General features: G+C 69.7%; 428 protein-coding genes, 9 tRNA genes, 1 other RNA gene, 3 pseudogenes and 2 riboswitches (1 of these 443 only partly in view). Of the genes and pseudogenes, 233 read left to right on the plus strand and 208 right to left on the minus strand.

What is annotated here, in order from left to right; all coding sequences use genetic code 11:
- Positions 1-139: 139 nt before the first annotated feature.
- The 5 genes from G5B31_RS06400 to G5B31_RS06420 all read right to left on the minus strand — a co-directional run bounded on the left by G5B31_RS06400 (position 140) and on the right by G5B31_RS06420 (position 4,251).
- Entirely contained in the window at positions 140-553 is a 414-nt protein-coding gene (locus G5B31_RS06400; RefSeq protein ID WP_165014896.1) for a hypothetical protein, read from the minus strand.
- A gap of 318 nt (positions 554-871) precedes the next feature.
- Positions 872-2,056: an AAA family ATPase gene (locus tag G5B31_RS06405; protein ID WP_165014899.1), complete on the minus strand. Its 1,185-nt coding sequence runs from the start codon at positions 2,054-2,056 to the stop codon at positions 872-874.
- Positions 2,053-2,496 (minus strand): hypothetical protein, encoded by a 444-nt coding sequence (locus G5B31_RS06410; protein ID WP_165014902.1) that lies wholly within the window; start codon positions 2,494-2,496, stop codon positions 2,053-2,055. Before G5B31_RS06410 ends, G5B31_RS06405 begins: the two co-directional genes overlap by 4 nt.
- Positions 2,497-2,498: 2 nt before the next feature.
- A complete protein-coding gene (locus G5B31_RS06415; protein ID WP_165014905.1) occupies positions 2,499-2,678 on the minus strand; it encodes an AlpA family transcriptional regulator in 180 nt (59 codons plus the stop codon).
- Between the two features lie 214 nt (positions 2,679-2,892).
- On the minus strand, positions 2,893-4,251 hold the full coding sequence (locus tag G5B31_RS06420; RefSeq protein ID WP_240904323.1) for a site-specific integrase: 1,359 nt from the start codon (positions 4,249-4,251) through the stop codon (positions 2,893-2,895).
- A 362-nt stretch (positions 4,252-4,613) separates the two neighbouring features.
- Between G5B31_RS06420 and G5B31_RS06425 the strand changes: the two genes are divergently transcribed.
- On the plus strand, positions 4,614-6,776 hold the full coding sequence (locus tag G5B31_RS06425; RefSeq protein ID WP_165014908.1) for an esterase-like activity of phytase family protein: 2,163 nt from the start codon (positions 4,614-4,616) through the stop codon (positions 6,774-6,776).
- Between the two features lie 55 nt (positions 6,777-6,831).
- Here G5B31_RS06425 and G5B31_RS06430 read toward each other — a convergent pair whose 3' ends face one another.
- Positions 6,832-7,701 (minus strand): LysR substrate-binding domain-containing protein, encoded by an 870-nt coding sequence (locus tag G5B31_RS06430; protein WP_165014911.1) that lies wholly within the window; start codon positions 7,699-7,701, stop codon positions 6,832-6,834.
- A gap of 103 nt (positions 7,702-7,804) precedes the next feature.
- Here G5B31_RS06430 and G5B31_RS06435 point away from each other — a divergent pair, with 103 nt between their 5' ends.
- Complete coding sequence (locus tag G5B31_RS06435; protein WP_165014914.1) at positions 7,805-8,509, plus strand: SDR family oxidoreductase; 705 nt, start codon at positions 7,805-7,807, stop codon at positions 8,507-8,509.
- 353 nt (positions 8,510-8,862) lie between these two features.
- On the opposite strand, the gene truA is transcribed toward G5B31_RS06435, so the two are convergent.
- Positions 8,863-9,630, minus strand: a complete 768-nt coding sequence (gene truA / locus G5B31_RS06440; RefSeq protein ID WP_165016237.1) for a tRNA pseudouridine(38-40) synthase TruA — start codon at positions 9,628-9,630, stop codon at positions 8,863-8,865.
- 99 nt (positions 9,631-9,729) lie between these two features.
- Between truA and G5B31_RS06445 the strand changes: the two genes are divergently transcribed.
- The 7 genes from G5B31_RS06445 (at position 9,730) to gcvP (ending at position 18,919) form a co-directional block, all read left to right on the plus strand.
- Positions 9,730-11,145, plus strand: a complete 1,416-nt coding sequence (locus G5B31_RS06445; protein ID WP_240904324.1) for a YcjX family protein — start codon at positions 9,730-9,732, stop codon at positions 11,143-11,145.
- Positions 11,142-11,591: a GNAT family N-acetyltransferase gene (locus G5B31_RS06450; RefSeq protein ID WP_346763887.1), complete on the plus strand. Its 450-nt coding sequence runs from the start codon at positions 11,142-11,144 to the stop codon at positions 11,589-11,591. Before G5B31_RS06445 ends, G5B31_RS06450 begins: the two co-directional genes overlap by 4 nt.
- A complete protein-coding gene (locus G5B31_RS06455) occupies positions 11,588-12,598 on the plus strand; it encodes a YcjF family protein (RefSeq protein ID WP_165014917.1) in 1,011 nt (336 codons plus the stop codon). The genes G5B31_RS06450 and G5B31_RS06455 overlap by 4 nt, the downstream gene beginning before the upstream one ends.
- Positions 12,599-12,841: 243 nt before the next feature.
- Positions 12,842-14,173 carry a glutamate--tRNA ligase gene (gene gltX / locus G5B31_RS06460; protein ID WP_165014922.1) on the plus strand — a complete coding sequence of 444 codons (1,332 nt, stop codon included), beginning with the start codon at positions 12,842-12,844 and terminating at the stop codon, positions 14,171-14,173.
- 81 nt (positions 14,174-14,254) lie between these two features.
- Positions 14,255-14,358, plus strand: a riboswitch (glycine riboswitch).
- Between the two features lie 150 nt (positions 14,359-14,508).
- A complete protein-coding gene (gcvT, locus tag G5B31_RS06465; RefSeq protein ID WP_165014924.1) occupies positions 14,509-15,627 on the plus strand; it encodes a glycine cleavage system aminomethyltransferase GcvT in 1,119 nt (372 codons plus the stop codon).
- A 10-nt stretch (positions 15,628-15,637) separates the two neighbouring features.
- Positions 15,638-15,997, plus strand: coding sequence for a glycine cleavage system protein GcvH (gcvH, locus tag G5B31_RS06470; protein ID WP_165014928.1), 360 nt, complete (start codon positions 15,638-15,640; stop codon positions 15,995-15,997).
- An 81-nt stretch (positions 15,998-16,078) separates the two neighbouring features.
- Complete coding sequence (gcvP, locus tag G5B31_RS06475) at positions 16,079-18,919, plus strand: aminomethyl-transferring glycine dehydrogenase (RefSeq protein ID WP_165014931.1); 2,841 nt, start codon at positions 16,079-16,081, stop codon at positions 18,917-18,919.
- Between the two features lie 15 nt (positions 18,920-18,934).
- Here the strand turns inward: gcvP and G5B31_RS06480 are convergent, their stop codons facing one another.
- Complete coding sequence (locus G5B31_RS06480) at positions 18,935-19,555, minus strand: hypothetical protein (RefSeq protein WP_165014933.1); 621 nt, start codon at positions 19,553-19,555, stop codon at positions 18,935-18,937.
- Positions 19,556-19,800: 245 nt separating this feature from the next.
- Here G5B31_RS06480 and G5B31_RS06485 point away from each other — a divergent pair, with 245 nt between their 5' ends.
- The 5 genes from G5B31_RS06485 to G5B31_RS06505 all read left to right on the plus strand — a co-directional run bounded on the left by G5B31_RS06485 (position 19,801) and on the right by G5B31_RS06505 (position 21,842).
- The gene (locus G5B31_RS06485) at positions 19,801-20,493 is read left to right on the plus strand and encodes an AzlC family ABC transporter permease (protein ID WP_165014936.1); all 693 of its coding nucleotides are present in this window, start codon (positions 19,801-19,803) and stop codon (positions 20,491-20,493) included.
- A complete protein-coding gene (locus G5B31_RS06490) occupies positions 20,490-20,813 on the plus strand; it encodes an AzlD domain-containing protein (RefSeq protein WP_165014938.1) in 324 nt (107 codons plus the stop codon). The genes G5B31_RS06485 and G5B31_RS06490 overlap by 4 nt, the downstream gene beginning before the upstream one ends.
- A 65-nt stretch (positions 20,814-20,878) precedes the next feature.
- Positions 20,879-21,196, plus strand: coding sequence for a DUF3775 domain-containing protein (locus G5B31_RS06495; RefSeq protein ID WP_165014941.1), 318 nt, complete (start codon positions 20,879-20,881; stop codon positions 21,194-21,196).
- Positions 21,197-21,257: 61 nt separating this feature from the next.
- Positions 21,258-21,701 carry a thioredoxin TrxC gene (gene trxC, locus G5B31_RS06500; protein WP_165014944.1) on the plus strand — a complete coding sequence of 148 codons (444 nt, stop codon included), beginning with the start codon at positions 21,258-21,260 and terminating at the stop codon, positions 21,699-21,701.
- A gap of 65 nt (positions 21,702-21,766) precedes the next feature.
- Positions 21,767-21,842: transfer RNA gene (locus G5B31_RS06505), tRNA-Ala, on the plus strand.
- 148 nt (positions 21,843-21,990) lie between these two features.
- Here the strand turns inward: G5B31_RS06505 and G5B31_RS06510 are convergent.
- Positions 21,991-22,662, minus strand: a complete 672-nt coding sequence (locus tag G5B31_RS06510; RefSeq protein ID WP_165014947.1) for a TetR/AcrR family transcriptional regulator — start codon at positions 22,660-22,662, stop codon at positions 21,991-21,993.
- A gap of 214 nt (positions 22,663-22,876) precedes the next feature.
- Between G5B31_RS06510 and G5B31_RS06515 the strand changes: the two genes are divergently transcribed.
- The 13 genes from G5B31_RS06515 (at position 22,877) to G5B31_RS06575 (ending at position 37,827) form a co-directional block, all read left to right on the plus strand.
- Positions 22,877-24,244, plus strand: coding sequence for an aspartate aminotransferase family protein (locus tag G5B31_RS06515; protein WP_165014950.1), 1,368 nt, complete (start codon positions 22,877-22,879; stop codon positions 24,242-24,244).
- A 76-nt stretch (positions 24,245-24,320) separates the two neighbouring features.
- Positions 24,321-25,934, plus strand: coding sequence for an NAD(P)/FAD-dependent oxidoreductase (locus G5B31_RS06520; protein ID WP_165014953.1), 1,614 nt, complete (start codon positions 24,321-24,323; stop codon positions 25,932-25,934).
- A complete protein-coding gene (locus G5B31_RS06525; protein ID WP_205911833.1) occupies positions 25,915-27,432 on the plus strand; it encodes an NAD(P)/FAD-dependent oxidoreductase in 1,518 nt (505 codons plus the stop codon). Before G5B31_RS06520 ends, G5B31_RS06525 begins: the two co-directional genes overlap by 20 nt.
- A complete protein-coding gene (locus G5B31_RS06530; protein WP_165014956.1) occupies positions 27,429-28,613 on the plus strand; it encodes an aminomethyltransferase family protein in 1,185 nt (394 codons plus the stop codon). The genes G5B31_RS06525 and G5B31_RS06530 overlap by 4 nt, the downstream gene beginning before the upstream one ends.
- A 98-nt stretch (positions 28,614-28,711) precedes the next feature.
- Positions 28,712-29,851 (plus strand): aromatic ring-hydroxylating dioxygenase subunit alpha, encoded by a 1,140-nt coding sequence (locus G5B31_RS06535; protein WP_165014959.1) that lies wholly within the window; start codon positions 28,712-28,714, stop codon positions 29,849-29,851.
- Entirely contained in the window at positions 29,848-31,053 is a 1,206-nt protein-coding gene (locus G5B31_RS06540; RefSeq protein ID WP_165014962.1) for an aromatic ring-hydroxylating dioxygenase subunit alpha, read from the plus strand. The genes G5B31_RS06535 and G5B31_RS06540 overlap by 4 nt, the downstream gene beginning before the upstream one ends.
- A 69-nt stretch (positions 31,054-31,122) precedes the next feature.
- Positions 31,123-32,229: a polyamine ABC transporter substrate-binding protein gene (locus G5B31_RS06545; protein ID WP_165014966.1), complete on the plus strand. Its 1,107-nt coding sequence runs from the start codon at positions 31,123-31,125 to the stop codon at positions 32,227-32,229.
- 4 nt (positions 32,230-32,233) lie between these two features.
- The gene (locus tag G5B31_RS06550; RefSeq protein WP_165014969.1) at positions 32,234-33,340 is read left to right on the plus strand and encodes an ABC transporter ATP-binding protein; all 1,107 of its coding nucleotides are present in this window, start codon (positions 32,234-32,236) and stop codon (positions 33,338-33,340) included.
- A gap of 4 nt (positions 33,341-33,344) precedes the next feature.
- Positions 33,345-34,259 carry an ABC transporter permease gene (locus tag G5B31_RS06555; RefSeq protein ID WP_165014972.1) on the plus strand — a complete coding sequence of 305 codons (915 nt, stop codon included), beginning with the start codon at positions 33,345-33,347 and terminating at the stop codon, positions 34,257-34,259.
- Positions 34,256-35,095, plus strand: coding sequence for an ABC transporter permease subunit (locus G5B31_RS06560; protein ID WP_165014975.1), 840 nt, complete (start codon positions 34,256-34,258; stop codon positions 35,093-35,095). Before G5B31_RS06555 ends, G5B31_RS06560 begins: the two co-directional genes overlap by 4 nt.
- Positions 35,092-35,943 carry a dimethylsulfonioproprionate lyase family protein gene (locus tag G5B31_RS06565; RefSeq protein WP_165014978.1) on the plus strand — a complete coding sequence of 284 codons (852 nt, stop codon included), beginning with the start codon at positions 35,092-35,094 and terminating at the stop codon, positions 35,941-35,943. Before G5B31_RS06560 ends, G5B31_RS06565 begins: the two co-directional genes overlap by 4 nt.
- Positions 35,936-37,537 carry an amidohydrolase gene (locus tag G5B31_RS06570; protein ID WP_165014981.1) on the plus strand — a complete coding sequence of 534 codons (1,602 nt, stop codon included), beginning with the start codon at positions 35,936-35,938 and terminating at the stop codon, positions 37,535-37,537. Before G5B31_RS06565 ends, G5B31_RS06570 begins: the two co-directional genes overlap by 8 nt.
- 110 nt (positions 37,538-37,647) lie before the next feature.
- Positions 37,648-37,827 carry a CTP synthetase gene (locus tag G5B31_RS06575; RefSeq protein ID WP_165014984.1) on the plus strand — a complete coding sequence of 60 codons (180 nt, stop codon included), beginning with the start codon at positions 37,648-37,650 and terminating at the stop codon, positions 37,825-37,827.
- Positions 37,828-37,830: 3 nt separating this feature from the next.
- Here G5B31_RS06575 and G5B31_RS06580 read toward each other — a convergent pair whose 3' ends face one another.
- Entirely contained in the window at positions 37,831-38,604 is a 774-nt protein-coding gene (locus G5B31_RS06580) for an alpha/beta fold hydrolase (RefSeq protein WP_165014988.1), read from the minus strand.
- Between the two features lie 95 nt (positions 38,605-38,699).
- Here G5B31_RS06580 and G5B31_RS06585 point away from each other — a divergent pair, with 95 nt between their 5' ends.
- On the plus strand, positions 38,700-39,071 hold the full coding sequence (locus G5B31_RS06585) for a hypothetical protein (RefSeq protein WP_165014991.1): 372 nt from the start codon (positions 38,700-38,702) through the stop codon (positions 39,069-39,071).
- Here G5B31_RS06585 and G5B31_RS06590 read toward each other — a convergent pair.
- Both G5B31_RS06590 and glyA read right to left on the minus strand, forming a co-directional pair.
- The gene (locus tag G5B31_RS06590) at positions 39,050-39,913 is read right to left on the minus strand and encodes a DUF817 domain-containing protein (RefSeq protein ID WP_205911834.1); all 864 of its coding nucleotides are present in this window, start codon (positions 39,911-39,913) and stop codon (positions 39,050-39,052) included. The two genes, G5B31_RS06585 and G5B31_RS06590, sit on opposite strands and share 22 nt — an antisense overlap.
- A gap of 69 nt (positions 39,914-39,982) precedes the next feature.
- Entirely contained in the window at positions 39,983-41,272 is a 1,290-nt protein-coding gene (glyA, locus tag G5B31_RS06595) for a serine hydroxymethyltransferase (RefSeq protein WP_165014997.1), read from the minus strand.
- Positions 41,273-41,453: 181 nt separating this feature from the next.
- Here glyA and G5B31_RS06600 point away from each other — a divergent pair, with 181 nt between their 5' ends.
- Entirely contained in the window at positions 41,454-42,218 is a 765-nt protein-coding gene (locus G5B31_RS06600; RefSeq protein ID WP_165015000.1) for an NAD kinase, read from the plus strand.
- 78 nt (positions 42,219-42,296) lie between these two features.
- Here G5B31_RS06600 and G5B31_RS06605 read toward each other — a convergent pair whose 3' ends face one another.
- The 3 genes from G5B31_RS06605 to G5B31_RS06615 form a co-directional block, all read right to left on the minus strand.
- A complete protein-coding gene (locus G5B31_RS06605) occupies positions 42,297-43,673 on the minus strand; it encodes a sigma-54 dependent transcriptional regulator (RefSeq protein WP_165015003.1) in 1,377 nt (458 codons plus the stop codon).
- Positions 43,674-43,785: 112 nt separating this feature from the next.
- Positions 43,786-45,678: a propionyl-CoA synthetase gene (locus G5B31_RS06610; RefSeq protein WP_165015006.1), complete on the minus strand. Its 1,893-nt coding sequence runs from the start codon at positions 45,676-45,678 to the stop codon at positions 43,786-43,788.
- A gap of 479 nt (positions 45,679-46,157) precedes the next feature.
- On the minus strand, positions 46,158-48,461 hold the full coding sequence (locus G5B31_RS06615; RefSeq protein WP_165015009.1) for an NADP-dependent malic enzyme: 2,304 nt from the start codon (positions 48,459-48,461) through the stop codon (positions 46,158-46,160).
- Positions 48,462-48,746: 285 nt separating this feature from the next.
- On the opposite strand from G5B31_RS06615, the gene G5B31_RS06620 reads away from it, so the two are divergent.
- The 8 genes from G5B31_RS06620 to G5B31_RS06655 all read left to right on the plus strand — a co-directional run bounded on the left by G5B31_RS06620 (position 48,747) and on the right by G5B31_RS06655 (position 56,602).
- On the plus strand, positions 48,747-49,409 hold the full coding sequence (locus tag G5B31_RS06620) for a GntR family transcriptional regulator (protein ID WP_165015012.1): 663 nt from the start codon (positions 48,747-48,749) through the stop codon (positions 49,407-49,409).
- A complete protein-coding gene (locus tag G5B31_RS06625) occupies positions 49,406-50,482 on the plus strand; it encodes a cupin domain-containing protein (RefSeq protein WP_165015015.1) in 1,077 nt (358 codons plus the stop codon). The genes G5B31_RS06620 and G5B31_RS06625 overlap by 4 nt, the downstream gene beginning before the upstream one ends.
- 134 nt (positions 50,483-50,616) lie before the next feature.
- Positions 50,617-51,009 carry a cytidine deaminase gene (locus tag G5B31_RS06630; protein ID WP_165015018.1) on the plus strand — a complete coding sequence of 131 codons (393 nt, stop codon included), beginning with the start codon at positions 50,617-50,619 and terminating at the stop codon, positions 51,007-51,009.
- 12 nt (positions 51,010-51,021) lie between these two features.
- Positions 51,022-52,329: a thymidine phosphorylase gene (locus G5B31_RS06635; RefSeq protein ID WP_165016248.1), complete on the plus strand. Its 1,308-nt coding sequence runs from the start codon at positions 51,022-51,024 to the stop codon at positions 52,327-52,329.
- 1 nt (position 52,330) lies between these two features.
- The gene (locus G5B31_RS06640; protein ID WP_165015021.1) at positions 52,331-53,527 is read left to right on the plus strand and encodes a phosphopentomutase; all 1,197 of its coding nucleotides are present in this window, start codon (positions 52,331-52,333) and stop codon (positions 53,525-53,527) included.
- Between the two features lie 71 nt (positions 53,528-53,598).
- Complete coding sequence (locus G5B31_RS06645; protein ID WP_165015024.1) at positions 53,599-54,576, plus strand: adenosine deaminase; 978 nt, start codon at positions 53,599-53,601, stop codon at positions 54,574-54,576.
- On the plus strand, positions 54,577-55,209 hold the full coding sequence (upp, locus tag G5B31_RS06650) for a uracil phosphoribosyltransferase (RefSeq protein ID WP_165015027.1): 633 nt from the start codon (positions 54,577-54,579) through the stop codon (positions 55,207-55,209).
- A 67-nt stretch (positions 55,210-55,276) separates the two neighbouring features.
- Positions 55,277-56,602, plus strand: a complete 1,326-nt coding sequence (locus G5B31_RS06655) for an SPOR domain-containing protein (RefSeq protein WP_165015030.1) — start codon at positions 55,277-55,279, stop codon at positions 56,600-56,602.
- Between the two features lie 90 nt (positions 56,603-56,692).
- Here G5B31_RS06655 and G5B31_RS06660 read toward each other — a convergent pair whose 3' ends face one another.
- Complete coding sequence (locus G5B31_RS06660) at positions 56,693-57,721, minus strand: hypothetical protein (protein ID WP_165015033.1); 1,029 nt, start codon at positions 57,719-57,721, stop codon at positions 56,693-56,695.
- A gap of 166 nt (positions 57,722-57,887) precedes the next feature.
- On the opposite strand from G5B31_RS06660, the gene G5B31_RS06665 reads away from it, so the two are divergent.
- Positions 57,888-58,838: a DMT family transporter gene (locus G5B31_RS06665; RefSeq protein ID WP_165015036.1), complete on the plus strand. Its 951-nt coding sequence runs from the start codon at positions 57,888-57,890 to the stop codon at positions 58,836-58,838.
- Between the two features lie 286 nt (positions 58,839-59,124).
- Here G5B31_RS06665 and G5B31_RS06670 read toward each other — a convergent pair whose 3' ends face one another.
- Positions 59,125-59,703 carry a thymidine kinase gene (locus G5B31_RS06670; protein WP_165015039.1) on the minus strand — a complete coding sequence of 193 codons (579 nt, stop codon included), beginning with the start codon at positions 59,701-59,703 and terminating at the stop codon, positions 59,125-59,127.
- Positions 59,704-60,103: 400 nt separating this feature from the next.
- Here G5B31_RS06670 and G5B31_RS06675 point away from each other — a divergent pair, with 400 nt between their 5' ends.
- Positions 60,104-60,556, plus strand: a complete 453-nt coding sequence (locus G5B31_RS06675; protein ID WP_165015042.1) for a hypothetical protein — start codon at positions 60,104-60,106, stop codon at positions 60,554-60,556.
- 158 nt (positions 60,557-60,714) lie between these two features.
- Here G5B31_RS06675 and G5B31_RS06680 read toward each other — a convergent pair whose 3' ends face one another.
- On the minus strand, positions 60,715-62,067 hold the full coding sequence (locus tag G5B31_RS06680) for a DEAD/DEAH box helicase (RefSeq protein ID WP_165015045.1): 1,353 nt from the start codon (positions 62,065-62,067) through the stop codon (positions 60,715-60,717).
- A 227-nt stretch (positions 62,068-62,294) separates the two neighbouring features.
- Between G5B31_RS06680 and G5B31_RS06685 the strand changes: the two genes are divergently transcribed.
- On the plus strand, positions 62,295-62,513 hold the full coding sequence (locus tag G5B31_RS06685; RefSeq protein WP_165015048.1) for a toxin-antitoxin system HicB family antitoxin: 219 nt from the start codon (positions 62,295-62,297) through the stop codon (positions 62,511-62,513).
- 106 nt (positions 62,514-62,619) lie between these two features.
- Here the strand turns inward: G5B31_RS06685 and carB are convergent, their stop codons facing one another.
- Positions 62,620-65,991: a carbamoyl-phosphate synthase large subunit gene (gene carB, locus G5B31_RS06690; RefSeq protein WP_165015051.1), complete on the minus strand. Its 3,372-nt coding sequence runs from the start codon at positions 65,989-65,991 to the stop codon at positions 62,620-62,622.
- A gap of 252 nt (positions 65,992-66,243) precedes the next feature.
- Here carB and G5B31_RS06695 point away from each other — a divergent pair, with 252 nt between their 5' ends.
- The 5 genes from G5B31_RS06695 to G5B31_RS06715 all read left to right on the plus strand — a co-directional run bounded on the left by G5B31_RS06695 (position 66,244) and on the right by G5B31_RS06715 (position 71,116).
- Positions 66,244-67,383, plus strand: a complete 1,140-nt coding sequence (locus tag G5B31_RS06695; protein WP_165015055.1) for an aminodeoxychorismate synthase component I — start codon at positions 66,244-66,246, stop codon at positions 67,381-67,383.
- Entirely contained in the window at positions 67,341-67,949 is a 609-nt protein-coding gene (locus G5B31_RS06700; RefSeq protein ID WP_394352119.1) for an aminotransferase class IV family protein, read from the plus strand. Before G5B31_RS06695 ends, G5B31_RS06700 begins: the two co-directional genes overlap by 43 nt.
- 145 nt (positions 67,950-68,094) lie before the next feature.
- Positions 68,095-69,873, plus strand: coding sequence for an aspartate--tRNA ligase (aspS, locus tag G5B31_RS06705; RefSeq protein WP_165015057.1), 1,779 nt, complete (start codon positions 68,095-68,097; stop codon positions 69,871-69,873).
- The gene (locus tag G5B31_RS06710; RefSeq protein ID WP_165015061.1) at positions 69,873-70,340 is read left to right on the plus strand and encodes a DUF1993 family protein; all 468 of its coding nucleotides are present in this window, start codon (positions 69,873-69,875) and stop codon (positions 70,338-70,340) included. The genes aspS and G5B31_RS06710 overlap by 1 nt, the downstream gene beginning before the upstream one ends.
- Before the next feature lie 62 nt (positions 70,341-70,402).
- On the plus strand, positions 70,403-71,116 hold the full coding sequence (locus G5B31_RS06715) for a GNAT family protein (RefSeq protein WP_346763888.1): 714 nt from the start codon (positions 70,403-70,405) through the stop codon (positions 71,114-71,116).
- Between the two features lie 263 nt (positions 71,117-71,379).
- Here G5B31_RS06715 and G5B31_RS06720 read toward each other — a convergent pair whose 3' ends face one another.
- Positions 71,380-71,625 (minus strand): hypothetical protein, encoded by a 246-nt coding sequence (locus G5B31_RS06720; RefSeq protein WP_165015063.1) that lies wholly within the window; start codon positions 71,623-71,625, stop codon positions 71,380-71,382.
- 125 nt (positions 71,626-71,750) lie between these two features.
- Between G5B31_RS06720 and G5B31_RS06725 the strand changes: the two genes are divergently transcribed.
- From G5B31_RS06725 to G5B31_RS06740, 4 genes are all read left to right on the plus strand, one after another.
- A complete protein-coding gene (locus G5B31_RS06725; RefSeq protein WP_165015066.1) occupies positions 71,751-72,446 on the plus strand; it encodes a M48 family metallopeptidase in 696 nt (231 codons plus the stop codon).
- Positions 72,447-72,539: 93 nt separating this feature from the next.
- Positions 72,540-72,794, plus strand: a complete 255-nt coding sequence (locus tag G5B31_RS06730; RefSeq protein WP_165015069.1) for a DUF6455 family protein — start codon at positions 72,540-72,542, stop codon at positions 72,792-72,794.
- A gap of 40 nt (positions 72,795-72,834) precedes the next feature.
- The gene (locus G5B31_RS06735) at positions 72,835-73,209 is read left to right on the plus strand and encodes a YigZ family protein (RefSeq protein ID WP_165015072.1); all 375 of its coding nucleotides are present in this window, start codon (positions 72,835-72,837) and stop codon (positions 73,207-73,209) included.
- A gap of 30 nt (positions 73,210-73,239) precedes the next feature.
- Entirely contained in the window at positions 73,240-73,599 is a 360-nt protein-coding gene (locus tag G5B31_RS06740) for a diacylglycerol kinase (RefSeq protein ID WP_165015075.1), read from the plus strand.
- A gap of 44 nt (positions 73,600-73,643) precedes the next feature.
- On the opposite strand, the pseudogene G5B31_RS06745 reads toward G5B31_RS06740, so the two are convergent.
- From G5B31_RS06745 to G5B31_RS06755, 3 genes and pseudogenes are all read right to left on the minus strand, one after another.
- Positions 73,644-73,885, minus strand: a pseudogene (locus G5B31_RS06745) (CDGSH iron-sulfur domain-containing protein).
- Between the two features lie 62 nt (positions 73,886-73,947).
- Positions 73,948-75,306 (minus strand): 30S ribosomal protein S12 methylthiotransferase RimO, encoded by a 1,359-nt coding sequence (gene rimO / locus G5B31_RS06750; RefSeq protein ID WP_165015081.1) that lies wholly within the window; start codon positions 75,304-75,306, stop codon positions 73,948-73,950.
- Positions 75,307-75,623: 317 nt separating this feature from the next.
- Positions 75,624-76,718 (minus strand): class II histone deacetylase, encoded by a 1,095-nt coding sequence (locus G5B31_RS06755; protein WP_165015084.1) that lies wholly within the window; start codon positions 76,716-76,718, stop codon positions 75,624-75,626.
- A gap of 61 nt (positions 76,719-76,779) precedes the next feature.
- On the opposite strand from G5B31_RS06755, the gene G5B31_RS06760 reads away from it, so the two are divergent.
- The gene (locus G5B31_RS06760) at positions 76,780-77,040 is read left to right on the plus strand and encodes a DUF167 domain-containing protein (protein ID WP_165015087.1); all 261 of its coding nucleotides are present in this window, start codon (positions 76,780-76,782) and stop codon (positions 77,038-77,040) included.
- 269 nt (positions 77,041-77,309) lie between these two features.
- Here G5B31_RS06760 and G5B31_RS06765 read toward each other — a convergent pair whose 3' ends face one another.
- Complete coding sequence (locus tag G5B31_RS06765) at positions 77,310-78,017, minus strand: response regulator (protein ID WP_165015090.1); 708 nt, start codon at positions 78,015-78,017, stop codon at positions 77,310-77,312.
- Positions 78,018-78,167: 150 nt separating this feature from the next.
- On the opposite strand from G5B31_RS06765, the gene mce reads away from it, so the two are divergent.
- Together mce and G5B31_RS06775 are read left to right on the plus strand one after the other, a co-directional pair.
- Positions 78,168-78,572, plus strand: coding sequence for a methylmalonyl-CoA epimerase (mce, locus tag G5B31_RS06770; protein WP_165015093.1), 405 nt, complete (start codon positions 78,168-78,170; stop codon positions 78,570-78,572).
- Entirely contained in the window at positions 78,569-78,853 is a 285-nt protein-coding gene (locus G5B31_RS06775; protein WP_165015096.1) for a DUF1467 family protein, read from the plus strand. The genes mce and G5B31_RS06775 overlap by 4 nt, the downstream gene beginning before the upstream one ends.
- Positions 78,854-78,856: 3 nt before the next feature.
- Here G5B31_RS06775 and G5B31_RS06780 read toward each other — a convergent pair whose 3' ends face one another.
- Positions 78,857-79,549: an EI24 domain-containing protein gene (locus tag G5B31_RS06780; RefSeq protein ID WP_346763896.1), complete on the minus strand. Its 693-nt coding sequence runs from the start codon at positions 79,547-79,549 to the stop codon at positions 78,857-78,859.
- Positions 79,549-80,127, minus strand: a complete 579-nt coding sequence (locus G5B31_RS06785) for a nitroreductase (RefSeq protein WP_165015103.1) — start codon at positions 80,125-80,127, stop codon at positions 79,549-79,551. Before G5B31_RS06785 ends, G5B31_RS06780 begins: the two co-directional genes overlap by 1 nt.
- Between G5B31_RS06785 and G5B31_RS06790 the strand changes: the two genes are divergently transcribed.
- On the plus strand, positions 80,110-80,628 hold the full coding sequence (locus G5B31_RS06790; RefSeq protein WP_205911835.1) for an ABC transporter ATP-binding protein: 519 nt from the start codon (positions 80,110-80,112) through the stop codon (positions 80,626-80,628). The two genes, G5B31_RS06785 and G5B31_RS06790, sit on opposite strands and share 18 nt — an antisense overlap.
- On the opposite strand, the gene G5B31_RS21015 is transcribed toward G5B31_RS06790, so the two are convergent.
- The gene (locus G5B31_RS21015) at positions 80,625-80,819 is read right to left on the minus strand and encodes a hypothetical protein (protein ID WP_205911836.1); all 195 of its coding nucleotides are present in this window, start codon (positions 80,817-80,819) and stop codon (positions 80,625-80,627) included. The two genes, G5B31_RS06790 and G5B31_RS21015, sit on opposite strands and share 4 nt — an antisense overlap.
- 12 nt (positions 80,820-80,831) lie before the next feature.
- Here G5B31_RS21015 and G5B31_RS21020 point away from each other — a divergent pair, with 12 nt between their 5' ends.
- Together G5B31_RS21020 and G5B31_RS06800 are read left to right on the plus strand one after the other, a co-directional pair.
- On the plus strand, positions 80,832-81,272 hold the full coding sequence (locus G5B31_RS21020; protein WP_205911837.1) for a membrane dipeptidase: 441 nt from the start codon (positions 80,832-80,834) through the stop codon (positions 81,270-81,272).
- A 206-nt stretch (positions 81,273-81,478) separates the two neighbouring features.
- Positions 81,479-83,485 (plus strand): AsmA family protein, encoded by a 2,007-nt coding sequence (locus tag G5B31_RS06800; RefSeq protein WP_165015106.1) that lies wholly within the window; start codon positions 81,479-81,481, stop codon positions 83,483-83,485.
- Between the two features lie 372 nt (positions 83,486-83,857).
- Here the strand turns inward: G5B31_RS06800 and G5B31_RS06805 are convergent, their stop codons facing one another.
- Entirely contained in the window at positions 83,858-84,895 is a 1,038-nt protein-coding gene (locus G5B31_RS06805) for a cytochrome-c peroxidase (RefSeq protein ID WP_165015109.1), read from the minus strand.
- Positions 84,896-85,139: 244 nt separating this feature from the next.
- Positions 85,140-85,757 carry a GcrA family cell cycle regulator gene (locus G5B31_RS06810; RefSeq protein WP_165015112.1) on the minus strand — a complete coding sequence of 206 codons (618 nt, stop codon included), beginning with the start codon at positions 85,755-85,757 and terminating at the stop codon, positions 85,140-85,142.
- A gap of 124 nt (positions 85,758-85,881) precedes the next feature.
- On the opposite strand from G5B31_RS06810, the gene G5B31_RS06815 reads away from it, so the two are divergent.
- The gene (locus G5B31_RS06815) at positions 85,882-87,024 is read left to right on the plus strand and encodes a serine hydrolase (protein WP_165015115.1); all 1,143 of its coding nucleotides are present in this window, start codon (positions 85,882-85,884) and stop codon (positions 87,022-87,024) included.
- Positions 87,025-87,284: 260 nt separating this feature from the next.
- The gene (gene meaB / locus G5B31_RS06820; protein WP_165015117.1) at positions 87,285-88,265 is read left to right on the plus strand and encodes a methylmalonyl Co-A mutase-associated GTPase MeaB; all 981 of its coding nucleotides are present in this window, start codon (positions 87,285-87,287) and stop codon (positions 88,263-88,265) included.
- 28 nt (positions 88,266-88,293) lie between these two features.
- On the opposite strand, the gene G5B31_RS06825 is transcribed toward meaB, so the two are convergent.
- The gene (locus G5B31_RS06825) at positions 88,294-89,187 is read right to left on the minus strand and encodes a DMT family transporter (protein WP_165015120.1); all 894 of its coding nucleotides are present in this window, start codon (positions 89,185-89,187) and stop codon (positions 88,294-88,296) included.
- 100 nt (positions 89,188-89,287) lie between these two features.
- On the opposite strand from G5B31_RS06825, the gene G5B31_RS06830 reads away from it, so the two are divergent.
- The 4 genes from G5B31_RS06830 (at position 89,288) to G5B31_RS06845 (ending at position 92,452) form a co-directional block, all read left to right on the plus strand.
- Complete coding sequence (locus G5B31_RS06830; protein WP_165015123.1) at positions 89,288-90,013, plus strand: helix-turn-helix transcriptional regulator; 726 nt, start codon at positions 89,288-89,290, stop codon at positions 90,011-90,013.
- A 95-nt stretch (positions 90,014-90,108) separates the two neighbouring features.
- Entirely contained in the window at positions 90,109-90,396 is a 288-nt protein-coding gene (gene rpmB, locus G5B31_RS06835) for a 50S ribosomal protein L28 (RefSeq protein ID WP_165015126.1), read from the plus strand.
- Between the two features lie 147 nt (positions 90,397-90,543).
- Positions 90,544-91,191, plus strand: coding sequence for a pyridoxamine 5'-phosphate oxidase family protein (locus G5B31_RS06840; RefSeq protein ID WP_165015129.1), 648 nt, complete (start codon positions 90,544-90,546; stop codon positions 91,189-91,191).
- Between the two features lie 88 nt (positions 91,192-91,279).
- Positions 91,280-92,452, plus strand: coding sequence for an MFS transporter (locus G5B31_RS06845; RefSeq protein ID WP_165015132.1), 1,173 nt, complete (start codon positions 91,280-91,282; stop codon positions 92,450-92,452).
- 4 nt (positions 92,453-92,456) lie between these two features.
- Here G5B31_RS06845 and G5B31_RS06850 read toward each other — a convergent pair whose 3' ends face one another.
- The 3 genes from G5B31_RS06850 to G5B31_RS06860 all read right to left on the minus strand — a co-directional run bounded on the left by G5B31_RS06850 (position 92,457) and on the right by G5B31_RS06860 (position 95,523).
- Positions 92,457-92,957, minus strand: coding sequence for a DUF1993 family protein (locus G5B31_RS06850; protein ID WP_165015135.1), 501 nt, complete (start codon positions 92,955-92,957; stop codon positions 92,457-92,459).
- A gap of 383 nt (positions 92,958-93,340) precedes the next feature.
- Entirely contained in the window at positions 93,341-94,267 is a 927-nt protein-coding gene (gene argF, locus G5B31_RS06855) for an ornithine carbamoyltransferase (protein ID WP_165015138.1), read from the minus strand.
- A 77-nt stretch (positions 94,268-94,344) separates the two neighbouring features.
- A complete protein-coding gene (locus tag G5B31_RS06860; RefSeq protein WP_165015141.1) occupies positions 94,345-95,523 on the minus strand; it encodes an aspartate aminotransferase family protein in 1,179 nt (392 codons plus the stop codon).
- Positions 95,524-95,946: 423 nt separating this feature from the next.
- On the opposite strand from G5B31_RS06860, the gene hrpB reads away from it, so the two are divergent.
- Positions 95,947-98,361, plus strand: a complete 2,415-nt coding sequence (hrpB, locus tag G5B31_RS06865; RefSeq protein ID WP_165015144.1) for an ATP-dependent helicase HrpB — start codon at positions 95,947-95,949, stop codon at positions 98,359-98,361.
- Positions 98,362-98,365: 4 nt separating this feature from the next.
- On the opposite strand, the gene G5B31_RS06870 is transcribed toward hrpB, so the two are convergent.
- Positions 98,366-98,692, minus strand: coding sequence for a hypothetical protein (locus G5B31_RS06870; RefSeq protein ID WP_165016263.1), 327 nt, complete (start codon positions 98,690-98,692; stop codon positions 98,366-98,368).
- A 380-nt stretch (positions 98,693-99,072) separates the two neighbouring features.
- Between G5B31_RS06870 and lepA the strand changes: the two genes are divergently transcribed.
- Positions 99,073-100,872, plus strand: coding sequence for a translation elongation factor 4 (lepA, locus tag G5B31_RS06875; RefSeq protein WP_165015146.1), 1,800 nt, complete (start codon positions 99,073-99,075; stop codon positions 100,870-100,872).
- Between the two features lie 37 nt (positions 100,873-100,909).
- On the opposite strand, the gene G5B31_RS06880 is transcribed toward lepA, so the two are convergent.
- The 3 genes from G5B31_RS06880 to G5B31_RS06890 form a co-directional block, all read right to left on the minus strand.
- A complete protein-coding gene (locus tag G5B31_RS06880) occupies positions 100,910-101,053 on the minus strand; it encodes a hypothetical protein (RefSeq protein WP_165015149.1) in 144 nt (47 codons plus the stop codon).
- Between the two features lie 25 nt (positions 101,054-101,078).
- A complete protein-coding gene (locus tag G5B31_RS06885; RefSeq protein WP_165015152.1) occupies positions 101,079-101,213 on the minus strand; it encodes an entericidin A/B family lipoprotein in 135 nt (44 codons plus the stop codon).
- Between the two features lie 136 nt (positions 101,214-101,349).
- Complete coding sequence (locus tag G5B31_RS06890; RefSeq protein ID WP_165015155.1) at positions 101,350-101,547, minus strand: hypothetical protein; 198 nt, start codon at positions 101,545-101,547, stop codon at positions 101,350-101,352.
- 282 nt (positions 101,548-101,829) lie between these two features.
- Between G5B31_RS06890 and G5B31_RS06895 the strand changes: the two genes are divergently transcribed.
- Positions 101,830-102,225, plus strand: coding sequence for a hypothetical protein (locus tag G5B31_RS06895; protein ID WP_165015158.1), 396 nt, complete (start codon positions 101,830-101,832; stop codon positions 102,223-102,225).
- A 90-nt stretch (positions 102,226-102,315) separates the two neighbouring features.
- Positions 102,316-102,597, plus strand: coding sequence for a hypothetical protein (locus G5B31_RS06900; RefSeq protein WP_165015161.1), 282 nt, complete (start codon positions 102,316-102,318; stop codon positions 102,595-102,597).
- Here G5B31_RS06900 and G5B31_RS06905 read toward each other — a convergent pair.
- The gene (locus G5B31_RS06905) at positions 102,584-102,760 is read right to left on the minus strand and encodes a hypothetical protein (protein WP_165015164.1); all 177 of its coding nucleotides are present in this window, start codon (positions 102,758-102,760) and stop codon (positions 102,584-102,586) included. The two genes, G5B31_RS06900 and G5B31_RS06905, sit on opposite strands and share 14 nt — an antisense overlap.
- 47 nt (positions 102,761-102,807) lie before the next feature.
- Here G5B31_RS06905 and G5B31_RS06910 point away from each other — a divergent pair, with 47 nt between their 5' ends.
- Positions 102,808-103,125 carry an antibiotic biosynthesis monooxygenase gene (locus G5B31_RS06910; RefSeq protein ID WP_165015166.1) on the plus strand — a complete coding sequence of 106 codons (318 nt, stop codon included), beginning with the start codon at positions 102,808-102,810 and terminating at the stop codon, positions 103,123-103,125.
- 43 nt (positions 103,126-103,168) lie between these two features.
- Positions 103,169-103,423, plus strand: coding sequence for a GlsB/YeaQ/YmgE family stress response membrane protein (locus G5B31_RS06915; RefSeq protein WP_165015168.1), 255 nt, complete (start codon positions 103,169-103,171; stop codon positions 103,421-103,423).
- A 135-nt stretch (positions 103,424-103,558) separates the two neighbouring features.
- On the opposite strand, the gene uvrB is transcribed toward G5B31_RS06915, so the two are convergent.
- Positions 103,559-105,742 carry an excinuclease ABC subunit UvrB gene (gene uvrB / locus G5B31_RS06920; protein WP_165015171.1) on the minus strand — a complete coding sequence of 728 codons (2,184 nt, stop codon included), beginning with the start codon at positions 105,740-105,742 and terminating at the stop codon, positions 103,559-103,561.
- 367 nt (positions 105,743-106,109) lie between these two features.
- On the opposite strand from uvrB, the gene G5B31_RS06925 reads away from it, so the two are divergent.
- The 3 genes from G5B31_RS06925 (at position 106,110) to G5B31_RS06935 (ending at position 106,973) form a co-directional block, all read left to right on the plus strand.
- Positions 106,110-106,421 carry an ETC complex I subunit gene (locus G5B31_RS06925; RefSeq protein ID WP_165015173.1) on the plus strand — a complete coding sequence of 104 codons (312 nt, stop codon included), beginning with the start codon at positions 106,110-106,112 and terminating at the stop codon, positions 106,419-106,421.
- Complete coding sequence (locus G5B31_RS06930; protein WP_165015176.1) at positions 106,421-106,885, plus strand: GNAT family N-acetyltransferase; 465 nt, start codon at positions 106,421-106,423, stop codon at positions 106,883-106,885. The genes G5B31_RS06925 and G5B31_RS06930 overlap by 1 nt, the downstream gene beginning before the upstream one ends.
- A gap of 11 nt (positions 106,886-106,896) precedes the next feature.
- A tRNA-Arg gene (locus G5B31_RS06935) sits at positions 106,897-106,973 on the plus strand.
- A gap of 2 nt (positions 106,974-106,975) precedes the next feature.
- Here the strand turns inward: G5B31_RS06935 and G5B31_RS06940 are convergent.
- The 6 genes from G5B31_RS06940 to G5B31_RS06965 all read right to left on the minus strand — a co-directional run bounded on the left by G5B31_RS06940 (position 106,976) and on the right by G5B31_RS06965 (position 112,865).
- Positions 106,976-108,010 (minus strand): GlxA family transcriptional regulator, encoded by a 1,035-nt coding sequence (locus G5B31_RS06940; RefSeq protein ID WP_205911838.1) that lies wholly within the window; start codon positions 108,008-108,010, stop codon positions 106,976-106,978.
- Positions 108,011-108,154: 144 nt separating this feature from the next.
- A complete protein-coding gene (locus G5B31_RS06945) occupies positions 108,155-109,393 on the minus strand; it encodes a mandelate racemase/muconate lactonizing enzyme family protein (protein WP_165015179.1) in 1,239 nt (412 codons plus the stop codon).
- Between the two features lie 138 nt (positions 109,394-109,531).
- Positions 109,532-110,245: an alpha/beta fold hydrolase gene (locus tag G5B31_RS06950; protein ID WP_165015182.1), complete on the minus strand. Its 714-nt coding sequence runs from the start codon at positions 110,243-110,245 to the stop codon at positions 109,532-109,534.
- The gene (pcaD, locus tag G5B31_RS06955) at positions 110,238-111,023 is read right to left on the minus strand and encodes a 3-oxoadipate enol-lactonase (RefSeq protein WP_165015185.1); all 786 of its coding nucleotides are present in this window, start codon (positions 111,021-111,023) and stop codon (positions 110,238-110,240) included. The genes G5B31_RS06950 and pcaD overlap by 8 nt, the downstream gene beginning before the upstream one ends.
- 64 nt (positions 111,024-111,087) lie before the next feature.
- Complete coding sequence (locus G5B31_RS06960; RefSeq protein WP_165015188.1) at positions 111,088-112,038, minus strand: threonine/serine dehydratase; 951 nt, start codon at positions 112,036-112,038, stop codon at positions 111,088-111,090.
- Positions 112,035-112,865 carry an alpha/beta fold hydrolase gene (locus G5B31_RS06965; RefSeq protein ID WP_165015191.1) on the minus strand — a complete coding sequence of 277 codons (831 nt, stop codon included), beginning with the start codon at positions 112,863-112,865 and terminating at the stop codon, positions 112,035-112,037. Before G5B31_RS06965 ends, G5B31_RS06960 begins: the two co-directional genes overlap by 4 nt.
- Positions 112,866-113,018: 153 nt before the next feature.
- On the opposite strand from G5B31_RS06965, the gene G5B31_RS06970 reads away from it, so the two are divergent.
- From G5B31_RS06970 to G5B31_RS06980, 3 genes are all read left to right on the plus strand, one after another.
- Positions 113,019-114,803, plus strand: a complete 1,785-nt coding sequence (locus G5B31_RS06970; RefSeq protein ID WP_165015194.1) for an ABC transporter transmembrane domain-containing protein — start codon at positions 113,019-113,021, stop codon at positions 114,801-114,803.
- Positions 114,804-114,937: 134 nt separating this feature from the next.
- Positions 114,938-116,830: an acyl-CoA synthetase gene (locus G5B31_RS06975; RefSeq protein ID WP_165015197.1), complete on the plus strand. Its 1,893-nt coding sequence runs from the start codon at positions 114,938-114,940 to the stop codon at positions 116,828-116,830.
- Positions 116,831-117,125: 295 nt separating this feature from the next.
- Entirely contained in the window at positions 117,126-117,656 is a 531-nt protein-coding gene (locus tag G5B31_RS06980; RefSeq protein ID WP_165015200.1) for a hypothetical protein, read from the plus strand.
- Positions 117,657-117,660: 4 nt separating this feature from the next.
- Here G5B31_RS06980 and dtd read toward each other — a convergent pair whose 3' ends face one another.
- The 10 genes from dtd to G5B31_RS07030 all read right to left on the minus strand — a co-directional run bounded on the left by dtd (position 117,661) and on the right by G5B31_RS07030 (position 127,997).
- Positions 117,661-118,104, minus strand: a complete 444-nt coding sequence (gene dtd / locus G5B31_RS06985; RefSeq protein ID WP_165015203.1) for a D-aminoacyl-tRNA deacylase — start codon at positions 118,102-118,104, stop codon at positions 117,661-117,663.
- A complete protein-coding gene (locus G5B31_RS06990) occupies positions 118,101-119,024 on the minus strand; it encodes a carbohydrate kinase (RefSeq protein WP_165015206.1) in 924 nt (307 codons plus the stop codon). Before G5B31_RS06990 ends, dtd begins: the two co-directional genes overlap by 4 nt.
- Positions 119,025-119,083: 59 nt before the next feature.
- A complete protein-coding gene (locus G5B31_RS06995) occupies positions 119,084-120,061 on the minus strand; it encodes a phosphoribosylaminoimidazolesuccinocarboxamide synthase (RefSeq protein WP_165015209.1) in 978 nt (325 codons plus the stop codon).
- A 61-nt stretch (positions 120,062-120,122) separates the two neighbouring features.
- Positions 120,123-120,620 (minus strand): GNAT family N-acetyltransferase, encoded by a 498-nt coding sequence (locus G5B31_RS07000; RefSeq protein WP_165015212.1) that lies wholly within the window; start codon positions 120,618-120,620, stop codon positions 120,123-120,125.
- A 320-nt stretch (positions 120,621-120,940) separates the two neighbouring features.
- Complete coding sequence (locus tag G5B31_RS07005; RefSeq protein WP_165015214.1) at positions 120,941-122,080, minus strand: primosomal protein N' (replication factor Y) - superfamily II helicase; 1,140 nt, start codon at positions 122,078-122,080, stop codon at positions 120,941-120,943.
- 61 nt (positions 122,081-122,141) lie between these two features.
- On the minus strand, positions 122,142-123,236 hold the full coding sequence (locus G5B31_RS07010) for an SPFH domain-containing protein (RefSeq protein WP_165015217.1): 1,095 nt from the start codon (positions 123,234-123,236) through the stop codon (positions 122,142-122,144).
- Positions 123,237-123,368: 132 nt separating this feature from the next.
- On the minus strand, positions 123,369-124,322 hold the full coding sequence (locus tag G5B31_RS07015; protein ID WP_165015220.1) for a DUF2927 domain-containing protein: 954 nt from the start codon (positions 124,320-124,322) through the stop codon (positions 123,369-123,371).
- A 1-nt stretch (position 124,323) separates the two neighbouring features.
- Positions 124,324-125,505, minus strand: a complete 1,182-nt coding sequence (locus G5B31_RS07020) for a toxic anion resistance protein (RefSeq protein ID WP_165015223.1) — start codon at positions 125,503-125,505, stop codon at positions 124,324-124,326.
- 34 nt (positions 125,506-125,539) lie between these two features.
- Positions 125,540-126,412 (minus strand): 5-bromo-4-chloroindolyl phosphate hydrolysis family protein, encoded by an 873-nt coding sequence (locus tag G5B31_RS07025; RefSeq protein ID WP_165015226.1) that lies wholly within the window; start codon positions 126,410-126,412, stop codon positions 125,540-125,542.
- A 469-nt stretch (positions 126,413-126,881) separates the two neighbouring features.
- Complete coding sequence (locus G5B31_RS07030) at positions 126,882-127,997, minus strand: pseudouridine synthase (RefSeq protein ID WP_165015229.1); 1,116 nt, start codon at positions 127,995-127,997, stop codon at positions 126,882-126,884.
- 78 nt (positions 127,998-128,075) lie between these two features.
- Between G5B31_RS07030 and G5B31_RS07035 the strand changes: the two genes are divergently transcribed.
- Positions 128,076-128,540: a nucleoside deaminase gene (locus tag G5B31_RS07035; RefSeq protein WP_165015232.1), complete on the plus strand. Its 465-nt coding sequence runs from the start codon at positions 128,076-128,078 to the stop codon at positions 128,538-128,540.
- A gap of 3 nt (positions 128,541-128,543) precedes the next feature.
- Here G5B31_RS07035 and G5B31_RS07040 read toward each other — a convergent pair whose 3' ends face one another.
- Positions 128,544-129,239: a metal-dependent hydrolase gene (locus tag G5B31_RS07040; protein ID WP_165015235.1), complete on the minus strand. Its 696-nt coding sequence runs from the start codon at positions 129,237-129,239 to the stop codon at positions 128,544-128,546.
- A gap of 145 nt (positions 129,240-129,384) precedes the next feature.
- Here G5B31_RS07040 and gatC point away from each other — a divergent pair, with 145 nt between their 5' ends.
- From gatC to G5B31_RS07075, 7 genes are all read left to right on the plus strand, one after another.
- A complete protein-coding gene (gene gatC, locus G5B31_RS07045) occupies positions 129,385-129,672 on the plus strand; it encodes an Asp-tRNA(Asn)/Glu-tRNA(Gln) amidotransferase subunit GatC (protein ID WP_165015238.1) in 288 nt (95 codons plus the stop codon).
- The gene (gene gatA / locus G5B31_RS07050; RefSeq protein ID WP_165015241.1) at positions 129,669-131,153 is read left to right on the plus strand and encodes an Asp-tRNA(Asn)/Glu-tRNA(Gln) amidotransferase subunit GatA; all 1,485 of its coding nucleotides are present in this window, start codon (positions 129,669-129,671) and stop codon (positions 131,151-131,153) included. Before gatC ends, gatA begins: the two co-directional genes overlap by 4 nt.
- Before the next feature lie 42 nt (positions 131,154-131,195).
- Positions 131,196-131,930 (plus strand): hypothetical protein, encoded by a 735-nt coding sequence (locus G5B31_RS07055; RefSeq protein ID WP_165015244.1) that lies wholly within the window; start codon positions 131,196-131,198, stop codon positions 131,928-131,930.
- Positions 131,927-132,589 (plus strand): N-acetylmuramoyl-L-alanine amidase, encoded by a 663-nt coding sequence (locus G5B31_RS07060; protein ID WP_346763889.1) that lies wholly within the window; start codon positions 131,927-131,929, stop codon positions 132,587-132,589. The genes G5B31_RS07055 and G5B31_RS07060 overlap by 4 nt, the downstream gene beginning before the upstream one ends.
- 12 nt (positions 132,590-132,601) lie before the next feature.
- Positions 132,602-133,002: RNase P RNA component class A (gene rnpB, locus G5B31_RS07065), an RNA gene on the plus strand.
- Positions 133,003-133,273: 271 nt separating this feature from the next.
- A complete protein-coding gene (rpmG, locus tag G5B31_RS07070) occupies positions 133,274-133,441 on the plus strand; it encodes a 50S ribosomal protein L33 (RefSeq protein WP_023666545.1) in 168 nt (55 codons plus the stop codon).
- 164 nt (positions 133,442-133,605) lie between these two features.
- Positions 133,606-134,367 carry an SDR family oxidoreductase gene (locus G5B31_RS07075; RefSeq protein WP_165015249.1) on the plus strand — a complete coding sequence of 254 codons (762 nt, stop codon included), beginning with the start codon at positions 133,606-133,608 and terminating at the stop codon, positions 134,365-134,367.
- A gap of 77 nt (positions 134,368-134,444) precedes the next feature.
- Here G5B31_RS07075 and G5B31_RS07080 read toward each other — a convergent pair whose 3' ends face one another.
- Both G5B31_RS07080 and G5B31_RS07085 read right to left on the minus strand, forming a co-directional pair.
- The gene (locus tag G5B31_RS07080) at positions 134,445-135,215 is read right to left on the minus strand and encodes a Bax inhibitor-1/YccA family protein (RefSeq protein WP_165015252.1); all 771 of its coding nucleotides are present in this window, start codon (positions 135,213-135,215) and stop codon (positions 134,445-134,447) included.
- Positions 135,216-135,350: 135 nt separating this feature from the next.
- Positions 135,351-135,569, minus strand: coding sequence for a DUF1127 domain-containing protein (locus G5B31_RS07085; protein ID WP_165015255.1), 219 nt, complete (start codon positions 135,567-135,569; stop codon positions 135,351-135,353).
- 120 nt (positions 135,570-135,689) lie between these two features.
- Between G5B31_RS07085 and G5B31_RS07090 the strand changes: the two genes are divergently transcribed.
- Positions 135,690-136,541, plus strand: coding sequence for a LysR family transcriptional regulator (locus tag G5B31_RS07090; RefSeq protein ID WP_165015258.1), 852 nt, complete (start codon positions 135,690-135,692; stop codon positions 136,539-136,541).
- A gap of 257 nt (positions 136,542-136,798) precedes the next feature.
- On the opposite strand, the gene G5B31_RS07095 is transcribed toward G5B31_RS07090, so the two are convergent.
- Entirely contained in the window at positions 136,799-137,116 is a 318-nt protein-coding gene (locus G5B31_RS07095; RefSeq protein WP_165015261.1) for a ribonuclease E inhibitor RraB, read from the minus strand.
- Between the two features lie 31 nt (positions 137,117-137,147).
- Entirely contained in the window at positions 137,148-137,729 is a 582-nt protein-coding gene (locus tag G5B31_RS07100; RefSeq protein ID WP_165015264.1) for a hypothetical protein, read from the minus strand.
- A 150-nt stretch (positions 137,730-137,879) separates the two neighbouring features.
- Here G5B31_RS07100 and G5B31_RS07105 point away from each other — a divergent pair, with 150 nt between their 5' ends.
- From G5B31_RS07105 to G5B31_RS07115, 3 genes are read left to right on the plus strand one after another with little or no spacing between them, the layout of a single operon-like run.
- Positions 137,880-138,341 carry a hypothetical protein gene (locus G5B31_RS07105; RefSeq protein WP_165015267.1) on the plus strand — a complete coding sequence of 154 codons (462 nt, stop codon included), beginning with the start codon at positions 137,880-137,882 and terminating at the stop codon, positions 138,339-138,341.
- Between the two features lie 9 nt (positions 138,342-138,350).
- A complete protein-coding gene (locus G5B31_RS07110) occupies positions 138,351-138,683 on the plus strand; it encodes a hypothetical protein (RefSeq protein WP_165015270.1) in 333 nt (110 codons plus the stop codon).
- A 13-nt stretch (positions 138,684-138,696) separates the two neighbouring features.
- The gene (locus tag G5B31_RS07115; RefSeq protein ID WP_165015273.1) at positions 138,697-139,428 is read left to right on the plus strand and encodes a bifunctional 2-polyprenyl-6-hydroxyphenol methylase/3-demethylubiquinol 3-O-methyltransferase UbiG; all 732 of its coding nucleotides are present in this window, start codon (positions 138,697-138,699) and stop codon (positions 139,426-139,428) included.
- Between the two features lie 4 nt (positions 139,429-139,432).
- Here the strand turns inward: G5B31_RS07115 and G5B31_RS07120 are convergent, their stop codons facing one another.
- The 3 genes from G5B31_RS07120 to G5B31_RS07130 all read right to left on the minus strand — a co-directional run bounded on the left by G5B31_RS07120 (position 139,433) and on the right by G5B31_RS07130 (position 142,308).
- On the minus strand, positions 139,433-140,773 hold the full coding sequence (locus G5B31_RS07120; protein WP_165015277.1) for an 8-oxoguanine deaminase: 1,341 nt from the start codon (positions 140,771-140,773) through the stop codon (positions 139,433-139,435).
- A gap of 287 nt (positions 140,774-141,060) precedes the next feature.
- On the minus strand, positions 141,061-141,861 hold the full coding sequence (locus G5B31_RS07125) for an inositol monophosphatase family protein (protein ID WP_165015280.1): 801 nt from the start codon (positions 141,859-141,861) through the stop codon (positions 141,061-141,063).
- Between the two features lie 84 nt (positions 141,862-141,945).
- On the minus strand, positions 141,946-142,308 hold the full coding sequence (locus tag G5B31_RS07130; protein WP_165015283.1) for a helix-turn-helix domain-containing protein: 363 nt from the start codon (positions 142,306-142,308) through the stop codon (positions 141,946-141,948).
- A gap of 339 nt (positions 142,309-142,647) precedes the next feature.
- Here G5B31_RS07130 and G5B31_RS07135 point away from each other — a divergent pair, with 339 nt between their 5' ends.
- The gene (locus G5B31_RS07135; RefSeq protein WP_165015285.1) at positions 142,648-143,622 is read left to right on the plus strand and encodes an NADPH:quinone oxidoreductase family protein; all 975 of its coding nucleotides are present in this window, start codon (positions 142,648-142,650) and stop codon (positions 143,620-143,622) included.
- A 253-nt stretch (positions 143,623-143,875) separates the two neighbouring features.
- On the opposite strand, the gene guaD is transcribed toward G5B31_RS07135, so the two are convergent.
- The gene (guaD, locus tag G5B31_RS07140; protein ID WP_165015287.1) at positions 143,876-145,156 is read right to left on the minus strand and encodes a guanine deaminase; all 1,281 of its coding nucleotides are present in this window, start codon (positions 145,154-145,156) and stop codon (positions 143,876-143,878) included.
- A 136-nt stretch (positions 145,157-145,292) separates the two neighbouring features.
- On the opposite strand from guaD, the gene mgtE reads away from it, so the two are divergent.
- The 3 genes from mgtE to G5B31_RS07155 are packed head-to-tail and all read left to right on the plus strand — an operon-like array spanning position 145,293 to position 147,759.
- On the plus strand, positions 145,293-146,663 hold the full coding sequence (gene mgtE / locus G5B31_RS07145; RefSeq protein WP_165015290.1) for a magnesium transporter: 1,371 nt from the start codon (positions 145,293-145,295) through the stop codon (positions 146,661-146,663).
- Complete coding sequence (locus G5B31_RS07150) at positions 146,660-147,205, plus strand: 5-formyltetrahydrofolate cyclo-ligase (protein WP_165015293.1); 546 nt, start codon at positions 146,660-146,662, stop codon at positions 147,203-147,205. The genes mgtE and G5B31_RS07150 overlap by 4 nt, the downstream gene beginning before the upstream one ends.
- Positions 147,205-147,759 (plus strand): hypothetical protein, encoded by a 555-nt coding sequence (locus G5B31_RS07155; RefSeq protein WP_165015296.1) that lies wholly within the window; start codon positions 147,205-147,207, stop codon positions 147,757-147,759. The genes G5B31_RS07150 and G5B31_RS07155 overlap by 1 nt, the downstream gene beginning before the upstream one ends.
- Positions 147,760-147,769: 10 nt before the next feature.
- On the opposite strand, the pseudogene G5B31_RS07160 reads toward G5B31_RS07155, so the two are convergent.
- A pseudogene (locus G5B31_RS07160) lies at positions 147,770-148,362 on the minus strand (recombinase family protein).
- 448 nt (positions 148,363-148,810) lie between these two features.
- Here G5B31_RS07160 and G5B31_RS07165 point away from each other — a divergent pair.
- Positions 148,811-149,353, plus strand: a complete 543-nt coding sequence (locus G5B31_RS07165; RefSeq protein ID WP_205911840.1) for a hypothetical protein — start codon at positions 148,811-148,813, stop codon at positions 149,351-149,353.
- An 81-nt stretch (positions 149,354-149,434) separates the two neighbouring features.
- Entirely contained in the window at positions 149,435-149,995 is a 561-nt protein-coding gene (locus G5B31_RS07170; RefSeq protein WP_165015302.1) for a hypothetical protein, read from the plus strand.
- A 272-nt stretch (positions 149,996-150,267) separates the two neighbouring features.
- Here G5B31_RS07170 and G5B31_RS07175 read toward each other — a convergent pair whose 3' ends face one another.
- The 11 genes from G5B31_RS07175 to cpaB all read right to left on the minus strand — a co-directional run bounded on the left by G5B31_RS07175 (position 150,268) and on the right by cpaB (position 161,816).
- The gene (locus G5B31_RS07175) at positions 150,268-151,602 is read right to left on the minus strand and encodes an ATPase (protein ID WP_165015305.1); all 1,335 of its coding nucleotides are present in this window, start codon (positions 151,600-151,602) and stop codon (positions 150,268-150,270) included.
- A 67-nt stretch (positions 151,603-151,669) separates the two neighbouring features.
- Entirely contained in the window at positions 151,670-152,173 is a 504-nt protein-coding gene (locus tag G5B31_RS07180; RefSeq protein WP_165015309.1) for a prepilin peptidase, read from the minus strand.
- 9 nt (positions 152,174-152,182) lie between these two features.
- Positions 152,183-153,043, minus strand: coding sequence for a lipopolysaccharide assembly protein LapB (locus G5B31_RS07185; RefSeq protein ID WP_165015311.1), 861 nt, complete (start codon positions 153,041-153,043; stop codon positions 152,183-152,185).
- A gap of 35 nt (positions 153,044-153,078) precedes the next feature.
- The gene (locus G5B31_RS07190; protein ID WP_394352120.1) at positions 153,079-153,639 is read right to left on the minus strand and encodes a tetratricopeptide repeat protein; all 561 of its coding nucleotides are present in this window, start codon (positions 153,637-153,639) and stop codon (positions 153,079-153,081) included.
- A gap of 8 nt (positions 153,640-153,647) precedes the next feature.
- Complete coding sequence (locus tag G5B31_RS07195; RefSeq protein WP_165015314.1) at positions 153,648-154,625, minus strand: type II secretion system F family protein; 978 nt, start codon at positions 154,623-154,625, stop codon at positions 153,648-153,650.
- 9 nt (positions 154,626-154,634) lie between these two features.
- A complete protein-coding gene (locus G5B31_RS07200; RefSeq protein WP_165015316.1) occupies positions 154,635-155,603 on the minus strand; it encodes a type II secretion system F family protein in 969 nt (322 codons plus the stop codon).
- Between the two features lie 9 nt (positions 155,604-155,612).
- Complete coding sequence (locus G5B31_RS07205; protein ID WP_165015319.1) at positions 155,613-157,058, minus strand: CpaF family protein; 1,446 nt, start codon at positions 157,056-157,058, stop codon at positions 155,613-155,615.
- A 33-nt stretch (positions 157,059-157,091) separates the two neighbouring features.
- Positions 157,092-158,354: an AAA family ATPase gene (locus G5B31_RS07210; RefSeq protein WP_165015321.1), complete on the minus strand. Its 1,263-nt coding sequence runs from the start codon at positions 158,352-158,354 to the stop codon at positions 157,092-157,094.
- 266 nt (positions 158,355-158,620) lie between these two features.
- A complete protein-coding gene (locus tag G5B31_RS07215; protein WP_165015324.1) occupies positions 158,621-159,283 on the minus strand; it encodes an OmpA family protein in 663 nt (220 codons plus the stop codon).
- Positions 159,284-159,287: 4 nt separating this feature from the next.
- Positions 159,288-160,688, minus strand: coding sequence for a type II and III secretion system protein family protein (locus tag G5B31_RS07220; RefSeq protein WP_165015327.1), 1,401 nt, complete (start codon positions 160,686-160,688; stop codon positions 159,288-159,290).
- A 207-nt stretch (positions 160,689-160,895) separates the two neighbouring features.
- A complete protein-coding gene (gene cpaB, locus G5B31_RS07225; RefSeq protein WP_165015330.1) occupies positions 160,896-161,816 on the minus strand; it encodes a Flp pilus assembly protein CpaB in 921 nt (306 codons plus the stop codon).
- Between the two features lie 178 nt (positions 161,817-161,994).
- Here cpaB and G5B31_RS21500 point away from each other — a divergent pair, with 178 nt between their 5' ends.
- Positions 161,995-162,207: a hypothetical protein gene (locus G5B31_RS21500; RefSeq protein ID WP_394352121.1), complete on the plus strand. Its 213-nt coding sequence runs from the start codon at positions 161,995-161,997 to the stop codon at positions 162,205-162,207.
- A gap of 143 nt (positions 162,208-162,350) precedes the next feature.
- Here the strand turns inward: G5B31_RS21500 and G5B31_RS07235 are convergent, their stop codons facing one another.
- Both G5B31_RS07235 and G5B31_RS07240 read right to left on the minus strand, forming a co-directional pair.
- Positions 162,351-162,551, minus strand: a complete 201-nt coding sequence (locus G5B31_RS07235) for a Flp family type IVb pilin (RefSeq protein WP_165015336.1) — start codon at positions 162,549-162,551, stop codon at positions 162,351-162,353.
- Positions 162,552-162,889: 338 nt separating this feature from the next.
- Complete coding sequence (locus G5B31_RS07240) at positions 162,890-163,090, minus strand: Flp family type IVb pilin (RefSeq protein ID WP_165015336.1); 201 nt, start codon at positions 163,088-163,090, stop codon at positions 162,890-162,892.
- A 358-nt stretch (positions 163,091-163,448) separates the two neighbouring features.
- On the opposite strand from G5B31_RS07240, the gene G5B31_RS07245 reads away from it, so the two are divergent.
- Positions 163,449-164,300: a lytic transglycosylase domain-containing protein gene (locus tag G5B31_RS07245; RefSeq protein WP_165015339.1), complete on the plus strand. Its 852-nt coding sequence runs from the start codon at positions 163,449-163,451 to the stop codon at positions 164,298-164,300.
- A gap of 289 nt (positions 164,301-164,589) precedes the next feature.
- Here G5B31_RS07245 and G5B31_RS07250 read toward each other — a convergent pair whose 3' ends face one another.
- Genes G5B31_RS07250 through G5B31_RS07260 form a run of 3 tightly spaced genes read right to left on the minus strand, consistent with a single transcriptional unit; the run spans position 164,590 to position 166,218 of the window.
- The gene (locus tag G5B31_RS07250; RefSeq protein ID WP_165015342.1) at positions 164,590-164,883 is read right to left on the minus strand and encodes a GNAT family N-acetyltransferase; all 294 of its coding nucleotides are present in this window, start codon (positions 164,881-164,883) and stop codon (positions 164,590-164,592) included.
- Positions 164,876-165,514 carry a CoA transferase subunit B gene (locus G5B31_RS07255; protein WP_165015344.1) on the minus strand — a complete coding sequence of 213 codons (639 nt, stop codon included), beginning with the start codon at positions 165,512-165,514 and terminating at the stop codon, positions 164,876-164,878. Before G5B31_RS07255 ends, G5B31_RS07250 begins: the two co-directional genes overlap by 8 nt.
- On the minus strand, positions 165,514-166,218 hold the full coding sequence (locus G5B31_RS07260; RefSeq protein WP_165015347.1) for a CoA transferase subunit A: 705 nt from the start codon (positions 166,216-166,218) through the stop codon (positions 165,514-165,516). Before G5B31_RS07260 ends, G5B31_RS07255 begins: the two co-directional genes overlap by 1 nt.
- A 149-nt stretch (positions 166,219-166,367) precedes the next feature.
- Between G5B31_RS07260 and G5B31_RS07265 the strand changes: the two genes are divergently transcribed.
- Positions 166,368-166,453, plus strand: a tRNA-Leu gene (locus G5B31_RS07265).
- A gap of 78 nt (positions 166,454-166,531) precedes the next feature.
- The gene (locus G5B31_RS07270) at positions 166,532-166,702 is read left to right on the plus strand and encodes a hypothetical protein (protein WP_165015350.1); all 171 of its coding nucleotides are present in this window, start codon (positions 166,532-166,534) and stop codon (positions 166,700-166,702) included.
- A 16-nt stretch (positions 166,703-166,718) separates the two neighbouring features.
- Here the strand turns inward: G5B31_RS07270 and G5B31_RS07275 are convergent, their stop codons facing one another.
- Positions 166,719-167,180: an Lrp/AsnC family transcriptional regulator gene (locus G5B31_RS07275; RefSeq protein WP_165015353.1), complete on the minus strand. Its 462-nt coding sequence runs from the start codon at positions 167,178-167,180 to the stop codon at positions 166,719-166,721.
- Between the two features lie 195 nt (positions 167,181-167,375).
- Here G5B31_RS07275 and G5B31_RS07280 point away from each other — a divergent pair, with 195 nt between their 5' ends.
- The 4 genes from G5B31_RS07280 to G5B31_RS07295 all read left to right on the plus strand — a co-directional run bounded on the left by G5B31_RS07280 (position 167,376) and on the right by G5B31_RS07295 (position 173,473).
- Positions 167,376-168,182 (plus strand): sterol desaturase family protein, encoded by an 807-nt coding sequence (locus tag G5B31_RS07280; RefSeq protein ID WP_165015356.1) that lies wholly within the window; start codon positions 167,376-167,378, stop codon positions 168,180-168,182.
- Positions 168,166-168,858, plus strand: coding sequence for an isoprenylcysteine carboxylmethyltransferase family protein (locus G5B31_RS07285; RefSeq protein WP_165015359.1), 693 nt, complete (start codon positions 168,166-168,168; stop codon positions 168,856-168,858). Before G5B31_RS07280 ends, G5B31_RS07285 begins: the two co-directional genes overlap by 17 nt.
- A gap of 192 nt (positions 168,859-169,050) precedes the next feature.
- Positions 169,051-172,497 (plus strand): bifunctional proline dehydrogenase/L-glutamate gamma-semialdehyde dehydrogenase PutA, encoded by a 3,447-nt coding sequence (gene putA / locus G5B31_RS07290; RefSeq protein WP_165015362.1) that lies wholly within the window; start codon positions 169,051-169,053, stop codon positions 172,495-172,497.
- A gap of 235 nt (positions 172,498-172,732) precedes the next feature.
- Positions 172,733-173,473, plus strand: a complete 741-nt coding sequence (locus G5B31_RS07295) for a rhomboid family intramembrane serine protease (RefSeq protein ID WP_165015365.1) — start codon at positions 172,733-172,735, stop codon at positions 173,471-173,473.
- Between the two features lie 54 nt (positions 173,474-173,527).
- Here G5B31_RS07295 and G5B31_RS07300 read toward each other — a convergent pair whose 3' ends face one another.
- Together G5B31_RS07300 and G5B31_RS07305 are read right to left on the minus strand one after the other, a co-directional pair.
- On the minus strand, positions 173,528-174,316 hold the full coding sequence (locus tag G5B31_RS07300) for an inositol monophosphatase family protein (protein WP_165015368.1): 789 nt from the start codon (positions 174,314-174,316) through the stop codon (positions 173,528-173,530).
- 351 nt (positions 174,317-174,667) lie between these two features.
- Positions 174,668-175,576, minus strand: coding sequence for a LysR family transcriptional regulator (locus tag G5B31_RS07305; protein ID WP_165015371.1), 909 nt, complete (start codon positions 175,574-175,576; stop codon positions 174,668-174,670).
- 87 nt (positions 175,577-175,663) lie between these two features.
- Here G5B31_RS07305 and metF point away from each other — a divergent pair, with 87 nt between their 5' ends.
- The 5 genes from metF (at position 175,664) to G5B31_RS07330 (ending at position 180,151) form a co-directional block, all read left to right on the plus strand.
- Entirely contained in the window at positions 175,664-176,524 is an 861-nt protein-coding gene (metF, locus tag G5B31_RS07310) for a methylenetetrahydrofolate reductase [NAD(P)H] (protein WP_165015374.1), read from the plus strand.
- A gap of 247 nt (positions 176,525-176,771) precedes the next feature.
- The gene (gene aroQ, locus G5B31_RS07315) at positions 176,772-177,209 is read left to right on the plus strand and encodes a type II 3-dehydroquinate dehydratase (protein WP_165015377.1); all 438 of its coding nucleotides are present in this window, start codon (positions 176,772-176,774) and stop codon (positions 177,207-177,209) included.
- Positions 177,206-177,979, plus strand: coding sequence for an aldolase/citrate lyase family protein (locus G5B31_RS07320; RefSeq protein ID WP_165015380.1), 774 nt, complete (start codon positions 177,206-177,208; stop codon positions 177,977-177,979). Before aroQ ends, G5B31_RS07320 begins: the two co-directional genes overlap by 4 nt.
- Positions 177,972-179,069 (plus strand): AMP-binding protein, encoded by a 1,098-nt coding sequence (locus tag G5B31_RS07325; protein WP_165015387.1) that lies wholly within the window; start codon positions 177,972-177,974, stop codon positions 179,067-179,069. The genes G5B31_RS07320 and G5B31_RS07325 overlap by 8 nt, the downstream gene beginning before the upstream one ends.
- The gene (locus G5B31_RS07330) at positions 179,066-180,151 is read left to right on the plus strand and encodes an acetyl-CoA C-acyltransferase (RefSeq protein ID WP_165015390.1); all 1,086 of its coding nucleotides are present in this window, start codon (positions 179,066-179,068) and stop codon (positions 180,149-180,151) included. The genes G5B31_RS07325 and G5B31_RS07330 overlap by 4 nt, the downstream gene beginning before the upstream one ends.
- Before the next feature lie 59 nt (positions 180,152-180,210).
- Here the strand turns inward: G5B31_RS07330 and G5B31_RS07335 are convergent, their stop codons facing one another.
- The 5 genes from G5B31_RS07335 to G5B31_RS07355 form a co-directional block, all read right to left on the minus strand.
- A complete protein-coding gene (locus tag G5B31_RS07335; protein ID WP_165015392.1) occupies positions 180,211-180,753 on the minus strand; it encodes a biotin transporter BioY in 543 nt (180 codons plus the stop codon).
- A 57-nt stretch (positions 180,754-180,810) separates the two neighbouring features.
- Positions 180,811-181,407 carry an energy-coupling factor transporter transmembrane protein EcfT gene (locus G5B31_RS07340; RefSeq protein WP_165015395.1) on the minus strand — a complete coding sequence of 199 codons (597 nt, stop codon included), beginning with the start codon at positions 181,405-181,407 and terminating at the stop codon, positions 180,811-180,813.
- Positions 181,382-182,101: an energy-coupling factor ABC transporter ATP-binding protein gene (locus tag G5B31_RS07345; protein WP_165015398.1), complete on the minus strand. Its 720-nt coding sequence runs from the start codon at positions 182,099-182,101 to the stop codon at positions 181,382-181,384. Before G5B31_RS07345 ends, G5B31_RS07340 begins: the two co-directional genes overlap by 26 nt.
- Before the next feature lie 95 nt (positions 182,102-182,196).
- Positions 182,197-182,457, minus strand: a complete 261-nt coding sequence (locus G5B31_RS07350) for a YMGG-like glycine zipper-containing protein (protein WP_165015401.1) — start codon at positions 182,455-182,457, stop codon at positions 182,197-182,199.
- A gap of 108 nt (positions 182,458-182,565) precedes the next feature.
- Positions 182,566-183,843 carry a 4-aminobutyrate--2-oxoglutarate transaminase gene (locus G5B31_RS07355; protein WP_165015404.1) on the minus strand — a complete coding sequence of 426 codons (1,278 nt, stop codon included), beginning with the start codon at positions 183,841-183,843 and terminating at the stop codon, positions 182,566-182,568.
- Between the two features lie 200 nt (positions 183,844-184,043).
- Here G5B31_RS07355 and dprA point away from each other — a divergent pair, with 200 nt between their 5' ends.
- Entirely contained in the window at positions 184,044-185,204 is a 1,161-nt protein-coding gene (gene dprA / locus G5B31_RS07360; protein WP_165016274.1) for a DNA-processing protein DprA, read from the plus strand.
- 111 nt (positions 185,205-185,315) lie between these two features.
- Positions 185,316-187,895, plus strand: coding sequence for a type I DNA topoisomerase (gene topA / locus G5B31_RS07365; RefSeq protein WP_165015406.1), 2,580 nt, complete (start codon positions 185,316-185,318; stop codon positions 187,893-187,895).
- A 64-nt stretch (positions 187,896-187,959) separates the two neighbouring features.
- Here topA and choV read toward each other — a convergent pair whose 3' ends face one another.
- The 3 genes from choV to choX form a co-directional block, all read right to left on the minus strand.
- Positions 187,960-188,982, minus strand: coding sequence for a choline ABC transporter ATP-binding protein (choV, locus tag G5B31_RS07370; protein WP_165015409.1), 1,023 nt, complete (start codon positions 188,980-188,982; stop codon positions 187,960-187,962).
- Positions 188,979-189,812: a choline ABC transporter permease subunit gene (choW, locus tag G5B31_RS07375; protein ID WP_165015412.1), complete on the minus strand. Its 834-nt coding sequence runs from the start codon at positions 189,810-189,812 to the stop codon at positions 188,979-188,981. Before choW ends, choV begins: the two co-directional genes overlap by 4 nt.
- A gap of 65 nt (positions 189,813-189,877) precedes the next feature.
- Positions 189,878-190,807 (minus strand): choline ABC transporter substrate-binding protein, encoded by a 930-nt coding sequence (gene choX / locus G5B31_RS07380; RefSeq protein WP_165015415.1) that lies wholly within the window; start codon positions 190,805-190,807, stop codon positions 189,878-189,880.
- 87 nt (positions 190,808-190,894) lie between these two features.
- On the opposite strand from choX, the gene betI reads away from it, so the two are divergent.
- The 4 genes from betI to G5B31_RS07400 all read left to right on the plus strand — a co-directional run bounded on the left by betI (position 190,895) and on the right by G5B31_RS07400 (position 194,435).
- Positions 190,895-191,491, plus strand: coding sequence for a choline-responsive transcriptional repressor BetI (gene betI, locus G5B31_RS07385; protein ID WP_205911841.1), 597 nt, complete (start codon positions 190,895-190,897; stop codon positions 191,489-191,491).
- Positions 191,491-192,483 carry a threonine/serine dehydratase gene (locus tag G5B31_RS07390; RefSeq protein WP_165015421.1) on the plus strand — a complete coding sequence of 331 codons (993 nt, stop codon included), beginning with the start codon at positions 191,491-191,493 and terminating at the stop codon, positions 192,481-192,483. The genes betI and G5B31_RS07390 overlap by 1 nt, the downstream gene beginning before the upstream one ends.
- Positions 192,480-194,129 (plus strand): choline dehydrogenase, encoded by a 1,650-nt coding sequence (gene betA, locus G5B31_RS07395; RefSeq protein ID WP_165015424.1) that lies wholly within the window; start codon positions 192,480-192,482, stop codon positions 194,127-194,129. The genes G5B31_RS07390 and betA overlap by 4 nt, the downstream gene beginning before the upstream one ends.
- 66 nt (positions 194,130-194,195) lie before the next feature.
- Positions 194,196-194,435 carry a YdcH family protein gene (locus G5B31_RS07400; protein WP_165015427.1) on the plus strand — a complete coding sequence of 80 codons (240 nt, stop codon included), beginning with the start codon at positions 194,196-194,198 and terminating at the stop codon, positions 194,433-194,435.
- Here the strand turns inward: G5B31_RS07400 and G5B31_RS07405 are convergent.
- From G5B31_RS07405 to G5B31_RS07415, 3 genes are read right to left on the minus strand one after another with little or no spacing between them, the layout of a single operon-like run.
- Positions 194,432-195,829, minus strand: coding sequence for a short-chain fatty acyl-CoA regulator family protein (locus tag G5B31_RS07405; protein WP_165015430.1), 1,398 nt, complete (start codon positions 195,827-195,829; stop codon positions 194,432-194,434). The two genes, G5B31_RS07400 and G5B31_RS07405, sit on opposite strands and share 4 nt — an antisense overlap.
- A 48-nt stretch (positions 195,830-195,877) precedes the next feature.
- Entirely contained in the window at positions 195,878-197,086 is a 1,209-nt protein-coding gene (locus tag G5B31_RS07410) for a multidrug effflux MFS transporter (protein ID WP_165015433.1), read from the minus strand.
- Between the two features lie 41 nt (positions 197,087-197,127).
- Positions 197,128-197,475, minus strand: coding sequence for a DMT family protein (locus G5B31_RS07415; RefSeq protein ID WP_165015436.1), 348 nt, complete (start codon positions 197,473-197,475; stop codon positions 197,128-197,130).
- Between the two features lie 188 nt (positions 197,476-197,663).
- On the opposite strand from G5B31_RS07415, the gene G5B31_RS07420 reads away from it, so the two are divergent.
- From G5B31_RS07420 to G5B31_RS07445, 6 genes are all read left to right on the plus strand, one after another.
- A complete protein-coding gene (locus G5B31_RS07420; protein WP_165015439.1) occupies positions 197,664-199,196 on the plus strand; it encodes an acyl-CoA carboxylase subunit beta in 1,533 nt (510 codons plus the stop codon).
- A 3-nt stretch (positions 199,197-199,199) separates the two neighbouring features.
- Positions 199,200-199,610, plus strand: coding sequence for a DUF6497 family protein (locus tag G5B31_RS07425; protein WP_240904326.1), 411 nt, complete (start codon positions 199,200-199,202; stop codon positions 199,608-199,610).
- A gap of 211 nt (positions 199,611-199,821) precedes the next feature.
- Positions 199,822-199,962 carry a hypothetical protein gene (locus G5B31_RS07430; RefSeq protein ID WP_165015442.1) on the plus strand — a complete coding sequence of 47 codons (141 nt, stop codon included), beginning with the start codon at positions 199,822-199,824 and terminating at the stop codon, positions 199,960-199,962.
- 144 nt (positions 199,963-200,106) lie between these two features.
- Positions 200,107-200,499, plus strand: coding sequence for a hypothetical protein (locus tag G5B31_RS07435; protein WP_165015445.1), 393 nt, complete (start codon positions 200,107-200,109; stop codon positions 200,497-200,499).
- A gap of 319 nt (positions 200,500-200,818) precedes the next feature.
- Positions 200,819-201,037 carry a hypothetical protein gene (locus tag G5B31_RS07440; protein ID WP_165015448.1) on the plus strand — a complete coding sequence of 73 codons (219 nt, stop codon included), beginning with the start codon at positions 200,819-200,821 and terminating at the stop codon, positions 201,035-201,037.
- A 118-nt stretch (positions 201,038-201,155) separates the two neighbouring features.
- Positions 201,156-203,156, plus strand: a complete 2,001-nt coding sequence (locus G5B31_RS07445; protein WP_165015451.1) for an acetyl/propionyl/methylcrotonyl-CoA carboxylase subunit alpha — start codon at positions 201,156-201,158, stop codon at positions 203,154-203,156.
- A gap of 37 nt (positions 203,157-203,193) precedes the next feature.
- On the opposite strand, the gene G5B31_RS07450 is transcribed toward G5B31_RS07445, so the two are convergent.
- A complete protein-coding gene (locus G5B31_RS07450; protein WP_165015454.1) occupies positions 203,194-203,640 on the minus strand; it encodes a DUF4174 domain-containing protein in 447 nt (148 codons plus the stop codon).
- A gap of 77 nt (positions 203,641-203,717) precedes the next feature.
- On the opposite strand from G5B31_RS07450, the gene scpA reads away from it, so the two are divergent.
- Positions 203,718-205,844, plus strand: a complete 2,127-nt coding sequence (gene scpA, locus G5B31_RS07455; RefSeq protein WP_394352122.1) for a methylmalonyl-CoA mutase — start codon at positions 203,718-203,720, stop codon at positions 205,842-205,844.
- Between the two features lie 171 nt (positions 205,845-206,015).
- On the opposite strand, the gene G5B31_RS07460 is transcribed toward scpA, so the two are convergent.
- The 8 genes from G5B31_RS07460 to G5B31_RS07495 form a co-directional block, all read right to left on the minus strand.
- Positions 206,016-206,396, minus strand: a complete 381-nt coding sequence (locus G5B31_RS07460) for a hypothetical protein (RefSeq protein ID WP_165015460.1) — start codon at positions 206,394-206,396, stop codon at positions 206,016-206,018.
- 95 nt (positions 206,397-206,491) lie between these two features.
- The gene (locus G5B31_RS07465) at positions 206,492-207,547 is read right to left on the minus strand and encodes an endonuclease/exonuclease/phosphatase family protein (protein WP_165015463.1); all 1,056 of its coding nucleotides are present in this window, start codon (positions 207,545-207,547) and stop codon (positions 206,492-206,494) included.
- The gene (locus G5B31_RS07470) at positions 207,544-208,257 is read right to left on the minus strand and encodes a molecular chaperone DjiA (RefSeq protein ID WP_165015466.1); all 714 of its coding nucleotides are present in this window, start codon (positions 208,255-208,257) and stop codon (positions 207,544-207,546) included. The genes G5B31_RS07465 and G5B31_RS07470 overlap by 4 nt, the downstream gene beginning before the upstream one ends.
- A 65-nt stretch (positions 208,258-208,322) precedes the next feature.
- Positions 208,323-208,808, minus strand: coding sequence for a GNAT family N-acetyltransferase (locus tag G5B31_RS07475; protein WP_165015469.1), 486 nt, complete (start codon positions 208,806-208,808; stop codon positions 208,323-208,325).
- Positions 208,805-210,379 carry a Ppx/GppA family phosphatase gene (locus G5B31_RS07480; RefSeq protein ID WP_165015473.1) on the minus strand — a complete coding sequence of 525 codons (1,575 nt, stop codon included), beginning with the start codon at positions 210,377-210,379 and terminating at the stop codon, positions 208,805-208,807. The genes G5B31_RS07475 and G5B31_RS07480 overlap by 4 nt, the downstream gene beginning before the upstream one ends.
- Positions 210,380-210,794: 415 nt before the next feature.
- Positions 210,795-213,002: an RNA degradosome polyphosphate kinase gene (locus tag G5B31_RS07485; RefSeq protein ID WP_165015476.1), complete on the minus strand. Its 2,208-nt coding sequence runs from the start codon at positions 213,000-213,002 to the stop codon at positions 210,795-210,797.
- Positions 213,003-213,172: 170 nt separating this feature from the next.
- Positions 213,173-213,847, minus strand: coding sequence for a DnaA ATPase domain-containing protein (locus tag G5B31_RS07490; RefSeq protein WP_165015479.1), 675 nt, complete (start codon positions 213,845-213,847; stop codon positions 213,173-213,175).
- Positions 213,844-214,956: an AI-2E family transporter gene (locus G5B31_RS07495; protein WP_165015482.1), complete on the minus strand. Its 1,113-nt coding sequence runs from the start codon at positions 214,954-214,956 to the stop codon at positions 213,844-213,846. The genes G5B31_RS07490 and G5B31_RS07495 overlap by 4 nt, the downstream gene beginning before the upstream one ends.
- A gap of 206 nt (positions 214,957-215,162) precedes the next feature.
- Between G5B31_RS07495 and G5B31_RS07500 the strand changes: the two genes are divergently transcribed.
- From G5B31_RS07500 to G5B31_RS07600, 21 genes are all read left to right on the plus strand, one after another.
- Positions 215,163-215,426 carry a PepSY domain-containing protein gene (locus G5B31_RS07500; RefSeq protein ID WP_165015485.1) on the plus strand — a complete coding sequence of 88 codons (264 nt, stop codon included), beginning with the start codon at positions 215,163-215,165 and terminating at the stop codon, positions 215,424-215,426.
- 5 nt (positions 215,427-215,431) lie between these two features.
- Positions 215,432-216,073: a cytochrome b/b6 domain-containing protein gene (locus G5B31_RS07505; protein WP_165015488.1), complete on the plus strand. Its 642-nt coding sequence runs from the start codon at positions 215,432-215,434 to the stop codon at positions 216,071-216,073.
- Positions 216,070-216,594: a LuxR family transcriptional regulator gene (locus G5B31_RS07510; protein WP_165015491.1), complete on the plus strand. Its 525-nt coding sequence runs from the start codon at positions 216,070-216,072 to the stop codon at positions 216,592-216,594. The genes G5B31_RS07505 and G5B31_RS07510 overlap by 4 nt, the downstream gene beginning before the upstream one ends.
- A 92-nt stretch (positions 216,595-216,686) precedes the next feature.
- Complete coding sequence (locus G5B31_RS07515; RefSeq protein ID WP_165015494.1) at positions 216,687-217,688, plus strand: Gfo/Idh/MocA family protein; 1,002 nt, start codon at positions 216,687-216,689, stop codon at positions 217,686-217,688.
- Positions 217,685-219,256 (plus strand): acyl CoA:acetate/3-ketoacid CoA transferase, encoded by a 1,572-nt coding sequence (locus tag G5B31_RS07520; RefSeq protein ID WP_165015497.1) that lies wholly within the window; start codon positions 217,685-217,687, stop codon positions 219,254-219,256. Before G5B31_RS07515 ends, G5B31_RS07520 begins: the two co-directional genes overlap by 4 nt.
- Positions 219,253-220,020: an enoyl-CoA hydratase/isomerase family protein gene (locus G5B31_RS07525; RefSeq protein ID WP_165015500.1), complete on the plus strand. Its 768-nt coding sequence runs from the start codon at positions 219,253-219,255 to the stop codon at positions 220,018-220,020. Before G5B31_RS07520 ends, G5B31_RS07525 begins: the two co-directional genes overlap by 4 nt.
- A 2-nt stretch (positions 220,021-220,022) precedes the next feature.
- Complete coding sequence (locus tag G5B31_RS07530) at positions 220,023-221,597, plus strand: aldehyde dehydrogenase family protein (RefSeq protein ID WP_165015503.1); 1,575 nt, start codon at positions 220,023-220,025, stop codon at positions 221,595-221,597.
- Positions 221,598-221,649: 52 nt separating this feature from the next.
- Positions 221,650-222,906, plus strand: coding sequence for an ABC transporter substrate-binding protein (locus G5B31_RS07535; protein WP_165015506.1), 1,257 nt, complete (start codon positions 221,650-221,652; stop codon positions 222,904-222,906).
- Between the two features lie 115 nt (positions 222,907-223,021).
- Positions 223,022-223,918: a carbohydrate ABC transporter permease gene (locus tag G5B31_RS07540; RefSeq protein ID WP_165015509.1), complete on the plus strand. Its 897-nt coding sequence runs from the start codon at positions 223,022-223,024 to the stop codon at positions 223,916-223,918.
- Positions 223,918-224,808: a carbohydrate ABC transporter permease gene (locus tag G5B31_RS07545; protein ID WP_165015512.1), complete on the plus strand. Its 891-nt coding sequence runs from the start codon at positions 223,918-223,920 to the stop codon at positions 224,806-224,808. Before G5B31_RS07540 ends, G5B31_RS07545 begins: the two co-directional genes overlap by 1 nt.
- 3 nt (positions 224,809-224,811) lie before the next feature.
- Positions 224,812-225,924, plus strand: coding sequence for an ABC transporter ATP-binding protein (locus tag G5B31_RS07550; protein ID WP_165015515.1), 1,113 nt, complete (start codon positions 224,812-224,814; stop codon positions 225,922-225,924).
- Positions 225,924-227,408 carry a GMC oxidoreductase gene (locus G5B31_RS07555; protein WP_165015518.1) on the plus strand — a complete coding sequence of 495 codons (1,485 nt, stop codon included), beginning with the start codon at positions 225,924-225,926 and terminating at the stop codon, positions 227,406-227,408. The genes G5B31_RS07550 and G5B31_RS07555 overlap by 1 nt, the downstream gene beginning before the upstream one ends.
- Positions 227,405-228,163: a 3-ketoacyl-ACP reductase gene (locus G5B31_RS07560; protein ID WP_165015521.1), complete on the plus strand. Its 759-nt coding sequence runs from the start codon at positions 227,405-227,407 to the stop codon at positions 228,161-228,163. Before G5B31_RS07555 ends, G5B31_RS07560 begins: the two co-directional genes overlap by 4 nt.
- A 3-nt stretch (positions 228,164-228,166) precedes the next feature.
- Entirely contained in the window at positions 228,167-229,756 is a 1,590-nt protein-coding gene (locus G5B31_RS07565; protein WP_165015524.1) for a GMC family oxidoreductase, read from the plus strand.
- The gene (locus G5B31_RS07570) at positions 229,753-230,061 is read left to right on the plus strand and encodes a Dabb family protein (RefSeq protein WP_165015526.1); all 309 of its coding nucleotides are present in this window, start codon (positions 229,753-229,755) and stop codon (positions 230,059-230,061) included. The genes G5B31_RS07565 and G5B31_RS07570 overlap by 4 nt, the downstream gene beginning before the upstream one ends.
- A gap of 9 nt (positions 230,062-230,070) precedes the next feature.
- A complete protein-coding gene (locus G5B31_RS07575; RefSeq protein WP_165015529.1) occupies positions 230,071-231,240 on the plus strand; it encodes a dihydrodipicolinate synthase family protein in 1,170 nt (389 codons plus the stop codon).
- A gap of 3 nt (positions 231,241-231,243) precedes the next feature.
- The gene (locus tag G5B31_RS07580; protein WP_165015532.1) at positions 231,244-232,245 is read left to right on the plus strand and encodes a LacI family DNA-binding transcriptional regulator; all 1,002 of its coding nucleotides are present in this window, start codon (positions 231,244-231,246) and stop codon (positions 232,243-232,245) included.
- Entirely contained in the window at positions 232,229-233,488 is a 1,260-nt protein-coding gene (locus tag G5B31_RS07585) for a glycerate kinase (RefSeq protein ID WP_346763890.1), read from the plus strand. The genes G5B31_RS07580 and G5B31_RS07585 overlap by 17 nt, the downstream gene beginning before the upstream one ends.
- Positions 233,489-233,791: 303 nt before the next feature.
- A complete protein-coding gene (gene proS / locus G5B31_RS07590) occupies positions 233,792-235,132 on the plus strand; it encodes a proline--tRNA ligase (RefSeq protein ID WP_165015533.1) in 1,341 nt (446 codons plus the stop codon).
- 12 nt (positions 235,133-235,144) lie between these two features.
- Positions 235,145-235,639 (plus strand): DUF2937 family protein, encoded by a 495-nt coding sequence (locus G5B31_RS07595; protein ID WP_165015536.1) that lies wholly within the window; start codon positions 235,145-235,147, stop codon positions 235,637-235,639.
- Positions 235,640-235,948: 309 nt separating this feature from the next.
- Entirely contained in the window at positions 235,949-236,611 is a 663-nt protein-coding gene (locus tag G5B31_RS07600) for a hemolysin III family protein (protein ID WP_165015539.1), read from the plus strand.
- 37 nt (positions 236,612-236,648) lie between these two features.
- On the opposite strand, the gene G5B31_RS07605 is transcribed toward G5B31_RS07600, so the two are convergent.
- Positions 236,649-236,924 (minus strand): hypothetical protein, encoded by a 276-nt coding sequence (locus tag G5B31_RS07605; protein WP_165015542.1) that lies wholly within the window; start codon positions 236,922-236,924, stop codon positions 236,649-236,651.
- Positions 236,925-237,170: 246 nt separating this feature from the next.
- Here G5B31_RS07605 and G5B31_RS07610 point away from each other — a divergent pair, with 246 nt between their 5' ends.
- Genes G5B31_RS07610 through G5B31_RS07620 form a run of 3 tightly spaced genes read left to right on the plus strand, consistent with a single transcriptional unit; the run spans position 237,171 to position 239,554 of the window.
- Positions 237,171-238,454 (plus strand): ABC transporter permease, encoded by a 1,284-nt coding sequence (locus G5B31_RS07610; protein WP_165015545.1) that lies wholly within the window; start codon positions 237,171-237,173, stop codon positions 238,452-238,454.
- Positions 238,447-239,121: an ABC transporter ATP-binding protein gene (locus tag G5B31_RS07615; protein ID WP_165015548.1), complete on the plus strand. Its 675-nt coding sequence runs from the start codon at positions 238,447-238,449 to the stop codon at positions 239,119-239,121. The genes G5B31_RS07610 and G5B31_RS07615 overlap by 8 nt, the downstream gene beginning before the upstream one ends.
- 43 nt (positions 239,122-239,164) lie before the next feature.
- Positions 239,165-239,554, plus strand: a complete 390-nt coding sequence (locus G5B31_RS07620; RefSeq protein ID WP_165015551.1) for a c-type cytochrome — start codon at positions 239,165-239,167, stop codon at positions 239,552-239,554.
- 101 nt (positions 239,555-239,655) lie between these two features.
- On the opposite strand, the gene G5B31_RS07625 is transcribed toward G5B31_RS07620, so the two are convergent.
- From G5B31_RS07625 to G5B31_RS07640, 4 genes are all read right to left on the minus strand, one after another.
- On the minus strand, positions 239,656-240,354 hold the full coding sequence (locus G5B31_RS07625; protein ID WP_165015554.1) for a hypothetical protein: 699 nt from the start codon (positions 240,352-240,354) through the stop codon (positions 239,656-239,658).
- 81 nt (positions 240,355-240,435) lie between these two features.
- The gene (gene parE / locus G5B31_RS07630; RefSeq protein WP_165015556.1) at positions 240,436-242,403 is read right to left on the minus strand and encodes a DNA topoisomerase IV subunit B; all 1,968 of its coding nucleotides are present in this window, start codon (positions 242,401-242,403) and stop codon (positions 240,436-240,438) included.
- 199 nt (positions 242,404-242,602) lie between these two features.
- Entirely contained in the window at positions 242,603-243,622 is a 1,020-nt protein-coding gene (locus tag G5B31_RS07635; protein WP_165015559.1) for an LLM class flavin-dependent oxidoreductase, read from the minus strand.
- Between the two features lie 115 nt (positions 243,623-243,737).
- Positions 243,738-244,397, minus strand: a complete 660-nt coding sequence (locus G5B31_RS07640) for a glutathione S-transferase family protein (protein ID WP_165015564.1) — start codon at positions 244,395-244,397, stop codon at positions 243,738-243,740.
- 118 nt (positions 244,398-244,515) lie between these two features.
- On the opposite strand from G5B31_RS07640, the gene G5B31_RS07645 reads away from it, so the two are divergent.
- From G5B31_RS07645 to G5B31_RS07665, 5 genes are all read left to right on the plus strand, one after another.
- Positions 244,516-246,270: a LuxR C-terminal-related transcriptional regulator gene (locus tag G5B31_RS07645; RefSeq protein WP_165015567.1), complete on the plus strand. Its 1,755-nt coding sequence runs from the start codon at positions 244,516-244,518 to the stop codon at positions 246,268-246,270.
- Between the two features lie 554 nt (positions 246,271-246,824).
- Positions 246,825-247,835, plus strand: coding sequence for a polyphosphate kinase 2 (gene ppk2 / locus G5B31_RS07650; protein ID WP_165015570.1), 1,011 nt, complete (start codon positions 246,825-246,827; stop codon positions 247,833-247,835).
- Positions 247,836-248,143: 308 nt separating this feature from the next.
- Positions 248,144-248,803 (plus strand): DUF1007 family protein, encoded by a 660-nt coding sequence (locus G5B31_RS07655; RefSeq protein ID WP_165015573.1) that lies wholly within the window; start codon positions 248,144-248,146, stop codon positions 248,801-248,803.
- A complete protein-coding gene (locus G5B31_RS07660) occupies positions 248,788-249,696 on the plus strand; it encodes a nickel/cobalt transporter (protein WP_165015575.1) in 909 nt (302 codons plus the stop codon). Before G5B31_RS07655 ends, G5B31_RS07660 begins: the two co-directional genes overlap by 16 nt.
- Positions 249,697-249,769: 73 nt before the next feature.
- Positions 249,770-251,122: an MATE family efflux transporter gene (locus tag G5B31_RS07665; RefSeq protein WP_165015578.1), complete on the plus strand. Its 1,353-nt coding sequence runs from the start codon at positions 249,770-249,772 to the stop codon at positions 251,120-251,122.
- 73 nt (positions 251,123-251,195) lie between these two features.
- Here G5B31_RS07665 and G5B31_RS07670 read toward each other — a convergent pair whose 3' ends face one another.
- The 3 genes from G5B31_RS07670 to G5B31_RS07680 all read right to left on the minus strand — a co-directional run bounded on the left by G5B31_RS07670 (position 251,196) and on the right by G5B31_RS07680 (position 255,798).
- Positions 251,196-253,256, minus strand: coding sequence for a capsular polysaccharide biosynthesis protein (locus G5B31_RS07670; RefSeq protein ID WP_346763891.1), 2,061 nt, complete (start codon positions 253,254-253,256; stop codon positions 251,196-251,198).
- A 7-nt stretch (positions 253,257-253,263) separates the two neighbouring features.
- Positions 253,264-254,406 (minus strand): polysaccharide biosynthesis/export family protein, encoded by a 1,143-nt coding sequence (locus tag G5B31_RS07675; RefSeq protein WP_165016280.1) that lies wholly within the window; start codon positions 254,404-254,406, stop codon positions 253,264-253,266.
- 102 nt (positions 254,407-254,508) lie between these two features.
- Positions 254,509-255,798, minus strand: coding sequence for a capsule biosynthesis protein (locus G5B31_RS07680; protein ID WP_165015581.1), 1,290 nt, complete (start codon positions 255,796-255,798; stop codon positions 254,509-254,511).
- 452 nt (positions 255,799-256,250) lie between these two features.
- Here G5B31_RS07680 and G5B31_RS07685 point away from each other — a divergent pair, with 452 nt between their 5' ends.
- The gene (locus G5B31_RS07685) at positions 256,251-256,856 is read left to right on the plus strand and encodes a riboflavin synthase (RefSeq protein WP_165015584.1); all 606 of its coding nucleotides are present in this window, start codon (positions 256,251-256,253) and stop codon (positions 256,854-256,856) included.
- A gap of 148 nt (positions 256,857-257,004) precedes the next feature.
- On the opposite strand, the gene G5B31_RS07690 is transcribed toward G5B31_RS07685, so the two are convergent.
- From G5B31_RS07690 to G5B31_RS07710, 5 genes are all read right to left on the minus strand, one after another.
- Positions 257,005-257,514: a CarD family transcriptional regulator gene (locus tag G5B31_RS07690; RefSeq protein ID WP_165015587.1), complete on the minus strand. Its 510-nt coding sequence runs from the start codon at positions 257,512-257,514 to the stop codon at positions 257,005-257,007.
- Positions 257,515-257,826: 312 nt separating this feature from the next.
- Positions 257,827-258,165 carry a ferredoxin FdxA gene (fdxA, locus tag G5B31_RS07695; protein WP_165015590.1) on the minus strand — a complete coding sequence of 113 codons (339 nt, stop codon included), beginning with the start codon at positions 258,163-258,165 and terminating at the stop codon, positions 257,827-257,829.
- 77 nt (positions 258,166-258,242) lie between these two features.
- Positions 258,243-258,575 (minus strand): RNA-binding S4 domain-containing protein, encoded by a 333-nt coding sequence (locus G5B31_RS07700; protein WP_165015593.1) that lies wholly within the window; start codon positions 258,573-258,575, stop codon positions 258,243-258,245.
- A 3-nt stretch (positions 258,576-258,578) separates the two neighbouring features.
- Complete coding sequence (locus G5B31_RS07705) at positions 258,579-261,500, minus strand: helicase-related protein (protein WP_165015596.1); 2,922 nt, start codon at positions 261,498-261,500, stop codon at positions 258,579-258,581.
- A 5-nt stretch (positions 261,501-261,505) separates the two neighbouring features.
- Positions 261,506-262,126, minus strand: coding sequence for a hypothetical protein (locus G5B31_RS07710; RefSeq protein WP_165015599.1), 621 nt, complete (start codon positions 262,124-262,126; stop codon positions 261,506-261,508).
- A gap of 67 nt (positions 262,127-262,193) precedes the next feature.
- Here G5B31_RS07710 and G5B31_RS07715 point away from each other — a divergent pair, with 67 nt between their 5' ends.
- Together G5B31_RS07715 and G5B31_RS07720 are read left to right on the plus strand one after the other, a co-directional pair.
- Positions 262,194-262,481: an SCP2 sterol-binding domain-containing protein gene (locus G5B31_RS07715; protein ID WP_165015601.1), complete on the plus strand. Its 288-nt coding sequence runs from the start codon at positions 262,194-262,196 to the stop codon at positions 262,479-262,481.
- The gene (locus G5B31_RS07720; protein ID WP_346763892.1) at positions 262,478-263,428 is read left to right on the plus strand and encodes an alpha/beta hydrolase; all 951 of its coding nucleotides are present in this window, start codon (positions 262,478-262,480) and stop codon (positions 263,426-263,428) included. Before G5B31_RS07715 ends, G5B31_RS07720 begins: the two co-directional genes overlap by 4 nt.
- A 51-nt stretch (positions 263,429-263,479) precedes the next feature.
- On the opposite strand, the gene G5B31_RS07725 is transcribed toward G5B31_RS07720, so the two are convergent.
- The 5 genes from G5B31_RS07725 to cobS all read right to left on the minus strand — a co-directional run bounded on the left by G5B31_RS07725 (position 263,480) and on the right by cobS (position 266,842).
- Positions 263,480-263,890: an META domain-containing protein gene (locus G5B31_RS07725; RefSeq protein WP_165015604.1), complete on the minus strand. Its 411-nt coding sequence runs from the start codon at positions 263,888-263,890 to the stop codon at positions 263,480-263,482.
- Positions 263,891-263,928: 38 nt separating this feature from the next.
- Entirely contained in the window at positions 263,929-264,414 is a 486-nt protein-coding gene (gene nusB, locus G5B31_RS07730) for a transcription antitermination factor NusB (protein ID WP_165015607.1), read from the minus strand.
- The gene (locus tag G5B31_RS07735; protein ID WP_165015610.1) at positions 264,411-264,911 is read right to left on the minus strand and encodes a 6,7-dimethyl-8-ribityllumazine synthase; all 501 of its coding nucleotides are present in this window, start codon (positions 264,909-264,911) and stop codon (positions 264,411-264,413) included. Before G5B31_RS07735 ends, nusB begins: the two co-directional genes overlap by 4 nt.
- A gap of 3 nt (positions 264,912-264,914) precedes the next feature.
- Complete coding sequence (gene ribB / locus G5B31_RS07740; RefSeq protein ID WP_165015613.1) at positions 264,915-266,006, minus strand: 3,4-dihydroxy-2-butanone-4-phosphate synthase; 1,092 nt, start codon at positions 266,004-266,006, stop codon at positions 264,915-264,917.
- A gap of 92 nt (positions 266,007-266,098) precedes the next feature.
- Positions 266,099-266,842, minus strand: a complete 744-nt coding sequence (gene cobS / locus G5B31_RS07745) for an adenosylcobinamide-GDP ribazoletransferase (protein ID WP_240904327.1) — start codon at positions 266,840-266,842, stop codon at positions 266,099-266,101.
- A gap of 84 nt (positions 266,843-266,926) precedes the next feature.
- On the opposite strand from cobS, the gene cobT reads away from it, so the two are divergent.
- A complete protein-coding gene (gene cobT / locus G5B31_RS07750; protein ID WP_165015616.1) occupies positions 266,927-267,940 on the plus strand; it encodes a nicotinate-nucleotide--dimethylbenzimidazole phosphoribosyltransferase in 1,014 nt (337 codons plus the stop codon).
- Between the two features lie 47 nt (positions 267,941-267,987).
- Here cobT and G5B31_RS07755 read toward each other — a convergent pair whose 3' ends face one another.
- A complete protein-coding gene (locus G5B31_RS07755) occupies positions 267,988-269,898 on the minus strand; it encodes a cation:proton antiporter (RefSeq protein ID WP_165015619.1) in 1,911 nt (636 codons plus the stop codon).
- Positions 269,899-270,039: 141 nt separating this feature from the next.
- Positions 270,040-270,552 (minus strand): Lrp/AsnC family transcriptional regulator, encoded by a 513-nt coding sequence (locus G5B31_RS07760; protein WP_240904328.1) that lies wholly within the window; start codon positions 270,550-270,552, stop codon positions 270,040-270,042.
- A gap of 84 nt (positions 270,553-270,636) precedes the next feature.
- On the opposite strand from G5B31_RS07760, the gene hppD reads away from it, so the two are divergent.
- Positions 270,637-271,731 carry a 4-hydroxyphenylpyruvate dioxygenase gene (gene hppD, locus G5B31_RS07765; RefSeq protein WP_165015622.1) on the plus strand — a complete coding sequence of 365 codons (1,095 nt, stop codon included), beginning with the start codon at positions 270,637-270,639 and terminating at the stop codon, positions 271,729-271,731.
- A 52-nt stretch (positions 271,732-271,783) separates the two neighbouring features.
- On the opposite strand, the gene G5B31_RS07770 is transcribed toward hppD, so the two are convergent.
- Positions 271,784-274,825, minus strand: a complete 3,042-nt coding sequence (locus G5B31_RS07770) for a translation initiation factor 2 (RefSeq protein WP_165015625.1) — start codon at positions 274,823-274,825, stop codon at positions 271,784-271,786.
- A 172-nt stretch (positions 274,826-274,997) separates the two neighbouring features.
- Here G5B31_RS07770 and G5B31_RS07775 point away from each other — a divergent pair, with 172 nt between their 5' ends.
- On the plus strand, positions 274,998-275,723 hold the full coding sequence (locus G5B31_RS07775; RefSeq protein WP_165015628.1) for an SIMPL domain-containing protein: 726 nt from the start codon (positions 274,998-275,000) through the stop codon (positions 275,721-275,723).
- A gap of 476 nt (positions 275,724-276,199) precedes the next feature.
- Here G5B31_RS07775 and G5B31_RS07780 read toward each other — a convergent pair whose 3' ends face one another.
- A complete protein-coding gene (locus G5B31_RS07780) occupies positions 276,200-277,477 on the minus strand; it encodes an O-acetylhomoserine aminocarboxypropyltransferase/cysteine synthase family protein (protein WP_165015631.1) in 1,278 nt (425 codons plus the stop codon).
- Positions 277,478-277,622: 145 nt separating this feature from the next.
- Positions 277,623-278,075 carry an Lrp/AsnC family transcriptional regulator gene (locus G5B31_RS07785; protein WP_165015634.1) on the minus strand — a complete coding sequence of 151 codons (453 nt, stop codon included), beginning with the start codon at positions 278,073-278,075 and terminating at the stop codon, positions 277,623-277,625.
- A gap of 72 nt (positions 278,076-278,147) precedes the next feature.
- On the opposite strand from G5B31_RS07785, the gene G5B31_RS07790 reads away from it, so the two are divergent.
- Positions 278,148-278,747, plus strand: a complete 600-nt coding sequence (locus G5B31_RS07790) for a LysE family translocator (RefSeq protein WP_165015637.1) — start codon at positions 278,148-278,150, stop codon at positions 278,745-278,747.
- Between the two features lie 297 nt (positions 278,748-279,044).
- Here the strand turns inward: G5B31_RS07790 and G5B31_RS07795 are convergent, their stop codons facing one another.
- On the minus strand, positions 279,045-279,461 hold the full coding sequence (locus G5B31_RS07795) for a hypothetical protein (protein WP_165015640.1): 417 nt from the start codon (positions 279,459-279,461) through the stop codon (positions 279,045-279,047).
- A gap of 118 nt (positions 279,462-279,579) precedes the next feature.
- Between G5B31_RS07795 and G5B31_RS07800 the strand changes: the two genes are divergently transcribed.
- Positions 279,580-280,593, plus strand: a complete 1,014-nt coding sequence (locus G5B31_RS07800) for a hypothetical protein (protein ID WP_165015643.1) — start codon at positions 279,580-279,582, stop codon at positions 280,591-280,593.
- Between the two features lie 119 nt (positions 280,594-280,712).
- Here the strand turns inward: G5B31_RS07800 and G5B31_RS07805 are convergent, their stop codons facing one another.
- Positions 280,713-281,507: a dimethylarginine dimethylaminohydrolase family protein gene (locus G5B31_RS07805; protein WP_165015646.1), complete on the minus strand. Its 795-nt coding sequence runs from the start codon at positions 281,505-281,507 to the stop codon at positions 280,713-280,715.
- An 89-nt stretch (positions 281,508-281,596) separates the two neighbouring features.
- Positions 281,597-281,680: transfer RNA gene (locus G5B31_RS07810), tRNA-Tyr, on the minus strand.
- A 97-nt stretch (positions 281,681-281,777) separates the two neighbouring features.
- On the opposite strand from G5B31_RS07810, the gene rlmB reads away from it, so the two are divergent.
- Both rlmB and G5B31_RS07820 read left to right on the plus strand, forming a co-directional pair.
- Positions 281,778-282,566: a 23S rRNA (guanosine(2251)-2'-O)-methyltransferase RlmB gene (gene rlmB, locus G5B31_RS07815; protein ID WP_165015648.1), complete on the plus strand. Its 789-nt coding sequence runs from the start codon at positions 281,778-281,780 to the stop codon at positions 282,564-282,566.
- A gap of 164 nt (positions 282,567-282,730) precedes the next feature.
- On the plus strand, positions 282,731-283,150 hold the full coding sequence (locus G5B31_RS07820) for a CoA-binding protein (protein WP_165015651.1): 420 nt from the start codon (positions 282,731-282,733) through the stop codon (positions 283,148-283,150).
- Positions 283,151-283,407: 257 nt separating this feature from the next.
- On the opposite strand, the gene G5B31_RS07825 is transcribed toward G5B31_RS07820, so the two are convergent.
- From G5B31_RS07825 to hisA, 4 genes are all read right to left on the minus strand, one after another.
- On the minus strand, positions 283,408-283,722 hold the full coding sequence (locus tag G5B31_RS07825; protein ID WP_165015654.1) for a phosphoribosyl-ATP diphosphatase: 315 nt from the start codon (positions 283,720-283,722) through the stop codon (positions 283,408-283,410).
- A complete protein-coding gene (gene hisF / locus G5B31_RS07830; protein ID WP_165015657.1) occupies positions 283,719-284,480 on the minus strand; it encodes an imidazole glycerol phosphate synthase subunit HisF in 762 nt (253 codons plus the stop codon). The genes G5B31_RS07825 and hisF overlap by 4 nt, the downstream gene beginning before the upstream one ends.
- Before the next feature lie 68 nt (positions 284,481-284,548).
- Positions 284,549-284,842: a hypothetical protein gene (locus tag G5B31_RS07835; protein WP_165015660.1), complete on the minus strand. Its 294-nt coding sequence runs from the start codon at positions 284,840-284,842 to the stop codon at positions 284,549-284,551.
- A gap of 3 nt (positions 284,843-284,845) precedes the next feature.
- On the minus strand, positions 284,846-285,565 hold the full coding sequence (gene hisA, locus G5B31_RS07840; RefSeq protein ID WP_165015663.1) for a 1-(5-phosphoribosyl)-5-[(5-phosphoribosylamino)methylideneamino]imidazole-4-carboxamide isomerase: 720 nt from the start codon (positions 285,563-285,565) through the stop codon (positions 284,846-284,848).
- A gap of 123 nt (positions 285,566-285,688) precedes the next feature.
- On the opposite strand from hisA, the gene G5B31_RS07845 reads away from it, so the two are divergent.
- The 5 genes from G5B31_RS07845 to G5B31_RS07865 all read left to right on the plus strand — a co-directional run bounded on the left by G5B31_RS07845 (position 285,689) and on the right by G5B31_RS07865 (position 288,925).
- Positions 285,689-286,078, plus strand: coding sequence for a DUF2147 domain-containing protein (locus G5B31_RS07845; RefSeq protein WP_165015666.1), 390 nt, complete (start codon positions 285,689-285,691; stop codon positions 286,076-286,078).
- Positions 286,079-286,140: 62 nt separating this feature from the next.
- Positions 286,141-287,043 carry a DMT family transporter gene (locus G5B31_RS07850; RefSeq protein WP_165015668.1) on the plus strand — a complete coding sequence of 301 codons (903 nt, stop codon included), beginning with the start codon at positions 286,141-286,143 and terminating at the stop codon, positions 287,041-287,043.
- Positions 287,040-287,267 carry an Ada metal-binding domain-containing protein gene (locus G5B31_RS07855; protein ID WP_165015671.1) on the plus strand — a complete coding sequence of 76 codons (228 nt, stop codon included), beginning with the start codon at positions 287,040-287,042 and terminating at the stop codon, positions 287,265-287,267. The genes G5B31_RS07850 and G5B31_RS07855 overlap by 4 nt, the downstream gene beginning before the upstream one ends.
- A 350-nt stretch (positions 287,268-287,617) precedes the next feature.
- Positions 287,618-288,022 carry a VOC family protein gene (locus G5B31_RS07860; protein WP_165015674.1) on the plus strand — a complete coding sequence of 135 codons (405 nt, stop codon included), beginning with the start codon at positions 287,618-287,620 and terminating at the stop codon, positions 288,020-288,022.
- Positions 288,023-288,133: 111 nt separating this feature from the next.
- Positions 288,134-288,925 (plus strand): metalloprotease, encoded by a 792-nt coding sequence (locus G5B31_RS07865; protein ID WP_165015677.1) that lies wholly within the window; start codon positions 288,134-288,136, stop codon positions 288,923-288,925.
- A gap of 6 nt (positions 288,926-288,931) precedes the next feature.
- On the opposite strand, the gene G5B31_RS07870 is transcribed toward G5B31_RS07865, so the two are convergent.
- Positions 288,932-290,719, minus strand: coding sequence for a serine protease (locus tag G5B31_RS07870; RefSeq protein ID WP_165015680.1), 1,788 nt, complete (start codon positions 290,717-290,719; stop codon positions 288,932-288,934).
- Positions 290,720-290,896: 177 nt separating this feature from the next.
- Here G5B31_RS07870 and G5B31_RS07875 point away from each other — a divergent pair, with 177 nt between their 5' ends.
- The 9 genes from G5B31_RS07875 (at position 290,897) to G5B31_RS07915 (ending at position 302,459) form a co-directional block, all read left to right on the plus strand.
- A complete protein-coding gene (locus tag G5B31_RS07875) occupies positions 290,897-291,844 on the plus strand; it encodes a glycine--tRNA ligase subunit alpha (protein ID WP_165015683.1) in 948 nt (315 codons plus the stop codon).
- A 59-nt stretch (positions 291,845-291,903) separates the two neighbouring features.
- Entirely contained in the window at positions 291,904-292,374 is a 471-nt protein-coding gene (locus G5B31_RS07880) for a DUF6446 family protein (protein ID WP_165016290.1), read from the plus strand.
- Positions 292,374-294,641, plus strand: coding sequence for a glycine--tRNA ligase subunit beta (glyS, locus tag G5B31_RS07885; RefSeq protein WP_165015686.1), 2,268 nt, complete (start codon positions 292,374-292,376; stop codon positions 294,639-294,641). The genes G5B31_RS07880 and glyS overlap by 1 nt, the downstream gene beginning before the upstream one ends.
- Before the next feature lie 70 nt (positions 294,642-294,711).
- Positions 294,712-297,258: a pyruvate, phosphate dikinase gene (locus tag G5B31_RS07890; protein ID WP_165015689.1), complete on the plus strand. Its 2,547-nt coding sequence runs from the start codon at positions 294,712-294,714 to the stop codon at positions 297,256-297,258.
- A gap of 199 nt (positions 297,259-297,457) precedes the next feature.
- Positions 297,458-298,180 (plus strand): cell wall hydrolase, encoded by a 723-nt coding sequence (locus G5B31_RS07895; protein ID WP_165015692.1) that lies wholly within the window; start codon positions 297,458-297,460, stop codon positions 298,178-298,180.
- 84 nt (positions 298,181-298,264) lie between these two features.
- Positions 298,265-299,158, plus strand: a complete 894-nt coding sequence (locus G5B31_RS07900) for a dihydroneopterin aldolase (RefSeq protein ID WP_165015695.1) — start codon at positions 298,265-298,267, stop codon at positions 299,156-299,158.
- Positions 299,159-299,204: 46 nt separating this feature from the next.
- Positions 299,205-300,209, plus strand: a complete 1,005-nt coding sequence (gene folP, locus G5B31_RS07905; protein ID WP_165015698.1) for a dihydropteroate synthase — start codon at positions 299,205-299,207, stop codon at positions 300,207-300,209.
- Entirely contained in the window at positions 300,206-301,549 is a 1,344-nt protein-coding gene (gene glmM / locus G5B31_RS07910; protein WP_165015701.1) for a phosphoglucosamine mutase, read from the plus strand. The genes folP and glmM overlap by 4 nt, the downstream gene beginning before the upstream one ends.
- A 109-nt stretch (positions 301,550-301,658) precedes the next feature.
- Positions 301,659-302,459, plus strand: coding sequence for a hypothetical protein (locus tag G5B31_RS07915; RefSeq protein ID WP_165015704.1), 801 nt, complete (start codon positions 301,659-301,661; stop codon positions 302,457-302,459).
- Positions 302,460-302,523: 64 nt separating this feature from the next.
- On the opposite strand, the gene ilvC is transcribed toward G5B31_RS07915, so the two are convergent.
- Positions 302,524-303,546 carry a ketol-acid reductoisomerase gene (gene ilvC / locus G5B31_RS07920; RefSeq protein ID WP_165015707.1) on the minus strand — a complete coding sequence of 341 codons (1,023 nt, stop codon included), beginning with the start codon at positions 303,544-303,546 and terminating at the stop codon, positions 302,524-302,526.
- A gap of 131 nt (positions 303,547-303,677) precedes the next feature.
- Between ilvC and G5B31_RS07925 the strand changes: the two genes are divergently transcribed.
- From G5B31_RS07925 to G5B31_RS07940, 4 genes are all read left to right on the plus strand, one after another.
- Positions 303,678-304,133, plus strand: a complete 456-nt coding sequence (locus G5B31_RS07925) for an Lrp/AsnC family transcriptional regulator (RefSeq protein ID WP_165015710.1) — start codon at positions 303,678-303,680, stop codon at positions 304,131-304,133.
- A gap of 8 nt (positions 304,134-304,141) precedes the next feature.
- Positions 304,142-304,606 (plus strand): Lrp/AsnC family transcriptional regulator, encoded by a 465-nt coding sequence (locus G5B31_RS07930; protein WP_165016292.1) that lies wholly within the window; start codon positions 304,142-304,144, stop codon positions 304,604-304,606.
- 99 nt (positions 304,607-304,705) lie between these two features.
- Complete coding sequence (locus G5B31_RS07935; protein ID WP_165015713.1) at positions 304,706-305,806, plus strand: mandelate racemase/muconate lactonizing enzyme family protein; 1,101 nt, start codon at positions 304,706-304,708, stop codon at positions 305,804-305,806.
- Between the two features lie 379 nt (positions 305,807-306,185).
- Positions 306,186-307,310 carry an aminotransferase class V-fold PLP-dependent enzyme gene (locus G5B31_RS07940; protein ID WP_165015716.1) on the plus strand — a complete coding sequence of 375 codons (1,125 nt, stop codon included), beginning with the start codon at positions 306,186-306,188 and terminating at the stop codon, positions 307,308-307,310.
- A gap of 354 nt (positions 307,311-307,664) precedes the next feature.
- On the opposite strand, the gene G5B31_RS07945 is transcribed toward G5B31_RS07940, so the two are convergent.
- The 4 genes from G5B31_RS07945 to G5B31_RS07960 form a co-directional block, all read right to left on the minus strand.
- A complete protein-coding gene (locus G5B31_RS07945; RefSeq protein ID WP_165015719.1) occupies positions 307,665-308,762 on the minus strand; it encodes a Hint domain-containing protein in 1,098 nt (365 codons plus the stop codon).
- Between the two features lie 99 nt (positions 308,763-308,861).
- The gene (locus G5B31_RS07950) at positions 308,862-310,058 is read right to left on the minus strand and encodes a UbiH/UbiF family hydroxylase (RefSeq protein ID WP_165015722.1); all 1,197 of its coding nucleotides are present in this window, start codon (positions 310,056-310,058) and stop codon (positions 308,862-308,864) included.
- Between the two features lie 60 nt (positions 310,059-310,118).
- Positions 310,119-310,307, minus strand: coding sequence for a hypothetical protein (locus tag G5B31_RS07955; protein WP_165015725.1), 189 nt, complete (start codon positions 310,305-310,307; stop codon positions 310,119-310,121).
- Between the two features lie 78 nt (positions 310,308-310,385).
- Positions 310,386-311,036, minus strand: coding sequence for a pyrimidine 5'-nucleotidase (locus G5B31_RS07960; protein ID WP_165015728.1), 651 nt, complete (start codon positions 311,034-311,036; stop codon positions 310,386-310,388).
- 133 nt (positions 311,037-311,169) lie between these two features.
- Between G5B31_RS07960 and G5B31_RS07965 the strand changes: the two genes are divergently transcribed.
- Positions 311,170-311,805 (plus strand): GntR family transcriptional regulator, encoded by a 636-nt coding sequence (locus G5B31_RS07965; RefSeq protein WP_165015732.1) that lies wholly within the window; start codon positions 311,170-311,172, stop codon positions 311,803-311,805.
- Between the two features lie 221 nt (positions 311,806-312,026).
- Here the strand turns inward: G5B31_RS07965 and G5B31_RS07970 are convergent, their stop codons facing one another.
- Both G5B31_RS07970 and carA read right to left on the minus strand, forming a co-directional pair.
- Positions 312,027-313,889 (minus strand): glycosyltransferase, encoded by a 1,863-nt coding sequence (locus G5B31_RS07970; protein WP_165015735.1) that lies wholly within the window; start codon positions 313,887-313,889, stop codon positions 312,027-312,029.
- A gap of 63 nt (positions 313,890-313,952) precedes the next feature.
- Positions 313,953-315,107, minus strand: a complete 1,155-nt coding sequence (gene carA, locus G5B31_RS07975; protein ID WP_165015738.1) for a glutamine-hydrolyzing carbamoyl-phosphate synthase small subunit — start codon at positions 315,105-315,107, stop codon at positions 313,953-313,955.
- Between the two features lie 180 nt (positions 315,108-315,287).
- Here carA and G5B31_RS07980 point away from each other — a divergent pair, with 180 nt between their 5' ends.
- Positions 315,288-315,746 carry a GatB/YqeY domain-containing protein gene (locus G5B31_RS07980; RefSeq protein WP_165015741.1) on the plus strand — a complete coding sequence of 153 codons (459 nt, stop codon included), beginning with the start codon at positions 315,288-315,290 and terminating at the stop codon, positions 315,744-315,746.
- A gap of 34 nt (positions 315,747-315,780) precedes the next feature.
- On the opposite strand, the gene G5B31_RS07985 is transcribed toward G5B31_RS07980, so the two are convergent.
- The 4 genes from G5B31_RS07985 to lipB form a co-directional block, all read right to left on the minus strand.
- Entirely contained in the window at positions 315,781-316,266 is a 486-nt protein-coding gene (locus G5B31_RS07985) for a DUF2244 domain-containing protein (protein WP_165015744.1), read from the minus strand.
- 501 nt (positions 316,267-316,767) lie between these two features.
- Positions 316,768-318,459, minus strand: coding sequence for a cytochrome c oxidase subunit 1 (locus G5B31_RS07990; protein ID WP_165015747.1), 1,692 nt, complete (start codon positions 318,457-318,459; stop codon positions 316,768-316,770).
- Positions 318,460-318,709: 250 nt separating this feature from the next.
- On the minus strand, positions 318,710-319,123 hold the full coding sequence (locus G5B31_RS07995) for a cytochrome c family protein (protein WP_165015750.1): 414 nt from the start codon (positions 319,121-319,123) through the stop codon (positions 318,710-318,712).
- A gap of 179 nt (positions 319,124-319,302) precedes the next feature.
- A complete protein-coding gene (gene lipB, locus G5B31_RS08000; protein WP_205911860.1) occupies positions 319,303-319,986 on the minus strand; it encodes a lipoyl(octanoyl) transferase LipB in 684 nt (227 codons plus the stop codon).
- Between the two features lie 198 nt (positions 319,987-320,184).
- Between lipB and G5B31_RS08005 the strand changes: the two genes are divergently transcribed.
- The 6 genes from G5B31_RS08005 to G5B31_RS08030 all read left to right on the plus strand — a co-directional run bounded on the left by G5B31_RS08005 (position 320,185) and on the right by G5B31_RS08030 (position 326,822).
- Complete coding sequence (locus G5B31_RS08005; protein WP_165015756.1) at positions 320,185-321,858, plus strand: peptidoglycan-binding domain-containing protein; 1,674 nt, start codon at positions 320,185-320,187, stop codon at positions 321,856-321,858.
- Positions 321,859-321,968: 110 nt separating this feature from the next.
- Positions 321,969-322,055 (plus strand) — tRNA-Leu (locus G5B31_RS08010).
- A gap of 256 nt (positions 322,056-322,311) precedes the next feature.
- Positions 322,312-323,415, plus strand: a complete 1,104-nt coding sequence (locus G5B31_RS08015) for an ABC transporter ATP-binding protein (protein ID WP_165015759.1) — start codon at positions 322,312-322,314, stop codon at positions 323,413-323,415.
- A 73-nt stretch (positions 323,416-323,488) separates the two neighbouring features.
- Positions 323,489-324,568 (plus strand): ABC transporter substrate-binding protein, encoded by a 1,080-nt coding sequence (locus G5B31_RS08020; RefSeq protein WP_165015762.1) that lies wholly within the window; start codon positions 323,489-323,491, stop codon positions 324,566-324,568.
- Positions 324,569-324,628: 60 nt separating this feature from the next.
- Entirely contained in the window at positions 324,629-325,876 is a 1,248-nt protein-coding gene (locus tag G5B31_RS08025; RefSeq protein ID WP_165015765.1) for an ABC transporter permease, read from the plus strand.
- A 13-nt stretch (positions 325,877-325,889) separates the two neighbouring features.
- Positions 325,890-326,822, plus strand: a complete 933-nt coding sequence (locus G5B31_RS08030; RefSeq protein ID WP_165015768.1) for an ABC transporter permease — start codon at positions 325,890-325,892, stop codon at positions 326,820-326,822.
- 39 nt (positions 326,823-326,861) lie between these two features.
- Here the strand turns inward: G5B31_RS08030 and G5B31_RS08035 are convergent, their stop codons facing one another.
- The 7 genes from G5B31_RS08035 to G5B31_RS08065 all read right to left on the minus strand — a co-directional run bounded on the left by G5B31_RS08035 (position 326,862) and on the right by G5B31_RS08065 (position 333,457).
- Positions 326,862-327,800 carry an AEC family transporter gene (locus G5B31_RS08035; RefSeq protein WP_165015771.1) on the minus strand — a complete coding sequence of 313 codons (939 nt, stop codon included), beginning with the start codon at positions 327,798-327,800 and terminating at the stop codon, positions 326,862-326,864.
- Positions 327,801-327,881: 81 nt separating this feature from the next.
- Positions 327,882-328,685, minus strand: coding sequence for an MBL fold metallo-hydrolase (locus G5B31_RS08040; RefSeq protein ID WP_165015774.1), 804 nt, complete (start codon positions 328,683-328,685; stop codon positions 327,882-327,884).
- A complete protein-coding gene (locus tag G5B31_RS08045; RefSeq protein ID WP_165015777.1) occupies positions 328,685-329,515 on the minus strand; it encodes a TatD family hydrolase in 831 nt (276 codons plus the stop codon). The genes G5B31_RS08040 and G5B31_RS08045 overlap by 1 nt, the downstream gene beginning before the upstream one ends.
- 13 nt (positions 329,516-329,528) lie before the next feature.
- The gene (locus tag G5B31_RS08050; RefSeq protein WP_165015780.1) at positions 329,529-330,653 is read right to left on the minus strand and encodes a DNA polymerase III subunit delta'; all 1,125 of its coding nucleotides are present in this window, start codon (positions 330,651-330,653) and stop codon (positions 329,529-329,531) included.
- Positions 330,654-330,797: 144 nt separating this feature from the next.
- Positions 330,798-331,418 carry a dTMP kinase gene (gene tmk, locus G5B31_RS08055; RefSeq protein ID WP_165015783.1) on the minus strand — a complete coding sequence of 207 codons (621 nt, stop codon included), beginning with the start codon at positions 331,416-331,418 and terminating at the stop codon, positions 330,798-330,800.
- Positions 331,419-332,573, minus strand: a complete 1,155-nt coding sequence (locus tag G5B31_RS08060) for a D-alanyl-D-alanine carboxypeptidase family protein (RefSeq protein ID WP_165015786.1) — start codon at positions 332,571-332,573, stop codon at positions 331,419-331,421.
- A gap of 11 nt (positions 332,574-332,584) precedes the next feature.
- Positions 332,585-333,457 carry an SPOR domain-containing protein gene (locus G5B31_RS08065; protein WP_240904329.1) on the minus strand — a complete coding sequence of 291 codons (873 nt, stop codon included), beginning with the start codon at positions 333,455-333,457 and terminating at the stop codon, positions 332,585-332,587.
- Between the two features lie 201 nt (positions 333,458-333,658).
- Here G5B31_RS08065 and G5B31_RS08070 point away from each other — a divergent pair.
- Positions 333,659-333,748 (plus strand) — tRNA-Ser (locus G5B31_RS08070).
- A gap of 72 nt (positions 333,749-333,820) precedes the next feature.
- Here the strand turns inward: G5B31_RS08070 and G5B31_RS08075 are convergent.
- Positions 333,821-334,588 carry a TonB-dependent receptor domain-containing protein gene (locus tag G5B31_RS08075; protein ID WP_165015792.1) on the minus strand — a complete coding sequence of 256 codons (768 nt, stop codon included), beginning with the start codon at positions 334,586-334,588 and terminating at the stop codon, positions 333,821-333,823.
- 594 nt (positions 334,589-335,182) lie between these two features.
- Between G5B31_RS08075 and G5B31_RS08080 the strand changes: the two genes are divergently transcribed.
- The 6 genes from G5B31_RS08080 to G5B31_RS08105 are packed head-to-tail and all read left to right on the plus strand — an operon-like array spanning position 335,183 to position 339,153.
- The gene (locus tag G5B31_RS08080; RefSeq protein WP_165015795.1) at positions 335,183-335,695 is read left to right on the plus strand and encodes a DUF2478 domain-containing protein; all 513 of its coding nucleotides are present in this window, start codon (positions 335,183-335,185) and stop codon (positions 335,693-335,695) included.
- Between the two features lie 23 nt (positions 335,696-335,718).
- Entirely contained in the window at positions 335,719-335,928 is a 210-nt protein-coding gene (locus G5B31_RS08085; RefSeq protein ID WP_165015798.1) for a molybdopterin-binding protein, read from the plus strand.
- Positions 335,921-336,406 carry an SAM-dependent methyltransferase gene (locus G5B31_RS08090; RefSeq protein ID WP_165015801.1) on the plus strand — a complete coding sequence of 162 codons (486 nt, stop codon included), beginning with the start codon at positions 335,921-335,923 and terminating at the stop codon, positions 336,404-336,406. The genes G5B31_RS08085 and G5B31_RS08090 overlap by 8 nt, the downstream gene beginning before the upstream one ends.
- Complete coding sequence (locus G5B31_RS08095) at positions 336,379-337,407, plus strand: iron ABC transporter substrate-binding protein (RefSeq protein ID WP_165015804.1); 1,029 nt, start codon at positions 336,379-336,381, stop codon at positions 337,405-337,407. Before G5B31_RS08090 ends, G5B31_RS08095 begins: the two co-directional genes overlap by 28 nt.
- A complete protein-coding gene (locus G5B31_RS08100; protein WP_165015807.1) occupies positions 337,376-338,389 on the plus strand; it encodes an iron ABC transporter permease in 1,014 nt (337 codons plus the stop codon). Before G5B31_RS08095 ends, G5B31_RS08100 begins: the two co-directional genes overlap by 32 nt.
- Positions 338,386-339,153: an ABC transporter ATP-binding protein gene (locus tag G5B31_RS08105; RefSeq protein ID WP_240904330.1), complete on the plus strand. Its 768-nt coding sequence runs from the start codon at positions 338,386-338,388 to the stop codon at positions 339,151-339,153. Before G5B31_RS08100 ends, G5B31_RS08105 begins: the two co-directional genes overlap by 4 nt.
- Positions 339,154-339,204: 51 nt before the next feature.
- Here the strand turns inward: G5B31_RS08105 and G5B31_RS08110 are convergent, their stop codons facing one another.
- The 6 genes from G5B31_RS08110 to G5B31_RS08135 all read right to left on the minus strand — a co-directional run bounded on the left by G5B31_RS08110 (position 339,205) and on the right by G5B31_RS08135 (position 345,707).
- Positions 339,205-341,652 (minus strand): FAD-dependent oxidoreductase, encoded by a 2,448-nt coding sequence (locus G5B31_RS08110; protein ID WP_165015813.1) that lies wholly within the window; start codon positions 341,650-341,652, stop codon positions 339,205-339,207.
- Between the two features lie 10 nt (positions 341,653-341,662).
- Positions 341,663-342,664, minus strand: coding sequence for an arginase family protein (locus tag G5B31_RS08115; protein ID WP_165015815.1), 1,002 nt, complete (start codon positions 342,662-342,664; stop codon positions 341,663-341,665).
- Positions 342,665-342,703: 39 nt separating this feature from the next.
- The gene (locus G5B31_RS08120) at positions 342,704-343,426 is read right to left on the minus strand and encodes an amino acid ABC transporter ATP-binding protein (RefSeq protein ID WP_165015818.1); all 723 of its coding nucleotides are present in this window, start codon (positions 343,424-343,426) and stop codon (positions 342,704-342,706) included.
- A 3-nt stretch (positions 343,427-343,429) separates the two neighbouring features.
- Positions 343,430-344,155, minus strand: a complete 726-nt coding sequence (locus G5B31_RS08125) for an amino acid ABC transporter permease (protein ID WP_165015821.1) — start codon at positions 344,153-344,155, stop codon at positions 343,430-343,432.
- Between the two features lie 16 nt (positions 344,156-344,171).
- Positions 344,172-344,990, minus strand: coding sequence for a transporter substrate-binding domain-containing protein (locus G5B31_RS08130; RefSeq protein ID WP_165015824.1), 819 nt, complete (start codon positions 344,988-344,990; stop codon positions 344,172-344,174).
- Positions 344,991-345,095: 105 nt separating this feature from the next.
- A complete protein-coding gene (locus tag G5B31_RS08135; protein WP_165015827.1) occupies positions 345,096-345,707 on the minus strand; it encodes a cupin domain-containing protein in 612 nt (203 codons plus the stop codon).
- A 306-nt stretch (positions 345,708-346,013) separates the two neighbouring features.
- Between G5B31_RS08135 and msuE the strand changes: the two genes are divergently transcribed.
- From msuE to G5B31_RS08160, 5 genes are all read left to right on the plus strand, one after another.
- Positions 346,014-346,565, plus strand: a complete 552-nt coding sequence (msuE, locus tag G5B31_RS08140; RefSeq protein ID WP_165015830.1) for an FMN reductase — start codon at positions 346,014-346,016, stop codon at positions 346,563-346,565.
- A gap of 74 nt (positions 346,566-346,639) precedes the next feature.
- Entirely contained in the window at positions 346,640-348,010 is a 1,371-nt protein-coding gene (locus G5B31_RS08145) for an LLM class flavin-dependent oxidoreductase (protein WP_165015834.1), read from the plus strand.
- Positions 348,011-348,014: 4 nt separating this feature from the next.
- Positions 348,015-348,857, plus strand: a complete 843-nt coding sequence (locus tag G5B31_RS08150; RefSeq protein WP_165015837.1) for an ABC transporter permease — start codon at positions 348,015-348,017, stop codon at positions 348,855-348,857.
- A gap of 25 nt (positions 348,858-348,882) precedes the next feature.
- Positions 348,883-349,857, plus strand: coding sequence for an ABC transporter substrate-binding protein (locus G5B31_RS08155; protein ID WP_165015840.1), 975 nt, complete (start codon positions 348,883-348,885; stop codon positions 349,855-349,857).
- A gap of 9 nt (positions 349,858-349,866) precedes the next feature.
- A complete protein-coding gene (locus G5B31_RS08160) occupies positions 349,867-350,637 on the plus strand; it encodes an ABC transporter ATP-binding protein (RefSeq protein ID WP_165015843.1) in 771 nt (256 codons plus the stop codon).
- A gap of 73 nt (positions 350,638-350,710) precedes the next feature.
- Here the strand turns inward: G5B31_RS08160 and G5B31_RS08165 are convergent, their stop codons facing one another.
- On the minus strand, positions 350,711-351,613 hold the full coding sequence (locus tag G5B31_RS08165) for a DUF72 domain-containing protein (RefSeq protein WP_165015846.1): 903 nt from the start codon (positions 351,611-351,613) through the stop codon (positions 350,711-350,713).
- A gap of 270 nt (positions 351,614-351,883) precedes the next feature.
- Between G5B31_RS08165 and nth the strand changes: the two genes are divergently transcribed.
- Positions 351,884-352,615: an endonuclease gene (gene nth, locus G5B31_RS08170; protein ID WP_240904331.1), complete on the plus strand. Its 732-nt coding sequence runs from the start codon at positions 351,884-351,886 to the stop codon at positions 352,613-352,615.
- On the opposite strand, the gene G5B31_RS08175 is transcribed toward nth, so the two are convergent.
- The 6 genes and pseudogenes from G5B31_RS08175 to G5B31_RS08200 all read right to left on the minus strand — a co-directional run bounded on the left by G5B31_RS08175 (position 352,587) and on the right by G5B31_RS08200 (position 359,985).
- The gene (locus G5B31_RS08175; protein WP_165015852.1) at positions 352,587-355,856 is read right to left on the minus strand and encodes an error-prone DNA polymerase; all 3,270 of its coding nucleotides are present in this window, start codon (positions 355,854-355,856) and stop codon (positions 352,587-352,589) included. The two genes, nth and G5B31_RS08175, sit on opposite strands and share 29 nt — an antisense overlap.
- The gene (locus G5B31_RS08180) at positions 355,856-357,394 is read right to left on the minus strand and encodes a DNA polymerase Y family protein (RefSeq protein WP_165015855.1); all 1,539 of its coding nucleotides are present in this window, start codon (positions 357,392-357,394) and stop codon (positions 355,856-355,858) included. Before G5B31_RS08180 ends, G5B31_RS08175 begins: the two co-directional genes overlap by 1 nt.
- Complete coding sequence (locus G5B31_RS08185) at positions 357,297-357,977, minus strand: ImuA family protein (protein ID WP_165015858.1); 681 nt, start codon at positions 357,975-357,977, stop codon at positions 357,297-357,299. The genes G5B31_RS08180 and G5B31_RS08185 overlap by 98 nt, the downstream gene beginning before the upstream one ends.
- A gap of 331 nt (positions 357,978-358,308) precedes the next feature.
- On the minus strand, positions 358,309-359,277 hold the full coding sequence (locus G5B31_RS08190) for a hypothetical protein (protein WP_165015861.1): 969 nt from the start codon (positions 359,275-359,277) through the stop codon (positions 358,309-358,311).
- Between the two features lie 63 nt (positions 359,278-359,340).
- The gene (locus G5B31_RS08195) at positions 359,341-359,676 is read right to left on the minus strand and encodes a phage holin family protein (protein ID WP_165015864.1); all 336 of its coding nucleotides are present in this window, start codon (positions 359,674-359,676) and stop codon (positions 359,341-359,343) included.
- A gap of 111 nt (positions 359,677-359,787) precedes the next feature.
- Positions 359,788-359,985 (minus strand): annotated as a pseudogene (locus tag G5B31_RS08200) (CsbD family protein).
- Positions 359,986-360,150: 165 nt separating this feature from the next.
- On the opposite strand from G5B31_RS08200, the gene G5B31_RS08205 reads away from it, so the two are divergent.
- Positions 360,151-360,639 (plus strand): hypothetical protein, encoded by a 489-nt coding sequence (locus G5B31_RS08205; RefSeq protein WP_165015867.1) that lies wholly within the window; start codon positions 360,151-360,153, stop codon positions 360,637-360,639.
- 253 nt (positions 360,640-360,892) lie between these two features.
- The gene (locus G5B31_RS08210) at positions 360,893-362,602 is read left to right on the plus strand and encodes a CHASE domain-containing protein (protein WP_165015870.1); all 1,710 of its coding nucleotides are present in this window, start codon (positions 360,893-360,895) and stop codon (positions 362,600-362,602) included.
- A gap of 417 nt (positions 362,603-363,019) precedes the next feature.
- Here G5B31_RS08210 and G5B31_RS08215 read toward each other — a convergent pair whose 3' ends face one another.
- Positions 363,020-363,829, minus strand: coding sequence for a response regulator (locus G5B31_RS08215; RefSeq protein WP_165015873.1), 810 nt, complete (start codon positions 363,827-363,829; stop codon positions 363,020-363,022).
- Between the two features lie 90 nt (positions 363,830-363,919).
- Between G5B31_RS08215 and G5B31_RS08220 the strand changes: the two genes are divergently transcribed.
- The 4 genes from G5B31_RS08220 to G5B31_RS08235 all read left to right on the plus strand — a co-directional run bounded on the left by G5B31_RS08220 (position 363,920) and on the right by G5B31_RS08235 (position 366,639).
- Complete coding sequence (locus G5B31_RS08220) at positions 363,920-364,096, plus strand: NepR family anti-sigma factor (RefSeq protein ID WP_165015876.1); 177 nt, start codon at positions 363,920-363,922, stop codon at positions 364,094-364,096.
- On the plus strand, positions 364,093-364,668 hold the full coding sequence (locus tag G5B31_RS08225) for an RNA polymerase sigma factor (protein WP_165015880.1): 576 nt from the start codon (positions 364,093-364,095) through the stop codon (positions 364,666-364,668). Before G5B31_RS08220 ends, G5B31_RS08225 begins: the two co-directional genes overlap by 4 nt.
- Positions 364,665-366,362 carry a sensor histidine kinase gene (locus G5B31_RS21450; RefSeq protein WP_165015883.1) on the plus strand — a complete coding sequence of 566 codons (1,698 nt, stop codon included), beginning with the start codon at positions 364,665-364,667 and terminating at the stop codon, positions 366,360-366,362. Before G5B31_RS08225 ends, G5B31_RS21450 begins: the two co-directional genes overlap by 4 nt.
- A gap of 112 nt (positions 366,363-366,474) precedes the next feature.
- Positions 366,475-366,639: a DUF1328 domain-containing protein gene (locus G5B31_RS08235; protein ID WP_165015886.1), complete on the plus strand. Its 165-nt coding sequence runs from the start codon at positions 366,475-366,477 to the stop codon at positions 366,637-366,639.
- A gap of 184 nt (positions 366,640-366,823) precedes the next feature.
- Here the strand turns inward: G5B31_RS08235 and G5B31_RS08240 are convergent, their stop codons facing one another.
- Positions 366,824-367,303: a hypothetical protein gene (locus G5B31_RS08240; RefSeq protein ID WP_165015889.1), complete on the minus strand. Its 480-nt coding sequence runs from the start codon at positions 367,301-367,303 to the stop codon at positions 366,824-366,826.
- Positions 367,304-367,450: 147 nt separating this feature from the next.
- Between G5B31_RS08240 and G5B31_RS08245 the strand changes: the two genes are divergently transcribed.
- Together G5B31_RS08245 and G5B31_RS08250 are read left to right on the plus strand one after the other, a co-directional pair.
- Positions 367,451-369,316, plus strand: coding sequence for an AI-2E family transporter (locus G5B31_RS08245; RefSeq protein WP_165015892.1), 1,866 nt, complete (start codon positions 367,451-367,453; stop codon positions 369,314-369,316).
- 427 nt (positions 369,317-369,743) lie between these two features.
- Complete coding sequence (locus G5B31_RS08250; RefSeq protein ID WP_165015894.1) at positions 369,744-370,379, plus strand: hypothetical protein; 636 nt, start codon at positions 369,744-369,746, stop codon at positions 370,377-370,379.
- A gap of 13 nt (positions 370,380-370,392) precedes the next feature.
- On the opposite strand, the gene G5B31_RS21355 is transcribed toward G5B31_RS08250, so the two are convergent.
- Positions 370,393-371,523 carry a tetratricopeptide repeat protein gene (locus G5B31_RS21355; RefSeq protein WP_165015897.1) on the minus strand — a complete coding sequence of 377 codons (1,131 nt, stop codon included), beginning with the start codon at positions 371,521-371,523 and terminating at the stop codon, positions 370,393-370,395.
- 286 nt (positions 371,524-371,809) lie between these two features.
- Positions 371,810-371,887: riboswitch (SAM riboswitch) on the plus strand.
- Between the two features lie 45 nt (positions 371,888-371,932).
- Between G5B31_RS21355 and metZ the strand changes: the two genes are divergently transcribed.
- The 4 genes from metZ to G5B31_RS08275 all read left to right on the plus strand — a co-directional run bounded on the left by metZ (position 371,933) and on the right by G5B31_RS08275 (position 376,995).
- Positions 371,933-373,114 (plus strand): O-succinylhomoserine sulfhydrylase, encoded by a 1,182-nt coding sequence (gene metZ, locus G5B31_RS08260; RefSeq protein ID WP_165015900.1) that lies wholly within the window; start codon positions 371,933-371,935, stop codon positions 373,112-373,114.
- Positions 373,115-373,309: 195 nt separating this feature from the next.
- A complete protein-coding gene (gene folE2 / locus G5B31_RS08265) occupies positions 373,310-374,401 on the plus strand; it encodes a GTP cyclohydrolase FolE2 (RefSeq protein WP_165015903.1) in 1,092 nt (363 codons plus the stop codon).
- Positions 374,402-374,625: 224 nt separating this feature from the next.
- Positions 374,626-375,315 (plus strand): DUF1287 domain-containing protein, encoded by a 690-nt coding sequence (locus G5B31_RS08270; protein ID WP_165015906.1) that lies wholly within the window; start codon positions 374,626-374,628, stop codon positions 375,313-375,315.
- 231 nt (positions 375,316-375,546) lie between these two features.
- A complete protein-coding gene (locus G5B31_RS08275) occupies positions 375,547-376,995 on the plus strand; it encodes a TrkH family potassium uptake protein (protein ID WP_165015909.1) in 1,449 nt (482 codons plus the stop codon).
- A 261-nt stretch (positions 376,996-377,256) separates the two neighbouring features.
- On the opposite strand, the gene hisH is transcribed toward G5B31_RS08275, so the two are convergent.
- From hisH to G5B31_RS08290, 3 genes are all read right to left on the minus strand, one after another.
- Positions 377,257-377,898: an imidazole glycerol phosphate synthase subunit HisH gene (gene hisH / locus G5B31_RS08280; protein ID WP_165015912.1), complete on the minus strand. Its 642-nt coding sequence runs from the start codon at positions 377,896-377,898 to the stop codon at positions 377,257-377,259.
- A gap of 46 nt (positions 377,899-377,944) precedes the next feature.
- Positions 377,945-378,532, minus strand: coding sequence for an imidazoleglycerol-phosphate dehydratase HisB (gene hisB / locus G5B31_RS08285; RefSeq protein WP_165015915.1), 588 nt, complete (start codon positions 378,530-378,532; stop codon positions 377,945-377,947).
- Between the two features lie 102 nt (positions 378,533-378,634).
- Positions 378,635-378,709: transfer RNA gene (locus G5B31_RS08290), tRNA-Gly, on the minus strand.
- A 152-nt stretch (positions 378,710-378,861) separates the two neighbouring features.
- Here G5B31_RS08290 and G5B31_RS08295 point away from each other — a divergent pair.
- Genes G5B31_RS08295 through G5B31_RS08310 form a run of 4 tightly spaced genes read left to right on the plus strand, consistent with a single transcriptional unit; the run spans position 378,862 to position 382,512 of the window.
- On the plus strand, positions 378,862-379,506 hold the full coding sequence (locus G5B31_RS08295) for a CerR family C-terminal domain-containing protein (protein WP_165015918.1): 645 nt from the start codon (positions 378,862-378,864) through the stop codon (positions 379,504-379,506).
- Positions 379,503-380,456 carry an HlyD family secretion protein gene (locus tag G5B31_RS08300; protein ID WP_165015921.1) on the plus strand — a complete coding sequence of 318 codons (954 nt, stop codon included), beginning with the start codon at positions 379,503-379,505 and terminating at the stop codon, positions 380,454-380,456. The genes G5B31_RS08295 and G5B31_RS08300 overlap by 4 nt, the downstream gene beginning before the upstream one ends.
- Positions 380,453-381,379: an ABC transporter ATP-binding protein gene (locus G5B31_RS08305; RefSeq protein ID WP_165015924.1), complete on the plus strand. Its 927-nt coding sequence runs from the start codon at positions 380,453-380,455 to the stop codon at positions 381,377-381,379. The genes G5B31_RS08300 and G5B31_RS08305 overlap by 4 nt, the downstream gene beginning before the upstream one ends.
- Complete coding sequence (locus G5B31_RS08310; RefSeq protein ID WP_165015927.1) at positions 381,376-382,512, plus strand: ABC transporter permease; 1,137 nt, start codon at positions 381,376-381,378, stop codon at positions 382,510-382,512. The genes G5B31_RS08305 and G5B31_RS08310 overlap by 4 nt, the downstream gene beginning before the upstream one ends.
- 29 nt (positions 382,513-382,541) lie before the next feature.
- Here G5B31_RS08310 and G5B31_RS08315 read toward each other — a convergent pair whose 3' ends face one another.
- Positions 382,542-383,495 (minus strand): NAD-dependent epimerase/dehydratase family protein, encoded by a 954-nt coding sequence (locus G5B31_RS08315; protein ID WP_165015930.1) that lies wholly within the window; start codon positions 383,493-383,495, stop codon positions 382,542-382,544.
- Between the two features lie 133 nt (positions 383,496-383,628).
- Here G5B31_RS08315 and G5B31_RS08320 point away from each other — a divergent pair, with 133 nt between their 5' ends.
- Positions 383,629-383,886: a hypothetical protein gene (locus tag G5B31_RS08320; RefSeq protein ID WP_165015933.1), complete on the plus strand. Its 258-nt coding sequence runs from the start codon at positions 383,629-383,631 to the stop codon at positions 383,884-383,886.
- A gap of 58 nt (positions 383,887-383,944) precedes the next feature.
- On the opposite strand, the gene G5B31_RS08325 is transcribed toward G5B31_RS08320, so the two are convergent.
- From G5B31_RS08325 to G5B31_RS08405, 17 genes are all read right to left on the minus strand, one after another.
- On the minus strand, positions 383,945-384,655 hold the full coding sequence (locus G5B31_RS08325) for an aspartate/glutamate racemase family protein (RefSeq protein WP_165015936.1): 711 nt from the start codon (positions 384,653-384,655) through the stop codon (positions 383,945-383,947).
- Positions 384,655-385,458 carry an ABC transporter ATP-binding protein gene (locus G5B31_RS08330; protein ID WP_165015938.1) on the minus strand — a complete coding sequence of 268 codons (804 nt, stop codon included), beginning with the start codon at positions 385,456-385,458 and terminating at the stop codon, positions 384,655-384,657. Before G5B31_RS08330 ends, G5B31_RS08325 begins: the two co-directional genes overlap by 1 nt.
- The gene (locus tag G5B31_RS08335) at positions 385,455-386,312 is read right to left on the minus strand and encodes an ABC transporter ATP-binding protein (RefSeq protein WP_165015941.1); all 858 of its coding nucleotides are present in this window, start codon (positions 386,310-386,312) and stop codon (positions 385,455-385,457) included. Before G5B31_RS08335 ends, G5B31_RS08330 begins: the two co-directional genes overlap by 4 nt.
- Positions 386,299-387,138, minus strand: a complete 840-nt coding sequence (locus G5B31_RS08340) for an ABC transporter permease (protein WP_165015944.1) — start codon at positions 387,136-387,138, stop codon at positions 386,299-386,301. Before G5B31_RS08340 ends, G5B31_RS08335 begins: the two co-directional genes overlap by 14 nt.
- Positions 387,135-388,157, minus strand: coding sequence for an ABC transporter permease (locus tag G5B31_RS08345; protein ID WP_165015947.1), 1,023 nt, complete (start codon positions 388,155-388,157; stop codon positions 387,135-387,137). The genes G5B31_RS08340 and G5B31_RS08345 overlap by 4 nt, the downstream gene beginning before the upstream one ends.
- A gap of 34 nt (positions 388,158-388,191) precedes the next feature.
- A complete protein-coding gene (locus G5B31_RS08350; protein ID WP_165015950.1) occupies positions 388,192-389,751 on the minus strand; it encodes an ABC transporter substrate-binding protein in 1,560 nt (519 codons plus the stop codon).
- A gap of 36 nt (positions 389,752-389,787) precedes the next feature.
- Complete coding sequence (locus G5B31_RS08355) at positions 389,788-390,909, minus strand: DUF917 domain-containing protein (RefSeq protein WP_165015953.1); 1,122 nt, start codon at positions 390,907-390,909, stop codon at positions 389,788-389,790.
- Positions 390,906-392,450: a hydantoinase/oxoprolinase N-terminal domain-containing protein gene (locus G5B31_RS08360; RefSeq protein WP_205911842.1), complete on the minus strand. Its 1,545-nt coding sequence runs from the start codon at positions 392,448-392,450 to the stop codon at positions 390,906-390,908. The genes G5B31_RS08355 and G5B31_RS08360 overlap by 4 nt, the downstream gene beginning before the upstream one ends.
- A gap of 3 nt (positions 392,451-392,453) precedes the next feature.
- Positions 392,454-392,957 carry an Lrp/AsnC family transcriptional regulator gene (locus tag G5B31_RS08365; protein WP_165015956.1) on the minus strand — a complete coding sequence of 168 codons (504 nt, stop codon included), beginning with the start codon at positions 392,955-392,957 and terminating at the stop codon, positions 392,454-392,456.
- Positions 392,958-393,139: 182 nt separating this feature from the next.
- The gene (locus G5B31_RS08370; protein WP_165015959.1) at positions 393,140-394,690 is read right to left on the minus strand and encodes a cisplatin damage response ATP-dependent DNA ligase; all 1,551 of its coding nucleotides are present in this window, start codon (positions 394,688-394,690) and stop codon (positions 393,140-393,142) included.
- Positions 394,687-395,682, minus strand: a complete 996-nt coding sequence (locus G5B31_RS08375; protein ID WP_165015962.1) for a ligase-associated DNA damage response exonuclease — start codon at positions 395,680-395,682, stop codon at positions 394,687-394,689. The genes G5B31_RS08370 and G5B31_RS08375 overlap by 4 nt, the downstream gene beginning before the upstream one ends.
- Positions 395,683-395,816: 134 nt before the next feature.
- Positions 395,817-396,878 carry a hypothetical protein gene (locus G5B31_RS08380; RefSeq protein WP_240904332.1) on the minus strand — a complete coding sequence of 354 codons (1,062 nt, stop codon included), beginning with the start codon at positions 396,876-396,878 and terminating at the stop codon, positions 395,817-395,819.
- Positions 396,879-397,103: 225 nt separating this feature from the next.
- Complete coding sequence (locus G5B31_RS08385; protein ID WP_165015965.1) at positions 397,104-397,550, minus strand: TspO/MBR family protein; 447 nt, start codon at positions 397,548-397,550, stop codon at positions 397,104-397,106.
- A gap of 274 nt (positions 397,551-397,824) precedes the next feature.
- A tRNA-Gly gene (locus tag G5B31_RS08390) sits at positions 397,825-397,899 on the minus strand.
- A 144-nt stretch (positions 397,900-398,043) separates the two neighbouring features.
- Positions 398,044-398,556: a DUF2314 domain-containing protein gene (locus G5B31_RS08395; RefSeq protein ID WP_165015968.1), complete on the minus strand. Its 513-nt coding sequence runs from the start codon at positions 398,554-398,556 to the stop codon at positions 398,044-398,046.
- Positions 398,553-401,993 (minus strand): pyruvate carboxylase, encoded by a 3,441-nt coding sequence (locus tag G5B31_RS08400; protein WP_165015971.1) that lies wholly within the window; start codon positions 401,991-401,993, stop codon positions 398,553-398,555. The genes G5B31_RS08395 and G5B31_RS08400 overlap by 4 nt, the downstream gene beginning before the upstream one ends.
- Before the next feature lie 268 nt (positions 401,994-402,261).
- Entirely contained in the window at positions 402,262-403,782 is a 1,521-nt protein-coding gene (locus tag G5B31_RS08405) for an MDR family MFS transporter (protein WP_165015974.1), read from the minus strand.
- A 114-nt stretch (positions 403,783-403,896) separates the two neighbouring features.
- On the opposite strand from G5B31_RS08405, the gene G5B31_RS08410 reads away from it, so the two are divergent.
- Positions 403,897-404,508, plus strand: coding sequence for a MarR family winged helix-turn-helix transcriptional regulator (locus G5B31_RS08410; RefSeq protein ID WP_240904333.1), 612 nt, complete (start codon positions 403,897-403,899; stop codon positions 404,506-404,508).
- A 179-nt stretch (positions 404,509-404,687) separates the two neighbouring features.
- On the opposite strand, the gene G5B31_RS08415 is transcribed toward G5B31_RS08410, so the two are convergent.
- From G5B31_RS08415 to G5B31_RS08440, 6 genes are all read right to left on the minus strand, one after another.
- Entirely contained in the window at positions 404,688-405,155 is a 468-nt protein-coding gene (locus G5B31_RS08415) for a hypothetical protein (protein ID WP_165015977.1), read from the minus strand.
- Between the two features lie 120 nt (positions 405,156-405,275).
- Positions 405,276-405,950 carry an isochorismatase family protein gene (locus tag G5B31_RS08420; protein WP_165015980.1) on the minus strand — a complete coding sequence of 225 codons (675 nt, stop codon included), beginning with the start codon at positions 405,948-405,950 and terminating at the stop codon, positions 405,276-405,278.
- Positions 405,935-406,990, minus strand: coding sequence for a GlxA family transcriptional regulator (locus G5B31_RS08425; RefSeq protein ID WP_205911843.1), 1,056 nt, complete (start codon positions 406,988-406,990; stop codon positions 405,935-405,937). The genes G5B31_RS08420 and G5B31_RS08425 overlap by 16 nt, the downstream gene beginning before the upstream one ends.
- On the minus strand, positions 406,987-407,826 hold the full coding sequence (locus G5B31_RS08430) for an alpha/beta hydrolase fold domain-containing protein (protein WP_165015983.1): 840 nt from the start codon (positions 407,824-407,826) through the stop codon (positions 406,987-406,989). Before G5B31_RS08430 ends, G5B31_RS08425 begins: the two co-directional genes overlap by 4 nt.
- Positions 407,826-408,953 (minus strand): mandelate racemase/muconate lactonizing enzyme family protein, encoded by a 1,128-nt coding sequence (locus tag G5B31_RS08435; protein ID WP_165015986.1) that lies wholly within the window; start codon positions 408,951-408,953, stop codon positions 407,826-407,828. Before G5B31_RS08435 ends, G5B31_RS08430 begins: the two co-directional genes overlap by 1 nt.
- Before the next feature lie 52 nt (positions 408,954-409,005).
- Positions 409,006-410,652, minus strand: a complete 1,647-nt coding sequence (locus G5B31_RS08440) for an ABC transporter substrate-binding protein (RefSeq protein ID WP_165015989.1) — start codon at positions 410,650-410,652, stop codon at positions 409,006-409,008.
- 158 nt (positions 410,653-410,810) lie between these two features.
- On the opposite strand from G5B31_RS08440, the gene G5B31_RS08445 reads away from it, so the two are divergent.
- From G5B31_RS08445 to G5B31_RS08465, 5 genes are all read left to right on the plus strand, one after another.
- A complete protein-coding gene (locus G5B31_RS08445) occupies positions 410,811-411,794 on the plus strand; it encodes an Ldh family oxidoreductase (RefSeq protein WP_165015992.1) in 984 nt (327 codons plus the stop codon).
- Between the two features lie 549 nt (positions 411,795-412,343).
- On the plus strand, positions 412,344-413,945 hold the full coding sequence (locus G5B31_RS08450; RefSeq protein WP_165015995.1) for a glucan biosynthesis protein: 1,602 nt from the start codon (positions 412,344-412,346) through the stop codon (positions 413,943-413,945).
- Complete coding sequence (locus G5B31_RS08455) at positions 413,942-414,157, plus strand: hypothetical protein (protein ID WP_165015998.1); 216 nt, start codon at positions 413,942-413,944, stop codon at positions 414,155-414,157. The genes G5B31_RS08450 and G5B31_RS08455 overlap by 4 nt, the downstream gene beginning before the upstream one ends.
- Positions 414,158-414,159: 2 nt before the next feature.
- Positions 414,160-415,926, plus strand: a complete 1,767-nt coding sequence (gene mdoH, locus G5B31_RS08460) for a glucans biosynthesis glucosyltransferase MdoH (protein ID WP_165016001.1) — start codon at positions 414,160-414,162, stop codon at positions 415,924-415,926.
- Positions 415,919-417,058: an OpgC family protein gene (locus G5B31_RS08465; RefSeq protein ID WP_165016004.1), complete on the plus strand. Its 1,140-nt coding sequence runs from the start codon at positions 415,919-415,921 to the stop codon at positions 417,056-417,058. Before mdoH ends, G5B31_RS08465 begins: the two co-directional genes overlap by 8 nt.
- Here the strand turns inward: G5B31_RS08465 and G5B31_RS08470 are convergent.
- The 10 genes from G5B31_RS08470 to G5B31_RS08515 all read right to left on the minus strand — a co-directional run bounded on the left by G5B31_RS08470 (position 417,027) and on the right by G5B31_RS08515 (position 428,411).
- Positions 417,027-418,283, minus strand: coding sequence for a CoF synthetase (locus G5B31_RS08470; RefSeq protein ID WP_165016007.1), 1,257 nt, complete (start codon positions 418,281-418,283; stop codon positions 417,027-417,029). The genes G5B31_RS08465 and G5B31_RS08470 overlap by 32 nt on opposite strands.
- Positions 418,280-419,056 (minus strand): MBL fold metallo-hydrolase, encoded by a 777-nt coding sequence (locus G5B31_RS08475; protein ID WP_165016010.1) that lies wholly within the window; start codon positions 419,054-419,056, stop codon positions 418,280-418,282. The genes G5B31_RS08470 and G5B31_RS08475 overlap by 4 nt, the downstream gene beginning before the upstream one ends.
- Positions 419,053-420,012, minus strand: a complete 960-nt coding sequence (locus G5B31_RS08480) for an NAD(P)-dependent oxidoreductase (RefSeq protein ID WP_165016013.1) — start codon at positions 420,010-420,012, stop codon at positions 419,053-419,055. Before G5B31_RS08480 ends, G5B31_RS08475 begins: the two co-directional genes overlap by 4 nt.
- Entirely contained in the window at positions 420,013-420,993 is a 981-nt protein-coding gene (locus tag G5B31_RS08485) for a 3-oxoacyl-ACP synthase III family protein (RefSeq protein ID WP_165016016.1), read from the minus strand.
- Positions 420,994-421,132: 139 nt separating this feature from the next.
- On the minus strand, positions 421,133-422,581 hold the full coding sequence (locus G5B31_RS08490; protein ID WP_165016019.1) for an APC family permease: 1,449 nt from the start codon (positions 422,579-422,581) through the stop codon (positions 421,133-421,135).
- Between the two features lie 195 nt (positions 422,582-422,776).
- Positions 422,777-423,706: a carbon-nitrogen hydrolase family protein gene (locus G5B31_RS08495; protein WP_165016022.1), complete on the minus strand. Its 930-nt coding sequence runs from the start codon at positions 423,704-423,706 to the stop codon at positions 422,777-422,779.
- 97 nt (positions 423,707-423,803) lie between these two features.
- Entirely contained in the window at positions 423,804-424,727 is a 924-nt protein-coding gene (locus G5B31_RS08500) for a fumarylacetoacetate hydrolase family protein (RefSeq protein ID WP_165016025.1), read from the minus strand.
- Positions 424,728-424,738: 11 nt separating this feature from the next.
- Positions 424,739-425,860 carry a cupin domain-containing protein gene (locus G5B31_RS08505; RefSeq protein ID WP_165016028.1) on the minus strand — a complete coding sequence of 374 codons (1,122 nt, stop codon included), beginning with the start codon at positions 425,858-425,860 and terminating at the stop codon, positions 424,739-424,741.
- A gap of 245 nt (positions 425,861-426,105) precedes the next feature.
- Entirely contained in the window at positions 426,106-427,284 is a 1,179-nt protein-coding gene (locus tag G5B31_RS08510) for an acetyl-CoA C-acyltransferase (RefSeq protein ID WP_165016031.1), read from the minus strand.
- Positions 427,281-428,411, minus strand: coding sequence for a 3-hydroxyacyl-CoA dehydrogenase NAD-binding domain-containing protein (locus G5B31_RS08515; protein WP_165016034.1), 1,131 nt, complete (start codon positions 428,409-428,411; stop codon positions 427,281-427,283). Before G5B31_RS08515 ends, G5B31_RS08510 begins: the two co-directional genes overlap by 4 nt.
- 176 nt (positions 428,412-428,587) lie before the next feature.
- Here G5B31_RS08515 and G5B31_RS08520 point away from each other — a divergent pair, with 176 nt between their 5' ends.
- The 14 genes from G5B31_RS08520 to G5B31_RS08585 all read left to right on the plus strand — a co-directional run bounded on the left by G5B31_RS08520 (position 428,588) and on the right by G5B31_RS08585 (position 441,651).
- Positions 428,588-430,876: a bifunctional salicylyl-CoA 5-hydroxylase/oxidoreductase gene (locus tag G5B31_RS08520; protein WP_165016038.1), complete on the plus strand. Its 2,289-nt coding sequence runs from the start codon at positions 428,588-428,590 to the stop codon at positions 430,874-430,876.
- Complete coding sequence (locus G5B31_RS08525; protein ID WP_165016041.1) at positions 430,873-431,616, plus strand: SDR family NAD(P)-dependent oxidoreductase; 744 nt, start codon at positions 430,873-430,875, stop codon at positions 431,614-431,616. Before G5B31_RS08520 ends, G5B31_RS08525 begins: the two co-directional genes overlap by 4 nt.
- Positions 431,613-432,053, plus strand: a complete 441-nt coding sequence (locus G5B31_RS08530; RefSeq protein ID WP_165016044.1) for a MarR family winged helix-turn-helix transcriptional regulator — start codon at positions 431,613-431,615, stop codon at positions 432,051-432,053. Before G5B31_RS08525 ends, G5B31_RS08530 begins: the two co-directional genes overlap by 4 nt.
- The gene (locus G5B31_RS08535) at positions 432,050-432,862 is read left to right on the plus strand and encodes an enoyl-CoA hydratase family protein (protein WP_165016047.1); all 813 of its coding nucleotides are present in this window, start codon (positions 432,050-432,052) and stop codon (positions 432,860-432,862) included. The genes G5B31_RS08530 and G5B31_RS08535 overlap by 4 nt, the downstream gene beginning before the upstream one ends.
- 59 nt (positions 432,863-432,921) lie before the next feature.
- The gene (locus tag G5B31_RS08540) at positions 432,922-434,058 is read left to right on the plus strand and encodes an acyl-CoA dehydrogenase family protein (protein ID WP_165016050.1); all 1,137 of its coding nucleotides are present in this window, start codon (positions 432,922-432,924) and stop codon (positions 434,056-434,058) included.
- 10 nt (positions 434,059-434,068) lie between these two features.
- Positions 434,069-434,521, plus strand: a complete 453-nt coding sequence (locus G5B31_RS08545; protein ID WP_165016053.1) for a cupin domain-containing protein — start codon at positions 434,069-434,071, stop codon at positions 434,519-434,521.
- A complete protein-coding gene (locus tag G5B31_RS08550) occupies positions 434,521-434,937 on the plus strand; it encodes a thioesterase family protein (protein WP_165016056.1) in 417 nt (138 codons plus the stop codon). The genes G5B31_RS08545 and G5B31_RS08550 overlap by 1 nt, the downstream gene beginning before the upstream one ends.
- On the plus strand, positions 434,927-435,325 hold the full coding sequence (locus tag G5B31_RS08555) for a RidA family protein (RefSeq protein WP_165016059.1): 399 nt from the start codon (positions 434,927-434,929) through the stop codon (positions 435,323-435,325). The genes G5B31_RS08550 and G5B31_RS08555 overlap by 11 nt, the downstream gene beginning before the upstream one ends.
- A gap of 60 nt (positions 435,326-435,385) precedes the next feature.
- On the plus strand, positions 435,386-437,026 hold the full coding sequence (locus tag G5B31_RS08560; RefSeq protein WP_165016063.1) for an AMP-binding protein: 1,641 nt from the start codon (positions 435,386-435,388) through the stop codon (positions 437,024-437,026).
- 49 nt (positions 437,027-437,075) lie between these two features.
- The gene (locus G5B31_RS08565; protein WP_165016065.1) at positions 437,076-438,224 is read left to right on the plus strand and encodes an ABC transporter substrate-binding protein; all 1,149 of its coding nucleotides are present in this window, start codon (positions 437,076-437,078) and stop codon (positions 438,222-438,224) included.
- A 94-nt stretch (positions 438,225-438,318) separates the two neighbouring features.
- Positions 438,319-439,230: a branched-chain amino acid ABC transporter permease gene (locus G5B31_RS08570; protein WP_165016302.1), complete on the plus strand. Its 912-nt coding sequence runs from the start codon at positions 438,319-438,321 to the stop codon at positions 439,228-439,230.
- 3 nt (positions 439,231-439,233) lie between these two features.
- A complete protein-coding gene (locus G5B31_RS08575) occupies positions 439,234-440,223 on the plus strand; it encodes a branched-chain amino acid ABC transporter permease (protein WP_165016068.1) in 990 nt (329 codons plus the stop codon).
- A complete protein-coding gene (locus G5B31_RS08580; protein WP_165016071.1) occupies positions 440,216-440,965 on the plus strand; it encodes an ABC transporter ATP-binding protein in 750 nt (249 codons plus the stop codon). The genes G5B31_RS08575 and G5B31_RS08580 overlap by 8 nt, the downstream gene beginning before the upstream one ends.
- Positions 440,962-441,651: an ABC transporter ATP-binding protein gene (locus tag G5B31_RS08585; RefSeq protein ID WP_165016074.1), complete on the plus strand. Its 690-nt coding sequence runs from the start codon at positions 440,962-440,964 to the stop codon at positions 441,649-441,651. The genes G5B31_RS08580 and G5B31_RS08585 overlap by 4 nt, the downstream gene beginning before the upstream one ends.
- Before the next feature lie 286 nt (positions 441,652-441,937).
- Here G5B31_RS08585 and G5B31_RS08590 read toward each other — a convergent pair.
- A tRNA-Ile gene (locus tag G5B31_RS08590) sits at positions 441,938-442,013 on the minus strand.
- Positions 442,014-442,154: 141 nt separating this feature from the next.
- Between G5B31_RS08590 and purM the strand changes: the two genes are divergently transcribed.
- Positions 442,155-442,611 carry the start of a phosphoribosylformylglycinamidine cyclo-ligase gene (gene purM, locus G5B31_RS08595; RefSeq protein WP_165016077.1) on the plus strand. Its footprint extends 590 nt past the window's final position, so the window shows 457 of its 1,047 coding nt (coding positions 1-457); it begins with the start codon at positions 442,155-442,157; its stop codon lies beyond the right edge, outside the window.

Genomic DNA, 442,611 nt, shown 5'->3' on the forward strand with positions numbered 1-442,611 from the left:
AAGCCCCTCGTCGTCACATGCCAAGCCCTGACCATAGACCAAGCGGCGCAACCTCGCCTCAACCCGCGCCATCCCGTCCGGCAGCGTCGGGGCATCGCCCTGGACGACCTCCGCCGCCCGGCGCTGGATGCCGGAGCGATCATCCCCGGGCATTGGAGGTCTCTTCTCTGACCCGGTAAATTCCGCTCCGAAGGCCGGACGTGAACATGCCATCCGGGGTGTTCCAAACGAGCAAGACCGTAGGCGTCCCATCGCGGCGCACATGCGGTCGAACCTCGACTAGCCGGGCCAGACGCCGCCCGATCATCATCTCGGTCCCGATAGCGGGCGGGGCGTCGAGATCGACCGCCGGGCGCTGGCGCTTTTTCGGCTTACCCTGCCGAGCCAGATGGATTTCCCGGACGCGCCGGAAATGATCCGCGAGGATTGCGTCGATGACCTCGGGCGCGATGCCGCGATCCAGAAAAGCATCGCCGAGAATTGCGACATGATCCCGCCAGAATTCCGCGCGCTCCTCCCGCGTCTGCATCGACTCCATCCACTCGGCGACCATCGCGTGATCCAGATCGGGAGCGCAGGAGGGGAGCGGGATGACAGCCGCCGGGACCGCCCGGGGCGGACCCGGCTTTCGGTTCATCCGTCTGGTTCGGAGGACACGAAGCTCAGCCGACACGATCTGCCTCCCACTGCCTTGGCAAATCGTTCTGGCAAATGGCCCCCACCCCTATAGGGTGGGGGGCCGTCATTTGCCGATTTGCCGGGCGGCAAACGGATTGGCAAATTACGGGCAAACAGCGTGATTTGCCGTGATTTGCCGATTTGCCGAGGTGGCAAATGACGGGGAGGCAAATTTGCAGCGTAATTTGCCGGATCATTTGCCGCCTCCATCCGCTTCTGCGACCTTCGGGACCGTGAACCACCCGGAGGTCGCCTCGGTCAGATTTCCGTCGAGGACGAGGCGCTTCAACAGCGCTCGCGCGTTCTCGCGTCCGGGCTTCGTGGCCGGGTCGGATTTCGTCAGTCCCGCGTCGCTGAACACATACGCTGCATCGCTGGCATTGAACCGACGATCCGGGAAGGCATCGGTCAGCAGGCGCAAGGCCGCCTCGGCGCGGCCATGCGCCGCCTGCGTCTTCACGGTGTTCAGGTCGAGGGCACCCCTGCTTGGTCCCCACGCTTCAATCACCTCATCCTTCTGCGGCGGCTGAGCTTGGACGACAACGGCGGATGTTACCTCGTCACCATCTTCGTCTCGCCCCAGCACAACCCGCTCGATTCCGAACCACAGAGATGCCGCTGTTGTGTCGTCCCGCTGCTTGCCCATCTTCATGCACGTCAACCCTTTGCCGTCATCGGGCTGAAAGATCGAAATTGCGGTGTCCACATCGCCGAGCAGGGACGAGTGTCCGCGCATCCCCCGGCTGGCGTCCTTGCCCGAGTGGTGAATTACCATGACGTGTGCGCCGATGGCGCGTTGAAGCTTGCGACAGGCCGCCGCGAAGGCGGCCATGTCGCTGCCGCTGTTCTCGTCTCGACCCGGGCCGAGGCTCTTGTTCAGTGTGTCCACGACGATAAGGCTCGGCGGGCGATCCATGATCTCGCCGACCATCGCAATCACCGCTTCCACCTCGTCCTCGTCGCAAAGGCTAACCGCGAGCGGAAGGACCTGCATCCCCGCCTGCATGGCGCGGTTCACCAAATCGGGATGGACCGCGCGGGCGGCGTGGACCCGGGCCGCGAAACCATCGTCGCCCTCGGCGGCGATATACAGGGCCGGACCGGCCTCCTTGGCGAGCCGGTGGCCGAACCAGCGATCAGCCCCGGCGGAAAGGTGCAAGGCCAGATCGAGCGCGAGGAAGGATTTACCGACATTCGGGGGTCCATAGATGACGGAAACCGCGCGTCGGTCGAGGACGCCCTTGACCAGATAGCGCCCCTTCAACACAAGCGGCAGCGCCGAGATGGGGCGCGCCGCGCCGAGGTAGCGCGCCAGCCGATCTTCGGCCCGTCGCGAGAGGCTGTCAGCGGGTTGCATGTCTTTAGATGCAGCCCTCATTCCGCACCTCCCGCCAGCACAGGGCCGCTTCCAGTCGCCGGGGGGTGACCCCCGGCGGCATCGCTCATCACGCTATTTTCGGGGTGGCGCGCGCGCATTTCGGCAAGCCGAGCCTTGCCCTCCGCCCGGCGGGCACCTTCGGCGGCAACCAGATGCAAAGGCTGGGGCACGAAGCTGTCATGGGCCGCGCCCTCGTGCCGGAGCGTGACCATCATGTCGCCCGGCAGGCCGTGCTGCGACAGCAGGACGTGCGCGCCATCGACCAGCGGATGCTCGGTCGCCTCGACCAGCAAGCGCCCGTCCTCTGTGAGCGCATCCCAGCGGAGGCGCAGGCCCGCCCTCTCCGACCTCTGGGAAAGGGTCGGCCACGGAACCCGCCGGGCGACAATGCGAACGACAGCCCCGCCGGTATCGGGCGGGGCGTGGATGTTGGTCTCCATGATCAGGCCGCCGCCCCGGCCTTCTCGGCCTCCCATTTTTCGATGTCGGTTAGCCGCCAGCGGACGCAGCCGGGCGAGAGGCGCACGGGGTGCGGGAAGCTCGGATCGACCTTGAGCCAGCGCCAGACAGTCGGGCGCGACACGTCATAACGCGATGCAATTTGCTTATCCGTGAGGAACATTGTCACCTTCCGTTCTAAGTGGAAGGCCCTATTATTGACCCGTCTAAATTGAGGTAAAGGGGGGCAATCGCCGGAAGACCCTTCACCTCCCTGAAATACATGCCTGTCAAGGGGAAATATTTGCATTGGCGAAAGAAATACCGGGGCAAAGTTGGGATTTAATCCCAATTCACCCACGCATTACTTTGGGATTATTTCCCAATCCGTTCCCATTTCATCTCGAAACATTAGCCTGCGGGAATTGGACGACCACGCCCGCATCGCGCCCGGCGAGATAGTCCGACCACGCTTGCATCATCGCACGGCGGCGCTCGATCATATCCGTTCGGCGATACGCACGCTCGACCGCGCTCCCGACTGTATGGGCAAGCGCGATCTCGGCCATGTCGCGGTCATAGCCGCGCTCGGCGGCCCAATCGCGGAATGACGACCGCAGGCCATGGGGCACGGCGGCCTTGCCGCTGCGGGGGTCGCGCCAGCCCGCCTTCGCCGGGTCATGCCCGGCCAAGGCGGCGGCCTTCTCGGCGCGCTCCTGCATATCGCGCATGACCTTGCTGATGGTCATGTCGCTCATCTGCTTGCCCGTGATGGAAGGGAACACCAGCGGCTGGTCCTTCATCTTCGGCACGGCCTTGAGCAGCGCCACAGCCGCCGGAGATAGCGGGACGCGGTGTTCGCGGTCCATCTTCATCCTACTCGCGGGGATCACCCACATCGCGGCGTCTAGGTCGATCTCGTCCCATGTCGCGCCCCGGACCTCGCCCGACCGGCTGGCGCACAAAGCTGCGAATCGCAGCGCCTGCGCACCCATGTCCTCCCGCTTCAACACCTCGGCCCACCAGCGAGGCACGTCCGACACAGCCAGCGCCGGGAAGTTGCCGGTTTTGCCCTTCTCCACCTGCGCGGGGGCGGGGAGCAGTTCCTTCAAGTTGCCGCCCCATCTGGCCGGATTATCGCCGCTCCGGTGCCCCTTGACTGTGGCCCACGAGAGGATGCCTTCTAGATAGCCGCGAAGCTTTTGGCCGGTGTCCGGCTTCTCCGACCAGACCTCTTGCAGGGCGCGCACGATGTCCTGAACCGTGATCGACTGGACCGTCAGCTTGCCAAGCTCGGGCAGCGCATACCGCGTGATCGTGGACTTAATCGCTTTCTGGCTTTTCTCGGGCCGGTCGCTCATCTTCGCGGCCAGCCATTTGTCCATCGCATCCGCGAACAGCAAGTTCCGGGCCGATGCCGCCGCCAAAGCGGCGCGCACGGCCTTCTTCTCCTCTATCGGATCAATCCCGGCAGCGACCTTGCGCTTCGCCTCTCTGGCCTTCTCCCGCGCCTCTGCAAGCCCGACCTCGGGGAATGCACCTAGCCCGATGACCCTGCGTCGGTCGCCAATCACGGTTCGCAGAACCCACGACTTCGTTCCGGCGGCGGTGATCTGTAGCCGCAGTCCGGCCACGCCTCCGACATCTATCCAGTGATGACGGTCCGTTCCGCCCGGATGTGTTGCCCGCTTGATGTCCAGCGGTCCCAATTCTTTCGCCCGTCTCGGCATCTCGATCTCCAGCGCTATGGGAAGCATGTTGGATGCGGAATCGAAACCGCCCCCGATAATCCGCTATCCTCTCTGCTATCCATAAACCTTGCTACAAAACGATATTTTGCGCAACAGCGTTTGACGAGAAATCGGAGCTAAGTCACGGGAATGATTGCAGGTATTTGACTGGATGAAACAGAACGGAACACGCAAAAACAGGCTCTTGGCCCCCGCTACCCGCTCCAGAATTCCCGATAGGATGACGGCGAAGCGACGGCCCCGTTGCGGGACGGTTTCTCTGCCCCCAAAACCCGGTCCCCCAACCCGTCGCAATTCCCTCACGCCAGCTTCACCCGGCTGTTGCACGGCCCGGGTAGACGGCGGGGCGAATTGTCCCGAGGTGCCACATGAAGACCCGACTGCTGTCCGCCGCATCCCTGCTTGCCCTGATCACCAGCCCGACCCTTGCCGAGAGCTTCAACCGCATCGCCTCCTTCCCGGTGGTCGCCAACATGGCCGAGGGCGAGGACAAGGCCCGCACCTCCTCGGCCGAGATCATCTCGGTCTCGGAGGACGGCAATACGCTGATCTACACCGACAGCCCGCTGGGCGGCGTCGGGCTGATCGACATCACCGATGCGGCGGCCCCGAAGGCGCTGGGCAACATAGACCTGAAGGGCGAGCCGACCACCGCCCATATCATCGCGGGCAAGGCCTTCGTCGGGGTCAACACCTCCGAAAGCCGCGCCAATCCGTCCGGCCGCCTCGCGGTGATCGACCTCGCCTCGGCGACGGAAGTGGAGTCCTGCGATCTGGGCGGCCAGCCGGATTCGGTGGCGGTGGCGCCCGACGGCAGCTTCCTTGCCGTGGCGGTCGAGAACGAGCGCGACGAGGAGGCCGGCGACGGCGGCCTGCCGCAGATGCCGGCCGGCTATGTCGTCAAGCTGCCGCTGGACGAGGGCAATCTCGATTGCGCCGGGTTGCAGAAGATCGACCTGACCGGGCTGGCCGCGGTCGGGGCCGAGGATCCCGAGCCGGAGTTCGTCGATGTCAACGCGGCGGGCGAGATCGTCGTCACGCTGCAGGAGAACAACCACATCGTGGTGATCGGCGCCGACGGCGCGGTCGCCGCGCATTTCCCGGCCGGCGCGGTGGTGCTGGAGGGCGTCGACACCCGCACCGACGGCAGGCTGGACTTCACCGCCGCCACCGACCCGATCCCGCGGGAGCCGGATGCGGTGAAATGGCTGGATGCCGATCATTTCGCCACCGCGAACGAGGGCGACTGGAAGGGCGGCTCGCGCGGCTTCACCATCTGGAACAAGGACGGCACCGTGGTCTTCGAGTCCGGCGCCGCGCTGGAACATGCCATCGCCGAGATCGGCCACTATCCCGAGAAGCGCTCGAAAGCCAAGGGGATCGAGCCGGAAGGGATGGAATTCGCCCGTTTCGGCGAGGTGCCGTATCTCTTCATCCTGTCCGAGCGCGGCTCGGTCGTCGCGGCCTATGATGTGACCGACCTGACCGCGCCGAAGCTGGTGCAGCTGCTGCCCTCGGGCATCTCGCCGGAGGGTGCGGTGGCGATCCCGGCGCGCAACCTGTTGGTGACGGCGAACGAGGCCGACCTGGGCGAAGACGGCGCCGCCCGGGCGCATGTGATGATCTACCAACTGTCGGATGCGGCTCCGGCCTATCCGATGCTGACCTCGGCCGGCACCGAGGACCTGATCGGCTGGGGCGCGCTCGGGGCGCTGGCTTCGGTCGAAGGAGTGGAGGGCCGGCTGTTCGCGGCCTCGGACAGCGTCTATGGCGCGATGCCCTCGATCTACGAGATCGACATCACGCAGACCCCGGCGCGGATCGTGGCGCAGACCGTGGTCACGCGCGGCGGCGAACCGGCGCAGAAGCTGGACATCGAGGGGCTGACCTCGGATGGCGAGGGCGGCTTCTGGCTGGCCAACGAGGGCGACGCGGCGAAGCTGGTGCCGCACGCGATCCTGCATGTGGATGCGAAGGGCGAGATCAAGAAGGAAATCTCGCTGCCGATCGACCTGCTGGCGCAGCAGACCCGCTTCGGCGCCGAGGGGATCGCCAGGGTGGGCGATAGGCTCTGGGTCGCCATGCAGCGCGAGTGGGGCGACGATCCGAAGGGGCAGGTGAAGCTGCTCTCCTACGATCTGGAGTCCGAAGAATGGGGAGCGGTGGCCTGGCCGCTGGAGCCGAAGGGCGAGGGCTGGATCGGCCTGTCGGAACTGGCGGTGAAGGGCGACCACCTCTACGTTGTCGAACGCGACAACCTGATCGGCGATGCTGCCGTGGTGAAGAAGGTGTTCCGGGTGAAGCTGGAGGACCTGACGCCGGCGAAGCTGGGCGAGACCCTGCCGGTGGTGGCGAAGGAAGAGGTGCTGGACCTGATCCCGGCGCTGAAGTCGCTGACCAACGGCTATGTCGTCGACAAGGTCGAGGGGCTGGCCTTCGACCATGAGGGCAATGCCTGGATCGTCACCGACAACGACGGCACCGACGACAGCTCGGGCGAGACGTTGTTCTGGAACGCCGGGCAGCTCTGAACGACCTGTCGGAAGACGACGGGCCGCCTTGGAGCGGCCCGTCCGGCTTTGGCGGTCAGCCCGACAGGGCGCGGCAGCACCAGTCCCAGGCTGCCTCGGCCGCCTTGCCGGGCGCGGAGCGCTTGCGGACCAGGTAGAAGTCGGGGCCGGCCGCCAGGGTTTCCGCCGCCACCTGCACCAGCCGGCCGGCGGCGAGGTCGGCGGCCACGAAGGCGCGGCAGGCCAGCGCCACCCCCTGGCCGGCCAGCGCCGCCTCCAGCGCCAGCGCGGTCTGGTTGAACACCGCGCCGGGCAGTTTTTCTGCTGTCCGCAGGAAGGCCGGCCAATGGCCGTGTGCATCGTGCAAGAGCGGCATCCGGCGCAGGGCCTGCGGCTCCAGCGGCAGCTTCATCTCCCCGACCAGATGCGGGCTGGCGACGGCGATCAGCTCATGCCGGAACAGCAGCCGCGCTTCCAGCCCCGGGGCGAAGGGCGGGCGGGTCTGGCGGACGGCGATGTCCACCCGGTCGCGGTCGAAGTCCGACAGCGCCTCGGTCGCCAGCGTGCGCAGCTCCACCCCCGGCAGGGCGGCATGGAACTCGGCCAGCCGCGGGATCAGCAGCCGCGTCGCCACCGTGGGCGTGGTGCTGATCGTCACCGTCCCGGGCCGGGCCAGCAAGCGGGCGGTGGCCTCGTCCAGCGTGTCGAAGGCGCGGCTGGCCTCGGCCAGATAGGCCGCGCCCTGCGGCGTCAGCGCCAGCCCGCGCGGCAGGCGGCGGAACAGGGCCAGCCCCAGCCGATCCTCCAGCCCGCGGACCTGCTGGGCGACGGCGCCCTGCGTCACCCCCAGCTCCTCGGCCGCGGCGCGGAAGCTGAGGCGGCGGCCGGCGGTCTCGAAGGCGCGCAGCGCGTTCAGCGGCGGGAGGTGGCGGCGGGATCGGGTCATGTCAAGACTGCAGGTTTTCTGCAGTCTGGCAGCTTTCTTTCTGGCGCGAAAGCCCGGGGGCAATGTGGCATGATGGCGGCGGCAAGACAGGAAGGAGGCCGGGATGGCTGGGGAAAAGGTTGCGATCGTCACCGCGGGCGGGTCGGGCATGGGGGCCGCCTGCGCCCGCCGGCTGGCGCAGGAGGGCTATAGGGTGGCGATCCTGTCCTCCTCGGGCAAGGGCGAGGCTTTGGCGGCGGAACTGGGCGGCATCGGCGTCACCGGGTCGAACCTGGTGCCGGAGGACCTGAAGCGGCTGGTCGACCTGGTGATGGACCGCTGGGGCCGGGTGGATGCGCTGGTCAATTCCGCCGGCCACGGGCCGCGGGCGCCGATCCTGGAGATTTCCGACGAGGACTGGGCGAAGGGGATGGAGGTCTATTTCCTCTCCGCCGTCCGCCCGATCCGGCTGGTGGCGCCGATCATGGTGGCGCAGGGGGCGGGGGCCATCGTCAACATCTCCACCGCCTGGGCCTTCCAGCCCTCGGCCATGTTCCCGACCTCGGCGGTGTTCCGGGCCGGGCTGGCGTCGTTCACCAAGATCTTCGCCGACGACCATGCGGCGAAGGGGGTGCGGATCAACAACGTGCTGCCGGGCTGGATCGACAGCCTGCCGGCGACCGAAGAGCGGCGGGACTCGGTGCCGATGGGCCGCTACGGCCGGGCCGAGGAGATCGCGGCGACGGTGGCGTTTTTGCTGTCGGAGGGGGCTGGGTATATCACCGGGCAGAACCTGCGGGTGGACGGCGGGCTGATCCGAGGGGTGTGAGGGGGAGCCGCCATTCGCGGCTTCCTTGGCGAAGGCGCGCGCCTTCGCCACAGCGCAACGCTTCCCCTTGTCCGGCGGGCCCCCAAAGGCCCGGCCAGCGCCCGCCCCGCCCTCGGCGGGCGCTTCTCGCCCGCCGGGTCGGGCGCTGGCCTCTCGGGGGCTTGGGCCGACAGGTCTCCGGTTGAACCGCCGCGCACGGGCGGGGCGAGGCAGTGCCTCGCCTGATCCCGCCCGCGGATAATGAAGAAGCGGCGGGGTGAACCCCGCCCTACGCGGTTGTCACCCCGCGGAAACGGGAATGTCAGCTGCGCAGGGAGAGTGGAGAACATGGTCCCGCCCGGCCAGACCGCAACTCAGCCGAACGGCTCCTCCGGATAACCGACCCCGGTCAGATACAGCCCGTCCGGCGGCGAGACCGGGCCGCAGGCGGCGCGGGTCCTCGCCTCCAGCGCGGCCGCCACGTCCTCCGGCCGCCAGCTCCCGGCCCCAACCCGCTCCAGCGTACCGACGATGGAGCGGACCTGGTTGTGCAGGAAGCTGCGCGCCCGCAGGGTGAAGCGGATTTCGCAGCCGCCGGGGTAATCCACCTCGGCGATGGAAATCTCGTCCAGCATCTTCACCGGGCTGTCGGCCTGGCACATCGCCGAGCGGAAGGTGGTGAAGTCGTGCCGGCCGATCAGATGCGCCGCCCCTTCCCGCATCGCGTCCACATCCGGCAGGTTCGGCACCTGCCAGACCAGCCCGCGGTCATGCGTGACAGGGGCGCGGCGGGCGACCATGCGGAAGAGATAGCGCCGCTCCACCGCCGAGAAGCGGGCGTGGAAGTCCTCGGCCACCCTTGCGCAATCGGTCACCGCCACCGGCGCCGGCTTCAGGTGCCAGTTCAGCGCCTGAGCCAGCCGGAACGGCTCCCACGCCTTCGCCAGATCGGCATGGGCCACCTGCCCGGTGGCATGGACGCCGGCATCGGTCCGCCCCGCGGCGGCGATGCGGTGCTCTCCCGGCTCCAGCCGCGCCAGCGCCTCCTCCACCGCCTGCTGCACCGAGGGCTGGCCGGCCTGCCGCTGCCAGCCGCAGAACGGGCCGCCGTGGTATTCGATCCTGAAGGCATAGCGCGGCATTCCCGCCGGATAGCGGAAAGCCCCGCTGCCGTCCACCGGCAGCCCGCTTCCCAATCCCGCCCCCGCCCCCTATCTTGGCCCGGCAACAGGGGGCGGCGCTTGGCAGTTTTCGGCATCACCGACGGAATCGCGCGCGGGATCGAGGGGGTGCAGGCCTCGGTCTCCGGCATGTTCTTCGAGCCGGTGCTGCGGCTCGGCGTCACCGGCCTCTCCCGGGCGGGCAAGACGGTGTTCATCACCGGGCTGATCGCCAACCTCTTGAACCGGGGCCGGATGCCGCAGCTGAAGGCGGCGCGCGAGGGGCGGATCGAGCTGGTCCACCTGCAGCCGCAGCCGGACGTGACCCTGCCGCGCTTCGACTACGAGGGCCACATGGCCGCGCTGACCGGCGACACCCCGCGCTGGCCGGACTCCACCCGCGCCATCTCGGAACTGCGGCTGTCGTTCCGCACCCGGCCCTCGGGCTGGTTCTCGGGGATGCGCGGGCCGCAGGTGCTGCATCTGGACATCGTGGATTACCCGGGCGAGTGGCTGCTGGACCTGTCCTTGATGGAGAAGTCCTATGCCGACTGGGCCGAGGAGACCCTGGCCCGCATCGACCGTCGCAAGGAGGCCGCCACCTTCATGGCCGAGGCGCGGGCCGCCGATGCCTCCCGCCGGCTGGACGAGCCGGAGGCGCAAGCGCTGGCCCGCAGCTTCACCGCCTATCTGCAGGCCGCGCGCGAGGCGGGGTATTCCGACTGCACCCCGGGACGGTTCCTGCTGCCCGGCGACCTTGCCGGCAGCCCGGTGCTGACCTTCGCGCCGCTGCCGAAACCCGCCGCCACCGGCCGCGGCAGCCTCTGGCGCGAGATGGACCGTCGGTATGAAGCCTACAAGGCCCGCGTCGTCACGCCCTTTTTCCGCGACCATTTCGCCCGGATCGACCGCCAGATCGTGCTGATGGATGTCCTCGGCGCGCTGCATCAGGGGCCGCAGGCGGTGGCCGATCTGCGGCGGACCATGACCGAGATCCTGTCCGCCTTCCGGGTGGGGCGCACCGGCTGGCTGGCCTCCATCCTGGGCGCCCGGCGGGTGGAGAAGATCCTCTTCGCCGCCACCAAGGCCGACCACCTGCACCACGAGCAGCACCCGCAGCTGACCGCCATCGCCGAGGCGCTGCTGGCCGAGGCGAAGTCGCGCGCCTCCTATGCCGGGGCCGAGGTGGCGGCGATGTCGATCGCCGGGCTGCGGGCGACGGTGGAGGAACGGGTGGAGCGCGACGGGCAGAGCCTGCCGGCGGTGCGCGGGCGGCTGCTGGCCACCGGCAAGCAGGCGGTGATGTATCCCGGCACCCTGCCGCGCGATCCGGCCCGGGTGCTGGCCCCGGCCCGCGCGGGGGCCGAGCGCTGGCTGGACGCCGACTATGCGCTGATGGGCTTCGCCCCGGCCCGGATGAACCTTTCCCCCGGCGAGGGGCCGCCGCATATAAGGCTGGACCGCGCCGCCGAATTCCTGATCGGGGACCGGCTGTGACCACCGTCGCCCTGACCGATGCTGCTCCGCAGGATGCCGCGCCGCTGGCCCGCATCCTGGGCGACTGGCTGCGCGGCACCGGCTGGATGCCGGTGCTGCACAGCCGCGCGGAGGACATCGCCTTCCTGTCCCGGATGATCGCGAGCCACCGGATTCTGGTGGCCCGCGATGCCGAAGGCGCTCCTCTGGGCTTCATCGCCGTGCGGCAGGGCGACATCGCCGGGTTCTATGTCGCCGAGGCCGCGCGGGGCAGGGGCATCGGCAAGGCGCTGCTGGACGCGGCCAAGGCGGGGGAGCCGCGGCTTGCCCTCTGGACCTTCCAGGCCAATACCGGCGCCATCGCCTTCTACACCCGCGAGGGCTTTGCCGAGGTGGAGCGCACCGACGGCGCGGGCAACGAGGAGGGCCTGCCCGACGTGCGGATGATCTGGAGACGCCCGGCATGAGCGAAGACGACCCCCCGCCGCCCCGGCCCTTCCTCTTGGAGGTCGAGGAAGAGGCCGATCCCGCCGCCGCGCCGCCGGTGGGCGAGACGCTGCCCCAGCCTGCCGCGGTGCTGGCGGCGGGCCGGATCGCCTCGGCCCGGCCCTCGGGCCTCTGGCGCTTCGCCGCCTGGGCCTTCGGGGCGCTGTTCGCCTTCTGGCTGTCGGTCTCGGCCTGGCAATTCGTGCAGGACCTGCTGGCGAGCTATCCCGTTCTCGGCGGGATCGCCGTGGTGCTGGTGGCGCTGGCGCTGCTGGCGGCGCTGCTGGTGGCCTTCCGCGAATGGGCGGCGCTGGCGCGGCTGGCGCGGCTGGACGGCTTCCGCGCCCATGCCGCCGCGGCGCTGGCCTCCGGCGACATGGCGGCGGCGCGGCGGGTGACCGGTAACCTCGCCCGTCTCTACGCCGCGCGCGCCGATACCGCCTGGGGCAGGGCGCGGCTGGCCGAGCACGAGGCCGAGGTGATGGACGCCGACGCCCTGCTGGGCTTGGCCGAGACCACGCTGCTGGCGCCGCTGGACGCCCGCGCGGTGGCCGAGGTCGAGGCGGCGGCGGCCCGGGTCGCCATGGTGACCGCGCTGGTGCCGCTGGCGCTGGCCGATGTGGCGGCGGCGCTGGTGTCGAACCTGCGGATGATCCGCCGCATCGCCGAAATCTACGGCGGGCGCTCCGGCAGCTTCGGCTCGCTCGGCCTGTTGCGCCGGGTGTTCACCGCGTTGGTGGCGGCGGGGGCGGTGGCGCTGGCCGACGACCTGATCGGCTCCTTCGCCGGGGGCGGCATCGCCTCGAAACTGTCGCGCCGCTTCGGCGAGGGGGTGGTGAACGGCGCCCTGACCGCCCGCATCGGCATCGCCGCGATGGAGCTGTGCCGCCCGCTGCCCTTCCGCGCCGTGCCGCGCCCCTCGACCTCGGCGCTGGTCGGGCGGGCGCTGGCGGGGATCATCCCGCGCGGGGCCAAGGAAGCGGATTGAGCGGTGGCAAGCCGCCTGATGGGGGTTTCACCCCCAAACCCCCAGGATATTTAAGTCCAGAAAGAGGCAGGGCCTTCTCCTCTTTCTGGAGACAAATATCCTCGGGGTGCGTTATCGGTTGCGCCATCGGTTCGAGAAACCGATAACGCGCGGGGGGCGAAGCGCCCCCGGCTTCGACGCCGGCCCCAACTGGACAAGGCCGGGGCCTTGTGACAGAGGAAGCGGGTCCAAGGAGCCGATCCCATGACCCGTCCTGTCGTCACCCGCTTCGCCCCCTCGCCGACCGGCTATATCCATGTCGGCAACCTGCGCACCGCGCTGATGAACTATCTGATCGCGCGCAAGGCCGGCGGCACCTTCATCCTGCGGCTGGACGACACCGACCAGGAACGGTCGAAGCAGGAATATGTCGACGGGATCATGCAGGACCTCGACTGGCTGGGCCTGCACTGGGACCGGGTGGAGCGGCAGTCGCTGCGTTACGACCGCTACCGCACCGCCGCCGACAGGCTGCGGGCCGAGGGGCGGTTCTACGAATGTTTCGAGACCCCGACCGAGCTGGACCTGAAGCGCAAGAAGGCCGCCGCCATGGGCCGCCCGCCGGTCTACGACCGTGCCTCGCTGGGAATGACCGAAGAGCAGAAGGCCGCGGCAAGGGCCGAGGGCAAGCAGGGCTACTGGCGGTTCCTCTTGAACCAGACCCGGATCGAATGGGAGGACGGGATCATCGGGCCGCTGTCCATCGACGCTGCCTCGGTCTCGGACCCGGTGCTGATCCGGGCGGACGGGCAGGTGCTTTACACCTTCGCCTCCTCGGTGGACGACATCGAGATGGGGGTGACGAACATCGTCCGCGGCGCCGACCACGTGACCAATACCGCGACGCAGATCCAGATCATGGAGGCTTTGGGCGGCACCCCGCCGGCCTTCGCCCACCATTCGCTGCTGACCGGCGCGCAGGGGGAGGAGCTGTCGAAGCGGCTCGGCACCCTGTCCTTGCGCGACCTGCGGGCGCGGGGGGTGGAGCCGATGGCGCTCTTGAGCCTGATGGCGCGGCTGGGGTCGTCGAAGCCGGTGGAGCTGGCCGGGTCGATCGAGGAACTGGCCGAGGGCTTCGATGTCTCCTCCTTCGGCGCCGCGCCGACCAAGTTCGATGCCGAGGACCTGTTCCCGCTGACCCGCGGCGTGGTGCAGGGGAAGCCCTTCGCCGAGGTGCGCGAGCGCATCGCCGCCTTGGGCGTTCCCGACGACATGGCCGAGGCGTTCTGGGCCGTCGCCAAGGGCAACATCACCGTGCTGGACGATCTGGCCGGCTGGTGGGCGCTGATCCGCGACGGTGCCGCGCCGCTGGTGGACGAGGCCGACCGCGACTTCGTGGCGCAGGCGCTGGCGATGCTGCCGCCGCAACCCTGGACCACCGCCACATGGGGCCAGTGGACCGCGGCAGTCAAGGAGGCCACCGGCCGCAAGGGCAAGGACCTGTTCCGCCCGCTGCGCCGGGCACTGACGGGCCGCGACGCCGGGCCGGAGATGGCCGACCTGATGCCGCTGCTGCAGCGGCCGAAGCAGGGCTGAGCGGCGCGGCGTTTCCGCTCGGTATACGGTCGCATTCCGTTTTTCGCTTGCCCGGACCGGGGGTCCTCGGCTAACCCTGTCGATGCAGGATCGGGAGAATCCGGGCGGGCCTTCGGGCTGCGGTCCGGTGCCGAAGGAGCAACCGCCCCGGTAAACTCTCAGGCGCAAGGGACCGTTCCTGCGATGGACTCTGGAGAGTGGCGCGCCCTGCGCCCGCCGAAGGGATAACGATCTCAGGCGCCCGATACGGGCAGGGACAGAGGGGGCACCGGGCGGCAGGGGCATTGCCGCGGACGGTGCCGGACACGCTTCCGGCCAGGCAGGGGAGAGGCGGTTTGACCGACCTGTTGCGCCTTGGGCTGCACGACCTTCACGTCGGCCTTCAGGGGAAGATGGTGCCCTTCGCGGGCTACGAGATGCCGGTGCAATACGCCGCCGGGGTAATGAAGGAACACCTGCACACCCGGGCCGCGGCGGGCCTGTTCGACGTGTCCCACATGGGCCAGGTGATCCTGCGCCCGAAGGCGGGGATGGAGGCGCTGGTCGCCGGTTTCGAGGCGATGATGCCGGTCGACGTGGCCTCGCTGCCCGAGGGGCGGCAGCGCTATGGCCTGTTCACCAACGAAGCCGGGGGCGTGCTGGACGACCTGATGTTCGCCAACCGGGGCGATCATCTCTTCGTGGTGGTGAACGCCGGCCGCAAGGCGCATGACATTCCGCATATGGCGACGGCGCTGGCCGATGTGGCCGAGGTCGTCCCCGTGACCGACCGCGCGCTGCTGGCGCTGCAGGGGCCGCTGGCCGAGACCTGCCTCGCCCGGCTGGAGCCGCGGGTCGTCGCGATGCGCTTCATGGACATCGGCGTGTTCGGGAGTGTCTTCGGCGACCTCTGGGTCAGCCGCTCCGGCTATACCGGCGAGGACGGGTTCGAGATCTCGGTTCCCGCCGCAAGGGTGGAAGCCTTCGCCCGCGACCTGCTGGCGATGGCCGAGGTGCTGCCCATCGGTCTCGGCGCCCGCGACAGCCTGCGGCTGGAGGCCGGGCTCTGCCTCTACGGCCACGATCTGGACGAGACCACAAGCCCGGTGGAGGCCGGGCTGACCTGGGCGATCCAGAAATCCCGCCGGGCGGGTGGCGCGCGCGAAGGCGGCTTCCCCGGCGCCGCGCGCATCCTGCGCGAACTGGCCGAGGGGCCGCCGCGCATCCGCATCGGCCTGCGCCCCGAAGGCCGCGCGCCGATGCGCGAGGGCACCGCGCTGTTCGACGGCGACACTGGCGTCGGCACCATCACCTCGGGCGGCTTCGGCCCCTCGGTCGGCGCGCCGGTCGCCATGGGCTATGTGCCCACCCCGCTCGCCACCCCCGGCACCCGGCTGGAGGGCGACGTCCGCGGCAAGCGCCTGCCGGTGACCGTGGCCGAGATGCCCTTCCACCCCACAACCTACAAACGCTGAGGAGCTCCCGATGAAATACACCAAGGAACACGAGTGGCTGCGGGTCGACGGCGATCTGGTCACGGTGGGCATCACCGAACACGCCGCCGAGGCTTTGGGCGACGTGGTCTTCGTCGAACTGCCGGAAGCCGGGGCGACGGTGGCCGAGGGCGACGAGATCTGCGTGATCGAAAGCGTCAAGGCTGCCTCCGACATTCTTGCGCCGCTGGACGGCGAGATCGCCGAGGTCAACGGCAAGCTGGTCGATACCCCGGCGCTGGTGAACGAGGACCCGCTGGGCGAGGCCTGGTTCTTCAAGATGAAGGTCGCCGACCTTTCGGTGCTGGACCAGTTCATGGACGAGGCGGAATACAAGGAGCTGATCGGCTGAGCCGAAACGATTTTTCGTCGAAAAATCGGGGCTTCGGGTTTTCGGCGAAAACCCGGGTCCCGGCCCTTCAGGATGGACGCGATGACCTTCACCCCCACCGATTACAACCCCTATGATTTCGCCAACCGCCGCCACATCGGCCCCTCGCCGGCCGAGATGGCCGAGATGCTGGAGGCCGTCGGCGTGCCCTCGCTGGACGCGCTGATCGATGAGACGGTGCCGAAGGCGATCCGGCAGGCGAAGCTGCTGTCCTGGGCGCCCTTGGCCGAGCATGAGCTGCTGGCGCGGATGCAGGAGGTGGCGGCGAAGAACCGGGTGATGACCAGCCTGATCGGGCAGGGCTATTACGGCACGGTGACGCCGCCGGCGATCCAGCGCAACATCCTGGAGAACCCGGCCTGGTATACCGCCTATACCCCCTACCAGCCGGAAATCGCGCAAGGGCGGCTGGAGGCGCTCTTGAACTTCCAGACCATGGTCTGCGACCTGACCGGGCTGGACGTGGCCAATGCGTCCCTGCTGGACGAGGCCACCGCGGCGGCCGAGGCGATGGCGATGGCCGAGCGGGTGGCGAAATCGAAGGCCAAGGCCTTCTTCGTCGACCGCTTCTGCCATCCGCAGACCATCGCGGTGATCCGCACCCGCGCGCTGCCGCTGGGGATCGAGGTCATCGAGGATGCGGTGGAGAAGCTGGAGCCGGAAAAGGTCTTCGGGGCGATCTTCCAGTATCCCGGCAGCTACGGCCATGTGATCGACTACAGCGACCGGATCGCCGCGCTGCATGCCAAGGGCGCCATCGCGGTGGTGGCGACCGACCTGCTGGCGCTCTGCCTGTTGAAGGAGCCCGGGGCGATGGGGGCGGACATCGCCATCGGCTCCAGCCAGCGCTTCGGGGTGCCGATGGGCTATGGCGGGCCGCATGCCGCCTTCATGGCGGTGAAGGACGTCCACAAGCGGCAGATGCCGGGGCGGATCGTCGGGGTGTCGGTCGACGCGCAGGGCGGCAAGGCCTATCGGCTGGCCCTGCAGACCCGCGAGCAGCATATCCGGCGCGAGAAGGCCACCTCCAACGTCTGCACCGCGCAGGCTTTGTTGGCGGTGATGGCCTCGATGTATGCCGTCTTCCACGGGCCGAAGGGGCTGCGGGCGATTGCCGAGCGGGTGCATTTCCTGACCCAGCGGCTGGCCCGTGCGCTGAAGGCGGCCGGGGCGAAGGTCTCGCCGAAAGCCTTCTTCGACACCATCACGGTGGAGGTCGGCGTCGGCCAGGCCGGTATCCTGGCCGCCGCGCGGGCGGAGGGGCTGAACTTCCGCAGGATCGGCCATGACCGGATCGGCATCTCGCTGGACGAGACCACCGATGAGCGGGTGCTGGTCAAGGTGCTGCGCGCCTTCGGCATCCTCGGCCTGCCGCCGCACCGCGCCTCGCTGGGCTTCCCCGAGGAGATGCTGCGGACGACCGACTACCTGACCCATCCGGTGTTCCAGATGAACCGGGCGGAATCCGAGATGATGCGCTACATGCGCCGTCTGTCGGACCGCGACCTGGCGCTGGACCGGGCGATGATCCCGCTCGGCTCCTGCACCATGAAGCTGAACGCGGCGGCGGAGATGATGCCGATCACCTGGCCGGAGTTTTCCTCGCTTCACCCCTTCGTCCCGGCCGATCAGGCCGCGGGCTATGCCGAGGCGATCTCCGACCTGACGGCGAAGCTGTGCGAGATCACCGGCTACGACGCCTTCTCGATGCAGCCGAACTCCGGCGCGCAGGGGGAATATGCCGGGCTGCTGACCATCCTCGCCTATCACCGGGCGCGGGGGGATGCGGATCGCAAGATCTGCCTGATCCCGACCTCGGCCCATGGCACCAACCCGGCCTCGGCCCAGATGGCGGGAATGGAGGTGGTGGTGGTCAAGTCCGCGCCGAACGGCGACGTGGACCTGGACGACTTCCGCGACAAGGCGGCGGCGGCGGGCGCGCGGCTGGCGGCCTGCATGATCACCTATCCCTCCACCCATGGCGTCTTCGAGGAGACCGTGACCGAGGTCTGCCGGATCACCCATGACCACGGCGGGCAGGTCTATATCGACGGGGCGAACATGAACGCGCTGGTCGGGCTGGTGAAGCCGGGCGAGATCGGCGGCGATGTCAGCCACCTGAACCTGCACAAGACCTTCGCCATCCCGCATGGCGGCGGCGGGCCGGGGATGGGGCCGATCGGGGTCAAGGCGCATCTGGCGCCGCATCTGCCGGGGCATCCCGAGACGGCGGGCGTGGAGGGGCCGGTGTCGGCGGCGCCCTATGGCTCGGCGTCCATCCTGCTGATTTCCTGGGCCTATTGCCTGATGATGGGCGGCTCCGGCCTGACCCAGGCGACGCGGGTGGCGATCCTGAACGCCAATTACATCGCCAGCCGGCTGACCGGGCAGTATCCGATCCTGTTCATGGGCAACAAGGGAAGGGTGGCGCATGAATGCATCCTGGACACAAGGCCCTTCGCCGAGGCCGGGGTGACGGTGGACGACATCGCCAAGCGGCTGATCGACAACGGTTTCCATGCGCCCACGATGAGCTGGCCGGTGGCCGGCACGCTGATGGTGGAGCCGACGGAAAGCGAGACCAAGGCCGAGATCGACCGCTTCATCACCTCGCTGCTGGCGATCCGCGAGGAGATCCGGGCGGTGGAGAAGGGCGAGATCGCGGCCGAGGATTCGCCCTTGCGCCACGCCCCGCATACGGTGGCGGCGCTGGTGGGCGAATGGGACCGCAAATACAGCCGCGAGGCCGGCTGCTTCCCGCCGGGGGCGTTCCGGGTGGACAAATACTGGCCGCCGGTCGGGCGGGTCGACAACGTCTACGGCGACCGCAACCTGATCTGCACCTGCCCGCCGGTGGAAAGCTACGCCGAGGCGGCAGAGTAGGGAAGGCCCGGCGGCCTATTCCGCCGGGCGCGCCGGAGGCCGGGGCATCGCCACGTCGCGCGCCATCTGCACCGGCTGCGCCCCGCCCGAGGCCCCGAGCGCGGGCTTGGCCGGTTCGGGGGCGGCGGGCGCCGCGGCCGCGACCGCGCCGCCTTTCGTCTGCATCGCAAGGCAGGCCCGCGCCTGCGCCAGCGCGCCGCCCATGCCGCGCACGTCGAAGGACTGGTCGATCCCGACGCCGAGAAGCCGCAGATAGACCCCCTGGGTCAGGTAGTCGACCGACTGGTCCAGCCCCTCCAGCGTGAAGGCGATGAAGTTCTGGTCCACCGCGAAGGCATTGCCGTGGACCGGCATCCCCATCTCGGTCATCAGGCTGGCGGGATAGGTCTTGCCGGGAGTGAAGCCGGTGCCGGGTTGCGACAGGAAGACGGTCAGGCTGTCGTCGCCGTAAAGCCCGACCCAGAGCTGCTCGCCGTTCACGTAGCCGACCGAGATGTAGCAATCAAGGAAGCGGCCGTCCGACCCGGTCTCGCCGGAGCCATACCAGTTGCCCGAGGTGAACTCGGTTCCCGGGATGTCGGCGGCGAGGGCGGGCGAGGCGAGGAGGGCAGCTATAAGACCGAGGGAGGCGCGCATGGAAGGCTCCTTCGACAAAGGGAAAAGGGTTGGCGTTCAAATCGTGACGCCAAGGGTAGCAGGGCGCGGCAATGCGTCAAGCGGGGGGTGGATCGGGGAAACCGGAGGGCGGCGGTGACTTTGCCGTGAACGGGTTTTCGTCGAAAACCCGGAAGGTTCGATTTTTCGACGAAAAATCGGGGTGAAACGCCGTTGACAGGATCGTCCGGCTGTCGCATCTCCCCGGGTCGCGGGAGGAGGCGGGGATGACGGATCAGACGAAAGGCCCGGGCTTCGGGGCGGGGCTCTGGGCCGGGCTGCCGATCGCCCTTGGCTATTTCCCCATTGCCTTTTCCTTCGGGGTGGCGGCGGTGCGGGCGGGGCTGACCGGGGTCGAGGCCACCTTCCTGTCGCTGGTGATCTATGCCGGGGCCAGCCAGTTCCTCGCGCTGGCGCTGCTGGCCGGGGGGGCGCCGGTGCTGGTCTCGGCCTTCACCCTGATTGCCATGAACCTGCGCCACCTGCTCTACGGCCCGGCGCTGATGAAGCAGGCCGGGGCCGCGGCGCCGCGGCGGCTGGCCTGGGCCTGGGCCTGGGGGCTGACCGACGAGGTGTTCGGCCAGGCGCTGGGGGCGCTGGCGCGGGGGCAGAGGTTCTCGGAAGCCTGGATGTTCGGGCTGGGTCTGGCGGCCTATGGCGCCTGGACCGGCGGCACCGCGCTGGGCGCCTGGGCCGGCGGCGGCGCGCTGGAGGCGTATCCGGCGCTGAACGCCGGCCTGGGCTTCATGCTGGCGGCGCTGTTCCTGTCGCTGCTGCTGTCGATCCTGACCCGGGCGGCGCTGCCGGCGATCCTGGTCGCAGGCGTGGCGACGGTGGCGGGAACGCTCATGTGGTCCGGCACGGCGGGAATCCTGGCCGGGATGATCGGCGGCGCGCTGGCGGGAGTGCTGAGGCGATGAGTGCCGATCTGGTGATCCTGGCGCTGCTGGCCGGCGCGGCCAACTGGGCCTTCCGGGCGCTGCCGGTGCTGCTGATGAAGCGCGAGGCGCGGCCGGGCGGCGTGGCCGCGCGTTTCCTCGCCTCCACCGGCCCGGCGGCCATCGCGACGCTGTTCGTGGCCTCGGTGCTGCCGCAGCTCTGGCCGGTGCCGCGCGACCTCTGGCCGCTGGCGGCCGGGGTGGCGGCCACGGTGCTGGCCTTCCTGCCGCGGCGGTCGGTGGTGGCGGGAACGCTGTGCGGGGCCGCGGGCTATGCCGCGGCCTTCTGGGCGCTGGGCTGAGGCGCGCTTGCCCCTTGCGCCGGGGCGCGGGGCTTGCGACCATGTATCCAAGGAGAGAGCCACCCATGATCGAGATCAGCCCGCGCAAGGTCGTGCATGTCATCTATCTCGCCCGCGAGGAGCGGCAGGGCGAGGCCGAGCTTTACGCCTTCATCGACGGGCTGAACGCCGAGGAGAAGGCGCATCTGACCGCGCTGGCCTGGGTGGGCCGCGGCGCCTTCGAGCCCGAGGATTTCGGCGAGGCGGTGGAGACCGCCTTCTCCGAGGCGACCACGCCGACGGCGGATTACCTGATGGGAATGCCGCATCTGGCCGAGAACCTGGAGTCCGGGCTGGAGGCGATGGGGATCGACGTATCGGGCGAGGAGGAGGATTTCCTCTGACGTCCCTTGCGGGGCCGCTCCGCGATGCCGATATATTCGCGAACCGGAATGTGAGGCGAACATGACAGAGGCGACGGAAGCGGTGCGGCTGACCTGCGCGACCTGCGGGCAGGGCAACCGGGTGCCGCTGGCGCGGCTGGGGCAGGGGCCGAAATGCGGCGCCTGCGGCGAGCCGCTGACGGACGCGCGGGTGGCGGAACTGGACGCGGCCACGCATGACAAGGTGCTGCGCGACGGGCTGCCGGTGCTGGTGGACTACTGGGCGCCCTGGTGCGGGCCCTGCCGGGCGATGGCGCCGGAATTCGCCAAGGCGGCGAAGACGCTGGCGCCGGGGGTGCGGCTGATGAAGCTGAACACCGAGGACCATCCGCAGATCTCCGCCCGCGCCGGTATCCGCGGGATTCCGGCGCTGATCCTGTATCGCAATGGGCGCGAGCTGGCGCGGCTGGCGGGCGCCCGGCCGGCGGCGGAGATCGAAGGTTTCGTCCGCCAGCACCTGCGCTGACGGATTCCGCGCGGGGTCGCTTGACAAGCCTTTGGCCTTGCGCCACATAGCCGGCCAAGGTCATTGGGGCAGTAGCTCAGTTGGGAGAGCGTATCGTTCGCAATGATAAGGTCAGGGGTTCGATCCCCCTCTGCTCCACCAATGACCTTCTTCCGTAAGATCTGACGACGGCGCGAAGGGTGGATTTAGTCCGCCAGACGATCCCGTGCTGCGGGTGCCATCGCGCGCGGGCCATCGTCTTTCCCTCGCCCGGCCGGTATCGGCCCTCGGAGACAGCCGCCGGAGACCCCTATTCCGGTTCCTCGAAATGCCGGGGGAACAGCCTTGCCGCGCAGGTGCGGGCGGTGGCGAGGGCCTCGGCCATGGAATAGGGCTCGGCCATGGTCATCATGTCCAGCCAGACCCCCTCGACCGTGACCCGCAGGATGCGGGCGAGGCGGGCGGGCTGGCCGGAATAGCCGCCCTCCTCCATCAGCCGGGCGCAGATCGCCTCCATCGTGGCGTTGTAGGCCGCATCCTTCTCGCCGCAGCTTTCCTGATACATCGGCCGGCTCTGCGCCTCGCCCCAGAAGGCGCACCAGGCGGCGAGGCGGTCGGGAGTGCAGATCGCCGGCGAGAAATCGGCCTCGATCAGCGCGGCAAGCTGCTGCGCGGGCGAAGGGCCGGCGGCCTCCAGCGCGGCCTGCCAGTTCTGCCGGTATTCCTCGGCCAGGGCCGAGAGGGTCTCGGCCAGCAGCCCCTCCTTGGTCTCGAAGTGGAACAGCACCAGCCCGTGCGACAGGCCGGCGATGCGGGCCACCTCGGTCAGGGTGGTGCGGGCCAGGCCGCGGGTAGCAAGGGTGCGAATCGTCGCCTCGATGATCTGGGCGCGGCGGGCCTCGCGGCTCATGGTGCGGGGCGGCCGGGCTGCCTCGGGGGCAGGCCCGGCGGCGGGATCGGAGGCGGGGGCGTCACGGGTCACTTCGGCGGTCCTTCCCTGGGGGCGGAGGTTTCCGGCAGGGATTTCGCCGGTTCTTCAGCAGTCTGTCCGGCCGGGGGACCGGACGGGCGGCATGGCCCGATAATCCACCGCCCGTTGTAACGCAACCGTTGGGGGATGGAACTATTCTTGTTCTGATTGACAACTCAGTCAATGGCGTGACAGTCTGACGCAGCAGCCACCGACGAGAGCCCCGATGACCGAGAGACTGGCCCCGCCCCGCCGCGACCTGACCAAATCCAACGCGCAGTTCCGACGCGCGGTGCAGCGGCTGCCCCTGGGCGTGTCCTCGACCTTCCGCTACTGGGGCGACGACCGCACGGTCTATGTCCACCACGGCAAGGGCGGGCGGTGCTGGGACATCGACGGCAATCCTTACGTCGACTACCGGCTGGGCTATGGCCCGGCGATCCTGGGCTATGCCGACGACCGCGTGGATGCGGCGGCCCGCCGGGGGATGGAGGTGGGCGGCGTCTTCGCGCTGTCGACCGAGAAGGAGCTGATCGTCGCCGACCGGATCGCGAAGATGGTGCCGGCGGCGGAGCTGGTGCGGTTCTCCAACTCCGGGACCGAGGCGGTGATGGCGGCCCTGCGGCTGGCCCGGGCGCATACGGGCCGCGAGGAATACCTGCTGGTGGAAGGCGGCTACCACGGGCTTTTCGATGCGGCGATGTGGATGGCCGACATGGACGGCTGGGCCCCGGGCGGCAATGCCGACCCCGAGGTGGTGCCCTATGGCAAGGGCATCCCGCCGACGGTGAAGAAGCTGGCGCATCTGGTGCCGATGAACGACCTGCAGCGGCTGGAGGACACCTTCAAGGCCCATGGCGACCGGCTGGCGGCGATGCTGATCGAGCCGATCCAGGGGAATTGCTGCGGGATCTCGGCCCGGCGCGACTACGTCCAGCTGGCGCGCGAGTTGTGCGACCGCTACGGGGTGCTGCTGATCATCGACGAGGTGAAGACCGGCTTCCGGGTCGGCAAGGGCGGCATCCAGGGCATCCTCGGAGTCAAACCCGACATCACCACCTTCGCCAAGGCCGTCGCCAACGGCTACCCGATCGCGCTGGTGGCCGGGCGGGAGGAGGTGATGCGGACCTTCCGCTACGGCGGCGCCTCGCACGGCGGCACCTATACCGCGCATTCTGTCTCGCTCGCGGCGGCCGAGGAATGCCTGCGCATCCTCGACGAGACTCCGGCGCTGGAGACGCTGGCCGGCCATGGCGAGAAGCTGAAGGCCGGCATCTCCGACATCCTGAACGCGCGGGGGATCACGCATAGCTTCTCGGGCCACCCGTCGATGTTCGGCATCTTCTTCGCCGCCGAGCCGCCGGACAATTACCGGGCCTGGAAGACCTCGGACTATTCCTTCTACGACCGGATGGCTCATTACCTGCACGACCTGGGGGTGATCGTGGAGCCGGATAGCCGCGAGCCCTGGTTCATGTGCGAGGCGCATGGGCTGGACGGCACCTGCCTGACCGACACGCTGAAGGCGGTGGAATATGCGGTGGACCTGACCCTGCAGGACCAGGCCGACGGCACGCTGGATGCGGCGGAATGACCGCGATGCTCATCGCACGGCTTCGCCTGCTCTTCGCGGATCTTCCGACGAGGCACGAAGTGGCCGAGGAGGCGGAATGACCTACGATGCCGTCATCGTGGGCGCGGGGCACAACGGGCTGGTGACGGCCTGCTATCTGGCGCGGGCCGGGATGAACGTCTGCGTGGTGGAAAAGAACGACTGGATCGGCGGCGCCGCCGTCAGCCGCGAGCTGTTCCCGGGCTTCACCTATTCCAACTGCTCCTATGTCTCCTCGCTGTTCCGGCCCGAGATCATGCGCGACCTGGAGCTGCCGAAGCACGGCCTCCAGATCCTGCCCTACGAGGGCGGCGCGGTGTTCCAGGAGGGCGGCGGCTATCTCGGCATGTTCCGCGACCACGACGCCAACCGCCGCGAATTCGCCCGGCACTCGAAGCGCGACGCCGAGGCTTACGACATCTACGCCCGCGACGTGCTGCGCTTCTGCCGCTTCATCCGGCCGATGCTGATGCGGACGCCGCCGGACCCCTCCAGCTTCCGCCCCCGCGATCTGGCGGAACTGATGTGGCTGGGCAAGCAGATGGGCGCGCTGTCGGAACGGACGCGGGCGCGGATGGTGCAGTTCTGGACCATGAGCATCGCCGATTTCCTGGACGAATATTTCGAGAGCCCGGTGATCAAGGGCTATCTGGCGGTCTCGGCCATCATCGGCACCGCGCTTGGCCCGATGTCGCCCGGCTCGGCCTATGTCCTCTTGCACCACTACATGGGCGACGTGGACGGCAATGTCGGCGCCTGGGGCTTCGCCCGCGGCGGCATGGGGGCGATCACCAAGGCGCTGACCGCTTCGCTGCGGGCGGCGGGGGGCGAGGTGCGCGTGGGGCAGGGGGTGGAGAAGATCCTGGTCCGGGGCGGCCGCGCCATGGGGGTGGTGCTGGCCAATGGCGACGAGGTTCGGGGCCGGCGCGTGATCTCCAACATGGATGTGAAGCGGACCTTCCTGAAACATGTCGACGAGGCGGAACTGCCCGGCGATTTCGTGAAGCGGGTGAAGGCGTTCAAGATCCGCGGATCGTCCGGCAAGCTGAACATCGCGCTGGACAGCGCCCCGGTGTTCCCGGCCCTGCCGGAAGGGGCGCCGAACCTGAAGGGCGACCTCCACTTCACCGATTCCATCGAGAAGATGGAGCGCGCCTATGACGACTGGAAATCCGGCCATTTCAGCCGCGACCCGTTCCAGGACGTGATGATCCCGACCATGATCGACCCGACGATGACCCCGCCGGGCAAGCATTTCATGTCCTCCTTCGTGCAATATGCCCCGCCGAAGATCGAGGGTCGCGACTGGACCGACGCCGACCGCGACGCCTTCCGCGACACCTGCCTGGACCAGATCGAAGCCTATTCCCCGGGGTTCAAGGACCGCGTGCTGCATGTCGAGGTCCGCACCCCGCGCGAGCTGGAGGCCGAGGTGGGGCTGACCGAGGGCAACATCTTCCAGGGCGAGCTGACCTTCGACCAGTTGCTCTTCAATCGCCCGGTGCCGGGCTATGCGCAATACCGCAGCCCGATCAGGGACTTGTGGATCTGCGGCTCCTCCACCCACCCCGGCGGCGGGGTGATGGGCGCGCCGGGGCGGAACGCGGCGGCCGAGGTGCTGCGCGAGGCCGGGATCAAGGGGGGGATGCGCGATGCCTATGCGGTCCTCTGAGGTGATCGTCATCGGCGGCGGGGTCAACGGCCTCGCCTGTGCGGCCCGGCTGGCGGCGAAGGGCCGCAAGGTCACCCTGCTGGAGGCCGGCGCGGCGGTCGGCGGCGGGGCGGGAGAGCGGGAATTCGCCCCCGGCTACCGCGCGCCGGCGCTGGCGCATCTCACGCAGGGGCTGGATGCCCGGGTGGTCGAAGGGATGGCGCTGGAACGCCACGGGTTGGCCTTCCATCCGGCGCTGGCGACCACGGTGCTGTCCGGGGCGGCGGAGCCGCTGCTGGTGCGGGGCGGCAAGACCTCCGGCCCGGATACGGCGGCCTGGGAGGCGCTGCACAGGAAGCTCTCCGGCTTCGCCCGGGTGCTGGCGCCGTTCCGGCAGATGCGGCCGGTAAGGCTGGCCGGCGAGAACCGGCTGTTCGGGCTGGCGCGGCAGGGCCTCGGCATCCGAGGGCTTGGCCGCGGCGACTTCCGCGAGTTGCTGCGGATGGTGCTGATCAACGTCCATGACGTGGCCGAGGACGAGTTGACCGACGACCGGCTCAAGGGCCTCTTGGCCTTCGACGCCACGCTGGGGGCCTGGCTCGGGCCGCGGTCGCCGAACTCGCTGATCCTCTACCTCGACCGGCTGGCGAGGGGGGCCGATCCGCTGCTGCCGAAAGGGGGCATGGGGGCCTTGGCTACCGCGCTCGGCCGGGCGGCGGAGGCGGCGGGAGTGAAGGTCCGCACCGGGGCACAGGTGGAGCGGGTGCTGGTGGAGGGCGACCGGGCGGTCGGCGTCCGTCTGGCGGGCGGCGAGGAGATGCGGGCGGGCCTCGTGGTCTCCGCCATGAACCCGCGCACCACCTTCCAGAAGCTGGCCGGCGCGGCGGCGCTGGATGCGGGGTTCTTCAAGGCGGTCGGCCATATCCGCGCGCGCGGGGCGGCGGCGAAGCTGCATCTCGCCCTGCGCGGCGCGCCGGAGTTCCGAGGCGCGGACCCCAGGTCCCGCATCGTCATCACGCCCTCGTCCGAGGCTGTCGAAAGCGCCTTCAACCCGGTGAAATACGGCGAGGTGCCCGGGGCGCCGGTGATGGAGGCGATCCTGCCCTCGGCGCATGAGCCCGGGCTGGCGCCCGAGGGCCATCATGTCCTGTCCGCCATCGTGCAATACGCCCCCCATGCGCCGAAGGCGGGGCTGGAGGCGGCGCGGGCGGAAATGCTGGAGAACACGCTCAAGGTGCTGGAGGCGCAGTCCCCGGGATTGCGCGGCCTGATCGTCCATGCCGAGTTGTTAATGCCGCAGGACATCGAGGCGCGGTTCGGCATGGTCGGCGGCAACTGGCACCATGGCGAGCTGGCGGTGGAGCAGATGCTGTTCAACCGGCCCACCTTTGCGGCGGCGCAATACGCGACCCCGCTGCCGGGCCTGTGGCTGGCCGGCGCGGGCAGTCACCCGGGCGGCGGCATCGACGGGGCCGCGGGCTGGAACGCGGCGCAGGCGATCCTGGAGGCGAAGGCATGACCGCGCTGACCCATTTCCGCACCCCGCTGTTGCAGACGCCGTTCCATGCCCGCACGGCCGCGGCCAATGTGCTGAACCGCTGGGGCCCCTGGGGCGGCTACATGACCGCGCTCTGCTTCGGCGATGCGGACATGGAATATACCGCGATCAGGAACGGCGCCTCGGTCTACGACCTGTGCCCGATGGTGAAATACCGCATCACCGGCCGCGATGCGGCGGGTTACCTGAACCGGCTGACCCTGCGAGATGCGGGCAGGCTGTCGGTCGGCGGGGTGCAATATACCGGCTGGACCGACGACGACGGCAAGCTCCTGGACGACGGCACGCTGTTCCGCCACGGGCCCGAGGACTATCTGATCTGCTGCCAGGAGCGGCACCTGCCCTGGTTCCTCGCCTCTGCCGAAGGCTTTGAGGTCGAGGTGGCGGAGGTCACCGAGGAGATCGCCGCGCTGTCGCTGCAAGGCCCCTGCTCGGCCACCGTCCTGCAGGCGGCGGGCTTCGATGTCTTCGCGCTGAAGCCCTTCCGCATGGCGCGCTTCCCCTTTGCCGGCGGCGAGATCACCGTCTCGCGCACCGGCTTCACCGGCGATCTGGGCTACGAGCTGTGGATGGAGCCCGGGCAGGCGCTGCCGCTCTGGGACCACCTGATGCAGGCCGGCGCGCCCTGGGGCATAAGGCCAATCGGCACCGACGCGCTGAACCTCGCCCGGATCGAGGCCGGGTTCATCATCGCCAACATGGATTTCATCCCCGCCCATCAGGCCCTGCGCGAGGACCGCGCCCGCAGCCCGCTGGAACTGGGGCTGGGGTGGATGATCGACTGGGACAAGGGCCCCTTCACCGGCCGCCGGGCGCTGCTGGCGGAGAAGGAGAAGGGGTCGGACTGGGTGCTGGTCGGCCTGGACATCCCGGGCAACGTCAGCGCCGAGGGCTCGATCCTCTATTACGACAAGCGGGCGGAGGCTGGGATCGTCACCGCCGCCGCCTGGTCGCCGGCGCTGAAGGCCAATGTCGCCATCGCGCAGGTGAAGGCGCGCCATGCGACGGGCGAGAACCTCTGGGTCGAAATCTATGCCCTGCGCGAGTTGCAATATGCCAAACTGATGGTGCCGGTGACGGTGGCGGAGCGGCCCTTCTTCAACCCGGCCCGCAAGCGCGCCACCCCGCCGGGGAGGGTATGACCGATGCAAAGCCAGCCTGACCGCCAGCCGAACGGAAACCGGACGTCGCGCGACGTCCGGGGCGGTTTCCGCGCGGAAACCGCCGGAGGGAGGGTGTGATGGACGACCACCGCCCCCCGCAATCGCCGCGCCTCGACCATTGCCCCGAGGGGCTGCCCCGCGCCGCCTACCTGGACCCGGGCTGGTATGCCCGCGAGATGGAGACGATCTTCGCCCGGGAATGGGTGATGGTCGGGCGGCTGTCCTCCTTCGCCCCCGGCACGATGCGGCGGGCGCTGGTCGGCACCGCTCCGGTGATCGTCGCGCGCGGCGCCGATGGCGCGGTCTCGGCCTGGCACAACTCCTGCCCGCACCGCGGTTCGGAACTCTGCCGGGGCGAGGAGGAACCGCTGGGCAAGCTGATCCGCTGCCCCTATCACGCCTGGTCCTTCGCGGCGGCGGACGGGCGGCTGGTCTCCACCGCCCATGCGGTGCCGACGGCGGATTTCGACCGGGCGGCGCATGGGCTGCGGCCGGTCTCGCATCGGGTCTGGAACGGCTTCCTGTTCCTGAATCTTGCCGCCGATCCGGGCGGGATCGACGCGGATGGCGGGCTGCAGGCCCTGGACAACTGGCCGATGGAGGAACTGGTCACCGGCCACCGCTGGGAGGTGGATCTGGCCTGCAACTGGAAGGCCTTCTGGGAGAACTATTCCGAATGCCTGCACTGTCCCGGCATCCACCCGGAGTTGTGCGACATGGTGCCGATCTACGGCAAGGGCATCATGGGCGCCTCCGAGGCGGTCGGCTGGACGCCCGACCAGCCGGCGGAGCGCAGCCTGAAGCCCGGGGCGGAAAGCTGGACGCTGGACGGCGCCCCTTGCGGCCCGGTCTTCCCCGGCCTGACCGAGGCCGAGCGCGAGGCGGGCTATACCTTTGTCACCCTCTGGCCCTCGGCCTATGTGGTGGCGCATGTCGATCATGTCCGCTCGGTCCGGCTGGTGCCGGAGGGGCCGGAGAAGACCCGGCTGGTCGCCGAATGGCACTTCCCCAAGGAGACGCTGGCGCAGCCGGGCTTCGATGCGGCGCAGGTGGCGGCTTTCGCCAAGATCGTGATGGAGCAGGACGGGGCGGCATCGGAAATGAACCACCGCGGCATCCGCTCGCCGGCCTTCACGGCGGCGCGGCTGATGCCCGAGGAATATTACATCCACCGTTTCCACCGATGGGTTCTCGACCGGATGGAGGGGAAAGCATGACCGAACTGCCGATGAAATCGCTTGCCATCCCGAACGACTGGGACCGGACCGGCCTGCCGGCCTGGACCTATCACAGCGAGGCGCTGTTCCGGCTGGAACGCGACAACGTGTTCCTGAACCACTGGCAGGTGGCTGGCCATGTCAACGACATCCCGGCGCCGGGCGACTGGCTGGCCTTCGACCTGCTGGGCGAACGCGCCGTCGTCATGCGCGGGCAGGACGGCGTGGTGCGGGCCTTCCACAACCTTTGCCGCCACCGCGGCGCGCGGGTGGTGGACGGCGAGCAAGGCCATTGCCGCGGCGCGGTGGTCTGTCCCTTCCACGGCTGGGTCTACAACCTGGACGGCACCCTGCGCGGGGCGGCGCAGCCCACCACCTTCGGCACGCTGGACAAGGCGCAGTTCGGGCTGAAGCCGATCGAGATGGAGATCTTCCACGGCTTCGTCTTCCTGCGCTTCCACCCCGGGCCGCAGGCTTCGGTGGCGGAACTGCTGTCGCCCTATGCCGCCGATTTCGCCGCCTACGAGGCGGCCACGCTGCTGCCGGCCGAGCAGGCGACATGGCATACCGAGCTGCCGGTGAACTGGAAATCGGTGCGCGACGTGGACAACGAGGGCTATCACGTCGCCCTCGCCCATCCGGCCCTGCAGGAGCTGTATGGCCGCGACTACCGCGACATCTACCTGCCCGAGGGGCTGCACGTCTCCTTCGGCTTCTTCGGCGACAAGCCGGGGCGGCGCTGGTCGGTGCGGCACTACGTCAAGCACGCGCCGGAGCAGCCGCGGCTGCCCGGCCACCTGCGCAAGACCTGGAGCTACTACGGGCTTTTCCCCAACACCGTGATCGCCTTCACCCCCGAAGGGGCGCAGTTCTACCACGACCTGCCGGTCGGTCCCGGCCGCACCCACCTGACCGGGCGCACCTACCGTTTCCCGAACGAAAGCCGGCAGCAGCGGCTGGCCCGCTACCTTGCGGCACGGATCGACCGCGACACATCGGCCGAGGACCAGCAGCTGACGATCTGGTCGAACGAATCGATGAAGAGCCAGGCCTTCGACGGCTTCCACCTGTCGGACATGGAATGGGGCCTGCGCCGCCACCACGACCGGCTGCGGATGCTGGTTCCGGTGATGACCCGGACCGAGGCGCCGGCCGAGACGGAAATGGCCGCCCTGAACAAGGAAATGCTTGGCAGGGGCTGAGTTCGGGTTAAGGCTTTGACAGAAGAAGGCCGCGCCAGACGGCCGATCCCCCAACAGAGGAGAAGACCCATGAAGCTGACACGTCGCTCCACTCTTGCGGCCCTGACGGGCGGTTTGGCGATGCCCTATGTGCGCCCCTCCTGGGCGCAGGCGGGAACGGTGAACGTCTACAACTGGTCGGACTACATCGGCGAGACCACCCTTGCCGATTTCGAGGCCGAGACCGGGATCGGCGTGGTCTACGACCTCTATTCCAGTTCCGAGGAGGCGCAGGCCAAGCTGTTCGCCGGATCGACCGGCTATGACGTGGTGCTGCATTCCGGCATGTCGATGGGCCGCTTCATCGAGGCGGGGGTGTTCCAGAAGCTGGACAAGGCCAAGCTGCCGGGGCTGGTCAACCTGGACCCCGAGCTGATGAAGATCGCCGAGAGCTTCGATCCCGGCCACGAATACGGCGTGCCCTACATGTGGGGCTCGGTCGGCATGACCTACAACCTGGACATGGTGAAGGAACGGCTGGGCGAGGATGTGGACCTTGCGGATCTGGGGGTGATCCTGAACCCCGAGACGGCGGCGAAGCTGGCGGATTGCGGCATCTCGCTTCTCGACAGCCCGACCGACTTCGGCTTCATGGTGATGAAATACCTCGGGATCGACCCGGATACCGCGGGCGAGGCCGAATACGAGAAGCTGGCCGAGGCGGTGGCGCCGATCCGCCAGTATGTCACCACCTTCGACAATGCCAACTACCTGACCACTCTGCCCAATCAGGAGTTGTGCGCGGCCAATACCTGGTCGGGCGACTATGGCGTGGCGAAGACGCGGGCGGCCGAGGCCGGGATCGACGTGAACCTGGCCTATTTCGTGCCGAAGACCGGGGTGCCGGGCTGGTTCGACTTCTGGGTGATGCCCTCGGACGCGCCCAATGTCGACAACGGCCACGCCTTTATCGACTACCTGCTGCGGCCCGAGGTGATCGCGGCCTGCACCGACTACACCGGCTATGCCAATGCCAACAAGGCGGCCACCGCGCTGGTCTCGCCCGAGATCGCCGCCGACCCGGCGGTCTATCCTGATGCCGAGACGCTGAGCCGGATGTATACGCCCAAGCCGCAGACCGATGCGCAGGAAGAGGCGATGACCCGGATCTGGACCAAGATCAAGACGGGCGGCTGACCGGATGTCCGCCTCCGAGGCCGGACCCTTCCTGAAGATCGAAGGGGTCTCGAAGTCGTTCGGTTCCTTCCAGGCGGTCCGCGACGTGTCGCTGACCGTCGAGAAGGGCGAGATCTTCGCCTTGCTCGGCGGGTCGGGCTGCGGCAAGACCACGCTTCTGCGGATGCTGGCGGGGTTCGAGGAGCCGACCTCGGGCCGCATCTTCCTGGACGGGCGCGACATGGCGGGGGTGCCGCCGTGGAACCGGCCCGTCCACATGATGTTCCAATCCTATGCCCTCTTCCCGCATATGACGGTGGCGAAGAACGTCGCCTACGGGCTGAAGCACGAGAAGATGACCAGGGCCGAGCGCGACGCCCGGGTGGCCGAGATGCTGGATCTGGTGCAGCTGACCCCCTTCGCGGGGCGCAAGCCGCACCAGATTTCCGGCGGCCAGCGGCAGCGGGTGGCGCTGGCCCGGGCGCTGGCGCGGCAGCCGAAGCTGCTGCTGCTGGACGAGCCGCTGGCGGCGCTGGACAAGAAGCTGCGCGAACATACCCAGTTCGAGCTGATGTCGATCCAGGCCCGCACCGGGGTGACCTTCATCGTGGTGACCCACGACCAGGAAGAGGCGATGACGCTGGCCGACCGCATCGCGGTGATGGACAAGGGCCAGGTGAAGCAGGTCGGCAGCCCGACCGAGATCTACGAATTCCCCAACAGCCGCTTCGTCGCCGGCTTCATCGGCTCCATCACCTCCTTCGAGGCCAGGGTGACGGGGCGGGAGGACGGCCTTCTGGCGGTGGAGGTGCCGGCCTTCGGCACAAGGGTGATGGCGCGGGACGTGGCCGGAGTGACGGAGGGGCAGGCGGTGACGCTGGCGCTGCGGCCCGAGAAGCTGACCATCTCGAAGGACCGGCCCGAGGGGCCGAACGCGGTGGAGGGGATGGTCAAGGACCTGGCCTATTTCGGCAAGGACAGCCTCTACCGGATCAGTCTGCCCTCGGGCGCGCTGGTGCAGGCCCATGCGGTGAACGCCCGCCGCGGGACCGAGGCGGCGCGGGTCGCCGACTGGGACGACCGGGTCTGGCTGGGCTTCGACCCCGGCGCCGCCATCGTGCTGGCGGAGTAGCGCCATGGCCGGCTCGCGCCTGTCCCGCTGGTTCGACCGCAAGGGCTGGTCCGACCTGATCGTCGGCGCGCCCTATATCTGGCTGCTGGTGTTCTTCCTGCTGCCCTTCCTGGTGGTGGTGGCGATGAGCGTCGCCACCAAGACCTCCACCGCGCCGCCGATCAGCTGGGGCGGCGAGGTGCCGCTGGTCAGCTGGGAGGCCTATGCCCGCGTCTTCGGCGACGGGCTCTACCTGCGGGCCTTCCTGACCTCGGTGCTGAACGCTGCGGTGGCGATGGTTCTGTGCCTGCTGATCGGCTACCCGATGGCGCTCGGCCTTGTCCGGGTGGCGCCGGCCTGGCGCAACATCCTGCTGATGCTGGTGATCCTGCCGTTCTGGACCTCGTTCCTGCTGCGGGTCTACGCCTGGATGGGGCTGATGGGGCGGAACAGCTGGTTCAACGGGATGCTGACCGACGCCTGGAACGTCCTTGTCCCGGTGGACTGGGCGGTGAGGTCGATCCCGATGATGAACACCAATTTCGCCGTCGTGCTGGTGATGGTCTACACCTACCTGCCCTTCATGATCCTGCCGCTTTACGCCAGCCTCGAACGGCTGGACCCGACGCTGGACGAGGCGGCGATGGACCTGGGGTCCAAGCCCGCGCGGGTGTTCTGGGACGTCACCCTGCCGCAGAGCATCCCCGGCATCATCGCCGGCGGGATGCTGGTCTTCATCCCCGCCGCCGGGGAACTGGTGATCCCGACGCTGGTCGGCAATGCCTCCTCTCCGATGATCGGGCGGGTGATCTCGGACGAATTCGCCCAGGCGCGGGACTGGCCGATGGCCTCGGCGGTGGCGGTGGTGCTGCTGCTGATGATGGTGGTGCCGACCATGCTCTACAGCCATTTCCAGGCCCGGGCGGAGGGATCGAAATGAAGCGTCGCCCGGTCTTCCTGATCACCATGCTGGCCTTCGGCTTCGCCTTCTTCTACATCCCGATCCTGTCGATGATCGTCTATTCGTTCAACGAAAGCCGGCTGGCGACGGTCTGGGGCGGGTTCTCCACCAAGTGGTATGTCTCGCTGTTCTCCAACCGGCAGGTGCTGGCGGCGCTGGTGCTGTCGCTGAAGATCGCCTTCATCTCGGCCTCGATCGCCACCATCCTCGGCACCATGGCCGGCATCGCGCTGGCCCGCTTCCGCGCCTTCCGCGGCCGGGTGATGTTCTCGGGGCTGGTGACAGCGCCGCTGATCATGCCCGAGGTGATCACCGGCATCTCCAGCCTGATGTTCTTCATCATGCTGGCGGAATGGATCGGCTGGCCGGCGCAGCGCGGCTTCACCACGGTGACGCTGGCGCATATCACCTTTTCCATGGTCTTCGTCACCACGGTGGTGCAGGCGCGGATGATCCAGGCCGACCGCGCCATCGAGGAGGCGGCGATGGACCTCGGCTCCCGCCCCTGGCAGGTGCTGTTCGACGTGACGCTGCCGGTGATCTTCCCCGCCATCCTGTCGGGCTGGCTGCTGGCCTTCACCATCTCGCTGGACGATGTGGTGATCACCTCCTTCACCACCGGGCCGGGGTCGACCACGCTGCCGCTCTTGATCTGGTCCAAGGTCAAGCTGGGGGTGACGCCCGACATCAACGCCCTGGCGACGCTGATGGTGCTGGTGGTCGGCGCCGGGGTGCTGATCGCCGGGATCGTGATGAACCGGGCCGCGGCCCGGGCCAGCGCCGACGCGCGGCTGGCCTACCGGGCCAACGAATGAGGGGGCTGCTGGGGGTTCCGCTGGGCGCGCGCGGGTCGGGCCGGGCGCGCTATGGCCGGGCGATGCGGCTTTACGCGACCGGCGCGCTGTCGGCCGCGCAGCTGGAGGCCTATCGGGTGGCTGCCGCCGACGACCGCCGCCCGCCGGGCGAGGTGCTGGAGGACCGCCGCCTGCCCGTGCCGCCGGAGGCCGCGCCCGCGCCGGAATCGCTGGTCCGCGCGCTGGTGGAGGAGGCCGACCGCTACCTTGCCGCGCTGCCCGGACCGGGGGTGGTGGAGGTGCGGACCCTGCTCGCCCGCTGGCGCGACGGGCCGGTGACGCTGCCTGACCCCGCGCCGAATGCGGTGGTCGCGGCGCATCTGGCCCCGGCGCTGGAGGCCGTGGCCGCGGACCAGCCGGCGCTGGCCGGCGCCATCGCCGCCGCCGCGCCCTTCCTGCGCTGGACCACCTATGGCGGCTATCCGCCGGATCAGATCGGCGCGGCCTTCCTGCGTGGCCATGCCTTCTGCTCCATCCTCGGCGAGGGCGGCCCGATCCCGGCGCGGGACTTCGACCTCGGCCTGTTCCTGATCGCGCCGCATCTGCTCTACCGCGACCACGCCCATGCCGCGCCCGAGCTTTATGCGCCCTTGACCGGCCCGCACGGCTGGCGCTTCGGCCCCGGCCGGCCGCTGGTGGCGAAGCCCGCGCATCGGCCGGTGTGGAACCCGCCCAACCGGCCGCACCTGACCAAGGTGGGCCCGGTGCCCTTCCTCTGCCTCTACGGCTGGACGAGGGACATCTGGCAGCCGGCCTCCGTCCTGCCCGCCGCCGACTGGCCCGAACTGGAGGCGCTGCGCCTTGGCTGACCTGCTCATACGCAACGCCCGCATCCGCACCATGGACCTCAGCGCCCCCCGGGCCGAGTGGCTGCTGGTGCACGAGGGCAGGGTGGCCGCCCTGGGGACCGGCGCCCCGCCCGAGGCGGCGGAGGTGATCGACGCCGGCGGGCGGCTGGTGCTGCCGGGGTTCCAGGACGCCCATGTCCACCTGCTTTCGGGCGGGCTGGACATGGCGACGGCGGCTCCGCTCTACGAGGCGGCGACGGAGGTGCAGCTTCTGGCCGCGCTCTCCGCCCATGCCGCGGCGAAGCCCGACCTGCCGCTGGTGATCGGCGCCGGCTGGCAGCCGGGGTTCTTCGGCGACCACAACCTGACCGCGGCGGTTCTGGACCGGGCTGTGCAGGACCGGCCCGCAGTGGCCTACGACTCCAGTTTCCACAACGCCTGCCTGAACTCCCGCGCGCTGGAGCTGGCCGGGATCTGCGACGATACCCCCGACCCGACGAACGGCCATATCCTGCGCGATGCGAAGGGCCGTGCGACCGGGATGCTGCATGAAGAGGCGATCCCCTGGGCCGTCGCCCGGCTGCCGCAGCTGACCGACGAGCACTGGTATCAGGGTCTTCTGGCCGGGCAGGCCCATGCCAATGCCCATGGCCTCACCGGTGTGCTGGACCCGCGCATCACCGATCAGGAGGCGCGGATCTACGCACGCGGGCTGGCGGAGGAGGTGCTGACGCTGCATGTCTGCGGCGCCGCGCTGGTGACAGAAGCGGACAGGCCGGAGACCGCCGTGGCGCGGCTTTCGGCGATGCGGGCGGCCCATCCCGGGCCGGGCTTCCACGTCCATTCGGCGAAATTCTTCATGGACGGCGTGTTCGAGAACCGCACCGCCGCCTGTCTTGCCGACTACGCCGACCAGCCCGGCAATGCGCCCTGCATGTTCGGCGCCGAGCAAACGAAAGCCCTGTTCACCGCTCTCGACGCCGCCCGCTTCGCCATCCATGTCCACGTCATCGGCGACGCCGCCGCCCGTCGCGCCATCGAGGGGCTGGAGGCGGCCCGGGCCGCCAATGCCCCCTGGCCGGCGCAGCACCAGTTGACCCATCTGCAGCTGATGGACCCCGGCGATTACGCCCGGCTGGCGCAGGTGGCGACGGCGAACATCCAGCCGCTCTGGGCGCGGCTGGACCCGTTGATCCCCGACATTGCGCTGGACATGATCGGGACGCAGCGCCACCCCGACACCTATGCCTTCCGCAGGATGCTGGAGGCGGGGGCGGACTGGTGCCTGTCCTCGGACTGGCCGGTCTCCACCCTGAACCCGTTCGAGATCATCGAGACCGCCGTCACCCGGCAGGCGCGGCGGGTGGACGGCCCGAAGGCGCCGTTCCAGCCCGGCCAGCGGATGACGGTGGAGGAGGCGGTGACGGGCTACACCACCCATGCCGCAAGGGCCTGCTGGCGGGCGGGGACGACCGGGCGGCTGCGGCCCGGCTTCTCGGCCGATCTGATCGTGCTGGACCGCGACATCTTCGCCTGCGCGCCGGAGGAGATTTCCGACACGCAGGTGCTGCTGACGCTGTTCCGCGGCAGGGCGGTCCACCGCAGCGGGGTCTGACTGCGGCAAAGGATCACATGCGGAAATGCGCATGTATTGATCCGTGTCAAGGCGTGCCGGCCTGTCGGGCGGCATCCAAAAGGGCGGACGCGCCTTTGACGGAGACCGCCATGACCCGCCTGATGCTGACCCTGTTCTCGATGATCGCCACCACGCTGATGGGGGTGTTCATCGTGGCCGCCCTGACCCTGGGCCATGTCGCCACCCAGCCGATCCTGATCGCCGCCGCCCTCGGCTTCGTGCTGGCGATCCCTGTCAGCTGGCTGGTGGCGAAGCAGATCGCGGGCTGAACGTCAGGCTTCGAGGAACACCCTCACGGTTTCCTCGAACTCGCGCGGCTTGTCGGCGTGCAGCCAGTGGCCGGCGCCCGGCAGCCTGGCGAAGCGGGCCTTGGGGAACAGGGTGCGGATGGTCTCGCGGTGTTCGGGCAGGACGTAGCGGCTGTCGGCGCCGGTCAGGAACAGCGTCGGGTGGTCGAAGCGGCCCTGTGTGTCCGGCCAGCCGACGATCCTGGCCATCTCGGCCTCCAGCACCGGCAGGTTGAGCCGCCAGCGCGGGCCGCCCTCGGCCTTCAGGTCCAGCGATTGCAGGAAGAAGGCGCGCAGGCCCGGGTCCTCGACCACCGCTGCCAGCCTGCGGTCGGCCTCGCCCCGGGTGACGACGCCGGCCAGGTCCAGCCCCATCATCGCGCGGGCGTGGTGGCTCTGGTCGTGGGCGTAGGGAACGGGAGCGATGTCGGCCACCACCAGCCGCCGGATCGCCGCGCCGCCGGTCAGCGCCAGCTGCATCGCCGCCTTGCCGCCCATCGAATGGCCGAGGAGATCGGCCTCGCCGCCGAGCGTTCCGATCACCTCTGCCAGGTCCGCGGCCATCTCCGGGTAGGATTGCGTCGGAAACCGCGGGCTGGTCCCGTGGTTGCGCATGTCCACCGCCACCACGTCGCGCCGGTCGGCCAGCCGGCGGGCGATCACCCCCCAGTTGCGGCCGGAGCCGTAAAGCCCGTGGGCGATGACCAACGGGGGAAAGGCGGCGCCTTCGGTGGCGGGGTGGAGGATCGTGGCAAGCATGACCGTTTCCATAGCGAAACGCGGTGTTCCCTGCCAGAGCGGTTGCATCGCGCCCCGGCGCGCGTAAATTCCCACGCAAGCCGGGAGAAGGGCGCATGAGTGCGGTGACGATCATCCAGATGGCCGACAGGGTCTCGGCGCTCATGGAAGAGCGGCTGTCGGTGCGCGGCCGCACGCTGGCGGAGCAGGTCCGCAAGGCCGGGCGGCGGCTGCCGCGCAAGGTGCGCGAGGCGGCGGCATACCTGGCCGAGGCGGGCGAGATGGCGCAGAACCCCAAGCTGCTGGTCCGGGTGGACGAGGGCGACGTGGCGGCGGCCTACGACATCTGCCTGCGCCATCTGGGCGGGGTGAACCGCGGCGAGCGGCGGAAGTCGGCGCTGCTGGGGGCCGCGGCCTCGGCGGCTTTCGGCATCTTCGTGGTGATGGTGCTGGCGATCGGGGTGATCTACTGGCGCGGGCTGATCTGAACCGGCCTTCCCTTCGGGTAAAGCGCCGAGCGGCTGACCAGCGTCACGGTCACGAAGGCGACGTAGAGCAGCAGATACCACGACCCCAGCTTGGCGAAGCTGACCAACCGATCCGGCGTCTGGCCGGAGTAGAGCCATGTCCCGGTCGCGGTGCCGACATTCTCGGCCACCCAGAGCGCGAGGCTGGACAGGAACGCCGCCAAGGGCAGCGGCATCCACCAGTCATGGTCGTGGATGCGGAACCAGATCCTCGTGCGGCCGTAGACCAGCAGGGTGGCGGCGAACAGCCCCCAGCGGATATCCGGCAGGAAGTGGTGGGCGAAGAAGTTGACGTAGATCGCCGCGGCCAGCAGGACGGTGGTCCAGAACGGCGGATAGGGGGCGAAGCGCATCTCGAAGATGCGGATCACCCGCGCCATGTAGCTGCCGACGCTGGCATACATGAAGCCCGAGAACAGCGGCACGCCCATCAGCTTGAAGAACCCGGGCTCCGGGTAGGCCCATGACCCGGCGGAGACCTTGAACCACTCCATCGCCGTGCCGGTCAGGTGGAACAAGAGGATGACCCGGGCCTCCTCCCATGTCTCCAGCTTCTGCCACAGGAACAGCGCCTGTATCCCGATGGCGAACAGGAACAGCGCGTCGTAGCGGGCGAGCGGCCAGCCGGGTTGCCAGACCAGCTTGGTGCCGATGATCGCCACCAGCAGCAGGCCCCCGAACAGGCAGGCCCATCCCTGCTTCAGGACGAACATGACCAGTTCTGCCACCGCATAGGGCAGGCGGGCGCGGGCCCAGTCCCCCATCCGGCGTTCGAGACTGCGGGTTTCGGGGCGCTGGATCATCGCGGAGGTCCGAAAAGGGAAAGGGCGCGCCATGATCGCGCGCCCCCGGCCGGTGTCAATGCAGGGAAATCACAAGGTCGGGTAGAGCGGGAACCTGGCGCAGAGCGCCTCGACCTCGGCCTTCACCTTGGCCTCGACCTCGTGGTTTCCGTCCTCGCCATGGGCGGCGAGACCATCGACGACCTCGACGATCCAGCGGGCGATCTGGCGGAACTCGGCCTCCTTGAAGCCGCGGGTGGTGCCCGCCGGGGTGCCGAGACGGATGCCGGAGGTGACGAAGGGCTTCTCCGGGTCGAAGGGCACGCCGTTCTTGTTGCAGGTCAGGTGGGCGCGGCCCAGGGCGGCCTCGGTCGCCTTGCCGGTCACCTTCTTCGGCCGCAGGTCGGCGAGGCAGAGGTGGTTGTCGGTGCCGCCCGACACGATGTCGATGCCGCCCTTCATCAGCTCGTCCGCCAGCGCTGCGGCGTTCTTCTTCACCTGCGCGGCATAGTCCTTGAACTCGGGCCGCAACGCCTCGCCGAAGGCCACGGCTTTCGCCGCGATGACGTGCATCAGCGGGCCGCCTTGCAGGCCCGGGAAGACGGCGGCGTTCATCTTCTTGGCGATGTCCTCGTCATTGGTCAGGATCATGCCGCCGCGGGGCCCGCGCAGGCTCTTGTGGGTGGTCGTGGTCACCACATGGGCATGCGGCAGCGGCGAGGCATGGACGCCGCCCGCCACCAGCCCGGCGATATGGGCCATGTCCACATGCAGATACGCCCCGATCTCGTCGGCGATGGCCCGGAACGCCGCCCAGTCCCATTCGCGCGAATAGGCGGTGCCGCCGGCCAGGATCAGCTTCGGCCGATGCTCCAGCGCCTTCTTGCGCACGTCGTCCATGTCCAGCCGCTGGTCCTGCTGGCGCACGCCGTAGGAGACCACGTTGAACCACTTGCCCGACATGTTCACCGGCGAGCCGTGGGTCAGGTGGCCGCCCGAGTTCAGGTCGAGGCCCATGAAGGTGTCGCCCGGCTTCAGAAGCGCCAGGAACACCGCCTGGTTCATCTGGCTGCCCGAGTTGGGCTGCACGTTGGCGAAACCGCAGTTGAACAGCTGCTTCGCCCGTTCGATCGCCAGGGTCTCGGCGATGTCGACGAACTGGCAGCCGCCGTAGTAGCGCTTGCCCGGATAGCCCTCGGCATATTTGTTGGTCAGGACCGAGCCCTGCGCCTCCATCACCGCCAGGCTGACGATGTTCTCGCTGGCGATCAATTCGATCTCGTGGCGCTGACGGCCAAGCTCGGACCGGACGGCGCCGAACAGCTCGGGGTCGCGGGAGGCAAGGGTTTCGGTGAAGAAGCCGGTGTCGCGGGCGGTCATGGGCAAATCCTTCGCGGTCCTGGAAAGGTGTCGGCTATTTACGGCATGGGTTCCCCTCGGGAAAGGGCGGAAAACGACAGGATTCGCGGCGGGCGCGAAACCTTTTCGCCATGGGGCGCGGCGAATGCGGGGGGTTGAGTTTGCCGGGGCCAGCGGCCAAGGTCGCGGCAGGAGGGGCAAGATGCGCCAGAAGATCAGATTCACCGCCAGCCGCGCCCCTGCCGCGGCGGAGGCGCTGGCCCGGCTGACCGCGCGCTACGGCCAGGTCGAGGCGCGGCGGGCCGATGTGATCGTGGCGCTCGGCGGCGACGGCTTCATGCTGCAGACGCTGCATTCGCAGCCGGCCCGCGACCTGCCGGTCTACGGCATGAACTGCGGCACCATCGGCTTCCTGATGAACGGCTTCTCCGAAGAGGCTTTGTGCGAGCGGCTGGCGGCGGCAGAGGAGACCGCGATCAACCCGCTGTCGATGCGAGCCGAGAATGCGAAGGGCCGGGTGACGGAGGCGCTGGCGATCAACGAGGTCTCGCTGTTGCGGCAGGGGCCGCAGGCGGCGAAGCTGCGGGTGCTGATCGACGGGCGCGAGCGGCTGGCGGAACTGGCCTGCGACGGCGCGCTGGTGGCGACGCCGGCCGGGTCCACCGCCTACAACTATTCGGCGCACGGGCCGATCCTGCCCATCGGCTCGGACGTGCTGGCGCTGACGGCGATGTCGGCCTTCCGCCCCCGGCGCTGGCGCGGCGCGGTGCTGCCGAAGTCGGCGGTGGTGCGCTTCGAGGTGCTGGAGGCCGAGAAGCGGCCTGTGATGGCCGATGCCGACAGCCGCTCCTCGGTCCGGGACGTGCTGTCGGTCGAGGTCAGATCGGTGCCCGACGTGACCCACCGGCTGCTGTTCGACCCCGGCCACGGGCTGGAGGAACGGCTGATCGGGGAACAGTTCATCTGAGCGGGAGTGGTGGGGTGGAACCCCACCCTACAGAGGGCTTCGGCGTAGGGTGGGGTTTTACCCCACCATCCTGCCGTCCTACCCCCGCTTCACCCCCCAGGCCTCCAGCTTGCGGTAGAGGGTCGACGGCGACACGTCCAGTTCCCGCGCCGCCAGCGGGACCGAGCCGCCGTTGCGGGCGATGGCGGCCTCGATCGCCTGCCGCTCGATCTGCGCCAGCGTCAGCCCGGGGGCGGGGGCGGGCGGGGCGGCGGCGTCCTGCGGCAGCGTTCCGACGGCAAGCCCGGCGGGCAGCATCGCCGGGGTGACCAGCCCGCCGTCGTTCAGCACCACCACGTTGCGGATGACGTTCAGCAGTTGCCGCACGTTCCCCGGCCAGGGCTGCGCCTGCAGGAAGGCCCGGGTCTCCGGCGCCAGGCCGGCGAAGTCCTTGCCCTCCTCGGCCGAGAAGCGGGCGAGCGCGGCCTCGGCGATCTCCACCACGTCGCCGCCGCGGTCGCGCAGGGGCGGCATGTGGACCGGCACGACATAGAGCCGGTAATAGAGGTCCTCGCGGAACAGCCCGCGGCGCACCTGGTCCAGCGGGTCGCGGTTGGTGGCGCAGATGATGCGCACGTCCACCCGCCGCGGCCGCACCGCGCCCACCGGCTGGATGGTCGAGGTCTGCAGGAAGCGCAGCAGCTTGGTCTGCAGGGGCAGCGCCATCTCGCAGATCTCGTCCAGGAACAATGTGCCGCCGTCCGCCGCCGCCGCCGCCCCCGGCTTGTCCGAGATGGCGCCGGTGAAGCTGCCCTTCATGTGGCCGAAGACCTCGGATTCCAGCAGGTCGGGCGGGATCGCGCCGCAGTTCAGCGCGATGAAGGGCCCGCCGGCGCGGGCCGAGCGGGAATGCACCGCCAGCGCCGCCAGTTCCTTGCCGGTGCCGCTTTCGCCGGTGATGAAGACGGTGGCCATCGACCGCGCCGCCTGGCCGACCACGCGGTGGATCCGCTCCATCGCCGCGGAGGAGCCGATGAAGACCGAGCGGTCGGAGAGATGCGGCTCGGGCTTGCGGCGGGGGGGCGTGTCGCGGCGGCCGCCGCGAGCCATCTCGTCGCCGGCGGCCTTGACCGCGGCCAGCAGGCGCTCCTCGCCGAAGGGCTTGACCAGCACGTCATGGGCGCCGGCGCGCATCGCCTCCACCGCGCGGGGGATGGTGCCGTTGTCGGTCATCGCCAGCACGAAGGTGTCGGGCAGCTCGGCCAGGATCAGGCCCATCAGTGCCAGACCATCGCTGTCGGGCAGGGCGAGGTCCAGCAGCACGATGCCGGGACGGTGGCGGCGGAAGGCGGCGATGCCCCCGGCGGCATCGGCGGCGGCGATCACCGGATGGCCCGAGGCCGACAGCACCGTGCGGCACAGCGCCTGCAGCGCGGGCGTGGCCTCGACCACAAGGACGGGCGGACGGGGCGTCATCCGCCCCCCGCCGGGGCGTTGCCGCCCCTCCGCCGTTTCCGATCCTGTGCCATCCCCGGGCCTCTTCCGTCGCGCGGCCAAGGTGCCACGGCCGGAAGGCGCAAGTCCAGCCTCAGGCCTTCGCCAGCCCCAGCGTCCGCAGCGCCTGGGTGATCTCGTCCAGGATGGCGGGGTCGTCGATGGTGGCGGGCATCTTCCAGTCCTGCCCGTCGGCGATCTTGACCATGGTGCCGCGCAGGATCTTGCCCGAGCGGGTCTTCGGCAGCCGGTTCACCACCACCGCGCGCTTGAAATCCGCCACCGGGCCGATCTTCTCGCGCATCAGCCGGACGCATTCCGCCACCACCTCGGAGGGCTCGCGGTTCGACCCGCGGTTGAGGCAGAGGAAGCCGAGCGGCGACTGCCCCTTCAGGGCGTCCGCCACGCCGATCACCGCGCATTCGGCCACGTCCTTGTGGCCGGCCAGCACCTCTTCCATCGCGCCGGTCGAAAGCCGGTGGCCGGCGACGTTGATCACGTCGTCGGTGCGCGCCATGATGTAGAGATAGCCGTCCTCGTCCATGTAGCCGGCATCGCCGGTCTCGTAATGGCCGGGGAAGTGGTCCAGGTAGGACTTGCGGAAGCGGTCGTCGGCCTTCCACAGCGTCGGCAGGGTGCCGGGCGGCAGCGGCAGCTTCACCGCGATGGCGCCCAGCGTGCCCGGCGGCACCGGATGGCCGCCCTCGTCCAGCACCTGCACGTCGTAGCCCGGCATCGGCACCGAGGGGCTGCCGATCTTCACCGGCAGCGGCTCGATCCCCATCGGGTTCGCCGCGATGGCCCAGCCGGTCTCGGTCTGCCACCAGTGGTCGATCACCGGCACCTTCAGGTGGCGCTGCGCCCAGAGGATGGTGTCGGGGTCCGCCCTTTCGCCCGCCAGATACAGCGTCTTCAGGGTCTTCATGTTGTATTCGCCGATGAACTCGCCCTCCGGGTCCTCGCGCTTGATGGCGCGCAGGGCGGTGGGGGCGGTGAACAGCGCCTTGACCTTGTTCTCGGAAACCACCCGCCAGAAGGTGCCGGCATCGGGGGTGCCGACCGGCTTGCCCTCGAAGACCACGGTGGTGCAGCCGGCCAGCAGCGGGCCATAGCAGATGTAGCTGTGGCCGACGACCCAGCCCACGTCCGAGGCCGCCCAGAACACGTCGCCCGGGCCGCAGTCGTAGACCGCGCGCATGGTCCACATCAGCGCGACCATATGGCCGCCGGTGGGGCGCACCACGCCCTTCGGCGTGCCGGTGGTGCCGGAGGTATAGAGGATATAGGCCGGGTGGTTGCCCTCAACCGGCACGCAATCGGCGGGCTCGACGCCATACTGGAAGGTGTGCCAGGCCACGTCGCGGCCTTCGACCAGCTTGGCCACTTCCTGCTCGCGCTGGAAGATCACACAGAAGTCGGGCTTGTGGCGGGCCATGTCGACGGCGGCGTCGAGCAGCGGCTTGTAATGGACGATCCGGTTCGGCTCGATCCCGCAGGAGGCGGCGATGATCGCCTTGGGCGTGCAGTCGTCGATGCGGACGGCCAGCTCGTTGGCCGCGAAGCCGCCGAAGACCACCGAATGGATGGCGCCGAGGCGGGCGCAGGCCAGCATCGCCTCCAGCGCCTCGGGGATCATCGGCATGTAGATGATCACCCGGTCGCCCTTGGTCACGCCCTTGGCCTTCAGCGCGCCGGCGAGGGAGGCGACGCGCGCCTGCAGTTCCTTGTAGGTGATGCCCTTTTTCAGATGCGTCACCGGGCTGTCGTGGATGATCGCCAGCTGGTTGCCGCGGCCCGCCAGCACATGGCGGTCCACCGCGTTCCAGCAGGTGTTGGCCATGCCGTCGGTGAACCATTCATAGAGCGGCGCGCGCGCGGCGTTCAGCGCCGTCTTCGGCTTCACCGTCCAGTCGATGGCGCCGGCGGCGTCCAGCCAGAATCCCTCGGGATCGGCCTGCCATTTCGCGTAGAGATCGGCGTAACCCATGCCGCAATCCTCCTCCTCAGCCCGAGGTCCTGTTACGGCAGGTCGCGGCGGCGACGCAACGCTGTTACCGGGAACAGCGTCGCCGCGCCGCAGGAAATTTGCAGAAATTATGGCTCGATGCTTGCTAATATTTGCAAACTCCGCGTGCTTGAGAAGCCGACCGCAACTTGCAGCGGGTTTTGCAAAGTCGCTGCCGCCGGCTGCAAAAAGACGCGCCGAGTGATTCTCTCTGGCCTCTGGCGCCTCCCTGGCGAAGGCCATCGCCTTCGCCACATCCCGACGCTTCCCCTTGTCCGGCCGGGTGCCCAAAGCACCCGGCCAGCGCCCGCCCCGCCCTCGGCGGGCGCTTCTCGCCCGCCGGGTCGGGCGCTGGCCTCTCGGGGTCTCGTGCCGCCACCGTCTCCGGTTGATGCGTTGTGCACGGGCGGGGGCGAGGCAGTGCCTCGCCTTCTCCCGCCCGGACCGGGCGTTTCGCTTTCTCAGCTGTAATGCGCCACCGGCGTGCCGGCGATGGCGGACATGTTCAGCAGCCCCCGCGCGGTGATCGAGGGGGTCACGATATGCGCGCGGTTGCCCATGCCCATCAGGATCGGCCCGACCTCCAGCCCGCCCGCCCTCATCTTCAGCATGTTGCGCGCGGTGTTCGCGGCATCGGTATAGGCGAAGACCAGCACGTTGGCCGCGCCCTCCATCCGCGAGTTGGGGAAGATCCGCGCCCGCAGCTCGGGGTCCAGCGCGGCATCGGCGCTCATCTCGCCCTCGTAGTCGAAATTCGCCTCGCGCGCGTCCAGCAGCTCCAGCGCCGCCCGCATCCGCCGGCCGGAATCGCTGTCGAGGTTGCCGAAGTTGGAATGGCTGCACAGGGCCACCTTGGGCGTCACGCCGAAGCGGCGGACATGGCGGACCGCGCCGCAGACGGTCTCGGCGATCTGCTCGGGCGTCGGCACCGCGTTGACATGGGTGTCGGCGACGAAGAGCGGCCCATCCTCCTGGATCATCAGCGACAGCGCGCCATGCGGCCGCAGCCCGTCGCGCGCCAGCACCTGGCGGACGTAGTTCAGGTGCCAGAGATATTGCCCGAAGGTGCCGCAGATCAGGCTGTCGGCATCGCCGCGGTGCACGGCGATGGCGCCGATGGCGGTGGCGTTGGTGCGCAGCACCGCGCGGGCCACGTCGGGGGTGATGCCGCGGCGTTCCATCAACTGGTGGTAGGTCTGCCAGTAGTCGCGGTAGCGGTGGTCGCTTTCGGGGTTCACGATCTCGAAGTCGCGGTCGGGGCGGATCGGCAAGCCGGCGCGTTCCGCCCGCATGGCGATGACCTCGGGGCGGCCGATCAGGATCGGCTTGTCGGTCATCTCCTCCAGCATCGCATTGGCGGCGCGCAGCACCCGCTCGTCCTCGCCCTCGGCGAAGATGATGCGGCGGGTGGCCTGGCGGGCGGCCTCGAACACCGGGCGCATGATCAGCGCGGACTTGAAGACCGATCCGTCCAGCTTGGCGCGATAGGCATCCAGGTCGGCGATGGGGCGGGTGGCGACGCCGGTCTCCATCGCCGCGCGGGCGACGGCGCTGGCGACCACGCCGATCAGCCGCGGGTCGAAGGGCTTCGGGATCAGGTAGTCGGGGCCGAAGGTGAGCCTTTCGCCGCGGTAGGCGGCGGCGGCCTCGGCGCTGGTGGTGGCGCGGGCCAGCGCGGCGATGCCCTCGATGCAGGCCAGTTCCATCTCCTTGTTGATGGTGGTCGCCCCCACGTCCAGCGCGCCGCGGAAGATGAAGGGGAAGCAGAGGACGTTGTTGACCTGGTTGGGGAAATCGCTGCGGCCGGTGGCGATGATCGCGCCGGGGGCGATGCTGCGCACCTCGTCGGGCAGGATTTCCGGGGTGGGGTTGGCCAGCGCGAAGACGATCGGGTCCTTCGCCATCTTCGCCACCATCGCGGGCGTCAGCACCCCGGGGCCGGAGAGGCCCAGGAACAGGTCCGCCCCGCCGATCACATCGTCCAGCGTGGCGGGGGCCGACCCTTGGGCGAAAGCCTCCTTCTGCGGCGTCATCTGGCTGGTGCGGCCGTTGTAGACCAGCCCGTCGAGGTCGCAGAGCCAGACGTTCTCGCGCTTCACCCCCAGCTTCACCAGCATCTCCAGGCAGGCGATGCCGGCCGCGCCGCCGCCGGTGGAGACCACCTTGATGCTGTCGAAGCGCTTGCCGGCGACATGCAGCGCATTGGTCGCCGCCGCGCCGACGACGATGGCGGTGCCGTGCTGGTCGTCGTGGAAGACCGGGATGTTCATCTTCTCGCGGCACAATTGTTCAACGATGAAACAATCCGGCGCCTTGATGTCTTCCAGGTTGATGGCGCCGAAGGTCGGCTCCAGCGCGCAGACGATCTCGGCCAGCTTCACCGGGTCGGATTCGTTCAGCTCGATGTCGAAGCAGTCGATGTTGGCGAATTTCTTGAACAGGACCGCCTTGCCCTCCATCACCGGCTTCGAGGCCAGCGCGCCGATGTTGCCGAGGCCGAGGACCGCGGTGCCATTCGTGACCACGGCGACGAGGTTGCCGCGGCTGGTGTAGCGGCTGGCGGTGGCGGGATCAGCCTTGATTTCAAGGCAGGCCTCGGCCACGCCGGGGCTGTAGGCGCGGGCGAGGTCGCGGCCGTTGGCCAAGGGCTTGGTGGCGCGGATCTCCAGTTTCCCGGGCTTGGGGAATTCGTGGTAATCCAGCGCCGCCTTGCGCGCCGTCTGCTTCGCATCGTCCGGGCGCCCGTCCTGCCGCTCTTCCGCCATGCCATCCTCCCTGAGATGGTTCACCGCTAAACCATTTCGCATCACCGGCCAAGCCGCCTGCGCGCGCAACAGCTTTCGCCGCTGGTTGCAAATCCGCCGGCCGGGACGATCTGACCATGGGCGCTGCCGCAGGCCAAGGGGGTATGGCGAAACATGAAGTATTCTGATTTTTTGAGTTTATCGCGGGTGTATGCTGATAATGCGGAAATATGTCCGAAATACTCGTTGACATGATCTATAAAAGTATACTTTTAGATATGGCGTTTCCTTCCTCTCCCGCACCCCATGTCCCGCAGCAGCCACCGCCAGCGCATCCATGACGAAATCCGCGCCCGGCTGCTGGCCGGCGAGATCGGGCCGGAGGACCGGCTGGTCGATCACGTCCTCGCTGCCGGCATGGGCGTGTCGCGGATGCCGGTGCGCGAGGCGCTGCTGCAGCTGACGCACGAGGGTTATCTCGACAGCACCAGCCGCGGCTTCGCGCTGCCCTCGCTGTCGCCGCAGCGGGTGGCCGAGGTCTTCACCCTGCGCAAGCTGCTGGAACCCCATGCCGCCGCCCTGGCCGCGCAGGCCCGCGACCCGCAACGCTTGCAGGAGATGCGGGCGGCGCTGGAGGCGCTGGCCGCGGCGCAGGGCCGGGGCGATGTCGCCGCCTTCCACCGCGCCGCCGAGAGCTTCCGCAACGCCTGGCTGGCCGCCGTGCCGAATGCCGAGCTGCGCGGCGCGATCCAGCGCTATTCGGCGCAGGTGCAGCAGGTGCGCTTCGCCACCATGGCGGATGCCGCCGCCCGCGCCACCATCGCCCGCGGTCTCGCCGTGCTGCTGGCCGCCTTCGAGAAGGGCGACGCGCTGGCCGCCGCCGACCGGATGCAGCGCTTCGTCCACGATGCCGAGGCCGCCCATGCCGGCTTTGCCGCCGAACCCGTTCCCACCCGGAGAGCAAGATGACCGAGACCAGAGCCGAAATCCGCCTGCCGACGCAGGAACTGCGTGCCGACCTGCCGTTCTACATGAAGCAGCTGGGGTTCCGGCTGGACATGATCTACCCCGCCGACGACCCGCAGATCGCGGTGCTGTCGGGCCATGGGCTGCGGCTCAGGATCGAGAAGGGCGCGGCCGAGGCGCCCGGCACCATCCGCATCCTGACCGACGACCCGGGCTTCGCCGGCGGTGCCCGCAGCCTGACTGCCCCGAACGGCACAAGGGTGGAAATCGACGAGCTGAACCCGCCGGTGATCACCCCCGCCACCGAACACGCCTTCGTCGTCCGCCGCCTGGCTGACCAGGCGCCCTGGGTGATCGGCCGGGCCGGGATGGAATACCGCGACCTGATCCCCACCCGGCTGGGCGGCGCGATGATCGCCAGCCACATCCGGGTGCCGGACGGCCCGGTGCCGGACATGGTGCATTACCACAAGGTCGGCTTCCAGCTGATCTTCTGCGTCGCCGGCTGGGTCGACGTGCTTTACGAGGATCAGGGCGATGTCCGCCGCATCCATGCCGGCGACTGCTTCATCCAGCCGCCCGGCATCCGCCACAAGGTGCTGCATTCCGAAGGCGTGCAGGTCGTGGAGATCGGCGTCCCGGCCGAGCATGTGACCGAGATCGACCACGAGATGAAGCTGCCGACCCCGCACTACCGGCCGGATAGGGAATGGGACGGGCAGAGGTTCGTCCACAACATCGGCCGCGACGGCGTCTTCGCCCCCTTCCGCATCCCCGGCTTCGAGGCGCGCGACACCACCATCCATGCGGCGACGAAGGGCGTGGCCTCGGTCATGGTGGCGCGGCCGGCGGGCGGCGGTGCGCCGTGGACGAAGCACCACGGCGACATCCTCTTCACCTTCGTGATGAAGGGCGGCATGGTGCTGGAGGGCGAGGGGAAAGACCCGTTCCGGCTGGAACCCGGCGACGCCTTCGTCATCCCGCCGGGCATGGCGACGCGCTATTCCGAACCCTCGGCGGACGTGGAACTGCTGGAGGTCTCGCTGCCCGGCAACCCGGAGACCGAGGTTCTCTGACCGCTCGTCCTGCGCCTTCGGCTTCTCCTCGCGCCGTCCCTGCGAAGACGGGCCGAAGGCGCCGGATGAGCGGCTGGCTTGCGCTGCGTCCCTTGCGGGGCCATTCTTGCCCAAAGGATCGGCAGGAGGCGCGCATGGATCTGGTCAAGGCGGCGGCGGAGGTCCGGGAACATGCCTGGGCGCCCTATTCCCGCTTCAAGGTCGGCGCGGCGATCCGTGCCGCCAGCGGGACGGTCTACCTCGGCTGCAATGTCGAGAATGTCGCCTACCCCGAGGGCACCTGCGCCGAGGCGGGCGCCATCGCCGCCATGGTGGCGGGTGGCGACACCGTGATCGAGGAGATCGCCGTCATCGCCGACAGCCCCGAACCCGTGCCCTGCTGCGGCGGCTGCCGCCAGAAGATCGCCGAATTCGCCGATGGGGACGTGAAGGTCACCCTCGCCACCACCGAAGGCAAGACCCGGACCCTGACCGTGGCCGAACTGCTGCCCGGCGTCTTCTCGGCCGCCCATATGGACCGCGCCTGAATGGCCGCGCTCATGGACGCGCGCAGGATCATCGCCGCCATCCGCGACGGCGGGCAGCCCGCGCCGGACGAAATCGCCTGGTTCGCCGCGGGCATCGCCTCCGGCCAGGTGACGGATGCGCAGGCCGGGGCCTTCGCCATGGCGGTGCTGCTGAAAGGCCTGGGCGAGGAGGGCCGCGTCGCCCTGACCCGGGCGATGCGCGACAGCGGACGGGTGCTGGCCTGGGACCTGCCCGGCCCGGTGGTGGACAAGCATTCCACCGGCGGCATCGGCGATTGCATCTCGCTGCTTCTCGCCCCGGCGCTGGCGGTCTGCGGCGCCTATGTGCCGATGATCTCGGGCCGCGGATTGGGCCATACCGGCGGCACGCTGGACAAGCTGGAGGCGATCCCCGGCTTCCGCACCGGGCTGGATGAGGCGGCGATGCGGGTGCAGGTCCGCGACCTCGGCTGCGCCATCGTGGCGGCCAGCGCCGACCTCGCCCCCGCCGACAAGCGGCTCTATGCCATCCGCGATGTCACCGGCACGGTGGAAAGCGTGGACCTGATCACGGCGTCCATCCTGTCGAAGAAGCTGGCGGCGGGGCTGGAGGCACTGGTGCTGGACGTGAAATACGGCTCCGGCGCCTTCATGAAGACGCCCGAGCGGGCCGAGGAACTGGCCCGGGCGCTGGTCGCCACCGCGCAGGGGGCGGGCTGCATGACCTCGGCCCTGATCACCGACATGACCCAGCCGCTGGCCACCGCGGCGGGCAATGCGCTGGAGGTGATCGAGGTGATGGAGACGCTGACCGGCACTTCGGTCAACACCGCGCTCTGGGACCTGACCGCCGCCCTGGGGGGCGAGGTGCTGGCGCTGGCGGGGCTGGCGGCGGATGCGGCCGATGGCGAGGGGCGGATCGTGCAGGCGCTGGAATCCGGCGCGGCGGCGGAGCGCTTCGGCGAGATGGTGGCGGCGCAGGGCGGGCCGGCGGATTTCGTCGACCGCTGGCCCGACCGCCTGCCCTCCGCCCCGGTGATGATGGAGGTGCCGGCGCTGGCGGACGGCTTCGTCACCGCCATCGATGGCGAGGCGCTCGGCCATGCCGTGGTCCATCTCGGCGGCGGCCGGCTGCGCGAGGGCGACCGGGTGAACCCCTCGGTCGGCCTGTCCGATCTGGCGGGCCTGGGCGAGGAGGCGGGCGAGGGCGTGCCGCTGGCCATGGTCCATGCCGCCAGCGAGGAGGCGGCAAGGGCCGCGGTGCAGGCGGTGCAGGCGGCCTATCGCATCGGCGCCGCGGCGCCGGAGGAACCCGACCTGGTGTTGAAGAGGATTGCCTGAGATGGCGCGCGCCTTCCTGATCGTGATGGATTCCGTCGGCGCCGGCGGCGCGCCGGATGCCGCAAGTTTCGGCGACGAAGGGGCCTGCACTCTGGGCCATATCGCCGCCGAATGCGCCGCGGGCCGGGCGGAACAGGGCCGCTCCGGGCCGCTGCGGATGCCCCATCTGGATGCGCTGGGGCTGGGGGAGGCGGTGCGGCTGGCCTCCGGCGCGGCGATGGAGGGGTTTTCCGCCGTGCCCTCGGGCCTCTGGGGCACGGTGCAGGAAGTGTCGCGCGGCAAGGACACGCCTTCCGGCCACTGGGAACTGGCGGGCGTGCCGGTGCCCTGGGACTGGACCTATTTCCCCGACACCGTGCCCGCCTTCCCGCCCGATCTGGTGGCCGAGGTCTGCCGGCTGGCCGGGACCGAGGGCATCCTCGGCAATTGCCATGCCTCCGGCGTGCCGATCATCGAGGAGCATTGCGCCGAGCACCTGCGGACCGGCTGGCCGATCTGCTACACCTCGGCCGATTCCGTGTTCCAGATCGCCGCGCATGAAGAGGCCTTCGGGCTGGAGCGGCTGCTGAAGCTCTGCGCCGACCTTGCGCCCTGGCTGCACGCGATGAAGGTGGGCCGGGTTATCGCCCGCCCCTTCATCGGCGGCCCGGGCAATTTCAAGCGCACCGCCAACCGCCGCGACTTCGCCATCGCCCCGCCTGCGCCGACGCTGCTGGACTGGGTGGCGGGGGCCGGGCGGGCGACCCATGGCATCGGCAAGATCGGCGACATCTTCTCGATGCGCGGGGTGGGCAAGCTGTGGAAGGGCAAGTCCGACGCCGACCTTTTCGAACATCTTATGCGGCTGGGGGCCGAGGCGGAGGAGGGTTCCTTGACCTTTGCCAACTTCGTCGAATTCGACACTCTCTACGGCCATCCCCGCGACGTGGCGGGCTACGCCCGCGCGCTGGAATGGTTCGACGCCGCCGTGCCGCGGTTCTTGGCCACGCTCCGCCCCGGCGATCTGGCGCTCTTCACCGCCGACCACGGCAACGACCCGACCTGGAGCGGGACGGATCATACCCGCGAGCGGGTGCCGGTAGTGGGCCGGGGTGTCGGGGCGAAGGCGGTGGGGGTGCGCGGCTTCGTCGATGTCGGGGCCTCGGTCGCCGCGCATCTGGAGGTGGCGGCGCAGGGGCCGGGGCGGTCGTTCCTGTGACCGACGGCGGACCGGGGGCCAGCCCCCGGACCCCCGGGATATTTATGGACAGATGAAATCAGGAGTGTTCCTTGCGTGAACTGCCGAAGGTCGAGCTGCATCTGCATCTGGAAGGCGCCGCGCCGCCCGGCTTCATCCGCGGGCTGGCGGCGGAGAAGAAGGTGGACCTGTCGGGCATCTTCGATGAACGGGGCCATTACCGCTACCGCGATTTCCCGGATTTCCTCAAGGTCTACGAGGCGGCGACCTCGGTGCTGCACTCGCCCGAGGACTACCGCCGCCTGACCCTTGCCGTGCTGGAAGAAAGCGCCGCCCATGGCGTGGTCTATGGCGAGACCTTCCTCAGCCCCGATTTCTGCGGCGGCCGAGATGTCGGGGCCTGGCGGGAATACCTGCACGCCATAAGCGAGGCGGCGGCGGAGGCCGAGCGGGTCATGGGCATCACCCTGCGCGGCATCGTCACCTGCATCCGCCATTTCGGCCCCGAGAAGGCGCGCGAGACCGCGCTTTGCGCGGCGGAAACCGCAGGCGACTGGCTGACCGGCTTCGGCATCGCCGGGGACGAGAAGATGCTGGCCCCGAAGGATTTCCTCTGGGCCTTCGACTGCGCCCGCGAGGCCGGGCTGCGGATCACCGCCCATTCCGGCGAATGGGGCGGGCCGGAGACCATTCGCGACACCCTGCGGGTGCTGGACCCCGAGCGCCTCGGCCATGGCGTCCGCGCTATCGAGGACCTGGCGCTGGTGGACGACCTGGCCGAGCGCGGCACGGTGCTGGAGGTCTGCCCGGGGTCGAACGTGGCGCTCGGCCTCTACCCCTCCTTCCGGGCGCATCCGATCCATGACCTGGACCGTCGGGGCGTGAAGGTGACCATCTCCACCGACGACCCGCCGTTCTTCCACACCACCATGACCCGGGAATACGAGGAACTGCACCGCGCCTTCGACTGGGACGAGGGGCAATTCCGGCGCATCGCCCGCCAGTCGCTTGACGCGGCCTTCTGCGACGCCGATACGAAGGCGAGGATCGCCAAGCTGCTGGAGGGCTGAATGCTGGACCACCTGACCGTCGTTTCGCACCCGCTGGTCCAGCACAAGCTGACGCTGATGCGGGAGAAGGACACCTCCACCGCCAGCTTCCGCAAGCTGCTGCGGGAGATTTCCCTGCTGCTGGCCTATGAGGTCACCCGCGAGCTGCCGATGACCACCAAGCGGATCGAGACGCCGCTGGAGGAAATGGACGCCCCCACCATCGACGGCAAGAAGCTGGCGCTGATCTCGATCCTGCGGGCGGGCAACGGACTGCTGGACGGCATCCTGGAGCTGATCCCGGCGGCGCGCGTCGGCTTCGTCGGCCTCTACCGCGACCCCGAGACGCTGCAGCCGGTGCAATACTACTGCAAGCTGCCCGAGCAGATGGAGGACCGGCTGGCCATCGTGGTCGATCCGATGCTGGCCACCGGAAATTCCAGCGCCGCGGCGGTCTCGCTTCTGAAACAATCCGGGGCGAAGGAAATCCGCTTCCTCTGCCTCTTGGCCGCGCCCGAGGGCATCGCCCGGATGAAGGAGGCGCACCCCGACGTGCCCATCGTCACCGCGGCGGTGGACAGCCACCTGAACGACCACGGATACATCGTTCCGGGACTAGGGGATGCGGGTGACCGCATGTTCGGCACGAAATAAAGGGGGTTTCCCCTTTACTCGGAAACAGTCTTGTTCCAATACTTCCCCAAGCTACTTGGGGGTAGTCATGTTCGGAAAAGTCCTGTCCGCGGCCGTTCTGGCTGCCGTTTGTGGTGCTGCGCCTGCCCTTGCCGATCTGGCGAGCCCGGCGGAACTGCCTCCACCGTCCTTCAAGGGGCAACAATACGTCGACAGCCGCGGCTGCGTCTTCCTGCGCGCCGGCTATGGCGGCCAGGTGACCTGGGTGCCGCGGGTGACGCGCGACCGCAAGCAGCTTTGCGGCTACGGCGCCTCCGGCCCGGTCGAGGTGGCGGCGCCCGAGCCGGTGGCGAAGCCCGCGCCGAAGGTCGAGACCGCCGCCGCGCCGGAGGTGAAGACCGCCCCCAAGGCCACCGCTCCGAAGACCGCCGCGAAACCCTCGCCCGCGCCGGCCCCGACCGTGGTGTCCACGCCCGCGCCCAAGGTGACGCGCCCGGCGACGGCGACCGAAGTCGCGGCGACCGGCGGCGTGGTCGTTGCCGCGCCCAAGGGCGGCGACGGCTACCGGCTGGCCTGCCCGGCCGAGACCCCGGTGGCCGAGCGGTTCGAGGTCCATGGCGGCGGCTCCAAGGTGCTGTGCACCCGCGGCGACGGCACGCTGGACCATGCCACCTTCCCGAAGCTGGTGGCGGGCGACCTGTCGGGCCAGGCCATCGGCTATGATGCCTGGACCGCCGCCAATGGCGCCGGCCGGACCGGCGAGGCGCCGGGCGGCACCGTCTACGCCACGGGTGACGATGGCTATGGCACCAGGAAATCGACCAAATCGGCGAAATACCCCAAGGTGGAGCCGCCTCCGGGCTACAAGCTGGCCTGGGACGACGACCGGCTGAACCCGAACCGCGGCAAGCAGACCGTCGAGGGTTTCCTCGCCATGGACGAGATCTGGACCCGCACCGCCCCGGCCGAACTGCGCGAGGACAGCACGATCAAGCGCAAGCCGGTGACCATCATCGTGCGCCACCGCGACGGCAGCAGCTCGCAGCACGACGGCTATGTGCTGTCGTCCAAGGGCGGCAAGAAGGTGGTGCAGATCAAGGGCAGCGACGAGGTGCTGGTGTCGAAATCCACCAAATCCGTCGCGCCGGAAGCAGCGCCGAAGGTCAAGACGCCGGCCGAGCCCGCGGCGTCGGGCCGGTTCCTGGTGCAGGTCGGCACCTTCGGCGTGGCTTCCAATGCCGAGGGCGTGGCGGGCCGGCTGAAGGGCCTGGGCCTGCCGGTCGCGCGCGGCAAGCTGAAGGGCGGGGCACTGACCGTGGTCTATGCCGGTCCCTTCGCCTCGGCGGCCGAGGCGAAGCAGGCGCTGTCGGCGGCCCGCGGCCTGGGCTTCGGCGACGCGCGGATCGTGCAGTAATCTTCTGGGAAGACGGAATTTTTGAAAATTCCGGGGCGGAGCCTTCAAAGGCTCCGTTTCGATTTCTTCGAAGAAATCGGTTCTGCGGTATCAGCCGCTGCAGACCGATTGCAGCGCCACCCAGTCGCTGTCCGACAGCAGCGGGCCGGGGATCAGCCCCTTGAACGGGTCCGCCGCCTCCAGCGCCTGTGCGTGGGCGGACAGGCCCATGCCCTCCAGCGCGCGGGCATAGGGCGTCATCGGGATCTGCGCCTGTTCGAAGGCCGCCGCCAGCGCCGTCGCGGAGGGCAGGGCGGCCTCGCGGCGCAGGAACGCCTCGCCATAGCCGTCCAGCGCCTCGGGCGGCAGCTCGCCGGTGGTCAGCAGGCGGAAGGTGCCGACCAGCCCGGCATGGTCCAGGATGTCCAGCATCGGGTCCGCCGCCTCGGCCGCCACGCCCTCGGCCAGCGCCGCCCCGGCCAGCGCCTGCGCATCCTCGCCGGTCTCGGCCAGCGGACGCGGCAGCAGGATCACCCCGCCGGGCAGGTGGGCCGGATGCGACAGCCCCTCGGGCAGGATGTAGAGGATCGGCGTGTCCTCGGCGCCGAAGATGCGCTCCGACAGCCGGGCCAGCGCCGGCAGGCCCATGGCGCCGTCGCAGGGCTGGCCGGTCAGCCGGGTGATGTCGTCCAGCGCCCGCTGGCCGATCTCGGCCCGCTTCGCCGCCGGCACGACGGAGGCCGTATGGCGGACCAGCACCCCCGGCAGCACCCAGACCGCGACGGCCAGGATCGCCAGCGTCACCCCGGCGGTCAGCCCGCCGCGCAGCCGGCCGGGCCGCGGCGTCGCCGCCCGCACCGCCGACTGGACCGCCTTCAGCGCCGCGATCATCTCGTCGTCGGCGATCTCCAGCTCTTCCGCCGCATCCTCGCCGGGGGCATAGAGCGCCGGGCGGGCGCCGGGGTTCAGTCGCATCACCGCGGGCAGGGACCAGTGGCTGAGCACCTGCTCGGACCGCGGGTCGGTCATCATCAGCGTGGCCTCGCCCATGCGCACGATGACCTCGCGCCGCTGGCCCTGCGCCTCGTCGCGCCAGAGCCCGGTGCTTTCCAGCCTTGCATACTTCTTCAGCGCCGTCATCGGGGGCGGTTGTCCGGGTTCCTTGCCTGCGCAGGACCTTACAGGGCAGGGGCGGGCACTACAACCGCCGCGCGCCGGCCGGTGAAACCCCGCCGCCGATGTCGCAATCAGGCGGGCAGGGGGCGGGGCGCCGGGCTTCAATCCGCCGGAGGAAATGGACGCGATGATGACGACAGCAACGCCCGACAGGACCCTTGCCGCCGCCGGGCTGATCCTGGTCTATGCCGCGGTGATCGGCTTCACCGACAATTTCGTCGCCGTCATCGCCGGCGAGGCCGGGCTGTGGCAGTTCCATTTCTCGCGCACGGTGATGGCGATGGTGCTGCTCTTGGCGCTGGTGCCGGTCTTCGGCCTGCGGCTGCGGCCGAAATCCTGGCCGGCGGTGGTGGCGCGCTCGGCGATCCATGGACTGGGCATCCTGATCTATTTCGGCGCGCTGGCCTTCCTGCCGGTCGCCATCGTCGCCGCCGGCCTGTTCACCGCGCCGATCTTCGTGCTCTTGATCTCCTGGCTGGTCTACGGCCAGCGCATCGGACCGTTCCGCATCACCGCCGTGGCCCTGGGTTTCCTGGGGGTGATCCTGGTGCTGGGGCCCTCGGCGCTGTCGGGTGCCTCGCTGGCGGCGGTGCTGCCGGTGGCGGCGGGGCTGATGTATGCGATGGGCAACATCGCCACCCGGCAATGGTGCGCCGGCGAAAGCGCCGAGACGCTGCTGGCCGGGTTCTTCGTCGCGCTCGGGGTTCTCGGTGGCCTCGGCATGGCTGTCCTCTGGCTGCTGCCGCTGGCGGTGCCGGAGGGAGCCGACGGCTTCCTGCTGCGCGGGCCGGTCTGGCCCTCGGGCGTCTTCCTGTGGTGGACCTTCGTGCAGGCGGCGGGGTCGCTGCTGGGGGTCGGGCTGATGATCCGCGCCTATCAGATCGCCGATGCCGGGCGGGTGAGCGTGCTGGAATATGTCATCCTGCCGGCCTCGGCCTTCTGGACCTGGGCGATCTGGGGCGACACGCTGTCGCTGACCGCCTGGGCCGGCATGGCGCTGATCGCCGCCGCCGGGACGCTGATCGCGCTGCGGGCGCGGGCGGAGGCGGTTGTGCGGGAGGAGGGGCGGGCGGAAGCGTAGGGTGTGCTCGGGTCATCCGGAGTGGCAGGTGAAACCTGCCTGCTTTTGTGGCCTCGGGTTCCATGGCGAAGGCCATCGCCTTCGCCACCGTGGAACGTTTCCCCTTGTCCCGGCCGGGCCTCAAAGGCCCGGCCAGCGCCCGCCCCGCCCCCGGCGGGCGCTTCTCGCCCGCCGGGTCGGGCGCTGGCCTCTCGGGGTTTCTCGCCGACATGTTTCCGGTTGATGCGTCGCGCACGGGCGGGGCGAGGCAATGCCTCGCCTGTTCCCGCCCGCCGAGCCGTGGACTCTACGCCCCCACCGCCTCGCGCCAGTGCCGGCGGCAGAGGCTCTGGTAGGTCTCGTTGCCGCCGATCACCACCTGCGCGCCATCCTTCAGCGCCCTGCCGTCCGGCCCCTTGCGCACCACCATGGTGGCCTTCTTGCCGCAATGGCAGATCGTGCGCACCTCGCGCATCTCGTCGGCCCAGGCCAGCAGCGCCGCCGAGCCCGGGAACAGCTCGCCGCGGAAATCCACCCGCAGACCGTAGCACATCACCGGCACCTTCAGGTCGTCCACCGCCCGGGCCAGCTGCCAGACCTGCTCCTTCGACAGGAACTGCGCCTCGTCGACGAAGACGCAGGCCACTGGCCCCTGCGCCAGCCGGGCCTCCAGCTTGGCGAAGAGGTCCTCGCCGGGCGCGAAGGTATCCGCCGGGCAGCCGATGCCGATCCGGCTGCCGATCCGCCCCTCGCCGGCGCGGTTGTCGAACTGCGCGGTGATCAGCAAGGTCTCCATCCCGCCCTCGCGGTAGTTGTGCGAAGCCTGCAGCAGCAAGGTCGACTTGCCCGCGTTCATGGTGGAGTAATGGAAGTAGAGCTTGGCCATGGCCGGTGCCTATCCACGCCCGTCCGCCTTGGCAAGCCCGCCGGAACGGGCCCCGGCGAGGGGGTGGGGCTCCGCGTTCCGTGTGGTGGCATTGGCGACATGCGCCTTTGGAAAACGGGGCGGGGGGAGCCGCTTCGGAACCGTCCTTCGCCCCCGGCGGCAGAGCCGACGGTTGCGGGTCAGACGGGCCCGCCGCACCTCGAGTTGACCTCGCCGCCGTCCTTGCGGGACGCATGTCCGGCGGACCCCCACCCGATGCCGGTGCTGGGGACACCGGCCACTCGCTACGGTTCCGGTCGCCCGGAACACCTTTATCAATGACAATCCCTTGACGTGCCATTAATGGGAAAAGCTGTAGTGATTTCCCCGCCTCGGCGCGGGCCTTCCACCGGAGCGGATCATGTCGACGGCCAGTTATCTGAAGAAGCACAGCGAAGCGCTTGTGAAGGATGTGGGCATCGAGGCGGCCTGCGAGCTGACCGGCAAGTCCAAGGCGACCCTCGGCCGATACTATTCGGACAGCGACGAGCATTTCGACCGCTTCATGCCGATCGACGTGGTCGCCCAGCTGGAGGCGGCGGCGCGCTTCCCGCATGTGACCTCGGCGCTGGCCGACCTGAAGGGGATCACCCTCAGCTACGACGCGGAGAAGCACAACGGCACCTCGAAGGGGGTGAACCAGGACGTGGTCGCCTTGGCGCAGCGCTTCGCGATGCTGATGAGCGAATACAACTCGGCGATCAGCGACGGCCGGATCTCGGTCAACGAGGCCAAGCGGATGCTGCGCGAGACGCTGGCGATCCAGCAGGTGCTCTTGGAGATGAAGCTGAACCTGGAGGACGAGGTCAGCTAGGGGCGACCGGCGTCCCCGGCGGCCGGCCCCGGGGGGGGGGTGCACCCCTCCCGCGACCATTGGTTGCTTGAACCGATGGCGCAACCTGGTCGCACTCTCCGCAGGATATTTCCAGACAGAAAATGGGCAGGGAGCCCGGGGGTTGCCCGGACAGCCTCTCAGCCGCTCCGGCCCGGGTTCCGTCGCGGCGTCTGTGCGCCGCCTTGCGGCCGACCCTGAGGGCGGGCGCCTTGCGGACGGGCGCCTTGCGGTTTTCCCTGCGGCCGCGGCGCCTTCGGCTTCGCCGGGTTGGCCGTCAGCTTCTGGCCCTGCCGCCCGCCGCCCTGCGGCCTTTGCCCGCGGTTCTGGCCCGGCCGCGGCGCCGCCGCCACCACATCGGCCGCCCAAGGGGCGCCGCCGATCACCGGCAGCGGCTTCTTCAGCAGCTTCTCGATCGCCTGCAACTCCCCCATCTCGGCCGGCGCGCAAAAGCTGATCGACGATCCTTCCGCCCCCGCCCGCGCCGTGCGGCCGATGCGGTGGACGTAGTTCTCCGGCACGTTCGGCATGTCGTAGTTGTAGACGTGCCGCACGGTCGGGATGTCGATCCCCCGCGCCGCCACGTCGGTCGCCACCAGCACGTTGACCTGGCCGGCCTTGAACTCGGTCAGGATGCGGTCGCGCTGGTTCTGGCTGCGGTTGCCGTGGATGGCGCCGACGCGGAAGCCCCATTGTGCCAGCACCTTGGCCAGCTTGTCCGAGCCGTGCTTGGTGCGGCAGAACACCAGCGCCTGCTCGTCCGGGTGCTTCTTCAGGTAGTCCTCCAGCAGCTTCGCCTTGTCGCCGTTGGGGATGAAATGCACGCCCTGCGTCACCTTCTCGGCCGGCTTGCCGGGCGGGGCGACCTGCACCTTCACCGGGTCGCGCAGGTAGGTCTCGGCGATCTCGGTGATGTCCTTCGGCATGGTGGCGCTGAACATCAGGGTCTGGCGGCGCAGCGGGATATGCTTGGCGATCCGGCGCAGCGAGTGGATGAAGCCCATGTCCAGCATGTGGTCGGCCTCGTCCAGCACCAGATAGCCGCATTTCTCCAGGGAGACATCGCCGCGCTCCAGCAGGTCGATCAGCCGGCCCGGGGTGGCGACCAGCACGTCGGCGCCCTTGACCAGGCTTTGCGCCTGCTTGTTGACCGAGGCGCCGCCGACCACCATCACCACCTTGACGGCGGTTCCTTGGGTGAAGGTCAGGAAGTTGTCCTTGATCTGGGTGGCCAGTTCCCGCGTCGGCACCAGGATCAGCGCGCGGACGTTCTTCGGCCCCGGCGGGTGGCCGATGTCCAGCAGGCGGTGCAAGAGCGGCAGCCCGAAGGCCGCGGTCTTGCCGGTGCCGGTCTGGGCCAGGCCCATCAGGTCCTTGCCCTGCATGATGTGGGGAATCGCCTGCGCCTGGATCGGCGTCGGCGTCTTGAGAGAGGTCTTTTCCAGCGCTTTCAAGATCTTGGGCGAAAGGCCGAGGGCGTCGAAAGTGGTCATGTCCGTTCCGTTCATCAAAGGGACGTGCGCCCTCGCTCCCGGAGAATTCCGGTAGCCGTGCGCGCCGTCGGCGCCCCTGCGTGATGGTGGGAACCTTTGTCCGGGCCTTCTGGATGCTCACGCGGCACGGGCTTCGGACTGGCGGGATGTGGGGGATGGGGGCAGGGATGTCAAGCGGGGGATGCGTGGCGGGTTGCGGCAATGCAAAGGCGGTGTAGGGTGACGACATGAAACCCCGCGCCCGCATCACTCTCCGGCTGTCACCGTCCTTGAAGCGGGCCGCTGAGGATTTCGCGGCAAAGGACGGTGTGCCGGTGAGCCGATATATCGCGCAAGCTCTGGCCGAGAAGGTCGGGTCGAGTGGGGCCGCGGAGTTCTTTGCCGAGCGGGGCAAGAACGGCGATCCCGAGCACGCGATTGCCTTTCTGGAAAGCCGACCGGAGTGAGGGGATCGCCCTCGCGTTGCGGCCGGCCCTCGTTCCCTCGTTCCGTCCGGCACTGAAAACGCTCCACCGGAGCGTTTTCGCCCCGGCAAGGCCGGGGGGCCTTACCTCACCCCTGCAACGTCCTCACCCCATACCCCTCGCCCCGTGCCTTCATTGCCGCCACCGCGGCCACCGATGCCGCGGCGGTGGTGAAGTAGGGGATCTTGTCCATCAGCGCCACCCGGCGGATGTCGCGGGAGTCGCTGATCGACTGGGTGCCCTCGGTGGTGTTCATCACCAGCGCGATGTCGCCGTTCTTCAGCCGGTCGACGATGTTCGGGCGGCCCTCGTAGACCTTGCCGACCAGCGTCGCCTTCACCCCCTGCGCCTGCAGCCAGGCGGCGGTGCCCTTGGTCGAGACGATCTCGAAGCCCATGGCGGCCAGGTCGCGGGCGGCGGCGGCCAGGTCCTCGGTCTTGTCGCTGTCCTTGACCGACAGGAACACCCGGCCCGTCTCCGGCAGGGTCATGCCGGCGCCCATCTGCGCCTTGAGGAAGGCCAGCGGGAAGGTGCGGTCCCAGCCCATCACCTCGCCGGTCGAACGCATCTCCGGGCCGAGCAGCGGGTCGACGCCGGGGAAGCGGGCGAAGGGCAGCACGGCCTCCTTGACCGAGAACCACGGCGTCTGCGGGTCGGCCAAAGTCAGCGGGTCGGCCAGCGGCAGGGCGGTGTCGGGGCCGACGCCCTCGGGATAGGGCGCGCGCATCGGGAAGTTGGATAGGGGCTCGCCCGCCATCAGCCTTGCGGCGATGGAGGCGATGGCGCTGTCGGTGGCCTTGGCCACGAAGGGCACGGTGCGGGACGCGCGCGGGTTCACCTCCAGGACGTAGATCACCCCTTCCTTGATGGCGAATTGCACGTTCATCAGGCCGACCACGTTCAGCGCCCGGGCCATCTGCACGGTCTGCCGTTTCAGTTCCTCCACCGTCTCGGCGGACAGGTGGTGCGGCGGCAGGCAGCAGGCGGAATCGCCGGAATGGACGCCGGCTTCCTCGATATGCTCCATGATCCCGGCGACATGAACGTTCTTGCCGTCCGACAGCGCATCCACATCCACCTCGACCGCGCCGGAGAGGTAGCTGTCCAGCAGCACGGGGCTGTCGCCGGAAACCTGCACGGCGGTGGAGATGTAGCGCTCGAGGTGCTCGTCCGAGCGGACGATCTCCATCGCCCGGCCGCCGAGGACGAAGGACGGGCGGATCACCAGCGGGTAGCCGACGTCCTTGGCCACCGCGAAGGCCTCGTCGCGGCTGCGGGCGGTGCCGTTGTGCGGTTGCTTCAGGCCGAGGTCGTGGAGGAGTTTCTGGAAGCGTTCGCGGTCTTCGGCGAGGTCGATGGCGTCGGGCGTGGTGCCGAGGATCGGGATGCCTTCCTCATGCAGGGCGTTGGCGAGTTTCAGCGGTGTCTGGCCGCCGAACTGGACGATGACGCCGTGGAGCGTGCCGTTCTCCTGCTCCACCCGCAGGATTTCCAGCACATGCTCCAGCGTCAGCGGCTCGAAATAGAGTCGGTCGGAGGTGTCGTAGTCGGTGCTGACCGTCTCCGGATTGCAGTTGACCATGATGGTCTCGTAACCCGCCGCGGTCAGCGCGAAGCAGGCATGGCAGCAGCAATAGTCGAACTCGATCCCCTGGCCGATGCGGTTGGGGCCGCCGCCGAGGATGACCACCTTCTTCGCCGCGGTGGGGCGGCTTTCGCATTCCACGTCCCCCATCGCCGGGGCCTCGTAGGTGGAATACATGTAGGGGGTCTGCGCCTCGAATTCGGCGGCGCAGGTGTCGATGCGCTTGAACACCGCGGTGACGCCGAGGTTCTTGCGGGCGCGCCGCACCTGGGCCTCGTCGCGGCCGGTCAGCTTCGCCAGCCGGGCATCGGTGAAGCCCATCATCTTCAGCGCCCGCAGGCCCTCGGCGGTGACGGGCAGGCCCTCCTTGCGGATTTTCTCTTCGGTATCAACGATTTCCCGGATGCGGGCGAGGAACCAGGGGTCGAAGGCGGTGACCTGCTGGATCTCGTCGTCGCTCAGCCCGTGGCGCATGGCCTGGGCGATCACCCGCAGCCGGTCGGGCGTGGCTTCGCTCAGTTTCTTCGAGATGGCGGCGCGGGTTTCCGGGTCGGGGTCCCGGGTCAAGCCCGGGACGGGTGTTCCGGGGACGCCCGGGATCACGATCTCGTCGAAGCCGGTCAGGCCGGTCTCCAGCGAGGCCAGCGCCTTCTGCAGCGATTCATGGATGGTGCGGCCGATGGCCATCGCCTCGCCGACCGATTTCATCGCGGTGGTGAGATGGGGCTCGGACCCCGGGAACTTTTCAAAAGCGAACCTCGGGATCTTCGTCACCACATAATCTATGGTAGGCTCGAAGGAGGCGGGTGTCACTTTCGTGATGTCGTTGTCCAGCTCGTCCAGCGTATAGCCGACCGCCAGCTTGGCGGCGATCTTGGCGATGGGGAAGCCGGTGGCCTTGGACGCCAGCGCCGAGGAGCGGCTGACGCGCGGGTTCATCTCGATCACCACCATGCGGCCGTCGGCCGGGTTGATCGCCCATTGCACGTTGGAGCCGCCGGTCTCCACCCCGATCTCGCGCAGCACGGCGATGCTGCCGTTGCGCATGATCTGGTATTCCTTGTCGGTCAGCGTCAGCGCCGGGGCGACGGTGATGGAATCGCCGGTGTGGACGCCCATCGGATCGACGTTCTCGATGGAACAGACGATGATCGCGTTGTCCGCCTTGTCGCGGACGACCTCCATCTCGTATTCCTTCCAGCCGAGCAGGCTTTCGTCGACCAGCACCTGCGCGACGGGGCTAGCCTCCAGCCCGGACTTCACGATGGCCTCGTAATCGTCGCGGTTGTAGGCGACGCCGCCGCCGGTGCCGCCCAGGGTGAAGGCGGGGCGGATGATCGCCGGCAGGCCGATGTGTTCGAGGTCCTTCATTGCCTGCGCCACGCCGGCGGCGATGTCATACTTGCCGGAGGGCAGTTTCGGCGCGGCGACGATGGTGGCCTTGGGGTTTTCCAGCCCGATCCGGTCCATCGCCTCGCGGAACAATTTGCGGTCTTCTGCCATTTCGATGGCGTCGCGCTTGGCGCCGATCAGCTCGACGTTGAACTTTTCCAACACGCCCATGTCGGCCAGCGCCAGCGCGGTGTTGAGGCCGGTCTGCCCGCCCATGGTGGGCAGCAGCGCGTCGGGGCGTTCCTTCTCGATGATCTTGGCCACCACCTCGGGGGTGATCGGCTCGATATAGGTGGCGTCGGCCAGCCCCGGGTCGGTCATGATGGTGGCGGGGTTGGAGTTGACCAGGATCACCCGGTAGCCCTCTTCCCGCAGCGCCTTGCAGGCCTGGGCGCCGGAGTAGTCGAACTCGCAGGCCTGGCCGATGACGATGGGACCGGCTCCGATGATCATGATCGACTGGATGTCGGTTCTCTTCGGCATCGGATTCTCCATCGGGCAAGCGGGCGGCGGGCAAATTGGCGGGGTTATAGACCGAAGGGGCGGAGGCGCAAGGGGCAAACGGGCGGGCTTTCCGGCAGCCGCCGGGGGCGCTTCGCCCCCCGGACCCCCAGAGAGTATTTGCGCCAAGATGAAGGGGCAGGGCCGTCGCAATCCGGGTCGCGTCGGTCGGGAAAGGCTCTGGTGCGGGGGGCTTGGGCGGCGTAATGCGGGGACGAGACAAGGGGGCGCGCAGTGATCCTTCTGGAACATGGACCGACGGGCCGGCCGGCGCTGTTCGCAGCGCCGCGCGAGATCGTTGCCGCCCATGCGCCGGGGCAGGTGGCGCGCGCGCTGGCCCGGACCGAGGCGGCGCGGGCGGGGGGCGCCTGGGTCGCCGGCTATATCGCCTACGAGGCGGGCTATGCGCTGGAGCCGCGCCTGCGGCCGCTGATGCCGCGGCGGCGGGCGGGGCCGCTGGTGCTGCTGGGGGTCTTCGACGGGCCGCAGGCCGCGGGGCCGGCGCTGGAGCGGGCGGCGGCGGAGGGCCGGGCGACCGCGATGACCGCGCCCGAGCCGCTGGTCGGCCGCCGCGCCTATGGCACCGCCGCGCGGCGGGTCTTCGACTATATCGCCGCGGGCGATTGCTATCAGGTCAACCTGACCTTCCCGATGGCGGCGCGGCTGGTGTCGGGCACTCCCCTGGGCCTTTACGGCGCCTTCCGGCGCACCGGGGCGGTGGGGCACGGGGCCTATGTCGACCTTGGGCAGGGGCCGGTGGTGGTGTCGCGCAGCCCGGAGTTGTTCTTCCGCACCGAAGCCGGGGGCCGGATCGAGACGCGGCCGATGAAGGGCACCCGCCCGCGTGGGGCGGATGCGGTGGAAGATGCGGCGCTGGTCGCCGATCTGGCGGCTTCGGTGAAGGACCGGGCCGAGAACCTGATGATCGTCGATCTGCTGCGCAACGACATCTCGCGGCTGGCGCAGGTGGGGACGGTGAAGGTGCCTGCGCTCTACGCCATCGAGACCTATGCCACGGTCCACCAGATGACCTCGACGGTGGAGGGGGTGCTGGCGACGCCCGCCACCCTGCCCGGGCTGATGCAGGCGCTGTTCCCCTGCGGCTCGGTCACCGGCGCGCCGAAGATCCGGGCGATGGAGATCATCCGGCAGGTCGAGCGCCACCCCCGCGGCGTCTATTGCGGCGCGGTGGGGTGGATGTCGCCCGAAGGGGCGGCGGATTTCTCGGTGGCGATCCGCACGCTGTCGGTGACGGGCGACCGGATCGTGATGAACGTGGGCGGCGGGCTGACGCATGGCTCGACCGTCGCGGGCGAATGGGAGGAGGCGCTGTGGAAAGCGCGCTTCGTGAAGGCGGCGGTGCGCCGGGGCTGAGGTTGATCGAGACGATGCTGTGGGATGGCGCGGCGGCTCCGCGTTGGCCGCTGCATCTGGCGCGGCTGCGGCGGTCTGCGGCCCTGCTGGGGTGGAAACGCCCGGAGGTGGCGCCCGCGGGGCCGGACCACCCGGCGCGGCTGCGGCTGACGCTGGGGCGCGCTGGCGATGCGGTCTGGGAGGTGCATCCGCTGCCGGCTGCAAAGGCGGAATGGCGCCTCGGACTGGCGGGCGAGCGGGTGTTTTCCGGCGATCCCTGGCTTTCGGTGAAATCCACCCGGCGCGGCACCTATGACCGCGCCCGGGCGGCCCTGCCCGAGGGGCTGGACGAGGTGGTCTTCCTTAACGAGCGCGGCGAGGCGACCGAGGGCACCATCACCAACCTCTTCTTCGACCGCGGGCAGGGGATGCGGACGCCGCCCTTGTCCTGCGGCCTCCTGCCCGGGGTGCTGCGGGCGGAGCTGGCCTGTCCCGAAGAGGTGCTGAGGCCGGAAGACCTGCCGAAGGTGCGGCTCTGGGTCGGCAATGCCCTGCGCGGACTGATCCCGGCGGTCTGGGTCGGCTGAGCGCGCTTGTCGTCGCATTCCATGCGCTCCTCGCCGGGGCAATCCGACGAGCGGTCGAAGACCGACGAGGAGGCGGGCTTGACTTCGCGCGGACGCGGGGGTCTATCGGCGCGATGGAATTTCTGCCCTCGGAAGGGGACTGACGATGCATGTCTACCGCAGCCATACCTGTGCGGCGCTGAACAAGGCCCATGTGGGCGAAACCGTGCGGCTTTCCGGCTGGGTCCACCGGGTGCGCGACCATGGCGGGGTGCTGTTCATCGACCTGCGCGACCATTACGGCATCACCCAGGTGCTCTGCGACGGCGATTCCGACGCCTTCAAGGCGATGGAGAAGGTGCGGGCCGAATGGGTGATCCGCATCGACGGGCGGGTGAAGGCCCGCGACGCCTCTCTCGTGAACGCCAAGATCCCCACCGGAGAGATCGAGGTCTATGTCACCGGGCTGGAAGTCCTGGGCCAGGCCGAGGAACTGCCGCTGCCGGTCTTCGGCGAGCTGGACTACCCCGAGGAGACCCGGCTGACCTACCGCTTCCTCGACCTGCGGCGCGAGACCATGCATCAGAACATGATGCTGCGGTCCAATGTCGTGCGCTGGCTGCGGAACAAGATGTGGGATCAGGGCTTCAACGAATTCCAGACCCCGATCATCACCGCCTCGTCGCCGGAGGGCGCCCGCGACTTCCTGGTGCCGTCCCGCCTGCACCCCGGCAAGTTCTACGCCCTGCCGCAGGCGCCGCAGCAGTTCAAGCAGCTGATCATGGTGGCGGGCTTCGACCGCTACTTCCAGATCGCCCCCTGCTTCCGCGACGAGGACCCGCGGGCGGACCGCAGCCCGACCGATTTCTACCAGTTGGACATCGAGATGTCCTTCGTCGAGCAGGAGGATGTCTTCGCCGCCGTGCAGCCGGTGCTGCAAGGCCTGTTCGAGACCTTCGGCAACGGTCGCAAGGTCCATGCCGACTGGCCGCGCATCGCCTACCGCGACGCGCTGAAATGGTATGGCTCCGACAAGCCCGACCTGCGCAACCCGATCAAGATGCAGGATGTGAGCGAACATTTCCGCGGCTCCGGCTTCGCCATCTTCGCCAACCTGCTGCAGAACGAAGGCACCGAGGTCCGCGCCATCCCGGCGCCCACCGGCGGCAGCCGCAAGTTCGCCGACCGGATGAACGCCTTCGCGCAGAAGGAAGGCCTGCCGGGCATGGGCTACATCTTCTGGCGCAAGGCCGAAGACGGCAGCACCGAAGCGGCCGGCCCCATCGCCAAGGCCATCGGGGCGGAGCGGACCGAGGCTCTGCGCGTGGAGCTGGGGCTGAAGGAAGGCGATGCCGTCTTCTTCCTGGCCGGCAAGCCGGAGGCCTTCGAGGCGGTCGCCGGCAAGGCCCGCAACGAGATCGGCAACGAGCTGGGCCTGACCGAGAAGGACAGCTTCCGCTTCGCCTGGATCGTCGATTTCCCGATGTATGAGAAGACCGACGAGGGCAAGATCGACTTCTCCCACAACCCGTTCTCGATGCCGCAGGGCGGGATGCAGGCGCTGGAGGGCGATCCGCTGCAGGTCTACGCCTACCAGTATGACCTGGCCTGCAACGGCTATGAGGTCATCTCGGGCGGCATCCGCAACCACAAGCCCGAGATCATGTATCGGGCCTTTGAACTCGCCGGATACCCGAACGAAGAGGTCGACAAGCGCTTCGGCGGCATGGTCAAGGCGTTCAAATACGGCGCCCCCCCGCACGGCGGCTGCGCGGCGGGGATCGACCGGCTGGTGATGCTGCTGGCGGACACGACGAACATCCGCGAGGTCATCATGTTCCCGATGAACCAGCGCGCCGAGGACCTGCTGATGAACGCCCCTTCGGAGCCGACCCTGCAACAGCTGCGCGAGCTGAACCTGCGGGTGGTGCCGAAGGAAAGCTGATGTATCAGGCTTCGGTCCCCGTCTTCCGCCACTACCTGTCGCGCATCAGCGACATCGTGGCGGTGGCGGGGCCGGATGCGCTGGACGCGCAGATCGCCGACGCCTTCCCCGCCCGCAGCCAGTTCGCCATCGCCGCCGGCCTGTCGCTCAGCGTGACCTGCCTGCTGATCGGCCGCGAGGTGCCCGACCTGCCCGAGGGCCTCGGCCCGCGGCTGGCGGTGGCCCGCGCGACCCTGGGCTCGATGAAGCCGGCGGAGTTCGAGGGGGCGGAGACGCGACTCATCAGCCATCGCGCCGGGTTCGCCGATGTCGACCAGACCGGCGAGCAGTTCCTCCACCTCTTCGGCCTGCCGAACTTCTTCTTCCACATGACCATGGGCTATGCCGCGCTGCGGGCGGCCGGAGTGCCGCTCGGCAAGGAGGATTTCGACGGCATCCATTCCTACCCGAAGGATTTCCGCTTCTGAACCGGGACTTGCGGCCCCCGTCCCGCCCGCATAGCCTGCGCCAAAGGCCGGGAGGACGGGACGTGGGCGACGAGGCGAGACTGGGCCGCGAGGTGAAGGACTGGGTGCCGCCGCCGCGGCCGGGGCATGACCCGATGGAGGGCCGCGCGGTCCGGCTGGAGCCGCTGAACGCCGACGCCCATGCCGCCGACCTGCACCGCGCCTTCGCCGGGCACGACTCGCTCTGGGACTACATGGCCTACGGCCCCTTCGTCTCGGCCGGGGCCTATCACCGCTGGGCGAAGGAGCGCGAGGCGGCCGAGGACCCGCGCTTCTTCGTGCTGCGCGACCGGGCCACGGGGCATTGCGGCGGCATCGCCAGCTACCTGCGGATCGCGCCGGAGGCGGGGTCGATCGAGGTCGGCCATATCTGCATCGCGCCGGAGATGCAGAAGGGCCTCGCCGCGACCGAGGCGATGGGACTGATGATGGACTGGGCCTTCCGCGCCGGCTACCGCCGCTACGAATGGAAGTGCAACGCGCTGAACCTGGCCTCGCGGCGGGCGGCGCAGCGGTTGGGGTTCAGCTACGAGGGGGTGTTCCGCAACCATCTGGTGGTGAAGGGCCGCAACCGCGACACCGCCTGGTTCGCGGTGACCTGCGAGGACTGGCCGGCGCTGTCGGAAGCCTTCCGCGCCTGGCTGGCGCCGGAGAACTTCGACTCCGCGGGCCGCCAGAAGGAACGCCTGTCCGACCTGACCCGGCTGACCCGCTACGCCGCCGACCCGGCGCTCTGACCCCTGCGGTTGCCGAATCGAGCGCCTTGCGGCGCGAGCCTTTCGTCTCGCCTCTGCGCGCAAGCGCGCAACCGGCTCGGGCGTGCCTCCGGCGGGGATATTTGGGGGCAGGTGAAAGGGAAGAAGCGCGCCTCTCCATTTCACCTGCCTCAAATATCCTCGGGGGGTGCGACCATGGTTGCGCCATTGGTTCGAGCAACCAATGGTCGCGGTGGGGGCGAAGCGCCCCCGGTTCCGACAGTCGCCGCAAGGACCTCCGCGGATCAGGGTTTCGGCCGGCGGTCCAGCCGGTAGCTGCCCTCGGGCAGGTCCAGCGCGGCGGCGAGGTCGGCCAGTTGTGCCAGCGACAGGGTGATCTGCTGGCTGTCGCCGCTGTCGGGGTCGAACTGCTCGACCGTCACGCAATCCTCGAAGGCCGAGATGGTGATATCGCCCTGCAGCGGCAGGTCGCCGCCCTCGTCGACCAGGGTGATGACGGTGGCGTCGAATTCGTGCTCGATGGTGAACATGCGGGCAGCCTAGCCGCCATGGCGGGGGCGTTCAACGGATTCGTCCCGCTGACGCCTGCGTGAGCGGGGCTTCCGCCCGCCCGGCCGGGGCTGATAGGGTCGGCGCGACCAACCGGAACCTGTCGATGATCCCTCGTCCCCTTGCCGCCCTGCTGGCCGCGCTTGCGCTTTCCGCCTGCGTCGCCCCCGCCCCGCCGCTGACCCCGACCGCCCCGGTTCCCGGCGGCGCGGCGGAGCGCTTCGTCGCCGTCTCCGCCCGGGTCGAGCCGGTGGCCGAGGCGCTCTGCCGGTCGCTGCGCCGCGGGCCGGCCAACTGCGACATCCAGATCGCGGTCGACGACCGGCCCGGCCAGCAGCCGAACGCCTTCCAGACATTGGACGGCAGCGGACGGCCCTATGTCGTCTTCACCCTCTCGCTGATCGAACTGGCGCAGAGCGCCGACGAGCTGGCCTTCGTCATGGGCCACGAGGCGGCGCATCACGTCGCCGGCCACATCCCCCGGCGCGAGGAAAGCGCCCGCACCGGCGCGATCCTCGCCGGGATGCTGGCCGCCGCCTCGGGCCTGTCCACCGAGGAGGTGCGGCAGGCGCAGGGCATCGGCGCCAGCATCGGCGCGCAGCGCTATTCGCAGGACTTCGAGCTGGAGGCCGATGCCCTGGGCGCCGAGATCGCGCTGCGGGCGGGATTCGATCCGGTCGCCGGCGCCCGGTTCTTCGACCGGCTGCCCGATCCGGGCCAGGGCTTCCTCAACACCCATCCGCCGAACGCGATGCGCAAGCAGGTGGTGGCCGAGACCGTCCGCCGCCTGACCGGCAGCTGAGCCGGCTTGATCTGCATCAAGGCCCCCGGCCCCGGCCGCTGGCACCCTGTGCCGGACCGAAGCCCGGGGGCGCGACCCCGGAAGGAGAGGCCGATGCTTGGATATCCCGAAGCCCCGCGCGCCTGGTGGCTGACCCGCGGCATGGCGCGGCTGGTCGGCGTGAACCTGCCGCAGGCGGTGGTGGACGGCTGGCTGTCCCGCGAGGAACTGGCCGCGCTGGTGATGCGCTGCGAGAAATGCACCTGCCACGGCCGCTGCGACAGCTGGCTGGCGCAGTCGGGCGATGCCCATGGCCTACCCGGCTTCTGCCCCAACAAGCCGGGGCTGGAGGCGCTGGCGCCGAACTGAGGCCGGTTGACCGCGCCGCCCTCCGCGGCGACAAGGCGGCATGATCCGCATCGACGATGTCCTGCGCGACCGCGGCTCGCGCTATGCCGTCTCGGGCGGTCCCGTGGGCGAAAGTCCGGGGGGCCGCGCCGGGGCCGAGGCCTTCGTCGCCGCGCTGAAGCGCGAGAAGCGCTTCGCCAAGGCCACCCACAACAGCTGGGCGATGATCTCTTCGGCCGAAGGCCCGCTGAAGAACGACGATGGCGAAAGCGGCGCCGGCGCGGTGATCCTGCGGATGCTGGAGCGCGAGGGGCTGGCCGATTTCGTCGTTGTGGTCACCCGCTGGTATGGCGGGGTGCATCTCGGCGGCGACCGCTTCGCCCATGTCGTGACCTGCGTGCGCGCGCTTCTCGACGTGCGGCGGGCGGGCGGCTAGGCTCCTCCCCGGGGGAAGGGGAGGGCCGGAATGGAATTCCTGCAATCGGAAGCGCGCCGCTTCTGGAACACCGTGGTCTGGAGCCGGGACGGCTGGCGCGCCGCCTGGGCCAGCGAGAAGACGCTGCGGCAATGGACGCTGGTCAACGCCGCCTCGGCCGCGCTGGCGTTTTCGCTGGAGATGACGCCGGGAGAGCGGGCGCTGATCCTGGCGCTCGGGCTCCTGGTGCTGGCGGCGGAACTCCTGAACACCGCGATCGAGGAGGCGGTGAACTACATCTCGACCGAGCAGCATCCGCTGGCCAGGAAGGCCAAGGACTGCGGCAGCGCCGGCGTGGCGCTGGCGGCGCTTGCGGGCGGGGTGGCCTGGGTGGTGGTGTTGGCGGGGTAGGGGTGCGGGGGTGATCCGTCCCTCGGGCCGCGGCCCTCTCCGCCCTACACCTCCTTGTGCGACCCGTCGCAGAAGGGCTTCCTCGCGCTCTGCTTGCAGCCGCAGAGCCAGACCTTCTTCGTCGCCTCGGCGGTGAACTTCAGCGGGGTGAAGCCGGTCGCCTTGTGGCTGCCGTCGCAATAGGGTTGCTTCTGCGACAGCCCGCAGGCGCACCAGAAATAGGTCTTCCCGGCCTCCACCTCCATCGGATAGGCGCCTTCTGGGCGATGTGAGGGATTTCGGTCATGGCTGGCTCCTGCTGGCTCATGCCCGCAGGATGGGCCGGAGCCGGGAAGCGGTCAACCGCAGTCAGGCCACCCGCCCCCAGAGGTCGTATTCCCCGGCCTCGTCCACCTCGACCATGACGATATCGCCCGGCGCCAACCCCTCGAACCCCTCGTCGATGAAGAGGTTGCCGTCGATCTCCGGAGCATCCGCCTTGGTCCGGCAGGTGGCGCCTTCGCCGTCCACCTCGTCCACGATCACCTCCAGCCGCCGTCCGACCTTGGCCGCCAGCTTGGCCTCTGAAATCGCCTGCGCCTTTTCCATGAAGCGGGCGTAGCGCTCTTCCTTCACCTCTTCCGGCACATGGTCCGGCAGGTCGTTCGACCGCGCGCCCTTGACGTTCTCGTATCGGAACGCGCCGACGCGATCCAGCTGCGCCTCGTCCAGCCAGTCGAGCAGGCACTGGAACTCGGCCTCGGTCTCGCCGGGATAACCGACGATGAAGGTCGAGCGCAGCACGATCTCCGGGCAGTCGCGGCGCCAGGCGGCGATCTCGTCCAGGGTGCGGGCGGCGGCGGCCGGGCGGGCCATCCGGCGCAGGGTGTCGGGATGGGCGTGCTGGAACGGGATGTCGAGATAGGGCAGCACCAGCCCCTCGGCCATCGCCGGGATCAGCTCGCGCACATGCGGGTAGGGGTAGACGTAGTGCAGCCGCACCCAGGCGCCGAGCGAACCGAGGTCGCGGGCCAGCGGCAGGATCGGGAACTTCTCCTCCCGCCCCTTCCAGTCGGTGCCGTAGGCGGAGGTGTCCTGGGAGATGACCAGCAACTCCTTCACCCCGGCCTGCACCAGTTTTTCCGCCTCGCGCAGCACGGCCCTGGCCGGGCGGCTGGCCAGCCGCCCCCGCATGTCGGGGATGATGCAGAAGCGGCACCTGTGGTCGCAGCCTTCCGAGATCTTCAGATAGCTGTAGTGCCGCGGGGTCAGGCTGACGCCGGAGGCGGGCAGCAGGTCGATGAACGGGTCCGGCGCCGGCGGCACGGCCGAATGCACCGCATCCAGCACGGATTCGTATTGATGCGGTCCGGTGACGGCCAGCACCTTCGGATGCGCGCCGGTGATGTAATCGGGCTCGGCACCAAGGCAGCCGGTGACGATGACGCGGCCGTTCTCGGCCAGCGCCTCGCCGATGGCCTCCAGGCTCTCGGCCCGGGCGGAATCGAGGAAGCCGCAGGTGTTGACGATGACGGCATCGGCGCCGCGGTAGTCCGGGCTGATCGCATAGCCCTCGGCGCGCAGGCGCGTCAGGATGCGCTCGCTGTCCACCAGCGCCTTGGGGCAGCCGAGGCTGACCATGCCGATGGTCGGCTGGCCCTCGCGCCGGATGTCGGGGACATGGGCGCGGGCAAGGTCGGGGCGGAGGATCGGCGGGTTCTGCGACATGGAAGCGGCATATAGCGCAAGCCCGCGGCCGCAGGAAGGGCGGCGAAGGGATCAGCGGAGCGGCTGCCGCCGCAAGGCTTATCGTTGCGACTGGCGGAATGCCCTTGGCGGGCGTTGTTTGCTGGGGGGCGCTTCGCCCCCCAGACCCCCCGAGGATACTTGAGGGCAGAAAATAGAGGAAAGAGCCCCTCCCATTTTCTGTCTCATAAATATCCCCGCCGGAGGCATCCGCCACTTCAACCCTCATACCCTTGCAGAATCCTTCCGCGGCAGCGCCGCCGAGCGGGGGCTCGATGCTCCCCGAGGCGGCTCCTGCCTCAGGTGCCGAAGAACCGCGCCAGGTCGTCGATCCACCCTTCCGCAAAGGCGTCGAAACGGGGGTTGGGCTGGCGCTTCTCCAGCGTGGCGGCCATCGGGTCGGGGGCGCGGATCGCGCTGCCGGCCAGTTCCTCCAGCACCGCATGGCCGCAGAACGGGACATGGACCTCGGAATAGCCGCCTTCGTGCACCAGCACCAGCCGGCCGCCGCACAGCTCCGCCGCCGCCTGTTTCACCCTAGCGGTCATCTGCCGGAAGGTCTCGGCCGTGGCCAGCATCCGGCCGAGCGGGTCGAAGGCCGAGGCGTCGTAGCCGCAGGCGACCAAGATGGCATCGGGGCGGAAGCGGTGCAGCGCCGGCAGCACGATGCGGTCGAAGGCGGCGAGATAGCCCCTGTGGCCCATCCCCGGCGGCAGCGGGATGTTGAGGTTCGACCCCTCCGCCCCGCGCACATCGGCAGCCCCGGTGTCGAGCGGGTAGTTCGCCTCCTGGTGCAGGCTGATCGTCAGCACCTCGGGATCGTTCAGGAAGATCGCCTCGGTGCCGTTGCCATGGTGCACGTCCCAGTCGACCACGGCGAAGCGGGCGGCGCGGCCTTCGGCCCGGGCGGCCCGGATGGCGATGGCGATGTTCGCCAGCAGGCAGAAGCCGTTCGGCCAGTCGGGCAGGCAATGGTGGCCGGGCGGGCGCGACAAGGCATAGGCGTTGGCGGCCTCTCCCTTCAAAACCGACCGCAGCGCCTCCACCGCCAGCCCGGCGGAAAGAGCGGCGATCTCGTAGCCGCCGGGGCCGAAGGGGGTGCGCAGGCCGAGTTCCCCGCCGCCGGCGTCGGACGCGGCCTTGAAGGCCGAAAGATAGCTTTCCGGGTGGACGCGGGCGAGGTCCTCATGGGTCGCGGGGGCGGCGGAGAGCGGGCGCATCTCGCGCCAGAGGCCCGAGACCTCGGCCAGGTTCTTCAGCCGCCGCTTGGTTTCCGGGTTCTCCGGCAGGCCGGCGGGCAGCGGCTGGACGAAGCCGCCGACCGGCAGAGTCAGCGCGTAATTGCCACCGCCGTGCCAGAAGCAGCGCTCGTCCCAGAAGAATGCGGTGGTCATCGTTGCCTCCCTTTGCGCTCCCCGGGTTTGACACGGGGCGGGACGGAGGTCAAAGGAGGCCATGGCCCGCCCCTCCTTGCCCGACCTCTCCGCCCTTGCCCTCCCCGGCGCCGAATTCGCCGTGCGGGTGACGCCGAATGCCCGGCAGGCGGGGCTGACGGCGGGGGAGCCGATCCGCATCGCGGTGACGGAGGTGCCCGAGGGCGGCCGGGCGACGGCGGCGGCGCAGGAGATGCTGGCGCGGGCGCTCGGGGTGGCGAAGACGCGGCTGGTGCTGGTGCGCGGGGCAACCTCGCGGGACAAGCTGTTCCGGCTGGAGTGACCCCTGCCGTTGCGATGATGCGCGGCTTCGCCGCAAGCCTTTTGTCTCGCCTCTGCGCCTTTTTCAGGCGCAACCGGCTCGGGATTGCCTCCGGCGGGGATATTTAGGGGCAGGTGAAAGGAGATGTTCTTCTGCTGCATTCACCTGCTGCAAATATCCTCAGGGGGTTTGGGGGCAGAATGCCCCCATCAGCCGACAGCAGCCGCAGGAGCCTCCGTTAGCCACCACCAAAAGGAATGCGGCGGCAGCCGCTCCGTTGAATCCCGTCTTCACGGGGCTCCCGGTCGGAACGGGGCGCTGTCCGTCAGCCGCTCGTCCAGCAGCCGGGCGAGTCGGTGCAGCCCCTCGCCCGGAGTGCGCAGCGCCGCCGTCGCCTCGGAAAGCGCTGCGTCGCGGGTCTGGCGGGCGAGGCCGGTCAGGAAGCCGGCCAGGTAGCGCCGCTCCTCTGCCTCCGGGCCGGCCTGCACCGCCTGCGCCGCGCGGGCGAGGTCGTCGTGCAGGGCGGCGGGATCGGCCGAGACCGTGCCGTCTTCCGGCAAGCCAACGGCGGGCCGGCCGGGCAGCAGCGGCAGGATCGTCCTCTGGAACACCGCCAGGCCCGGGAGCGGCTTTTCCAGGAAGGCATCCGCCCCGGCCGCCAGCGCCGCGGCGCGGCCGTCGGGGTCGCCGCTCATTGCCAGCAGCCCCGGGCGGCCGGGGCCGGCGGCAAGGGTGCGGATCAGCCCCTCGCCGCGCCCGTCGGGCAGGCCGAGGTCTACCAGCACCGCATCCGGGCGGTAGACCCGCAGATGGGCATCGGCCTCCTCCAGCGTCGCCGCCCGCCGCAGTCGCGCGCCGGAGCGCTGGCAGAACAGCCGCAGCGCGTCGCAGGCGAGGCGGCTGTCCTCCACCGCCAGCAGCGTGACGCCCTGCAGCGGCAGGCCGGTCCCGCGCGGCAGCGGCGGCGGCAGGATGACGGGATCGGGGATGGCGGGCATGGCGGTCCCTCCTTTCCGGTCCAGCCTGCGCGGCAAAGGGTGAAGGCCGGGTAAACGCGCGCGCATTTCCGGCCTGCGGCGCGCAGGCCCCTTGCCCCCCGCCCCCGCCCCGCCCATAAGGCGGCAAAGCCTTGCCTTTGGGAGCCCCAGATGATCGGACGCCTGAACCATGTGGCCATCGCCGTGCCCGACCTCGCCGCGGCCTCGGCGCAATACCGCGACACCCTGGGCGCCAGGGTCGGCGCGCCGCAGGACGAGCCCGCCCATGGCGTGACCGTGGTCTTCATCGACCTGCCGAACACCAAGATCGAACTCCTCTATCCGCTGGGCGAGAATTCCCCCATCGCCGGCTTCCTGGAGAAGAACCCCGCCGGCGGCATCCACCACATCTGCTACGAGGTGGACGACATCCTCGCCGCCCGCGACCGGCTGAAGGCGCAGGGCGCGCGCGTGCTCGGCAATGGCGAGCCGAAGATCGGCGCCCATGGCAAGCCGGTGCTGTTCCTGCATCCGAAGGACTTCAACGGCTGCCTGGTGGAGCTGGAACAGGCATGACCATCACCGGCGCAGTCGTCCTCTATGCGGTGCTCTGGTTCCTGACCTTCTACATCGTGCTGCAGGTCCGCACCCGCACCCAGGCCGAATCGGGCGAGGAGATCGTGCCCGGCACCCCCCCGGGCGCCCCGGCGGTGGAGGATGTCGGCCGCAGCGCCAGGATCGCCACGCTTTACGCCACCGTGATCTGGGCGGCGGTGGCGGGCATCATCCTGTCGGGCTGGATCACGCTGGAAGACATCGACCTGTTCAACCAGCTCGGCTTCCACAAGGTCGACTGAGGGCTACCGTCCCGCCGCCGCCAGCCGGTGGTAGAGATGGGTGAAGGTCGCGGCCCCCAGCACCGGCACGATCAGGTTCACCAGAGGCACCGACAGCGGGATCGACATCAGCGTGCCCGCCAGCCAGACCGCGCCGAAGTTGCGCTTGCGCATCGCCTTCGCCTCCGCGCGCGGCAGCCGGCGCAGGGCGACGGTCATGAAATACTCGCGCCCCAGCAGCAGCCCGTTCAGCCCCCAGAAGGCCAGGGTGTAGAACGGTCCGGTCAGCGGCAGCAGCACCACCAGGCCGATGACGTTGACGACCAGGATCAGGCCCAGGAGGTTCAGCGTCTCGACCAGGGCCGAGCGGGCGTCGGGCGTGGCGGGGGGCAGGTAGGGGTAGTGCCGGGCCTCGACCGCGGCGGCCACGTCGTCGATGAAAAGTCCCGAGAAGGCCCCCGCCACCGGCACCATCAGGAAGATCGACAGGACCAGCATGAAGGCCAGCGAGGCCCAGCCGAGGAACTGGTGCACCCCCTCGACGGTGCCGAGCCAGGGCAGGGTCACCGCATCCGGGGTCAGTGCCTGGATCGCCATCAGGAACAGCGCGTAAAGCCCGAACAGCAGCGCCAGCGCCAGCGCGACGCCCAGCAGGATCACCCGCAGGAAGCGCCCGTCGCCGATCTGGCCGAGCGCCTTCAGGAAATCGCCGAGGATCACGCCTCGGCCCAGCTGACCAGCCGGGCCGGGTCGGGCCGCGGGCGGTCCGGCCCGTCCTCGGGCGGGGTGCCGATATGGACGATGCCGGCGACGGTCTCCCCGCCTTCGCAGCCGAAGGCGCGGGCGCGGAATTCCGGGTCATGCGCCGGCCAGCCGGTCAGCCAGCAGGCGCCCCAGCCCGCCGCGGTGGCGGCGTTGACGATGTTCAGGCACAGCGCGCCGGCCGACAGCAGCTGCTCCACCGCCGGAATCTTGTCCGAGGCTTTCGGCGAGGCGATCACCGCCACCGCCAGCTGGCCCTTGTCGAACTGTCCGCGGCCCTTGGCGATCTTCTCCTCGTCGCCCCCCAGCTCCTTCGCCCGGGCCTCGGCCAGGCCGGCCAGCCGGGCGAAGGCGGGCTTTTCGATCACCACCAGCCGCCAAGGCTCCAGCTTGCCATGGTCGGGGACGCGCAGGGCGGCGGTCAGGATGCGCATCAGCGCGTCCCGGTCGGGCACCGGGGCGGTGAACAGCTTCGCCGGGCGCGAGCGGCGGGCGGCGAGGAAATCGAAGGCGGCTTGGTTCGGCGCGGGCATGGTCACTCCGGGATCGGGATCGGAGGGGAAGGTAAGCCGCGCCGCCCGTCTGCGCCAGTCCCGGCGGCTGGCCTGCGCCAGCGGGCGCTGATCGCCTCGGCCATCGTCGCCTCGCCGCAGCTTCTGATCGCCGACGAGCCGACCACCGCGCTGGACGTGAACATCCAGGCCCGGATCATCGACCTGCTGCAGGAGCTGAAGCAGGCGGGCATGGGGCTTCTCTTCGTCAGCCACGATCTGGCGGTGGTCTCGACCGTGGCCGACCATGTCGTGGTGATGAACGAGGGCCGGGCGGTGGAGCAGGGGCCGACGGCGCAGGTGCTGGAGGACCCGGCCCACAGCTACACCCGGATGCTGATCGCCGCCATGCCCAGCCGGGCGCCGGTCGGCGCGCGGCTCTCGTCGGTGGACCTGCCGCCCGGATCGGCCTTCCGGTCGTCGCGGGTGCGGTCCGAAGGCGATGCCCCGGCGCTGTCGGCGCGCGGGCTGCACAAGAGCTAAAGCCTGCCCGACGGGTCGCGGGTGGGGGCGGTGCTGGACGTGTCCTTCGACCTGGCGCGCGGGGAACGGACGAGGGCGAGATCACCCTGTTCGGCCAGCCCTGGACCCGCCTGCCCGAGAAAGAGCGCACCGCCCGCCGCCCGCGCATCCAGCTGATCGCGCAGGACCCGCTGGGCGCGTTCGTCACCCATGCCAATGCCGCCTTGCTCTTCCCGCACCGCCGCAACCGCAGCGACGAGGTGCTGTGGGCGCTGGCGCAGACCGGCGGCGTGATCGGCTGCGCCGCCTATCGCAACATCACCCCGGAAAGCGCCTGCGCCAGCGCGCTCGGCTTTGCCGAGATGGTCGCCCGCACGGTCGAGATCGCCGGGGTGGACCATGTCGGGATCGGCACCGATTTCAGCTATCATTCCGACGACAAGTTCCGCGACTGGATGCGCAAGGGCCGCTGGACCTGCTCGGTCCAGTATGGCGCCGGCTCGGCCGCCAACCCGGGCGAGGTGGACGATCCCGACTGGCTGCAAGGCCCGGAACAACTGCGCGACCTGATCCCCGCGCTGCGGCAAGTCGGCTTCTCGGAAGAAGATGTCGGCAAGATCATGGGCGGCAACTGGCTGCGGCTTTACGAGACCGTCTTCGGCTGAGCCACGCCGGGGCCGGCCCATGCGGGCAGGGGAAGGCGGAGGCGCTCCCGCTCCGTTTCTCCTGCCCGCGGATATTCTTTCCCCGACATGCAAGCGATTCCCGCGATCTCGGCCATTTGATGCCGCAGGGGGCGGCGGGTTCTTGCCGTGGGGCGGGGGTGGCCCTAGGCTTTGTTTCCAAATCATAAACGTGGAAGGGGGCGTCGATGCGGTGGCTGTTGCGGGCGGTCGGGGCCCTGCTGGTCCTGGGGCTTCTGGCGCTTGGCCTGCTGGCCCTTGTCCCTTCGGACCGGATCGCCCAGGCCGCGGCGCAGCAGTTCGAGCGGCTGACCGGCCGGGCCCTGCAGATCGAGGGCGATGTCTCGCCGCGGTTCTGGCCCGTCCTCGGCGTCACCACCGGCCCGGTCACGGTGGCCAATGCCGACTGGTCCGACGAGGGGCCGATGTTCCGCGCCGAAAGCCTGACGGTCGAGATCAACGCCTCGGCCCTTCTGGGCGGCGAGATCCGCATCCTCGGCCTGCGCGCCGAACGGCCGCAGATTCTGCTGGAGCGGGCCAAGGACGGGCGCGAGAACTGGGTCTTCGGCGGCGGCGGCGCGGCGGGCGAGGTGAGCACCGAGACCCCGGGCGTCGGCCGGGCCTATACGCTGGAAGAGGGGCTGATCCGCGGCGGCACCCTGCGCTTCATCGACCACGGCACCGGGCAGGACATCGCGCTGGACGATGTCGGGGCGCGGCTGGCGATCCCGGATTTCTCCGGCCCCTTCACCCTGTCGGCCGAGGCGCTGGTGCAGGGCCAGCCGGTCAGCCTGGCGGCCGAGGCCGGGGTGTTCTCGGCCTTCACCGAGGGCCGGATCGTGCCGCTGTCGCTGACCGCCGGAGTCGGCGGGGCGACGGTCTCCTTCGAGGGCCGCGGCGGCTGGCAGCCGCTGGCGGCCGAGGGCGCGCTGAAGGCGGAACTCTCCGACCTGTCCGGCCTGGCCGCGCTGGCCGGCGGCACGGCGCCGGACCTGCCGCAGGGACTGGGGGCGCAAAGCCTGTCGGTGGCGGGGCTGCTGACGCTGGACGGCAGCGGCGCGGCCTATCTGCGTCAGGCCACGATCCGGGCCGACGGCAACACCATCACCGGCGAGATGGACCTGAAGCCCGGCAAGGACCGGCCGAAGCTGACTGCGAATCTTTCCGCCGGGGCGCTGGCGCTGCCGGGGATTTCTGGCGGGCAGGGCGGCGGGGCCGGCGGCGGCATGGAGGCCGCGGGCTGGCCGACCGACCGGATCGACGTCTCGGCCCTGGGCCTGATCGACGCCGAGGTGGCGCTGGTCGCCGGCTCGGTGGACCTCGGGCTGGTGAAGTTCGGCGAGACAAGGGTGATCATGGCGCTGGACCGGGCGCGGGCGGTGTTCGACATCCGCAAGCTGGCGGCCTATGGCGGCGCGGTCACCGGCGAATTCGTGGTGAACGGTCGCGGCGGCCTGTCGGTCGGCGGCAAGCTGGCGCTGGCGGGGCTGCAGATGCAGCCGCTGTTGGTCGACGTGTCCGGCTGGGACCGGCTGATCGCGCAGGGCAACCTGACGCTGAACTTCCTGGGCGTCGGCAATTCCGTCGACGAGATCATGCGCGGGCTGAAGGGCGACGGCAGCCTGAGCCTCGGCAAGGGCGAGCTGAAGGGCCTCGACATCGGCGGGATGCTGCGGACGCTGGACGCGGGCTATGTCGGTGAGGGCCAGAAGACCATCTTCGACGGCGTCGCCGCCAGCTTCTCCATCGTCGGCGGCGTGCTGACCAACAGCGACCTGAAACTGGTCGCGCCCTATGTCACCGCCACCGGCGCGGGAGAGGTCGGGCTGGGGACGCGGACGCTGAACTACCGGCTGCGGCCGACGGCGCTGGCGGGCGAGGATGGCTCGGGCGGGGTGATGGTGCCGCTGCTGATCACCGGGCCGTGGTCGAAGCCCAGCTTCAAGCTGGACCTGGAAACCATCGCCCGCGAGAAGATGGAGGCCGAGGCGAGGGCGGCCGAGGAGCGGCTGAAGGCCGAGGCCGCGGCGGCGGAGGCGAAGGCCAAGGCCGAGCTGGAGGCGAAGCTGAAGGAGGAACTCGGCGTCGAGGCGGTCGAGGGCGAAAGCCTGGAGGAGGCCGCGAAGCGCCGCGCGCAGGAGGCGCTGGACGCCGAGGCGCGCAGGCTGCTGGAGGGGATTCTGGGCGGGAATTGAGCCTGGGTCGGTAAGGCCTATCGCACTCCCCGGGCGGGAGAAGGCGAGGCATTGCCTCGCCCCCGCCCGTGCGCAGCGGGTGCACCCGGAGACGGTGGCAGCACGAGTCCCGAGAGGCCAGCGCCCGCCGAGGGCGGGGCGGGCGCTGGCCGGGCCTTGGGGGCCCGGCCGGACAAGGAGAAGCGTGGCGCCGTGGCGAAGGCACGCGCCTTCGCCATGGAGATTGGGAAGGGCGATCCGCCCGGGCCATCCCGGCAAACGGCCAGTCAGTCTGCGTCTGATGCCGATCCGCCCCAGAAGCGGAAGCGCGCAAGAGAAAAGGGGCGGCCTTGCGGCCGCCCCTTCCGTTCTGCATCTCGCAGGGCCTTCCGCTTATTGCACGACCGAGGTCGGGCGCGGCGTGGTGCCGGTTTCGGCCGGCAGCACCGGCAGCGTCACCGCCGGCAGCGTGCCGGTCAGGCTTTCCAGGAAGGCGACCAGTTGCGCGGTCTCTTCCGGCTTCAGCTCTTCGCCCAGCTGGCTTTCGGCCATGATCTCGACCGCCACGTTCAGGTCCCAGACCTTGCCCGAGTGGAAATAGGGCGCGGTCAGGGCGATGTTGCGCAGCGGCGCGGCGCGGAACACGTATTCGTCGTCCGCCGTATCGGTCACCGCGAAGCGGCCCTTGTCGCCCTCGGGCAGGATCTCGGAGCCGGGCTTCTCGATCAGGCCGAAGGGATAGTAGCCATGGCCGCCCACGTTCACGCCCGAGTGGCAGGAGGAGCAGCCCTTGTCCATGAACAGCTGCAGCCCGGCCTTGGCCTCGGCCGTAAGCGCGTTGTCGTCGCCGTTCAGCCAAGCGTCGAACGGGGCCGGGGTGATCAGCGTGGCCTCGAAGGCCTCGATCGCCTTGGCCATGTTGTCGAAGTTGACCGGGTTCTCCTCGCCCGGGAAGGCGGCGGTGAACCAGTCCACATATTGCGGCATCGAGGCCAGCGTGGCCTCCACCTGCGCCGGGGTGTTCGCCATCTCGACGCCGGCCTGGATCGGGCCCTTGGCCTGGGCGGCCAGGTCTTCGGCGCGGCCGTCCCAGAACTGCGCCTCGTTCAGCACCGAGTTCAGCGCGGTCGGCGCGTTGCGGGGGCCCTTCTGCCAGCCGTGGCCGACCGAGGTTTCCATGTTGTCGTCGCCGCCGGTGGTCAGGTTGTGGCAGCTGTAGCAGCTGAACACGCCCGAGGCCGACAGCCGCGGGTCGAAGAACAGGGCCTTGCCAAGGTCGATCTTCGCCGGGGTCACCGGGTTGTCCTTGACGGCCGGAACGGTGGAGGGGAGGGGCTTGAAGGTTTCAAGCGCAAGGTCGCGCAACGGCTCCGCGCCGGCGGCACCGGCAAGGGCTGTCGTGACCAGCGCAAGGGTCGTGATAAGGCGCATCTGGCTCTCCTGTCTTTTCTTCCTTGTCCGCGCGAAGGGACAAAAGCAGATGCGGCAGGCGCGGGCCATGATTTAGATCAATTCTAAATCAAGGGCCGGCGATGCATCTTTGATGGAAGGGGTGGGATTTGCCAAGATACTGATCCGAAAGGATAATAATGCATCCTGCCTTCGGCGGGACCGAAAAAGAAAATCACCGCCCTGAGGCGGCGATCTGTTGTCGTGGAGGGTGGCCGTGCCGCTTTCAGCGGCGGCGGTCGCGCCGCGCGCTCATCGGCTGGAAGGCAACGCCGACATGGGCCTCGCAATAGGGCTTGCCGGGCAGGCTGGGCAGGCCGCAGAACCAGAAATCCTCGGTCGCCGGGTCGCCGATCGGCCATTTGCAGGTGCGCTCGGTCAGTTCCATCAGCGTCAGCTTGCGGGCGCGCTTCTCCACCTCGCGCACCGAGGCCAGCGCCTCGGGGCTGATCTCGTTCAGGCTGGGCTGCGGCGGCAGCGGCTGGCCGGCGGGGACGATGGCCTTGCGCACCGGCAGCGGGGTGACATTGGTCGCCGGGGCGGCGGCGGGCGCCGCGGCGGGGCGTTCGGCCGCCGGGCGCGGGGCCTCGGCCTTCGGCGCGGCCGGCTCCGGCCGGGCGGCGGCAGCGGGGGCCGGTTCCGCCCGCGGCGCGGCGGCGGGGGCGGCCGGCGCGGCCTCCTCCTCGTCCTTGCCGCCGACGCGGTTCGACAGGCCGAGGCGATGGACCTTACCGATCACCGCATTGCGGGTGACCCCACCCAGTTCCTTGGCGATCTGGCTGGCCGACTGGCCCTCGGCCCACATGCGCTTGAGCGTCTCGACGCGCTCGTCCGTCCAGGACATCTGTCTCTCCGCCTGTCTGAAATCCCGGGCATTCTATCCCTTTGCGCCGGGGGGCCGCAAGGGCGGCTCTTGCGGGAAGACGGTGCGTCGCCCTAGCATCGCCGCAGCCGATGGGAGGCCCGCGATGACCCCGCCGAAGACCAGCCCCAACCCCGACCTCGCCGTGGGCGCGGATCGCCGCCCGCGCTGGAACTCGGCCCCCGGGCGGCGGCACGGGTTCCACAATCTGCACCGGCTGGCGCGCTATGTGCAGGGCTTCCGCGCCGGCCGGGTGCTGGACCTGCGGCTGTCGGCCGACCTGTCGATCCCGGCGCGCGAGGACGTGCGGCGGCTGACCGCCAGCCCCTGGTTCTCGGCCATGGCGGTGACCGAGGGCAACCGGCTGCTGTTCGAGGCCTATGCCCCGGACTTCGGCCCCGACCGGCCGCATTCGATCATGTCGGTCTCGAAGATGGCGATGAACCTGATCCTCGGCCGGCCGTGGGAGGAGGGGCGGCTGGACCTGTCGGCGACGGTGGGCGAGGTGCTGCCCTGGATCGGCCCGGGCTACCACGGCGCCCGCCTGCAGGACGTGCTGAACATGAACGTCCACAACGGCTATGACGAGGATTACCACAACCCCGACACCACCGCCTTTCTGCACGAGGCGGCGATGGGGATGCGGCTGGCCGAGGCGGAGGAGCCGACCAACAAGGGCTTCCTCGCCGGCATCGGCCTGGCCCCCGGGGCCGCGGACACGGCGAACCCCGGCCCGACCTGCCTTTACAAGAGCGCCAACACCGACGTGCTGGCGGCGGTGGCCGAGGCTGTCGGCGGCCGCCCGCTGCCGGCCTGGCTCGCCGATCTCGCCGACGCGGCGGGGGTGGAGGGGATGCTGCACATGGCCTGCGACCGCAGCGGCTTTCCGGTGTTCAACGGCGGCATCTGCCTGACCGCGCGCGACCTCTGCCGCTATGGCGCGGTCTTCGCCCGGAAGGGGCAGGGGGTGGACGGCCGGCCCTTCGGCTCCGCCGCCTTCATCGCCCGCACGCTGGAGGGCGGCGTGCCGATGCCCGCCCCGCGCGCCCATCTGCGCTATTCCAACCAGACCAACACCGACGGCAACTGGCTGGGCCACGGCGGCTATGGCGGCCAGTATCTGGTGGCCGATCCCGAAACCGGCCGGGTGGCCTGCTTCCTGTCGGTGCTGCAGGACGAGGACGGCTACGACAGCGCCTGGTATCCGCCGGTGATCGCCATGCTGTCGGAGATCTGCGCCGGCAGGTGAGGCAAAGGCGCGGCTGCCGCCGCAAGCCTTTATCGTTGGGGCTGGCGGAGTCGCGTGGGGCTGGCGTCGGCTGATGGGGGCATTCTGCCCCCAAACCCCCTGAGGATATTTAGGGGCAGGTGAATTTGAAGAAAACCTCTTCTCCATTCACCTGCTGCAAATATCCTCGGGGGGTTTGGGGGGCGAAGCGCTCCCAATCCGACGGCAGCCCCCGCATCCGCCCTCTGGCGCTTTCCTCCCGGGTCGGGCAGGAAGGACGCATGGACACGGCATCCCAAGACAGCATCGCGGCGATCCGCGCCGGAGACCGCCGGGCGCTGGCCCGCGCCATCACCCTGATCGAAAGCCAGCGCCCCGATCACCGGGCGCAGGCGCTGGACCTGCTGTCCGCCCTCGGCCGCGACCGGCAGGCGCTGCGGATCGGGCTGTCCGGCACCCCCGGCGTCGGCAAGTCCACCTTCATCGAGGCCTTCGGCATGATGCTGGTCGAGTCCGGCCTGCGCGTCGCCGTCCTTGCCGTCGACCCCTCCTCGGCCCGCTCCGGCGGCTCCATCCTCGGCGACAAGACCCGGATGGAGCGGCTGAGCCGCCACCCTGCCGCCTTCATCCGTCCCTCGCCCAGCCGGGCGCAGATGGGCGGCGTCGCCCGCCGCACCCGCGAGGCGGTCAGCCTCTGCGAGGCCGCGGGCTTCGACGTGATCCTGATCGAGACGGTGGGCGTCGGCCAGTCCGAGACCATGGTCGCGGGCCTCTGCGACCTGTTCCTCCTGCTGATGGCCCCGGCCGGGGGCGACGAGTTGCAGGGCGTCAAGCGCGGCATCATGGAGATGGCCGACATGATCCTGGTCAACAAGGCCGATGGCGAGCTGCTGGCGACGGCCACCCGCACCCAGGCCGATTATGCCGGCGCGCTGCGCCTGCTGCGCCGCCGGCCGCAGGACCCGCAGGGCTTCCCCAAGGCGCTCTGCGTCTCGGCCGCCACCGGGCTCGGGCTCGACAAGGCCTGGGCGGAGATGCGGGCGCTGGCACAATGGCGGCGCGAGCACGGCCATTGGGACGCCCGTCGCGCCGAACAGGCGGCCGAGGCCTTCGGCGAGGAGGTGCGGCAGGGGCTTCTCGCTGTCCTCGACCGCGAGCCCGCCCGCGGCATCATGGAGCGGCTGGCCGCCGCCGTCGCCGCCGGAGAACGCACGCCCGAGGCCGCGGCGGCAGAGATGCTGGGCCTGCTCGGCCGCAGCTAGCGCCTGATTTTTCGGAGAAAAATCGCCGCTAGCGGGTAAAGATCAGCGCCAGCCCGGCCACCGCCATCGCCGCGCCCAGCCAACTGGTGGCGGTCGGTCTTTGCCCGGTGCGCAGCCACAAGAGCGGCAGGATGATCACCGGCGAGGTCGCCGACAGCGTGGCGATGATCCCGGTCTCCGATCCCTGCAGCGCGAACAGGAACAGCGTCATCCCCAGGAACAGGCCGATCAGCGCCGTCGCCGCGGTCAGCGCCACCACCAGCCCGGAGACCTGCGCCGGCCGCCGCGGCGCCCAGGGCGTGGCCGCCACCATCCCCATCGCCAGCCCGCTGGCCCCCACCCGCACCAGCGAGGCCAGCCAGGGGTCCAGCCCCGCCTCCATCACCGGCCGCGCGATCAGCGACCCCGCCGCCTGGCCGAGCGCCGCCAGCAGCCCGCAGGCCAGCCCCGGCAGCAGCGTGCCGGTCAGGCTTTCCAGCCGGTGGGCATTGGCCCGCGGCCGGCCGAGGATCGCCACCGCCACCCCCGCCGCCGTCAGCGCGATGCCCGTCGCCGCCTGCAGGCTCAGCGCCTCGCCCAGGAGCGCCCAGCCCAGCACCGCCGCCATCGGCGCGTTCAGGGCGAAGATCGCCCCCGCCCGCCGCGGCCCCAGCCGCCCGACGGCGGCGAAGTTGAAGGTGTCGCCCAGCAGGATGCCGATCACCCCCGACAGCGCCAGCACCGCCAGCGTCCAAGGGTCCAGCCCCGCCCAGGCCCCGGTCGCCGCCACCACCGCCAGCAGCACCAGCGTCACGAAGCCCTGCCGCCAGAGGTTGAAGTGGAAGGCGCCGAGCGCCCGCACCGCATCGGCGGCGATCAGCCCGGTGGTGGCCCAGCAGGTCGCGGTGGCCAGCGCGGCCAGTTCGTGGATCGGGACGGTCATGCGCTCTCCTTGGGCACGGGTTCCTTCCACGGCGCGGAAGCCGCCGCAAGGGGCTGCATAGCCGCTTGCACCGCCGTCATGGTTCGCGCAGTATCGAACCATGGAGGAAAGCCCCAACATCGCCGCCCTTGCCGCCCAGCTGGCCGACCCGGCCCGCGCCCGGATGCTGCTGGCGCTGATGGGCGGCCGGGCGCTGACCGTGTCGGAACTGGCGCAGGCGGCGGGCCTCGGCAAGGCCGGGGCATCGGCGCAGGCGACACGGTTGCAGGAGGCCGGGCTGCTGGCGGCACGGCGGCAGGGGCGGCACAAATATCTCTGCCTGGCCGGGCCGCATGTGGCGCAACTGGTGGAGGTGCTGATGGCGGCGGCGGCCGGGATGGGCGGGGCGAAGGCCCCGCAGACCGGCCCGCGCGATCCGGCGCTGCGGCAGGCGCGGCTCTGCTACAACCATCTGGCCGGCGCCATGGGGGTGCAGCTCTACCGCAGCCTGTCTTCCCGCGGCTTCCTCGGCCTCGACGGGGACGGGCTGTCGCTGACGACCGAGGGCCGGGCCTTCGCGCTGGACTTCGGGCTGGCGGCGGAGGATCTTGCCCCCGGCCGCGCCCCCCTCTGCCGCGACTGCCTGGACTGGAGCGAGCGGCAGAGCCACCTCGGCGGCCGCCTCGGCCGGCTGCTGCTGGCGCGGATGGAGGCGCGGGGCTGGCTGCGCCGCTCGGCCGGCAGCCGGGCGCTGCTGGTCACACCCGAGGGGCGGCGCGGCTTCGCGCTGGCCTTCCCGGCTGAAGCGGCGGCGGACGCAGCAGCGCGTGGGCCCCTTCCCGCTTGACGGCCCCCCGGATTCCCCTTACACGCCCGCAATCGCATTCGAGGGCCGGGATTCCCCGCCTCTCTTCCGTTTTGACGAATCGAAGGAACACCAGAATGTCGCGCGTCTGCGAACTGACGGGCAAGGGCCCGATGTCCGGCAACACGGTCAGCCACGCCAACAACAAGAGCCGTCGCCGCTTCCTGCCCAACCTGAACGAGGTCACGCTGATCTCGGACACGCTGGGCAAGTCGTTCCAGCTGCGCATCTCGGCGGCCGCGCTGCGCACCGTCGACCACCGCGGCGGCCTGGACGCCTTCCTGGCGAAGTCGAAGGACGACGAGCTGTCGGCCAACGCCCTGAAGATCAAGCGCGAGATCGAGAAGGCCCAGGCCGCGGCCTGATCCTTTCCGCAGCGCATCGCAAGGCCCCGCCGGACGCGACCCGGCGGGGCCTTTCGCTTGCGCGCGTGGAACGCGGCGCGGCGCCGGGGGATCGACGCGGCAGCCGATCGGCTCTAGCCTGCGACCGCCGCCCCGGCAGGAGGAGCCATGTCGAAACCGCCCGCCCCCCGCACCCGCCTGCGCCGGATGCACGAGAAGGCCGCCTGCGACCGCGGGACGCTGCACGCCATTCTCGACGCCATGCCGCTGGCGCATGTGGGCCATCTGGTCGACGGCGCGCCGGTCGTCACCCCCACGCTGCAATGGCGGACCGGGGACCGGATCTACTGGCACGGCTCCTCGGCCAGCCGGATGGTGAAAGCGGCGCTGGCGGCCGAGGTCTGCGTCACCGTCTCCTGCGTGGACGGGATGGTGCTGGCGCGCTCGGGGCTGGAGCATTCGGTGGCCTTCCGCTCGGCGATGGTCTTCGGCCGGGCAACGATGCTGACCGATCCCGAGGCGAAGGCCGAGGCGCTGCGGCAGATGATGGAGCGGCTGTTTCCCGGCCGGTGGGAAAGCCTGCGCCCGATGACGGCGCAGGAGCTGAAGGCGACCGCGGTGCTGTCGCTGCCCTTGGACGAAGCCTCGGCCAAGATCGGCGGGCCGGAGCCGGAGGACCCGCCCGAAGACCCGGCCTGGCCGGTCTGGGCCGGCCACCTGCCGATGGCCACCGCGACCGGCGCGCCCGTCCCCGCCGCCGGCCTTGCCCCCGGGCTGGCGGTGCCGGACTACCTGACGCGGTTCCGCTGGGGCTGACACAGCCTCTGCAACAATGCGTGATCCCGTCGCCCTTCCGCTTCCCATGCGGCGCGGATATGGCTGTTTGCGCAAACAGGAGCCTCCGATGACCCGCACCGAAGCCCGCAAGGCGCGCTTTGCGCTTGCCGCCATGTTCGCCGCCAACGGCGCGCTGATGGGGGCCTGGGCGCCGCAGATCCCGCTTCTGCTGCCGCGCCACGGCATCGGCGAGACGGTGCTCGGCCTCCTGATCCTTGCCCTCGGTCTCGGCGCCATCTCGGCCATGCTCTTCGCCGGACGGCTGATCGCAAGGCACGGCTCGGTCCCGGTGCTGCGCGTCTTCGTCCTGGCCGTCCTGCCGGTGCTGCCGCTGATCGTGCTGGCGCCCTCGCTCTGGACGCTGACGCCGGCCATGGCGGCCTTCGGGGCGCTGGCGGGCAGCATGGACGTGGCGATGAACGCCAATGCGGTGGAGGTGGAACGCCGCCTCGGCCGCGCCATCATGTCCTCCTCGCACGGGTTCTGGAGCCTGGGCGGCTTCGCCGGCGGCACCGCGGGCAGCTGGCTGATCGCCCGGTTCGGCCCCGAGACCCAGGCCTTCGCCGTCGTCCTCGCCGTCGCCCTGTTGGTGCTGGCCGCCCTGCCCTGGCTGCGGGGCGAGCCGCCGCATCCGGTGCAGTCCGACGCCTCTCGCCGTGGATCCGTGATTCCGCGCGATGCGGGGCTGTGGCTCCTCGGGGCGCTGGCGCTGTTCTGCATGGTGCCGGAGGGCGCGGTGCTGGACTGGGCGGCGCTGTTCCTCGGCAAGGAACTGATGGCCGGCCCCTTCGTCGCCGGGCTCGGCTTCGCCTTCTTCTCCGGCGCGATGGCGGCGATGCGCTTCCTGGGCGACGGGGTGCGGAACCGTTTCGGCGCCGCGCGGACCCTGCGCATCTCGGGACTGCTGGGCGCCGCCGGGCTGATGATCGCCGCCGCCGCGCCGCATCCCTATGTCGCGCTGGCGGGCTTCGTCCTGGCCGGCCTCGGCGTCGCCAACATGGTGCCGATCATGTTCTCGGCCGCCGGCAACTACCCCGGCCATGCCTCGGGCACCGCGATCTCCACCGTCACCATGGTCGGCTATGCCGGCATCCTGATCGCGCCCTCCTCCATCGGCTGGGTGGCCGAGCATATCGGCTACCGCCCGACCTATGCCGCGCTGTCGGGGCTGCTGCTGATCGTCGCCGCCAATGCCTCGCGCACCGCCATGGCGGATGAACTGCGGCGGGTCGAGGCCTGAAGCCCTACGCCGCGACGCCCATGAAATCCGCCTTGCCAAGCTCCACGCCGTTGTGGCGCAGGATGTTGTAGGCGGTGGTCATGTGGAAGAAGAACTGCGGCATGGCGTAGAGCGTCAGGTAGTCGCGCCCCGCCATCTGCATCTCGCGCCCGCCGGCCGGGAAGGTGACGATGCGTTCGTCGGCGCCCTCGTAGGCCGCGGGCTCGAAGCCGGCGATGTAGTCGCGGGCGGCCTGGATGCGGGCCTGCAGCTCGGCGAAGGTGGCTTCGCTGTCGGGGAAGGACCGGGGCGGCACCCCCGCCAGCCGGGCGCTGCCGCGGGCGGCGAAGTCGCAGGCCAGCTGCACCTGCACGGTAAAGGGGAACATGTCGGGGAAGAGCCGGAACTGCAGGATCGCGTCCGGGGTGATCTTCTTCGACTCGCAATGCGCCTCGGCCCGGGTGAGGAGGCCGGAGAGCGCGGCAAGGAAGCGGTCGAAGGTCAGGACGGCGAGGGAATACATCATGGCAGGCTCCGGTGTCTGTTCGCGCCGGCATGGTGCCGGATCGGCCGCCGGGCGCAAGGGCGAAACGGCGGAGGGGCGGGACCGGCGATCCAGCCAGCCGGGCGGGATGAGGCGAGGCACTGCCTCGCCCCCGCCCGTGCGAACGGGTTCAACCGGAGACATTGGTCACACTAAACCGGAGAGGCCAGCGCCCGCCCGGGCGGGCGAGAAGCGCCCGCCGGGGGGCGGGCGGGCGCTGGCCGGGCCATTGAGGCCCGGCCGGTCTTGGTCGAACCGTTGCGCTGTGGCGAAGGCGATGGCCTTCGCCATGGAGAGGGCGGCGCGGCGGTGAACCCCGCCCTACGGGCGGATGGGCGGAGCCTACCCCGCCATCCCGCCCTGCCTCACACGCCCAGACACCAGCGCATCACCGCCTTCTGCGCGTGCAGCCGGTTCTCGGCCTCGTCGAAGATCACCGAATGCGGGCCGTCCATCACCGCGCTGGTCGCCTCGTCGTTGCGATGCGCCGGCAGGCAATGCATGAAGAGGGCATCGGGCTTCGCCCGGCTCATTAGCGCCTCGTTGACCTGATAGGGCCGCAGCTGGTTGTGGCGGCGTTCCTTGGCCGACTCGGGGTCGTGCATGGAAACCCAGGTGTCCGTCACCACCAGGTCCGCCCCTTCGACCGCAGTGAAGGGGTCGCGCTGGATCGTCACCTTCGACCCCTTCTCCCGCGCGAAGGCGACGAACTTGTCCTCGGGGTCCAGCGTCTCCGGCCCGGTGAAGGTGAAGTCGAAGCCGAACTGCCCGGCGGCGTGCAGGAAGCTGGCCGCGACGTTGTTGCCGTCGCCGCACCACACCACCTTGCGGCCCCCGATCGGGCCGCGGTGTTCCTCGTAGGTCATCACGTCGGCCATGATCTGGCAGGGGTGGGTGCGGTTGGTCAGCCCGTTGATCACCGGCACGGTGGCGTGCTCGGCCATCTCCAGCAGCGTCGCCTCCTCGAAGGTGCGGATCATGATCAGGTCGACATAGCGGCTCAGCACCCGCGCCGTGTCGGCGATGGTCTCGCCATGGCCGAGCTGCATCTCCTTGCCCGACAGCACCATGGTCTCGCCGCCCATCTGCCGCACGCCGACGTCGAAGCTGACACGGGTGCGGGTCGAGGGCTTCTCGAAGATCAGCGCGACCATGCGGCCCTTCAGCGGCTGCTCGTCGTCGGGCGCCCCCCGCGGGCGGCCGTTGCGGGCGGTCTTCATGCTGCGGGCGGCGTCGATCATGCCCCTCAGGTCGGCGGCGTCGGTCTTGTGGATGTCGAGGAAGTGTTTCATGTCGCTTTGCTTTTTGTGGCGGCGGCCGGGGGTTTCACACCCCCGGACCCCCGTGGAGTATTTCGGTCAAGAGGAAGTCATTGGGCCTGTTCAAGGGTCTTCGCGGTTCGGTCCAGACGCGCCAGCGCCTCGGCGATGTCCTCGTCGGGGATGTTGAGCGCGGGCAGCAGCCGCACCACGTTGTCGGCGGCGGCGACGGTCAGGATGCCGGCACCGTAGCCCGCGGCGACGAAATCGGTGTTCGCCGCCCGGCATTTCAGGCCGAGAAGCAGCCCCTCGCCCCGCACCTCCTCCAGCACCGAAGGATGGGCGGCGACCAGCGCCTCCAGCCCCTGGCGGAAGAGCGCGGCCTTGCGCGAGACCTCGGCCAGGAAGGCGGGGTCGGAAACGATCTCCACCACCTTCGCCCCCACCGCGCAGCCGAGCGGATTGCCGCCGTAGGTGGAGCCGTGGCTGCCCACGGTCATCCCCTTCGCCGCCCGCTCGGTCGCCAGCACCGCCCCCAGCGGGAAGCCGCCGCCGATGCCCTTGGCCACCATCATGATGTCCGGCGAGACCCCCGACCATTCGCAGGCGAACAACCGGCCGGTGCGGCCCATGCCGCATTGCACCTCGTCGAAGATCAAGAGGGTGCCGGTCTCGTCGCAGAGCTGGCGCAACAGCTTCAGGAAAGCGTCGCTCGCCGGGCGGATGCCGCCTTCGCCCTGCACCGGCTCGATCATCACCGCGCAGGTCTCCGCGGTGATCGCAGCGCGGAGGGCCGCCTCGTCGCCCCAAGGCAACTGGCTGAACCCGGGCATCAGCGGGCCGAAGCCCTTGACCATCTTCTCCGCCCCCGAGGCGGCGATGGCGCCGGTGGAGCGGCCGTGGAAGGCGCCCTCGAAGGCGAGGATGGCGGTCCGTCCGGGCTGGCCGTTCTCGTAATGGAAGCGGCGCGCCATCTTGATCGCCAGTTCCGCCGCCTCGGTGCCGGAATTGGTGAAGAAGACGGTGTCGGCAAAGGTCTTCTCGACCAGAAGCGCCGCCAGCCGTTCCTGCTCGGGGATGGTGTAGACGTTGGAGACGTGCCAAAGCCTGCTGGCCTGCTCCGTCAGCACCTGCACCAGTTCCCGCGGGGCGTGGCCGAGCGCGTTGACCGCGATGCCGGAGCCGAGGTCGAGGAAGCGTCGCCCGTCCGTCGCGGTCAGCCAGCAGCCCTGCCCGGTCTGGAAGGCGAGCGGCGCACGGTTGTAGGTCGGCAGGACGGGAGCGATCATCGAGAAACCCCTTGGAACGGAAGCCCTAGCCGTAAGGCCGGGCGATTGCAGCTGTCAATCTCTGGGAAACGCGCAAGAAGCGGCCGCGCAAGCCGGACCAGCCGATTATCGGCGTCGGATAGCGGCGATATGGCAAGCGCTGGTCATCCCCGCCCCTTAGCGCAAGCCTTGCCGCAAGGGAAGGGGATTCCTTGCGGCCGATCTCCCGGGGACACGCGGCGGATGCGCGCCGCGCGGGGATATTTGGAGCAGGTGAAAGGAAAGAAGAGGTCTTCCCGATTTCACCCGCCCCCAAATATCCCCGCCGGAGGCACGTCCGAGCCGGTTGCGCGGAACGCGCAGAGGCGAGACGAAAGGCTTGCGGCGAAGCCGCGCAATGCGTCGACGGCTGGCATCGGGCGCTGCGGCTTGCGATAAGGCGGCATGGCCGATCTGCCCGTCACCCAAGTCCTGCCCGCCTTGCGGGCCGCCCTGCGGCAGCGGGGCATGGCGGTGTTGCAGGCGCCGCCCGGGGCGGGGAAGACCACGCTGGTGCCCTTGGACCTGCTGGACTCGGGCCTCTTCCCCGGCCGGATCGTGATGCTGGAGCCGCGGCGGCTGGCGGCGCGGGCGGCGGCCGAGCGGATGGCGGAGACCCTGGGCGAGGCGGTCGGCCAGAGGGTCGGCTACCGCATTCGCGGCGAGGCGAAGGTCTCGGCGGCGACGCGGGTGGAGGTGGTGACCGAGGGTATCCTGACCCGGATGATCCAGTCGGATGCCGAACTGCCTGGCGTCTCCTGCGTCATCTTCGACGAGTTCCACGAGCGGTCCCTGCAGGCCGACCTCGGCCTGGCGCTGGCGCTGGAGGTGCGCGGCGCGATCCGGCCGGACCTCGCGCTTCTGGTGATGTCGGCCACGCTGGATGCGGCGCCGGTGGCGGCGCTGATGGGCGATGCGCCGATGATCACCGCCGAGGGCCGGGCCTTTCCGGTGGAGACGCGCTGGCTGCCGCGGCCGCCGGATGCCAGCCTGCGGTTCGAGGCGGCGATGGCGGGGCTGATCCGGCAGGCGGTGGAGGAGACGGCCGAGGGCGGCCTCCTCGCCTTTCTGCCCGGGGAGGGCGAGATCCGGCGGGTGGAGGCGATGCTGCGGGACCTGCCGGGCTGCGCGGTGCGGCCGCTGTTCGGCGCCATGGACTTCGCGGCGCAAAGGGCGGCGCTGGCGCCGGCAGAGGGGCGCAAGATCGTGCTGGCGACCTCGATCGCCGAGACCTCGCTGACGCTGCCGGACATCCGCGTGGTGGTCGACGGCGGCAAGGCGCGGCGGGCGCGGTTCGATCCGGCCTCCGGCATGTCGCGGCTGGTCACCGAACGGGTGACGCGGGCCGAGGCCGAGCAGCGCCGCGGCCGGGCGGGACGGGTGGCGGAAGGGATCTGCTACCGGCTCTGGACCCGCGGCGAGGAGGGCGGGTTGGCCGCCTTCCCGCCGCCGGAGATCGCCGCCGCCGACCTCGCGCCGCTGGCGCTGGAACTGGCGCAATGGGGATCGGAGGACCTGCCCTTCCTGACCTCGCCCGCGCCCGGCCCTCTGGCCGAGGCGAGGGCGCTGCTGGCCGGGCTGGGGGCGCTGGACGAGAGCGGCCGGATCACCGCCCACGGCCGCGCGTTGGCGGCGCTGCCGCTGCATCCGCGGATCGCCCATATGCTGGCGGTGGCCGGGCCGGAGGCGGCGGTGCTGGCCGCGTTGCTGGAGGAGCGCGATCCGCTGCGGGGCGCGCCGCCGGACCTGCTGCTGCGGCTGAAGGCCATCGACCGCCCGCCCGCCGAGGCGCATCGGCCGACCATCGAGCGGATTCGGGCCGAGGCGAAGCGGCTGGCCCGGGCGGTGCCGAAGGGGGAGCGGCCGGACCTTTCCCCGGCGCAGCGGGCGGCGCTGGCCTATCCCGACCGGATCGGGCTGCGGCGCAAAGGCGATGCGCCGCGCTACCTGCTGTCGGGCGGCAAGGGGGCGGCGCTGCCGGCAGGCTCGGCGCTGGCCGCGGCACGTCTGATCGTGGCGACCGACCTCGACGGCGATCCGCGCGAGGCGGCGGTGCGGCAGGCGGTCGCGTTGCCAGAGGCGGAGTTCCGGGCGCTGTTCGCCGACCACATCCATTGGCGCGACAGCGTGGAATGGAACCGGCGCGAGGGCCGGGTGGCGGCGCGGCGGCAGGAGGTCTTCGGCGCGCTGGTGCTGGACGACCGACCCTGGCCGCAGGCGCCGGAGGAGGCGCTGGCCCGCGCGGCGCTGGAAGGGCTGCGGCAGATCGGCCTGCCCTGGCTGCCCGCCGCCCGCCGCTTCCGCGCCCGGATGGCGCTGGCACGGGGCGAGGGCTGGCCGGAGGTCTCGGACGCCGCGCTGCTGGAGACGGCGGAGGACTGGCTGCTGCCCTATCTGGCCAAGGCGAGGGGCGAGGCCGACCTGCGGGCGCTGGACCTGACGCCGGCGCTGAAAGGGATGCTGTCCTGGGAGCAGCAGGCGGCGCTGGAGCGGCTGGCCCCGGCCGGCTTCGCCACGCCGCTGGGGCGCATGGTGCCCATCGACTACGACGGCGACCATCCGGGCATCGAGGTGCGGTTGCAGGAGATGTTCGGGGTGACCGAGCATCCGAAGGTCGGCGCACATCGCCTGCCGCTCAGGGTGACGCTGCTGTCGCCGGCGCAGCGCCCGGTGCAGGTCACGCTGGACCTGCCGGGCTTCTGGGCGACATCCTACGCCGATGTGCGCAAGGACATGCGCGGGCAATATCCCCGCCACCCCTGGCCCGAGGACCCGACCGTCGCCGAGCCGACGCTGCGGGCGAAGCCACGGGGGACCTGAGGTCTCAGCCGGCGCAATAGGCCTCGGCCATGGAGCCGAATTCCTTGTAGCGGTCCCAGAAGGCGTCGTCGGCCGGGCGCTGCGAAATCCAGACCGCATGGGCGGCGTCGGGGTCCTTGAAGAACTTCGCCGCGCGGCGCTGGTCGTTGCGGGTCAGCACCATGTCGGCGACCTGCTGGATGCAGCCGCAGAGCGGCCGGCTGGCGCTGTCCCGGCCCGAGCGCAGGCAGGCGGATTCGATCGGGCCTGCCAGAGCGGCGGAAGAGAGGAGGGGAAGCACAAGGGGGACGACAAGGGCGGCAAGGCCGGCCCGCTGCACAGGTTTCATCATCATCTGCCTCATTGCCGGTGACGGGGTCTCCCTCCGCCAGCGATCGTTTTTCTGGGAACAATTCTGGCAAAATGCAGCGATTCTTTCAATGCTGCAGCGCAGATAGGCAGCGGTCCGCCGAATATTCCCATGTCTTGGCGCGGCAGGGGGAACCGGCCACCAGATGCTGCGTTCCGGGCGGTTTTCCGCGCAAGGCGCGGCTTCTCGGGCGGAGGGCGATCCCCCGCGGTTGTCGCCGAAGGGCGGGGCCCCAGCGGCGGCTGATTCGCGGGGCGTCGCCGGGCAGAGCGGCGGTGGGGCGGAACCCCGACCCGGATCGGCCCGGCCGGCCCTTCATGGCCCCTTCCCGGCCCTTCGGCTTCCGGCTATATCCCCCGCCCATGACCGAGCTTTCGCTGATCCGCAACTTCTCCATCGTGGCGCATATCGACCACGGCAAATCCACCCTGGCCGACCGGCTCATCCAGATGACCGGGACGGTGGCCGAGCGCGACATGAAGGCGCAGCTCCTGGACTCGATGGATATCGAGCGGGAACGCGGCATCACCATCAAGGCCAACACGGTGCGGATCGAATATCCGGCGAAGGACGGCAAGACCTATGTCCTGAACCTGATCGACACCCCCGGCCACGTCGACTTCGCCTATGAGGTGTCGCGGTCGATGCGGGCGGTCGAAGGCTCGCTGCTGGTCGTCGATGCCTCGCAGGGGGTGGAGGCGCAGACGCTGGCCAATGTCTACCAGGCGCTGGACGCGGGGCACGAGATCGTGCCGGTCCTGAACAAGATCGACCTGCCGGCGGCCGACCCCGACCGGGTGAAGGAGAACATCGAGGACGTGATCGGTCTCGACGCCTCCGACGCCATCCCGATCAGCGCCAAGACCGGCCTCGGCATCCCCGACGTGCTGGAGGCCATCGTCACCCGCCTGCCCGCGCCGAAGGGCGACCGCGACGCCCCGCTGAAGGCGATGCTGGTGGACAGCTGGTATGACGCCTACCTCGGCGTCGTGGTGATGATCCGCATCATCGACGGCGTGGTGAGGAAGGGCGACCGCATCCGCATGATCGCCACCGGCGCCACCTATGGCATCGACAAGCTGGCGGTGCTGAAGCCGCAGATGCAGGACATCGCCGAACTGGGGCCGGGCGAGATCGGCGTCTTCACCGCCTCGATCAAGCAGGTCCGCGACACCCGCGTCGGCGACACCATCACCCACGAGCGCAAGCCCTGCGCCGAGGCGCTGCCGGGCTTCAAGCCTTCGGTCCCGGTGGTGTTCTGCGGCCTCTTCCCGGTGGATGCGGCCGATTTCGAGGCCCTGCGTGACGCCATCGAGAAGCTGGCGCTGAACGACGCCAGCTTCACCTTCGAGATGGAGACCTCTGCCGCCCTGGGCTTCGGCTTCCGCATGGGCTTCCTCGGCCTTTTGCACCTGGAAGTGGTGCGCGACCGGCTGGAGCGGGAATACGACCTCGACCTGATCACCACCGCGCCTTCGGTGGTGTTCAAGCTCTACATGAAGGACGGCGAGGTGCGCGACCTGCACAACCCCGCCGACATGCCCGACCTCACTTACGTCGACCATATCGAGGAGCCGCGGATCAAGGCCACGATCATGGTGCCCGACGAATACCTCGGCGACATCCTGAAGCTGTGCCAGGACCGCCGCGGCATCCAGCTGAACCTGACCTATGCCGGCAACCGGGCGATGGTGGAATACGACCTGCCGCTGGCCGAGGTGGTGTTCGACTTCTACGACCGGCTGAAATCGGTGACCAAGGGCTATGCCTCGTTCGACTACCAGATTTCCGAGTATCGCGAGGACAATCTGGTCAAGATGTCGATCCTGGTGAACGACGAACCGGTGGATGCGCTGTCGATGATGGTCCACCGCGACCGCGCCGAGACCCGCGGCCGGGTGATGGTGGAGAAGCTGAAGGAACTGATCCCCCGCCACATGTTCAAGATCCCGGTGCAGGCGGCCATCGGCGGCCGGGTGATCGCCCGCGAAACCATCTCGGCCATGCGCAAGGACGTGACGGCCAAGTGCTACGGCGGCGACGCGACGCGGAAGCGCAAGCTCTTGGACAAGCAGAAAGAGGGCAAGAAGAAGATGCGCCAGTTCGGGAAGGTGGAAATCCCGCAGGAGGCGTTCATCAATGCGTTGAAGATGGACAGCTGACGGCAGGGTGTGCTTGAGCGCATCCTCCTGACACCTGTCAGAACAGCCCGTCGCCCCCTTTTTCGCGTTCCTGGGCTTCATCGACCGCCACGGCGGCCCCGGCACCGATGATCGGGCCGCAGGAGGCGAGGCAGAGAAGTGTCATCAGGGCCGCGAGGGCCCGAAGGGCCGGGGTCTGCATCTGGGCATCCTTTCCGTGTCGCCGGTCACATGCCGGACTGGGCGTCCTGGGCTTCCTCGGTGATCGCTTCGCCGGTGCTTTCGAGGTCGCGGCCGACGCCTTCCATGGTTTCGCAGGCTGCGAGGGTCAGCAGGGCGACAAGCGCAATCCAACGGGTCATCGGCGGGCTCCTTCTTTCAACCTCACGGGTTCAACACCCCTGCCGGGGTGAGGTTCCCGCCCGCGCCGCCTTGCGGGGAATGCGAAAGGGGCGGACCTCGGCCCACCCCTTGCCCGGGCATTGCCCCCCGAGGAGGCTACCTGCACACCCCCAGGTCGTCGCAGAACACGCCGGCCGCGCCGCCGACAAGGGCGCCGGTGACGGCGCTGCCGCCGGTCGCGTCGGCGATGACCGCGCCGCCGGCGGCGCCGGCAAGGCCGCGTTCGGTGTCGGTCTGCAGGCAGGCCGACAGGGCGAAGGTGGCGAAGAGGAAGGCGATCGGTTTCAGTTTCATCTCTGTGTCTCCCGCAAAGGTTGTCGAAGACCAGTCTGGACGGCCCTGTCTCCGGGCGCACGGGGGCGTCTTGCGCCGGCGCCGTCCTGCGCGGCTTTCCTCCGGCGGGGGAGGGGGAAACCGGCAGGGTTCTGCCGGCGGTTGCAGGAGGGAGCGGACTCTCCTTGATGATAGAAGCTCGCATGACAATTCAAGATCGTCTCGTTTGCTGCTATTATTCTGATTGGAAAATTTTCCGGGTTTGATATTCGGTAAGCTGCCAGAGCTTTTTAGAGGGACAAAATGAAGCTACTCGGAATCACCCTTGCCTCGTTGTTGTCGCTTGCCGCTTGTGCGACGACGGATATCCAGCCAATGTCCAAGGATACGTTCAAAGTTCAAACCCATGCGGCGCCTGCGTGCGGACCCACGGGAGCCCGCAACGTTGCCTTTAAGACGGCTGCGATTGAAGTTATCCGAAAGGGCGGCGATAAGTTTGTTATCATTGGCGATCATAGCGACATGGGTATGCAGGGAGATTTCTTCTCCGGGTTCGACACGAATTATGCACAGGGCATTGTCGTCAAGATGATTCCTGCAAAATCTGCCGAAGCGCGCAATGCCCTGTCTGCCCGCGAAGTTCTGGGAGCGGACTGGCAAGAGATTGTCGCCAAAGGTGCGCCTCAAACTTGCGGATGAGTTTCAGAAAATGGGGTGCGCTGCTGGTGCACTCCATTTTTGTTAACCAAATCTTAACTTTGAACAGAACATTGTTTGGCCATGATACGCTTGGCTCCATTGCTTCTGTTGTGCGCCTGTGGCGCCTCTCCTGCGCCCGAATTCTTCGGCGCCGAAAGGACCGAGGTCACCCGCGACGGCCGCGACTACGTGGTCTTCCGCAAGGGCGACCGGGTGGAGGTGATCCGGCTCGGCTACGCCAGGACCGGCGAACATGCCGAAATCCGCGCGGCCATGATCGCGCTGATCCCCGAAGTCACCGGCTGCGCCTTGCGCGAGACCACCCTGCAGGGCGACAGCGGCGAGATGCGGGGGCGGCTCACCTGCGGATGAGCAGGACCCAGCCCAGGTAGCCCCCGGCCGCCAGGAACAACAGCCCCCAGCCCGGCGCGCCCATGGCGAATTCCACCACCGCCATGCCCAGCGTCAAGAGCGTCCAGAACCAGCGGACCCAGGTCTTTGCGAAGAAAGGATGTTCGGGATCGACAAGGGGCATGATTTCGGCGGCGTCCCGTGGCAGGCTGGGAAAAGGAGGACCCAGCTATGCCAAAGATCGCCAAGGAATTCCATGGCCAAACCGTCATCACCACCTTCGAGACCACGCCCGCGCTGGCCTTCGACCTGATGGACGCCTTGCAGACGGCCTATGACGAATGCATCTCGAAACAGCCCGGCTTCATCGCCGCGGGGCTGCACATCAACGACGCCCGCACCCGGGTGTGCAACTATTCGCAATGGGAAAAGCGCGAGGATTACCAGGCCATGCTGCGCAGCGCCGAGATGCGCGACCGCAACCGCCACATCAATACTTTGTGCAAGGGGTTCGAGCCGGTGATGTATGAGATCATCGCCAGCTACTAGACCATCCACGGGGGCCATGCGCCCGCATCCTAGGGAGACCGGAATGGGTATCGAAAGCATCATCATCCTGATCATCGTCGGCGCGGTGGCGGGCTGGCTGGCGGGGCAGATCGTCTCGGGCTACGGCTTCGGGCTGATCGGCAACATCGCCGTCGGCATCGTCGGCGCCTTCATCGCCGGGCTGATCCTGCCGCGGATCGGGCTGAGCCTCGGCGGCGGCTGGCTGGCCGCGATCATCCACGCCACCATCGGCGCGGTGATCCTGCTGGCGCTGCTGAAGGTGGTGAAGCGGGCCTGAGGGGGCAGCCCCGTCGCATTGGCGAAGGCCATCGCCTTCGCCACGGCGCAACGGTTCCCCTTGTCCGGCCGGGCCCCAAAGGCCCGGCCAGCGCCCGCCCCGCCCTCGGCGGGCGAGGAACAGTCGCCGCCGCGCCTACCGCCGCCCGCGCCGCTTCACTCCACCCCTTTGCCCCGGCCGCCCTGCCGTCGACCGGCCCGAGGCCTTCACCGCCGCCTCGGCCGCCTCCTCCACCGCCGATTGCCGCGCCAGCGGATCGTCGGCCACCGCAAGCTCCACCGCCTCCAGCCGCTTGATCTCGTCGCGCAGGCGGGCGGCCTCCTCGAACTCCAGGTTCTCGGCGGCCTTGCGCATCGCCGTCCGCAGCGCGTCCAGATGGGCGGCGAGGTTCTGCCCCACCGCCGCCTTCTCCACCTTCGCCGTCACCCGGCTCTGGTCGGTGTCGCCCTGCCAGAGGCCGGCCAGCACGTCCTCGACGTTCTTCTTCACCGTCTGCGGGGTGATGCCATGGGCCTTGTTGTAGGCCTTCTGCTTCTCGCGCCGGCGGTCGGTTTCCGCCATGGCGCGCTCCATGCTGCCGGTGATGCGGTCGGCATACATGATCACCCGGCCGTCGGCGTTGCGTGCCGCCCGGCCGATGGTCTGGATCAGCGAGGTTTCGGAGCGCAGGAAACCCTCCTTGTCGGCATCCAGAATGGCGACCAGCCCGCATTCCGGGATGTCCAGCCCTTCGCGCAGCAGGTTGATCCCCACTAGAACGTCGAAGGCGCCGAGCCGAAGATCGCGAAGGATTTCAATGCGTTCTATGGTGTCGATGTCGGAGTGCATGTAGCGCACCCGGATGCCCTGTTCGTGCAGGTATTCGGTCAGGTCCTCGGCCATGCGCTTGGTCAGAGTGGTGACCAGCGTCCGCAGCCCCTTGGCGGCAACCCGCCGCACCTCGTCCAGCAGGTCGTCCACCTGCATCTCCACCGGCCGGATTTCCACCTCGGGGTCGATCAGGCCGGTCGGGCGGATCACCTGCTCGGTGAAGACGCCCCCGGTCTGCTCCAACTCCCAGGCCGCCGGGGTGGCGGAGACGAAGACCGACTGCGGCCGCATCGCGTCCCATTCCTCGAACTTCAGCGGCCGGTTGTCCATGCAGGAGGGCAGGCGGAAGCCGTGCTCGGCCAGGGTGAACTTGCGCCGGAAGTCGCCGCGATACATGCCGCCGATCTGCGGCACGGTGACATGGCTTTCGTCGGCGAAGACGATGGCATTGTCGGGGATGAACTCGAACAGCGTCGGCGGCGGCTCGCCCGGCGCGCGCCCCGTGAGCCACCGGGAATAGTTCTCGATCCCGGCGCAGGAGCCGGTGGCCTCCAGCATCTCCAGGTCGAAGTTGGTGCGTTGCTCCAGCCGCTGCGCCTCCAAGAGCTTGCCCTCGCCGGTCAGCTGCTTCAGCCGGTGGAACAACTCGTCCTTGATGCCCTTGATCGCCTGCTGCAGCGTCGGGCGCGGGGTGACATAGTGGGAATTCGCATAGATGCGGATCTGGCGGAAGGTGTCGGTCTTCGCCCCGGTCAGCGGATCGAATTCCACGATGGACTCCAGTTCCTCGCCGAAGAAGCTGAACCGCCAGGCGCGGTCTTCGAGGTGGGCGGGCCAGACTTCGAGGGAATCGCCCCGGACCCGGAACGACCCGCGCTGGAACGACCCTTCCAGCCGCCGGTATTGCTGCGCCACCAGTTCGGCGATCACCTTGCGCTGGTCGTAAAGCCCGCCGACGACCAGGTCCTGCGTCATCGCCGAATAGGTCTCGACCGAGCCGATGCCGTAGATGCAGGAGACCGAGGCGACGATGATCACATCGTCCCGCTCCAGGAGCGCCCGGGTGGCCGAGTGGCGCATCCGGTCGATCTGCTCGTTGATCTGGGATTCCTTCTCGATATAGGTGTCGGTGCGGGCGACATAGGCTTCGGGCTGGTAGTAGTCGTAGTAGCTGACGAAGTATTCGACCGAGTTGTCGGGGAAGAAGCCCTTGAATTCCCCATAGAGTTGCGCCGCCAGCGTCTTGTTCGGGGCGAGGATGATGGCCGGGCGCTGGGTCTCCTCGATCACCTTGGCCATGGTGAAGGTCTTGCCGGTGCCGGTGGCGCCCAAGAGCACCTGGTCGCGGTCGCCGGCCAGCACCCCCGCCGTCAGTTCGGCAATCGCCGTGGGCTGGTCGCCCGCCGGCTGGAACGGCGTCTGCATGACGAAGCGCCGCCCGCCCTCCAGCTTGGGACGGGTCAGCACCTCGGGGCGGGGATCGAGGGCGTTGGAGTTGTTGTGGGGCATTCTGACCTCGCGGGCGATTCCCTGACGGCTCCCCAGATTTGATCTGTTTTTGTTCCGGTTCAAGCACCGGATCGCCGGAAAGACCGGAAACCGCCGGGGCAGGGCGGGCTGCCTTGCGCAGGGGCGGCGCGGCAATTCAAATTCAGGAGAGATTTTCCGGCCTTTGCATCTTAAGGTTGCATTCCGGAATGGCTTGGGGCAGGCTGGTCCGGCAAGCAGCACGACTGAAGCTGCCGGCCGGCCCCCACACACCCCACCCACACTTCCCTGGCCGGCCGGCAGCCTTTTCCCCGGCCCTGCGGCCAAGCTGCTGCTTGCGCTTTCGCCCCTTATCGGCCAGAAAGCCCGTTGAAAGACGGAGGTTTCCATGCGCGCTCGCATCTATCAGCCCGCCCGCACCGCCATGCAGTCCGGCACTGCCAAGACCCACGACTGGGTGCTGGAATATGCCCCCGCCGCCCCGCGCGAGGTCGATCCGCTGATGGGCTGGACCTCCTCGGGCGACACCCAGGCCCAGGTGAAGCTGCGCTTCGCCAGCCGCGAGGAGGCGCTGGCCTATGCCGGGGCGCATGGCATCGACGCCATCGTGACCGAGCCGAAGCCCCGCCGCCCCAACATCCGCCCCCGCGGCTATGGCGAGAACTTCGCCACCGACCGCAAGGGCGCCTGGACCCACTGATGGCCCCGGTCATCGCCGAGGAAAGCCCGCTGGGCGCGGATCTGCTGCTGCTGTTCGAGCGCCACACTGCCGACATGCACGCCGACACCCCGCCCGGGTCGATCCACATGATGGACCGCGGCGCGCTGGCCGCCCCCGGCATCCGCTTCTTCGTGCTGCGCGACGGCGGGCAGCCGCTGGCCATGGGCGCCTTCAAGCGGATCGGGCCGGACCATGCCGAGATCAAGTCGATGCATGTGCTGGCCGAGGCCCGCGGTCGCGGGCTGTCGCGCCGGATGCTGGACCATCTGGTCGCCGAGGCGGCCCGCGACGGCCTGTCCCGCCTGTCGCTGGAAACCGGCATCCAGCCCACTTTCGTCGCCGCAAGGGCGCTTTATGCCCGCGCCGGTTTCGCCGAATGCGGCCCGATCCCGGGCTACGGCCCCGATCCGAATTCGGTTTTCATGACCAGGGCGCTGGTCTAGAAAGACCGCACGGTCCCGTAGCTCAGTCGGATAGAGCAGCCGCCTTCTAAGCGGCGGGTCGGGGGTTCGAATCCTCCCGGGATCGCCACCTTACACTCCCGCCTTCCCCCGCCGCCGGCGGTGGCCGATCTGGCTGGGCGGGCAGCCGAAGCGGGCACGGAAGGCCTTGGACAGGTGCGAGACGGTGCCGAAGCCGGTCGCCACGGCGATCTCGGGCAGGCCCATCTCGGTGGTGCTGAGCAGGTTGCGCGCCTGGTCCAGCCGCAGCTTGCGGTAATAGGCGGCCGGGCTCATCCCCAGGCTGTGGACGAAGAGCCGCTCGATATGGCGGCGGGAATAGCCGGCGGCGGTGGCCAGCTCGTCCATCGACAGGGTGTCCTCCAGATGGTCGGTCATCAGCCGGACGATGGCGATCAGCGCCGGGTTGCGGCTGTAGGCCACCGCGCCGATGGAACTGCGCTGCGACCTTTCGGTGCCGATCATCACATGGCGCAGGCACATCTCCGACACCGCGGTGGCGAAGGCGGCGCCGTGGTCGCGGGCGATCATCGACAGGATCATGTCGGTGGCCGCCGCGCCGCCGCCGCAGGTGATCACCCGGTCGTCGACCTCGAACTGGTGCGGGGTGGGTTGCAGGTCGGGGAAGCGCTCGACGAAGGCGGGCTGGTTCTCCCAATGCAGGGTGAAGCGGCCCGAGGTCAGCAGCCCCGCCCGCGCCAGCGCCAGCGCCCCGGTGCAGAGCCCGCCGACCATGCCGCCGAATCGGTGGTGGCGGCTGACGGCGGCGACCACTCCGGCGGCGCAGGGGGCGTCGATGTCGTTGCCGGCGCAGACGAACAGCGCCACGTCGCGGCCGACCTCCTCCAGCGCGGCGTCGACGACGACGCAGACGCCGCTGGAACTGGCGACCGGGCCGCCGTCGGCGGACCAGACCGTCCATTGGTAAAGCGGCTGCTGCGACAACTGGTTGGCGATGCGCAGGGTGTCGATGGCCGAGCTGAAGGCCAGGATGGTGAAGCCCGGCACCAAGAGGAAGGCATAGCGCCGGGTCGGCCCGGGTGCGGCCAGCGGGAAATGCGCCGCCCCGCGCGGCACCAAGGTCTGCTGTGTGGAGGAATTGCCCATCGTCCCGCGCCCCGCCGGGGCCGGCCGGCCCCGGTCCACTGGTATCGCCTGCCGCAGCCCGGTCAAGCGGATTGCGGCGGACGGGGAGCCGCCCTCGGGGGCATCGAGCCCCCTCGGCCGGCGCTGCCGCGGACGGCGGAGGCGTCAGTCCTTCCCGGCCGGGGCGCCGCCCTCGAAGCGGTTGCCGTGGCGGTAGTCGCAGGGCGCCTCCTGCATCTGCAGGTGCAGGCCGCTGCCGGTATAGGGATGCGCGCGGGCGAGGTCCTCGTCGAAGTCAATGCCGAGGCCGGGGCCTTCCGGCGGCAGGACATGGCCATCCTCCCACGTGATCGTGTTGCGGATCAGCTTCAGGTGGAAGGCGCCGCCGGTCTGGATGGTCTCGACGATCAGCAGGTTCGGGATCGACACGCCGAGGTGGATGTTCGCCGCCCATTCCACCGGCCCGGCGTAGAGATGCGGCGCCATCTCGGCGTTGAAGATCTCGGCGATGGCGGCAAGCTTGCGCCCCTCCATGATGCCGCCGAGCCGGCCGAGCGCCGGTTGCAGGATCTTCACCCCGCCCGCGCGCAGCAGCATCCCGAATTCGGTCTTGGTGGTCAGCCTTTCGCCAGTGGCGAGCGGGATGCGGACATGCCGCGCCACCTCGGCGAATTCCAGCAGGTTGTCCGGCGGGATCGGCTCCTCATACCAGAGCGGGTTGTAGGGCTCCAACTCGCGCCCCAGCCGGATCGCGCCGGGGGTGGAGAACTGGCCGTGGGTGCCGAAGAGGAGGTCGGCGCGGTCGCCCACGGCCGCGCGGATCGTCTTGCAGAAGGCGACCGAGCGGGAGATGTCGGACAAGGCCGGCTCGTGCCCGCCGCGGATGGTATAGGGGCCGGCGGGATCGAACTTCACCGCGGTGAAGCCCTGCGCCACCGCCTTGACCGCGGCCTCGGCCTGCCAGTCGGGATTGACCCAGAACTCGGCATGGTCCTGCCCCTCCTCGGGGTAGAGGTAAGTGTAGCTGCGCAGGCCGTCGTTCATCCGCCCGCCGATCAGCGCCCAGACCGGGCGGTTGCGTGCCTTGCCGAGAATGTCCCAGCAGGCGATCTCCAGCCCCGCGAAGGCGCCCATCACCGTCAGGTCGGGCCTTTGGGTGAAGCCCGAGGAATAGACCCGGCGATACATCAGCTCGATGTTTTCCGGGCTCTCGCCCTGCATGTGGCGCTGGAACACGTCCTCGATGACCGCCTTCATCGCCTCCGGCCCGACGGTGGAGGCGTAGCATTCGCCGTAGCCCACGATGCCGTCGTCGGTGGTGATCTTCGGGAAGATCCAGTAGCGCCCGCCCCAGCCCGGGGCCGGCGGGGCGACGACGAAGATTTCGAGGTCCTTGAGTTTCATGCCGCGCTCTCCTTGGCTGGCCGCGGCCGGGGGTTTTGCACCCCCGGACCCCCGCAGGATATTTGCATCCAGAAAGAGGCTAGGGCCGGAGGGAAAGCGGGGCAGGGCGGTTTGCGACGGGGAAGCGCCGCAAACGGCCTATGCCGGCAGGCGGGACAGGATTTCGGCGATCAGGCGGGCGGTGTCTTGCGGTGCGGCGAAGAAGGGGGAATGCGAGGTCGGCAGGGCGAAGCGGTTCTCCCGCGGGACGGAGAGCGCCATCTGCGCCTGATAGGAGGGCGGGATGGTGCGGTCCTCGGTGCAGGCGATGTAGAAGCGGGGCAAGTCCTGCGAGTTCCGCGTCAGCGTCAGCGGGGTTTCCTGCGGCGCGACCGGCTCGGGGCACAGCAGGCGGGCGGCGACAGCGCGGTCCTCCGCCGGGCAGTCGTGGTAGAGCAGGTCCTCGGCGTGTTCGGAGGCGATGGTGAAATGGCTGCGGCCGGGCGAGAGGCGGATCGCCGGGGCCAGCGGCTGGCTGGGGCCGGCGCGGCGCATCTCGGCCAGCGATTTGCCGGAGGCCGGAGCATAGGCGCAGAGGTAGGCCAGGCCCCTGAGGCGCGACGGGTCCGCCTCGGCCGCGGCAGTGATGGCGTAGCCGCCGGCGGAATGGCCGACCAGAAGGGTGGGGCCGGTGAGGACGGCGAGGATGGCCTCGGCATAGTCCTGCAGCGCGGGTGCGGCGGCGGGGTTCGACCCGTGGCCGGGCAGGTCGATGGCGCGGGCCGCGATGCCGAGCGCCTCCAGTTCCGGCAGAACCCGGTGCCAGCACCAGGCGCCGTGGCAGGAGCCGTGGACCAGCAGCACCTCAGCCATGGCCGATGTCCTGCAGGAAGCCCGCGAGGATTTCGGCGTATTCCGCGGGTTTCTCCGCCATCGGCAGGTGGCCGGCGCCGCGGATCAGATGGAAGCGGGCGCCGGGGATCAGGTCGGCGGTCTCGCGCACCAGGTCGGGCGGGGTGGAACCGTCGTTGGCCCCGGCGATCGCCAGTGTCGGCAGGCGCAGGGTGGCGGTGGTCTCGTAGAAGTCCGTGCCGGCGATGGCGGCGGCGCAGCCGATCCAGCCCTGCGGGTCGGTGTCCAGGAACCCTTGCCGCAGCGCGGGCAGCGCCGGGTTGTCGCGCCAGCTGCGGCCGAGCCAGCGCTCCATGGTGGCATCGGCCAGCGGCTCCAGCCCCTGTTCGCGGACCAGGGCGATGCGGTCCTGCCATTGCGCGGCGGTTCCGATGCGGGCGGCGGTGTTCGACAGCACCAGCCCGCGCACCAGGTCCAGCCGCTTCACCGCCAGCCCCTGCGCGATCATGCCGCCGAGCGAGACGCCGGCGACCACGGTTTCGGTCAGGCCGAAATGCTCGATCAGCCGTTCGACATCGCGGACCAGCGCGCCCATGGCATAGGGGGCGGGAGGGACGTCGCTTTGCCCATGGCCGCGCAGGTCCAGCCGCAGGATGCGGTGGCGGGGCAGGCGGGCGGCCACGCCGTTCCAGAGCGACAGCGAGGTGCCGAGGGCGTGGACCAGCACCAGCGCCGGCGCGCCGGGCGGGCCTTCCAGAAGGGCGTTCAGGCGCAGGTCGGGCAGGAAGACGGGGGGCATGTGCGAAACCTGTAAGCGAGGTCCGGGCAGAAGTGGGGATTTCGGCCCGGAATGTTCGTTTCCTTCAACCGAAGCGGGCCAGCGTCTCGGCGAAAAGGCCGGGATCGACATTGCCGCCGGAGAGAACGCAGATCACGGTATCGCCCAGATCGGGGGCGAAAAGGGCTGCCGCCAGCGCCACCGCGCCGCCGGGCTCCGCCACCACGCGCAGATGGGTGAAGGCCAGTGCCACCGCTTGCAGCGCCTGTTCGTCGGTCACCGCCAGCCCCGGACCGGCCAGCCCCTGCAGCACCGGCAGGGTCAGCTTGCCCGGGGAAGGCGTCAGGATCGCGTCGCAGACCGAGCCGGTGGTGGCCGGGTTCCGCAGCGCCTCGCCGGCGGCCAGCGAGCGGGCCATGTCGTCGAAGCCGACCGGCTCCACCGTCCGCACCCGCAGCCCGGGAGCCTTCGCCGCCAGCGCCACCGCGACCCCGGTGGACAGCCCGCCGCCACCGCAGGGGACCAGCACATCGGCGCGGTCCACCCCGGCCTGATCCGCGATCTCCAGCCCGACCGTGCCCTGCCCGGCGATCACCTCCGGGTGGTCGAAGGGCGGCACCAGCGTGAGCCCGCGCTTCTCGGACAGCCGGGCGGCCAGCGCGTCGCGGTCCTCGGTGGCGCGGTCGTAGAGCACCACTTCGGCGCCATAGGCGCGGGTATTGGCGATCTTCACCGCGGGGGCGTCCGAGGGCATCAGGATCACCGCCGGCACCCCATGCGCCGCGGCCGCGAAGGCCACGCCCTGCGCATGGTTGCCGGAGGACATCGCCAGCACCCCCGCCCCCGGCGGCAGGGCGGAGACCGCGGCCCATCCGCCGCGGGCCTTGAAGCTGCCGGTCACCTGCAGGCACTCCGCCTTCACCAGCACCCGCCGCCCGGCCAGCCGGTCGAGGAGCGGCGCGTACAGCAGCGGCGTCCTGCGGACATGGCCTTCCATCCGGGCGGCGGCGGCCTTGATCGCGGCAAGGGTGGTCATCGCATCGTCTCCAGCCAGCGGCGGATCGCGTCCGCCGCTTCGGGTTCGTCAAGGAAGGGGACATGGCCGCGGCCGGGCACCGAAGCAAAGACCATGTCGGGGCGGCGGGCCTGCATCTCCGCCGCCACCTCCGATGACAGCAGGTCCGAGTTGGCGCCGCGGATCAGCGCCAGGGGAAGCCCGGCGCAGGCATCGAACATCGGCCAGAGGTCCACCGGAGGCCCCTCGAAGGCGGCGTGGAAGGCCTCGCGCAGGGCGGGGTCGTAGCGCAGCCGCAGGCCCTCCGGCGTTTCCTCGTAGAAATGCGTCACCTCCTCCAGCCAGCGGCTTGCGGGCACGCCCGTAAACCCCGCCATCGACTTCGGCATCTTCGCCGCCATCTCGGCCAGCGTCTTCGCGGCCGGGCTGCGGCCGACGTAATCCTTGATCCGCTCCAGCCCCGGGCGGTGGATCACCGGGCCGACATCGTTCAGGCACAGCCCCAGCAGCCGGTCCTTCGCCACCGCGGCGAGGAACATCCCGATCAGCCCGCCGCGCGAGGTGCCGAGGATGGCGGCCTGCCGCACCCCCAGATGGTCCAGCAGCGCCAGTGCATCCTTCGCCTCCACCGGCACGGTATAGGTGGCGGCGCCGGTGCGGTCGCTGTCGCCGCGGCCGCGGTAGTCCATGCGGATCACCCGGCGCCCCGCCAGCGCGGGCAGGGCATAGTCGAAATCCGCCATGGTCCGGGTCAGGCCGCAAAGGCACAGCACCGGCACCCCTTCGCCTTCGTCGCGATAGGCCAGCCGCGCCCCGTCGGGCGCGGTGAAATGGCTTGCGCCCTGCATGATTGCCCCCCTTGATCTGCCGCCGGATGCTGCACGGGCGGGCGGCGGAAGGCAACCGCCCGGGCCGCGATTTCCGCCCGCGACAAAGGCGGCGCTTGCCCGGGGGCGGCTTGGGCCGTAAACCCGCCCGGCGCAACAGGACAAGGCAAGCCCATGGCCCGCAAGCCCGTGACGACCGAGGATCGCCCCGCCTCCCGCAGCGTGGGCGCGCTGCGCGGCCTTGCCCCCTTCCTGCGACCCTACCGGGCGATGACCATCGGCGCGGGGCTGGCGCTGACGCTGACCGCCACCGTCAGCCTGATCCTGCCCCTTGCCGTGCGCCGGGTGGTGGACGGATTCCAGAGCGCCGATGTCGGCCTGCTGGACGATTATTTCGCGGCCTTCCTGGCCATCGCCGCGCTGCTGGCCCTGGGCACCGGGCTGCGCTACTGGTTGGTCACACGCCTCGGCGAATATGTCGTGGCCGACATCCGCCGGGCGGTTTTCGACAAGGTGATGGGCATGAGCCCGGCCTTCTTCGAGAAGATCATGACCGGCGAGATCCTCAGCCGGATCACCACCGACACCACGCTGATCCTGTCGGTGATCGGCTCCTCGGTCTCGGTCGCGCTACGCAACCTGCTGATGCTGGTCGGCGGCATGGTCCTGCTGGTGCTGACCTCGGCCAAGCTGTCGGGGCTGGTGCTGCTGATCGTGCCGGCGGTGGTGGTGCCCATCGTCATCCTCGGCCGGCGGCTGAGGAACCTCAGCCGCGAGAACCAGGACTGGATCGCCGCCTCCTCCGGCTCGGCTTCCGAGGCGCTGACGGCGGTGCAGGCGGTGCAGGCCTTCACGCACGAGCCGCAGACCCGCGCCGCCTTCGCCGAGGTCACCGAGCGCAGCCTTTCCTCGGCCAATCGCCGCATCTCCACCCGGGCGGTGATGACGGTGATCGTGATCTTTCTGGTCTTCGCCGGCATCGTCGGCGTGTTGTGGATCGGCGCCCGCGACGTGCGGACCGGGGCGATGAGCGTGGGCGAGCTGATCCAGTTCGTCATCTATGCGGTGATGGTGGCGGGGTCGGTGGGCGCACTGTCGGAAATCTGGGGCGAGCTGATGCGGGCGGCCGGTGCGACCGAGCGTCTGGTGGAGCTGCTGCACACCGAAGACACGGTGCGGGACCCTGCGGCGCCCAAGGCGCTGCCGCGGCCGGTGCGGGGCGAGATCGCCTTCCGCGACGTGACCTTCCACTACCCGGCCCGACCCGGCGTCTCGGCTCTGAACGGGGTGTCGCTGGTGGTGCAGCCCGGCGAGACCGTGGCGCTGGTCGGCCCCTCGGGTGCGGGCAAGACCACGATCCTGCAACTGCTGCTGCGCCACTACGACCCGCAGCAGGGGCAGGTCACGCTGGACGGCATCGACCTGCGCGACATGGCCCGCGACGACTTCCGCCGCGCCTTGGCGCTGGTGCCGCAGGACCCGGTGATCTTCGCCGCTTCCGCCCGCGACAACATCCGTTTCGGTCGCCCGGAGGCGAGCGATGCCGAGGTGGAGGCCGCCGCCCGCGCCGCCGCCGCGCACGACTTCCTGTCGGCGCTGCCGGAGGGCTACGACACACCCCTCGGCGAGCGCGGGGTGATGCTGTCGGGCGGCCAGCGCCAGCGGGTGGCCATCGCCCGGGCGATCCTGCGCGATGCGCCGGTGCTGCTTCTGGACGAGGCCACTTCGGCGCTGGATGCCGAATCCGAACGCGCGGTGCAGGCGGCGGTGGAAGCGATGGCCGAGGGCCGCACCACGCTGGTGGTGGCGCATCGGCTGGCGACGGTGAAGCGCGCCGACCGGATCGTGGTCTTCGACGGCGGGAAGATCGTGGCGCAGGGCCGCCACGACGACCTGGTGGCCGAGGGCGGACTCTACGCCCGGCTGGCGAAGCTGCAGTTCACCGAAGGCGCGGGCTGACCGCCCCTCGGCGGTCCGCGCAAAGGACGTTGCGTCCGCAGGCTGCGAAAACGGTTGGCAAAACCGGCCATCCTGCCCATCTTCGCTGAAGGACGTCCCCGGAGGAGAAGAGGGGCGGCAAGGGGGAGAGGACAATGGCGGAATTTGCGACGCTGGCGGATGTGAAGGCCATCGAGGCCGAGGCGGCCTGGGCCGATCTGGATGTCGCCCGGACGATGCACGAGTTCCTGACGCGGGCCAAGGCGGCCCATGGCGACCGCCCCGCGATCAGCTACCAGCTTCTCTCCGCCCCCGACGCCCCCGCCCGCACCCTGACCTGGGCCGGGCTGCATGGCGAGACCACCCGCGCCGCCAACCTGTTCCGCAGCCTCGGCATCGGGCCGAAGGACGTCGTGGCCTATGTGCTGCCGAACTGCATGGAGACCGCCGTCACCCTGCTGGGCGGCGCGGTGGCCGGCATCGTCAACCCGATCAACCCGCTGCTGGAGCCCGAGCAGATCAGCGCCATCCTGCGCGAGACCGGCGCCAAGGTGGTGGTGACGCTGCGGCCCTTCCCGAAGACCGACCTGGCGCAGAAGGTGGCCGAGGCGGTGCGCTTCGCCCCGGCGGTGAAGACGGTGCTGGAGGTCGACCTGCTGACCTACCTGACCGGGCTGAAGAAGCTGATCGTGCCGCTGATCCGGCCGAAGAACCCCGCCTCCCACCATGCGGTGGTGAAGAACTTCCATGCCGAGGTCGCCCGCCAGCCCGCCGACCGCCTGACCTTCGACGACCCGAAGGAGGACCGCGTCGCCGCCTATTTCCACACCGGCGGCACCACCGGGATGCCCAAGGTAGCGCAGCACAAGGTCTCGGGCATGGTCTACAACGGCTGGCTGGGGCAGCGGCTGCTGTTCAAGCCCGACGATGTGGTGATGTGCCCGCTGCCGCTGTTCCACGTCTTCGCGGCCTATCCGATCCTGATGTCGATGATCGCCTCCGGCGCGCATGTGGTCTTCCCCACCCCCGCCGGCTATCGCGGCGAGGGCGTGTTCGACAACCTGTGGAAGCTGATCGAGCGCTGGCGCTGCACCTATCTGATCACCGTGCCCACGGCGCTGGCGGCGCTGATGCAGCGGCCGGTCAACGCCGACATCTCCAGCCTGAAGAATGCCTTCTCCGGCTCGGCCCCGCTGCCGGTGGAGCTTTACAACCGCTTCAAGAAGGAGACCGGGGTGGAGACGGTGGAAGGCTACGGCCTGACCGAATGCACCTGCCTGGTGGCGGTGAACCCGCCGGGCGGGACCAAGAAGATCGGCTCGGTCGGCCTGCCCTTCCCCTATACCCATGTCCGCATCCTGACCCGCGAAGGCGCCATCGGCTTCCGCGAATGCGCGGTGGACGAGGTGGGCGAGATCTGCGTGGCCAACCCCGGCGTGTTCGAGGGGTCGACCTATACCGAGGTGGACAAGAACAAGGACCTCTTCGCCGAGGGCCGCTTCCTGCGCACCGGCGATCTGGGCCGGATCGACGCCGACGGCTATCTCTACATCACCGGGCGGGCGAAGGACCTGATCATCCGCGGCGGCCACAACATCGACCCGGCGGTGATCGAGGAGGCGCTGATGGCCCATCCCGCCGTCGCCATGGTCGGCGCCATCGGCCAGCCCGACGCCCATTCCGGCGAACTGCCCTGCGCCTATGTCGAGCTGGTGAAGGACGCGCAGGCGACCGGGGCCGAGCTGATGGCCTTCGCCGAGAAGCATATCACCGAACGCGCCGCCCTGCCCAAGCATGTCGAGATCCTGCCGGAACTGCCGAAGACCGCGGTCGGCAAGGTGTTCAAGCCCGACCTGCGGCGGATGGCGATCACCCGGATCTACGACGCCGCGCTGAAGGCGGCCGGCGTGCCCGCCCATGTCGCCGAGGTGGTCGAGGACAAGAAGCGCGGCCTCGTCGCCCGGCTGGCCCGCGACGGCGCGGTGGAGGATGCGGCGGTGACGGCGGTGCTCGGCAGCTTCACCGGCCCCTGGGAATGGCAGCCGTGATCCAGTCGAGCGGCTGCCGCCGCATTCCTTATCGTTGCGGCTGACGGAGTCTCCTGCGGCCGCTGTCGGCCGATGGGGGCATTCTGCCCCCAAACCCCCTGAGGATATTTATGGTCCAGAAAGAGGGGAGGCCCTTCCTCCTCTTTCTGGACCATAAATATCCCCGCCGGAGGCTTCCGCCGGGTGGAGCCGGGAGACCGGCCGGCCCGCTGCATGACAGGAAGTTTCATTTGCAAGACCGGCCGTTCCTGCGCCAGACTGCGGCAGGGGAAGGAAGATTGGGAAGGCAAGAAAAATGATTTTCCGCAAATCCATTCTGGCCGCTGCTGCCGTCGTCGTCCTGGCGTTGCCCGCCGCCGCGCAGCAGTCGGAGGTGCTGTTCCAGCACAAGCACTGGCGGGTCGAGCTGGTGGCCTGGGACGATGGCGTATTGGGCTGTCAGGCGACGGTGGGGAACGAGAGCGAGAGCTTCTCGCTCTGGACCTTCCAGGATTCCACCGTGCAGATGCAGTTCTATTCCAAGGCCTGGGATTTCGGCGAGGGCGACAGCGCCGATCTTCAGGTGCAGGTCGACCGCAAGCCGCAATGGAACCTGACCAATGCCGAGCTTTACCGCAACTCGGTGCTGTTCACCCTGCCCGACAGCGATGCCGGGGTGGAGTTCATCGTCGAAGTGGCCAAGGGCAACCGGCTTTTCCTGCGCACCAAGGACGGCGGCGCGGTGCAGGATTATTCGCTTTCGGGCAGCCGCGCCTCGATCGACGCGCTGATCGAATGCGGCAACGTGATCACCCAGGAGCAGAAGCCGTCGAACCCGTTCAACTGAGGGGTCACCCCGCCGCGCTGTCGATCCAGATCGTCACCGGCCCGTCGTTGACCAGCTCCACCGCCATCTCGGCCCCGAAGACGCCGGTCTCCACCGGCACCCCTTCGGCGGCCAGCGCGGCGGCGAAGGCCTCGTAGAGCCGCTTGCCCTCCTCCGGTGCTGCGGCGGTGGAGAAGCCGGGGCGGTTGCCGCGCAGGTCGGCGGCGAGGGTGAACTGGCTGACCACCAGCGCCGAGCCGCCGATGTCGCGAACGGAGAGGTTCATCTTGCCCTGATCGTCGCGGAAGATCCGCATCTTCGCCACCTTGGCGGCCAGCCTTGCGGGGGCATCGTCGCCGTCGCCCTGCATGGCGCAGACCAGGATCATCAGCCCCGGCCCGCAGCGGCCGACGACCTCGCCCTCGACCGAGACCTGCGCCCGGCTGACGCGCTGGAGGACGGCCCTCACAGCTCGGCCGCCCAAGGGGGATTGGCGCCGGCGCGGCTGACGGTGACGGCGGCGGCGCGGGTGCCGAGGGTGAGGGCGGCGTCCAGCTCCTCGGCCGTCAGCGCGGCGACCCGGGCCTTGGTCAGCGCCCCGGCCCGGTGCAGCGCGGCAAGGACGCCGGCGTTGAAGGTGTCGCCCGCGCCCACGGTGTCGGCCACGGTGACCGGGGTGGCGGCGACGAAGCGGTCCTGCGTGGCGGTGACGGCGCGGGCGCCCCTCGCCCCTTCGGTGACGAAGACCGCCCTGGGCCCGCGCGCAAGGATGCCGCGGGCCAGTGCGCCGGGGTCGCCCGGGCCTTCCAGCCAGTGCAGGTCCTCGTCCGACAGCTTCACCAGATCGGCCAGCGCGATCATCCGCTCGATCCGCGCCCGATAGGCGGTTTCCTTGCCGGCGATGAAGCCCGGGCGGATGTTGGGGTCCAGCATCGTCACCCGGGATGCCGCCTCGCGCGCCTGCAGCGCCTCGTAGGTGCCGGCGGCGGGGTCGTTGACCAGGGAAATCCCGCCGAGGAACAGGGTCGAGACCTCGGTCCCCAGCACCGGCAGGTCGGCGGGCGACAGCATCCGCCCCGCCGTGCCTTCGTCGTAGAAGGCGTAGGTGGCCTGGCCGTTCACCAGCTTGACGAAGGCCACCGTGGTCGGCCGGTCGGAGCGGGAAAGGTAGCGGGTGTCCACCTGCGAGGCGGTCAGGGTATCGGCGAGGATTTCGCCCAGCATGTCGGTGGAGACGCCGGAGAAGAAGGCCGAAGGGGCGCCGAGACGGCCGAGCGCGATGGCGGTGTTGAAGACCGCGCCGCCGGCATAGGGGGCGAAGCAGGGCTCGCCCCCGGTCGAGGTGCGGGGCAGCATGTCGATCAGCGCCTCGCCACAGCTGAGAATCATCCGCGTCCTCCCCCGGTTTTGCGCGACAGTAGCGGAAACGCGGGTGTTAGCGCAAACATTCAGGCGAACCAGGGCGAGAGGTTCGCGCGCACCCGGTCCAGCGGGGTGGGGCCGGAGGTGTCGGGGGCGAAGCGGCGGCCGGTGATCGCCTCGTAGGCATCGACATAGACCTGCGCGGTGCGGGCGATCATCTCGGCCGGAATCTCCGGGATCGGATCCTTGTAGGGGTCGCAGCGGGCGACCACCCAGGCCCGGATCACGTCCTTGTCGAAGCTGGGCGGGCGGGTGCCGTCCCGCAGCGCCGCCTCGTAGCCCTCGGCGATCCAGTAGCGGCTGGAATCGGGCGTGTGGATCTCGTCGGCCAGCAGGATGCGGCCCGTCGCGTCGGTGCCGAATTCGTATTTGGTGTCCACCAGGATCAGCCCGCGCTCCGCCGCCATCTTCTGGCCGCGGGCGAAGAGGGCCAGTGCGCGGGCGGAGACCTCGTCCCATTGCGCCTGCGTCAACAGGCCCTGCTCCACGATCTGCGCCGGCGTCAGCGGCTCGTCATGGCCGCCGTCGAAGGCCTTGGAGGTCGGGGTGATGATCGCCTGCGGCAGCGCCTGGTTGTCGCGCAGGCCGTCCGGCAGGGTGTGGCCATACATGGTCCGCGCCCCGGCCTTGTATTGCGTCAGGATCGAGGTCGAGGTGGTCCCCGCCAGATATCCCCGCACCACCACCTCCACCGGCAGGATGTCCAGCCGCCGGCCGAGCACTACGTTGGGGTCCGGGTAGGCCAGGACGTGGTTGGGACAGAGGTCTTCGGTGGCGTCGAACCAGAAGCGGGCGGTCTGGGTCAGCACCTGCCCCTTCCAGGGGATCGCCGCCAGGATTCGGTCGAAGGCCGAGATGCGGTCGGACGACACCAGCAGCCGCCGCCCCTCCGGCACCTCCGCCGTGGGCGGCAGGTCGTAGCAGTCGCGGACCTTGCCGAAATAGGGTTTCGGCAGTTCCGGGATGCGGGCATGGGGCAGGACGCGGGTCAGGTCGAGCGGCATCGGGGCCTCCGGTCGGGATGGCGCCGGAATGGACCGGGGCAGGGGACGAGTCAAGCGGCGCTCAGTTCTCGTAGAACGCCGGATGGTAGGTGACCAGACCGGAGGGCGTGGGGCCGCTGAAGGTGCCTTGCAGGAAATACTCCGGCGGGGCGCCGTCGAAGGTCAGGCCGGGGGCGGGGGCGAAGCCGAAGCGGGCGTAGAAGCCGGGATCGCCGAGGACGACGCAGCCGTTTGCCGCCATGTTGCGCAGCCGGGACAGCCCGTCGCGGATCAGCCGGCTGCCGATGCCCTCGCCCTGCCGATGCGGCGCCACCGAGACCGGGCCGAGGCCGAACCAGCCGCAGTCCCGCCCACCGATGCGGACGGGCGAGAAGCACAGATGCGCGACGATCCCCTGCGCGTCTTCGGCCACCAGCGACAGGGTAAGCGCCCCGTCGCTGCGCAGGGCGTCGACGATGGCGGCCTCGGTCCCCGAGGCATGGGGCGCGCCGGCGAAGGCGGCCTTGGTCAGGGCGCGGATGGCGCCGGCATCGGCGGGGCGTTCGGAGCGGAGGATCATGGCGGGCGACCTCGGGGAAGCGATGGGCAGGAGTCTGGCGGGAAGGGGACCGCTGCGCAAGACGGATGAGCAGCACGGTTTGCGGAGGGGTAACAGAGGCCAGCGCCCGACCGCGGGTGGGCGCCTCCGACGGTGCGCGGGGAGCGCTTTATGGTGCGGTCTCTCCCATGGGCCGAGCGGAGAACCGACGGCGCAGAAGCGCCCGCCCGGGGGACGGTCGGGCGCTGGCCGGGGGCGCGTTCCGCGCCTGTTAACCCGGCCGGAGCCTCATCGGGAAGGCTGCGCCAAGGCGCCCCATGTCGGGAGAACTGCCGGGAGCCTCAATCCAGCCAGTCCGGGGCCGAGCCGCCGAAGATCTGCGGGTCGTAGAGATAGGCCGCCACCGCCGCTGCCACCAGCGCGGCCAGCACCGCGAAGCCGATCTTCCAGACCGACCAGGGCCTCTCGCCCTGCACCTCGCCGGTCTGGCCGTTGACCAGGAAGCGATAGCTCTTGCCGTTGTATTTGTAGGCCGCCATCCAGACCGGCAGCAGGATGTGCTTGAAGGTCTCGGCCGCGTAGTCGGTGTCGATGGAACTGACCCGCTGCTCGTCGCCGCCGATGTCGCGGCGCACGTCCTGCTCGATCACCCAGGCCATCTTGCCCTTGGCCTCGCGGTCGGCGTCGGCCAGCGGCACGGTGTAGCCCTCGGCCTGGAAGCCGGCAAGGAAATCGGGGCTGTAGGGCTCCAGCGCGGACAGGTCCCAGGGCGTCAGCTCGTTGCCCAGCCGTTGCGGCAGGCTGGCCGAGCCCATCACCAGCACGTCGTCGAAATCCCGCGCCACCCGGCCCGAGGCGGGATACCAGCGGATCTTGCGCACCCGTTCCTCGCGGGTCTCGCGCTTGCCGTTCACGGTCACGCTGACCCGGCGGGTCTCGTAATAGGCCTCGCCGCGCTGGCCGGTGTAGGCCGAGCGGGTGGAGGCGTCGAAGGTCCAGAACGGGACGTAGACGCCGTTCATTGCCCGGCCCTTGCGGGCGTATTCCAGCAGGGTGTTGGGCGCGAACCACAGGCTGCCCAGCCAGGCGGTCATCGCCTTGCGGGCCTGCCCCTCGGTCAGCTGGAAGGGCACCAGCGCCTGCGGCTTGATCAGCCTTTGCGCGCCGGTGTCCAGCACCACCGGCGAGGCGCAGAACGGGCATTCGGCGGCGTGGCTGGCGCCCGTCAGCTCGATCACCGCGCCGCAATTGGTGCAATGGACGGTGCGGACCTCGACCGAGGCGGATTCGGGCAGGTCGTCGCGCAGGCCGGCGTGGAGGTCGTGTTCCATCAGCGCGCGGGCACGGCGGCGTTCGCCCGCCTGCGGGATCTGCTGCACATGGCCGCAATGGTCGCAGACCAGCGTGGTCTGCCCCGGCGCAAAGCGCAGCTGCGCGCCGCACTGGTCGCAGGGATAGCGGTATTCGGCGGGTTCGGTCATCGGAAATGCTGTCAGAAAAAGAAGGGCGGCGGAGGCTGCGGCGCCTCCGCCGTGGGAAGGATCAGCCCGCGGGCGGCGGCGGCGGGACCTGCGAGAGGAGCCGCGAAAGTTCGGTCTCCGCCGCTGGTTTCCAGCCGTCCTGGCCGGCGGTCCAGACCATGCTGGCGCCGGTCAGCGCGCCCGAGGCCGCCATGGCGGCAAGGTCGGATTCGGAGAACGGCCCCCTGGTCGCGCCGTTCTCGGCCAGATGCCAGGCCTTGGCGGCCGCAGGGGGCGGCGGCGGGGCGGCGGGGGCGGCACCCGGCGCCGCGCCCCAGGGCCCGACGTTCTGCGCCATGCCGAGGCCCATCCCGGCCGCCATGCCCGCGCCCATCATCCCGCCCGCGCCGGAGGCCGGGTTGGCCAGCGCCTCGGCGGCGTTGAACTGCATGTATTTGTTCAGGTCGCCGGCCACGCCCATCGAGGTGCGCTTGTCCATCACCTTCTCGACCTCTTCGGGCAGGCTGATGTTCTCGATGTAGAACTCGGGGATGGAAAGGCCGTATTCCGCCACCTTCGGCGCGATGGCGGTGGTGATGATCTTGCCCAGGTCTTCGAGGTTCGCCGCCATGTCCAGCACGGGGATGCCCGAGCCGGCCAGCGCCTGCGAGGCCGCCTGCACGATCTGGTTGCGGATCTGGTTCGACACCTCGTCGGTGGTGAACTCGCCGTCGGTGCCGACGATCTCGGTCATGAACTTTCCGGGGTCGGTCACCCGCATCGAATAGGTGCCGAAAGCCCGCAGCCGCACGGCGCCGAATTCCGGGTCGCGCGCCATGATCGGGTTCTTCGTGCCCCATTTCTGGTCGTTGAACCGGGTGGTGTTGACGAAATAGACCTCGGATTTGAACGGCGACTGGAAGCCGTGGTCCCAGTGCTGCAGCGTCGTCATGATCGGCATGTTGTTGGTCTCCAGCATGTAGAGACCGGGGCCGAACACATCCGCCAGCTGCCCTTCGTGGATGAAGACGGCGGCCTGGCCTTCGCGCACCGTCAGCTTGGCGCCCATCTTGATCGCCTGGCCGCGGCGGTCGAAGCGCCAGACCATCGTGTCGCGGGTATCGTCGAGCCAGGAAATGACGTCGATGAACTCGCCCTTGAGGAAGTCGAAGACCATGGAAGGTGCCTCCTGTCCGTTGCGGCCCGGGGGCGGGCCTGCGGGCAGGCTGCCCGCCGCGTAGCCCACCATACCCCAGGCGGCGGCGGTTTGAAGAGGGGAATGGGGGGAATTGCGCCGCCTGCGCGGCCGTCAGCTGGACCCGCCCAGCATCCCCTCGGCCAGCTTCTGCACGATCGGCCGGGCCTCCTCGATCCGCATTCCCGGCCGCAGCGCCGGGCTGTAGAGGATGCGCAGCATCATCTCGTCCATCCGGGTCAGCAGGGCGAATTCCTCGTCGTCGTTGAAGATCGACGGCCGCGCCCGCGGGCTGTCGTTCGCCAGCCCCAGCCCCTGCGCGATCTCCTCGTGGAAGCAGGATTGCCGCAAGAGGTCCGGGTGCTCGGCCCGGATCACCGCCACCGCGCGGCTGTAGGTGCCGGAATTGCCCTCGGACAGGGCATAGACCAGGCAATAGGTCGACCGCGGCATCTGCGTCACGTCGGCGATGTCCGAGGCGGATAGCCCGGGCAATGCCGCCTGCAGCGTGGGGCCGAGCGCCTCGCGTTCATCCTCGGACACCACATGGATCCAGAAGTTGGGCGCGGAATCGGAGAGCGAGATCGGATGGCCGGTGAGCTGGCTCAGCCGGGCGAGGTAGGAGGAAACGCGCGCGCGGTCGGTCGCCTGCCGGTCCAGCGGCACCGAGGGACCGAAGCGCAGACCCACCCGCACCGGCCCGGTCCATTTGCGCAGGATCGACGGCGCCTCGGACTGCACGAAACCGCCGGGGCCGCGGCTGTATTCGTCGAAGAGCGCGATCTTCAGGAAGTTCTCGGCCAGCATCCGGTCGGTGAAGGGCGTGTCCTGCCCGCCGCCGTCGGTGCGCAACAGCCCCTGCGACAAGAGCGCCTGCTGCACCTGGGCGAAATAGGCCCGCGCGGCGGCGCTTTTCGCCGTCTCCGCCACCGGGGCGGGAGAGGCGGGGCGGGGCTGCGGCGCGGTGCCGGGGCGCGTCGGCGCCTCGGCCGGCACGCAGGCGGTCACCGCCGCCAGGGCGGCGGCGGCGAAAGGCTTCAGGGGGAAGGAACGGCGCAGTTTGCTCACCTCAGGCCCGGGCTGCGGCTGCGGCGGCGGGGGCGGAGGCCCGGGCGCGGGCCGAGGCCAGGGTGTCGCGCAGCTCGGCCTCCATCTTGACCAGATCGGCCTCGGCGGCGGCGCGCTTGGCCTTGCCCTCGTCGGCGATGGCCAGGCTTTCGTTGATGGTGTCGATCAGCGTCTGGTTGGCGCGCTTCACCGTCTCGATGTCGAAGACGCCGCGTTCCATCTCCTGCCGGACCACGCGGTTGGTCTCCTGCAGGTTCTTGGCGTTCGCCTCCAGCAGTTCGTTGGTCAGGTCGGAGGCGCGTTTCACCGCCACGGCAGCCTCTTGCGAGCGCTGGATGGTCACCGCCTGCGCCAGCTGGGTCTCCCACAGCGGCACGGTGTTGACGAGCGTCGAGTTGATCTTGGTCACCAGCGACTTGTCGTTCTCCTGCACCAGCCGGATCGAGGGCAGACTTTGCATCGTCACCTGCCGGGTCAGCTTCAGGTCGTGCACCCGGCGCTCCAGGTCGTCGCGGGCGGCGCGCAGGTCGCGCAGTTCCTGCGCCTTGATCACCTTGTCGTTCTCGGCCGCGGCGGCGATCTCGGCTTCCTTCGCCGGGATCACGGTGGCGTCCAGTTCGGCCAGCTTGGCCTCGCCCGCGGCGATGTAGAGCGCCAGTTCGTCGTAGAAATCCAGCGTCTTGCCGTAAAGGACATCCAGCGACTTGATGTCCTTCAGGAGCTTGTGCTCATGGCCCAGCAGGTCCTCGGTGATCCGGTCGATCTGGCCCTGCACGTCCTCGTAGCGGGCGACGAACTTGGCGAAGGGCGCGGTGCGGCCGAGCAGGCGTTCCCACCAGCTGGCCTTGCGCCGCAGGTCCAGCTCGGAGACGGAAAAGCCCCGGATCGCGGTGACGATGTTCTGCAAGCTGTCGCCCGCCGGCCCCACGTCCTTGTTCTTCACGTCCTGCAGCATCTCCTGGCTGATGACCTGCAGCTCGGCCTGCGCCGCCGATCCGAAGGAGATGATCGACTGGGTGTTGGAGATGTCCAGCTCGTCCATCCGCTTGCGGATCGCGGCGGCCTTGTCGGCCGGCGCGGCCTCCAGCGGCACGACCTCGGCCATGGGTTCGGCAAGGATTACGGCGGATACCTTCTCGACCTCGGTCGCAAGGGTGCTGTCGGGGGTGGTGGAGGGGGACATGGGGCAACTCTTCCTTGGATGGGGGACGGGAGGGTCAGCGGTTTTCCATCTTCAGCCGGTCGCGCAGCACCGAGATCTCGATGTCGAGGTCGGTGCGGTCGTTGGCCAGGAGGGCGGTGGAGCGGTCGGCGAAGGTGGTCTCCAGATCGGTCAGCAGCGCCTCCCAATCGGCGCGGGCGCCATCGTCGCGGGTGCGCGCCCAGTGGTCGGCGAACTTGACGGTCGCGTCGCGGGCGCCGGTCAGGTAGACGGTCAGATACTTGCGCGCGGCGGTCAGGTCGCGCGGGTCTTCCTCGATCCGCCGGAACAGCGCCCGGGCGCGGGTGGCGAATTGCTCGACCCGGGCCTCGGCCCGGCGGTCGTTCGCGCGCAGGATGGCGTCCTTCATCTGGGCCAAGGTGGTCTCGGCCTCGGTCACCGCGCGGGCCACCCGCTCGGTCTGGAAGGGGTCGATCCCCTCCATCCCCTTGTCGCGCATCGGGTCCATGCCGAAGGCGCCGAGGTGCAGCGCGGCCCCGGCGAGGGCGTAGAGCGCGGGGAAGATCGAGACGCCATGGGCGATGATGCCGCCCAAGGCGAGGGCCACCCCGGTGGCGAAAGCGCCGAACAGGATGCGCGGGAAGGCCGGGCGGCGGGCGGTGCGGCGGGCCTGCCATTCGGCGCGGGCGCGCATCCCCTCGCGCGTCAGCCCGGCGGAGAGGATCAGCAGGCCGCCGGCGCAAAGGCCGGTCAGCATCGCCCCGGGCGCGTCGCCGAAGGCCGGGAACAGGAAGGCGAAGGCCGAGAGGAACAGGATCGTGGTCCGCCAGCGGCCCGGCACGCGCACCGCCGGCTCTGCCGGAAGCGGGCGGCCTTCGCCGTCCTGCCGGGGCTGCGGGCTGTATTTGCCGCCGTAGCGTTGCGCCATCACATGCCCCCCGATCCGGCGACATAGAAGACCAGCGCCACCAGAAGCGCCAGCGAAAGGGTTTTCAGGCCGGAGTCAGACATGCAGCGCGTTCCAGGGCATCACGGCCGCGATCCTAGCCGAGAGGCGCCGCCCATGCCAGCGGGCAGGCAGGGGAATGCGCGGGTTTATTCCCCGGGGGCGGGAGAGGGGGGGCACGGTCCGGCCCTTGCTTCCCCGTGTCTTGGCGAAGGCGCGTGCCTTCGCCACGCCGCAACATTTCCCTCTGTCCGGCCGGGTGCCCAAGCACCCGGCCAGCGCCCGCCCCGCCCTTGGGCCAAGCGCTTCTCGCCCGCCGGGCCAGGCGCTGGCCTCTCGGGTTTAGGGCCACCACCGTCTCCGGGTGCTGCGCCGCGCACGGGCGGGGGCGAGGCAGTGCCTCGCCTTTTTCCCGCCCGGTCGGTCCGTTGAGATGATCGTCGTTGCCCGCCTATGTTCCGCGCCGGGGCCTTGGCGCGTCACGGCCCGGGCCGCGGGGCTTGGCCGGACCGCTGCGGCCCGAGGGTGCGGCGGAGCGCTTCGGCGGAGGTTTGGCCTCGCCGCGGGCGGCGGGCTTGGCGGTTGGTTTCGGGGCCGGTTTCGCCCCGGCTTTCCCGGTCGCCGGGCGGGTGGGCTTGCCGCCCGGATCGGGCGTGACCGCCTCCTTCCAGGCCCGGGCCAGCGCCTTCACCCCGTCGCCGGACCTGGCGGTGCGGGGCAGGGCGGTTTTTCCGGCCGTGGCCCGCGCGGGTTTCGCCCCTGCCTTTCCCGCCGGTTTCGCTGCCTGCGAGGCCGGTTTGCGGGCGGGCCTGGCGGGGGCCGCATCGTCGCCTGCCATCGCTCCCAGCTGTTCGCGCAGCACCTTGGGACGCACCTCCTCCACCTCGCCCGGCCGCATGTCGTTCAACCGGAACGGGCCGTAGGAGACCCGGATCAGCCGGTTGACGTAAAGGTCGATGGCGTTCATCGCCCGCCTGATCTCGCGGTTCCGGCCCTCGCGCAGGCCCACCGTCAGCCAGGCGTTGGCCCCCTGGATGCGGTCCAGCGTGACCTGCATCGGCTGGAACCTTTCCCCCTCGATGGTGATGCCCTTGCGCAAAGGCTCCAGCTGGTCGTCGGTCGGGTTGCCGTTGACCCGCACCCGATACTTGCGCAGCCAGCCGGTGGAGGGCAGCTCGAGCCGCCGCTTCAGTTCGCCGTCGTTGGTCAGCAGCAGCAGCCCCTCGGAGTTCAGGTCCAGCCGGCCGACGGACATCACCCGCGGCATGTCCCCGGGCAGGTGGTCGAAGACGGTGTCGCGGCCCTTCTCGTCGGCGGCCGAGGTCACCAGCCCCTCGGGCTTGTAGTAGAGCCAGAGCCGGGCGGGTTCCTCCTCCGGCAGCGGCTTGCCCGAGACGGTGATGCGGTCCTTCTCCGTCACGTTCAGCGCCGGCGAGGCGATGACCTTGCCGTTGACCGTGACCTCGCCGGCCTCGATCAGCCGCTCGGCCTCGCGGCGCGAGGCGATGCCGCGGCGCGACAGGACCTTGGCGATGCGCTCGCCTTCAGGGGTTGCTTTGTCGGCCATGAACGGAAACCTTTGCGCGGGGCGGTTGACCCCGGGGGTTTTCCACCCCCGGAACCCCCGGAGAGTATTTGGGCCAAGATGAAGACGCAATCGGGGTTCCGGTCCTTCATGGAGATCGCGCTGGAAGAGGCGCGGGCAGCGGGCGCGCGGGGCGAGGTGCCGGTGGGCGCGGTCGTGGTCGCGCCTTCCGGGCAGGTGGTCGCCCGGGCGGGCAACCGCACGCGGGAACTGGCGGACCCTACGGCGCACGCCGAGCTGCTGGCGATCCGCGCCGCCTGTGCGGCGGCGGGGTCCGAGCGGCTGCCGGGCCATGACCTTTACGTCACGCTGGAGCCCTGCCCGATGTGCGCCGCCGCGATCTCCTTCGCCCGGGTGGCGCGGCTCTACTACGGGGCGGCGGACCCGAAGTCGGGCGGGGTGGCCTTCGGCGCCCGGGTGTTCAGCCACCCGCAATGCCACCACCGGCCCGAGGTCTACGACGGCATCGCCGCGGCCGAGGCCGAGGCGCTGCTGAAGGGCTTCTTCGCCGGGCGGCGGGAGTAGGCGCTAGAACCGGATCGGGTCCAGCACCTCGTGCTCGATCACCTCGGTGCCGGGCGGCAGGCCGGCGCGCAGGGCGGCGGCGTCCTGCGCCAGCAGCGGGAAGGTCTTGTAATGGCAGGGGATCACCCAGCGGAAGTTGAAGTATTTCCGTGCCGCCCAAGCCGCGCGCTGCATGTCCATGGTGTAATGGCCGCCGCAGGCGAGGATGCCGATGTCGGGGCGGTGGTATTCGCCCATCCAGCCCATGTCGGCCATGATGTCGGTGTCGCCCGAGACATAGATCGTATGGCCCTCGCCCGCGATCATGAAGCCCGCCTCCGACCCGGCCGGCAGCAGCCCCTTCCCGCCGAAGTCGATCGAGGCGGAATGGGTGGCGTTGACCATGGTCACCTTCGCCCCGCCGCAGTCGATGGTGCCGCCCTTGCCGAAGCCGATGGCCTGCGCGCCCTGGCCGTTCAGCCATTCGGACAGCTCATGGATGCAAGCGACCGGGATGCCCTTCTCCGCGGCGATGGCGGCGGCGTCCGAGGCGTGGTCGCCATGGGCATGGGTCAGAAGGACATGGGTCGCGCCCTCCAGCGCCTCGGCGCGGCGGGCGGCGGGGAACATCGGGTTGCCGGTCAGCCAGGGATCGACCAGCAGCACGGCCTCTTCGATGGTAATGCGAAAGCCGGAATGGCCAAGCCAGGTGATCTGCATGGGGTCGTCTCCGCTGGTTGTCTGCGAGGCGCGCAAGGTTAGCGTCCCCGTCCGGCCATGCAACCCCGAAGCGGAGCGGTGCTTGCAGGGCCGGGCGGGGGCGGCTAAACGGGGCCGGTCATCCGCCCGAACCCCGAGGGTCCCCATGTCGATCGACATCGAAACCGCGCGCAAGGTCGCCAAGCTGGCCCGGATCCGGGTCGAGGAGGCGGCGCTGCCGAAGCTGGCCGAGCAGCTGTCCGGCATCCTGACCTTCATGGAACAGCTGAACGAGGTGGATGTGGAGGGCGTGGAGCCGATGGTCAGCGTCACGCCGATGCGGCTGAAGCGGCGGGCGGATGTGGTGACTGACGGCAATATTCAGGCCCAGGTCCTGAAGAACGCGCCGGAGGCGCGCGAGGGGTTCTTTGCCGTGCCGAAGGTGGTGGAATGAACGCGAACAGCCTGACGATCGCCGCGGCGCGGGATGCGCTGCGCAAGGGGGAGCTCTCCGCTGTCGACCTGACCATGTCCTGCCTGACGGCGATGGATGCGGGCGATGCGCTGAACGCCTTCGTCTACAAGACCCCCGAGATCGCGCTGGATCAGGCGCGGGCGGCGGATGCCCGGCTGGCCGCGGGCGATGCGCCCGCCATGTGCGGCATCCCCCTCGGCATCAAGGACCTGTTCTGCACCAGGGGCGTGCCCTCGCAGGCGGCGTCGAACATCCTCAAGGGCTTCCGGCCGGAATACGAATCCACCGTGACCACGCGCCTGTTCGAGGCCGGGTCGGTGATGCTGGGCAAGCTGAACATGGACGAATTCGCCATGGGCTCGTCCAACGAGACCTCCTGCTACGGCAATGCGGTGAACCCCTGGCGGCGCGGCAACGACGATGCCGCGCTGACGCCCGGCGGGTCCTCGGGCGGCTCGGCGGCGGCGGTGGCGGCGGACCTTTGCCTGGCGGCGACCGGGACGGACACCGGCGGCTCGATCCGCCAGCCGGCGGCCTTCACCGGCATCGTCGGGATCAAGCCGACCTATGGCCGCGTCTCCCGCTGGGGGGTGGTGGCCTTCGCCTCCTCGCTGGATCAGGCGGGGCCGATGACCAAATCGGTGCGCGACGCGGCGATCATGCTGGGGGCGATGGCGGGCCACGACCCGAAGGATTCGACCAGCGCCGACCTGTCCGTCCCGGATTTCGAGGCGGCGCTGACCGGCGACATCCGCGGCAAGGTGATCGGCATCCCCAGGGAATACCGCATGGACGGGATGCCGGCCGAGATCGAGGCGCTGTGGCAGAAGGGCATCGCCATGATGCGCGACGCCGGGGCCGAGATCCGCGACATCAGCTTGCCGCATACGAAATACGCGCTGCCCGCCTATTACGTCATCGCGCCGGCCGAGGCGTCCTCGAACCTCGCCCGCTACGACGGGGTGAAATACGGCCACCGGGCCAGGCTGGCGCAGGGCGACGGCATCACCGAGATGTATGAGAAGACCCGGGCCGAGGGCTTCGGCGCCGAGGTGCAGCGCCGCATCCTGGTCGGCACCTATGTGCTGTCGGCGGGCTTCTACGACGCCTATTACAACCGCGCCCGCAAGGTCCGCGCCCTGATCAAGCGCGACTTCGAGACCGTCTTCGCCGAAGGCGTCGACGCGATCCTGACCCCGGCCACGCCGTCTTCGGCCTTCGGCCTGGGCGAGATGGCCAATGCCTCGCCGGTGGAGATGTATCTGAACGACGTCTTCACCGTGACGGTGAACCTGGCCGGCCTGCCCGGCGTCTCGGTCCCGGTGGGCTTGGACGCGCAGGGGCTGCCGCTGGGCCTGCAGCTGATCGGGCGGCCCTGGGACGAGGCCGGGCTGCTCAATCACGCCCATGTGCTGGAGCGTGCGGCCGGATTTGTTTCCAAACCGGCAAAATGGTGGTAGGGGGCGGCGAAAAGCCGTTCCCGCATTCCGCATGAGGCAGTGATGATCCGCCGTTCCGCCATGGTCCTTCTGGCTGCACCCCTGCTGGCCGCCTGCCAGCCGCAGGTGCCGGATTCCGGCGCCGGGGTCGGGTTCCAAGATTACAACAGCTATATCCGCAACACTTCCACGCCGCCGGCCTCCCCGGCCGCGCCCGCCCCGGCGGCCGGTTTCGACCCCGCCGCCGCCTCGGCCGCGATCGACCGCGCCTCGGGCGTGACGCCCGCGCCCGCGGCGGCTCCCGCCCCGGTGGCCGATGCCCCGCTCGGCACGCTGGACCCGAACCGGCCGCGCGGCGACGCCCCCGCCGGCATCAAGTCCGAATCCGGCGAGGTTGCCAATCTCGGCCATGCCGGGATTTCCGACGAGCAGGATTTCTCCGCCGTCGCCTCGCGCGAGACCATCGAGAGCGACAAGGAACGGATCGAGCGCAACCGGGCGCAATATGTCGTGGTCCAGCCCAAGGACCTGCCGGTGCGGCCGGGCGAACTGGGACCGAACATCGTCGACTACGCGCTGAAGACCACCAACGACCCGGGGACGCCGCTCTACAGCCGCTCGGGCCTGATCAAGCGCGACCCGATGATCGCCTGTGCCAAGTTCGCCTCGCCCGATCTGGCGCAGCAGGAATTTCTGGCCAAGGGCGGGCCGGACAAGGACCGGCAGGGCCTCGACCCCGACGGCGACGGCTTCGCCTGCTCCTGGGACCCGCGCCCCTTCCGCACCGCCCTGCAGTGACCTTCCCCTCGCCGAATTTCGGTGAACGGCGGGACGGCCTGCGCCCTTCGCTGGTGGTGATCCATTACACCGCCATGGCCAGCTGCGCCGAGGCGCGCGAAAGGCTCTGCGACCCGGCGGCCGAGGTCTCGGCGCATTGGCTGCTGTCCGAGACCGGCGCGGCGGAGGCGCTGGTGCCCGAGGCGGCCCGCGCCTGGCACGCCGGGGCGGGGGAATGGGGCGGGCGGACGGATGTGAACAGCCGCTCCATCGGCATCGAGCTGGCCAACCGCGGCGACCATCCCTTCCCCGAGCCGCAGATGCGGGCGCTGGAGGCGCTGCTGGCGGGCATCCTGGCGCGCTGGTCGATCCCGCCGCAGGGGGTGATCGCGCATTCCGACATGGCCCCGGGACGGAAGGCCGACCCGGGCCCGCGCTTCGACTGGCGCAGGCTGGCGCTGCGGGGCCTGTCGGTCTGGCCCTCGCCCCGTGCGCCCGGGGATTTTCGCGCCGATGCCTCGCGCTTCGGCTATCCGCCGGTGGCGGACGACCTGCTGCTGGCCGCCTTCCGCCGACGCTTCCGCCCGTGGGCCGAAGGGCCGCTGTCGCCGGAGGATGCGGCGCTGGCCGCCGACCTTGCGGCGCGCTTCCCGGTTGACGCGGGCCGGGCGGGCGCCTAAGTCCCCCCTCGCGCGGATGGCCGGATGACCGCGGCCCCGGACTTGATCCGGGGGCGAGGAAAGTCCGGACTCCATGAGGCAAGGGTGCCGGGTAACGCCCGGCGGGGGCGACCCCAGGGAAAGCGCCACAGAGAAGAGACAGCCCCGGTTCGCCGGGGTGATGGTGAAACGGTGGGGCAAGAGCCCACCGCGGGACGGGCAACCGGACCGGCACGGCAAGCCCCACCCGGAGCAATGCCGAATAGGGGCCTCGCGCGGGGCTGGTCCTGAAAGGGATACCGCCGCAGGGATGCTTCAGCCCGAGAGGCCCGGGTTGGCAGCTGGACCCCCTCCGCAAGGCGGGGGCTAGAGGAATGGTCATCCATGGCGGGCAACCGCCGGGACAGAATCCGGCTTACAGGCCATCCGCGCGTTTTCCGGCCGAGGCCGGGGGGCCAGCCCCCCGGGCCCCCCGGGATATTTGTGTCCAGAAAGAGGAGGGAGATCGCCCTTCCCCTTCCTCTTGATCCAAATACTCCGGGGGTGCGGGGGGCCGGCCCCCGCTGCGGCGCCTGCTGCGGGGGGCGGCGCAGAATCCTTCCCGCCCGCCCCGTTTCGCTGTTGACTCCGCCGGGCGCGCGGCTAAAAGGCGGGCTTCAAGGATTTCCGGGGAAACGCCGTTTCTCCGAGGCAGGAGAGACGACTATGGCGAAGCCGACGACGATCAAGATCCGTCTGAACTCGACGGCGGGCACCGGGCACTTCTACGTGACCAAGAAGAACGCCCGCACCATGACCGAGAAGATGGTGGTGAAGAAATACGACCCCGTGAAGCGGGAGCATGTCGAATACAAGGAAGGCAAGATCAAGTAGGATCGCCGGACCTGTGACGCGATAGGGCCGCCCGTTGGGGCGGCCTTTTGCTTTGCCGGGCGGTGCTGCAGGCGCAGGTTCCGGGCCGCGGATGCGCAGCTTCCGGGTCGAGGCATCGGCCGCGGCGGCCTAGGTCCTTCGCATCGACAGCGAAAGGAATTGCGATGCTTCTGAAAGACAAGGTCTTCATCATCACGGGCGCTTCGAGCGGGATCGGCGCGGCGGCGGCCGACCTGTTCGCCAGGAACGGTGCGGCGGTCGTCCTGGGCGCGCGGCGGGAGCGGGAGCTTGCCACCGTCGCCGACCGGATCGTTGCAAGCGGCGGAAGGGCGGTGCCGCTGCCCGGCGACGTGACGGAGGCGGGCTATGCCGAGGCGCTGGTGGCCCGGGCACAGTCCGAGTTCGGCGGGCTGGATGGTGCCTTCAACAATGCGGGGCGGTTGGGCAGCGGACGCATGGTTGCGGAAACCCCGCCCGAGGAATGGGCGGAGGTGCTGGCGACGAACCTGACCTCGGCCTGTCTTACCGCGCGGGCGCAGCTTCCGGCTCTGGTGGCGCGCGGGGGCGGGTCGCTGATCTTCACCGGCTCCTTCATCGGCCATACCGCAACCCTGCCCGGGATGGGCTGCTATGCGGCGTCGAAGGCCGGGCTGGTGGGGTTGGTGCAGGCGATTGCCGTCGAATACGGCGCGCAGGGTGTCCGGGCCAACGCGCTCTTGCCCGGGGGAACGATGACCGCCATGGCCGGAGACGCGGCGACGAACCCGGATGCGGCAACCTTCATCGCCGGTCTTCATGCGTTGAAGCGCATTGCCCGGCCGGAAGAAATTGCGAAAGCGGCGCTGTTCCTCGCCTCGGATATGGCGAGTTTCGTGACCGGCACGGCGATGCTGGCGGATGGCGGCAATTCGATCTGCAAGGTCTGAGGCCGTCTCAGGGTTGCCGCCGCAACGGAAAAAGGCCGGGGTTTCCCCCGGCCCTTCGCATCCGCCCTGGCAGCAGGTCACTCGCGGTTGCCGAGGAACTGCAGCAGGAACATGAACAGGTTGATGAAGTCGAGGTAGAGGTTCAGCGCGCCCATGATGGCGGCCTTGCCCAGCCACTCCTGGTCCATCGCGGCCGCGTGCTGGATATAGGTGTTCTTGATGTTCTGGGTGTCCCAGGCGGTCAGGCCGGCGAAGATCAGCACGCCGATCACCGAGATGGCGAAGGCCAGCGCCGAGGAGCCGATGAAGATGTTGACCACCATCGCCACGATCAGGCCGATCAGGCCCATCACCAGGAAGGCGCCCATGGCCGACAGGTCGCGCTTGGTGGTGTAGCCGTAGAGCGACAGGCCGGCGAAGGCGATCGCGGTGATCAGGAAGGTCTGCGCGATCGAGGTCGAGGTGAAGACCAGGAAGATCGACGACAGCGACAGCCCCATCAGCGCCGCGTAGACGTAGAAGAACACCTGCGCCCCGGCGGCCGAGATGCGGTTGATCAGCGCGCCGAAGGCGAAGACCATCACCAGCGGCAGGAACATGATCACCCATTTCAGCGGCGAGACGTAGAGCGCGTAGCCGAAGTCGGTCAGCCATTGCGTCGCGCTGATCTGGTATTCGGTCGGGGTGCTGCTGACCGACAGGCCGGCCAGCGCCCAGGCGGCGCCGGCGGTGATCAGCATTGCCACGGACATCAGCCCGTAGACCTTGTTCATATGGGCGCGAAGCCCCTCGTCGATCTGGGCGCGGGCGCCTACGCCGACGCTGCGGACCGTGTCAAATTGAGCCATTCAAGCCTCCGATGTTGTCCCTGAGGGCAACGCCGATTTGGCCGGCGCGGCCACATGGCCCGAATATCGGGGCGATGGCGCAGGATTTCAAGAATAACCGGGCCGGAAATCGTCATTTCCGCCCGGGGTTTGCCGTCATTTCCGCCAGTGCTGCGGCGCGTCCCAGGCCGGGCGGGCGGCTTCGGCCTCGGCTTCCGGCCGGTTGAGGCCGATGTCGCGCAGCATCCGGTCGTCCAGAGCCGCCAGCCGGGCGCGCTGGCGGCGCAGCGAGGCCATGCCCAGCAGACGGGCGAGAAGGCCGCGGCGGCGCAGCGGCAGCGGGCGGAAGGGCAGGGTGCGGGCAGGGGAGGTCATCGTTCTCTCCATCATCAAACGTGATATTCATCCGGGGGATCATTCCTGTTGATGAAGATGCGCTCTCGTGCTTCATTATGGAAATGAATGATCGTGACGCCATGAATCAGGAACCGTGATATGCCGCGCAACCTCGACCTTGCCGCCCTGCGCTCTTTCGTCACCGTGGCCGAGGTGGGCGGAGTGACCCGCGCCGCGGGCTTCCTGAACCTCACGCAATCCGCCGTCTCGATGCAGATCAAGCGGCTGGAGGAGAGCCTCGGCCAGCTGCTGTTCCTGCGGGCGGCGAAGAAGCTGGTGCTCTCGCCCGAGGGCGAGCAGCTCTTGTCCTACGGCCGCCGGATGCTGGCGCTGAACGACGAGGTGCTGTCGCGCTTCGCCACCGGCGCCTTCGAGGGCGAGATGCGGCTCGGCGTGCCCTGCGACATCGTCTATCCGGCGATCCCGGGCATCCTGAAGCGGCTGGCGCAGGCCTATCCGCGGGTGCGGGTGAACCTGATGTCCTCCTTCACCCTGCCGATGAAGGAGGATTTCGCCCGCGGCGAGTTCGACGTGATCGTGACCACCGAGATGGCGCCCGACCCGGGGGCCGAGGTGCTGGGGGCGCGGCCGCTGGTCTGGATCGGCGCGCCGGGCGGCACCGCTTGGCAGCGCCGGCCGCTGCGGCTGGGGTTCAAGGACAGCTGCATCTTCCGCCCCCGCACCCAAGCCGCGCTGGACGAGGCCGGCATCCCCTGGGAACTCGCCACCGGCGGCGAGAGCGAGCAGGCGGTGGAGGCGACGGTGGCCGCGGACCTTGCCGTCTCGGTGCGGCTGGAGGGCGGCATTCCCGCCGGCTGCGCGCCGATCCCCGGCGACAACGCCCTGCCGAAACTGGGCGAGATGAAGATCGGCCTCTACCGCAACCAGCGCCGGCGGGACGAGGTGATGGAACTGCTGCTGTCGGAACTGCGCTGCGCCTATGGCGGGTGAGAGCGCGCGAGGGCTGCCGTAACCATGGCGAAGGCGCGTGCCTTCGCCACCGCGCAACGCTTCCCCTTGTCCGGCCGGGCCTTCAAGGCCCGGCCAGCGCCCGCCCGCCCGCCCGGGCGGGCGCTTCTCGCCCGCCCGGGCGGGCGCTGGCCTCTCGGGGTCATGTGCCACCACCGTCTCCGGGCGAAACCGTCCGCACGGGCGGGGGCGAGGCAATGCCTCGCCTGTTCTCGCCCGGACGAGCCGTTGAAATTCCCCTACAGATCCAGTTCCCACCCGTCCGGGTAGAAGTCGAAGGCCAGCGCGATCCGCGTCGCCAGTTCCTCCCAGTGCCAGACCTCCTCGCCGGTCACCGCCACCGGGCCGATCGAGGCGATCACCGTCTCGCCGTCCTTCAGCCGCTTGACCCGGAAGCCCTTCGCCTTCAGCGCCCGCTCGAAGCCGGCCCAGTCGGCCTCCTCCTCCTCGACGAAGAAGGCGTAGTCGATCACCGCCCTTTCGGGCAGCTTGACGCCTTTCGACTGGCGGAAGGTGTCGAAGGTCTCGCGTCTCTGGGCGGCGTAATTGTGGCTCATGGCCCCGTCATACGCCCTCCGCTGCCCGCCCTCAACCGCCGGCGCTGCACCAGCCGCGGGTGAAGGCCGCGTCGTGGCGCCAGCTGCTGGCGTTCAGCGCCGCGAGGTCCATCGCCGGCAGGTCGCGGGTCCGGCCGTCCTCAGTCACTTTTCCCGCCAGCAGGTCGACCTCGCAGCCGTAGTCCCGGGTTCCGCCGTCGGTATACTCGGCCAGCCGGAAGGCATAGCCGGTCACGGTGAACTGGAAGTCGATGAACCGCAGCGAGACCACCTCGCGCCCCTCGCCGGTCTCGTCGGCGAAATCGGTCACCACCTGCAGGGTGCTGCCCTCCGGCCCCTCCACCACCTCCAGCCGGTTGGTGGCGAAGGCCGACAGCGCGAACTCCGGCACCACCAGCTCCGGCTCCGCCGCGGCGGAGGGCACGCCGTCCATGCCGTTGCGGATGACCAGCGTCACGCTGTCCGCCACCCCGTCCAGCGTGGCGCGGAAATGGAAGCCGCCGCCGGCGGCCCCGGCCCAGTTGCCCGTCGCCTCGGCCCGCGGCTCGGCCGCTGCGGCCTGAGCCATCGCCACAAGCGCCAGCCCCGCCATCGCCCCCGAAATGCCCCGCATCGCCGTTCTCCTTGTCCGACCGCCTGACGGGATAATCCGTCGGCGGGGCGGCGGCAAAGGGGGAAATCCCGACCGGCCCCGCGCCAATTCCCCTTGCGGCGCGGCAGGCGGGGCCGCAAAGTCCCGGCCAGAGCCGAAAGGAGCCCGCCCATGCGCGCCATCGCCATCCTTGCCGCCATCGCCATGGTCGCGGGCCTGTTCCTGCCCTGGCTGAACCCGGGGCTCGTGCGCTTCGTGCCCTGGGACCTGGTCAAGGAGCTGGACCCCAGCGTCGAGACCTTGCAGAAGCTCGCCTCCGATGCGCCCGAACTGCTGGCCTTCCTTGCCACCTTCGTGCTGGCCGGGCTGTTCCTGCTGCTGGCGATCCTCGGCGCCCCGTCGCGGGCGCTGGCCTTCCTGGCCGGCGGCGGCGCGGTGGCGATGATGGCCTACGCCCTGCTGCGGCTGCGCGACCAGGCCACGGCGCTCGGCCTGCCGCTGCCCTCCGCCGATACCCTGGGCGATTTCGCCCGCAAGCTGCCCGAGGTGGCGGGGACCGGCGCGATGGCCTGGGCGGGCGGCGGCGCGGTGCTGCTGCTGGCGGCGCTGATCGGCTTCCCCTCGCGCCGCTAGGAATCTGCCATGGCCTCGCGCCGGTTCCTCACCATCGCCGCCCTGCTGCTGATCGCCGCCGCCGGGGCGGGCTATGTCTTCCTCGGCCCCAGCGTCCTGTTCGGCGGGCCGAGCAAGGCCGAGATCGTCCGGGTCGCCCGCGAGGGCATGATCGCCGCCGCCGCCTCGCCGGAGGAGGACGCCGTGGCGCGGGACGCCCGCATCGCGCCGCAGGGCTATTGCAGCAGCGCCGGGGGCGGGGCCTGGGCCTGCATCGTCGGGGTCTCGCTGGAGGGCGCGCAGGCCGGCACCTTCGTCGCCCTGCTGAAACGGAATGCCGAGGGGGAATGGGCGGCGCCGTAAGCCGCCCGACAGCATGGCCCAGAACATCTACGACAATCCCGATTTCTTCGCCGGCTACAGCCGGTTGCCGCGGCAGGTGCAGGGACTGGACGGTGCGCCGGAATGGCCTGCGATCCGGGCCCTGCTGCCGGATGTGGCCGGCAGGCGCGTCGCCGATCTCGGCTGCGGTTTCGGCTGGGCCGCGCGCTGGTTCCGCCGGCAGGGGGCGGCTTCCGTCCTGGGTCTGGACCTGTCGCGGAAGATGATCGACCGGGCCCGGGCCGACACCGATGATGCCGCCATCGACTACCGCATCGCCGATCTGGAGCAACTGGACCTGCCCGGGGCGGCCTTCGACCTGGTCTACAGCGCGCTGGCCTTCCACTATGTTCAGGACTTCGCGCGGCTGATCCGCAGCATCCACGCGGCGCTGGTTCCGGGCGGCGATCTGGTCTTCACCATCGAACACCCGATCTTCATGGCCGCCGCGCATCCGCACTGGCTGCGGGACGAGGACGGCCGCCAGACCTGGCCCGTCAACGGCTATTCCATCGAGGGAGAGCGCCGCACCGACTGGTTCGCCAAGGGGGTGCTGAAATACCACCGCACCCTGGTGACCACGGTCAACACCCTGCTGGGCGCGGGCTTCCGGCTGCGGCGGATCGAGGAATTCGCGCCGACGCCGGAACAGGTCGCGGCGATGCCGGAACTGGCCGAAGAGAGGGAACGGCCGATGATGCTGCTGGTCGCGGCGCAGAGCGCCTGAGGTCCTACCCCGCCAGCCGCGCCGCCAGCCGGTTCTGCCGCTCCACCGCAAGCCCCAGGTCCAGCGTCGCCAGCACCCCGTCGCGCACCACCTGCCGCCCCTCGACCCAGAGGTCGCGCACCCGTTGCGGGCCGCAGAGGACCAGCGCCGCCACCGGGTCCCAGGCCCCCGCGGCCTCGATCCCGCGCAGGTCCCACAGCGCGATGTCGGCCCGCTTGCCGGGCTCCAGGCTGCCGCAGTCGCTGCGCCCCAGCACCCGCACCCCGCCCAGGGTGGCGATCTCCAGCGCCTCGCGCGCCGCCATCGCATCCGCCCCGCGGGCGACGCGTTGCAGCAGCATCGCCATCCGCATCTCCGCTGCCAGGTTGCCGGCGTCGTTCGAGGCCGAGCCGTCCACCCCCAGCCCGACCTTCACCCCGGCGTCCCGCATCGCCCGCACCGGCGCGATGCCGGAGCCGAGGCGACAATTCGAACATGGACAATGGGCGACGCCGGTCAGCGACCGGGCAAACAATGCGATTTCCGAACCATCCAGCTTCACGCAATGGGCGTGCCAGACATCCGGCCCGGTCCAGCCGAGGTCCTCGGCATATTGCCCCGGGCGGCAGCCGAACTTCTCCAGCGACCAGGCCACGTCCTCGCCGTTCTCGGCCAGATGGGTGTGCAGCATCACCCCCTTGTCGCGCGCCAGCACCGCCGCCTCGCGCATCAGGTCGCGGCTGACCGAGAAGGGCGAGCAGGGCGCCAGCCCGACCCGGCACATCGACCCCTCGGCGGAGTCGTGGAAGGCGTCCACCACCCGTTCCATGTCCTTCAGGATCGCCGCCTCGGCTTCCACCAGCGAATCCGGCGGCAAGCCGCCCGCGCTTTCGCCGATGCTCATGGCGCCGCGGGTGGGATGGAAGCGCAGGCCCACCTCGGCGGCGGCATGGATGGTGTCCTCCAAACGGGCGCCGTTCGGGTAGAGGTAGAGGTGGTCCGAGGTCAGCGCGCAGCCCGAGAGCGCCAGTTCCGCCAGCCCGACCTGGGCCGAGGCGAAGATTTCCTCCGGCCCGAAGCGCTGCCAGATCGGATACAGCGTCTTCAGCCAGCCGAACAGCAGCGCGTCCTGCCCGCCGGGCACGGCGCGGGTCAGGGTCTGGTAGAGGTGGTGATGGGTGTTCACCAGCCCCGGCGTGACCACGCAGCCCGCGGCCTCCACCACCTCGGCTTTCTCGGCGGCCAGTCGCTGGCCGACGGCGGCGATCACGCCCCCGCGGATCAGCACATCGCCCCCGGCGAGTTCCTCGCGGGCGGCGTTCATCGTCACCACGGCGGCGGCATTGCGGATCAGGATGTCCGGCATCGTTCCCTCCATCCCCTTCGGTGGAACGATGCGGCGGGCCGACAGAAGGGGGAAGGACTCGGGCACGCGGCGGCGAGATTAGCCGAAACCCGCAAGGGGCTCAATTCTTCCCCAAGCCCCTCTCCTCTTTCTGGAGAAAAATATCCTCAGGGGTATGCCAGCGGTTTCGCCATCGGTTCGAGAAACCGATGGCATGGGGGGCAGAATGCCCCCATCAGGCGACAGAAGACACAAGAGGCTCCGCTGGCCACAACGACAGGGCTTGCCGCGGCAGCGGCGCAATTGCCTCACCGGGCGTTCAGCAGCTCCAGCGCCCGGGCGTGCAGCGCCGGGCAGGAGGCGGCGAGGACCTGGCCGCCATGGTGCACCGGCCCGCCGGACCAATCGGTGACGATGCCGCCGGCGGCCTCGATCACCGCGATGGGGGCCTGCACGTCATAGGCCTGCAGCCCGGCCTCGATCACCAGGTCGATCTGGCCCGCGGCCAGCAGCGCATAGGCGTAGCAGTCCATGCCGTAGCGGACCAGCCGCGCCTGCCCGGCGACGCGGGCGAAGGCGGCGCCTTCCTGCGCCGTGCCGACCTCGGGAAAGGTGGTGAACAGGATCGCCTCGGACAGGGTGCGCGGCGGCCGCACGGCCAGCGCGGCGCGGCCCATCGGGCCGTTGACCTCGGCCCGGCCGAGGCCGCCCTCGAAGCGTTCGCGGATATAGGGCTGGTCGATGATGCCGAAGAGCGGGCCTTCGACATCCGAGACCGCGACCAGCACGCCCCAGGTCGGCGTGCCCGACAGGTAGCCTCGGGTGCCGTCGATCGGGTCCAGCACCCAGGTCAGGCCCGATGTGCCGGGCTTCGGCCCGAATTCCTCGCCCAGGATGGCGTCCTGCGGCCGGCGGGCGGCGAGGATGGCGCGCATCCGCTCCTCGCTCAGCCGGTCGGCCACGGTGACGGGGTCGAAGCGGTGGGTCTCCTTGGTCTCGGCCGACAGTCCGGCCCGGCGGAAATGCTGCAGCGTCGCCTCGCGCGCCGCATCGGCCAGCGCATGGGCCGTCGCCACCAGTTCCGCCGCCTCTTCCCCGGAAACCCGCATCGCATCCCCCTGAAACCCGATGCCCCGGCGTAGTCAGCGCCGGGGCGGGGGTCAAGCGGCGATCGGGCGCTGATCGGGCGGCGGTCAGGCCGCTTCGGACAGGACGCGCGCCAGATCGAACAGCCGGCGGCGCTGCGCCTCGGGAATGGCGTAATAGGAGCGGACGAGGTCCAGCGCCTCCTTGTCGGCGAGGATGTCGCCATGGCCGGTGGCAGCGGCCGGCTCGTCCCCGGACAGGCCCTCGAAGAAGAAGGCGATCTGCACACCGAGCGCATCGGCGATGTCCCAGAGCCGCGAGGCGCTGACCCGGTTCATCCCGGTTTCGTATTTCTGGATCTGCTGGAACTTGATGCCCACCTTGTCGGCAAGCTGTTGCTGGGTCATTCCCACCATCCAGCGGCGATGGCGGATACGCTTGCCCACATGGGCGTCAACCGGGTGCTTCATTCTTTACTCCGTAAGGCGCCTTCCCGGCGCGGGGTCCCCACCTTCAGATAAGCATAAATCGTGCCAAAATCCGCATTTTCTGAAAAGAATCGGAGATGAAGCAAATGCCTGTCAAAACCTGTCCATTTGGACAGTGGCAATTCCACGTGTGTATAACAACTTGCGGCCGGTCTGTGGACAACACTCTGGCGCGCCAAGGGCCTTCGGGACTCGCCTTCCGCGGGTTTTCCGTTGTGCAGTTTCATTATGCACATATGATTGCGAAATGCAATGAAGCTGGCCTCTGGCTCCGGCTGCGGCCGCAGGCTAGCCTGCCGGCACCGCAAGAGGGAGAGCGAGATGAAGGCCTGGCTTGTCGAGACCCTGGGTCAGCCGCCCCGGCTGGCCGAGTTGCCGCGTCCGGTGCCGGGGCCGGGCGAGGTGCTGCTGCGGGTCGCCGCGGCGGGGCTGAACTTCGCCGACCTGCTGATGGCCGAGGGAAAATACCAGGACCGGCCGGGTCTGCCCTTCATCCCCGGCATGGAACTGGCGGGGGTGGTGGAGGATGCGGGACCCGGTGCTGCCTTCGCCCCCGGCGCGCGGGTGGCGGCGCATGTCCGCTGCGGCGCCTTCGCCGAATGGGCGGTGGTGCCGGCCGACCGGCTGCTGGCGCTGCCCGAGGCGATGCCCTTCGACCATGCCGCCGGGTTCCAGATCGCCTATGGCACCTCGCATCTGGCGCTGGCCGGCAAGGCCGGGCTGCGGCCGGGCGAGACGCTGTTCGTCACCGGCGCGGCCGGGGGCGTCGGGCTGACGGCGGTGGAGATCGGGCATTTGCTAGGTGCGCGGGTCATCACCCAGGTCCGCGGGGCGGAGAAGGCGGCGCTGGCCCGGGCGGCCGGGGCGGAGGAGGTGATCGACGCCGGCCACCCCGACCTGAAGGCGGCGCTGCGCGATCTGGGCGGGGTGGATGTGGTCTACGACACCGTGGGCGGCCCGGGCTTCGAGGCGAGCTTGCGCGCCACCCGGCCGGGCGGGCGGATGCTGGTCATCGGCTTCGCCGGCGGCGAGGTGCCGAAGGTGCCGCTGAACCAACTGCTGGTGCGCAACGTCAGCGTGATCGGCTTCTGGTGGGGCGGCTACCTGTCCTTTGCGCCGCAGGAGCTGACCGGCTCGCTGGAGGTGCTGCTGCGCTGGTATGCCGAGGGGAAGCTGCGCCCGCATGTCTCTGCCGCGCTGCCCTTCGACCGCCTGCCCGAGGGGCTGGAGGCGATCCGCAGCCGCAAGGCGACGGGGAAGATCGTGCTGACGGTGGGGGAGGGATCGGCGGGGTGAACCCTGCCGATCTGCTGCTTCCTTGACGAAGGCGCGTGCCTTCGTCACATCGCGCCGCTGCAACCTGGACCGGCCGGGTGCCCAAAGCACCCGGCCAGCGCCCGCCCGCCCCTCGGCGGGCGCTTCTCGCCCGCCCGGGCAGGCGCTGGCCTCTGTGGTCTCGTGCTGCCACCGTCTCCGGGTGCAACCGCCGTGCACGGGCGGGGCGAGGCAATGCCTCGCCTTGTCCCGCCCGATCCGACGGCAGCGCCGCCTAGCTTCCCCGCTTCCGTCCGCCCACCCAGACCTCGCGGATGGCGCGGTCGTCGCCCATCATGATGGTCGGGAAGATCTGCTGCCAGATGTCCCCGGCCCGCCGCGTCGCCTGTTCGATGGCGGGAGTGGAGGCGAGGTCGACCACCACCAGGTCGGCCTCCATCCCCGCGGCGATGTTGCCGATCTGGTGGTCGGCGTGCAGCGCCCGGGCCGAGCCCTGGGTCGCCAGCCACCACAGCTGCGACGGGTGCAGCGCCTGGCCGCGCAGCTGGCCGATCTCGTAGGCCGCGGCCATGGTGTGCAGCATCGAAAAGGACGACCCGCCGCCGGTGTCGGTCGCCAGCCCGACCCGCAGCTGGCGGGCCAGTCCCATGTCGAACAGGCCCGAGCCGATGAAGGTGTTCGAGGTCGGGCAATGGATCAGGCTGGCCCCGGCCTCGATCAGCCGCGCCTTCTCGCGCTCGGTCAGGTGGATGGCGTGGCCGTAGAGCGCGCCTTCCCGCAACAGCCCCTGCGCCTCGTAGGTGTCGAGATAGTCGCGGGACTGCGGGAATAGCTCCTTCACCCAGGCGATCTCGTCGGTCTGCTCCGACAGATGGGTCTGCATCAGGCAGTCGGGATGTTCCTTCCACAGCTGGCCGAGCGCCGCCAGCTGCTCGGGCGTCGAGGTGGGCGAGAAGCGGGGGGTGATCACATAGGACAGCCGGTCCACCCCGTGCCACTTCCGCAGCAGCGCCTTGCTGTCGTCATAGGCCGACTGCACCGTGTCGCGCAGCCCTTCGGGAGCGTTCCTGTCCATGCAGGTCTTGCCGGCGTAGAGCCGCTGGCCGCGGGCCTGCGCAGCCTCGAAGATGGCATCCACCGAGGCAGGGTGGATCGTCGCATAGCTGCAGACGGTGGTGGTGCCATGCGCCAGGGTCAGGTCGAGGTAGCGGCCCGCCACCTCCGCCGCATAGGCGGGATCGGCGAAGCGCATCTCCTCGGGGAAGGTGTAGCCGTTCAGCCAGTCGATCAGCCGCTTGCCCCAGGAGGCGATGATCGCGGTCTGCGGATAGTGCACATGGGCATCGACGAAACCCGCCGAGATCAGCGCGCGCCCATGGTCGTGCCGGGTCGCCTGCGGATGGGCGGCTTTCAGCGCCGCGGCCTCGCCCACCGCGGCGATGCGGCCGCCCTCCACCAGCACCGCGCCCTCGGCGATGTGGCGGGCGGCCGCCGGCCCCTCGGCGAAGGGATCGGCGGCGAAGGACAGCACCTGCCCCAGAAGAAGATCGGCCATGACACCTCCCATGACACCTGCCTGTGTCGGAACCCGGACAGAATAGGACCTCGCGCGCGAAAGGGAATCTGCGGCTTGCCCCTGTTTCCCTGAAACTGCTTCCGGTAAGGTCGGGGCAATCGGGACAGGGGGCGGGATGGCGGAAGACCGGGCAGAACGCGACGAGGAGGCGGAGGCCGCCGACCGGCTGGACTCCGTCCTCGCCGCCGTGGAGGCGGGCGACGCCGGGGCGCTGTCGGCGCTGCTGGAGCCGCTGCATGCCGCCGACATCGCCGATATCCTGGAACAGATCGGCCCCTCGGAACGGCAGGCGCTGCTGGCCTTGTGGCATGGCGGCATCGACGGCGAGATCCTGTCCGAGATCGACGAATCGATCCGCGAGGAGGTGATCGAATCCCTGCCCGAAGAGGTGGTGGCCGAGGCGGTTCGCGAACTCGACACCGACGACGTGGTCGACATCCTCGAAGACCTGGAGGCCCCGGCGCAGGAACGCATCCTCGACGCGCTGGAGGATGCCGACCGGCTGGCGGTGGAACAGGCGCTGTCCTACCCCGAGCACTCCGCCGGCCGCCTGATGCAGCGCGAGGTGGTGGTGGCCCCGGAACACTGGACCGTGGGCGAGGCCATCGACTGGCTGCGCGGCGCCGAGGTGCTGCCGGACCAGTTCTACCACGTCATCCTGACCGACCCGCGGATGAAGCCCACCGGCTATGTCACCCTGGGGCGGGTGCTGTCGGCAGCCCGGGCGACCCCGCTGCGCGAGATCAGCGAAGAAAGCTTCCGCACCGTCCGGGCGACCGAGGAAGAGGCCGACGTCGCCTATATCTTCAACCAGTATCACCTGATCTCCTGCCCGGTGGTGGATGCCGACGGGCGGCTGGTCGGCGTCATCACCATCGACGACGCCATGAACGTGCTGGACGAGGAGCACGAGGAGGACATGCTGCGGATGGCCGGCGTCGGCGGCGAAAGCTCGGTCTCGGACGGAGTGTGGGAGACGATCAAGGGCCGCATCCCCTGGCTGTTCGTCAACCTGGTCACCGCCAATATCTCGGCGCTGGTGATCGGCCAGTTCGCCGGCACCATCGGCCAGATCGTCATCCTTGCCGCGCTGATGCCGATCATCGCCTCGATGGGCGGGATCGCCGGGACGCAAAGCCTGACCATCGCGGTGCGGGCGCTGGCGACGCGCGACCTGACGGTGTCGAACGCCATGCGCGTGGTGCGGCGCGAGGCGGCGGTCGGGGTGATCAACGGGCTCAGCTTCGCGCTGGTGATGGGGCTGGCGGGGTGGCTGGCGCTCGGGATGCCGATGCTGGGCGTGGTGCTGGCGCTGGCGATGATCATCAACCTCTGTGTCGCGGCGCTGGCCGGCATCCTGGTGCCGCTGGCGATGGAGCGGCTGGGGTTCGACCCGGCGCTGGCCTCGGGGACCTTCGTGATGACGGTGACGGATGTGGTCGGATTTTTCGCCTTTCTGGGGCTGGCGACGGTGATGCTGCTATGACGGATGTGAAGGCGCTGGCGCGCAAGGCGGCCTTTGCCGCGCGGAAGGAGGCCCATGCCTGCGGGCAGGGGCAGGCGGCGGAGATCCTGGCGGACTACCTGGCGGCGCAGGCGGGGGCGGTGCTGTCGGGCTACATGCCGATGCGCAGCGAGATCGACCCCTTGCCCGCCATGGCCGCGCATCGCGGCGTGGTCGGCGTGCCGGTGATCCCGGGGCCGGCGATGCCGCTGAAGTTCCGCGAATGGAGCCCGGGCTGCGTGCTGGTGGCGGGCGAGTTCGGCGCGCCGATCCCGGCCGAGGGCGCCTGGGTGGAGCCGGCGGTGCTGATCGTGCCGATGCTGGCCTTCGATGCCCGCGGCTACCGGCTGGGCTACGGCGGCGGCTTCTACGACCGCACGCTGGAACTGCTGCGGGCGAAGCGCCCGACCCTGGCCGTGGGCTTCGCCTATGCCGCGCAGGAGGTGGACGAGGTGCCGATCGACGCCTTCGACCAGCAGCTCGACGCGGTGGTGACCGAAGAAGGGGTGCGGGAGTTCGGCTGATGCGGCTGGCGGCCCTCCTGGCGCTTCTCTCCGCCGCCGCTGCCCCGGCCCGGGCAGGCTGTTTCGCCGAGGACGGGATGCCGGTGCGGGCGGTCTACGACGACGGCTCGGCGCTGGAGTATCTGGACCGCGAGGGCGAGGTGCTGACATACCGCTCGGGGGAGGTGGTGTCGCGGATGCAGGCCGGGCTCTGGCCGCTGGAGCATCGGGGCGAGGGTTACCTGAAGCAATACCAATGGGACACGCCGCTGCCGGATCTGGCGGAGGTGATCGCGGCCGGAGGCAAGGCCCGGGCCGAAGGGCGGGTGACCGAGACCAAGAAGGCGGCGCTGCCGGTGGCGGTCGAGATCGAGGTGATCGGGACAAGGACGGTGGACTGGGAGGATTGCCGCTACGAGGCGGTGGAATTCCGCAAGACCATGCACAGGGAGGGCCGGAAGATGTCCGAGGGCGTGATGCTCTACGCCCCCGCGGCGATGATCGCCTTCCGCACCGAGTCGGTGGAGCTGGCGACCGGCAAGACCTGGTCCTACGCGCTGGAGGCGCTGGAATAGCCGGCGCCCTTCAGACCCGCTTCGCGACCGCCCCGCCTTTTCCGCCGGGCTGACCCGCGGCCAGCCATTTCCGCATCGTCCGCGGCGACACCCGGAAGCGGGCGGCGACGGCGTTCAGATCCTCGCCGCGCTGGCAGACGGAAATCCGCGCCGACAGGATGTCCTTGGCCGACAGCGCCGGCGGCCGGCCGAGATGCCGGCCCTTGTCCCGCGCCGCGCTCATGCCGGCCCGCGTCCTTTCGCTGATCAGGTTGCGCTCGAACTCCGCCAGCGCGGCCATCATGTGGAAGACCAGCCGCCCGCCCGGGCTGGTGGTGTCGCCGCCTCGGTCAGCGACATGAAGTCGATGCCGCGATGGCCCAGGTCCTCCACCACCTGGACAAGGTTCACCAGCGACCGGCCCAGCCGGTCCAGCCGCCAGACGACGAGGGTATCGCCGTTGCGCAGCGCCCGCAGGGCCGCGGTCAGGCCGGGGCGGACCATCGACTGGCCGGAGAGGCCTAGGTCGGTGAAGATCCTGTCGCATTGGGCCCTTTGCAGGGCCGCCGTCTGCAGATCGAGCTTCTGATCCTCGGTCGATACTCGGGCGTAGCCAATTCTCATGGGTCGTTCCTGCCATCTCTTGCCAATCCTGCGGCCGAACGCTTGCCCGAGCCGGGGCCGCAGCGGCCCTTGCCAGCGGCGGCGGAGGGACGGGACTGCCTTGACAACAAGGGTTCCCTTGTTGCGGTCGTCATTCCGGTGCGGATTCAACTTAAGGTAGCCCCGTTTTGCTGTTAGTTACGGCGCCGGTCGCGCTTCGAGCCACTATGGCAACAAGGGAACCCATAGTGACGGACGTGATGTCGCGGGGGGCGGCGCCATCGCCCTGCTTGTCGCCGGCATCGCGCTCACCTGCGGCGGGATCGCGGCCTTTCTGCTGGGGGCGGTGCCCGCGGGTGTCCTGGCGGGGTGGGCACTGCTCCTCTGCGTAAGCCTTCTGGTCATCGTCGGGCTCGCCCGCAGGTCTCCGCACAGGGACGCGCGGGACAGGGCCTGGATCGGTGCGCCGGTGGACGGGGCGCTGGCCGACCGCCTTTTCCGCGAGGCGGCGGGCCGGCCGGGCATCGGTCCTCCGCAGAAATCCGTGCTTGTCGTCAGCGCCTCTGCCGAGGAGGCCCGGAAACTGCAGGAAGGGTTGCAGGAGCTGCAACGGCACGCGATCACCCTCGCCGACACGCTGACGGCCATAGACTGGATCGTCGAGAACGAGGATTTCTTCGAGGCGATCATCCTGGACGTGCCCGGCCTCGGGCTCGGCCCCTGCCGGGCGTTCTGCCGCGACCTGCAGGACCTCGGCCTGCCGATCCCGGTGGTCCTGGCCTCCTCCTTCCCGACCCACGGGCTGCGGGCCGCCTTTGCGGATTTCGGGCCGGTCCTCCTGATCGCGGTTTCCGGAGGAAAGATGCGGCTCAGGATCGAACTGGCCGGGATGTTCCAGGAGATCGAGTTGCGCGGGATGGGGCAGGGCGGTTCCTCCGGCGAGGACCGGCCGCCCCCCGGCAAAGGTTGGACGCCAAGGGTCATCCACGGCGGGGGCGAAAGCGGCGGATGACGGAATTATTCACCCGCAAGGCCTCCGTGTCGGGGTAATGCTGGGCAGGGCGGGCCGATCCGCCCCGACCAGGAGTTGCCGATGATCCGCCCCTTCGCCCTTGCCCTCTGCCTCACCTCGCCCGCCTTGGCCGACTGCCTGCCGGAGGGCGCGCTGCCCGCGAAACTGACCTACGATTCCGGCGCCGTGGTCGAGGTGCTGGGGCGGGAGGGCGAGGCGCTGCGCTATCGCCAGACCATCGTCGAGACCGGCAAGCAGGTGGAGATGACGGTCCATGCCGGCATCTTCACCGTCAGCGCCCTGCGCGACGGCGAGGGCGCGGTGTTCGACTGGACCACCGGCCTGCCGGCGCTGGCGGAGCTGGTGCCGGGGGCGACGTTCCACGAGGAGGCGATGCTGACCACGCCGGGCTTCCTGCCGCCGCGGCCCTTCACCACCGACCTGGAGATCCTGGGGATGGAAGAGATCGAAGTGGCGGGCTGCAAGGTGCAGGCGCTGAAGATGGTGGTCAGGAACCGCGAGGCCGGCAAGGACCTGGGCGAGATCACCAAATGGCTGCACCTGCCTTCGTTGCTGACCCTGCGCAGCGAGGTGCGCGAAGGCGAGGCGATGCGGGCGCAGGAAGTGGTGGCGATGGAGTAGGGCGGGGCTTCGCCCTCGGCGCTTCGCTGCGGTGCGGCCGGGCGGGACAAGGCGAGGCACTGCCTCGCCCCCGCCCGTGCGCGACGCATCAGCCGGAAACTTGTCAGCACGAGACCTCGGGAGGCCAGCGCCCGACCCGGCGGGCGAGAAGCGCCCGCCGGGGGCGGGGCGGGCGCTGGCCGGGCCTTTGGGGCCCGGCCGGTCCAGTTGAAACGGTGCGCTGTGGCGAAGGCGATGGCCTTCGCCAGGGTCGGGCAAGGCCCGTTCCGGCCTCAGTGCGCAATCGCCTCCTGCCGGACGAACATGTTGCCCCAGGCGCGGTCGATCAGCTCGGGGGTCATCTGGTAGGGGATGCCCTCGAATTCGCAGACCGAGATCATCTGGTCGATCAGGAAGACCGGCATGTAGTTGGCGTAATTGTTGCCGATGGTCGGGAACTTGACCTTCAGGAGATACATCAGCGCCTTCTCGTCCAGCGGCATCTTCTTCTTCTTCGCCACCATGGCGAAGATCTTGAGGAAATTCTGCTGGTCCGGCCCGTCGATCTTGATCTTGAAGAAGATCCGCCGCAGCGCCGCGCCGTCGAAGATCTCGTTGGGGTGGAAGTTGGTCGAGAAGATCACCAGCGTGTCGAAGGGCACGGTGAACTTCTCGCCCGATTGAAGGGCGAGGATGTCGCGGCTTTCCTCCAGGGGCACGATCCAGCGGTTGACGATCTTCTGCGGCGGCTCGGCCTGGCGGCCGAGGTCGTCGATGATGAAGATGCCCCCGGTCGCCTTCAACTGCAAAGGCGCCTGGTAGGTCCGCGCGGTGGGGTTGTAGGCGAGGTCCAGCATGTCCAGCGACAGTTCGCCCCCGGTGATCACCGAAGGCCGCTCGCAATAGACATAGCGCTGGTCGAAGCGGTTCGAGGTGCGGCGCAGGCTGTTCGGATCGTCCACCACGGTTTCCGCGGCAGAATGCACGATCGGGTCGTAGACCGAGATCACCTGGCCGGAATATTCGATGGCGCGGGGGACGTAGACCTTGTCGCCCAAGGCGGCGCGGATGCCGTGCGAGATCGAGGACTTGCCGTTGCCCGGCGGGCCATACATCAGGATCGACCGGCCCGAGGTCACCGCCGGGCCGAGGTTGCCGATCAGGTCGGGCGGCAGGATCAGGTGGCCCATGCCGCTGAGCAGCTGGTCGCGCGTCAGCTTGATGTTGCGCACCGACTGGCGCTTGATCTGCTCGCGATACTGGTCCAGCGGCACCGGCACCGCGCCGTAGTATTCCGACTGCGACAGCGCATCCAGCGCCCGGGCCTTGCCGCCGTCGGTCAGCTGGTAGCCCATCTCGTTGCCGGAGGTGGCGTGCAGCGTCCCGGTCGCCTCGATCATCCGCTGGCCGCGGGCCATGTCGACCAGGTCCTGGGTCAGCGGCACCGGCAGCGAGATTGCCCGCGCGATCTCGGACACCAGCGACAGGTTGGTGCGGAACATCGTCTTCAGCAGGATGTCGCGCATCATCACCGTGTTGATGCCGACATCGGCCAGGGTGCGCGGAGAGGGCGGCGGCTGCACGCCCGATTGCACGCCCTGCGCCGCCGGATTGACCTGCACGTTCATCGACTGCCCCTCTTGTCTGCTCCGCCGCGGGCGGACTGCTCCGAAGCGGGTCTAGCCGGAAAAGGTGTCAGCCTTGGGGCAGGAAGGCGGCAAGAAGATAGAGAACCGCCATCGCGGCCAGCGCCAGGCCCATCGGGAACTTGTTGTGGGTCCAGCTTTTCCACTCCGGCGTCAGGTTCCGCACGGCGGGAACGGCGCGCAGGGCGCGGTGGACGACGAAGGCGCCGATGGAGCAGACGGCATAGAGCGCGGCGATGAACATCGGATCGCCGGCGGTGAAGAGGCCCGACATCGCGGCGGCGAATTTCGCGTCGCCCGCGCCGAAAAGACCCGCGGCATTGCCGACGAAGCCCGCCACCAGCACCACGGCCATGATGGCGAAGCCCATCAGCCACAGCTGCCAGGGGAACACCAGCCAGCCCAGAAGCGGCCAGAGCGCGGCCATCGCCAGCACCGCCTTGTTGGGGATCTTCATCCGCGCCATGTCGCTCCAGGCGACCCAGAGCGCGATGGGCAGGACGAAGGGCAGGAAGACCAGGGCCTCGCGGACCGGCGGGTAGGTGAAATCCATGGGGAAGCCCTAGGTGCGGACGTTGGCGTCGAGCGCGGCAAGGCTGCGGGTGGCGGCCTCGAAATGCTGCGGATGGGTGTCGATGGCCTGCTGCAACAGGCCCTTGCCGACCGAGACGTCGCCCTGCTTGATCGCGGCCAGGGCCATCGTATACAGCAGCTCCGCCCGTTCGGTCTGGGTCATGTCGACCACCGGCAGATCATACTTGCGCTGCGCCGCGCGGGCCAGCACCAGGTTGTTCTTGGCGGTGAAGACGGTGGGGTCGTATTTCAGCGCCTCGACGAACAGCTTCTCGGCCCCGGCATTGTCGCCGCGGGTCAGCTTGGAGAAGCCCCAGTTGTTCAGCACCCCCGCCGGTTTCGCGGTCAGCCCGGCGGCGATCTCGTAGAAGCTGTCGGCCTTGGCCCAGTTCTTCTCGCTGTCGGCGACCATCGCCTCCAGCCGGTAGCGGTCGTAGGTCTCGTGCGTGGGCGGGATCGAGTTCAGCACCTGCTTGGCCTTGTCCCACTGGTTGGCGCGGATATGGGCGTCAGCCAGCATCACCCGGTCGTCCATCGTGCCCTCGGCCGAGGTGGTGATCTTCTCCCAGACCTGCGCCGCTTCGGTCGGCTTGCCGGCGCGGGCCAGCGACTTGGCCAGGCCGCGCATCAGATCCACCCGCCCCGGGTCCTTCTGCAGGGCGCCGCGGAAATAGGCCACCGCCTCGTTCGGGTCGCCGACCGTCAGCATGATGTCGTTGAGGTTGGATTCGTCGATGACGTTCACGTCTTTCAGCGCGCGCTGGACCTGGGCGTCGGAGCCGCCGCCGTTGCACCCCGCCAGAAGCGCGGTGCTGCCCAGGCACAGCGCGAAGAAAACCGTGTGGCGCATTTTGCGTCCTTTTCGTTGACTGCCCGGAGCCCCGGTCAGAGCTGCGTCAGCAGGACATACCTGCCCTTCTCGCGCCGGACCAACTGGAACTCGCCTTCTTCTTCTTGGGGGGCATCATACACATTCGCCTCGGTCGCGGCGATAGCGCGCATCAGATTCTGCCGGATCGAGTCCGATTGGCCACTGTCCAGCGCATAGGCTTCCTGGAAGATCACCCTGGCCTCGCCGGTCTTGCCCTGCTCCATCAGCACCACGCCCAGGTTGTTCAGGGCGGGCACGAAGGTCGGGTCCTGCTCCAGCGCCCGGCGCAGAATCTTCTCGGCCTGGCCGAGACGGCCCAGCTTGAGGTTGGCCGAGCCCACGGCGGACAGCGTGTCGACATTGACGCCATGCTCGGCCGCCGCGCCGTAATAGGCCTTCAGCGCCAGTTCGTATTCGCCCGCCGCCATCAGCCGGTGGCCGACGATCAGCGGGTCGACCGCCTCGCCGCGCGGATTGACGCCGTAGGGAGTGTTCCGCGATGCGCCAAGGCCGCCCGCGTTTCCGCAGGCGGCCAGCAGGACCACAGTCAGAAGCGCGAGACCTGCTCTCGTCACGACAGCCCTTAATTCGTGTTCATCTGCCCCAGCATGGTGGCGATGCCATAGACCGACGGCCCGATCAGGATGATCATCAGCGGCGGCACGGTGAACATCATTGTGCCAAGAGTCAGCTTGGTCGGCAACATGTTCGCCTTCTCTTCGGCCCGCATCACCCGTTTGTCCCGCATGTCGGCAGAATAGACACGCAGCGCCTCGGCGATCGAGGTGCCGAAGGTGGCGGACTGCACCAGCGTGGTCACGAAGGAGGCCACGTCGGGGATGCCGACGCGTTCGGACATGTCCTTCAGCACCGTCACCCGTTCCTTGCCGGCCTTGACCTCGTGGCTGACCATATCGAATTCGTCGGCCAGGGCGGGATAGCCGGCGCGGCTTTCCTTCCCCACCCGGATGATCGCCTGGTCCAGCGACTGGCCGGCCTCGACGCAGACCAGCATCAGGTCCAGCGCATCGGGGAAGCCCTGGGTGATCTCGGTCTGGCGCTTGGTCATCCGCTTGTTGACCCAGTATTGCGGCAGGTAATAGCCAAGCGCGCCGGGCATCAGCGTGTAGAGGATCATCGACTGGGTCGAGACCTCCTCATTGGCCGATTTCAGCATGGCGTAGATCAGCCCCAGCGCCAGCAGGCCGATGCCGAGCACCAGCTTGGCGGCGTGGAACATGTGAACCGCGCTCTTGTCCGGGTAGCCCGCGCGCAGCAGCTTCAGCCGGATGGCCGACATCTCCTCGGCCTTCTGCGGTTCGAGGAAATGGGCGAATTTCTCCAGCTTCTCGGCCGTGCCGCCGGTGCCGCGGCGCAGGGCCCGGTCGTCGGCCTTGCCGGACCGCGCCTCGATCTTCAATTCCGAGAAGCGGTCGCGCTGCTTCTTCATCATGGTCGGCAGGGCGATCAGGATCAGCACCAGGCCGAGGAAGCCCACGGCGATCAGCGGGCCGAGCGGGCCGAGCGCGGAGACCAGCATCTCCTGGAGGGATGTGAACATGGCGGGACCTCAGACCTTGATGTTGACCATGACCTTCATGAAGATCACGTTGATGATCAGGAAGGCGAAGACGACCAGGGCCGCCGGAACGAAGGCGGCGGTCTCGCGCACCTCGTCGTAATAGTCGGGCTGGATGACGTTGATCATCACCAGCGCCAGGATCGGGAAGGCCGACAGGAACATGCCTGACCATTTCGCCTCGGCGGTGATGGCGCGGACCCGGCGGAACAGTTTGAACCGCGCGCGGATCACCTTGGCCAGCCCTTCCAGGATCTCGGCCAGGTTGCCGCCCGAGGTCTGCTGGATCGACACCGCCACCGCAAGGAAGCGCAGGTCCTGGCTGTCCATCCGCTCGGCGAAGGCTTTCAGGCTTTCGGCCACGTCGCGGCCATAGGCGGCCTCGTCGGCGATGACGCCGAATTCGCTACCCAGCGGATCGGGGATTTCCTTCGCCACGATGCCGATGGCGCTGCTGAACGGGTGGCCGACGCGCAAGGAACGCACCATCAGCTCCACCGCGTCGGGAAGCTGTTCCTCCAGTAGCGACATCCGCTTCTTGGCCTTGTTGTTGACCCAGAAATAGACCCCGCCGACGCCCATGCCGATGGAGACGATGGCCCGCACCGCCACTTCGGCCGAGGTGCCGACCGTCATCGCCAGGAAGGCGAAGGCCGACAGCCCCGCCATGATGCCGACCAGCGCCCTGGGCGAGAAGGCGATGTTCGCCCGCTGCGCCTTCTTGGCCAGGATGGAATAGAGCGGGATCGACTTCGAGTTCAGGTGCTGGCTCATCTCCTTGCGGAGCTGTTCCAGCACCTGTTCGCGGTTGCCGTTCTTCTCCAGCAGCGTCAGCCGCCGCGAGATGCGGTTGTTCAGGCTGATCGACTTGCCGAAGACGGTCAGGTAGAGGCCCTCGACGAGGACCACCACCGCCACGAAGATCATGATGTAGATGAGGGGGGCAGCGCTGATCTGCATGGCTTTGCCTTACACGATGGGTTCGTAGATCGACGGCGGCAGGTCGAAGCCCCACTGCCGGAAGCGGTCGGAATAGGCGGAACGGATGCCGGTGGCGTTGAAGCGGCCGATGATCTTGCCCGAAGGCTCGATCCCCAGCCGTTCGTAGCGGAACACTTCCTGCATCGAGATCACCTCGCCCTCCATCCCGGTGATCTCGGTGATCGAGACCATGCGGCGCGACCCGTCCTGCAGGCGGCTGGCCTGCACGATCAGGTTGACGGCGCTGGCGATCTGGCTGCGGACCGCCTTCAGCGGCATCTCGATCCCGGCCATGGCGACCATGTTTTCCAGACGGGAAATGCCGTCGCGCGGGTTGTTGGCGTGGATCGTGGTCATCGACCCGTCATGGCCGGTGTTCATCGCCTGCAGCATGTCGATCACTTCCTCGCCACGGGTTTCGCCGACGATGATCCGGTCGGGGCGCATCCGCAGCGCGTTGCGCAAGCAGTCGCGCTGCGTCACCGCGCCCTTGCCCTCGACGTTGGCCGGGCGGCTTTCCATCCGGCCGACATGGACCTGCTGCAGCTGAAGTTCCGCGGTGTCTTCGATGGTCAGCACCCGTTCGGCGTTGTCGATGAAGGACGACAGCGCGTTCAGCGTGGTGGTCTTGCCCGACCCGGTGCCGCCCGAGACGATGATGTTCAGCCGGCAGCTGACCGCGGCCTGAAGATAGGCCGCCATCTCCTCGGTGAAGGCGCCGAAGCGGACCAGGTCCTCGATCTTCAGCTTTTCCTTCTTGAACTTTCGGATCGAGACCAGCGACCCGTCCACCGCCACCGGCGGCACCATGCAGTTGAAGCGCGACCCGTCGGCAAGGCGGGCGTCGCAATAGGGGTTGGATTCGTCGACCCGCCGGCCCACGGCCGAGACGATCTTGTCGATGATCCGCAACAGGTGGCGTTCGTCGCGGAAGGTCACGTCGGTCAGTTGCAGCTTGCCCGCGCGTTCCACGAAGACCCGGTTCGGCCCGTTGACCAGGATGTCGTTGACCGTCTCGTCCTTCAACAGCGGCTCCAGCGGGCCGAGGCCCATCACCTCGTCGTAAAGCTCTTGCACCAGGGTGCTGCGGTCGTCCTTGTTCAGCGCGACCGACATCTCGTCCAGCGCCTCGGAGGCGAGGGCGGAGATTTCCGACTTCAGGCTCTGCTCGCTGGCATGTTCCAGCGCGGAAAGGTTCAGCGTCTCCAGAAGCCGCTTGTGCAGCTCCAGCTTCAGCTCCATCAGCCGGGTCTTGCGCTTGGCCTCCTTGTCGGCGGCCACCGCCTCGGCGGGGCTGCGGGCCGCGGCGGAGGGCACCGCGCGCATGGCGGTGACCGGCGCGGCCGAGGGCTTCGGGGCCGAAGGGGCGGGCCCGGCGGCCGCGGGTGCGGCGGGCCGGGCGGGAAGGTTGTCTTTCTTGAAACGGCTGAACATCTTTATCAAACCCCTTGGGTCACATGGCCCGGATCACTTGCCCCTGCCGGTCTCGGCCGCCTTGTTCAGGTCGTGCAGCGACTTGGCGAGTTTCTGCAGCTCCTTGCGGAGCGGGTTCTTGGCGGCGCTGGTCGCCAGCGGCAGACCGTGGTCGTTGGCCTGCGTCACCTGCGCGCCGCCGTCGGGCAGCTGCACCTCGATGTCGATGTCCAGGCTTTCCGCCATCCGCTTGACCCGGCTTTTCGCCGACAGGTCGGTGAACTTCGGCGCGCGGTTCAGCACGTAGCGCAGCTTCTCGTGCGGCAGGCCCTCGGCCTTCAGCGCGCGGACGAAGCGCAGGATGTTCTGGGCCGAGCGCAGGTCCAGCTCCAGCATGGCGAAATAGACATGCGCCCGGGTCAGCACGGCCTCGGTCCATTGCACCACGGTCGTGGGCATGTCGATGATGACGAAATCGAAATTCGCCAGCGCCAGATCGACCAGCCGCCCCAGATCCTCGCCCGAGATGATGTCGAGCGGCAGCATGTCCGAGGGCGCGGTGAAGACATGCAGCCGGTCGTTGTAGGTCTGCATGGTCTTGATCAGGCTGTCGGCATCGGCGGCGGTCGGGTCGGTCAGGACCTCGAAGATCGCCTCCTTGCGCGGCAGGTCCAGATAGGTCGCGGCAGAGCCATACTGGAAGTTCAGGTCCATCAGGCAGACGCGCGGGGCGTCCTTCTCCACCGTCGCCAGTTCCCAAGCCAGGTTCACCGCGAAGGTCGAGGTGCCGCAGCCCCCCGCCATGCCGTGCACCGGCAGCAGAACGCCCTGCCGGTCGCCCTTGGCCTTGAAGCTGGGGGCGGGGGCCGGCTCTTCGGCCGGGGCCGCGACCGGCGCGGGTTCGGGGTCGGGGCGGCGGATGCGTTCCACCGCGTCGTGCAGGGCGCCTTCGGGCAGGGGATAAGGCACGAAATCGTCGGCCCCGAGGCGCATCAGCTGATGCAGCGCCATCGGGCTGACCTCGTTCGCCACCAGGATCACCTTGACCTTGCCGGCCTTGGCCTTGCGGATCACGTCGCCGACGCGGGTCAGGTCGCCCTCGTCGTCGGCATCGACGGCGATGGCGATGAATTCCAGCGTCGCCGCATCCGGCTGGTCCAGGAACAGGATCGCGTCCTCGAAGCCCAGGTCGCCCCAGGCTTCGCCCAGTTCGGCCTCCATGTCGTCGATCAGGATCTCGAAGTTCTGCACGTCGCGCGATACGGTGCACGCGACGATGGGCGCCGGGTCGGGTTGCAGGGTTGCCACGCTCGTCATCAGCCTCACGTCCTTTCAAGACGGCCTCGCAAGGCATCGGCCTGCCACAGGATTGTGGCGAAACTCGTGCAATGCCCCGGATGCCGCGCGGCAGATTCCCGCCGCGGCCGTTTCCATTGCTCCCAAAGTGTCTGCGGATAACGGCGAGATTGGGGCCGGAATGGCGTCAATCCTTGAAATTTGCGCGCCGGGGATGCGGCCGAACGACGAAGGCCGGGCGCTGCCTGCGCCCGGCCTTGCTGTCGATTCCCGGCCCGTGGCGCGGATCAGCCGTCGGGCTTGGTCTCGGTCACGATGGTGGTGTTGCCGGGATGCGGCCGCTCGGCCAGTTCGGTGGTATAGGTCCGCCAGATGATCGCGGCATATTTGCCGTTCAGCACCAGCGGGTGGCTGGAGACGAAGCCCGAGACCTCGGTCACCGTGCGGCGGTTGCGCACTTCCGGCTGGTTGGTCTGGATCAGCGGCCGGGTCTTGCCGTAGCTGACCACCGCCTCCAGCCGCGACCGGGAAATGCCCTTGCCGACCAGATAGTTGACCACCGCCTTCGCCCGCCGCAGGCCGAGGTTGTAGTTGTAGCCCTGGCTGCCCACCAGATCGGTATGGCCGAAGACCTTGAACCGCACCTCGGGGAACTGCTTGATGAAATTGGCCTGCGCGTCGAGAATCCTCATCGCCTCGGGCGAGAGGTCGGCGCGGTTGAAGGCGAAGTTCACCGTGTCCGGCACCTCGTTGGCGAAGCGCTGCGCCAGGGCGATGGTGTATTCCATCTGCCCGGACTGCAGCAGCGTGTTGTGCATGGTGGCATTGCCGAACTGGCCCTTGTCGACCTCGGCCCCCAGCTCCTGGTCGAAGCTGGTGGACGTGTCGCCGCAGGCGGCCAGCGCCAGAAGCGGGACGGAGGCCAGAAGGATCGGAAGCTTGCGGCTCATCGGCTCACTCCATCACATAGCCGTAGGAGGTGGAGAAGTCCTGCTTCGCCACTTCGCCCGCCGCGCCCTTCGGGGTCTTGGCCACATCGCCGAACAGGAACAGCTCGCGCTCGGTCGGGATGCGGACGCGGTCGGTCGGCAGGGCCAGCGCCTCGCCGTTGACCGGGGTCACCAGATGCGGGGTGACGATGATCACCAGCTCGGACTGCGCGCGCTGGTATTCGGCGCTGCGGAAGAGGGCGCCGATGATCGGCACGTCGCCCAGCCATGGCACCTGGCCGTTCAGGTCGCGGAAGTCGTCCTGCAACAGGCCGGCGATGGCAAAGCTCTCGCCGTCGCGCATCTCCACCGTGGTCGAGGTCTCGCGCCGCTTGAAGGCGTTGATGGCGAAGCCGTTCGCCTCCAGCGAGGTGGTCGAGTCGATCGAGCTGACGGCGGCGTTGATCGTCAGGTTGATGATGTCGCCGTCCACCACCACCGGGGTGAAGTTCAGCTCCACCCCGAAGGGCTTGTATTCGATGCCGATCTGGCCTTCGCCGGCCGCGACCGGGATCGGGTATTCGCCGCCCGCAAGGAACTTGGCCTCCTGTCCCGACAGCGCAGTCAGGTTCGGCTCGGCCAGGGTGCGGACCATGCCCTTCGATTCCAGCGCCTCCAGCAGGACGCCGAATTCGAAGGCGCCGGCGGTGAAGCCCAGGAGCATGGCGCTGTTGGCGGAATCGCGGGTGGTGATCGGGGTGGTGCCGAGGGCGTTGCCGGGCTCCAGCCAGGTGCCGGTCTCCACCCCGCCGCCGACCGTGCCGCTGTTCGAGTTGATCGCCAGCGAGGAGGACAGGTTCTTCGACACCGACCGCTGCATCTCGGCAAAGCGGACCTTCAGCATCACCTGCTGGGTGCCGCCGACCACCATCAGGTTCGACACCCGGTCCGGCGCGTAGCGGTTGGCCAGGTCCAGCGCCCGGTCCAGCTTGGCGGTGGAGGAGACCACGCCCGACAGCACGATGCCGTCGTTGGCGGTGCGCACCTCGATCTTCTCGCCCGGCAGGATCTGCTGCAGGCGTTCCTTGAACTCGGCGATGTCGGGGGTGACGTGGACATCCACGTTGGAGATCAGCTTGCCGTCCGGCGACAACAGCGTCAGCGTCGTCCGCCCCGGCGCCTTGCCGAGGACGTAGATCGAGCGGTCCGAGAGGGTGGAGATGTCGGCGATCCCAGGGTTGGCGATGGAAAGCTCGGCGAAGGGCACGTCACTCTCGACCACAACCGCGCGGTTCATCGGCACGTTCAGCGCCGAGGAGGCCTGACCCGTGGCGACCCGAAGGACCTCTGCACCCGCCGGCGTCAGCGCCGCCGTGGCCAGGGCCGCGCCCAATGCGCCGGCTGCAAGGATTGTCTTCATGCTCATGGTGATCTGCCCTTTCGATCACGCCTCGGGATGGGTCTTGTCGCCCAAATTCCGCCCCAATTTGCCGGAAGCGGTGTTTTTTTGCAAGAATCAAGTGTTTGGGGGCCGTTCTTTATGTGGATAACCGGCAACAGCCCGCAAAGCTTGGTGAAGCGGATCGGGCGCAGGCCCCAGATGATGTGGTCCGCGCCCGGCCTTCGGCCTTGATCAGTTGGTGCAGGGGATCGGGATTTCCACCACGTCGGCGCCCTTGCGGGTCTTGATGGTGCATTGCTCCTCGGCCTCGACCTGCACCACTTCCTGTCTCTCGATACCCAGGAGCTTGTCGCCGTCGACCTCGACCAAGCCGGCCACCTGATCGGCGGAATCGGCCACCAGCGACATCGACAGCTGCCCCGTCGCCTGCGCCTGCGCCAGCCGCGCCACCTGCTCGGGCGTCGCCGCCACGGTCACGGTATTGGCGGTGCCGCCCAGCGACTGGCCCTCGCCCGAGGCTTGGTCCACCGCGATCACCCGGATCGCGCTTTCGATCAGCCGCGTGACCTCGCCGTTGACGCTGCCGCCGCCGACCCCGGTCCAGTAGATGTCGATATAATTCTCCGGCATTACGAAATCCGCCACGCCGGAGGAGGAACTGACCTTGATCTGGAAGGCCCGCATCCCCTTTTCCAGCTTGCCGGTCAGCCCGGCCACCTGGCCCGGCTCGGTCACGCGGCTGGCCAGCAGAATTTCGTGCGGCTCCATCGAGCGCATGATGTAGCGCGGCTTGTCGACGGTCTCGGGGAACAAGGGGCCGGTCGGCGTCTGCACCACGACCTCGCCTTCCTGGGCCGGGACGGCGGGCTTGTATTCCACGGTCTCGCCCTCGCGCGGGACGACATAGGCGCCGGCGGGCAGGAACCTCTCCTGCACGTAAAGCACCTCGACATCGTCCTTGGTCAGCGGATCGCCGAACTTCATCGGCTTGTTGATCGCGTAGACCTGCACCAGCCGGCCCGTCTCACGCTGCAGGGCCTGGGCCCGGGCCACCGCGGCCTGGGACTGGCCCACGTAGCTTTGCGCCATGTAGACGGCGACGCCCGCAAGCGCCATGCCGACCACCAGCACGAGTGCAAAGACTGCTCGCATTCCCGTTACCCCTATACATCCCCGAAGCGCGGCCCTGCCGCTTTCCGGTGCTACCCATCCGGCGCGTGCGGGATTGCCGCGCCTTGTCCTTCACTTCCGCGCCGTCGCCCGTCGGCCGCCGCGTCCGCCGGTCCCTCGCTACTCGATGAACTGGCCGTATTCCGAAACCTTGACGCCGATGCTTTCCGAGACCCCGACAAGGGCATTGCGCATGGGCGTCAGCAGCAGGATGACCTGGATGCCGACGATCAGCGCCGTCAGCACCACCCAGTCCACCGTGATCGCACCGTCTTCCGACCTGGCGAAGGCCCTGACGAGGTTCCGCATCTCTCTCTCCGTCCCGTTGCGCGGGGTCGTGCGTCCCGCCTCAAACCAGTTTTCTGCGCAGTGATTGCGGCGAAATTTTGCAGGCCCGGCGGGCTTTTCGCGGCGTTTTCGCCGGATCGGGCCTATCGCTCCTGCAAGACGAGGGCCGCGCCTTCCTTTCGGAAGCGCGGCCCGTTCCGGCTTGGCCCTTGGGCCAGGCGTCCCCGATTACGGGGTGGTGCCGAAGCTGTCGTCGGCCTTGCCGATCTCGGTGGCGATCGAGGTCGAGAGGTTCGAGATCGCCGGCTTGATGGCGGCCATGACGATCAGGCCCAGGCCGACGATGGCGGCGGTCAGCACGACCCAGTCCACGGTCACGGCGCCGTCTTCGTCTTTCTGGAAACGCTTCAGCAGGTTCAGAGCTTTCATTTCGGTGTCCCTTTCCAAGGTGCTCAGGTTTTCACTCATCCGTGGCGGTCTGTCCGGTCTGGCCTCTGTTCCGCGCCGGTCCCGCTTGGGATGTCCCCATATGGCCCCCCAATCGTGGCGGCAGTTGGGAAGGAATCCCGGGGTTTGCGGCGGAAATGGGGAATCTTTGGGGTTTCTGCGAAACGGTGGGATTTGATCGTTTCCGCGTTCCGCGGGCAGCTCCTGCCCTTCGGGCGGGCGGACGGCAGGCGGTTCGCCCCTTTGAACAGACGAGGGCCGCGCCTTCCTTTCGGAAGCGCGGCCCGTTCCGGCTTGGCCCTTGGGCCAGGCGTTCCCGATTACGGGGTGGTGCCGAAGCTGTCGTCGGCCTTGCCGATCTCGGTGGCGATCGAGGTCGAGAGGTTCGAGATCGCCGGCTTGATGGCGGCCATGACGATCAGGCCCAGGCCGACGATGGCGGCGGTCAGCACGACCCAGTCCACGGTCACGGCGCCGTCTTCGTCTTTCTGGAAACGCTTCAGCAGGTTCAGAGCTTTCATTTCGGTGTCCCTTTCCAAGGTGCTCAGGTTTTCACTCATCCGTGGCGGTCTGTCCGGTCCGGCCTCTGTTCCGCGCCGGTCCCGCTTGGGATGTCCCCATATGGCCCCCCAATCGTGGCGGGCTTTTGCTGCGATCGGGGCCTTTTCACGCAATCGAGAGATTCTTCCGGCAGAATTCATAACTCATTGAATATTAAAGATTCATTTTTAGGAACCGTCTCTGCCGCTGCTCCCATCCCCGTGGTTTTTCGGTCAAATCTGGCGGAAATGCCATTTTCCGGCGGCGATTCCCCTTTGCGGACGGGAGATTCTCTGCAACCTTCCCGGCAAAAGAAGAACAAGAGCAGGCAGCCCGCAGATGCGGATCACGACAGGCGCGTTCCTGGCGATTCTGTCCCTGGCCGTGCCGGCGATCCCGGCCGCGGCGCAGGAGGATTTCACCTTCCGCCGCATCAAGGCCAGCGACCGGGTCTCGGGCAAGCTGATCACCGTGCAGATCGACCCCGAGGAACAGGCCCGCCGGCTGGCCGCCACCGCCTGGAAGGACCCGGCGCTGAAATCCGAGGAGCCCGCGCCCCCGGGCGCCGACGGCACCCCCGCGCCGGCGCCGAAGTCGAACTACGCCTGGTTCTGGGAAATGATCCCCCCGGGCATCGCCGAGGTCTCCGGCCGCTATCCCGCTGCCATGGCCGCGCTGAGCCAGGGGCCGGGCAGGGCGCAGGTGGCCGCGCCGCGGATGCAGTCGATGCAGACCCTGGCCGAGATCTACGGCAAGGACATCCTCGGCGCGACGGTCGGCACCCGGGTCTCGCCCGCGCTGGTGCTGGCGGTGATGGGGATCGAAAGCGCCGGCCGCAAGGATGCGGTCAGCAGCGCCGGGGCGACCGGGCTTATGCAGCTGATGCCCGCCACCGCCGAGCGCTTCGGCGTCTCGGACAGCACCGACCCGGTGCAGAACATCAAGGGCGGCGTCGCCTATCTCGACTGGCTGATGGGCGAATTCAACGGCGACCCGCTGATGGTGCTGGCCGCCTACAACGCCGGCGAGGGCGCGGTGCGCGCCAACCAGGGCGTGCCGCCCTATGCCGAGACCCGCGACTACGTGCCAAAGGTGCTGGCCGCCTGGCAGGTGGCGCAGGGCCTGTGCCAGACCCCGCCGGAACTGGTCGGCGACCCTTGCGTGTTCAAGATCCTCCTCGCCGGCGGCTGAGGCACGACTTTTCTGCGAAAAGTCAGGGGGCGCCGCCCCCTCGGCCTGCGGCCTCACCCCCGGGATATTTTTCTCCAGAAAGAGCAGAAGGCGGACGCGCCCCGACGGGGGATTGCTCCAGCCGCGGGGCGCGCCTCTTCCTGGAGCGGTCATCGGCTTCCCAGCCTGCACCGCAGGGGCAGACTGCGGCAGCCGGGGTTAAGGGGGTCTTAACGGCCCCTCTTTCTGGATGAAAATATCCCGGGGGTGAGCCCGGAACGGGCGAGGGGGCAGCGCCCCCTGCGACCTGTCAACCGGCGAACACGTCCGCCCATTCGGGATGCTTCAGGCTCTGCGCCTTCACGAAGGGGCAGAGCGGCACGATCTTGAACCCCTCCGCCCGTGCTGCCGCCACCAGGGCCTGCACCAGCGCCAGCCCGGCGCCGGTGCCGCGGAAGCTGTCGGGCACGCCGGTGTGGTCGGCGATGACCAGCGCGGGGGTGGTGACGGAATAGGTCAGCTCCGCCTCCTCGCCGCCGCGGCGGATGACGAAGCGACCGCGGCTCTCCCCGTGTTCGCGGCCGACCTGATGAGCCTCAGACAAGGGTCGCCTCCGTCGCGGCCCGCAGTTCGGCCTCGGTCACGCCCGGCGCCAGTTCCACCAGCTTCAGCCCCCCCGGCACCACGTCGAGGACGCCGAGGTTGGTGATGATCCGGTTCACCACCGCCTTGCCGGTCAGCGGCAGGGTGCATTGCTTCAGCACCTTCGACTCGCCGTGCTTGGAGGTGTGGTCCATCACCACCACCACCCGGCCGACGCCCGCCACCAGGTCCATCGCCCCGCCCATCCCCTTGACCAGCTTGCCCGGGATCATCCAGTTCGCCAGGTCGCCGTTCTCGGCCACTTCCATCGCGCCGAGGATCGCCATGGCGATCTTGCCGCCGCGGATCATGGCGAAGGAGGTCGCCGAATCGAAATAGGCGGTCTGCGGCAGTTCGGTGATGGTCTGCTTGCCGGCGTTGATCAGGTCGGGGTCTTCCTCGCCCTCATAGGGAAACGGTCCCATCCCCAGCATCCCGTTCTCCGACTGCAGGGTGACGTTCACCCCTTGCGGAATGTAGTTGGCCACCAGCGTCGGGATGCCGATGCCGAGGTTGACATACCAGCCGTCCTGCAGCTCCTGCGCCGCCCGCGCCGCAATGCCGTTGCGGTCCCAGCCCTTCGCTTCCGACATCACACCGCCTCCCGCTTGCGCACCGTGCGCTGTTCGATCCGTTTCTCGTGTTTTCCGGCGACGATGCGGTGGACATAGATCCCCGGCAGGTGGATCGCATCGGGATCCAGCGACCCGAGCGGCACGATCTCCTCCACCTCCACCACGCAGGTGCGCCCGCAGGTCGCCGCCGGCACGTTGAAGTTCCGCGCGGTCTTGCGGAAGACCAGGTTGCCCGAGGGATCGGCCTTCCAGGCCTTCACGATCGACAGGTCGGCGACGATGCCGCGCTCCAGGATATAGGTGCGGCCGTCGAAGTCGTGGTGTTCCTTGCCCTCGGCGATCACCGTGCCGACGCCGGTGGCGGTGTAGAAGCCGGGGATGCCGGCGCCGCCCGCCCGCATCCGCTCGGCCAGCGTGCCCTGCGGGTTGAATTCCAGCTCCAGCTCGCCGCTCAGATACTGGCGCATGAATTCCGCGTTCTCGCCGACGTAGGAGGAGATCATCTTGCGGATCTGCCGTGTCTCCAGCAGCACCCCGAGCCCGAAGCCGTCGACGCCGGCGTTGTTCGAGGCCACCGTCAGCTCCTTGACGCCGGAGTCGCGGATCGCCGCGATCAGCAGCTCCGGGATGCCGCAGAGGCCGAAGCCCCCGGCCGCGATCAGCATTCCGTCGCCGAGAAGCCCCTCAAGCGCCGCCCCGGCGCTCGGATAGACCTTGTTCATGGATATCCCCCGCAAACTCCTGGCCCCATAAAGAGGGCCATGCGCGGGCTTGTCAATTGCCGCGCCGCGGCATCCGGGAAGCGGAAAACGACAGCAGGCCCGGGAAGGGCTTCCCCCGGCCCGCAGCTTCGCTATGGTGCGCCGCGCCCGCCCGCGTGGTGGAATGGTAGACACATGGGACTTAAACTCCCTGGGCCGCAAGGCCGTGCCGGTTCGAGTCCGGCCGCGGGCACCAGCTTGCCGGTTTTGCGGCGCGGGGCGGGAACATCCTCCGGCCTTCGCTGTTGTCGGGGCGAAGCCGAGGGAGGCCCCCATGATCCAGCATCCCAAACCGCCGACGGACCCGGTTCCGCCGCCGCCCGATCCCGATCCGCCGCCCACCGCCATCCGCCGCTCCGGCATCGCCCACAACCCGGCGCGGGACTGCCGCGGCAGGATCGACCATCAGGCCGACGCGCAGGAGCAGCTGCTGCAGGCCCGCTAGCCGGGGCGCACGTCGGCTACAGCGTCTCCTTCACCGCCTCCATCGCCACATAGGTCGAGGTGGAGGCGACATGGGGCAGGGCGCTGATCCGCTCGGCCAGCACGCGGCGGTAGTCGGCGATGTCGGCGGTGCGCACCTTCAGCAGATAGTCGAAGCGGCTGGCGATCATGTGGCATTGCTCGATCTCGGGCACCGCCAGCACCGCCTTGTTGAACGCCCGCAACGCCGCCTCGCGGGTGTCGCTGAGCCGCACCTCGACGAAGGCGACATGGGCCTGCCCCATCCGCACCGGATCGAGGATCACCCGGTAGCCTGCGATCACCCCCGCCTCCTCCAGCCGCTTCATCCGCGCCTGGGTCGGGCTTTTCGACAGGCCGATGCGGCGGGCCAGTTCGGTGGCGCTGATCCGCCCCTCGGCGGACAGCACCGCAAGGATCGCCCGGTCGAAACGGTCCAGCTCCTCCTTGCCCGGTCGCATCCCGCCCTCCCGCCGACGCCTGCGCCATTGTGGAAGGGCGGGGCGGCGGCTGCAAGCGGCGGGATTGTCCGGCAAAGCCGCGGCAATCGCCCGGAAATGCCCCGACCCCCGCCCAGTTTCGCCACATTCCGCTGACAGACAGGCCCGCGGCGGCCGGCACAGACCGCGGGACGACAGGCAGGGGAAGAGACAGGCATGGACTATACCGCGATCCTGATTCTGGCGTGCATCTTCATCCCGCTGGAGCGCCTGCTGCCCCTGCACCACGACCAGCCGATCCTGCGGCGCGACTGGGCGAACGACCTGATCTACCTGCTTTTCAACGGTTTCCTGGTGCGGGCCGGGTCGATCCTGGTTCTGGGCGGGGTGATGGCCAGCTGGACCCACTGGGTGCCGGCGGAGGCGACCGCCTGGACGCGGGGCCTGCCGCTCTGGGCGCAGGTGATCGGCGTGATCGTCGTGGCCGACATCGGCTATTACACCGCGCATCGGTTGTCGCACGGCATTCCCTTCCTGTGGAAGTTCCACTCCGTGCACCACAGCATCGAGGAGATGGACTGGCTGGCCTCGCACCGCGTCCATCCCTTCGACCAGATCTGGACCAATGCGCTGTCGCTGCTGCCGGTCTATTTCCTGGGCTTCTCGGCCCCGGCGGTGGCGATCTTCAGCTTGATCTACCACGTCCAGGCGCTGCTGCTGCATTCCAACCTGCGCATCACCTTCGGGCCGCTGAAATGGCTGATCGCCTCGCCCGAATACCATCACTGGCACCATGCCGACCAGCGCGAGGCCTACAACCGCAACTTCGCCGCCCAGCTGTCGCTGATCGACGTGGTGGCGGGCACCATGTTCCTGCCGCGGCACCGGCCCGAGCGCTATGGCGTCTCCGACCCGGTGCCCCGGTCCTACCCCCTCCAGCTTCTCTATCCCTTTGCGGCCCTGCTGAAGGCGCGCCGCAAGCAGACAAACACGAAAGGTGCGACCCATGAACAGAACGCTTGAAGACCGCCTCGGAATGGGCCTGCTGCTGATCGTGTTCGGCTGGCTGCTGGTCAGGTCCCTGAAAGGGATGGCGGCCCTCGTCGCCGCGCATGACACGGTGCCGATGTGGGAGCTGATCCTGCTCTCGCGCGTCTCGAACCTGGTCTTCCTGGGCATGATCGTGTGGTTCACCGCCACCCGCCTGCCCGCCCGCAACGCCGCCACCGGGCTGATGCCGCGGCTGGTGGCCATTGCCGGCACCTTCGTGATGATGCTGGTCGCCGTCGCCGCGCCGGTCGAGGTCGGCCCGGTGCAGCGCGTGGTCTCGACGGTGCTGGTCGTCCTCGGCACCGTGCTGTCGATCCTGTGCCTGACGCGGCTCGGCCGGTCGTTCTCGGTCGTGGCCTCGGCGCGGGCGCTGGTCACCGCCGGCCCCTATCGCATCGTGCGCCATCCGCTCTATGCCGCCGAACTGGTGGCGGTGCTGGGGGTGACGATGTCGAACGGCTCGGCCGCTGCCTATGCGCTCGGCCTGTCCTGCCTGGCGTTCCAGATCGCCCGGGCGCGGCTGGAGGAAAAGGTGCTGGCCGAGACCTTCCCGGAATATGCCGGTTATGCCCGGCGGGTGCCGATGCTGATCCCCGGCCTGAACGGCCTGCTGCCGCGGCGCGCGGCGCCGGTGGGCGAAAGCGCCTGAGCCTTTCCGCGACTCCGGCCGGTCCGGCCCTGACCCGCGGCGCCCCACCGGCGCTGCGGGTCTTGGCTTTGTAGGCCGGATCGGCCTGGCTTCCTCGTATTATCAGGCCATAGAGCTGGAGATATCGCAAAGAACGGGCAAATCGCCTGCCCGTTCGGCGCTATCCTGCCGCCGCGAGCCGAGGAGAGCGCCATGACCGACCTTACCCCCTGGGACATCATCGCCAAAGGGTCCCTGACCGATGAGGAGGCGCTGGTCCGCCGCTTGCTGGATCAGGCCGCGCTCGGCCCGGACGACCGCGCCGCCATCGCCGCGGCCGGGGCCGATCTGGTCCGCCGCATCCGGGGCGCGACCAAGCCGGGGCTGATGGAAGTCTTCCTGGCCGAATACGGCCTCTCCACCGACGAAGGCATCGCGCTGATGTGCCTGGCCGAGGCGCTCTTGCGGGTGCCGGATGCCGAGACGATGGACGCGCTGATCGAGGACAAGATCGCCCCCTCCGACTGGGGCCGCCATCTCGGCCGCTCCGCCTCGTCGCTGGTCAACGCTTCCACCTGGGCGCTGATGCTGACCGGCAAGGTGCTGGACGACCGCGAGCCCGGCGTGGCGGGCCACCTGCGCGCCGCGGTGAAGCGGCTGGGCGAGCCGGTGATCCGCTCCGCCGTGTCCCGGGCGATGAAGGAGATGGGCCGCCAGTTCGTCCTCGGCGAGACCATCGACAAGGCCATGGCCCGGGCGCGAGAGATGGAGGCCAAGGGCTACACCTACAGCTACGACATGCTGGGCGAGGCGGCGCGGACCGAAGCGGACGCCCGCCGCTATCACCTGGCCTATTCCCGGGCAATCACCGCCATCGCCGCGGCGGCAAAGGGCAGCGACATCCGCGCCAACCCCGGCATCTCGGTGAAGCTGTCGGCGCTGCATCCCCGCTACGAGGTGGCCAAGGAAGCACGGGTGATGGAGGAACTGGTGCCGCGGGTGCGGGCGCTGGCGGGGCTGGCCCGGGCCGCCGGCCTGGGCTTCAACATCGACGCGGAAGAGGCCGACCGGCTGGCGCTGTCCCTGAAGGTGATCGAGGCGGTTCTGGCCGACCCGGCGCTGAAGGGCTGGGACGGGTTCGGCGTGGTGGTGCAGGCCTATGGCCGCCGCTGCGGCGCGGTGATCGACTGGCTTTATGCGCTGGCGCAGCGGCTGGACCGCCGGATCATGGTGCGGCTGGTGAAGGGCGCCTATTGGGACGCCGAGGTGAAGCGGGCGCAGGTGCTGGGGCTGGAAAGTTTCCCGGTCTTCACCCGCAAGCAGGCGACCGATGTGTCCTACATCGCCAATGCTCGCAAGCTGCTGGCGATGACCGACCGCATCTACCCGCAATTCGCCACCCACAACGCCCATACCGTCGCCGCCATCCTGCACATGGCCGAGGGCCTGCCCGGCGGGGCGCTGTCCTACGAATTCCAGCGCCTGCACGGCATGGGCGAACGGCTGCACGACATCGTCCACACCGACCGCGGCACCCGCTGCCGGATCTATGCGCCGGTGGGCGCGCACCGCGACCTCTTGGCCTATCTGGTCCGGCGGCTGCTGGAGAACGGCGCCAACTCCAGCTTCGTCAACCAGATCGTCGACGAGGACGTGCCGGCCGAGCGCGTCGCCGCCTGCCCGCTGACCCGGATCGAGGAAATGGCGGCGATCCCCTCCGCCGCGGTCACCCCGCCGCCGGTGCTGTTCCCCGGCCGCCGCAACTCGAAGGGGCTGGACCTGACCTCCGCCGCCGATCTGGAGGCGGTGGAGGCCGCCCGCGCGCCGTTCCGCGACGCGCTGTCCGAGGCTTCGCCTCTCATCGCCGGCCGCCCGGCGGGCGGCGAGCGGACCGAGGTCCTGAACCCCGCCACCGGCGCGCTGGTCGGCCATGTGCTGGCCGCCAGCGCCGCCGATACCGACACCGCGCTGCGGCTGGCCGAACCCTGGGCCGCCGGGCCGGCCGAACGCGCCGAGGTGCTGAACCGCGCCGCCGACCTTTACGAGCAGAACATCGGCGAGATCTTCGCCCTCTTGTCGCGCGAGGCCGGCAAGACCCTTTCCGACGCTCTGGCCGAACTGCGCGAGGCGGTGGATTTCCTGCGCTACTACGCCTCCGGCATCAAGGGGCTGGCGCATCCGCCACTCGGCACCTTCACCTGCATCAGCCCGTGGAACTTCCCGCTGGCCATCTTCACCGGCCAGATCGCCGCGGCGCTGGCCGCCGGCAATGCCGTGCTTGCCAAGCCCGCGCCGCAGACTCCGCTGATCGCCGCGCTTGGGGTGAAGCTGATGCACCGGGCCGGGGTGCCAGAGACCGCGCTGCAACTGCTGCCCGGCGGCGGCGAGGTGGGGGCGATGCTGACCTCGGACCCGCGGGTCGATGGCGTCTGCTTCACCGGCTCCACCGCCACTGCGCAGAAGATCCGCCGCGCCATGGCCGAGAACCTGTCCCCCACCGCGCCGCTGATCGCCGAGACCGGGGGTCTGAACGCGATGGTGGTCGATTCCACCGCGCTGCCGGAACAGGCGGTGCGCGACATCATCGCCTCCGCCTTCCAGTCGGCCGGCCAGCGCTGCTCGGCCCTGCGCTGCCTCTACGTGCAGGAAGACGTGGCGGAGACCATCTCCGAGATGCTGTCCGGCGCGATGGAGGAACTGGCGCTCGGCGATCCCTGGGACCTGTCGACCGACGTCGGCCCGCTGATCGACGCGCAGGCGCAGGCGGCGATCCGCGCCTATGTGGACCAGGCCCGCGCCGAGGGCCGCCTGCTGAAGCAGCTGCCCGCGCCTGAAGGCGGCCATTTCCTGCCGCCCGCGGTGATCTCGGTCCCCGGGATCGAGGCGATGCAGCGCGAAATCTTCGGCCCGGTCCTGCACCTCGCCACGTTCAAGGCCGAGGAGGTCGGGCAACTGGTCGACCGCATCAACGCCACCGGCTACGGGCTGACCTTCGGCCTGCACACCCGCATCGACGACCGGGTGCAGGAGATGACCGCGCGGCTGGCGGTCGGCAATGCCTATGTCAACCGCAACCAGATCGGCGCGGTGGTCGGCAGCCAGCCCTTCGGCGGCGAAGGCATGTCCGGCACCGGCCCCAAGGCCGGCGGCCCGGACTACCTGCACCGCTTCACCCGCGCCGAAGCGCCGGGCGCGGGCCGCTCCGGCGCCCCGGCGGAGGAGGCCGAGGTCGCGCAGCGCCTCGCCACCCCCGCGGCCGCGCAGCCGGTGGAGCCGCTGGACCTGCCCGGCCCCACCGGCGAATCGAACCGCCTGCGCTTCGAGCCGCGGGCGCCGCTCCTGTGCCTCGGCCCGGGGGCGGAGGCGGCGCTGGCGCAGGCCGATGCCGTCCGCCGCCTCGGCGGCCGGGCGGTCGAGGCCCCGGACCTGCGGCCCGACGCGCTGGCCCGGCTGCAAGGCTTCTCCGGCGCGCTGTGGTGGGGGGCGGCCGATCCGGCGCGGGCCTATGTGCAGGCGCTGGCCGGGCGCGAGGGGCCGATCCTGCCGCTGATCGGCGGCCTGCCCGACCGCGCCCATGTCGCGCACGAGCGCCACATCTGCATCGACACCACCGCCTCGGGCGGCAACGCCCGCCTGCTGGCCGCGGTGTCCGAGGACTGAGCCGCCGTCACAAGGAGCGGCTGCCGCCGCAAGCCTTTGTCTCTGCGGCTGGGGAGTCTCCTTGCGGCTGCTGTCGACTGATGGGGGCATTCTGCCCCCAAACCCCCTGAGAGTATTTGGATCAAGAGGAAGCGGCATGTCTTCATCTTGGCCGAAATACTCCGGGGGCCCGGGGGCTGGCCCCCGGTCGCCGGCCGGGGATTGACCGCCCGGCAAGGATAGGGAAGGCTCGCGCATGTTTCCGATCCGCGACCACAACCCCTCGGGCGGCACGCCTTTCGTCACGCTGGCGCTGATCGCCGTCAACGTGCTGGTCTTCCTCGGCTATTACACCACGCTGGAGGGCTGGCCGCTGATGCGGTTCTTCATGGAATGGGGGCTGGTGCCGGCGCGGCTGGCGCAGGGGCAGGGCTACGGGACCCTGCTGACCCATATGTTCCTGCACGGCGGCTGGATGCACCTGATCGGCAACATGCTGTTCCTGTGGATCTTCGGCGACAACCTGGAAGAGGAGATGGGCCGCATCGGCTTCCTGCTGTTCTACCTCGGCAGCGGGCTGGCCGCCGCGGCCTTGCAGATCGCCGCCGATCCCGGATCGGGGGCGCCGATGGTCGGGGCCTCGGGCGCGGTGGCCGGGGTGATGGGGGGCTATCTGCTGCTCTACCCCAAGGCCCGGGTCGACGTGCTGCTGTTCTTCGTCATCTTCTTCCGGGTCTTCGCGCTGCGGGCCTGGATCGTCCTCGGCCTCTGGTTCGGGCTGCAACTGGTCTCGGGCGTCTCGACCCCGACCGAAGGCGGCGGCGTGGCCTATTGGGCGCATATCGGCGGCTTCCTGGCCGGGCTGGTGCTGGTGCTGCCGGTCTGGCTTCGCCGCGGCGGGCGCGGCTACTGGCGGCGCACCCATGGCGAACCGCCGCACCCGGAGGCGAAATACCCGCTGAGCCCGAGCCGCATCCCGCGCGTGCCCCGGCGCTAGAAGTCCGATTTTTCGCCGAAAAATCGTGAAACGATCCTTCGCCGAAGGATCGTTTCAGCCGCGGATCACCTTGCGGAAGGGCTCGAACAGCGCCTCGTTGCCAAGGATCACCGAACCCGAGTCCATCGGGTCCTGCCCCTCGCGGATGCCCGAGACCATGCCGCCGGCCTCCTTCACCAGCAGCAGGCCCGCCGCCATGTCCCAAGGGCCGAGTTCGCGTTCCCAGAAGCCCTCGTAACGCCCGGCGGCGACATAGGCCATGTCCAGCGAGGCCGCGCCCCAGCGGCGCAGGCCGGCGCAGGCGGGCATCAGCGCCGCCAGGTCCTTCAGCATTGCGGGCAGGGTCTTCTTGGCGCCGAAGGGCACGCCGGTGGCGAAGACCGCCTCGTGCATCTGCCGCCGGGCCGAGACGCGCAACCGGCGGTTGTCGTTCAGCCAGCAGCCGGCGCCCTTCTCGGCCCAGAACATCTCGTCCTTGGCCGGGTCGTAGACCACGGCCGAGACGATCTCGCCCTTGTGCTCCAGCGCGATCGAGATCGCCCAATGCGGCATCCCGTGCAGGAAGTTGGTGGTGCCGTCCAGCGGGTCGACGATCCAGCGCCGGGTCGGGTCCTGCCCGGCGGTCTCGCCGGTCTCCTCGCCCAGCCAGCCATAGGTCGGCCGGCCGCCCATCAGCTCTTCCTTGATGATCCGCTCCGCTTCCCGGTCGGCCTTGGTGACGAAGTCGCCCGGACCCTTGGCCGAGACCTGGAGGTTCTCGACCTCGCGAAAGTCCTTCACCAGGCTGCGCGCGGCGCGGCGGGCGGCCTTGATCATCAGGTTCAGGTTGGCGCTGCCTTGCATCGGCGGACTCCTCGGATGGAGCCCCGGCCTCTAGCGGCAAAATCGCGGCTTGAAAAGCCCGGGGCGGCATTGCCGTTGGGTAGGGACCGGAACCCGTCCGGCTATCGGCTCAGTGGCGAAGGCCATCGCCTTCGCCACGGCGCAACGCTTCCCCTTGTCCCGGCCGGGCCTTAAAGGCCCGGCCAGCGCCCGCCCCGCCCTCGGGCCAAGCGCTTCTCGCCCGCCGGGTCGGGCGCTGGCCTCTCGGGTTTCAGGTTGCCATCGTTTCCGGGTGCAATCGTCGCGCACGGGCGGGGGCGAGGCAGTGCCTCGCCGTCTCCCGCCCGACCGAACCGTGGATCGGATGCCGCGCTACAGCCCCCGCTGCAGCTTCACCGGCTCGCTGCGGGCCAGCCGCAGGAAATGCGCGACATAGGGCTTCACCGCGTCCTCCTCGCGGGTGGCGCCATACATCCGCTTGGTCACCGGCTGCGGCCCCAGCGGGCGGGTGACGTAATCGGCATTCGCCTTCACCTCGCGCATCACCCAGTCCGGCAGCACCGCCACCCCGCGGCCCGAGCCGACCAGCATCAGGATCACCGCCGTCAGTTCCGCCGTCCGCTGCGCCCGCGGCTCCACCCGGGCCGGCGTCAGCACCTCGCTGAACACGTCCAGCTTGTTGCGGCCGACCGGATAGGTGATCAGCACCTGGTCGCGGAAATCCTCGGCGGTGATGAAATCCTTCTCCGCCAAGGGGTTCTGCGCCGAGGCGACGAAGGTCGGGTGATAGTCGAACAGCGGATTGAAGGCCACGCCCGGCATCGGCCCGGCTTCCGAGGCGATCACCAGGTCCACCTCCTCGCGGTGCAGCGCCGGGAAGGCATCGAAGGCGAAGCCGGCGCGGATGTCCACGTCCACCTCGGGCCAGGCGTGGCGGAACAGTTCGAGGCAGGGGAACAGCCAGTCGAAACAGGCGTGGCATTCGATGGCGATGTGCAGCCGCCCGGTCTTGCCGGCGCGGAGCGCGCGGAATTCCTCTTCCATCGCGTCGATCTCGGGCAGGATGCGGTCCGCCGCCCGCAGCATCCGCTGCCCCGCCGCCGACAGCCGCATCGGCTTCGACCGCCGCACGAACAGCTCCATCCCGGCCTGGTCCTCCAGCCCCGCGACCTGATGGCTCAGCGCCGACTGGGTCATGTTCAGCAGCGCCGCCGCCTTGGCCAGCCCGCCGGCCTGATGGATCGCCCGGATCGTCCGCAGGTGCCGCAACTCGATATACATGCGGTGAACCTCATAATGATGCTGAAAACTATGAATTGGTCTCACATTCCCGAATCTGCGACAAGGGGGCATCGAAGGAGCCAGACCATGACCCGGACGCCCCGCATCAGTTTCGAGTTCTTCCCGCCGCAGACGCTGGATGCGTCGTTCCGGCTGTGGGAAACCGTGCAGGCGCTGGCACCGATGCAGCCGGAATTCGTCTCGGTCACCTATGGCGCCGGCGGCACCACCCGCAAGCTGACCCATGACGCGGTGGAGACGATCCATCGCCACTACGGGCTGAACGTCGCCGCGCACCTGACCTGCGTCGACGCGACCAAGCTGGAAACCCTTGAAATTGCCAGCGCCTACCTGGCCGCCGGCGTGACCGAGATCGTGGCCCTGCGCGGCGACGCGCCGAAGGGCGCCGCCCGGTGGGAGCCGCATCCCCAGGGCTTCGCCTCCTCGGTCGAGCTGGTGGACACGCTGGCGCGCACCGGGCGGTTCAACATCCGTGTCGGCGCCTATCCCGAACGCCACCCCGATGCCGCCGCCAACATCGACTGGCTGAAGCGCAAGATCGACGCCGGGGCCTCCAGCGCGATCACCCAGTTCTTCTTCGAGGCCGACACCTTCTTCCGCTTCCGCGATGCCTGCGCGGCGGCGGGGATTTCGGCGCCGATCATCCCCGGCATCCTGCCGATCGTCAGCTGGGACGGCGCGCGGAAGTTCGCCCTGCGCTGCGGCACCACGGTGCCGAAGAAGCTGGACGAGGCCTTCACCCGCGCCATCGCCGACGGCCGGGAAGAGCTTTATGCGCTGGCCCATGCCACCCAGCTGTGCGACCGGCTGATCGAGGGCGGAGTCGAGGACTTGCATTTCTACACCCTCAACCGCCCGCAGATGACGCGCGAGGTGGTGCGCGCGCTTGGCATCCAGCCGCCGGTGGCGCTGGAGAAAGTCGCCTGACCTCAAGGCTTCGGGGATCTATCCTGTCTCCCTGAACGGCCCTTTCGCCCCGGCGGAGGGCCGTCTTTTTTTGCCGCCGCCGCCCTTGCCCCGCGGAGGCGATCCGCCAGAGCATCTTCCGATGCTGATAGAAGCATCGGAAGAGTTCCGGCTTCAGAGGAACCGCCTGTCTTTTCGACAAAACCGGATTCCACTTTTGTCGGACAGGCTCTAAGGTCGTGTCCGTGCCGCAAGGAAAGCCCCGCTGATGACGCAGATCCTGCTGTTGAACGGCCCCAACCTGAACCTGCTGGGCCTGCGCCAGCCCGAGATCTACGGGCGCGAGACGCTGGCCGACGTGGTTGCCGCCTGCACCGCCCTTGGGGCGGAGCTGGGGCTGAAGGTGGTGGCGAAACAGTCCAACCACGAAGGCGCGATGGTCGACTACATCCACGCCGCCCGCGACAATGCCGCCGGGATCGTCATCAACCCCGGGGCCTATTCGCATACCTCGGTGGCGATTCTCGATGCGCTGATGGCCTTCGACGGCCCGGTGCTGGAAGTGCACATTTCCAACATCCACAAGCGCGAGGCCTTCCGGCATCACTCCTACGTCTCCGCGCGGGCCGAGGGGGTGATCTGCGGCTTCGGCACCGAGGGCTATCTTCTGGCGCTGCGGCGCATGGCGACGCTGGTGAAGAAATGAGCTTGCCTGTCAATACCTTCAAGCGCGCCCTTCATGAGGGCCGGCAGCAGATCGGCATCTGGAACACCATCCCCGGCCCGGTGGTGGCCGAGTTGCTGGCGGGGGCGGGCTTCGACTGGATGGTTCTGGATACCGAACATTCGCTGACCGACATCCCCGACCTGATGGGGATGCTGCAGGCGGTGGCGCCCTATCCGGTGGCGCCGGTGGTGCGTCCGCAGGCCAACGACACCGTGCTGATCAAGCGGGCGCTGGACCTCGGTGCGCAGACGCTGCTGCTGCCCTACGTGCAGACGCGGGCAGAGGCCGAGGCCGCCGTCCGCGCCATGCGCTACGCCCCGCGCGGCATCCGCGGCGTCTCGGGCATGACCCGGGCCAGCCGCTTCGGCGCGGTGAAGGACTATGTGAAGCGCGCCGAGGAGGAACTCTGCCTGATCGTGCAGGTCGAGACCGGCGAGGCGGTGGCGCGGATCGAGGAGATCGCCACCGTGGACGGGGTGGATGCGGTCTTCATCGGGCCATCGGACCTTGCCGCCAGCCTCGGGCATCCGGGGAATGCCGGCCACCCGGAGGTGGTGGCGAAGGTCGAGGAGGCGATCCTGCGGCTGAAGGCCGTGGGGGTGCCCTCGGGAATCCTGACGCTGGATCAGGGCTTTGCCCGGCGCTGCATGGAACTGGGGACCGGCTTCACCGCGGTCGGCGTCGATATGGCGCTGCTGCGCGGGGCGGCGGTCGGGCTGGCGCGCGGCTTCGGCCGGGGCGATGGCTGACGACCGTTTCCGGCTGCATCCCGCCGCGCGGCTGATCGGCCCGGACGGGGCCGAGGCCGCCGCGCCTGACCTGCGCGAAGCGCTGGCGAAAGGCGCCGGGTTCCGCATCGGCCTGCCGGAGGCTCCTGCGCCCGCGCCGGAGGGGTTCGAGACGCTGACCTCCGGTTCCACCGGGACGCCGCGGCGGATCAGGCGGTCGGTCGCCAGCTGGACGGCCTCCTTCGCGGTGAATGCCGGGCTGTTCGGCATCGGGCCGGGCGCGCGGGTCGCCGTCCTCGGTGCGCTGGAGCATTCGCTGGCGCTCTATGGCGCGCTGGAGGGGGCGCATCTCGGGGCCGAGGTGCATCTGCTGGCCGGGCTGCGGCCCGACCGGCAGGCGGCGGCGCTGGCTGCCCGGCGGGTGGAGGTGCTCTACGTCACCCCGGCACAACTGCGCGGGTTGAGCCGGCCGATGCCCGGGCTGCGGGCGGTGCTGGTGGGCGGGTCGAAGCTGGACCTTGCGCTGCGGGAGCGGTTGGCGGAGTTGGCCCCGGCGGCGGAGTTGCGGGAGTTCTACGGCGCGGCGGAGGCGAGTTTCATCACCCTGGCGGATTCCGATACCCCGGCGGCCTCAGTCGGCAGGCCCTATCCCGGGGTGGAGCTGGAGATCCGTGACGGCGAGGTCTGGGTGAGAAGCCCCTATCTGTTCGAGGGCTACGCTTCCGATCCCGGCTCCGCCCGCTGGCGGGACGGCTGGCTGACGGTGGGCGAGATGGGGCGGCTGGAGGGCGGGTATCTCCACCTGCACGGCCGCAAGGGACGGATGGTGACGGTGGCCGATCAGAACGTCTTTCCCGAAGAGATCGAGGCGCTGATGGAAAGCCTGCCGGGGGTGGAGCGGGCCGCGGTGCTGGCCCGTCCCGATGCCGCGCGGGGGCATGTGCTTCATGCCGTGGCGATGGGGGACCCGACGGCGGAGGCGGCGGTGATGGCGGCGCTGCGGGCGGCGCTCGGCCCGATGAAGGCGCCGCGGTCGATCCGCTGGCGGGCCGACTGGCCGGTGACGGCCTCGGGCAAGACCGACCTTTCCGCGCTGGAGCGCGGGGAATGAGCGCCCGGATCATCGCCGCCCGCCGCACCGCGGTGGCGCCGCGGGGCGGGGCGTTCCGGCACCTGCGGATCGAGGATCTGGCCGCGCCGGTGGTGCAGGCGGTGCTGGCGGATGCGGGGCTGACGCCCGGCGAGGTGGATGAACTGGTCTGTTCCAACGCGCTCGGCGCCGGCGGCAATCCGGGCCGGCGGGTGGTTCTGGCTGCCGGCCTGCCGGAGCGGGTGGCGGGGCTGACGCTGGACCGGCAATGCGCCGGGGGCCTGGACGCGATTGCGCTGGCGGCGGCGCTGGTGGCCTCGGGACAGGCGCGGGTGGTTGTTGCCGGGGGCGCGGAGAGCCACTCGCTGCGGCCGCTGCGGGCGATGCCGGACCCGGAGGGCGGGCCTCCGGTGGCTTATGAGCAGGCGCCGTTCACGCCTTGGCCGGACCGCGATCCCGAGATGGCGCAGGCGGCGGCGGCTCTGGCGGTGTCCTTGGGGATCACCCGGGCGGAGGCCGACGCCTATGCGGTGGAGAGCCATCGCCGCGCCCTGGGCGCCGATTTCCGTGCGGAAATCGTGCCCCTCGCCGGACTGCAGCGTGACGCCTTCACCCGGGCGCTGACTCCGGCGCTGGCGGCGCGGGCGAAGGTGCTGGCGGGTCCGGTAACGGCGGCCAATGCGGCGGTGGCGGCGGATGCGGCCGCTTTCGTGGTCGTCGCGGCGGAGGAGACCGCGCGGGGCAGGGGGCTGCGGATCGCCGCCTCCGCGACGCTCGGCGCGGACCCGGAGCAACCCGGCTTGGCACCCATCCCGGCCATCGCGGCGGCGCTGGCACAGGCGGGGATCGGCCCGGCCGACCTGCGCCAGACCGAGGTGATGGAGGCCTATGCGGTGCAGGCGCTGGCCTGCATCCGCGGGGCGGGGCTGGAGCCGGGGATCGTCAACCCGAAGGGCGGCGGGCTGGCGCGGGGGCATCCGATCGGCGCCTCGGGCGCCATCCTCGCGGTGCGGCTGTTCCACGACCTGTCCGCCGGACATGGACTGGCCGCCATCGCCTCGGCCGGCGGGATCGGCGCGGCGATGGTGCTGGCGGCGGGGTAGCTCCTCCTTCGCCTTCGGCTTGTCGTCGCGAGGAGCGGCCGAAGGCGAGCGAGGAGCGGTCAGGCCCGCGACAGCAGCGACCCCGGGCGCATCCGGGCGATGCCTTGGGTCACGAAGCCCGCCAGCACCGCCTTCAGGATGTCGCCGGGCAGGAAGGCCATGCCCAGCATCGCGGCCTCGGGCAGGGTTTTGTCCAGCACGATGGCCATGCCGGGGATGCCGAAGAGATACAGCACCGCGATGCCGCCGATGACCGAGGCCGCGCCGGCGGCAAGGCCGGCGGGCAGGGTGGTCCGCTCCATGATCCAGCCCGCCACGAAGGCGGCGACGGGGAAGCCGACCAGATAGCCGACCGAGGGCCCGGCGAAGACGCCGATGCCGCCGCGGCCGCCCGACAGCAGCGGCAGGCCCGCCGCGACCAGCGCCAGGAACAACAGCACCGCCAGCGCCCCGCGTTTCGCCCCGAGGACGGTGCCGCAGAGCATGATCCCCAGCGATTGTGCGGTGATCGGCACCCCGCCGGCCAGCGTGATCTGCGGCACCAGGCCGAGGATCGCCACCAGCGCGGCGAAAAGGGCGATATGGGTCAGGTCGCGTTCCATCGGTCTTCCTTGTCTTTGGACTGTGCCGTGGCCCCGGCTCCGGCTGCCGGGCAAGGTCTAGTCGCTTCCGCCCCGGGCGCGCAAGGCCTCCGCGGCCTGATCGGCCCCGTCCAGCGCCGCCAGCGTGGCGGGGACGGCCAGCCGCCAGCCGGGGCGGCGCGGGCTGCGGGCGCGGGAGGCCTGCGCCAGCAGCGCCATCCGGTCGGAGAGGGTGGGGATGAAGCGGATCACCAGCGCGAAGGCCAGCGCCAGCCGACGCGGCGGCAGGATCGGCGACAGCGGGCGGGCCAGGGTCTCGAACACCGCCAGCATGTCGGACAGCCTTGTGGTCATGGTGACGAGATTGGCGGCGGCGACGGCGGCGACCATCCGCAGCAGGATCACCGCGCCGCCGTGCAGGTCCCGCGTCCAGAGGTGCCAGAGCGCGACCACGGCCACGAAGGGCCAGAGCGGGCGCAGCATCCGCAGGGCGTGCAGGGCGAAGGTCCGGCCCCAGGGCAGGTGCAGCGCCGCCACCAGCGCCGCCGCCCCGGCCAGCGGCAGCGGCGAAGACAGGCGGAACAGCACAAGCGTGAAGACCGCCAGCGCCGCCAGTTTCGCCCCGGCGGGCAGGCGGTGCAGCGGCGTCTCAACCGGCGAGGTCAGCGTCAGCATCGGCCTCTCCGATCCGTGCCATCTCGGCCGTGAACCCGGGCAGCACCTCGGCCGGGGGACCGTCGGTGCGGATGCGCCCGGCCTCCAGCCAGATCACCCGGTCGGCCCCGGCCACGGCGGCGGTGTCGTGCGAGATCGTCACCAGCCGCTGCGGCAGCGCGGCCAGCCGGCGCGAGACCCGGGCGATGCTGGGCAGGTCGAGGCCGGCGAAGGGCTCGTCCAGCAGGATCGTCGCGGGGGCCATCAGCAGCACCGCCTGCAGGCAGAGCCAATGCTTCTGCCCGCCGGAGAGGGTGGAGACCGGGGCTTTCGCCCAATGCCCCCGGCCCTCGGCGGCAAGCGCCGCCCGGGCGGCCTCCAGCGCCTGTCGCTGCGGCATCCCCTGCTGGCGCAGGCCGAAGGCCAGTTCCTCCTCGACGGTGGGGAAGAGGATCTGGTGCTCGGGGTTCTGGAACAGGATGCCGAGGCGGGACAACGCCCCTTTCCGGTCGGCGAAAGGGTTTATCCCGTCGACCCGGACGGTGCCGGCGGAGGGCGCCACCAGCCCGGCGATCAGCCGCAGAAGCGTGGTCTTGCCGCTGCCGTTGCGGCCGACGATGCCGATGCGGGGCTCTTCCAGATGCAGCGAAAGGCCGGAGAGGATGACCTTCCCGCCCGCGGAATAGCCTGCGTCCTGAAGGGTGATCCCGCCCATGCCGCCCCCGTCTTCGGCCGGGGTGATACCTGCCGTCCGATGGGGTGGCAATGCAAAAGGGGGCGGGTCATCCCGCCCCCCGTCTCAGGCCGCGATCAGCAATTGGCGATGAAGCGGTTGCCGTTCGCGTCGCGGTAATAGCATTTGCCGGGCTGGTTGGTCTGGCCGATCATGGTGCCGGCGATGGCGCCCACGGCGGCGCCGGTCAGCGCGCCCTGGACCTTGTCGTCGCCGCCGGAGACGGCTGCCCCGATGGCTGCGCCGGACAGCGCGCCGACGGCGGTGTTCTGTTCGGGCGAGGCGACGCAGGCCGCCAGGGCAAGGGCAGCGATCGGCATGAACAGGTGAATTTTCATCTCTATCCCCTTCGGTGTGCGAGTCTTGACGCAAGGGGATACCCGCCAGCGGCGGATCGGTTCCCTGCGGCGGGACAGGCCCGCCGCAGGATGGTGGAAAACCGCCGATCAGCCCGCGCGCGCGGCGGCGACCGAGGCTTCGAGGATGCCGAGCGCCTCGGTGAAATGCGCCTCGGGGATGGTGATCGGGGCGAGGAAGCGCACCACGTTGCCGTAGACGCCGCAGGTCAGCAGGATCAGCCCGCGCTTCTGCGCCTCCAGCCGCACCCGGTTGGTGAAGCCGGCGTCGGGCTCTTTCGTCGAGGGGTTGGCGAATTCCGCCGCGACCATGAAGCCCGGGCCTCGGATGTCCACGATCTCGGGCGTGCTGGCGCGGATCTCCTCCAGCTTCTGCTTCAGGCGCGAGCCGAGTTCGTTGGCCCGGGCGCAGAGCTGCTCTTCCTCGATCACGTCCAGCACGGCGTGCGCCGCGGCGATCCCCAGCGGGTTGCCCGCATAGGTGCCGCCCAGGCCGCCGGGGTTGGCGGCGTCCATCAGTTCGGCCCGGCCGGTGACGGCGGCCAGCGGCAGGCCGCCGGCAAGGCCCTTGGCCATGGTGGTCAGGTCGGCGGCGACGCCGTGCGCCTCCATGGCGAAGAGGTGCCCGGTGCGGGCGAAGCCGGTCTGCACCTCGTCGGCGATCATCACGATGCCGTGCTGGTCGCAAAGGGCGCGGATCGCCTTGACCAGATCGGTCGGCGCCGGGTTGAAGCCGCCCTCGCCCTGCACCGGCTCGAAGATGATGGCGGCGACGCGGGCGGGGTCGACATCGGCCTTGAACAGCTTTTCGAGGCCGGCGATGGCGTCCTTGGTGGAAATCCCCTGCGGCCCCATCGGGAAGGGCACGTGGAAGACGCCCGGCATCATGCTGCCGAAGCCTTTCTTGTAGGGTTCCACCTTGCCGGTCAGCGCCATGCCCATGAAGGTGCGGCCGTGGAAGCCGCCGCCGAAGGCGATGACGGCATCGCGCCCGGTGGCGATGCGGGCGATCTTCACCGCATTCTCGCAGGCCTCGGCCCCGGTGGTGACGAAGATCGTCTTCTTGGCGAAGTTGCCCGGCACGGCGGCGTTCAGCCGCTCGGCCAGCGCGATATAGGGCTCGTAGGGCATGACCTGGTGGCAGGTGTGGGTGAACTTCTCCAGCTGCGCCTGCACCGCGGCCATCACCTTGGGGTGGCGGTGGCCGGTGTTCACCACCGCGATCCCGGCGGCGAAGTCGATGTAGCGGTTGCCCTCGATGTCCCAGACCTCGGCGTTCAGGGCGCGGTCGGCATAGATCTGGGTCTGCATCCCCACGCCGCGGGAAATGGCCTCGTCCCGGCGCTTGGCGACATCTGCGTTCTTCATGGCATTGCTCCCTTGGGGCGGGCCTGCCCCGATCTGGCGCTATTTGATCAAGTTTCCCCCCGCCTATCAATCGAGGAGATAGCGCCAGATCGGGGCCTTGGATCGGGCCAGCCCGGCGATTGCGGAATTCCGGTCCCGATTCAGCATTCGTTAACCCTCGCCGGTCCATGCTGCGACTCGCGGATGAGGCGAGGATGGGAATGGCGGACGGCTTCTTTTCGAACCCCACACACCCCACACCACCCCGATCGGAGGACGAGCGCCTGGACTGGCTTCGCCTCATCCGTTCCCGCCGGGTCGGCGCGGTCACCTTCCACCGGCTGCTGGCCGAACACGGTTCCGCCGCCGCGGCGCTGGAGGCGCTGCCCGGGGTGGCCCGGGCCGCCGGCGTGCAGGATTATCGCGCCTGTCCGCCGGAGGTCGTGCGCGCCGAACTGGCCGAGGCGCGGGTTGCGGGGGCGGTGGCCCTGTTTTTCGGCGAAAAACAGTATCCTGCGGCATTGATGGACCTGAACGACGCCCCGCCGGTGCTCTGGGCGCAGGGCGACCTGGCGCTCTTGGACCGGCCGATGGTGGCGATGGTGGGCGCACGGAATGCCTCCTCCCTCGGGCTGCGGATGGCGACGCGGCTGGCCGAGGGGCTGGGGCAGGCGGGCTTTGCCGTGGTCTCCGGTCTTGCCCGCGGCATCGACCGCGCCGCGCATCTGGCGGCGCTGGCCACCGGCACGGTTGCGGTGCAGGCGGGCGGAGTGGACACCATCTACCCCGAGGAGAATGCGGCCCTGGCCGAGGACATCCGCCAGCGCGGCCTGCGGCTTTCCGAACAGCCGATGGGGACCACCCCGCAGACAAGGCATTTCCCGCTGCGCAACCGGCTGATCGCCGGGCTGTCGCGCGCGGTGATCGTGGTCGAGGCGGCGGCGCGTTCCGGCAGCCTGATCACCGCCCGCAACGCCGCCGACCAGGGGCGCGAGGTGATGGCGGTGCCCGGCCATCCCTTCGACGCCCGCGCCTCGGGCTGCAACATGCTGATCCGCGATGGCGCCACCCTGGTCCGCGGCCCGGCCGATGTGCTGGAGGCGCTTGGCGAACCCGCCCGCCGCTCCGCCGATGCGGTCGCCGATGCCGCGCTGGCCGAGGAGCCGCCGCTGCCCGGCCCGGTGCCCGCACCGCGCCCGCTTGCGGAAATGGCGGAACTGCATAGCCGCATCCTCTCGCGCCTTGGCCCCAGTCCGCTGGCCGAGGACCAGCTGATCCGCGACCTCGCCCTGCCGCCGGCGCATCTGGCCCCGGCGCTGCTGGCGCTGGAGCTGGAGGGGCGGATCCTGCGCCAGCCGGGCGGGCTGCTCAGCCGCAACTGAGGCCGGTTTCGCACCGCCGGACTGCGGGGTCGCGACCGCCGCGGTTGACAACCCCCCCCTTTGGCCCACATCTAGCCCCGCCTGCGTGCCGTCGGAGCAAAAGGGGATTCCATGCCAGTCGTCGTCGTCGAATCTCCGGCCAAGGCCAAGACGATCAACAAATATCTCGGCCCGGACTTCACCGTGCTGGCTTCCTACGGCCATGTCCGCGACCTGCCGGCCAAGGACGGCTCGGTCGATCCCGAGCATGATTTCGGCATGACCTGGGAGGTCGCGCCGGAAAGCAAGAAGCATGTGCGGGCCATCGCCGAAGCGCTGAAGACCGACGATACCCTCATCCTCGCCACCGACCCCGACCGCGAGGGCGAGGCGATCTCCTGGCACCTGAAGGAAGCCCTGCAAAGCAGCCTGAAGAAGGGCAAGACGGTCGCCCGCGTCACCTTCAACGCCATCACCAAGGACGCGGTGACCCGGGCGATGAAGGAGCCGCGCGAGGTCGACCAGGCGCTGGTCGAGGCCTATCTCGCCCGCCGGGCGCTGGACTATCTGGTCGGCTTCACCCTGTCGCCGGTGCTGTGGCGCAAGCTGCCCGGGGCGCGGTCGGCCGGGCGGGTGCAATCGGTTTGCCTGCGGCTGATCGTGGAACGCGAGATGGAGATCGAGGCGTTCAAGGCCCAGGAATACTGGACCGTGAAGGCGGTGCTGCGCACCCCGCGCGGGCAGGAGTTCGAGGCCGGGCTCGTCACCCTCGGCGGCAAGAAACTGCAGAAGTTCGACATCCCGACCGCCACCGCGGCGGAGCTGGCGGTGCAGGCTGTCACTTCCCGCACCTTCGCCGTCTCGGGCGTGGAATCGAAGCCCGCCACCCGCAATCCCTGGCCGCCCTTCATGACCTCCACTCTGCAGCAGGAGGCCAGCCGTAAATACGGCATGGGCGCCAAGCAGTGCATGAACGCGGCGCAACGTCTCTACGAGGCGGGCTACATCACCTATATGCGGACCGACGGCATCGACATGGCGCCCGAGGCGGTGATGGCGACGCGGGCCGAGATCGAACAGCGCTTCGGCAAGCCCTATGTGCCCGACTCGCCGCGGATGTATAAGAACAAGGCCAAGAACGCGCAGGAAGCGCATGAATGCATCCGGCCGACCGACATGGGTCTCGGGCCGGAGAAGATCCGGGTCGAGGAAGACCAGCGCCGGCTCTACGACCTGATCTGGAAGCGCACCATCGCCAGCCAGATGGCCGCGGCGCGACTGGAGCGCACCACGGTCGACGTCACCAGCCCGGACGGGCAGGTCGGCCTGCGCGCTAACGGGCAGGTGGTGCTGTTCGACGGCTACCTGAAGGTCTACGACCAGGGCCGCGACGACCGGCAGGACGGCGAGGAAGACGACGAGGGCCGCCTGCCGCAGGTGATGCAGGGCGAGGCGGTCGAGAAGGGTGCGATCACCCCCGACCAGCATTTCACCCAGGCCCCGCCGCGCTATACCGAGGCGACGCTGGTCAAGCGGATGGAGGAACTGGGGATCGGCCGCCCGTCGACCTATGCCTCGATCCTGACCACCATCGTCGACCGCGAATATGTGCGGAAAGAGAAGAACCGGCTGTTCCCCGAGGACAAGGGCCGGCTGGTCACCGCCTTCCTGGCCAACTTCTTCCGCCGCTATGTGGAATACGACTTCACCGCCGATCTGGAGACGGAACTGGACGACGTGTCGGCCGGGGAACGGGACTACAAGGAAGTCCTCTCCCGCTTCTGGCGCGATTTCAGCGCGGCGGTGGCGGAAACCGCCGACCTGCGCATCGGCGAGGTCCTGGAGAAAATCGACGATTTCCTCAGCCCCCATCTCTACCCGCCCCGGGCCGATGGCGGCGACCCGCGCGCCTGCCCGACCTGCGGCACCGGCCGGCTGCACCTGAAGACCGCGCGTTCCGGCGGGGCCTTCATCGGCTGCGGCAACTATCCCGAATGCCGCTACACAAGGCCGCTGGCCGGGGATGCGGAAGCGGTGGCTTCGGACGGGCGCATCCTCGGGCAGGATGCGGCGGGCAACGAGATCAGCCTGCGGGCCGGCCGCTTCGGCCCCTACGTCCAGCGCGGCGAGGCGACGGAGGCGCAGCCGAAGCCCGACCGCGCCAGCCTGCCGAAGGGCTGGTCGCCCGACAGCCTCACGCTGGAGCGGGCGCTGGACCTGCTGGCGCTGCCGCGGCTGATCGGCCCGCACCCCGAGGACGGCGCCCCGGTCGAGGCCGGGATCGGCCGCTTCGGGCCTTACGTCAAGCACGGGCCGGTCTATGCCAATATCTCCGATGTCGAGGAGGTCTTCTCCATCGGCATGAACCGCGCGATGGAGGTTCTGGCGCAGAAGGCCGCGCGCGGCGGCCGCGGCTCTGCCCCCGCGGGCCCGCTGAAGGTGCTGGGCGCGCATCCCGACGGCGGCGAGGTGCAGGTGATGCCGGGCCGCTACGGGCCCTACGTCAAGTGGGAGAAGGTGAACGCCACCCTGCCGAAGGACCTCGCGCCGGAAGAGGTGACGCTGGAGCAGGCGCTGGAACTGATCGCCGAGAAGGCGGCGAAGGGCGGCAAGGGCAAGAAGACCGCCGCGCGCAAGGCCCCGGCGAAGAAGGCGGCGGCAAAGCCTGCGGCGAAGAAAGCCCCTGCCAAGAAGACCGCAAAGACGGCCTGATCTTCCTCTTGATCCAAATACTCTCGGGGGGTGCGGGGGGCAGAAGGCCCCCCGCCGCCTTCGGCTATCCCCGCGGGTCCAAGAGCTTGCCCATCACATCGGCCGAGCGGATCACCCCCAGCCTTTGCCCGCCGTCCACCACCGCCAGCGATTCCGCCCCGCTGCGCAAAGCCTCCATCACCTGCTTCACCGGCGTCTCCGGCCCGACCTCGCGGCTGCCGCCTTCGCCCGGGGCCATCACGTCGCGGGCGGTCAGCACCCCCAGAGGGTTCATGTGGGCGACGAAATCGGCGACGTAATCCGAGACCGGATTGGCGATGATCTCGCGCGCGGTGCCGCATTGGACGATGCGCCCGCCCTCCATCAGGGCGATGCGGTTGCCGATCTTGAAGGCCTCGTCCAGATCGTGGGAGACGAAGATGATGGTGCGCTTCAGCCGGGACTGAAGCTCCAGCAACTCGTCCTGCAGCTTGGCCCGGATCAGCGGGTCGAGCGCCGAGAAGGGCTCGTCCATCAACAGGATAGGCGCCTCGGTCACGAAGGCGCGGGCGAGGCCGACGCGCTGCTGCATCCCGCCCGACAGCTCTCCGACCTTGCGGTCGGCCCATTGCGACAGGTTCACCAGCGCCAGCTGCCGGTCCACCCGCGGCATCCGCTCGGTCGGGGAAATCCCCGCCAGCTCCAGCCCCAGCCCGACGTTCTCGCGCACCGTCCGCCAGGGCAGCAGGCCGAACTGCTGGAAAACCATGGCGATGCGGGTGGCGCGCAGCCGGCGCAGGGTGGCGGCATCGGCCCTGGTGACCGAGACCATGCGGTCGCCGTCCAGCACCCGCACCTCGCCCCGCACCACCGGGTTCAGCGCGTTCACCCCGCGCAAAAGCGTGGACTTGCCGCTGCCCGAAAGGCCCATGAGGACGAGGATTTCCCCTTCGGCCACGGTCAGCGAGCAATCGTGGACGCCGAGGATCTGCCCGGTCGCCGCCTGCACCTCGGCCCGGCTTTGCCCGGCGTCCATCAGCGGCAGGGCGCGGTCGGGCGCCTCGCCGAAGACGATGCTCACCCGGTCGAATTCGACGGCATTGGTCATTTGCGGACCACCCTCAACATGCGATCCAGCATGATCGCCACCACCACGATCACCATCCCCGATTCGAAGCCGAGTGCCGAGTTGTTCTGGCCGAGCGCCCGCACCACCGGGATGCCCAGGCCGTTGGCGCCGACCATGGCGGCGATCACCACCATCGACAGCGACAGCATGATGGTCTGGTTCAGCCCGGTCATGATCTGCGGCAGGGCATAGGGCAGTTCCACCTTCCACAGCTTCTGCCGCGGGGTGGCGCCGAAGGCGGTGGCGGCCTCGACCAGCGCCTGCGGCGTGGCCGAGATGCCGAGGTAGGTCAGCCGGATCGGCGCCGGGACGACGAAGATCACCGTCGCCAGCAGGCCGGGAACCATGCCGAGGCCGAAGAACACCACCGCCGGGATCAGGTAGACGAAGGTCGGCAGGGTCTGCATCAGGTCCAGGACCGGCGACATCGCGGCATAGAGCCGGGGCCTGTGCGCGGCGGCGATGCCGACCGGCACCCCGATCGCCATGCACAGCAGGCAGGAGTAGAACAGCAGCACCAGGCTTTCGGTGGTCGCCTTCCAGTAACCCTGGTTCAGGATGAACAGGAAGCCGAGCAGCACCAAGAGGCAGATCTTCCACGATCGCTGCAATACCCAGGTCAGCGCCACGAACAGCGCCACCACCACCAGCGGATGCGGCCACTGGATCACCGCCAGCGTGGCATCGATCAGCCAGCCGAAGGCGTCGCTGATGCCGTCGAACAGCGGGCGCGCATTGGCCTTCAGCCAGTCGACGACCTGCTTCGCCGCCCATCCGACCGGAATCTTCGGAATATCCAACCAGTCCAAACCTATCCCCCGTGCTGGCTGTCAGGCGGCGGGGATGCGCTCCTCCGCATCCCCGCCCGCCCCGGTCACTGCAGCGCGGCGGCCACGGCGGCCTTGGCGTCGCTGCCGTCCTTGGCGGTCACGCCGTCCAGCCAGGGCTCCCATGCCGCGGGGTTGGCGGCCAGCCAGGCCTTGGCGGCCTCGCGCGGGTCGGTGCCGTCGTTCAGGATCGCGCCCATGATCTCGTTCTCCATCGGCAGCGAGAACACCAGGTTCTGCAGGAACTTGCCCTGATTCGGGCATTCCTCGACATAGCCCTTGCGGGTGTTGGTGTTGACCACGGCGCCGCCGAAGTCCGGGCCGAACACCTCGTCGCCGCCGGCCAGGTAGGTCAGCTTGAAGTTGGCGTTCATCGGATGCGGCTCCCAGCCCAGGAAGACGATGGGCTGGCCGGCGCCGGTCTTGCGGTCCACCTCGGCCAGCATCCCCTGCTCGCTGCTTTCCACCAGCTCGAAGCTGGAGAGGCCGAACTGGTCGGCGGCGATCATGTCGAGGATCAGCCGGTTGCCGTCATTGCCGGCCTCGATGCCGTAGATCTTCGATTCCAGCGCCTCGGCATGGTCCTTGATGTTGCCGAAGTCGCTGATGCCGAGCGCGGCGCCATGTTCGTTGGTGGCCAGGGTGTATTTCGCGCCTTCCAGGTTGGTGCGCACGGTGTCGACCGTGCCGGCCTCCCGGTAGCTGGCGATGTCGCCTTCCATCGTCGGCATCCAGTTGCCCAGGAAGACGTCGATGTCGCCGTTGGCCAGCCCGGCATAGGTGACGGGCACCGACAGGACGCTGGTCTCGGTCTCGTAGCCGAGCGCCTCCAGCACCAGCGTGGTGGCGGCGGTGGTGGCGGTGATGTCGGTCCAGCCGACATCCGAGAAGACGATCTTGTCGCAGCCCGCGCCGAAGGCCGATCCGGCCAGGGCGAAGGTCACGGCGGTGGTCAGAAGCGTGGTGCGGATGGTCATGGTTGCTCCCCGGCGTTTTTGTTGATTGACGAGTCAATAAACTTCGTGCTTCGTCGGTTTGGCAAGAGTTTTTGTCGGGCCGCCGCGATGCCGAAGCTTGGAATGGAGCCTATCCGCAAGGAAGCCCTGGTGAAAGCCACGATTGTCGAGATCGGGCGCACCGGCTCTCTCGACGTGACGGTCAGCCAGATCGCCCGGCGGGCGGGGATGTCGCCGGCGCTGGCGCATCACTATTTCGGCTCCAAGGAAGAGATGTTCCTGGCGGCGATGCGCCATATCCTGACGCTCTACGGCGCCGAGGTGCGCGGCGCGCTGGCCGCGGCCGAGGGCGACATGGGCCGCATCCGGGCGATCCTGCGGGCCAGCTTCAGCCCCGGCAACTTCCGGCGCGAGGCGGTGGGAGCCTGGCTGAACTTCTGGGTGCTGGCGCAGTCGGTGCCCGAGGCGCGGCGTCTGCTGGCGGTCTATCAGGGGCGGCTCCGGTCGAACCTCGCCTCGGCGCTGCGGCCGCTGGCGGGCGACCGTGCGCCGGCGCTGGCCGACGGGCTGGGGGCGCTGATCGACGGGCTTTACCTGCGCGAGGTGCTGAAGACCGGCGCGCCCGACGGCAAGACTGCGGTCGCCATGGCGCTGGCCTATCTGGATGCGGCGCTGGCGGAGATGGCGCCGAAGGGCGGGGCGTGATGATCCCGACTGCCGCAGATCTGGCCGCCGACCATGCCGCGGCGAAGGCGGTGGCGCGCGAGACGCCGCTGCTGGAAAGCGAGTCGCTGACCCGGGCCACGGGCGCGGCGCGGCTCTGCGTGAAGGCGGAAAGCCTGCAGCGGGCCGGGTCGTTCAAGCTGCGGGGGGCGTATTGGCGGCTCTGCGGTCTGACCGGCGAGGAGCGGGCGCGCGGCGTGGTGGCCTATTCCTCGGGCAATTTCGCCCAAGGGCTGGCGCTGGCCGGGCGCGAGATGGGGGTGCCGGTGACCATCGTCATGCCCGCGGACGCACCGGAGATGAAGCGGCAGGCGACCGAGGGCTTCGGCGCGAAGGTGGAGCTGTCGCAGCACGGCGACCGGCCGCGGGAAGAGGCGGCCTCCGACCTCGCCCGCCGGATCGCGGCGGAGCAGGGGTTGGTGCTGCTGCACCCGTTCGACGACCCGCGCATCGTGGCGGGGCAGGGCGGGGCCGCGCTGGAGGCGATGGCGCAGATGGGGGCCGTGCCGGATGTGGCGGTCTCGCCGGTCGGCGGCGGCGGGCTGATGGGCGGCACCGCGCTGGCGGTGCGGGCGGCCAACCCGCAGGCGGCGATCCGGGCGGCGGAGCCGGTGGGCTATGACGGCATGGGACAGTCGCTGGCCGTGGGCGAACGTCGCAAGGTCTCGGGCGGCGCCACCATCTGCGACGCGCTGCAGGCCACGATGCCGGGCGAGGCGCCCTTCGCCGCCTGCCTGACGGCGGGCGTTCAGGGCGTGGCGGTGACCGATGCCGAAACCGCCCATGCCATGAGGGTGGCCTTCGAGGAATTGAAGCTGGTGCTGGAACCTTCCGGCGCGGTGGCGCTGGCCGCCGTTCTGGCGGGCAAGGTGCCGGTGGCGGGCAAGACGGTGCTGGTGATGGCGAGCGGGGGCAACATCCCCTTCGCCCGGTTTGCGGAAATCGTCGGGGAAGCAAGGGGACTGCGGGAATGAACGCCGATTATGTCATCGTGGGCGCCGGATCGGCGGGCTGCGCCATGGCCTACCGGCTGGCCGAGGCCGGGCGGCGGGTGGTGGTGATCGAACACGGCGGCAGCGACGCCGGGCCGTTCATCCAGATGCCGGGCGCGCTGTCCTACCCGATGAACATGGGCATCTACGACTGGGGCTTCCAGTCCGAGCCCGAGCCCCATCTCGGCGGCCGCCGCCTTGCCACCCCGCGCGGCAAGGTGATCGGCGGGTCCTCCAGCATCAACGGCATGGTCTATGTCCGCGGCCATGCCCGCGACTACGACACCTGGGCCGAGATGGGGGCGGACGGCTGGCGCTATGCCGACGTGCTGCCCTATTTCAAGCGGATGGAGCACAGCCACGGCGGCCAGGGGCCGGACTGGCGGGGCTCCGACGGCCCCTTGCACATCACCCGCGGACCCCGGTCGAACCCGCTGTTCGATGCCTTCATCGAGAGCGGCCGCCAGGCGGGCTATCCGGTGACCGCCGACTACAACGGCCAGCAGCAGGAGGGCTTCGGCCCGATGGAGGCGACGATCTGGAAGGGCCGCCGCTGGTCCGCCGCCAATGCCTATCTGAAGCCGGCGCTGAAGGGCGGCAACGTGCAGGTCACGCGCGGTTTCGCCCGCCGCGTGGTGATGGAGGGCAAGCGCGCGGTCGGGGTGGAGGTCGACACCAGCGCGGGGCGCAAGGTGATCCGCGCCGGGCGCGAGGTGATCCTCGCCGCCTCCTCGATCAACTCGCCGAAGCTCTTGATGCTGTCCGGCATCGGCCCCGCCGACCATCTGCGCGAGCATGGGATCGAGGTGGTGGCCGACCGCCCCGGGGTGGGGGCCAACCTCCAGGACCACCTTGAAATCTACATGCAATTCGCCGCCGCCCAGCCGGTGACGCTGTATAAATACTGGAACCTGTTCGGCAAGGCCTGGGTCGGGGCGCAATGGCTGCTGACCGGGGGCGGCGTCGGCGCCTCGAACCAGTTCGAGGCCTGCGCCTTCATCCGCTCGAAGGCGGGGGTGGACTATCCCGACATCCAGTATCACTTCCTGCCGATCGCCGTGCGCTACGACGGCAAGGCGGCGGCGGGCGGCCACGGCTTCCAGGCCCATGTCGGGCCGATGCGGTCGAAGTCGCGCGGCTCGGTCACCCTGCGCTCGGGCAAGCCCGAGGACGCGCCGGTGATCCGCTTCAACTACATGTCCACGCCCGAGGACTGGGAGGATTTTCGCGCCTGCATCCGCCTGACCCGGGAAATCTTCGGGCAGGAGGCGATGAAGCCCTTCGTGAAAGCGGAAATCCAGCCCGGCCCGGGATACGAGACCGACGCCCAACTGGACGATTTCCTGCGCGAGCATGTCGAAAGCGCCTACCACCCCTGCGGCACCTGCCGGATGGGCCGCGCCTCGGACCCGATGGCGGTGGTGGACCCCGAGACCCGCGTGATCGGGGTGGAGGGGCTGCGGGTCGCCGACAGCTCGATCTTCCCGCAGGTGACCAACGGCAACCTCAACGGCCCCTCGATCATGACCGGCGAGAAGGCGGCGGACCATATCCTCGGCCGCACGCCGCTGCCGGCGCTGAACGTGGAGCCCTGGATCAACCCGAACTGGCGGACGGCGCAGCGGTAATTGATCGGTATCAAAGGCAGCTTTCCTTTCCCCGCCTAGAATCGGTGAAGAAAGAAGGAGATAGCCATGTCCAATACCCCGCACACCCTCCAGGAGGAATTCCCCGGCGAGGCCGAGAAGCTGACCGCGCTGAAGACCGGGAATGCCCGTTTCGCCAAGCTGCTGGAGGACTATGACGAGGTGAACGACAAGGTGCACCGGGCCGAGACCCGGCTGGACCTGATCACCGAGGAGGAGGAAGAGGGCCTGCGCCGCCAGCGCTCGCGCCTGAAGGACGAGATCGCGCGGATGCTGCGCGCGGCCTAGCCGGCGATCTCATAGGGCAGAAGCCCGCGCCGGTCGGGGTCCACCCTCAGCCGGCGCTCCAGCGGCGGGACCGACCTTTGATGGCAGTCCCGCCGTTCGCATATCCGGCAGGAGATGCCGATCGGCTCGAACCGCCCTTTCAGGTCCAGCCCGTCGGAATAGACCAGTTCATGCGCATGGCGCACCTCGCAGCCCAGGCAGATCGCATAGCGGCGGACCGGGGCGAGGAAGGCGCCGGCGGGTTTCGACACGTCGCGGGCGAGGCAGAGATAGCGCACCCCGTCCGGGGTTTCCGCCAGCTGGCGCAGGAACTTGCCCGGCGTCTCGAAGGCGGCGTGGACGTTCCACAGCGGGCAGGCGCCGCCGAAGCGGGCGAATTGCAGCCGGGTGGCCGAATGGCGCTTGGTGATGGTGCCGGCCTGGTCGACGCGAACGAAGAAGAACGGGATGCCCTTCGCCCCCGGCCGTTGCAGGGTGGACAGCCGGTGCGCCACCTGCTCGACGCTGGCACCGAACAGGTCGGCCAGCCGCTCCAGATCGTAGCGCACCTCCCTGGCCGCCTCCTGGAAGGCGCGGTAGGGCAGCAGGGCGGCGCCGGCGAAATAGTTGGCCAGCCCGATCTTGGCGATGTCTCGCGCCTCGGGGGTGGAGAAGCGGGCGAGGTCCAGCGTCGCCTCCAGCAGGTCGTTCTGGGTGATCAGCGCCACCTGATAGAGCAGCTGGAACCTCCGCGTCGCCCCCTGCACCCGGGCGCTGATCTCCAGCCTTTTCGCCGCCGGGTCGTAGCGGCGCATCTCGGCATTATCGGAATAGTGCAGGGTAACGCCCTGCCGCCGAAGCCACTCTTCGGCAAGGATTGCGATGTCTTTCCGGGGGCCTGCGGGCGTTGCGAAATGCTCCGCCGCCCGGTCCACCGCATCGATGTAATTGTCGCAATAGTGGAAGAAGTCGCGGACCTCCTCCCAGGGCGAGGGCCGCAGCGCCGCATCCTCGCGCCCGAGCGCCTCGTCCAGCGAGGCCAGCCTTTCGTGGCTTTGCCGGTAGGCGCGGTGCAGGTCGAGGAAGGCCCGCGCCAGCGCCGGCGCGTTGGAAGCCGCCAGCCTCAGGTCCGCCAGCGGCGGCGCGGCGGCGGTGAAGACCGGATCGGCCAAAGCCTCGCGCATGTCGCTGACCAGGCGCTCGCTTTCGCCCACGGTCAGCTCGGTCACGTCCAGCCCGAACTCCTGCGCCAGCGCCAGCACCACCGCGGCGGAAACCGGGCGGTGGTTGTTCTCCATCTGGTTCAGATAGGGCAGGCTGACGCCCAGCTTGTCGGCAAAGGCCTTCTGCGTCAGCCCCAGCCGGGCGCGGATCTCGCGCAGCTTGACCCCGGCATAGAGCTTCTGGGCTGGCATCGGCTCGCTCCTCTTTGCAAAAGCCTTATGGGCTTTGCAAAGCCGCCGTCAACCCAGCCCGATCCGCCGCGCCCGCCGGATCACCAGCAGGATCGCCAGCACCGAGGCGACGGACGACCCCAGCATCAGCAGCACCAGCGGCATCTCGGTCGATCCGGGCTGCAGCAGCGCCCCCGCGACCGAGGCCAGCGCCGCGCCGCCGCCGATCATCAGCGCCCCGCCCAGGCCCGAGGCCGCGCCCGCCAGTTCCGGCCGCACCGACAGGATGCCGGCATTGGCGTTGGGCAGGGCGATGCCGTTCCCCAGCCCCATGAAGATGGTCAGCCCGAAGAAGACCACCGGCCCCGACAGCCGCGCCCAGGTCAGCAGCGCCAGCGCCAGCAGCCCCAGCGTGGTGACGGTGCAGCCCGCCAGCACCATCCGGTTCAGCCCGATGCGGACCGAGAACCGCCCGGCCAGGAAGTTTCCTGCCCCGTAACCCACGGCGGTCAGCGCGAACAGCGCGCCGACGCGGGACGAGGACAGGTGGTATATCTCGGTCCCGACGAAGGGCGCGCCGCCGAGATAGGCGTAGAAACAGCCCGAGGAGAAGGCCGCCGCCCCGGTGTAGCCCCAGAACCGCGGCGAGGTCAGCAGGCGCGGATATTCCCGCAACTGCTGCCGGATCGAGACCTCGCGCAGTTCTGCCGTCTCGCCCAGGTCGGCCCAGACCAGCGCGGTGACCGCCAGCCCCAGGATCAGCAGCAGCGCGAAACTGGCCTGCCAGGCGAACAGATCGTCCAGCCAGCCGCCGATGACCGGGCCGACCATCGGCACCAGGCTCATCCCCATGGTGACATAGCCGATCATGCTGGCGGCCTCGGCTTCGGAGGTGATGTCGCGGACGATGGCGCGGGACAGCACCATGCCGGCGGCGATCACCGCCTGCGCCATGCGGCAGATCAGGAAGACCGTGGCGGTGGGCGCGGCCAGCGTCCCCACCGTGGCGACCAGGAAGGCTGCCAGCGACCACAGCAGGACCTTGCGGCGGCCGTAGCGGTCGGACAGCGGGCCGATGACCACCTGCAGCACGGCCGACAGCGCCAGGTAGAGCGGCACCGATTGCTGCATCATCCCGTAGGAGACGCCGAACCACTCCGCCATCCCGGGCAGCGAGGGCAGGAAGATGTTCATCGCCAGCGCCGAAAGCCCGGCCACCAGCACAAGCGTGGCCAGCACCGGCGGGGTGCGGCGGTCGAGGAAACGGGCGCGCGTCATGCCCCTTGGCTAGCCGCGGGCGGGCGCGAAGTCCATGGGGGCTATTTGGTGAAGATGAACCAGGCGCCGATGCCGATGAAGCCGAAGCCGACCATGGTCTTCAGCGTCACCGGCTCCTTCAGGTAGAGCCAGGAGAACAGGACGAAGACGCTGAGCGTGATCACCTCCTGGATCGTCTTCAACTGCGCCGCGTTGAAATGGCCGTGGCCGATCCTATTGGCCGGCACCATCAGCACATATTCGAAGAAGGCGATGCCCCAGCTGACCAGGATCACCACCGCCAGCGGCGCGGCCTTGTATTTCAGGTGGCCATACCAGGCGAAGGTCATGAAGACGTTCGAGGCCAAGAGAAGGCCGATCGTCATCGCCGGAACGGGAATCTGCGGCATCCTTGCCCCCTTGCGCGTTTCCCGCGGCATACAGCGGGGCAGGGCGGCCGGCAATTCTTTGCGGATATGCAATTAGCTTGTATCAGTCTGCCAATGCTTTGCAAATTTTCCCGATTCCGCTTTCCGCATTGCGGCATCGCCTATATGGTCCCGCGAAATCCTGCGGGAATCCTTGGGGGGAGAAGCCCATGAAAGACATCCTGACCGAGCTTGAGGCCCGGCGCGACATCGCGCGCGCGGGCGGCGGCGCCCGCCGCGTCGAGGCGCAGCACGCCAAGGGCAAGCTGACGGCGCGCGAGCGGATCGATCTGCTGCTGGACGAAGGCTCGTTCGAGGAATTCGACATGTTCGTCCGCCACCGCTGCACCGACTTCGGGATGGAGCAGGACCGCCCGGCGGGCGATGGCGTGGTCACCGGCTGGGGCACGATCAACGGCCGCATGGTCTATGTCTTTTCCCAGGACTTCACCGTCTTCGGCGGGTCGTTGTCCGAGACCCATGCCCAGAAGATCTGCAAGATCATGGACATGGCGATGCAGAACGGCGCGCCGGTGATCGGGCTGAACGATTCCGGCGGCGCGCGGATCCAGGAGGGCGTGGCCTCGCTGGCCGGCTATGCCGAGGTGTTCCAGCGCAACATCATGGCCTCGGGCGTGGTGCCGCAGATTTCCGTCATCATGGGGCCCTGTGCCGGCGGCGCGGTCTATTCCCCGGCGATGACCGACTTCATCTTCATGGTGAAGGACTCGTCCTACATGTTCGTCACCGGCCCCGATGTGGTGAAGACGGTCACGAACGAGGTGGTGACGGCCGAGGAACTGGGCGGGGCCTCCACCCATACCCGCAAATCCTCGGTCGCCGACGGCGCCTTCGAGAACGATGTCGAGGCGCTGGCCGAGATACGCAGGCTGTTCGACTTCCTGCCGCTGTCCAACCGCGAGAAGGCGCCGGTGCGGCCGTTCTTCGACGATCCGGCCCGGCTGGAGAACAGCCTCGACACCCTGATCCCCGACAACCCGAACCAGCCCTACGACATGAAGGAGCTGATCGGCAAGGTCGCGGACGAGGGCGATTTCTACGAGATCCAGAAGGATTTCGCCGGCAACATCATCACCGGCTTCATCCGCATCGAGGGCCAGACCACCGGCGTGGTGGCGAACCAGCCGATGGTGCTGGCGGGCTGCCTCGACATCGACGCCAGCCGCAAGGCCGCGCGCTTCGTCCGCTTCTGCGACGCCTTCGAGATCCCGATCCTGACCTTCGTCGACGTGCCCGGCTTCCTGCCCGGCACCGCGCAGGAATACGGCGGTGTGATCAAGCACGGCGCGAAGCTGCTGTTCGCCTATGGCGAGGCGACGGTGCCCAAGGTCACCGTGATCACGCGGAAAGCCTACGGCGGCGCCTATGACGTGATGGCGTCGAAACACCTGCGCGGCGATTTCAACTATGCCTGGCCCACGGCCGAGATCGCGGTGATGGGGGCCAAGGGTGCGACCGAGATCCTCTATCGCAGCGAGTTGGGCGAGCCGGAGAAGATCGCCGCCCGCACCAAGGATTACGAGGACCGCTTCGCCAATCCCTTCGTTGCCGCCGAGCGCGGCTTCATCGACGAGGTGATCCAGCCGCATTCGACCCGCAAGCGGGTGGCGCGCGCCTTCGCCAGCCTGCGCGGCAAGAAGCTGTCGAACCCCTGGAAGAAACACGACAACATCCCGCTCTGACCCATGGCCGCCGTCTCCCGCCTCTCCGCCGCCCTTGCCGCCAGCCTGCTGCTGGCCGCGGGCGCCTGCGAGGAGGAGGCGCCGCCCGCGGGCGATGCGATCGCGGTGCCCTCGGGCCGGGTGGTGCAGGCGCTGGACGTGATCACCGACCTCGCCGGCCCGCAGGGGGCCACCGCGCGGTTCCGCTTCGTGGTGCCGGGGCTGCTGCCGGAGGAGGACGCCAGCGCCGATATGCAGGCGATCTGCGACAGCTACGCGCTGCCCCGGACCGAGGGCATGGTGCCCGCGCCGCAGCAGATCGTCATCACCTTCGCCGACCGCGCCTTGCCCTTCGGCGAGCCGGCGCCCGATGCGGTGCAGTTCTTCGAGGCCTATTCCCTGCAGGACGGTTCCTGCATCTGGGAGATGTTCTGATGCGGACACTACATCTTGATATCGCCAGTGGCGTTCCTGCCGCCGCTGATGTAACGGAGTCACAGCCGAACAACTTGGGACGGCTGCCGTGTCTTTCGCGGCGGTTCTCGGCTAAGGTGACGGAAGGCCGAACCCAAGCGGCCTTTACCTCGCAATGGGGGCAGTCGGGCATGATGCCCCTCTCAACCCCCCAAGAACTATGGAGTAGAGGATGCAGAAGAGCATGCGTATCGTCATGGCCCTGGCCCTTGTCGGCTTTGTGGCTGCCTGCGCGCAGAAGGCTGAAGAAGAAGTCGTCTACGTGGACGAGCCGGTCTCGGTCGAACCGACCTATACCGGCAAATACAAGTAAGATCTTCCGTCAGGGCCGGCCGGCACCTGCCGCCGGCCCTGCCGACCCTGCCCTTGGCGGGAAGGCCCTGTGGCGCGCGGGCCCGATTGCGCAGCCTTTCCAGACATATGCGGCCTTGCGGCCCCTGACCCGGGGGGCCGCCCCATGCTGAAGCACCGCGGCTTTCCCAGCCGGCTGTCCGGCACCGACCTGCAATTCACCATCCGCCGCGCCAACGTCAAGGAAGGCGCGACGAAGATCGTCCGGCGCGAGCGGTTCAAGGACCGCAAGCATGTCGACCGGCTGGCCGACCAGGCCTTCATGGCCGCGCTCTGGCAGTATTTCGGCGAAGAGCCGTTCGAGCGCGGCAACCTCGACTCCGGCCGCCTGTCCTGGCTCATCGGGCGCGAGGTGGTGCCGGCCGAGGACCCGTTCGATCCGGCCTCCTACGAAGCGCTGTTGCGCATCGACGTGAAGCGGGCCGAGGCCTCCTTCCCCGAGGTCTTCGCCCCCGGTGCGGATGCCGCCGGGTTCGACTGGGACGAGGGCGAGGATTAGGCATGTTTCCGCCCAACCCCTTGTCCTTCCGGCATTTCTCCGCGCACGCCCCGCAGGCGCGGCAGATCGGGTTTGCACCGACTCGAGCGCCCCGGCAGTCTGGCGGTGCGGGCTCCTGTCTGCCCTGGCAGCGCCCGCATAGTCACACTTGTTACCCTTCCCCTTCCCTGCGATCCGGCCCGTCCCTGGCCGGATCGCACCCTTTTTCCTGTCGGCGGCCTGATGCCGATCCCGTGAACCGCGCCAGATTCCCCTTTGAATCCGCGTGGTTTGCGGTAGATTCGCATCCAATAACAACCACAACACGAGGCAGTCGAATATGCGCAGATCCCTTATCGCCTTTGCCCTTCTCACCCTTCCGCTGTCGGCCTGTATGCAGGACCCGGCCTCGCGCGGCGTCGCCGGCGCGGCCGCCGGTGCGCTGGTCGCCGATGCGCTGGACGAAAACATGGTCGCCGGCGCCGCGCTCGGCGCGCTGGCCGGTGCGGCCACCTGCGGCATCGAACTGGGCCTGCCGCCCTGCCAGCCGCGCTACTGATCTGACCGCCGCCGAAGGGCGGCACATCCTGAACCACGGGGTCGCCCGGGCCAATTGCCCGGCCGGCCCCTTTTCTTTTGCCTTGCGCCCGTTGGCCCGGGCCGTCTGAGGGGGAGCCATGTTCAAGAAGATCCTGATCGCCAACCGGGGCGAGATCGCCTGCCGCGTCATCAAGACCGCGCGCAAGATGGGCATCGCCACGGTGGCGGTCTATTCCGACGCCGACCGCAACGCGCTGCACGTCCAGATGGCGGACGAGGCCATCCACATCGGCCCGCCTCCGGCCGCGCAGAGCTATATCGTCATCGACCGGATCATGGAGGCCATCCGCCGCACCGGGGCCGAGGCGGTCCACCCGGGCTACGGTTTCCTGTCCGAACGGATGGACTTCGCCGCCGCGCTGGAGGCCGAGGGCGTGGTCTTCGTCGGCCCGCCGTCCCCGGCGATCGAGGCGATGGGGGACAAGATCACCTCGAAGAAGATCGCCCAAGGTGCCGGGGTCTCCACCGTTCCCGGCTACATGGGCCTGATCGCCGATGCCGAGGAAGCGGTGAAGATCAGCCGCGAGATCGGCTATCCGGTGATGATCAAGGCCAGCGCCGGCGGCGGCGGCAAGGGGATGCGGATCGCCTGGAACGACCAGGAGGCGGCCGAGGGCTTCCAGTCCTCGAAGAACGAGGCGGCCGCCAGCTTCGGCGACGACCGCATCTTCATCGAGAAATTCGTCACGCAGCCGCGCCACATCGAGATCCAGGTGCTGGCCGACAAGCACGGCAACTGCGTCTATCTGCACGAACGCGAGTGCAGCATCCAGCGCCGGAACCAGAAGGTGATCGAGGAGGCGCCCTCGCCCTTCCTCGATGAAGCCACCCGCAAGGCGATGGGGGAACAGGCCTGCGCGCTGGCGAAGGCGGTGGGCTATACCTCGGCCGGAACGGTGGAATTCATCGTCGACGGCAGCCGCAACTTCTACTTCCTGGAGATGAACACCCGGCTGCAGGTCGAACACCCGGTCACCGAACTGATCACCGGCATCGACCTGGTGGAGCAGATGATCCGCGTCGCCGCCGGCGAGCCGCTGCCGTTCACGCAGGAAGACCTGAAGATAAACGGCTGGGCGATGGAAAGCCGGCTCTACGCCGAGGACCCCTACCGCAACTTCCTGCCCTCCATCGGCCGGCTGACCCGCTACCGGCCCCCGGCCGAGGGGCGGACTGCGGGCGGCATCGTCCGCAACGACACCGGCGTCTACGAGGGCGGCGAGATCAGCATGTTCTACGACCCGATGATCGCCAAGCTCTGCACCTGGGCACCCACGCGGGCCGAGGCCATCGAGGAGATGCGGCTGGCGCTGGACACTTTCGAGGTGGAAGGCATCGGCCACAACCTGCCCTTCGTCGGCGCGGTGATGGACCATCCCCGCTTCGTGAAAGGCGACATCACCACCGCCTTCATCGCCGAGGAATATCCCGACGGCTTCCAGGGGGCGACGCTGGAAGAGGCCACCTTGCAGCGCGTGGCCGCCGCGGCAGCGGCGATGAACCGGGTCGCCGAAATCCGCCGCACCCGGATTTCCGGCACCATGGACAACCACACCCGCCGGGTGGGCGACGACTGGGTCGTCACGCTGCAGGGCCGCGCTTTCGCGGTGAAGATCGCCGCCGATCCCGAAGGCTCCACCGTCAGCATCGACGGCGGCCCTTCCCTGCGGGTGGAGTCGGACTGGACCCCGGGCCAGCCGCTGGCGCGGCTGACGGTGGACGGCCGGCCCTTGGTGATCAAGGTCGGCAAGATCCCGATGGGCTTCCGCATGAGGCTGCGCGGCGCGGACCTGAAGGTCCATGTCCAGACCCCGCGGCAGAAGGAACTGGCCGGGCTGATGCTGGAGAAGGCGCCCCCGGATACCTCGCGCTTCCTCCTTTGCCCGATGCCCGGGTTGGTGGTGAAGATCAGCGTCGAGGAGGGGCAGGAGGTGCAGGAGGGCCAGGCCCTTGCCACCGTCGAGGCGATGAAGATGGAGAACATCCTCAAGGCCGAGAAGAAGGGCGTGGTGAAGAAGATCAAGGCCGCCGCCGGCGCCAGCCTGAAGGTGGACGACGTGATCATGGAGTTCGAGTGATGGCCCGGGCCCCTGATTTTCGTCGAAAATCAGAAGATTACCGCCCGGCCGGGTTCTTCTCCAGCGATTCCGATCGCGCGATCGGCATCTTGTCGATGGCGTTTACCACCTCGCGCCCGTCCCAGGGCAGCGGCTTGCGGATCGCCGATCCCCAGTCCTTGTCCATCAGCACCAGCGCGAAGCCGCGCGGGCGCAGCCTCTGGCGCAGCTCGGACCGGGCGGCGGGGTCGGTGTCGGTGATCAGGATCACGTCGCGCGCCTCCAGCTCGGCATGGTAGCGCGCCAGAAGCTCCATCTGCCGGACGAAGGCAGGGTCGTTCGGGCTGTCGGCGAAGACGACGACCGGGCGGCGGAGGAACAGAAGATCGGGCTCGACCACCTCGGTGGCCGGGACCGGGGCGAAGGCGGCGGTCCCTTCGGCCCTTGCGGCCAGGGGGGCGATGGCGGCCAGGGCCAGGAAGAGACGGCGGTTCGGGTGCTTCATGCCCCAGATATAGGGCAGGGCGCGGAAAACCCCAAGCGGCTCCGCAACCCCCTGCGGAGCCCATGACGGAGAGAGAGATGACGGACCTGAAGGCATGGGAGGCGCTGGCCTCGAAAGAGCTGAAAGGGGCGGCCCCCGACAGCCTGAACTGGCAGACGCTGGAAGGCATCACGGTGAAGCCGCTCTACACCGCCGCGGACGTGGCGGGCCTGCCGCAGATGGGCGAACTGCCCGGGGTGGCGCCCTTCACCCGCGGCGTGCGGGCGACGATGTATGCCGGCCGGCCCTGGACGATCCGGCAATATGCCGGCTTCTCGACGGCGGAAGAGAGCAATGCCTTCTACCGCAAGGCGCTGGCCGCCGGGCAGCAGGGGGTGTCGGTCGCCTTCGACCTGGCCACCCACCGCGGCTATGACAGCGACCATCCGCGGGTGGTGGGGGACGTGGGCAAGGCGGGGGTCGCCATCGACTCGGTCGAGGACATGAAGATCCTCTTCGACGGCATCCCGCTGGAAAAGATCAGCGTTTCCATGACGATGAACGGCGCGGTGATCCCGATCCTGGCGAATTTCATCGTCACCGGCGAGGAACAGGGCGTGGACCGCAGCCTGCTGTCGGGCACGATCCAGAACGACATCCTGAAAGAGTTCATGGTGCGGAACACCTATGTCTATCCGCCCGAGCCCTCGATGCGGATCATCGCCGACATCATCGAATACACCTCGGCCGAGATGCCCAAGTTCAACTCGATCTCGATCTCCGGCTACCACATGCAGGAGGCCGGCGCGAACCTGGTGCAGGAGCTGGCCTATACCCTGGCCGACGGCCGGGAATATGTGCGGGCGGCACTGGCGCGGGGGATGAACGTCGACGATTTCGCCGGGCGGCTCAGCTTCTTCTTCGCCATCGGGATGAATTTCTTCATGGAGGCGGCGAAGCTGCGGGCGGCGCGGATGCTGTGGCACCGGATCATGTCCGAGTTCCAGCCGAAGAAGACCTCCAGCCTGATGCTGCGGACGCATTGCCAGACCAGCGGAGTCAGCCTGCAGGAGCAGGACCCCTACAACAACGTCATCCGCACCGCCTATGAGGCGATGGCGGCGGCTCTGGGGGGCACGCAGTCCTTGCACACGAATGCGCTGGACGAGGCCATCGCGCTGCCGACGGAGTTCAGCGCAAGGATCGCGCGGAACACCCAGCTGATCCTGCAGGAGGAGACCGGGATCACCCATGTGATCGACCCTCTGGCCGGGTCCTATTACGTCGAAAGCCTGACCCATCAGCTGGCCGAGGAGGCCTGGAAGCTGATCGAGGAGGTCGAGGCGATGGGGGGCATGACCAAGGCCGTCGCCTCGGGGATGCCGAAGCTGCGGATCGAGGAGACGGCGGCGCGGCGGCAGGCGATGATCGACCGCGGCGAGGAGGTGATCGTCGGGGTGAACAAGTATCGTCTGCAGAAGCAGGACCCGATCGACATCCTCGACATCGACAATGTGAAAGTGCGCGACGCCCAGATCGCCCGGCTGGAGCGGATCCGGGCGGCGCGGGACCAGGCGAAATGCGATGCGGCGCTTCTGGAACTGGGGCGGCGCTGCGCGGAAGGCGGCAACCTGCTCGAGGCGGCGGTGGAATGCGCCCGCGCCCGGGCCACGGTGGGGGAGATTTCTCTGGCGATGGAAGGCACGTTCGGGCGGCATCGGGCCGAGGTGAAGACTTTGGCCGGGGTCTACGGCTCGGCCTACGAGGGCGACGAGGGCTTCGCCCAGATCCAGAAGGATGTGGAGGCTTTTGCCGAGGCCGAGGGCCGGCGGCCGCGGATGCTGGTGGTGAAGATGGGCCAGGACGGCCACGACCGCGGGGCGAAGGTGATCGCGACAGCCTTCGCCGACATCGGCTTCGACGTGGACGTGGGGCCGCTGTTCCAGACGCCGGAAGAGGCGGCGCAGGACGCCATCGACAACGACGTGCATGTGATCGGCATCTCCTCGCAGGCGGCCGGCCACAAGACGCTGGCGCCGAAGCTGATCGAGGCGCTGCGGGCGCAGGGGGCGGGGGATATCCTGGTCATCTGCGGCGGCGTGATCCCGCAGCAGGATTACGACTTCCTGAAGGCGGCCGGGGTGAAGGCGATCTTCGGCCCGGGCACCAATATCCCGGCGGCGGCGAAGGACATCCTCGATCTGATCCGGGCGGCGAAGGGGTAGGGCCGGCATCGGCGGGTGAACCCCGCGCTGCGGGGTGGTGCGGGTGAACACCCGTCCCGGGCTTGACCCGGGACCTCTCTTTCCGGCGTCCCGCGGTTTGGGGGCGAGGTCCCGGGTCAAGCCCGGGACGGGTTGAAGGGGGGTAGGGCGGGGTTCACCCCGCCGCCGGGGTCACAGCTCGATCTCTCCGTTCGGTCCCGGCAGCTGCGGCCCCTCGGGGGTCAGCGGCGGGGCGTCGAGGCGGCGGCGGATCAGGATGTCGCCGTTCGGCAGCATCACCGGCATCTCGTAGTTGCGGATGTCGCCCATCAGCCGCACCAGCTCGGTCAGCTGCGGGCCGAGGTCCTCCAGCCAGGGCTTCGCCTCCTCCAGCGCCTTGGCCATGCCGTCCAGCGCCGGCTCCATCTCGGTCATCAGCCCGCGCAGGAGCAGCCTGGCGCCCTCCTCCATCAGCGAGGTGCCGCTGTCCTGGGGCTGTCCGGGTTTCGGGGGCTCTTCCGCGGCGGCGGCAAGCGGTGCGCACAGGGCAAGCGCAAGGATCAGGCGTTTCATCGGCGGCAGCCTTTCGACGGAACCTGCCCCTATATGGGCGCCGGGGCCTGCAGGCGCAAATCACATGTGGCCGATGGGCGGTGGCCTGCCGGGCGTCAGGCCGGGATGTCGATCGTCACCGGGAAATGGTCCGACGCCTGCAACAGTGCCTCGCGCAGTTCGGGCACCGCCATCACCGCGGGATCGTTGAACGGGTGCCAGATCCGCCAGTCCGGCATCCGCGCCGCCAGGTTGGGCGAGACCATGATGAAATCCAGCAGCGCCTCGAAATAGCGGTGCTGCGGCTTCAGGTAGAAGCGCGCGGTGGTGGGCGAGATGCCGACCTTGGATTGCAGCGCCAGCTCGGCATGGGGCTCGCGCAGGCGGAAGGGCGAGGACTTGTCGCAGCCCATCACGATCTCCACCCCCGAGCGGCCGAACAGCTTCTCGAATTCGTCCAGCCCGGGGCCGTCGTTGAAATCGCCCATCACCAGCAGCCGGTCGCCGCGGGCCAGATGCTCTTCGACCCGGGCGCGCAGCCAGATGCATTGCGCCAGCTGCTTGCGGCGGTTCTGGATCGACAGCCGCATGATCTCTTCGCGGGTCTCGGCGCCGTGCGGGGCCTTGGACTTGGCATGGACGCCGATCAGCCGCAGCGACAGCCCGCGGCCGGTCAGCGCGATCTCCAAGGGCGGCTTGGAGAAGCGGATCAGTTCCGGCGCGGTGTCGGTGTCGAGGTCGTAGCGGAAGGTGCCGTCGAAGCGCGGGGCGGAACGGCTGCCCTTCTTGCCCACCGGCGCGCCCTTCGGGTCGTGCCGCGGGGTGATCACGTCGGGGTCGTAGAGGAAGCAGATCTCCTGCTCGGTCTCCGAGGCGAACCCCAGCAGCGCGCGGCGCGCCCGCAGGCCGAAATGGCGGGCGAAGCTTTCCAGCGCGGTGACGGTGGAGCGGCGGGAATTGGTGTCCGGCCCCTCGATGATCATCACCCCGTCGGCATCCATCGCCGAGAACACGATGCCGAGCGCGCCGGCCTGCTCGCCCCGGCTGATGCCGTAGCGGGCCGAGGGCTCGGCGTCCTCGTGAAGCCGGCCGCGGTCGTCGAAGAGGGCGTTGAACCATTCGACATTGTAGCTGGCAAGGCGCAGCGGGCGGCGGGCGGGGGCCTCGGTCACGCGGCCTCCTTCTCGGCGATCTGCTTCCAGGCCTCGTTGATGACCTGCAGCCGCCGCTCGGCCAGCTTCATCGCCTCGGGCGGCACGCCGCGGGCCTGCATCACATCGGGGTGGGTGTCGCGGACCAGCAGCTTCCAGGCCTGCCGGGCCTGGTCCTTCGACGCATCGCGCGGCAGGCCGAGCACGTCGTAGGGATCGCGCGGCGCGCCCTCGACCAGCCGGGCGCGGACGGTGCGGAAGCAGGGCTCGTCCAGGCCGAATTCCTCGGCGACATGGGCGAGGAAGGCATCCTCGCCGCAATGGTAGCTGCCGTCGGCCAGAGCGATCTGGAACAGCGCCTCCAGGATGTCGACCAGGATGTGGTGGTCGTCGGCGCAGATGCGGTGCCCGTCCGGGTTGAACAGCCGGGCGATCTTGCGGGCATAGGCGTCGAAGCCGGCCACGTCCTGCCGGGCCAGGTCGAAGACATGGGCGGCATGGGCCTCTTCGCCCGGCGGGAACTGGAAGATGCGGCGGAAGGCGGTGACCTCGGCCCGGCTGACGGCGCCGTCGGCCTTGGCCATCTTGGCGCCGAGGGCGAGGACGGCGATGGTGAAGCCGACCGACTGTTCCGGTGCCGGCGCGCCGCGCAGGCGGTCGAAGACCACGGACAGCGGTTCGCCCTTGGCGAGGGCGGAAAGAGCGTCGGCGATGCGGGTCCAGATCGACATGATGGCGCGACCTTAGAGTCCGGGTCGTGCCCGGGCAAGCGGCCGGGCGGCGGCGCACGGGAATGTCAAAGGAATTTCGCCAGCAGCAACAGGTCGATGAAGCGGCCGAACTTGAACCCGGCCTCGGGGATGGTGGCGGTGAGGCGATAGCCCATGCGTTCGTGGAAGGCGCGGCCGGCGGGATTCTCGCCGGAGACGGCGGCGATCATCTGGTGGGCGCCGGCGGCGCGGGCGTGGTCCTCGACGGCCTCCAGCAGGCGGCGGCCGGTGCCGTGGCCCGACAGGCCGGGCAGCAGCGAGATCGAATGCTCCATGCAGGTGGCATAGCCCTTGCCGCCGCGGAACTGGCCATAGCTGGCCTGGCCGATCACCCGGCCGCCCTCCACCGCGACAAGGAAGGCATGGCCGAGCTGCGCCTTGGCGGCGATGGTGGCGGAAATCTCCTCGGGCGATTTCGGCACGGGCGAGAAGGTGACGGCGGTGTTCTCGATCCAGTGGTTCATCAGCGCGGCGATGGCGGGCGCGTCTTCCGCACAGGCGGGGCGGATCATTCCTCGGCCCGAAGCGCGACCTTCGCCTCGGCCTTCATCGCCTGGGCCAGCGAGGCGAAGCGGGTCTGCGCCACCTCGCCGAACAGGCCCACCCCCTGTTCGGTCAGCGACAGCACCAGCTGGCGCTTCTTCGGCTGCCAGCGCAATTCGCCCGCCTCGGCCGGGTCGCCCACGGCGAACATGGCGCCGAAGCGCATCGCCTTGCCCAGGACCTCGGCCTGGGCGATGTCTTCCTCGGGCAGCAGGCGGAACAAGGGCTCCATCCGGCTGCCGGCGCGGCTGTTCTTGTAGCGGTGCAGCAGCGCGAGGCCGAGGAAGACCCGGCCGGGATGGTCCAGCCCGCCGAGGTTGGCGCGGGTGGCGTTGTCGAAACAGGCCTCGGCCCGGTAGTCGGGATGGGCGCGCCAGGTGGTGTCGTGCAGCAGGCAGGCGGCCTTGATCAGCCGCAGCCGGTCTTCGGTCACGCCCTTGAACAGCGGTTCGAGGAAGAGGAACAGCTTCTTGCCGAAGCCGGGGATGCGGGCCTGGGTCAGCTCGGTCATCCGCGCCGCCTCGATCAGCGGGTCGCGGGCGCGCAGGCGGGCGGGCATCTGTTCGTAGAGCAGGCCCTCGCGGATGCCGTAGGAGGAGACGTCGATGGAGGAGGGCTTCAGCACCCGGACGATCTCGCGCAGCACCTCGCAGGCCAGGGGGACCAGTTCCATCCGCTCGGCGCTGGTGCCGGTGCGGCCGCGCAGGGCGGCAAGGTCGGCGGTGGCCAGCCAGTCCAGCGTGTCCATCAGCCCCTCGGGCGTCATCCGGTATTCGTGCAGCACGGTCAGCGGGTAGCTGCGGCGTTCCATGTCCAGCCGGGCGATCACCCGCCAGCTGCCGCCGACCAGGTAGATGCGGTCGCCTTCGGGGCGGATCGCGCGGGCGGCGGCGGAGAGCACGGCGTCGATATGCGCCTTGCGCTTCTTCGGCCCGCCCTCGATCTGCTGCAGCCGGAACGGGCCGAGCGGGGTGGAGACGCGCTTGCCGACCCGGCCCTCGGCGATGCGGGCGAGTTCCATCGAGTTGCCGCCGATGTCGCAGACGATGCCCTTGGCCTCGGGCCAGCCGAGTAGCACGCCCTGCGCGGACAGCCGCGCCTCCTCGGCGCCGTCGATGACATGCAGCTTCAGGCCGGTCTCGCGCAGGACCTGTTCCTGGAACGCGGCGCCGTCCTCGGCCTCGCGCACGGCGGCGGTGGCGACCACGGTGAAGGGCGAGACCTGCATCCCCTTGGCCAGCAGCGAGAAGCGTTTCAGCGCGGAAAGCGCGCGGGCCTTGCCCTCGGGGTGCAGCCTGCCGGTCTGGGCCAGGCCCTTGCCGAGGCCGCACATGATCTTTTCGTTGAAGAAATAGGCCGGGCTGCGGGCGGCGCCGTCGAAGACCACCATGCGGACCGAGTTGGAGCCCACGTCCACCACGCCAACGCGCGACAGCGCCCGGGCCGAAGGGTCGTCGAAGAGCGGTCGGCCGAAGGGGCCCCAGTCGCCGGCCTCCCCGTCGTCATCGTCGAGGGCGGGTGCTGTGCTGTCTGCATCCATGGCAGGGATTCCCCCTTAGTGCAGGTCCTAGATGTCAGCCGGGCGGAGGCTGGTCAACCATTTGTGGAATAGCGGGGGCGAGGGACAAGAAGGTGTCATCGCGCCGTCATGGAACTGTCATCTCCGCGAGGGCCGTAGGGCGGGTTTACCCCGCCGCCGTGGCCTTGCCATGGCGAAGGCCATCGCCTTCGCCACACAACAACGCTTCCCCTTGTCCCGGCCGGGCCTCAAAGGCCCGGCCAGCGCCCGCCCCGCCCTCGGCGGGCGCTTCTCGCCCGCCGGGTCGGGCGCTGGCCTCTCGGGGTTAAGGGCTGCCAGCGTTTCCGGGTGTAACCCTTACGCACGGGCGGGGCGAGGCAGTGCCTCGCCTCATCCCGCCCGAGGAGAGCGGAAAAGAGGCGGAGGTGAACCCGCCCTACGCCGCCGGTGGCGGCGCATCCTCCGGCGCCGCAGCGATGCGGGGCACGTCCTTGGCGCCCGCCGTGCCGCGGCCGGACAGCGAGGGGTTCTCCATGAAGAAGCGGTGGCAGGAGAACAGCTCGCGCCCGCCGTTCTGCCCGTTGTCGGTCAGGTCGCGGCGGTAGCTGCCGTCGGCCGACAGCACCCAGCTCTGCGCCTCGTCGGCCAGGTTGGCGGCCATGATCTGGCCCATGATCTGGCTTTTCACCGTGGGGTTATGCGCCTCGACCAGGGTTTCCACCCTTCGGCTGAGGTTGCGGCCCATCCAGTCGGCGGACGAAAAGAACACCCGCGCGTTGCGCGAGGGCAGGGCATGGCCATTGCCGAAGCAGACGATGCGGCTGTGTTCCAGGAAGCGCCCGACGATGGACTTCACCCGGATGTTCTCGCTGAGTCCCTTCACCCCCGGCCGCACCCCGCAGATGCCGCGCACTACCAGCGTGATCTTCACCCCGGCGTTGGAGGCGGCGTAGAGCGCGTCGATCACCTCGGGCTCGATCAGGCTGTTCATCTTGGCCCAGATCGCCGCCGGCCTGCCCTCGCGGGCATTCTCGGCCTCGCGCGAGATCAGGTCCAGCAGCCGGGTCTTCAGGCTGATCGGGCTGATCGCCAGGTTCTCCAGCCCCTGCGGCTGGACGTAGCCGGAGAGGTAGTTGAACACCTTGGTCGCATCGCGGCCGAGCGCAGCGTCGCAGGTGAAGAAGGACAGGTCCGTATAGATCCGCGCCGTGATCGGGTGGTAGTTGCCGGTTCCGTAATGGGTGTAGGTCACCAGCTGGTCGCCCTCGCGCCGCACCACGGTGGAGATCTTCGCATGGGTCTTCAGGTGCATGAAGCCGTAGACGACATGGGCGCCGGCCCGTTCCAGCCGGCGCGACTGCCGGATGTTCGCCGCCTCGTCGAAGCGGGCCTTCAGTTCCACCAGGGCGGTGACGGATTTCCCGGCCTCGGCGGCCTCGCAAAGCGCGGTGACGACAGGGCTGTCCCAGGAGGTGCGGTAGAGCGTCTGCTTGATCGCCAGCACGTTGGGGTCGCGCGCCGCCTGTTCCAGGAAGCGGATCACCAGGTCGAAGGTCTCGTAGGGGTGGTGCAGCAGCATGTCCTTCTGCTTGATCGCGGCGAACATGTCGCCCTCGTGGTCCTGCACCCGCTCCGGCACCCGCGGGGTGAAGATCGGCCACAGCAGATCGGGGCGCGAGGACAGCACCAGTTCCTTCAGGTCGGCGATGCCGAGAAGGCCGCGCACCTCCACCACCTCGGATTCGGTGACGTGGAGTTCCTCCATGATCAGGCTGCGCAGGTCTTCCGGGGCGCCGGCGGACATCTTCAGCCGGATCACCTCGCCCCGGCGGCGGCGTTTCAGCGCCACCTCGAATTCGCGCACCAGGTCTTCGGCCTCGTCCTCGACCTCCAGGTCGCTGTCGCGCAGCACGCGGAACAGGCAATGGCCGCGGTTGGCATAGCCCGGGAACAGCATGTCGAGGTGGAGGAGCAGCAGTTCCTCCAGCGGCAGGAAGCGGTTCTCGCCGTCCTTCCCCGGCAGGCGGACGAAGCGGGCGATCTGCTGCGGGATCGGCAGCAGCGCCTTCAGGCTGCGCTTGTCGGCCATCCGCTCCAGCTCCAGCGCCAGCGAGAAGCCGGTGTTGGGGATGAAGGGGAAGGGGTGCGCCGGGTCGATGGCCAGCGGCGAGAGCACCGGGAAGACATTGGTCAGGAAGTGCTGTTCCAGGAATTTCTGGTCGCGCACGGTCAGCTTGGAGCGGCTGACGAGGTCGATGCCCGCAGCCTCCATCTCGCGCCGCAGGGTCTTGAAGGTGGTCTGCTGGGTCTGCAGCAGCGCCCGCGCCTCGGCATGGATCAGCGCCAGCTGCTCGGCGGGGGAGCGGCCGTCCTCGGACAGGATGCGGTTGCCGGCGCGGACCAGCGCCCGCAGGCCGGCCACCCGGACGGTGAAGAATTCGTCCAGGTTGGTGGCCGAGATCGACAGGAAGCGCAGCCGCTCCAGCAGCGGGACGGCGGGGTTGGTGGCCTCCTCCAGCACCCGCCAGTTGAAGGCCAGCCAGCTGAGCTCGCGGTTGAAGAACCGGCGGGGTCCGGCGATCTCGGCCTCGGGCAGGGCGACGGGATCGGGGAAGGGGGATTTCAGGAAATCGGCGGTGGTCATGGCATCCGGAATACCCCGCCGACATGGCGGTTTGGTGTCAGTCTTTCACTCGCCGCTGCGGCTGTCCAGCGGCGCCGCGGGAAAGGGGCGGTGGGGATTTCCGCGAGGTGCCGGCCCTTGAAATGGCGAAGGTCCTCGCCTTCGCCATGGCGCAGCCGGCCCGATGGGGCCTACTCCTCCGGCGGCAGCAGCCCGGCGGCCAGCGCGCGGGTGACGGGGCGGCCCTCGGCCAGCGCGGCGGCGTCCAGCGCCGCGACCAGCGCCCTGGCGGCGCCGATGGAGCGGGGCATCCGGGCGAGCAGATAGGGGATCAGGTTCGGCGCCACCGCCAGCTGGCGGTCGGCGAACAGCTTCACCAGCACGGCGGAAAGCAGCGCGTCGTCGGGCGCCTCCAGCCGCGTCACCGGGGCGGCCTGCATCCGCGACAACAGGTCGGGCAGCGTGAGCCCCCAGTCGCGCGGCGGCGCGGCGGCGGTCAGGAGCAGCGCGCCCCGCGCCTCGGCCAGCAGGTTGTGCAGGTGGAACAGCGCCGCCTCGGCCTGCGCGTCCCCGGCAACGGCGGCGGCATCCTCCACCGCCACCCGCCCGGCGGCGGCCAGCGCGGGGAGGTCGAGCGCGGCCAGGTCCGCGGCAGCCACCACCGTGGCGCCGGTCTCCGTCGCCCAGATCTGCGCCAGATGGGTCTTGCCCGCCCCCGTGGGGCCAAGCAGCAGCATCTTGCCCCCCGGCCAGCCTTTCCAGCCGTCCAGTGCCGCCAGCGCCAGCGCATTGGCGGGCGAGACGAAGAACTCCGCCCGCGTCATGCCGTCCTTGGCGGGCAGGTCGAAGACCAGCTGGCGGCTCAAGCGCCCGTCCCTTTGCCGGACCTGCGCCGCGGCTTCTCGGCCTCGGCTGGCGTCCGGCCCTCCTGCCCGCGATACAGCAGGCTGGCCTGATACTGCTCCACCCCGAAGCGGGTCAGCACGCCGATGGAGGCGGCGACCGGCACCGCGACCAGCATCCCGACGAAGCCGAAGACGGTGCCGAAGGCCGACAGCGCCAGCAGGAGCCAGACCGGATGCAGCCCGACCGACTTGCCCACCAGCTTCGGCGTCAGGATGTTGCCCTCGATGAACTGGCCGGCGGCGAAGATCGCGGCGACGACACCGATGGACACCCAGTCGCCCCAGAACTGGAACAGGGCAAGGCCGATGGCCAGCACCCCGCCGACCAGCGCGCCGACATAGGGAATGAAGGTGATCGTCCCGGCGATGGCGCCGACGATCAGCCCGAACTGCAGCCCGGCCAGCATCAGCGCGATGGAGTAATACCCCCCCAGCAGCAGGCAGACCGAGACCTGCCCGCGCACGAATCCCGCCAGCACCGCGTCGATCTCGCGCGCCAGCCGCCGGACCGTGGGGGCATGGTCGCGCGGCAGCAGGCTGTCGACGCGGGCGATCATGTGGTCCCAGTCCAGCAGCAGATAGAAGGCCACCACCGGCACCACCAGAATGAAGACCACCACCGAGACCACGCCGAGCGCCGAATTGACCAGCCCGGCCACCAGTTCTCCGCCGCGCGACTGGATCGCCGCGCCGATGTCGGCCAGCGTCTGCCGCATGGTCGAGGTGGAATCGGCCAGCGACGGGAAGTGATCCAGCAGGAAGCCCTGCAACCGGCGCGAGATGTCGGGCGCGGCGTTGACCAGCGCGGCCAGCTGGCTGACCAGCGTCGGGATGATCGCCAGCACCAGCAGCACCACCAAGAGCAGCGCGAGAATCGAGATCAGCGCGGTGGCGGCGGTGCGGGAAAGCCCTGCGCGTTGCAGCCGGTCGGCGACGGGATCGAGGAAATAGGCGATGGCGCCGCCGACGAGGAAGGGCAGCAGCACATGGCCCATCAGCCACAGGAGCAGCAGGAACACCACGAATGCGATGCCCCAGTATTTCAGCTGCTGGCTTACCGGAAGTGCCATGGCCTCTCCTTTGCCTCCAGATGGCAGAGGACCGGCGCGCTGGCAAGTGCGGCAAGGCCGGGGGCCGGGCGGAGGGCCGCCGTCAGCATGCGCTTACCGGGGTGGTCCTAAACCGGAGGTGCATCGACGGCAGGGCGCGACGGCTGGCAGACCGGCGCCGCACCCCGGGCAGGCCGCCCGGTGGGCATGACCCGAAAGGACGACAGATGACCCGTGCATTCCTGCTTTCCATGGCGCTTGCCGCCGCTCCCTTCGCCGCGATGGCGCTGCCCGCGGTCGGCGACATCGTCGGCACCACGCCCGAGGCGGCGACTGCCGCGCTGAAGGAGAAGGGCTGCGAGGTGAAGGCGTTCGAGCCCGAGGACGGCAAGATCGAGGCCAAATGCACCGACACCGCCACCGGCAAGCCGGTCGAGGTCTATATCGACCCGAAGACCGGCGCCGTGGCCGAAGTCAAGCTGGAGGACTGATCGCGATGGCTGCCCCTTTCAGAACGCAGGCTGACGAGGCCGGCGCGATTCAGCCGGTGCGGCTGTGGGACCCGGTGATCCGGCTGACGCATTGGGGGATCGCGCTGATGGTGCTGGCGAATGCCGTGCTGACCGAAGGGGGCAGCCGGATCCATGTCTGGGCCGGCTGGGCGGGGCTCGCGCTTCTGCTTTTGCGGCTGGTCTGGGGTCTCGTCGGCACCGCAGAGGCGCGCTTCTCGGCCTTTCCTCCCAATCCGGCGGCGGCGCTGCGCCATCTGGTGCGGCTGGCGCGGGGACGGGTGGAGGAATATCCCGGCCACAACCCCGCGGGGGCGGCGATGGCCTATGCGCTCTGGGCCACGCTGGCGGTGCTGATGGCGAGCGGGATCTGGATGACGGGTGGCAAGTCGCCGATGCAGCTGGATGCACAGCGCGCCGCGGTTGCGGCGGGCGACTGGTCGGTCATGGTTGCCGAAGACCGGCGCGATGACGACAAGGCCCTTGGCGATGCCGTCGAGGAGGTGCACGAAGTGGCTGGCAACCTGATCCTGTTTCTTGTTCTCCTGCACCTCGTCGGCGTCGTTGCCGAATCCCGTGCATTGCGCCGCAACCTCGTCCTGCCCATGCTTTTCGGACCCCGCGAATGACCGAACCCGTCGCAAAGGCGAAGACCGGCGTCACCCGCAGGCTGAGCAATGCATTGGTGGCGTTTCTGGTGGTCCAGTCGCTGGCTGCGGTGTTCTTCGTCGGCGACGTGATCGGCGACCTGATTGCCGATCCCGGCTCGACCCATTTCATCACCGAGGCGCTGGTGACGCTGGTGCTGGTGATGGGGGTGGTCTTCGGCGCGGTGGCGCTGCGGCGAACGGTCGAGCAGATGCAGGCCCAGCAGACGGCGCTGGCCGTGGCCTCGGGCGCACTGGCCGAGGTGATCGGCGCGCAATTCGCGGCCTGGGGCCTGCCCCCGGCCGAGCGGGACGTGGGGTTCCTTGCCTTGAAGGGGCTGGACGTGGCCGGGATCGCGGCGCTGCGCGAGGCGGCGCAGGGCACGGTGCGGGCGCAACTGACGCGGATCTACGCCAAGGCCGGTGTCTCGGGCCGTGCCCAGTTCGCCGCTTTCTTCGTCGAGGACCTGCTGGGGCAGGGGCTGCCGGTCGATCCCGCATAGAGCTTGCCGCAAGAATCGCTTGACGGGTTTGGACCGTTCCAATATTCCGCGTTTGGAACGGTCCAAATGGGCTGCCGCCATCGGGAGGGTGAATGCGCTGGATATTGGCCGGGGCCAGCACGATTGCGGCCCAGCACATGATCGGGGCCTTTCGGGGCAATGGCGATACGGTGGCGCATGTGGTCTCCACCACCCCGGCGCGGGCGGCGGAATTCGCCGCCGAGCATGGCATCCCGAAGCATGGCAGCGATCTGGCCGCCGCGCTGGCCGACCCGGAGACGGATGCGGTCTACATCTCCTCGACCAATGAAAAGCACCGGGCGCAGGCGCTGGCGGCCATCGCCGCCGGCAAGCATGTGCTCTGCGAGAAGCCGCTGGCGATGACGGTCGCCGAGGCTGCGGAGATGGTCCGCGCGGCGCAGGCCGCGGGGGTGACCTTCGCCACCAACCACCACCTGCGCTGTTCCGGCAGCCACCGGGCGGTGCGGGCGCTGATCGCCGAAGGCCGGATCGGCCGGGTGCTGTCCCTCCGCATCTTCCACGCCGTCCACCTGCCGCCGCATCTTCAGGGCTGGCGGATCGACAACCCCGATGCGGGCGGCGGGGTGATCCCCGACATCACCGTCCACAACGCAGATGTAGCGCGGTTCCTGCTGGGCGAGGACCCGGCAAGCGTGGTGGCGCAGATGACCGCCTCGGGCATGGGGCAGGGGGTCGAGGATTCGGCGATGTCGGTCTGGACCATGCCCTCCGGCGCCATGGTCTTCGCCCATGAAAGCTTCACCCATCCCTTCGCCGGCTCGGGGCTGGAGGTGCATGGCACCGAGGGCTCGATCTTCGCGCGGGGGGTGATGACGCAGTTGCCGTTGGGCGAGATCGAGCTGGTGACGGCGAAGGGGCGCGAGGCGGTGCCGTTCCCGGACCACAACCTCTACGCCCAAGGCGTGCGGGACTTCTCCGAGGCCGTCGCCGGCCGCGGCCGCCCGGCGGCCGACGGTTGGGACGGCGTGGCCTCGCTGACCGTGGCGCTGGCGGTGCGCGAGGCGGCCCGGACCGGCGAAAGGCAGGCGGTGAGGATCGAGGGCAGGGCATGAGCAAGCTGGTTTCCCCCGCCGAGGCGGTTGCGCGCATTGCCGACGGCGCCGTGGTCACGGTCTCGTCCTCCTCGGCGCTGGGCTGCCCCGATCTGGTGCTGAAGGCGCTGGGGCAGCGCTTCCGCGACGAGGGCCATCCGCGCGGGCTGACCACGCTGCACCCGATCGCGGCGGGCGACATGTATGGCGTCAAGGGCATCGACTGGATTGCACAGGACGGGCTGCTGTCGCGGGTGCTGGCGGGGTCCTATCCCTCCGGCAGTTCCAACCTACCGATGCCGGAAATCTGGAAGATGATCGTCGAGGACCGGGTGGCCGCTTACAACGTCCCCTCCGGCATCATGTTCGACATGCACCGCGAGGCGGCGGCGAAACGGCCCGGGGTGCTGACCCGCGTCGGGTTGCAGACCTTCGTCGACCCGGTCCGCGAGGGCTGCGCGATGAACGCGAAGGCCGCAGAGCAGCCCATCGTCTCCCGCGTGGAGTTCGGCGGCGAGACCTGGCTGCACTTTCCCAATATCCAGCCCGATGTCTGCATCCTGCGGGCGACCACGGCGGACGAATGGGGCAACCTGACCTACGAACACGAGGGCGCCTATCTGGGCGGGCTGGAGCAAGCCATCGCCACCCGCACCAACGGCGGGCTGGTGATCGCGCAGGTCAAGCGGCTGACGGCGCGCGGGTCGCTGCGGCCGCATGACGTGCGGGTGCCGGGGCATCTGGTCGACCTGATCGTGCTGGACCCCGACCAGAAGCAGACCACCGAGACGCCGCATGACCCGGCGATCTCGGGCGAAGTGATCCGGCCGTGGGGCAGCTTCACGCTGGCCGAGCACGGCATCGAAAAGGTAATCGCCCGCCGCGCGGCGATGGAACTGCGCGCCGGGATGACCGCCAACCTGGGCTTCGGGATTTCCGCCATGGTGCCCCGGGTGCTGCTGGAGGAGGGCCATCCGCAGGCCGTGACCTGGGCCATCGAGCAGGGCGCTGTCGGGGGAATGCCGCTGACAGGCTTCGCCTTCGGCTGCGCCTCCAACGCCGATGCCTATGTGCCCTCGCCGCAGCAGTTCATCTACTTCCAGGGCGCGGGCTTCGACATGTCCTTCCTGTCCTTCCTGGAGGTGGATGTGGAGGGGAACGTCAACGTCTCGAAACTGGGCAAGAAGCCCTATCTGACCGCGGGCTGCGGCGGCTTCGTTGACATCACCGCGCACGCGAAGAAGATCGTCTTCTCGGGCTGGTTCGAGGCCGGAGCGCAGATCGATTTGACGGAATCCGGCATTTCGGTGCGTCAACCGGGGAAATTCACCAAGATGGTTGCACAAGTCGAACATGTCACCTTTTCCGGGCAGCGCGCGCGGGAACAGGGGCAGGAGGTGTTGTATATCTCCGAGCGCTGCGTGATGCGCCTCTCCGACAGGGGGCTTGTGGCGACCGAGATCATGCCCGGTATCGACCCGGCGCGGGACATCGTGGCAGCCTCGGAGGGCCGGGTGGCGGTGGCGGAGAATGCCGTGACCATGCCGCTGGCCCTGCTGGCCGAAGGGCCGATGGGATGGGCGCCATGAGCGGGGTCAGGCTGCACATCCAGGGGCCGGTGGCCGAGCTGCGGCTGGACAACCCGGCCAAGCTGAACTGCTTCACTGTCGAGATGCTGGGCCAGCTGGCCCAGCATCTGGAGGTGGTGGAGGGCCGCCCGGAACTCCGCGCCATGGTGCTGACGGCGGAGGGCGAGCGCGCCTTCTGCACCGGCGCCGACATCAACGCCTGGGGCGACCTGACCCCGGCGGAATTCGCCCGCAATTGGGTGCGCGGCGGCCATCGCATCTTCGACCGGCTGGCGCGGCTGGCGAAACCCACCATCGCGGCGCTGAACGGCCACGCCTTCGGCGGGGGCCTTGAGCTGGCGGCGGCCTGCGACCTGCGGGTGATGGCGCCGAAGGCCACCATCGCCTTGCCCGAGGCCGGGGTCGGCATCGTGCCGGGCTGGTCGGGGACGCAAAGGCTGGCCCGACTGATCCCCGAGCCGATGCTGAAGGAAATGGCGCTGTTCGGCCGCCGGATCGGCGCCGACCGCGCCCATGCCTGCGGCTTCGTCGCCGAGGTGGCCGAGGATGCCCGCGCCGCGGCCTTCGCCATTGCCGGGAACCTGACCGCCTTGTCGCCCCGTGCCGTCGAGATCGACAAGGCGATGATCCACGCCGCCCGCGGCGAGGATGCGGCGGCCATGGTCGAGGCGCTCGGCTCCGCCGCCATCGCCGCCTCGGCCGACCGCGACGAGGGCGTCGCCGCCTTCCGCGCAAAGCGCGCGCCAGAATTTCCGGGAACCTGACGATGACCGACCTGACCCTGATCCCCGCCACCGACGCCACGCTTCCCGAGGTCCGGGTGAATCGGCACTGGATCGGCGGCGAGTTCACCGCGTCCCGGGCTCGACCCGGGACCTCTGCTGGTGACGAGGTCCCGGGTCAGGCCCGGGACGGGGACGACTGGACTGAACGGCTCTCACCTTCCCACGGCGCCGTCGTCAGCCGCTCGGCCCGCGGCACGGCGGAAGATGCCGAGGCCGCCATCGCCGCGGCCCGGGCGGCCTTCGACGACGGGTGCTGGAGCCGGATACCGGCCAAGGCGCGGGCGGCGGTGCTCTTGAAGGTGGCCGATCTGATCGAGGCCAATGTCGAGCGGATGGCGCTGCTGGAGACGCTGGAATCCGGCAAGCCGATCAGCCAGTCGCGCGGCGAATGCGGCGGGGCCGCCGACCTCTGGCGCTATGCCGCGGCGCTGGCCCGCACCTCGCACGGCGACAGCCACAACAGCTTGGGCGAGGACATGCTGGCGGTGGTGCTGAAAGAGCCGATCGGCGTCGTCTCCATCATCACGCCGTGGAATTTTCCGTTCTGGATTCTTGCCCAGAAATTGCCCTTCGCGCTGGCCGCCGGCTGCACCTGCGTGGTGAAGCCGTCCGAGATGACCCCTTCGACCACGGTCATGCTGGGGGAACTGCTGCAAGAGGCCGGGCTGCCGGCGGGCGTGGTGAACATCGTCCTCGGCCTCGGTCAGCCGGTCGGGGCGCTGATGGCCGCGCATCCGCAGGTGGACATGGTGACCTTCACCGGATCGACCGGCGTCGGCCGCGGCATCGCGGCGGCGGCCTCCGGCACCTTGAAGAAGGTGGCGCTGGAACTGGGGGGCAAGAACCCGCAGGTGATCTTCCCCGACGCCGACCTCGACAGCGCCGCCGATGCCGTCACCTTCGGGGTCTATTTCAACGTCGGCCAATGCTGCAACTCCGGCAGCCGGATCATCGTGCACGAGGACATTGCAGACGCCTTCACCGCCCGGGTGGTGGAGCTGTCGCGCAAGGTGGCCTTCGGCGACCCGCTGGACCCGCGCACGCAGGTCGGCGCCATCGTCACCCCCGCGCATCAGCAGAAGATCGACAGCTATGTGCAGGCCGCGCAGGCCGAAGGCGCCACCGTCGCCCTCGGCGGCGGCGCGCTCACCATTCCCGGCTTGAAGGGCGAGTTCTACCAGCCCACCATCGTCGCCAACGTCACCCCCGCCATGGCCATCGCGCGGGAGGAAGTCTTCGGCCCGGTGCTCTCGGTCCTGACCTTCCGCACGCTTGACGAAGCGCTGGCCTTGGCGAACGATGCGTCCTACGGTCTTTCGGCCGGGGTATGGAGCGAGAACGTCCACACCTGCCTGGAATTCGCGCGGCGGGCGCAGGCCGGCACGGTCTGGACCAACACCTGGATGGACGGATTCCCCGAGGTCACCTTCGGGGGCATGAAGCAATCGGGCCTGGGCCGCGAGATCGGCCGCTACGGGATGGAGGAATTCCTCGAGGTGAAGTCGCTGGTGATGCGGATCGGCCGCACCCGCGCGCCTTGGGTGAAAGCGACCTGACCCCGCGAGGGGATAGGCAAAAACGACGACGCAACGATGGGAGGAAAACCGGATGCGTGGTTACTTCAAGGCGAAGATGACGGTTGCGGCGGCGCTGCTGGCCTCGACGGCCGGGATGGCGGCGGCCGAGGACGTGGAAGTCCTGCACTGGTGGACCAGCGGCGGCGAGGCCGCGGCGCTGAACGTGCTGAAGGAGGATCTGGCCGGGAAGGGCATCGGCTGGGTCGACATGCCGGTGGCGGGCGGCGGCGGCGAGGCGGCGATGACCGCGCTGCGCGCCCGCGTCACCGCCGGCGACCCGCCGACCGCGGTGCAGATGCTGGGCTTCGACATCCAGGACTGGGCCAAGGAAGGCGCGCTCGGCAACCTCGACGCCGTGGCCCAGGCCGAGGGCTGGGATGCGGTGATCCCGGCGGCGCTGCAGGCCTTCTCGAAATACGACGGCCACTGGATCGCGGCGCCGGTCAACGTCCATTCCACCAACTGGGTCTGGATCAACAAGGCCGCGCTGGACGCCACCGGCCTGGGCGAGCCGACCAACTTCGACGAGCTGGTCGCGGTGCTGGACAAGATGAAGGAAGCCGGGATCACCCCGATCGCCCATGGCGGCCAGGCCTGGCAGGACGCGACGATCTTCGACGCGCTGGTGCTGGCGGAGGGGACCGACTTCTACAAGGCCGCCTTCGTCGACCTCGACCCGGCCGCCTTGGGCGGCGAGAAGATGGCCGCGGCCTTCGACAAGCTGATCAAGCTGCGCAGCTACTTCGACGACAACTTCTCGGGCCGCGACTGGAACCTGGCCTCGGCCATGGTGATCAACGGCGAGGCCGGGATGCAGTTCATGGGCGACTGGGCCAAGGGCGAGTTCCTGAAGGCCGGCAAGGTGCCGGGCACCGATTTCGTCTGCATCCGCTTCCCGGGCACCCAGGGGGCGGTGACCTTCAACTCCGACCAGTTCGCCATGTTCAACGTGCAGGGCGAGGGCAAGCAGGCGGCGCAGGCCGCCATGGCCTCGGCCATCGAGAGCCCGGCCTTCCAGTCGGCCTTCAACGTGGTCAAGGGCTCGGTCCCGGCGCGGACGGACGTGCCGGACACCGACTTCGACGATTGCGGCAAGAAGGGCATGAAGGACCTGGCCGAGGCCAATACCGCCGGCACCCTGTTCGGGTCGATGGCGCATGGCCATGGCGCCCCGGCGGCGGTGAAGAACGCCACCTATGACGTGATCACCGCGGTGGTGAACGGCGAATACAGCGACGGCGCCTCGGCGGCCACCGCGCTGGCCGAAGCCGTGGCTGCGGCGCAATAAGCCGACCTCCCCGGGGGCGGGACCTTCGCCCCCGGGGCTGCAAATTCCCTGGAAGGAATTTGCGAAAAATCCTCGAAGATTTTTCCGCCACCCGCAGGGAAGGGGAGGACCAGCCATGGCTGAGCCGGCACAGGCCGATTTCCGCACGCGACTCCAGGACTGGCTGCCGAAGATCGTGCTGGCGCCGTCCTTCGCGGTGACGCTCTTGTTCGTCTACGGCTTCATCCTCTTCACCATCGTGCTCTCGTTCACCGGCTCGAAGATGCTGCCGAAGTTCGATGCCTGGGTGGGGCTGGCCAACTATCAGAGGCTGTTCAGCCTGCCGGAGTGGAAGATCGCCCTGGTCAACATCGCCATCTTCGCCAGCCTCTACATCGTGATCTGCACCCTGATCGGGCTGATGCTGGCGATCTTCCTGGATCAGAAGATCCGGGGCGAGGGCGCGCTGCGGCCGATCTATCTGTATCCGATGGCGCTGAGCTTCATCGTCACCGGCACCGCCTGGAAATGGTTTCTCGATCCCGGCATCGGGCTTCAGAACGTCATGCACCAATGGGGGTGGGAGAGCTTCCAGTTCACCTGGATCAAGTCGAACACCATGGCGATCTACACCATCGTCATCGCCGCGGTCTGGCAGACATCGGGCTTCGTGATGGCGATGTTTCTGGCCGGGCTGCGCGGCATCGACAATGAAATCCTCAAGGCCGCGCAGATCGACGGCGCGTCGAACTGGCAGCTGTATCGGCGGATCGTCATCCCGCTTCTGCGGCCGGCCTTCCTGTCGGCCTTCGTCATCCTCAGCCACCTGGCGATCAAGTCCTACGACCTGGTGATCGCGCTGACCAACGGCGGGCCGGGGCGGGCGACGGCGATGCCGGCGACCTTCATGTATTCCTACACCTTCACCCGCAACGAGATGGGGGTGGGCGCCTCCTCGGCGGTGATCATGCTGATGACCATCGCCGCGATCATGGTGCCCTACCTCTATGCCGAACTGAAGGAGAAGAAGTGATGGCCTCTTCAGTTTCGGGCGCGACCCAGGACAGCGCCGTCTCCACCGGCAACGTCACCCGCGTCTTCATCTATCTGGTGCTGATCCTCTTCGCACTGTTCTACCTGCTGCCGCTTTACGTCATGGCGGTGAACTCGGTGAAGCCGCTGGCCGAGATCACCGGCGGCAACATGATGGCGCTGCCGAGGGACTGGACGCTGGAGCCCTGGGGGGCGGCCTGGTCCACGGCGCAGATCGGCGTCTCGCCCACCGGGCTGAAGCCCTATTTCCTGAACTCGATCCTGATGGTGGTGCCGGCAGTGGCGATCTCCACCGTGGTCGGTGCGCTGAACGGCTACATCCTGACCAAATGGCGCTTCCGCGGCGACACCTGGGTCTTCGGGCTGATGCTGTTCTCCTGCTTCATCCCGTTCCAGATCGTGCTGATCCCGATGGCGCGCGTGCTGGGGCTGCTGGGGCTGGCCGGGTCGGTCCCGGGGCTGATCCTGGTGCATGTGGTCTACGGCATCGGCTTCACCACGCTTTACTTCCGCAACTACTACGCCGCCTTCCCGACCGAGCTGATCCGGGCGGCGCAGATCGACGGCGCCGGCTTCTTCCGCATCTTCTGGCGCATCCTGCTGCCGGTCTCCGGCCCCATCGCCGTGGTCAGCGTGATCTGGCAGTTCACCAACATCTGGAACGACTTCCTGTTCGGCGTCTCCTTCGGCGGCACCTCGCAGCCGGTGACGGCGGCGCTGAACAACCTGGTGCAGTCCTCGACCGGGGTGAAGGAATACAACGTCCATTTCGCCGGCGCGATCCTGGCCGCGCTGCCCACCCTCTTCGTCTATATCGTCGCCGGCCGCTATTTCGTGCGCGGGCTGATGGCTGGCTCTGTGAAAGGCTGATCCATGGGCTTTCTCGACATCTCCAACGTCACCAAATCCTACGGCTCGGTCGAGGTGCTGCACCGCGTCGACATCTCGGTCGAGGAGGGCGAGTTCCTCGTCCTTGTCGGCCCCTCGGGCTGCGGCAAGTCCACGCTGCTGAACATGATCGCCGGGCTTGAGGGCATCACCGGCGGCGAGATTTCGATCAAGGGCCGCGTCGTCAACGGCGTCCATCCGTCGAAGCGCAACATCGCCATGGTGTTCCAGTCCTACGCGCTTTACCCCAACATGACCGTCGGCCAGAACATGACCTTCGGGCTGGAGATGCACGGCGTCCCGAAGCCCGAGCGCGACAAGGCGCTGGCCGAGGTGGCGAAGCTCTTGCAGATCGACCACCTCCTGGACCGCAAGCCGGGGCAATTGTCGGGCGGCCAGCGCCAGCGCGTCGCCATGGGCCGGGCGCTGGTGCGCGACCCCGACGTGTTCCTGTTCGACGAGCCGCTGTCTAACCTGGACGCCAAGCTGCGCGTCGACATGCGGACCGAAATCAAGAAGCTGCACCAGAAGCTGCGCACCACCATCGTCTATGTCACCCACGACCAGATCGAGGCGATGACGCTGTCCACCCGCATCGCGGTGATGAACAAGGGCCATGTCCAGCAACTGGGCAAGCCGAAGGAAATCTACGACAGCCCTGCGAACCTCTTCGTCGCTACCTTCATGGGCAGCCCGGCGATGAACATCGTGCCCGCCAAGGTAGTGATGGAAGGCGGCCGGCCGCAGGCGCAGGTGACCGATGCCGAGGGCCGGCCGATCCTGCTGGCGCTGGAGCAGGGCAATCTGGCGGGATGGGAGGGGCGCGACATCCTCCTCGGCATCCGGCCGGAGGCGATCACCGATCCCGAGGGCGCCGACCGCAACTCCCACGCCATCCGCAGCCTGTCGAACCTGGTCACCGTCACCGAGCCGGCGGGGGCGGACACTTTCGTCACCATGTCGCTATCGGGGCGCGACGTGATCGCCCGGATGCGGGCCGATGCGGCGGTGCATCCCGGCCAGCGCTTCGACTTCGCGGTGAACATGGAGAAGGCGGTGGCCTTCGACCCGGCCACCGAGGAACGGATCGCCCCCTGATGCAGCCCGACATCCTGATCATCGGTTCCGGCATGGGCGGGGCCACCCTGGCGGCATCGCTGGCGCCCTCGGGCCGCCGGATCGTGATCCTGGAACGCGGCGAGCGCTTGCAGGACTGCCCCGAGGCGCGCGACCCGGCCGCCATCTTCCGCCGCGCCTTCTTCAAGCCGAAGGAGGTGTGGAAGGATGCCCAAGGCCGCAGCTTCGAGCCGGGCAACTACGCCTTCGTCGGCGGCAACACCAAGTTCTACGGTGCGGTCCTGCTGCGCTACCGGGCCGAGGATTTCCGTCCCCTGCGTCATATCGAGGGCACCACCCCGGGCTGGCCGATCCCCTACGAGGCGCTGGAGCCGTATTACTCGCGGGCCGAAACCCTGTATCGCGTCCGCGGCGATGCCGGGTCGGGCGACCCGACCGAGCCGCCGCATTCCGCGCCCTATCCGTTTGCGCCGATCCCCGACGAGCCCGACATCGCCGCCCTGCGCGCGGCCTTCGCGGCGCAGGGCCTGCACCCCGTGCCGCTGCCGATCGGGCTGGACATCGACGCCTGGCTGAAACGCGCGCCCACCACCTGGGATGCCTTCCCCTGCACCACCGGCGCCAAGTCCGACGCCGAAAGCTGCGGCCTGGCCGAGGCCTTGAAGCACCCCAACGTCACCCTGCTGACCGGGGCGAAGGTCACCCGCCTGCTGGCCGAGGGCCGCAAGGTGACCGGGGTGGAGGTCGAACGGAACGGGACGCGCGAGGTGATGACCGCGCCGCTGGTCTGCCTGTCGGCCGGGGCGGTGATGTCCTCGGCGCTGCTGCTGGCCTCGGCCAATGCCGAGCATCCGAACGGACTGGCGAACGGCTCGGATCAGGTCGGCCGCAACTTCATGAACCACAACCTCACCGGGATGGTGGCCTGGAACCCGTTCCGGCGGAACCGCACGGTCTACGAGAAGACCATCCAGGTCAACGACTGGTATCTGACCGGCGGACCGGAGGGCGAGCCCTTGGGCAATATCCAGATGCTGGGCCGGATCACCGGGCCGATCCTGGCCGGCGAGGCCGGGCTGCCGCTCTGGCTGGCGCGCCACATCGCCGACCATTCCATCCACATCATGGCGATGTCCGAGGACCTGCCCGACCCCGACTCCCGCGTCCTCTGGCGCGACGGCGTGGTGCTGGACGGACGCCGCACCAACACCCGCGCGCATGACCTGCTGGTCGCGCGGCTGAAGCGGGCGATGAAGCGGGCGGGCTGGCCCGTCGTGATGGCGCGGGGCTTCCCGAAGTCGAAGCCCAGCCACCAATGCGGCACCGCGCGGATGGGGGCGGACCCGGAGACCTCGGTGGTGGATGCGAACCTGAAGGCGCATGACCTCGACAACCTCTATATCGTCGATGCCTCGGTGCTGCCGACCTCGGCCGCGGTGAACCCCTCGCTGACCATCGCCGCCTTGGCGCTGCGGGCCGGCGCGCATATCGGCGGGCTGCAATGAGCGCCCCCGTCGCCCTGATCACCGGCGGCCAGCAGGGCATCGGCCTTGCCATCGCCCTGGCCCTGCAAGGCGCAGGCTTCCGCATCGCCGTGGCCTCCTTGCCGCCCGCCGAGGCCCCCGCGGTGCGCGAGGGGATGTCGCGGTTGCAGGACGCCAGCTACTACCCCCACGATGTGGCCGATGCCGGTGCCGCGCCGGGGCTGCTGGAGCGGGTGGAGGCCGACCTCGGCCCCGTCGCCTGCTTCGTCTCCAACGCCGGGGTCCCGGCCAAGGTGCGCGGCGACCTCCTCGACCTGACGCCCGAGTCCTGGGACCATGTGCTGGCCGTCAACCTGCGCGGTGCCTTCTTCCTGGCGCAGGAGGTGGCCTGCCGCATGGTCCGCCGGCAATCGCCGCATTACCGCTCGCTGAGTTTCGTCACCTCGGTCTCGGCCGAGATGGCCAGCGTGGAGCGCGGCGAATATTGCGTGTCGAAATCCGGCGCCTCGATGGTGGTGAAGCTGTTCGCGCTGCGGCTGGCGCCGCTGAACATCGGCGTCTTCGAGCTGCGCCCCGGCATCATCGCCACCGAGATGACTGCCGGGGTGCGCGACAAATACACCGCCCGGATCGAGGCCGGCCTCGTCCCCGCCCACCGCTGGGGCGAGGCGGAGGACATCGGCCGCGCCGTGGTGCCGCTGGCCACCGGACGGATGGCTTTCGCCACCGGCATGGTGGTGCCGCTCGACGGCGGACTTTCCATCGCAAGGCTGTAGGATATGGAAAAAGGCTACGATTTCATCATCATCGGCGGCGGCTCCGCCGGCGCCGTCCTTGCCGCGCGGCTGTCCGAGGACCCTTCCGCCCGCGTCCTGCTGCTGGAGGCCGGGGGCCGCGACAGCCACCCGTTCTATCACCTGCCCGCCGGTTTCGCGAAGATGACCAAGGGCATCGGCTCCTGGGGCTGGCAGACCGTGCCGCAGCGCCACATGAACGGCATGGTGATCCGCTATACGCAAGCCAGGGTGATCGGCGGCGGCTCCTCGATCAATGCGCAGATCTACACCCGCGGCAATGCGCTGGACTACGACGAATGGAGGCAACTCGGCTGCCCCGGCTGGTCCTACGAGGACGTGCTGCCGTATTTCCGCAAGGCGGAGGACAACGACACCTTCGACAACCGCTTCCACGGCAAGGGCGGGCCTTTGGGCGTGTCCCAGCCCCGTGCGCCGCTGCCGATCTGCGAGGCCTGGTTTGCCGCCGCCGCCCAGATGGGCATCCCCCGCAACAGGGACATGGCGGGCGAGGTGCAGGAGGGCGTCGGCTACTACCAGCTGACGCAAAGGAACTACCGCCGGTCCTCGGCATCCATCGCCTATCTGCGCCCCGCGCGCGGGCGGGCGAACCTGGAAGTGCGCACCGGGGTGCAGGTGCTGCGGATCGTGGTCGAGAAGGGCAGGGCGGTCGGGGTGGAGACGCCGGAGGGCATCCTGCGGGCTTCGGCGGAGGTGATCCTGTCCTCCGGCGCTATCGGCAGCCCGCGGCTGCTGCAACTGTCGGGCATCGGCCCGGCCGACAACCTGCGCGGCTTGGGCATCCCGGTGGTGCTGGACCAGCCGCAGGTGGGGGCGAACCTTCAGGACCATCTGGACCTGTTCGTCATCGCCGAATGCACCGGCCCGCATACCTATGACCGTTACGCGAAACTGCACTGGTCGGCGCTGGCCGGACTGCAATACCTGCTGACGCGGCGGGGGCCGGTGGCTTCCAGCCTCTTCGAGACCGGGGGGTTCTGGTATGCCGACCCGGACGCGCGCAGCCCCGACATCCAGTTCCACCTCGGCCTCGGCTCGGGGATCGAGGCCGGGGTGGCGGCGATGCCGCAGGGGGGCGTCACGCTGAACTCGGCCTATCTGCGGCCGCGGTCGCGCGGGACGGTGCGGCTGGCCAGCGCCGACCCGCTGGCGCCGCCGCTGATCGACCCGAACTACTGGGAGGACCCGCATGACCGCGAGATGTCGATCCGCGGGCTGAAGCTGGCCCGCGAGATGATGGCGCAGGAGGCGCTGAAGCCCTTCGTGCTGGCCGAGCGGCTGCCGGGGCCGGAGGTGCGGACCGATCAGGACTATTTCGACTATGCCTGCAAGCATTCCAAGACCGACCATCACCCCGCCGGCACCTGCCGGATGGGCAGCGACCCTCAGGCGGTGCTGGACCCGGAGCTGCGGTTGAACGGGCTGTCCGGCCTGCGCGTCGTCGATGCCTCGGTGATGCCGCGGGTGGTCTCGGCCAATACCAACGCCACCACGATCATGATCGCCGAGAAGGCCGCCGACATGATCAAGGCTGCTCATGGAGGCCGGGCATGATCCGCCATATCGTCCTTGTCCGCTTCCGCCCCGAGGTAAGCGAAGCGGAGATCGCCGCCATCTTCGCCGACCTCGCTGCGATCAGGGCCAGGCTGCCCGGGGTGATCGACATCCGCGCCGGCCGCAGCGAGAGCCCCGAGCGGATCGAGCGCGGCTATATGCACGGCTTCACCGTCGATTTCACCGACTGGGCGGCGCTGGCCGCCTATCAGGACCATCCCGACCACCGCCGTGTCGGTGCCGCCCTCGTCGCCGCCGCCGAGGGCGGGATCGACGGTATCCTCGTCTTCGACCTTGCCTGCTGAGGGCCCGCCATGCTGATCCTGCCCACCGAAGATTTCCGACTGGAACCTTACCGCCTGACCGGCACGCCGCTTGTCCCCCGTGCGCCCCGGATCGCGCTGACCCGCACTGCCTTCGCCGCCGCCCATGTGGTCAGCGATGCCCTGCGCGAGCGCAGCCCCTGGGATGGCCGCCCGGCGGTGGACTGGGAGGGGACGCTCTCCTTCCGCCACTGGCTCTGGGATCAGGGCCTCGAGCTGGCCGAGGCGATGGACACCGCGCAGCGCGGCATGGGGGTGGACTGGGAGACGGCGCTGGAGCTGGTGCAGCGCACCATGGACGAGGCCAAGGCGCATCCGCTGCGGCCCCGGGTCTGCGCCGGGGCGGGGACGGACCACAAGGCGCTGGCCGAGTTGACCACCGTGGAGGCGATCATCGCCGCCTACGAGACGCAGGCCGAGGCGATCGAGGCCGCAGGCGGCCAGTTGATCCTGATGGCGACCCGGGCGCTGCCGGCCATCGGCGCCACGCCCGAGGTCTACCGGCAGGTCTACCGCCGCCTGATCGACGGCGCGGCGCAGCCGGTGATCCTGCACTGGCTGGGCGAGATGTTCGACCCGGCGCTGGCGGGCTACTGGGGGACCGCCGATGTCGCCGAAGCCTCGGATTTCGTGCTGTCGCTGATCGCCGAGAACCCGGCCAGGGTGGACGGCATCAAGATTTCCCTGCTGGATCAGGCGCATGAGGAGGCCTTCCGCGCCCGCCTGCCCGCAGGCGTCCGCCTCTATACCGGCGACGACTTCAACTATGCCGCGCTGATCGAGGGCGACGGGACGCACCATTCCCACGCCTTGCTGGGCGCCTTCGCCGCCATCGCCCCCGCAGCGGCGCAGGCGCTGGAGGCGCTGGCGCAGGGCGACCGGGACGCCTATCACCGCCTGCTGGCCCCTACCGTGCCGCTGAGCCGCGAGATCTTCCGCGCGCCGACCCGGTTCTACAAGGCCGGCATCGCCTTCCTTTCCTGGCTCAACGGGTTGCAACCCGGCTTCGTGATGCCCGCCGGTTTCCAGTCCTCGCGCGGGATCGTCCATTACGCGCAGGTCTACCGGCTGGCCGATGCCGCCGGGGTGCTGATCCGCCCCGATCTGGCCGAGGCGCGGATGCGGAGCCTCCTGCACCTCTACGGCATCGACCAGGGCTAGGCGATGGAACGCCGCCCCACCATCGTCGATGTCGCAAGGGCCGCGGGGGTGTCGAAATCGACCGTCTCGCTGGTCTTGCAGAACTCGCCGCTGGTGCGGGCCGAGACCCGGGCCGATGTCCGCCGGGCGATGGCCGAGATCGGCTATGTCTACAACCGCGCCGCCGCCACGCTGCGGTCGGCCAATGCCGGGCTGATCGGGCTGGTGATCAACGACCTGCGCAACCCGTTCTTCACCGAATTCGCCACCTCGGTGCAGATGGCGCTGTCGGCCCGCGGCTATGCCACGGTGATGGCGAACACCGACGAGGACCCCGCCCTGCAGGCGCAGGTGGTGGGGGCGATGATCGAGCACGGCGTCTCGGCGCTGATCCTGTCCTCGGCCTATGGCGAGGTGGCGCCGACATTCGACCAGATCGCCCGCGCCGGCATCCCCGCGCTGCAGGTGCTGCGCCGGGCGCATCCCGACACCGACCGCTTTCCCTTCGCCGCCCCGGACGGCCCCCGTGGCGGCCGGCTGGCGACCGAGCACCTGCTGGAGCGCGGCGCGAAGCGGATCGCCTTCGTCGGCGGGCTGCCGGGCCGGTCGGTGACCGAGGCGCGGCTGGCGGGCCATCTGGAGGCGCTGGCGGAGGCCGGCCTGCCGCCGCTGGTGCTGGAGGGCCGTCCGGTGCGCGCCTTCGGCCGCGAGGCCGCCGCCCGGCTGGCAGCCGACCACCCCGAGGTCGACGGGGTGCTGTGCTTCAACGACCTGGTGGCGCTCGGCCTGTTGTCGGGCTGCGCCGAGATCGGCCGCAGGGTCGGGCCGGACCTGAAGGTGGTGGGCTTCGACGACATCGAGGAATGCGCGCAGGTCTACCCGACGCTGACCTCGATCCGCAGCCATATTGCCGGTTTCGGACAGCAGATGGCGGGAACGGTGCTGGCCTGGCTGGAAGAGGGTGTTAGACCTGCGCCGGTAACCTCGTCCGCCGTGGAGCTGATCGCCCGTGCCTCGACCCTTTGACCGCCCCGCCTTCCTGCGCCGCCTGTTCGACCGGGCGGTGGAAGTGGCCGATCCGATGCGGTCGCTGGCCGCGCATCTGCCGGAGAAGCCGCCGGGCCGGGTGGTGGTGATCGGCGCCGGCAAGGCCAGCGCGCGGATGGCCGAGGCGGTGGAATCCGCCTGGGGGCCCTGCGAGGGGCTGGTGATCACCCGCTACGGCTATGGCCGGCCGACCCGAGGGGTAGAGATCGCGCTGGCCGCCCATCCGGTGCCGGATGCGGCGGGGGCCGAGGCGACGGCGCGGATGCTGGAGCTGGTTTCCGGCCTCGGCGAGGGCGATTTCGTGCTGGCGCTGGTCTCCGGCGGCGCCTCGGCGCTGCTGTGCGCGCCGGCCGAGGGAGTGAGCCTGGCCGAGAAACAGGCGGTGAATGCCGCCCTTCTGGCCTCGGGCGCGCCGATCTCGGCGATGAATACCCTGCGCAAGCATCTCAGCCGGGTGAAGGGCGGGCAACTGGCCGCCGCCGCCTGGCCGGCGAAGATGCTGGCGCTGATCATCTCCGACGTGCCGGGCGACGATCCGGCCTTCATCGGCTCCGGCCCCACCGTGGGCGATGCGACCACCCCGGCGGAGGCCGAGGCCATCCTCGACCGCTGGCAGATCGGCGTGCCGGCCCATGTCCGCGCGGCGCTTGGCCGCTCGGGCGTAGTGGCGCCCAGCGATCCTCGGCTGGCGCGGGTGGAGAACCGCATCTTCGCCGCCCCGGCGCAATCGCTGGAGGCTGCGGCAGAAATCGCCCGGGCCGAGGGGGTGGAGGTGCGCAGCTTGGGCGATGCGCTGGAGGGCGAGGCGCGCGAGGTGGCCGCGGCGCAGGCAAGGATGGCGCTGGAGATCGCCGCGGCCCGCAGGCCCGGCGATGCGCCGGTGCTGCTGCTGTCGGGCGGGGAGCTGACCGTGACCCGCCGCGGCGACGGCGTGGGCGGGCCGAACGCCGAGTTCTGCCTGGCCCTGGCGCTGGCGCTGGAGGGCGCGGCGGGCATCCATGCGCTGGCCTGCGACACCGACGGGGTGGACGGCGCGGCCGAGGTGGCGGGGGCGGTGGTGACGCCCGACACGCTGGCGCTGGCCCGGGCCAAGGGGCTGGACCCGGCGGCGGCGCTGGCGGCCAACGATGCGCATGGCTTCTTCGGCAGGATCGGCGGGCAGGTGGTGACCGGGCCGACGCTGACCAATGTCAACGATTTCCGGGCGGTGCTGATCGGCTGAGGGCAATTGCCCGGTTTGACTGGCGAAGGCGCGTGCCTTCGCCACAGCGCAACGGTTGCAACCCGACCGGCCGGGCCTTCAAGGCCCGGCCAGCGCCCGCCCCGCCCTCGGCGGGCGCTTCTCGCCCGCCGGGTCGGGCGCTGGCCTCTCGGGGTTCTCGTGACTGCCGTTTCTGGGTGATCCGTCGCGCACGGGCGGGGGCGAGGCAGTGCCTCGCCTTCTCCCGCCCGGCCCACCCTCCCGCCTTGCCTGCCAGCGCCCGAGCGGCTAGGAAACCTTCGACCCTTCCCCAGCGAGGCCCCGATGCGTCTTAGCCGCTACTTCCTGCCCGTCCTCAAGGAAAATCCCGCCGAGGCGCAGATCGTCTCGCACCGCTACATGCTGCGCGCCGGCATGATCAAGCAGCAGGCCGCCGGCATCTATTCCTGGCTGCCGCTCGGCTACCGGGTGCTGAAGCGGATCGAGCAGATCGTGCACGAGGAGCAGATCCGTGCCGGCCATATCCCGCTGCTGATGCCCACCCTTCAGCCCGCCGACCTCTGGCGCGAATCCGGCCGCTACGACGACTACGGGCAGGAGATGCTGCGGATCAAGGACCGGCAGGACCGCGACATGCTGTATGGCCCGACCAACGAGGAGATGATCACCGACATCTTCCGCGCCCATGTCAGCAGCTACAAGGACCTGCCGCTGACGCTCTATCACATCCAGTGGAAGTTCCGCGACGAGATGCGGCCGCGGTTCGGGGTGATGCGGGGCCGCGAGTTCTACATGAAGGACGGCTACAACTTCGACGTGGACAGGGACTCGGCGCTGCACGCCTACAACCGCCACATGGTCAGCTACCTGCGCACCTACGAGCGCATGGGCCTGACCGCGATCCCGATGCGCGCAGCCTCGGGGCCGATCGGCGGCGACAACACCCATGAATTCCTGGTGCTGGCGAACACCGGCGAGTCGGAAGTGTTCTACGACGACCGGGTGACGGCGCTGAAACTGGGCGACCGCCAGGTCGATTACGACGACCGGGCCGAGGTCGAGGGCATCTGCAAGGAGTTCACCACGCTTTACGCCCGCACCGATGAGACCCACGACGAGGGCCTGTTCGAGCAGATCCCCGAGGCGCACCGCAAGGTCGGCCGCGGCATCGAGGTCGGGCAGATCTTCTACTTCGGCACCAAATATTCCGAGGCCATGGGGGCGACCGTCGTCACCAAGGAGGGCAACCGGGTGCCGGTCGAGATGGGGTCGCATGGGATCGGGGTCTCGCGCCTGCTGGGCGCGATCATCGAGGCCAGCCACGACGACAAGGGCATCATCTGGCCCGAGGGGGTGACGCCCTTCCCGGTCGGCATCGTCAACCTGAAACAGGGCGATGCGGCGGCGGATGCGGCCTGCGCCGGGCTGGAGAAGGCGCTGCTGGCCAAGGGGCTGGAGCCGCTCTACGACGACCGCGACGAAAGGGCGGGGGCGAAATTCGCCACCATGGACCTGATCGGCCTGCCCTGGCGGATCACCGTCGGGCCGCGCGGGCTGGAGAAGGGCGTGGTCGAGTTGACCTCGCGCCGCACCGGCGAGTCCGAGGAGATGGCCCCCGAGGCCGCCGTGGACCGGATCGCACAGATCTACGCGCCGCATCGCTGAGGGCGCGGGGCGATGATCGGCAAGGCCGTCTTCCTGCTGGGCGCGCTGGCCGGCGGGGCCGGCCTGTCGCAGTTCCCCGAATTCTCGCAGCAATACCTGCAGCGGCTGGCCGGGCAGGTGGATGCGCTGACGGTGGTGGTGCGGGACTTCGACGCCTCGGCGCAGAAGAACGGGCTGACGCGCGAGGAGGCCCTGGCCGAGATGCGGGGCACCGCCTTCCTGGACGACCGCCAGCAGGACCTGCGCCGCACCTTCCTGCGCCACGCCCGGCTGTCGGACAACCTGGTCGCCCTGCGCGAGGTCACGCCGCTGGCCCGCATCCTGATGCCGCAGCGGCTGGGCGATGCCGAGACCTTGGCCGCCACCTGGGGCGATTTCCGCCCGGCGGTGCCGGTGACGATGGAGGGGCTGGCGGCGGCCGGGATCGGCTTCCTCGGCGGCGGCATGGCGCTGTCCGGCCTGCTCTCGCTGCTGCTCTGGCCATTCCGCCGCCGGGCGCGGGGCTGACCTCTGCTTCAACCCTTCCAGTCGTTGATGGAAGACTGTTCCCCACGGGCGCGAGGATGAGCCGGGGACGAAGGGCGAGACCGCGAAGAGCGCGGCCTGTTCCCCGCGGACGCGGGGATGAGCCGGCGGCCGGAGAAACCGCACCTGACCGGAAATTCCGTTCCCCGCCCCCGGTCGACGACGCACATCTGACTCCCGCCAATCCGCCATCACAACCGCATGACCGAACGTCACCCGCGCCGCCGGGCGATTGATGCGCCGCCCCGGGGCTGTCATCTTTCCGACAGCTTCCGCAGGCAGGTTGCCGCCATGATGACGACCGACAGACATGGCCCCCTCGCGGGGCGCGCGCCCTCGCTGGGCGAGGTGCTGGCCGATGGTATCGTCCATGCGCTGGCGCTGCTGGCCGGGCTGGTGGCCTTTCCGATCCTGCTCTACCACGCGCTGGTCACCGCGGGCCTTGGCACCTTCGCCGGGCTGGCGGTCTATGCCGCCGGGTTCTTCCTGATGTGGGGCTTCTCGCTGGCCTACAACATGACCCCGCCAAGCGCGCTGAAATGGCTGCTGCGGCGGTTCGACCATTCGATGATCTACGTGATGATCGCCGGCACCTATACCGCCGTGATCCCGCATCTCGACCATCCCGGCTGGGCCTGGTCGCTGGGCGTGGTGGTCTGGGCCGGGGCGGCCCTGGGGATCGTGGTCAAGGTGGCGCTGCCCGGGCGCTACGACCGGCTGTCGATCCTGGCCTATGTCGCGCTCGGCTGGGTCGGCGTCGTCGCCTTCGGGCCGGTCGCCGCGGCGTTGCCGCTGGCCTCGCTGTGGCTGCTGGTGGCGGGCGGGCTGACCTATGTCGCCGGCGTCGCCTTCTACCTGTGGGAGCGGCTGCGGTTCCAGACCGCGATCTGGCATCTGTTCGTGGCCGTCGCCGCGGGGCTGCATTTCGCCGCCATCGCGGTGGCGCTGGCCTGAAGGGGCGGCGCGGACGCCGCCCCCCGGCAAGCCGTCCTTACTTGGACAGTTCCGCCATCATCTCGTCCAGCGCCTTGCAGGTGGCGTTCAGGTCCTCGGCGCTGCCGTTGGCCGAAGCCTTGGCCGCCAGTTCCTGCACCTTCGGCGCCAGCTCGGCCAGCTTGGCCGGGTCGGACGAGGCCAGTTCGGTGATCTTGGTGGTCAGCTCGGTGGCTTTCTTCTCGGCGTCGGCCTGGGTGCAGGCGGCCTCTTCCTTGCAGGCGGAGAGGAAGGCGACGGCCGAGACGACGGCCAGGACGGGAAGGATACGCAAAGGGGTTACTCCATGTGGAACTTCGTATCGGCGCGCGTTTCACGCCGGGACGGAGAACACGCTTTCGTGAGCCGAATGTCCATCCGCGCGATTGCCCACAGGCTGGTTCTTGCCCAAGGGGCAGGGGGCGGCCCTCTGCCGGGGGCGGCGGGCCTTCCTTGACCTTTCCGCCCGGAACCGCCAGTTTCGCCGGCAATCAAGGCCCCGCCGCAGCCGCGGCGAAGGGGCGGCACCGGATCGAGGCAGATGGCAGGCAGAACCGCACCCTTTTCGGCCTTCGAATGGATGATCGCCTGGCGCTACCTGCGGGCCCGCCGGGCCGAGGGCGGGGTCTCGGTGATGACCTGGATCTCGGTCATCGGCATCACCCTGTCGGTCTTCGCGCTGGTGGCGGTGATGGCGGTGCGGGCGGGCTTCCGCGAGGAATTCGTCGACACGCTGCTCGGCGCCAACGGCCACGTCACCGTCTACAACTGGCGGCTGGACGACCAGGGCCGGCGGCTGCGCGGCTTCCCCGACTGGCAGGAGGTGCAGGCGCGGCTGGCAGAGGTGCCCGGGGTGACCCGCGTCGCCCCGATGGTGCGCGGGCAGGCGATGGTCTCCTCGGTCGGCGGGTCCTCGGGGGTGGAGGTCTTCGGCATGGCGCCCGCGGATGTGGAGGCCATCCCCTCGCTGACCGGCGGCGGCGACGATTTCGGCGACATCTCGCGGCTGTCCGAGGGGATCGCCCTCGGCTCCGGCATCGCCCGCGACCTGGGACTTCAGGTCGGCGACCGGCTGCGGCTGATCTCGCCCGACGGGGCGAAGACCGCCATGGGCACCAGCTTGCGGGTGATGGCCTATGAGGTGGTCTACATCTTCACCTCCGGCAGCCCCGAGATCGACCGCACCCGCGCCTATCTGCCGCTGGCCGAGGCGCAGGAATATTTCAACGCCGAGGGCGTGGCCGACGAGTTCGAGGTGATGGTCGCCAGTCCCGAGGCCATCGACACCTACGTCCCCGCGCTGCTGGCCGCCGGGGGCACCGATGCGATGGCCTGGACCTGGCAGCAGAGCGCCGGCAACTACCTGCGGGCGCTGACGGTCGAGGACAACATGATGTTCATCCTGATGTCGATCCTGGTGCTGATCGCCTCGCTCAACATCATCTCCGGGCTGGTGATGCTGGTGAAGAACAAGGGCCGCGACATCGGCATCCTGCGCACCATGGGGCTGACCGAGGGGTCGGTGCTGCGGGTGTTCTTCCTCTGCGGCGCGCTGACCGGGCTGGTGGGGACGGTGGCCGGGATCGCCCTCGGCAGCCTGTTCGCCCACTACTTCACCCCGATCTTCGACTTCATCAACTGGGTCGCCGGCGGCGGGCTCTGGGACCCGGAGGTGCGGCCGATCTACCACCTCTCGGCCAAGCTGCAGCCGGGCGACGTGGTGACGGCGGGGCTGTTGTCGCTGGTGCTGTCCTTCGTGGTGACGATCTTCCCGGCCCGCCGGGCGGCAAGGATGAACCCGGTGGAGGCGCTGCGTTATGAATGAGGCGCTGGTTCTGGACGGGCTGGAGAAGGGTTACAACCACGGAAAGCCCTCCGAGGTGCAGGTGCTGCGCGGCGCCTCGCTGACCGTGGCGGTGGGTGAGGTGGTGGCGCTGGTCGCCCCTTCCGGCGCGGGGAAATCGACGCTGCTGCACATCGCCGGCCTGCTGGACACGCCGGATGCCGGCCGGGTGGTGCTGGGGGGCCGCGAGATGGGCGACCTGTCCGACCGCGCCCGCACCGAGGCGCGGCGCGGCGAGGTCGGCTTCATCTACCAGTTCCACCACCTGCTGCCCGAGTTCACCGCGCTGGAGAACGTGGTGATCCCGCAGCTGGCCAACGGGGTGGAGAAGGCGGCGGCCGAGGCCCGGGCGATGGACCTTCTGTCCCGCGTCGGCGTCGCCGCCCGCGCCGGCCACCGCCCGGCGGCGATGTCGGGCGGCGAGCAGCAGCGGGTGGCCTTCTGCCGCGCGCTGGCCAACGCGCCGCGGCTGCTGCTGGCGGACGAACCCACCGGCAACCTCGACCCCGCGACCTCGGACCAGGTCTTCGGGGCGCTGATGGAGCTGGTGCGGTCGACCGGCATGGCGGCGCTGATCGCCACCCACAACATGGAGCTGGCGGCGCGGATGGACCGGGTGGTGCGGCTGGATCAGGGCCGCGTGGTCTGATAGCTGTGGGTGAACCGCAGCCATCACAGCCACGAGGAACCCCATGCGCGCCAAGCTTCTCCTGATCCTCCCCTTGCTCGCGGCCTGCGTCGAGGAGAAGACCCCCACCGGCGCCGAGGACTTCGCCGCCTTCTGCTCCGGCTGCCACGGGGCCGGAGCGAAGGGAGACGGCCCGATGGCCGCCGAGCTGGCCCACAAGCCCGCCGACCTGACCCGCCTGTCGCGCCGCAATGGCGGCGACTTCCCCAAGCTGCGGGTGATGGCGAAGATCTGGGGCTATACGGGAGGCAAGGACGGCGAGGCGGTGATGCCGAACTTCGGCCCGCTCTTGGACAGCCCGCTGGTCCCCTACGACGCCGGGGACGGGATCGAGAGCCCGACACCGCTGCGGCTGGTGCAGCTGGCGGAATATGTGGAGAGGGTGCAGAGGTAGGGGCGTTGGTGGGGGCTTTGCGCCTCTACATTCTCGCAGGATATTTGCGCCAAAGTGAAGAGGAGGCCACTTCTCAAGCCTGCAGCCGCTCAGCAACTTGCCTATTGAAACTTCGTCGCTGTGATCTCCCCGAGTTCGGTATTCAGGCCAAAATCTCTATGCATCAGCATACCGTTCACTATATATAGGTCATCGAGCAGAAAAGTGTCCATTTGTTGATCTGCGGGGTTCCAGAGATAAAGAGCAGTTGAGTAAGCGGGACTCGCCCAAGGTTCATACCAAGATGGGTCAACCGTGACTGCTCCGAGTTTGAAGTATTGCGGATCTTGATGCTTCTCGACGTCCTTGAGAATGGCGAAGACCTCGCTCCGGTCTGTGATGCGGTCGTCCATAAAGTAGCAGCCGCCTTCGAATGCTACCCCGGCGACCGCAGTCACCGCAGCCGCAGTGATCGTTGCTGGAGCTGTAACAATTGCTCCGATCGTGCCCAATACGCCAGAAGTGCCAGCTATGATGCCTACCGTTCCGGCTGCGGACCCCCCCGCAGCTGTCGAGCCAATCATTATAGCCCCTGTCATTGGATTTACTATCGTATAGAGACCCGCAGCTTTGAATGCCAAACCTGCCGCCCCGGCGGCCACGACCGCGCCCTCTGCCGCAGCAATCGACTTGTCAGTCGCTGACGAGCCAGAGCGCACCAAGTCGCTTAGCCGATAGTCACAAACACCCGCGCTTGCAGGACCGGAAAGTGCAAAGACTGCGAACAACGCCAGCGGCGAAAGAAATCGATCTCTGTTCATAGCATCTTCATCCCGTTGCCAAGTTCAAACAAAGAATGGTGCGTTACCGAATACAGTCAACGAGTAGCACGAAAATCTTGCTCACACATCCAGCTCCTCCACGAACCTAGCATTCTCCTGGATATACTGGAACCGCAGTTCCGGCTTCTTGCCCATCAGGCGTTCCACCAGGTCGCCGGTCTCGCCGCCTTCCTCGTCGTCGATGCTGACCCGGATCAGCTTGCGGGTCTCGGGGTTCATCGTGGTGTCCTTCAGGTCCTTGGCGTCCATCTCGCCCAGGCCCTTGAAGCGCTGCACGTCGATCTTGCCCTTGCCGCCCAACCCCTTGGCCAGCCATTCCTCCTTCTCGGCGTCGTCGGCGACATACATCCGCTTCGGGCCCTGGGTCAGGCGATACAGAGGCGGGCAGGCCAGGTAGAGGTGGCCCTTGTCGATCAGCGGCCGCATCTGGGTGAAGAAGAAGGTCATCAGCAGGCTGGCGATATGGGCGCCGTCCACGTCGGCGTCGGTCATGATGATGATCTTGTCGTAGCGCAGGTCGTCCAGCCGGAACTTCGTGCCCATGCCGACGCCCAAGGCCTCGCAGATGTCGCGGATCTCGGAGTTGTCGTTCAGCTTCGACGAGGCGGCGCCGAGGACGTTGAGGATCTTGCCCTTCAAGGGCAGCAACGCCTGGTAGGTCCGGTCCCGCGCGCCCTTGGCGCTGCCGCCGGCGGAATCGCCTTCGACGATGAAGATCTCGGTGCCCGAACGGTCGGTGGCCGAGCAATCCACCAGCTTGCCGGGCAGGCGCAGCTTCTTGGTGGCGGTCTTCCTTTGCGTCTCCTTCTCCTGCCGGCGGCGCAGGCGTTCCTCGGCCCGCAGCACCAGGAAGTCGAGGATGGCGCCGGCGGATTTCGGGTCGGCGGCCAGCCAGGTGTCGAAATGGTCGCGGACGGCGTTCTCGACCCATTTCGCCGCCTCTTCCGTCGCCAGCCGGTCCTTGGTCTGGCCGACGAACTGCGGCTCGCGGATGAAGACGGAGATCAGCGCGCAGCCCCCGGTCAGCATGTCCTCGCGGGTGATGGCTTCGGCCTTGCGGTTCTTCACCCGCTCGCCATAGGCGCGGATGCCCTTCAGGATCGCGGCCCAGAACCCGGTCTCATGGGTGCCGCCCTCGGGCGTCGGCACGGTGTTGGTGTAGCTGGAGATGAAGCCGTCGCGGGCCGGCGTCCAGTTGATCGCCCATTCGACCGAGCCGGGGACGCCGAACTTCTCCTGGAAGGAGACCTTGCCGGCGAAGGGGCGGTCGGCGTAGGTCGTCACCTTCTCCAGCTGGTCGGAGAGGTAGTCCGACAACCCGCCGGGGAAGTGGAAGGTGGCCTCCATCGGCGTGTCGCCGTCGGGGATGGCGGATTTCCAGCGGATTTCCACGCCCGAGAAGATATAGGCCTTCGACCGCGCCATCTTCAGCAGCCGGTGCGGCTTGAACGCCTGCTGGCCGAAGATCTGCGGATCGGGATGGAAGGTGACGAAGGTGCCGCGGCGGTTGGCGGTGGCGCCCAGTTTCTGCAACCCGCCCAGCGGTTTGCCGCGCGAGAACTCCTGCGCGAACAACTCGCGGTTCTTCGCCACCTCGACCCGCAGGTGGTCGGACAGCGCGTTGACCACCGAGGAGCCGACGCCGTGCAACCCTCCGCTGGTCTCGTAGGCCTTGCCGTTGAACTTGCCGCCGGAGTGCAGGGTGCAGAGGATCACCTCCAGCGCCGACTTGTCGGGGAATTTCGGATGCGGATCGACCGGAATGCCGCGGCCGTTGTCGCGGATGGTCAGGCTGCCGTCGGCGTGAAGCTCCACCTCGATGCGGTTGGCGTGGCCGGCGACGGCCTCGTCCATGGCGTTGTCGAGGATCTCGGCGGCCAGGTGGTGGTAGGCGCGTTCGTCGATGCCGCCGATATACATGCCGGGGCGCAGGCGCACCGCCTCCAGCGGTTCCAGCACCTCGATGGACGAGGCGTCATAGGTGGAGACGGCCGAGGCGAGGAGGTCGCCGGAATCTGTGGGGGACATGCGCTGCTCTGCTTTGGTGCTTGCAGCCATTAGACCATTTCCGGGGGGAGGGGCGCAAGATGTGGGGTGTCGCGCCCTTGGGCTAGCGGAGAAGCCTCCGGCGGGAGTATTTGGATCAAGAGGAAGCGGCATGATCTTCCTCTTGACGGAAATACTCCCGCCGGAGGTCGCGGCCGGCCCGAGGTGTGCCGGCCGAAAGTCAGCGCCAGCCGAGCGCCGGGGCGACGTGCTTCAGGATGCTTTCGATCACATGGGCGTTGTAGTCGACGCCCAGCATGTTCGGCACCGTCAGGAGCAGGGTGTCGGCCTCGGCGATGGCCTCGTCCTTGCGCAACTCCTCGATCAGCCGGTCGGGCTCGGCGGCGTAGCTGCGGCCGAAGACGGCGCGGGTGTCGTCGATCACGCCGATCTGGTCCTGCTCCGGCCGGCCGCCGCCGAAATACCGGCGGTCGAGGTCGCTGGTCAGGGCGAAGATCGACCGGCTGACCGAGGCGCGCGGCGTGCCTTCATGCCCGGCGGCCTTCCAGGCCTCGCGGAACTTGCGGATCTGGCGGGCCTGTTGCAGGTGCAGCGGTTCGCCGCTCTCGTCCCATTTCAGGGTCGAGGTCTGCAGGTGCATCCCCAAAGTGCCGGCCCATTCCGCGGTGGCGTCGGAGGCCGCGCCCCACCAGATGCGGCTGCGCAAGCCCGGTGAATGCGGCTCCAGCCGCAGCAGGCCCGGCGGATTGGGGAACATCGGCCGTGGGTTGGGCTGGGCGAAGCCCTTGCCCTCCAGCAGGCGCAGGAAGGTCAGCGCATGGTCGCGGGCCATGTCCTGATCGGTCTCGCCCTCCGCGGGCGCATAGCCGAAGTGGCGCCAGCCGTCGATCACCTGCTCGGGCGAGCCGCGCGAGATGCCGAGTTGCAGCCGTCCGCCGGCGATCAGGTCGGCCGACCCGGCATCCTCGATCATGTAGAACGGGTTCTCGTAGCGCATGTCGATGACGCCGGTGCCGATCTCGATCCGCTTCGTCCGCGCGCCGACGGCGGCCAGCAGCGGAAAGGGCGAGGCCAGCTGGCGGGCGAAATGGTGGACGCGGAAATAGGCGCCGTCGGCCCCCAGTTCCTCGGCCGCCTCGGCCAGTTCGATGGATTGGGTCAGCACATCGGCGGCCGAGCGGACGGCGGAGCCGCGCTCGTCGGACCAATGGCCGAAGGAGAGGAAACCGATCTTCTTCATGGCGGGGCCTTTCCCGGATCAATTCGCGTTGACGGGGAAGTAGGGCGAAGGCGGCCGTTGCGCCAGTGCGCGGCAGGGCGCCGCCGCGCACAGCGACTGTGCTCTGGCCGAGGCCCTATTCGGGCTCGGCCATCCGCGCCGCCCACATCTCCTGGAAGGCGGGGCGGGACTGGCAGCGGGCGAGCCAGCCCTTCACCTGCGGGAATTCCTCCAGCAGCGTGGGATGGCCCTGGGCATAGCGCAGGCATTCGGCGGTGTTGATGTCGGCCACGGTGAAGCGGTCGCCGACCAGCCAGTCGTGGGTCTCCAGATGGCCCTGCATCCGCCGCAGCGGCCGGCGCAGCTTCTCGGCCGAGACCGCCAGCGCCGCCTGCCCCTCGGGCGAGTCCATGCCGCCCGATTGCAGCGCCGCCATGATCTCCAGCGCCGGGGTCTCGATCCCCGTTGCGGCGAAGAGCGACCACTGCTCCATCAGCGCCTGCTTGGCGGGGTCCTGCGGGCCGAGGTCGCCGCCGTAGCGGCGGGCGATGTGGGAGGTGATCGCCAGCGATTCGGTCAGCAGCAGGCCGTCGTCGGTCAGCGCCGGGATCTGGCCCATCGGGTTGATCGCCAGGAATTCGGCCGAGGCGGTGTTCAGCACCCCGGCCCGGGCGCCGTCGTCCTTCAGCCGGTAGGCCTGGATCACCGGGACATGGGCGAAGGGCGCGCCGCATTCGGCCAGAAGCCAGAGCGGGCGCGAGGCGCGCGAACGGTAGACGCCGTAGAGGGTGAGCATCGGTTTTCTCCGCAGATGCAGCCAGCAGCGCAGCTTTCGCGCAAGTGCGGGGAAAGGTCCATGGCCGATGCGGCAAATCCGCTTGCCGCCCCCCCGGGGGGGTGCGGTAATATGCCCCATGACCAGCGATCCCCGCCCGCCGCAGACAGCCTCGCTTGCCGATCGGGACCAGAGGGCCGAGATCGTCGACCGGCTTTACGACGTGGCGCTGGACCCGATCAAGCTGGAGCATCTGCTGGAGGTCTGGGAGGGCCGCGCCGCGCCGCTGCGGCAGGGCCGGGCGATCCCGCTGGAGGACCCGGAGATCGAGGCGCACATGCAGCGCGCCACGGTGTTCCTGGGCCGCTACGACGCCATCCCCGACAACGCCTATCGCTCGGTGCTGGAGGACATCCCGCGCTCGGCCGCCTTCCTGTCGGACGGCGGCGCGCTGATCGCCGATTGCAACCGGCCGGCGGCGGTGGCCTTCGGCATCCGCGCCGGCGGCCCCTTCGCCGCGCTGCCCTTCGAGGCCGAGGATCGCAGCCTGCTGGCGGGCGTCATCCGCAAGGTGGCGGGCGGCCGGGCCGAGAAGGTGGTGACTTTGCGCATCCGGTCCACCGTCACCGGCAGTCCGGTGATCGTGCGGGTCGGCCGGGTGGAATCGGACCCGGGCCAGCCGCCGCTGGCCCTGGTGCTGTCGACGGAACTGGTCTGGCCCGAGGGCTTCGAAACCACGGTGCAGGAGGCCTTCGGCCTGACCCCCGCCGAGGTGGAGATCGTGCGCGGCATCACGCTCGGCCTGCCGGTCAAGGACATCGCCGAGGCGCGGGGGCGGTCGGCCGAGACGGTGCGGACCCAGCTGCGCTCGATCCTGCAGAAGACCGAGACCCACAGCCAGAGCGAGCTGGTGCGGGTGGTGATCGGGCTGATGGACCTGGCGCTGATCCCGGCCGGCGGCACCGGCCGCTCGGTCCCGATCGGCGGCGCGCTGGAGCCGCGCGAGGTGCGCGAGCTGTGGCTGGCCGACGGGCGGCGGCTGACCTGGATCGAGTTCGGCGATCCCAAGGGCCAGCCGGTGGTCTACATGCACCTGGATTACGGGCTGATCCGCTGGCCGGCCTCGGCCGAGCGGCACGCGGCGGCGCGCAAGCTGCGGGTGATCGTGCCGATCCGCGCGGGCTATGGCACCACCGACCTGCATCTGCGGGCGGCGGACCATCTGGGCGCCGTGACCCAGGACTACATCGCGGTGCTGGACCATCTGGCGGTGCAGGACGCCATCGCGCTGCCGCTGGGGGCCGACCTGCGCTTTGCGATGAACCTGGCGAACCGGCGGCCCGACCTGGTGGCCGGGATCGTCGGCGCCGCCTGCCAGCTGCCCCTGCGGACCGCGGCGCAATACGAGCGGATGGACAAGTGGCAGCGCTTCATCCTCGCCAATGCCCGCTATGCGCCGAAGGTGCTGCCTTTCCTGGTGCAGGCAGGCTTCTCGCTGGCGCGGCGGCTGGGAAAGGACATGTTCTTCGCCCAGGTCAACGGCGGCAGCCCGGCGGACATGGAAGCCTTCGCCCGGCCCGAGGTGCGCGAGGCGATCCTCACCGGCTCGGACGTCTGCCTGACCCGGCAGTGGAGCGCGCACGAGGCCTTCACCCGGGAATGCATCGGCTCGGAGAAGGACTGGTCGGCGGTGGTGCGGGAGTGCAAGGTGCCGGTCCTGCTGCTGCAGGGCGACCAGGACCCGCAGACGCCGGCGCAGTCGATCCGCGAGCTGATGGAGGATTTCCCGCATCTGGAAGTGCGCTTCGTTCCGGAGACCGGGCAGATGCTGTTCTTCAAGGAATGGCCGCTGGTGCTGGACGAGGTGGAGGCGATGGCGGCGCGGCTGGGGTAGGGACGCTTCCGCCAGCCTTCGGCTTGGCGAAGGCGCGTGCCTTCGCCATCACGCAACGGTTCAGCCTGGACCGGCCGGGCCTCAATGGCCCGGCCAGCGCCCGCCCCGCCCCCGGCGGGCGCTTCTCGCCCGCCGGGTCGGGCGCTGGCCTCTCGGGTTTCGTGCCACCACTGTCTCCCGGGACAGCCGCCGCGCACGGGCGGGGCGAGGCAGTGCCTCGCCTGTTCCCGCCCGCCCCATCCCACATCCCCGGCAGGGATTCCTTACCCAAGGTCACTTTCTTTGCCGCCTTACCGCAAACGGGGTATGCGCGGGCGGCGCGGGGCGGTTAAGAAAGCCTCAGTCGTGGTGGCATTTGCGACGCAGCCTTTTGGAACGGAACCTTTTCCCCTTGGCGGGACGGCAGCCTTAGACCAGCTGCCGTCCCGCGCCTCATTCTCCGCCAGGCCACCGGAAGACCCGCGGAATCGGCGGGAATCTTGACCGGGATCAATGCAATTCAGCCGCCGGGGATATAGGATTTCCCCTGTCCAGTCCGACAGGGGAGAGTCCGCATGGAAGATCAGTCGCCGCAGGGAACCGTCCTGCCCGAAACCGCCGCAGCCATCGCCGCGCCCGCCGCACCTGTCCGCCGCCGCCGGGCGCCCGCGGCCCCGGCCGATTCCTCCGGCGGCGCCGGCGAGGGGCTGACCGGGCCGCAGCGATTCCCCGCCGTCGACAGCGACGCCATCCGCGAGGTCTTCGAATCCGGCCGCTATCCCTATGCCCGCCCGATGGGCCGCGCCCCCTACGAGGCCGAGAAGGCCCGGCTGCAGGCGGAACTCCTGAAGGTGCAGATCTGGGCGCAGGAGACCGGGCAGAAGTTCGTCGTGCTGATGGAGGGCCGCGACGCCGCCGGCAAGGGCGGCACCATCAAGCGCTTCATGGAGCATCTGAACCCCCGCTACGCCCGGGTCTGCGCGCTGACCAAGCCCTCGGAGGTGGAGAAGGGGCAATGGTTCTTCCAGCGCTACATCGCCCATCTGCCCACGGCGGGCGAGATCGTCTTCTTCGACCGCAGCTGGTATAACCGCGCCGGGGTGGAGCGGGTGATGGGCTTCTGCACCCCGGCGGAATACCTGGAATTCATGCGCCAGGCGCCGGAGTTCGAGCGGATGCTGGTCCGCTCCGGCATCCGGCTTTACAAATACTGGTTCTCGGTCACCCGCGAGGAGCAGCGCCGCCGCTTCCTCGCCCGCGAGACCGATCCGCTGAAGATGTGGAAGCTGTCGCCGATCGACAAGGCGTCCTTGGACAAGTGGGACGACTATACCGAGGCGAAGGAGGCGATGTTCTTCTACACCGATACCGCCGACGCGCCCTGGACCATCGTCAAGTCGAACGACAAGAAACGGGCGCGGCTGAACTGCATGCGGCATTTCCTGGCCTCGCTGGACTATCCCAACAAGGACCACGCGGTGGTCGGCGCGCCGGACCCGCTGATCGTCGGCCGGGCCAGCCAGGTGCTGGGCGGCAACGGCCATATCCTGGAGGCGGCGCGGCATCCTTCGGTGAAGGGGAGTTGACCGGCTTCCTTGGCGAAGGCCATCGCCTTCGCCACGGCGGAACGGTTCAACCGGGACCGGCCGGGACCATAAGTCCCGGCCAGCGCCCGCCCGCCCCTCGGCGGGCGCTTCTCGCCCGCCCGGGCGGGCGCTGGCCTCTCCGGGTCTCGTGCCGACAGGTCTCCGGTTGATGCGATGCGCACGGGCGGGGGCGAGGCAATGCCTCGCCTTTCTCCGCCCGGGGAGGACGGCGGAGCCCGGGGTGACCTCGCCCTCGGTTGCGGGGACCGCCGATCCGCTCTAGCCTGCCGCCGCGAAAGGGAGCGGTCATGCGGGCAGGGGCGGCACTGGTCTGGGCGGTCGTGGCGGGGGCGGGCGGCCCGGCCCTCGCGCATCCGCATGTCTTTATCGACACCTCGGTCGAAATCCTCCTCGACGACCAGGACCGGGTGACGGCGGTCAGGATCGGCTGGGTCTATGACGAGCTGTTCTCGCTGATGGTCATCGCCGACCGCGAGCTGGACACCGACGCCGACGGCGCCCTGTCGCCGGAAGAAGCGGCGGGGCTGAAGGGCTTCGACATGGAGTGGATGGAGGGCTACCCCGGCGACAGCTACGCGCTGATCGAGGGCCGCGAGCTGACGCTCGGCCCGCCGGAGGAGCCGACGGCGGATTGGGACGGCAGGAACATCCGCACCACCCACTTGCGCCACCTGCTGGCGCCGGTGGAGATCGGCCCCGATACATTCATCGTGCAGGTCTACGACCCGGGCTATTACACCGCCTATTTCATCCCCTTCGACCCGGTGATCACCGGCGGCACCGGCGCCTGCCGGGCCGAGGTCTGGGGGCCAGACCCCGATGCCGCGGACCAGGCGCTGAAGGATGCGCTGCTGGAATATGCGCCGGACCAGGACCTGGAGGCGGATTTCCCCGCCGTGGGCAAGAATTTCGCCGAGGAGGTGCGGGTGACATGCGCCGCGCCCTGATCCTCGCCGGCCTGCCGGTGGCCGTCCTGCTGGGCCTTCTCTGGCTGGCGGGCGGCTTCGACGGCATCCTGCGGGCCGCGGCGGCGGCGCAGCGCGAGACGCAGGATGCGCTGGCCGGCGCGGTGCGGGCGATCCGCTCCGGCGAGCCGGGGGCGGTGGCGGGGCTTCTGGCCGTCAGCTTCGGCTATGGCGTTCTCCATGCGGTGGGGCCGGGCCACGGCAAGGCGCTGATCGGCGCCTACGGGCTGGCGCGGCGGGTGCCGGTGCTGCGGCTGTCGGCGCTGGCGCTGGTCTCCTCGCTGGCGCAGGCGGCGGTGGCGGTGGCGCTGGTCTACGGTTTGGTGGCCCTTCTGGGCCTGACCCGGCAGGCGGCGACCGGACTGGCCGAGGGGATGGTGCCCCTGATCGGCAACCTGATGATCGCCGGCCTTGGCCTCTGGCTGCTGGCGCGCGGCCTTGCCGGACTGCTGCGGCGGCAGGCGCAGGAGCGCGACTATGACCACCATCATCCCCACCACGACCATGGCCCCGACTGCGGCTGCGGCCATGCCCACGGGCCGACCGTCGAACAGGTGGAGCGGCTGACCGGCTGGCGCGATGCCGCGCTGCTGGTGGCCGGGATCGCGCTGCGCCCCTGTTCCGGCGCGCTGTTCCTGCTGATCCTGACCTGGCAGCTGGGCATCGGCGCCGCCGGCGTGGCCGGGGCCTTCGCCATGGGCCTGGGCGTGGCGCTGGTCACCATGGCGGTGGCCGCACTGGCGGCCTGGGCGCGGGAAGGCGCGGTCCGGCGCCTCTCCGGCGGCGCGCTGGCCCGCGCCCTGCCGCTGGCCGAGGCGCTGTTCGGCGCGGTGATCCTGGCGGCCGGGCTGGTGCTGGCGGGCCGCGCACTCTGAGCCGCTGCCACACGCTGCGCTGCGGCGGATTTCGCCCCTTGCCCCGGCAAAAATGCCCCGGCATACCGGCGCGATGACCCGCAACCTGACCTATTCCGCCCATGCACGGGCCACGCTCGTGCTGGGGCTGCCGCTGATCGGCTCGCATCTGGCGCAGATGGCGCTGCATGTGGTCGATACGGTGATGATGGGCTGGTATGGCATGGTGCCGCTGGCGGCGGTGGTGCTGGGCTCGGCCAGCTTCTTCATCGTCTGGGTGCTGGGCGCGGGCTTCTCCAAGGCGGTGATGCCGATGGTTGCCGGCGCGCTGGCGCGGGGCGACGAGACCCAGGTGCGGCGCGACACGCGGATGGGGCTCTGGCTGTCGATCCTCTACGGGCTGGCGGTCTATCCGCTGTTCTGGTGGTCCGGCCCGATCCTGGACGCGCTGGGGCAAAGGCCGGAGGTGGTGGAGATCGCCGAGGGCTTCCTGCGCATCGCCGGCCTCGGCATGGTGCCGGCGCTTTGCGTCGCGGTGCTGCAAAGCTATCTGGCGGCGCTGGGCCGGACCCAGGCGGTGATGTGGGTCACGCTGGCGGCGGTGGGGCTGAACGCGGCGCTGGCCTGGGCGCTGATCTTCGGCAACTGGGGCGCGCCGGAACTGGGCGCGCGCGGTGCGGCGCTGGCCTCGCTGACCGTGCAGGTGGCCTCGCTGCTGGCGCTCTGGGCCTATGCCGCCTGGTTGCCGGCGCTGCGCCGATTCCACCTGTTCCAGCGCTTCTGGCGGCCGGACTGGGCGGCCTTCGGCCAGGTGCAGCGGCTGGGCTGGCCGATCGGGCTGACCTCGGTGGCCGAGGGCGGCCTCTTCCACGCCAGCGCCCTGATGATGGGCTGGGTCGGCACCGCCGAGCTGGCGGCGCATGGCATCGCGCTGGAGGCCGCGGCGCTGGCCTTCATGCTGCATGTCGGCTTGTCCAGCGCGGCGACGATCCGGGTCGCCAGCTTCCTCGGCACCGGCGAGGTGCGGGCTCTGCGGCGGGCGGCGGCGGTGTCGGTCGTGCTGTCGGTGGCGGTCGCGGTCGTGGTGATCGGCCTGTTCCTGAGCTGGCCCGAGTTCATCATCGGCCTCTTCCTCGACGAAACCAAGCCGGAAAGCGGCGCGATCCTGGCCTTCGGAGTGACGCTGCTGGCGCTGGCGGCGCTGTTCCAGCTGGCCGATGCGATGCAGGTGATGGCGCTCGGCCTGCTGCGCGGGTTGCAGGACACCAAGGTGCCGATGGCGCTGGCGGCGGTCAGCTACTGGATGATCGGTGTGCCGGCCAGCTATGTGCTGGCCTTCCCGCTGGGCCATGGCGGCGTCGGGCTCTGGCTGGGGCTGGTGATCGGGCTGATCGCGGCGGGGGCCAGCCTGATGCTGCGGTTCTGGGCGCTGGCCCCGAAGGGGTAGCCGTTGCGCCTGTGGCCGGCCCCCGGGGCGCTGCCCCGGACCCCGGGATATTTATGGACAGATGAAACGGGGGTCAGCGCCAGAGGTTTGCATGGCTGGCGAAACGGCCCTGCAGCTTGGCGACCAGCCGGTTCCACGCGCCCGAATGGGGGATGTCGCCCGTCGCCAGCCGCTCCAGCGCCACTTCGGGCGGGCAGGGGCGGCGGCTCACCGGGTCCCAGTAGCGCGGATAGGCGATCAGCGCGGCATGGACCAGGTGGAGCAGGTCGGGCCGCGGCTGCAGGCTGCCGTCCTCGCGCCGCAGCCGGCGGCGGGGGACCGGGCCGAGGTCGGTGGTCAGCCCCCAGCCGGCATAGAAGGGCGCGCCGAGGGTCGTCACCTTCTTGCCGCGGAGCAGCGCCTCGAAGCCGGTGAGCGAGGTCATGGTCCAGACCTCGTCCACCTGCGGCAGCAACGCGGCGATGTCGGTGCGGGGAAGGATCATGTCGGCATAGTCCAGCGCCTCCGCCTCCGGGATCGCGCCGGGGCGCAGGCCGGCCTCCACATCGGGATGCGGCTTGTAGAGGATCACCGCCTCCGGGTTGGCCTCCCAGGCTGCGCGCAGCAGGCCCAGGTTCGTGCGCACCTCGCCGCCGCCCTTCAGGATCGAGGCGTCGTCCTCCACCTGGCCGGGGACGAGGATGCGGCGGCCCTCCGGCAGGGCGGGGGCGCCGCCGCCGAGGTTGTATTTGGTCAACTGCGCGGCGCGGAGCGCTTCCAGCAGCCGCTCGGCCCGGGCGCGGCCGCCGGGGGGAAGGGGAGAGAGCAGCAGTTTCTCCAGCCGCGAGGGGCGGCTGGGATCGTAGTAGATGCCGAGGTCGTCGGTCACCAGCGACAGCGGCGGCACCAGTTCCGCGCCAAGTCCGCGGGAGCGCAGGAAGCCGTCCTCCACCCGCAGGCAGGGGGCGGCGAAGCCCTCCGGTTCCTTGCCGGCCCAGATCAGCAGGGGGCGGTCCAACCGCGCGGCGGTGGCAGCGGCGGCGGCAGGGTCGTCTTTGAAGATCAGCGGCTTCTCGTGCCCGAATACCGCCTGCAACCGGCTGCGCTTCCAGGCCCGCATCCCGGCGGCGACATGGCCGCGGCGGTCCTGCCGGAAGGCGCGGGTCTCGGCCTCCAGCTGGTCCAGCGCCTCCTCGAAGCTGCACAGCCGGTCGCGGCAGGGATCATACCAGACCGGCGCCAGGATCATCGCCGCGGCGAAAAGCTGGTTGCGGGTCAGGGTCCGGCCGCGGCGCGGCGGCGGCGTGCGGTCATGGGTCAGGCCCCAGCCGGCATAGAAGGGCTGGCCCCAGACATGGGGGCGGTGGCCGGCCAGGATCGCCTCGAACCCCAGTTGCGAGGAGATGGTGTAGACCGCAATGGCCCCGTCCAGCAGCGCCCAGGGGGAGACGGGATCGGCCAGCAGGGTGATGCCCGGCCCGGCATGGCGGGGGCCGTGATGGCCGGGGCGCAGGCCGGTCGCGGTCTCGGGGTGGGTCTTGATCACCACCGGCGCATGGGGATGGGCCTCGCGCGCATGGGCCAGCATCTCGTCGAAGCTGGCCTGCGTCGCGCCCGAGGCGCGGACCGAGGCATCGCCGGCGGTCTGGTCCACCACCAGCACGTATCCGGGCGGCGGGGGCGGCAACTCCGGGGCGTGGATGTTGTATTTGGACAGGTCCAGCTGACGGATACGCTCATATCCCTCCCTCGCGCGGGCAAGGAGATTGGAATTGTCCAACAGATCCGTGGCGAGGATATGCTCCAGCGCCGAGGGCGCCGCGGGGTCGAAATGCACCCCGCGCGGGTCGACCAGCAGGCCGAGCGGCGGATCGCCTGCCCGCCCGAGGCGCAGGCTGCGCAGGAAGGCATCCTCGATCCGCACCAGCGGCAGGCTGCGGCGGGCGGCCAGCCGCTCCCCCCGCCAGGCGGTTGGGCTGGCACCCCAGACCGCCACGCCGTCGCCCGCCCCCGGAAGGCCGAAGCGCAGCTCGTGGCCCATCAGCGCCAGGATGCGCCGCAGCCGGCGGTCGCGCAGGAAGGACAGGTTCTGGTGGAAAAGCCGCCGCGGGATCGCCACGGCGGCCTCGGGCTTCGGATCGCGTTCGACGGCCACGGGGGCCTCAGCTGCCGCTGCCGTTCAGCGTGTCGGCGGTGGAGGCGATGTTGGCCGTGGCCCCGGTCGCCCCGGTCAGCGCCGAGAGCGTCTTGTTCCACTGGACATAGGGCGCCTCGGTCACATAGACGGTGTCGCCGTCGCGGATCAGGAAGTCGCGCGCCTCGAACATGCCGTTGGGCCGGGTCAGGTCCAGCACATAGACCATGCGCTGGTCGCCGCGCAGGTCGTTGCGCCCGAGCACGATATTGGCGATCTCCGCCGGCTCGTTGCGGAAGACGAAGACGCCGGTCGGGTCGGCGGCCATGGTCTGCAGGCCCCCCACGGTGGCGATGGCCTCGATGGCCGAGAGGGTTTCCGACTCGAAGGGCACCAGCGCCTGGCTGCCGGTGGCGCCGAGTGCGGTGAAGCGGCGTTCGTCCTGCTCGATCACGATCTGGTCGCCGGGGCGCAGCGCGATGTCCAGCGCCGGGCTGGACCACAGGTCCTTGAGCCAGACCTTGCCGGTCTTGCCGGCGCGGGTGACGCGGACGATGGCGACGGCGGGCTCGATCGCCACGCCGCCGGCCTTGGCCAGCATGGCGGCGAGCGTCCGCGTCGGCCGCTCGATGGGGTAGACGCCGGGCGCCATGACCGAGCCGGAGATGGTGACCGAGGAGCCGTCGCCAGCCAGGCGGCTGACGGTGACCTGCGGGTCGGGGGTCTGGGCGTCCAGCTTGCGGGTGATCGCCTGCCGCAGCCCGTCGGGCGTCTGGCCCGCCGCCCTGATCCTGCCGGCATAGGGGATGAAGATATAGCCCTGCCCGTCGACCTGCACCTCGGTCAGGGCGCTGACGCGCTGGCCGGTGTTGCCGAGAAGCGGGTCGTCCTTGACGTTCTCGAAGATGGTGATCGCCAGCGTGTCGCCGGGCGACAGCGTGTCCGAGCCGACGACGCCGGCCCCCTTGAAGGCCGAGGAGAAGCCGAAGGAGGGCAGCACCGCGGTGGCCCGGGTGACGCGAGGGTTTACGGTGACGACGAAGGCATCGCCGCCGTTCAGCACCGAGCCTGCGAAGATTTCCTTCTTGTTCGGACCGGGGCGCGGCAGACCGCAGCCTGCGGCCGTCGTAAGGCACGCAAGCGCGCCGAGGACCGAGGCCCTCCGGGTCATCCTGATGTCCACTGCTCGGGCTCCTTCTCGGATTTGCCTCAAGTTTTGCCCGCAAGCATAGGGAATCCGCGGGGAAAATGAAAGCGCGGCGTTTTTGCGGCCTCAGTTCACCACGCGCAACTGTTGCCGAGGTGCCGCGTTGCCGCTTTCCAGCGCGTCGTAGGGGTCCTGCGCGGAGAGCATCATGTCTACCACCTGTCGTAGCAATTCGCGCCGCCCCCGCGAAGAGTAGAAGCCGCCGGGCACCTGGCTGGTTTCCAAGAGGTAGTGGCGGTAATCGCGGTAGGCGCGGGTGTCGGGGCGTGTGGCTTGGGCGAAAAACTGCTCGATCGGCTGCGGCGAGACGAATTCCGGCTTGGAATAGACCGCCCGGCCGAAGGCCTTCAGCGGCAGCGACCGCCACAGCACCTGCTGCCCGGCGGTGGAATTCACCGTGACGGCGCTGCGCGCCTGGTTCAAGAGACCGGCTAGCTTGCCGCCGCGGACGAAATGCACCCGCTCGGCCACGCCATGTTCTCGGGCCAGCCGGTAGATCTCGCGCTTCATCGCCACGCGGCCGTCTTCCAGCGGGTGGGCCTTGAACACCAGGTGGTGATGCGGCGCCGCGCCCTTGGCGAAGCCCTCGGTGACCAGCGTCAGGAACTCGGTCATGGTGGTGAAGGGGGAATGGTCGCGGAAGCTGGCGTCATGCGCCAGTTGCAGGATGACCAGGTGGTAAGGGAAGCCGCCGAAGCGGATGCGCCAGGTGGCGAGCCGGCGTTCCAGCGCGTGGAAGGGCATCAGCGCCAGCCGCTTGAGGTAGAGCCGGAACTCCTGCCGCACGGTCAGGGCGCGGTGGGGGCGGAAGTTGCGGTAGTCCCAGAAGCCGGTCATCACGAACCAGTGGTAGAGCGCGCCCCAGAACACATGCTGGCGCATGTCGCCCCAGCGGGCGGGGGCGTCGGGCAGGTCCATGTCGGCCTTCTCCAGCGCCCGGCGCATGTCGGCGACGGTCAGGTCCATCAGCCGGGAATGGCCGTTCGCCCCGCCGCGTTCGTAGGTGATCCAGTAGGGGCGGAGATAACCTTCCTCGAACACATGCACGATGATGTTGCGGGCGCGGGCGATCTCCACCGCGCGGGCGTGGATCGGGCGGGTGTCGCCGTAGAGCACCAGGTCGGTGACGGATTTCTCGTCCAGCAGGGCGGCGAAGGTGGCGGGCCAGTCCTGCGCCGTGCCGCGGAAGGGGATGTAGGACCTGCCGTCCGGCCAGAACGCCCGGTCGCCGCGGTTGAAGCCGACGCGCCAGCAGGTGGCACCCGACCGCCGCAGCATGGCGGCAAGGCGCGCGAACCAGGGGCCGTGCGGGCCCTGGAGAAAGAGGAATGTCCTGCCCTGGCCTGATAGCCGCATCGTTACCGCACCCTTGCCCCGCCCATAGGCCCGGATCGCGCTTCTGTGAAGGGGGAACCTCGCGGGTGCGACATCCCTAACTGCGGAGAAGGGCGGAAATGGGGCGATGGGGTGGCCTATACCCTCGGGGTCTTCCCCGACCGTGTTGGCGAAGGCGCGTGCCTTCGCCACAGTGCGCCATTTCAACCAGGACCGGCCGGGCCCTCAAGGCCCGGCCAGCGCCCGCCCCGCCCTCGGCGGGCGCTTCTCGCCCGCCGGGTCGGGCGCTGGCCTCTCGGGGTCTCGGGCTGTCAGCGTTTCCGGGTGATAAGTTTCGCACGGGCGGGGCGAGGCAATGCCTCGCCTGTTCCCGCCCGACGCGGTGGTCCTGAGGGAAGCTGGTCGCCCCAAGGGCTTGCCTTGCCGCTTGCCACAGGCTTAGGTCTCAGCCGGACAAGACGGGAGAGGCGGCCATGTTCACCGGTATCGTGACCGACGTGGGGCGGGTTCTGGATCTGCGGCAGGAGGGCGACCTGCGGGTGCGGATCGGCACCGCCTACGACCCGGGCGGCATCGACATCGGCGCCTCCATCGCCTGCGAGGGCATCTGCCTGACGGTGGTGGACCGCGGCACCGCGGCGGGGCAGGGCTGGTTCGACGTGCAGATCAGTGCCGAGACGGTGGAGAAGACCAACATCGGCCGCAACTCCTGGGCGCCCGGGCGGCGGCTGAATCTGGAGCGCGCGCTGAAGGTCGGGGACGAACTCGGCGGCCATATCGTCAGCGGCCATGTCGACGGCGTGGCCGAGGTGGTGGCGCTGCGCAGCGAGGGCGACTCCCTGCGCGTCACCTTCCGCGCGCCGGAAGACCTGGCCCGTTTCATCGCGCCCAAGGGCTCGGTGGCGCTGAACGGCACCTCGCTGACGGTGAACGAGGTCGAGGGCCGCGACTTCGGCGTCAACCTGATCCCGCATACCCAGGCGGTGACGACCTGGGGCGAGGTGGCCGTGGGCGATGCGGTCAACCTGGAGGTGGACACCATGGCCCGCTATGTGGCGCGGCTGCGGGACTGGGGATAGGCGGCTCCTCGTCGCATTTCATGCGCTCGTCGCGGGCGGGCGGACAGCGAGGACAGCGAGGACAAGGCGAAGCCGCCGGACGAGCCCTGCCGGAACGAAAACGGCGGCTCCGAAGGGCCGCCGTTTCCGCATTCCTGATCCGCAAGCCTCAGGCGGCGCGGCTCAGCAGCACGTCGTCCACCTTCTTCTGCGCGGCGGGCGGTTCCAGCCCGGCAACGGCGGCCACTTCGCGGGTCAGCCGTTCCAGCGCCGCCTCGTAGAGCTGGCGCTCGGAATAGGACTGCTCGCGCTGGTCGTCGGTGCGGTGCAGGTCGCGGACCACCTCGGCGATGGCCATCAGGTCGCCCGAGTTGATCTTCTGTTCGTATTCCTGCGCCCGGCGCGACCACATCAGCCGCTTGACCTTGGCCTTGCCCTTCAGCGTGTCCAGCGCCTTCGACACCACGTCGGGGGCCGAGAGCGGGCGCATCCCGATCTCGGTCGCCTTGTGGGTGGGCACCCGCAGGGTCATCTTGTCCTTCTCGAAATGGATGACGAACAACTCCAGCCGGAAGCCGGCGATTTCCTGTTCCTCGATGGACAGGATCTTGCCGACGCCATGGGCGGGATAGACGACGAACTCGTTGGGACGGAACTCGGGCTTCTTCGACTTGGTCATTCAGTCTCTTCCTCGGGGCGGAGCCAACCGCGACAACTGCCGCCCTGCCGAAGACGATGCCTTCGGCCAGATGGCGGCCATGTCACGAAATTTCCTGTCCCAGGCGAGCAGCTCTGAGGCAGGCGGAAGTCTCCAGTGGATTTCTGTGAAGATCATATAACACAGAATCGGCCCGATTCCAACGGGCACGCGCGGCGAGGCAAGGCGCAGGGGCGCCTGATCCGCAAGGGAAATCCGCCAATGTCACGAAAAACGGACGCCGCGTTTGCGAATCGTGAACAGGTTCAGCGACTCACCCCCTGCGGGGCGGGCTCAGTCGCCGGTGCCGGGCGCCTCGGAGAAATACTTCTGCAACTTGTTCGGTTCGCCGTCGCGTTCCTCGTAGCCCGGCAGCGGGTCCTTCTTCTGGGTGATCACCGGCCAGACCTGGGCATATTTGCGGTTGAACTCCACCCATTCCTCCATGTCCGGCTCGGTGTCGGGACGGATGGCGTCGGCGGGGCATTCCGGTTCGCAGACGCCGCAGTCGATGCATTCGTCCGGGTGGATGACCAGGGTGTTCTCGCCTTCGTAGAAACAGTCGACCGGGCAGACCTCGACGCAGTCGGTGTATTTGCAGGCGATGCAGTTGTCGGTGACGACATAGGTCATGGTCGGGTTCCGGCGCGGATGGCGTGAGCCGATTGGCTTGGCGGGTGCTCAGGGTCTAGCTAGTCCAGCCCTGCGGATCATTCAAGCGGCCCCGGTGCCGCAGCGGGCGCGTCGAGGTCAATAAAGAGCGTCGTCGCCTCCGAGGCCGGGCCGCGGCGGACGCCCGTTCCGAGAATTCTTATAAGCCGGATATTTCTTCCCTGCGGGAAGGTCAGCACGTCGCTGGGGCCGACCTCGCGCGAGGGGCGGGCGACCGGCTGGCCGTTCACCCGGACATGGCCCTCTTCCACCACCGCCGCCGCCAGGCTGCGGGTCTTGAAGAACCGCGCCTGCCAGAGCCACTTGTCGATCCGCAGGCGGGGGGCAGGGGCGGGTTGGCCGCCCGTGTCCCTGCTGCCCGGCCCGGCCAAGCGTCAGACCTTGCCCTTCAGCGCCAGCAGGGCGGCGAAGGGGTTGTCGGGGTCGATGGGCTTTTCGGCGCGCGGGGGACGGGCCTCGAACTTGCGTTCGCGAGGGGCGTCCTTGGCGCCGTCGCGCTTGCCCTTGGGCCCGGGCTTGCCGCCCTTGCCGTGGAAGTCCTTGCGGCCCTCGCCCTCTTTCCGCTCGCCGCGCGGGCGGTCGCCCTGCGGCTTGTCGCCCCGGGGCCTGTCTCCCTGCGGCCTGTCTCCCTGAGGTCGTTCCCGGCGGGGCTGGCCTTCGGGGCGCGGCCCGCGTTCGGGGCGCTGGAAGCGGGGGCGGGGCGCCCAGGTGAAGGTGAAGAACACCTCCATCTCGGCCGGTGCAGCCTCCTCGCCGGCCTCGGCGGGCGGCGCCTCGGGCTCGTCCGGCACCGGCGCCAGCAGCGAGACCTCTTCCGGGATCGGCTGGCCTGCGGCGGCGGCGGCCTCGATGGCCTCGTCGATGGCGGCGGGCGGAACGACGGGTTCGGCCACCTTCACCTTCGGTCGCTCGCCCTTCTCGCCCTTGTAGCCGAGGCCGGCCATCAGGTCGGCGAACTGCTCCAGCGTCATGCCGGTGATCGACAGCATGTCCGGCGTCGCCTCGAAGCCCGCCCGGCTGTCCTTCTGCCGCAGGATGTCGGCCAGACGCTCCAGCATGTCGATGCGGATCGCCCGCGTCCCGGCGGGGTGGTAGCCCGACAGGGTGTAGTGCTGCTTCGGCACCTCGGCGATGTTGGGGATGGTCACCAGCCCCGGGGGCGGGCTTTCGGGGAACTCGGCCAGACCGTTCCACAGCGACCACAGCACCAGCCGCAGCCGCGTCGGCGCGGGCTTCAGCAGCGCCGGCAGGAAGACGGTATACTGGCCGAAGCGCACGCCATGCTTGCGCAGGGAGGCCCGGGCCTCCTGGTCCAGCTCCTTCACCTCCTGCGCCACCGCCTCGCGCGGCAGCACGCCGAGCGATTCCGTCAGGCGGAAGGCGAAGCCGCGGGCCAGGCCCTGCAGCGCCTCGTCCCGGCCAAGGGCCAGCAGCGGCTCATACTGTGCGGCCACCTTGCGGTCGATGAAATGCTGCAGGCGGCGGCGGACCTTCTCGGCCACCTCCTCGCCCGCTTCCTCGTCCACGAAAGGCTCGACCGAGGGTTTCAGCGGATCGGCGCCCTTCACCAGCTTGCCCACCGCGGAAGAGCCCCACATCAGGCCGCCCTGTTCGGTGAAGTCCATCTCGGTGTCCGGCGCGTTGTAGAAACGGTCGGCGCGCAGCGAGAACTCCGGCCGCAAGGCGGCGATGGCGGCCTGGCGCAGGGTCTTGCCCTCGTCGGCGGAGACGGTGGAATCCTGCTGGAAGCGGAAGCCTTCCAGCCGCCCGACGAACTGCCCCTCCACGGTCACTTCGCCCCGGTTCTCGCCCTTGTCGTTCACCTCGGCCACGAGGTCCTCCTTCTGCTTCAACCGCCGCAGCAGCACGGATGTGCGCCGGTCGACAAATCGTTGCGTCAGCGCGGCATGGAGCGCATCCGACAGCCGGTCTTCTACAGCGCGGGTCTCCTCGCGCCAATGCGATTCGTCATCCACCCAGTTCCGCCGCTGGGTGACGTAGGTCCATGTGCGGATATGCGCCAACCGGCGCGACAATGTGTCGATGTCGCCGGTGGTCTTGTCGATCCGCTCGATGGCCTTGGCCAGCCAGTCCGAGGGGATGCGGCCGCCGCCGATCCCGCGGCCGCAGAGGAAGTCGAAGATGCGGGCGAGAAGGGCGAAATGGTCGGACTCCGCGCCGTTGCGGAAATCCGGGATGCGGCAGACATCCCAGAGGAGCCGCACCCGTTTCGCATCGGTCACCCGGGCCGTGACCTCGGGCATCGCCGACAGCGCCTTCAGCGCCAGCACGTCGTCGGCATCCCGGGCGCGGCTGAGCCAGTCGTTCGAGGTCGGCGCCTCCAGGCTGCGGATCAGCCGTTCGGAGGAGCCGAAGTCGAGATCGGCGTTGCGCCACATCAGCTTCTTCACCGGGGCGAAGCGGTGGCTCTCGATGGCCTCCACCAGGTCTTCATCGAAGGGCCGGGCCTCGCCGGTGACGCCGAAGGTGCCGTCCTCGGTATGCCGCCCGGCGCGGCCGGCGATCTGGCCGATCTCCTGCGCGGTCAGCGGCCGCATCCGCCGCCCGTCGAATTTCGAGGTGGAGGAGAAGGCGACATGCTTGATGTCGAGATTCAGCCCCATGCCGATAGCATCGGTGGCGACCAGGTAATCCACCTCGCCCGACTGGTAGAGCGCGACCTGCGCGTTCCGGGTGCGGGGGGACAGCGCCCCCATCACCACCGCGCAACCGCCCTTCTGCCGCCGGATCAGTTCGGCGATGGCATAGACGTTTTCGACGGAAAACCCGACGATGGCCGACCGCGGCGGCATCCGGCTGATCTTCTTCGATCCGGCATAGCTCAGCGTCGAGAAGCGGTCGCGCTTCACATAGGAATGCTGGTGGACGAGGCCCGAGATGGCGCCCCGCATGGTGTCGGCGCCAAGGAACAGCGTCTCCACCAGCCCGCGGGCGTGCAGCAGCCGGTCGGTGAAGACATGCCCCCGCTCCGGGTCGGCGCAGAGCTGGATCTCGTCGACGCAGACGAAATCGGCGCCGATCTCCTGCGGCATCGCCTCGGTGGTGCAGACCCAGTATTGGGTGCGGTCGGGGACGATCCGCTCCTCCCCCGTCACCAGCGCCACGGTGGAGGGGCCGATGCGGGCGACGATGCGGTCGTAGACCTCGCGCGCCAGAAGACGCAGCGGCAGGCCCATGACGCCGGTGCGATGGGTCAGCATCCGCTCGATCGCGTGATGGGTCTTGCCGGTGTTCGTCGGCCCGAGGACCGCCGTCACCCGCCCCGCGGATAGCATCGGGATTACAGCTCCTGCCCCTCGAGGGTCTTCGCCAGCCGGTCGATGGCGTCGTTTACGTCGGCGAGGTGCGGATGTATAGCCTGCACCGCCCGATAGACCTCCAGCGCCTTCTCCGGCCTGTCGCTTTCCTCCAAGAGCATCCCCAGCGTCGCCAGCGCGTCGAAGTTGCGCGGATCGGCCTCCAGCACATGCGCCAGATCGGCCAGCGCCGGGCCGATCTCGCCGGCGGCGTAATAGGCCGCCGCCCGGGCGTGGTAGCCTTCGGCGAAATCGGGGGCATGGTCGACCAGCGCGGTCAGATGCTCGATCGCCGCCGGGATGTTGCCGGCCGACAGCGCGTCCGCGCCCCGCTGCAACAGCAGGTCCATCGCCGGCGAGCCGGACTTCGACCATTCGATGCGGATCTCCGCCTCGATCCGCCCGGCCTCTGCGGCATCCTCGGCCTGCGCCAGCCGGGTATAGAGGTCGTCCAGCTTGGCCTGCCCGGTCAGCGGCGGCGGCGCGGGAACCTCGATGGCGGGCACGTCCTCGGGCGCCTCCTGCGCCAGCGCGGGGGCGCAGGCGAGAAAGACCGGCAGAAGTGCCGCAACGATACGATTGTGTAACCCCGGGCTGGCTCTCATATGGAGATGGTAGCCGAACGGCAGGGGAATGCCAGAGGCGGATGGGTCACGAAAGGGAGACTTGGGGATGAGCACGGTGATCGATAAGGCTGTGGAGCAGCTGTCGGAGAAGGTGTCGGGCGGCTTCGACGGTGTTGCGAAATTCGTCATTCAGGGCGAGGGAGCGATCATGCTGGACGGCACGGGCGTGCGGGCGGGCGACGAGGAGGCGGATGTCACCCTGACCGCCAGCGCCGAGGTGTTCAAGGCCATCCTCGACGGCGAGATGAACCCGACCATGGCCTTCATGACCGGCAAGCTGTCGGTCGACGGCTCGATGGGTCTGGCGATGAAGCTGGGGTCCGTGCTGTCGTGAACGCTCCCTTCGCCCCGCAGCCTGCCCCCTTCCACGCCGCGCTGGCCGATGGCCCGCCGGGCGGGCGGGCCTATTGGCTGCGCGCGGCGGACGGGGTGCGGATACGGGCGGGGCTGTGGGGCGGCGGGTCGAAGGGCACCGTGGTCCTGCTGCCCGGCCGCACGGAATATGTCGAGAAATACGGCCGCGCCGCCGCCGACCTTGTGGCGCGCGGCTGGTCGGTCGCCACTTTGGACTGGCGCGGGCAGGGGCTGGCCGACCGGCTGCTGCCCGACCCGATGTCCGGCCATGTGCGGGATTTCGACGACTATCAGCGCGATCTGGATGCCCTGCTGGCGCTGGTGGCCGAGCAGGGGCTGCCGGGGCCGCTGATGCTGATGGGTCATTCGATGGGCGGCTGCATCGCGCTGCGGGCGCTGCACCGGGGCTTGGGCTTCCGCGCGGCGGTGTTCTCGGCGCCGATGTGGGGGATCATGATGGCGGCCTGGCTGCGCCCGCTGGCGCAGGTGGTCTCGGCGCTGGCCGGGCCTTTCGGCCAGGCGCATCGCTACGCGCCGGGGACCGCGGCGGTGTCCTATGTCGCCGAGGCGGAATTCGCCGGCAACGTGCTGACCACCGACCGCGAGATGTGGGACTACATGAAGGCGCAGGTTCTGGCCGAGCCCGCCCTCGGCCTCGGCGGCCCCTCGATGGGCTGGCTGCGCGCCGCGCTGAGCGAATGCGCCGCGCTGATGGCGCGGCCGGCGCCGGACCTGCCGGCGCTCTGCGTGCTCGGCACCGCCGAGAAGGTGGTGGACCCGGCGCCGATCCACCTGCGGATGCAAAGCTGGCCGAAGGGCCGGCTGGACCTCTACCCCGGGGCGGAGCACGAGATCATGATGGAGGGCCCGGCCATCCGCGCCCGGTTCTTCGACGCTTCGGCAGGGTTGTTCGACGCCAGCCGCTGAACGAATTTTCGTCGAAAATTCGTGCCTTACGGGTTTTCGGTGAAAACCCGATCAGTCGCCGCAGGTGATGCAGGTCTCGTCGTCCGGGTCGCGGGCGAACTCCAGCACCCGCCCCTCCGGCCCGATCAGGAACAGGTGCTCCTCGGCCACCTCGGCATGGGTCGTCGCCTGCAGCGCCTCGAAATAGGCCGCTTCCGCCTCCAGCGCCGCGCAGGCCATCCTGGTCGCGCCAAGGGCCGACAGCGCGATCTCCGGCAATTCGCCGCCGTAGCTGCCGAAATAGCGGTTGCAGGGCGCCTTGCCGGAAACCTTGCCGTCGGCGGTGAAGACGATGGTCGTGCCGGCGGCGGCGCGGCTGCCGTCGATACCGACCAGCGTCCATTCGCCGCCGATCGCGGTGGCGAGGGCAGGGGTGCAGGCGGCGGCGAGGGCAAGCGTCAGGGCGGGAAGCAGGCGGGTCATGTCAGGTCCTTTTAGGATCGTCCTGTCCCTGTGACGCATCAGAAGGCCGAAGGCTTGGCCTCACGCGCCATGTGGTCGAGGACGGCATTGACGAACTTCGGCTCCTTCCCCTCCGGGAAGAAGGCCTTGGCGACATCGACATATTCGGTGATCGCCACCTTCGGCGGCGTGTCCATCTGGGTGATCTCCGCCCCCGCGGCGCGGAACAGCGCCCGCAGCACCGGGTCGATGCGGTCGATCGGCCATTTCGCCACCAGCGCCCGGTCGGTCAGCTGGTCGATGGCGGCCTGCCAGTCGACCGCCTTCTCCACCACCGCGCGGAAGTGGTCGACATTGCCCTCGGCGAATTCGCCTTCCTCGTAGGTGGCGCCGAAGCGGTGGCTCTCGAACTCGCGGCAGACCTGGGCCACGGTCTGGCCCGAGCTTTCCATCTGGAACAGCGCCTGCACCGCGTAAAGCCGCGCCGCCGATTTCATCCGGCGCTTCTCGGCGGTCTTGTCTGCGGTCTTGTCGGGGGGGCTCATGCGCGGAACCCGATGCCCTTGGAGGCGCCGGCCCAACCCCGCGCCAGCGCGATCAGGTGCAGCGCCGCCGCCGCTGCGCCGCCGCCCTTGTCCTGTCCGGCGGGATCGGCACGCACCTCGGCCTGCTCGATATTCTCCACCGTCAGGATGCCGTTGCCGATGCAGGCGCCCTGCAGCCCCAAGAGCGTCAGCCCGCGCGAGCTGTCGTTGCAGACGGTGTCGTAATGGGTGGTCTCGCCCCGCACCACGCAGCCGAGCGCGACATAGCCGTCGTATTTCGCCAGCCGCTCGGCCATGGCGATGGCGGAGGGGATCTCCAGCGCCCCCGGCACCTCGACCAGATCGGCCTCGGCGCCCACGGCGGCAGCCATGGCCCGGGCCCCGGCGACCAGGTTGTCGGCGATCTCCTTGTAATAGGGCGCGACGACGATCAGCAGTTTCACCGGCTTGTCGAAAGCCGGCAGCGGCAGGGTGTAATGGGTGATCGAGGCAGCCATGGCTTACTCCGCAATCGGATGGGTGCCGGCGATGGTCAGGCCCCAGGCGTCCAGCCCCACCACCTTCGGCGCCCTGGAATTGGTGACGAGAATGATCTTCGACAGCCCGAGAGAGGCCAGGATCTGCGCCCCCAGCCCGTATTGCCGCAGAGTCTGCGGCGAATGCTCCCCGGCCTCCACCATCTTCATCGAGGTGTCGCGCAGAAGCACCACCGCGCCGCGCCCCTCGGCCGCGATCAGCCGCATCGCCGCGGGCAGGCTGCCGGCGGCGCCGATTCCCAGCACGTCCTCCAGCGGGTTCAGCGCATGGACGCGGACCAGCACCGGCTCGTCGGTGGACAGGTCGCCCTTGGTCAGCACCACATGATCGGCGCCCTGGGTGTCGTCGGAATAGACCCGCATCAGCCAGTCGCCGCCATGGATGGAATGGACCGGCCGCACCGCCTTTTCGTTGATCAGGTTGTCGTGGCGGCGGCGGTAGGCGATCAGGTCCGAGATGGTGCCGATCTTCAGCCCGTGTCGCTGCGCGAAGCCGATCAGGTCGGGCAGCCGCGCCATGGTGCCGTCGTCGTTCATGATCTCGCAGATCACGCCGGAAGGGTTCAGCCCCGCCAGCCGCGCCACGTCCACCGCGGCCTCGGTATGGCCGGCGCGGACCAGCACGCCGCCGTCGCGGGCGCGCAGCGGGAAGATGTGTCCGGGAGTGGCGATGTCGGCCGCGCCCTTGGTCGGGTCGATGGCGACCGAGACGGTGCGCGCCCGGTCGGCGGCGGAGATGCCGGTGGTCACCCCCTCGCGCGCCTCGATCGACAGGGTGAAGGCGGTTTCGTGGCGGGAGGAGTTCTTCGGGCTCATCAGCGGCAGGCCGAGCGCGTCGATGCGCGTGCCGGGCATCGCCAGGCAGATCAGCCCGCGGCCGTGGGTGGCCATGAAGTTGATGGCCGACGGCGTGCACATCTGCGCCGGGATCACCAGGTCGCCCTCGTTCTCGCGGTCCTCGTGGTCGACCAGGATGAACATGCGGCCGTTGCGGGCGTCCTCGATGATCTCCTCGGGCGAGGAGATGGCGTCGGAAAAGTCGGTGCGTTCGGACATGCGGGCGGCCTTCGCGGAGGGGGGTGTCCGCAGCGGGATAGCGCGGGTCGCGGCCAAAGGCCAGAGGCAGGATGCGCAGAGGCTCTGTGCGCTCAGGCCAGCACCGCCAGCGCCGCGGCGAAGGCCAGTTGCTGGCAGGCGCCGAGGATGTCGCCGGTCTGGCCGCCGATCATCCGTTGCGCCGCCAGCGCCAGCAGGGCGGGCAGCAGGGCGGCGGCCAGCACCGGGGCCAGCGCGGCCGATCCCAGCACCAGCAGCGCCAGCACCAGCGCCGCCAGCACCGCCCCCCCGGCGGCAGCGGACGAAGGGCGCCCCGTCGAGGCCGACAGCCCGCCGGGCCGGGCCGGGGGCAGGGCGGCCATCACCACCGCCATCGGCGCCCGCGACAGCGCGGCGGCGGCGATCAGCGGACCCCAGAGCCGGCCCTCGGCGATCAGCGCCTCCAGCGCCGACCAGGCGGCCAGCATCACCAGCACCAGCGCCAGCGCGCCAAAACTGCCGATCCGGCTGTCCTTCATGATCTCCAGCCGGCGCGCGCGGTCGCGCCCGCCGAGCAGCCCGTCGGCGGTGTCGGACAGCCCGTCCTCATGCAGTGCCCCGGTCAGCAGCGCCAGCAGGACCAGCGCCGCCGCCGCCACCGGCCCGGACGGAATGGCGAGGGCGAGCAGGACCCAGGCCAGCAGCGCCGCCAGGACCCCGAGCAGCCCGCCGACCAGCGGCCAGGCCCAGGCGGAGTCGGCCCCGGCTGGGCTGTGGCGGGGCACCGGCAGCCGAGTCAGCAGCGCCAGCGCCGACAGCAGATGATCGCGCAGCCGCATCAGCCCGTCGCTCTCCATCGCCGAACCGTCCTTTCCTGTCTGGCCCCCCGTCCTGCCTTGGGGTAGCTGCATCCCGCGACGGGTTCAATCGCGGAGGACAGCATGACCGGCATCGCCACCCTGAACGACTTCCGCCAAGCGGTGCAGGCGCTTCCGGCCCCGGATGCCGCGGCCATCGCCGCCGCCCGCGCCCGCGACGCGGTGCTGACCAAGCCGCCGGGGTCGCTGGGGCGGCTGGAACAGCTGGCGGAATGGCTGGCCGGGTGGAAGGGCCGGGTGGCGGCCGACCGTCTGCAGGTGGCGATCTTCGCCGGCAACCACGGCATCGCCGCCCGCGGCGTCTCGGCCTTCCCGGCCGAGGTGACGGTGCAGATGGTCGCCAATTTCCAGGCCGGCGGGGCGGCGGTCAACCAGCTGTCGCAGCTGGCCGGCGCAGCGATGTCGGTGCATCCGCTGGCGCTGGACCGGCCGACGGCGGATTTCACCGAAGACGCGGCGATGACCGAGGCGGAGCTGCTGGAAGCCCTGCGCACCGGATGGCAGGCGGTGGACCCGCAGGCCGACCTGTTCGTCGCCGGCGAGATGGGCATCGCCAACACCACCAGCGCCGCGGCCATTGCGGCAGCCCTTTTCGGCGGCACGCTTGGCAGTTCGGGCTGGGCCGGGCGCGGCACCGGCGTCGATGACGCCGGGCTGGCCCGCAAGGAGGCGGCGGTGGCGGCGGGGCTGGCCGCCCATGCCGGCCATCTGGATGACCCGCTGGAGGTGCTGCGCCGCCTCGGCGGGCGCGAGATCGCGGCGATGGCGGGGGCCTATCTGGCCGCGCGGATGCATCGGGTGCCGGTGGTGCTGGACGGCTTCATCAGCTGCGCCGCGGCGGCGGTGCTGCACAAAGCCAACCCCGCGGCGCTGGACCATTGCCTCGCCGGCCACCTCAGCGCCGAGGGCGCGCACGGCCGCCTGCTCGCCGCCATCGGCAAGGAGCCGCTGTTGTCCCTGGGGATGCGGCTCGGCGAAGGCTCGGGCGCGGCGCTGACGCTGAACGTGATCCGCGGCGCGGTGGCCTGCCACAACGGCATGGCGACCTTCGCCGAGGCCGGGGTCAGCGGCGGCTGATACCGATTTCCGCGCGGAAATCGGGCCGGACTTCGCGCGAAGTCCGGCTATTCGGCCGCCGTGGTCGCCGGCCGAGCCAGTCCCAACTCGTCCAGCAGCGCCGATTCCAGTTCCCGCTCCAGCTCCCGCGCGCGGGCGATGTAATCGGGGTTCTGGTCCAGCGGCTGGCCGGGCACCCACAGCTCGGCCATGTCACGCATCGCGGCGCGGTCGATGCGCCAGAACGCCTTGGTCAACTGCGCGGCCTCGTAATCGGAGAAGCCCGCGTTCTCCAGCACGTAGCGCCCGGCCCGGACCGAGCTGTCGAAGGTCTCCCGCACGATGTCGTCGGCGCCGGCCTGATACAGTTCGTAGACATGCACCCGGTCGCGGGCGCGGGCGACGATGTGCAGGTCCGGCCGCACCCGCCGGGCGTGGCGGACGATCCGCAGCGCGTTCTCGCGGCCGTCCACCGCCACCACCAGCACCTCGGCCTGCGACAGGCCGGCGGCCTCCAGCAGTTCGGGGCGCGAGGGGTCGCCGAAGAAGCCCTTGATGCCGAAGCGGCGCAGCGTCTCGATCATCGCCACGTCGCTGTCCAGCACCACGGTCGAGATCCGGGCCGAGCGCAGCAGCCGGTTGACCGTCTGGCCGAAGCGGCCGACGCCGGCGATGATCACCCGGCCCTTCTCGTCGATGGCATCCGGCTCCCGCGCGTCCTGCCCGTGCGGCAGGAACCCCGCCAGCCGGTCGTAGAGCACGAAGAGAAGCGGCGTCACCAGCATGGAGAGCGAGATGATCAGCAGCGCCTTGTCCGCGGCGCCGACGGCAAGCGCGCCTTCGTCCCGGGCGAAGGAGATCAGCAGGAAGCCGAACTCCCCCGCCTGCGCCAGCCCGAGGGTGAAGAGGAAACGGTCCCTGCCGCGCAGGCCCGCAAGGATGGCGATGCCGTAAAGGATCGCCGCCTTGACCGCGATCACCGCCACGGTCAGCCCGACGATGGTGCCGGGCGCGCGGGCCAGCACATGGAAGTCGATGCCGATCCCCACCGTCATGAAGAACAGGCCGAGGAGCAGGCCCTTGAACGGCTTGATGTCGGCCTCGATCTGGTGGCGGAATTCCGAGTTGGCCAGCACCACCCCGGCGACGAAGGTGCCGAGCGCGGGGGACAGCCCGACCAGAACCATCAGGAAGGCGATGGCCAGCACGATCAGCAGCGAGATGAAGGTCGACATCTCGGGCAAGCGCGAGGCATGGACGAAGCGGAAGACCGGGGTGGAGAGGAAGCGCCCCGCCAGCACGATCAGCCCGACGATGGCCAGCGTCAGCAGGGTCTCGGCCCAGCCGGGCAGGGCGGAGACGATGTCCAGCAAGGGCGCGATCGGCGCATCGGCGACCGCCGCGCCCACCTCGCCGTCCAGCGCGTCGGTGACGCCGAACATCCCGGCCGTCGGCCCGGCGAAGCCCGGCAGGGTCAGGAGCGGCACCACCGACAGCATCGGCACCACCGCCATGTCCTGAGACAGCAGCACCGCAAAGCTGGCCCGTCCGCCGGGGCTGCGCATCAGCCCCTTCTCGGTCAGCGTCTGCAGCACGATGGCGGTGGAGGACATCGCCAGCATCATCCCGATCACGATGGCGCTGCGCCAGTTCTGCCCCGCCATCCAGGCGGTCAGGCCGATCACCGCGATGGTCAGCACGATCTGCGCCCCGCCGAGGCCGAGAAGCCGGTGACGCATGTCCCACAGCGCCTGCGGCTCCAGCTCCAGCCCGATCAGGAACATCATCATCACCACCCCGAATTCCGAGATGTGGTGAAGCTCGGTCGTCTCGGCCCCGGCCAGCCCGAAGACCGGCCCCAGGAGGATGCCCGCCGCGAGGTATCCCAGCACCGATCCCAGGCCGAGCCGCACCGCCAGCGGCACCAGCATCACCGCGACGCCGAGGTAGATGCTGGCCTGGAAAAGGAAGTTCTCCATGGAAAAGTCCGGGCTGGGGCAGGGAAAACTCTAGAAAGCCGGGGGCAGGAATTCCACGGGTTTTGCAGGGGTTGCGGGTCACAACCTTGACACATGCTGCAATGATCTGCCCCGGATGCGGGTTTTTGCGTGAAGGGCGGCTCAGCCCGCAGCCAGGGGCAGCGGCGCGTCGGGTTTCACCCGGTCCAGCACGATCTGGCTTTGCACCCGCGCCACCGCCGGATGCGGCAAGAGCGCCTGCTGCACCAGGCGGCTGAGCGCGGAAAGGTCGGCGCACCAGACCCGCAGCAGGAAATCCGCCTCGCCGGTCAGGGTCCAGGCGGCGACGATCTCGGCCCGCGTGTAGCAGAGGCGGCGGAAGTCGCGGGCATTCTCCTCGGAATGGGCGGCCATCACCACATGGATGAAGGCCTCCACCCCCAGGCCGATGCGGTCGGGGGCGACGGTGGCGCGGTAGCCGGTGATCACGCCGGCCTGTTCCAGCCGCTGCCGCCGCCGCGCCGCCTGGCTGGGGGAAAGGTTCAGCCGCTCGCCCAGGTCCTGCGCCGTCAGCGTGGCGTCGCGCTGCAGCGCCGAGAGCAGGCGGGAATCGGTGGCGTCCAGGGAGTCGGTCTGTTGCATGATCTGGCCCATGGGTGCGAGAAATTCGCGCATGTCTTGGCGATCATCCTGAAGAATGCGCGCATGTCGCGCAAGCCCTGCGCTAGAATTCATGCAGACAGGATATGGAGTTTCGCCATGGGTCCCTTCCCGCATGACGCCCCGAAGGCCAAGATCGGCCCGGAGAACCCCGCCGGCACCGACGGCTTCGAATTCGTCGAATTCGCCCATCCCGAGCCGGAGGAACTGCGCGCCCTCTTCGCCCGGATGGGCTTTGCGCTGACCGCCCGCCACCGGACCCGCGCCATCGAGTTGTGGCAGCAGGGCGACATCACCTATGTGCTGACCGACGAGCCGGACAGCCACGCCCGCCGCTTCGTCGAAGAGCATGGTCCCTGCGCGCCCTCGATGGGCTGGCGGGTGGTCGATGCGCAGCACGCCTTCGATCATGCCGTGGCGCAGGGCGCGCAGCCCTTCACCGGCGCGAAGACGCTGGACTGGCCGGCCATCGTCGGCATCGGCGGCAGCCTGATCTACTTCACCGACCAATACGGCCCGGGCGCGGACCCCTGGGGGCCGGAGTTCGAGTGGCTGTCGAAGCCCAAGCCGGAAGGCGTGGGGTTCGGCTACCTCGACCACCTGACCCACAATGTCCACAAGGGCAACATGGACACCTGGTTCGACTTCTACGGAAAGCTGTTCAACTTCCGCCAGATCCGGTTCTTCGACATCGAGGGCAAGTATTCCGGCCTGCACAGCCGGGCGCTGACCAGCCCCTGCGGCCGCATCCGCATCCCGATCAACGAGGACCGGGGCGAGACCGGGCAGATCGTCGAATACCTCAAGCGCTACAAGGGCGAGGGCATCCAGCACATCGCCATCGGCACCGACGACATCTATGCCGCCACCGATGCCATCGCCGAGCGCGGACTGAAGTTCATGCCGAAGCCGCCGATGTCCTATTACGAGCAGAGCTTCGAGCGGGTGAAGGGCCATGACGAGCCGGTGGAGCGGCTGGCGAAGCACGGCATCCTGATCGACGGCGAGGGCGTGGTCGACGGCGGCGAGACCCGCATCCTGTTGCAGGTGTTCTCGAAGACGGTGATCGGGCCGATCTTCTTCGAGTTCATCCAGAGGAAGGGCGACGACGGCTTCGGCGAGGGCAACTTCAAGGCGCTGTTCGAATCGATCGAGGCCGACCAAGTGGCCCGCGGGGTGTTGAAGGCGGGGTGAACGATCCTTCGGCGAAGGATCGGAATACGATTTTTCGCCGAAAAATCGGGGCTTAGCCCTGCGGCATCTTCAGTGCGATCAGCCGGCCGCCCTTCTGGTAGCGGACCTCGTTCTGGGTGATCGCCTCGATCCGGCCGCCGTCGATGCGGTCGCCGACCTGCACCTTCTTGTATTTGCCGTTGGCCTGCCGGACCAGCGCATAGCGCTTCGACGGTGTGCCGTAGACGCCGATCAGGTTCACCTTCGACAGGTTCAGCGCGTTCTTGAAGGTGGCCTGCTTGGCGACGCTGGCGCTGCTGGGGATCTTCGGCGCGGCGCTGGCGACGACTTCCGGCTCGTCCTCCTGCTCCTCGGGCTTGAGGTCCTCGGCCTTCTTCTTCGCCGCGGTCTTCTTCGGCGCCTCGGGCTCGGGCTCCGGCTCGGGCGTGCGGATGGCGGCGGCGACCGCGGCCTCGACCGCGCGGCTGAAGTCCTTGGGCCGCGCCGCCGGCCGGCGCGAGATCGCTACCACCGAGGGGTTGGCGGCCTCGGCCGCGGCGGCGGCGGCCAGGTCGGCCTCGGCCTGCGCGGCCTCCTCGGCGGTGGGGGCCAGGGCCAGCGAGGCGGTCTCGGTCTGCTGCCGGGCGGCCTCGGCGGCCGCAAGCACGGTGCGCGGGCGTTCGCGCGGCCGCAGGCTGGCCTGTCGCACCTCCGGCTCGGCGGTCAGCGCGGCCTCGTCGGGATTGGGCGCCAGGCCGGCGGGGCGTTCCTTCGGGCGGCGGTCGGCGAGGTCGGGGTTCGGCTGCGCCTCCGGCCCGACCGGCTGCTCCGCGGCGACGGCCTCGACGGCGCCTTCGGCCGAGGCGGCGGGAGTCTCGCCGAAGGGCACCGCCTCGACCAGCCCGGCGGCGGAGGCATCCGGGGCGGGCGGCACGGCGGCAGCAGCTTCGGCCGCGGCGGCAAGGGCGGCGGCCTCGGCGGCCTCGCTGCGCGAGGGCGGCAGCTTCGGCGGCTTGCCGGCGATCAGCATCACCCCGTCGGGATTGACGATGCCTTCCGGCGTGGGGATCAGCAGCCCCTGGTCGTCGAAGGCATAGACGGTGCCGAAGGGCGGCGGCGGCATCTGGCCGGCGGGCAGCGTGTCCTCGGCCGCGGCCGGGGTGGGCAGCGCCAGCGCATCCAGCGCCGGGGGCGGGGTGTCCGAGGTGGCGAGGAAGATCTCGTCCTGGTCCTCGGCCAGCACCTGCGCCGGCGGGCTGTCCGAGGAGACGGCGGTGCCCGGCGCGGCTTCGGCGGCGGGCACGGCGGTTTCCTCGGCGGCGGCGGTGTCGAGCGGTTCGGCGGTCTCGCCGGCGGCGGCGGTCTCCATGCCGATCAACTCTTCCTCGCCGTCGGCCAGCATCTCGTCCTCGATGCCGGGAAGATCGTCCCCGGCGATCTGCACCGCCTCCGGCTCGTCCTGGCCCGAGGCCAGGTAGAAGGTCGACCAGGCCGCAACCAGCGCCATGCACAAGAGCAGGATCGCCACCAGCGACAGGAACAGCGCCGCGCGCGAGCGCGGTTTCGGCGGCGGGCGGTTGCCGAAGGTGCCGCCCGGGCGGGTCAGCGACTTGGCGGCATCGGAAGAGGCGGCGACCGCCGCGGCGGTGCGGGCGGGGGCCGAGGGCTGGGGCAGCGGCTTGACCTTGGCGGCCTTGCGGCCCGCGCCCAGGCCCTGCGCCCCGACCAGCCCGCCGATCCCCTTGCCGCTGCGCACCCCGCCCACGGCGGGGGCTGCGGGCCGGGCGCCGGCCTGCGGCGGACGCGGCATCGGCGGCAGGTCCTCGACTGGCTTGCCGCGGGCGGCGCGGGCCAGCGCCGCGGCATCCGGCCGCGAAGCGGCGCCGAGCGCGGGGGCGCGGCCCTGATCCTCGGCGTTGCGGCGGCTGGCGAAGGCCACCATCGCCGCCTGCGAGGGAGCAGGGGGCAGGTCGTCCCCGGCCAGCGGGTCGGCGACCGGATCGGCAGGCTTCGCCGGTTTCGGCAGCGGCGCCGGATCGGCGGCGCGCAGGTCGTCGTCCTCTTCGGGGAAGGCGGTCTCGTCATGGACGAAGGCGAAGGGCGCCTCTTCCACGACCGGCTCGGGCGGCTCGAACGGCGCGGGAGGCGCAGGCTCGGCGGCGGTCTCGGGAACGGAGGGGGGCGGGGGAGGAAGGGCCTCGGCGGCTTTTTCCTCTTCCTCCTCGGGCCAGGCTGCGGCCGGCGCAGCCGGCACGATCCGCTCTGCCGGCTCCGGCGCCGGGGCTTCAGGGGAGGTTTCCGGGGCAGGGGCCTCGGCTGCGGAAGGTTCCGGCGCAGGGGGCTCCGCCGCGACGGGTTCGGGTTCGGGGGCCGGGGCGGGCTCCTCCACGGCAGGCTCGGCCGCGACCGGCTCGGGCAGGGGCGGCTCCGCCGCAGGCGGCTCGGCGGGCGTTTCCGCCGCACCCGAAAGATCCAGTTCGGGCTGCGGCGCCACGGGCGGCTCGGCGGCCGGCGTCTCCGCCGCCGGAGGCTCGGCTGCCGGCGCGGGCGCCGTTTCGCCCCGCGGCCCGCGGGTCAGGATGCGGATCGCGCCGCGGTCGCGTTCCACTTCCTCGCCCGGCGGCAGCAGGCCCGCCGCGGCGCCGGTCTTGCCGAACCAGGGCTCGCCGTTGAAATCGCCGTAGTCGGGGATGGCGACGAAGGAGATCGGGTTGAACCTGTGGCTGGCCGCGAAGGCCTCGGCCTCGTCCAGCGTCTCGCGCGCAAGGACGGCGACGCGCACCAGCTTGCCCCTGCCGGACCAGTCGAACACCAGGTCGTCCACCGGATAGGGCGTCTTGCCCTCCAGCCCCGCCCGGATCTGCGCCCGCCGCTCCTCGTCCGAGGGGCCGGGGGCGTCCATCTCCATGTAGCGGATCTGCGAATTGGGGATCACCAGCTTGGTGGCGAAGCCCGCAGGCTCCAGCCCGAGCGCGGTGCGGCGCATGTAGTCCAGCGCCTCGTCCAGATCGGGGGCGGCGAAGGGGGTTTCACCCACGACCACCCAGCCCTTGCCTGCGCGGTGCAGGAGCTGGATCGCGTCTTCGGTGAAGCTGAGGGCAAAACTCGGTTTCATTGCACGGGTCTAACACAGGGAAACCGGACGCGGAAACGCGCCCCGGACGGCTGCGGTCTTCCTACAGCAGCTTTTTGCCGAAAGAAAGAAAAAGGGCCGTTACCTGACCAAGGATGGCCTTGCGCGCTGCGTTACAGGTCGTGAAATGTCCGTTCAGTTCAAGGAGGACCCCATGCTGAACCGTCTGATGCCCGCCCCCGCCGCAGCTCTTGGCCTCGGCCTTCTCCTGGCCCTGCCGCTGACCGCGCCCGCCGCGCTGGCCGACCGCGCCCCCGCGCAACTGACGGTCACCGGCGAGGGCGCGACCGAGATCGCCCCCGACCTGGCGACATTGCAGGTGGGCGTCACCACCACCGGCGCCACCGCGGCCGAGGCGCTGGCGGCGAATTCCGCCGCGCTGGAGGCGGTGCTGGCCCGGCTGCGCGAGGCGGGGGTGGAGGGGCGCGACCTGCAGACCTCCAGCCTGTCGGTCACGCCGAACTGGACCGGCTATGAAAGCAGTTCCTCGGGGCCGCAGATCAGCGGCTACACGGCGATGAACATCGTCACGGTGAAGGTGCGCAAGCTGGACACCCTTGGTGCGGTGCTGGATGCCGCGGTGCAGGACGGCGCCAACACGCTGAACGGGCTGACCTTCGGGCTGCAGGACCCGCGCCCGGCGATGGACACCGCCCGCCAGGCCGCGATCGAGGACGCCAAGGCCAAGGCCGCGCTTTACGCCGAGGCCGCAGGGGTGAAGCTGGGCCGCATCGCCGTGATCACCGAGAACAGCGGCTACGGCGGCGGTCCTGCGCCGATGTTCAAGGAGGCCGCGATGTCCGCCGCCCCGGTGCCGGTCGAGTCGGGCCAGCTGTCGATGCAGGCCACGGTGACGGTGGTCTGGGATCTGGCGGAGTAGGGCGGTCGGTTGATGCTCCAGGCGTCTGGCCGGGTGGATGGTCCTGTCCGGCGAAACCGTCGAGACGCGAAAGCTGTCATCTCCTTGCGAACGGGGAGCCATTTCCCGCGGCACCCCAAGGGAAATGGCGGGGTGAACCCCGCCCTACGCCGGCCCCCATCCGCCGGGCGACCGGGAACTGCCGTAGGGCGGGGTTCACCCCGCCGCTCAACGGTGTTCTTGGCGAAGGCGTGTGCCTTCGCCACAGCGCAACGGTTCAGTCTGGACCGGCCGGGCCCCAAAGGCCCGGCCAGCGCCCGCCGGGTCGGGCGCTGGCCTCCCGGGGTCTCGTGCCACCACCGTCTCCGGTTGATCCAGTTCGCACGGGCGGGGGCGAGGCAATGCCTCGCCTTCTCCCGCCCGGTCGAGCCGCGCATTCCTGATGTTTTTCGCCGATCCCGTGGATGGGACGGACAATCACCCGAAACGGCGGCGACTCACCCCATCGCCTGATCCAGATCGGCGATGATGTCCTCGACATCCTCGATCCCGATCGACAGCCGCACCATGTCCGGCGGCGCCCCGGCGGCGATCAGTTGCTCGGGCTCCAGCTGGCGGTGGGTGGTCGAGGCCGGGTGGATGATCAGGCTGCGGGTGTCGCCGAGGTTCGCCACATGGCTGAACAGCTTCACCCGGTTGATCAGGTCGACGCAGCCGTCGTAGCCCGACTTCAGCGCGAAGGTGAACAGCGCCCCGGCCCCCTTCGGAACGATCTTCTTCGCCCGCTTGTAATAGGGGCTGGACTTCAGCCCGGCATAGGTGACCGATTCCACCCGCGGGTCCTTCTCCAGCCATTCCGCCACCTTGCGGGCGTTCTCGACATGGCGCTGCATCCGCAGGCCCAGCGTCTCGATCCCCATCAGCGTGTAATGCGCCCCCTGCGGGTTCATGGTCATGCCGAGGTCGCGCAGCCCGACGGCGATGGAGTGGAAGGTATAGGCCATCGCCCCGAGCGCGGGGTGGAAGGTCAGGCCATGATAGGCGGGCTCGGGCTGGCTGAGGCTGGGGAACTTGTCCGAAGCGGACCAGTCGAACTTGCCCGAATCCACCAGGATGCCGCCGGTGACGGTGCCGTTGCCGGTCAGATACTTGGTGGCGGAATGCACGACCAGCGTCGCCCCCATCTCGATCGGCCGGCACAGCCAGGGCGTCGCGGTGGTGTTGTCGACGATCAGCGGCACGCCCTTGCGGTCGGCGATCTTCGCCAGCGCCGGGATGTCGGTGACATAGCCGCCGGGGTTGGCGATGGTCTCGCAGAAGATCGCCCGGGTGTTCTTGTCCACTGCCCGCGACACCGCGCCCAGGTCGTCGGTGTCGACGAATTTCGCCGACCAGCCGAAGCGCTTGATGGTCTGGCTGAACTGGGTCATCGTGCCGCCGTAGAGCCGGGTCGAGGCCACCACGTTCCTGCCCGGCCCCATTAGCGGGAACAGCGCCATGATCTGCGCCGCATGGCCCGAGGAACAGCCGATGCCGCCCGCGCCGCCCTCCAGCGCCACCACCCGGTTCGCCAGCGCCGCCACGGTAGGGTTGGTCAGGCGCGAGTAGATCCAGCCGACCTCTTCCAGGTTGAACAGCCGGGCCGCATGGTCGGCGTCCTTGAAGACGAAGGCGGTCGATTGGTAGATCGGGATCTGCCGTGCGCCGGTGGCCGGGTCGGGGGCCGTCCCGGCATGGATCGCCAGGGTGTCGAAACCCATCGGTCTGTCTGTCATGTCATCCTCCGCTGTCCTTTGCCGCGAGGTTAGGGGAGCGGCCGTCCCGCGGCAATGGCCGCCGCGATGCGGATTTCTCATGCCGATGATGAAGATCGTTCCTTCCGGGCCGGAGCCGGAGAACGATCCTTCGCCGAAGGATCGTCTACGCCCTGTCGTCCTTGGGGCTGCCCATGACGACGAAGGTGGTGACCGCCTGCACCTGCGGCAGCACGCCCAGGACCTCGGTGTGCCAGTGCTTGTAGGCGGGCAGGTCGGCGGTCTCGACCCGCAGCAGGTATTCCACCGTGCCGGTGACGTTGTGGCATTCGCGGACCTGCGGCGCGCGGGCGACGGCGCGCTCGAAAGCCTCCTGCGCCGCCTTGGTATGGCTGTTCAGGCCGACGGTGACATAGGCGGTGAAGCCGATCCCCAGCTTGTCGGGGTCGAGCACGGCGCGGTAGCCGCGGATGACGCCGGCCCGTTCCATCTCCTGCACCCGGCGCAGGCAGGCGGAGGGGGACAGGCCCACCCGCTCGGCCAGCTGCAGGTTGGTCTGGCGGCCGTCGCGCGTCATCTCGCGCAATATCCGGCGGTTCATATCGTCTATCTTCGTCATTCGTTGCGAATATTGCGTTCCGGCGCAAGAGATTGCAATCCTTGATGGCGATTCCTCGGCAATGATTGCGCCATGACATACGAGCTGTTCCTCGCCCTTCTCGGCTTCGGCATCGTGACCTCGGTCACGCCGGGGCCGAACAACATGATGCTTCTGGCCAGCGGGGTGAATTTCGGCCTGCGGCGGACGGTGCCGCACATGCTGGGGATCAGCCTCGGCCATGCGCTGATGGTCTTCCTGGTCGGGCTGGGGATCGCCGGGATGTTCCGCGCCTGGCCTCCGGCGCTGACGGTGCTGAAGACCGGCTCGGTCTGCTACATGCTGTGGCTGGCCTGGAAGATCGCCAACTCCGGCGCCCCGGGCGAGGGCAAGGCGCGGGCCGAGCCGCTGAGCTTCCTTCAGGCCGCCGCCTTCCAATGGGTCAACCCGAAGGCCTGGGCGATGGCGCTCGGCGCGGTGACGGCCTATGTCGCCACACCCTCGGCGGCGGCCTATCTGCTGGTCGCGGTGATCTTCATGGTGGTGAACTTCCCCTCGGTGATGATCTGGGCAGCGGCGGGGCAGGGGCTGCGGCGCTGGCTGGAGGACCCGGCCCGGCTGCGCGCCTTCAACTGGACCATGGCGGTGCTGCTGATCGCCTCGCTCTGGCCAGTGGTGACGATGGAGATGTGAGGGCGGGTTCCACGTCTCGCTGGCGAAGGCCATCGCCTTCGCCACAGCGCACCGTTTCAATCGGGACCGGCCGGGTGCCCCAAGCACCCGGCCAGCGCCCGCCCGCCCCTCGGCGGGCGCTTCTCGCCGCCCGGTCGGCGCTGGCCTCTCGGGGTCTCGGGCTGACAGTCTCCGGTTGACATGCTGCGCACGGGCGGGGCGAGGCAGTGCCTCGCCTGTTCCCGCCCGGCCGAACGGTGGCTTTCCAGAGCCGACTGCCGATCCGTTCGGACGGCCGCGATTCGGCGGCACCGCCCCTCAGGGCATCAGCACCGCCTTGCGCTCGTAGCTGGCGGTCTCCACCGAGCCGTCGTCGAAGGTGACGGCGACGGTAAGGCTGGCGATGCTGCCCAGCGGCGCCTCGGCATAGGGCAGCATCTCTTCCATCTTCAGCGCGTTCGGCTGCGCCTCGCCCTCGTGGCAGGGCTCCATCGGCATCGCGGTTTCCGCCGCGCCGCCGTTGATGCCCCAGGCCACCTGCGTCAGCCCGCAGCGCCAGGCCAGGAGATTGGTGAAATAGATCAGGTCCTTGCCGTCGTATTCGCGGATGGCGACCCATTGGTCCTTCGTCGCGGTCAGGATCGGCTTCACTTCGGCGGCGGTGGTGAAGTCCTGGGCAGGGGCAGGCAGCGGCAATGCCAGGAGCAGGGCGGTCAGGCACAGGGGACGGGACATGGAAAAACCTCGTGCTGTCGAACCTTTCGCCCGCGGGGGGCGGCCCCTATAGTGCGGCCCCGGGCGGCGGCGGACAAGTCCGCGTCCGGTATCGGTAAAGGGGTCGGGAGACAGGCAGGTGACGGCGAGGCCGCAGGAAACCAAGGGGGCGCAGGTCCCCTATACCATCGCCGCTGTGGTGCAGGGCGGGCGGCTGGGATACGAGGCGCTGCTGCTGGCCGCCTCGCTGCGCGCCACCAACCCCGGCTTCGCCGGCCGCCTCTGCCTGATGGAGCCGCAGCCCGGGCCGAAATGGACCGCGGACCCGCGGCTGACCGACCCCGCCCTGCGCGAGCGGTTGCAGGAGCTGGGGGCCGAGATCCTCCCCTTCGAGAGCCGCGTCTTCGGCTCCGCCTATCCGCACGGCAACAAGATCGAGGGGCTGGCCGCGCTGCCGGACGGGCCCTTCCTCTTCCTCGACACCGACACGCTGGTGACCGGCAACCTCGCCACGCTGGAAATCGACTTCGCCCGCCCCTCGGCCTCGATGCGGCGCGAGGGCACCTGGCCGGTGATCGAGCTTTACGGGCCGGGCTATGCCGCCACCTGGAAGGCGCTCTACGACCGTTTCGGGCTGGATTTCGCCGCCTCGCTGGACCTGGGCCAGCCGGAGGAATACTGGCAGCGCCATCTCTACTTCAACGCCGGCTGGTTCTTCCACGAAAGCGCCCACCGCTTCGGCGCCCGCTTCCTGTCCTACGCAAGGGAAATCCGCGACAACCGGCCGCCGGAGCTGGTCTGCCAGGAAATCTATCCCTGGCTCGACCAGATCGCCCTGCCGCTGGTGGTGCAGTCCTTCGGCGGCGGCAGGCCGGGGCCGGGGCTGGCGGGGCTGGACGGCGATGTGACCTGCCACTACCGCACCCTGCCGCTGCTTTACGCGCGCGAAGGCGACCGGGCGGTGGAGGTGCTGGAACAGGTGGCGGCGGAGAAGGAGAACCGCCGGCTCCTGCGCGACTGGCCGCAGGCGAAGCAGATGATCTACCAGAACAAGGGCCGCAAGGCGCGGGCGCTGTTCGACCGCGAGGACCTGCCGCACCGGGAGCAGGCGATCCGCAACACGCTGAAACGCGCGGGGCTGTGGCTGCGGTAGGGTGAAGCACATCGTCCCGCCATCCGGCCGGTCCCGGTTGACATGGTGCGATGTGGCGAAGGCGATGGCCTTCGCCAGTCAGGTCGGGCGGCATTGTTGCCGGATGCCGATCCGCCCCCTCAGGACGGCGTGAAGCGCAGCGACAGGCAGGACATGCCGCCGTCGATCTTGGCGCATTCGCTGTTGCCGATCTCGGTCACCGCGTAGCCCGCATCGACCAGCCGGTCGCGGGTGCGCGGGAAGCCGGCGGGGAACAGCAGCGAGTCGTTGAAGCGGATCGCATTGGCCGAGGCTTCCTCGCCCGCCGCCACCGGGATCACCCGGTAGTCCCTGAAACAGCCCGAGGCCGCCAGCCGGTCGGTCGACAGCACCGTCTCGGCATCCATCAGGCTGCAATCGGTCTTGAAATGCAGCACGCCCGGCGGGGTGTGCAGTTCGCGCACCTTGTGGCCCCAGTCGGCCACCAGCCGCGCCAGTTCCGCCACCCCTTCGGCATTGGTGCGGGCCGAGCGGCCGACGAGGATCTCCCGCTCCGTCACCAGGATGTCGCCGCCCTCGATGAAGCTGTCCTCGCCCTCGATCCGCCGGACGGTGGAATAAAGCCGCTCCAGCACCGGCGCCATCTCGGCCGCCTCTCCCAGCCGCGAGGGCGCGCCGGGGCGCATGATCACCGCCCCCTGCGGCAGGCACAAAGCGGTATCCTCGACGAAGACCGAATCCGGATAGGCGTCCAGCGCCTCCAGTTCGATCACCTCGGCCCCGGCGGCCTTCAGCGCGGCGATGTAGTCGGCATGGTGGCGCTGCATCAGCGCCAGGTCCGGGTTGCCGGTGTCCACCGCCCGCAGGCCGCGGATGATGCTGGCAGAGGGGCGCCGGGTCACGGCATGGGTGAAGCGGTAGGAACGGTCGGACATGCGGTCTCTCCTGGAGGTGCCGCCACCCTGCCACGGGCAGGGCCGCCCCTGCAACGGGGGGCGCATCGGTCCACGATCCCTGGGAAGGATGGTGGGTGACCCTGGAATCGAACCAGGCGTGGGTCGCCCCGGCGGAGTTACAGTCCGCTGCCGCACCTTGCAGCTCGTCACCCGATGGAGGCGGGGTTTAGCCGGGCGCCGGGGGGGCGTCAAGGGTGGATCGGGACCCGTTCGCCCGCTATAGGAAGGCGGTGCAAATCGGAGAGCCAGATGAAGCCGGGGTCGAAGAAACCCACCTGGGTGGTGGACAAGGAACGCAAGGCGAAGGCCGAGGCGAAGGAGACCGTCTGGCTGTTCGGCCTCCATGCCGTGCGCGACGCCCTGGTCAACCCGCGGCGCGAGAAGCTGCGGCTGGTGGTGACCAAGAACGCGCTGGACCGTCTGGCCGATGCGGTGGCCGAGGCCGGGATCGAGCCGGAGATCGCCGATCCGCGCAAGTTCACCGCGCCCATCGACGAAGGCTCGGTCCACCAGGGCGCGGCGCTGGAGGTCAGGCCGCTGAACTGGGGCAGGCTGGCCGATGTGGCGGTCTCGGGCGAGGGCGCGCCGCTGGTGGTGCTTCTGGACCGGGTGACCGATCCGCACAACGCCGGCGCCGTTCTGCGCTCGGCCGAGGTGTTCGGCGCCCGCGCGGTGATCGCGCCGCGCCACCATTCGGCGCCGGAGACCGGGGCGCTGGCCAAGACCGCCTCCGGGGCGCTGGAGCGGCAGCCCTACCTGCGGGTGACCAACCTTTCCGAGGCGATGGAAGAGCTGAAATCGGCCGGCTACCTGCTGATCGGGCTGGACGGCGGGGCCGGGCTGACGCTGGGCCAGGCGCTGGAGCAGGCGGGGACGCGGGCCATCGGCCTTGTCCTCGGCGCCGAGGGGCCGGGGCTGCGCGACAAGACCCGCGAGACCTGCGACCTGATCGCCCGCATTCCCTTCGCCGGGGGATTCGGCAGCCTGAACGTGTCGAACGCGGCGGCGGTGGCGCTCTATGCCGCGGCCACGCGGTGATCACGCTTGCGCGATGCGGGCTTTAACCCGGGCTTCATGGTTCTAAATCATGGTGATGAGGCGCGGGACCGGAACCCCCGCACCTTGATTTCACTGTCCCTCGTTCCGCAACTTCCGCGCCCGGTCCGCTTGGCCCGGGCGCTTTTTTCTGCTTGGGTGACGACATGAGCGAAGACGACACCATCCGCGACATCCTGACCGATGCCCGCACCATCGCCGTGGTGGGCTGGTCGCCGAAGCCCGACCGCGCCAGCCACGGCGTCGCCGCCTTCCTTGCCCGCCGCGGCTACCGGGTGATTCCGGTCAACCCCGGCCAGGCGGGCCAGGAGGCCCTTGGGGCCACCGTCCGCGCCTCGCTGGCCGAGGTGGTGGAGAAGGACGGCCCGGTCGACATGGTGGACGTGTTCCGCCGCAGCGAGGAGGCCGGCGCCGTGGTGGACGAGGCCATCGCCATCGGGGCGAAGGCGGTCTGGCTGCAACTCGGGGTGACCGACGATGCGGCCATGGCCCGCGCCCGGGCGGCCGGGCTGAGGGCGGTGCAGAACCGCTGCCCGGCGATCGAGATTCCCCGGCTGGGCCTCTGATCCCCGCGGTTGCGATGATGAGCGCCTTGCGGCGCAAGCCTTTTGTCTCGCCTCTGCGCCTTTCAGGCGCAACCGGCTCGGGCGTGCCTCCGGCGGGGATATTTATCATCCAGAAAGAGGGGAAGGTCTTATCCTCTTTCTTGACTTGAATATCCTCAGGGGGTTTGGGGGCAGAATGCCCCCATCAGCCGACAGCAGCCCCATGAGACTCCGCCGGCCGCCACGACAAGCAATGCGGCGGCAGCCGCGCCGCCGGATCACCCCGAACGGGCGGCCTTCTCGGCCAGACCGGAGGTGCCCTCGCGGCGGGCCAGTTCCGCCAGCACCTCCTCCAGCGTCACGTCGCGGGCGGCCAGCATCACCAGCAGGTGGTAGAGCACGTCGGCGGCTTCCGAGGTCAGCCGGGCGCGGTCGCCCTTCACCGCCTCGATGATCGCCTCCACCGCCTCCTCGCCGAATTTCTCGGCGCATTTCTCCGGGCCCTTCGCCAGCAGCTTGGCGGTCCAGCTGCTGTCGGGGTCCGCACCCTTGCGGGCGGCGATGGTGGCGGCCAGCCGTTCCAGCGCGCTCATGTCAGCCTCATCGGGATGCCGGCCGCGGCCATATGGGCCTTGGCCTGGCCGATGGTATAGGTGCCGAAATGGAAGATCGAGGCGGCCAGCACGGCGCTCGCATGGCCCTCGGTCACCCCTTCGACCAGATGGTCCAGCGTGCCGACGCCGCCCGAGGCGATCACCGGAACCGGCACCGCATCGGCCACCGCCCGGGTCAGCGGCAGGTTGAAGCCCGCCTTCGTCCCGTCGCGGTCCATCGAGGTCAGCAGGATTTCCCCCGCCCCCTTCGCCGCCACGGTCCGCGCGAATTCCACCGCGTCGATGCCGGTCGGGCGCCGCCCGCCATGGGTGAATATCTCCCACCGCCCGGGCGCCACGGTCTTGGCGTCGATGGCGACCACGATGCACTGGCTGCCGAAATGATCCGCCGCCTCGGCCACCACGTCCGGGTTGGCCACCGCGGCCGAATTGAACGACACCTTGTCCGCCCCCGCCAGCAGCAGCGCCCGCACATCCGCCACCGTCCGCACCCCGCCGCCCACCGTCAGCGGCATGAAGCATTGCTCGGCCGTCCGGGTGACCAGATCGAACATGGTGCCGCGGTTCTCGTGCGTGGCATGGATGTCGAGGAAGCACAGCTCGTCCGCCCCCGCCGCGTCATAGGCCTTGGCGGCCTCCACCGGATCGCCGGCATCCACCAGATCGACGAAGTTCACGCCCTTGACCACGCGGCCGTCGGCCACGTCGAGGCAGGGGATGATGCGGGTCTTCAGCATGGCGCCGGTTTAGGGGTTCAGGCCGGGCGGCGCAACTGTCCGGGCAGGGCCGGCGCGGGTTCGCGCAATCATTTGGGCGGCACGAAGGTCCAGATCACTGCGAACATCAGCCAGAGGAAGGCCGTGAGCGCCACGAACGGCAAACTGAACACGGCCAGCCAGGCCATCATCCCGCCGGAGGAGAGCAGTCCCCCGATATCTATTCCTGCGACGATACAGGGATAAGCGCCTCCCTCGTCCGCCCGGCAGTTGAAGACATCGGCCACGGTGGCTGTCAACAGCGCCGAAAACAGCGGCAGGAGTCCGATGATGAGCAGGATCAGCGGCACCATGATATGCCATCTGAAAAAACGCTCAGCCATCGCTCACCCCTTCAGCGCCGTCAGCGCCGCCGCAAGGTCGATCGCCCCGTCGTAGAGCGCGCGGCCCGAGATCGCGCCGGCGATGACGCCGGTGTCACGGAGCGTGATCAGGTCCTCCATCCGCGACACCCCGCCCGAGGCGATGACCGGGATCGTCACCGCCCGGGCCAGCGCCTCGGTCGCCTCGATGTTCGGGCCCTGCATCGCGCCGTCGCGGTCGATGTCGGTGTAGATGATCGCGGCCACGCCCGCGTCCTCGAACGACCGGGCGAGGTCGGTGGCCTGCACCGTGGTCTCCTCGGCCCATCCCTTGGTGGCGACGAAGCCCTTGCGGGCGTCGATCCCCACCGCGACCTTGCCGGGGAAGGCGCGGGCGGCTTCGCGCACCAGCGCCGGGTTCTCCACCGCCACGGTGCCGAGGATCACCCGGGACAGGCCCTTCTCCAGCCACATCGAGATCGTCGCCATGTCGCGGATGCCGCCGCCCAGTTGCGCCGGCACGGTGACGCGGGCCAGGATCGCCTCCACCGCCGCGGCGTTCACCGGCTGGCCGGCGAAGGCGCCGTTCAGGTCGACCAGATGCAGCCAGTCGCAGCCGGCGGCCTGGAACTTCGCCGCCTGCGCCGCCGGGTCGTCGCCGAAGACGGTGGCGGCCGACATCTCGCCGCGCAGCAGGCGGACGCATTTGCCGTCCTTCAGGTCGATGGCGGGATACAGGATCATGGCGGCCTCCGGTTGCCCGCGCCCCATGCCACGGACCGGGCGCGAAGGGAAGGGACCCAACGTCACGCTTGATCGGCGGGACGGGCGGCGCAAAGGATTCCGCAGATCAGGGAGGAGGACCCGATGAAGACATTCGCACTCGCCGCTGCCCTTGCCATGCTTGGCGCCGCCGCCTTCGCCGACCCGGTGGAGGGCACCTGGAAGACCAAGCCCGACGACAACGGCAATTTCGGCCATGTCCAGATCAAGCCCTGCGGGCCGGCCTTCTGCGGCACGCTGGTCAAGGCCTTCGACGGGTCGGGCAAGGAGATCGAAAGCCCGAACGTCGGCCGCAAGATCGTCTGGGACATGGTGGCCTATGGCGACGGCCGCTACGACGACGGCAAGGTCTATTCGCCCGACCGCGACAAGACCTACAATTCCGAGATGCAGCTCAGCGGCAACAGCCTGACGGTGAAGGGCTGCGTCCTGGGCATCTGCCGCGACGGCGGCACCTGGACCCGGGTGAAGTAACCGCAGCTTCCGGGTCGCCCGGGGGGTCGTTTCGCGGGCATGAGGGCGCAAAGGAGTGCCCGATGACCCGCCGCGACTGGAGCCTGCTGCTGACCCTGTCCCTGCTCTGGGGCGGGTCTTTCCTGTTCGTCGAACTGGCGCTGCGCGGCCTGCCGCCCCTGACCATCGTCATCGGCCGGGTGGGGGTGGCGGCGCTGATCCTGGGCCTCGTGCTGTGGGGAGGACGATTTTTCGGCGAAAAATCGGTCACTTCCGCGCTGCCGCGGCGGGCCTGGGGCGCGGCGCTGGTGATGGGGTTCCTGAACAACGCCGTTCCCTTCACCCTCTTCGCGCTGGCGCAGGGGCGGATCGACGGGGCGCTGGCGGCCATCGTCAACGCCACCACCCCGCTCTGGACGGTGGTCGTGGCGCATCTTTGCACGGCGGACGAGCGGATCACCCCGGCCAAGGCCGCGGGCCTCGGCTTCGGTTTCGCCGGAGTTGCCGCAATGACGGGCCGGGCCGGCGGGGGCGAGGCGCTGGCCATCCTCGCCTGCCTGGCCGCGGCGCTGTCCTACGGGCTGGCGGCGGTCTGGGGGCGCAGGTTCCGGCGGATGGGGGTCTCGCCGCTGGCGACCGCCTTCGGCCAGACCGCCGGGGCGACGCTGCTGCTGGCGCCGCTCTGGCTGGCGCTGGACCGGCCCTGGGCGATGCCGGCGCCGGCGGCGGGGCCGCTGCTGGCCGTCTTGGCGATGGCGGCGCTGTCCACCGCGCTGGCCTATCTGATCTATTTCCGCCTGCTGGCCAGCGCCGGGGCGACCAACCTGTCGCTGGTCACTTTCCTGATCCCGGCCAGCGCCGCCCTGCTGGGCATGGCCTTCCTGGGCGAGGTGCTGCTGCCGCGGCACCTCCTCGGTTTCGCGCTGATCGCGGCGGGGCTGCTGGCGATGGACGGGCGGCTGATGCGGAGGAGGGCGAGGCCATGAGGACAGCAGGACGGGCGCCGGAGGATGCGGAATGGGCGGCGCATGAGGCGGGGGCGGCCACCGGCCTTGTCTGGGCGGTGGTCACCACCGGCATCCATTGCCGCGACGGTTGCCCGGCCCGGCCGCTGCGGAAGAACACGCGGGTGTTCGACAGTCGGGCCGAGGCGGAGGCGGCGGGCTTCCGCGCCTGCAAGCGCTGCGGCGGGGGAGGGGCTGCGGGGTGAGCCCGGCTCGTGAAGGTGGTCCTCCCCCCGCTGCTGTGGCGAAGGCCGTCGCCTTCGCCACGGTGCACCATGTCAACCTGACCGGCCGGGCCCTCAAGGCCCGGCCAGCGCCCGCCCCGCCCTCGGCGGGCGCTTCTCGCCCGCCGGGTCGGGCGCTGGCCTCTCGGGTAGGTGCTGCCACCGTCTCCGGTTGATCCGCCGCGCACAGGCGGGGGCGAGGCAGTGCCTCGCCTTCTCCCGCCCGGATCAGCGGGCAGGAAAGCCGGGCCGTTCCACGGTTTCCCGCCGCATCGTTCCCCTCCGCCGACCCGGCGCTTGACGCCCCGCCCGCATCGGCGCAGCCTTGGCCCATGCGCCCCTCTGCCATCCTCGAAGCCGCGCTCTATGCCGACGACCTCGCCGCCGCCGAGGCGTTCTACAGCGGCACCCTCGGCCTGCCGGTGATCGTCCGGGCCGAGGGGCGGCATGTGTTCTTCCGGGTCGGACCCGGCGTCCTGCTGATCTTCAATCCGGCCGCCACCGAAGTGCCCACACCGGACGCCAGGCTGCCGGTCCCGCCCCATGGCGCCCGCGGCCCGGGACACCTTTGCCTTGCCGCCAGCCGCGAGGAGATCGATCGCTGGCGCGACCGGCTGACCGGGGCGGGCGTGGAGATCGAGGCGGAGTTCGACTGGCCCGGCGGCGGCCGCTCGCTCTACTTCCGCGACCCGGCCGGCAATTCGTTGGAATTCGCCGAGCCGCGGATCTGGGACTGACCGCCCCGGCATCCCCCGGACAATCCGCCCGCTTGCGCCCGTTGCCCGGCCTGCACCATAGTCCTGCCCGGATTGCCGCCCATCACGGGCCGGACCGAAGAAGGCGCCAGTATGTCCGGCCTGACCGAATTCGCCTATGCCGCCGCGCTGGCGGCGCTGACCGGGCTGACGCTCCATGCCCTGCGCGGCGGGTTGCGCGGCGCCACCGTCACCGGCTTCGACCCGCAGTCGCTGGGCCTCGGCGCGCTGGCGGTCCTTGCGGCGGGCTGGCTGTGGGGGCCGCTGTTCGGGGCGGCGCTGATCGTCGCCGTGGTCGTCCACGAATTCGGCCATGTCGCCGCGCATCGGGTGATGGGCCATGTCGATGCCCGCTTCCGGCTGGTGCCGCTGATGGGGGGCGTCACCATCTCGGACCGGCTGCCGGCCACCCAGGCGCAGGACTTCTTCATCGTGCTGCTCGGCCCGGGCATCTCGGTGGCGCCGATGGGGCTGGCCTATGCGTTGTCGGCGCTGACCTGGGACCTGTCCGAGGGGGTGTCGGACTTCCTCTACGTCCTCGGCATCGTGATGGCGGTGCTCAACCTGTTCAACCTGATGCCGTTCTGGCCGCTGGACGGCGGCAGGCTGCTGCGCATCCTGGCCTACCGCATCCACCCCGAGCTGGCGCGGCAGCTGACCTTCGCCATGTCGGCGGCGCTCGGGGTCTGGGGGCTGTTGTCGATGTCCACCCTGCTGGTGATCTTCGCGCTTCTGGGCGCGACCAGCGCGATCCAGGCCGACGGGCTGGCCCGGGCGCAGCGGGCGATGGACTGGCGGCAATGGGGATGGGCGCTGGCGGCCTATCTGGCCTGCTTCGCCGCCCATCTGGCCGGGGCCTGGGGCTTCATCGGCGGCTGGTTCTAGCCGCCGTCATTCCCAGCAGGAGACCAGCACCGTCATGCCCGTGGCGCGCTTCGTCAACTGCGCCGGCGGCAGGCGCTCGGTCAGCGCGGCTTCCTTCACCGCGATGCCCGCGCCCTTCAGGAAGGCGGCGACCGCGGCCGAGGAGGCGGCGAAGGACACCCCGGGCGGCAGCTCCCGCGCCGGGTCGGCAGCGGCATCGGGCGGCAGCAGCATCCCCATCACCCCGCCCGCGGCATCGACCACCGGGCCGCCGGCATCGCCGGGCAGGGCGGACAGCGCCAGCCGCTTCACCCCGTCCTCGCCGTTCAGGCCGGTGCTTTCTTCCAGCGTGCCGAAGGTCAGCACCGGGGCGGGCAGGCGGTCCTCGTAGGAATAGCCGGCGACCGAGACTTCGGCGCCGATGCGGTCGGGGGAAAGCTGGAACTCGGCCACCGCAGCGGGGGCCAGCGGGGCCGAGGGGACCAGCAGGGCAAGGCCCTGGCCCCCGGCCTGCACCGTGGCCTCGACCTCGCGCTCCAGCGTGATGCGGCTGCAGCCCGAGATCGCCTCGGCGGTGGTGACCACCGATCCGGCCTCGTCGACGAAGAAGCCCGAGCGGCTGAACTTCGGCTTCCTGACCTCAAGCCCCGCCAGCAGGCCGCGGCGGGCGCTTTCCTCCATCGGCACCATGCCGGGGTCCAGCGCGGTGGCGCCGGTGGATTTGAAGCTGGATTCCAGCACCTGCAGGATGCGGGCATCCCGTTCCTCGTTGCCGGGGGCGGAGATCAGCATGAAGCCCTTCACCGTGCCGCTGACCAGCTGCGCCCAGGCGTGGCTGTCGCGGGTGGCGGAGGTGCCGTGGATGCGGAAGTCCTTGTCGGTCTTCGCCCGTTCGCCGGTGGCGGGCATCGCCTCCAGCGTCTGCAAGACGTCGTAGAGGCCGGACAGCGCCGCCGCGTCGCCGGGCTGCGAGATCAGCACCAGCGTCAGGCCGGAGCCGTCCTTCTCGCGGAAATGCACGAAGGGCGGCTCGTAATGGTCGAACTCGACCAGCGCCAGCGGCAGGGTGGCCTGGATGCCGGCCTCTTCCTCGACCACTTCGGCGAAACCGAATTCGGCGACCTCGGCCTGGTAGTTGGCGACCAGGGTGGCGCGCTGGCGGCTGGTCAGGATGCCGGTTGGCTCCAGCCCCATCGCCTCCTGCCAGGCGGCCATCGAGGCGCGGGTGCCGCGGCCGAAGGCGCCGTCGATGCCGCCTTCGTAGAAGCCGAACCATTGCAGGGCGACCTGCAACAGCTTGCGGTCCTCGGCCGACAGTTCCGCCTCGCTGGCGCGGGCCTGCTGCGTGGTTTCCTCGGGCTCCGCCACCGGCGCCGGCTCGGCCAGGAGCCCGGGATCGGCGATGGCCTCGGCCTCGGGCAGCGCCTGCTCCAGGATGGTTTCCGGGGCGTCCAGCGGCGTGGCCTCGGGCTCGGGCGCAAGTCCCGACGCGGGCCAGAACTGCTCGGTGAATTCCCGGCCGTCGGCAATGAAACTGTCGCGCGGGATCAGGTTCTCGCGCTTCAGCGCGTTCAGCCGCGCCGCCCCTTCGGCCACCCCGTAGGGGCCGAGCGCGATGGCATACCAGCCCGAGCGCAGGTGGAAGCCGTTGGTCTCCGGGAAGACGGCGGAATAGGCCTCGGCCCGGTCGCGGGCCTCGGCCAGCGTCGGCTGCGCCTCGATCTGGAGCCAGACCCGGTCCTGCGCATGGGCGGGGGCAAGGGCGGAAAGCAGGGCGGCGGCAAGAAACAGAAGGGCGCGCAAGGCAGCTGGCATCGTCACAAAGTCCCATGGGGCGGGGCTTGGGCCAAGGCCTTGCCCGGTTCGATCATCGGTGCGGCACATTAACCGTGGCCCCCGCGAGGGCAAGGCCAAAGGCCGCGGCTTTCGGGGAATTGACCATGTCCGGCCCGGGGGGTAGGGAGGGCGCGCATCATCACGGGGGCAGGGACGATGGCCGAAACGAGTGCCGCGCCGCGCAGTTTCCAGGAGATCATCCTGCGGCTTCAGGCCTATTGGGCCGCGCAGGGCTGCGCTGTGCTGCAACCCTACGACATGGAGGTCGGCGCCGGCACCTTCCACCCGGCGACCACCTTGCGCAGCCTGGGGACGAAGCCCTGGGCGGCGGCCTATGTCCAGCCCTCGCGCCGCCCGACCGACGGCCGCTATGGCGAGAACCCCAACCGGCTGCAGCACTACTACCAGTATCAGGTCATCATCAAACCCTCGCCGCCCGACCTGCAGGCGCTGTATCTAGGGTCGCTGGCCGCGATCGGCATCGACCTTTCGGTCCACGACATCCGCTTCGTCGAGGACGACTGGGAAAGCCCCACCCTGGGCGCCTGGGGCCTGGGCTGGGAGGTCTGGTGCGACGGGATGGAGGTCAGCCAGTTCACCTATTTCCAGCAGGTCGGCGGGCATGACTGCCGCCCCGTCTCGGGCGAGTTGACCTACGGGCTGGAGCGGCTGGCGATGTATGTCATGGGAGTGGATCATGTCATGGACATGCCCTTCAACGATCCTTCCGCACCCATTCCCCTGACCTATGGCGACATCTTCCGCCAGACCGAGGAGGAATATTCCCGCCACAACTTCGACGGCGCCACCACCGAGATGCTGTTCCGGCATTTCGAGGATGCCGAGGCCGAATGCCAACGCCTGCTGGACTTCCCGGCCGAGGACCCGAAGACCGGCAAGCATATCGTCATGGCCCATCCGGCCTATGACCAGTGCATCAAGGCCAGCCATATCTTCAACCTACTGGACGCCCGCGGCGTGATCTCGGTCACCGAGCGGCAGGCCTATATCGGCCGGGTCCGCGCGCTGGCGAAGAAATGCGCCGATGCTTTCCGGCTGACCGAGGCCGGGGCCGATGCGCCCCTTGCGGAGGCGGGGGCGTGAATGCGGGCAAGCTGGCGGCGGGGGGGATCGTGGTGACGGCGCTTGTGGCCGGCATCGCCATGTGGTGGCTGCAGGTCTACGCCTTCTACGACGAGGTGGTGTTCGAGCCGGGCAACGAGATCCGGCTGATGCCGGTCGCGGGCGATATGCCCGAGGCGATCATCGCCGACGACGTGAAGGGGATCGACGCCGACAGCTCGCCCCTGCGCTTCCGCGCCTGCTTCACCACGCCGATGAGCCAGGCGATGCTGACCGAGACCTACCGCCTCTACGAGGTGCCCGAGCCCACCATCGGCCCCGGCTGGTTCGACTGCTACGACGCGCAGGCCATCGGCGAAGCGCTGGAGGCGGGCGAGGCGCTGGCCTTCCTGTCCGAACACCTGCCGCATTACGGCATGGACCGCGTGGTCGCGGTCTTCCCCGACGGCCGGGCCTTCGCCTGGCACCAGATCAACGAATGCGGCAAGGCGTTCTACGACGGCCGCGACCTGCCGGCCGGCTGCCCGCAGCCCCCCGAACGGAGCAACTGATGCCCGACCTGCTGATCGAACTCTTCTCCGAGGAAATCCCCGCGCGGATGCAGGGCATGGCGCGCGACGAGTTGCGCAAGCGGGTGACGGACGGTCTGGTGGAGGCCGGGCTGACCTATGCCTCGGCCGGGGCCTTCTCCACCCCGCGGCGGCTGGTGCTGGCGGTGGAGGAACTGACCGCGGAGTCGCGGCCGGTGCGCGAGGAACGGAAAGGTCCGAACACCTCCGCCCCCGCGGCGGCGCTGGAGGGCTTCCTGCGCTCCACCGGGCTGACCGTCGATCAACTGGAGAAGCGGGCGGACAAGAAGGGCGAGGTCTGGTTCGCGGTGATCGAACGCCCGGGCCGCACCGCGGCGGAGATCGTCGCCGAGGTTCTGGAAGCCACGATCCGCAATTTCCCCTGGCCGAAGTCGATGCGGTGGGGCGCGGGGTCCTTGCGTTGGGTGCGGCCGCTGCATTCCATCCTCTGCATCCTGTCGGACGAGGGCGGCGCCTCGGTGGTGCCGCTGACGGTCGAGGGCATCGCCGCAGGCAACAGCACCGAGGGGCATAGGTTCATGGCGCCGGGGCGCTTTGCCGTGAGTTCCTTCGAGGATTACGCGGCCAGGCTGCGCCGGGCCAGGGTGATGCTGGACCAAGGCGAGCGCGAGGCGGCGATCTGGTCACAGGCGCAGAACCTGGCCTTCGCGCAGGGGCTGGAGGTGGTCGAGGACAAGGGCCTGCTGGCCGAGGTCGCCGGGCTGGTGGAATGGCCGGTGCCCCTGATGGGCCGCATCGGCGAGGATTTCCTGGGCCTGCCGCCCGAGGTGCTGCAGACCTCGATGAAGGAACACCAGAAGTTCTTCTCGGTGAAGAACCCGAAGACCGGCCGGATCGAAGGGTTTGTGACGGTGGCGAACATCGAGACCCCGGACCATGGCGCGACGATCCTGAAGGGCAACCAGAAGGTGCTGGCCGCCCGGCTATCCGACGCGCGCTTCTTTTGGGAGAACGACCTGCGGGTGGCGCGGGCCGGAATGGGCGAGTGGGCCGAGGGGCTGAAATCCGTCACCTTCCACAACAAGCTGGGGTCGCAGGCCGACCGGGTGGAGCGCATCGCGGCGCTGGCGCGCGAGATCGCGCCCTTGGTGGGGGCGGATGCCGGGGATGCCGAACGCGCCGCGCGGATCGCCAAGCTGGACCTGCGGTCCTCGATGGTCGGCGAGTTCCCCGAATTGCAGGGCACGATGGGCCGCTACTATGCGCTGGAGGCGTTGAAGTCCGACCCGCCCCGGCCCCCGAGCGAGCCCGCCCCGGGCTTGACCCGGGGCCTCGGCGAGGCGGAAGGAGGCCCCGGGTCAAGCCCGGGGCGCGGCGGAAACCCGATCGCCGACGCCGCCCGCGACCACTACTCGCCGCTGGGGCCTTCGGACGCGGTGCCGACCGAGCCGGTATCGGTGGCGGTGGCGCTGGCCGACAAACTGGACACGCTGACCGGGTTCTGGGCCATCGACGAGAAGCCCACGGGGTCTAAGGACCCGTTCGCGCTGCGGCGGGCGGCCCTGGGGGTGATCCGGCTGGTGCTGGGGAATGGGGTGCGAGGGCTTGAACTGTATCATACCTTTGCTATCGGCTGGAATGCGCACACGATTCCGGGCTTTTGGGCGAAGATCGCTGCGGGCAACGCCAGCCTGAAGGCTGGAAAAGTTCCCCCTCCAGAGCCGATTGACATGGAGTGGATCACTCGCCGGAATGCCGTCATCGCGGATCTGGTTTCCTTCTTCTATGATCGTCTGAAAGTCTATCTCCGCGACCAGGGCGTCCGGCACGATGTCATAGATGCCTGCTTGTCCCTGCCCGGCGCCGACGACCTGACCCTGCTAGTGAAGCGGGCCACCGCGCTTTCGGACACCCTCAAGACCGAGGACGGCGCCAACCTGATCCAGGGCTTCAAGCGGGCCAACAACATCCTGACCCAGGCCGAGCAGAAGGATGGCGTCGAATACTCCTTCGGCGCCGATCCGACCTATGCCGAAGGCCCCGAGGAACGCGCGCTCTTCCGCGCGCTTGACGAGGCGGAGGCGAGGATCGGCCCGGCGATGCAGGCCGAGGACTTCCCCGCCGCCATGGCCGCGATGGCGGCGCTCCGCGCGCCCATCGACGCCTTCTTCACAGCGGTGCAGATCAACACCGACAACGCCACCGTGCGCAGGAACCGGCTGAACCTGCTGCACCGCATCCGCGCCGTCTGTTCCGGCGTCGCCGATCTTTCGCGCATCGAGGGCTGAAACAGCGCAAATATGTTACGCTTGCGCCAAGGCGCAGGCGGCGTATGCTGCGGGCGCGAAAGGTGCCGCAGTGCAGAAACACGACCCGATTCTGGAATATGCCGAGATCACCCCCTCGACCCGCATCGGGACGGGGGAGCATGGCTGGCGTGCCAAATGCCTGCAGCGGCTGATCCGGCTCGACCTGCCGGTGCCGAAATCGGTGGCGCTGCCGGCGGCCACCGTGCGCTCCATCGCCGCGGGGCACGGGGTGGATGCGGCGGGCATCCTCGACCTCTTCGGCGACGGGCCGCTGGTCTCGGTGCGCCCCTCGCCCGCCAACCCGGATTGGGGCGGGCCGGCGACAATCCTGAACATCGGACTGAACGCCAAGCGCCATGCCCGGCTGGCCGAGACCCATGGCGATTCCGCGGCCGATGCGCTTTATGTTCGTTTCGTGCAAGCCTACGCCATCCACGTCGCCCGGTTGGACCCCGATGTGTTCGAGGAGATCAAGCCGGAACCGGGCGCCCTGCGCGAGGTGCTGCGGCTTTACGAGATCGAGACCGACGAACCCTTCCCGCAGGACCCGGCCCGGCAACTGTCGGAAGTGCTGCGCTCGATGGCCCGGGCCTGGGAGGGCACATCCGCCCGCCTGCTGCGCCAGGCCAAGGGCGCCCCGCCGGAGGCCGCGCTCGGCCTGGTGGTGCAGGAGATGGCGCAGGGCATCGGCCAGGGCATCTCCGGTTCGGGCGTGATCCAGTTCGTCGATCCGGTCACCGGCCTGCCTCAGGTGACCGGCCGCTACCTCGGCCAAAGCCAGGGCCGCGACGCGCTGAAGGTGCAGGAGGCGCTGTTCCTGACCCGCGACAAGCGCGGCCCCTCGCTGGAGGATGCCGCGCCCACGCTGTTCGCCGAGTTGCAGGGCTTCGGCGCGATCTGCCGCGAGCGGCTGCGCGAGGAGATGCAGATCGAGTTCACCATCGAGGACGGCCGGCTGGCGGTGCTGGATGCGGTGAAGGTGCCGCGCAGCGCCCGGGCGGGGCTGCGCATCGCGGTGGCGCTGGCCGAGGACGGCATCATCCCCAAGGAAGAGGCGGTGCTGCGGGTGGAACCGCGGGCGCTGTCGGAACTGTTGCACCACCAGGTCGATCCGCGAGGGCCGCGCGACGTGATCGCCCGCGGCATCGCCGCCTCGCCGGGGGCGGCGACCGGCAAGCTGGTCTTCACCTCGGATGCCGCGCAGGCCAGCGCCGCGCGGGGCGAGGCCTGCATCCTGGTCCGCCGCGAGACCGCGCCCGAGGACATCCGCGGGATGCATTCGGCCGCCGCCGTGCTGACCGAACGCGGCGGCATGACCAGCCACGCGGCGGTGATCGCCCGCGGCCTCGGGCTGCCCTGCGTGGTCGGCGCCTCCGACATGCGGCTGGATACCCGCGACCGCAAGCTGACCGCCTCGGACGGCCGCATCTTCCGCGAAGGCGACGTGGTGACGCTGGACGGCTCGAAGGGCGAGGCGCTGGCCGGTGTCGCGGCGATGCTGCCGCCGGCGCTGGACGAGTCCTTCAAGCTGCTGCTCAACTGGGCCGACCAGTTCCGCGACATCGGCATCCGGGCCAATGCCGACACCCCCTCGGACGCCGCCACCGCCAGGCGGTTCGAGGCGCAGGGCATCGGCCTGTGCCGCACCGAGCACATGTTCTTCGAGGAAGACCGGCTGGTGGTGATGCGCGAGATGATCTTCGCCGACACGCCATCGGACCGGGCCGCCGCCCTGGCGCGGCTGCTGCCGATGCAGCGCGAGGATTTCGTGCAGCTGTTCGAGATCATGCAAGGTTTGCCGGTCTGCATCCGCTTGTTCGACCCGCCGTTGCACGAATTCCTGCCGCATGACCGCGAGGGGCTGCGCGGGCTGGCCGAGGCGCTGGACCGGCCGCTGTCCGAAGTCACCCGCCGGGCCGATGCGCTGCGCGAAGTGAACCCGATGCTGGGGATGCGCGGGGTGCGGCTGGGGGTGGTGCTGCCGGAAATCTACGACATGCAGGCGCAGGCGATCTTCGAGGCGACGATCGAAAGCGCCCGCCGCGGCGCCCCGGTGGTGCCCGAGGTGATGATCCCGCTGGTCAGCGCCCGGCGCGAGGTCGAGATGGTGAAGACCCGCATCGACGCCGTGGCCGCCCGGGTGCGCACCAAGGCCAAGGCCGAGTTCGACTACAAGCTGGGCGTGATGGTGGAAACCCCGCGCGCGGCGCTGCGGGCGGGCGAGATCGCGCAGCACGCCGGCTTCCTGTCCTTCGGCACCAACGACCTGACCCAGATGACCTATGGCCTGTCGCGCGACGATGCCGGGCGGTTCATGAACACCTACGTCCAGCAGGGGGTTTATCCCGAGGATCCTTTCCACATCCTGGACGTGGACGGGGTGGGGGAACTGCTGCTGATGGGGGCGGAACGCGGCCGCCTTACCCGGCCGGAGCTGACGCTGAGCGTCTGCGGCGAGCATGGCGGCAACCCCGAATCAATCGACTTCTGCCGCCGCGCCGGCTTCGACTACGTCTCCTGCAGCCCCTACCGGGTGCCGATGGCCCGGCTGGCGGCGGCGCATCTGGCGCTGAAAGATCGTGTGGATAACTCGTAATCGTCCACAATATCATGTGATTGTGATTGTTTCTTAATCCGAAACATTAGCTTTGTCGGCGAATTCCTGCCGAGCGGATGCGGAATTCCGTGGCATTTCTGCATCATCCCGTGGACCGCCCCGGCCCGATGCCCGTAAGCCCCGCCTCTGTTGCGTGACGGTGCTGCGTCACGCTGGGGGCAATATACGGAACCTTGCCATGAACCGCCTGGTCAGGCACGCGGCACCCGCCCTTGTGGTCATCTCGATGACCCTGGGGGCAGCCGCCAACCAAGCAGCGGCCGACATCTCGGTCAGCACGAAGAACTCGCCCACCGGCCAGATCGGCCTGGAACTGGGCGACCTTTTGGGGCTGGAGCGCAAGGGGCTGCAACGGCTGCCCGACGGCGCGCTCGGCGCCATCGCCAGCGGGCCGGCGAAGCCTGCGCCCGCCGCAACGCCCAAGGTGAAGCTGAAGAAGATCCAGCCCAAGCTGGAGCCCGGTGTCCGCTACGACGCCGCCTGGCTGGCGGCGCTGCCGGCGCCGGAAGGCGGGCAGGACTGGCAATGCCTGACCGAGGCGCTTTACTTCGAGGCCCGCGGCGAAAGCATCAAGGGCCAGTTCGCGGTGGCCGAGGTGATCCTGAACCGGGTCGATTCGGGGCTTTACCCGCGCTCGGTCTGCGGTGTCGTGAACCAGCGCGGCAGCGGGGCCTGCGCGTTTTCATATGTCTGCGACGGCCATTCCGACACCATGCGCGACCGCGCCAGCCGCGACCGCGCCGGCCGCATCGCCCGCCTGATGCTGGACGGGGCGCCGCGGCTCCTGACCGAGGGCGCGACGCATTTCCACACCCGCGCGGTGCGGCCCGGCTGGGCACGCAAGTTCCGCCACACCGCCACCATCGGCGCGCATGTGTTCTACCGCCAGCCCGGCGCCTGACGCCTGACGTCTGAGGGCGCTTGCCTTGCCGCCCGCATTGGGGCAAGGGCAGGGCAGTCGCCCGACGCGCCGGGAGGGGCCGCGATGACCACCGATACGAAGCTTGCCTTCGCCCATCCCGAGGAGCGGGCCGAAGCCTCGGCCGGCGGCGATCCGCGCGACCGCATCTCCCTGCGCGACCATGTGGTCGAGGCCGACATCGGCGCCTTCCAGAAGGAGCGCGGCCACAAGCAGCGGCTGCGCTTCAACGTGGTGGTCGAAGTGCGGCCTGCGCCGGCGCCGCTGGACGACGACGTCGACCGCATCCTCTCCTACGACCGGATCACCGAGGCCATCGCCGCCGAACTGGCCGAGGAGCGGCTGAACCTGCTGGAGACGCTGGCCGAGCGGCTGGCCGAGCGCATCCTGGCCGAGCCGCAGGCGATGCGCGCCTTCATCCGCATCGAGAAGCTGGATGTCGGCCCTTATGCGCTCGGGGTGGAGATTGTGCGCTCCCGCGCCGAGGTGCCGCTGCGGGCGGAGGGCGAGGCGGTGCATCCGCTGGTGGTCTATTTCGACAATGCCACCGCCCAGGCCCCCGACCTGGCCGCGCGCCTGGATGTCCTGCTGTCGCGCGGCGTGCCGGTGGTCTTCTGCGTCGGCCTGCCGGATTTCCCCCGCCCCGTCACCGGCCACAAGCCGACGCAGCGCCGCATCGACCTGCTGGCGATCGAGCAGAACGCCTGGGCGCTGGCCGCCCGCGATCCGCGCTGCGTGGTGGTGGCCAGCCGGACGGAAATCGACTGGGCGGTGAAGCGGGGCCGGTCCGTGGTCTGGGCGCCGTCGAAGATCGTGCTGGATGCGGTGGACGGGCCGAAGGCCACCGATCCGGTGGCGCTGGCGCTGTGGCTGGCCGAGGAACTGGCCGCCGAAAGCCTGCTGGTTCACGGCCCTGTTTCATTGCCGGCGGGAAGCCGCGTCCAGGTCGAGCGCGGCTGATCCTTCCCCCTTGCCAACCTCCGCGTCCTCCGGCATCCCCGGGCGCATGATCTACTGGCGTCCCCTCGTGCAATCCGGCGCGGCCCGGCCGAAAGGCGCGGTGCCGCTGGCGGGCGGCGGGCTGTGGTTCTCCCACGTCGAGCGGCTGGAGCGGGGCAGGGCGGGCGAAGTGGTCCCCGCCGCCGAGGCCGGCGCGGCGCTGGAGCCGCTGGCCGCCCCCCGCGCGGATTTCGCCGGGCTGTCGATGGCCGCGCCGCGGATCATGGGCATCCTGAACGTGACCCCCGACAGTTTCTCGGACGGCGGGCTGTTCCTTGCGGCCGGGGATGCCCTGGCGCAGGCCCGGGCGATGGCCGAAGGCGCCGACATTCTGGACATCGGCGGCGAAAGCACCCGGCCGGGCGCGGCGCCGGTGCCGGTCGCCGAGGAAATCGCCCGCACCGCCCCGGTGATCGCCGCCCTGCGCGCGGGCGGGTTGCAGACGCCGGTCTCCATCGACACCCGCAAGGCTGCCGTCGCCGCCGCGGCGCTGGACGCCGGGGCGCAGGTGGTGAACGACGTGGCGGCGCTGACCTTCGACGCAGCACTCGGCCCGCTGGCCGCCGCAAGGGGCGCTCCGGTGATCCTGATGCACCATCAGGGCACGCCGGAAACCATGCAGGCCGACCCGCGCTATGACGATGTTCTGCTGGATGTCTACGACTGGCTGGCCGAACGGCTGGCGGCGGCGCAGGCTGCGGGCATCCCGCGCGAGAGGATCGCGCTCGACCCGGGCATCGGCTTCGGCAAGACCGTCCAGCACAACCTCGCGCTGCTGCGCGGGCTGTCGCTGTTCCACGGTCTCGGCTGCCCGATCCTTCTGGGCGCCAGCCGCAAGCGCTTCATCGGCAGCATCGGCGGCGGGGCGGAGGCGCAGGCGCGGATGCCCGGCTCGGTCGCGGTGGCGCTGGCGGGCGTGGCGCAGGGGGTGCAGATGATCCGGGTGCATGACGTGCCCGAGACGCGACAGGCGCTGCTTCTGTGGCAGGCCGTGAACGGAGGACAGGCATGAGCCGGAAACTCTTCGGCACCGACGGGGTGCGCGGGCAGGCCAACAGCTTCCCGATGACGGCCGAGGTGGCCCTGCGCCTCGGCGCCGCCGCGGGGCGGTATTTCCGCCGCGAGGGATCGGCCGCGCATCGGGTGGTGATCGGCAAGGACACCAGGCTTTCCGGCTACATGCTGGAGAACGCGCTGACCGCGGGGCTGACCTCCACCGGCATGAACGTGCTGCTGCTCGGCCCAGTGCCGACGCCGGGCGTGGGCTTCCTGACCCGCTCGATGCGCGCCGACCTGGGCGTGATGATCAGCGCCAGCCACAACCCGCATCAGGACAATGGCATCAAGTTCTTCGGCCCGGACGGGTTCAAGCTGTCCGACGCGGCCGAGGCCGAGATCGAGGCGATCCTGGCGGGCGAGATCCAGCTGGCGCAGGCTGGCAACATCGGCCGGGCGAAGCGGATCGAGGACGGCCGCGGCCGCTATCAGGAATTCGTCAAGACCAGCTTCCCGGCCGGCTTGCGGCTGGACGGGCTGAAGGTGGTGGTCGATTGCGCCAACGGCGCCGCCTACCGCGCCGCGCCCGAGGTTTTGTGGGAGTTGGGGGCCGAGGTGATCCCCGTCGGTGTCTCCCCGAACGGCACCAACATCAACGACCGCTGCGGCAGCACCCATACCGAGACCGCGGCCGAGGCGGTGGTCGCCCACGGCGCCCATGTCGGCATCGCGCTGGACGGCGACGCCGACCGGGTGATGATCCTGGACGAGAACGGCCATGTCGCCGACGGCGACCAGATCATGGCGCTTCTCGCCGCCCGCTGGGCCGAGGACGGGCGGCTGAAGGGCGGCACCCTGGTGGCGACGGTGATGTCCAACCTGGGGCTGGAACGCTTCCTCGATGCCCGCGGGCTGCGGCTGGAACGCACCGCGGTCGGCGACCGCTACGTGGTCGAGGCGATGCGGGCGGGCGGCTTCAACCTCGGCGGCGAGCAGTCGGGCCATATCGTGATGACCGACTACGCCACCACCGGCGACGGGCTGATCGCCGGGCTGCAGTTCCTGGCCGAGATGGTGCGGACGGGGCAGAAGGCCAGCGCGCTGGTCCGCCAGTTCGAGACCGTGCCGCAGATGCTGAAGAACGTGCGCTTCGCCGAGGGGGCGCGGCCCCTGGAAGAGGCCAGCGTCAAGCAGGTGATCGAATCCAACGCCGCCCGCATCAAGGGCAAGGGCCGCATCCTGATCCGCAAGTCGGGGACCGAGCCGCTGATCCGGGTGATGGCGGAATGCGAGGACCCGGGGCTGCTGGAGGCCGTGGTGGACGAGATCGTCGGCGCGGTGCAGGCGGCGGTCTGAGGCCGTTTCGGCCGATGCCCGCCTTTCCGGCCCGGGTCCGGCATTCCCGCTCTGGCCTTGCCGCGGCAGGGGCGGGTAGCCTTGGAACGCAACATCTGCGGGAGGTCGCATGAAACCCGTCACCCTGACCCTGCTGGCGGCGCTGCTGCCGGGGATTGCCGCGGCCGAGGACTGGCAGCTGGCCGGACACAGCGTCACGCTGGAGGACGTGGCCGACGGCGGTTCGCGGCTGTCGGCCGATGGCGCGGTGGTGCTGGAGGACTGGCTGCTGCTGACGGACGGCGCCGGGCCGATGCCGGGCGGGGCGGCGGTCTGGGGCGTCTCCGGCCCGGGCGGCAATGCCTGCGACGCCGCACCCTTCGTCCTCTGGCTGCCCGAGGGCGGCGCGGCGCGGCTGGACGGGCCGGTCGACACCTGCACCACCCTTGAAGCCCAAGTCGGCCCGGACAGCATCACCTGGGACAGCGAGCCGGTGCCGGGCGAGATGAGCGAAAGCTGGATCTGGACCCCCGCGGGCGGCATCGTCGCCGGCCCCTCGACCCCCTTCGCCCCGGATGCGGGCCGCGGATGGGAGGCGCTGCCGGAGCTGGCCGATGCCCACCCCGCCGATGCCCTGCGGCTGGAGCCGGTCTACCGGGCGCTGGAAGCCGGGCTCGGGCCGGATTTCCCTGCTTATGAGGAACGGATTTCGGGCCTCGGCTCCGGCGGGCTGGAGGGGGCGGACTATGCCGGCCGCGCCTGCATCAAGCTGGTCTGCGAGACCGATTTCGCCGGCCTCTGGCTGGACGCCGCCCGCCGCGAGGTCTTCGCCTGGTGGCGCAACGACGCCGACGGCGCGCTGCGGCTGTTCCCCGCCGACCGCGTGCTCTGGCCCGAGGGCGCGCTGGCGAAGCTGGCGGAAGAGGATTGAGAAGCGAAAGGGGCCGGAGGTTTCCCCCGGCCCCGATTTTTCGGCGAAAAATCGAATACTTCGATCAGTTCCGCGTCTTGTCCACCATCTTGCCCTTGGAGATCCAGGGCATCATCGCGCGCAGTTTCTCGCCGACCTGTTCGATCTGGTGTTCGTCGTTCAGCCGGCGGGTGGCCTTGAAGAAGGGCTGGCCGACCGCGTTCTCCTGCATGAAGTCGCGCACGAACTTGCCGGTCTGGATGTCGCGCAGCACCGCCTTCATCCGGGCCTTGGTCTCGTCATAGGGCAGGATGCGCGGGCCGGAGACATATTCGCCGTATTCCGCGGTGTTCGAGATCGAGTAGTTCATGTTGGCGATGCCGCCTTCGTAGATCAGGTCCACGATCAGCTTCACTTCATGGAGGCATTCGAAATAGGCCATTTCCGGCTCGTAGCCGGCTTCCACCAGCGTCTCGAAGCCCATGCGGATCAGCTCCACCAGGCCGCCGCAGAGCACGGCCTGCTCGCCGAAGAGGTCGGTCTCGCATTCCTGGCGGAAGTTGGTCTCGATGATGCCCGAGCGGCCGCCGCCGATGGCGGAGCAGTAGCTGAGGCCGATTTCCAGCGCCTTGCCGGTGGCGTCGTTATGGACGGCCACCAGGCAGGGCACACCGCCGCCCTTGGTGTATTCGCCGCGCACGGTATGGCCCGGGCCCTTCGGCGCCATCATGATCACGTCGACGCCCTTCTTCGGCTCGATCAGGCCGAAATGCACGTTCAGGCCGTGGGCGAAGGCGATGGCGGCGCCTTCGCGCAGGTTGTCGTGGACGTATTTCCTGTAGGTTTCCGCCTGCAACTCGTCGGGCATGGTGAACATGATCAGGTCGCACCAGGCGGCGGCTTCGGCGATCCCCATGACCTTCAGGCCCTCGCCTTCGGCCTTCTTGGCGGAAGGCGAGCCCTCGCGCAGGGCGACGACCACGTTCTTGGCGCCCGAGTCGCGCAGGTTCAGCGCATGGGCATGGCCCTGGCTGCCGTAGCCGAGGATGGCGACCTTGAGGTTCTTGATCAGGTTCACGTCGCAGTCGCGGTCGTAGTAAACGCGCATCGGGGCGTCCTTTCCAGTGATGTCTGGAGCGGCAATCTAGGGATCGGGGTGTGAGGATGGCTGCAAAGTTTAAACACCGGGCCTCTCTTTTCGATTGATCATTCGCAATGGTGCAATTACTTGCAAAATTCATGCTAGACGACACCGACCGCCGCCTCCTGCGCCATCTGCTGGCCGAACCTGCGCTCTCCACCGCCGAGCTGGCGGGGCGGGCCGGCGTCACCACCGCGACCTGCTGGCGGCGGCTGGAGAAGCTGACCGAGGCGGGGGTGATCCGCAGCCGGCAGGCGGTGATCGACTGGCGTGCGCTCGGCTATGCGGTGGAGGTCTCCTTGCGCTTCACCCTGGACAAGACCGACCCGCGCGCCTTCGACCAGTTCATCCTCGCCGCCCGCGAGGTGCCCGAGGTGATCGGGATCGAGACCTTCCTCGGCCGCGTCGACCTGCGGCTGAACGTGATCGCCCGCGACATGGGCCACTGGACCGAGGTCTACCGGACCCGCATCCTGCCGCTGCCGCATATCGCCGAGGTGGAGGCGCTGATGCTGGTCTCCACCATCAAGGACAGCGCGGGGCTGCCGCTGTGACTTCTTCCGTGATCGACCTCGACGATACCGACCGGGCGCTGCTGCGGGCCCTGGCGCTGGACGGCACGCTGTCGGCCGGCGAACTCGGCCGCCGCTTCGGCCTGTCGCAGCCGGCGGCCTGGCGGCGGGTGCGGCGGATGGAGGAGGCCGGCGTGCTGGCCGGGCGGCGGATCGAGGTGGACCGCGAGCGGCTGGGCTTCGGCGTCACCGTCTTCCTGGGGGTGAAGCTGGCCACCAAGGGCCGGGTCTCGCTGGAGGATTTCGAGCGCGCGGTGACGGCGATCCCCGAGGTGCAGGTGGTGCAGCACGTGCTCGGCCTGTTCGACTACCGCCTGCGGGTGGTGGCCCGCGACCTGGCGGATTTCGAACGGGTGCTGCGGCGGCGGATCATGACCCTGCCGGGGGTGGGCAACGTCGAGGCCAATGTGCTCTTGACCGAGGAGCGGCGGCCGGGTCCCTTGGGGCTGGCCTAGGGAGCGGGGGCCAGCCCCGTCGCCAGTGGTTCTCGAACCGATGGCGCACCACTGGCGACCCCCGGGATATTTATGGACAGATGAAGCCGGATGGGTGGAATGAAGATTGCGAAGCTGGAGACCTTCGGCACGGCGGACGTCTGTTTCGTGCGGGTGACGGCGGATACCGGCGAGACCGGCTGGGGCCAGTGCTCCACCTACATGGCCGACATCACCGCCGAGGTCTTCCACCGGCAGGTGGCGCCCCATGCCCTGGGGACGCGGGTAGAGGATCTGGAGGACACGCTGCGACTGATCTACGAGCGCGAGCACAAGTTCCCCGGCAGCTACCTGCGCCGGGCGCAGGCGGGGCTGGACACCGCGGTCTGGGACCTGATGGGCCGGGTGCAGGGCAAGCCGGTGGCGGAACTGCTGGGCGGCTCGGCGGGGCGGGTGCGGGCCTATGCCTCGTCGATGAAGCGCGACATCACGCCCGAGGACGAGGCGGCGCGGTTCCTGCGGCTGCGCGACGCCCATGGCTTCACCGCCTTCAAGTGGCGGGTCGGCGCCGAATGCGGCCGCGACCGCGACGAATGGCCGGGGCGGACCGAGGCGGTGATCCCGGTGGTGTCGAAGGCGCTCGGCGACGGGGTGGACAAGCTGGTGGACGGCAATTCCTGCTACTCCCCGGCGAAGGCCATCGAGGTCGGCCGGATGCTGGAGGACCACGGCATCGGTCATTTCGAGGAGCCCTGTCCCTATTGGGAAGTGGATCAGACCGCCGAGGTGCGGCGGGCGTTGAAGATCGACGTGGCCGGGGGTGAGCAGGATTGCGAGCTGACCGCCTGGCAGCTGGCGATCGAACATGGCGCGGTGGACATCCTGCAGCCCGACATAATGTATATGGGCGGCATCTGCCGCACGCTTGAGGTCTGCCGGATGGGCCATGCCGCCGGCTTGGCCGTAACGCCCCATGCGGCCAACCTGGGGCTGGTGACGCTGTGCACCATGCACCTGCTGCGGGCGATCCCGAACGCCGGGAAATACCTGGAGTTCTCCATCGAGGGGCCGGACTACTACCCCTGGCAGGAGGGGCTGTTCCTCGGCGATCCCTACCGGATCGAGGACGGCCACGCCACGGTGACCGACGCGCCCGGATGGGGGGTGGAGGTGAACCCGGAGTGGCTGGCGGCCGCGCGGCACAGGGTGAGCGAGCGGTAGCGGCGGGGTGAACCCCGCCCTACGCTGACCTGACGAGCCCACGCTGTAGGGCGGGGTTCACCCCGCCGTTCCCTCCGCTTCCATGGCGAAGGCCATCGCCTTCGCCATAGCGGAACATATCCCCATGGACCGGCCGGGTGCCCAACGCACCCGGCCAGCGCCCGCCCCGCCCTCGGCGGGCGCTTCTCGCCCGCCGGGTCGGGCGCTGGTCTATGTGGTCTCGGGCTGACAGGTCTCCGGTTGAACCCTCGCGCACGGGCGGGGGCGAGGCAGTGCCGCGCCTCATCCCGCCCGGCCGGATGTGGCCTGCCAAGTTCCCGCTCCCCCTTGCGGTTCCCGGCGCGACCGCCGACACTCGCCGCGACAGAAGGAGGAACCCATGCCCGGACTGCACCCGAATATCGACCCCGAGGGGCTTGAGGAATTCTCGGTGGTCTTCACCGACCGCAGCCTGAACCACATGTCCGCCCGCTTCCAGACCGTGATGCGCGATGTCTCGGCGATGCTGAAGGAGGTCTACAAGGGCAGCGCCACGGCGCTGGTGCCCGGCGGCGGCACCTATGCGATGGAGGCGGTGGCGCGGCAGTTCGGCAAGGGCAAGGCGCTGATCGTGCGGAACGGCTGGTTCAGCTATCGCTGGACCCAGATCTTCGAGGCCGGCGGCTTCGCGGCCGAAACCCATGTGGCGATGGCGCGGGCGTCGGGCAACGCGCCGCAATCGGCCTATGCCCCGCCGCCTGTCGAGGAGGTGGTGGCGAAGATCCATGAATTGCGCCCCGATGCCGTCTTTGCCCCGCATGTGGAAACCTCCAGCGGCATCATCCTGCCCGACGATTATGTGGCGAAGCTGGCAACTGCGGCGCATGAGGTGGGGGCGCTGATGGTGCTGGACTGCATCGCCTCGGGCTGCATCTGGGTGGACATGGCGGCGACCGGCGTGGACGTGCTGATCTCGGCGCCGCAGAAGGGGTGGTCGGCCTCGCCCTCGGCCGGGATCGTGGTGCTGTCGCCGGCGGCGGAGACGCGGCTGGAGGAGACGGCTTCCAATTCCTTCGCGCTGGACCTGAAGAAGTGGCGGGCGATCATGAAGGCCTACGAAGACGGCGGCCACGCCTATCACGCCACCATGCCGACCGATGCGATCCTCGGCCTGCGCGACGCCATGGCGGAGACCAAGGCGATGGGGTTCGAGGCCGCGCGCGCGGCGCAATGGGCGCTCGGCCGGGCGGTGCGGGGGATGCTGGCCGCGCGGGGCGTGAAGTCGGTCGCGGCCGAGGGCTTCCAGGCCCCGGGCGTGGTGGTCAGCTTCACCGAGGACCCGGGCGTGCAGAGCGGCGCCAAGTTCCGCGAGAAGGGCGTGCAGATCGCTGCGGGCGTGCCCTTGCAGGTGGGCGAGGGGGCCGAGTTCCGCACCTTCCGGCTGGGCCTGTTCGGGCTGGACAAGCTGAAGGACGTGGAGGGCACGGTGGCCCGGCTGGAACGGGCGGCGGAGGGGGTGCTGTAGGCCATCGGGGGAGGGACGGCGGGGTGAACCCCGCCCTACGCCGGGCCCCACCCGCCGGCCCGGTCGGGATGGTCCCGTAGGGCGGGGTTCACCCCGCCGCTCCGCCGGTGCAATGGCGAAGGCCATCGCCTTCGCCACGGCGCAACCGTTCCCCATGGACCGGCCGGGGCCCAAAGGCCCGGCCAGCGCCCGCCCCGCCCATGGCGGGCGCTACTCGCCCGCCATGGGCGGGCGCTGGCCTCTCGGGGTCTTGGGCTGCCAGCGTCTCCGGTTGATGCGATGCGCACGGGCGGGGGCGAGGCAGTGCCTCGCCTTCTCCCGCCCGGCTACGCAAGATCGGGTTTCGGGAAAACCTCACGCCACCCGCAACAGCCGCCCCTCCCGCCCGGCGATCTCGGGCCGGATCAGGGCCTGCGTCCAGGGGCTGTCGGGGAAGACCGCGTCGATCTCGGCCCGGGCCTCGGCGTCCAGCGCCACCAGCGCCTGCCGGCCGAGGTAGAGGCTTTCCACCGGCGCGCCCTCGGCCAGCAGGATCTCGTGGCCGTCCAGCAACAGGTGGAAATACTCCACCTCTGCCCGCGGCTCCACCCGCACCCAGCGGCCGTCGACCAGGTGGCGCACCGCGACCAGCACCTCGGCCTCGCCGAACAGCAGTTCCGCCATCGGCCCGCTGACCAGCACCCGGTGGTTCGGCGACAGGCAGAGGTCGCGGCTGTTGCCCAGATGGCCGGCGCTGATACGCACCGGGGCCAGCTTGCCGGTGCCCGGCACCCGGGAGGACCCCGCCCAGCGGAGCGGCTGCGGCCCGTGGTCCAGCGTCATCACCAGGTCGCCCGCCACAAGGTCCTCCACCGGGCGCGGGCCCTGCGGCGTCTCGATCAGGCTGCCGCGCAGGAAGCAGGGCGCGGTGGAGGGATCGACGGTCAGCCCCGGAATCGGCGATGAGGTCGATCCGGTGTAGGTCGACTGGCCCTGGATGTAATAGAGCGCCGTCCCCACCGGCGGCGCCTCGCCCAGGAAGGCGATGCCCACCACCTGGGTGTCGTAGCCCGAGGTGATCGACACCCCCACCAGCTCATAGGCGTTGCCCTGATCGTCGAACAGGGTGACGTGATATTCGTCCTCGACCGTCACCGGCGGCGGCGACTGCCAGCGGACGGTGGAGGCCGAGGGCGTCCAGGTCCGCCCGCCGATGGTGACGGCCTGCGTCAGCTGCTGGTCCACCACGGTGGAGCCGCTGTAGGGATCGTCCGACAGGATGCCGTTGCTGTCGGCGAAATTCAGGGTGGCCGTGTTCGAGAAGTCGAAGGTCAGCCTCAGATCGTTGGGATTTTCCCAGCTGAAGGCATCGCCGTTGAGCGCCTTCTCGACCGGATGGCCGTTGCGCGGCGCACCGCCGGCCATGTCGGTGACGGTCACACCCCCGACGGAGATGATGGTTAGCGTTGCCATGCCGTCTTCTGAACTGCTCGAGACGTTTTGTGTTTCCGCCAGTCTAGCAGCAATCGCCTCACCGCGAAACCGGCAATCGGGCGCATGCGGCGGAAAGGGTCAGCGCAGTCCGAGGCCCGCGCGCATCATCGTCCGGCGCAGGGGCGCGAGGGAGTAGAGCATGTCCAGCGCCCCCGCCCGCAGGTCCCGCAGGCCCTGCGCGCCCAGCATCGAGGCGCGGTTCAGCGCATCGACCCCGGCGACCCGCAGCTTCACCTCGGCATGGCGGGCGCGGTGGTAGGCGTCCAGCATCCGCGCCGACCCCAGCCCGGCCGGATCGGCGGCGGCGAGGTCCAGCAGGCAGCGCAGGTCGGCGAGGCTCATGTTCAGCCCCTGCGCGCCGATGGGGGGCACGACATGGGCGGCCTCGGCCAGAAGGGCGGTGCGCTCGCCCGCCATCCTCTCGGCGACCTGGGCGATGATCGGCCATTGCGTCAGCCGCGACACCACCGTCAGCGGGCCGAGGATGCCGCAGGAGCGGGCGTTCAGCGCCGCCGCGAAGTCCTCTGGCGGCAGGGCGGCCAGCCGGGCGACCTCCGGCCCGCGCTCCATCCAGACCACGGCCGAGGCGGGCTTGCCGCCGCGGTCGGGCAGCGGCACCAGCGTGAAGGGGCCGCCGGAGCGGTGGATCTCGGTCGAGACATTGCCGTGCGGGATCGAGTGGGTGACGGCGAAGGCCAGCGCCTTCTGGCCGTAGCGCAGGGTCTTCACCGGGATGCCGAGCGCCTGCCGCATCGTCGAATTGCGGCCGTCGGCGGCGGCGACCAGGCGGGCGGCGACGGTGGTGCCGTCGCCGAGGCTCACCAGCGCCTCGGCCTCGCGGGTCAAGAGGCCGGTCGCGGCGGTGCCGGGGCGGAAGGAGACGTTGGGCATCCCGGCCAGCCGGGCGGAGATTTCCCGGCGCAGCAGCCAGTTGGGCAGGTTCCAGCCGAAGGGCTGGTCGGAAATCTCGGCGGCGTCGAAGTCCTTGACGATGCGCGGCTCGGCCACCGGCCCGCCGGCATCGACGATCCGCATGACCTGAAGGGGGGCGGCGAAGGGCAGGAGCCGCTCCCACAGGCCGGCGGCCTGCAGGACGGCGATGGAGGGCTGCAGGAAGGCGGTGGAGCGCAGGTCCGATCCGCTGGCGTCTTCCTGCGTCACCGGCGGGTCGGGGTCGACGCAGATCACCCGGAAGCCGGCCGCCCCGAAGGCCGCCGCTGCGGTCAGCCCGGCGATGCCGCCGCCGGAGACCAGGATGTCGGTGGTTTCACGCATGTCGCCTGCCTTATAGGCCGCGGCGGCGGCAGGGAACAGGCGGCAAAGCGCCCCGGCGGGTCAGGAATTCGACTTGCCGGGCCAGGCGATGGCGACGAAGAACCAGAACACCAGCGGCACCATGACCAGCGCGGCCAGGGTGAAGACCACCGCCCCCCATTGCAGCGCCGCCAGCACCAGCAGCACCAGCGCGGCGGCGATGGCGAGAAGCACGCGCGGTGCGGAGGAAGGGGTGTTGCGGGGGGTCATCGGGGGCTCCATCAATGCTGCCCCGAAAATACAGGATTGCGGCGGCCGGCCCATCGGACCGAATGACGCATCCCGAATTCAGCTTTCGACCAGCCGGGCCAGGAACTCCGACAGGTCCTCGGCATGGTGGTGGATATGCGGCGCCTCCAGCCGCTGCGGCGCGATATGGACGGTCCGCATCCCCAAGGCGTGCGGCACGGCGAGGTTGCGCGGGTCGTCCTCGAACATCGCCGCGGCGCCGGGGTCCAGCCCGTCGGCGGCCAGCACCGCGTCGAAGGCTTCGCGGGCGGGCTTGGGGCGGAACAGCGTCTCCTCCACCCCGTAGATGGCGTCGAACAGGTCGTGCAGGCCGCGGGCCTTCAGCACCCGGCGGGCATAGGCGGCATCGGCATTGGTATGGACGATCCGCCGCCCGGGCAGCGCCGCCAGCCGCGCCGCCAGCACCGGATCGGGCAGCAGGGGCGAGAAGTCGATGTCGTGCACCGCCGCCAGATAGTCGCCCGGGGCGATGTCGTGCTCGGCCATCAGCCCGGCCAGCGTGGTGCCGTAAAGCGCCCAGTAATGCCGGCGCAACTGGTCGGCGTGCTCCCGGCCGACCTGCAGGCGTGCCATCACCCAGTCGGTCATCTTGGCCTCGATCTGGTCGAACAGCCGCGCCGAGGGCGGGTAGAGCGTGTTGTCGAGATCGAAGACCCAGGTCTTCACATGGCGGAAATCATGGCGGGGCATGTCCCCGTCATAGGCCGCGGCGGCGGGGTTGGAAAGGCCGATCTGCCGCGGACGGTCCTGCTTGATCGGGGGGCGGGCGGGGGCTAGGGTGCGCGGCGCATGACGGAATTGTGACGGAAGGGCCGGGAGAGCGGTGCAGAAGGATGCCTATACGCTGATCCTCGAACAGATCGAGGGCGGGACCTACAAGCCCGGCGACCGGCTGGTGGAAAGCGAGCTGGCCGAACGGCTGGGGGTGTCGCGCACGCCCGTGCGCGAGGCGCTGCAGCGGCTGGAGACCCAGGCGATGCTGACCCGCGACGGCCGCAGCCTGATCGTCGCCAGCCTCGACCACAACCAGCTGGCCGAGCTGTATGCGGTGCGGACGGAACTGGAAGGGCTGGCCGCCCGGCTGGCCGCCCGCCACGCCACCGAGGAAGAGATCCGGGTGCTGCAAAGCATGGTGGCCGAGGACCGGGCGCTGCTGGGCGGCGATCCGCGCGAGCTCAGCCGGGCCAACAAGCGCTTCCACAAGCAGATCCACCTGGCCAGCCACAACCGCTTCCTGGTGCAGCAGCTGGACCTGGTGCACCGCTCGATGGCGCTGATGGCCAACACCTCCTTCGCGGCCGAGGGCCGCGACGAGGTGGCGCTGGCCGAGCATGACGAGATCGTCGCCGCCATCGCCGCCCGCGACGGCGAGGCCGCCTACCAGGCGCTGAAGACCCACATCAGCCGCGCCTTCGAGACCAGGCTGCGGGTCGAGGCCGGAGAAATCCGCACCCGGTAACTCCGGTTGCCATATTGCGCGCCTTGCGGCGCAAGCCTTTCGTCTCGCCTCTGCGCGCAAGCGCGCAACCGGCTCGGGCGTGCCTCCGGCGGGGATATTTTCGTCCAGAAAGAGGACAAAGGTCCCTCCTCTTTCTGGACTTAAATATCCTCTGGGGGTCCGGGGGGCGAAGCGCCCCCGGTCCGACGGCAGCCGCAAGAACCTCCGCCGGCGACGCCGGATCACGCCCGCGGGCCGGGCAAGTCGTAGAGGCCGTGGTTGGTCTTGTCCCAGTAATAGGGCCGGGCGATCATCTCCCACAGGCCCTTGTAGGCCGCCAGCGCCGCCAGCGGGAAATAGAGCTGCAGGGTCGGCACCCAGAGCGCCGAGATGCGGTGGCCGCTGCGCTTCAGCGCCACCACGCCCAAGGTGACGTTCACCGCCTCGGACAGCAGGAACAGCCCGATCATCAGCGCCAGTTCCCCCTGCGTCATCGCCGCCGCCAGCGGATGCCAGAGGCCGAGGGGCAGGACCCAGAAGCTCCACAGCAGCGGCGCCAGCAGCGATTGCAGGATCGAGCCGAGGAACATCACCTGGAAGCCGAGGAACCGCCGCGGGCCGAGTTGCCGCCACAACAGCACCGGCCGGCGCATGTGCACCGCCCAGGTCATCATGTAGCCCTTGATCCAGCGCGAGCGCTGCTTGATCCAGGGGATCACCCGGCAGTTTGCCTCTTCCCCGGTCACGGTCTCCACCAGTTCGGTCCGGTAGCCGTGGCGGGCGAGGCGGATGCCGAGGTCGGCATCCTCGGTCACGTTGTGGGCGTCCCAGCCGCCCAGTTCCTCCAGCACCGCGCGGCGGAAGAACAGCGTCGTCCCGCCAAGCGGCACGGCAAGGCCGAGCCGGGCGATGCCGGGCAGCATCAGCCGGAACCAGCCGGCATACTCGATGGTGAAGCAGCGGCTCAGCCAGTTGGTGCGCGGGTTGTAATAGTCCAGCACGCCTTGCAGGCAGGCCACCTCGGGCCCGCGGGCGTGGAAGCGCTGCACCACCTTGCGGATCTGCCCCGGCTCGGGCGCGTCCTCGGCGTCGTAGATGCCGATGATGGCGCCGCGGCAATGGTCCAGCGCCAGGTTCAGTGCCCGCGGCTTGGTCTTGACCCGGCCCGGCGGCACGGTGATGACGCGCATCCAGGGCGGCAGGGCGGCGGCATCCAGCGCCTCGCGCGTCGTCCGATCCTCGGCCTCCACCGCCAGCACCACGTCCAGCAGTTCGCGCGGATAGTCCAGCCGCGACAGCCGCCGGATCAGCCGCGGGGCGATGTCGCTTTCGCGGTAGAGCGCCACGATCAGCGAGACCTGCGGCAGCCGGGCCATCGGCAGCGGCGGCGGCTCCTCCGGCGCGGGGCGCAGCGCGGCGAGGCCGGCGGCGAGTTTCAGGGCCATCGACAGCGCCAGCGAGATCAGCGCCAGCCCCAAGAGCGCCCGGGCGAAACCGAGCGGCGCCAGCCAGGCCAGCGTCAGCGCCAGCAGCCCGGCGAAGACCGGCGCCGCCAGCGCCTCGGGCCGGCCCCAGCCGCGGGCGCTTTCGGCCTCGGCCACCCGGTTCTCGGCGGCCAGCGCGAGGCGCGGGCCGCGGCGGGCGTGGACCGCCGCCTCTACCCCCGCGGCGGAGGCCACCGCCATCAGCACCGGGCCGAGGTCGCGCTCCAGCCGGGGACGCAGGCGGGCGAAATCCTCGGGCCGCGAAGTGGCGACCACCGTCGTGCCGCCCGCCCGCCGCCAGGGGACGAGGCCGAGGCGCAGGCACTCCGCCGCGCCGATCACGTCGATCAGCCGGGGGTCGGGCAGCGGCGCGGCGGGATCGACGCAGGAGGTGCCGAAATGCCGGGCGGCGGCCTGCAGCAGCGCCGCCTCGCTGCCGCGGCCGCGGGCGATCAGCAGGTCGAGAAGCCGCCCCCGCCGCCGGGGCAGGGCGGAGAGCGACTGGACCAGATCCTCGGGCCGGACCAGTCCTTCGCGCAGCAGCGCGGCGGCAAGCCCGTCCTCGCCTCTGGCGGGGCGGGGCGTATATGCCGGATTTTCCAGACGTCGCGCCGTCGCCATCGCCGCCCCTTTCCCGGGGCAGCATCGGTGCGCAGGGTTAACGGACGGTTAACCCGACCCCGATCAGGCGGCGCGGCGGGCCTTCATCGCCGCCGAGAACCGCTCGAACAGGTAATAGCTGTCCTGCGGGCCGGGGCTGGCCTCTGGGTGGTATTGCACCGAGAACACCGGCCTGCCATCGACCGCGATGCCGCAATTGGTGCCGTCGAACAGGCTGACATGGGTTTCGCTGACGCCCTTCGGCAGGGTGTCGGCGTCGACAGTGAAGCCGTGGTTCATCGAGGTGATCTCGACCTTGCCGGTGGTCAGGTCCTTCACCGGATGGTTGGCGCCGTGGTGGCCGTGGCTCATCTTGCGGGTCTGCGCACCAAGGGCCAGCGCCAGCATCTGATGGCCGAGGCAGATGCCGAAGAGCGGCAGGTCGCGCTCCAGCACGCCCTTGATCATCGGCACGGCATATTCGCCGGTGGCGGCCGGGTCGCCGGGGCCGTTCGACAGGAACACGCCCTCGGGGTTCAGCGCCAGCACATCCTCGGCGGTGGCGGTGGCGGGCAGCACGGTCACGTCGCAGCCGGCGGAGGCGAGGCAGCGCAGGATGTTGCGCTTGGCGCCGTAGTCCACCGCGACGACCTTGAAGCCGGGCGCGGTCCGCGGGGCATAGCCCTCGGGCCAGGCCCAGCGTTTCTCGTTCCAGGTATAGCTCTGGGCGCAGGTCACGTCCTTGGCGAGGTCGAGGCCGACCAGGCCCTTCCAGCCGCGCGCCTTCGCCACCAGCGCCTCGATGTCGAACTTGCCCGAGGGGTCATGCGCCAGCGCCACATGCGGCGCGCCCTGCTGGCGGATCGCCCGGGTCAGCCGGCGGGTGTCGATGCCGCCGATGCCGATGCGGCCGATCTTCGCCAGCCAGCCGCGCAGTTCGCCGGTGGCGCGCCAGTTCGACGGCTCGGTCGGGTCCCATTTCACCACCATGCCGGCGGCGGCCGGGGTTCCGGTCTCGTCGTCCTCGGCGGTGACGCCGGTGTTGCCGATATGCGGGAAGGTGAAGGTGACGACCTGGCCGGCGTAGGAGGGATCGGTCATGATCTCCTGATAGCCGGTCATCGCGGTGTTGAAGACCAGCTCGGCCACCGTCTCGCCGGTGGCGCCGAAGCCCTGGCCGTAGAACAGCGTCCCGTCGGCAAGAGCGAGGCAGGCGGTAGCATTCTGCGGCGCAGGCATGGGGCGAGTCTCCGGTGCGGGCGAATTGGCCGGAACCTAAAGGTCGGGGCGAGCGGGGTCAAGCCCGGCAGGGAAATGGTTTTTATATTGAAATCAATATCTTGCCGCGGCGCGGCGGAGTTGCGGGCCTTGGGGCTTTCGGCTATATTGGGCAATCTGCAATCCAGGGAGCAGCCCGAGATGTCATTGCGTGATCGCCTGCAGGCGGCGCTGAAGGAAGCGATGAAGGCGAAGGCGGCGGACCGGCTGTCGACGCTGCGGCTGATCAATGCGGCGATCAAGGACCGCGACATCGCCTCGCGCGGGGAAGGCGGGCCGGAGATGGTCTCGGATGCCGAGATTACCGCGATCATGGGCAAGATGGTCAAGCAGCGCCAGGAATCGGCCCGCGCCTACGAGGAGGGCGGGCGGCTGGAACTGGCCGAGAAGGAACTGGCCGAGATCGGGGTGATCCAGGAATACCTGCCCCGGCAGATGACCGAGGCCGAAGTGGCCGAGGCGGTGGAGGCGGCGATGGCCGAAACCGGCGCGGCCTCGATCCGCGACGTGGGCAAGGTGATGGCGGTGCTGAAGGCGAAATACGCCGGCCAGATGGACTTCGGCGCCGTCGGCGCGCTGGTCAAGGCGCGCTTCGGCTGAGGCCGGAGGCGATTTTTCGGCGAAAGATCGGGTCTCAGCGGAAGGCAGCCAGCGCTTCCGTCAGTTCTCCTTGCAGGCTGATCCGCTCCTCCTCCGACAGGAAGGCGCCGATCTCCACCTCGCGCGGGCCGCCTTTCAGGGTCAGGTAGTGCGGCACCGGGCCGCCGGTCCTGTGGGACTCGACCCTCACCCAATGCGGGTTGGCCCGCCAGTCCTGCCGCTGGCCCTTCGGGCCGTGGCGGGTGAGGGTGATCTTGTCCCGGGAGAGCACCAGTTCCTCCAGGATGTCGCGGTCGCGACCGTTCTTTCTCAGCGCGAACCAGATCGCCCAGATCGCGGCGACGAGGAAGGGCAGCAGCCCCCAGAGCACCGGGTTGCCGAGCACGGCCAGCAGCGGCACGGCGATCAGCGCGGCGGTGGTGCCGACGAACCAGACGAAGCCCGGCTGCGTGAGCGAGCGGTGCGGCCAGAGATGCAGCCGCCGGGTGTCGCCGGAAGGGGGAAGCCATTGGTAGGGCATCGGATTGGACGTGCGGGTCGGTTGTCCCGATATGGCCCGGCGGGGAAGGGGAGTGCAAGGGCGGGGGAAGCGCCGGTCCCGTGCCTTGCCGAGATTGCGCTGTCCGATGGTCCTTCCTACCCCTGTCATCCCCGCGCAAGCGGGGACCCGTCTCCGACGGCAGCCTTCTGGGTCCCTGCTTGCGCGGGGATGACAGTTGCGCTTGCCTTGGCGAAGGCGGGTGCCTTCGCCATGCGCCCCGGACGTCATCTGAACCGGCCGGGCCCTCAAGGCCCGGCCAGCGCCCGCCCCGCCCTCGGCGGGCGCTTCTCGCCCGCCGGGTCGGGCGCTGGCCTCTCGGGGTTTAGAGTGACTGCCGTCTCCGGGTGCAGCCGCCGCGCACGGGCGGGGGCGAGGCAGTGCCTCGCCTTTTCCCGCCCGAAGATACCGTGGGGGACAAGCGACCCGAAAAGCAAAAGGCCCCGGTTTCCCGGGGCCTTTTCCGTTCCGTTCGGCCTTGCCTCAGTGGGCGTGGCCCTTGTCCCAGTCTTCGCGCTTCGGCAGCTGCTCGAAGGTGTGCTCCGGCGGCGGCGAGGGCAGGGTCCATTCCAGCGTGTCGGCGTATTCGTTCCAGTAGTTGTTCTCGGTCACGCGGCGGCCCCAGAGCAGGGTGTAGACCACGATGCCGATGAACAGCAGGAACGAGGCGAAGGACAGGAAGGCGCCCATCGAGGACCACCAGTTCCAGTAGGCGAAGGCCTCGGGATATTCGATGTAGCGGCGCGGCATCCCCTGGCGGCCGAGGAAGTGCTGCGGGAAGAAGGTCAGGTTCGAGCCGATGAACATCATCCAGAAGTGCAGCTTGCCCGCCCATTCCGGGTATTGCCGGCCCGACATCTTGCCGAACCAGAAATACATCCCGGCGAAGATTCCGAAGACCGCGCCCAGCGACATCACGTAGTGGAAGTGCGCCACCACGTAGTAGCCGTCGTGGTAGACCCGGTCCAGCGGCGCCTGGCTGACCACGATGCCGGTCACGCCGCCGACGGTGAACAGGAACAGGAAGCCGAAGGCCCAGAGCATCGGCGTCTTGAACTCGATCGAGCCGCCCCACATCGTGGCGATCCAGCTGAACACCTTGATGCCGGTCGGCACCGCGATGACCATGGTCGCCATCATGAAATAGCTTTGCTGGGTCAGCGACATGCCGACCGTATACATGTGGTGCGCCCAGACGATGAAGCCCAGCACCCCGATGCCGACCATGGCATAGACCATCGGCAGGTAGCCGAAGATCGGCTTCCTGGAGAAGGTGGCGATGACCTGGCTGATGATGCCGAAGGCCGGCAGCACGATGATGTAGACCTCGGGGTGGCCGAAGAACCACAGGATGTGCTGGTAGAGGATCGGGTCGCCGCCGCCCGAGGGGTCGAAGAAGGTGGTGCCGAAGCTGCGGTCGGTGATCAGCATGGTGATGGCGCCGGCCAGCACCGGCAGCGCCAGCAGGATCATCCAGGCGGTGACGAAGATCGACCAGCCGAACAGCGGCACCTTGTGGATGGTCATCCCCGGCGCGCGCATGTTCAGGAAGGTGGTGATCATGTTGATCGCGCCCAGGATCGACGAGGCGCCGGACAGGTGGACGGCGAAGAGCGCCAGGTCCATCGAGAAGCCGGATTCCTTGACCGAGAGCGGCGGATACAGCACCCAGCCCACGCCCGAGCCGCCGGCGACCGAGCCGTCGGCCCAGGTGCCGCCGCCCGGCGCGAACAGGGACGCGACCGCCAGCGAGGTGCCGGCGACATAGAGCCAGTAGCTCAGGTTGTTCATCCGCGGGAAGGCCATGTCCGGCGCGCCGATCTGCAGCGGCATGAAGTAGTTGCCGAAGCCGCCGAACAGCGCCGGGATCACCACGAAGAACATCATCAGGATGCCGTGCGCGGTGACGGTGACGTTCCACAGATGCCCGTTCGGGGTGCATTCGGCGATGGAGGCGGCGGCGGTGAGGCGCATCCCCTCCTCGCACATGTATTGCACGCCGGGGTGCATCAGCTCCATCCGCATGTAGACGGTGAAGATGACCGAGATCAGCCCGACAAGGCCCCCGGTGAACAGGTAAAGGATCCCGATGTCCTTGTGGTTCGTCGACATGAACCAGCGGACGAAGAAGTTCTTCTGTCCGTGGTCATGGCCGTGGATGGCTGCATCGGCCATTTGGCTACTCCCGCTTCGATTCCGTATCTGTCCCGCCGGTTGCCCCCGGGGACATTTTGCGTCCGGGTATCGGTTTAGCCCCGCTGGGGGGCGTCCGCAATCGGTGACTTTGACGCAGATCAAGAAATGATCGCCGGGCGCAGGCGAATCGTCGCAGCCGGGCGGGGCAGGATGTCGCAGGCGGCGGGCGGCCATGGAAAAGGGCACCGGGAGCGGTCCCGATGCCCTTTGCCGCCTTGCGGAGCGGGTGTTACTGCGCGACCGAGGCCAGGTAGGCCGCCATGTCCTCGCCGCCCTTGGCCAGCTTGAAGGTCATCTTGGTCTTGGCCGAGTCGTCGCCCAGCGTGGTCTTCAGCCAGCTGCCCGGGTCGGCGACATAGGCGGCCAGCGAGGCTTCGTCCCAGACCGCGCCGGTCGCGCCGACGGCCTTGATCGCGTCGCCGTATTTGAAATCGGGGTCCGAGGCCACCTGACGGCCGATGATCCCGTAGAGGTTCGGCCCGGTCTTGCCGCCCTTCTGGATGTCGGTTCCGTCGGGGGCGGTGATCGAATGGCACGCCTTGCACTTCTTGAAGTCCGCCTCGCCCGCGGCCGGATCGCCGGCAAGCGCGGGGCCCGCCGCGGCGAGCGCGGCGAAGGCGGCAAGGAAGGTCAGCTTGGTCATGATGTCCTCATGGATAGACGGGGCGCCGAGTCGTGCGCCTCGGCTGCTACATGGGGGAGGGGGGTGCTGATATGCAATAGCAACCACGGTCGCAGAGGGGGCCGCAGGGGGCGAGGGGCCGCGCCCGGTCTCGCCCGAAGAAACTGTCCCGCCCGAAGAAAGCGGAGCATGGGGCGGCGCTACGCCTGTTCCCTCCGGCAGGCGGGTCCCTCGGCGAAGCTCGGCTCGAAGGTCCGCATCAGCGCGGCGTCGAGGTCGGCCATCGTCACCGGCAGGCCCAGGTCGACGAGGCTGGTCACGCCATGGTCGCGGATGCCGCAGGGAACGATGCCGGCGAAATGCGACAGGTCCGGCTCGACGTTGATCGAGATGCCGTGGAAGCTGATCCACCGGCGCAGCTTGATGCCGATGGCGGCGATCTTGTCCTCGGCCGGGCTGCCGTCCGGCCCCGGCGGGCGATCCGGCCGCACCACCCAGACGCCGACGCGGCCCGGACGCACCTCGCCCTTCACGTTGAACTCGGCCAGGGTGGCGATCACCCAATTCTCCAGCGCCCGGACGAAGCAGCGCACGTCCGCCCCGCGCGCCTTCACGTCCAGCATCGTATAGATCACCCGCTGGCCCGGCCCGTGATAGGTGTATTGCCCGCCGCGCCCCACCGGATGGACCGGAAAGCGGCCGGGCTGCACCAGATCCTCGGCCCGGGCCGAGGTGCCGGCGGTGTAGAGCGGCGGATGCTCCAGGAGCCAGATCGCCTCATCGGCCTCGCCGCGGGCGATGGCCTCGGCGCGGGCCTCCATCGCGGCCAGCGTCTCCTGATAGGGCGCGAGGCCGGGGATATGGGTCCATTCCACCATTCGCAGGGCGTCCTTCGGGGCAGGCGGGATGACGGCGCTTGTCACCCCGCATCGGGATTTCCGGTCTTCCGGTCCTTCGCATCCATGCTAACATGGCCGCAGTTTCCAGACCTCTCCCCCGGATTTCGGAGTGATGCAATGAAGATCAAGTATCTTGCAAGCGGCGCAGCCATTGTCGCCCTGTCCATTTCCCCGCTTTCGCCGATGCCCCAGCCCGCCCGCGCCGACAGCGGCGACGTGGTGGCCGGGCTGATCGTCGGCGCCATCATCGGCGGCGCCGTCGCCAGCGAGAAGGGCAAGAAGAAATCCAAGGCCAAGTCGAAATCCTCGAAGTCGAAGGCCAAGGCCCCCGCGATCTCGGCCGAGCAGAAGGCCGCGAATGTCGAGGTGCAGCAGGCGCTGAACCATTTCGGCTGGACGGTCGGCACCGCGGACGGCGCGCTCGGCCCGAAGTCGAAGGCGGCGGTCAAGGAATACCAGGCCTTCATGGGTTTCCCCGTCACCGGCGAGCTGACCGAGCATGAGCGCAGCGTTCTGGTCACCGCCTTCCACCGCGCCGAGGCGGGCGGCTCGGCGATCTCGGAAATCGTCTCCGGCTCGGTCTACGGCCTGCGCGGCGTGCTGATCGCCCAGGCGCAGGAGATGGCGCCGGGCGGCACCATGGCCGCCGCGGGCGGCGCGACCGGGGGGACCGCCGGCGCCATCGTCGCGGAGCCGGCGGTGAAGCCGGGCGAGGTGGCCGCGGCCGCCGCCGCCGCGATCCCCTCGCTGCTGCCCGAGGAGGGCACCGTCGCCGGCCCCGCCGCGCCGATCGCGCCCTCGGCCCCGGCTGCGGTCGACCCCGTGCTGCCCGTGGCCCCGGTGGTGACGCCGGTCACCGCCCCGGTGGTCGCGCCCGAGGCCGGCAAGCCCGCGCCGATCCCGCTGCCCGCCGCCCCCGTGGCCGCCGCGCCGGAGCCGGAGCCCTCGGCGCCGGTGGTGGAAGAGGCCGCCGTCGAGCCCGCAGAACCCGAGGAGACCGCGACGGCCGAGGCCACCGGCCCCGGCCTGCCCACCTTCCTCGGCGCCGGCGGCAAGGACACGCTGACCGCCGCCTGCAATGCGGTGGCGATGCAGACCGCGGTCAACGGCGCGCCGGTGTCGGAAGTGACGGTCGAGAATGCCGGGCTCGCGCTGGACGAACAGTTCTGCCTGGCCCGGGCCGAGGCCGTCGCCGCCGGCGACCATCTGGCCGCGCAGGTGCAGGGCTTCACGCCCGAGCAGATCGCCCAGCAATGCGACGCGCTGGCTCCGGTGCTGAAGGAGCACGTCGCCGCCCTGTCGACCAGGCCGGCGGAAGAGGTGCTGGAGGGGGTCGAGGGCTTCGCGCTGGCCTCCGGCATGTCGCCCGAGCAGCTGACGGGCACGGCGCAGGTTTGCCTCGGCGTCGGCTACAAGGCCGACAATGCCTCGGTCGCCATCGGCTCGGCGCTGCTGCTGACCGCGATGGGCGAGGCGGGCTATGCCGAGCTTCTGGGCTTCCATCTGGCCCGCGGGCAGGGGGCGGAGGCGCGTCCCGATCTGGCCGAGGGCTGGTATGAGCTGGCCGCCGGCGCGGGCGATCCGGTCTTCGCCGCGGGCGATGCCGGCCGCACCGACATGCTGCTGGACGCGGCCTATGCGCTGAACGGCCATGGCCCGGCGACCGAACCGGCGCTGCCCAGCTTCGTGGTGGCCCCCGCGGCGGAACCGGAGGCCGAGCCCGCGCCGCTGCCTGCGGCCCCGGGCGAGCCGGTGGCGATGCGGGTCGAGGGCCCCGGCGCCGATGCGCTGCGGACGGGAGCGGAGTTTGCCCGCGCCGCGCTGACCGCGCCCTTCATGGCGATGGCGGCGCACTGACCATGCGGGAAGGGGGCAGGGCATCGTCCGGCCCCCTTTGCCCGCCAAATTGTCCCTTCCAATCCGGCCCGACTGCGGCTAGACAGCGGCCACCCGGAAGCCGGTGCCGTGCGGATGTGGCGGAATTGGTAGACGCGCAGCGTTGAGGTCGCTGTTCCTTAACCGGAGTGAAAGTTCGAGTCTTTTCATCCGCACCACCGGCCCGGGGCAGTCCTGCTCCCGGGCCGTTTGCTTTCCCCCGGGCCGCGATTCGCCGGGCCGCCCGCCGCGCCCTGCCGACCCTTCCGCGACAGGTCATATTTCCGCCGCAGTCCGGTCCGGCTGCACGGTTTTCCCGCATTTGCACCGGCGGCTTCCGCGGCCCTGATTCTGCGTTGCATTACGCCGCGGCATTTGCTTACGTCGCACTCCGACAAGGCCGGAACAACGGCCGGGACGACAGGGAGACCAAGCTTGGCCGCAGCACCCCAGGGTGACGCATACGTCGCATTCAAGCATGTCCAGAAAAGCTATGACGGCGTCTCGCTCGTCGTGAAGGACCTTAACCTGGACATTGCCAAGGGCGAGTTCCTGACCATGCTGGGCCCCTCCGGCTCCGGCAAGACCACCTGCCTGATGATGCTGGCGGGGTTCGAGACCGCCACCCATGGCGAGATCCTGCTGGACGGCCGCAACATCAACATGGTGCCGCCGCACAAGCGCGGCATCGGCATGGTGTTCCAGAACTACGCGCTGTTCCCGCACATGACCGTCGGCGAGAACCTGTCCTTCCCGCTGGAAGTCCGCGGCATGGGCAAGGACGAGCGCGAAACCCGGATCAAGCGGGCGCTGGACATGGTGCAGATGGGCGCCTTCGCCGCGCGCCGGCCGGCGCAGCTCTCGGGCGGCCAGCAGCAGCGCATCGCCTTGGCCCGGGCGCTGGTGTTCGATCCGGCGCTGGTGCTGATGGACGAACCCTTGGGCGCGCTGGACAAGCAGCTGCGCGAGCACATGCAGTTCGAGATCAAGCACCTGCACGAAAGCCTTGGCATCACCGTGGTCTACGTCACCCACGACCAGGGCGAGGCGCTGACGATGTCCGACCGGATCGCCGTCTTCAACGATGGCCGCATCCAGCAGCTGGCCTCGCCTGCCGACCTTTACGAGCGCCCCGAGAACAGCTTCGTCGCCGGCTTCATCGGCGAGAACAACAAGCTGCCCGGCACGATCGAGGAGCTGTCGGGCGACAAGGCCCTGGTGCGGCTGGCGACCGGAGAGGTGATCGACGCCACCCCGGTCAACATCCGCGAGAAGGGCCAGCAGACCCTGGTCTCGATCCGGCCGGAGCGGGTGGAGTTCAAGCCCGGCATGATGCCCGAGGGCGCGCATACGCTGGACGCCGAGGTGATCGAGGTCATCTACATGGGCGACATCCTGCGCGCCGTGCTGCGGGTGGCGGGCAGCGACGGCTTCGTGATGAAGATGCGCAACACCCTGGGCCAGACCAGACTTTCCGCCGGCGACCGGATCAAGGTCGGCTGGCATCCGCAGGACGCCCGCGCGCTGGACGTGATCTGACGTCCCCGCGCGGCCACGACAACCGGGCCGGCGAAAAAGCCCGGGACTGAACCATCAACACGGGAGCGACCAGATGAAAAGACTGCTGATCCTGACCACCGCCTTCGGGGCGCTTGCCCTGCCCGCCACGGCCGACGAGATCACCGTGATGGGCTGGGGCGGCGCCTATACGGCCAGCCAGATCGAGGCCTATCACAAGCCTTTCACCGCGGCGACCGGCACCACCGTGGTCTCGGTCGACAGCGACAACCCGGCGACGCCGATCAAGGCGCAGGTCGAGGCCAACAACGTCACCGTCGACGTGGCGATCCTGGAAATCGCCGATGCTGTGCGCCTGTGCGACGAGGGCGTGATCATCCCGATCGACCCGGCCTCGCTGCCCGCGGGCGTGGACGGCACCGCCGCCGCCGACGACTTCCTGCCCGGCACGCTGACCGAATGCATGGTGCCGACCGACATCTTCTCGACCATCATCGCCTACGACGCCTCGAAATATGCCGAGGGCGAGGGGCCGAAGACCATTGCCGACTTCTTCGACACCGAGAAGTTCCCCGGCAAGCGCGGCATCCGCAAGTCGCCCAAGGTCACGCTGGAAATGGCGCTGATGGCCGATGGCGTGCCGGCGGGCGAGGTCTATGCCATGCTGGAAACCCCCGAGGGGCTGGACCGCGCCTTTGCCAAGCTGGACACGATCAAGGCGGACGCGGTGTTCTGGGAGGCCGGCGCGCAGCCGCCGCAGCTGCTGGCCGATGGCGAGGTGGTGATGACCATGGCCTACAACGGCCGGATCTTCAACGCCGCCCAGCAGGAGGGCAAGCCCTTCGACATCGTCTGGGACGGCCAGGTCTACGAATGGGAAGGCATGTCGATCCCGAAAGGCGCCCCGAACGAGGCCGCCGCGCTGGAGTTCGTGAAGTTCGCCACCTCCTCCGAGCCCGCCGCCAAGGCCGCCGAGTTCATCAGCTACGGCCCGCCGCGCAAGTCCTCGGCCAGCCTCGTCGGCAACATCCAGGGCACCGACCAGCCGATGTCGCCGAACCTGCCGACCGCGACCGAGAACCTGACCAACGCGCTGGCCTCGTCGCTGGACTTCTGGGCCGACCGCGACACCGAACTGGGTGAGCGCTACAACGCCTGGCTCGCCGCCAACTGATGCCGACCGGCGGCGCGGGGGACCCCTGCGCCGCCCCTTTCCTTCAGGACGATGCAAGCGATGACCGACGCCACCGCCCCCCTGACCACCACCGACGGACGGCCGCTGAAGGCCGCGCTCGCGGCGGCCGGGGCGCGGGCGCGGCGCCGGGCGCTGTTCCTGGTGCTGCCGTTACTCATCTTCGTGATGATCACCTTCGTGATCCCGATCGGCCAGATGCTGCACCAGTCGTTCTACAACCCCTATTTCTCGCGCAATGCGCCCAACGTCGCCGCCTGGTTCGCCGGGAACCCGGTGGGGACCGAGCCGGACGAGGCCGCCTATGCCGCCCTGGCCGAGGATTTCCGCGCCATGCAGGCCGCCAAGACCGCGGGCGAGGCCGCGACGCGGGTCAACTACACCCTGCCGGAAACCCGCTCGCTGATCACCAAGACCGCGCGCAACGCGGGCGACCTGGCGCCGCCCTACAAGGAGGCCTTCCTCGCCATCGACAAGAAATGGGCCGATCCGGCGGTCTGGCAGGCGATGCGTTCCTCTTCCACCGCCTATACCTCGGACTTCTACCTGATCGCGGCGGATTTCGAGCGCGCCGCCGACGGCACGGTGCAGAAGGTGCCGGACAAGCAGCGGATCTACGTCAAGCTGTTCATCAAGACCTTCATCCTGTCCGCGCTGATCACGGTGATCTGCCTACTGCTCGCGTTCCCCATCGCGCATCTGCTGGCGACGCTGCCGATGGCCAAGGCCAACCTGCTGATGATCCTGGTGCTGCTGCCGTTCTGGACCTCGCTCCTCGTGCGGACGACCAGCTGGATCGTGCTTTTGCAGCAGAAGGGCGTGGTGAACGAGACCTTCGTCGCCCTCGGCCTGGTCGGCGACGGCAACCGGCTGAACCTGATCTACAACCAGACCGGCACCATCATCGTGATGACGCATATCCTGCTGCCCTTCATGGTGCTGCCGCTCTATTCGGTGATGCGGGTGATCCCGCCCAGCTATGCCCGCGCCGCCCGCTCGCTGGGGGCCACCTCATGGACCACCTTCCGCCGCATCTACCTGCCGCAGACCCTGCCGGGGATCGGCGCCGGGGCGCTGCTGGTCTTCATCCTGGCGGTCGGCTACTACATCACCCCCGCGCTGGTCGGCGGCGCGGACGGGCAGCTGATCTCGAACCTGATCGACTTCCACATGGACAAGTCGAACTGGTCGCTGGCCGCGGCGCTGTCGGCGCTGCTGCTGGTGGGGGTGCTGCTGCTCTACTGGCTTTACGACCGGCTGGTCGGCATCGACAAGCTGAAGCTCGGCTGAGGAGGAGAAGACCATGGCCCTTCCGACCTATGCCGACCCGCTGGAGCGCGCCTGGCACTATGCCTACCTGCTGATCTGCGGCCTGATCTTCCTGTTCCTGATCGCGCCGATCCTGGTGATCATCCCGCTCTCGTTCAACGCCGAGCCCTATTTCACCTTCACCGAGAAGATGCTGACCTTCGACCCCGAAGGCTATTCCCTGCGCTGGTATGATGCGCTGGTCTCGGTCGGGATGCAGGCGCCGGATGCGGAAACCGGCTGGTGGGCCGACATGTGGCGCAACTCCACCTGGGTCCGGGCGGCGAAGAACTCGCTGATCGTCGGCTTCTGGGCGACCATCCTCGCCACCGTGCTGGGGACGCTGGCCGCGCTCGGCCTGTCGCGGCCCGAGATGCCCTACCGGCGGGTGATCATGGCGGTGCTGATCTCGCCGATGATCGTGCCGATCATCATCATCGCCACCGGGCTGTTCTTCTTCTACTCCAACCCCTGCAGCATCCTCGCCACCAGCTGCGGCAAGCTGACCTCGACCTATACCGGCATCGTGCTGGCCCATGCCACGCTGGGGATTCCCTTCGTCATCATCACGGTGACGGCCACGCTGTCGGGCTTCGACCAGTCGCTGATCCGCGCCGCCGCCAGCCTGGGGGCCAATCCGCGCACCACCTTCTTCAAGGTGGTGATGCCGCTGATCCTGCCCGGCATCATCTCGGGCGCGCTCTTCGCCTTCGTCACCTCCTTCGACGAGGTGGTGGCGGTGCTGTTCATCGCCGCGCCGGACCAGCAGACCATCCCGCGGCAGATGTGGAACGGCATCCGCGAGCAGATCAGCCCGGCGATCCTGGCGGTGGCGACGATCCTGGTGGTGATCTCCATCGCGCTGCTGGCCTCGGTCGAGCTGCTGCGGCGGCGGTCGGACCGGCTGAGGGGCGTGACGGGGCGGTAAGCTCCTCCCGCGCCTTCGGCTTGTCGTCGCGGCGGGCCGCTACGGCAGGATGTGCAGCCAGGCCCAGGTCGTCCCGATCGAGGCCGCGGTGGCGAACAGCACCGCCGAGGCATTCACCCGCTTCGCCACCCCATACATATGGGCGAAGAGATAGGCGTTGACCCCCGGCGCCATCGCCCCGGTCATCACCGCCGAGCGCAGCCCGGCCTGGTCCAGCCCGAAGACCAGCCGCCCCAGCCCCCAGGTCACCGCCGGATGCACCAGCAGCGAGGCGACGCAGATCATGGCGATGGTCGCCTTGTCGCCCTCGGGCCGGTAGCGCAGCAGCACGCCGCCGAGGCCGAACAGCGCTGCGGGCAGCGAGGCTTGCACCATCATCTCCACCGCGTCCCAGACCGGCACCGGCAGCGGATTGCCCATGAGGTTGACCACGAAGCCGGCGAGGATGCCGATCACCAGGGGCTGCAGCAGCACCGCCCGGGCGATCTTGCCCGCCAGCCGCGGCAGCGCCAGCCCGTGCCCGCGGCTGCGCCCCCATTCCATCAGCCCGATGCCGAGGGCATAAAGCAGCGGCGCGTGGATCGAGATGATGGCGTAGTTGCCGGCCAGCGCCTCCGGCCCGTAGGCGCGCTCGGTGATCGGCACGCCCAAGAGCAGCGAGTTCGAGAAACTGCAGGCGAAGCCGATGGCGATGGCGTCGGGCAGCGGCCGGCGGAACAGCCGCATCGCGCCGAGAAAGCCGAGCGCGCCGGCGGCCAAGGCGCCGAGGTAGAAGCTGGTCAGCAGCCGCAGGTCGTAGGCTGCCGACAGGTCCAGCCGCGCGATGGAGCGGAACAGCAGGCAGGGCAGCGCGAAGGTCTGGGCGAAGCGCATCAGCCCGTCCACCGCCGCATCCGCGAACAGCCCGGCGCGGGCGGCGGCATAGCCGAAGCCGATCAGCAGGAAGACGGGAAGGATGACTTCGATCAGGGCGGACATCGGGCGCTTCCGGCTGGCGGCGGAGCCGGGGGTTTCACACCCCCGGACCCCCGTGGAGTATTTGGGCCAAGATGAAGGGGATCAGGGCAGGTTGTCGTAGGCGATCACCATGCCGTCGAAGGCGGGGCGGATATGGGGCGGCAATTCGGCGCAGAGCGTGTCGTGGTCGAGGTCGATGTGCATGTCGGTGATCACCGCGCGGTGCGGCCTCGCCCGGGCGATCCAGTCCAGCGTCAGGGACAGATGGGCATGGGTCGGGTGCGGCTTCCGCCGCAGCGCGTCGACGATCCAGCAGTCGAGGCCCTGGAGGATGGGCCAGCTTTCCTCGGGGATCTCCACCGCGTCGGGCAGGTAGGCCAAGGGGCCGATGCGGAAGCCGAGCGCATCGGTGGAGCCGTGGTCGGCGCGGAACGGGGTGAAGGCGATTTCGCCGCCCGGGCCGGCGACGGCGAAGGGGCCGTCGATGGTGTTGAGGTCGAGGATCGGCGGATAGGGGCTGCCCGGCGGCTGCACGAAGGCATAGCCGAAGCGGCCGAGCAGCGCCTCCTGCGTCGGGCCGTCGGCCCAGACCGGGATGCGGCGGCGCTGGCGGTAGGTCAGTTGGCGCAGGTCGTCGATGCCGTTCATGTGGTCGGCATGGGAATGGGTGTAGACCACGCCGTCCATCCCCTGCACCCCGGCGTCCAGCAGCTGGTCGCGCATGTCGGGCGAGGTGTCGATCAGCACGGTGGTGGTGCCCTCGGCCGCGATGCGCTCCACCAAGAGCGAGCAGCGGCGGCGGCGGTTCTTCGGGTTCGCGGGATCGCAGTCGCCCCAGTCGCCGCCGATCCGCGGGACGCCGCCCGAGGAGCCGCAGCCGAGGATGGTGAAGCGCAGCGTGGCCATCAGGCGGCCCGCGGGAAGGCGGCCGCCCTGGCGAACAGCCGGTCGAAGTTGGCGCTGGTGGCGGCGGCGAATTCGGCCTCGGTCACGCCGAAGACCTGTGCGCCGACCTTCGCGGTGAAGGCGGTATAGGCGGGCTCGTTGCGGTGGCCGCGGTGGGGCGGGGGGGCAAGATAGGGGCTGTCGGTTTCCACCAGGATGCGGTCCAGCGGCGCGCGCGCGAAGATGTCCCGCAGGTCGCCGCTTTTCGGGAAGGCGGCGATGCCGGACATCGACAGGTAGAAGCCCATCTCCAGCGCCGCCTCCGCCAGCCGCGGGCCGGAGGAGAAGCAGTGCATCACGCAAGGATAGGGGGCGCGGGCCATGCCTTCGGAAAGGATCGCCTCCATCTCCTCGTCCGCCGCGCGGGCGTGGATGATCAGCGGCAGCCCGGTTTCCTGCGCGGCCTGGATATGGATGCGCAGGGAGTCCCGCTGGGCGGGGGCGGAGTCGGGCGTGTAGTGGAAGTCCAGCCCGCTTTCGCCGATCCCCACCATCTTCGGATGCTTCGCCGCCTCCACCAGATCGGCCACCGACAAGGGCGGCACTTCGCCCGCGCTCATCGGGTGGATGCCGTAGGCGAAGAAGATGCCGTCATGGCCCTCGGCGATCTCGATGGCGCGGGGCAGGCGGTCGGGTTTCGTGCAGATATGCACCATGCGGGTGACGCCGGCGGCGCGGGCGCGGGCGACGATCTGCTCCAGCTCGCCGTCGAAATCGGGGAAGTCGAGGTGACAGTGGCTGTCGACCAATTCCGGGGGCAGGTCCGGGGGCAGTTCGGGCGGCGCGGTCATCGGGGGCTCGCTGTCAGGAGGCGAGGCGACCCGCCGTCTCGTCGATCTTCAGCAGGATATCCATGAGAAGCGCGGCAGGGTCAAGGTTGACCGCCTTGCCGCGCCGCGCCCGGGCGGCAAGGTCGTGGCCGAGGTCGGCCCAGGCCAGCGCGGCGGCGGGCGTGGGGGCGAGGCGGGCGATCAGCGCGGCCTCGCCCGCCGCGGCCTCGGGCGGGGCCTGGCCGGTGGCACCGGCGCGGGCGAGGCGGGACAGGAAGGTCTCCAGCAGCGTCACGATCAGCTCGAAACGGTCGGCGCCCTGCTTGCCGGCGGCGGTCTCGGCCAGTTGCAGGGCGCGGGTGCGGTCCAGCCGGGGCAGGTCGGACAGCAGGCGCAGCAGCGCGCCATAGGTCTCCAGCCCGCCGGCATTGGTCAGCCGGAACGCCTCGCCCACCGATCCGGCGGCGAGTTCGGCCAGCGGCTGGCGGTCCTCGGGCGCGATCTCGTCGCCGGCCTGCACCAGCGCGTCGGACAGTTCCGGCGGAGGCAGGGGATGCAGGCGCAACTCGCGGCAGCGGGAGCGGATGGTGGGCAGCAGGCGGTTGGGCTGGTGTGCGACAAGGAAGAAGAATGCGCCGGGCGGCGGCTCCTCCAAGAGCTTCAGCAGCGCATTTGCGGCCGAGGGGTTCATCTCGTCCGCCGCATCGACGATGGCGGCGCGGCGGCCGCCGTCGGCGGCGGAGAGGGTGAAGAAGGACTTCAGCTTGCGCACCTCGTCCACCGCGATGACCTGGCTCAGCGCCGTGCCCTTGTCGTTCGGCCCGCGGCGGAGGAGGAAGAGCCGCGGCTCCGCCAGCGCCCGCATCCGGCGGGCGACGGGGTGGTCGTCGGGGATGTCGAGCGTTTCGGGCGGCGGCGGGGCGAACATGCCGCCGTCTTCCGGGGTTGCCAGCAGGAAGCGGGCGAGGTGCCAAGCAAGGGTGGCCTTGCCGATGCCCCGCGGCCCGGCGATCAGCCAGGCATGGTGCAGCCGGCCGGAGCGGTAGGCGTCGAGGAAGCCCGCCTGCGCCGCGGCATGGCCGAAGATCGCGCGGGTCTCGCGCGGATGGGGGGCGCCCTCGATGCGGTCGGGTTCGGGAAGCGAAGCGGGATCGGCCATGGCGGGACATTGCACCAGCGGGCGGATGGGGGGAAGGGGGGCCTGGCGATGCCGGCCTTCCTCCCGCCGCGGCCTCCACGGATGTAGGGCGGGGTTCACCCCGCCGTCCCCGGTCCGGCAAGGGGAGGCGGGGTGAACCCGGCCCTACGGGGTGAGATGCGGCAGCACCAGTGCCAGAACCTCCTCGGCCACCGTCTCCGCCGGGCGGGCGCCGTCGATCACGCGGTAGCGGGGGAAGCGGTCCGCGAGTGCGAGAAACCCGGCGCGGGCGCGGGTCTGGAAGGCCAGGCCCATGTCCTCGAACCGCATCTCGTGGCCCTTGCGCGCCTGCGCGCGGGACAGGCCGACCCCGGGGTCGATGTCGAAGAGCAGCGTCAGGTCGGGCTCCACCCCGATCATCAGCTCGTGCAGCCGGTCCACCGTGGCCGTCAGGTCGCCGCGGGTGATGCCCTGGAAGATGCGGGTGCTGTCGGCGAAGCGGTCGCAGATCACCACCGCGCCGCGGGCCAGCGCGGGCCTTATGGTCTTTTCCAGATGGTCGCGGCGGGCGGCGGTGAAGAGCAGGATCTCGGTCTCGGCCGACCAGCGGTCGGGGTCGCCTTCCAGCACCAGCCGGCGGATTTCCTCGGCCCCCGGGCTGCCGCCGGGCTCGCGCGTCAGCACCGTGTCATGGCCGCGCGCCAGCAGCGCCTGATGCAGGAGTCGCCCCTGCGTCGACTTGCCGGAGCCGTCGATGCCTTCGAGAGAGAGGAACAGCCCCGCCATTCAGGATGCGGGAGCGCCGGCGCCCAGGTAGCGGTCGTAAAGCGCGCCCGCCGCGGTGGTCAGCCGGCCCAGGAAGCCCGCCTTGGCCACCGGCGCCTCGGCCACCAGCTGGACCTGATGGTCGGGCAGGCCGGGGACGTGGATCACCAGCTCGGCCACCGGCACGCCGGCTTCGACCGGGGCCATCAGCGGGCCCTTGTAGATCACCTCGGCCTCCACCTTGTCCTGCACCAGCGCGGGGACCAAGAGGCGCAGGTCCTCGGCCGGAACCAGGCCCACGGTGGCGGCCTCGCCCAGGAAGACCTCGGCCTCGGCCACCCGGACCCCGGCCTTGGCCACCGTCTTCTCGGCGAACTGGCGGAAGGCCCAGGCGACGATCCGCTCGGCCTCCTCGGCCCGGGCGGTCTCCGAGGGCAGGCCGGTGATGGCGAAGATGATCCGGCGGTCGCCCTGCTTGGCCGACCCGACGAGACCATAGCCCGCCTCGGAGGTATGGCCGGTCTTCAGCCCGTCCGCCCCGATCCCCAGCTTCAGCAGGGGATTGCGGTTGAAGCGGTTGTCGGGCGCGCGGTCCTTGTAGTTGAACTCGGTCTCGGCGAAGACCGGGTAGTATTCCGGGAATTCCTCGATCAGCCGCCGGGCGATGATGCCGAGGTCGCGCATCGACATCCGCTGCCGCGGGTCCGGCCAGCCGGAGGCATTGGCGAAGGTCGATGCCGTCAGGCCGAGCGCCTTGCCCCGTTCGGTCATCTGCGCGGCGAAGGCCTCCTCGGTGCCCGCCAGCCCCTCGGCGACCACGACGCAGGCGTCGTTGCCCGAGTTGACGATCATGCCGTGGATCAGCTCCTCCACCGTGGGGCGGTCGCTTTCCTGCAGGAACATGGTCGACCCGCCCATGGCCTTGGCGCGGGAGGAGACGGCGAAGCTGGTGTCCAGCTGCACCCGGCCGTCGCGCAGCGCCTCGAACAGCATGTTGATCGTCATCAGCTTCGACATGCTGGCGGGGGGCACCGGCTCGTCGGCGTTCTTGTCCATCAGCACCGTATGCGTGGTGACGTCGTAGACCCAGGCGGCGGTGGCCTGGGTCTCGAAGGCGCGCGCCGGCAGGGTTGCGGCGATCAGCAGGATGAGGGCCAGGCGCAGGCGGTGCAGCATGGGGGCTCCTGTCATTTCAGCAGATAGGCGTCGGCGAAGCCCGCCGACTTGATCTTCTTCAGCGTAGCGGCATCGCCGCGGGCGATCACCGACCAGAAGGACTTGCCCTTGGCGTTCTCACTGCGGACCTCGGCCGGGACGCCGGCCTTGGCGAGGGTGTCGACCGCGCGCTTGGCATTGGCCTCGACCGAGAAGATGCCGATCTGGATCGGCCTTCCGCCCGAGGCCGCCGGGGCCGGTGCCGGCGCGGCGGCGTCGATGGCCGCGGCGGCCGTGGCGGCGGTGGCCGCCGGGCCCTTCTTGGCCGGAGCCGCGGGCTGCGGCGCGTCCAGCGGCTGCGTCGCCACCCCGCCGCCGTCGATCGCCCCCGGCTTGGCCCCGGCGGCCGGCGCAGAGGCCACCGTCTCGGCGCTGTCGAGGATCGGCGAGGTCGGGGCCGCGGCCGGCGCCTCCTCGCGCCGCAGCGCCGTCACCGAGAGTTTCGCCGGCGCCCCCGCCAGCATCCCCAGGGCGGCGGCGGCGTCCGAGGAGATCTGCAGCTTCGGCCCGGGATTGTCGCGCTCGCGCCGGAACAGCGCGCCGATGACGAACTTGCCGTTGGCCGGGTTGCGCATGATCACCCGCTCGGGGTCCTTGGCGTCGGGCGAGGCGACCCAGACGCCGCCCAAGGAGGGCCGGCCGTCCCAGAGCGCATCCTCGGTGACCTGGAAGACGTTGGGCGCCTCGACGTCGCGGTCGACCAGCCGGGTGGATTTCTGTGTCTTCGCAGGGGCTTCGCCGCCCGCCGCGGATTTGGTGCCGCCCCCCGCCCCCTCCACGCAGCCGCCAAGCGCCAGTGCGGCGGCGGAAACCAGAAGGATCAGCCTGTAGGATGCCCTTGCCATCATGCCCTCTCGCATGCGCGGTCTTGCCGCCGCGCTGATTGCCCTGCCGCGGGCGCGCCCGGGCCGGTTCCGGCGGGCATCATACCGGCGCCGCCCCGCGCTGGAAAGGCCCGAGCGGCCCTGCCGGCTTCACGATCAGCGGATTTCACCGCAACCGTGCTCTTTCAGAATCACCCCCGCCTGCGTAAGCCCGTGCCGGTCGGAGGAGTGGCGGAGTGGTCTATCGCACCGGTCTTGAAAACCGACGTGGGCGCAAGCCCACCGTGGGTTCGAATCCCACCTCCTCCGCCACTTAGGTATAAAACCGGGAGCGCCGATTCCCGCCGATTTCCTTCCCTTAGCGGCGGGCCCGCCCCCGCCCCGTCAGAACCTGATCTGTGAGGTCAGGAAGAAGCTCCGGCCGGGTTCGGGGTAGCCCTCCACCACCTGGACGTTGCGGTCGAACAGGCTGCGGATGCCGAAGTCCACCGCGGCGTTCTCGTTTACCTTCCAGCTGGCGGAAAGGTTGGCGAGGCCGAAGCCGCCCATCCGGCTGTAGACATAGCTCGGGCTGGTGCCGCGCGGCTGGCCGGCGGCGGGGTCGGACCAGCGCGGGCCGTAGACCTCGACCGAGGGGGTCAGGGTCAGGGTATCTGTCGCCTGCCAGTCCAGCGCCAGGTAGAGCTTGTGGGCGGGGATGTCGGTGATCCGCAGCCCGGCGATCAGCGGGTCCTCGATGTCGGCATCGATCCAGGTGTAGTTCGCCGTCAGGCCGAGACGGTCGTTCACCTCCCAGCCGGCCGCCAGTTCCAGGCCCTTGAAGGTGCCCCTGCCGACGTTCTGCTGCTGCGAGATCACGTTGGCCGGGTCGCTGTTGTCGTAGACGACCGACTGGATCAGATCCTCCACCCGGCTGTAGAAGACCGCGCCTTCCAGAGTGACCGGCCCGAGGTCGCCGCTGTAGCCGAGTTCCACGTTGGTGGCGCGTTCGGCCTTCAGGTCGGGGTTCGGCTCGAAGGTGCCGAAGCGGGTGCTGTAGCGGTGGAACAGCGTCGGGAAGCTGGTGCGGGACGAGATGCTGGCATGGAAGGCGCCGCCCGCGTCCGGCGTCCAGATCGCGGCCAGCTGTCCGTCCAGCGCCTCGGTCTCCACTTTCGGGCGGCCCGGGCTGGTGGTCGGGCGGCGTGCCGTTGGTCGGATAGTTGGTCTCCTTGTGCACGTCGCGGCGGAAATGCAGGGCGAACTTCAACTCGTGCGCGCCGAGGGTCAGGCCGTATTCGGCGCTCGCCCCCAGGGAATGGTCGTCGTAGACGCTGTCGAAGGCGCGTCCCACGGTCTGGGTGTCGTGATCCGGGTCGTCCCAGGCCGACAGGGTGTTGTCGAAGGTGTTGTAGTAGACCCGCGTCTTCACATAGCTGCCGCCCAGGTCGGTGTGGGTGTAGAGCGCCAGCCGGGGATCGCGGCCCCGGCAAGGATCAGGCGGTGCAGCAGGCTTTTGGGCAGTCTCATCGGCGGGGTTCCTCCTCCTCCTCGGGCGCAGCTTCGGGGAAGGTCTGCCGAATTGTTATGTTTACAGAAACATATCCAATCCGCCCGGCAAGACCCCCGCCTTCGCGGCGGCAACACCACTGTGGCATCGCTGCATCGGCGGCGGTCCGGCCGCTTCCGGCTTGCAAGCCGGGGATGATATGTTTCATCATACATATCGTGCCCCGGTGATAGGGGCCCGACTCGCGAGGGGCCGAGATGGACATCCGATACGTCAGTTCCGATCAGGACCGGCAGACCAACCGCATCCTGTCCGAAGTGGCCGAACGCGCGGGGCGCGAAGGCATCCGGCTGGCCGGGACGGTGCAGCCCGTCGGTCCCGACATGCCGCAGCAGAAATGCGAGATCGTGCTGAACCTGCTGCCCGACGGCCCGATCCACAACGTCAGCATGGACCTCGGCCCCGGCGCCACCGGCTGCCGGCTGGACGCCGGCGCGCTGGAAGAGGCGGTGATCGTGGTGCACGACCGTCTGCCGATGGCGCAGGCGCTGGTGGTGAACAAGTTCGGCAAGCAGGAGGCCGCGGGCCGCGGGCTGGTCGAGGCCATCGGCCGCGCCTGCGCCGCCGGGCAGCCGGTGCTGGTCGGCGTCTCGCCGGAATGGCGTTCGGCCTTTCTCGCCTTCGCCGGCGGCACCGCGCTGCCGCTGGAGGCCGATGCCGACCGGGTGATGGACTGGCTGCGCGCCGCCTGCCGCGCCCGGGCCGCCTGACCTGTCCGAAGGGGAGAAGACCGATGAAACTCAGCGCCCGGAACGTCCTGCGCGGCAAGGTGGTGGAGATCGTCACCGGCGCGGTGACCAGCCATGTCCGGATCGACATCGGCGGCACCATCGTCACCGCCTCGATCACCAATGCGGCGGTGCAGGAACTGGGGCTGGCGGTCGGCAAGCCCGCCGCCGCGGTGATCAAGGCCTCGGACGTGATGGTCGGGGTCGATGACTGAGGCCCTGGCCGATCCGCTGCGCCCGCATGAGGAAGCCGTCGCCCTGCCCGAGGCCTTCGACGCCGGGCTCTGGTTCATCGGCCGCATCCGCACCCCTTGGGCGCAGCGCAGCGACTGCCCGAAGCGCGGCGACATCGAGACCGGCCCGCCCTGCCGGATCGAGGTGGACGACCGCTGGGCCGCCGCGCTGGACGGGATCGGCAAGCACCTGAACCTGCAGGTGCTCTACTGGATGCACCTGTCGCGCCGCGATGCGGTGCGGCAGAACCCGGCCTTTACCGACAGTTCCATCGGCACCTTCGCCATCCGCTCGCCGCTGCGGCCGAACCCCGTCGCCTCCTCGGTGGTGCGGCTTCTTGGCGTCGAGGGCAAGGTGCTGACCGTCCGCGGTCTTGACTGCGTGGACGGGACCCCGCTGATCGACCTCAAACCCGAATTCGGAGCCCTCTGGTGCGATACTTCCCCGCAACCGCGCTGAAAGCCGCGGCCCTTGCCGCGCTGGTGGCCCTGCCGGCGCTGGCCTTTGACGGCCGCTCCTTTACCGATGCCACCGGCCGCGATGTGCTGGTGCCGGAGAACCCCGCCCGGGTCTTCGCCGCCGGCCCGCCGGCCTCGACCCTGCTCTACGTGCTGAAGCCGGACAGCATGGTCGGCTGGGTCCGCGCGCCGAAGCCGGACGACCTGCCCTTCCTGCGGCCCGGGGCGGCGGCGCTGCCGGAACTCGGCCAGCTGACCGGCAAGGGCGATACGCTGAACCTGGAGGTGCTGCTGACCGCGACGCCCGAGCTGATCGTCGACTACGGCTCGGTCAACGCCACTTACAAGGACCTCGCTGCCCGGGTGCAGGAGCAGTCGGGCGTGCCCTACGTCCTGATCGACGGTTCCTTCGCGGCGCTGCCGCAGTCGATCCGGCAGATGGGCGAGGTGCTGGCGGTGCCCGAACGGGCCGAGGAACTGGCGACCTATGCCGAGACGGTGCTGGCCGAGACCGACGCGCTGCTGGCGGAAATCCCCGAGGAGCGGCCCTCGGTCTACCTCGCCCGCGGGCCGGAGGGGCTGGAGACCGCCACCAAGGGCTCGATCAACGCCGAGATCATCGAGCGGGTCGGCGGCCGCAACGTGGCGGAAGAGGGCACCGGCAACCTCGCCACCGTCTCGCCCGAACAGGTGCAGGCCTGGGCGCCCGAGGTGATCATCACCATCGACCGCGATTTCGCCGCCAAGGTCGGCACCATGCCGGAATGGCAGGGCATCCCGGCGGTGGCGAACGGCCGGGTCTACCTGGCCCCCGCCGCGCCCTTCGGCTTCATCGACCGGCCCCCTTCGGTCAACCGGCTGATCGGGCTGAAATGGCTGGCGCACAAGTTCTACCCCGACCACGCCGAGGGCGACCTGCGGGCCGATGTGGCGGCGTTCTACGGCCTCTTCTACGGCGTGACGCCCGACGATGCCGCCCTTTCGGCGCTGCTGGGTGACTGAGCGCAGCCTTGCCCCGCTGCTGCTGGCCGGCCTCGCCCTTGCGCTGCTGGCGGGGATCGCCATCGGTCCCTTCCCGCTGTCGCTGCGCCGGATCGCCGAGGTGCTGGCAGGCGGCGGCGATGCCCAATCCGCCACCGTGCTGTGGAACATCCGCCTGCCGCGGGTCTTCGCCGCGGCTTTGGTGGGGGCCGCGCTGGCCGCCGCCGGCACCGCCTACCAGACCGCCTTCCGCAACCCGCTGGTCTCGCCCGACATCCTGGGCGTCTCGGCCGGGGCGGGGTTCGGGGCGGTGCTCGGCATCCTCCTCGGCCTGCCGGTGCTGGCGATCCAGCTGACCGGCTTCGCCACCGGGCTGGCCACCGTGGCGCTGGTGCTTGTGCTGTCCTTCTCGCTGCGCGGCGGCGGGCAGGTGCTGGTCATGGTGCTGTGCGGCATCGCGGTGGGGGCGCTGGCCGGGGCCGGGATTTCGCTGGTGAAGCTGCTGGCCGACCCCGAGCAGCAACTGCCCGCCATCACCTTCTGGCTGATGGGCAGCCTCGCCGGGGCCAAACGCACCGATGTCGCCGCCGCCCTGCCCGCCATCGTCGCCGGCCTCATGCCGCTGGTGTTGCTGCGCTGGCGGATCGGCTTGCTTGCGCTCGGCAACGACGAGGCGAAGACTTTGGGGGTGGAGGCCACGCGCCTGCGGCTGCTGATCATCGCCTGCGCCACGCTGATGACCTCCGCCGCGGTGTCGATGGCCGGCGTGGTCGGCTGGATCGGCCTGATGGTGCCGCATATGGCCCGGCTGCTGACCGGCCCGCGCTTCGACCGGCTGCTGCCCGCCGCCACCCTGATCGGCGCCGGGTTCATGGTGCTGGTCGACACCGCCGCCCGTTCCATCGCCCAGATGGAAGTGCCTCTGGGCATCCTGACCGCCGTCCTCGGCGCGCCGGTCTTCGTCTGGCTGCTGGCGCGGGGCAGCCGGGGATGGGCGGAATGACACCGCTCTTGCAGGCCCGCGGCCTGACGGTCGGCCATGGCAACAGGCCGGTGCTGTCCGGCATCGACCTGACACTGGAACCCGGGCAGGTCCTCTGCCTCCTCGGCCCCAACGGCGCCGGCAAGACGACGCTCTTCCGCACGCTCCTCGGCCTGCTTCCACCTCTGTCAGGCGAAATCCTGCTGGAGGGCCGCCCCCTGGCCCCGATGCCGCGGACCGAGGTCGCCCGGGCGCTGGCCCATGTGCCGCAGAGCCTGTCCACCCCCTTCGCCTTCCGCGCCCTCGAACTGGTGCTGATGGGCGCCTCCGCCCACCTCGGCCCCTTCGCCCGCCCCGGCCGGGCCGAGATCGCGCGGGCGATGGCGGCAATGGGAGCCCTCGGCATCGCCGGACTGGCCGGCGAGGAGATCACCCGGCTTTCCGGCGGCCAGCGCCAGATGATCCTGATCGCCCGCGCGCTGGCGCAGGGCGCGCGGACGGTGGTGATGGACGAGCCGACCGCCAGCCTGGACTTCGCCAACCGCATCCGGGTGGGCCAGGCGATCCGGTCGATGGCGGATCGGGGCACCGCGGTGATCCTCTCGACCCACGACCCCGACCAGGCCGCAGCCCTGGGCGAATGCGCCCTTCTGGTCGGGAGAGGGCGGGTTCTGGCCAGCGGCAAGATTGCCGAGGTGATGACTGATACGAAGCTCTCGACTCTCTACGACATCCCCGTGCGGCGCGAGGAACTCTCGGATGGAGCGCTGCACTTCCGCGGCTGATGCGGTGCGGCCCCTTGCGGGCGGTCTGTGCCGGGCAGGAACCGGCCGTTGTCAGGCGCGGATCCGCTCGCCCTTGGGATCATACCAGGGACCGAACTGCACCCGGATGGGATGGCGTTTCATCGCGACCTCGACCTCCCATGTGCCGGTTTCCAGCCAGTTCTTCGCCACCCCCTCTGGATGCGAGACATAGCCGAGGCCGAGCGAGGCGCCCACCCTGTGACCATAAGCACCCGACATCACCGAGCCCACCAGCTTACCGTCGCGCCAGAGCGGCTCGTGATGGTAGAGCATCGGCGCCTCCGCGCCGCCGGTCAGCATGACCTGCACCAGCCGGCGGCGGACCGGCCCTTCGGCCTTTTGCGCCAGCAGGGCGGCCTTGCCGATGAAATCCGGCTTGTCCATCGCCACCGCGAAGCCGAGACCTGCGTTGAAGGGGGTGTCCTCCTCGCCGATGTCATGGCCCCAGTGGCGGTAGCCCTTCTCCATCCGCAGCGCGTTCAGCGCGAAATAGCCCGCCGGTTTCAGTCCCAGATCGCGGCCCGCCTCCGCCAGAACCTCCCAGACATGGGCGGCGAATTCGGTCTCGATCATCAGCTCGAAGCCAAGCTCGCCGACGAAGGTCAGCCGGCTGGCGCGGACGCGCGCATAGCCGAGGTCGATCTCGCGCGAGGTGCCGAAAGGGAAGCCCTCGTTCGAGACATCGTCGGGCGAGACGCGGGCCATCAGCTCGCGGGCCTTCGGCCCCATCACCGCCAGCATCGCCGTGCCGGAAGTCACGTCGGCGATATGGACGTTCAGCCCTGCGGGGATGTTGCGGCGGAACCAGGCAAGGTCGCGGCGCTGCGACAGCGCCACCGTCACCACAAGGAAAGCGTCTTGCGCCAGCCGGATCACCGTCACATCGGCCTCGATCCCGCCGCGCGGGTTCAGCCATTGGGTATAGACGATCCGGCCCACCGGCACGTCGCATTCCCCGGCGCAGATGTGGTTCAGCGCCGCCAGCGCATCCGGCCCCTCGACCCGGTATTTGACGAAGCAGCTGTAGTCGAAGACCGAGACGTTCTCGGCGGTATTCCGGCATTCGGCGGCGACGTTCCCGAACCAGCTGGGCCGGTGGTAGGAATATTCGACATGCGCCACTTCCTCGGGCGTGCCGAAGAAACCCGGCCGCTCCCAGCCCGCCAGTTCGGTCATGAAGGCGCCCGCCTCCAGCATCCGGTCATGGAAGGGCGAGCGGCGGACGCCGCGGGCGGTGGCGAATTGCAGCCCCGGCCAGTGCATGTCGAACAGCGTGCCGATGGTCTCGACCGAGCGGTCCTGCAGGTATTTGCGGTTGCGCTGGAACGCCTGGGTGCGGCGGACATCGACATCGATCAGTTCCACCGGCGGATGGCCCTCGGCGATCCACAACGCCATCGACTTGCCCACCCCGCCCGAGGACAGGATGCCGATCGAGTTGAAGCCGGTGGCCGAGAAGAGACCGCGGACCTCGGCGGTCTCGCCCAGGTGATAGCGGTTGTCGGGGGTGAAACTCTCGGGGCCGTTGAAGAAAAGCTGGATCCCGGTGCGTTCCAGCACCGGCACCCGCTTCATCGCCATCTCCAGATAGGGGCCGATGTGGTCGATGTCCTCGGGGAGGGAATCGAAGCAGAAGCTTTCGGAAATCCCGTTCTGCCCCCAGGGCTTGGCGCCCGGCTCGAAGAAGCCGACCAGCAGCTTGCCGGCGTCTTCCTTGTAATAGGCCCATTCGTCGGCCGTGAACATCACCGGCAGGTCGCGCGGCAGGTCGGGGATGGCCTCGGTCACCACGTAGAAATGCTCGGCCGCGTGCAGGGGCAGGGTGACGCCGATGTCGGCGGCCAGGTCGCGCGACCACATGCCGCCGCAGATCACCACCTTCTTCGCGGCGATTTCGCCCTGATCGGTCATCACCCCGGTCACGCGGCCGTTCGCGGTCAGGATCCTGGTGACGGCGACGCCCTCCAGCACCTTCGCCCCGCCCATCCGCGCGCCCTTGGCATAGGCCATGGTCACGTCGGCCGGGTTGACCTGGCCGTCGTCGGGGAACCAGAAGCCGCCCATCAGCCCCTCGGTGCTGATCGGCGACCACCGCTCCTTGATCTGGCCGGGCGTCAGCGCCTCGACCGGCAGGCCGAAGTTGCGCCCCATCGAGGCCCCGCGCGCCAGTTCCTCGTAGCGCGCCGGGGTCTTCGCCAGCCGCAGCGAACCGTTGCGCCTGAAGCCGGTGGCCTGGCCGGTCTCTTCCTCCAGCCTGCCGAAAAGCTCGCCGGTGTATTGCGCAAGCTCGGTCATCCGCTGCGTGGCGCGCAACTGCGTCACCAGCCCCGCCGCGTGCCAGGTGGTGCCGCAGGTCAGTTGCTTGCGCTCCAGCAGCACCACGTCGGTGATGCCGATCTTGGTCAGGTGATAGGCGATGGAACAACCGGCGACACCGCCGCCGATGATCACGGCTTCGGCGGTCTGGGGAATGGACATGAAAGGAGCCTCAGCGGTTGGTGTGGATATAGTCGGCCATCAGCGAGAGAATCTCGAACATGACCACCATAGCGTTCTGCGCGGTGATCTTGTTCGGATTATCCTTGGTCGGGATCAGGCAGACCACATCGCCGCCGACCACGTTCAACCCGCGCAGCCCCTGAAGCATCCGCACCGCATCGCCGATGCGGATGCCGGGGTAGCCCGGCTCCAGGTTCGAGGCGCCGGGGGCGTCGCAGGGATCGAGGCTGTCGAGGTCGAAGGTGACATAGACCGGCGCGTCGCCGATCCGCTCGCGCAGGATGTCCACCACGCCCTTCCAGCCGATCTCCTCCACCTCGTCCATGCCGACGACGCGATAGCCGAGCTGGTCCGAGGTGTTCAGCGACCCGGCGGTGCCGACATTGGGACGGATGCCGATCTGGGTGGAGCGGGCGGCATCGACATGCCCCTCTTCCACCAGATAGGCGCCCCAATGCGCCGCCGACCGCTTGTTGCCCAGCCAGTGCGGCAGGTGCATCAGCGTGTCGGTGTGGCTGTCGAAATGCACCAGCGCCACCTTCTGCCCGCCGGTCAGGCCGGAATGCGCCCCGGCGCAGGCCTTGACCAGCGGGCCGGTGATCGCATGGTCGCCGCCCATGGCCACGACCCGGGTGCCCGCCTTCTGGAACTGCGCGGCATAGGCCTCGATATGCCCGACCGAGACATCGTTGTTCATCGCCTCGGGCAGCGGCGTGTCGCCGGCGTCGTTGATCCGCACCAGATCCCAGGGCGTGATGCCGAAGCGTCCGTGGCTGCGCCGGTAAAGCGCCGAGATGTTCCTGACCGCCCGCGGACCCAGATGCTGGTCGCGCTCGGTCGAGCCGTTGCCGGAGCTGTGCGGCACCCCGATCAGCGCGATGTCCGCAGCCGCCGGATCCTCGTTCCAGTCGCAGCGGAAGAAGGTGGGGATGCCGTGCCAATACCAGCGGCCGACCTCTTTCCTTGCCTGTTCGATGTCGAAATCAGCCATGTCTTTCTCCTTGGATGTCTGGTGCGGGACCGGCCCCGGTCAGTGAGAGATCTGGGACAGGAAGGCGCGCGCGCGTTCCGATTGCGGCGCGGCGAAGAACTGTTCCGGCGGGGCAACCTCGACGATGCGGCCCGCATCCATGAAGACCACCCGGTCGGCCACGCGGCGGGCGAAGGCCATCTCATGGGTGACGCAGATCATGGTCATCCCTTCGGCGGCCAGCTCGCCCATCACGTCCAGCACCTCGCCCACCATTTCCGGGTCGAGCGCCGAGGTCGGCTCGTCGAACAGCATCACCTTCGGCTTCATGCACAGCGCCCGGGCGATGGCGACGCGCTGCTGCTGGCCGCCCGAAAGCTGGATCGGATATTTCCAGGCCTGGTCCAGGATATGCACCCGCGCCAGATATTCCTCGGCCATCCGCCGCGCCTCCCTGTCGGGAATGCCATGCGCCAGCTTCGGGGCGAGGGTGCAGTTCTCGATCACCGTGAGATGCGGAAACAGGTTGAAGTTCTGGAACACCATCCCGGCGGTGCGGCGCACCGCCAGCACGTCGCGCGCCGCGCCGACGGTCAGCCCGTCGAGGAGGATCTCGCCGCGGTCATGCGGTTCCAGATGGTTGATGCAGCGGATCAGGGTCGATTTCCCCGATCCCGAGGGGCCGCAGACCACGACCTTCTCGCCCTGGGCCACATCCAGGCTGATGTCCTTCAGCACGTGGAAGCTGCCATAGTTCTTGTCGACGTTTCTCAGGCTGATCATGGCCTACCACCCCCTGCCGCGGCGGCTTTCGGCCAAGGCGGCGGCCTCGGTCCGGCTTGCCCAGCGGAAGCGGCGCTCGACCAGCTTCTGCAGGCCCATCAGGCTGTAGACCATGACCAGATACCAGGTCAGCGCCACGGCATAGTATTCCGAGAACTGGAAGGTGCGGGCCACGTTGATCTGGGTGACGGTCATCAGTTCCTGCAAGGAAATGATCGAGGCCAGCGAGGTCAGCTTCAGCAGCGTGATGAATTCGTTCATCGTCGGCGGCAGCGCCACCCGCAGGGCCTGCGGCAGCAGGATATAGCGGTAGATATGCGATTTCTTCAGCCCGATGGCCTGTCCCGCCGCCATCTGCCCGCCGTCGACCGAGGACAGCGCGGCGCGGTTGATCTCGACCTGATAGGCGGATTCGTTCAGCGACAGCGCGATCCAGGCGGCAAGGAAGGGCGTGAACCATTCCTCGCGGAAGATCGGGAAGATCTGCGGCAGCGCGTTCCAGACGAACAGCAGCTGCAACAGCGTCGGCACCGCGCGGAAGAAGCCGACATAGGCGGTGATCAGCTTGCGCAGGGCCGAGGGCGGCCCGTTCAGCACCACCGCCAGCGGCACCGCGATCAGGATCGCGGCCATATGCGCGGCGACCGTCAGCCCGAGGGTCAGCAGGGCGCCGCGCAGGAAGGGCCATGAAAACAGCGCCTCCCAGAAGGTCGAAGGATCGAAGTTCATGGCCCGTCCGGTGGTCCTATTCGCCGATGCCGTTCAGCTGTTCGGGCGAAAGGTTCCACTTCTCCACGATGCCCATCAGGCTGCCGTCGGCGACCAGCGCCTTCACCGCCTCGGCGACTTTCGCGGTTTCGGCCTCATCCTTGCGCAGATAGACCGAGAAGGGCTCGAAAGCGGCGGCCGGCATGGTGAACACCACGTCGAACTTGCCGGGGTCCTCGTATTCGCGGAAGGCGATCTCGGTGTCCTGGGTCACCACGTAATGCGCCCGCCCGACCAGCAGTTGCTGGATCGCATCGCTCTGCTTCGGATATTGCTGGATCTTCGTCGGGGCATGTCCCCCGGCTTCAAGCTGGACATTCAGCTCTTCCATCCGGCCGGGATAGCTGGTGCCCGACTGGACCGCGACCGTCTTCCCGGCAAGCTCGGCGATGTCCGCGATCGGGGCAGAGCCTTTCGGCGCGATCAGCACCGACGAGGTATCGAGATAAGGCACGGCGTTGAAGGTCCTCAGCCGGTCCTCGCGCAGGACGGTGCCCGAGATGACCGCATCGCAGCGCCCGGCCTCCAGGCTGGGCAGGAGGCCGGCGAAATCCATGCTGACGAAGCTGACCTCGACGCCCCAGAGCGCGGCAAGGGCGCGGGCGACGTCGATGTCCACACCGCTCGGCTCCTTGTCGGCGGCGTCGGCCATGAATTCCATCGGCGGGAAGGTCGGGTCGACGCAGACCGAGAAACCGTCGGCGGCGAAGTCAGGGGCCGTCTGGGCCGGGGCCTGCGAGGCGACGCCGGCAAGAAGCGCGGCGGCGGCGGTTCCGAGGGCAAGGCGAGTTGTCATCTGGAGACTCCCTGTTCTGGTTTTCCCGGAGCGTGGAGCGGTGCGGCAGGTTCGTCAATCGAAATTTCGCTATTTACGAACTTTTTAATCTAATACCAGAAATCCTCAGGCGGGCGGCGGTGTCATGATGAAGACCGCCGTGGTGCCCACCTCCTGCGAGGGGTTGCGGAAACTGTGGGGGCGGCGGGGGTCGAAGGTGATGGAATCGCCGACATGGAGGACCGTCTCCTCGCCTTCGATGTTCAGCGCCAGGTCGCCGCTGATCACCAGCACCAGCTCCTCCTCCGAACGCAGGGAATAGAGCTGCTCGCCGCCGGTGCCGCCCGGTGCGATCTCGGACCAGATCGCCTGCATCCTGACCCCGTGGCTGGGCGTCAGCAGGTGATCCGACACGCCGATGCCGCCGAACTTGATCGGCTGGCGCTCGGCGGCCCGGACAAGCACGTTGCGCGTGGTGGCGAAAAGATCGCCGACCGGCAGGTTCAAGGCGTCGCACAGGCTGACCAGGGAAGCGACCGAGGGCGAGGTCTTGTCCCGCTCGATGTCGCTGAGAAAGCCCTTGGTCAGCCCGGTCTTCTCGGACACATCGTGCAGGGTCAGGTTGAGCGCGCGCCGCCGCTCGCGCAACACCCCGCCGAAGTTGAGCTGATCGCGCTTCGGGGCGGCCTCGGCTTCGCCGGGGGCGGAGTCCGCCTGCCTTGCCGTTGTCCTGACCATATCCGCTGCATCCCGCCAAAGTTCGCTGCTGCCGAAACTAATCGATCCCTTCGGCGGAAAGTGCAAGCATTCAGCGGAGCACATGGGCCTGTTCCGGCGCGGTCGCGGGGCAAATGGGTGCCCGAGGAGGCTGGAAGTCGCCGAAGGTTCCGATGCCGGGCATCCGGGGCACAGGCGGATGAAAACCTCTCCTGCGCGTCAGTCCCGAAGCAGCTTCCTTCCTCCTCGGCGTCGATCTTTGGAATGGCCGGAGAGGGCCGCGAACGGCAGGATATACGACAAGAGAAATCGCCTTTGGAGCCGCCCATGTCCGCTCATGTCGTCGGAATAGCCGGAAGCCTGAACCGCCCGTCGAAGACCCGCGCCCTTGTCGATCTGGTCGCGGCGCGGGTGGCGGCCCGCCTTGCCATCCCCGCCGCCACCTATGACCTGGCCGACCTTCAGCCTGCCCTTGGCGCCGCCGCAACGCTGGACGATCTGCCCCCGCAACCGCGCGCAATCGTCAACACCCTTCTGGCCGCGGAGGTCCTGGTCGTCGGCACGCCGGTCTACAAGGGCAGCTACACCGGCCTTTTCAAGCATCTCTTCGACCTGTTCGACCCCGCTGCGCTTGCCGGAAAGCCGGTGCTGCTGACCGCAACCGGAGGAGGAGAGAAACATGCGCTGGTGATCGAACACCAGCTGCGCCCGCTGTTCGGCTTCTTCGAGGCCGCGACCCAGCCGATCGGCATCTATGCGTCGGGCGCCGATTTTGCCGATGGCCTGCCGAAAGGCCCCGCCCTGTTGGCCCGCATAGACCGCGCGGTGGGCCAGCTTCCCGAAACCGTTGCGCCGCGATCCGCCGCGACAGCCGCCTGATCCGCCCCCCCTGCCGGAACACCGTCCCCCGTCCTCTTTCGGGGCCGGCCCCGGCTTGCCTGAAAGGAACGACCATGTCCAACCTTCCCGAACCCGCCCGCAAGATCCGTCTTGGCGCCTTCCTGCCCGGTGGCGGCCAGCACATTGCCGCCTGGCGTCATCCCGACAGTCCCGCCGATGGCGCGACCAGCTTCGACTTCCATGTGAAGCTTGCGCAGGAGGCCGAACGCGGCCTGTTCGACGCCTATTTCCTTGCCGACGGCCTCGCCATCGCCTTTGGCGGCGGAGTCGAGGGCGGCAATGCCAAGGTGGCCGGGTTCGAGCCGGTGACCCTGTTTTCGGCCCTCGCGCCGCTGACGAAGCACCTTGGCTTCATCGCCACCGCCTCGACCACCTATGAGGAACCCTACAACACCGCCCGCAAGTTCGCCTCGCTGGACCTGATCTCGGGCGGGCGCGCGGGCTGGAACGTGGTGACCACCGCGACCGAGGCCGCGGCGCACAACTTCAACCTCGACCACCAGCACCCCCATGCTTTCCGCTACCGCCGCGCGGCGGAACATGTCGAGGTGGTCAGGAAGCTTTGGGACAGTTTCGAGGATGACGCCTTCCTGCGCGACAAGGACAGCGGCCAGTTCTTCGACCCCGCCAAGGTGCATCCCGCCAACCACAGCGGCGACCATTTCAAGGTGCGCGGGCCGCTGAACGTCAGCCGTTCGGCCCAGGGCCATCCGGTGATCGTGCAGGCGGGCCAGTCCGACGATGGCCGGGGTCTGGCGGCGGCGACGGCCGAGGTGATCTTCACCGCACATCAAAGGCTGGACACTGCGCAGGAATTCTACCGCGACATCAAGGCCCGTGCCCAGGGTCTGGGCCGCAACCCCGACCATATCCTGATCATGCCCGGCGTCTCGCCCTTTGTCGGGAAAACCGAGGCGGAAGCGCGCGAGAAATACGACCGCTTGACCGGCCTCATCCTCGAAGAGGACGGCATCGCCCTGATCAAGGGTCTGACCGGGGGCACGCTGGACCTGACCGGAGTGGATCTCGACGGCCCGCTGCCGCCGGTGGAGCCGACCGAGGGAATGAAGTCGCGCCAGGCGCTGATCCGGCAGATCGCGGATGAGAACGGCTTTACCATCCGCCAGCTCTACCAGCATGTCGCCAGCGCGCGCGGGCATTTCACCGTGGTCGGCACGCCCGTCCAGATCGCCGATATTCTCGAGGACTGGTTCCACAACGACGGCGCCGACGGGTTCAACATCCTGCCGCCCTGGCTGCCGACCGGCCTGACCGATTTCGTCGATCTCGTCATCCCCGAACTGCAGCGCCGTGGCCTGTTCCGCACCGCCTATGAAGGCCGGACCCTGCGCGAGAACCTCGGGCTGCCTTTCCCGGAAAACCGCTGGTCCGCCGTCCGCCGCTCGGCCCTTGCCGCGGAGTGACGCCATGACCTACCAGGGCCTCGACTCCTCCGTCCCCGTGCCGGTCAACGTCGCCCCGGGTGCCGCGATCCTGCGCCGGGGGGCGGTGCGCGCCGGCGCGGCCCTGCGCCGCTATGGCCTGTTGGCGGGCTTTCTGGCCGCCTGGCAGATCGGCGCCACCGGAGGCTGGATCAACCCCACCGTCTTTCCGCCGCTGGACGCGATCCTGGCCGCGCTGTTGCAGGGCCTGTCGGGCGGGGCGCTGATCGACGACATCGCCATCAGCCTGCAGCGGTCCGGCCTTGCCTTCGCGGCGGCGGTGGCCATCGGCATCCCGCTGGGCCTGTTCATGGGCCAGATCCGCGCGGTGGAACAGGCGCTGGACCCGATCCTGCAGTTCTTCCGCCAGACTTCGGCGCTGGCGCTGTATCCGGTCTTCATCCTGCTGCTGGGTCTGGGCGAGGCATCGAAGGTCTTCGTCATCTTCTGGGCCACGCTGTTCCCCATCCTGCTGGCCACCATCGGGGGGGTGAAGGAGGTGGACCGCAAGCTGATCGAAATGGCAGCCACCTTCGGCGCCGGGCGTGCCACCATCTTCCGCCGGGTCGTGCTGCCCGCCTCGGTGCCCTCGATCTTCGTCGGCCTGCGCCTGTCGGCCACCACCGCCCTTCTTCTGCTGATCGCGGCCGAGATGATCGGCGCGAACAAGGGGCTGGGGTTTCAGGTGATGAATGCGCAATACAACTTCCAGATCCCGCAGATGTTCGCCGCCATCCTGCTTCTGGCCCTGCTTGGCCTGACCGCGAATGCCGCCCTTGTCGCCCTGCAGCGCCGTCTCTGCCGCTGGGCCGAGCTTTCGTCCCGCTGAATTCTCTCAACCAAGGAAAAAGATCATGACCCTCCCGCTTCGCACGCTCGTGCTGTCCACCGCGCTTGGCCTGTCGCTGACCCCCGCATGGGCCGACGTGACCATCCGCTACCTTGCCAGCCAGGGCGGCCTTTCCGCCCATGAACTGGCCGCCGAACTGGGCTATTTCGACGGCACCGGCATCACGCTGGAAAACGTGGGCTATGCGCAGGGGGGACCCGCCTCGCTGGTGGCGCTGGCCGGAGGCAGCGTCGAGCTTGGCTCTGCCGCCACGGCCGCCGTGCTGAACTCCATCGCCGCCGGCAATGATTTCGTCGCGGCCTTCCCCTCGAACGGCATCGACGACGAGGTGCAGTCGATCTTCTATGTGCTGGAAGGCAGCCCCATCAAAAGCATCGGGGACATCGTCGGCAAGACCATCGCAGTGAACACGCTGGGGGCACATCTCGACTATACCGTGCGCGAGGGGCTGCATCAGAAGGGCCTGCCCGCCGACAGCGCCAACCTGATCGTGGTGCCCGGTCCGCAACTGGAACAGGTGCTGCGCTCGGGCCAGGTCGATGTCTCGGCCTTCGGCTACTGGCAGACCACCTTCACCGGCGCGGCGCTGAAGAACGGCGGGCTGCGCGCGATCTTCGACGACACCGACGTTCTGGGTGAAATCGCCGGTGGCTTCATCGTGCTGCGCCGCGACTGGATCGAGGCGCACCCCGAAGAGGCGAAGATCTTTGTCCAGGGGTCGGTCAAGGCGCTGGATTATGCCCGCGAACATCCTGAAGAGACCAGGGCCATCTTTGCCCGCGTCCTGGCCGAACGCGGCGAGAACCCCGATGTTGCGCAATATTTCGCGGGCTACGGCGTGCGCGAAGGCGGGCTGGCCATCGATCGCGACATCCAGTTCTGGATCGACGTTCTGGAACGCGAAGGCGCCGTGCCGAAAGGCAAGCTGGTCGCCAGGGACATCCTTTACACCACGGGCGACAGCCCGGTCACCAACTGAGGCAGGCAGATGAGCGTGGTCGAACACAGCCGCCGCGGAGAGGTCACCGTGCGTGACCTCTCCAAATCCTTCGCGCTGAACGGCCAGCGTCTCGATGTGTTGCGCGATCTGCAGCTGGAAGTGCGGGGCGGCGAGGCGCTGGCCATCGTCGGCCCTTCGGGCTGCGGCAAGACCACGCTTCTGCGTGTGCTGGCGGGGCTGGAACAGCCGGATCGGGGCGAGATCCTGATCGACGGCCATCCCGTGCAGGGCGTGGGCACCGAACGGGCGATCATCTTCCAGGAGCCGCGCCTGCTGCCTTGGCTGACCGTGCTCGGCAACGTGGCCTTTGGCCTGACCGTTCGTGGTCTGCCCGCCGACCGGGCCGAGGCGCGGGCCCGGCATTACATCCGGCTGGTTGGCCTGGCTGCGTTCGAGAAGGCCTATCCCCGCCAGTTGTCGGGCGGCATGGCGCAGCGCGTGGGAATCGCCCGCGCGCTGACCGTGCAGCCCGGAATTCTGCTTTTGGACGAGCCGCTTGGCGCGCTGGACGCCATGACCAAGCTGACCATGCAAGAGGAGCTGGCCCGCATCTGGCGCGAGGAAAAGGTCACGATGATCCTCGTCACCCACGATCTGGAAGAGGCGATCTTTCTCGCCGACCGGGTGTTGATGCTGCCGAACGAGCGGGGCAGCCAGCCCCGCCTGATCGATATCCGCCTGCCAAGACCCCGCGACCGCAGCGAACCGGACTTCGTGGCGATGCGCCGCCGCCTGATGGCCGAGTTCGGCCTGCACTGACTTCGGCTTCCCGATCGGCTCCCCGGAAAGCAGCGCCTCGGCCCGCCCGACCCGGCTTGTTGTCGGCGATCCGTCATCCGCGGACGTCGCCCCGATCCGGCCCCTGGGCCAGCATCTCCATCAGCCGCCGCGCATCGTCCGGGGCATGGAGCTTGTCGGTGTTGTCGAAGAAGACGAAAACGTCGCGGGCCGCGTCGGCCGGGTTTTCCCCGCCGGCGAAATCGCCGTCGTGCATCGGGCGTCCCTCGGACCAGGCGCGTATGCGGCCGGCCCATCGGGCCAGGTCCTCGTCGTCATAGCGCGAGCGGTAGAGTTCGGCCGAGCCGTGCAGGCGGCAATAGACGAAGTCCGAGGTCAGATCCATCAGGCGCGGCCAGTCCACCGTATCGGCGCAGACCAGCGCGACATCATGCTCGCGCAAGAGGTCCACGAAGGCCGGGGTGCGGAAGCTTTCGTGCCGGATCTCGATGGCATGGCGCAGCGGGCGGCGCGCGTCGGTCGCGGTCGCGGCGCGTCCTTCGACCTGCCGGTCGTGCCGGCGCGCAAGCTCTGCCGCGGCCCGGGTATCCTTCGGCAGCAACCCGAGGAACTCGCCGATCAGCGCGGCGTCGAAGCGGAAGCTGGGCGGCAATTGCCAGAGCAGCGGTCCCAGCCTGGGGCCGAGGCAGAGCAGTCCCGACGCCAGGAAATTCGCCAGCGGGGTCTCGGCATCGCGCAGGCGGATCTCATGGGTGATGAAGCGCGGGGCCTTGACGGCGAAGAGGAAATCCTCCGGCACCGCCTCGGCCCAGCGCGCGAAGACCTCGGGGCGTTGCAGCCCGTAGAACGTGCCGTTGATTTCCAGCGCGGAAAACCGGCTTGCCGCGAATGCGAGTTCTCGGTGCTGCACCAGACCCTTGGGATAGAAATGCCCGCGCCACGGCGGATAGCGCCAGCCCGACACGCCGATGCGGATGTCGCCCCGGCGCGAGGTCATGGTCTTGTGCCCCGCGTCGGGCCGGTCGGGATGGACAGCATCGGCAGCCGCTCCGGGTGTTTGACGTGCGGCATTGCACGTCCTTCTCCAATCCCGCAGCCCTCGCCGGGGTTCCCGGTTGCCGGCGATTGCAGGCGGCAACGCGCGGCTGAACGGCGGGGGCGCAGCCCGTAGGGGCGCCTTTCCATGGCACATGACAGGATGTTGATCGCTTGCACGATCTGCCCGCCTTGCATCGTTCTCTTTTTGTTCACAAGGTGAGTCATGCAGATGGCATTCAGCTTTGGGGCTGCCGAGGACATGGCGTGGGTGCGGGACCGGCTGAGGTCCGGCTTCGGCCCCGCCGGGCCGATCCATGTCCGCCCGCCCATCGGCCAGCTGGTGAAATCCATGATCAGCGGGCGCACACGGGACGAAGTCTCTCTGGGCGCCTATCTGCGGCTCGTGGCGGCTTATCCCGACTGGTCCGGCCTCGCCCTTGCGCCGGCGGCCGATATCGAGGCCGTCATCGGCGATGTGACCTTCCCTGACGTGAAGGCGCAGCATCTTTGCACCGCCTTGGCCGACATAGCCTCGTCCCGCCCGGATTTCGACCTGACCTTTCTTGGCAGCCTGGGCGTGGCGCGGGCGCTTGCATGGCTGGAGCGTCTGCCCGGCGTCGGCCGGAAGGTCTCGGCCTCCACCCTCAACTTCAGCACCCTGCACATGCCGGCCTTCGTGGTGGACACCCATATCCTGAGGATCCTGCGCCGGTTCGGCTTCGTCCGGTGCAAGGCCGACACGCGGACCGCCTACGACTGGACGATGGCGGCGGTGCCCGGCTGGAGCGCCGCCGATCTTGCGGAACTGCATGTCCTGATGAAGCGCCTCGGCCAGACCATCTGCCACGCCGACTGCGCGGAGTGCCGGAACTGCCCGATCCGCCAGCGGTGCCGGGCCGCTGCAGCCTTCCGTCAGAACGAAGCGCCCGTCCTCAATGGAAATCCCGCGAATTCGGCATGATCCGCGCGTTCCGCGGATGGCCGAGGACGGGGGCGGGAAGCGAAGGATGCGCCGGCGAAGGCGGCAGGCTGCGGTCGGCCAGGCGCAGCAGGGCGTCGCTGCGGTCCTGCAGGATCTCGGCCACGACATGGGTCACGCCGGAGCCGGGGTCGCGCTGCAGGCGGCCGGTCACCTGCATCAGCCGGGCGGTCATCACCACCTTGCGGAAGGCCGCCATCACCTTGGGCCAGACCACCAGGTTGGCGGCGCCGGTCTCGTCCTCCAGCGTGATGAAGCAGACGCCCTTGGCGCTGCCGGGGCGCTGGCGGATCAGCACCAGCCCGGCCAGCCGCACCCGGCGGCCGCTGGGCAATTCCGCCAGATCCTCGGCGCGGACGAAACCCTGGCGGGTCATGCTGGCGCGCAGGAAGACCATCGGATGGGCCTTCAGCGACAGTCGCAGGGTCTGGTAGTCGGCGACCACCTGTTCGCAGCGCGGCATCGCGGGCAGGGGGACGGGGGGCTCGTCGCCTTCGTCCTCGCCGCGGCGGAACAGCGGCAGGTCGGGCGCCTCCTTCAGCGCCTTCGCCTCCCACAGCGCGGCGCGGCGGTCGAGCCCGGTGGAGCGGAAGGCATCCGCCGCCGCCAGCGCCCGGATCGCCCGCGCGGGCAGGCGGCTGCGGGCGGCGAGGTCGGGAAGGCCGGAGAAGGGCGCGTCCCGGGCTTTCATCAGCCGCTCGGCCGCGTCCTGCCCCAGCCCTTCGATCTGCCGGAACCCCAGCCGCAGGGCGAACTGCCCCGGCGCGGCGGGTTCCAGCGTATTGTCCCAGTCGGAGAAGTTCACGTCCACCTCCCGCACCTCCACCTTGTGATCGCGCGCATCGCGGACGATTTGCGCCGGGGCGTAGAAGCCCATCGGCTGGCTGTTGAGCAGCGCGCAGGCGAAGGCCGCCGGGTAAAAGCATTTCAGCCAGGCCGAGACATAGACCAGCAGCGCGAAGCTGACCGCATGGCTTTCCGGGAAGCCGTAGTCGCCGAAGCCCTTGATCTGGTCGAAGCAGCGCCGGGCGAAATCCGGGTCGTAGCCGCGGTCGATCATCTTGCCGACCATCCGCTCCTCCAGATCCGCGATGGTGCCGCGCGAGCGGAAGGTGGCCATGGCGCGGCGCAACTCGTTGGCCTCTTCCGAGGTGAACCTGGCCGCATCCATGGCGATCTTCATCGCCTGTTCCTGGAAGATCGGCACGCCGAGGGTGCGCTTCAGGATGTTCTTCAGCTCCTCCGGCGGATGCGGGCGGGCGGGCGAGGGGTAGACCACCGCTTCCTCGCCGTTCCGCCGCCGCAGGTAGGGATGCACCATGTCGCCCTGGATCGGGCCGGGGCGGACGATGGCGACCTCGATCACCAGGTCGTAGAACTCGCGCGGCCGCAGCCGCGGCAGCATGTTCATCTGCGCCCGGCTTTCCACCTGGAACACGCCGATGGCATCGCCCTTGCACAGCATCTCGTAGACCTCCTTCTTTCCCTGCGGGATCGAGGCGAGGTCGTGGTCCTCCCCGTAATGACCTCTCAGCAGGTCGAAGCACTTGCGGATGCAGGTCAGCATCCCGAGCGCCAGCACATCGACCTTGAGGATGCCCAGTTCGTCGATGTCGTCCTTGTCCCATTCGATGAAGCTGCGGTCGGGCATGGCGGCATTGCCGATGGGAACGGTCTCGTGCAGCGGCCCCTCGGTCAGGATGAAGCCGCCGACATGCTGGCTCAGGTGGCGGGGCATCCCGATCATCTGCTCGGCCAGCCGCAGGGTGCGGGCCAGCAGCGGATCGGTCAGGTCCACCCCCGCCTCGCTTGCGTTGGCGCCGTCCATCGAGGTGCCCCAGTTGCCCCAGACGGTCTTGGCCAGCGCGGTGGTCACGTCCTCGGACAGGCCCATGGCCTTGCCGACCTCGCGGATGGCGCTGCGCGGGCGGTAATGGATGACGGTGGCGCAGAGGCCGGCGCGGTGGCGCCCGTATCTGTCGTAGATGTGCTGGATCACCTCCTCGCGCCGCTCATGCTCGAAATCCACGTCGATGTCGGGCGGCTCGTCGCGGTCCAGGCTGATGAAACGCTCGAACAGAAGCTCCTGCTCGGCCGGATCGACCGAAGTGATCCCCAGCACGTAGCAGACCGCCGAATTGGCGGCCGAGCCGCGGCCCTGGCAGAGGATGCCTTCGCCCCGGGCGAAGACCACGATCTCCTGCACGGTCAGGAAATACTGGGCGATGTTCTTGCGGCCGATGATCTCCAGTTCCTTCTCGAGCAGGCCGCGCACCTTCTGTGGCACGCCGTCGGGGTAGCGGCCTTCCGCGCCCTGCCAGGTCAGCTTCTCCAGCTGGCTCTGCGCGGTCTCGCCCTCGGGGACGGTCTCCTGCGGATAGTGATAGGCCAGTTCCTCCAGCCCGAAACCGCAGGCATCCGCCACCTCGCGCGTGGCGCGGATGGCGTGGGGCCAGTCGGCGAAGAGCTGGCACATCTCGGCGGGGGATTTCAGGTGCCGCTCGGCATTGGCCTCCAGCAGGAATCCCGCCTGGGGAAGGGTGACCTTCTCGCGGATGCAGGTCATCACGTCCTGCAGCGGGCGGCGGTCCGGCACATGGTAATGCACGTCGTTGGTGGCGAGGATGCCGATCCCGTGCGCCTTGGCCAGCCGGTCCAGCCGGTTGATCCGCGCCCGGTCGTCACCGCGGTAGAGATGGCGGACGGCGATGTGGCGCAGCCCGGGCAGGCGGCGGACCAGCCCGGCCAGCCGCTGCGGCAGGCTTTCGTCGGGAATGACGATCAGCTGCACCCCCTCGGCATGGGCCTCCAGGTCGGCAAGCGTGAGATCGCAGACGCCCTTGGCCTGCCATGCCCCGGAAGGATCGTGCCGCTTGCCCTTGGTCAGCAGGGTGCAGAGCCGGCCCCAGGCCGCCCGGTCGCGCGGATAAGCCAGGAATTCCTCGCCCGTCAGCAGCTTCAGCCGGCAGCCGATGACGGGGCGGAGGCCGGCCTTCCGCGCCTCGGCATGGATACGGACCACGCCGGCCATGGTGTTGAGATCGGCCACGCCGAGCGCGTCGTAGCCGAGGGCATGGGCGGTGGCGGCCAGGTCCGGGGCCTCCGAGGCGCCGCGCAGGAAGGAATAGGGCGTGGTCACCGCCAGTTCCACGTAAGCCGCGCGCGGATTGGGCGGGAAGTGCCCGCTCAGGGTCTTGCGGAAATGGCGGTCGTTGTCGGGCATCAGGCGAAGATCCCGTGCAGGAACCAGCGCGGGGCGCCGCCGCGGCCGTCGCCCTGCACCCCCTCGCGGTAAAGCCAGTAGCGGTGGCCGGCCTCGTCCTCGACCTTGAAATAGTCGCGCAGGCGGGTGCCGGGGCGATCCTGCCACCATTCCGGCGCGATGCGTTCCGGGCCCTGGTAGCGGGCGACGCGATGGGTGCGCCGCCGCCAGCGGAACTGCGCCGGCGGGCCTTCGGGCACGGCGTAGAGCACCAGCACCTCCTCGGCCGGGGACAGCAGGCGCTGCGGGCGTTCGGTGTCGGCGGGCTCCACCTTCGGCGCGGCCAGCGGCGGCAGGCGGGTCTCGGCCCGTTCGGGGATATGGCTTTCCACCGCGGCCAGCCGCGACAGCGCGGCCTTGCCGAAACGGGCGGCCAGCCGGTCGGCCAGTTGCGCCAGCTCCACCGCCGCATCGGTGCCGCCGGCCAGGTCGGGCTGGCGGGGCGCCAGCGGCTCGGTCAGCGGCGCCTCCAGCGAGATCAGGTCGAAGCCGAAGCCGGGGTCGATCCGCTCCAGCCGGTCGCGGAACAGGAAGGCCAGATGGGCGGCGTCGCGGCTGGCCGAGGCGCAGGCGGCCTCGATCCGCCGGGTCTCGCCATCGGTGCGGTAGACGGTCAGCGCCAGCCGCCGGGCGCCGCGATGGGCACGGTCCAACTGGCCGCAGAGATCGGCGAAGAGGCCGGGCAGATGATGGGTCGGGTCGAAGATCGGCTCGGCCAGCCGGGCATCGGCGCGGAAGGGCTCGGGGATGCCGGGCGGCGACACCGGCTCCGGCAGCTTGCCGGTCAGCTGGTCCAGCCGGATCAGCGGGTTCTGCGGCGGGGCCGCGCGGGCGAAGCGGCGGGCCAGCGACAGCCGGGGCAGGGCGGCCAGCGTGCCGATGGTCCGCAGCCCCAGCCGGTTCAGGAGCAGCAGCGTCTCGCCGTCCAGCCGCAGCGCGGCGGCGGGCAGCGGGTCCAGGTCCTCGGCCGCCGCCTGGATCGCCCGCACCGGGCCGAAGCGGGCCAGCGCCCAGGCCGCGCCCCAGGTCGGCGCCAGCGCCGGGCGGGCGGTGAAGCCCAGGGTGGAGAGCCCGGCCTCCATCCCCTCCAGCATCGCCGGTTCGCCGCCGTGAAGATGGGCAGAGCCGGTGGTGTCGAGGATCAGGCCGTGGGTCTCGGCCGGGCTGTCCTCCGGCGCGTCGGCGGCGGTCCAGGGGCACCAGCGCCGCGCCCAGAGGGCCAGCTGCCGCAGCGCCGCCCGGTCGCCCTGCGGGTCGGCATGATCCACCCGCAGCGTGGGCACCAGCGCCCGCATGTCGGCCAGCCGGGCGCCCAGGGTCACGCCGGCGGCCCGGGCGGCGCGGTTGGCGGCATGGATCACCGGCCCGTGCGGGCCTTCCGCGGCCAGCGCCATGGGGGCATCATCGCAGGGTGCCTCGCCCCGCCGCGCGGCCTGCCGCATCCAGCGCTCCATCGGGAACTGCGGCAACCAGATCGAGACGATCCGACGTCCGGTCATGGCTGGCCACCCATTCGCCGGGCCGTCCGCTGCGGGACCGGAACAGCTCCACCCGCCAGCGCGGGGCGCCGGGGGCGCGGGGGTCGTCCGGGTTGGCGGCCGAGGGCAGGGGCGCGATCCGCCAGCGGTCGCGCGCGGCGCTGAGGTCCTCGGCCGCGGCCTGCCGGATCAGCCAGCAGGGCAGGCCGGAGGCTTCCGCCCGCAAGGCCAGCCGCTTCAACGCGGTGAAGGAGACGGCGGGCGGATTGCCCCGCAGTTCGGCCACCACCCCGGCCAGGGCGGCGCAGCGCAGCCCCTCCTCCGCCGCGGCCAGCACGTCGGCGGGGCGCGACAGCTGCATCAGCAGCAGGCTGCGGGGGCCGAGGCCGGGCAGGTAGGGCCGCCCGCTCTCGCGCGCCGCCGGATGGTCCTGCAGCCAGAGGATCGGCGCGGTGCCGCGCGGCAGCCGCGCCAGCACGAAGCCCGCCGCCGCGGCTTCGGCCCCGGAAGGGGCGAAGACCTCGGAGAGCGTCGCGCCCGCCGGGACCAGCCGCGGGCGGCGGAAGGGCGGCGCGGTTGTCGAATGAGCCTCTGTCCGCGGCATGGCGCACGGAATCATACCTGAATGTTCCTGATTTGTTCTTTTAACGCTGTTGGGGGGAGAGGGCAAGGCGGGGCGCCCCACGTCTGGCCGGGCGGGATCAGGCGAGGCACTGCCTCGCCCCCGCCCGTGCGCGGCATGTCAACCGGAGACGGTGGCAGTTCTAAACCCCGAGAGGCCAGCGCCCGCCCGGGCGGGCGAGAAGCGCCCGCCGAGGGGCGGGCGGGCGCTGGCCGGAACTTATGGTCCCGGCCGGGACAAGGGGAAGCGTTGCCGCCGTGGCGAAGGCACGCGCCTTCGCCAAGACAGAGGGGAAAGCGCAGGAGCCTTCGCCTCAATGCGTCGTCGAAGCCCCGTTCAGCGTGGCCTCGGCCGCGTCGGCGGCCTGCTCCACCGACTTCTGGACCGCCTTCTCGGCCTTTCTCACCCCCGCCTTCGCCGCCGATTTCGTCCGGCGGGTGGCGGTCTTCGCGGTCTCGGCCGCGGCCCGGGTCGCCTTCTCGCCCGCGGCTTCGGCCTTGCGGCTGGCGCGGCGGACGGCCTTGCCGGCGCTGCGGATGGTGTCGTCGGCGGCCTCCTTCAGGTCCTCCGCCACCTCTTCCACCCCGCCGTTCCGGCGCAGGCGCAGCGTCATCTCGGTCACGGCGGCGACCAGCGCCACCGGGGCCAGCGTCTTCAGCACCCCGCGGCTGCGCAGGAGCAGGGCGACCAGCCCCGCCCCCACCGCCAGCCCGGTGACCGAGGCGGCGATTGGGTGCTCCTGCGCCATCCGCCGGCCTTCGTCCAGCCCGCGTCCGGCCATGCGCCCGGCCATCCGTCCGCCCTCTTCCATCGCGTCCCAGGCCTTGCGGCGGGCTTCCAGCGCCATGTCGGCGGCTTCCTCGCCCAGATGGCCGAGGCCCTGGCGCATCGCGGCGGCGACCGCCTCGGCCTGCTCGGCCGCCACGGCGGCGCGGGCCTCGGCGGTGGCGCGGCCCTGTTCGTAAAGCTCCAGCAGCCGGTCGCGGGCGGCGTCGCGGGCCGAGCGCGCGGCGGCCATCCAGTCGTCGGCCGCCTGCCCGGCGGCCTCGGCGGCGGTCTCGCGGGTGGCGGGGCGCAGCATCATCAGCGCCAGCCCCGCGCCCGCGATCCCCGCCCCGGCCAGCGCCACCGGCACCGGATGGGCGCGGGCGATGCCGGCGGCGCGGACCCCGGCCTTGCCGAGGCCGATGGCGGCGGCCAGTTCGGCCAGGGTCTGGCCGAGATTCACGTCCTCCGCGTCGATCGCGGATTTCAGCCGGCGGGTGTCGGAGGAAAAGAACATGGAACTCTCCTTGAATGCGCCGGGACAGCCCGGCGGTCGGGGGAACGAGGGACGCGGCGGGGATCAGCGCCGCGACGAAAACGCCCGGGCCAGCGCCTGCCGGCCGAGGAGCAGAAGGATCAGGCCGACCACCGCCGACCCGCCCGCGGTCAGGCCGAGCGCGGCCGGCACCGACCAGCCCGCGGCGCAAAGCGCGGCGACCACGGCGGCAAGGCCGAGGCCGATGGCGGCAACGGCGAGGATCGCCCCCAGCACCGCCAGCACCAATCCCTGCCCGGCGAAGCGCCCGCGCTCGCGCGTCTCGGCCTTCATCAGCGCCAGCCGCAGCCGCAGCGATTGCCGCGCCGACAGCGCGAAGCGCAGGAGAGGCCAGAGGCTTTGGGAACGCGGGTCGGACATTGCGGGCTCCGCTGGGGTCGGGATGCGGGAACAACGCTGCAACTGCGGCCCGGTTCCCTCTGCACCGCAGAAAAAGGCCGGGCGTTGCGGCCCGGCCTCTCTCTGTCGCGGTCAGAGCCCGCGCGACCAGTCGTCCAGCTGGCGCTCGGCCTCTTCCTTGGCGATGCCGTATTTCTGCTGCAGCTTGCCGACCAGCTGGTCGCGCTGGCCCTCGGCCATGTCCAGCTCGTCGTCGGTCAGCTTGCCCCATTTGACCTTGGCCTAGCCCTTCAGCTCTTTCCATTTGCCTTCGATCTGGTCCCAGTTCATCGCGGGTTCCTTTCTGGTGTCAGGGATGCGGTATGGCAGGGCAACGCCGGCCGCGACGGGACGGTTCCCGGCCCCGCCGCCGGGCCGCGCTGGAACCGATCCGGCCGCCGTCGCGTTGTCCTGCCGTAATCGCCAGCGATGGCATCAACGGAATGGAGAGATCCCATGCCTTGCATCAAGACGCTTGCCGCCGCCCTGACCGCGACCGCCCTGGGCACCATGGCCTTCGCCGAGGTGGACAAGATTTCCAAGGTCGACGTGAGCGCGGACCTGACCGCGATCCAGGACGAGAAGGCCGTGGCCTATTGGGGCAACCTCGAAAAGGACCTCGAAGCCGCGATCGGCGCCCGGGTCGGCGACCTGATGGCCGAGGACGGCGCCGAAATCCTGGTCGACATCCGCGAGGTGGAACTGGCCAATGCCTTCGAGCGCGAGCTGAACCTGGGCGATGCGGTGCTGGTGGGTCAGGTCAACGTCAACGACCAGACCGACAACAGCAACTACGACGCCTACGAACTGAGCGTCTCGCTGGAGAACGCCCATGTCATCCTGGCCGAGGGCGAGGTGCTGCGGCTGAGCACCACCGACACCGACGAGACCTATCGCAAGCTGGTGGACACCTTCGCCGAGGGCGTGGTGTCGCGGCTGAAGTAATCCCTTCCGGCCGACGTTTCGGGGCCGTCCCTTCGGGGGCGGCCCTTTTGCTTTTCCCCTCGGCCCTAACGTCAAGGGGAAAATTCGGCTCGACCGCTCAGCGGGACCGTTGACCTGCGGCCCGGCTTTGCGGAATGTGGGCGCGGTCTCAGCCTGCTTCGCAAGAAAGGTCGCACGGAAATCCCATGGCCGGCTTTCCCGCTCCTGCGTCACGCCGGCCTGCCTGCGGGCGGACCCTGCCCGGAGGCGGGAGGTGAGGCGTCTTCTCGGCCGGCTCATGCCTTGGGCTGCGCTGGCGGGCGCGCTGCTGATGGGGCTGGCGATGACCTTCGCCGTGCATCTGGCCGAAACCCGGCGGGCCACGGCGGAATTCGCCCGCACCGCCGATCTGGCGGTGGACCTGATCACCACCCGGCTGCACCAGCATGTCGTGGTGCTGCGCGCGGCCAAGGGCCTGTTCGCGGCGCAGGACGGTCTGGTCGCCCGCAACGAATTCCTGCGCTTCATCGTCGAGGTGGGAATCGCCAGCGACCTGAGCGGCGTCCGCGGCGTCGGCTTCGCGCCGCTGGTTCCCGCGGCGCAGACGGCGGGGCCCGAGGCCGAGCTTCTGGCCCATTACCGCCAGCAGATCCCGGTCCGTCCCGCCACCGACCAGCCCTGGCGCGCGCCCATCGTGCTGCTGGAGCCGGCGGACGAGCGCAACCTGGCCGCGCTCGGCTACGACATGTATTCCGATCCGGTCCGCCGCGCCGCAATGCTGCGCGCCATCGCCAGCGACGAGCCCGAGATGAGCGGCCCCGCCGTTCTGGTGCAGGAGATCGACGGCGAGAAGCAGATGGGCTTCCTGATCTACCTCGCCTATGGCGGCCGGCCGGACCTGCTGGAGGCGGCGGACACCGCCGGCGGGCCGCCGGCGGAGGGCTTCGTCTACGCCCCCTTCCGCGGCGCCGACCTGATCCGCGCCGCGCTGGCCGAGGCGCCCGACCTGCCGGTGGCGCTGGAGATCGTCGACAAGGCGGCGCCCGAGCGGCCGCTCTACCGCGGCGACATCCCGGCGGAGGGCACGGCGCTGCGGCAGGTGCGCGAGGTGGAGGTGATGGGGCGCAGCTGGCGGATCGACGTCTGGCAGACCGGCGGCCGGGCCTGGCACCGGCATCTCGGCACCCTGCTGGTCGGGCTGATCTCGGTCTTCTTCGCCGCCGCGACCGGCCTTGCCGTCGCCGCCCGCCGGCACGAGGAGGCGCAGGCGCGCGAGGTGATGGCCGCCGCCGCGCGCGAGGCTGAATACCGCGGGCTGCTGCTGCAGGAGATGAAGCACCGGATCAAGAACCACATCGCCCGCATCCAGTCCATCGCCCGGCAGAGCGCGCGCGGGGCGGAGGATGTCGCCACCTTCACCGCGGCCTTCGACGCCCGGTTGCAGGCGATGGCGGCGGTGCAGGAAATCCTGGCCGGCACCGCCATGGCGCAGGCGGGCCTGCGCGAGATCCTGCGCAAGGAGCTGCAGCAATGCCTCGACACCGAGGAGGTGGAGCATCTGCTCGACGGCCCGCCGGTTATCCTGGACGAAAGGCAGGCCCACGCCCTGGCGCTGGTGGCGCATGAACTGGTGACCAATGCGATGAAATACGGCGGCCTGTCCGAGGGCGGCGGCGGCCTGAGGGTCGGCTGGCGGATCGAGGAGAGCAGCCCGCCCGAGGTGGTGATCGACTGGGTGGAACGGTTCGAGACCGCAGAGGCGACGCCGGCGGCGGGCAAGGGCTTCGGCTCGCGCCTGATCGAGGCCAGCCTGAAGGGCGAATTGTCCGGGACCATAGAGCGCAGCTTCACCGGGGAGGGGCTACGGATCACTCTGCGCTTCCCGCTGAACCCGGCGATGAAGCCGAAGGACGAAGGGGCAGGGTCCCGGGAAAGGCGCCGGCGGCGGGGGATGATGGTCAGAGACGGAGAAACGGCGGGGTGAACGCCGGCTCCATCGGGGCCCCCGAGGGTTCCATCGCCCTCTGCCTTGGCGAAGGCGTGTGCCTTCGCCACAGCGCAACGGTTCAACCGGACCGGCCAGGCCCTCACGGCCCGGCCAGCGCCCGCCCCGCCCTTTGGCCAGGCGCTTCTCGCCCGCCGGGTCGGGTGCTGGCCTCTCCCGGTCTAGGGCTGCCAGCGTCTCCGGCTGACGTGCCGCGCACGGGCGGGGCGAGGCAATGCCTCGCCTGTTCCCGCCCGCGGAAACCGAAGGAACGGCGGGGTGAACCCCGCCCTACCATCCCTGTGCAGATCGACGGGATAACCCGCCTCCACCCGCGTGCAGCTGCCCTCCCAACGCGAGCGGGGAGGACAGGGCCGGCATGTCGTCGTCCGGGGGCAGGGCGGAGCCTGCCCCGTCTCACGCCACCAGCGTCTCGGTCGAGGCGAAGAACATCGCCTGGCTGACGGCGGAGCGGATCTGTTCCTCGGTATAGGGCTTGTTGATCAGGAAGGCCGGCTCGGGCCGCTCGCCGGTCAGCAGCCGTTCTGGGAAGGCGGTGATGAAGATCACCGGCAGGTCGCCGAACTGCGACAGGATCTCGTTCACCGCGTCGATGCCCGAGGAATTGTCGGCCAGCTGGATGTCGGCCAGGATCAGGTCGGGCCGGTCGGCCGCGGCCAGCGCCACCGCCTCGGCATGGGTGCGGGCATTGCCGGTGACGCGGTGGCCCATGGCCTCCACGATGTCGGCGATGTCCATGGCGATGATCGCCTCGTCCTCGATCACCAGCACCGCGCCGCGGACCGAGGCCTCCATCTCGCGCCGGGCCACGTCGACCAGATGCGCGGCCTCGTCGGCGCCGATGCCCATGATCGCGGCGATCTGGTCGTGGTCGAAGCCCTCGATGGTGTGCAGCAGCAGCGCCTCGCGCGAATTGTGGGTCAGCCCGGCCAGATGCGCCTGCGCCCGGCCCGAGATGCCGGTGTCCGGCTCGGCCACCGGCGCGCCGGAGCTGGACCAGATGGTATGGAACACCGCGAACAGCGCCAGCCGCGTGTCGGGATGGTCCGAAACCAGCGCGGGATCGGCGACCACCGATTCCAGCACGGCCACGGCATAGGCATCCCCGCTGGCCTGGTTCCCGGTCAGCGCGCGGGCATACCGGCGCAGATAGGGCAGGTGGCGGGCCACGCGGGAGGTCAGGTCACTGGCTTCCTGTGCGATCATCTGGTCGGCTCCGATATTTTTCCAACTCACCGGGAACCGAACGCGCAGGCAGGTGTTTGGTTCCAAGGAAAAATGTGGGAATATCGGGAAATGGCAGGCGAGCAGGACGAGAACACTCCGCGCAGGCAGGCGATCCACGCACAGATCGACGAGAATCTCAAGCGTGTCTATGCCCTTGCAGCGGCCGAAGAGTTGCCCGACAGGTTTAAGGACCTTCTGGCGCAACTGAAGGCGCGGGATGCGGCGATCAAGGGAGGCGACTCTTGACCGCCGCCGCCGTTGCCCCCGAAGACCCGCGCGACAGGCTGCCCGCGGCGATCCCGCGGCTGCGCGCCTTCGCCATCAGCCTGACGCGCGACGTGACCCATGCGGACGACCTGGTGCAAGACACTATCCTGAAGGCCTGGTCGAACATGGACAAGTTCGACCCGGGCAGCAACCTGGATGCCTGGCTCTTCACCATCCTGCGCAACACCTTCTACTCCGGCCTGCGCAAGACCCGGCGCGAGGTGCAGGACAGCGACGGCGCCTTCGCCGCCACCCTGTCCGAGCGCCCGGCCCATGACAGCCGGCTGGCGCTGAAGGACTTCCAGCGCGCCTTCGACCAGCTTTCCCCCGAGCATCGCGAGGTGCTGATCCTGATCGGCGCCTCCGGCTTCTCCTGCGAAGAGGCGGCGGGGATGATGGGCGTCGCCGTCGGCACGGTGAAAAGCCGCGCCAGCCGCGCCCGCCGCCGCCTGACCGAGCTTCTGCATCTCGCCGATGGCGAGGACATGTTCTCCGGCACCGACGGTGCGACACAGGCGGTCGTGCTGCGGGCATCGACGGCGGCGCGGTGAAGGCCCCCGGCCGCAGGCAGGGGTTCTCGGCCAGCAGCCTCGGATTCCGCCTGGGCTCCACCCTGGTGCTGGCGCTGCTGCCGCTCGGCATCCTGTCGGTGGTGCAGACCTGGGTCTCGCTGGACCAGATGGAGAAGACCACGCTGGACGGCATCGGCGGCGCCTCGCGCGAGGCGGTGCGGCCGCAGATCGACCTGATCCGCGACGCCCAGGCCGCGGCGCGCACGGTGGCGGCGATGCTGGCGCCCGGCATCACCACCGGCGCCAGTTGCAGCGCCCGGCTGGCGGCGGTGGCCGCAGCCATTCCGCAGGCCACAATCGTGGCCTATGTCCCCGCCGAGGGGCCGATCACCTGCGCCTCGGACGAGGCGAAGGCGGACCTGGCGGCCGATGCCTTCATTGCCGAACTGCCGACCCGGCCCGAGCCCTCGCTGCGCTACAACCCGCGCGGGCCGGTCACGGGCCTGCCGGTGATCGTGGTCGGCGCGCCGGTGGTGGACCGGCAGGGGGTGCAGCAGGGCGCCATCGGCATCCTGCTGACCCATCAGGCCGTCACCCCGCGGCCGTATCAGAGCGATTACGGCCTGTGGCAGCCGGCGCTGATGGCCACCTTCACCGGCGACGGCCGGATGCTGGCGGCCGACCGGGACCCGCCGGATGTTGCCGGGCTGCTGCCGTCCGATCTTGCCACCGACCGGCTGGAGGGGCAGGTGGGCCAGCCCTTCTATCACCGCGGGGCGGAGGGCAAGCGGCAGATCGTCTCGGTCACCCGGGTCGCCGACGACCTTTACCTGCTGGCGCTGTGGCAGCACGATGCCGTGGCCGGGTGGAGCACCGGCCTCGCGCCCTTCCTCCTGCCGGCGCTGACCTGGGCCGCGGCGCTGCTGGCGGCCTCCATCGCCTCGCAGCGGCTGGTGGTGCGGCATGTGCGGGCGCTGTCGCGGTCGATGACCTCCTACATGGCCAGCCGCCGCCGCACCGCCGTCCCCGGCATCGCCGGCGCCCCGGCCGAGATCCAGAAGCTGCACGGCGTCTACGAGGAGCTGATCGACGCCATCGCCCAGGACGAGGCCGAGCTGGAGAACCTGCTGGTCGACAAGGACCGCCTTCTGCACGAGGTGCATCACCGCAGCGGCAACAGCCTGCAGATCATCGCCTCGATCATGCGGATGTATCGGCGCGAAAGCGGCGATCCGGGGATGCGCGGGGTGCTGGACGGGCTGATCAACCGGGTGATCGCGCTCTCTTCCACCCATACCAGCCTCTACGGGCTGGAGGGCCGCCACGACGTGCCGATGGACGAGGTGCTGAACGCGGTCATCCTGCGGCTGAAGGCGATCCACGGCATCGCCATCGGCTCCGCCCGCAAGCGGTTCGAGCCGATCCTGCTGCCGGCCCAGACCGCCATTCCGCTGGCGCTGGCACTGGCCGAGACGGTCAGCTGCCACTTCGCCGCGAAAGAGCGCATGGCCCGGGGCATCGAGGTCTCGCTCCTCGGCTCGGGCGAGGACATCTGCCTGAAGGTCGAGGGCCCCGACGTGCCCGAGTTCCGGCCCGAGACCACGCAGGGCCTGGCCGCGCTGCCGCGGCGGATCCTGATGCAGTTCGCCACCCAGCTGCGCGGCCGGGTGGTGACCCGGATCGAGGGCGACCGCTCGGTCGTCGAGCTGACCTTCCCGCGCACCCCGATCTGACCTTCCCCACCCGTGATTTTTCTTTCCGCTCAGGGAACCCCGGTCCCCGCCGCGGGTTGTCCTTCCGATCATCGGCACCCCGGGTGCCGCCCCGATTGAAAGGAGCGTTCCAATGCTTGGTTGGGCAGTCACCTTCCTGGTCATCGCCATCATCGCCGGTGTCCTGGGCTTCAGCGGCATCGCCGGCACCTCGGCGGGGATCGCGCAGATTCTGTTCTTCATTTTCCTGGTGCTCTTCGTTCTGTCCCTGATCGGCCGCGTCCTGCGGCGCGGCTGATGCCCGCCGAAGGGGTGCGGGCCCCGTAGCAGGCCCGGACCCGCTTCGTTTTCCCTCCTGTCCCTGGACTGGGCTGCGTCTTTCGGCGCAGCCCTTTTTTCCGGCCGGAACGGATTTCGCGCGAAATCCGCCGCGATCTCCGTGCGGAGATCGCCGATTGTCGGGATGTGGGAAAAGGAAAGGCTCAGCCCGCCGGAACCGCCGGCGGCAGCACCACCTCCAGCCCGACCGAGATGCCGTCGCCGCGCAGCCGGGGCGCCAGCCGCTGGAGGAACTCCTGCAGCGAGGCCACCGCCGGCCCGTCGTCCAGCAGCAGCGTGACCTGCGCCCGGCCGGGGCGGCGCAGCGCCGGCAGCAGGCTGAGGATCGCGCACATCACCGAGAACACCGCCTCGGCCCTTTCGCCGTCGGCCGAAAGCACCAGCCGGTCCAGGCCGCCGAGCGCGTCGATGCGCTGGTGCAGCCGACCGAGCGCGCTGCTCTGGCGGAAATCGGTCCAGATCATCTCGGCCCCGGGCAGGGCCAGTTCGGCCAGGGTCATGTCGACGATGCCGCTGCCGGCGACCAGCAGGATGCCCCCGGAGGCCGGCACGGGCATCCGGCGCAGGGCGGCGGCGTTGATCAGGGTGACGGGAAGGCGGGCCGGTCCGGTGGTGTCGGGCATCGTCTTGTCCCTCTGGCTGGGGTCCGAGTGACGGGAAAACGCGCGCTGCGGGCAAAGGTTCCCGGCCGGCAGGGAACCCGGCCACATCCTCCGCCGTTACCCCCTGCGCAACGCCCCGGGGAAGGGGCGCTGGGGGGGACAGGGATCATGCAGGCGCCCGAACAGCCAGAGGGGCGGCCCGAGCGGCGGAACGTCCCGGCAAGCGGCCGCACGGCCGGAGGGTGGGGCGGCAACGGGCTTCACCTGCCGGAGCGGGCCGGCCATTCCATCGTCTCGCTGACCGCGCTGGCGGTGATCACCGCGGTCTGCATCATCCTTGCCGTGGGGCGGGAGCTGTTCCTGCCGCTCGCGCTCGGGATGCTGTTCGCTTTCATCCTGACGCCGGTGGTCAACGCCCTGCGCCGCCTCGGCCTGGGCGACAAGACGGCGGTGGTGCTGACGGTGATCGCGGCGGCGCTGCTGGTGGGGTCCTTCGTCCTCGTCCTCGCCTACCAGCTCAGCCAGATCGGCGCCAACCTGCCGCAATACCAGGGCAACGTGATCTCGAAGATCGACGCCATCCTCGACATGGGCAAGGACAGCCGCGTCGTCGCCCATCTGCAGGAGATGGTGGCCGACATCGGCGCAAGGCTGCAGCCGCAGGAGGGCGCGGCGGCCGACCCCGGTGCGATGCGGGTCGAGGTGGTGGACCAGACCAGCCTGACCGACTGGCTGAGCGCGGTGATCCTGCCCGCGCTGAGCCCGGTGGTGGTGTTCGGCCTGGTCGCCGTGGTGGTGGTCTTCGCCCTTCTGGAGCGGGCGGCGCTGCGCGACCGGCTGGTGCTGCTGATCGGCGGCAGCAACATCCTCGCCACCTCGCGGCTGCTGGCCGAGGCCGGGGCGCGGGTCTCCACCTATCTGGTGGCGCAGCTGGTGGTGAACGTGATCTATGCGGTGCCGATCTGGCTGGGCCTCTGGCTGATCGGGGTGCCGAACGCGATGTTCTTCGGCCTCGTCACCCTGATCCTGCGCTTCGTGCCCTATCTCGGCACCGCGATCTCGGCGATCCTGCCGCTGGTGATGGCCTTCGCCGTCTCGCCCGGCTGGTCGATGGTGCTGTGGACGGCGGCGCTGTTCCTGGCGGTGGAATTCCTCACCTCCAACGTGATCGAGCCGTTCTTCTACGGCCGCCGCACCGGGGTCAGCCCGCTGGCGGTGATCGTCTCGGCGATGTTCTGGACCTGGCTCTGGGGGCCGATGGGGCTGATCATCGCCACGCCGCTGACCGTCTGCCTGGTGGTGATCGGCCACCATGTGCCCGGGCTGCGGGTGTTCTCGATCCTGCTCGGCGACAACCCGGTGCTGGAGGAGACCGCCCGGCTCTACGACCGGCTGCTGACCGGCCATGCCTTCGCCTTCGACGAGGCCGCCGCGCTGGCCGAAGGCGGCGAGCGTCCGGCGGACGAGATCGCCGCCTATTACGACCGCCAGGCGATCCCGGTGCTGGCAATGGCGCAGGCGGACCACGACGCGGGGCTTTTGACCGACCGGCAGGCGCAGCACATCGCCCATGCCGTCTTCGACCTGACCGAGCGGATGGAGCCGTTGATCGAGGAGGAGAAGGCCGAGGACGCGGCGCTGCCGGGCGAGGGGCGGCGGGTCGCGGTGGTGGGCGCGCGGACCTTGCTGGACGATGCTGCGGCCGAGCTGCTGGCGCAGGCGCTGCGGGCCAGGGGGGCCGAGACGCTGGTGCTGCCGCACCGCGCGCTGCCGGGGCCGGGCTTGCGCGATTTCGGCGCCGGGACGGTGCTGATCGCCGCGCTGGACGGCGCCGCCGGCCCGCGGGCGGCGATGCAGCTGCGCCAGCTGCGGCGGCGCTTCCCCGGGTTGCGGGTGGTGCTGGCGCTCTGGCCGCTGACCGGCGAGACCGAGGTGCCCGAGGCCCGGACCGGGGCCGATGCGGTGGCGGTGGGGCTGGAGCAGGCGCTGGCGCTGGCGTTCGAGCGGCCGGTGGAGGCGGAACGGGCGGGGTGAGGCTTCCGGCGAGCAGTGGCGGGGAGACCCCTCGCCCTACATCGAAATCCCGGCTTGTAGAGCGAGGTTCACCCTGCCGCGCCATCCGCCTCCCTTGGCGAAGGCGCGTGCCTTCGCCACAGCGCAACGGTTGAACCGGGACCGGCCGGGCCTCCAAAGGCCCGGCCAGCGCCCGCCCCGCCCCCGGCGGGCGCTTCTCGCCCGCCGGGTCGGGCGCTGGCCTTCCGGGGGTCTCGTGTTGCCAATGTCTCCGGTTGATCCACCGCGCACGGGCGGGGGCGAGGCAGTGCCTCGCCTCATCCCGCCCGCCTGATCGCGGCCCCTCTCTCGCCGGGGCCCCGCCGCGCCGCGCGAAAGGCCCGGCGGCGCCACATCCCCGCCCGATTCCCGGCGCAGGGGAGAGGAAGCTGCCCGAGGATGCCTGCTCATGCTGCGCCAAACGCTCGACTCCCTCCGTCTGGTCCTGGAGCTGTTCCGGGACGTGCCGCCGATGCCGCGCCGGATCTTCCTGCCCGGCGCGGTGCTGGTGGCGGCCTATCCGCTGCTCTCGGTGCTGCTCGGCCCCGGCGAGGGCGGGCAGGCCTTCGTCACCGCCTTCCTGCTGGCGCTGGCGGTGCGGATCGCGGTGCGGTTCGAGGGGATGGTGACGAAACTCCTCGACCAGTTCAGCCGCCGCGAGACGGTGCTGATCGCCCTTCTGGTCGGCATGGGCCCCCTGTTCCTGCTGGCCTCGGTCGACGATCCGCTGTGGTGCCAGCGCAGCCAGAGCGCCTATTACATCATCCTCGGCGCGATGTTCGTCTCGGACATGCTGGCGGGCCGCCATGACATGGCCGCGCGGTTCTGGCCCTGGCCGGAGATGGCGCCGCACCTGCCGGCGATGACGCGGATCATGGTGCTGTTCAACCTGGCCTTCCTGCTGCTGAACGAGACGATGATCCGCAGCCTGGACCCCTCGCACTGGCTGCTGTTCTGGGCGGTGCTGCCGGTGCTGTCCCATGTGGCGCTGTCGGCGCTGATCCTGACGCTGATCCACGGGGATGACGGCGAGGCCTTGGGCTGAAGCGCCGCGACCCCTAGCTCCCGATCCGGCACTCCGCCCCCTTCGCCTCCAGGCAGCGCTGCAGGGCGAGGGCGACGTTGTAACGGGCGGCCGAGAGCGGCAGGAAGCCGAGCGTGGAGAGGCCGCGGGCGTAGATGCGGGCCAGCGCCGGGTCCAGCGCCATCGCCAGGGTGAACTGCCGCGCCGCGCCGGCCAGGTCGCCCTGCGCCAGCGCCAGCTGGGCCAGGGCGTCGTGGAAGCTGCCCTGCATCGGCGCCCCCGCGGTTTCCGCCGCCCGCAGCGGCGCGGCCTCGGCTTCCGCCTCGTCCAGCCGGCCGGCGCGGGTCAGGGTCCAGACCTTCACCGCCGGGCCGGTCAGGCTGTCGGGATAGTCCGCCGCCAGCGCCGCGGCCTCGGCCAGCACCTCCTCCACCGGCCGGCTGCGCGCCAGCGCCTGCAGCCGCAGGCTGCGCAGCGCCTCCTGCGCCGAACCGTCGTCGGCGGGCAGGGCGGCCAGCCCCTCGTCGGCCGCCGCCAGCGCCTCCTCCGCCCGGCCGAGCGCCAGCAGCGCCGAGACCCGGGCGATCCGCACCGCCGCCCAGGCCGGATCGGCGGCGAGCGCCCGGTCCAGATGCGCCAGCCCCTCCTCGGCGCGGCCGAGCCCGGTCAGGCAGCGCCCCTGCACCAGATTGGCCCAGGGGTCGTCGGGTGCGCCGTCCAGCGCCGGCCCGCTGTCTGCCAGGCAGCGGTCGGGGGCGTTCAGCCGCCACCAGCCCTCGGCCCGGTTCAGCCTGGCATAGCCGTCCTGCGGGTCCAGCTCGATGGCGGCGGAGTAATGCGCCACCGCCCCGGCCGGATCGCCGGCGTCGAAGCGGACATGGCCCAGTTCCACCCAATACCACGGGTTCTGCGGCGCGAGCCGCAGCGCCGCCCGCAAGGTCTCCGCCGCCTCGTCCAGCCGGCCGAGCATCCGCTGCGCCTCGGCCTTGTAGCCGAGCGCGGTGGCGGCATCGTCGGGATCGCCCGCCTGGGCATAGGCGCTGTCGCAAAGGGCGATCCGTGCCTCGTAATCCTTGCCGCGGTCCTCGCAGGTGGGCGCGGCCAGCGCCGGCGCGGCCAGAAGGGTCAGGCAGAGGGCGAGGGGGCGGAAAGCTGCGAAGGCCATGGCGGGTCCCTGGAACTACGCCGCGCAGCCTTAGGCAGGGCCTCGGGAAAATCAAGTCCGGCGGGCCGGTCTTCCGGGACGGAGCGGCGGATGCCTCCGGCGGGGATATTTATCGAACAGGTGAAAGGGCGAAGAAAATCTCTCTGATTTCGCCTGTCGATAAATATCCTCAGGGGGTTTGGGGGCAGAATGCCCCCATCAGGCGACAGCAGCCGCAAGAGACTCCGCCAGCCGACGCGCAATATCCTTCCGATCCGCGGTTGACCCTGCCGGATCATGGGCGTATGCCGCTTGCCGTGGCGCTTTGTTACCGGATTGCGGGCCACGTTAAACAAGCCGCTAAAGAGGTTCGGGCATCGGCCCCGGCACCTCTGGTTTGCCGGGGCTTTTCTATGGCCGGAGGGCCGCGATGACCAGGAACTGGAAAACCCGCACCAAGCTCGTCCATCAGGGCGTCCGCCGTAGCCAGTATGGCGAGATGGCCGAGGCGATCTTCCTGACCCAGGGCTTCGATTACCCGAGCGCCGAGGCCGCCGAGGCGCGCTTCGTCAAGGCGGGCGAGGACGAGTTCATCTATGCCCGCTACGGCAACCCCACCACGAGGATGTTCGAGGAGCGGATCGCGGCGCTGGAAGGGGCCGAGGACGCCTTCGCCACCGCCTCCGGCATGGCGGCGGTGAACGGGGCGCTGGTCTCGGGGCTGCGGGCGGGGGACCATGTGGTCTCGGCCCGGGCGCTGTTCGGGTCCTGCCTCTACATCCTGGAAGAGGTGCTGACCCGCTTCGGGGTGAAGGTCACCTTCGTCGACGGCGCCGACCTCGACCAGTGGAAGAAGGCCGTGGTTCCGGGCACCAGGATGGTGTTCTTCGAGTCGATGTCGAACCCGACGCTGGAACTGGTGGACATCGAGGGCGTGACGAGGATCGCCCATGCCGCCGGCGCGGTGGTGGTGGTGGACAATGTCTTCGCCACCCCGGTCTTCTCGCGCGCGGTGGAGCAGGGGGCGGATGTGGTGGTCTATTCCACCACCAAGCATGTCGACGGCCACGGCCGGGCGCTCGGCGGGGTGATCTGCGGCACGCAGGAGTTCATCCGCAAGACCGTGGAGCCCTACATGAAGCACACCGGCGCGGCGATGAGCCCGCTGACCGCCTGGATGCACCTGCACGGCCTCGCCACGCTGGACCTGCGCTGCCGGGCGATGGCGGAGAGCGCGCTGAAGATCGCCCGGGCGCTGGAAAGCCATCCGAAGATCGCCAAGGTGATCTATCCGGGGCTGGAAAGCCATCCGCAGCACGCGCTGGCGATGGCGCAGATGGGATCGGGCGGCACGCTGGTGACCTTCGAGGTGAAGGGCGGCAAGGAGGCGGCCTTCCGCTTCATGGACGCGCTGGAGATCGCCTGCATCTCCAACAACCTGGGCGACGCCAAGTCGATCGCCACCCATCCGGCCACCACCACCCACCAGCGCCTGCCGCAGGAGCAGAAGGACGCGCTGGGGATCACCCCCGGCCTGATCCGCTTCTCGGTCGGGCTGGAGGATGCCGCCGACCTGATCGCCGACCTGACCGGGGCGCTGGACGCGGCCTGAGACCCGGGCGGGGCGGCGCTTTCGGCCGCCGCCCTGTCGGGAACGGCGCTTGCTTTCGGGCCGGAAATGACTATCTCATGAGTCTTCGCGCGCGGACCAGGGTGATCCGGGCGCGGGCCACCCCTGTCGAACTGGCTTCACCAATCCCGGATATTGACGGCGGCATGGGTCCGCCCGAACCGAAAGGATCACCTGATGAACATCCATACTCCCGCTCTGGACGATGCCCCCTCGCGCGAGGAGGCCGAGGCCGCGCTGGCGGTCCTGCGCCAATGGGCCGGCCGCGCCTCGGACGCGGAGATCGCCGCGCTGGACCCGGCCGTCGGCACGCTGACGTCCGACCAGTCGTATCCGGCGCTGTCGCGGGCCTACCCCGAGGATTTCATCGCCGACCCGGCCTATCGCGCCACGCTGCCCGACCTGCAGAACGGCCCGGCCAGCCTGATCCGCGGCGCCAGGCAGCTGATCCAGCATGTCGGCATCTCCAACTTCCGCCTGCCGATCCGCTACCGCAGCCGCGATGCCGGCGAGATCACGCTGGAGACCAGCGTCACCGGCACCGTCAGCCTGGAGGCCGAGAAGAAGGGCATCAACATGAGCCGCATCATGCGGTCCTTCTATGCCCATGCCGAGAAGGACTTCTCCTTCGCGGTGGTCGAACATGCGCTGGAGGACTACAAGCGCGACCTCGGGTCCTTCGATGCGCGGATCATGATGCGCTTCTCCTTCCCGGTGCGGATCGGTTCGCTGCGCTCGGGCCTGTCGGGCTGGCAGTATTACGACATCGCGCTGGAACTGGTGGATGTGGCGGGGGTGCGCAAGCATTTCATGCACCTGGACTACGTCTATTCCTCGACCTGCCCCTGCTCGCTGGAGCTGTCGGAGCACGCCCGGATGACCCGCGGCCAGCTGGCGACGCCGCATTCGCAGCGCTCGGTGGCGCGGCTGTCGGTGGAACTGGTGGGGCCGAAATGCCTGTGGTTCGAGGACCTGATCGAGTTGGCCCGCGAGGGCGTGCCGACCGAGACCCAGGTGATGGTGAAGCGCGAGGACGAACAGGCCTTCGCCGAGCTGAACGCCGCCAACCCGATCTTCGTCGAGGATGCCGCCCGCAGCTTCGCCCGGGCGCTGAAGGCCGACCCGCGGGTGGGCGACTTCCGGGTGCTGGCGAGCCATCAGGAATCGCTGCACAGCCACGATGCGGTCAGCCTCCTGACCGAGGGTCCGACCTTCGCGGCCGAAAGCCTGGACCCGCGGCTGTTCCAGAGCCTGTTCCATGTGGGGTAGGGTAGTGGCGGGGTGAACCCCGCCCTACGGCCGATGTCCCGCCGCCGATCCGGCCTGGGCGGTCCGCGTAGGGCGGGGTTCACCCCGCCGTTCCGCGGCCTCATTGGCGCGGCATTCCGAGTTTGTCCGAACCGGCCAGAGCGTCGGAAACCCGCCGGAACACACGGCCGTGCTTTGCCCCTTCCGCCGATCCGGGGCAGGGTGGCGGCAAAACGGAGGTGTCCATGCTGCGCGGGGTCGTGGTGGCGGCGGGTCTGGCGGGGGCGGTGCTGGCCTTTCCGCATCAGGCGCGGAGCCTGTGGCAGGGGCTGTCCGGCGCCGTCGTGTCTCCCTCGGTCGCCGATACGCCGCGGCTTGCCGCCGCGCCCGAGGCGGAGGCGCTGATCCGCGCCGCCGAGGGGCAGGTGGGCGTCACCACGACCTACGATCCGGCCTATGTCGCGCTGGACTTCCCGGGCGGCGACGTGCCGCCCGAGCGCGGGGTCTGCACCGACGTGCTGGTCCGCGCCTTCCGGGTGGCGCATGGGATCGACCTGCAACTGGCGGTCAACGCCGACATGAAGGCGGATTTCGCCGCCTATCCCGCCAACTGGGGCCTGACCCGGCCCGACCGCAACATCGACCACCGCCGGGTGCCCAACCTCGCCCGGCTGCTGCAGCGGATGGGGGCGGAGCTGCCGCTTTCCTCGGACCCGGCGGCCTTCCTGCCCGGCGACATCGTGACCTCGCTGCTGCCGGGCAACCTGCCGCATGTGATGATCGTGACCGACCGGCCGGGGGTGGAGGCGCCGATGGTGGTCCACAACATCGGCGCCGGCACGCGGGTGGAGGACCGGCTGTTCGACCACCCGCTGACCGGGCATTTCCGGCCGGGGCCGGAGGTTCTGGCCCGGCTGAAGGCGCTGCAGGGGTAGCGCTCGTCGTCCGGCTTCGCCGCTCCTCGCGGGGACAGGCGGCGGGCCGGTCTCCCGGCCCCGCCCGGCGGATGCCTCCGGCGGGGATATTTGTGGACAGAAAATGAGGAAGCTCTTTCCCATTTTCTGTCCACAAATATCCTCAGGGGGTTTGGGGGCAGAATGCCCCCAGGCTGCGACGGCAGCCGCGCCGTTTGACGGGACCCGGGAGAGGCCCTAAGCCTTGCGGCCATGATCGACCTGCGCCCCGTCGCCTATGTGATCGGACGAATCCTCGTCGTCCTGGCCATCCTGATGGTGGCGCCCGCGATCATCGACTGGCGGGCGGGCGATGCCAATGCCGCGGCCTTCGCCCAATCGGCGATCATCACCGGCACCACGGGCATGGCGCTGGCCCTGGCCACCGCGAACGGGCTGTCGGCCTCGCTCGACGTGCGGCAGGCCTATCTGCTGACGGTGGGCATCTGGACCCTGACGCCGGCCTTCGGCGCCCTGCCGCTCTGGCTGGGGGCGCCCGGGCTGCCGGCGGTCTATGCCTATTTCGAGGCGGTTTCGGGCATCACCACCACCGGCGCCTCGGTGATCACCGGGCTGGAGGGGATGCCGCAGGGGCTGAACCTCTGGCGGGGGATGATGCATTGGGTGGGCGGGCTCGGCATCGCCTTCATCGCCATGATCTTCCTGCCGATCATGCGGGTCGGCGGGATGCAGTTCTTCCGCACCGAGGGCTTCGACACCTTCGGCAAGGCGCTGCCGCGGGCGACCGACATCGCCCGGCAGCTCTTGGTGCTGTATCTGGGGCTGACGGCGGTGTTCACCGCGGTCTACTCGTCGCTCGGGATGCCGGCGCTGGATGCGGTGGTGCATGGCATGTCCACCATCTCCACCGGCGGCTTCTCGACCCGGGACATGAGCTTCACCGACTATTCTCCGGCGATCCACTACGCGGCCTCGGTCTTCATGATCCTCGCCTCGCTGCCCTATATCCGCTATGTCCAGCTGATGAACGGCCAGCCGGGGCCGCTGTGGCGCGACGCCCAGGCCCGGGCCTATCTGCGCTGGCTGCTGACGTCGGTGGTCTTCGTCGCCGGCTGGCAGGTCTGGTCGGCCGGCACCCCGGTGGAGACCGCCTTCCGCGAGAGCCTCCTGAACCTGACCTCGATCATGTCCTCGACCGGCTTCTTCACCGAGGGCTTCACCGGCTGGGGCGGCGTGATGCTGGTGGTGGCCTTCATCCTGGGCGTGGTGGGGGCCTGCTCGGGCTCTTCCGCCTCGGGCCTGTCGGTGTTCCGGGTGCAGATCGCCATGGCGGTGCTGCGGCGGCAGGTGCGGCAGATCACCAACCCCTCGGCCATCGACCCGGTGAAATACGACGGCCGCACCGTGGACGAGGACGTGATCTCGGCGCTGATCATGTTCATCTCGGGCTTCATCCTGATCCTCGGCGTGCTGACCGTGGCGATGACGCTGACCGGGGTGGACATCGAAAGCGCGCTGATGGGGGTGTGGCAGGCGTTGGGCAATGTCGGCTACGGCTTCGGCCCGCTGGTGGAGCCGACCGGCAGCTTCATCGACTACCCCGAGCCGGCGATCCTGATCATGACGCTGGCGATGATCATGGGCCGGCTGGGGCTGATGGCGGTGCTGGTGCTGCTGCTGCCGGGGTTCTGGCGGCGGTAGGGCGGGGGCCGCTCGCCATCTCCTTGGCGAAGGCGTGTGCCTTCGCCATCGCGCACCGTTTTCAACCCTCCCGGCCGGGCCCTCAAGGCCCGGCCAGCGCCCGCCCCGCCCTCGGCGGGCGCTTCTCGCCCGCCGGGTCGGGCGCTGGCCTCCCGGGGTTATGTGCTACCACCGTCTCCGTTTGACATGCCGCGCACGGGCGGGGCGAGGCAGTGCCTCGCCTGATCCCGCCCGGCCATGCCGTGGACTTTCCGCCGCCTCTCAGGGCCGCCATTGCAGGAAATTGGCGATCAGCCGCAGGCCGAGGGCCTGGCTCTTCTCGGGGTGGAACTGGGTGCCGACGATGGTGTCGCGGCCGATGATCGCGGTGATCGGCCCGGCATAATCGGCATGGGCCAGCAGATGCGCCGGGTCCGCCACCAGGAAGTGGTAGGAATGGACGAAATAGGCGTGGTCGCCGGTCGCCAGCCCGTCCAGCACCGGGTGCGGCCGGTCGATCGCCAGGTCGTTCCAGCCCATGTGCGGCACCTTCAGCGCCGGGTCGGCGGGGGCGATCCGCACCACCTCGCCGGGAATCCAGCCGAAGCCTGCGGTGTCCTGGTATTCCCGCCCCCAGCTGGCCAGCATCTGCATGCCGACGCAGATGCCGAGGAAGGGCCGGGCCTTGACCCGCACCGCCTCGTCGATGGCCTCGAACAAGCCGCCATGGGCCCCGAGCGCCCGCCGACAGGCCGGGAAGGCGCCGTCGCCCGGCAGGACGATGCGGTCGGCCCGGGCCACGTCCTCGGGGCGCGAGGTGACGAGGATTTCCCCTGCGCCCACCTCCTGGGCCATGCGCTGGAAGGCCTTCTCGGCCGAATGCAGGTTGCCGGAATCGTAGTCGACCAGAACCGTCAGCGGCATCGCGCGGGCCTCCGGGCGCACGGATTTTCGGCGAAAATCCGGGTCCTCACAGCGCGCCCTTGGTGCTGGGCAGCGCGCCGGCCATCCGCGGATCGGGCTCCACCGCCTCACGCAGGGCGCGCGCCACCGCCTTGAAGGCGGCCTCGGCGATGTGGTGGCTGTTCAGCCCGTGGATCAGGTCGACGTGCAGGGTGATGCCGCCATGGTTGGCGAGGGCCTGGAAGAACTCGCGCACCAGCTCGGTGTCGAAGTGGCCTATCTTCGCGGTCGGGAAGGGCAGGGTCCAGACCAGGAAGGGCCGGGCCGAGAGGTCCAGCGCGCAAGCCACCTGGGCATCGTCCATCGCCAGCCGGAAATGGCCGTAGCGGCGGATGCCCGCCTTGTCGCCGAGCGCCTTGGCCAGCGCCTGGCCGAGCGCGATGCCCACGTCTTCCACCGTGTGGTGGTCGTCGATGTGCAGGTCGCCCTCCGCCCGCACCGTCAAGTCGATCAGGCTGTGCCGCGCCAGCTGGTCCAGCATGTGGTCGAAGAAGCCGACGCCGGTCTGGTTGTCGTAGGCCCCGGTGCCGTCCAGGTTCACCGCAACGGTGATCGCGGTCTCGGCGGTCTTGCGGCTGATCTCGGCCCTGCGCATCGCTTGCCTCCGGCTGGTTCCCTGCGGCTGGTAAACCCTCGGGGCGGGCCGGGCAAGTCCCGCCAATGCGAAAGGGCGCCCGCTGGGGCGCCCTTTTTCGACTGGAGCGGGCGATGAGATTCGAACTCACGACCCTAACCTTGGCAAGGTTATGCTCTACCCCTGAGCTACGCCCGCACTCCGTGGCCGGGGGAATAGCCGAAGGGCAGGGCGGGTGCAAGGGGGAAGCGGAGCTTTCGACGCAGGGCGCGCGACGCCCGCGAAGGCGCCGTTTCCGCCGGTCCGGCCAGCGCGGTTGAATTTAATCAAACGATTGATTATAATCGGCCATGATCGAGATTCCGGACAAGCCGCCCGAAGGGGCGCGGAAGGCGCTGATCGAGGCAGGTCTGCTGCTCTTCGGCCAGAAGGGGTTCGACGCCACCTCCACGCGCGAATTGGCGGCGAAGGCCGGGGTGAACCTGGCGCTGATCGCCTATCATTTCGGCGGCAAGGACGGCCTGCGCCGCGCCGTCGTGGGCGAGGTGGCCCGGCGGTTGATGACGGTTGCAGGGGCGCCGCAATCCCCGGAAGGACTGCCCCCCGCCGCGGCCCTCCGGCGCCTGCAGGCCACCCTGCGCGGGGTTGCCGCCTTCATCGGCAGCGCGCCCGAGGCCGGGCCGATCGTGAATTTCGCCCTGACGGAACTCGCCCGCGGCGGAGCGGTGACGGACCTGATCTACGACTGTTTCATCGGGCCGAAGCACGCCGAACTCTCGCAACTCTGGGCGATTGCAAGCGGCAAGGATGCCGACGGCGACGAGGTGAAGCTTTCGGTCTTCGCCATGATCGGCCAGGTCCTCTACTTCCGTCTCGGCCGCGAGATCGTCACGCGCAAGATGGGATGGACGACCATCGGCCCCGAGGAAGCGGGCCGGATCGGCGATCTGATCGCCGAGAACGTCCGCCTTCTGACACAGGGAGAACGGCGATGAGCCTGATCTGTTCGGTCCCGCTGCTGTCGGCGCTGTTTGCCTCCTGCGCGCCGCCGCTGCCCTTTGCCACCGGTTATGTCGAGGGGGAATATGTCCTGGTCGCCCCGGTCGAGACGGTCGAGATCGCCGCGCTGCGTGTCGCCCGGGGGGACCATCTGGATGCGGGTGCCCCGCTGGCGGAGATGGACCGGACGACCGCGGAGATCGCCCTTGCGGCCGCCGAGGCGACGCTGGCCCGCGCCGAGGCGGAACTCGCCGACCTGCACCTCGGCAAGCGGCCCGAGGAGATCGCGGTGATCGAGGCCGCGCTGGCCTCGGCCCGGGCGCAGGCCGCCGAGGCCCGGCGGACCGCCGACCGGCTTGCCAGCCTTGCCGACCGGGGCAGCGCGACCGAGACGCAGACCGAGGATGCCGCGACCGCCGCCGAAATCGCCGCGGCGCGCGTGGCCGAGATCGAGGCCGACCTGGCGGTGGCGCAGCTGCCGGCCCGTCCCCACGCCATCGCCGCCGCCGAGGCGCAGCGCGCGGCGGCCAGGGCGGAGCGCGACCGGGCCGCCTGGGCGCTGTCGAAGCGCAGCCTGACGGCGCCCGCCGCGGGAACCGTCTCCGACATCATCCGCACGGCGGGCGAGATCGCCGGCCCGGCGCAGCCGGTGCTGTCCTTCCTGCCGGACGGCGCGGTGAAGCTGCGGCTCTACATGCCGGCCGAGAATGCTGCGGTGATTGCGGCCGGCTCGACCCTGGCCGTGCGCTGCGACGGCTGCCCGGAGGGCCTGGCGGCGACCGTCACCTATGTCGCCGATGCCCCGGAATTCACCCCGCCGGTGATCTACTCGCTCGAGAACCGGCAGAAGCTCGTCTATCTGGTCGAAGCCCGCCCCGCCGGCGACAGCCGAAGCCTCAAGCCCGGCCAGATCGTCGATGTCCTGCTGCCCGGGGCGGCGGAATGACCGGGGAGCCCGCCATCGCCGTCACCGGACTGGTGAAGACCTTCGCCGGCCGCCGCGTGGTGGACGGCGTGTCGCTGACGGTGGAGCGGGGCGAGATCGCGGGGTTCCTCGGGCCGAACGGCAGCGGCAAGACCACGACCATCCGCATGATGTGCGGCCTGCTGACCCCCGATGCGGGCGAGGGGCAGGTGCTGGGCTTCGACATCCGCCGGCAGGGACGGCAGATCAAGCGCGAGGTCGGCTACATGACGCAGCGCTTTTCCTTCTACGAGGACCTGACCATCGAGGAGAACCTGGCCTTCGTCGCCGGTCTCTACGGCCTGACCCCGGCGCGGCGGATCGTGCGCGACACGCTGGAGGACCTGGGCCTCTCCGGCCGCCGCCAGCAGCTGGCCGGGTCGCTGTCCGGCGGGTGGAAGCAGCGGCTGGCGCTGGCCGCCTGCATCATGCACCGCCCGAAGCTCCTGATGCTGGACGAGCCCACGGCGGGGGTCGACCCGCTGGCGCGGCGGCTGTTCTGGGACGAAATCCACGCCCGCGCCGCCGAAGGGCTGACGGTGCTGGTCTCGACCCATTACATGGACGAGGCCGAGCGCTGCCACCGGATCAACTACATCGCCTGGGGCCGGCTGATCGCCGCGGGCACGGTGGCCGATGTGGTGGCGGGTGCGGGACTGTCCACGGTGGTGCTGGAGGGCCGCAACACCGCCGAGGCCGCGCGCCGCCTGAAGGGCAGGCCGGGGGTGGAGCAGGTCGCCTCCTTCGGCACCACGCTGCATGTCGTCGGCCGCGACGCGGCGGCGCTGCGGCAATCGGCCGAGGCGGTGGCGCGGGAGACCGGCACCACCATGCACCCCGCCGAGACCATGCTGGAGGATGTGTTCATCCAGCTGATGGCCGCCTCGGAGGACACCTTGCAATGAGCCGCTGGTTCTCGCTGACGCGGCTGTTCGCGCTGTTGCGGAAAGAGGTGATCCAGCTGCGGCGCGACCGGATCACCTTCGCGATGATGCTGGGGGTGCCGCTGATGCAGCTGATGCTTTTCGGCTATGCGATCAACTCGGACCCGAAGCAGCTGCCCGCCGCCCTTGTCGCGCCGACGCAGGACCGATTCAGCCGCGCCATCGTCACCGCGCTGGAGCTGACCGACTACTACCGCTTCACCTCCCCCGGCGTGTCCGCAGCCGAGGCCGAGCGTCTGCTGGCCCGCGGCGAGGTCGCCTTCGTCGTCACCCTGCCGTCGGATTTCGGCCGGCGGGTGCTGCGCGGCGACCGTCCGGTGATGCTGATCGAGGCCGATGCGACCGACCCATCCGTCGCCTCGGGCGCCGTCTCGACCCTGGGCACCGTCGCGTCCGAGGCCCTGCAGCGCGAGTTGGGCACCGAGGCGCAGGCGGGCGCCGCCCGCGACACCCAGCTGCAGGTGCTGGTGCACCGCCGCTACAACCCCGAGGGGATCACCGCCTACAACATCGTGCCGGGGCTTCTGGGCGTCATCCTGCAGCTGACGATGGTGATGATGACGGCCATGGCGCTGACCCGCGAGATCGAGCGCGGCACGATGGAGAACCTGCTGTCGATGCCCGCCACGCCGCTGGAGATCATGCTGGGCAAGATGCTGCCCTATCTCGGCGTCAGCGCGGTGCAGGTCCTGGTCGTCCTCGTCGCCGCCAGGGCGCTGTTCCATGTGCCCTTCGTCGGCTCGCTGGCCCTGCTTCTCGGCGGCATCCTGATCTTCGTGATGGCGCTTCTGGTGCTTGGCTACCTGATCTCGACCGTGGCGCGCACGCAGATGCAGGCGATGCAGCTGACGTTCTTCTTCTTCCTGCCCTCGCTGATGCTGTCGGGCTTCATGTTCCCCTTCCGCGGTATGCCCGGCTGGGCGCAGGCCCTGGGCGAGATCTTTCCGCTCACGCATTTCCTGCGCTTCATCCGGGCGGTCATGCTGAAGGGCGCAGGTCCCGAGGCCGTGGCGCAGCCCCTCGCCGCGCTGGCGGTCTTTGCCGCCACGCTGACGCTGCTCGCGCTGCTGCGGTTCCGGCAGACACTGGACTGAGGCGAACGCGGCCGCCTGTCCTCCGCCCGTCACCCGCCGGCTGGACCGTCCTGCGCGCCTCGATGCCCGTCCCGGATGGCGGCGAGGCCCTCGCGGAAGCTGGTGACCCGGAAGTCCGGAAACCGGGCCTTGAACTTGTCGGAGACGAAGATGTTGTCCACCGCGTAGCGGGGCAGCAGTTCGGCGGCGTCGCGGAGGTTGGGGCTGAACAGCCCCGCCAGTTGCAGTTGCCAGCGCTTCAGCACCCGGTAACGGGGGGCAACGCCGAATTCTTCGGCGGCAAGGCCGATGAACGCCCGATAGGTCAGGCGGCCGTCGTCGCAGGGCAGGTGCCAGGTCTGGCCCCAGGCGTCGGGCGCGTTGCCCAGAAGCGCCATCGCCCGGCTGGCATCCGGCGTGTAGATCAGGCTGCGCAGGGTATCGTCGCGCAGGAAGACCCGTGCGGCCTTGCCGTTCAGCAGCGGTTCGAGGATGGCGCTGTTGGTGATGCTCTGGGTCTTGCCGGGGCCGTAGAACTCGGGCGCCCGGCAGATCATCGCGGCCAGGCGCTGCCGCTCCATCGCTTCGAGCAGGTCCCGGGCGATGGCGGCACGGACGCGCCCCTTCTCGCCATGAGGCCGGAACGGGGTGTCTTCCGTCTGCGGCGCATCGGTCTGCGAATACATGTAGGTGTTGTCGAAGAAAACCAGCCGTGCGCCATGGGCGGCGCAGGCGTCGATCACGTTCTTCATGATCACCGGCCATTGCGCGACCCACAGCCGCGTGTCCATCGGCAGCCCGGCGGTCAGGTAGACGATCTCCGATCCCTCGACGGCCCGCAGCGTCTCCCCGGCGTCCAGCAGGTCCGCCTTGTGAAGCCGGTCGCCGGCGTTCACCTTCTTCGGATTTCGGCTCACCAGACGGATGTCGCCGGTGAAATCGCGCTTGAGATGGATGGCCAGTTCCTGTCCGATCTGCCCGGAGGCGCCGAGGATCGTCTGCATCTGGGTCTTCCTTCAGCTATGGCATGTCGTCATGGACCGAAGCCGGCAACACCTGACATAGTATCCGCAGCGGAGGGCGGCGACAGGCGCGAAGCAAAATCTTGTCGCGGATGATCAGAGCGGGGGCCGAAGGATGCGTTTCACCTTCCCTCACAGCCATGCCTTTCGGGGCGGGCGCGTCACGGTCGAAAACGACGGGACGGCCGGGCCGGGATGCCTGGTCGAATTCGGCGACGGCGTCACTGTCATCGCGGAATGGCAGGCCGAGGGCGGCGGCATCCGGCTTGCCGTCCCCGATTACCGCACGGCAAAGGGCACGCCGGTGACGGCGCGGACCTGGCGGCTTGCCCGAAGCGGGGATGGCCCGTGGCGGTCGGAACGCCAGTCCTGAGCGTCGAAGGGTGGGGGCAGACCAGCCTGCGAGAAGGCGCTTCTGCCGTTCCTTCCCGTCAGACCCCGGGGATCGACTTCGGGAAAGGATAGGCGGCCTTGGAATGCGCCAGGCCGGAGTCCAGCAGCGCGCCGAGGGTGCGGACCGTGACCGGCAGCGGGTCGATCACCGGAACATCGTGGCCGAGCCCGGCCAGGAAGGCCCCGATCCTTTCCCCCAGCCCGGTCCAGCCGGTGCAGCCCAGGACCAGCACGTCGGCCTTGCGGACCTCCACCGCGGTGCGCGCGGCGTCGGTCAGGTGGCGCAGGGTCTCGTCCGGGTCGTTGCCGAAATCGAGGACCGGGATCTCGATCACCTCGCAGCCGGCATAGCGCGATTCCAGCCCGAACTTGCGCACCTGGTCGTCCACCAGCGGGCGGGAGCGGTCCAGCACCGTCAGCACGCAGAACTTGCGCCCCAGCATCGCCGCCACGCCCATGGCGGTCTGCGCCGGGCCGAAGACCGGGATGGTCAGGATTTCCCGCATCACGTCGACGCCGGGATCGCCCATGCAGTTGACCACCAGCCCCTCGATGCCCTCCGCCTGGGCGACCAGGCCGCAGCGCACCAGTTCCTCGACGCAGGCCACCTCTTCCCAGAGGCTCTCGATCGAGGCCGGGCCGCGGCGGATGCGGTCGAAGCTCAGCTCCAGGCCGCCGCCGCGCAGGTCCTTCATCGCGGCGGGCTCGGTGGTGCCGGTGGTGGCCGACAGGATGCGGATCTTGGGCATCAGGAGGGTTCCTTCCTTGCAGTGCGGGAATGGACGCCGAAGGACAGCAGCTCTCGGGTGTAGGGCTGCGCCGGGGCGTGGACGACCTGCTCGGTGGGGCCGAATTCGACGACATCGCCGCGGCGCATCACCAGGAGGCTGTCGGCAACATGGGCGACGACCTTCAGGTTGTGGGTGACGAACAGCATCGACAGTTCGTGCCGTTCCCTCAGGTCCGACAGCAGGTTCAGGATCTGCGCCTGCACCGAGACATCCAGCGCCGAGGTCGGCTCGTCCAGCACCAGCAGCCGCGGCTCCAGCGCCAGCGCCCGGGCGATGGCGACGCGCTGTGCCTGCCCGCCCGACAGTTCCCGCGCGCGGCGGTCCAGGAAGGCCGCGGGCAGGCCGCAGTCCGACAGCAGCGCGGCGATGCGGTCGCGAATCTGCGGGCCGGGGCGATGGCCGGCGGCCAGCATCGGCTCGGCCAGGATCTCGGCGACAGTCAGCCGCGGGCTGAGCGACAGGAACGGGTTCTGCGACACCACGCCGATGCCCTGCCGCGCCCGCCGCAGCGCTCGGCCGTGCAGGGCCAGCCAGTCCCGCCCCTCCAGCCGGATCGCGCCGCTTTCCACCGGCAGGAGCCGCAGGATCGCCCGCAGCAGGCTGGTCTTGCCCGAGCCGCTTTCGCCGACGATCCCCAGCGTGGTGCCGCGCTCCAGCCGGAAGCTGGCGCCGTTGACGGCGGGCTTCGGGCGCGGCGCGAACAGGCCGGCGCGGTAGCGGATCAGCAGGTCCGTCACCTCCAGCAGCGGCGACCCGGTCATGCCGCGCCCTCCGGGTCGGGATCGTCGAAGCTGCCCTCGACCACCGCCAGCCGGGCGCCGCGCGGCACCGCGTCGGGCAGCGCCCCCAGAAGCGCGCGGGTATAGCGATGGGCCGGGCGGTTCAGCACCTCCTCCACCGGCCCGGTCTCGACCGAGCGGCCGGCGTAAAGGACGGTCACCCGGTCGCAGGCCTCGGCGATGACATCCATGTCGTGGGTGATCATCAGCACGGTCAGGTTCCGCTCGGCCACCAGCCGGCGCAGCAGCGCCAGCACCTGCATGGCGACCGAGACGTCCAGTGCGGTGGTCGGCTCGTCGGCGATCAGGAAATCGGCGCCGGTCGCCAGCGCCTGGGCGATCACCACGCGCTGCTGCATCCCGCCCGACAGCTGGTGCGGATAGCTGCGCAGCACCTTTTCCGGGTCGGGCAGGCCGGTCGCTGCCAGGAGCGCCAGCGCCTCGGCCCGGCGGGCGGCGCGGGGCAGGTCGCGGTGGGTGCGCAGCACGTCGTCGATCTGCCGCCGGATGCTGAGCACCGGGTTCAGCGCCGCCGCCGGGTCCTGCGAGATCATGCCGATCCGCCGCCCGCGCAGGCGGCCGGCCTGCTGCCGCAGGTCCTGCCCGTCGAAATGGAACCGCCCGGCGCCGATGCGGCTGCCCTTGGGCACCAGCCCCAGCATCGCCATGCCGGTCATGGTCTTGCCCGAGCCGGATTCGCCGATCAGGCCGTGGATGTCGCCGCGGCCGATCTCAAGATCGACGGCGCGGACGGCATGGACATCGCCCTCGGGCGTGGGGATGGTGACCGACAGGCCGCGGATTTCGAGCAGGGGCGTGGTGTCAGACAGAGGCACGGGCGGCCCCCTTCCTGCGGTCGCGCAGCGCGTCGCCGAGGACGCTGAAGGACAGTGCGACGATGAAGATGGTGACGCCCGGCATCGCCGAATACCACCAGCGGTCGGGAAAGAACTTGCGCCCGGCATCGACCATCTGGCCCCAGTCGGCGGTGGGGGGTAGCACGCCGAGGCCGAGGAAGGACAGCGCCGCCGCGGTCAAGAGCGCCGGTCCCACGTCCAGCGCCGCCTGCACCGTCAGCGGCCGGGCGGTGGCGGGCAGGATGTGGCGCAGGATGATCCGCGGATGCGAGACGCCCGCCAGCCGCGCCGCCTCGACATAGGGCTGGCCGCGCAGCACCAGCCCCTCGGCCCGCGCCAGCCGGGCATACCAGGGCCACCAGGTCACCGAGACGGCGATGACGCTGTTCAGGAAGCCCGGCCCCAGGGCGGCGGCCATCAGCACCGCCAGCAGCAGCGCCGGGAAGGCCAGGAAGACATCGGTCACCCGCATCAGCGCCTCGTCCACCCAGCCGCCGAAATAGCCCGCGGCCAGCCCCACCGGCAGGCCGATCAGCAGCGAGAAGGCGACGATCAGCATCCCGTTCGACAGCGAGATGCGGGTGGCATAGATCAGCCGGCTGAGCATGTCGCGGCCCAGGTGGTCGGTCCCCAGCCAGTAGTCGGCCGAGGGCGGCGTCAGCTTGGCCGCCACGTTCGGCGCCCCGGCCCCCTGCGCCGGCCAGGGCGCGATCCAGGGGGCGAGGATGCCGACGGCGACGAAACCCAGCACGCAGAAGAGCGCCAGCGTTCCGGGCCAGCCGAGGCGGTGGACCAGCCGGCTCATGTCAGCGCCACCCGCGGGTCGACCAGCGCCTGGGCGATGTCGATGATCAGGTTCATCGCCACATAGCAGACAGTCACCACCATGGTGACGGCGGCGATGACCGGGAAGTCCTTGGCCAGGATCGCCTCGGAGACGTAGCGGCCGAGGCCGGGCCAGGCGAAGATGATCTCGACCAGCACCGCGCCGGTCAGCGCATAGGCGAAAGAGAGGCCGATCACCGTCAGCGCCGGGCCCATGGCGTTCGGCAACGCATGGCCGAAGAGGATGCGCCCCGAAGGCAGGCCGAGCGCCCGGGCAGCGGCGATGTGGCGGCGTTCGAGGATCTCGATCATCGCCGAGCGGGTCAGCCGCATCGCCACCCCGGCGGGATAGGAGGCCAGCGTCAGCGCCGGCAGCACCAGATGCCGCGCCGCATCGGCGAAGGCATCCGGCCGCCAGGCCAGCAGGCTGTCCAGCAGCAGGAAGCCGGTGGCCTGCGGCACCGGGGCCGAGATGGCGATCTCGCGCGAGATGCGGCCCGACAGCGGCATGATCCCCAGCCATTGCGCGAAGACCAGTTGCAGCAGCATGGCCAGGAAGAAGGTCGGCATGGCGACCGAGGCGATGGCGCCAAGGCTGCCCAGCCGGTCGGGCCATCGGCCCTGCCGCGCCGCGGCCATCACCCCGAGCGGCACCCCGAACAGCAGCGCCATGCCGGTGGAGAAGACCGCAAGCTCCAGCGTGGCGGGCAGATAGGCCTTCAGGTCCTCGGCGATCAGCCGCCGCGACTTGTAGGAGATGCCGAAATCGCCCGCGGCCATCGCCGTGGCGAAGGTCGCGAAACGGGCGGGCAGCGGCGCGTCGAGGTTCAACTCCTGACGCGCCTTCTCGATCTGCTCGGCGGTGGGGCGGGGGCCGGCGTAAAGCGCGGCGGGATCGGAGGGAACGACCTGCGCCACGATGAAGACCAGAAAGGTCACGCCCACCACCACGAAGGCGGAAAGCACCATGCGGCGCAGGATGTAGCGGATGATGTCCATCCCTTCCCCTTCCTCCCCCTTGTCCCGGGCGGCGCTAGCGGCTCATGTCGTTGACGAAGGTGACATGGCCGTAGGCGGGGTTGTCGGCATAGCCCTTGATGTCGGACCGGATGATGTGGACGTTCGGCCGGTCCAGCATGAAGACCGCCACCGCCTCGTCGATAAGGATCCGCTGCGCCTCGATGAACATCTGCTCGGCGCGGGGGCGGTCCACCCCCGAAAGCCGCGCCGCCTCGTCGATCATCGCATCGAATTCGGGGTTGGCATAGTAGGCCAGGTTGAACAGCGGCTGGTCCTCGCTGTGGAAGCAGTTGAAGAGATAGTCGTAGGGGGTGACGTAGGTGGGCCACCAGAAGAAGACGAAGATGTCCTGCGCCGTCGCCGGGTCGGACTTCGCCAACTGCCACTGCGCCTCCCAGGCCATCGGCTGCAGGGTCAGGGTGACGCCGATCGCCTCCAGGTTGGCCTTCCACAGCTCGCCGGCGATGGCCGACAGTGATTGCGAGGTGGAATAGGTCATCACCAGCTCCAGCCCCTCGACGCCTTCCTCGGCCAGCAGGGCGGCGGCGGCTTCCAGGTCGGTCTGCGGGATCGGCGCCTCGGCGTCGTGGCCCCAGATGCCCGCGGGCACCACGCCCTTGGCGCGGGTGCCCAGGTTGGCGGTGCCGGCCATGATCACGTCGTCATAGGGGAAGGCCATCGACAGCGCCTGCCGCACCTTGGGCCGGTCCAGCGGCGCGCGGCGGGTGTTGTAAAGGCCGAACAGCGTCTCGAACGAGGGGTTCACCACCACCCGCAGGTCGGGGTTGGCCTGCAGCTGCTCCAGGTTCTCGAACGGCACCGAATAGGTCCAGTCGGCCTGGCCGCCTTCGATCATGTTCTGGATCAGCGTGGTGTCCTCGACGATCTCGAACAGCACGGTCTGGAAGGCGCCCTCGGGCACCGGGCCCCAGTAGTCGGCCACCCGCTCCAGCACGGCGCGCTGGCCGGGTTCGTAGCGCGAGATGCGGAAGGGGCCGGTGCCGGCGTCGTTGCCGGCGTTGAACCAGGCGTTGTCCTGCTCCAGCGAGGCCGGTGCCTGGATCCAGGCGGCGAAGCCGGCCGAGGCGATCAGGTCCAGGGGCTGCGGCTCGGACAGGACGAAGACCACCTTCAACGGTTCGGGCGTCTCGATCGAGGCGACCGGCGCCCAGATGAACGAGGCGCCGCCGCCGATCTTCTTCGTCCGCTCGATCGAGCCCTTGACCGCCTCCGAGGTCAGCGGGCTGCCGTCGTGGAACTTCACCCCGTCGCGCAGGGCGAAGGTCCAGGTCAGCCCGTCCTCCGACACGTCCCAGCTTTCGGCCAGCAGCGGCTCGATCCGGGCCTCCTCGGTCTCGGTGCCGGGGATGTAGCGGGTCAGCCCCTCGTAGACATTGGCCAGCACCGCGCCGTCGTTCGAGAACGAGGTGGCGGGGTCGAGATCGGGGAAGCTGGTCGGATAGGCCAGGGTGAAGATGCCGCTGCCCTGCGCCAGGGCGAGGTTCCAGCGCGAGGCGGCGGCGGTAGCCAGCGCGGTCAGCGCTGAGGTCTTCAGAAAGTCGCGGCGTTTCATGGCAATCTCCCTGCGGTGTGGCGTGAATCGGTGGCGTCAGCCTGCTTCTTGGTAGTGCGGCACCGCCGGCGCATCGGCCGAGATGCCGGTGGGAACGAAGTCAAAATCGTAACCGAAGGCGCGGGGCCCGACCGAGGCCAGCGCGATCTCGCTGCGCAGCAGCACCGGCGCGGGGACCGACAGGATGTCGATGCGCAGGCCGTAGCGCAGTTCCTCGGTGCCGATGGCGCGGCCGGTCTCGGAATCGACGATGCAGATCAGGTCGGGCACCATGGTCAGCGGGGTCTCGTCCTCGCGCGCGATCAGGTATTCGTTCTGGATGTCCACCGTCAGCACCCTTCCCTGGTCGGCGTCCAGCCCGGCCACGGTCAGCCGGCCGCGGGTGAAGCCGGCCATGACCCGGCGGCCGATGTCGGTGACCTTGCCGCGCAGCAGCCGGATGCCGCCCGAGGTGTTCAGGATCGCCTCGACCGGATCGGCCTTGGCCGCCCGCGCCTCCAGCACCGCATTGCCCAGGGTCCAGGCCTGGCTGGTGGTGTGGGGGATGCCGAAGCGGCGGACGAAATCGCCGGTCATCGGCGCGGTGGTCATCAGCGCGGTGCAGCCCATGGCGATGGTGCCGGCGCGCAGCAGCTTTTCCAGCATCTTCGGCGAGGTCGCCTCGGTCACGATCAGCACGTTGCCGTCGGCATCGGCCAGTGCGGCGGGCTTCACCTCCTGACCATGGATGAAGAACGAGGTCATCTGCACCTCGGGGAAGGCGCGGCCCATGCCGTCGGCATCGACCACCGGCAGGTCGGCCATCGCCGCGGTCAGCATCGGCGCGATGCCGTTACCGCCGCCGACTTCGTCGCCCAGCAGGGCATCGACCTTGCGCCCCAGGTGCTGCTCCACCGCCTTCAGCAGCCGCACACCCTCGCCGCCCTCGGCGATCTTCTCGATGCCCACGGTGGGGGCGCCGATGCCGCCGATGCCCAGGATGCGGGCGTCTGGGGCCATGTCGCCGGGGCGCACCATGCGGATGCGCCTGCCCTCGCGCAGCAGCGCCTTGGCCCGCAGCGAGCCGTGATAGGTGCTGCCGCCGCCGCCGGTGCCGAGGATGCCGCAGCCGATGGCGATGCGGTCGATGTCTTCCTCGGTCAGGGTCCAGTATTTCATGCCCGCAGCTCCCCGATGACTTTCGCCGCGATGCGGATCGCGTTGCCCGGCAGATAGGCCAGCGGCGTTTCCTCCACCTCGGCCAGGGTGATGCTGGCTTCGTCCGCCCCGGCCTCCACCGCCCGCGCCCGGGCCTCGGCCACCACGCCCTCCAGCGCCTTCTCGCGGCTGGTGCCTTCCAGCGAGACCACGCTGTCCACCTCGCCCGAGACCTGGGCGATGGCCGCGCCGATGGCATTGGCCGAGCCGAAATGGTCGGGCTTCAGCGAGGCGGAAGTGCCCTCCAGCAGCCCCTCGACCAGCACCGAGCCGCCGCCGACCAGGATGGCGGGGATGGGGTCGGCGCTCGGCTTCATGCGGTCCAGCACCGTCTCGATGCTGGCCTTCATCTGCGCCAGCGCGGCGCGGGCCAGCTCGGGCGAGACCTGCGCCAGCCGGCCGCGGTCGCCCAGGTCGACCAGCCCGGCGGCCACGGCGATGTCGGTCGCGGTCAGGGTGTCGCCGCCGAAGCACAGCGCCTTTTCCGGCAGGCGGAAGCCCACCGAGTCCGGCCCGATGGCCAGGCCGTCGCCCGGCCGCACGATGCTGCCGCCGCCGAGGCCGAAGGAATAGACATCCGGCACCCGGAAGTTGGTCAGCACGCCGCCGATGGTGGCGCCCTCGCTGCGGGTGCGGGGGAAGCCGCCGACCAGCATCCCGACATCGGTCGTCGTGCCGCCGATGTCGATCACCGCCGCATCGGTCAGCCCGGTCAGGAAGGCCGCCCCCCGCATCGAGTTGGTGGGACCCGAGGCCATGGTGAAGACCGGATAGCGCTCGGCGAAATCGGCGGTCATCAGGGTGCCGTCGTTCTGCGTCAGGTAAAGCGGGCAGCGCAGCCCGAGCGCGGCGAAGGCGGCGCGGAAGGCATCCACCGTCTCGCGGCCCAGCCGGTGCAGGCTGGCGTTCAGGATGGTGGCGTTCTCGCGCGGCAGAAGGCCGGTGCGGCCGACCCGGTGCGACAGGCTGATCGCGGCGTCCGGCATCTCCTCGGCCACGATGGCGGCGGCCTCGTTCTCCATCCGCGGATCGACCAGGGCGAAGACCGAGCAGATGGCGACGCTGCCGACGCCGCGGTCGCGCCAGCCGCGGCAGGCGGCGCGGATCGCCCCGGCGTCTAGCGGCGCGATCTCGGACCCGTCGTAGTTCACCCCGCCGCCGACCAGCGCCGCGCCGCCGTCGACGATGGCGCGCAGCCTTTCGGGCCAGTCGATCATCGGCGGCAGCGACCGGGTGGCCGCGCCGCAGAGCCGCAGCGTGCCGACCTTCTCCAGATGCCGCCCCTCGACCGCGGCGTTCAGGAAATGCGTGGTGCCGATCATCACCCCGTCCACCGCCGCGGCCTGCTCGCCCGCCGCCTCCAGCACCGCGCGGATCGCCGCGCCGACGCCCGAGGTGACATCCGCCGTGGTCGAGGACTTCACCGTCGCCAGCACCTCGGTCCCGCGCAGAAGCGCGGCATCGGTATTGGTCCCGCCCACATCAACGCCGATGCGCAGCATCCGCTATCCCTTCTTCTTGCCGCCGAGGTCCGTCCCGCGGCTGAGCGCGGTCGTCCTCGTGCCGAAAACCTTGTAGAGCCGCAGCACGACCGAGCTGCTGACGCGCAGGACGCCGGGCAGCCGCCCCAGTTCCTGGTTGACGAATTCCAGCACCGCCGCATGGTCCTCGACGAAAAGCGAGGCGCTGAGGGCGGAATTGCCGCTGATCGCGGCGAGGTAGCCGATCTCGTCATATTCGGCGAGGACGATCGCCACCTCGTCCAGCCGCCCCGGCTCCACCTCGATGATCAGTTCCACCTGCACGTCGCGGCCCAGCATCGAGGGGTCGGGTATGGCGCCGATCACGATCATCTTGGCCTGCAACAGCCCGGCGATGCGGTTGCGGATCGTGCGTTCCGAAACCGTGCCGATCCGCCCGGCGATCTCGGCCGCGGAAAGGCGCCCGTCCTCGGTCAGGTAGCCGATGATCTGCCGGTCGAGGTCGTCGATGATGTAGCGCTGCGACATAGGGCGTTCCGTTTCCGCATCCGATTGGTGATCGTTTTTCCGATTCGGAAATTAGTCAAGCACCAATTGTCGAAACGGCTGCACCGGACCGCAATTCTCTGCCTGCTTCGGAAAGGCCGGTCGCAGGCGCGCAACGCGGTCCGGCCCATTCGCGCGAAGGTGTCAGAGAGGCGGGAACGCCCTCACAGCATGGCTTTGAGCGTTGCCAGATGGTCGGCCTCGCCGGCCGGCTTGTCCCAGCGGATGCGCGAAATGCGCGGAAACCGCATCGCCAGGCCCGAGCGGTGGCGCGGCGAGGCGTTCAGCCCCTCGAAGGCCACCTCGACCACCAGGCTGGGGGCCAGCTGGCGCACGGGGCCGAAACGCTGGACGGTGTTTCGGCGGACGAACCTGTCCAGCTCGCGCAATTCCTCGTCGGTGAAGCCGAAATAGGCCTTGCCCACGGGGACCAGATCCTCGCCGTCCCAGAGGCCGAAGGTGAAATCGCTGTAGAAGCCCGAGCGTTTGCCGTGCCCCGACTGGGCGTAGAGCAGCACCGCGTCCACCACCATCGGGTCGCGCTTCCACTTGAACCAGGGACCGCGCGGGCGGCCGGCGATATAGGGCGCGTCCCGGCGCTTGATCATCACGCCTTCGATCACCGGCGCATGGGGGGCCGCGCGCAGGGCCGCCAGGTCGTCCCAGCTGGCGAAGGGCAGAAGCGGCGAAAGGTCGATCCGGGGGCTGTCGAACCGGGCCGCCTCCAGCCTCTCGCGCCGCTCCTGCAGGGGAAGGGCGCGCAGATCCTCGCCCTCCCATGTCAGGATGTCGTAAAGCCGCAGCGCCGCCGGATGGCTTTGCAGCATCGCGCGGCCGACCTGCTTGCGCCCCAGCCGTTTTTGCAGATCGGCGAAGGGCGCCACCGCGTCGTCGCGCCGGATCAGGAGTTCGCCATCCACCGCGCCCTGCCAGGTCATGTCTTCGATGATGTCGGGGAAGGCCGCGCCGATCTCCTCGCCGGTGCGGGAATAGAGCTTGCGCAAGCCCCCCTCGGCGACCGCCTGGACCCGGATCCCGTCCCATTTCCATTCCGCGAGATAGTCCCCGGGCGAAAGCGGGGCGAGGTCCTCGGGCGTGACCGGGGTCGACAGCATCACCGGGCGGAACGGCGCCTCGGCCGCATCCGGCCGCGGGCCGCCGGCGATCCAGGCGAACAGCGGCAGGAAGGGCGGCTCCAGCCCGTGCCAGATCTCGCCGATCTCGTCCGCGCTGCGCGGGGTGTCCATCGCCAGCGCCATCCGCGCCAACCGGGCCGAGACGCCGACGCGCAGATTGCCGGTGGCGAGTTTCAGCAGCGCCAGCCGCTCGGGCGGCGTCAGCCGGTCGAGAAGGTCCGCGATCACCCCGGGCAGCGCAATCTTGCCGGTCCCGCGCAGCAGCGTCACCGCCTGCGCCACCGAAACCCCGGCATCCGCTTCGGCCTCGTCCGGCCAGATCAGGGCGATGGTTTCGGCCAGGTCGCCGACGAAATCGTAGGACAGCCGGAAAAGCTGCTCGTCCACCCGTTCCGAGGCCAGCCGCTTCAACAGCGAGGGCGAGACCTGCCGCAGGTCCAGCGTTCCGGTCAGCACCGCCAGCGCATAGCCGCGGTCCGGGTCGGGCGTGTCGCGGAAGTAATGCGACAGGATGGTCAGCTTCGCATTGCGGCCCGGCGTGAAGGCCAGACGCTCCAGCAGGCGGGCGAAGGCTTTCATTCCGGCTCGTCCTCGTAGCCGACCAGGCGCAGCGGGCGCGACGGAATTCCCTCGATCTCGCACCAGCGCATCAGCCCGTCCTCGGTGCCGTGGGTGATCCATACCTCCTGTGGCCCGAGGTCGCGGATGGTCGCGGTCAGCTGCGGCCAGTCGACGTGATCGCTGATGACCAGCGGCAGTTCGACGCCGCGCTGGCGGGCGCGGGCGCGCACCGTCATCCAGCCCGAGGCATAGGACAGCACCGGATCGCGGAACCGCTGCACCCAGGGGCTGGCGAAGGCCGAGGGCGGCGCCAGCACCAGCTGCGCCTCGCCGGGATCGGTGGCCGGGACCAGCGGGCCGAGGTCGATTCCCTGTTCCGCGTGGTAGTCGCACAGGCGCTTCAGCGCGCCGTGGATGGCGATCGGCGCATCATGTCCGGCGGCGCGCGCCAGGGCGATCACCCGCTGCGCCTTGCCGAGCGGATAGACCCCCACCAGATGCGGGCGGTCGGGGAACTCCGCCATGCTGGCGACCAGGCGCCCGGCCTCGGTCCTCGGGTCGGGATGGCGGAAGACCGGCAGGCCGAAGGTCGCCTCGGTGATGAAGACGTCGCAGGCCACCGGCTCCCAGGGCAGGCAGACCGGGTTCGGGGTCCGGCAGTAGTCGCCCGAGACCAGGATGCGCGGGCCGCGATCCGGGGTGATCAGGATCTGCGCCGATCCCAGCACATGGCCTGCGGGGTGGAAGCTGACGGTCACGTCGCCGATCCGTGTCGGGCCATCGGCGATCTGGCGGCTGGCGGCGAAGGACTCGCCAAGGCGGATCGCCATGATGTCGAGCGTCTGGCGCGTGGCCATCACCGCGCCATGGCCGGGGCGGGCGTGGTCGGAATGGCCATGGGTGACCAGCGCGCGGGCAACCGGGCGGAGCGGGTCGATGTGGAAATCCCCCGGCGCGCAGTAGAGCCCGGCCTCGGTGGGATAGACGATCTCCTCCGCCCGCGGGGTCATGCGGGATGCCGCGCGCTGCCGGGGGCGATCTCGAAGGGTCTGCCGGCCATCTGTCCCGCCTTTCCGGGGTGGAGGAAGGCACGATACGGGGCGCGCCGTCATCGCGCGCGCCCCGCATTGGTGTCATGCCGCGATCAGAAGCGGTAGCTGAATCCGCCCCAGAGGCGGCCCTCGTCGCGGTGGCGGCCGCCGCGCACCCCGCCCGAGACCGCGGCGGCCCCGGCGACCAGCGCGGCGGCGGTCAGGATGAAGGCGGTCAGGATCGCGCTCTTGCGGGCGGTCTCGGCAGCGGCGATGGCGGCCTCTTCGGCCTCCTGCGCCAGACGCTCGGCCTCGGCCTGCGCCTCGGCGACCGCGGCTTCCGCCGTGGCGCGGGCCTCCTGCACGGCGGCCACGGCCTCGTCCACCCGGGCCTCGACCTCCGCCCCGGTCTGCCCGGTGCGGCGTGCGACGGCCGCGATCAGGAAGGCGCGGTCCTCCTCGGAGATTTCGCCGGTGCGCAGCACGTTGCCGAGAACGACGCCGCTTTGCCGTGCAAGTTCGGCGTCGTCCATCGACGGCGTTCCCGGAGAGGTGGTGCCGTCCGGCTGCTGGACGCCCTGGCTGATGCCATCGACGGCCGGCCGCATCATGGTGCTGTTCAGGTAGTCGAGCAGACCTTCCGAATCCTCCGGGACCGCAGCGCCCACGGCCTGGGCCACGCCCTGCGCCGCCCCGCCGACCGCGGCGCCGGCGCCTTGGACCAGGCCGCCGACCGCCGAGCCGGCGGCCGTGGCCGCGGTGCCGACCGCCGTGGCCGCGCCGCTGATCGCGCCGGCCGCCATCCAGGCGGTGACCAGCATCCCCAGGCCCCAGACGACCAGGCCGTTGATCCCGTCGCGCGCCGCTACCTCGTCGGCAGAGGCGTCATCGATCCGCCGCCGCATCCGGCCCGCGACATAGCCGCCGGCGAGATAGCTGACGACCAGCGAGATCACCAGCCAAAGCGCGGTGACGACCAGCCAGAGGTTGAGCGACCCCTCGCCCGGCTCGGCCGAGATCGTCGAAAGGCCGAGCGCGGCGCCGAAGGCGGTGAAAAGCCCCGCGATGGCGGCGGCGACCACCGCGCCCCCCAGAACCGCGGCCCAGTCGATATAGCCGCCCGGGACCTCGCGGCGTGGCGCGGCGGCGGCGGTCATGGCTTCCGTGCGTTCCATGTCGGCCCCTCCTCAGCGCAGACCGAGAAACGACAGGATGGCGAGAACCACGACCACAAGGCCGACCAGATAGATGATGCTGTGCATGAAGGTCCCTCCCAAGTGCCTGTTCAGGCAGTTCCGGATAATTGCCGATGCGGCGGGGTGTCGGGTGCCGCATCGGGAGGGGAACACCAAGACCTCTGTTTTGGTTCCATCTTTTCGGCGCGCGGCGGCGCGGCCGCGTCAGTTCAGCCGCCAGATCGCCGCATTGAGCAGGGTCGCGAAGGAAACCCAGGCGAGATAGGGCAGGAACATCGCCGCCGAAAGCGGCTCCCTGCGCCGGGCGCGGATGGTGAAGGCGACGATGGCTGCCAGAAGAAAGCCGATGACAACCAGCGCCAGCGCCACGTTCTGCATCCCGAAGAAAACCGGCGACCATGCGTAGTTCAGCAGCAGCTGCACGATCCACAGCACGCGCAGGCCCTGGTCCCGCGACCTTTCCCACACCCGCCAGCCCACGATGCCGATGATCACATAGAGGAGGGTCCAGACCGGGCCGAAGACCCAGTTCGGCGGGTTGAACGACGGCTTGGCGAGGGCCTCATACCAAGGCCCGGGAAGGTTCGTCCAGCCGATGATCCAGCCGCAAAGAACGACCGGAACGACGAACAGAACCAGCTTCAAAGGCATCCTCCGGTCCTTTCCCTTCCAACGCCCGCCCACGCGCGGGGCGCCGCATTGCCAGCCTCTCGCCGTTCGAGGTCCGGGATAACGCGCGACGCGACGCATCGTTCCGGGGGCGTAAGGCACCGGGAACACGTCGGGCTCCGGGAACGAGCGGCCGGGCAGAAAGGAAATGCGGCCGAACGATCCGGCCTGGAGCTTCGCCAGGCTGAGTGCCGCCACCTAAGCAAATGGCGCCCCGGAGGGCGCCATTTGTGCTCTTGCAAAACGCTGTCCGAACTGGAGCGGGCGATGAGATTCGAACTCACGACCCTAACCTTGGCAAGGTTATGCTCTACCCCTGAGCTACGCCCGCACCGTCTGGACAGGCGGTGATCTAGTCAGGCGCGGGGCGGGACGCAAGGGGGAAAAACGCGGGCGGCGGATTTTTCCGCCGCTTTCCCCGAGGCGCCGGAAATCGCGCGATTTCCGGGCGCGGAGTCCGCGTGGCGGTCGCCGGTCAGCGCCAGTCGGCCGGCAGGGGATCGGCCTCGAACACCTGCTCGAAGGGCGTGTCGCCGAAGGCGCCCTGCCGGTGCATCACCCGCGACGTATAGCTGCCCCAGGCGGTGCCGGCGGGGGTGAAGAGATGCCAGTCGCTGATCATCTCCTCGCCGAATTCCACCCGGTCGCCCTCGCGCAGGGGGCCCAGGTCCACCGGCGCATTGGCCAGGAGGCTGACGAAGCCGCCGTCCGGCTGGCGGGCGAAGGGGGCGACCCAGATGTGCTCGACCGACAGGTCGCTGGCCCCCTGCGCCGGGAAGCCGACCTTCACCATCGCGCCCTCGGCCGAAGACCCCCCGGCATCCAGCACATGGGCCAGGAACAGCGGCAGCGTGGCCCGGGCCTCGGCGATGGCGGCTTCCATCGCCGCATCGTCCTGCCCGAACTCCATCACCTCGTCCTGCGCCAGGGCAGGGGCGGCCAGTGCCAGCCCCGCCGCCAGCGCGGCGCGCAGCAGCGCCCGCCTCATTCCAGCTCCACCAGCAGGTCCTTGGCCTCGATCTGCGCGCCGGGGTGGACGTGCAGCGCCTTCACCGTGGCGGCACGGTCGGCGTGGAGGCCGGTCTCCATCTTCATCGCCTCGATGGTCAGCAGCAGGTCGCCCGGCCGCACCGCCTGTCCCACCGCCACCGCGACCGAGGCCACCGCGCCCGGCATCGGCGCGCCGATGTGCAGCGGATTGCCCTCGGCCGCCTTGGGCCGGGCCGCAGTCTTGGCCTTCACCGCGCGGTTCGGCACCCGGATCACCCGGGGCTGGCCGTTCAGCTCGAAGAAGACCTTGGCCTCGCCGTCCTCGGAGGTTTCCCCCACCGCCTGCAGGCGGATTTCCAGCGTCTTGCCGGGGTCGATCTCGGCGGTGATCTCGTCGCCCGGCTGCATCCCGTAGAAGAAGGTCCGGGTCGGCAGGGTGCGGACAGGGCCATACATCCGGTGCCGGCCCATGTAGTCGAGGAAGACCTTGGGATACATCAGGTAGCCGTTCAGGTCCTCGTCATCGACCTTCAGCCCCTTCAACTCGGCCGAGACCTGCTTGCGCACCGCTTCCAGATCGACGGCGGGCATCGACTTGCCGGGCCGCTCGGTCAGGGGCTTCTCGCCCTTCAGCACCTTCTTCAGGATGCCCTGCGGCCAGCCGCCGTGGGGCTGGCCGAGGTTCCCTTTCAGCATGTCCACCACCGAGTCGGGGAAGGCCACGTCGACCTTGGGGTCCTCGACCTGCGCCCGGGTCAGCCCCTGCGCCACCATCATCAGCGCCATGTCGCCCACCACCTTGGACGAGGGCGTGACCTTGACGATGTCGCCGAACATGGCGTTGGCGTCGGCATAGGCCTGCGCCACCTCGTGCCAGCGCTCCTCCAGCCCCAGGCTGCGCGCCTGCGCCTTCAGGTTGGTGAACTGGCCCCCCGGCATCTCGTGCAGGTAGACCTCGGACGCGGGCGCGGGCAGGCCGGATTCGAAGGCGGCGTATTGGGCGCGGACGCCTTCCCAATAGTTGGAGATGCGGCGGATCGCCTCGATGTCCAGCCCGGTGTCGCGGTCGGTGTGGCGCAGGGCCTCGACGATGGAGCCGAGGCAGGGCTGCGAGGTGCCGCCGGAGAAGGCGTCCATCGCCGCATCCACCGCATCCACGCCCGCATCGCAGGCCGCCAGCACCGTGGCCGCCGCCGCGCCGGAGGTGTCGTGGGTGTGGAAGTGGATCGGCAACCCGACCTCCTGCTTCAGCGCCTTGACCAGCACCCGGGCGGCGGCGGGCTTCAACAGGCCCGCCATGTCCTTCAGCCCCAGCACATGGGCGCCGGCGGCCTTCAGCTCCTGCGCGCGGTCGACGTAGTATTTCAGGTCATACTTCGCCCGCTCCGGGTTCAGCATGTCGCCGGTGTAGCAGATCGTTCCTTCGCACAGCTTGCCGGCCTCGATCACCGCATCCATGGCGACGCGCATGTTCTCGACCCAGTTGAGGGAATCGAACACGCGGAACACATCCACGCCGGTTTTCGCCGCCTGAACTACGAAGGATCGAACAACGTTGTCCGGATAGTTGGTATAGCCGACGCCGTTCGAGGCCCTGAGCAGCATCTGCGTCATCAGGTTGGGCATGGCGGCGCGCAGGTCGCGCAGGCGCTGCCAGGGGCATTCCTGCAGGAAGCGGTAGGCCACGTCGAAGGTGGCGCCGCCCCAGCATTCCACGCTGAACAACTGCGGCAGGTTGGCGGCATAGGCGGGCGCGACCTTGATCATGTCGATCGACCGCATCCTTGTGGCCAGCAGCGACTGGTGCCCGTCGCGCATCGTGGTGTCGGTGATCAGCACCTTCTGCTGCGCCCGCATCCAGTCCGCCACCGCCTGCGGGCCCTTCTGCTCCAGCAGGTTCCGCGTGCCCATGGCGGGTTCGCCCTTCGGCGCCGGCGGTTTCGGCGCCCGCACCTCGGCCGGGGGCTTCACCCTTCCGGCGGTCTCGGGGTGGCCGTTCACGGTGATGTCGGCGATGTAGATCAACAGCTTGGTCGCCCGGTCGCGCCGCTTCTTGAACTGGAACAGCGCCGGCGTGGTGTCGATGAACTTGGTGGTATAGCTGTAGTCCAGGAAGGTCGGGTGCTTCAGCAGGTTGATGACGAATTCGATGTTCGTCGCCACGCCTCGGATGCGGAACTCGCGCAGGGCCCGGTCCATCCGGGCGATGGCCTTCTCCGGCGTCTGGGCGTGGGCGGTGACCTTCACCAGCAGAGAATCGTAATAGCGGGTGATCACGCCGCCGGCATAGGCGGTGCCGCCGTCCAGCCGGATGCCGTTCCCGGTGGCGGAGCGGTAGGCGGTCAGCCGGCCGTAGTCGGGGATGAAGTTGTTCAGCGGGTCCTCGGTCGTCACCCGGCATTGCAGGGCGTGGCCGTTCAGCTTCACCTCGGATTGCGAGGCGACGCCGGTGGCCTCGGGCAGGGTCTTGCCCTCCTCGATCAGGATCTGGGCCTGGACGATGTCGATTCCGGTCACCTCCTCGGTGACGGTATGTTCGACCTGCACCCGGGGGTTCACCTCGATGAAGTAGAATTTCCCCTCGTCCATATCCATCAGGAATTCGACGGTGCCGGCGCATTCGTAATTGACGTGGGCGCAGATGCGCCGGGCCATCTCGCAGACCTCTTCCCGCTGCGCCTGCGTCAGGTAGGGGGCGGGGGCGCGTTCGACCACCTTCTGGTTGCGGCGCTGCACGGTGCAGTCGCGCTCCCACAGGTGCCAGACATTGCCCTGCTTGTCGCCGAGGATCTGCACCTCCACATGCCGGGCGCGCTGGATCATCTTTTCCAGATAGCCCTCGCCGTTGCCGAAGGCGGCCTCGGCCTCGCGCCGGCCCTCGCGGACCTTGGTCTCCAGCTCGTCCTCGGAGAGGATCGGCCGCATCCCGCGGCCGCCGCCGCCCCAGCTGGCCTTCAGCATCAAGGGATAGCCGATCTCTGCGGCCTCGCGCTTGATCGCGGCCATGTCCTCGCCCAGGACCTCGGTCGCCGGGATCACCGGGACGCCGGCCGCGACGGCGACCTTGCGCGCCGAAGCCTTGTCGCCGAGCGCCCGCATCGTTTCCGCCTGCGGGCCGATGAAGGTGATGCCGGCGGCGTCGCAGGCCTCGACGAAATCGGGGTTCTCGGACAAGAGGCCATAGCCCGGGTGGATCGCATCCGCCCCGGCCATCCGCGCCACCCGGATGATCTCGGGGATCGACAGATAGGCCCCCACCGGCGACAGACCCTCGCCGATCAGATAGGCCTCGTCCGCCTTGAAGCGGTGGAGCGAGAGCTTGTCCTCCTCGGCATAGACGGCGACCGTCTTCTTGCCCATCTCGTTGGCGGCCCGCATCACCCGGATGGCGATCTCGCCCCGGTTTGCGACTAGGATCTTGCGGAAGTCGGACATCGGCAGCGGCCCCCCGAGTGGCGTTTCTGGCGGGTCACTCTAGGGGTGCTGCGGTGCAGCGCAAGTGTGTCCAGCGACAAATTCCGCGGGTTTTGCGCCATGGCCGAACGGCGCTCCCCGCCGAAGCCGGGGCCGGGGGTTTCACACCCCCGGACCTCCGTGGGATATTTAAGTCCAGAAAGAGGGCAGGGGTTCTCCTCTTTCTGGAGGAAAATATCCTCTGGGGGTCCGGGGGGCGAAGCGCCCCCGGCGGCCGGCAACACGGGGCTCACTCTCCCCGCGGCACCATGCGGTTCACCAGCGGCACTTCCTTCAGCACGAAGGTCAGCGCGAAGCCGATGCCGACGAGGACGAGGCTGATCCAGAACACCGGATGCAGGCTGTCCGAGACCGCCCGGCCCACCAGCGCCCGGTCGGCCTCGCCGAGCGTCGCCATCATCTGCGGGCCGAGTTCGGCCACATGCACCGCGCCCGATCCCGCCGCGCCGAGCGCGGCCGCCATCCCGGCGGCGAAGATCGCGCCATAGGCGGCCACCGCGACCGAGCCGCCGACCTGCCGGAACATCAGCCCGGCCGCGGTGGCGGTGCCGATCTGCTGGCGCGGCACGGTGTTCTGCACCGCGGTGGTGACCACCGGGAAGATCGTGCCCATCCCCGCGCCGACGGCCAGCAGCGCCGCCCAGAGCAGCATGTCCGGCATCTCCGGCCCGATCTGCGTCAGCACCGCCATGCCCAGGGCGGCGATGGCCAGCCCCACCTGCGGCAGCAGCCGGTAACGCCCGGTCCGTCCCATGTAGCGCCCGGCGACGTTGGAGCTGATCAGGATGCCCAAGGTCAGCGGGATCATCTCCCAGCCCGACTGGGTGGGGCTGGCGCCGCGGGCCATCTGCAGCCAGACCGGGATGAAGGTGACGGTGCCGAACATCATCGCGCCCGCTACGAAGCCGATGGCCGAGGTGACGTTGAAGACATTGCCGCGGAACAGGCTCAGCGGCAGCACCGGCTCGGCCGCCCGCGATTCGACCCAGAGGAAGCCGATCAGCGACAGCACCACCAGCGCGATCAGCCCGATGGCCTGCGGACTGTCCCAGGCGAAGCTGCGCCCGCCCAGCGAGGTGACGAGGATCAGCGACCCGAGCGCCAGCGTCAGCAGCGCCGCGCCTGCGTAGTCGACCCTGTGCTCCACCCGCTCGGAGGGCGCATGGAAGCCCCAGATGAAGCCGGCAAGGGCGGCAAGCCCGAAGGGCAGGTTGACGTAGAAGATCCAGTGCCAGCTGGCGACCTCGACGAACCAGCCGCCGATCAGCGGGCCGAGGACCGAGGAGACGCCGAAGACCCCGGCGAAGACGCCCTGCACCTTGCCGCGGTCGCGCGGCGGCAGCACGTCGGCGATGATCGACAGCGCCAGCACGAACAGCCCGCCGCCGCCCAGGCCCTGCAGCGCGCGGGAGGCGATCAGGAAGGCCATCGACTGCGCCATGCCGCAGAGGATGGAGCCGAGAAGGAAGATGGTGACCGAGACGATCACCATCCTGCGGCGGCCGTAAAGATCGCCCAGCTTGCCGTAGAGCGGCGCGACCACGGTGGAGGCCAGGATATAGGCGGTCACCACCCAGCTGAGGTGCTCCAGCCCGCCGAGGTCGGCGACGATGGTCGGCAGCGCGGTGGAGACGATGGTCTGGTCCAACGCGGCCAGAAGCAGCAGCACCGCGACCGAGCCGATCACGACGCGGACGGAGGAGGCGCCGGCCGGGGGCTGGCCCGCGGGGGCAGAGGGAGAAGGGGACATGGGAAGGAACCGTCGCAAATGCGGAATCAGGGGTGCGGCATTAGATGCCTTGCGGGAAGATATGTGTCAATGGCATATAAATGCCCATGGCATCCTGTTGACATAGGCAAAGTCTTGCCCCATCCCGACCGCATGGACCCGACCGACACTCCTCCTCCGCCCGGCAAGGGCTCCCCCTCCTATCGCGCGCAGGTGGGCGGGCAGCTGGCCGCGGCGGGCTTCGCGCCCGCGGCCATTGCGGCGATGCTGGATTTCGACGCCGAGCATTTCCTCTTCGTCCGCCGGGTGATGAAGGGCGACATGCCGCAGACGCTGATGGCCGAGCTCGGCACCGGGCTGGAGGCGTCGCAGTTCCACGCGCTTTCGGCGATCCTGCGCATCCGCGGCGGCTATGGCCGGCCCGCGCCGCAGGAGCCGACGGTGGGGCTGCTGGCCGAGGAATTGTGTCTCGACCCCTCGCGCGCCAGCCGGATCGCGGCGGACCTGGTGGAGCGCGGGCTGGTGGCGCGGGCGGTCAGCCAGGAGGACGGCCGCCGGTCGATCCTGAATCCGACCGAGCGGGGGATGGCGCTGATGCAGGCCTTCCTGGCGGCGAAATGGCAGCGCAACGCCCGCATCTTCGCCGACTGGAGCGTGGAGGACATCGAAACCTTCGCCCGCCTCTTCGCCCGCTATTCCGAAGGGATGCGGCGGGAATATCCCGGGGCAGGGGGGACGGGGGCGTAGGGTGAGCCTGCTGTCCCGGTGTCTTCGCCAGGGCGCAGCCGGGCCCCTTTCGGCGACGATTCCAAGCCGCCGAGGAGTTGAAGTCCGGGCGGTGAACGGGACGCGCTGCTGGCTGGCGGGGATTGGCCCGGCAGCTTCGTGGTCTTCGAAACGAAGAGCCGCGCGGCGGATCGCCTACCCTACCACCCGTAGACCACTTCCTGCATCGCCAGCTGGATCAGGTCGTCCGGGCTGACCGCCGGGGTCCAGTCGACGCCGGAGGCGACGATGCAGGAGATACCGTCCTCGCCGTGATGCAGCGCGGTCCAGGTGCCCATCAGGTCCGAGGTCCAGAGTTCGATCTTCAGCCCGTCGCGGCTGACCTTCTCGGCCTGCAGCGTTTCGGCGAAGTCGTGAGTCAGGCCGTCGGCCACCACCTCGTGCCGGTCGCAATAGGTCTGCGCCGGCGAGATCTGCTCATGGCCGAGCGCGTCGTAGACCGACAGCGGCTGTCCCCGCGCCGAGGGCATGGCGGCATGGACCTCGATCTCTTCCAGCGGCACCTGGTCCTCTTCCGCCGCGCGGTCGGGCAGGGCGAGGGTGGAAACCGCCAGGGCCCCTGCGGTCAGGGTCGAGGCGATGGCAAGCGCGGTGCTGTGCAGGATCATGTCGCTCCCTCCGGTCGTTGTCCGGGATACCGCAAGACAACGCGAGGGAACCGGACGGGTTCCCGAAAAAGCGGAAGGATAAGGGGTTTTCGTAGAGAACCCGAGGGCTTGCGGGGCGTTCTACAGCGCCGCGTAATCCGCCGCGGCGCTGTCCCAGGTGAACTTGACCGGCACCGGCAGGTCGGTGGTCCAGACCCGCGCCGCGCCGCCGCCGATCAGGGCGCAGGCGCGTGCGCTATCCGCCACCGCCCCGCCGTAAAGCCGGTTGGCCATGTTCAGCACCGCGGTCTGATGCATCGCCTCGCTGCCCGAGCCGCAGGCGTCCTTGACCAGCAGCATGTGCACCCCGCGCTCTACCCCGTCCTTGACGGTGGCGGCGACGCAGGCCTCGGACCAGCAGCCGGCGACGATCAGCCAGTCCAGCCCCAGCCGGTCGATGGCCGCGGCCAGCGCCGGGGCGGTGAAGACGCTGGCGTCCTGCTTGACGATCACCTCCTCGCCCGGGCGCGGCGTGACCTCGGGCGAAATCTCCGACCCCGGCGCGCCGGCATCGGAAAAGGCCGAGCGGCCGTCGGCGCCGGTGGGGTGGAAGGGGCGGGCCGCGGTTTCCACCAGGTAGATCGAATGCAGCACCGGCATCCCCGCCGCCCGCGCCGCCGCCAGCAGCCGGGCGCAATTGGCGGCCACGGCGTCGTAATCGGGGACGAGGTAGCGGGTATCGCTGCGGTGTTCCTCCTGCATGTCGATCAGCAGGAGGCCGGCGCGGCCCGGCGGCAGGGTCAGTGTCTGGTGCATCTTTCCGGGTCCGTAAGGCCGTGGCTGCGGGCGTGGCGGTCGCGGTCGCGCCGCATCTCGCGCGGGGTGCAGCCGAACTCCAGCCGGAAGGCGCGGGCGAAGCTGGAGGGGTTGAGGAAGCCGCAGGACAGCGCCACCGCGTCGATCTGGCTGCGCGAATGCAGCAGCAGGTCGGCGGCATGGCGCAGGCGCAGGCGGCGCAGATAGGCGGCGGGGGCAAGCCCGGTCTCGCGGCGGAACGCCCGCTCCAGCCGGTCGGAGGAGGCGTTCAGGCCGGCGGCGAGGCGCGGGATTTCCAAGGGCTCGTCCAGCCCCCGCTCCATCGCCGCGACGGCGGCCAGCACCATCGGGTCGCGGATGCCGGTGCGGATGCGCAGGTCGATGTGCTGGCGGTCGGCGTCCTGCCGCAGCGGATCGTGGACGAACCATTCGGCGACGGCGGCCGAAAGCTCGGCCCCGAAATCGGCGGCGATCAGCGCCAGCATCATGTCCAGCGCCCCCACCCCGCCCGAGGCGGTGAAGCGGCTGCGGTCCAGCACGAACAGGTCCTGCCGCATGTCGATCTCGGGGAAGGTCTCGCGGAAGGCGGGCTGGCTGGTCCAGTGCAGCGTGCAGGCATGGCCGTCCAGCAGCCCGGCGCGGGCCAGGAAGAAGGCCCCGTCCGCCACCGCGCCGAGCTGCGCGCCGCCGCGCAGCTGCCGCCGGATCCACGACAGCGCCCGGTCGGCCACCAGCTGCTCGGCATCGCCGCCGGAGCAGGTGACGATGCGGTCGGCATCCGGCGCGGTGGCGGCGCCGTGGTCGGGCTCGATCCGCAGCCCGTTGGAGGCGCGCAGGGGCGCGGGCTCCTCGGCCACCACGCACCAGTCGTAAAGCCGCTTGCCGGACAGCAGGTTGGCGGCGCGCAGCGGCTCCATCACCGCGGAGAAGGCCATCAGCGGGAAGCCGGGGAAGACCAGGATCGCGTGGCGCAGGGGCGCGGCATCGCGGGAGACCGGGCCGGAGGGCGGGATATGCGGGCCGGGCGGCGGGCGGATCACGGCGCCAGCCCCAGGGCGGCGCGCAGCGGCGCGGCGGCGGCTTCGGCGGGCAGGGCGGAAAGGAAGCCGTGCGCCTGCTCCTCCGCCACCGTCAGGCGGACGCCGGGCAGCCGGGCCAGCGCCTCGGACTGGTTCAGCACCGGGTCCGCCCCGGCGCCGAGGACGGAGACGGCGCGGGGCAGCGGGAAGCCGGGGGCCATCGGGTCATAGGCCGGATTGCCGGGCGACAGGTTCGCCGGGTCCAGCCGGCGGTGGTAGGAGGCCAGCGAACGGGGGCCGAGGCCGTCGGTCTCGTCCAGGGTGGAAGGCGCGGGGCCGGTCGGCAGCCCGCCGGGATAGAACAGCACCGCCTCCTCGATCCGCAGCCGCTCCTCCGGCGTCAGCGCCGCATGGCCCCAGAGCGCCACCATCGCCCCGGCGCTGTCGCCCATCAGCCGCAGCCGGGGATGCAGCGCCAGCTGGCGGCGGATGGCGGCCACGGCGTCCTGCGCCTGCGCCGGCAGGGGATGTTCGGGCGCCAGCCGGTAGCGGATCGACACCGCGGCGGCGCGGGTCAGATGCGCGATCCAGGCGGTGACGATGCGGTGGGTCTCGGGCGAGCCGACGACGAAGCCGCCGCCGTGGAAATAGACCACCGGGGTGCCGGTGGCTTCCACGGGGGTGAAGGACAGCCCGCCGGGGCAGTCCCCTTCCGGCGGCAGGGCGGAGATCGCCACGTCGGCGGGCAGGGCGGGGTCCGCCACCTCCGGCCGGGCGCTGCGCCAGCGGCGCAGTTCCGCCGGGTCGCCGTCGATCCAGTCGGGGACCGTCTGTTGAACCGTCTCGGGGGCCGTCATCACATCCCGTCGTGCTTGCGGAACAGCTCGGCCGCGCGGGCCACCGCATCCCTGTTGAGCGTGAAGCCGAGGCCCGGCCTGGCCGGCAGCGACAGCCTGCCCTTCACCGGGGTCAGGCCGGGGTCCTCGACGATGTCTTCGCGCAGCAATTGCCACATGATCTGGTTGCCGTCGTCAAGGTTCGGGATGGAGCGGCCGACGTGATGCTCGGCGCAGGTGGTGATGCCGGTGGTCATCGAGGAATGGATGCAGAGGTTCAGCCCCGCCCCTTCGCAGATGGCGGCGGCCTTCATGGTGCCGCGCAACCCGCCGATCTCGCGCGGGCCGACCGCGATCATGTCCGCCGCGCCGGTGGCGCAGGCGCGATACACCTCGTCCAGCGTGAACACCGCCTGGTCGGCGCCGATGGCGATGGGGGCGCGTTCGGTGACACGGCGCAGGGCTTCCAAGGAGCGGCTGGTGGTCGGCTGCTCGATGTATTCGATGCCGTAGGGGGCGAATTCCGTCATCCGGCGGATGGCGGTGGAGACATCCCAGGCCTCGTTGGCGTCCAGCCGCAGGCGGGCGTCGCCGATGGCCTCGCGGACAAGCCGCACCGCCTGCCGGTCGTGGTCCGTGCCGACGCCGACCTTCAGGTAGATCACCGGCTCGCCGATGCTGGCGGCATGGGCGGCGTCGGCGGCAATCTCCTCGGGGCTTTCGCCCTGAAGGAAGTAGAAATAGCCCACCTCCCTGCGCCGCTGCCCGCCCAAGAGGTCCCAGACCGGCCGGCCGAGCAGCTTGCCCTGCAGGTCCAGCGCCGCCATCTCGATGCCGCTTTGCAGCTGGTTGGCGTAGCGGGGCATGTTGCCGCCGAAGGTCAGGAACAGCGCGCGATAGGCGTCGGCCCAGCTGGCGGCGATGTCGAAGACCGAGGTGCCGACCAGCCTGCGGCCGATCTTTTCCAGCACCCGCGCCTGTGCGGTGGCGTCGGGGGCGGTGGTGGTCTCGCCATAGCCGATGCTGCCGTCCTCGGCCTCCATCTCGATCAGGTTGACGTGGAAGGCCTCTTCCACGCCCTGCGACCAGATGTAGGGGGTTTTCAGCGGCAGGCGCAGCGAGGTGACGCGGAAGGATGTGATGTTCATGGCTACCCTTGGGAAAGGACCCCGCCCGCCGGGACCGGAGGGCGGGGCAAGTTCACGCCGAAAGCCATACGCTGTCCAGATGCGCCTCGAAGGCCTGCTGCATCCGAAGGCCGTTCACCCCCTCGCGGAAGGAGCGGTAGACCGAGCGCCAGTAGGGCTGGATGATCACGCCGGAGTCGCGGAGGATCGTCTCCACCTCCTGCATCAGCGCGCGCCGCGCCTCCACGTCCGGGGTGGCCAGCGCCTGGTTCAGCACCTCGTCGAAGCGGGCGTCGGCGAAGGCGCTTTCGTTCCAGGCCTCGCCGCTGCGGTAGGCCAGCGCCAGCACCTGCACCCCCAGCGGGCGGCCGTTCCATTCGGTGCCCGAGAAGGGATACTTGGTCCAGTTGTTCCAGAAGGTGGTGCCCGGCATGATCGTGCGCTTCACCTTCAGCCCGGAGTCGCGCATCTGCCCCGCCACCGCATCGCAGGTGTTCGACTGCCATTCGTCGTCCAGCGACACCAGCTCGTATTCGTGGTCGCTGGCGCCGGCCTCGGCCAGCAGGGCCAGCGCCTGCTCCGGGTCGTGGGTGGCGGGGCCGATGTCGAAGAATTCCTCGTGCATCGGGCCGACGTGGCAGTTCTCGGCCCGGGTGCCGGCGCCGTTGACGCCAAGCTCCAGCACCACGCTGTTGTCCACCGCCAGCGCGGCGGCGCGGCGGATGCGCACGTCGGTATAGGGCTCCTGCTCGACGTTGAAGCGGCAGACGATGGTCGATCCGGTGGCGATCTCGCTGGTGATGGCGCCCGCCGCCTCGAACCGGGCCAGGCTGTCGGCGGGGCTCTCGTCGGTGGCGTCGATCTCGCCGGCCTCCATCGCCGCGACCGCGTTGGACGGGTCCAGCCCGAGGTCGATGAACTTCACCCCGTCCAGCCAGAACTCGCCCTTCCACCAGGGCGCCTCCTTGCGGCGGACCTCGGCGCCGACCGAGGGCTCCCAGCTGACCAGCTCGCAGGGGCCGGTGGAGATGGCCAGCGCCTGCATCGGGTCCTCGTTGCCGTCGTAGCTGCGGTGCATCACCAGCGCCGGATAGTCGGTCAGGCCGGCGACCAGGGTGATGTCGGCGCGCGGCATGTGGATGCGGACGGTGTGGTCGTCCACCTTCTCCAGCGCGTCGGAGAGGATGGTCTTGGTGGTTGGGTCCACCAGCACCCCGAAGCGCGAGGCCATAGAGTTGCCCTCGATATTGGCGTCGCACCAGCGGGTGATGTTGTGGATCACGTCCTCGGCGGCGAAGGCGTCGCCGTTCGACCATTGCACCCCCTGCCGCAGCTTCAGGGTCAGCGATTTGGCGTCGTCCGAGGCTTCCCAGCCCTCCAGCAGCCAGGGGTCGAAGGTGAAGTCGCTGGTCCAGCGGACGAGGTATTCGTTCACCTGCCGGGCGACCTGCGCGATCTGGTGGCCGTCGAAGATCCGCGGGTCGCGGAAGGCCTTGACGTTCATCGCCAGCCGCAGGGTGCCGCCCTTCTGCGGCGTGCCCTCCTGCGCCCTTGCGGGCAGCGCGATGCCGCCGAGGGCAAGGCTGCCGGCGGTGGAGACGCCGAGCGCGGCCATCGAGGCGAAGAACTCGCGCCGGTTCAGCCGGCCGGCCTTGAAGGCGGCGGCGGTCGGCTCGGCCAGCGGGTGAAGCGGACGGTCTGTCAGCATGAGGCGGGTCATGGCGGGCTCCTCTGTCCTTGGGGACGACGGGGGGATTCCGGGGTAGTATCGGCCCGCCCGGCGGCGGCGACTTTGCGCCATGGCGCATGGAATATGCCGTAGGGCGCACAGCGGCGGGCGAGGGCGCGGGGAAGGCTGGCCGGAAAGGGGAGGCGGCGATGGCAGAGGTGACGGTTTCTCGGGACGAGGCAGAGGCTTTGGCGGAGGCCGCGCTGCTGGCCCATGGCGCAACGGCGGAGAACGCCCGCCCCACGGCAAGGGCGATGGTCCTGGCCGAGGCCGAGGGCAACCCGGTCTGCGGGCTTTTCTACCTGCCGCATTTCTGCGCCCAGCTGGCTGCGGGCAAGATCGACGGCAAGGCGGTGCCGGCGGTCGCGACCGAGGGTGCGGTGGTGCGGGTGGATGCCCGGACCGGCTTTGCCCATCCCGCCTTTGAGGCCGGGCTGCCCGCGCTGCTGCAGGCGGTGGCGGCGCAGGGGCTGGCGGCGATGAGCATCGGCAATTCCGGCAATGCGCTGGCCATGGGCCATTTCGTCCGGCCGCTGGCCGGGCGCGGGCTGGTGGCGCTGGCGATGTCGAACGCCCCGGCCTCGGTCGCGCCGCCGGGGGCGGCGAGGCGGCTCTTCGGCACCAACCCCCTGGCCTGGGCCGTCCCGCGCGAAGGCGCGCCGCCGATCGTGGTGGACCAGAGCCTCAGCGCGGTGACCAAGACCGCGGTGATGATGCGCGAAGCGTCCGGGCAGGCGCTGGAGCCCGGCTGGGCGCAGGATGCGGCCGGCAAGCCGACGCTGGACGCGGCGGAGGCGCTGGCCGGGTCGCTGTTGCCGGCGGGCGGGCAGAAGGGGGCGAACATGGCGCTTCTGGTCGAGGTGCTGTCGGCGGCGCTGGCCGGGGCGCATCTCAGCCCCGAGGCCAGCAGCCTGGGCGATGCCTCGGGCGGCCCGCCGCGGCTTGGACAGTTCGTGCTGGCGCTGGACCCGTCCCGTTTCGGCGAAGGGTTCGCCGGGCGGATCGCCACCCTCGCCGGCTTCTTCGCCGATGCCGGCCTGCGCCTGCCCGGCGCGTTGCACGCCCCGGCCGACCGGCTGACCCTTCCGGCGGAGCTGTGGGATCGGGTGCGGCGGCTGGCGGGAAGGGAATAGGGCATCCGTCCTGACTCTTTCATTGGCGAAGGCCATCGCCTTCGCCACCGCGCAACGGTTCGACTAGGACCGGCCGGGCCCCAAAGGCCCGGCCAGCGCCCGCCCCGCCCTCGGCGGTCGCTTCTCGCCCGCCGGGTCGGGCGCTGGCCTCTCGGGTTTGATGCCACCGCCGTCTCCGGGGGCAGCCGCCGCGCACGGGCGGGGGCGAGGCAGTGCCTCGCCTTATCCCGCCCGACGGAGCCGCGGGCCACCTTCGGTCCGGGGGAGGCTTTGCCCGCAACCGCCGCAATTCCCGCCAAGCTGCCGGAAAGATAGGCGCTTTCCTGCCCATGGCACGGCAAAGTGATGCCGACCGCCGCGCCGGTGAATTGACGCCGCGGCCGTCCTCGCGCATTTCGCAGGCGCAGCATGTGGCGTGCCGTCTCTCGCGCCCGGGTTGCATCCGTTGCAGGGCAGACTTGCATCGGCTGCATATCCCGGGCGAGGGCGCGATGCGCTATAAGCCGCCAGCCTTGTTGAGTTTTCCCGAATCGGGAAGCAGGAGTCTCCATGCCCGCCCGCCCGGATCTGCCAGCACAGGTCTCCCGCCGCGCCGTCCTCGCCCTGATGGGCACCGCCGCCATGCTGCGCGGCACCACCGTCCTTGCCGAGGGCGTCCAGCCCGCGCAACCCGCCGGCCCGGCCGAGACGGCGGGCGAGCCCTTCGACTTCGACCGGCTGACCGAGGCGATGCGCAGCCTCGCCGCCCTGCCGCACGAGGCCCCGGCCAAGATGGAGGGCTTCTTTACCGGCTTCACCTACGACGACTACCAGGCGATCCAGTTCGACCCCAAGCGCGCCCGCTGGGCCGGGCCGGAGGCGGGCTTTCATGTCCATGCCTTCCACCTCGGCTGGCTCTTCGCCGAGCCGGTGCAGATGTTCGAGGTGGCCGAGGGCGTCGCCCGCCCCATCGCCTTCACCACCGACGATTTCCTCTACTACGACCGGGTGAAGGCCCGGGTGCCGCTGCACGAGCCGCTGCCCGGCGTGGCGGGCTTCCGGCTGAACGCGCCGCTGAACCGCGCCGACATGTTCGACGAGGTGGTGGCCTTCCTCGGCGCCAGCTACTTCCGCGCGCTCGGCCGCGGCAATGCCTACGGCCTGTCGGCCCGCGGCCTGGCCATCAACACCGGCATGGGCCAGCCCGAGGAATTCCCCCGCTTCTCGCGGTTCTGGCTGGAACGGCCCGGCCCCTTCGCCCGCGAGGTGACGGTCTTCGCCAGCCTGGAAAGCGAAAGCTGCACCGGCGCCTACCGCTTCGTGATCCGCCCCGGCGAGAACACCGAGGTGGAGGTGACCGCGCGGCTGTTCTTCCGCATCGAGGTCGGGCAGGTCGGCATCGCGCCGCTGACCTCGATGTTCCTGTTTTCCGAGAAGAACCGCGCCAGTTTCGACGACTACCGCCCGGCGGTGCATGACAGCGACGGGCTGGCGATCCTGCGCCGCGACGGCGACCGGATCTGGCGGCCGCTGAACAACCCCGTCCGCCTGACCGAAAGCTGGCTGGTCGAGGACAGCCCGCTGGCCTTCGGCCTGATGCAGCGGGACCGCAACTTCGAGAGCTACCAGGACGCCGCGGCGCATTACGAACGCCGCCCCTCGGTCCTTGTCGAACCGCTGGGCGACTGGGGCAAGGGCGCGGTGCGGCTGGTGGAGATCCCGACCGACCTGGAAGTCAACGACAACATCGTCGCCTTCTGGGTGCCCGAGGCGAAGCCGATGCCCGGCCGGATGGCGGAATTCGCCTATCGGCTGGTCTGGGGCGCGCTGGCCGAGCAGGACGGCGACCTTGCCCATGTCAAGGAAACCCGCGCCGGCACCGGCGGCGTCTCGGGGGTGGAGAACACCGCCGGGACCCGCAAGTTCGTGGTGGATTTCGCCGGCGGGATGCTGGCCGACCTGCCCGCCAACGCGGTGCTGGAGCCGGTGGTGACCGTCAAGGGCGGCGAGGTCGCCGTGCAGACGCTGTCGAAGATCGAGGGAACCGACACCTGGCGGCTGGTGTTGGACATCCTGCCGCAAGACGGCGCCACCGTCGAATTCGTCGCCCATGTGGCGGGCTTCGGCCGCAAGCTGACCGAGACCTGGGTCTATCAATGGGTGACTGCATGACCGCGCATCTGCCGATCGTTCCGCGCAAACCCGTGGACCGGCCGAAGGCCCCAAGCTTTGCCCCGCCTGCGGCCTTCGCCCCGCCCGCGGCTCCGCTGCACATGCCGAAACAGGTCCTCACCCCGGCGCCCCGTGCTCTGTGGCGCGCGCTGCGGCGCGGGCTGGCGCGGCTGATCGCGGCGCTGCCCCCGGGCCGCCACAGACCGGGCTGACCATGGCGGGCAGGGCGGAAAGCCGGGGGGAGCGCGCCGGCGGCACCCGCGCGCTGGCCGTGGCGGCCTCGGTCCTTGCCGCCGCGGCGGCGGGCATGGTGTTCTACATCTACGGCGCCGCCGACGGGGTGGACCCGCTGGACGTGCTGCGCGCCGGGCTGATCTTCCTGTCGACCTGGTGGCTGGCCTGGGGTGCTGCGACCGCGCTTCTGGGCCTGACCTCGCGCCAGCGGCCCGCCGTGGCCCGGGCGCCGGGCGCGGTGTGCGGCCGCACCGTGGTGATCGTGCCGGTCTACAACGAGGACCCCCGCGTCACCTTCGCCCGCGTCGCCGCGATGGACGACTCGCTGCGCGCCGCCGATCCCTCGATCCCGGTGGAGTTCGCCATCCTTTCCGACACCCGCGACGACCGCATCGCCACGGCCGAGCAGCGCTGGTTCGCCCGCCTTCTAGCCCGCCAGCACGGCGAGGGGCGGATCTTCTACCGCCGGCGCGAGCGGAACACCGGGCGCAAGGCCGGCAACATCGAGGAATTCGTCGCCGCGTCCGGCGCCGCCTGGGATTACGCGGTGATCCTGGATGCCGACAGCCTGATGGAGGGCGCTACCCTCCACGAGATGATCCGCCGGATCGAGGCCGATCCCCGGCTCGGCCTGTTGCAGACCCTGCCCAAGGTCATCCGCGCCCGCTCGATCTTCGGCCGGGCGATGCAGTTCGCGGCCGGCTTCCACTCGCCGGTCTTCGCCCGCGGTCTGGCGGCGATGCAGGGCCGCACCGGGCCGTTCTGGGGCCACAACGCCATCGTCCGGCTGCGGGCCTGGGCGGAATGCTGCGGCCTGCCGGAGCTGCCGGGCCCGCCGCCCTTCGGCGGCCATATCCTCAGCCACGACTATGTCGAGGCCGCCCTGCTGGCCCGCGGCGGCTGGACGGTGCGGCTGGACGACGACTTGCAGGGCTCCTACGAGGAGGGCCCCGAGAACATCGTCGACCATGCCAAGCGCGACCGGCGCTGGTGCCAGGGCAACCTGCAGCACGCGAAACTGCTGGACGCTCCCGGCCTGAAACCCTGGAGCCGCTTCGTCTTCGTGCAGGGCATCTTCGCCTATATCGCGCCGCTGATCTGGCTGGCCTTCATCGCCGCCTCGATCGCCGCGGTCTACTGGACGCCCGAGCCGGACTACTTCCCCTACGAGAACTGGCCCTTCCCGGTCTTCCCCGACGACCAGACCGCCAAGGCGGTGGGGCTGGCGGTCGGGGTCTTCGGCCTTCTGGTGATGCCGAAACTGCTGGTGGCGCTGGACGCCATCGCCACCGGCCGGGCGCGCTGTTTCGGCGGCGCGGGGGGCGCCCTGCGCTCGGTGCTGTGGGAGCTGCTCTTGTCCTCGGTGATCGCGCCGGTGCTGCTGGCGTTCCAGAGCCGCTCGGTCCTGCAGGTGCTGCTCGGCCGCGATGGCGGCTGGCCGCCGAACAACCGCGGCGACGGCGGGCTGTCGTTCGCCGAGGCCTGGGCGGCGGGGCGCTGGATCAGCCTCTGGGGCCTGGCGGGGATGGCGGCGACGCATCTGCTGGCGCCGGTGCTGCTCTACTGGCTGCTGCCGGTGACGCTGCCGATGCTGGTCGCGCCGGTGCTGATCTGGTGGACCTCGCGCACCGCCGGGGCCGGGGTCTTCCCGGTGCCCGAGGATGCCGCGATGCCGCCGGTGCTGACCCGGCACGATGCCGTTCTGGCCGCTTGGGCCGCCCCGGAAAGCGAGGTGGAGGTTGCCTGAACCCCGCAAGCAGCGCGACCACCGGATCGACTTCCTGCGCGGACTGGCGCTGGTGATGATCTTCGTCAACCACGTCCCCGGCACGGTCTGGGAGAATTTCACCTCGCGCAACTTCGGCTTCTCCGACGCGGCCGAGGGCTTCGTGCTGATGTCGGGCATCGCCTCGGGCCTGGCCTTCGGGCCGGCGTTCCTGGCGGCGGGTCCCTGGGCGCAGCGGCTGCGGCCCTGGCGGCGGGCGCTGGTGCTCTGGGCGGTGCATGTGCCGGTCTGCCTGGCGGTGCTGGCGCTGTTCGCGCTGACGCTGGCCGATCCGGGGGTGGCGAAGATGGCCACGGCCCGCAACATCGCGCCGGTGCTGGCCGAGCCCTGGCCCTTCCTGCCGGCGTTGGCGGCGCTGAGCCACCAGTTCGCCTATGCCGACATCCTGCCCCTCTATATCGTGCTGCTGCTGGCGGCGCCGGGCCTGCTGGCGCTGGCGGTGCGCTGGCCGAAGGCGCTGATGGCGGGATCGCTGGCGCTGTGGTTCCTGGCGGGGCTGTTCCGGCTGAAGTTCCCGACCTGGCCGCAGGATCACGGCTGGTTCTTCAACCCCTTCTCCTGGCAGGTGCTGTTCGTCGCCGGCATCCTGACCGGCCTTGCCCTGCGGCAGGGGCGGCGGCTGCTGCCGGTTCGCCGCTGGGCGCTGGCGCTGGCCTGGGGCTTCGTCCTCCTCGCCGCGGTCTGGGTGCAGGTGCCCGCGGTGGCGGCGGCGGGCGGGCACGGGCTCTGGCTTCTGGGCGAATATCTCGGACTGCCCTCGATCATGATCTCCTTCGACAAGAGCTTCCTGTTCCTGCCGCGGCTGCTGCACATCCTGGCGCTGGCCTATGTGCTGAGCGTGCTGCCCGGGCTGAAGCGGCTGGCCGCCGGGCCGGGCGGGGCGGGGCTGGCGATGCTGGGGCGGCATTCGCTGCCGGTCTTCGCCGCCGGCACACTGATGGCCTATGCCGCGCAGGTGGCGAAGGTGCTGGCGGGGCCGTCCTTCCTGCTGGACACCGCGATGATCGCGGCGGGGATCGGGGTGCTGTTCCTGGTGGCCCGCCTGCAGGAGGGCCGCAAGGTCAGGGTCCGGGCGGCGCTGGCGGCGGCCTGATCAGGCGGCATTCCACCCGCCGCAGCTTGCGCCCCGGGTCCAGCGGCAGCGGCGCGCGGGTGAGGGTGAGGCGCAGCGGCAGCAGCGTTTCCACGGCGCGGGCCGCGGCCTCGGCATCGCGGTCGGGCAGGGCGGGCGGCAGGATCAGCTCCGCCTCGGTCGGGGAAAGCTGGATCAGGCGGAAGTCGGTGATCGCGCGGCTGGCGTTCAGGACGGCGTTGCGCAGCACGTCCGGAGTGATCAGCCGGCCGCCGGGCAGGCGGAAGCAGTCGTCCATCCGGCCGACGATCTCGGCCACATGCCGCAGCGGCGATCCGCAGGGGCAGGGGCTGTCCGCCAGTCGCAAGAGATCGTTCATCCGGTAGCGCGCCATGATCTGGGTCTCGCGCCGGAAGCAGGTGACAAGGGGCGCAACGAGGCCATTGCCCGCCGGTTCATACTCGAAGACCACCGAGTCCTCGGCCAGATGCAACCCGCCGTAGCGGCAGGTGACGGCGAAAAGGCCCTCGGTCGCCATGTAGATCTGGTCGAGGCGCAGGCCGAAATGGCCCTCGATCACCGGCCGGTCGGGCGGGTCCAGCGTCTCGGCGGCGGCGAAGATGCGGACCGGCGACAGGCGGAAGCCTTCCTCGGCGAAATGGCGCAGGAGGCGCGGCGGGGCGAGCAGGACGGTGGGGGCGTAGGTTTCCAGCTCGGCGCGCCAGATCTCGGGCCCCTCGGTCACGTCGAAGAAGCGCAGGGAAAGCCAGGGCAGGCGGCGGGCGGAATGGTAGAGCCTTGTGTCGCGCGGCAGCACCACGGCGACGCGCTGCGGGCGGGCCAGCAGGTCGGGGATGGTCTTGGCAAGGATGGCGCCGAGCCAGCGGAAGCGCTCGGCCTCGGAGATGACGAAGAGGCCGTGGTTGCCGGAGGTGCCGGTGGAGCAGCCGACGGTCAGGCCCCGCGGCATGGCGCCGGTGGCGAGGGCTTGCCATGCGGCCTCGGCGGTAAGGCCGGGGCGGTTGTAGCGGTGGAAGCCGGCCATCAGCGTGGCCTTGTCGGTGACGGGCAGGTCCTGCAAGCGCGGCGGTGCCCCGGCGTAGGCGGCGACGCGGGGCAGGTCTCGGGTCAGCCAGCGGGTCAGGGCCTTGGCCTGCGCGGCCTCGAAGGCCGCTCGCGACAGGCCGGGGCGCGAGAGGTGCCGCATGCGGACGAAGGAGGTCATGGCTTCGGCGAGGGGGATCATGGCGCCTCGTCGAAGGCGGCAGGGGCCGGGTCGTGGCAGAGCATGACGGTGCCGCCCGCGGCCCGGAAGCGGTGGAGGAGATCGGTCGAGGCGGCCAGCGCGGCGGGGTCCTCGGCGAAAAGCCGCATCGGCCCGCGGGGGCGGCGGCCGGACTCCAGCGCTGCCAGCAGCCATTGCGCATCGGTGCCGTAGAGCAGCCGGGCGGCGGGGAACAGCAGGCCGATGTGGCCGTCGGCATGGCCGGGCAGGTCGAGGGCGATCACGCTGCCGTCGCCGAAGAGGTCGCCCCCGGGCCTGTCCTCGATGGCGTCCAGCCTTTCGGCGAAACCGGGCGGCAGAAGTTCGGGGAAGGTGGCGCGGTGCAGGTTCTGCCAGCGGCTGCGGGTCAGCAGGCGCTGGAAGGCGGCGCGGCTGGCAGTGAAGCGGGCGTTGGGGAAGAGGCTCAGGCCGGAGATGTGGTCGACGTGGTAGTGCGTGACGATGACCCGGGCGATGTCCTCCGGGCGCAGGCCGTGGCGGGCGAGGAAGGGCTCGGGCTGGCCTTGCGGGATCAGGTCGGGCCGCAGGAGGTGGCGGTAGAGCCGCAGGCCGGCGGAGCGGCCGGGGGCGGCCGTGGCATGGGCGGTATAGCCGGTGTCGATCAGCGTGGGCCCCGACGGGTGCATCAGCAGCCCGTAGCGCACCCGCAGCCGCAGCTGGCGGAGGCGGCCGCCTTTCAGCAGCAGGGCCTCGGGGGCCGGGACATGGGCGCTGTTGCAGAAGACCGGGGTCATGGCGGGGGGCCGAAGGTGCGGTCCAGCCCTTCCGCGAAGGAGATGCGGGGGGACCAGCCGAGCAGGCGGCGGGCCTTGGAGATGTCGAGGCTCTGCAGGTAGGCGAAGAGGGCGAGGCCGTGGCGGGTGACGGCGGGCTCCTTGGCGCCGGTCAGGAGCGCAAGGCGTTCCATCGCGGCGGCCGCCAGCAGGGCGGGGGCCAGCGGGGCCTTGCGCCAGCGCAAGGGGATGCCGGCGCGGGCGCAGGCGCGGGCGGCGATCTCGGTCACCGGCAGGGGCTCGCCGCCGGAGACGTGGAAGACCTGGCCCGCGGCCTGCGGCCCGGCGTCGAGGGCGGCGACCACCGCGGCGGCGGCGTCCTCGACATGGGTCAGGTCGATGCTGGCGCGGCCGCCGCGGAACAGCGGCAGCGGGCTGCGGCTTGCGGCCTGCAACAGGCGCGGCAGCAGGGCGGTGTCGCCCCGGCCGTAGAGGCCGCGGGGGCGGAGGATCACCGGCGAGAGATCGGCGGCGGCGAGGACCAGCGCCTCGGCCTCGGCCTTGGTGCGGGCGTAGGGGGTGAAGGGCGGCGGCAGCGGGGTATCCTCGGTCAGGTCCAGCTGGTCGCGCGGGGCGAAGAGGACCGAGGGCGAGGAGATGTGGACGAAGCGGCGGACATTCAGCCGGCGGGCGAGGGCGAGGACCGCGGCGGTGCCCTGCACGTTGGCGGCCTGGAAGTCGGCCAGCCGGCCGAAAGGGGCGGAGAGGGCGGCGCAATGGACCACGGCGGTGACTTCGGCCAGTTCGGGCGTATGGGGCGGGGCCTGGGTCAGGTCCCATCGCAGCGTGGGGACGTTCAGGGCCGCCAGCCGCGCCGGGTCGCGGCCCTGCGCCAGCACCTGCCGGTCCTCCAGCAGCCGCAGCAGCGTGCCGCCCAGGAAGCCGGTCGCGCCGGTGATCAGGATGCGCCCGGCCATCTAGACCTCCAGCGCCAGGCCGCCGAAGGAGACGCCGGCCGAGGTGCCGAGGAACAGGACGCGCATTCCCGGGCGCACCCGGCCCTCGCGCCGGGCGAGGTCCAGCGCGAAGGGGATCGAGGCGGCGATCTGGTTGCCGCAGGTGGCGGCGATCTGCACCACTCGATCGGGCGGGAAGCCGGTCTGGCGGATCATGTGGGCCAGCGCGGCGGGGCTGGCCTGATGCGGGATCACCAGGTCCACCTGACCATGCGTCCAGCCGGCGCGGGCCAGAAGGTCGGCGACGAAGGTGCCGAAATGGCGGGAGGCGAGGCGGAACAGCTCCTTGCCGTCCATGGCGAAGAGAGCGTGGGCGCGGAAGGCCTTCGGCTCGGCGGCGAAGTCGAAGCGGGTGCCGCCGGCGCCGATGCCGCAGGCCCCGTAGGCGGAAGGATAGCTGCGCATCAGGCTGGCGGCGATGCGGGCCGTGGACCCTGCCGAGGGCCGCAGCACCGCCGCGGCGGCGCCGTCGCCGAAGAGGCCGGCGATCTCGGGCGCGGTGTCCCAAGGCAGCGCGCGGGAGGCGAGTTCGGACGAGAAGACCAGCGCCGGCTGGTCCTTCAGCATCCGCGCGGCGGTCTCCAGCCCGGTCAGGAACGACAGGCAGGTGCTGTTCACATCGAAGGCGGCGGCCTCGCCGTCGGCGATGCCGAGGCGGGCCATCACCAGCGGCGCGGTGGCGGGGATCGGCTGGTAGGGCACGGCGCTGGCACCGATGACGAGGGAGATGTCCCGAGGCGCCAGCCCGGCATCGTCAAGCGCTGCGCGGGCGGCGGCAACCGCGAGGTCGATCTGGCTTTCCGTCCCGCAGACGGCGCGGGTGGCGACGCCGGTCAGCGCCTCCACCCGCCCCTCCGGCAGGCCGAGGCGGCGGTCGAACGCGGCGGAGGGGACCATGGCGGCGGGCAGGGCCCGCCCGGTTCCGGCGATCTCGACATGCATGACCGGCCTCCTCCGCGGCCCAGATGGGGACATATTCTGCGCGGGCGGCGGGGGAAAGGCCGGTCCGGGATTCCCGACCCGCAACGGAAAGACCCCGGGGAACGTGCCCCCGGGGTCCGGTTCTTTCAGGTGGTCGCGTTCAGCGCTGGTTCTCGCCCATCCGGGCGAAGCGCGCCGGCTCGGCCGATTTCAGCCGCGCCGCCAGCAGGAGGCCGATCACGGCCGCCAGCGGGATCAGCGAGGGCAGGATCCAGCCCAGCGAGCCGCCGGTGGTGCCGGTCAGGTCGCCGTAGTTGGCGAAGATGTAGACGAACAGGGCCGCCATCACCGCCGCCGCCACGATCGGCAGCAGGATGGTCGAGATCGGCGAGGCCGCCACGCCGGCCTTGCGGAAGAAGACGATGACCGAGATCGAGGTCACGCACATCATCCCGATCACGCCAAGGGTGCCGATCTGGCTGATCCACGTGAACATGTGCAGGATCGGGTCGAGGCCGAGCCCGGCGAAGACCGCCAGGATCACCAGCGCGCCGATGGTCTGCACCACCGAGCCGATGTGCGGGCTTTCATGGGCGATATGGGTCTGGCCGAAGACGGCCGGCAGCAGCCCCTCGCGCCCGGCGACGTAGGAATAGCGGGCGATGTAGTTGTGGAAGGCCGAAAGCGCGGCGAAGAGGCTGGAGACCAGCAGAAGGCCGGCGATCATCGAGATGGTCGGGCTGGTATATTGCTCGGCCAGGATGAAGAAATGCGCGGTCGGGTCTTCCAGGCCGCCCAGCATCGGCAGCAGGTTGGCGGCGCCGGTGCCGGCGATCATCAGCCAGGTGGTGAAGACGAAGAACAGGCCGATCATCAGCACGGCAAGATAGGTCGCGCGCGGGATGGTCCTTTCCGGGTCGCGGGCTTCCTCGCCGTAGATCGTGGTCGCCTCGATGCCGATGAAGGAGCCGAGGCAGAACAGGATCGCGGCGGTCAGCGAGCCGGAGTTCAGCGCCTGCCAGTCGAAGATGTTGACGGCAAGGCCGGTGCCCTGGTCGCCGCCGGCGAAGAGGATGGCGAAGTCGACGATGAAGACGACGATGTATTCCAGCGCCACCAGCACGATCAGCACCTTGGCCGAGAGATCGACCTGCCGGTAGCCGAGGATGCCGACCAGCAGAATGGCGATCAGGCTGTAGACCCACCAGTCCAGCGTCAGCCCGAACTGGCCGAACACCCCGGCCGAGATGCCGCCGAGAAGGCCGATCAGGCCGAACTGCATGGCGTTGTAGGAGACCATGGCGGTGATCGCCACCGCGCCGCCCATGTGGCCGCCGAGGCCGCGGGCGGCATAGGCGTAGAAGGCGCCGGCATTGGTGACGTGGCGGCTCATCGCCACGTAGCCGGCGGCGAAGGCCAGCATGACCAGCGTCAGCAGCAGGAAGGTCAGCGGGATGCCGGTGCCGTTGCCCAGAAGGAAGGCCAGCGGCATGGCGCCGGCGACGCCGGTCAGGGGCGCTGCGGCCGAGATCACCATGAAGGTGACGGCGATCAGCCCCAGCGAGTTTCGACGAAGCTGGTTCGTCGGAGTAGCCTTGATTTCGTTCATGTCCCTCTCCTTGTCGGGTCCCCGGGGGCCGGTCTTCGCGCCGGTCTCCCCGTCATTGGCCGCGCCCTTCCGGGGCTGCGGGTCGTCAGTCGGGCGGTATCTTAACTGGCCGGTAAAATAAATCCATCTGAGATATGGAATTCTTTATCCGATTTCGTTGCATCCGCAACGTTTCTTTTGGGGGATGCCGGTCCGTCACTCCGTCCGCACCGCGGGCTTCGCCCGGGTGTCCACGGTCAGGCTGAACACGTCCGGCCTTGCGTAATGGCCGGTCGCGTCGAAATCGTATTTGGCCCGCATCACCTCCGCCGGGTCGATCCGGGCGTAGAGGATGGTCTCGCCGCCGAAATCCGGGCCGGCGAGGACGCGGCCCAAGGGCGAGACGATGGCCGAGCCGCCGCGCATCATCACCAGGTCGGGGTCGTCGCCGAGCTGGCTTTCGTGATCGGCGGGATAGGCGGCGCGGGTGATGTGCTGGCAGGCGGTCAGCACGAAGGTGCGGCCCTCCAGCGCGATGTGCTGCATGGTCGGCAGCCAGGTGTCGCGGTCGTCGGCGGTGGGGGCGCAGTAGAGGCTGACGCCCTGGTGATACATGTGCATCCGCAGCGCGGGCATGTAGTTCTCCCAGCAGATCACCGCGCCGATGGTGCCCATCTCGGTCTTGAAGACCGGCATCGTCGAGCCGTCGCCGAAGCCCCAGATCAGCCGTTCGCCCGCCGTGGGCATCAGCTTGCGGTGTTTGCCGACCAGCCCCTTGTCGCCGTCGAAGTAGAGCGCGGTGCAGTAGAGCGTGCCGCCGTCGCGTTCGATCACCCCGACCACGGCGAAGGCGCCGGTCTCGGCGGTGGCTTCTTCGAGCAGCGCCACCTCGGGGCCGTCGAGGTCGATGGCGGCGGCGTGGTAGCGGGCGAAGGCCTCGCGGCCCTCGGGCTTGCGCATCCCGATCGGCGCGCCGAAGGAGGCCCCCTTGGGATAGCCGCCGATCAGCGCCTCGGGGAAGACCACCAGCCTGGCGCCCTTGGCCGCGGCCTCGCGCAGCTGCGCGGCGGCCTTCTCGGCGGTGGCGAGCGGGTCGGCGGGGATCGAGGCGATCTGGACGACGGCGGCGGTGAAGGGGGCGGACATGGCAGACCTCGGCGCTTTGCGGAAGCCCCGGGGGCGCTTCGCCCCCCGGACCCCCAGAGGATATTTGGGGACAGATGAAAGGGCAGGGGCCGTTCCGTCAATCCTCCGGCGTGGCGTCGACGACCGGGTGGCGGATGGTGCCGATGCCTTCGACGGTGGCGATCACCACGTCGCCCGGTTTCAGCCATTCCTGCGGGGTGCGGCCGGCGCCGACGCCCTCGGGCGTGCCGGAGGCGATGATGTCGCCGGGCTCCAGCGTGATGCCGGTGGAGATGTCGGCGATCAGGTCGTCGACCTTGAACAGCATGTGCCGGGTGTTCGACCGCTGCTTCTCCACCCCGTTGACGGTGAGCCACAGGTCCAGGGTCTGCGGGTCGGGGATTTCGTCGGCGGTGATGATGCAGGGGCCGAAGGGGGCGTAGGTGTCCATGCCCTTGGAGAAGATCCACTGGCCGGCGCGGCGGTTGTCGCGGGCGGAGATGTCGATCATCACCGAATAGCCGAAGACATGGGCCAGGGCGTCGGCCTTGCGGACGCGGCGGGCGGTGGTGCCGATGATCACCGCCAGCTCCACCTCCCAGTCCAGCTGCTTGGTCATCTTCGCGTTGTGCTCGATCCCCTCGCCGGGGCCGATGACGGTGGTCGGCGGCTTGGAGAACACCACCGGCTGTTTCGGCAGGTCCTTCGAAGTGTCCAGCGAGGCCGCGCTTTCGGCGACGTGCTCGACATAGTTCAGCCCGATGCCGAAGATGTTCTTGCGCGGCCGCGGGATCGGGGCCAGCAGCTTGACGTTCGCCAGCGCGGTGGCGGTGCCGGGGGCGTGGCGGCCCTCCGCCTCTTCCAGGCAGTCGCGCAGGGCGTCCAGCCCCGGGCGGCCCATGTCGATCAGGCCCAGCATCGAGTCGGGCAGGTCTTCGCCCTGCGAGGCGCCAAGGGCCTCGACATCCACCACCAGATCGCCGTCGATCACGCCGAGACGCGCCCCGGCCTCGACTGAGGCACGGTAAGTCACCAGTTTCATTCCGTTTTCCTTCAGAGGATGGGCTGGAAGCCGCCGTTTTCGCCGAAGGCCTGCTCGCGGTAGAGGCCGAGCGCCCGCATCACCGGCAGGTCGTTCAGGCAGAACAGGCAGGCGTCGTCGCGGTCCGATGCGTTGACATGCTCGTGCCAGGCCCAGGAGGGCACGCAGAAGATGTCGCGCTCCTGCCAGTCGAAGCGCTTGCCGTCGATGATCGAATGCCCGCGGCCCTTGGCGACGTGGTAGAGGTAGCTGCCGGTATGGCGGTGCGCCTTGGTATGCTCGCCCGGCCGCAGCATCTGCATCGAGGCGCCGAGGGTGCGCATCACCGGGCCGTTGGTGACCGGGTTGACGTATTCCATCATCACGCCGTCGAAGGGGCTGCCCTCGGTGCAGCCGGCGTATTTGGTCAGGGCGTCGTAGGTGGGGGCCCATTCGTATTTGAACATCGGGCTGTAGCCGTGTTTCCACGACTCGCCATAGGGCGTCAGCCCCGGGTTGCCCCAGGTGCGGGTCATGTCGTTGACCTCGTAGCCCACGGCCTGGTTCATGTCGGGGTGGACCTCGTAGAAATTCGCCTCCATCGCGTTGACGAAGGGGATGTCGAGGCCGTCCTGCCAGAGGCAGGTGGCGCCGTCGGCCGAGACGCCGTGTTCGTGCCAGGTGCCGTTCGGCGTCAGCACGAAGTCGTTGGCGCCCAGCGTCATCTTGTGGCCGTCGACCACGGTATAGGCGCCCGATCCTTCCATGATGAAGCGGATCGCGCTGGCCGAATGGCGGTGCGCGCCCGCCACCTCGCCGGGGTTCATCACCTGCAGGCCGGCGTAGATCCAGCCCACGGCGGCGGCCACGTCGCTGCGGCCGGGGTTGTTGAGGTAGATCACCCGGCGGCCGGCCTTTTCCGGCGTGACCAGATCGACCGAGCGGATCACGTGGTCGCGCAGGTCCTTGTAGCGCCACAGCACCGGGACGGATTGCGACTTCGGCTCCCAGGGCTCGATCTTGTTGGCCACGGTCCAGAGCGCGCCGGCGCTGAAACGCTCCAGCTCGTCGTAATAGGCCAGAAGTTCCGGGGTGTCCTCGACATTGGCGCGGCCCGCCACGTCTTCCCGATGGTTCTCGCGTGCCTTCGCCATGGACGGCCTCCTCCGATGCCAAGCCTCTGTCGCATCCGAGAATGCAACAGGGCTTTGTCGATTACAACAGGAATTATCGAAAATCCTTGAGGCCGGGGAGAGGTTGGATTCCGACGGTCTGGCCGGGCGGGAGAAGGCGAGGCGCTGCCTCGCCCCCGCCCGTGCGCGGCGGTAGACCCGGAGACGGTGGTGGCACGAGTTGCGCCGTGGCGAAGGCAGTCGCCTTCGCCAGCAGCCTGGGATCGTCAGACCCGGTGCAGCGCCAGCGCGACGCCATGGCCGACGCCGACGCAAAGGGTGGCCAGCGCGGTGCTGCCGCCGGTGTCCTGCAAGCGGCGGGCGGCGGCCCAGGCGATGCGGGCGCCGGACATGCCGAGCGGGTGGCCGATGGCGATGCCGCCGCTTTGCGCGTTCACCCGCGGGTCGTCGTCGGCCAGACCCCAGGCGCGGGTGCAGGACAGCACCTGCGCGGCGAAGGCCTCGTTCAGCTCGATCACGTCGTAACCGCCGGCGGCCAGGCCGGTGCGGGCCTGCAACCGCTCCACCGCCGCGACCGGGCCGATGCCCATGATCCGCGGCGGAACGCCGGCGCTGGCGGCGGCGCCGAGGCGGGCCAGCGGCGTCAGGCCGTGGCGCTTCACCGCGGCTTCCGAGGCCAGGAGCAGGGCGCAGGCGCCGTCGTTGACGCCGGCCGCATTGCCCGCCGTCACCGTGCCGCCCTTGCGGAAGGGGGCGGGCAGGGCGGCCAGTTTCTCCAGGCTGGTGGCGCGGGGGTGTTCGTCGGTCTCGACCGTGGTGGTGGTGCCCTTCGGGCCGGGGACGGCGACCGGCAGGATGTCGGCGGCGTGCCAGGCGGCATCGTAGCGCGACTGGCTGCGGAGCGCGTAGGCGTCCTGGTCCTCGCGCGAGACGTTGCGCTCGGCGGCCAGGTTCTCGGCGGTTTCCGGCATCGAGTCGATGCCGTATTCGGCGGCGATGCGCTTGTTGACGAAGCGCCAGCCGATGGTGGTGTCGTGGATTTCCGCCCTCCGGTCGTAGGCCGATTCGGCCTTGGGCATGACGAAGGGCGCGCGCGACATGCTCTCGACGCCGCCCGCGATCACCAGATCGGCCGCGCCCGTGGCGATGGCGCGGGCGCCGGCGATCACCGCGTCCAGCCCGCTGGCGCAGAGGCGGTTGACGGTCAGCCCCGGCACCGTGACCGGCAGGCGCGACAGCAGCACCGCCATGCGGGCGACGTTGCGGTTGTCCTCGCCGGCCTGGTTGGCGCAGCCGAGGATCACCTCGTCCACCGGCAGGTCGTCGGCGCCGAGGAGGCCGTCGATCACCTGCGCCGCCATGTCGTCGGGGCGCAGGCGCGCGAGGGCGCCGCCGTGGCGGCCGACGGGGCTGCGCTTGCCGCGGCAGAGGAAGACTTCGGTCATGCAAGGGCCTCCAGCCAGGGCGAGGGATCGTAGCGGGGTTTCAGCGCCTCGGGAGCCCGGACGCGCAGGTCGGAAAGAATATGAAGGACCGCCCCCGGGCCGCCGAGGCGGTCGAGCATCCCGAAGGGGCCGCGCGGGAAGTTCAGCCCCAGCTTCAGCGCGGTGTCGATGGCGTCGCGGGAGGTGCTGGATTCCTGCGCCAGCCAGGCGGCCTCGTTCACCAGCAGCGCCTCGATCCGGGCGGCGATGGACTCGGCGTCCGCGGGCGGGGCAGGGGCCTCGCCCGGCGGGGTGACGAAGCCCGCGCCGGACTTGCGGCCGAGGCGGCCGGCGGCAACGGTTTCTTCCAGCGCGGCGAAGACGTGATAGCGCGGATGGCCGCCCATGGCGGCGTTCAGCGATCTGGTGGCGGCAAGGTTGATGTCGGCGCCGATCAGGTCGATCAGGGCGAAGGGACCCATGCGGTAGCCGGCGGCCGCCATGGCGGCGTCGATCTCTGCCGCCGCGCGGCCTTCCTCCAGCAGCGCCAGCGCCTCGCCGTAGAACGGCCGGGCGCAGCGGTTGACGATGAAGCCGGGGCTGTCGGGGGCGTCCACCACCACTTTGCCGGCGGCCTCGGTCAGGGTGCGGGCGCGGTTTCCGGCCTCCTCGGCCCCCTGCGGCACCACCAGTTCCACCAGCTTCATCACCGGGGCGGGGTTGAAGAAATGCAGCCCGATCACCTGCATCGGCCGGGCCAGCGGGTCGCGGATCGCCCGCACCGACAGCGAGGAGGTGTTGGTCGCCAAGACGCAATCGGCGGCCACCGCCCGTTCGACCGCAGCGAAAAGGTCCTGCTTCACCGCAAGGTCCTCGGCCACCGCCTCGATCACCAGCGCGGCGTCGGCCAGCCCTTCGGGGCCGTCCACCACCTGCAACCTGCTGGCGATGGCCTCTGCCTCGGCCGCATCCAGCTTGCCCGCATTCACGCGCGGGGCCAGCGCCGCCGCCAGCCTTTCGCGCGCATTGGCGCGGGCCGGGGCATGGGCATCGGTCGCCAGCACCGCATGGCCGGCCTGCGCATAGACCTGCGCGATGCCGAGGCCCATGGTGCCCAGACCCACCACTCCGATCACCGGACGATCCATCGCGGCCCTCCTCTGTCCCTGTGACAACGCCATCCTGCGCCGCAGGGTCCCGCTGTCCAGCCTGTTTTCACCCCTCCCGGAAAATATTTCAAGACTAAAACATTTAAGCTTGAAATGAATCGCCTCCCGTGCCAGCCTTTCCGGGACGCGCAGACGATCCATGGGAGGATTCGGGTATGAAGGTGCTTTGCCTCGGCGGCGGCCCGGCCGGGCTTTACTTCGCCATTTCGATGAAGCTGCGCGATCCGTCGCATCAGGTCACGGTGCTGGAGCGCAACCGCGCCAACGATACCTTCGGCTGGGGCGTGGTGCTGTCGGACGATGCTCTCGGCCGGATGCAGAAGAACGATCCGGTCTCGACCGACGCCATCCGCAGCCATTTCGCCTATTGGGACGACATCGCCGTGGTGCATGACGGGGTGCGCACCGTCTCGGGCGGGCATGGCTTCGCCGGCATCGGCCGCAAGCAGATGCTGATCCTGTTGCAGGCCCGGGCGCGCGAGCTGGGCGTCGAGATGAAGTTCGAGACCGAGTTCAAGTCGGCGGAAGAGTATCGCAAGGACTACGACCTGGTGGTCGGGGCGGACGGGATCAACTCTCTGGTCCGGCGCGAATACGAGGATGTGTTCCAGCCCGACATCGACACCCGCCTGTGCAAGTTCGTCTGGCTGGGCACCCACCAGAAGTTCGACGACGCCTTCACCTTCATCTTCGAGAAGACCGAGCACGGCTGGGTCTGGGCGCATGTCTACCAGTTCGACGACGCCACCGCGACCTTCATCGTCGAATGCCTGCCCGAGACCTGGGACCGCTGGGGCTTCGAGCATATGTCGAAGGAAGAGACGGTCGAGACCTGCCGCAAGATCTTCGAGCGCCATCTGGGCGGGCACGACCTGATGTCCAACGCCGCCCATCTGCGCGGGTCCGCGGTCTGGATGCAGTTCCCGCGGGTGATCTGCGGCAAGTGGTTCCACGAGAATGTCGTGCTGATGGGCGACGCCGCGGCGACGGGGCACTTCTCCATCGGCTCCGGTTCGCGGCTGGCCTTCGACAGCGCCATCGCGCTGGCCGAATACCTGCATTCCGAGCCGACGATGCAGGCCGCCTTCGAGCGCTATCAGGAAGAGCGCCGGGTCGAGGTGCTGCGGCTGCAATCCGCCGCCCGCAACAGCCTGGAGTGGTTCGAGCAGGTGGAGCGCTACCTGCACATGCACCCGACCCAGTTCGCCTATTCGCTGCTGACCCGCAGCCAGCGCATCAGCCACGAGAACCTGCGCCTGCGCGATCCCGAATGGCTGGCCTCGGCGGAAGACTGGTTCCAGCAACAGGCCGGGGGCCGGAAGGGCCGCCGCCCGATGTTCGCGCCGTTCCGGCTGCGGGACATGGAGCTGAAGAACCGCATCGTGCTGTCGCCGATGGCGCAATACAAGGCCAAGGACGGTATCCCGAACGACTGGCATTTCGTCCACTACGCCGAACGCGCCAAGGGCGGCGCGGCGCTGATCTACACCGAGATGACCTGCGTCTCGCCCGAGGGCCGCATCACCCCCGGCTGCCCCGGCCTCTATGCGCCGGAGCATGAGGCGGCCTGGAAGCGGCTGGCCGATTTCATCCATGCCGAGACCACGGCGAAGCTTTGCATCCAGATCGGCCATTCCGGCCGCAAGGGCAGCACCTGCGTTCCGTGGGAAGGCGGCGGGATCGACGCGCCGCTGGCCTCGGGCAACTGGCAGACGCTGGCGCCTTCGGCCATTGCCTACAAGCCCGCCAACGGCGTGCCGAAGGCGATGGACCGCGCCGACATGGACGCGGTGAAGGCGCAGTTCGTCGCCTCGGTGCAGATGGCCGACCGCGCCGGCGCCGACATGATCGAGATGCACGCGGCCCATGGCTACCTGCTGGGCGAGTTCATCTCTCCGGTCACCAACAGGCGCAGCGACGAGTATGGCGGGTCGCTGGAGAACCGGATGCGCTGGCCGCTGGAGGTCTTCGCGGCGATGCGTGCGGCCTGGCCGGAGGCGAAGCCGATGTCCGTCCGCATCAGCGCCCACGACTGGATCGACGGCGGCGTGACGCCGGAGGAGGCGGTGGAAATCGCGCGGATGTTCCGCGCCGCGGGCGCCGACATCATCGACGTCTCCTCGGGCCAGACCGACCCGGCCGAGAAGCCGATCTACGGAAGGATGTTCCAGACCCCGTTCTCGGACCGCATCCGCAACGAGGCCGACATCCCGACCATGGCGGTCGGCAACATCTCGGACTGGGATCAGGTGAACGGCATCCTGATGGCGGGCCGGGCCGATCTGGTCTGCCTGGCGCGGATGCACTTGGCAGACCCCTACTGGACGCTCCATGCTGCGGTCGAGCAGGGCGACCAGGCGAGCGAATGGCCCACCCCCTACAAGGGCGGCCGCGACCTGATGTTCCGCCTGCGCGAACGGCAGGAGGCGCAGATCCGGGTATGACCGACCTCGCGGGGAAACGGGCACTGGTGACGGGGGGCGGGTCCGGCGCAGGGGCCGCCCTTGCGCTGGCCTTCGCCGGGGCGGGGGCCGAGGTGGTGATCTCGGGCCGCCGCGCCGAGGCGCTGGCCGCCACCGCCGCCCGCCACCCCGCGATCCGTTGCGTTCAGGCGGATGTGACCGACGAGACCTCGGTGAAGGCGATGTTCGCCGAGGCCGGGCCCTGCGACATCGTGGTCGCCAATGCCGGGGCGGCGGAAAGCGCGCCCTTGGGCCGCACCACGCTGGAGCAATGGAACGCCATGCTGGCGGTCAACCTGACCGGCACCTTCCTGACCTTCCGCGAGGGGCTGGCGCAGTTGCCCGGCTGGGGGCGGCTGATCGCGGTCGCCTCCACCGCCGGCCTCAAGGGCTATGCCTATGTCGCGCCCTATGCGGCGGCGAAGCACGGGGTGGTCGGGCTGTGCCGGAGCCTCGCGCTGGAACTGGCGAAGAAGCCGGTGACGGTGAATGCGCTGTGCCCGGGCTTCCTGGACACCGAGATGACCGACCGTTCGGTGGCGAACATCGTCGAGAAGACCGGGATGACGGCCGAGGCGGCGCGGGCGACGCTGGCCGCCACCAACCCGCAGAAGCGGCTGATCCAGCCGGCGGAGGTGGCGGCCGCCGCACTCTGGCTCTGCGGTCCAGGGTCGGAAGGCATCACCGGCCAGGCGCTGGCGATCGCGGGGGGCGAGGTATGAGCGAACTGTCCAAGCGCCGTCTGAAAAGCTGGATCCGTCTGCTGGGCGTCACCCGCTCGGTCGAGGCCGAGCTGCGCGAGTTCCTGCGGCTGAAGCACGACACCACCCTGCCGCGCTTCGACGTGATGGCCGCGCTCTGGCGCCGCCGCGACGGGCTGACCATGAGCGAGCTGTCGCGGATGCTGCTGGTCTCGAACGGCAACGCCACCGCGGTGGTGGACCGGCTGGAGAAGGACGGCTTCGTCCGCCGCCGCCCCAGCGAGACCGACCGCCGCACCGTCTATGTCGCCCTGACCGACGAGGGGCTGCGCGCCTTCGAGGGCATGGCGGACCAGCACGAGATGGAGGTGGACCGGCTGCTCTCGGACCTGTCCGACGAGGATCTGGAGGCGCTGACCGCGATCTTCCGCAAATTCGGCAAGAGGGACGCAAGATGACGACGATGGCAGGGCTCCGCCCGCAGCATTTCCTCTGGGAGGTGAAGGACCGGGTGGCCGTGGTCCGGCTGAACCGGCCGGACCGCAAGAACCCGCTGACCTTCGATTCCTATGCCGAACTGCGCGACACCTTCCGGGCGCTGGTCTATGCCTCGGATGTGGACGTGGTGGTCTTCGCCTCCAACGGCGGCAACTTCTGCTCGGGCGGCGATGTGCACGACATCATCGGCCCGCTGATCGGCCTGCCGATGAAGGACCTGCTGGCCTTCACCCGGATGACCGGCGATCTGGTCAAGGCGATGATTTCCTGCGGCAAGCCGATCATCGCGGCGGTGGACGGCGTGGCGGTGGGGGCCGGGGCGATCATCGCCATGGCCTCGGACCTGCGGCTGGCGACCCCGGCGGCGAAATGCGCCTTCCTGTTCACCCGGGTCGGCCTTGCCGGCTGCGACATGGGCGCCTGCGCCATGCTGCCCCGGATCATCGGGCAGGGGCGGGCCGCGGAGCTGCTCTATACCGGCCGGGTGATGGGGGCCGAGGAGGGCGCGGCCTGGGGCTTCTGGAATGCCTTGCACGCCCCGGAGGCGCTGGAGGACGAGGCGATGAAGCTGGCGGCGCGGCTGGCGGCGGGGCCGACCTTCGCCCATGGCATCACCAAGACCCAGCTGAACCAGGAATGGAACATGGGGCTGGAACAGGCCATCGAGGCCGAGGCGCAGGCCCAGGCGATCTGTATGCAGACCAGGGACTTCGACCGGGCCTATCGGGCCTTCGTGGCGAAAGAGAAGCCGGTCTTCGCGGGCGATTGAACGAAGGCCGGGGGGCCAGCCCCCCGGACCCCCCGGAGTATTTGGACCAAGATGAAGAGATGAGCGACAAGACCTTCCTTTCCTGGCCTTTCTTCGAGACCCGCCACCGCGAACTGGCGGCGGCGCTGGACGCATGGGCGGCGGCGAACCTGCCGGTGGACCATGGCGACGTGGACGCGGCCTGCAAGGGGCTGGTCGCTTCGCTCGGGGCCGGGGGGTGGCTGCGGCATTCCGGGGCGGGGGAGGGGGAGCGGCTGGATGTGCGCACCCTTTGCCTGATCCGCGAGACGCTGGCGCGGCACGATGCGCTGGCGGATTTCGCCTTCGCCATGCAGGGGCTGGGGATGGGGGCGGTGTCGCTGTTCGGCAGTCCCGAGCAGCGGCAATGGCTGGAGAAGACCCGGGCGGGCAAGGCGATCTCGGCTTTCGCGCTGACCGAGCCGGGGTCGGGCTCGGACGTGGCGAATACCGCGACCACGGCAGAGCGGGTGCCGGGGGGATTCCGGCTGACCGGCGAGAAGACCTATATCTCCAACGGCGGCATCGCCGACATCTATGTGATCTTCGCCCGCACCGGCGAGGCGCCGGGCGCGCGCGGGCTCTCCGCCTTCCTGATGCCCGCCGATGCGGCGGGGCTCACGGTCACCGAGCGGATCGAGGTGATTGCGCCGCACCCCTTGGCGACGCTGAGGCTGGACGGGGTGGTCCTGCCGGAGACGGCGCTGATCGGCAAGGCCGGCGAGGGGTTCAAGCTGGCGATGTCGGTGCTGGACGTGTTCCGCTCCACCGTCGGGGCGGCTGCGCTCGGCATGGCGCGGCGGGCGCTGGACGAGGCGCTGGCTCGGGTGCAGAGCCGGAAGATCCAGGGCGAGCCGCTGTCCTCCCTGCAACTGGTGCAGGGCCATCTGGCCGACATGGCGCTGAAGATCGACGCTGCCGCGCTGCTGGTCTACCGCGCCGCCTGGACCAAGGACCAGGGCGCCGCGCGGGTCAGCCGCGAGGCGGCGATGGCGAAGCTCTACGCCACCGAGGCGGCGCAGGAGGTGATCGACGCCGCGGTGCAGTTGCACGGCGGCGACGGCGTGCGGCATGGGGTGAAGGTCGAGGAGCTTTACCGCGATATCCGCGCCTTGCGCATCTACGAAGGGGCCAGCGACGTGCAGCGCGTCGTCATCGCCCGCAGCATCCTGGGCTAGGGAGGGAACCATGGGCAGACCACTGGACGGCGGCATCACCCGGCAGGGCGAGGGCATCGAGGGCGTGGAATGGAACATCCTCGGCCAGCGCTATTTCCCGAAGTCGAGCTGCGCCAGCAGCTTCTCCTTCGAGACCAATTCGGAGCCGGGCCAGTTCGTCCCGGTCCACATCCACCCGCATCAGGACGAATTCATCCTGGTGCAGGAGGGCGAGTTGCATGTGAAGCTGGACGGCGTCTGGTCGGTGGCCAGGGCCGGCGATCTGGTGCGGATGCCGCGCGGCATCCCGCACGGCTATTTCAACAAGTCCGACAAGCCGGCGCGGGCGCTGTTCTGGGTGTCGCCCGCCGGGCGGCTGGAGGATCTGTTCCGCACCCTGCACGACATGACCGACATCCCCGCCGTCATCGAGGCCAGCGCCGCGCATGACGTGGAGTTCCTGCCGCCCGAGGCCAACGACTGATGCTCTACCGCCTGCCCATCCGCATCGAGTTCAACCATTGCGACCCGGCGGGGATCGTCTTCTATCCGCGCTATTTCGAGATGACCAACTCGGTCTGCGAGAATTTCTTCCGCGAGGTGGCGGGCCTGTCCTATGCCGACATGATGACCCGCCGCGAGGGCTGTCCCACCGCGCGGATGGAGGTGAACTTCCACGCCCCCAGCCGGCTGGAGGAGGTGCTGGACTGGCGGCTGCGGGTCACCCGGCTCGGCACCACCTCCATCGCCCACCGGATCGAGGCGCATGGCGGCGGCATCCACCGGCTGACCGCCGATCTGACCCAGGTCTACATCACCGCCGAAGGCCGGCCGCAGCCCTGGCCGCAGGCTGTGCGCGACCGCATCACCGCCCATATGGAGGCCCCCGATGAGCCTTGAATTCCTTCACCCCAGCAACTGGAAGCCGGCCATCGGCTATTCCAACGGCGTCGCCGCCAAGGGCCGCATGATCTTCACCGGCGGCCTGATCGGCTGGAACGCCGATGCCGAGTTCGAGACCGACGATTTCGCCGGCCAGGTGGCGCAGGTGCTGCGCAACATCGTCGCCGTGCTGGCCGAGGGCGGGGCGAAGCCCGAGCATATCGTCCGCATGACCTGGTATGTCACCAGCAAGGCGGAATACCTTGGCTCGCTCAAGGACCTGGGCCGCGCCTACAAGGAGATCATCGGCCGCCATTACCCGGCGATGGCGCTGGTGCAGGTGGTGGCGCTGGTCGAGGACCGCGCCAAGGTGGAGATCGAGGCAACCGCAGTGATCCCCGACTGAGGGGGCGCCGCCCGCGCCCCCCGGGAGAGGGGGCCTCGGCGGCTTGATGGGAGGAATGCAATGAAGGGCAACGCGCCTTTGGGCCCGACGGGCCATCTCGATACGTTCACCCGGGACAACCTGCCCCCGGCGGAGCTTTGGCCCGAGATCGACCTCGGCCCGTTCAGCTATCCCGAATGGCTGAACGCCGGGGTGGAGCTGACCGACCGCATGGTCGAGAAGGGCTTCGGCGACCATACCGCGCTGATCGGCAACGGCCGCATCCGCACCTACAAGGAGTTGTCGGACTGGACCAACCGCATCGCCCATGCGCTGGTCGAGGACTACAAGGTGAAGCCCGGAAACCGGGTGATGATCCGGTCCGCCAACAACCCGGCGATGGTGGCCTGCTGGCTGGCGGCGACCAAGGCCGGCGCGGTGGTGGTCAACACCATGCCGATGCTGCGGGCGGGAGAACTGTCGAAGATCGTCGACAAGGCCGAGATCACCCATGCGCTGTGCGACACGCGGCTGATGGAGGAACTGGTCACGGTATCCAAGGGCAGCCGCTTCCTGAAGACGGTGGTGGGCTTCGACGGCACCGCCAACCACGATGCGGAACTGGACCGGGTGGCGCTGTCGAAATCGGTGCGGTTCGAGGCGGTGAAGACGGGCCGCGACGATGTGGCCCTGCTGGGCTTCACCTCGGGCACCACCGGCGAACCCAAGGCCACGATGCATTTCCACCGCGACATCCTGATCATCGCGGATGCCTATGCCAGGGAAGTGCTGGACGTGCAGCCGACGGATGTGTTCATCGGCTCGCCGCCGCTGGCCTTCACTTTCGGCCTGGGCGGGCTGGCGGTCTTTCCGCTGCGCTTCGGCGCTGCGGCGGCGCTCTTGGAGACCGCCTCGCCGCAGAACATGATCGAGATCATCCAGAAGCACCGCGCCACCGTCTGCTTCACCGCGCCGACCGCCTATCGCGTCATGCTGCGGGCGATGGAGGAGGGGGCGGACCTGTCCTCGCTGCGCGCCGCCGTCAGCGCGGGGGAAACCCTTCCCGCCCCGGTCTATGACGAATGGGCGCAGAAGACCGGCAAGCCGATGCTGGACGGCATCGGCTCGACCGAGATGCTGCACATCTTCCTGACCAACCGCTTCTCCGACCACCACCCGGGCTGCACCGGGCGGCCGGTGACGGGCTATCAGGCCCGCATCATCGGGCCGGACGGGCAGGAGATGCCGCGCGGGCAGACCGGGCGGCTGGCGGTGAAGGGGCCGCTCGGTTGCCGTTACCTCTCGGCGCCCGACAAGCAGCGCGACTATGTCAAGGACGGCTGGAACCTGACCGGCGACAGCTTCTGGCAGGACGAGGAGGGCCGCTTCCACTTCGCCGCAAGGACCGACGGCATCATCCTCTCGGCCGGCTACAACATCGCCGGACCTGAGGTGGAGGCGGCGCTGCTGGCGCATCCCGACGTGGCCGAATGCGCCGTGGTCGGCGCCCCGGACAACGAGCGCGGCCAGATCGTCGAGGCGCATGTGGTGCTGGCCCCGGGCGTCCAGCCCTGCGAGGCCGAGGTCAAGCTGTTGCAGGACCATGTGAAATCGGTGATTGCGCCCTACAAGTATCCGCGCCGGGTGATCTTCACTCCCGCCCTGCCCAAGACCGAAAGCGGCAAGATCCAGCGCTTCAAGCTGCTTGAAGGCCGGGGCTGAGCCGGTCAGACTTGCGAAAAACGAACGACCAACAGGAAAGGAAATGCAGATGAGATTGAAAACCCTCCTCCTTTCGGCCGCGGCGGCGCTGTCGCTGGCCGCGGCCCCGGCGATTGCCGATGGCGTGAAGGTCGGGCTGATCACCACGCTTTCGGGCGGCGGCGCCGGCATCGGCGCCGATGTGCGCGACGGCTTCATGCTGGCGCTGAAGAACGCGGGCGACGCCGGCAAGCAGGTCGAGGTTGTGCTGGAAGACGACCAGCAGAAGCCCGACGTGGCGGTGCAGATCGCCGACAAGATGATCCAGTCCGACAATGTCGACGTGCTGACCGGCATCATCTGGTCGAACCTGGCCATGGCGGTGGTGCCGGCCGCCACCGGGCAGGGCAAGTTCTACCTGTCCTCGAACGCCGCGCCCTCGGCGCTGGCGGGCTCGGGCTGCAATCCGCTGTATTTCTCGGTCTCCTACCAGAACGACAACCTGCACGAGGCTGCGGGCGCCTATGCCTCGGAGAAGGGCGTCAAGAAGATGTTCATCATGGCGCCGAACTACCCGGCCGGGCAGGACAGCCTGGCGGGCTTCAAGCGCTTCTACACCGGCGAGGTGGTGGCCGAGGTCTATACCCAGGTCGGCCAGACCGATTTCGCCGCCGAGATCGCGCAGATCCGCGCCTCCGGCGCCGAGGAGGTGTTCTTCTTCCAGCCCGGCGGCATGGGCATCGCCTTCCTGAAGCAATATGCCGAATCCGGCGTGGACATCCCGCTGATCGGCCCGGGTTTCTCGCTGTCGGAAGACATCCTGCCGGCGGTGGGCGATGCCGCGATCGGGATCAAGAACACCTCGCACTGGTCGACCGACCTCGACAACCCGGCCAACAAGGCCTTCGTCGAGGGCTTCCGCGCCGATTTCGGCCGCTTCCCCTCGCTCTACGCGGCGCAGGCCTATGACACCGCCAACCTGCTGTTGTCGGCGATGGCCAAGGCCAGCCCCTCGGACCCCGAGGCCTTCCGCGCCGCGCTGGCGGCGGCCGAGTTCGACTCGGTCCGCGGCAAGTTCGGCTTCGGTCCGAACCAGCACCCGATCCAGGACATCTATGTGCTGGAGGTGGAAAAGCGCGACGGCGAGCTGACCAACAAGATCATCGGCACCGCCATGACCGACCGCGGCGACGCCTACGCCGAGCAGTGCCAGATGTGATCCCTCCGGCGGGCCGGGTATCCGATTTTCGACGAAAAATCGTTCCCGGCCCGCCCCCTGAGGCGCCCCTGAAAACGCGGAGGAGAAGGCCGTGATGCTGCTGGCCGAGCAGGTCCTGAACGGACTGCAATACGGAATGATGCTTTTCCTCATGGCCGCCGGGCTGACGCTGGTCTTCGGGGTGATGGGGCTGATCAACCTGGCGCATGGCTCGCTCTACATGATCGGGGCCTTCGCCTGCGCCACCGTCGCCGCCTGGACCGGATCGTTCTGGCTGGGGCTGGCGGCCAGCCTCGCCGCCGCCGCGGCGGCCGGGGCGCTGGTCGAGATGGCGGTGATCCGCCGCCTCTATCCCCGCGACCACCTCGACCAGGTGCTGGCGACCTTCGCGCTGATCCTGGTGTTCTCGGAAGGCACCCGCTGGATCTTCGGCGACTTCCCGCTCTACCTGAAGCTGCCGCCCGCCTTGTCCGGCGCCGTCACCCTGCCGGGCGGCCTGCAATATCCCCTCTTCCGGCTGGTGATCATCGCCGTCGGCGCCGCGGTGGCGCTCGGCCTCTGGCTGCTGATCACCCGCACCCGGCTCGGCATCCGCATCCGCGCCGGCGAGGCCGACCGCGAGATGATCGGTGCCCTCGGCGTCGACATCGCCCGGCTCTACACCATCGTCTTCGCCCTCGGCGCGGCGCTGGCGGGGCTGGCCGGTGCGCTGGTCGGCTCGATCCAGTCGGTGCAGGTGGGGATGGGCGAACCCGTCCTGATCCTTGCCTTCGTCGTCATCGTCATCGGCGGCATCGGCTCGATCAAGGGCGCGCTGGTGGGGGCGCTGCTGGTCGGCATGACCGACACCCTGGGCAAGGCCGTCATCCCCGGCCTCTTCGCCCGCTTCATGGAGGCCTCCGATGCCAATACCTCCGGCTCCGCCGTCGCCTCGATGCTGATCTACATCCTGATGGCCGCGGTGCTCTTGGTGCGCCCGCAGGGCCTGTTCGGCGCGAGGGCCTGAGCGATGAACCGCGACCTGATCGTCAACCTCGTCATCTTCGCCCTGCTGGTGGCCGTCGCCCTGGGCGCCCATGTCGCCGGGCAGGGCTTCACCGTCACCCTGGCCACCAAGGCCGCCATCCTGGGCCTGGCCGGCGTGGGGCTGAACCTCGCGCTCGGCTACGGCGGGCTGGTCTCCTTCGGCCATGCCGCCTTCTTCGGCATCGGCGGCTATGTCACCGGCATCTTCGCCAGCCATGCCGCCAACGGCGACCCGATCCTGACGCTGCCCTTCACGCTGATGGGCTCGAACGAGATGCTGGGGATCTGGCCGATGGCGATGCTGGCCGCCGCCCTGGCCGCGCTGCTGATCGGCGCGCTCAGCTTGCGGACCTCGGGCGTCTATTTCATCATGGTGACGCTGGCCTTCGCGCAGATGATCTACTACTTCGCCATCTCCTGGCCCCGCTACGGCGGCGAGGACGGGCTGAGCTTCTACGTCCGCAACAGCTTTCCCGGGCTGAACACCTTCGACCCAATCCAGTATTTCGCCATCTGCGCCGGGCTGCTGGCGCTGGCGCTGCTGTTCACTGCGGTCGTCACCCAGTCCCGCTTCGGCCTTGCCCTGCAGGCCACGCGGCAGAACGAGCAGCGCAGCACCGCCGTCGGCATCCGCGCCACGCCCGTTCGGCTGACCGCCTTCGTGCTGTCGGCGATGATCACCGCGCTGGCCGGCGCGCTTTACGCCGACCTCAACCGCTTCGTCAGCCCCTCGATGTTCAGCTGGCACATGTCGGGCGAGATCATGGTCTTCGTCATCCTCGGCGGCGTCGGCCGGCTCTGCGGCCCGGTGGCGGGCGCGGCGGTGTTCATCCTGCTGGAGCACCTGCTCGGCCCGGTCTCCGACCACTGGCAGGCGCTTCTGGGGCTGATGCTGCTGGCCATCGTCCTCTTCGCCCCCGGCGGGCTGATCGGGCTGACCCTCAAGGCGCTGCGGAGGACCGAGCATGGCTGACCCGATCCTGTCCATCCGGGGCTTGAAGAAAAGCTTCGGCGCGCTGACCGCCACCGACGACGTGTCGCTGGACCTGTTCCCCGGCGAGATCCACGCCCTGATCGGGCCCAACGGCGCCGGGAAATCCACCCTGATCAAGCAGATCGTCGGCGAGATCAGGCCGAACGAGGGCACGATCCGCTTCGAAGGCCAGGTGATCGACCGCCTCGACGCCGCCGCCCGCGCCCGCCTCGGGCTGGCGCGCAGCTTCCAGGTGTCGTCGGTGATCCCGGATTTCACCGTCTTGCAGAACGTCATGCTGGCGGTGGCCGGGGCAGACGGCCATGTCTTCCGCTTCCACCGCCCGGCGCTGTCGGACAGGACCCTGACCGAGCCCGCCCGCTTCCACATCGCCCATGCCGGGCTGTCGGGGCGCGAGGGCACCAGGGCCTCGGTCCTGTCGCACGGCGAGCGCCGCAAGCTGGAGATCGCCATGGCGCTGGCGCTGCGGCCGCGGGCCTTCCTGCTGGACGAGCCGATGGCCGGGATGGGGCTGGAAGGGGCGAAGCAGCTGACCGCGATCCTGTCCGACCTGCGCAGCGAGGCGCCGATCCTGCTGGTGGAGCATGACATGGACGCGGTCTTCGCGCTGGCCGACCGCATCTCGGTGCTGGTCTACGGCCGCATCATCGCCACCGGCAGCGTGGCCGAAATCCGCGCCAACCCCGAGGTGCGCCGGTCCTATCTGGGGGAAGAGGCATGAGCGCGTTTCTGGAACTCGACGGGGTGACCGCCTCCTACGGCACGGTGCAGGCGCTGTTCGGCGTCTCGCTGCGGCTGGACGAGGGGCGGGTGCTGGCGCTGATGGGCCGCAACGGCATGGGCAAGACCACCACCATCCGCTGCATCAGCCGCCTTCTGCCGCACAAGGGCGGCACGATCCGCTTCCGCAGCAGCAACCTGGCCGGGCTGAACGCGCCCCGGGTGGCGCGGCTGGGGATCGGGCTGGTGCCGGAGGGCCGCCGCTGCTTTGCCCCCTTGACCGTGGCCGAGAACCTGACCGTCGCCGCCCGCCCCGGCCCCTGGGACATTCCCCGCGTGGTGCGGCTGTTCCCGCGGCTGGGGGAGCGGATGGGGCAGGTGTCGCGCACGCTTTCGGGCGGCGAGCAGCAGATGCTGGCCATCGGCCGGGCGCTGATGACCAACCCGAAGCTCCTGGTGCTGGACGAGGCCACCGAGGGCCTGGCCCCGGTGGTGCGGCAGGAGATCTGGGAGGGCGTGCGCCGGCTGAAGGCCGAGGGCCTGTCGATCCTGGTGGTGGACAAGTCGCTGAAGGAGCTGGCCTCGGTGGCCGACAGCGCGGTGGTGCTGGAACGTGGCCAGACGGTCTGGACCGGCGGGCTGGAGGACCTTACGCCCGAGATGGCCGACCGCTGGCTGGGGGTGTAGGGGAGAGGCGGTCTCTCTCTGTCCACCCTGACTTGGCGAAGGCGCGTGCCTTCGCCAAAGCGCAACGGTTAAATCTTCCCGGCCGGGCCTCAATGGCCCGGCCAGCGCCCGCCCGCCCCTTGGCGGGCGCTTCACGCCCGCCCGGTCGGGCGCTGGCCTCACAGGGTCTCGTGCTGCCAACGTTTCCGGGTGCAACCGCCACGCACGGGCGGGGGCGAGGCAATGCCTCGCCTTCTCCCGCCCGGTCCCAAAGGGGGTGCTCAAACGGCTGTCTGCAGGAAAGGGGTGGTAGGCGCGGAGGGACTCGAACCCCCAACCAAGGCGTTATGAGCGCCCTGCTCTGACCATTGAGCTACACGCCCCCTGCCGCGACCTTGGGTAGCAGATGCGGGCGGGGGGTCAAGCATTCGTGACGGATGCGCCCGCGTTGCGCCCCCCTGGCCTTTGGTCTATGCGGGCGGCACCAGAGTCCGCGCCAGATTCCGCACCCGGGGGGAAGCCAGATGACCAAAGGCCAGAACGGATTGACCTATGCCGCGGCGGGGGTCGACATCGACGCCGGCAATGCGCTGGTCGAGCGGATCAAGCCCGCCGCCAGGGCCACCGACCGGCCCGGCACCATGGGCGGCCTCGGCGGCTTCGGCGCGCTGTTCGACCTGAAGGCGGCGGGGTATTCCGACCCGGTTCTGGTCGCCGCCACCGATGGCGTCGGCACCAAGCTGAAGATCGCCATCGACACCGGCAATGTCGACACCATCGGCATCGACCTGGTGGCAATGTGCGTCAACGATCTGGTCTGCCAGGGGGCGGAGCCCTTGTTCTTCCTGGACTATTTCGCCACCGGCAAGCTGGAGGTCGACCGCGCCGCCCGCATCGTCGAAGGCATCGCCCGCGGCTGCGTCGACTCGGGCTGCGCCCTGATCGGCGGCGAAACCGCCGAGATGCCGGGCATGTATCACG

Source organism: Rhodobacter sp. SGA-6-6, from assembly GCF_011043545.1.
Lineage (GTDB): Bacteria > Pseudomonadota > Alphaproteobacteria > Rhodobacterales > Rhodobacteraceae > Pseudogemmobacter.

Coding starts and splice junctions, on each gene's coding strand:
- G5B31_RS06400 (WP_165014896.1), bottom strand. CDS start 553: ATGGTCGCCGAGTGGATGGAGTCGATGCAGACGCGGGAGGAGCGCGCG.
- G5B31_RS06405 (WP_165014899.1), bottom strand. CDS start 2,056: ATGAGGGCTGCATCTAAAGACATGCAACCCGCTGACAGCCTCTCGCGA.
- G5B31_RS06410 (WP_165014902.1), bottom strand. CDS start 2,496: ATGGAGACCAACATCCACGCCCCGCCCGATACCGGCGGGGCTGTCGTT.
- G5B31_RS06415 (WP_165014905.1), bottom strand. CDS start 2,678: ATGTTCCTCACGGATAAGCAAATTGCATCGCGTTATGACGTGTCGCGC.
- G5B31_RS06420 (WP_240904323.1), bottom strand. CDS start 4,251: ATGCTTCCCATAGCGCTGGAGATCGAGATGCCGAGACGGGCGAAAGAA.
- G5B31_RS06425 (WP_165014908.1), top strand. CDS start 4,614: ATGAAGACCCGACTGCTGTCCGCCGCATCCCTGCTTGCCCTGATCACC.
- G5B31_RS06430 (WP_165014911.1), bottom strand. CDS start 7,701: ATGACCCGATCCCGCCGCCACCTCCCGCCGCTGAACGCGCTGCGCGCC.
- G5B31_RS06435 (WP_165014914.1), top strand. CDS start 7,805: ATGGCTGGGGAAAAGGTTGCGATCGTCACCGCGGGCGGGTCGGGCATG.
- truA (WP_165016237.1), bottom strand. CDS start 9,630: ATGCCGCGCTATGCCTTCAGGATCGAATACCACGGCGGCCCGTTCTGC.
- G5B31_RS06455 (WP_165014917.1), top strand. CDS start 11,588: ATGAGCGAAGACGACCCCCCGCCGCCCCGGCCCTTCCTCTTGGAGGTC.
- gltX (WP_165014922.1), top strand. CDS start 12,842: ATGACCCGTCCTGTCGTCACCCGCTTCGCCCCCTCGCCGACCGGCTAT.
- gcvH (WP_165014928.1), top strand. CDS start 15,638: ATGAAATACACCAAGGAACACGAGTGGCTGCGGGTCGACGGCGATCTG.
- gcvP (WP_165014931.1), top strand. CDS start 16,079: ATGACCTTCACCCCCACCGATTACAACCCCTATGATTTCGCCAACCGC.
- G5B31_RS06480 (WP_165014933.1), bottom strand. CDS start 19,555: ATGCGCGCCTCCCTCGGTCTTATAGCTGCCCTCCTCGCCTCGCCCGCC.
- G5B31_RS06485 (WP_165014936.1), top strand. CDS start 19,801: ATGACGGATCAGACGAAAGGCCCGGGCTTCGGGGCGGGGCTCTGGGCC.
- G5B31_RS06490 (WP_165014938.1), top strand. CDS start 20,490: ATGAGTGCCGATCTGGTGATCCTGGCGCTGCTGGCCGGCGCGGCCAAC.
- G5B31_RS06495 (WP_165014941.1), top strand. CDS start 20,879: ATGATCGAGATCAGCCCGCGCAAGGTCGTGCATGTCATCTATCTCGCC.
- trxC (WP_165014944.1), top strand. CDS start 21,258: ATGACAGAGGCGACGGAAGCGGTGCGGCTGACCTGCGCGACCTGCGGG.
- G5B31_RS06515 (WP_165014950.1), top strand. CDS start 22,877: ATGACCGAGAGACTGGCCCCGCCCCGCCGCGACCTGACCAAATCCAAC.
- G5B31_RS06520 (WP_165014953.1), top strand. CDS start 24,321: ATGACCTACGATGCCGTCATCGTGGGCGCGGGGCACAACGGGCTGGTG.
- G5B31_RS06525 (WP_205911833.1), top strand. CDS start 25,915: ATGCCTATGCGGTCCTCTGAGGTGATCGTCATCGGCGGCGGGGTCAAC.
- G5B31_RS06530 (WP_165014956.1), top strand. CDS start 27,429: ATGACCGCGCTGACCCATTTCCGCACCCCGCTGTTGCAGACGCCGTTC.
- G5B31_RS06535 (WP_165014959.1), top strand. CDS start 28,712: ATGGACGACCACCGCCCCCCGCAATCGCCGCGCCTCGACCATTGCCCC.
- G5B31_RS06540 (WP_165014962.1), top strand. CDS start 29,848: ATGACCGAACTGCCGATGAAATCGCTTGCCATCCCGAACGACTGGGAC.
- G5B31_RS06545 (WP_165014966.1), top strand. CDS start 31,123: ATGAAGCTGACACGTCGCTCCACTCTTGCGGCCCTGACGGGCGGTTTG.
- G5B31_RS06550 (WP_165014969.1), top strand. CDS start 32,234: ATGTCCGCCTCCGAGGCCGGACCCTTCCTGAAGATCGAAGGGGTCTCG.
- G5B31_RS06555 (WP_165014972.1), top strand. CDS start 33,345: ATGGCCGGCTCGCGCCTGTCCCGCTGGTTCGACCGCAAGGGCTGGTCC.
- G5B31_RS06560 (WP_165014975.1), top strand. CDS start 34,256: ATGAAGCGTCGCCCGGTCTTCCTGATCACCATGCTGGCCTTCGGCTTC.
- G5B31_RS06565 (WP_165014978.1), top strand. CDS start 35,092: ATGAGGGGGCTGCTGGGGGTTCCGCTGGGCGCGCGCGGGTCGGGCCGG.
- G5B31_RS06575 (WP_165014984.1), top strand. CDS start 37,648: ATGACCCGCCTGATGCTGACCCTGTTCTCGATGATCGCCACCACGCTG.
- G5B31_RS06580 (WP_165014988.1), bottom strand. CDS start 38,604: ATGCTTGCCACGATCCTCCACCCCGCCACCGAAGGCGCCGCCTTTCCC.
- G5B31_RS06585 (WP_165014991.1), top strand. CDS start 38,700: ATGAGTGCGGTGACGATCATCCAGATGGCCGACAGGGTCTCGGCGCTC.
- G5B31_RS06590 (WP_205911834.1), bottom strand. CDS start 39,913: ATGATCCAGCGCCCCGAAACCCGCAGTCTCGAACGCCGGATGGGGGAC.
- glyA (WP_165014997.1), bottom strand. CDS start 41,272: ATGACCGCCCGCGACACCGGCTTCTTCACCGAAACCCTTGCCTCCCGC.
- G5B31_RS06600 (WP_165015000.1), top strand. CDS start 41,454: ATGCGCCAGAAGATCAGATTCACCGCCAGCCGCGCCCCTGCCGCGGCG.
- G5B31_RS06605 (WP_165015003.1), bottom strand. CDS start 43,673: ATGACGCCCCGTCCGCCCGTCCTTGTGGTCGAGGCCACGCCCGCGCTG.
- G5B31_RS06610 (WP_165015006.1), bottom strand. CDS start 45,678: ATGGGTTACGCCGATCTCTACGCGAAATGGCAGGCCGATCCCGAGGGA.
- G5B31_RS06615 (WP_165015009.1), bottom strand. CDS start 48,461: ATGGCGGAAGAGCGGCAGGACGGGCGCCCGGACGATGCGAAGCAGACG.
- G5B31_RS06620 (WP_165015012.1), top strand. CDS start 48,747: ATGTCCCGCAGCAGCCACCGCCAGCGCATCCATGACGAAATCCGCGCC.
- G5B31_RS06625 (WP_165015015.1), top strand. CDS start 49,406: ATGACCGAGACCAGAGCCGAAATCCGCCTGCCGACGCAGGAACTGCGT.
- G5B31_RS06630 (WP_165015018.1), top strand. CDS start 50,617: ATGGATCTGGTCAAGGCGGCGGCGGAGGTCCGGGAACATGCCTGGGCG.
- G5B31_RS06635 (WP_165016248.1), top strand. CDS start 51,022: ATGGACGCGCGCAGGATCATCGCCGCCATCCGCGACGGCGGGCAGCCC.
- G5B31_RS06640 (WP_165015021.1), top strand. CDS start 52,331: ATGGCGCGCGCCTTCCTGATCGTGATGGATTCCGTCGGCGCCGGCGGC.
- upp (WP_165015027.1), top strand. CDS start 54,577: ATGCTGGACCACCTGACCGTCGTTTCGCACCCGCTGGTCCAGCACAAG.
- G5B31_RS06655 (WP_165015030.1), top strand. CDS start 55,277: ATGTTCGGAAAAGTCCTGTCCGCGGCCGTTCTGGCTGCCGTTTGTGGT.
- G5B31_RS06660 (WP_165015033.1), bottom strand. CDS start 57,721: ATGACGGCGCTGAAGAAGTATGCAAGGCTGGAAAGCACCGGGCTCTGG.
- G5B31_RS06665 (WP_165015036.1), top strand. CDS start 57,888: ATGACGACAGCAACGCCCGACAGGACCCTTGCCGCCGCCGGGCTGATC.
- G5B31_RS06670 (WP_165015039.1), bottom strand. CDS start 59,703: ATGGCCAAGCTCTACTTCCATTACTCCACCATGAACGCGGGCAAGTCG.
- G5B31_RS06675 (WP_165015042.1), top strand. CDS start 60,104: ATGTCGACGGCCAGTTATCTGAAGAAGCACAGCGAAGCGCTTGTGAAG.
- G5B31_RS06680 (WP_165015045.1), bottom strand. CDS start 62,067: ATGACCACTTTCGACGCCCTCGGCCTTTCGCCCAAGATCTTGAAAGCG.
- G5B31_RS06685 (WP_165015048.1), top strand. CDS start 62,295: ATGAAACCCCGCGCCCGCATCACTCTCCGGCTGTCACCGTCCTTGAAG.
- carB (WP_165015051.1), bottom strand. CDS start 65,991: ATGCCGAAGAGAACCGACATCCAGTCGATCATGATCATCGGAGCCGGT.
- aspS (WP_165015057.1), top strand. CDS start 68,095: ATGCATGTCTACCGCAGCCATACCTGTGCGGCGCTGAACAAGGCCCAT.
- G5B31_RS06710 (WP_165015061.1), top strand. CDS start 69,873: ATGTATCAGGCTTCGGTCCCCGTCTTCCGCCACTACCTGTCGCGCATC.
- G5B31_RS06720 (WP_165015063.1), bottom strand. CDS start 71,625: ATGTTCACCATCGAGCACGAATTCGACGCCACCGTCATCACCCTGGTC.
- G5B31_RS06725 (WP_165015066.1), top strand. CDS start 71,751: ATGATCCCTCGTCCCCTTGCCGCCCTGCTGGCCGCGCTTGCGCTTTCC.
- G5B31_RS06730 (WP_165015069.1), top strand. CDS start 72,540: ATGCTTGGATATCCCGAAGCCCCGCGCGCCTGGTGGCTGACCCGCGGC.
- G5B31_RS06735 (WP_165015072.1), top strand. CDS start 72,835: ATGATCCGCATCGACGATGTCCTGCGCGACCGCGGCTCGCGCTATGCC.
- G5B31_RS06740 (WP_165015075.1), top strand. CDS start 73,240: ATGGAATTCCTGCAATCGGAAGCGCGCCGCTTCTGGAACACCGTGGTC.
- rimO (WP_165015081.1), bottom strand. CDS start 75,306: ATGTCGCAGAACCCGCCGATCCTCCGCCCCGACCTTGCCCGCGCCCAT.
- G5B31_RS06755 (WP_165015084.1), bottom strand. CDS start 76,718: ATGACCACCGCATTCTTCTGGGACGAGCGCTGCTTCTGGCACGGCGGT.
- G5B31_RS06760 (WP_165015087.1), top strand. CDS start 76,780: ATGGCCCGCCCCTCCTTGCCCGACCTCTCCGCCCTTGCCCTCCCCGGC.
- G5B31_RS06765 (WP_165015090.1), bottom strand. CDS start 78,017: ATGCCCGCCATCCCCGATCCCGTCATCCTGCCGCCGCCGCTGCCGCGC.
- mce (WP_165015093.1), top strand. CDS start 78,168: ATGATCGGACGCCTGAACCATGTGGCCATCGCCGTGCCCGACCTCGCC.
- G5B31_RS06775 (WP_165015096.1), top strand. CDS start 78,569: ATGACCATCACCGGCGCAGTCGTCCTCTATGCGGTGCTCTGGTTCCTG.
- G5B31_RS06785 (WP_165015103.1), bottom strand. CDS start 80,127: ATGCCCGCGCCGAACCAAGCCGCCTTCGATTTCCTCGCCGCCCGCCGC.
- G5B31_RS21015 (WP_205911836.1), bottom strand. CDS start 80,819: ATGGGTGACGAACGCGCCCAGCGGGTCCTGCGCGATCAGCTGGATGCG.
- G5B31_RS06800 (WP_165015106.1), top strand. CDS start 81,479: ATGCGGTGGCTGTTGCGGGCGGTCGGGGCCCTGCTGGTCCTGGGGCTT.
- G5B31_RS06805 (WP_165015109.1), bottom strand. CDS start 84,895: ATGCGCCTTATCACGACCCTTGCGCTGGTCACGACAGCCCTTGCCGGT.
- G5B31_RS06810 (WP_165015112.1), bottom strand. CDS start 85,757: ATGTCCTGGACGGACGAGCGCGTCGAGACGCTCAAGCGCATGTGGGCC.
- G5B31_RS06815 (WP_165015115.1), top strand. CDS start 85,882: ATGACCCCGCCGAAGACCAGCCCCAACCCCGACCTCGCCGTGGGCGCG.
- meaB (WP_165015117.1), top strand. CDS start 87,285: ATGGACACGGCATCCCAAGACAGCATCGCGGCGATCCGCGCCGGAGAC.
- G5B31_RS06825 (WP_165015120.1), bottom strand. CDS start 89,187: ATGACCGTCCCGATCCACGAACTGGCCGCGCTGGCCACCGCGACCTGC.
- G5B31_RS06830 (WP_165015123.1), top strand. CDS start 89,288: ATGGAGGAAAGCCCCAACATCGCCGCCCTTGCCGCCCAGCTGGCCGAC.
- rpmB (WP_165015126.1), top strand. CDS start 90,109: ATGTCGCGCGTCTGCGAACTGACGGGCAAGGGCCCGATGTCCGGCAAC.
- G5B31_RS06840 (WP_165015129.1), top strand. CDS start 90,544: ATGTCGAAACCGCCCGCCCCCCGCACCCGCCTGCGCCGGATGCACGAG.
- G5B31_RS06845 (WP_165015132.1), top strand. CDS start 91,280: ATGACCCGCACCGAAGCCCGCAAGGCGCGCTTTGCGCTTGCCGCCATG.
- G5B31_RS06850 (WP_165015135.1), bottom strand. CDS start 92,957: ATGATGTATTCCCTCGCCGTCCTGACCTTCGACCGCTTCCTTGCCGCG.
- argF (WP_165015138.1), bottom strand. CDS start 94,267: ATGAAACACTTCCTCGACATCCACAAGACCGACGCCGCCGACCTGAGG.
- G5B31_RS06860 (WP_165015141.1), bottom strand. CDS start 95,523: ATGATCGCTCCCGTCCTGCCGACCTACAACCGTGCGCCGCTCGCCTTC.
- hrpB (WP_165015144.1), top strand. CDS start 95,947: ATGGCCGATCTGCCCGTCACCCAAGTCCTGCCCGCCTTGCGGGCCGCC.
- G5B31_RS06870 (WP_165016263.1), bottom strand. CDS start 98,692: ATGATGAAACCTGTGCAGCGGGCCGGCCTTGCCGCCCTTGTCGTCCCC.
- lepA (WP_165015146.1), top strand. CDS start 99,073: ATGACCGAGCTTTCGCTGATCCGCAACTTCTCCATCGTGGCGCATATC.
- G5B31_RS06880 (WP_165015149.1), bottom strand. CDS start 101,053: ATGCAGACCCCGGCCCTTCGGGCCCTCGCGGCCCTGATGACACTTCTC.
- G5B31_RS06885 (WP_165015152.1), bottom strand. CDS start 101,213: ATGACCCGTTGGATTGCGCTTGTCGCCCTGCTGACCCTCGCAGCCTGC.
- G5B31_RS06890 (WP_165015155.1), bottom strand. CDS start 101,547: ATGAAACTGAAACCGATCGCCTTCCTCTTCGCCACCTTCGCCCTGTCG.
- G5B31_RS06895 (WP_165015158.1), top strand. CDS start 101,830: ATGAAGCTACTCGGAATCACCCTTGCCTCGTTGTTGTCGCTTGCCGCT.
- G5B31_RS06905 (WP_165015164.1), bottom strand. CDS start 102,760: ATGCCCCTTGTCGATCCCGAACATCCTTTCTTCGCAAAGACCTGGGTC.
- G5B31_RS06910 (WP_165015166.1), top strand. CDS start 102,808: ATGCCAAAGATCGCCAAGGAATTCCATGGCCAAACCGTCATCACCACC.
- G5B31_RS06915 (WP_165015168.1), top strand. CDS start 103,169: ATGGGTATCGAAAGCATCATCATCCTGATCATCGTCGGCGCGGTGGCG.
- uvrB (WP_165015171.1), bottom strand. CDS start 105,742: ATGCCCCACAACAACTCCAACGCCCTCGATCCCCGCCCCGAGGTGCTG.
- G5B31_RS06925 (WP_165015173.1), top strand. CDS start 106,110: ATGCGCGCTCGCATCTATCAGCCCGCCCGCACCGCCATGCAGTCCGGC.
- G5B31_RS06930 (WP_165015176.1), top strand. CDS start 106,421: ATGGCCCCGGTCATCGCCGAGGAAAGCCCGCTGGGCGCGGATCTGCTG.
- G5B31_RS06940 (WP_205911838.1), bottom strand. CDS start 108,010: ATGGGCAATTCCTCCACACAGCAGACCTTGGTGCCGCGCGGGGCGGCG.
- G5B31_RS06945 (WP_165015179.1), bottom strand. CDS start 109,393: ATGAAACTCAAGGACCTCGAAATCTTCGTCGTCGCCCCGCCGGCCCCG.
- G5B31_RS06950 (WP_165015182.1), bottom strand. CDS start 110,245: ATGGCTGAGGTGCTGCTGGTCCACGGCTCCTGCCACGGCGCCTGGTGC.
- pcaD (WP_165015185.1), bottom strand. CDS start 111,023: ATGCCCCCCGTCTTCCTGCCCGACCTGCGCCTGAACGCCCTTCTGGAA.
- G5B31_RS06960 (WP_165015188.1), bottom strand. CDS start 112,038: ATGACCACCCTTGCCGCGATCAAGGCCGCCGCCGCCCGGATGGAAGGC.
- G5B31_RS06965 (WP_165015191.1), bottom strand. CDS start 112,865: ATGCAGGGCGCAAGCCATTTCACCGCGCCCGACGGGGCGCGGCTGGCC.
- G5B31_RS06970 (WP_165015194.1), top strand. CDS start 113,019: ATGGCCCGCAAGCCCGTGACGACCGAGGATCGCCCCGCCTCCCGCAGC.
- G5B31_RS06975 (WP_165015197.1), top strand. CDS start 114,938: ATGGCGGAATTTGCGACGCTGGCGGATGTGAAGGCCATCGAGGCCGAG.
- G5B31_RS06980 (WP_165015200.1), top strand. CDS start 117,126: ATGATTTTCCGCAAATCCATTCTGGCCGCTGCTGCCGTCGTCGTCCTG.
- G5B31_RS06990 (WP_165015206.1), bottom strand. CDS start 119,024: ATGATTCTCAGCTGTGGCGAGGCGCTGATCGACATGCTGCCCCGCACC.
- G5B31_RS06995 (WP_165015209.1), bottom strand. CDS start 120,061: ATGCCGCTCGACCTGACCCGCGTCCTGCCCCATGCCCGCATCCCGGAA.
- G5B31_RS07000 (WP_165015212.1), bottom strand. CDS start 120,620: ATGATCCTCCGCTCCGAACGCCCCGCCGATGCCGGCGCCATCCGCGCC.
- G5B31_RS07005 (WP_165015214.1), bottom strand. CDS start 122,080: ATGACCGAACCCGCCGAATACCGCTATCCCTGCGACCAGTGCGGCGCG.
- G5B31_RS07010 (WP_165015217.1), bottom strand. CDS start 123,236: ATGGTCTTCGACTTCCTCAAGGGCGAGTTCATCGACGTCATTTCCTGG.
- G5B31_RS07020 (WP_165015223.1), bottom strand. CDS start 125,505: ATGTCCCCCTCCACCACCCCCGACAGCACCCTTGCGACCGAGGTCGAG.
- G5B31_RS07025 (WP_165015226.1), bottom strand. CDS start 126,412: ATGGCGCAACGCTACGGCGGCAAATACAGCCCGCAGCCCCGGCAGGAC.
- G5B31_RS07030 (WP_165015229.1), bottom strand. CDS start 127,997: ATGGCCGACAAAGCAACCCCTGAAGGCGAGCGCATCGCCAAGGTCCTG.
- G5B31_RS07035 (WP_165015232.1), top strand. CDS start 128,076: ATGAAGACGCAATCGGGGTTCCGGTCCTTCATGGAGATCGCGCTGGAA.
- G5B31_RS07040 (WP_165015235.1), bottom strand. CDS start 129,239: ATGCAGATCACCTGGCTTGGCCATTCCGGCTTTCGCATTACCATCGAA.
- gatC (WP_165015238.1), top strand. CDS start 129,385: ATGTCGATCGACATCGAAACCGCGCGCAAGGTCGCCAAGCTGGCCCGG.
- gatA (WP_165015241.1), top strand. CDS start 129,669: ATGAACGCGAACAGCCTGACGATCGCCGCGGCGCGGGATGCGCTGCGC.
- G5B31_RS07055 (WP_165015244.1), top strand. CDS start 131,196: ATGATCCGCCGTTCCGCCATGGTCCTTCTGGCTGCACCCCTGCTGGCC.
- rpmG (WP_023666545.1), top strand. CDS start 133,274: ATGGCGAAGCCGACGACGATCAAGATCCGTCTGAACTCGACGGCGGGC.
- G5B31_RS07075 (WP_165015249.1), top strand. CDS start 133,606: ATGCTTCTGAAAGACAAGGTCTTCATCATCACGGGCGCTTCGAGCGGG.
- G5B31_RS07080 (WP_165015252.1), bottom strand. CDS start 135,215: ATGGCTCAATTTGACACGGTCCGCAGCGTCGGCGTAGGCGCCCGCGCC.
- G5B31_RS07085 (WP_165015255.1), bottom strand. CDS start 135,569: ATGACCTCCCCTGCCCGCACCCTGCCCTTCCGCCCGCTGCCGCTGCGC.
- G5B31_RS07090 (WP_165015258.1), top strand. CDS start 135,690: ATGCCGCGCAACCTCGACCTTGCCGCCCTGCGCTCTTTCGTCACCGTG.
- G5B31_RS07095 (WP_165015261.1), bottom strand. CDS start 137,116: ATGAGCCACAATTACGCCGCCCAGAGACGCGAGACCTTCGACACCTTC.
- G5B31_RS07100 (WP_165015264.1), bottom strand. CDS start 137,729: ATGCGGGGCATTTCGGGGGCGATGGCGGGGCTGGCGCTTGTGGCGATG.
- G5B31_RS07105 (WP_165015267.1), top strand. CDS start 137,880: ATGCGCGCCATCGCCATCCTTGCCGCCATCGCCATGGTCGCGGGCCTG.
- G5B31_RS07110 (WP_165015270.1), top strand. CDS start 138,351: ATGGCCTCGCGCCGGTTCCTCACCATCGCCGCCCTGCTGCTGATCGCC.
- G5B31_RS07115 (WP_165015273.1), top strand. CDS start 138,697: ATGGCCCAGAACATCTACGACAATCCCGATTTCTTCGCCGGCTACAGC.
- G5B31_RS07120 (WP_165015277.1), bottom strand. CDS start 140,773: ATGCCGGACATCCTGATCCGCAATGCCGCCGCCGTGGTGACGATGAAC.
- G5B31_RS07125 (WP_165015280.1), bottom strand. CDS start 141,861: ATGCGGGTTTCCGGGGAAGAGGCGGCGGAACTGGTGGCGACGGCCCAT.
- G5B31_RS07130 (WP_165015283.1), bottom strand. CDS start 142,308: ATGAAGCACCCGGTTGACGCCCATGTGGGCAAGCGTATCCGCCATCGC.
- G5B31_RS07135 (WP_165015285.1), top strand. CDS start 142,648: ATGAAGGCCTGGCTTGTCGAGACCCTGGGTCAGCCGCCCCGGCTGGCC.
- guaD (WP_165015287.1), bottom strand. CDS start 145,156: ATGGCCGATCTTCTTCTGGGGCAGGTGCTGTCCTTCGCCGCCGATCCC.
- mgtE (WP_165015290.1), top strand. CDS start 145,293: ATGGCGGAAGACCGGGCAGAACGCGACGAGGAGGCGGAGGCCGCCGAC.
- G5B31_RS07150 (WP_165015293.1), top strand. CDS start 146,660: ATGACGGATGTGAAGGCGCTGGCGCGCAAGGCGGCCTTTGCCGCGCGG.
- G5B31_RS07155 (WP_165015296.1), top strand. CDS start 147,205: ATGCGGCTGGCGGCCCTCCTGGCGCTTCTCTCCGCCGCCGCTGCCCCG.
- G5B31_RS07170 (WP_165015302.1), top strand. CDS start 149,435: ATGATCCGCCCCTTCGCCCTTGCCCTCTGCCTCACCTCGCCCGCCTTG.
- G5B31_RS07175 (WP_165015305.1), bottom strand. CDS start 151,602: ATGAACGTGCAGGTCAATCCGGCGGCGCAGGGCGTGCAATCGGGCGTG.
- G5B31_RS07180 (WP_165015309.1), bottom strand. CDS start 152,173: ATGGATTTCACCTACCCGCCGGTCCGCGAGGCCCTGGTCTTCCTGCCC.
- G5B31_RS07185 (WP_165015311.1), bottom strand. CDS start 153,043: ATGCGCCACACGGTTTTCTTCGCGCTGTGCCTGGGCAGCACCGCGCTT.
- G5B31_RS07195 (WP_165015314.1), bottom strand. CDS start 154,625: ATGTTCACATCCCTCCAGGAGATGCTGGTCTCCGCGCTCGGCCCGCTC.
- G5B31_RS07200 (WP_165015316.1), bottom strand. CDS start 155,603: ATGCAGATCAGCGCTGCCCCCCTCATCTACATCATGATCTTCGTGGCG.
- G5B31_RS07205 (WP_165015319.1), bottom strand. CDS start 157,058: ATGTTCAGCCGTTTCAAGAAAGACAACCTTCCCGCCCGGCCCGCCGCA.
- G5B31_RS07210 (WP_165015321.1), bottom strand. CDS start 158,354: ATGACGAGCGTGGCAACCCTGCAACCCGACCCGGCGCCCATCGTCGCG.
- G5B31_RS07215 (WP_165015324.1), bottom strand. CDS start 159,283: ATGAGCCGCAAGCTTCCGATCCTTCTGGCCTCCGTCCCGCTTCTGGCG.
- G5B31_RS07220 (WP_165015327.1), bottom strand. CDS start 160,688: ATGAGCATGAAGACAATCCTTGCAGCCGGCGCATTGGGCGCGGCCCTG.
- cpaB (WP_165015330.1), bottom strand. CDS start 161,816: ATGCGAGCAGTCTTTGCACTCGTGCTGGTGGTCGGCATGGCGCTTGCG.
- G5B31_RS21500 (WP_394352121.1), top strand. CDS start 161,995: ATGCTTTCCGAGACCCCGACAAGGGCATTGCGCATGGGCGTCAGCAGC.
- G5B31_RS07235 (WP_165015336.1), bottom strand. CDS start 162,551: ATGAAAGCTCTGAACCTGCTGAAGCGTTTCCAGAAAGACGAAGACGGC.
- G5B31_RS07240 (WP_165015336.1), bottom strand. CDS start 163,090: ATGAAAGCTCTGAACCTGCTGAAGCGTTTCCAGAAAGACGAAGACGGC.
- G5B31_RS07245 (WP_165015339.1), top strand. CDS start 163,449: ATGCGGATCACGACAGGCGCGTTCCTGGCGATTCTGTCCCTGGCCGTG.
- G5B31_RS07255 (WP_165015344.1), bottom strand. CDS start 165,514: ATGTCGGAAGCGAAGGGCTGGGACCGCAACGGCATTGCGGCGCGGGCG.
- G5B31_RS07260 (WP_165015347.1), bottom strand. CDS start 166,218: ATGAACAAGGTCTATCCGAGCGCCGGGGCGGCGCTTGAGGGGCTTCTC.
- G5B31_RS07270 (WP_165015350.1), top strand. CDS start 166,532: ATGATCCAGCATCCCAAACCGCCGACGGACCCGGTTCCGCCGCCGCCC.
- G5B31_RS07275 (WP_165015353.1), bottom strand. CDS start 167,180: ATGCGACCGGGCAAGGAGGAGCTGGACCGTTTCGACCGGGCGATCCTT.
- G5B31_RS07280 (WP_165015356.1), top strand. CDS start 167,376: ATGGACTATACCGCGATCCTGATTCTGGCGTGCATCTTCATCCCGCTG.
- G5B31_RS07285 (WP_165015359.1), top strand. CDS start 168,166: ATGAACAGAACGCTTGAAGACCGCCTCGGAATGGGCCTGCTGCTGATC.
- putA (WP_165015362.1), top strand. CDS start 169,051: ATGACCGACCTTACCCCCTGGGACATCATCGCCAAAGGGTCCCTGACC.
- G5B31_RS07295 (WP_165015365.1), top strand. CDS start 172,733: ATGTTTCCGATCCGCGACCACAACCCCTCGGGCGGCACGCCTTTCGTC.
- G5B31_RS07300 (WP_165015368.1), bottom strand. CDS start 174,316: ATGCAAGGCAGCGCCAACCTGAACCTGATGATCAAGGCCGCCCGCCGC.
- G5B31_RS07305 (WP_165015371.1), bottom strand. CDS start 175,576: ATGTATATCGAGTTGCGGCACCTGCGGACGATCCGGGCGATCCATCAG.
- metF (WP_165015374.1), top strand. CDS start 175,664: ATGACCCGGACGCCCCGCATCAGTTTCGAGTTCTTCCCGCCGCAGACG.
- aroQ (WP_165015377.1), top strand. CDS start 176,772: ATGACGCAGATCCTGCTGTTGAACGGCCCCAACCTGAACCTGCTGGGC.
- G5B31_RS07320 (WP_165015380.1), top strand. CDS start 177,206: ATGAGCTTGCCTGTCAATACCTTCAAGCGCGCCCTTCATGAGGGCCGG.
- G5B31_RS07325 (WP_165015387.1), top strand. CDS start 177,972: ATGGCTGACGACCGTTTCCGGCTGCATCCCGCCGCGCGGCTGATCGGC.
- G5B31_RS07330 (WP_165015390.1), top strand. CDS start 179,066: ATGAGCGCCCGGATCATCGCCGCCCGCCGCACCGCGGTGGCGCCGCGG.
- G5B31_RS07335 (WP_165015392.1), bottom strand. CDS start 180,753: ATGGAACGCGACCTGACCCATATCGCCCTTTTCGCCGCGCTGGTGGCG.
- G5B31_RS07340 (WP_165015395.1), bottom strand. CDS start 181,407: ATGCTGACGCTGACCTCGCCGGTTGAGACGCCGCTGCACCGCCTGCCC.
- G5B31_RS07345 (WP_165015398.1), bottom strand. CDS start 182,101: ATGGGCGGGATCACCCTTCAGGACGCAGGCTATTCCGCGGGCGGGAAG.
- G5B31_RS07350 (WP_165015401.1), bottom strand. CDS start 182,457: ATGAAAATTCACCTGTTCATGCCGATCGCTGCCCTTGCCCTGGCGGCC.
- G5B31_RS07355 (WP_165015404.1), bottom strand. CDS start 183,843: ATGAAGAACGCAGATGTCGCCAAGCGCCGGGACGAGGCCATTTCCCGC.
- dprA (WP_165016274.1), top strand. CDS start 184,044: ATGGCGGACGGCTTCTTTTCGAACCCCACACACCCCACACCACCCCGA.
- topA (WP_165015406.1), top strand. CDS start 185,316: ATGCCAGTCGTCGTCGTCGAATCTCCGGCCAAGGCCAAGACGATCAAC.
- choV (WP_165015409.1), bottom strand. CDS start 188,982: ATGACCAATGCCGTCGAATTCGACCGGGTGAGCATCGTCTTCGGCGAG.
- choX (WP_165015415.1), bottom strand. CDS start 190,807: ATGACCATCCGCACCACGCTTCTGACCACCGCCGTGACCTTCGCCCTG.
- betI (WP_205911841.1), top strand. CDS start 190,895: ATGCCGAAGCTTGGAATGGAGCCTATCCGCAAGGAAGCCCTGGTGAAA.
- G5B31_RS07390 (WP_165015421.1), top strand. CDS start 191,491: ATGATCCCGACTGCCGCAGATCTGGCCGCCGACCATGCCGCGGCGAAG.
- betA (WP_165015424.1), top strand. CDS start 192,480: ATGAACGCCGATTATGTCATCGTGGGCGCCGGATCGGCGGGCTGCGCC.
- G5B31_RS07400 (WP_165015427.1), top strand. CDS start 194,196: ATGTCCAATACCCCGCACACCCTCCAGGAGGAATTCCCCGGCGAGGCC.
- G5B31_RS07405 (WP_165015430.1), bottom strand. CDS start 195,829: ATGCCAGCCCAGAAGCTCTATGCCGGGGTCAAGCTGCGCGAGATCCGC.
- G5B31_RS07410 (WP_165015433.1), bottom strand. CDS start 197,086: ATGACGCGCGCCCGTTTCCTCGACCGCCGCACCCCGCCGGTGCTGGCC.
- G5B31_RS07415 (WP_165015436.1), bottom strand. CDS start 197,475: ATGCCGCAGATTCCCGTTCCGGCGATGACGATCGGCCTTCTCTTGGCC.
- G5B31_RS07420 (WP_165015439.1), top strand. CDS start 197,664: ATGAAAGACATCCTGACCGAGCTTGAGGCCCGGCGCGACATCGCGCGC.
- G5B31_RS07425 (WP_240904326.1), top strand. CDS start 199,200: ATGGCCGCCGTCTCCCGCCTCTCCGCCGCCCTTGCCGCCAGCCTGCTG.
- G5B31_RS07430 (WP_165015442.1), top strand. CDS start 199,822: ATGCAGAAGAGCATGCGTATCGTCATGGCCCTGGCCCTTGTCGGCTTT.
- G5B31_RS07435 (WP_165015445.1), top strand. CDS start 200,107: ATGCTGAAGCACCGCGGCTTTCCCAGCCGGCTGTCCGGCACCGACCTG.
- G5B31_RS07440 (WP_165015448.1), top strand. CDS start 200,819: ATGCGCAGATCCCTTATCGCCTTTGCCCTTCTCACCCTTCCGCTGTCG.
- G5B31_RS07445 (WP_165015451.1), top strand. CDS start 201,156: ATGTTCAAGAAGATCCTGATCGCCAACCGGGGCGAGATCGCCTGCCGC.
- G5B31_RS07450 (WP_165015454.1), bottom strand. CDS start 203,640: ATGAAGCACCCGAACCGCCGTCTCTTCCTGGCCCTGGCCGCCATCGCC.
- scpA (WP_394352122.1), top strand. CDS start 203,718: ATGACGGACCTGAAGGCATGGGAGGCGCTGGCCTCGAAAGAGCTGAAA.
- G5B31_RS07460 (WP_165015460.1), bottom strand. CDS start 206,396: ATGAAACGCCTGATCCTTGCGCTTGCCCTGTGCGCACCGCTTGCCGCC.
- G5B31_RS07470 (WP_165015466.1), bottom strand. CDS start 208,257: ATGTCGATCTGGACCCGCATCGCCGACGCTCTTTCCGCCCTCGCCAAG.
- G5B31_RS07475 (WP_165015469.1), bottom strand. CDS start 208,808: ATGATCCGCCCCGCCTGTGCGGAAGACGCGCCCGCCATCGCCGCGCTG.
- G5B31_RS07480 (WP_165015473.1), bottom strand. CDS start 210,379: ATGGATGCAGACAGCACAGCACCCGCCCTCGACGATGACGACGGGGAG.
- G5B31_RS07485 (WP_165015476.1), bottom strand. CDS start 213,002: ATGACCACCGCCGATTTCCTGAAATCCCCCTTCCCCGATCCCGTCGCC.
- G5B31_RS07495 (WP_165015482.1), bottom strand. CDS start 214,956: ATGGCACTTCCGGTAAGCCAGCAGCTGAAATACTGGGGCATCGCATTC.
- G5B31_RS07500 (WP_165015485.1), top strand. CDS start 215,163: ATGACCCGTGCATTCCTGCTTTCCATGGCGCTTGCCGCCGCTCCCTTC.
- G5B31_RS07505 (WP_165015488.1), top strand. CDS start 215,432: ATGGCTGCCCCTTTCAGAACGCAGGCTGACGAGGCCGGCGCGATTCAG.
- G5B31_RS07510 (WP_165015491.1), top strand. CDS start 216,070: ATGACCGAACCCGTCGCAAAGGCGAAGACCGGCGTCACCCGCAGGCTG.
- G5B31_RS07515 (WP_165015494.1), top strand. CDS start 216,687: ATGCGCTGGATATTGGCCGGGGCCAGCACGATTGCGGCCCAGCACATG.
- G5B31_RS07520 (WP_165015497.1), top strand. CDS start 217,685: ATGAGCAAGCTGGTTTCCCCCGCCGAGGCGGTTGCGCGCATTGCCGAC.
- G5B31_RS07525 (WP_165015500.1), top strand. CDS start 219,253: ATGAGCGGGGTCAGGCTGCACATCCAGGGGCCGGTGGCCGAGCTGCGG.
- G5B31_RS07530 (WP_165015503.1), top strand. CDS start 220,023: ATGACCGACCTGACCCTGATCCCCGCCACCGACGCCACGCTTCCCGAG.
- G5B31_RS07535 (WP_165015506.1), top strand. CDS start 221,650: ATGCGTGGTTACTTCAAGGCGAAGATGACGGTTGCGGCGGCGCTGCTG.
- G5B31_RS07540 (WP_165015509.1), top strand. CDS start 223,022: ATGGCTGAGCCGGCACAGGCCGATTTCCGCACGCGACTCCAGGACTGG.
- G5B31_RS07545 (WP_165015512.1), top strand. CDS start 223,918: ATGGCCTCTTCAGTTTCGGGCGCGACCCAGGACAGCGCCGTCTCCACC.
- G5B31_RS07550 (WP_165015515.1), top strand. CDS start 224,812: ATGGGCTTTCTCGACATCTCCAACGTCACCAAATCCTACGGCTCGGTC.
- G5B31_RS07555 (WP_165015518.1), top strand. CDS start 225,924: ATGCAGCCCGACATCCTGATCATCGGTTCCGGCATGGGCGGGGCCACC.
- G5B31_RS07560 (WP_165015521.1), top strand. CDS start 227,405: ATGAGCGCCCCCGTCGCCCTGATCACCGGCGGCCAGCAGGGCATCGGC.
- G5B31_RS07565 (WP_165015524.1), top strand. CDS start 228,167: ATGGAAAAAGGCTACGATTTCATCATCATCGGCGGCGGCTCCGCCGGC.
- G5B31_RS07570 (WP_165015526.1), top strand. CDS start 229,753: ATGATCCGCCATATCGTCCTTGTCCGCTTCCGCCCCGAGGTAAGCGAA.
- G5B31_RS07575 (WP_165015529.1), top strand. CDS start 230,071: ATGCTGATCCTGCCCACCGAAGATTTCCGACTGGAACCTTACCGCCTG.
- G5B31_RS07580 (WP_165015532.1), top strand. CDS start 231,244: ATGGAACGCCGCCCCACCATCGTCGATGTCGCAAGGGCCGCGGGGGTG.
- proS (WP_165015533.1), top strand. CDS start 233,792: ATGCGTCTTAGCCGCTACTTCCTGCCCGTCCTCAAGGAAAATCCCGCC.
- G5B31_RS07595 (WP_165015536.1), top strand. CDS start 235,145: ATGATCGGCAAGGCCGTCTTCCTGCTGGGCGCGCTGGCCGGCGGGGCC.
- G5B31_RS07600 (WP_165015539.1), top strand. CDS start 235,949: ATGATGACGACCGACAGACATGGCCCCCTCGCGGGGCGCGCGCCCTCG.
- G5B31_RS07610 (WP_165015545.1), top strand. CDS start 237,171: ATGGCAGGCAGAACCGCACCCTTTTCGGCCTTCGAATGGATGATCGCC.
- G5B31_RS07615 (WP_165015548.1), top strand. CDS start 238,447: ATGAATGAGGCGCTGGTTCTGGACGGGCTGGAGAAGGGTTACAACCAC.
- G5B31_RS07620 (WP_165015551.1), top strand. CDS start 239,165: ATGCGCGCCAAGCTTCTCCTGATCCTCCCCTTGCTCGCGGCCTGCGTC.
- G5B31_RS07625 (WP_165015554.1), bottom strand. CDS start 240,354: ATGAACAGAGATCGATTTCTTTCGCCGCTGGCGTTGTTCGCAGTCTTT.
- parE (WP_165015556.1), bottom strand. CDS start 242,403: ATGTCCCCCACAGATTCCGGCGACCTCCTCGCCTCGGCCGTCTCCACC.
- G5B31_RS07635 (WP_165015559.1), bottom strand. CDS start 243,622: ATGAAGAAGATCGGTTTCCTCTCCTTCGGCCATTGGTCCGACGAGCGC.
- G5B31_RS07640 (WP_165015564.1), bottom strand. CDS start 244,397: ATGCTCACCCTCTACGGCGTCTACCGTTCGCGCGCCTCGCGCCCGCTC.
- G5B31_RS07645 (WP_165015567.1), top strand. CDS start 244,516: ATGACCAGCGATCCCCGCCCGCCGCAGACAGCCTCGCTTGCCGATCGG.
- ppk2 (WP_165015570.1), top strand. CDS start 246,825: ATGGAAGATCAGTCGCCGCAGGGAACCGTCCTGCCCGAAACCGCCGCA.
- G5B31_RS07655 (WP_165015573.1), top strand. CDS start 248,144: ATGCGGGCAGGGGCGGCACTGGTCTGGGCGGTCGTGGCGGGGGCGGGC.
- G5B31_RS07660 (WP_165015575.1), top strand. CDS start 248,788: ATGCGCCGCGCCCTGATCCTCGCCGGCCTGCCGGTGGCCGTCCTGCTG.
- G5B31_RS07665 (WP_165015578.1), top strand. CDS start 249,770: ATGACCCGCAACCTGACCTATTCCGCCCATGCACGGGCCACGCTCGTG.
- G5B31_RS07675 (WP_165016280.1), bottom strand. CDS start 254,406: ATGACCCGGAGGGCCTCGGTCCTCGGCGCGCTTGCGTGCCTTACGACG.
- G5B31_RS07680 (WP_165015581.1), bottom strand. CDS start 255,798: ATGCGGCTATCAGGCCAGGGCAGGACATTCCTCTTTCTCCAGGGCCCG.
- G5B31_RS07685 (WP_165015584.1), top strand. CDS start 256,251: ATGTTCACCGGTATCGTGACCGACGTGGGGCGGGTTCTGGATCTGCGG.
- G5B31_RS07690 (WP_165015587.1), bottom strand. CDS start 257,514: ATGACCAAGTCGAAGAAGCCCGAGTTCCGTCCCAACGAGTTCGTCGTC.
- fdxA (WP_165015590.1), bottom strand. CDS start 258,165: ATGACCTATGTCGTCACCGACAACTGCATCGCCTGCAAATACACCGAC.
- G5B31_RS07705 (WP_165015596.1), bottom strand. CDS start 261,500: ATGCTATCCGCGGGGCGGGTGACGGCGGTCCTCGGGCCGACGAACACC.
- G5B31_RS07710 (WP_165015599.1), bottom strand. CDS start 262,126: ATGAGAGCCAGCCCGGGGTTACACAATCGTATCGTTGCGGCACTTCTG.
- G5B31_RS07715 (WP_165015601.1), top strand. CDS start 262,194: ATGAGCACGGTGATCGATAAGGCTGTGGAGCAGCTGTCGGAGAAGGTG.
- G5B31_RS07725 (WP_165015604.1), bottom strand. CDS start 263,890: ATGACCCGCCTGCTTCCCGCCCTGACGCTTGCCCTCGCCGCCGCCTGC.
- nusB (WP_165015607.1), bottom strand. CDS start 264,414: ATGAGCCCCCCCGACAAGACCGCAGACAAGACCGCCGAGAAGCGCCGG.
- G5B31_RS07735 (WP_165015610.1), bottom strand. CDS start 264,911: ATGGCTGCCTCGATCACCCATTACACCCTGCCGCTGCCGGCTTTCGAC.
- ribB (WP_165015613.1), bottom strand. CDS start 266,006: ATGTCCGAACGCACCGACTTTTCCGACGCCATCTCCTCGCCCGAGGAG.
- cobS (WP_240904327.1), bottom strand. CDS start 266,842: ATGGAGAGCGACGGGCTGATGCGGCTGCGCGATCATCTGCTGTCGGCG.
- cobT (WP_165015616.1), top strand. CDS start 266,927: ATGACCGGCATCGCCACCCTGAACGACTTCCGCCAAGCGGTGCAGGCG.
- G5B31_RS07755 (WP_165015619.1), bottom strand. CDS start 269,898: ATGGAGAACTTCCTTTTCCAGGCCAGCATCTACCTCGGCGTCGCGGTG.
- G5B31_RS07760 (WP_240904328.1), bottom strand. CDS start 270,552: ATGCGCGAATTTCTCGCACCCATGGGCCAGATCATGCAACAGACCGAC.
- hppD (WP_165015622.1), top strand. CDS start 270,637: ATGGGTCCCTTCCCGCATGACGCCCCGAAGGCCAAGATCGGCCCGGAG.
- G5B31_RS07770 (WP_165015625.1), bottom strand. CDS start 274,825: ATGAAACCGAGTTTTGCCCTCAGCTTCACCGAAGACGCGATCCAGCTC.
- G5B31_RS07775 (WP_165015628.1), top strand. CDS start 274,998: ATGCTGAACCGTCTGATGCCCGCCCCCGCCGCAGCTCTTGGCCTCGGC.
- G5B31_RS07780 (WP_165015631.1), bottom strand. CDS start 277,477: ATGACAGACAGACCGATGGGTTTCGACACCCTGGCGATCCATGCCGGG.
- G5B31_RS07785 (WP_165015634.1), bottom strand. CDS start 278,075: ATGACGAAGATAGACGATATGAACCGCCGGATATTGCGCGAGATGACG.
- G5B31_RS07790 (WP_165015637.1), top strand. CDS start 278,148: ATGACATACGAGCTGTTCCTCGCCCTTCTCGGCTTCGGCATCGTGACC.
- G5B31_RS07795 (WP_165015640.1), bottom strand. CDS start 279,461: ATGTCCCGTCCCCTGTGCCTGACCGCCCTGCTCCTGGCATTGCCGCTG.
- G5B31_RS07805 (WP_165015646.1), bottom strand. CDS start 281,507: ATGTCCGACCGTTCCTACCGCTTCACCCATGCCGTGACCCGGCGCCCC.
- rlmB (WP_165015648.1), top strand. CDS start 281,778: ATGAAGCCGGGGTCGAAGAAACCCACCTGGGTGGTGGACAAGGAACGC.
- G5B31_RS07820 (WP_165015651.1), top strand. CDS start 282,731: ATGAGCGAAGACGACACCATCCGCGACATCCTGACCGATGCCCGCACC.
- G5B31_RS07825 (WP_165015654.1), bottom strand. CDS start 283,722: ATGAGCGCGCTGGAACGGCTGGCCGCCACCATCGCCGCCCGCAAGGGT.
- hisF (WP_165015657.1), bottom strand. CDS start 284,480: ATGCTGAAGACCCGCATCATCCCCTGCCTCGACGTGGCCGACGGCCGC.
- G5B31_RS07835 (WP_165015660.1), bottom strand. CDS start 284,842: ATGGCTGAGCGTTTTTTCAGATGGCATATCATGGTGCCGCTGATCCTG.
- hisA (WP_165015663.1), bottom strand. CDS start 285,565: ATGATCCTGTATCCCGCCATCGACCTGAAGGACGGCAAATGCGTCCGC.
- G5B31_RS07845 (WP_165015666.1), top strand. CDS start 285,689: ATGAAGACATTCGCACTCGCCGCTGCCCTTGCCATGCTTGGCGCCGCC.
- G5B31_RS07850 (WP_165015668.1), top strand. CDS start 286,141: ATGACCCGCCGCGACTGGAGCCTGCTGCTGACCCTGTCCCTGCTCTGG.
- G5B31_RS07855 (WP_165015671.1), top strand. CDS start 287,040: ATGAGGACAGCAGGACGGGCGCCGGAGGATGCGGAATGGGCGGCGCAT.
- G5B31_RS07860 (WP_165015674.1), top strand. CDS start 287,618: ATGCGCCCCTCTGCCATCCTCGAAGCCGCGCTCTATGCCGACGACCTC.
- G5B31_RS07865 (WP_165015677.1), top strand. CDS start 288,134: ATGTCCGGCCTGACCGAATTCGCCTATGCCGCCGCGCTGGCGGCGCTG.
- G5B31_RS07870 (WP_165015680.1), bottom strand. CDS start 290,719: ATGCCAGCTGCCTTGCGCGCCCTTCTGTTTCTTGCCGCCGCCCTGCTT.
- G5B31_RS07875 (WP_165015683.1), top strand. CDS start 290,897: ATGGCCGAAACGAGTGCCGCGCCGCGCAGTTTCCAGGAGATCATCCTG.
- G5B31_RS07880 (WP_165016290.1), top strand. CDS start 291,904: ATGTGGTGGCTGCAGGTCTACGCCTTCTACGACGAGGTGGTGTTCGAG.
- glyS (WP_165015686.1), top strand. CDS start 292,374: ATGCCCGACCTGCTGATCGAACTCTTCTCCGAGGAAATCCCCGCGCGG.
- G5B31_RS07895 (WP_165015692.1), top strand. CDS start 297,458: ATGAACCGCCTGGTCAGGCACGCGGCACCCGCCCTTGTGGTCATCTCG.
- G5B31_RS07900 (WP_165015695.1), top strand. CDS start 298,265: ATGACCACCGATACGAAGCTTGCCTTCGCCCATCCCGAGGAGCGGGCC.
- folP (WP_165015698.1), top strand. CDS start 299,205: ATGATCTACTGGCGTCCCCTCGTGCAATCCGGCGCGGCCCGGCCGAAA.
- glmM (WP_165015701.1), top strand. CDS start 300,206: ATGAGCCGGAAACTCTTCGGCACCGACGGGGTGCGCGGGCAGGCCAAC.
- G5B31_RS07915 (WP_165015704.1), top strand. CDS start 301,659: ATGAAACCCGTCACCCTGACCCTGCTGGCGGCGCTGCTGCCGGGGATT.
- ilvC (WP_165015707.1), bottom strand. CDS start 303,546: ATGCGCGTTTACTACGACCGCGACTGCGACGTGAACCTGATCAAGAAC.
- G5B31_RS07925 (WP_165015710.1), top strand. CDS start 303,678: ATGCTAGACGACACCGACCGCCGCCTCCTGCGCCATCTGCTGGCCGAA.
- G5B31_RS07935 (WP_165015713.1), top strand. CDS start 304,706: ATGAAGATTGCGAAGCTGGAGACCTTCGGCACGGCGGACGTCTGTTTC.
- G5B31_RS07940 (WP_165015716.1), top strand. CDS start 306,186: ATGCCCGGACTGCACCCGAATATCGACCCCGAGGGGCTTGAGGAATTC.
- G5B31_RS07945 (WP_165015719.1), bottom strand. CDS start 308,762: ATGGCAACGCTAACCATCATCTCCGTCGGGGGTGTGACCGTCACCGAC.
- G5B31_RS07950 (WP_165015722.1), bottom strand. CDS start 310,058: ATGCGTGAAACCACCGACATCCTGGTCTCCGGCGGCGGCATCGCCGGG.
- G5B31_RS07955 (WP_165015725.1), bottom strand. CDS start 310,307: ATGACCCCCCGCAACACCCCTTCCTCCGCACCGCGCGTGCTTCTCGCC.
- G5B31_RS07960 (WP_165015728.1), bottom strand. CDS start 311,036: ATGCCCCGCCATGATTTCCGCCATGTGAAGACCTGGGTCTTCGATCTC.
- G5B31_RS07970 (WP_165015735.1), bottom strand. CDS start 313,889: ATGGCGACGGCGCGACGTCTGGAAAATCCGGCATATACGCCCCGCCCC.
- carA (WP_165015738.1), bottom strand. CDS start 315,107: ATGCCTGCGCCGCAGAATGCTACCGCCTGCCTCGCTCTTGCCGACGGG.
- G5B31_RS07980 (WP_165015741.1), top strand. CDS start 315,288: ATGTCATTGCGTGATCGCCTGCAGGCGGCGCTGAAGGAAGCGATGAAG.
- G5B31_RS07985 (WP_165015744.1), bottom strand. CDS start 316,266: ATGCCCTACCAATGGCTTCCCCCTTCCGGCGACACCCGGCGGCTGCAT.
- G5B31_RS07990 (WP_165015747.1), bottom strand. CDS start 318,459: ATGGCCGATGCAGCCATCCACGGCCATGACCACGGACAGAAGAACTTC.
- G5B31_RS07995 (WP_165015750.1), bottom strand. CDS start 319,123: ATGACCAAGCTGACCTTCCTTGCCGCCTTCGCCGCGCTCGCCGCGGCG.
- G5B31_RS08005 (WP_165015756.1), top strand. CDS start 320,185: ATGCCCCAGCCCGCCCGCGCCGACAGCGGCGACGTGGTGGCCGGGCTG.
- G5B31_RS08020 (WP_165015762.1), top strand. CDS start 323,489: ATGAAAAGACTGCTGATCCTGACCACCGCCTTCGGGGCGCTTGCCCTG.
- G5B31_RS08025 (WP_165015765.1), top strand. CDS start 324,629: ATGACCGACGCCACCGCCCCCCTGACCACCACCGACGGACGGCCGCTG.
- G5B31_RS08030 (WP_165015768.1), top strand. CDS start 325,890: ATGGCCCTTCCGACCTATGCCGACCCGCTGGAGCGCGCCTGGCACTAT.
- G5B31_RS08035 (WP_165015771.1), bottom strand. CDS start 327,800: ATGTCCGCCCTGATCGAAGTCATCCTTCCCGTCTTCCTGCTGATCGGC.
- G5B31_RS08040 (WP_165015774.1), bottom strand. CDS start 328,685: ATGGCCACGCTGCGCTTCACCATCCTCGGCTGCGGCTCCTCGGGCGGC.
- G5B31_RS08045 (WP_165015777.1), bottom strand. CDS start 329,515: ATGACCGCGCCGCCCGAACTGCCCCCGGACCTGCCCCCGGAATTGGTC.
- G5B31_RS08050 (WP_165015780.1), bottom strand. CDS start 330,653: ATGGCCGATCCCGCTTCGCTTCCCGAACCCGACCGCATCGAGGGCGCC.
- tmk (WP_165015783.1), bottom strand. CDS start 331,418: ATGGCGGGGCTGTTCCTCTCTCTCGAAGGCATCGACGGCTCCGGCAAG.
- G5B31_RS08060 (WP_165015786.1), bottom strand. CDS start 332,573: ATGCTGCACCGCCTGCGCCTGGCCCTCATCCTGCTGATCGCCGCAACC.
- G5B31_RS08065 (WP_240904329.1), bottom strand. CDS start 333,457: ATGGCAAGGGCATCCTACAGGCTGATCCTTCTGGTTTCCGCCGCCGCA.
- G5B31_RS08080 (WP_165015795.1), top strand. CDS start 335,183: ATGGACATCCGATACGTCAGTTCCGATCAGGACCGGCAGACCAACCGC.
- G5B31_RS08085 (WP_165015798.1), top strand. CDS start 335,719: ATGAAACTCAGCGCCCGGAACGTCCTGCGCGGCAAGGTGGTGGAGATC.
- G5B31_RS08090 (WP_165015801.1), top strand. CDS start 335,921: ATGACTGAGGCCCTGGCCGATCCGCTGCGCCCGCATGAGGAAGCCGTC.
- G5B31_RS08100 (WP_165015807.1), top strand. CDS start 337,376: ATGCCGCCCTTTCGGCGCTGCTGGGTGACTGAGCGCAGCCTTGCCCCG.
- G5B31_RS08105 (WP_240904330.1), top strand. CDS start 338,386: ATGACACCGCTCTTGCAGGCCCGCGGCCTGACGGTCGGCCATGGCAAC.
- G5B31_RS08110 (WP_165015813.1), bottom strand. CDS start 341,652: ATGTCCATTCCCCAGACCGCCGAAGCCGTGATCATCGGCGGCGGTGTC.
- G5B31_RS08115 (WP_165015815.1), bottom strand. CDS start 342,664: ATGGCTGATTTCGACATCGAACAGGCAAGGAAAGAGGTCGGCCGCTGG.
- G5B31_RS08120 (WP_165015818.1), bottom strand. CDS start 343,426: ATGATCAGCCTGAGAAACGTCGACAAGAACTATGGCAGCTTCCACGTG.
- G5B31_RS08125 (WP_165015821.1), bottom strand. CDS start 344,155: ATGAACTTCGATCCTTCGACCTTCTGGGAGGCGCTGTTTTCATGGCCC.
- G5B31_RS08130 (WP_165015824.1), bottom strand. CDS start 344,990: ATGACAACTCGCCTTGCCCTCGGAACCGCCGCCGCCGCGCTTCTTGCC.
- G5B31_RS08135 (WP_165015827.1), bottom strand. CDS start 345,707: ATGGTCAGGACAACGGCAAGGCAGGCGGACTCCGCCCCCGGCGAAGCC.
- msuE (WP_165015830.1), top strand. CDS start 346,014: ATGTCCGCTCATGTCGTCGGAATAGCCGGAAGCCTGAACCGCCCGTCG.
- G5B31_RS08145 (WP_165015834.1), top strand. CDS start 346,640: ATGTCCAACCTTCCCGAACCCGCCCGCAAGATCCGTCTTGGCGCCTTC.
- G5B31_RS08150 (WP_165015837.1), top strand. CDS start 348,015: ATGACCTACCAGGGCCTCGACTCCTCCGTCCCCGTGCCGGTCAACGTC.
- G5B31_RS08155 (WP_165015840.1), top strand. CDS start 348,883: ATGACCCTCCCGCTTCGCACGCTCGTGCTGTCCACCGCGCTTGGCCTG.
- G5B31_RS08160 (WP_165015843.1), top strand. CDS start 349,867: ATGAGCGTGGTCGAACACAGCCGCCGCGGAGAGGTCACCGTGCGTGAC.
- G5B31_RS08165 (WP_165015846.1), bottom strand. CDS start 351,613: ATGACCTCGCGCCGGGGCGACATCCGCATCGGCGTGTCGGGCTGGCGC.
- nth (WP_240904331.1), top strand. CDS start 351,884: ATGGCATTCAGCTTTGGGGCTGCCGAGGACATGGCGTGGGTGCGGGAC.
- G5B31_RS08175 (WP_165015852.1), bottom strand. CDS start 355,856: ATGCCCGACAACGACCGCCATTTCCGCAAGACCCTGAGCGGGCACTTC.
- G5B31_RS08180 (WP_165015855.1), bottom strand. CDS start 357,394: ATGACCGGACGTCGGATCGTCTCGATCTGGTTGCCGCAGTTCCCGATG.
- G5B31_RS08185 (WP_165015858.1), bottom strand. CDS start 357,977: ATGCCGCGGACAGAGGCTCATTCGACAACCGCGCCGCCCTTCCGCCGC.
- G5B31_RS08190 (WP_165015861.1), bottom strand. CDS start 359,277: ATGTTCTTTTCCTCCGACACCCGCCGGCTGAAATCCGCGATCGACGCG.
- G5B31_RS08195 (WP_165015864.1), bottom strand. CDS start 359,676: ATGTCCGACCCGCGTTCCCAAAGCCTCTGGCCTCTCCTGCGCTTCGCG.
- G5B31_RS08205 (WP_165015867.1), top strand. CDS start 360,151: ATGCCTTGCATCAAGACGCTTGCCGCCGCCCTGACCGCGACCGCCCTG.
- G5B31_RS08215 (WP_165015873.1), bottom strand. CDS start 363,829: ATGATCGCACAGGAAGCCAGTGACCTGACCTCCCGCGTGGCCCGCCAC.
- G5B31_RS08220 (WP_165015876.1), top strand. CDS start 363,920: ATGGCAGGCGAGCAGGACGAGAACACTCCGCGCAGGCAGGCGATCCAC.
- G5B31_RS08235 (WP_165015886.1), top strand. CDS start 366,475: ATGCTTGGTTGGGCAGTCACCTTCCTGGTCATCGCCATCATCGCCGGT.
- G5B31_RS08240 (WP_165015889.1), bottom strand. CDS start 367,303: ATGCCCGACACCACCGGACCGGCCCGCCTTCCCGTCACCCTGATCAAC.
- G5B31_RS08245 (WP_165015892.1), top strand. CDS start 367,451: ATGCAGGCGCCCGAACAGCCAGAGGGGCGGCCCGAGCGGCGGAACGTC.
- G5B31_RS08250 (WP_165015894.1), top strand. CDS start 369,744: ATGCTGCGCCAAACGCTCGACTCCCTCCGTCTGGTCCTGGAGCTGTTC.
- G5B31_RS21355 (WP_165015897.1), bottom strand. CDS start 371,523: ATGGCCTTCGCAGCTTTCCGCCCCCTCGCCCTCTGCCTGACCCTTCTG.
- metZ (WP_165015900.1), top strand. CDS start 371,933: ATGACCAGGAACTGGAAAACCCGCACCAAGCTCGTCCATCAGGGCGTC.
- folE2 (WP_165015903.1), top strand. CDS start 373,310: ATGAACATCCATACTCCCGCTCTGGACGATGCCCCCTCGCGCGAGGAG.
- G5B31_RS08270 (WP_165015906.1), top strand. CDS start 374,626: ATGCTGCGCGGGGTCGTGGTGGCGGCGGGTCTGGCGGGGGCGGTGCTG.
- G5B31_RS08275 (WP_165015909.1), top strand. CDS start 375,547: ATGATCGACCTGCGCCCCGTCGCCTATGTGATCGGACGAATCCTCGTC.
- hisH (WP_165015912.1), bottom strand. CDS start 377,898: ATGCCGCTGACGGTTCTGGTCGACTACGATTCCGGCAACCTGCATTCG.
- hisB (WP_165015915.1), bottom strand. CDS start 378,532: ATGCGCAGGGCCGAGATCAGCCGCAAGACCGCCGAGACCGCGATCACC.
- G5B31_RS08295 (WP_165015918.1), top strand. CDS start 378,862: ATGATCGAGATTCCGGACAAGCCGCCCGAAGGGGCGCGGAAGGCGCTG.
- G5B31_RS08300 (WP_165015921.1), top strand. CDS start 379,503: ATGAGCCTGATCTGTTCGGTCCCGCTGCTGTCGGCGCTGTTTGCCTCC.
- G5B31_RS08305 (WP_165015924.1), top strand. CDS start 380,453: ATGACCGGGGAGCCCGCCATCGCCGTCACCGGACTGGTGAAGACCTTC.
- G5B31_RS08310 (WP_165015927.1), top strand. CDS start 381,376: ATGAGCCGCTGGTTCTCGCTGACGCGGCTGTTCGCGCTGTTGCGGAAA.
- G5B31_RS08315 (WP_165015930.1), bottom strand. CDS start 383,495: ATGCAGACGATCCTCGGCGCCTCCGGGCAGATCGGACAGGAACTGGCC.
- G5B31_RS08320 (WP_165015933.1), top strand. CDS start 383,629: ATGCGTTTCACCTTCCCTCACAGCCATGCCTTTCGGGGCGGGCGCGTC.
- G5B31_RS08325 (WP_165015936.1), bottom strand. CDS start 384,655: ATGCCCAAGATCCGCATCCTGTCGGCCACCACCGGCACCACCGAGCCC.
- G5B31_RS08330 (WP_165015938.1), bottom strand. CDS start 385,458: ATGACCGGGTCGCCGCTGCTGGAGGTGACGGACCTGCTGATCCGCTAC.
- G5B31_RS08340 (WP_165015944.1), bottom strand. CDS start 387,138: ATGAGCCGGCTGGTCCACCGCCTCGGCTGGCCCGGAACGCTGGCGCTC.
- G5B31_RS08345 (WP_165015947.1), bottom strand. CDS start 388,157: ATGGACATCATCCGCTACATCCTGCGCCGCATGGTGCTTTCCGCCTTC.
- G5B31_RS08350 (WP_165015950.1), bottom strand. CDS start 389,751: ATGAAACGCCGCGACTTTCTGAAGACCTCAGCGCTGACCGCGCTGGCT.
- G5B31_RS08355 (WP_165015953.1), bottom strand. CDS start 390,909: ATGAAATACTGGACCCTGACCGAGGAAGACATCGACCGCATCGCCATC.
- G5B31_RS08360 (WP_205911842.1), bottom strand. CDS start 392,450: ATGCTGCGCATCGGCGTTGATGTGGGCGGGACCAATACCGATGCCGCG.
- G5B31_RS08365 (WP_165015956.1), bottom strand. CDS start 392,957: ATGTCGCAGCGCTACATCATCGACGACCTCGACCGGCAGATCATCGGC.
- G5B31_RS08370 (WP_165015959.1), bottom strand. CDS start 394,690: ATGAAAGCCTTCGCCCGCCTGCTGGAGCGTCTGGCCTTCACGCCGGGC.
- G5B31_RS08375 (WP_165015962.1), bottom strand. CDS start 395,682: ATGACCCCGCGGGCGGAGGAGATCGTCTATCCCACCGAGGCCGGGCTC.
- G5B31_RS08380 (WP_240904332.1), bottom strand. CDS start 396,878: ATGGAACGCACGGAAGCCATGACCGCCGCCGCCGCGCCACGCCGCGAG.
- G5B31_RS08385 (WP_165015965.1), bottom strand. CDS start 397,550: ATGCCTTTGAAGCTGGTTCTGTTCGTCGTTCCGGTCGTTCTTTGCGGC.
- G5B31_RS08395 (WP_165015968.1), bottom strand. CDS start 398,556: ATGAGGCGGGCGCTGCTGCGCGCCGCGCTGGCGGCGGGGCTGGCACTG.
- G5B31_RS08400 (WP_165015971.1), bottom strand. CDS start 401,993: ATGTCCGACTTCCGCAAGATCCTAGTCGCAAACCGGGGCGAGATCGCC.
- G5B31_RS08405 (WP_165015974.1), bottom strand. CDS start 403,782: ATGTCCCCTTCTCCCTCTGCCCCCGCGGGCCAGCCCCCGGCCGGCGCC.
- G5B31_RS08415 (WP_165015977.1), bottom strand. CDS start 405,155: ATGATCCTGCACAGCACCGCGCTTGCCATCGCCTCGACCCTGACCGCA.
- G5B31_RS08420 (WP_165015980.1), bottom strand. CDS start 405,950: ATGCACCAGACACTGACCCTGCCGCCGGGCCGCGCCGGCCTCCTGCTG.
- G5B31_RS08430 (WP_165015983.1), bottom strand. CDS start 407,826: ATGACGGCCCCCGAGACGGTTCAACAGACGGTCCCCGACTGGATCGAC.
- G5B31_RS08435 (WP_165015986.1), bottom strand. CDS start 408,953: ATGAACATCACATCCTTCCGCGTCACCTCGCTGCGCCTGCCGCTGAAA.
- G5B31_RS08440 (WP_165015989.1), bottom strand. CDS start 410,652: ATGACCCGCCTCATGCTGACAGACCGTCCGCTTCACCCGCTGGCCGAG.
- G5B31_RS08445 (WP_165015992.1), top strand. CDS start 410,811: ATGGCAGAGGTGACGGTTTCTCGGGACGAGGCAGAGGCTTTGGCGGAG.
- G5B31_RS08450 (WP_165015995.1), top strand. CDS start 412,344: ATGCCCGCCCGCCCGGATCTGCCAGCACAGGTCTCCCGCCGCGCCGTC.
- G5B31_RS08455 (WP_165015998.1), top strand. CDS start 413,942: ATGACCGCGCATCTGCCGATCGTTCCGCGCAAACCCGTGGACCGGCCG.
- mdoH (WP_165016001.1), top strand. CDS start 414,160: ATGGCGGGCAGGGCGGAAAGCCGGGGGGAGCGCGCCGGCGGCACCCGC.
- G5B31_RS08470 (WP_165016007.1), bottom strand. CDS start 418,283: ATGATCCCCCTCGCCGAAGCCATGACCTCCTTCGTCCGCATGCGGCAC.
- G5B31_RS08475 (WP_165016010.1), bottom strand. CDS start 419,056: ATGACCCCGGTCTTCTGCAACAGCGCCCATGTCCCGGCCCCCGAGGCC.
- G5B31_RS08480 (WP_165016013.1), bottom strand. CDS start 420,012: ATGGCCGGGCGCATCCTGATCACCGGCGCGACCGGCTTCCTGGGCGGC.
- G5B31_RS08485 (WP_165016016.1), bottom strand. CDS start 420,993: ATGCATGTCGAGATCGCCGGAACCGGGCGGGCCCTGCCCGCCGCCATG.
- G5B31_RS08490 (WP_165016019.1), bottom strand. CDS start 422,581: ATGAACGAAATCAAGGCTACTCCGACGAACCAGCTTCGTCGAAACTCG.
- G5B31_RS08495 (WP_165016022.1), bottom strand. CDS start 423,706: ATGTCCGCCCCCTTCACCGCCGCCGTCGTCCAGATCGCCTCGATCCCC.
- G5B31_RS08500 (WP_165016025.1), bottom strand. CDS start 424,727: ATGAAACTGGTGACTTACCGTGCCTCAGTCGAGGCCGGGGCGCGTCTC.
- G5B31_RS08505 (WP_165016028.1), bottom strand. CDS start 425,860: ATGGCGAAGGCACGCGAGAACCATCGGGAAGACGTGGCGGGCCGCGCC.
- G5B31_RS08510 (WP_165016031.1), bottom strand. CDS start 427,284: ATGACCGAAGTCTTCCTCTGCCGCGGCAAGCGCAGCCCCGTCGGCCGC.
- G5B31_RS08515 (WP_165016034.1), bottom strand. CDS start 428,411: ATGGATCGTCCGGTGATCGGAGTGGTGGGTCTGGGCACCATGGGCCTC.
- G5B31_RS08520 (WP_165016038.1), top strand. CDS start 428,588: ATGAAGGTGCTTTGCCTCGGCGGCGGCCCGGCCGGGCTTTACTTCGCC.
- G5B31_RS08525 (WP_165016041.1), top strand. CDS start 430,873: ATGACCGACCTCGCGGGGAAACGGGCACTGGTGACGGGGGGCGGGTCC.
- G5B31_RS08530 (WP_165016044.1), top strand. CDS start 431,613: ATGAGCGAACTGTCCAAGCGCCGTCTGAAAAGCTGGATCCGTCTGCTG.
- G5B31_RS08535 (WP_165016047.1), top strand. CDS start 432,050: ATGACGACGATGGCAGGGCTCCGCCCGCAGCATTTCCTCTGGGAGGTG.
- G5B31_RS08540 (WP_165016050.1), top strand. CDS start 432,922: ATGAGCGACAAGACCTTCCTTTCCTGGCCTTTCTTCGAGACCCGCCAC.
- G5B31_RS08545 (WP_165016053.1), top strand. CDS start 434,069: ATGGGCAGACCACTGGACGGCGGCATCACCCGGCAGGGCGAGGGCATC.
- G5B31_RS08550 (WP_165016056.1), top strand. CDS start 434,521: ATGCTCTACCGCCTGCCCATCCGCATCGAGTTCAACCATTGCGACCCG.
- G5B31_RS08555 (WP_165016059.1), top strand. CDS start 434,927: ATGAGCCTTGAATTCCTTCACCCCAGCAACTGGAAGCCGGCCATCGGC.
- G5B31_RS08560 (WP_165016063.1), top strand. CDS start 435,386: ATGAAGGGCAACGCGCCTTTGGGCCCGACGGGCCATCTCGATACGTTC.
- G5B31_RS08565 (WP_165016065.1), top strand. CDS start 437,076: ATGAGATTGAAAACCCTCCTCCTTTCGGCCGCGGCGGCGCTGTCGCTG.
- G5B31_RS08570 (WP_165016302.1), top strand. CDS start 438,319: ATGCTGCTGGCCGAGCAGGTCCTGAACGGACTGCAATACGGAATGATG.
- G5B31_RS08575 (WP_165016068.1), top strand. CDS start 439,234: ATGAACCGCGACCTGATCGTCAACCTCGTCATCTTCGCCCTGCTGGTG.
- G5B31_RS08580 (WP_165016071.1), top strand. CDS start 440,216: ATGGCTGACCCGATCCTGTCCATCCGGGGCTTGAAGAAAAGCTTCGGC.
- G5B31_RS08585 (WP_165016074.1), top strand. CDS start 440,962: ATGAGCGCGTTTCTGGAACTCGACGGGGTGACCGCCTCCTACGGCACG.